The organism is Pseudomonas sp. 4CAES_32.4 (genome assembly GCF_058136335.1).
Genome location: NZ_CM176882.1, coordinates 5,163,460 through 5,592,500 on the forward strand (window position 1 = coordinate 5,163,460; position 429,041 = coordinate 5,592,500).

400 protein-coding genes, 12 tRNA genes, 5 rRNA genes, 3 pseudogenes and 1 riboswitch (1 of these 421 running past the window's edge) are annotated in these 429,041 nt (G+C 59.3%); of the genes and pseudogenes, 181 read left to right on the forward strand and 239 right to left on the reverse strand.

The features are described 5' to 3' along the window. Positions 1 to 17 precede the first annotated feature (17 nt). Together AC3Y64_RS23175 and AC3Y64_RS23180 are read right to left on the reverse strand one after the other, a co-directional pair. Positions 18 to 1,373, reverse strand: a complete 1,356-nt coding sequence (locus AC3Y64_RS23175) for a tryptophan--tRNA ligase (protein ID WP_489985372.1) — start codon at positions 1,371 to 1,373, stop codon at positions 18 to 20. Between the two features lie 24 nt (positions 1,374 to 1,397). Continuing rightward, positions 1,398 to 2,027 carry an alpha/beta hydrolase gene (locus tag AC3Y64_RS23180; RefSeq protein ID WP_489988024.1) on the reverse strand — a complete coding sequence of 210 codons (630 nt, stop codon included), beginning with the start codon at positions 2,025 to 2,027 and terminating at the stop codon, positions 1,398 to 1,400. Positions 2,028 to 2,171: 144 nt separating this feature from the next. Here AC3Y64_RS23180 and AC3Y64_RS23185 point away from each other — a divergent pair, with 144 nt between their 5' ends. Then, entirely contained in the window at positions 2,172 to 2,606 is a 435-nt protein-coding gene (locus tag AC3Y64_RS23185) for a Z-ring associated ZapG family protein (RefSeq protein WP_095050642.1), read from the forward strand. A 253-nt stretch (positions 2,607 to 2,859) separates the two neighbouring features. Here the strand turns inward: AC3Y64_RS23185 and AC3Y64_RS23190 are convergent, their stop codons facing one another. The 7 genes from AC3Y64_RS23190 to AC3Y64_RS23220 form a co-directional block, all read right to left on the reverse strand. Beyond that, entirely contained in the window at positions 2,860 to 3,594 is a 735-nt protein-coding gene (locus AC3Y64_RS23190; protein ID WP_253481926.1) for a YiaD family glycine zipper/OmpA-like lipoprotein, read from the reverse strand. Positions 3,595 to 3,706: 112 nt separating this feature from the next. Continuing rightward, the gene (locus AC3Y64_RS23195; protein ID WP_489985373.1) at positions 3,707 to 4,351 is read right to left on the reverse strand and encodes an MBL fold metallo-hydrolase; all 645 of its coding nucleotides are present in this window, start codon (positions 4,349 to 4,351) and stop codon (positions 3,707 to 3,709) included. A 51-nt stretch (positions 4,352 to 4,402) separates the two neighbouring features. After that, positions 4,403 to 7,138 (reverse strand): winged helix-turn-helix domain-containing protein, encoded by a 2,736-nt coding sequence (locus AC3Y64_RS23200; RefSeq protein ID WP_489985374.1) that lies wholly within the window; start codon positions 7,136 to 7,138, stop codon positions 4,403 to 4,405. A gap of 629 nt (positions 7,139 to 7,767) precedes the next feature. Beyond that, positions 7,768 to 9,132 carry a DUF1329 domain-containing protein gene (locus tag AC3Y64_RS23205; RefSeq protein ID WP_489985375.1) on the reverse strand — a complete coding sequence of 455 codons (1,365 nt, stop codon included), beginning with the start codon at positions 9,130 to 9,132 and terminating at the stop codon, positions 7,768 to 7,770. 27 nt (positions 9,133 to 9,159) lie between these two features. Next, positions 9,160 to 11,049 carry a DUF1302 domain-containing protein gene (locus tag AC3Y64_RS23210; RefSeq protein WP_489985376.1) on the reverse strand — a complete coding sequence of 630 codons (1,890 nt, stop codon included), beginning with the start codon at positions 11,047 to 11,049 and terminating at the stop codon, positions 9,160 to 9,162. Positions 11,050 to 11,385: 336 nt separating this feature from the next. Further along, on the reverse strand, positions 11,386 to 13,068 hold the full coding sequence (locus tag AC3Y64_RS23215; protein WP_489985377.1) for a fatty acid--CoA ligase: 1,683 nt from the start codon (positions 13,066 to 13,068) through the stop codon (positions 11,386 to 11,388). A gap of 146 nt (positions 13,069 to 13,214) precedes the next feature. Next, positions 13,215 to 14,399 carry an MFS transporter gene (locus tag AC3Y64_RS23220; protein WP_489985378.1) on the reverse strand — a complete coding sequence of 395 codons (1,185 nt, stop codon included), beginning with the start codon at positions 14,397 to 14,399 and terminating at the stop codon, positions 13,215 to 13,217. A gap of 85 nt (positions 14,400 to 14,484) precedes the next feature. Between AC3Y64_RS23220 and AC3Y64_RS23225 the strand changes: the two genes are divergently transcribed. Further along, on the forward strand, positions 14,485 to 15,249 hold the full coding sequence (locus tag AC3Y64_RS23225) for an AraC family transcriptional regulator (protein ID WP_489985379.1): 765 nt from the start codon (positions 14,485 to 14,487) through the stop codon (positions 15,247 to 15,249). Positions 15,250 to 15,335: 86 nt separating this feature from the next. Here AC3Y64_RS23225 and AC3Y64_RS23230 read toward each other — a convergent pair whose 3' ends face one another. Next, positions 15,336 to 15,965 carry a LysE family translocator gene (locus AC3Y64_RS23230; protein WP_489985380.1) on the reverse strand — a complete coding sequence of 210 codons (630 nt, stop codon included), beginning with the start codon at positions 15,963 to 15,965 and terminating at the stop codon, positions 15,336 to 15,338. A gap of 91 nt (positions 15,966 to 16,056) precedes the next feature. On the opposite strand from AC3Y64_RS23230, the gene AC3Y64_RS23235 reads away from it, so the two are divergent. From AC3Y64_RS23235 to AC3Y64_RS23245, 3 genes are all read left to right on the forward strand, one after another. Then, on the forward strand, positions 16,057 to 17,022 hold the full coding sequence (locus tag AC3Y64_RS23235) for a 2-hydroxyacid dehydrogenase (RefSeq protein WP_489985381.1): 966 nt from the start codon (positions 16,057 to 16,059) through the stop codon (positions 17,020 to 17,022). Between the two features lie 32 nt (positions 17,023 to 17,054). Next, positions 17,055 to 18,053, forward strand: coding sequence for a methyltransferase (locus AC3Y64_RS23240; RefSeq protein WP_102901153.1), 999 nt, complete (start codon positions 17,055 to 17,057; stop codon positions 18,051 to 18,053). Positions 18,054 to 18,103: 50 nt separating this feature from the next. After that, positions 18,104 to 18,228, forward strand: a riboswitch (yybP-ykoY riboswitch). Positions 18,229 to 18,315: 87 nt separating this feature from the next. Next, complete coding sequence (locus AC3Y64_RS23245; RefSeq protein ID WP_102901152.1) at positions 18,316 to 18,900, forward strand: TMEM165/GDT1 family protein; 585 nt, start codon at positions 18,316 to 18,318, stop codon at positions 18,898 to 18,900. A 74-nt stretch (positions 18,901 to 18,974) separates the two neighbouring features. On the opposite strand, the gene AC3Y64_RS23250 is transcribed toward AC3Y64_RS23245, so the two are convergent. Then, complete coding sequence (locus AC3Y64_RS23250) at positions 18,975 to 19,790, reverse strand: M48 family metallopeptidase (protein ID WP_489985382.1); 816 nt, start codon at positions 19,788 to 19,790, stop codon at positions 18,975 to 18,977. A gap of 1,350 nt (positions 19,791 to 21,140) precedes the next feature. On the opposite strand from AC3Y64_RS23250, the pseudogene AC3Y64_RS23255 reads away from it, so the two are divergent. Beyond that, positions 21,141 to 21,338, forward strand: a pseudogene (locus AC3Y64_RS23255) (HAMP domain-containing protein); the annotation flags it as partial. A 111-nt stretch (positions 21,339 to 21,449) separates the two neighbouring features. Beyond that, positions 21,450 to 22,193, forward strand: a complete 744-nt coding sequence (locus tag AC3Y64_RS23260) for a methyl-accepting chemotaxis protein (protein ID WP_489988025.1) — start codon at positions 21,450 to 21,452, stop codon at positions 22,191 to 22,193. A 99-nt stretch (positions 22,194 to 22,292) separates the two neighbouring features. On the opposite strand, the gene AC3Y64_RS23265 is transcribed toward AC3Y64_RS23260, so the two are convergent. From AC3Y64_RS23265 to AC3Y64_RS23275, 3 genes are read right to left on the reverse strand one after another with little or no spacing between them, the layout of a single operon-like run. Further along, positions 22,293 to 22,916, reverse strand: coding sequence for an SOS response-associated peptidase (locus AC3Y64_RS23265; protein WP_489985383.1), 624 nt, complete (start codon positions 22,914 to 22,916; stop codon positions 22,293 to 22,295). Positions 22,917 to 22,952: 36 nt separating this feature from the next. Further along, the gene (locus AC3Y64_RS23270; protein ID WP_007912819.1) at positions 22,953 to 23,213 is read right to left on the reverse strand and encodes a putative signal transducing protein; all 261 of its coding nucleotides are present in this window, start codon (positions 23,211 to 23,213) and stop codon (positions 22,953 to 22,955) included. Between the two features lie 9 nt (positions 23,214 to 23,222). Next, positions 23,223 to 23,405: a CPXCG motif-containing cysteine-rich protein gene (locus AC3Y64_RS23275; RefSeq protein WP_489985384.1), complete on the reverse strand. Its 183-nt coding sequence runs from the start codon at positions 23,403 to 23,405 to the stop codon at positions 23,223 to 23,225. Between the two features lie 142 nt (positions 23,406 to 23,547). Between AC3Y64_RS23275 and AC3Y64_RS23280 the strand changes: the two genes are divergently transcribed. Beyond that, positions 23,548 to 24,711 (forward strand): 1-acyl-sn-glycerol-3-phosphate acyltransferase, encoded by a 1,164-nt coding sequence (locus AC3Y64_RS23280; protein ID WP_489985385.1) that lies wholly within the window; start codon positions 23,548 to 23,550, stop codon positions 24,709 to 24,711. Between the two features lie 58 nt (positions 24,712 to 24,769). Here the strand turns inward: AC3Y64_RS23280 and AC3Y64_RS23285 are convergent, their stop codons facing one another. Further along, positions 24,770 to 25,048: a hypothetical protein gene (locus AC3Y64_RS23285; RefSeq protein WP_158955589.1), complete on the reverse strand. Its 279-nt coding sequence runs from the start codon at positions 25,046 to 25,048 to the stop codon at positions 24,770 to 24,772. A gap of 192 nt (positions 25,049 to 25,240) precedes the next feature. Here AC3Y64_RS23285 and AC3Y64_RS23290 point away from each other — a divergent pair, with 192 nt between their 5' ends. After that, entirely contained in the window at positions 25,241 to 25,447 is a 207-nt protein-coding gene (locus tag AC3Y64_RS23290; RefSeq protein WP_008083982.1) for a hypothetical protein, read from the forward strand. Between the two features lie 161 nt (positions 25,448 to 25,608). Here the strand turns inward: AC3Y64_RS23290 and AC3Y64_RS23295 are convergent, their stop codons facing one another. Next, positions 25,609 to 26,193 carry a YajG family lipoprotein gene (locus AC3Y64_RS23295; RefSeq protein ID WP_008086137.1) on the reverse strand — a complete coding sequence of 195 codons (585 nt, stop codon included), beginning with the start codon at positions 26,191 to 26,193 and terminating at the stop codon, positions 25,609 to 25,611. Positions 26,194 to 26,398: 205 nt separating this feature from the next. Between AC3Y64_RS23295 and AC3Y64_RS23300 the strand changes: the two genes are divergently transcribed. Together AC3Y64_RS23300 and mqo are read left to right on the forward strand one after the other, a co-directional pair. Then, complete coding sequence (locus AC3Y64_RS23300) at positions 26,399 to 26,632, forward strand: hypothetical protein (RefSeq protein ID WP_007912834.1); 234 nt, start codon at positions 26,399 to 26,401, stop codon at positions 26,630 to 26,632. A 709-nt stretch (positions 26,633 to 27,341) separates the two neighbouring features. Further along, positions 27,342 to 28,850, forward strand: coding sequence for a malate dehydrogenase (quinone) (mqo, locus tag AC3Y64_RS23305; protein ID WP_489985386.1), 1,509 nt, complete (start codon positions 27,342 to 27,344; stop codon positions 28,848 to 28,850). Between the two features lie 138 nt (positions 28,851 to 28,988). Here mqo and AC3Y64_RS23310 read toward each other — a convergent pair whose 3' ends face one another. From AC3Y64_RS23310 to AC3Y64_RS23320, 3 genes are all read right to left on the reverse strand, one after another. After that, positions 28,989 to 29,276: a PA4642 family protein gene (locus tag AC3Y64_RS23310; RefSeq protein ID WP_141127554.1), complete on the reverse strand. Its 288-nt coding sequence runs from the start codon at positions 29,274 to 29,276 to the stop codon at positions 28,989 to 28,991. Between the two features lie 63 nt (positions 29,277 to 29,339). Next, complete coding sequence (locus tag AC3Y64_RS23315) at positions 29,340 to 29,819, reverse strand: hypothetical protein (RefSeq protein ID WP_489985387.1); 480 nt, start codon at positions 29,817 to 29,819, stop codon at positions 29,340 to 29,342. Positions 29,820 to 30,003: 184 nt separating this feature from the next. Next, positions 30,004 to 30,561, reverse strand: coding sequence for a hypoxanthine-guanine phosphoribosyltransferase (locus AC3Y64_RS23320; protein WP_122595453.1), 558 nt, complete (start codon positions 30,559 to 30,561; stop codon positions 30,004 to 30,006). 162 nt (positions 30,562 to 30,723) lie between these two features. On the opposite strand from AC3Y64_RS23320, the gene upp reads away from it, so the two are divergent. Next, on the forward strand, positions 30,724 to 31,362 hold the full coding sequence (upp, locus tag AC3Y64_RS23325; RefSeq protein ID WP_007912842.1) for a uracil phosphoribosyltransferase: 639 nt from the start codon (positions 30,724 to 30,726) through the stop codon (positions 31,360 to 31,362). Between the two features lie 2 nt (positions 31,363 to 31,364). After that, a complete protein-coding gene (locus AC3Y64_RS23330; RefSeq protein WP_283439429.1) occupies positions 31,365 to 32,639 on the forward strand; it encodes a uracil-xanthine permease family protein in 1,275 nt (424 codons plus the stop codon). A gap of 101 nt (positions 32,640 to 32,740) precedes the next feature. On the opposite strand, the gene hemH is transcribed toward AC3Y64_RS23330, so the two are convergent. Both hemH and AC3Y64_RS23340 read right to left on the reverse strand, forming a co-directional pair. Further along, entirely contained in the window at positions 32,741 to 33,766 is a 1,026-nt protein-coding gene (gene hemH / locus AC3Y64_RS23335) for a ferrochelatase (RefSeq protein WP_489985388.1), read from the reverse strand. A gap of 13 nt (positions 33,767 to 33,779) precedes the next feature. Continuing rightward, entirely contained in the window at positions 33,780 to 34,682 is a 903-nt protein-coding gene (locus AC3Y64_RS23340) for a TIGR01777 family oxidoreductase (protein ID WP_489985389.1), read from the reverse strand. A 197-nt stretch (positions 34,683 to 34,879) separates the two neighbouring features. Between AC3Y64_RS23340 and AC3Y64_RS23345 the strand changes: the two genes are divergently transcribed. The 12 genes from AC3Y64_RS23345 (at position 34,880) to AC3Y64_RS23400 (ending at position 45,007) form a co-directional block, all read left to right on the forward strand. Continuing rightward, a complete protein-coding gene (locus AC3Y64_RS23345; RefSeq protein WP_489985390.1) occupies positions 34,880 to 35,866 on the forward strand; it encodes an NAD(P)/FAD-dependent oxidoreductase in 987 nt (328 codons plus the stop codon). Beyond that, the gene (locus tag AC3Y64_RS23350; protein ID WP_489985391.1) at positions 35,863 to 36,078 is read left to right on the forward strand and encodes a TIGR02450 family Trp-rich protein; all 216 of its coding nucleotides are present in this window, start codon (positions 35,863 to 35,865) and stop codon (positions 36,076 to 36,078) included. The genes AC3Y64_RS23345 and AC3Y64_RS23350 overlap by 4 nt, the downstream gene beginning before the upstream one ends. A gap of 219 nt (positions 36,079 to 36,297) precedes the next feature. Next, on the forward strand, positions 36,298 to 37,260 hold the full coding sequence (locus AC3Y64_RS23355) for a 2-thiouracil desulfurase family protein (RefSeq protein ID WP_489985392.1): 963 nt from the start codon (positions 36,298 to 36,300) through the stop codon (positions 37,258 to 37,260). Further along, complete coding sequence (locus tag AC3Y64_RS23360; protein ID WP_489985393.1) at positions 37,260 to 38,201, forward strand: MerR family transcriptional regulator; 942 nt, start codon at positions 37,260 to 37,262, stop codon at positions 38,199 to 38,201. The genes AC3Y64_RS23355 and AC3Y64_RS23360 overlap by 1 nt, the downstream gene beginning before the upstream one ends. 16 nt (positions 38,202 to 38,217) lie before the next feature. After that, complete coding sequence (gene phrB / locus AC3Y64_RS23365) at positions 38,218 to 39,663, forward strand: deoxyribodipyrimidine photo-lyase (RefSeq protein ID WP_489985394.1); 1,446 nt, start codon at positions 38,218 to 38,220, stop codon at positions 39,661 to 39,663. Further along, positions 39,656 to 40,078, forward strand: a complete 423-nt coding sequence (locus AC3Y64_RS23370) for a nuclear transport factor 2 family protein (RefSeq protein WP_489985395.1) — start codon at positions 39,656 to 39,658, stop codon at positions 40,076 to 40,078. Before phrB ends, AC3Y64_RS23370 begins: the two co-directional genes overlap by 8 nt. Beyond that, positions 40,075 to 40,857 carry an SDR family NAD(P)-dependent oxidoreductase gene (locus tag AC3Y64_RS23375; protein ID WP_489985396.1) on the forward strand — a complete coding sequence of 261 codons (783 nt, stop codon included), beginning with the start codon at positions 40,075 to 40,077 and terminating at the stop codon, positions 40,855 to 40,857. The genes AC3Y64_RS23370 and AC3Y64_RS23375 overlap by 4 nt, the downstream gene beginning before the upstream one ends. After that, the gene (locus tag AC3Y64_RS23380) at positions 40,854 to 42,101 is read left to right on the forward strand and encodes an NAD(P)/FAD-dependent oxidoreductase (RefSeq protein WP_489985397.1); all 1,248 of its coding nucleotides are present in this window, start codon (positions 40,854 to 40,856) and stop codon (positions 42,099 to 42,101) included. Before AC3Y64_RS23375 ends, AC3Y64_RS23380 begins: the two co-directional genes overlap by 4 nt. Then, positions 42,098 to 42,913, forward strand: a complete 816-nt coding sequence (locus tag AC3Y64_RS23385; RefSeq protein ID WP_489985398.1) for a DUF1365 domain-containing protein — start codon at positions 42,098 to 42,100, stop codon at positions 42,911 to 42,913. The genes AC3Y64_RS23380 and AC3Y64_RS23385 overlap by 4 nt, the downstream gene beginning before the upstream one ends. After that, on the forward strand, positions 42,900 to 44,165 hold the full coding sequence (locus AC3Y64_RS23390) for a class I SAM-dependent methyltransferase (protein WP_489985399.1): 1,266 nt from the start codon (positions 42,900 to 42,902) through the stop codon (positions 44,163 to 44,165). The genes AC3Y64_RS23385 and AC3Y64_RS23390 overlap by 14 nt, the downstream gene beginning before the upstream one ends. After that, a complete protein-coding gene (locus tag AC3Y64_RS23395) occupies positions 44,158 to 44,649 on the forward strand; it encodes a DUF2878 domain-containing protein (RefSeq protein ID WP_489985400.1) in 492 nt (163 codons plus the stop codon). The genes AC3Y64_RS23390 and AC3Y64_RS23395 overlap by 8 nt, the downstream gene beginning before the upstream one ends. A 52-nt stretch (positions 44,650 to 44,701) precedes the next feature. Next, entirely contained in the window at positions 44,702 to 45,007 is a 306-nt protein-coding gene (locus tag AC3Y64_RS23400; protein WP_489985401.1) for a YkgJ family cysteine cluster protein, read from the forward strand. A gap of 95 nt (positions 45,008 to 45,102) precedes the next feature. Here the strand turns inward: AC3Y64_RS23400 and AC3Y64_RS23405 are convergent, their stop codons facing one another. The 6 genes from AC3Y64_RS23405 to hemA form a co-directional block, all read right to left on the reverse strand. Next, positions 45,103 to 45,621 carry an acyloxyacyl hydrolase gene (locus AC3Y64_RS23405; protein ID WP_489985402.1) on the reverse strand — a complete coding sequence of 173 codons (519 nt, stop codon included), beginning with the start codon at positions 45,619 to 45,621 and terminating at the stop codon, positions 45,103 to 45,105. A gap of 112 nt (positions 45,622 to 45,733) precedes the next feature. Further along, positions 45,734 to 46,525 carry a glutamate racemase gene (gene murI, locus AC3Y64_RS23410; RefSeq protein WP_489985403.1) on the reverse strand — a complete coding sequence of 264 codons (792 nt, stop codon included), beginning with the start codon at positions 46,523 to 46,525 and terminating at the stop codon, positions 45,734 to 45,736. Then, positions 46,518 to 47,273, reverse strand: coding sequence for a molybdopterin-synthase adenylyltransferase MoeB (locus AC3Y64_RS23415; RefSeq protein WP_489985404.1), 756 nt, complete (start codon positions 47,271 to 47,273; stop codon positions 46,518 to 46,520). Before AC3Y64_RS23415 ends, murI begins: the two co-directional genes overlap by 8 nt. Continuing rightward, entirely contained in the window at positions 47,267 to 48,097 is an 831-nt protein-coding gene (prmC, locus tag AC3Y64_RS23420; protein ID WP_489985405.1) for a peptide chain release factor N(5)-glutamine methyltransferase, read from the reverse strand. The genes AC3Y64_RS23415 and prmC overlap by 7 nt, the downstream gene beginning before the upstream one ends. Next, positions 48,098 to 49,180: a peptide chain release factor 1 gene (gene prfA / locus AC3Y64_RS23425; RefSeq protein ID WP_489985406.1), complete on the reverse strand. Its 1,083-nt coding sequence runs from the start codon at positions 49,178 to 49,180 to the stop codon at positions 48,098 to 48,100. Beyond that, positions 49,177 to 50,463 carry a glutamyl-tRNA reductase gene (gene hemA, locus AC3Y64_RS23430; RefSeq protein ID WP_007951716.1) on the reverse strand — a complete coding sequence of 429 codons (1,287 nt, stop codon included), beginning with the start codon at positions 50,461 to 50,463 and terminating at the stop codon, positions 49,177 to 49,179. The genes prfA and hemA overlap by 4 nt, the downstream gene beginning before the upstream one ends. A 182-nt stretch (positions 50,464 to 50,645) precedes the next feature. Here hemA and AC3Y64_RS23435 point away from each other — a divergent pair, with 182 nt between their 5' ends. The 8 genes from AC3Y64_RS23435 (at position 50,646) to ychF (ending at position 57,564) form a co-directional block, all read left to right on the forward strand. Continuing rightward, positions 50,646 to 52,370, forward strand: a complete 1,725-nt coding sequence (locus tag AC3Y64_RS23435; RefSeq protein ID WP_489985407.1) for a tetratricopeptide repeat protein — start codon at positions 50,646 to 50,648, stop codon at positions 52,368 to 52,370. A gap of 3 nt (positions 52,371 to 52,373) precedes the next feature. Beyond that, complete coding sequence (gene lolB, locus AC3Y64_RS23440) at positions 52,374 to 52,991, forward strand: lipoprotein insertase outer membrane protein LolB (protein ID WP_053123767.1); 618 nt, start codon at positions 52,374 to 52,376, stop codon at positions 52,989 to 52,991. Positions 52,992 to 52,994: 3 nt separating this feature from the next. Then, positions 52,995 to 53,846 (forward strand): 4-(cytidine 5'-diphospho)-2-C-methyl-D-erythritol kinase, encoded by an 852-nt coding sequence (gene ispE / locus AC3Y64_RS23445; RefSeq protein ID WP_489985408.1) that lies wholly within the window; start codon positions 52,995 to 52,997, stop codon positions 53,844 to 53,846. A gap of 36 nt (positions 53,847 to 53,882) precedes the next feature. After that, positions 53,883 to 53,957, forward strand: a tRNA-Gln gene (locus AC3Y64_RS23450). A 45-nt stretch (positions 53,958 to 54,002) separates the two neighbouring features. Further along, positions 54,003 to 54,944, forward strand: coding sequence for a ribose-phosphate pyrophosphokinase (locus tag AC3Y64_RS23455; RefSeq protein WP_003171603.1), 942 nt, complete (start codon positions 54,003 to 54,005; stop codon positions 54,942 to 54,944). Between the two features lie 141 nt (positions 54,945 to 55,085). Next, on the forward strand, positions 55,086 to 55,685 hold the full coding sequence (locus AC3Y64_RS23460) for a 50S ribosomal protein L25/general stress protein Ctc (RefSeq protein WP_064387646.1): 600 nt from the start codon (positions 55,086 to 55,088) through the stop codon (positions 55,683 to 55,685). Between the two features lie 171 nt (positions 55,686 to 55,856). After that, positions 55,857 to 56,441 carry an aminoacyl-tRNA hydrolase gene (pth, locus tag AC3Y64_RS23465; RefSeq protein WP_129395494.1) on the forward strand — a complete coding sequence of 195 codons (585 nt, stop codon included), beginning with the start codon at positions 55,857 to 55,859 and terminating at the stop codon, positions 56,439 to 56,441. 22 nt (positions 56,442 to 56,463) lie between these two features. Next, positions 56,464 to 57,564: a redox-regulated ATPase YchF gene (gene ychF, locus AC3Y64_RS23470; RefSeq protein WP_034156038.1), complete on the forward strand. Its 1,101-nt coding sequence runs from the start codon at positions 56,464 to 56,466 to the stop codon at positions 57,562 to 57,564. Positions 57,565 to 57,633: 69 nt separating this feature from the next. On the opposite strand, the gene AC3Y64_RS23475 is transcribed toward ychF, so the two are convergent. Then, a complete protein-coding gene (locus AC3Y64_RS23475) occupies positions 57,634 to 58,851 on the reverse strand; it encodes an MFS transporter (RefSeq protein WP_489985409.1) in 1,218 nt (405 codons plus the stop codon). Positions 58,852 to 59,291: 440 nt separating this feature from the next. Between AC3Y64_RS23475 and AC3Y64_RS23480 the strand changes: the two genes are divergently transcribed. Then, positions 59,292 to 61,349, forward strand: a complete 2,058-nt coding sequence (locus tag AC3Y64_RS23480) for a methyl-accepting chemotaxis protein (protein WP_489985410.1) — start codon at positions 59,292 to 59,294, stop codon at positions 61,347 to 61,349. On the opposite strand, the gene AC3Y64_RS23485 is transcribed toward AC3Y64_RS23480, so the two are convergent. Beyond that, complete coding sequence (locus AC3Y64_RS23485) at positions 61,342 to 62,244, reverse strand: LysR substrate-binding domain-containing protein (RefSeq protein WP_489985411.1); 903 nt, start codon at positions 62,242 to 62,244, stop codon at positions 61,342 to 61,344. The two genes, AC3Y64_RS23480 and AC3Y64_RS23485, sit on opposite strands and share 8 nt — an antisense overlap. Positions 62,245 to 62,470: 226 nt before the next feature. Here AC3Y64_RS23485 and AC3Y64_RS23490 point away from each other — a divergent pair, with 226 nt between their 5' ends. The 6 genes from AC3Y64_RS23490 (at position 62,471) to AC3Y64_RS23515 (ending at position 68,082) form a co-directional block, all read left to right on the forward strand. Beyond that, entirely contained in the window at positions 62,471 to 63,589 is a 1,119-nt protein-coding gene (locus AC3Y64_RS23490) for an ABC transporter ATP-binding protein (protein WP_489985412.1), read from the forward strand. A gap of 15 nt (positions 63,590 to 63,604) precedes the next feature. Next, complete coding sequence (locus tag AC3Y64_RS23495; protein WP_489985413.1) at positions 63,605 to 64,525, forward strand: ABC transporter permease; 921 nt, start codon at positions 63,605 to 63,607, stop codon at positions 64,523 to 64,525. Then, positions 64,525 to 65,331 (forward strand): ABC transporter permease, encoded by an 807-nt coding sequence (locus tag AC3Y64_RS23500; RefSeq protein ID WP_158960223.1) that lies wholly within the window; start codon positions 64,525 to 64,527, stop codon positions 65,329 to 65,331. Before AC3Y64_RS23495 ends, AC3Y64_RS23500 begins: the two co-directional genes overlap by 1 nt. Positions 65,332 to 65,358: 27 nt before the next feature. After that, positions 65,359 to 66,405: an ABC transporter substrate-binding protein gene (locus AC3Y64_RS23505; protein ID WP_489985414.1), complete on the forward strand. Its 1,047-nt coding sequence runs from the start codon at positions 65,359 to 65,361 to the stop codon at positions 66,403 to 66,405. A gap of 59 nt (positions 66,406 to 66,464) precedes the next feature. After that, positions 66,465 to 67,919, forward strand: coding sequence for an amidase (locus tag AC3Y64_RS23510; RefSeq protein WP_489985415.1), 1,455 nt, complete (start codon positions 66,465 to 66,467; stop codon positions 67,917 to 67,919). Positions 67,920 to 68,005: 86 nt separating this feature from the next. Next, a tRNA-Met gene (locus tag AC3Y64_RS23515) sits at positions 68,006 to 68,082 on the forward strand. A 68-nt stretch (positions 68,083 to 68,150) separates the two neighbouring features. On the opposite strand, the gene AC3Y64_RS23520 is transcribed toward AC3Y64_RS23515, so the two are convergent. Next, a complete protein-coding gene (locus AC3Y64_RS23520) occupies positions 68,151 to 68,375 on the reverse strand; it encodes a SymE family type I addiction module toxin (RefSeq protein ID WP_489985416.1) in 225 nt (74 codons plus the stop codon). 81 nt (positions 68,376 to 68,456) lie between these two features. Next, a complete protein-coding gene (locus tag AC3Y64_RS23525; RefSeq protein WP_250606175.1) occupies positions 68,457 to 68,849 on the reverse strand; it encodes a helix-turn-helix domain-containing protein in 393 nt (130 codons plus the stop codon). Positions 68,850 to 69,212: 363 nt separating this feature from the next. Here AC3Y64_RS23525 and AC3Y64_RS23530 point away from each other — a divergent pair, with 363 nt between their 5' ends. Continuing rightward, a complete protein-coding gene (locus AC3Y64_RS23530; protein ID WP_489985417.1) occupies positions 69,213 to 70,460 on the forward strand; it encodes an S-type pyocin domain-containing protein in 1,248 nt (415 codons plus the stop codon). 7 nt (positions 70,461 to 70,467) lie between these two features. Then, positions 70,468 to 70,740 (forward strand): bacteriocin immunity protein, encoded by a 273-nt coding sequence (locus tag AC3Y64_RS23535; RefSeq protein ID WP_489985418.1) that lies wholly within the window; start codon positions 70,468 to 70,470, stop codon positions 70,738 to 70,740. 55 nt (positions 70,741 to 70,795) lie between these two features. Here the strand turns inward: AC3Y64_RS23535 and AC3Y64_RS23540 are convergent, their stop codons facing one another. Beyond that, complete coding sequence (locus AC3Y64_RS23540) at positions 70,796 to 71,908, reverse strand: DUF2817 domain-containing protein (protein ID WP_489985419.1); 1,113 nt, start codon at positions 71,906 to 71,908, stop codon at positions 70,796 to 70,798. Between the two features lie 261 nt (positions 71,909 to 72,169). Here AC3Y64_RS23540 and ggt point away from each other — a divergent pair, with 261 nt between their 5' ends. Beyond that, positions 72,170 to 74,002, forward strand: a complete 1,833-nt coding sequence (ggt, locus tag AC3Y64_RS23545; protein WP_489985420.1) for a gamma-glutamyltransferase — start codon at positions 72,170 to 72,172, stop codon at positions 74,000 to 74,002. 67 nt (positions 74,003 to 74,069) lie between these two features. On the opposite strand, the gene AC3Y64_RS23550 is transcribed toward ggt, so the two are convergent. The 4 genes and pseudogenes from AC3Y64_RS23550 to AC3Y64_RS23565 form a co-directional block, all read right to left on the reverse strand. Beyond that, complete coding sequence (locus tag AC3Y64_RS23550; RefSeq protein WP_489985421.1) at positions 74,070 to 74,669, reverse strand: flavin reductase family protein; 600 nt, start codon at positions 74,667 to 74,669, stop codon at positions 74,070 to 74,072. A gap of 176 nt (positions 74,670 to 74,845) precedes the next feature. After that, positions 74,846 to 75,406: a methyl-accepting chemotaxis protein gene (locus AC3Y64_RS23555; RefSeq protein WP_256671804.1), complete on the reverse strand. Its 561-nt coding sequence runs from the start codon at positions 75,404 to 75,406 to the stop codon at positions 74,846 to 74,848. Beyond that, positions 75,386 to 76,393: pseudogene (locus tag AC3Y64_RS23560) on the reverse strand (PAS domain-containing protein); the annotation flags it as partial. The gene AC3Y64_RS23555 and the pseudogene AC3Y64_RS23560, both read right to left, overlap by 21 nt. Further along, entirely contained in the window at positions 76,279 to 77,592 is a 1,314-nt protein-coding gene (locus tag AC3Y64_RS23565; RefSeq protein ID WP_489985422.1) for an MFS transporter, read from the reverse strand. The pseudogene AC3Y64_RS23560 and the gene AC3Y64_RS23565, both read right to left, overlap by 115 nt. Positions 77,593 to 77,924: 332 nt before the next feature. Between AC3Y64_RS23565 and AC3Y64_RS23570 the strand changes: the two genes are divergently transcribed. From AC3Y64_RS23570 to AC3Y64_RS23580, 3 genes are all read left to right on the forward strand, one after another. After that, positions 77,925 to 79,343 carry a short-chain fatty acid transporter gene (locus AC3Y64_RS23570; RefSeq protein ID WP_489985423.1) on the forward strand — a complete coding sequence of 473 codons (1,419 nt, stop codon included), beginning with the start codon at positions 77,925 to 77,927 and terminating at the stop codon, positions 79,341 to 79,343. Positions 79,344 to 79,509: 166 nt separating this feature from the next. Then, a complete protein-coding gene (locus tag AC3Y64_RS23575) occupies positions 79,510 to 80,691 on the forward strand; it encodes a hypothetical protein (RefSeq protein WP_489985424.1) in 1,182 nt (393 codons plus the stop codon). A 174-nt stretch (positions 80,692 to 80,865) separates the two neighbouring features. Beyond that, a complete protein-coding gene (locus AC3Y64_RS23580; protein ID WP_489985425.1) occupies positions 80,866 to 81,390 on the forward strand; it encodes an SET domain-containing protein-lysine N-methyltransferase in 525 nt (174 codons plus the stop codon). An 11-nt stretch (positions 81,391 to 81,401) separates the two neighbouring features. Here AC3Y64_RS23580 and can read toward each other — a convergent pair whose 3' ends face one another. Continuing rightward, complete coding sequence (gene can / locus AC3Y64_RS23585; RefSeq protein WP_064120416.1) at positions 81,402 to 82,046, reverse strand: carbonate dehydratase; 645 nt, start codon at positions 82,044 to 82,046, stop codon at positions 81,402 to 81,404. A 141-nt stretch (positions 82,047 to 82,187) separates the two neighbouring features. Here can and AC3Y64_RS23590 point away from each other — a divergent pair, with 141 nt between their 5' ends. After that, a complete protein-coding gene (locus tag AC3Y64_RS23590) occupies positions 82,188 to 82,592 on the forward strand; it encodes a serine kinase/phosphatase (RefSeq protein WP_489985426.1) in 405 nt (134 codons plus the stop codon). A 100-nt stretch (positions 82,593 to 82,692) separates the two neighbouring features. Here the strand turns inward: AC3Y64_RS23590 and rimI are convergent, their stop codons facing one another. Both rimI and AC3Y64_RS23600 read right to left on the reverse strand, forming a co-directional pair. Then, entirely contained in the window at positions 82,693 to 83,145 is a 453-nt protein-coding gene (gene rimI, locus AC3Y64_RS23595) for a ribosomal protein S18-alanine N-acetyltransferase (RefSeq protein WP_158960245.1), read from the reverse strand. After that, a complete protein-coding gene (locus AC3Y64_RS23600) occupies positions 83,138 to 83,884 on the reverse strand; it encodes an energy transducer TonB (protein WP_489988026.1) in 747 nt (248 codons plus the stop codon). The genes rimI and AC3Y64_RS23600 overlap by 8 nt, the downstream gene beginning before the upstream one ends. A gap of 220 nt (positions 83,885 to 84,104) precedes the next feature. On the opposite strand from AC3Y64_RS23600, the gene mksB reads away from it, so the two are divergent. From mksB to mksF, 3 genes are read left to right on the forward strand one after another with little or no spacing between them, the layout of a single operon-like run. Next, positions 84,105 to 85,397 (forward strand): Mks condensin complex protein MksB, encoded by a 1,293-nt coding sequence (gene mksB, locus AC3Y64_RS23605; protein ID WP_489985427.1) that lies wholly within the window; start codon positions 84,105 to 84,107, stop codon positions 85,395 to 85,397. Next, on the forward strand, positions 85,387 to 86,088 hold the full coding sequence (gene mksE, locus AC3Y64_RS23610) for an Mks condensin complex protein MksE (RefSeq protein ID WP_034156067.1): 702 nt from the start codon (positions 85,387 to 85,389) through the stop codon (positions 86,086 to 86,088). Before mksB ends, mksE begins: the two co-directional genes overlap by 11 nt. Further along, positions 86,085 to 88,925 carry an Mks condensin complex protein MksF gene (mksF, locus tag AC3Y64_RS23615; RefSeq protein WP_489985428.1) on the forward strand — a complete coding sequence of 947 codons (2,841 nt, stop codon included), beginning with the start codon at positions 86,085 to 86,087 and terminating at the stop codon, positions 88,923 to 88,925. The genes mksE and mksF overlap by 4 nt, the downstream gene beginning before the upstream one ends. Positions 88,926 to 89,107: 182 nt before the next feature. On the opposite strand, the gene AC3Y64_RS23620 is transcribed toward mksF, so the two are convergent. The 14 genes from AC3Y64_RS23620 to AC3Y64_RS23685 form a co-directional block, all read right to left on the reverse strand. Continuing rightward, a complete protein-coding gene (locus AC3Y64_RS23620) occupies positions 89,108 to 91,411 on the reverse strand; it encodes a PqiB family protein (RefSeq protein ID WP_489985429.1) in 2,304 nt (767 codons plus the stop codon). Further along, positions 91,404 to 92,027: a paraquat-inducible protein A gene (locus AC3Y64_RS23625; RefSeq protein WP_489985430.1), complete on the reverse strand. Its 624-nt coding sequence runs from the start codon at positions 92,025 to 92,027 to the stop codon at positions 91,404 to 91,406. The genes AC3Y64_RS23620 and AC3Y64_RS23625 overlap by 8 nt, the downstream gene beginning before the upstream one ends. Next, entirely contained in the window at positions 92,014 to 92,673 is a 660-nt protein-coding gene (locus AC3Y64_RS23630) for a paraquat-inducible protein A (RefSeq protein ID WP_489985431.1), read from the reverse strand. The genes AC3Y64_RS23625 and AC3Y64_RS23630 overlap by 14 nt, the downstream gene beginning before the upstream one ends. A gap of 147 nt (positions 92,674 to 92,820) precedes the next feature. Then, positions 92,821 to 92,936, reverse strand: a 5S ribosomal RNA gene (rrf, locus tag AC3Y64_RS23635). A 165-nt stretch (positions 92,937 to 93,101) separates the two neighbouring features. Next, positions 93,102 to 95,995 (reverse strand): 23S ribosomal RNA (locus AC3Y64_RS23640). Between the two features lie 246 nt (positions 95,996 to 96,241). Continuing rightward, positions 96,242 to 96,317, reverse strand: a tRNA-Ala gene (locus AC3Y64_RS23645). Between the two features lie 30 nt (positions 96,318 to 96,347). Next, positions 96,348 to 96,424, reverse strand: a tRNA-Ile gene (locus tag AC3Y64_RS23650). Between the two features lie 81 nt (positions 96,425 to 96,505). Then, a 16S ribosomal RNA gene (locus AC3Y64_RS23655) occupies positions 96,506 to 98,042 on the reverse strand. Together the 16S, 23S and 5S rRNA genes with 2 tRNA genes alongside form the textbook arrangement of a ribosomal RNA operon. Positions 98,043 to 98,526: 484 nt before the next feature. Further along, positions 98,527 to 99,150 (reverse strand): protein-methionine-sulfoxide reductase heme-binding subunit MsrQ, encoded by a 624-nt coding sequence (gene msrQ / locus AC3Y64_RS23660; RefSeq protein ID WP_489985432.1) that lies wholly within the window; start codon positions 99,148 to 99,150, stop codon positions 98,527 to 98,529. After that, on the reverse strand, positions 99,150 to 100,163 hold the full coding sequence (gene msrP / locus AC3Y64_RS23665; protein ID WP_489985433.1) for a protein-methionine-sulfoxide reductase catalytic subunit MsrP: 1,014 nt from the start codon (positions 100,161 to 100,163) through the stop codon (positions 99,150 to 99,152). The genes msrQ and msrP overlap by 1 nt, the downstream gene beginning before the upstream one ends. A gap of 64 nt (positions 100,164 to 100,227) precedes the next feature. Continuing rightward, on the reverse strand, positions 100,228 to 101,085 hold the full coding sequence (gene pssA, locus AC3Y64_RS23670) for a CDP-diacylglycerol--serine O-phosphatidyltransferase (protein ID WP_016983477.1): 858 nt from the start codon (positions 101,083 to 101,085) through the stop codon (positions 100,228 to 100,230). A gap of 148 nt (positions 101,086 to 101,233) precedes the next feature. Further along, entirely contained in the window at positions 101,234 to 102,250 is a 1,017-nt protein-coding gene (gene ilvC, locus AC3Y64_RS23675; protein WP_007909969.1) for a ketol-acid reductoisomerase, read from the reverse strand. A 48-nt stretch (positions 102,251 to 102,298) separates the two neighbouring features. Then, complete coding sequence (gene ilvN, locus AC3Y64_RS23680) at positions 102,299 to 102,790, reverse strand: acetolactate synthase small subunit (protein WP_003176102.1); 492 nt, start codon at positions 102,788 to 102,790, stop codon at positions 102,299 to 102,301. 2 nt (positions 102,791 to 102,792) lie between these two features. Next, positions 102,793 to 104,517: an acetolactate synthase 3 large subunit gene (locus AC3Y64_RS23685; protein ID WP_463555706.1), complete on the reverse strand. Its 1,725-nt coding sequence runs from the start codon at positions 104,515 to 104,517 to the stop codon at positions 102,793 to 102,795. 398 nt (positions 104,518 to 104,915) lie between these two features. On the opposite strand from AC3Y64_RS23685, the gene AC3Y64_RS23690 reads away from it, so the two are divergent. Continuing rightward, on the forward strand, positions 104,916 to 105,332 hold the full coding sequence (locus AC3Y64_RS23690; RefSeq protein ID WP_489985434.1) for a DUF4124 domain-containing protein: 417 nt from the start codon (positions 104,916 to 104,918) through the stop codon (positions 105,330 to 105,332). 98 nt (positions 105,333 to 105,430) lie between these two features. Here the strand turns inward: AC3Y64_RS23690 and AC3Y64_RS23695 are convergent, their stop codons facing one another. Genes AC3Y64_RS23695 through mrcB form a run of 3 tightly spaced genes read right to left on the reverse strand, consistent with a single transcriptional unit; the run spans position 105,431 to position 108,856 of the window. Continuing rightward, complete coding sequence (locus AC3Y64_RS23695) at positions 105,431 to 105,766, reverse strand: YqcC family protein (RefSeq protein WP_489985435.1); 336 nt, start codon at positions 105,764 to 105,766, stop codon at positions 105,431 to 105,433. Then, a complete protein-coding gene (locus tag AC3Y64_RS23700) occupies positions 105,766 to 106,515 on the reverse strand; it encodes a tetratricopeptide repeat protein (RefSeq protein WP_489985436.1) in 750 nt (249 codons plus the stop codon). The genes AC3Y64_RS23695 and AC3Y64_RS23700 overlap by 1 nt, the downstream gene beginning before the upstream one ends. Positions 106,516 to 106,531: 16 nt before the next feature. Then, positions 106,532 to 108,856: a penicillin-binding protein 1B gene (gene mrcB / locus AC3Y64_RS23705; protein WP_489985437.1), complete on the reverse strand. Its 2,325-nt coding sequence runs from the start codon at positions 108,854 to 108,856 to the stop codon at positions 106,532 to 106,534. Positions 108,857 to 108,974: 118 nt separating this feature from the next. On the opposite strand from mrcB, the gene AC3Y64_RS23710 reads away from it, so the two are divergent. The 4 genes from AC3Y64_RS23710 to AC3Y64_RS23725 all read left to right on the forward strand — a co-directional run bounded on the left by AC3Y64_RS23710 (position 108,975) and on the right by AC3Y64_RS23725 (position 112,336). Further along, positions 108,975 to 110,531 carry a bifunctional aminoglycoside phosphotransferase/ATP-binding protein gene (locus AC3Y64_RS23710; protein WP_489985438.1) on the forward strand — a complete coding sequence of 519 codons (1,557 nt, stop codon included), beginning with the start codon at positions 108,975 to 108,977 and terminating at the stop codon, positions 110,529 to 110,531. Between the two features lie 91 nt (positions 110,532 to 110,622). Continuing rightward, entirely contained in the window at positions 110,623 to 110,967 is a 345-nt protein-coding gene (locus AC3Y64_RS23715; protein WP_158956915.1) for a pentapeptide repeat-containing protein, read from the forward strand. A 286-nt stretch (positions 110,968 to 111,253) separates the two neighbouring features. Beyond that, positions 111,254 to 111,526: a TfoX/Sxy family protein gene (locus AC3Y64_RS23720; RefSeq protein ID WP_003228231.1), complete on the forward strand. Its 273-nt coding sequence runs from the start codon at positions 111,254 to 111,256 to the stop codon at positions 111,524 to 111,526. 15 nt (positions 111,527 to 111,541) lie between these two features. Beyond that, positions 111,542 to 112,336, forward strand: a complete 795-nt coding sequence (locus AC3Y64_RS23725; protein WP_489985439.1) for a Crp/Fnr family transcriptional regulator — start codon at positions 111,542 to 111,544, stop codon at positions 112,334 to 112,336. Between the two features lie 233 nt (positions 112,337 to 112,569). Here AC3Y64_RS23725 and AC3Y64_RS23730 read toward each other — a convergent pair whose 3' ends face one another. Genes AC3Y64_RS23730 through AC3Y64_RS23745 form a run of 4 tightly spaced genes read right to left on the reverse strand, consistent with a single transcriptional unit; the run spans position 112,570 to position 116,115 of the window. Continuing rightward, positions 112,570 to 113,421, reverse strand: a complete 852-nt coding sequence (locus AC3Y64_RS23730) for a ChaN family lipoprotein (protein ID WP_489985440.1) — start codon at positions 113,419 to 113,421, stop codon at positions 112,570 to 112,572. A 20-nt stretch (positions 113,422 to 113,441) separates the two neighbouring features. Further along, positions 113,442 to 114,209, reverse strand: coding sequence for a heme ABC transporter ATP-binding protein (locus tag AC3Y64_RS23735; protein ID WP_489985441.1), 768 nt, complete (start codon positions 114,207 to 114,209; stop codon positions 113,442 to 113,444). After that, positions 114,209 to 115,192 (reverse strand): FecCD family ABC transporter permease, encoded by a 984-nt coding sequence (locus tag AC3Y64_RS23740; RefSeq protein WP_489988027.1) that lies wholly within the window; start codon positions 115,190 to 115,192, stop codon positions 114,209 to 114,211. The genes AC3Y64_RS23735 and AC3Y64_RS23740 overlap by 1 nt, the downstream gene beginning before the upstream one ends. Before the next feature lie 50 nt (positions 115,193 to 115,242). Continuing rightward, positions 115,243 to 116,115, reverse strand: coding sequence for a heme/hemin ABC transporter substrate-binding protein (locus AC3Y64_RS23745; protein ID WP_489985442.1), 873 nt, complete (start codon positions 116,113 to 116,115; stop codon positions 115,243 to 115,245). A gap of 165 nt (positions 116,116 to 116,280) precedes the next feature. On the opposite strand from AC3Y64_RS23745, the gene AC3Y64_RS23750 reads away from it, so the two are divergent. Continuing rightward, positions 116,281 to 116,598, forward strand: a complete 318-nt coding sequence (locus AC3Y64_RS23750) for a Rieske (2Fe-2S) protein (protein ID WP_489985443.1) — start codon at positions 116,281 to 116,283, stop codon at positions 116,596 to 116,598. Here AC3Y64_RS23750 and sfsA read toward each other — a convergent pair. Together sfsA and AC3Y64_RS23760 are read right to left on the reverse strand one after the other, a co-directional pair. Continuing rightward, on the reverse strand, positions 116,595 to 117,308 hold the full coding sequence (sfsA, locus tag AC3Y64_RS23755; RefSeq protein WP_489985444.1) for a DNA/RNA nuclease SfsA: 714 nt from the start codon (positions 117,306 to 117,308) through the stop codon (positions 116,595 to 116,597). The genes AC3Y64_RS23750 and sfsA overlap by 4 nt on opposite strands. After that, on the reverse strand, positions 117,308 to 118,480 hold the full coding sequence (locus tag AC3Y64_RS23760) for a pyridoxal phosphate-dependent aminotransferase (protein WP_489985445.1): 1,173 nt from the start codon (positions 118,478 to 118,480) through the stop codon (positions 117,308 to 117,310). The genes sfsA and AC3Y64_RS23760 overlap by 1 nt, the downstream gene beginning before the upstream one ends. Before the next feature lie 334 nt (positions 118,481 to 118,814). On the opposite strand from AC3Y64_RS23760, the gene dksA reads away from it, so the two are divergent. From dksA to AC3Y64_RS23835, 15 genes are all read left to right on the forward strand, one after another. After that, positions 118,815 to 119,258, forward strand: coding sequence for an RNA polymerase-binding protein DksA (gene dksA / locus AC3Y64_RS23765; protein WP_064118688.1), 444 nt, complete (start codon positions 118,815 to 118,817; stop codon positions 119,256 to 119,258). A 197-nt stretch (positions 119,259 to 119,455) separates the two neighbouring features. Then, positions 119,456 to 120,352 carry a tRNA glutamyl-Q(34) synthetase GluQRS gene (gene gluQRS, locus AC3Y64_RS23770; protein WP_489985446.1) on the forward strand — a complete coding sequence of 299 codons (897 nt, stop codon included), beginning with the start codon at positions 119,456 to 119,458 and terminating at the stop codon, positions 120,350 to 120,352. Positions 120,353 to 120,429: 77 nt separating this feature from the next. Then, positions 120,430 to 120,606, forward strand: coding sequence for a hypothetical protein (locus tag AC3Y64_RS23775; protein WP_003176118.1), 177 nt, complete (start codon positions 120,430 to 120,432; stop codon positions 120,604 to 120,606). Beyond that, positions 120,590 to 123,544, forward strand: coding sequence for a sensor histidine kinase (locus tag AC3Y64_RS23780; RefSeq protein ID WP_178113681.1), 2,955 nt, complete (start codon positions 120,590 to 120,592; stop codon positions 123,542 to 123,544). The genes AC3Y64_RS23775 and AC3Y64_RS23780 overlap by 17 nt, the downstream gene beginning before the upstream one ends. A gap of 22 nt (positions 123,545 to 123,566) precedes the next feature. Beyond that, positions 123,567 to 125,003, forward strand: coding sequence for a sigma-54-dependent transcriptional regulator (locus tag AC3Y64_RS23785; RefSeq protein ID WP_158956935.1), 1,437 nt, complete (start codon positions 123,567 to 123,569; stop codon positions 125,001 to 125,003). Positions 125,004 to 125,737: 734 nt separating this feature from the next. After that, a complete protein-coding gene (locus tag AC3Y64_RS23790) occupies positions 125,738 to 127,141 on the forward strand; it encodes a polynucleotide adenylyltransferase PcnB (RefSeq protein ID WP_127929804.1) in 1,404 nt (467 codons plus the stop codon). A gap of 4 nt (positions 127,142 to 127,145) precedes the next feature. Beyond that, positions 127,146 to 127,631 carry a 2-amino-4-hydroxy-6-hydroxymethyldihydropteridine diphosphokinase gene (gene folK, locus AC3Y64_RS23795; protein WP_489985447.1) on the forward strand — a complete coding sequence of 162 codons (486 nt, stop codon included), beginning with the start codon at positions 127,146 to 127,148 and terminating at the stop codon, positions 127,629 to 127,631. A 393-nt stretch (positions 127,632 to 128,024) separates the two neighbouring features. After that, positions 128,025 to 128,825 carry a 3-methyl-2-oxobutanoate hydroxymethyltransferase gene (gene panB, locus AC3Y64_RS23800; RefSeq protein WP_093434905.1) on the forward strand — a complete coding sequence of 267 codons (801 nt, stop codon included), beginning with the start codon at positions 128,025 to 128,027 and terminating at the stop codon, positions 128,823 to 128,825. Then, positions 128,822 to 129,682, forward strand: a complete 861-nt coding sequence (gene panC, locus AC3Y64_RS23805; protein ID WP_489985448.1) for a pantoate--beta-alanine ligase — start codon at positions 128,822 to 128,824, stop codon at positions 129,680 to 129,682. Before panB ends, panC begins: the two co-directional genes overlap by 4 nt. Positions 129,683 to 130,057: 375 nt before the next feature. Beyond that, complete coding sequence (gene pgi / locus AC3Y64_RS23810) at positions 130,058 to 131,722, forward strand: glucose-6-phosphate isomerase (protein WP_489985449.1); 1,665 nt, start codon at positions 130,058 to 130,060, stop codon at positions 131,720 to 131,722. A 212-nt stretch (positions 131,723 to 131,934) separates the two neighbouring features. Further along, positions 131,935 to 133,872 carry an acetate--CoA ligase gene (gene acs / locus AC3Y64_RS23815; protein ID WP_489985450.1) on the forward strand — a complete coding sequence of 646 codons (1,938 nt, stop codon included), beginning with the start codon at positions 131,935 to 131,937 and terminating at the stop codon, positions 133,870 to 133,872. Positions 133,873 to 133,923: 51 nt separating this feature from the next. Beyond that, complete coding sequence (locus tag AC3Y64_RS23820; RefSeq protein WP_489985451.1) at positions 133,924 to 134,796, forward strand: oxygenase MpaB family protein; 873 nt, start codon at positions 133,924 to 133,926, stop codon at positions 134,794 to 134,796. Positions 134,797 to 134,934: 138 nt separating this feature from the next. Further along, positions 134,935 to 135,951: a class I SAM-dependent rRNA methyltransferase gene (locus AC3Y64_RS23825; protein WP_489985452.1), complete on the forward strand. Its 1,017-nt coding sequence runs from the start codon at positions 134,935 to 134,937 to the stop codon at positions 135,949 to 135,951. Positions 135,952 to 136,150: 199 nt separating this feature from the next. Continuing rightward, the gene (locus tag AC3Y64_RS23830; protein WP_489985453.1) at positions 136,151 to 139,102 is read left to right on the forward strand and encodes a DUF748 domain-containing protein; all 2,952 of its coding nucleotides are present in this window, start codon (positions 136,151 to 136,153) and stop codon (positions 139,100 to 139,102) included. Next, positions 139,102 to 139,398 (forward strand): DUF2845 domain-containing protein, encoded by a 297-nt coding sequence (locus AC3Y64_RS23835; protein WP_489985454.1) that lies wholly within the window; start codon positions 139,102 to 139,104, stop codon positions 139,396 to 139,398. The genes AC3Y64_RS23830 and AC3Y64_RS23835 overlap by 1 nt, the downstream gene beginning before the upstream one ends. A gap of 287 nt (positions 139,399 to 139,685) precedes the next feature. Here AC3Y64_RS23835 and AC3Y64_RS23840 read toward each other — a convergent pair whose 3' ends face one another. Together AC3Y64_RS23840 and AC3Y64_RS23845 are read right to left on the reverse strand one after the other, a co-directional pair. Beyond that, positions 139,686 to 140,039, reverse strand: a complete 354-nt coding sequence (locus AC3Y64_RS23840) for a BON domain-containing protein (protein ID WP_489985455.1) — start codon at positions 140,037 to 140,039, stop codon at positions 139,686 to 139,688. 296 nt (positions 140,040 to 140,335) lie between these two features. Next, positions 140,336 to 140,758: a pilin gene (locus tag AC3Y64_RS23845; protein ID WP_489985456.1), complete on the reverse strand. Its 423-nt coding sequence runs from the start codon at positions 140,756 to 140,758 to the stop codon at positions 140,336 to 140,338. A gap of 226 nt (positions 140,759 to 140,984) precedes the next feature. Here AC3Y64_RS23845 and pilB point away from each other — a divergent pair, with 226 nt between their 5' ends. Genes pilB through yacG form a run of 5 tightly spaced genes read left to right on the forward strand, consistent with a single transcriptional unit; the run spans position 140,985 to position 145,596 of the window. Beyond that, positions 140,985 to 142,685 carry a type IV-A pilus assembly ATPase PilB gene (pilB, locus tag AC3Y64_RS23850; RefSeq protein WP_489985457.1) on the forward strand — a complete coding sequence of 567 codons (1,701 nt, stop codon included), beginning with the start codon at positions 140,985 to 140,987 and terminating at the stop codon, positions 142,683 to 142,685. Between the two features lie 2 nt (positions 142,686 to 142,687). Then, positions 142,688 to 143,905, forward strand: a complete 1,218-nt coding sequence (locus AC3Y64_RS23855; protein ID WP_489985458.1) for a type II secretion system F family protein — start codon at positions 142,688 to 142,690, stop codon at positions 143,903 to 143,905. 1 nt (position 143,906) lies between these two features. Continuing rightward, a complete protein-coding gene (locus AC3Y64_RS23860; RefSeq protein WP_489985459.1) occupies positions 143,907 to 144,779 on the forward strand; it encodes a prepilin peptidase in 873 nt (290 codons plus the stop codon). Next, a complete protein-coding gene (coaE, locus tag AC3Y64_RS23865) occupies positions 144,776 to 145,399 on the forward strand; it encodes a dephospho-CoA kinase (RefSeq protein ID WP_095121774.1) in 624 nt (207 codons plus the stop codon). Before AC3Y64_RS23860 ends, coaE begins: the two co-directional genes overlap by 4 nt. Next, positions 145,396 to 145,596, forward strand: coding sequence for a DNA gyrase inhibitor YacG (gene yacG / locus AC3Y64_RS23870; RefSeq protein ID WP_064392456.1), 201 nt, complete (start codon positions 145,396 to 145,398; stop codon positions 145,594 to 145,596). The genes coaE and yacG overlap by 4 nt, the downstream gene beginning before the upstream one ends. A gap of 6 nt (positions 145,597 to 145,602) precedes the next feature. Here yacG and AC3Y64_RS23875 read toward each other — a convergent pair whose 3' ends face one another. Next, positions 145,603 to 145,818 (reverse strand): hypothetical protein, encoded by a 216-nt coding sequence (locus tag AC3Y64_RS23875; RefSeq protein WP_007959584.1) that lies wholly within the window; start codon positions 145,816 to 145,818, stop codon positions 145,603 to 145,605. A 65-nt stretch (positions 145,819 to 145,883) separates the two neighbouring features. Beyond that, positions 145,884 to 146,573, reverse strand: coding sequence for an energy-coupling factor ABC transporter permease (locus AC3Y64_RS23880; protein WP_489985460.1), 690 nt, complete (start codon positions 146,571 to 146,573; stop codon positions 145,884 to 145,886). 176 nt (positions 146,574 to 146,749) lie between these two features. Here AC3Y64_RS23880 and AC3Y64_RS23885 point away from each other — a divergent pair, with 176 nt between their 5' ends. The 4 genes from AC3Y64_RS23885 (at position 146,750) to AC3Y64_RS23900 (ending at position 149,487) form a co-directional block, all read left to right on the forward strand. After that, positions 146,750 to 147,376, forward strand: coding sequence for a DUF1780 domain-containing protein (locus AC3Y64_RS23885; RefSeq protein WP_008078503.1), 627 nt, complete (start codon positions 146,750 to 146,752; stop codon positions 147,374 to 147,376). Beyond that, positions 147,373 to 147,900 (forward strand): MOSC domain-containing protein, encoded by a 528-nt coding sequence (locus AC3Y64_RS23890; RefSeq protein ID WP_489985461.1) that lies wholly within the window; start codon positions 147,373 to 147,375, stop codon positions 147,898 to 147,900. Before AC3Y64_RS23885 ends, AC3Y64_RS23890 begins: the two co-directional genes overlap by 4 nt. 51 nt (positions 147,901 to 147,951) lie before the next feature. After that, a complete protein-coding gene (locus tag AC3Y64_RS23895) occupies positions 147,952 to 148,125 on the forward strand; it encodes a DUF3094 domain-containing protein (protein WP_007909875.1) in 174 nt (57 codons plus the stop codon). A gap of 63 nt (positions 148,126 to 148,188) precedes the next feature. Continuing rightward, positions 148,189 to 149,487: an NAD(P)/FAD-dependent oxidoreductase gene (locus AC3Y64_RS23900; protein ID WP_489985462.1), complete on the forward strand. Its 1,299-nt coding sequence runs from the start codon at positions 148,189 to 148,191 to the stop codon at positions 149,485 to 149,487. A 177-nt stretch (positions 149,488 to 149,664) separates the two neighbouring features. Here AC3Y64_RS23900 and AC3Y64_RS23905 read toward each other — a convergent pair whose 3' ends face one another. The 8 genes from AC3Y64_RS23905 to rluD form a co-directional block, all read right to left on the reverse strand. Then, a complete protein-coding gene (locus AC3Y64_RS23905) occupies positions 149,665 to 151,290 on the reverse strand; it encodes a methyl-accepting chemotaxis protein (RefSeq protein WP_489985463.1) in 1,626 nt (541 codons plus the stop codon). Between the two features lie 164 nt (positions 151,291 to 151,454). Further along, positions 151,455 to 151,531: transfer RNA gene (locus AC3Y64_RS23910), tRNA-Pro, on the reverse strand. Between the two features lie 97 nt (positions 151,532 to 151,628). Further along, positions 151,629 to 151,704: transfer RNA gene (locus AC3Y64_RS23915), tRNA-Lys, on the reverse strand. Positions 151,705 to 151,709: 5 nt separating this feature from the next. Beyond that, positions 151,710 to 151,786 (reverse strand) — tRNA-Pro (locus AC3Y64_RS23920). A gap of 9 nt (positions 151,787 to 151,795) precedes the next feature. Next, positions 151,796 to 151,871 (reverse strand) — tRNA-Asn (locus tag AC3Y64_RS23925). A gap of 297 nt (positions 151,872 to 152,168) precedes the next feature. Continuing rightward, positions 152,169 to 154,733 (reverse strand): ATP-dependent chaperone ClpB, encoded by a 2,565-nt coding sequence (gene clpB / locus AC3Y64_RS23930; protein WP_489985464.1) that lies wholly within the window; start codon positions 154,731 to 154,733, stop codon positions 152,169 to 152,171. A gap of 130 nt (positions 154,734 to 154,863) precedes the next feature. Then, positions 154,864 to 155,586 carry a peptidoglycan editing factor PgeF gene (gene pgeF / locus AC3Y64_RS23935; RefSeq protein ID WP_489985465.1) on the reverse strand — a complete coding sequence of 241 codons (723 nt, stop codon included), beginning with the start codon at positions 155,584 to 155,586 and terminating at the stop codon, positions 154,864 to 154,866. Beyond that, positions 155,583 to 156,545: a 23S rRNA pseudouridine(1911/1915/1917) synthase RluD gene (gene rluD, locus AC3Y64_RS23940; protein WP_122592797.1), complete on the reverse strand. Its 963-nt coding sequence runs from the start codon at positions 156,543 to 156,545 to the stop codon at positions 155,583 to 155,585. The genes pgeF and rluD overlap by 4 nt, the downstream gene beginning before the upstream one ends. Positions 156,546 to 156,696: 151 nt before the next feature. Between rluD and AC3Y64_RS23945 the strand changes: the two genes are divergently transcribed. From AC3Y64_RS23945 to AC3Y64_RS23960, 4 genes are all read left to right on the forward strand, one after another. Next, positions 156,697 to 157,713, forward strand: a complete 1,017-nt coding sequence (locus AC3Y64_RS23945; protein ID WP_489985466.1) for an outer membrane protein assembly factor BamD — start codon at positions 156,697 to 156,699, stop codon at positions 157,711 to 157,713. 126 nt (positions 157,714 to 157,839) lie between these two features. Next, the gene (locus AC3Y64_RS23950) at positions 157,840 to 158,082 is read left to right on the forward strand and encodes a PP0621 family protein (RefSeq protein ID WP_158959480.1); all 243 of its coding nucleotides are present in this window, start codon (positions 157,840 to 157,842) and stop codon (positions 158,080 to 158,082) included. Then, the gene (locus AC3Y64_RS23955; RefSeq protein ID WP_489985467.1) at positions 158,072 to 159,658 is read left to right on the forward strand and encodes a sensor histidine kinase; all 1,587 of its coding nucleotides are present in this window, start codon (positions 158,072 to 158,074) and stop codon (positions 159,656 to 159,658) included. Before AC3Y64_RS23950 ends, AC3Y64_RS23955 begins: the two co-directional genes overlap by 11 nt. Beyond that, on the forward strand, positions 159,655 to 161,001 hold the full coding sequence (locus tag AC3Y64_RS23960) for a sigma-54-dependent transcriptional regulator (protein WP_489985468.1): 1,347 nt from the start codon (positions 159,655 to 159,657) through the stop codon (positions 160,999 to 161,001). The genes AC3Y64_RS23955 and AC3Y64_RS23960 overlap by 4 nt, the downstream gene beginning before the upstream one ends. 89 nt (positions 161,002 to 161,090) lie before the next feature. Here the strand turns inward: AC3Y64_RS23960 and thiO are convergent, their stop codons facing one another. Genes thiO through AC3Y64_RS23995 form a run of 7 tightly spaced genes read right to left on the reverse strand, consistent with a single transcriptional unit; the run spans position 161,091 to position 167,856 of the window. Next, complete coding sequence (gene thiO, locus AC3Y64_RS23965; protein ID WP_489985469.1) at positions 161,091 to 162,191, reverse strand: glycine oxidase ThiO; 1,101 nt, start codon at positions 162,189 to 162,191, stop codon at positions 161,091 to 161,093. 57 nt (positions 162,192 to 162,248) lie between these two features. After that, positions 162,249 to 162,650, reverse strand: coding sequence for a type IV pilin protein (locus tag AC3Y64_RS23970; protein WP_489985470.1), 402 nt, complete (start codon positions 162,648 to 162,650; stop codon positions 162,249 to 162,251). A gap of 15 nt (positions 162,651 to 162,665) precedes the next feature. Further along, complete coding sequence (locus tag AC3Y64_RS23975; protein ID WP_489985471.1) at positions 162,666 to 165,749, reverse strand: pilus assembly protein; 3,084 nt, start codon at positions 165,747 to 165,749, stop codon at positions 162,666 to 162,668. Further along, on the reverse strand, positions 165,736 to 166,215 hold the full coding sequence (locus AC3Y64_RS23980) for a pilus assembly PilX family protein (protein WP_489985472.1): 480 nt from the start codon (positions 166,213 to 166,215) through the stop codon (positions 165,736 to 165,738). The genes AC3Y64_RS23975 and AC3Y64_RS23980 overlap by 14 nt, the downstream gene beginning before the upstream one ends. A gap of 11 nt (positions 166,216 to 166,226) precedes the next feature. Next, a complete protein-coding gene (locus AC3Y64_RS23985; protein WP_489985473.1) occupies positions 166,227 to 166,940 on the reverse strand; it encodes a PilW family protein in 714 nt (237 codons plus the stop codon). Further along, positions 166,937 to 167,386, reverse strand: coding sequence for a type IV pilus modification protein PilV (gene pilV / locus AC3Y64_RS23990; protein ID WP_489985474.1), 450 nt, complete (start codon positions 167,384 to 167,386; stop codon positions 166,937 to 166,939). Before pilV ends, AC3Y64_RS23985 begins: the two co-directional genes overlap by 4 nt. Continuing rightward, complete coding sequence (locus tag AC3Y64_RS23995) at positions 167,383 to 167,856, reverse strand: GspH/FimT family pseudopilin (RefSeq protein WP_489985475.1); 474 nt, start codon at positions 167,854 to 167,856, stop codon at positions 167,383 to 167,385. Before AC3Y64_RS23995 ends, pilV begins: the two co-directional genes overlap by 4 nt. A 131-nt stretch (positions 167,857 to 167,987) precedes the next feature. Here AC3Y64_RS23995 and AC3Y64_RS24000 point away from each other — a divergent pair, with 131 nt between their 5' ends. After that, complete coding sequence (locus tag AC3Y64_RS24000; protein ID WP_489985476.1) at positions 167,988 to 168,557, forward strand: GspH/FimT family pseudopilin; 570 nt, start codon at positions 167,988 to 167,990, stop codon at positions 168,555 to 168,557. Here the strand turns inward: AC3Y64_RS24000 and ispH are convergent. The 6 genes from ispH to murJ all read right to left on the reverse strand — a co-directional run bounded on the left by ispH (position 168,514) and on the right by murJ (position 176,011). After that, complete coding sequence (ispH, locus tag AC3Y64_RS24005) at positions 168,514 to 169,458, reverse strand: 4-hydroxy-3-methylbut-2-enyl diphosphate reductase (RefSeq protein WP_489985477.1); 945 nt, start codon at positions 169,456 to 169,458, stop codon at positions 168,514 to 168,516. The two genes, AC3Y64_RS24000 and ispH, sit on opposite strands and share 44 nt — an antisense overlap. 151 nt (positions 169,459 to 169,609) lie before the next feature. After that, positions 169,610 to 170,047 (reverse strand): FKBP-type peptidyl-prolyl cis-trans isomerase, encoded by a 438-nt coding sequence (gene fkpB / locus AC3Y64_RS24010; protein WP_180988114.1) that lies wholly within the window; start codon positions 170,045 to 170,047, stop codon positions 169,610 to 169,612. Between the two features lie 7 nt (positions 170,048 to 170,054). Next, positions 170,055 to 170,567: a signal peptidase II gene (gene lspA / locus AC3Y64_RS24015; protein WP_007909836.1), complete on the reverse strand. Its 513-nt coding sequence runs from the start codon at positions 170,565 to 170,567 to the stop codon at positions 170,055 to 170,057. Continuing rightward, positions 170,560 to 173,391 carry an isoleucine--tRNA ligase gene (ileS, locus tag AC3Y64_RS24020; protein WP_397483126.1) on the reverse strand — a complete coding sequence of 944 codons (2,832 nt, stop codon included), beginning with the start codon at positions 173,389 to 173,391 and terminating at the stop codon, positions 170,560 to 170,562. The genes lspA and ileS overlap by 8 nt, the downstream gene beginning before the upstream one ends. A 13-nt stretch (positions 173,392 to 173,404) precedes the next feature. Further along, positions 173,405 to 174,343, reverse strand: a complete 939-nt coding sequence (gene ribF / locus AC3Y64_RS24025; protein WP_038361708.1) for a bifunctional riboflavin kinase/FAD synthetase — start codon at positions 174,341 to 174,343, stop codon at positions 173,405 to 173,407. Positions 174,344 to 174,472: 129 nt separating this feature from the next. After that, positions 174,473 to 176,011: a murein biosynthesis integral membrane protein MurJ gene (murJ, locus tag AC3Y64_RS24030; RefSeq protein WP_489985478.1), complete on the reverse strand. Its 1,539-nt coding sequence runs from the start codon at positions 176,009 to 176,011 to the stop codon at positions 174,473 to 174,475. A 252-nt stretch (positions 176,012 to 176,263) separates the two neighbouring features. Here murJ and rpsT point away from each other — a divergent pair, with 252 nt between their 5' ends. Further along, a complete protein-coding gene (rpsT, locus tag AC3Y64_RS24035; RefSeq protein ID WP_003228351.1) occupies positions 176,264 to 176,536 on the forward strand; it encodes a 30S ribosomal protein S20 in 273 nt (90 codons plus the stop codon). A 113-nt stretch (positions 176,537 to 176,649) separates the two neighbouring features. On the opposite strand, the gene AC3Y64_RS24040 is transcribed toward rpsT, so the two are convergent. From AC3Y64_RS24040 to rplU, 5 genes are all read right to left on the reverse strand, one after another. After that, complete coding sequence (locus AC3Y64_RS24040) at positions 176,650 to 177,117, reverse strand: CreA family protein (protein ID WP_064392406.1); 468 nt, start codon at positions 177,115 to 177,117, stop codon at positions 176,650 to 176,652. 10 nt (positions 177,118 to 177,127) lie between these two features. Continuing rightward, the gene (gene proB, locus AC3Y64_RS24045; protein WP_489985479.1) at positions 177,128 to 178,246 is read right to left on the reverse strand and encodes a glutamate 5-kinase; all 1,119 of its coding nucleotides are present in this window, start codon (positions 178,244 to 178,246) and stop codon (positions 177,128 to 177,130) included. A 123-nt stretch (positions 178,247 to 178,369) separates the two neighbouring features. Continuing rightward, on the reverse strand, positions 178,370 to 179,593 hold the full coding sequence (gene cgtA / locus AC3Y64_RS24050; RefSeq protein WP_064392401.1) for an Obg family GTPase CgtA: 1,224 nt from the start codon (positions 179,591 to 179,593) through the stop codon (positions 178,370 to 178,372). Between the two features lie 193 nt (positions 179,594 to 179,786). Next, positions 179,787 to 180,044, reverse strand: a complete 258-nt coding sequence (gene rpmA, locus AC3Y64_RS24055; protein WP_003176049.1) for a 50S ribosomal protein L27 — start codon at positions 180,042 to 180,044, stop codon at positions 179,787 to 179,789. Positions 180,045 to 180,078: 34 nt separating this feature from the next. Then, on the reverse strand, positions 180,079 to 180,393 hold the full coding sequence (gene rplU / locus AC3Y64_RS24060; protein ID WP_003176051.1) for a 50S ribosomal protein L21: 315 nt from the start codon (positions 180,391 to 180,393) through the stop codon (positions 180,079 to 180,081). Positions 180,394 to 180,632: 239 nt separating this feature from the next. Between rplU and AC3Y64_RS24065 the strand changes: the two genes are divergently transcribed. From AC3Y64_RS24065 to AC3Y64_RS24075, 3 genes are all read left to right on the forward strand, one after another. Next, entirely contained in the window at positions 180,633 to 181,601 is a 969-nt protein-coding gene (locus AC3Y64_RS24065) for a polyprenyl synthetase family protein (RefSeq protein ID WP_007909817.1), read from the forward strand. Between the two features lie 145 nt (positions 181,602 to 181,746). Next, the gene (locus AC3Y64_RS24070; RefSeq protein ID WP_489985480.1) at positions 181,747 to 182,088 is read left to right on the forward strand and encodes a zinc ribbon domain-containing protein YjdM; all 342 of its coding nucleotides are present in this window, start codon (positions 181,747 to 181,749) and stop codon (positions 182,086 to 182,088) included. Positions 182,089 to 182,295: 207 nt separating this feature from the next. Next, the gene (locus AC3Y64_RS24075; RefSeq protein ID WP_489985481.1) at positions 182,296 to 182,553 is read left to right on the forward strand and encodes a PA4570 family protein; all 258 of its coding nucleotides are present in this window, start codon (positions 182,296 to 182,298) and stop codon (positions 182,551 to 182,553) included. 110 nt (positions 182,554 to 182,663) lie between these two features. Here AC3Y64_RS24075 and bamJ read toward each other — a convergent pair whose 3' ends face one another. From bamJ to AC3Y64_RS24090, 3 genes are all read right to left on the reverse strand, one after another. Beyond that, complete coding sequence (gene bamJ / locus AC3Y64_RS24080; protein ID WP_008078561.1) at positions 182,664 to 183,281, reverse strand: BamJ family beta-barrel-assembly machinery protein; 618 nt, start codon at positions 183,279 to 183,281, stop codon at positions 182,664 to 182,666. Between the two features lie 122 nt (positions 183,282 to 183,403). After that, positions 183,404 to 183,709 (reverse strand): DUF6482 family protein, encoded by a 306-nt coding sequence (locus AC3Y64_RS24085; RefSeq protein WP_122592775.1) that lies wholly within the window; start codon positions 183,707 to 183,709, stop codon positions 183,404 to 183,406. Between the two features lie 135 nt (positions 183,710 to 183,844). Beyond that, positions 183,845 to 184,333 (reverse strand): TIGR00645 family protein, encoded by a 489-nt coding sequence (locus AC3Y64_RS24090; protein WP_016773116.1) that lies wholly within the window; start codon positions 184,331 to 184,333, stop codon positions 183,845 to 183,847. A 160-nt stretch (positions 184,334 to 184,493) separates the two neighbouring features. Between AC3Y64_RS24090 and AC3Y64_RS24095 the strand changes: the two genes are divergently transcribed. Next, complete coding sequence (locus AC3Y64_RS24095; protein ID WP_489985482.1) at positions 184,494 to 186,323, forward strand: hypothetical protein; 1,830 nt, start codon at positions 184,494 to 184,496, stop codon at positions 186,321 to 186,323. Here AC3Y64_RS24095 and AC3Y64_RS24100 read toward each other — a convergent pair. Next, on the reverse strand, positions 186,320 to 186,640 hold the full coding sequence (locus AC3Y64_RS24100; RefSeq protein WP_489985483.1) for a PA4575 family protein: 321 nt from the start codon (positions 186,638 to 186,640) through the stop codon (positions 186,320 to 186,322). The genes AC3Y64_RS24095 and AC3Y64_RS24100 overlap by 4 nt on opposite strands. A gap of 309 nt (positions 186,641 to 186,949) precedes the next feature. Beyond that, positions 186,950 to 189,388, reverse strand: a complete 2,439-nt coding sequence (locus AC3Y64_RS24105) for a Lon protease family protein (RefSeq protein ID WP_064392387.1) — start codon at positions 189,386 to 189,388, stop codon at positions 186,950 to 186,952. Between the two features lie 301 nt (positions 189,389 to 189,689). Between AC3Y64_RS24105 and AC3Y64_RS24110 the strand changes: the two genes are divergently transcribed. The 4 genes from AC3Y64_RS24110 to AC3Y64_RS24125 all read left to right on the forward strand — a co-directional run bounded on the left by AC3Y64_RS24110 (position 189,690) and on the right by AC3Y64_RS24125 (position 193,263). Continuing rightward, entirely contained in the window at positions 189,690 to 190,178 is a 489-nt protein-coding gene (locus AC3Y64_RS24110; protein ID WP_007909797.1) for a DUF3015 domain-containing protein, read from the forward strand. 95 nt (positions 190,179 to 190,273) lie between these two features. After that, entirely contained in the window at positions 190,274 to 192,127 is a 1,854-nt protein-coding gene (locus tag AC3Y64_RS24115; RefSeq protein WP_489985484.1) for an Lnb N-terminal periplasmic domain-containing protein, read from the forward strand. Positions 192,128 to 192,341: 214 nt separating this feature from the next. After that, positions 192,342 to 192,698 carry a hypothetical protein gene (locus AC3Y64_RS24120; protein ID WP_489985485.1) on the forward strand — a complete coding sequence of 119 codons (357 nt, stop codon included), beginning with the start codon at positions 192,342 to 192,344 and terminating at the stop codon, positions 192,696 to 192,698. A 70-nt stretch (positions 192,699 to 192,768) separates the two neighbouring features. Continuing rightward, a complete protein-coding gene (locus AC3Y64_RS24125; RefSeq protein WP_489985486.1) occupies positions 192,769 to 193,263 on the forward strand; it encodes a GreA/GreB family elongation factor in 495 nt (164 codons plus the stop codon). On the opposite strand, the gene gdhA is transcribed toward AC3Y64_RS24125, so the two are convergent. Then, complete coding sequence (gdhA, locus tag AC3Y64_RS24130; protein ID WP_489985487.1) at positions 193,260 to 194,597, reverse strand: NADP-specific glutamate dehydrogenase; 1,338 nt, start codon at positions 194,595 to 194,597, stop codon at positions 193,260 to 193,262. The two genes, AC3Y64_RS24125 and gdhA, sit on opposite strands and share 4 nt — an antisense overlap. A 373-nt stretch (positions 194,598 to 194,970) precedes the next feature. Continuing rightward, positions 194,971 to 196,635: an energy-dependent translational throttle protein EttA gene (ettA, locus tag AC3Y64_RS24135; RefSeq protein ID WP_110720271.1), complete on the reverse strand. Its 1,665-nt coding sequence runs from the start codon at positions 196,633 to 196,635 to the stop codon at positions 194,971 to 194,973. 285 nt (positions 196,636 to 196,920) lie between these two features. Between ettA and morA the strand changes: the two genes are divergently transcribed. From morA to AC3Y64_RS24160, 5 genes are all read left to right on the forward strand, one after another. Then, positions 196,921 to 200,769 (forward strand): cyclic di-GMP receptor MorA, encoded by a 3,849-nt coding sequence (gene morA, locus AC3Y64_RS24140; protein WP_489985488.1) that lies wholly within the window; start codon positions 196,921 to 196,923, stop codon positions 200,767 to 200,769. Between the two features lie 240 nt (positions 200,770 to 201,009). Beyond that, entirely contained in the window at positions 201,010 to 202,263 is a 1,254-nt protein-coding gene (glyA, locus tag AC3Y64_RS24145) for a serine hydroxymethyltransferase (RefSeq protein ID WP_007909785.1), read from the forward strand. Positions 202,264 to 202,541: 278 nt separating this feature from the next. Then, on the forward strand, positions 202,542 to 203,855 hold the full coding sequence (locus tag AC3Y64_RS24150) for a C4-dicarboxylate transporter DctA (protein WP_489985489.1): 1,314 nt from the start codon (positions 202,542 to 202,544) through the stop codon (positions 203,853 to 203,855). A 49-nt stretch (positions 203,856 to 203,904) separates the two neighbouring features. Next, complete coding sequence (locus AC3Y64_RS24155; RefSeq protein WP_489985490.1) at positions 203,905 to 204,609, forward strand: FadR/GntR family transcriptional regulator; 705 nt, start codon at positions 203,905 to 203,907, stop codon at positions 204,607 to 204,609. A gap of 20 nt (positions 204,610 to 204,629) precedes the next feature. After that, complete coding sequence (locus tag AC3Y64_RS24160; RefSeq protein ID WP_489985491.1) at positions 204,630 to 205,340, forward strand: GntR family transcriptional regulator; 711 nt, start codon at positions 204,630 to 204,632, stop codon at positions 205,338 to 205,340. Between the two features lie 110 nt (positions 205,341 to 205,450). Here AC3Y64_RS24160 and yjiA read toward each other — a convergent pair whose 3' ends face one another. The 3 genes from yjiA to AC3Y64_RS24175 form a co-directional block, all read right to left on the reverse strand. Then, complete coding sequence (gene yjiA / locus AC3Y64_RS24165; protein WP_150775718.1) at positions 205,451 to 206,422, reverse strand: GTPase; 972 nt, start codon at positions 206,420 to 206,422, stop codon at positions 205,451 to 205,453. A 164-nt stretch (positions 206,423 to 206,586) separates the two neighbouring features. Next, entirely contained in the window at positions 206,587 to 206,784 is a 198-nt protein-coding gene (locus AC3Y64_RS24170) for a YbdD/YjiX family protein (protein WP_003228401.1), read from the reverse strand. Between the two features lie 15 nt (positions 206,785 to 206,799). Beyond that, positions 206,800 to 208,866, reverse strand: coding sequence for a carbon starvation CstA family protein (locus AC3Y64_RS24175; RefSeq protein ID WP_158957591.1), 2,067 nt, complete (start codon positions 208,864 to 208,866; stop codon positions 206,800 to 206,802). 160 nt (positions 208,867 to 209,026) lie between these two features. Here AC3Y64_RS24175 and AC3Y64_RS24180 point away from each other — a divergent pair, with 160 nt between their 5' ends. Further along, positions 209,027 to 209,395: a PilZ domain-containing protein gene (locus tag AC3Y64_RS24180; protein WP_489985492.1), complete on the forward strand. Its 369-nt coding sequence runs from the start codon at positions 209,027 to 209,029 to the stop codon at positions 209,393 to 209,395. Between the two features lie 127 nt (positions 209,396 to 209,522). Here AC3Y64_RS24180 and radA read toward each other — a convergent pair whose 3' ends face one another. Then, positions 209,523 to 210,890: a DNA repair protein RadA gene (radA, locus tag AC3Y64_RS24185; protein WP_007909773.1), complete on the reverse strand. Its 1,368-nt coding sequence runs from the start codon at positions 210,888 to 210,890 to the stop codon at positions 209,523 to 209,525. Between the two features lie 651 nt (positions 210,891 to 211,541). Between radA and mscL the strand changes: the two genes are divergently transcribed. Then, positions 211,542 to 211,958 (forward strand): large-conductance mechanosensitive channel protein MscL, encoded by a 417-nt coding sequence (gene mscL, locus AC3Y64_RS24190; protein WP_489985493.1) that lies wholly within the window; start codon positions 211,542 to 211,544, stop codon positions 211,956 to 211,958. Between the two features lie 39 nt (positions 211,959 to 211,997). Here mscL and AC3Y64_RS24195 read toward each other — a convergent pair whose 3' ends face one another. After that, entirely contained in the window at positions 211,998 to 212,774 is a 777-nt protein-coding gene (locus tag AC3Y64_RS24195) for a ferredoxin--NADP reductase (RefSeq protein WP_489985494.1), read from the reverse strand. A gap of 311 nt (positions 212,775 to 213,085) precedes the next feature. On the opposite strand from AC3Y64_RS24195, the gene AC3Y64_RS24200 reads away from it, so the two are divergent. Continuing rightward, a complete protein-coding gene (locus AC3Y64_RS24200; RefSeq protein ID WP_489985495.1) occupies positions 213,086 to 213,796 on the forward strand; it encodes an autoinducer binding domain-containing protein in 711 nt (236 codons plus the stop codon). A gap of 175 nt (positions 213,797 to 213,971) precedes the next feature. Then, on the forward strand, positions 213,972 to 215,096 hold the full coding sequence (locus AC3Y64_RS24205; RefSeq protein WP_489985496.1) for a methyltransferase: 1,125 nt from the start codon (positions 213,972 to 213,974) through the stop codon (positions 215,094 to 215,096). A 71-nt stretch (positions 215,097 to 215,167) separates the two neighbouring features. Here AC3Y64_RS24205 and AC3Y64_RS24210 read toward each other — a convergent pair whose 3' ends face one another. The 3 genes from AC3Y64_RS24210 to AC3Y64_RS24220 all read right to left on the reverse strand — a co-directional run bounded on the left by AC3Y64_RS24210 (position 215,168) and on the right by AC3Y64_RS24220 (position 217,865). After that, entirely contained in the window at positions 215,168 to 215,335 is a 168-nt protein-coding gene (locus AC3Y64_RS24210; RefSeq protein ID WP_016773090.1) for a DUF2474 domain-containing protein, read from the reverse strand. A gap of 70 nt (positions 215,336 to 215,405) precedes the next feature. Further along, positions 215,406 to 216,413 carry a cytochrome d ubiquinol oxidase subunit II gene (cydB, locus tag AC3Y64_RS24215; RefSeq protein ID WP_122592754.1) on the reverse strand — a complete coding sequence of 336 codons (1,008 nt, stop codon included), beginning with the start codon at positions 216,411 to 216,413 and terminating at the stop codon, positions 215,406 to 215,408. 3 nt (positions 216,414 to 216,416) lie between these two features. Then, positions 216,417 to 217,865 (reverse strand): cytochrome ubiquinol oxidase subunit I, encoded by a 1,449-nt coding sequence (locus AC3Y64_RS24220; protein ID WP_489985497.1) that lies wholly within the window; start codon positions 217,863 to 217,865, stop codon positions 216,417 to 216,419. Between the two features lie 459 nt (positions 217,866 to 218,324). Between AC3Y64_RS24220 and AC3Y64_RS24225 the strand changes: the two genes are divergently transcribed. From AC3Y64_RS24225 to AC3Y64_RS24235, 3 genes are all read left to right on the forward strand, one after another. Further along, a complete protein-coding gene (locus AC3Y64_RS24225) occupies positions 218,325 to 219,563 on the forward strand; it encodes an MFS transporter (RefSeq protein WP_489985498.1) in 1,239 nt (412 codons plus the stop codon). A gap of 98 nt (positions 219,564 to 219,661) precedes the next feature. Further along, positions 219,662 to 219,940, forward strand: a complete 279-nt coding sequence (locus AC3Y64_RS24230; protein WP_489985499.1) for a type II toxin-antitoxin system RelE/ParE family toxin — start codon at positions 219,662 to 219,664, stop codon at positions 219,938 to 219,940. A gap of 14 nt (positions 219,941 to 219,954) precedes the next feature. Continuing rightward, the gene (locus AC3Y64_RS24235; protein ID WP_158957571.1) at positions 219,955 to 220,242 is read left to right on the forward strand and encodes a HigA family addiction module antitoxin; all 288 of its coding nucleotides are present in this window, start codon (positions 219,955 to 219,957) and stop codon (positions 220,240 to 220,242) included. 4 nt (positions 220,243 to 220,246) lie between these two features. Here the strand turns inward: AC3Y64_RS24235 and AC3Y64_RS24240 are convergent, their stop codons facing one another. Both AC3Y64_RS24240 and AC3Y64_RS24245 read right to left on the reverse strand, forming a co-directional pair. Then, a complete protein-coding gene (locus AC3Y64_RS24240) occupies positions 220,247 to 220,798 on the reverse strand; it encodes a DJ-1 family glyoxalase III (RefSeq protein WP_489985500.1) in 552 nt (183 codons plus the stop codon). A 66-nt stretch (positions 220,799 to 220,864) separates the two neighbouring features. Further along, a complete protein-coding gene (locus AC3Y64_RS24245) occupies positions 220,865 to 221,248 on the reverse strand; it encodes a DUF4879 domain-containing protein (protein ID WP_489988028.1) in 384 nt (127 codons plus the stop codon). Between the two features lie 281 nt (positions 221,249 to 221,529). Between AC3Y64_RS24245 and AC3Y64_RS24250 the strand changes: the two genes are divergently transcribed. Next, complete coding sequence (locus AC3Y64_RS24250; RefSeq protein ID WP_158957565.1) at positions 221,530 to 222,825, forward strand: NCS2 family permease; 1,296 nt, start codon at positions 221,530 to 221,532, stop codon at positions 222,823 to 222,825. Further along, complete coding sequence (gene trmA, locus AC3Y64_RS24255; protein WP_489985501.1) at positions 222,822 to 223,901, forward strand: tRNA (uridine(54)-C5)-methyltransferase TrmA; 1,080 nt, start codon at positions 222,822 to 222,824, stop codon at positions 223,899 to 223,901. The genes AC3Y64_RS24250 and trmA overlap by 4 nt, the downstream gene beginning before the upstream one ends. Positions 223,902 to 223,956: 55 nt before the next feature. Here the strand turns inward: trmA and AC3Y64_RS24260 are convergent, their stop codons facing one another. Beyond that, positions 223,957 to 224,403: a DUF2442 domain-containing protein gene (locus AC3Y64_RS24260; protein WP_489985502.1), complete on the reverse strand. Its 447-nt coding sequence runs from the start codon at positions 224,401 to 224,403 to the stop codon at positions 223,957 to 223,959. Next, positions 224,400 to 224,828 (reverse strand): annotated as a pseudogene (locus AC3Y64_RS24265) (DUF4160 domain-containing protein). Before AC3Y64_RS24265 ends, AC3Y64_RS24260 begins: the two are co-directional and overlap by 4 nt. 329 nt (positions 224,829 to 225,157) lie before the next feature. On the opposite strand from AC3Y64_RS24265, the gene aroQ reads away from it, so the two are divergent. Further along, positions 225,158 to 225,598: a type II 3-dehydroquinate dehydratase gene (gene aroQ / locus AC3Y64_RS24270; RefSeq protein WP_489985503.1), complete on the forward strand. Its 441-nt coding sequence runs from the start codon at positions 225,158 to 225,160 to the stop codon at positions 225,596 to 225,598. 5 nt (positions 225,599 to 225,603) lie between these two features. Beyond that, positions 225,604 to 226,458 (forward strand): shikimate dehydrogenase, encoded by an 855-nt coding sequence (locus AC3Y64_RS24275; RefSeq protein WP_489985504.1) that lies wholly within the window; start codon positions 225,604 to 225,606, stop codon positions 226,456 to 226,458. A gap of 78 nt (positions 226,459 to 226,536) precedes the next feature. Here the strand turns inward: AC3Y64_RS24275 and AC3Y64_RS24280 are convergent, their stop codons facing one another. Further along, positions 226,537 to 227,214: a TetR/AcrR family transcriptional regulator gene (locus AC3Y64_RS24280; protein WP_489985505.1), complete on the reverse strand. Its 678-nt coding sequence runs from the start codon at positions 227,212 to 227,214 to the stop codon at positions 226,537 to 226,539. 101 nt (positions 227,215 to 227,315) lie between these two features. Further along, entirely contained in the window at positions 227,316 to 229,217 is a 1,902-nt protein-coding gene (gene quiC, locus AC3Y64_RS24285; RefSeq protein WP_489985506.1) for a 3-dehydroshikimate dehydratase QuiC, read from the reverse strand. A gap of 358 nt (positions 229,218 to 229,575) precedes the next feature. Between quiC and AC3Y64_RS24290 the strand changes: the two genes are divergently transcribed. Further along, complete coding sequence (locus AC3Y64_RS24290; protein WP_489985507.1) at positions 229,576 to 230,913, forward strand: MFS transporter; 1,338 nt, start codon at positions 229,576 to 229,578, stop codon at positions 230,911 to 230,913. Between the two features lie 125 nt (positions 230,914 to 231,038). Here AC3Y64_RS24290 and AC3Y64_RS24295 read toward each other — a convergent pair whose 3' ends face one another. The 4 genes from AC3Y64_RS24295 to AC3Y64_RS24310 all read right to left on the reverse strand — a co-directional run bounded on the left by AC3Y64_RS24295 (position 231,039) and on the right by AC3Y64_RS24310 (position 234,911). Further along, positions 231,039 to 231,917 carry a DMT family transporter gene (locus AC3Y64_RS24295; protein WP_463555779.1) on the reverse strand — a complete coding sequence of 293 codons (879 nt, stop codon included), beginning with the start codon at positions 231,915 to 231,917 and terminating at the stop codon, positions 231,039 to 231,041. Positions 231,918 to 232,016: 99 nt separating this feature from the next. Continuing rightward, positions 232,017 to 232,832: a sugar phosphate isomerase/epimerase family protein gene (locus tag AC3Y64_RS24300; protein WP_489985508.1), complete on the reverse strand. Its 816-nt coding sequence runs from the start codon at positions 232,830 to 232,832 to the stop codon at positions 232,017 to 232,019. Between the two features lie 2 nt (positions 232,833 to 232,834). Then, the gene (locus AC3Y64_RS24305) at positions 232,835 to 233,896 is read right to left on the reverse strand and encodes a Gfo/Idh/MocA family protein (protein WP_489985509.1); all 1,062 of its coding nucleotides are present in this window, start codon (positions 233,894 to 233,896) and stop codon (positions 232,835 to 232,837) included. A gap of 238 nt (positions 233,897 to 234,134) precedes the next feature. Further along, positions 234,135 to 234,911, reverse strand: a complete 777-nt coding sequence (locus AC3Y64_RS24310; protein ID WP_489985510.1) for an IclR family transcriptional regulator — start codon at positions 234,909 to 234,911, stop codon at positions 234,135 to 234,137. A 176-nt stretch (positions 234,912 to 235,087) separates the two neighbouring features. Between AC3Y64_RS24310 and AC3Y64_RS24315 the strand changes: the two genes are divergently transcribed. The 4 genes from AC3Y64_RS24315 to AC3Y64_RS24330 all read left to right on the forward strand — a co-directional run bounded on the left by AC3Y64_RS24315 (position 235,088) and on the right by AC3Y64_RS24330 (position 239,689). Further along, the gene (locus AC3Y64_RS24315) at positions 235,088 to 236,827 is read left to right on the forward strand and encodes an FAD-dependent oxidoreductase (RefSeq protein ID WP_489985511.1); all 1,740 of its coding nucleotides are present in this window, start codon (positions 235,088 to 235,090) and stop codon (positions 236,825 to 236,827) included. Next, complete coding sequence (locus AC3Y64_RS24320) at positions 236,811 to 237,644, forward strand: aldo/keto reductase (RefSeq protein ID WP_489985512.1); 834 nt, start codon at positions 236,811 to 236,813, stop codon at positions 237,642 to 237,644. Before AC3Y64_RS24315 ends, AC3Y64_RS24320 begins: the two co-directional genes overlap by 17 nt. 203 nt (positions 237,645 to 237,847) lie before the next feature. Further along, on the forward strand, positions 237,848 to 238,738 hold the full coding sequence (gene ypfJ, locus AC3Y64_RS24325) for a KPN_02809 family neutral zinc metallopeptidase (RefSeq protein WP_489985513.1): 891 nt from the start codon (positions 237,848 to 237,850) through the stop codon (positions 238,736 to 238,738). After that, positions 238,739 to 239,689 carry an alpha/beta fold hydrolase gene (locus AC3Y64_RS24330; protein ID WP_489985514.1) on the forward strand — a complete coding sequence of 317 codons (951 nt, stop codon included), beginning with the start codon at positions 238,739 to 238,741 and terminating at the stop codon, positions 239,687 to 239,689. A 139-nt stretch (positions 239,690 to 239,828) separates the two neighbouring features. Here AC3Y64_RS24330 and AC3Y64_RS24335 read toward each other — a convergent pair whose 3' ends face one another. The 3 genes from AC3Y64_RS24335 to AC3Y64_RS24345 form a co-directional block, all read right to left on the reverse strand. Next, a complete protein-coding gene (locus AC3Y64_RS24335) occupies positions 239,829 to 240,422 on the reverse strand; it encodes an HAD family hydrolase (protein WP_489985515.1) in 594 nt (197 codons plus the stop codon). Beyond that, the gene (gene tesB, locus AC3Y64_RS24340) at positions 240,419 to 241,288 is read right to left on the reverse strand and encodes an acyl-CoA thioesterase II (protein WP_003228466.1); all 870 of its coding nucleotides are present in this window, start codon (positions 241,286 to 241,288) and stop codon (positions 240,419 to 240,421) included. The genes AC3Y64_RS24335 and tesB overlap by 4 nt, the downstream gene beginning before the upstream one ends. A 111-nt stretch (positions 241,289 to 241,399) precedes the next feature. Then, positions 241,400 to 241,969, reverse strand: coding sequence for a GNAT family N-acetyltransferase (locus tag AC3Y64_RS24345; RefSeq protein ID WP_158960110.1), 570 nt, complete (start codon positions 241,967 to 241,969; stop codon positions 241,400 to 241,402). A gap of 82 nt (positions 241,970 to 242,051) precedes the next feature. Between AC3Y64_RS24345 and AC3Y64_RS24350 the strand changes: the two genes are divergently transcribed. Continuing rightward, the gene (locus AC3Y64_RS24350; RefSeq protein WP_489985516.1) at positions 242,052 to 242,972 is read left to right on the forward strand and encodes a histone deacetylase family protein; all 921 of its coding nucleotides are present in this window, start codon (positions 242,052 to 242,054) and stop codon (positions 242,970 to 242,972) included. A 282-nt stretch (positions 242,973 to 243,254) separates the two neighbouring features. Next, positions 243,255 to 244,493: a TIGR03862 family flavoprotein gene (locus AC3Y64_RS24355; protein WP_489985517.1), complete on the forward strand. Its 1,239-nt coding sequence runs from the start codon at positions 243,255 to 243,257 to the stop codon at positions 244,491 to 244,493. Between the two features lie 95 nt (positions 244,494 to 244,588). Here the strand turns inward: AC3Y64_RS24355 and rhlE1 are convergent, their stop codons facing one another. From rhlE1 to AC3Y64_RS24380, 5 genes are all read right to left on the reverse strand, one after another. Continuing rightward, positions 244,589 to 245,926: an RNA helicase RhlE1 gene (rhlE1, locus tag AC3Y64_RS24360; protein WP_007909704.1), complete on the reverse strand. Its 1,338-nt coding sequence runs from the start codon at positions 245,924 to 245,926 to the stop codon at positions 244,589 to 244,591. A gap of 52 nt (positions 245,927 to 245,978) precedes the next feature. Continuing rightward, the gene (gene yedA / locus AC3Y64_RS24365; protein ID WP_489985518.1) at positions 245,979 to 246,914 is read right to left on the reverse strand and encodes a drug/metabolite exporter YedA; all 936 of its coding nucleotides are present in this window, start codon (positions 246,912 to 246,914) and stop codon (positions 245,979 to 245,981) included. A 233-nt stretch (positions 246,915 to 247,147) separates the two neighbouring features. Beyond that, positions 247,148 to 247,753: a 3'-5' exonuclease gene (locus AC3Y64_RS24370; protein WP_489985519.1), complete on the reverse strand. Its 606-nt coding sequence runs from the start codon at positions 247,751 to 247,753 to the stop codon at positions 247,148 to 247,150. A 22-nt stretch (positions 247,754 to 247,775) separates the two neighbouring features. After that, complete coding sequence (locus AC3Y64_RS24375; protein ID WP_016986151.1) at positions 247,776 to 248,255, reverse strand: LabA-like NYN domain-containing protein; 480 nt, start codon at positions 248,253 to 248,255, stop codon at positions 247,776 to 247,778. Positions 248,256 to 248,393: 138 nt separating this feature from the next. Continuing rightward, positions 248,394 to 249,152, reverse strand: a complete 759-nt coding sequence (locus AC3Y64_RS24380; RefSeq protein WP_489985520.1) for a DUF2076 domain-containing protein — start codon at positions 249,150 to 249,152, stop codon at positions 248,394 to 248,396. 178 nt (positions 249,153 to 249,330) lie between these two features. Between AC3Y64_RS24380 and AC3Y64_RS24385 the strand changes: the two genes are divergently transcribed. Further along, complete coding sequence (locus AC3Y64_RS24385) at positions 249,331 to 250,005, forward strand: YciC family protein (RefSeq protein ID WP_489985521.1); 675 nt, start codon at positions 249,331 to 249,333, stop codon at positions 250,003 to 250,005. Between the two features lie 75 nt (positions 250,006 to 250,080). Beyond that, positions 250,081 to 251,160 carry an endonuclease/exonuclease/phosphatase family protein gene (locus tag AC3Y64_RS24390; protein WP_489985522.1) on the forward strand — a complete coding sequence of 360 codons (1,080 nt, stop codon included), beginning with the start codon at positions 250,081 to 250,083 and terminating at the stop codon, positions 251,158 to 251,160. A gap of 142 nt (positions 251,161 to 251,302) precedes the next feature. Here AC3Y64_RS24390 and AC3Y64_RS24395 read toward each other — a convergent pair whose 3' ends face one another. The 4 genes from AC3Y64_RS24395 to AC3Y64_RS24410 form a co-directional block, all read right to left on the reverse strand. Further along, the gene (locus tag AC3Y64_RS24395; RefSeq protein ID WP_489985523.1) at positions 251,303 to 252,139 is read right to left on the reverse strand and encodes an ABC transporter ATP-binding protein; all 837 of its coding nucleotides are present in this window, start codon (positions 252,137 to 252,139) and stop codon (positions 251,303 to 251,305) included. Beyond that, positions 252,127 to 252,930 carry an ABC transporter permease gene (locus AC3Y64_RS24400; RefSeq protein ID WP_489985524.1) on the reverse strand — a complete coding sequence of 268 codons (804 nt, stop codon included), beginning with the start codon at positions 252,928 to 252,930 and terminating at the stop codon, positions 252,127 to 252,129. Before AC3Y64_RS24400 ends, AC3Y64_RS24395 begins: the two co-directional genes overlap by 13 nt. Before the next feature lie 10 nt (positions 252,931 to 252,940). After that, positions 252,941 to 253,927, reverse strand: coding sequence for an ABC transporter substrate-binding protein (locus tag AC3Y64_RS24405; protein ID WP_489985525.1), 987 nt, complete (start codon positions 253,925 to 253,927; stop codon positions 252,941 to 252,943). A gap of 501 nt (positions 253,928 to 254,428) precedes the next feature. Further along, the gene (locus tag AC3Y64_RS24410; RefSeq protein ID WP_489985526.1) at positions 254,429 to 255,919 is read right to left on the reverse strand and encodes an aldehyde dehydrogenase; all 1,491 of its coding nucleotides are present in this window, start codon (positions 255,917 to 255,919) and stop codon (positions 254,429 to 254,431) included. A 221-nt stretch (positions 255,920 to 256,140) separates the two neighbouring features. Between AC3Y64_RS24410 and AC3Y64_RS24415 the strand changes: the two genes are divergently transcribed. Continuing rightward, positions 256,141 to 257,055 (forward strand): LysR family transcriptional regulator, encoded by a 915-nt coding sequence (locus AC3Y64_RS24415; protein WP_489985527.1) that lies wholly within the window; start codon positions 256,141 to 256,143, stop codon positions 257,053 to 257,055. A 112-nt stretch (positions 257,056 to 257,167) separates the two neighbouring features. Here AC3Y64_RS24415 and hrpB read toward each other — a convergent pair whose 3' ends face one another. After that, on the reverse strand, positions 257,168 to 259,687 hold the full coding sequence (gene hrpB, locus AC3Y64_RS24420) for an ATP-dependent helicase HrpB (protein ID WP_489985528.1): 2,520 nt from the start codon (positions 259,685 to 259,687) through the stop codon (positions 257,168 to 257,170). Positions 259,688 to 259,797: 110 nt separating this feature from the next. Here hrpB and AC3Y64_RS24425 point away from each other — a divergent pair, with 110 nt between their 5' ends. Further along, positions 259,798 to 260,217 carry a hypothetical protein gene (locus tag AC3Y64_RS24425; RefSeq protein ID WP_008081098.1) on the forward strand — a complete coding sequence of 140 codons (420 nt, stop codon included), beginning with the start codon at positions 259,798 to 259,800 and terminating at the stop codon, positions 260,215 to 260,217. A 12-nt stretch (positions 260,218 to 260,229) separates the two neighbouring features. Beyond that, positions 260,230 to 261,138 (forward strand): cation diffusion facilitator family transporter, encoded by a 909-nt coding sequence (locus tag AC3Y64_RS24430; protein WP_489985529.1) that lies wholly within the window; start codon positions 260,230 to 260,232, stop codon positions 261,136 to 261,138. A 27-nt stretch (positions 261,139 to 261,165) separates the two neighbouring features. Here the strand turns inward: AC3Y64_RS24430 and AC3Y64_RS24435 are convergent, their stop codons facing one another. After that, a complete protein-coding gene (locus tag AC3Y64_RS24435; RefSeq protein WP_489985530.1) occupies positions 261,166 to 262,218 on the reverse strand; it encodes a DUF6515 family protein in 1,053 nt (350 codons plus the stop codon). A gap of 451 nt (positions 262,219 to 262,669) precedes the next feature. Between AC3Y64_RS24435 and AC3Y64_RS24440 the strand changes: the two genes are divergently transcribed. Further along, positions 262,670 to 263,149: an Lrp/AsnC family transcriptional regulator gene (locus AC3Y64_RS24440; RefSeq protein ID WP_008081091.1), complete on the forward strand. Its 480-nt coding sequence runs from the start codon at positions 262,670 to 262,672 to the stop codon at positions 263,147 to 263,149. Between the two features lie 209 nt (positions 263,150 to 263,358). Then, positions 263,359 to 263,568, forward strand: coding sequence for a DUF2788 domain-containing protein (locus tag AC3Y64_RS24445; RefSeq protein WP_122592715.1), 210 nt, complete (start codon positions 263,359 to 263,361; stop codon positions 263,566 to 263,568). On the opposite strand, the gene AC3Y64_RS24450 is transcribed toward AC3Y64_RS24445, so the two are convergent. The 4 genes from AC3Y64_RS24450 to AC3Y64_RS24465 form a co-directional block, all read right to left on the reverse strand. Then, positions 263,563 to 264,198 carry a pseudouridine synthase gene (locus AC3Y64_RS24450; RefSeq protein WP_489985531.1) on the reverse strand — a complete coding sequence of 212 codons (636 nt, stop codon included), beginning with the start codon at positions 264,196 to 264,198 and terminating at the stop codon, positions 263,563 to 263,565. The genes AC3Y64_RS24445 and AC3Y64_RS24450 overlap by 6 nt on opposite strands. A gap of 72 nt (positions 264,199 to 264,270) precedes the next feature. Continuing rightward, positions 264,271 to 265,770, reverse strand: coding sequence for an AMP nucleosidase (gene amn, locus AC3Y64_RS24455; RefSeq protein ID WP_489988029.1), 1,500 nt, complete (start codon positions 265,768 to 265,770; stop codon positions 264,271 to 264,273). 185 nt (positions 265,771 to 265,955) lie between these two features. After that, positions 265,956 to 267,605, reverse strand: coding sequence for an acyl-CoA dehydrogenase family protein (locus tag AC3Y64_RS24460; protein WP_489985532.1), 1,650 nt, complete (start codon positions 267,603 to 267,605; stop codon positions 265,956 to 265,958). Positions 267,606 to 267,701: 96 nt separating this feature from the next. Continuing rightward, positions 267,702 to 270,056, reverse strand: coding sequence for a 7TM diverse intracellular signaling domain-containing protein (locus tag AC3Y64_RS24465; RefSeq protein ID WP_489985533.1), 2,355 nt, complete (start codon positions 270,054 to 270,056; stop codon positions 267,702 to 267,704). 303 nt (positions 270,057 to 270,359) lie between these two features. Here AC3Y64_RS24465 and AC3Y64_RS24470 point away from each other — a divergent pair, with 303 nt between their 5' ends. The 4 genes from AC3Y64_RS24470 (at position 270,360) to AC3Y64_RS24485 (ending at position 273,879) form a co-directional block, all read left to right on the forward strand. Beyond that, positions 270,360 to 271,157: a hydroxymethylpyrimidine/phosphomethylpyrimidine kinase gene (locus tag AC3Y64_RS24470; RefSeq protein WP_489985534.1), complete on the forward strand. Its 798-nt coding sequence runs from the start codon at positions 270,360 to 270,362 to the stop codon at positions 271,155 to 271,157. Positions 271,158 to 271,175: 18 nt separating this feature from the next. Further along, the gene (gene thiE, locus AC3Y64_RS24475; RefSeq protein ID WP_489985535.1) at positions 271,176 to 271,799 is read left to right on the forward strand and encodes a thiamine phosphate synthase; all 624 of its coding nucleotides are present in this window, start codon (positions 271,176 to 271,178) and stop codon (positions 271,797 to 271,799) included. A gap of 17 nt (positions 271,800 to 271,816) precedes the next feature. Continuing rightward, complete coding sequence (hemL, locus tag AC3Y64_RS24480) at positions 271,817 to 273,100, forward strand: glutamate-1-semialdehyde 2,1-aminomutase (RefSeq protein WP_489985536.1); 1,284 nt, start codon at positions 271,817 to 271,819, stop codon at positions 273,098 to 273,100. A gap of 224 nt (positions 273,101 to 273,324) precedes the next feature. Continuing rightward, complete coding sequence (locus tag AC3Y64_RS24485; protein WP_003228518.1) at positions 273,325 to 273,879, forward strand: tetratricopeptide repeat protein; 555 nt, start codon at positions 273,325 to 273,327, stop codon at positions 273,877 to 273,879. A 51-nt stretch (positions 273,880 to 273,930) separates the two neighbouring features. Here AC3Y64_RS24485 and AC3Y64_RS24490 read toward each other — a convergent pair whose 3' ends face one another. After that, complete coding sequence (locus AC3Y64_RS24490) at positions 273,931 to 274,260, reverse strand: DUF1820 family protein (protein WP_077045543.1); 330 nt, start codon at positions 274,258 to 274,260, stop codon at positions 273,931 to 273,933. A gap of 133 nt (positions 274,261 to 274,393) precedes the next feature. On the opposite strand from AC3Y64_RS24490, the gene miaB reads away from it, so the two are divergent. From miaB to lnt, 5 genes are all read left to right on the forward strand, one after another. After that, complete coding sequence (gene miaB / locus AC3Y64_RS24495; protein ID WP_137216658.1) at positions 274,394 to 275,722, forward strand: tRNA (N6-isopentenyl adenosine(37)-C2)-methylthiotransferase MiaB; 1,329 nt, start codon at positions 274,394 to 274,396, stop codon at positions 275,720 to 275,722. A gap of 232 nt (positions 275,723 to 275,954) precedes the next feature. Continuing rightward, positions 275,955 to 276,953, forward strand: a complete 999-nt coding sequence (locus AC3Y64_RS24500) for a PhoH family protein (protein ID WP_141126539.1) — start codon at positions 275,955 to 275,957, stop codon at positions 276,951 to 276,953. Continuing rightward, entirely contained in the window at positions 276,946 to 277,440 is a 495-nt protein-coding gene (gene ybeY, locus AC3Y64_RS24505) for an rRNA maturation RNase YbeY (RefSeq protein WP_489985537.1), read from the forward strand. Before AC3Y64_RS24500 ends, ybeY begins: the two co-directional genes overlap by 8 nt. Positions 277,441 to 277,445: 5 nt before the next feature. After that, positions 277,446 to 278,285, forward strand: coding sequence for a CorC family transporter (locus tag AC3Y64_RS24510; RefSeq protein ID WP_007909641.1), 840 nt, complete (start codon positions 277,446 to 277,448; stop codon positions 278,283 to 278,285). A 17-nt stretch (positions 278,286 to 278,302) separates the two neighbouring features. Next, positions 278,303 to 279,826, forward strand: a complete 1,524-nt coding sequence (gene lnt, locus AC3Y64_RS24515) for an apolipoprotein N-acyltransferase (protein WP_122661405.1) — start codon at positions 278,303 to 278,305, stop codon at positions 279,824 to 279,826. Between the two features lie 87 nt (positions 279,827 to 279,913). On the opposite strand, the gene AC3Y64_RS24520 is transcribed toward lnt, so the two are convergent. Next, a complete protein-coding gene (locus AC3Y64_RS24520) occupies positions 279,914 to 280,675 on the reverse strand; it encodes a YdcF family protein (protein WP_489985538.1) in 762 nt (253 codons plus the stop codon). Between the two features lie 104 nt (positions 280,676 to 280,779). After that, positions 280,780 to 281,103 carry a hypothetical protein gene (locus AC3Y64_RS24525; RefSeq protein WP_008081071.1) on the reverse strand — a complete coding sequence of 108 codons (324 nt, stop codon included), beginning with the start codon at positions 281,101 to 281,103 and terminating at the stop codon, positions 280,780 to 280,782. Positions 281,104 to 281,357: 254 nt separating this feature from the next. Here AC3Y64_RS24525 and leuS point away from each other — a divergent pair, with 254 nt between their 5' ends. From leuS to AC3Y64_RS24550, 5 genes are all read left to right on the forward strand, one after another. After that, positions 281,358 to 283,964: a leucine--tRNA ligase gene (leuS, locus tag AC3Y64_RS24530; RefSeq protein ID WP_489985539.1), complete on the forward strand. Its 2,607-nt coding sequence runs from the start codon at positions 281,358 to 281,360 to the stop codon at positions 283,962 to 283,964. Positions 283,965 to 284,052: 88 nt separating this feature from the next. Continuing rightward, complete coding sequence (locus AC3Y64_RS24535; protein WP_489985540.1) at positions 284,053 to 284,658, forward strand: LPS-assembly lipoprotein LptE; 606 nt, start codon at positions 284,053 to 284,055, stop codon at positions 284,656 to 284,658. Positions 284,659 to 284,697: 39 nt separating this feature from the next. Further along, the gene (gene holA, locus AC3Y64_RS24540; protein WP_489985541.1) at positions 284,698 to 285,735 is read left to right on the forward strand and encodes a DNA polymerase III subunit delta; all 1,038 of its coding nucleotides are present in this window, start codon (positions 284,698 to 284,700) and stop codon (positions 285,733 to 285,735) included. A gap of 174 nt (positions 285,736 to 285,909) precedes the next feature. Next, positions 285,910 to 286,074, forward strand: a complete 165-nt coding sequence (gene arfA / locus AC3Y64_RS24545; protein ID WP_489985542.1) for an alternative ribosome rescue factor ArfA — start codon at positions 285,910 to 285,912, stop codon at positions 286,072 to 286,074. Positions 286,075 to 286,134: 60 nt separating this feature from the next. After that, positions 286,135 to 287,457, forward strand: coding sequence for a lytic murein transglycosylase (locus AC3Y64_RS24550; protein WP_489985543.1), 1,323 nt, complete (start codon positions 286,135 to 286,137; stop codon positions 287,455 to 287,457). 88 nt (positions 287,458 to 287,545) lie between these two features. Here AC3Y64_RS24550 and AC3Y64_RS24555 read toward each other — a convergent pair whose 3' ends face one another. From AC3Y64_RS24555 to AC3Y64_RS24615, 13 genes are all read right to left on the reverse strand, one after another. Continuing rightward, on the reverse strand, positions 287,546 to 288,493 hold the full coding sequence (locus AC3Y64_RS24555; RefSeq protein WP_489985544.1) for a S66 peptidase family protein: 948 nt from the start codon (positions 288,491 to 288,493) through the stop codon (positions 287,546 to 287,548). A gap of 174 nt (positions 288,494 to 288,667) precedes the next feature. Further along, a complete protein-coding gene (gene lipA, locus AC3Y64_RS24560; protein ID WP_162130178.1) occupies positions 288,668 to 289,666 on the reverse strand; it encodes a lipoyl synthase in 999 nt (332 codons plus the stop codon). A gap of 25 nt (positions 289,667 to 289,691) precedes the next feature. Then, complete coding sequence (lipB, locus tag AC3Y64_RS24565; protein WP_008087909.1) at positions 289,692 to 290,339, reverse strand: lipoyl(octanoyl) transferase LipB; 648 nt, start codon at positions 290,337 to 290,339, stop codon at positions 289,692 to 289,694. Beyond that, positions 290,339 to 290,614, reverse strand: a complete 276-nt coding sequence (locus AC3Y64_RS24570; RefSeq protein WP_008087908.1) for a DUF493 domain-containing protein — start codon at positions 290,612 to 290,614, stop codon at positions 290,339 to 290,341. The genes lipB and AC3Y64_RS24570 overlap by 1 nt, the downstream gene beginning before the upstream one ends. Positions 290,615 to 290,699: 85 nt before the next feature. Continuing rightward, entirely contained in the window at positions 290,700 to 291,857 is a 1,158-nt protein-coding gene (locus AC3Y64_RS24575; RefSeq protein WP_489985545.1) for a D-alanyl-D-alanine carboxypeptidase family protein, read from the reverse strand. A gap of 189 nt (positions 291,858 to 292,046) precedes the next feature. Beyond that, entirely contained in the window at positions 292,047 to 293,057 is a 1,011-nt protein-coding gene (locus AC3Y64_RS24580; protein WP_489985546.1) for a septal ring lytic transglycosylase RlpA family protein, read from the reverse strand. Then, positions 293,057 to 294,067: a lytic murein transglycosylase B gene (gene mltB / locus AC3Y64_RS24585; RefSeq protein WP_008087906.1), complete on the reverse strand. Its 1,011-nt coding sequence runs from the start codon at positions 294,065 to 294,067 to the stop codon at positions 293,057 to 293,059. Before mltB ends, AC3Y64_RS24580 begins: the two co-directional genes overlap by 1 nt. A gap of 17 nt (positions 294,068 to 294,084) precedes the next feature. Next, entirely contained in the window at positions 294,085 to 295,188 is a 1,104-nt protein-coding gene (gene rodA / locus AC3Y64_RS24590) for a rod shape-determining protein RodA (protein WP_489988030.1), read from the reverse strand. Positions 295,189 to 295,219: 31 nt separating this feature from the next. After that, positions 295,220 to 297,115 carry a penicillin-binding protein 2 gene (gene mrdA / locus AC3Y64_RS24595; protein ID WP_158956756.1) on the reverse strand — a complete coding sequence of 632 codons (1,896 nt, stop codon included), beginning with the start codon at positions 297,113 to 297,115 and terminating at the stop codon, positions 295,220 to 295,222. A 10-nt stretch (positions 297,116 to 297,125) separates the two neighbouring features. Continuing rightward, positions 297,126 to 297,593, reverse strand: a complete 468-nt coding sequence (rlmH, locus tag AC3Y64_RS24600) for a 23S rRNA (pseudouridine(1915)-N(3))-methyltransferase RlmH (RefSeq protein ID WP_009051038.1) — start codon at positions 297,591 to 297,593, stop codon at positions 297,126 to 297,128. Between the two features lie 9 nt (positions 297,594 to 297,602). Then, positions 297,603 to 298,097 carry a ribosome silencing factor gene (gene rsfS, locus AC3Y64_RS24605; protein WP_016986117.1) on the reverse strand — a complete coding sequence of 165 codons (495 nt, stop codon included), beginning with the start codon at positions 298,095 to 298,097 and terminating at the stop codon, positions 297,603 to 297,605. Between the two features lie 72 nt (positions 298,098 to 298,169). After that, positions 298,170 to 298,892 (reverse strand): nicotinate-nucleotide adenylyltransferase, encoded by a 723-nt coding sequence (gene nadD, locus AC3Y64_RS24610; RefSeq protein ID WP_489985547.1) that lies wholly within the window; start codon positions 298,890 to 298,892, stop codon positions 298,170 to 298,172. Further along, positions 298,861 to 300,132 carry a glutamate-5-semialdehyde dehydrogenase gene (locus tag AC3Y64_RS24615; RefSeq protein ID WP_122592691.1) on the reverse strand — a complete coding sequence of 424 codons (1,272 nt, stop codon included), beginning with the start codon at positions 300,130 to 300,132 and terminating at the stop codon, positions 298,861 to 298,863. The genes nadD and AC3Y64_RS24615 overlap by 32 nt, the downstream gene beginning before the upstream one ends. Positions 300,133 to 300,309: 177 nt before the next feature. Here AC3Y64_RS24615 and AC3Y64_RS24620 point away from each other — a divergent pair, with 177 nt between their 5' ends. Beyond that, complete coding sequence (locus AC3Y64_RS24620) at positions 300,310 to 301,005, forward strand: DNA-3-methyladenine glycosylase (protein WP_489985548.1); 696 nt, start codon at positions 300,310 to 300,312, stop codon at positions 301,003 to 301,005. A gap of 127 nt (positions 301,006 to 301,132) precedes the next feature. Next, positions 301,133 to 302,449, forward strand: a complete 1,317-nt coding sequence (locus tag AC3Y64_RS24625; protein WP_489985549.1) for a bifunctional DedA family/phosphatase PAP2 family protein — start codon at positions 301,133 to 301,135, stop codon at positions 302,447 to 302,449. A gap of 33 nt (positions 302,450 to 302,482) precedes the next feature. Here AC3Y64_RS24625 and AC3Y64_RS24630 read toward each other — a convergent pair whose 3' ends face one another. Together AC3Y64_RS24630 and AC3Y64_RS24635 are read right to left on the reverse strand one after the other, a co-directional pair. Further along, positions 302,483 to 303,055, reverse strand: coding sequence for a hypothetical protein (locus AC3Y64_RS24630; protein ID WP_489985550.1), 573 nt, complete (start codon positions 303,053 to 303,055; stop codon positions 302,483 to 302,485). A gap of 47 nt (positions 303,056 to 303,102) precedes the next feature. Then, on the reverse strand, positions 303,103 to 303,345 hold the full coding sequence (locus tag AC3Y64_RS24635) for a hypothetical protein (protein WP_489985551.1): 243 nt from the start codon (positions 303,343 to 303,345) through the stop codon (positions 303,103 to 303,105). A 191-nt stretch (positions 303,346 to 303,536) separates the two neighbouring features. Here AC3Y64_RS24635 and AC3Y64_RS24640 point away from each other — a divergent pair, with 191 nt between their 5' ends. Both AC3Y64_RS24640 and AC3Y64_RS24645 read left to right on the forward strand, forming a co-directional pair. Next, on the forward strand, positions 303,537 to 307,094 hold the full coding sequence (locus tag AC3Y64_RS24640) for a calcium-binding protein (RefSeq protein ID WP_489985552.1): 3,558 nt from the start codon (positions 303,537 to 303,539) through the stop codon (positions 307,092 to 307,094). Between the two features lie 4 nt (positions 307,095 to 307,098). After that, positions 307,099 to 308,604: a hypothetical protein gene (locus tag AC3Y64_RS24645; protein WP_489985553.1), complete on the forward strand. Its 1,506-nt coding sequence runs from the start codon at positions 307,099 to 307,101 to the stop codon at positions 308,602 to 308,604. A 4-nt stretch (positions 308,605 to 308,608) separates the two neighbouring features. Here the strand turns inward: AC3Y64_RS24645 and AC3Y64_RS24650 are convergent, their stop codons facing one another. The 3 genes from AC3Y64_RS24650 to AC3Y64_RS24660 are packed head-to-tail and all read right to left on the reverse strand — an operon-like array spanning position 308,609 to position 310,291. After that, positions 308,609 to 309,199 (reverse strand): LON peptidase substrate-binding domain-containing protein, encoded by a 591-nt coding sequence (locus tag AC3Y64_RS24650; RefSeq protein ID WP_489985554.1) that lies wholly within the window; start codon positions 309,197 to 309,199, stop codon positions 308,609 to 308,611. 10 nt (positions 309,200 to 309,209) lie between these two features. Beyond that, positions 309,210 to 309,926, reverse strand: a complete 717-nt coding sequence (locus AC3Y64_RS24655) for an LrgB family protein (RefSeq protein ID WP_053124192.1) — start codon at positions 309,924 to 309,926, stop codon at positions 309,210 to 309,212. Further along, on the reverse strand, positions 309,926 to 310,291 hold the full coding sequence (locus AC3Y64_RS24660; protein ID WP_489985555.1) for a CidA/LrgA family protein: 366 nt from the start codon (positions 310,289 to 310,291) through the stop codon (positions 309,926 to 309,928). The genes AC3Y64_RS24655 and AC3Y64_RS24660 overlap by 1 nt, the downstream gene beginning before the upstream one ends. Before the next feature lie 193 nt (positions 310,292 to 310,484). On the opposite strand from AC3Y64_RS24660, the gene AC3Y64_RS24665 reads away from it, so the two are divergent. The 4 genes from AC3Y64_RS24665 (at position 310,485) to AC3Y64_RS24680 (ending at position 315,954) form a co-directional block, all read left to right on the forward strand. Continuing rightward, the gene (locus tag AC3Y64_RS24665; RefSeq protein WP_034153755.1) at positions 310,485 to 310,940 is read left to right on the forward strand and encodes a MaoC family dehydratase; all 456 of its coding nucleotides are present in this window, start codon (positions 310,485 to 310,487) and stop codon (positions 310,938 to 310,940) included. Positions 310,941 to 311,042: 102 nt separating this feature from the next. Then, the gene (locus AC3Y64_RS24670; protein WP_489985556.1) at positions 311,043 to 312,770 is read left to right on the forward strand and encodes a C13 family peptidase; all 1,728 of its coding nucleotides are present in this window, start codon (positions 311,043 to 311,045) and stop codon (positions 312,768 to 312,770) included. Between the two features lie 27 nt (positions 312,771 to 312,797). Beyond that, on the forward strand, positions 312,798 to 313,439 hold the full coding sequence (locus tag AC3Y64_RS24675) for an oxidoreductase (RefSeq protein WP_053124198.1): 642 nt from the start codon (positions 312,798 to 312,800) through the stop codon (positions 313,437 to 313,439). Positions 313,440 to 313,644: 205 nt separating this feature from the next. Further along, positions 313,645 to 315,954, forward strand: a complete 2,310-nt coding sequence (locus AC3Y64_RS24680; protein ID WP_489985557.1) for a hypothetical protein — start codon at positions 313,645 to 313,647, stop codon at positions 315,952 to 315,954. On the opposite strand, the gene AC3Y64_RS24685 is transcribed toward AC3Y64_RS24680, so the two are convergent. The 4 genes from AC3Y64_RS24685 to AC3Y64_RS24700 all read right to left on the reverse strand — a co-directional run bounded on the left by AC3Y64_RS24685 (position 315,949) and on the right by AC3Y64_RS24700 (position 320,312). Next, positions 315,949 to 316,233 (reverse strand): YceK/YidQ family lipoprotein, encoded by a 285-nt coding sequence (locus AC3Y64_RS24685; protein WP_489985558.1) that lies wholly within the window; start codon positions 316,231 to 316,233, stop codon positions 315,949 to 315,951. The two genes, AC3Y64_RS24680 and AC3Y64_RS24685, sit on opposite strands and share 6 nt — an antisense overlap. Beyond that, positions 316,226 to 316,873 (reverse strand): flavin prenyltransferase UbiX, encoded by a 648-nt coding sequence (gene ubiX, locus AC3Y64_RS24690; RefSeq protein ID WP_007909567.1) that lies wholly within the window; start codon positions 316,871 to 316,873, stop codon positions 316,226 to 316,228. The genes AC3Y64_RS24685 and ubiX overlap by 8 nt, the downstream gene beginning before the upstream one ends. Next, positions 316,870 to 318,219 carry a UDP-N-acetylmuramate:L-alanyl-gamma-D-glutamyl-meso-diaminopimelate ligase gene (gene mpl / locus AC3Y64_RS24695; protein WP_489985559.1) on the reverse strand — a complete coding sequence of 450 codons (1,350 nt, stop codon included), beginning with the start codon at positions 318,217 to 318,219 and terminating at the stop codon, positions 316,870 to 316,872. The genes ubiX and mpl overlap by 4 nt, the downstream gene beginning before the upstream one ends. 182 nt (positions 318,220 to 318,401) lie before the next feature. Continuing rightward, positions 318,402 to 320,312 (reverse strand): sigma-54-dependent Fis family transcriptional regulator, encoded by a 1,911-nt coding sequence (locus tag AC3Y64_RS24700; protein ID WP_489985560.1) that lies wholly within the window; start codon positions 320,310 to 320,312, stop codon positions 318,402 to 318,404. Between the two features lie 378 nt (positions 320,313 to 320,690). Between AC3Y64_RS24700 and exaC the strand changes: the two genes are divergently transcribed. The 9 genes from exaC (at position 320,691) to AC3Y64_RS24745 (ending at position 330,156) form a co-directional block, all read left to right on the forward strand. Then, the gene (exaC, locus tag AC3Y64_RS24705) at positions 320,691 to 322,211 is read left to right on the forward strand and encodes an acetaldehyde dehydrogenase ExaC (RefSeq protein ID WP_489985561.1); all 1,521 of its coding nucleotides are present in this window, start codon (positions 320,691 to 320,693) and stop codon (positions 322,209 to 322,211) included. A 305-nt stretch (positions 322,212 to 322,516) separates the two neighbouring features. Then, the gene (gene eat, locus AC3Y64_RS24710; protein WP_489985562.1) at positions 322,517 to 323,887 is read left to right on the forward strand and encodes an ethanolamine permease; all 1,371 of its coding nucleotides are present in this window, start codon (positions 322,517 to 322,519) and stop codon (positions 323,885 to 323,887) included. Between the two features lie 164 nt (positions 323,888 to 324,051). Then, complete coding sequence (locus AC3Y64_RS24715) at positions 324,052 to 325,446, forward strand: ethanolamine ammonia-lyase subunit EutB (RefSeq protein ID WP_489985563.1); 1,395 nt, start codon at positions 324,052 to 324,054, stop codon at positions 325,444 to 325,446. After that, positions 325,443 to 326,276 (forward strand): ethanolamine ammonia-lyase subunit EutC, encoded by an 834-nt coding sequence (gene eutC / locus AC3Y64_RS24720; protein ID WP_489985564.1) that lies wholly within the window; start codon positions 325,443 to 325,445, stop codon positions 326,274 to 326,276. Before AC3Y64_RS24715 ends, eutC begins: the two co-directional genes overlap by 4 nt. A 115-nt stretch (positions 326,277 to 326,391) precedes the next feature. Next, positions 326,392 to 326,853 (forward strand): GNAT family N-acetyltransferase, encoded by a 462-nt coding sequence (locus tag AC3Y64_RS24725; protein WP_003228592.1) that lies wholly within the window; start codon positions 326,392 to 326,394, stop codon positions 326,851 to 326,853. Positions 326,854 to 327,083: 230 nt separating this feature from the next. After that, entirely contained in the window at positions 327,084 to 327,734 is a 651-nt protein-coding gene (locus AC3Y64_RS24730) for a DedA family protein (protein WP_489985565.1), read from the forward strand. 3 nt (positions 327,735 to 327,737) lie between these two features. Continuing rightward, positions 327,738 to 328,550, forward strand: coding sequence for a M90 family metallopeptidase (locus tag AC3Y64_RS24735; RefSeq protein WP_489985566.1), 813 nt, complete (start codon positions 327,738 to 327,740; stop codon positions 328,548 to 328,550). A 112-nt stretch (positions 328,551 to 328,662) separates the two neighbouring features. Beyond that, a complete protein-coding gene (gene ppa, locus AC3Y64_RS24740) occupies positions 328,663 to 329,190 on the forward strand; it encodes an inorganic diphosphatase (protein ID WP_003205933.1) in 528 nt (175 codons plus the stop codon). A 222-nt stretch (positions 329,191 to 329,412) separates the two neighbouring features. Then, positions 329,413 to 330,156, forward strand: a complete 744-nt coding sequence (locus AC3Y64_RS24745; protein ID WP_489985567.1) for a S24 family peptidase — start codon at positions 329,413 to 329,415, stop codon at positions 330,154 to 330,156. A gap of 355 nt (positions 330,157 to 330,511) precedes the next feature. Here the strand turns inward: AC3Y64_RS24745 and AC3Y64_RS24750 are convergent, their stop codons facing one another. The 6 genes from AC3Y64_RS24750 to AC3Y64_RS24775 are packed head-to-tail and all read right to left on the reverse strand — an operon-like array spanning position 330,512 to position 340,694. Next, positions 330,512 to 331,324, reverse strand: a complete 813-nt coding sequence (locus AC3Y64_RS24750) for a YfaP family protein (RefSeq protein ID WP_489985568.1) — start codon at positions 331,322 to 331,324, stop codon at positions 330,512 to 330,514. Positions 331,325 to 331,327: 3 nt separating this feature from the next. Then, positions 331,328 to 332,947 carry a DUF2300 domain-containing protein gene (locus tag AC3Y64_RS24755; protein WP_489985569.1) on the reverse strand — a complete coding sequence of 540 codons (1,620 nt, stop codon included), beginning with the start codon at positions 332,945 to 332,947 and terminating at the stop codon, positions 331,328 to 331,330. A gap of 1 nt (position 332,948) precedes the next feature. Further along, complete coding sequence (locus tag AC3Y64_RS24760; protein ID WP_489985570.1) at positions 332,949 to 337,523, reverse strand: alpha-2-macroglobulin family protein; 4,575 nt, start codon at positions 337,521 to 337,523, stop codon at positions 332,949 to 332,951. Continuing rightward, positions 337,520 to 338,170 carry a DUF1175 domain-containing protein gene (locus AC3Y64_RS24765; protein WP_095188489.1) on the reverse strand — a complete coding sequence of 217 codons (651 nt, stop codon included), beginning with the start codon at positions 338,168 to 338,170 and terminating at the stop codon, positions 337,520 to 337,522. Before AC3Y64_RS24765 ends, AC3Y64_RS24760 begins: the two co-directional genes overlap by 4 nt. Continuing rightward, entirely contained in the window at positions 338,155 to 339,867 is a 1,713-nt protein-coding gene (locus tag AC3Y64_RS24770; RefSeq protein ID WP_489985571.1) for a DUF2138 domain-containing protein, read from the reverse strand. The genes AC3Y64_RS24765 and AC3Y64_RS24770 overlap by 16 nt, the downstream gene beginning before the upstream one ends. A 35-nt stretch (positions 339,868 to 339,902) precedes the next feature. Next, positions 339,903 to 340,694 (reverse strand): YfaP family protein, encoded by a 792-nt coding sequence (locus AC3Y64_RS24775; protein WP_158956841.1) that lies wholly within the window; start codon positions 340,692 to 340,694, stop codon positions 339,903 to 339,905. A 278-nt stretch (positions 340,695 to 340,972) separates the two neighbouring features. Between AC3Y64_RS24775 and AC3Y64_RS24780 the strand changes: the two genes are divergently transcribed. From AC3Y64_RS24780 to AC3Y64_RS24800, 5 genes are all read left to right on the forward strand, one after another. Continuing rightward, on the forward strand, positions 340,973 to 342,118 hold the full coding sequence (locus tag AC3Y64_RS24780; protein WP_489985572.1) for a Fic family protein: 1,146 nt from the start codon (positions 340,973 to 340,975) through the stop codon (positions 342,116 to 342,118). 112 nt (positions 342,119 to 342,230) lie between these two features. Continuing rightward, positions 342,231 to 342,473 carry an exodeoxyribonuclease VII small subunit gene (locus tag AC3Y64_RS24785; RefSeq protein ID WP_003228627.1) on the forward strand — a complete coding sequence of 81 codons (243 nt, stop codon included), beginning with the start codon at positions 342,231 to 342,233 and terminating at the stop codon, positions 342,471 to 342,473. Beyond that, positions 342,470 to 343,357, forward strand: coding sequence for a (2E,6E)-farnesyl diphosphate synthase (gene ispA / locus AC3Y64_RS24790; protein WP_489985573.1), 888 nt, complete (start codon positions 342,470 to 342,472; stop codon positions 343,355 to 343,357). The genes AC3Y64_RS24785 and ispA overlap by 4 nt, the downstream gene beginning before the upstream one ends. Before the next feature lie 91 nt (positions 343,358 to 343,448). Continuing rightward, positions 343,449 to 345,347 (forward strand): 1-deoxy-D-xylulose-5-phosphate synthase, encoded by a 1,899-nt coding sequence (gene dxs / locus AC3Y64_RS24795; RefSeq protein WP_489985574.1) that lies wholly within the window; start codon positions 343,449 to 343,451, stop codon positions 345,345 to 345,347. Between the two features lie 163 nt (positions 345,348 to 345,510). Continuing rightward, positions 345,511 to 347,397, forward strand: a complete 1,887-nt coding sequence (locus AC3Y64_RS24800) for a TonB-dependent receptor domain-containing protein (protein WP_489985575.1) — start codon at positions 345,511 to 345,513, stop codon at positions 347,395 to 347,397. A 114-nt stretch (positions 347,398 to 347,511) separates the two neighbouring features. Here AC3Y64_RS24800 and AC3Y64_RS24805 read toward each other — a convergent pair whose 3' ends face one another. The 12 genes from AC3Y64_RS24805 to nrdR form a co-directional block, all read right to left on the reverse strand. Beyond that, entirely contained in the window at positions 347,512 to 348,312 is an 801-nt protein-coding gene (locus AC3Y64_RS24805; protein WP_489985576.1) for a cobalamin-binding protein, read from the reverse strand. Beyond that, entirely contained in the window at positions 348,312 to 348,731 is a 420-nt protein-coding gene (locus AC3Y64_RS24810; RefSeq protein WP_489985577.1) for an MFS transporter, read from the reverse strand. Before AC3Y64_RS24810 ends, AC3Y64_RS24805 begins: the two co-directional genes overlap by 1 nt. Continuing rightward, complete coding sequence (gene ribA / locus AC3Y64_RS24815) at positions 348,728 to 349,345, reverse strand: GTP cyclohydrolase II (protein WP_016984117.1); 618 nt, start codon at positions 349,343 to 349,345, stop codon at positions 348,728 to 348,730. The genes AC3Y64_RS24810 and ribA overlap by 4 nt, the downstream gene beginning before the upstream one ends. Before the next feature lie 240 nt (positions 349,346 to 349,585). Beyond that, positions 349,586 to 350,323, reverse strand: coding sequence for a substrate-binding periplasmic protein (locus AC3Y64_RS24820; protein WP_489985578.1), 738 nt, complete (start codon positions 350,321 to 350,323; stop codon positions 349,586 to 349,588). A gap of 37 nt (positions 350,324 to 350,360) precedes the next feature. Further along, positions 350,361 to 350,864, reverse strand: a complete 504-nt coding sequence (locus AC3Y64_RS24825; RefSeq protein ID WP_007910933.1) for a phosphatidylglycerophosphatase A family protein — start codon at positions 350,862 to 350,864, stop codon at positions 350,361 to 350,363. Continuing rightward, positions 350,861 to 351,826 (reverse strand): thiamine-phosphate kinase, encoded by a 966-nt coding sequence (gene thiL, locus AC3Y64_RS24830; RefSeq protein ID WP_489985579.1) that lies wholly within the window; start codon positions 351,824 to 351,826, stop codon positions 350,861 to 350,863. The genes AC3Y64_RS24825 and thiL overlap by 4 nt, the downstream gene beginning before the upstream one ends. Before the next feature lie 18 nt (positions 351,827 to 351,844). Then, positions 351,845 to 352,345, reverse strand: a complete 501-nt coding sequence (gene nusB / locus AC3Y64_RS24835; RefSeq protein WP_489985580.1) for a transcription antitermination factor NusB — start codon at positions 352,343 to 352,345, stop codon at positions 351,845 to 351,847. Then, on the reverse strand, positions 352,342 to 352,818 hold the full coding sequence (gene ribH / locus AC3Y64_RS24840) for a 6,7-dimethyl-8-ribityllumazine synthase (RefSeq protein ID WP_003228649.1): 477 nt from the start codon (positions 352,816 to 352,818) through the stop codon (positions 352,342 to 352,344). Before ribH ends, nusB begins: the two co-directional genes overlap by 4 nt. 91 nt (positions 352,819 to 352,909) lie before the next feature. Then, positions 352,910 to 354,001 carry a bifunctional 3,4-dihydroxy-2-butanone-4-phosphate synthase/GTP cyclohydrolase II gene (gene ribBA, locus AC3Y64_RS24845; protein WP_489985581.1) on the reverse strand — a complete coding sequence of 364 codons (1,092 nt, stop codon included), beginning with the start codon at positions 353,999 to 354,001 and terminating at the stop codon, positions 352,910 to 352,912. 32 nt (positions 354,002 to 354,033) lie between these two features. Then, the gene (locus AC3Y64_RS24850; protein WP_158956857.1) at positions 354,034 to 354,699 is read right to left on the reverse strand and encodes a riboflavin synthase; all 666 of its coding nucleotides are present in this window, start codon (positions 354,697 to 354,699) and stop codon (positions 354,034 to 354,036) included. 47 nt (positions 354,700 to 354,746) lie between these two features. Continuing rightward, positions 354,747 to 355,880 carry a bifunctional diaminohydroxyphosphoribosylaminopyrimidine deaminase/5-amino-6-(5-phosphoribosylamino)uracil reductase RibD gene (gene ribD, locus AC3Y64_RS24855; protein WP_489985582.1) on the reverse strand — a complete coding sequence of 378 codons (1,134 nt, stop codon included), beginning with the start codon at positions 355,878 to 355,880 and terminating at the stop codon, positions 354,747 to 354,749. Then, complete coding sequence (nrdR, locus tag AC3Y64_RS24860) at positions 355,877 to 356,341, reverse strand: transcriptional regulator NrdR (RefSeq protein ID WP_007910946.1); 465 nt, start codon at positions 356,339 to 356,341, stop codon at positions 355,877 to 355,879. The genes ribD and nrdR overlap by 4 nt, the downstream gene beginning before the upstream one ends. Positions 356,342 to 356,469: 128 nt before the next feature. On the opposite strand from nrdR, the gene AC3Y64_RS24865 reads away from it, so the two are divergent. From AC3Y64_RS24865 to trxA, 3 genes are all read left to right on the forward strand, one after another. Continuing rightward, positions 356,470 to 356,934, forward strand: coding sequence for a YbaY family lipoprotein (locus AC3Y64_RS24865; RefSeq protein ID WP_158956861.1), 465 nt, complete (start codon positions 356,470 to 356,472; stop codon positions 356,932 to 356,934). Continuing rightward, entirely contained in the window at positions 356,931 to 357,584 is a 654-nt protein-coding gene (locus tag AC3Y64_RS24870) for a class I SAM-dependent methyltransferase (RefSeq protein ID WP_489985583.1), read from the forward strand. The genes AC3Y64_RS24865 and AC3Y64_RS24870 overlap by 4 nt, the downstream gene beginning before the upstream one ends. 198 nt (positions 357,585 to 357,782) lie before the next feature. Continuing rightward, on the forward strand, positions 357,783 to 358,655 hold the full coding sequence (trxA, locus tag AC3Y64_RS24875; RefSeq protein WP_489985584.1) for a thioredoxin: 873 nt from the start codon (positions 357,783 to 357,785) through the stop codon (positions 358,653 to 358,655). Positions 358,656 to 358,765: 110 nt separating this feature from the next. Here the strand turns inward: trxA and AC3Y64_RS24880 are convergent, their stop codons facing one another. Continuing rightward, complete coding sequence (locus AC3Y64_RS24880; RefSeq protein WP_489985585.1) at positions 358,766 to 359,125, reverse strand: hypothetical protein; 360 nt, start codon at positions 359,123 to 359,125, stop codon at positions 358,766 to 358,768. Between the two features lie 135 nt (positions 359,126 to 359,260). Between AC3Y64_RS24880 and AC3Y64_RS24885 the strand changes: the two genes are divergently transcribed. The 5 genes from AC3Y64_RS24885 to AC3Y64_RS24905 all read left to right on the forward strand — a co-directional run bounded on the left by AC3Y64_RS24885 (position 359,261) and on the right by AC3Y64_RS24905 (position 363,461). After that, positions 359,261 to 359,860 carry a DUF2796 domain-containing protein gene (locus tag AC3Y64_RS24885; RefSeq protein WP_489985586.1) on the forward strand — a complete coding sequence of 200 codons (600 nt, stop codon included), beginning with the start codon at positions 359,261 to 359,263 and terminating at the stop codon, positions 359,858 to 359,860. A 146-nt stretch (positions 359,861 to 360,006) separates the two neighbouring features. After that, a complete protein-coding gene (locus AC3Y64_RS24890) occupies positions 360,007 to 360,717 on the forward strand; it encodes an ABC transporter ATP-binding protein (protein ID WP_489985587.1) in 711 nt (236 codons plus the stop codon). Position 360,718: 1 nt separating this feature from the next. Then, positions 360,719 to 361,984: an ABC transporter permease gene (locus AC3Y64_RS24895; protein ID WP_158959674.1), complete on the forward strand. Its 1,266-nt coding sequence runs from the start codon at positions 360,719 to 360,721 to the stop codon at positions 361,982 to 361,984. An 11-nt stretch (positions 361,985 to 361,995) separates the two neighbouring features. Beyond that, the gene (locus tag AC3Y64_RS24900) at positions 361,996 to 362,514 is read left to right on the forward strand and encodes a DUF3299 domain-containing protein (RefSeq protein ID WP_489985588.1); all 519 of its coding nucleotides are present in this window, start codon (positions 361,996 to 361,998) and stop codon (positions 362,512 to 362,514) included. 248 nt (positions 362,515 to 362,762) lie between these two features. Beyond that, positions 362,763 to 363,461, forward strand: a complete 699-nt coding sequence (locus AC3Y64_RS24905) for an OmpW/AlkL family protein (protein WP_150648543.1) — start codon at positions 362,763 to 362,765, stop codon at positions 363,459 to 363,461. A gap of 183 nt (positions 363,462 to 363,644) precedes the next feature. On the opposite strand, the gene AC3Y64_RS24910 is transcribed toward AC3Y64_RS24905, so the two are convergent. Continuing rightward, positions 363,645 to 364,574, reverse strand: coding sequence for an NAD-dependent epimerase/dehydratase family protein (locus AC3Y64_RS24910; protein WP_489985589.1), 930 nt, complete (start codon positions 364,572 to 364,574; stop codon positions 363,645 to 363,647). Continuing rightward, positions 364,567 to 365,451, reverse strand: coding sequence for a sugar nucleotide-binding protein (locus AC3Y64_RS24915; RefSeq protein WP_489985590.1), 885 nt, complete (start codon positions 365,449 to 365,451; stop codon positions 364,567 to 364,569). The genes AC3Y64_RS24910 and AC3Y64_RS24915 overlap by 8 nt, the downstream gene beginning before the upstream one ends. 324 nt (positions 365,452 to 365,775) lie before the next feature. Here AC3Y64_RS24915 and AC3Y64_RS24920 point away from each other — a divergent pair, with 324 nt between their 5' ends. After that, on the forward strand, positions 365,776 to 370,062 hold the full coding sequence (locus tag AC3Y64_RS24920) for a DEAD/DEAH box helicase (RefSeq protein WP_489985591.1): 4,287 nt from the start codon (positions 365,776 to 365,778) through the stop codon (positions 370,060 to 370,062). Between the two features lie 141 nt (positions 370,063 to 370,203). Here the strand turns inward: AC3Y64_RS24920 and AC3Y64_RS24925 are convergent, their stop codons facing one another. Further along, positions 370,204 to 372,300, reverse strand: a complete 2,097-nt coding sequence (locus tag AC3Y64_RS24925) for a mechanosensitive ion channel domain-containing protein (RefSeq protein ID WP_489985592.1) — start codon at positions 372,298 to 372,300, stop codon at positions 370,204 to 370,206. A 238-nt stretch (positions 372,301 to 372,538) separates the two neighbouring features. On the opposite strand from AC3Y64_RS24925, the gene AC3Y64_RS24930 reads away from it, so the two are divergent. Genes AC3Y64_RS24930 through AC3Y64_RS24945 form a run of 4 tightly spaced genes read left to right on the forward strand, consistent with a single transcriptional unit; the run spans position 372,539 to position 376,513 of the window. Further along, positions 372,539 to 373,465: a DUF72 domain-containing protein gene (locus AC3Y64_RS24930; protein WP_489985593.1), complete on the forward strand. Its 927-nt coding sequence runs from the start codon at positions 372,539 to 372,541 to the stop codon at positions 373,463 to 373,465. Further along, on the forward strand, positions 373,462 to 374,259 hold the full coding sequence (locus AC3Y64_RS24935; protein WP_489985594.1) for an endonuclease/exonuclease/phosphatase family protein: 798 nt from the start codon (positions 373,462 to 373,464) through the stop codon (positions 374,257 to 374,259). The genes AC3Y64_RS24930 and AC3Y64_RS24935 overlap by 4 nt, the downstream gene beginning before the upstream one ends. Then, positions 374,256 to 375,530 carry a cardiolipin synthase ClsB gene (clsB, locus tag AC3Y64_RS24940; protein ID WP_489985595.1) on the forward strand — a complete coding sequence of 425 codons (1,275 nt, stop codon included), beginning with the start codon at positions 374,256 to 374,258 and terminating at the stop codon, positions 375,528 to 375,530. The genes AC3Y64_RS24935 and clsB overlap by 4 nt, the downstream gene beginning before the upstream one ends. Beyond that, on the forward strand, positions 375,527 to 376,513 hold the full coding sequence (locus tag AC3Y64_RS24945; protein WP_489985596.1) for a lysylphosphatidylglycerol synthase domain-containing protein: 987 nt from the start codon (positions 375,527 to 375,529) through the stop codon (positions 376,511 to 376,513). Before clsB ends, AC3Y64_RS24945 begins: the two co-directional genes overlap by 4 nt. Before the next feature lie 78 nt (positions 376,514 to 376,591). Here the strand turns inward: AC3Y64_RS24945 and AC3Y64_RS24950 are convergent, their stop codons facing one another. The 3 genes from AC3Y64_RS24950 to AC3Y64_RS24960 form a co-directional block, all read right to left on the reverse strand. Next, on the reverse strand, positions 376,592 to 377,350 hold the full coding sequence (locus AC3Y64_RS24950; protein ID WP_489985597.1) for an alpha/beta hydrolase family protein: 759 nt from the start codon (positions 377,348 to 377,350) through the stop codon (positions 376,592 to 376,594). After that, positions 377,340 to 378,449 (reverse strand): DUF3182 family protein, encoded by a 1,110-nt coding sequence (locus AC3Y64_RS24955; protein ID WP_489985598.1) that lies wholly within the window; start codon positions 378,447 to 378,449, stop codon positions 377,340 to 377,342. The genes AC3Y64_RS24950 and AC3Y64_RS24955 overlap by 11 nt, the downstream gene beginning before the upstream one ends. A 280-nt stretch (positions 378,450 to 378,729) precedes the next feature. Next, positions 378,730 to 379,731, reverse strand: coding sequence for a GlxA family transcriptional regulator (locus tag AC3Y64_RS24960; RefSeq protein WP_489985599.1), 1,002 nt, complete (start codon positions 379,729 to 379,731; stop codon positions 378,730 to 378,732). Positions 379,732 to 379,832: 101 nt separating this feature from the next. Between AC3Y64_RS24960 and AC3Y64_RS24965 the strand changes: the two genes are divergently transcribed. The 7 genes from AC3Y64_RS24965 (at position 379,833) to AC3Y64_RS24995 (ending at position 385,068) form a co-directional block, all read left to right on the forward strand. Beyond that, entirely contained in the window at positions 379,833 to 380,387 is a 555-nt protein-coding gene (locus tag AC3Y64_RS24965) for a cysteine hydrolase family protein (RefSeq protein ID WP_489985600.1), read from the forward strand. Between the two features lie 145 nt (positions 380,388 to 380,532). Then, the gene (locus tag AC3Y64_RS24970; protein WP_489985601.1) at positions 380,533 to 381,201 is read left to right on the forward strand and encodes a YjfI family protein; all 669 of its coding nucleotides are present in this window, start codon (positions 380,533 to 380,535) and stop codon (positions 381,199 to 381,201) included. A 17-nt stretch (positions 381,202 to 381,218) separates the two neighbouring features. Next, positions 381,219 to 381,917 carry a PspA/IM30 family protein gene (locus tag AC3Y64_RS24975; protein ID WP_489985602.1) on the forward strand — a complete coding sequence of 233 codons (699 nt, stop codon included), beginning with the start codon at positions 381,219 to 381,221 and terminating at the stop codon, positions 381,915 to 381,917. 193 nt (positions 381,918 to 382,110) lie between these two features. Next, positions 382,111 to 382,761, forward strand: coding sequence for a DUF2491 family protein (locus AC3Y64_RS24980; protein ID WP_489985603.1), 651 nt, complete (start codon positions 382,111 to 382,113; stop codon positions 382,759 to 382,761). A 14-nt stretch (positions 382,762 to 382,775) separates the two neighbouring features. Next, a complete protein-coding gene (locus AC3Y64_RS24985) occupies positions 382,776 to 383,201 on the forward strand; it encodes a DUF350 domain-containing protein (protein ID WP_489985604.1) in 426 nt (141 codons plus the stop codon). A 17-nt stretch (positions 383,202 to 383,218) separates the two neighbouring features. Continuing rightward, on the forward strand, positions 383,219 to 383,908 hold the full coding sequence (locus AC3Y64_RS24990; RefSeq protein WP_489985605.1) for a DUF1190 domain-containing protein: 690 nt from the start codon (positions 383,219 to 383,221) through the stop codon (positions 383,906 to 383,908). A gap of 2 nt (positions 383,909 to 383,910) precedes the next feature. After that, positions 383,911 to 385,068 (forward strand): glutathionylspermidine synthase family protein, encoded by a 1,158-nt coding sequence (locus AC3Y64_RS24995; RefSeq protein ID WP_489985606.1) that lies wholly within the window; start codon positions 383,911 to 383,913, stop codon positions 385,066 to 385,068. Between the two features lie 196 nt (positions 385,069 to 385,264). Here the strand turns inward: AC3Y64_RS24995 and AC3Y64_RS25000 are convergent, their stop codons facing one another. Together AC3Y64_RS25000 and AC3Y64_RS25005 are read right to left on the reverse strand one after the other, a co-directional pair. After that, positions 385,265 to 385,789 carry a single-stranded DNA-binding protein gene (locus AC3Y64_RS25000; protein WP_008081898.1) on the reverse strand — a complete coding sequence of 175 codons (525 nt, stop codon included), beginning with the start codon at positions 385,787 to 385,789 and terminating at the stop codon, positions 385,265 to 385,267. Between the two features lie 9 nt (positions 385,790 to 385,798). Next, on the reverse strand, positions 385,799 to 387,196 hold the full coding sequence (locus tag AC3Y64_RS25005) for an MFS transporter (protein ID WP_489985607.1): 1,398 nt from the start codon (positions 387,194 to 387,196) through the stop codon (positions 385,799 to 385,801). A 191-nt stretch (positions 387,197 to 387,387) separates the two neighbouring features. Between AC3Y64_RS25005 and uvrA the strand changes: the two genes are divergently transcribed. Beyond that, positions 387,388 to 390,222, forward strand: a complete 2,835-nt coding sequence (gene uvrA / locus AC3Y64_RS25010; RefSeq protein ID WP_489985608.1) for an excinuclease ABC subunit UvrA — start codon at positions 387,388 to 387,390, stop codon at positions 390,220 to 390,222. 65 nt (positions 390,223 to 390,287) lie between these two features. Here uvrA and bfr read toward each other — a convergent pair whose 3' ends face one another. The 52 genes from bfr to AC3Y64_RS25270 form a co-directional block, all read right to left on the reverse strand. Next, positions 390,288 to 390,755, reverse strand: a complete 468-nt coding sequence (bfr, locus tag AC3Y64_RS25015) for a bacterioferritin (protein WP_016983567.1) — start codon at positions 390,753 to 390,755, stop codon at positions 390,288 to 390,290. Positions 390,756 to 390,904: 149 nt separating this feature from the next. Then, positions 390,905 to 392,359, reverse strand: coding sequence for a catalase (locus tag AC3Y64_RS25020; protein ID WP_489985609.1), 1,455 nt, complete (start codon positions 392,357 to 392,359; stop codon positions 390,905 to 390,907). A gap of 240 nt (positions 392,360 to 392,599) precedes the next feature. After that, a complete protein-coding gene (gene rplQ, locus AC3Y64_RS25025; protein ID WP_007918448.1) occupies positions 392,600 to 392,986 on the reverse strand; it encodes a 50S ribosomal protein L17 in 387 nt (128 codons plus the stop codon). A 42-nt stretch (positions 392,987 to 393,028) separates the two neighbouring features. Then, positions 393,029 to 394,030, reverse strand: a complete 1,002-nt coding sequence (locus AC3Y64_RS25030; RefSeq protein ID WP_003186012.1) for a DNA-directed RNA polymerase subunit alpha — start codon at positions 394,028 to 394,030, stop codon at positions 393,029 to 393,031. Positions 394,031 to 394,052: 22 nt separating this feature from the next. After that, positions 394,053 to 394,673: a 30S ribosomal protein S4 gene (gene rpsD / locus AC3Y64_RS25035; protein WP_003176404.1), complete on the reverse strand. Its 621-nt coding sequence runs from the start codon at positions 394,671 to 394,673 to the stop codon at positions 394,053 to 394,055. A gap of 18 nt (positions 394,674 to 394,691) precedes the next feature. Continuing rightward, entirely contained in the window at positions 394,692 to 395,081 is a 390-nt protein-coding gene (gene rpsK, locus AC3Y64_RS25040; protein ID WP_002555466.1) for a 30S ribosomal protein S11, read from the reverse strand. Between the two features lie 30 nt (positions 395,082 to 395,111). Then, positions 395,112 to 395,468 (reverse strand): 30S ribosomal protein S13, encoded by a 357-nt coding sequence (rpsM, locus tag AC3Y64_RS25045; protein WP_009045849.1) that lies wholly within the window; start codon positions 395,466 to 395,468, stop codon positions 395,112 to 395,114. A gap of 129 nt (positions 395,469 to 395,597) precedes the next feature. Beyond that, complete coding sequence (gene rpmJ, locus AC3Y64_RS25050; RefSeq protein WP_002555468.1) at positions 395,598 to 395,714, reverse strand: 50S ribosomal protein L36; 117 nt, start codon at positions 395,712 to 395,714, stop codon at positions 395,598 to 395,600. 27 nt (positions 395,715 to 395,741) lie between these two features. Next, the gene (secY, locus tag AC3Y64_RS25055) at positions 395,742 to 397,070 is read right to left on the reverse strand and encodes a preprotein translocase subunit SecY (protein WP_003228718.1); all 1,329 of its coding nucleotides are present in this window, start codon (positions 397,068 to 397,070) and stop codon (positions 395,742 to 395,744) included. After that, positions 397,071 to 397,508, reverse strand: a complete 438-nt coding sequence (rplO, locus tag AC3Y64_RS25060) for a 50S ribosomal protein L15 (RefSeq protein ID WP_042561340.1) — start codon at positions 397,506 to 397,508, stop codon at positions 397,071 to 397,073. It lies immediately after the preceding gene. Between the two features lie 3 nt (positions 397,509 to 397,511). Beyond that, positions 397,512 to 397,688 (reverse strand): 50S ribosomal protein L30, encoded by a 177-nt coding sequence (rpmD, locus tag AC3Y64_RS25065; RefSeq protein ID WP_003176408.1) that lies wholly within the window; start codon positions 397,686 to 397,688, stop codon positions 397,512 to 397,514. 2 nt (positions 397,689 to 397,690) lie between these two features. After that, entirely contained in the window at positions 397,691 to 398,191 is a 501-nt protein-coding gene (gene rpsE, locus AC3Y64_RS25070; protein WP_064392263.1) for a 30S ribosomal protein S5, read from the reverse strand. Positions 398,192 to 398,194: 3 nt separating this feature from the next. After that, complete coding sequence (gene rplR, locus AC3Y64_RS25075) at positions 398,195 to 398,545, reverse strand: 50S ribosomal protein L18 (RefSeq protein WP_003186037.1); 351 nt, start codon at positions 398,543 to 398,545, stop codon at positions 398,195 to 398,197. Between the two features lie 10 nt (positions 398,546 to 398,555). After that, positions 398,556 to 399,089 (reverse strand): 50S ribosomal protein L6, encoded by a 534-nt coding sequence (gene rplF, locus AC3Y64_RS25080; protein WP_003176412.1) that lies wholly within the window; start codon positions 399,087 to 399,089, stop codon positions 398,556 to 398,558. A 12-nt stretch (positions 399,090 to 399,101) separates the two neighbouring features. Next, positions 399,102 to 399,494 (reverse strand): 30S ribosomal protein S8, encoded by a 393-nt coding sequence (gene rpsH / locus AC3Y64_RS25085; protein WP_016772944.1) that lies wholly within the window; start codon positions 399,492 to 399,494, stop codon positions 399,102 to 399,104. Between the two features lie 209 nt (positions 399,495 to 399,703). After that, positions 399,704 to 400,009, reverse strand: coding sequence for a 30S ribosomal protein S14 (gene rpsN, locus AC3Y64_RS25090; RefSeq protein WP_003228726.1), 306 nt, complete (start codon positions 400,007 to 400,009; stop codon positions 399,704 to 399,706). Positions 400,010 to 400,022: 13 nt separating this feature from the next. Further along, positions 400,023 to 400,562: a 50S ribosomal protein L5 gene (gene rplE / locus AC3Y64_RS25095; RefSeq protein ID WP_003176415.1), complete on the reverse strand. Its 540-nt coding sequence runs from the start codon at positions 400,560 to 400,562 to the stop codon at positions 400,023 to 400,025. Positions 400,563 to 400,582: 20 nt separating this feature from the next. Continuing rightward, a complete protein-coding gene (gene rplX, locus AC3Y64_RS25100; RefSeq protein WP_008081905.1) occupies positions 400,583 to 400,897 on the reverse strand; it encodes a 50S ribosomal protein L24 in 315 nt (104 codons plus the stop codon). 11 nt (positions 400,898 to 400,908) lie between these two features. Further along, entirely contained in the window at positions 400,909 to 401,277 is a 369-nt protein-coding gene (rplN, locus tag AC3Y64_RS25105; protein WP_002555479.1) for a 50S ribosomal protein L14, read from the reverse strand. A gap of 23 nt (positions 401,278 to 401,300) precedes the next feature. Beyond that, positions 401,301 to 401,567, reverse strand: a complete 267-nt coding sequence (gene rpsQ, locus AC3Y64_RS25110; protein WP_003194644.1) for a 30S ribosomal protein S17 — start codon at positions 401,565 to 401,567, stop codon at positions 401,301 to 401,303. Between the two features lie 2 nt (positions 401,568 to 401,569). Continuing rightward, a complete protein-coding gene (gene rpmC, locus AC3Y64_RS25115) occupies positions 401,570 to 401,761 on the reverse strand; it encodes a 50S ribosomal protein L29 (RefSeq protein ID WP_002555481.1) in 192 nt (63 codons plus the stop codon). After that, positions 401,761 to 402,174, reverse strand: a complete 414-nt coding sequence (rplP, locus tag AC3Y64_RS25120) for a 50S ribosomal protein L16 (RefSeq protein ID WP_007896757.1) — start codon at positions 402,172 to 402,174, stop codon at positions 401,761 to 401,763. The genes rpmC and rplP overlap by 1 nt, the downstream gene beginning before the upstream one ends. Before the next feature lie 12 nt (positions 402,175 to 402,186). Further along, entirely contained in the window at positions 402,187 to 402,873 is a 687-nt protein-coding gene (gene rpsC / locus AC3Y64_RS25125; protein WP_003176422.1) for a 30S ribosomal protein S3, read from the reverse strand. Between the two features lie 13 nt (positions 402,874 to 402,886). Beyond that, positions 402,887 to 403,219 carry a 50S ribosomal protein L22 gene (gene rplV, locus AC3Y64_RS25130; protein ID WP_003103908.1) on the reverse strand — a complete coding sequence of 111 codons (333 nt, stop codon included), beginning with the start codon at positions 403,217 to 403,219 and terminating at the stop codon, positions 402,887 to 402,889. A gap of 11 nt (positions 403,220 to 403,230) precedes the next feature. Beyond that, positions 403,231 to 403,506, reverse strand: a complete 276-nt coding sequence (gene rpsS, locus AC3Y64_RS25135; RefSeq protein ID WP_011336172.1) for a 30S ribosomal protein S19 — start codon at positions 403,504 to 403,506, stop codon at positions 403,231 to 403,233. A gap of 16 nt (positions 403,507 to 403,522) precedes the next feature. Next, the gene (gene rplB / locus AC3Y64_RS25140) at positions 403,523 to 404,347 is read right to left on the reverse strand and encodes a 50S ribosomal protein L2 (RefSeq protein WP_003228734.1); all 825 of its coding nucleotides are present in this window, start codon (positions 404,345 to 404,347) and stop codon (positions 403,523 to 403,525) included. A gap of 14 nt (positions 404,348 to 404,361) precedes the next feature. Beyond that, positions 404,362 to 404,661: a 50S ribosomal protein L23 gene (gene rplW, locus AC3Y64_RS25145; RefSeq protein ID WP_002555488.1), complete on the reverse strand. Its 300-nt coding sequence runs from the start codon at positions 404,659 to 404,661 to the stop codon at positions 404,362 to 404,364. Further along, complete coding sequence (gene rplD, locus AC3Y64_RS25150) at positions 404,658 to 405,260, reverse strand: 50S ribosomal protein L4 (protein ID WP_007918468.1); 603 nt, start codon at positions 405,258 to 405,260, stop codon at positions 404,658 to 404,660. The genes rplW and rplD overlap by 4 nt, the downstream gene beginning before the upstream one ends. A gap of 12 nt (positions 405,261 to 405,272) precedes the next feature. Continuing rightward, the gene (gene rplC, locus AC3Y64_RS25155) at positions 405,273 to 405,908 is read right to left on the reverse strand and encodes a 50S ribosomal protein L3 (protein ID WP_003228738.1); all 636 of its coding nucleotides are present in this window, start codon (positions 405,906 to 405,908) and stop codon (positions 405,273 to 405,275) included. Between the two features lie 80 nt (positions 405,909 to 405,988). Continuing rightward, positions 405,989 to 406,300 (reverse strand): 30S ribosomal protein S10, encoded by a 312-nt coding sequence (gene rpsJ / locus AC3Y64_RS25160; protein WP_003186070.1) that lies wholly within the window; start codon positions 406,298 to 406,300, stop codon positions 405,989 to 405,991. Positions 406,301 to 406,456: 156 nt separating this feature from the next. Further along, positions 406,457 to 407,650 carry an elongation factor Tu gene (gene tuf / locus AC3Y64_RS25165; protein WP_038362141.1) on the reverse strand — a complete coding sequence of 398 codons (1,194 nt, stop codon included), beginning with the start codon at positions 407,648 to 407,650 and terminating at the stop codon, positions 406,457 to 406,459. Positions 407,651 to 407,681: 31 nt separating this feature from the next. Continuing rightward, positions 407,682 to 409,787 carry an elongation factor G gene (gene fusA, locus AC3Y64_RS25170; RefSeq protein WP_016984188.1) on the reverse strand — a complete coding sequence of 702 codons (2,106 nt, stop codon included), beginning with the start codon at positions 409,785 to 409,787 and terminating at the stop codon, positions 407,682 to 407,684. Between the two features lie 30 nt (positions 409,788 to 409,817). Beyond that, a complete protein-coding gene (gene rpsG / locus AC3Y64_RS25175; protein WP_007916467.1) occupies positions 409,818 to 410,291 on the reverse strand; it encodes a 30S ribosomal protein S7 in 474 nt (157 codons plus the stop codon). 107 nt (positions 410,292 to 410,398) lie between these two features. Beyond that, complete coding sequence (rpsL, locus tag AC3Y64_RS25180; RefSeq protein ID WP_003186084.1) at positions 410,399 to 410,770, reverse strand: 30S ribosomal protein S12; 372 nt, start codon at positions 410,768 to 410,770, stop codon at positions 410,399 to 410,401. A gap of 216 nt (positions 410,771 to 410,986) precedes the next feature. Then, positions 410,987 to 415,186 carry a DNA-directed RNA polymerase subunit beta' gene (gene rpoC, locus AC3Y64_RS25185; RefSeq protein ID WP_016984189.1) on the reverse strand — a complete coding sequence of 1,400 codons (4,200 nt, stop codon included), beginning with the start codon at positions 415,184 to 415,186 and terminating at the stop codon, positions 410,987 to 410,989. A gap of 64 nt (positions 415,187 to 415,250) precedes the next feature. Next, positions 415,251 to 419,324 carry a DNA-directed RNA polymerase subunit beta gene (gene rpoB / locus AC3Y64_RS25190; protein WP_122592625.1) on the reverse strand — a complete coding sequence of 1,358 codons (4,074 nt, stop codon included), beginning with the start codon at positions 419,322 to 419,324 and terminating at the stop codon, positions 415,251 to 415,253. 221 nt (positions 419,325 to 419,545) lie between these two features. Beyond that, positions 419,546 to 419,911, reverse strand: coding sequence for a 50S ribosomal protein L7/L12 (gene rplL, locus AC3Y64_RS25195; protein WP_003228750.1), 366 nt, complete (start codon positions 419,909 to 419,911; stop codon positions 419,546 to 419,548). A gap of 74 nt (positions 419,912 to 419,985) precedes the next feature. Then, complete coding sequence (gene rplJ, locus AC3Y64_RS25200; RefSeq protein WP_008081912.1) at positions 419,986 to 420,486, reverse strand: 50S ribosomal protein L10; 501 nt, start codon at positions 420,484 to 420,486, stop codon at positions 419,986 to 419,988. A gap of 200 nt (positions 420,487 to 420,686) precedes the next feature. After that, positions 420,687 to 421,382, reverse strand: a complete 696-nt coding sequence (gene rplA / locus AC3Y64_RS25205; protein WP_016772938.1) for a 50S ribosomal protein L1 — start codon at positions 421,380 to 421,382, stop codon at positions 420,687 to 420,689. Then, positions 421,382 to 421,813 carry a 50S ribosomal protein L11 gene (rplK, locus tag AC3Y64_RS25210; protein WP_003228756.1) on the reverse strand — a complete coding sequence of 144 codons (432 nt, stop codon included), beginning with the start codon at positions 421,811 to 421,813 and terminating at the stop codon, positions 421,382 to 421,384. Before rplK ends, rplA begins: the two co-directional genes overlap by 1 nt. Positions 421,814 to 421,930: 117 nt before the next feature. Continuing rightward, positions 421,931 to 422,464 carry a transcription termination/antitermination protein NusG gene (gene nusG / locus AC3Y64_RS25215; RefSeq protein WP_122592623.1) on the reverse strand — a complete coding sequence of 178 codons (534 nt, stop codon included), beginning with the start codon at positions 422,462 to 422,464 and terminating at the stop codon, positions 421,931 to 421,933. Positions 422,465 to 422,473: 9 nt separating this feature from the next. Continuing rightward, on the reverse strand, positions 422,474 to 422,842 hold the full coding sequence (gene secE / locus AC3Y64_RS25220) for a preprotein translocase subunit SecE (RefSeq protein ID WP_489985610.1): 369 nt from the start codon (positions 422,840 to 422,842) through the stop codon (positions 422,474 to 422,476). A gap of 45 nt (positions 422,843 to 422,887) precedes the next feature. After that, positions 422,888 to 422,963: transfer RNA gene (locus AC3Y64_RS25225), tRNA-Trp, on the reverse strand. Between the two features lie 53 nt (positions 422,964 to 423,016). Then, positions 423,017 to 424,210, reverse strand: a complete 1,194-nt coding sequence (tuf, locus tag AC3Y64_RS25230) for an elongation factor Tu (protein ID WP_038362141.1) — start codon at positions 424,208 to 424,210, stop codon at positions 423,017 to 423,019. An 85-nt stretch (positions 424,211 to 424,295) separates the two neighbouring features. Beyond that, positions 424,296 to 424,371, reverse strand: a tRNA-Thr gene (locus AC3Y64_RS25235). A 26-nt stretch (positions 424,372 to 424,397) separates the two neighbouring features. Beyond that, a tRNA-Gly gene (locus AC3Y64_RS25240) sits at positions 424,398 to 424,471 on the reverse strand. 25 nt (positions 424,472 to 424,496) lie between these two features. Next, positions 424,497 to 424,581, reverse strand: a tRNA-Tyr gene (locus tag AC3Y64_RS25245). Between the two features lie 143 nt (positions 424,582 to 424,724). Beyond that, entirely contained in the window at positions 424,725 to 425,156 is a 432-nt protein-coding gene (locus AC3Y64_RS25250; RefSeq protein ID WP_489985611.1) for a hypothetical protein, read from the reverse strand. A 7-nt stretch (positions 425,157 to 425,163) separates the two neighbouring features. Beyond that, entirely contained in the window at positions 425,164 to 425,916 is a 753-nt protein-coding gene (locus tag AC3Y64_RS25255) for a pantothenate kinase (RefSeq protein ID WP_489985612.1), read from the reverse strand. After that, complete coding sequence (birA, locus tag AC3Y64_RS25260; RefSeq protein WP_489985613.1) at positions 425,906 to 426,859, reverse strand: bifunctional biotin--[acetyl-CoA-carboxylase] ligase/biotin operon repressor BirA; 954 nt, start codon at positions 426,857 to 426,859, stop codon at positions 425,906 to 425,908. The genes AC3Y64_RS25255 and birA overlap by 11 nt, the downstream gene beginning before the upstream one ends. A gap of 132 nt (positions 426,860 to 426,991) precedes the next feature. Continuing rightward, positions 426,992 to 427,107, reverse strand: a 5S ribosomal RNA gene (gene rrf / locus AC3Y64_RS25265). A 157-nt stretch (positions 427,108 to 427,264) separates the two neighbouring features. After that, positions 427,265 to 429,041 (reverse strand): 23S ribosomal RNA (locus AC3Y64_RS25270) (it continues 1,117 nt past the right edge of the window).

Consider the following 429,041-nt stretch of genomic DNA (forward strand, 5'->3'; position numbering starts at 1 on the left):
TCGGGTCGTGCCGCCGATTAGTCCTGAACCGGGGTCAACGCGACGCGCAGAGCCTCGATGGCCGCGTCCCGCGCCGCAGCATCGGCGAACGCCGGGCTGTCGCCAACGCACTCGCCTTCCAGCCAAACGCTGAAGTTCAGGTCTTCGCTGCGTACGTCCAGCGCCTGCCCGGATTGCAGTTGCTTGGTCACTTGCCCTGCGGCTTTGCCGTCGGCGAAGTTGCGCGACAGCAGCAATTGCTCGCCATCGGCCGCCAGCAGACGGAAACGGAAGCTGCCGTCGTCTTCACGGAAGCTGACGAAACGTGCGGCTTTTGCAGCTTTCTTCTTGGTGGTCGCGGCCACTTGCACCTGATTGACGAAGGAACGCAGGCCAACGGCTTCGCGCAGTTCGTTGAGGAACGGCGTCGCGACGGCGCGGGCCTTCTTGGCACCGATCTGCAGAATGTCTTCCAGATCCGCCGGGCGCTCGATCAACTGGTGATACTTGTCGCGCGCTTCGCCGAGATCGTTGTCGAGCAACTGGAACAGACGATTCTTCGCCTCGCCCCAACCCAGACCACCGAGCAGTTCGCTGCGGAACTCGTCAGCCTGCGCCGGCGTGGCAAACGCCTGGAACAGGGTGAACAGGTGCGAGTTGTCCGGATCTTTCGCTTCGCCTGGCGCTTTGGAGTCAGTGACGATCCGTGAGATCGCGTCCTTCATCTCTTTGGCGCTGGAGAACAGCGGGATGGTGTTGTCGTAGCTCTTCGACATCTTGCGACCGTCGAGGCCTGGCAACGTCGCCACGCTTTCTTCGATCAGCGCTTCGGGCATGGTGAAGAATTCTTTGCCCTGACCGAACAAGTGGTTGAAACGCTGACCGATGTCGCGGGCCATTTCCACGTGCTGGATCTGGTCACGACCGACCGGCACCTTGTGCGCGTTGAACATCAAAATGTCCGCCGCCATCAGCACTGGATAGCTGTAGAGGCCCATGGTGATGCCGGCGTCCGGGTCTTCACCGGTTTCGACGTTCTTGTCCACCGACGCCTTGTAGGCGTGCGCACGGTTGAGCAGGCCCTTTGCCGCGACGCAGGTCAGCAGCCAGGTAAGTTCAGGGATTTCCGGGATGTCGGACTGACGGTAGAAGGTCACGCGGTCGACATCGAGGCCACCGGCCAGCCAGGTCGCGGCGATTTCCAGACGCGAACGCTGGATGCGCAGCGGGTCATCGCATTTGATCAGGGCGTGGTAGTCGGCCAGGAAGTAGAACGAATCGGCATTGCTGTCGCGGCTGGCAAGGATCGCCGGGCGGATGGCGCCGGCGTAGTTGCCCAGGTGCGGCGTGCCGGTGGTGGTGATGCCGGTGAGGATTCGGGTACGGGTCGTCATGGGTAATCGCTTGTCAGACTGCAATCAATTCGAGAGACGCGGCAGGATCAGATCCTTGAGATCGGTCAGCTTGCCATGAAAAAAGTGTCCGCATTCTGCCACTTTCAGCAGCTCATGGGGACGCTGGAGTTGTCCCGACCAGTCGTAAACCAGTTGCGGGTCGATGACTTCGTCGGTTTCCGGCTGGATCACCGTGAGTTCGCCGTGTTGCGGCAGTTGATCCTGCTCGCCAAGACGCATCACCGCTGGCGCGACCATGAACAGGTGCTTGAGCTGCACGGCTTGCGCTTCGAGACGGCCGCCGAGACTTGCTGCAACAAATCCGCCGAAAGAGAAACCAAACAGGGTCAGCGGCAGATCCGGGTGTTTTTCGCGCAGCCATTTGGCGGCTGCCTGAGCGTCGTCGACTTCACCGGTGCCCATGTCGTGCGAACCTTCGCTGGCACCAACGCCGCGATAGTTGAAGCGCAAGGTGATCAGGCCGGCGTCGCGCGCGGTGCGCTGCAGGGTCGAGACGACCTTGTTGAGCATGGTGCCGCCCTGCACCGGGTTCGGATGACAGATCAGCGCGATGCCGCGCGGCTGCTCGCTGTCGAGGTACAAAGCTTCGATTTGGCCGACTGGGCCGGCAATCACTACAGGGGTTTCACGCATCAGCAAGGAAGGAACTCCGTGACCTCGAATCGGGTCGACTCGTCTAGCAAATTGTCTGTGCCAATCTATTGCGAGTGAATCGCGGTATACAGCGCAGGTTCGAGCCGTTAACGTAAAGCAAAGCCGTTTATAGAGGAAGGACTCGTGGAACACTCGCTCTTAGTTTGGTTGTTACCGACTCTTGCCCTGGTTGTGGGTGTCGCCATTGGATTCCTGATCGCGCGCGTTGCGCCGAACGCCGCGCCGAGCCGTACGCAGCGTCAACTGGATGATATCCAGGAGCGTTTCGACAGTTATCAAAACGAGGTGGTCACCCACTTCAACAGCACTGCGATGCTGGTCAAGAAACTGACCCAGAGCTATCAGGAAGTGCAGGATCATCTCGCCGAGGGTGCCAATCGTCTGGCCCTGGACGAGCAGACCCGCCAGCGCCTGATCGCTGCCCTGCACGCCGACGCGGCAGTGACGCCACGCGAACGCCTGACGCCACCGCGCGATCAGGAGCCGCCACGCGACTACGCACCGAAGACGCCGAACTCACCGGGCATGCTCGATGAGCACTACGGTTTGAAGAAGTAATCAGTCTTCGCTGCAAACAAAAAGCCCACGGACAGTGATGTGTCCGGGGGCTTTTTTGTATCTGATGATTTGTGGCTGATTGTTATGCCCCCTTCGCGAGCAAGCTCGCTCCCACAGGGTTAGGTGTGAAACACAACTTTTGTGTACACCATCAATACCTGTGGGAGCGAGCTTGCTCGCGAAGGGGCCGGAACAGGCCAGACAAAAAAATGCCCGATCACAGGATCGGGCATTTCTTCAATCAGGCAATCGCTTATGGATACTGCTGAACAGTGCCCGGCTGTTGCTGCTGACCACCATACTCCTGGCCTGGAATCGCCTTCAGGTTGACCTCGACCCGACGGTTTTGCGCCCGGCCATTGACGTCGCCGTTGCTGGCAATCGGATTATCCGGACCGGCACCACGGGCGGTCAGGTTGGCACCGCTGACGCCTTGCGAGGTCAGGTAAGTCGCCACGCTCTGCGCACGACGCTGGGACAGGTCCATGTTGTGCTGGCGGCTACCGGTGCTATCGGTGTAACCGACGATTTCGATCTGGTTCTGGTTGAACTCTTTCAACGAGTTGGCCAGGTTGTTCAGCGGTTGGTAGAAGCTGGACGCGATGTTCGCCGAGTCGGTCGCGAAGGTGATATTGCCTGGCATGATCAATTTGATCTGATCGCCCTGACGCTGCACTTCAACCCCGGTGTTGGCCATGCTGGCGCGCAATTTGGCTTCCTGCTTGTCAGCGTAGTAACCGTAACCGGCCGCCGAAGCACCTACCACCGCCGCGCCGATCAAGGCACCTTTGCCGCGATTGTTGTGATCGATGGCAGCGCCGGCCAATGCACCGGCCAGAGCGCCGAGGCCACCGTACTTGGCGGTTTTGCTCATGCCTTGAGAGCCACCGTCAGCCTGGCCCTGATTGTCATACGGATTAGGCGAGGCGCAGCCGGACAGCAAGGCCACGGCAGTAGCGACAATAATCAAACGACGCTTGGTGAACATGGAGAGCTCCTACTTTTTTGCATTCTATGACGGCCCTTTTGGCAATGGACCTGTGCGGGCGTTGGATCATGACAATGCACAAAAATTCCGCCGGGCACTCGTGACAAAATATTTAGGCCCTGACGAACGGGTTCTCGCGCATTTCATCGCCCAAACGTGTATCCGGACCGTGACCGGTCACCACGGTGGCGTCTTCATCCAGGGTATACAGCCGCTGCTTGATAGAACGCACGATGGTCGCCTGATCGCCGCCCCACAAATCCGTACGCCCTACACCGCGACGAAACAGCGTGTCGCCGACGATCAACAGCTTAGCCTCGGAAAACCAAAAACTCATGGAACCCGGTGTATGCCCCGGCGTATGCAGGGCAACGCCACAGCCGCACGCCAGCTCTTCATCGTCGCTCAACCAGCGATCCGGTGATGGCACGGGTGTGTACGGCACGCCGAACATCTGGCATTGCATCTCGAGGTTGTCCCAGAGGAACTGATCCTCTTTATGCAGGTGCAGGGTCGCGCCGGTTTTTTCCTTCATCTGCCCGGAAGCAAGAAAATGATCGAGGTGCGCGTGGGTGTGAATGATGCTGACCACTTTCAGGCCATGCGCATCGAGGCGCGCCATGATCAGGTCAGGGTTGCCGCCCGGATCGACGACAATGGCTTTCTTGGTCAGCGGGTCGCCGATGATCGTGCAATTGCACTGCAACGGGCCAACAGGGAAGGTTTCGCGGATCAGCGCTGGTTTTGCAACGGTCATGGGCAATCCTGAGCTAGGGCTCGAAGCGGCAGATCGGCGATTTTACCGCCGCTAGATCATTAACCCCAGCTCCTTGGCCCGCGCCACGGCTTGCGTGCGCCGCTCCACGCCCAGCTTGCTGTTGATGTGGCTGGCATGGGTTTTCACCGTATGCAGCGAAATGAACAACTGCTCGCTGATTTCCTGGTTGGAACAACCTTGAGCGATCAGTCGCAGCACCGCCAACTCACGACTGCTGAGCTGTTCTGCCGCCGGACACTCGGGCACCGCGCGGGCTGTAGGCGGGGCTATGTGTTCGAGCAATTGCTGGCCAACCGGGTTCGACACGTTTGCCGCCAATTGTCCGCGCACCCAGTCCGGATGTTCCTTGAGCAAGCCATCGAAGGGTTGCAGCACGCCGCCCGCTGCGGCCTCCAGCGCCAGGCTCAAAGTCTTGCGCGCTTCCGGCTCGCGACCGCCGGCCAGCAGCAACGCCACTTTCTGCGTCAGCGCCATCACGCTGAGCAACTGGCGACCGCTTTGCTGACCGTTTTCATGCAACACGTTGAGCCGGCCTTCGGCGAGCATCGGTTGCCCTTGGATCAGATCGAGCAAGGCCTGTTGCAGCTCCACATGCAGCGGCAGCTGTGGATGAAACTCCGGTGGCGCGGCAGCACGTTCGCCGGTGTAGGTCTGGCCCAATCGCGCCAGCCAGGCTTCGGCCAGATCGGTGCGGCCCTGGGCCAGCCACAGTTCGCATTTGACCAGCGTGATCATCGCCAGATAGTAGATCGGCGGCACGTCCCAGATATGCATCAGCCGTTCAGCTTCGGCCAATTGCGCAAAAGCCCCGGCGAACTCGCCTTTGGCGCCGTCCAGCCGAGCGATCACACAATGGCCGATCAACACGCTGATATCGCGACAGGCGCGCGCTTCTGCGATCCCCGTCAGCAAGCGCCCGCGTGCGGCCTGGGGTTGCAGGCGCATCGCCAGCAGAAAGCCCTCGTATAACGTCAGGCGCGCACGTACGGCGTACAAACGTTGCGCCGACAACCCGCGCAAGCGCTCCAGCCCTTGATGCACTTCCGCAAGCGCACGGAGAATTTCACCACGCGATTGCAGAACCCGCGCCCGGTCGTAATGCGCCAATGCTTCAAACAAGGGATTGCCGACCCGCTGCGCCAGTTCGAGGGACTCGCGGTTCAGGCCCCGCGCACGCCACAGATCACCATCGGCAATGGCCAGGTTGGACAAGGTCGACAAGCACATCAGCCGCTGACCGTAGCGTTTGGCCGGCAAACTCTCCAGCGCTTCTCTGCAATAGCGCAGCGTCAGCTCTCGATGCCCACGACCACGGGCGATGATCCCGCTGAGTGCCAGCCATTGCGCCAGCATCGACTTTTGCGCAGTGGCCGAAGGCGCAGGCAGAAAACGGCTCAGATGACTGGATAATTCTTCGGCGGCATCGAGCTGGCACGCCAGCCCCAGCGCCCAACTGTAGAGCACGATCAAACGTGGCGTGCTGATCAGCAGGCTGTCGGGCAAATCCATTTTCCAGCGCAGCAACATGCCGATGTTTTGCTCGGCGAGCAGTTGTTCTTCGGAGAGGTTCTGCACCAGATTCGCTGCCACGTCGAGATGGCCGGCGCGCAGGGCCTGCTCGACCGCTTCGTCGAGCAGCCCCTGCGCATTGAACCAGCGGCAGGCGCGCAGATGCAGGGTCGCGGTCGGGACCATCGCCTGCGCGATCGGACGACTGCGCAGCAAGTCGGAGAATAAATGGTGATAGCGATACCAGTGGCCATGTTCGTCCAGTGGCACCAGAAAGACTTGGTGTGCGAGCAGGAAACGCAGGATCTCGGCACTGTCATGGGCTTCGCGCACGGCATCGCAGAGTTCGCTGCAAAAGCGCTCCTGTGGCGCCGTGTCGTAGAGAAATGCCTGCACTTCGACCGGCAGGCAATCGATGACCTCTTCCAGCAGATAGTCGCGGATCAGCCCTTCCCCGCCGTTCAACGCTTGCGGCAATGTTGCATCGCTGCCGGCCTCGGCCACCGCCAGCAGCCAGAAACGCAAACCCGCGACCCAGCCTTCGCTGCGCTGGATCAGGTTTTCCAATGCTTCGCCGCGCAGTGACGTGCTGTGCCGATCAAGCAGGCTCAGCGCTTCGTCGTGGGTCAGGCGCAAATCCTGTTCATGCAGTTCGAGCAACTGTCGCGACAGGCGCAAGCGCGCCAGATGCCAGTCCGGTCGTTGCCGACTGGTGACCATGACCAGCAGGCCATCGGGTAAATGATTGAGGAAAAATTGCAGACAACGGTCGAGCACCGGCCCTTGGGCGAGATGGTAATCGTCGAGTACCAGCAGCAAGGGCGCCGCCGGATCAAGTTGCAGCGCCAGCTCATCGAGCAAGCCGTCGAGCCATTCCTCGAAGGCAAATGGCTGATGCCGTTGGCGCATTTTCAGCAGGCCCAACGCGCGGCTACCTAGCTGTGGAAAGAAGTCCTGCAGGCCTTCGAGCAAGCGTTCGAGAAACCGTCCCGGATCGCTGTCCCGTGGGCTCAGCCCCAGCCACAGACTTTGCCAATGTGCCGGCAGGCTCTGACAAAATTCCACCGCCAGCGAACTCTTGCCAAACCCGGCCGGGGCGCTGACCAGCAACAGTCGCCCACCGAGCCCGGCTTGCAGGCGCTCGCAAAGTCGTGGTCGCAGCACGTATCCGTCGGGTAGTGGCGGGCGAAAAAAACGCCCGTCCAATGCCGTGACGGCAACACTTGCGGGACCCGGAAGTGGGGACAGATCAGTCATGGCCGGCTCTTGTTCGAATTGCTGTTGGCGGCGTTGCAGATGTCCGCAGACTAGCCTTAAACGTAGCGGTAATGAAGGTTACTGCTACAAATGGCTACAAAAGTCTTTCCAGAATGCGCCATTCCCCCCCCCATTTCGACGTGTAGGAGCTGCCGAAGGCTGCGATCTTTTGATCTGCTTTGGCTCCTGCTTTTGATGTGGCTTTTGATTTTCGCCCCCATCGGCAGGCCGAGCGAAGGCGTTCATCCGGGGCAGGCGCGCAGCGCCGTGCGGCGTAGCCGCATACATCGAGAGGAGGTGCAGCGAAGCAAACCGTAGGCGATGCCCCCGGATGAACACCGTAGCGAGGGAACACTGAGCCTAAGCGAAGTGCCGTACGCCGGGGGCCAAGCCTTTTGGTTCCTTTTTGGCGTTTGAAAAAGGGACTCGCTGTAAGAGCGAAACCGCCAGAGGCCCCAACCGCAACAACGGATATGCCCCCAAAACCCACGGTCCAAACAAAAGATCAAAAGATCGCAGCCTTCGGCAACTCCTACAAAAGCGGTTCGAAGGCGCGGAGGCCGCGCAAAAAAACGCCCCGAACCAGTCGGGGCGTTTTCACGAGGATGCGGCCTCGGGTTTACAGCGGTTTAGCGAACACCATCCTGACGCAGAGCGGCCGGGGTGAAGTCGCTGGTGGTGGCGGTGAAACCGAAGTCATACGCCTGCTTCTCTTCGTTCTTCATGCCCAGTGCCAGGTAGCGGCCGGACTGCAGGTCGTAGAGGGTTTCCAGGGCGTACCACGGCACTTGCTTGTCGTAGTAGTTCTCGGCATGCGCTTCAGCCACACGCCACAGTTGGCCACGACCGTCGTAATGGTCGATCACTGCTGCTTGCCAGGTGTCTTCGTCGATGTAGAAGTCACGCTTGGCGTAGATGTGGCGCTGACCTTCCTTCAGGGTGGCGACTACATGCCAGACGCGGCGCAACTCGTAACGTGCCAGATCCTGGTTGATGTGGCCGGCCTTGATGATGTCGGCGTACTTCAGTTTCGGATCGTCGAGCTTGTAGCTGTCGGAGGCGATGTACATCTCTTTCTTGCCTTCGAGCTTCCAGTCGTAGCGGTCCGGTGCACCGTTGAACATGTCGAGGTTGTCGGAAGTACGCAGGCCATCCGCCGCAGTGCCTGGGCCGTCATAGGACACTTGTGGCGCACGACGCACACGGCGCTGACCGGCGTTGTAGACCCACGCCGAACGCGGTTCCTTAACCTGGTCGAGGGTTTCGTGCACCAGCAGCACACCACCGGCCAGACGTGCCGGCGCGGTCACTTTCTGCTTGAAGTAGAACAGGATGTTGCCCGGGTTCGCCGGATCGTAGTCCTTCATCTTGTCGCGGAACACGAACTGATCCTGGAAGTACACCAGGCTGAACGAGCCGTTCGGCTGAGGTGTGGCCTGGGTCACCAGACGGGTCACGCTGCCACCGCGATAGCGGGTGATGTGGTTCCAGATCACTTCCACACCGGTTTTTGGAATCGGGAACGGCACGGCGGTTTCGAAGTTTTCCAGACCGTTGCCGCCGGATACCAGATTGGTGGTGGTGGCGTTTTTCTTGATGGCGGCGAACACGTCATCCGGCACGGTTGCACCGCGATGCGACGGGTAGACCGGCATCTTGAAGGTGTCCGGATAGCGCTTGAACATCGCGTACTGGCCTGGCGCGAGTTTGTCTTTGTACTTATCGACGTCTTTCGCGGTGATGGTGAACAGCGGCTGCTCACTGGCATACGGGTTGGACAGGAAGCCCTTGCTGTCGACCGAGCCGGCATTCTTCGGCAGCGGTTTCCAGGCCGGAATCGAACCGTCAGCGTTACCGGCCATTTCAGCGCCCATCGGCGTCAGGCTTTTGCCCAGTTTGTCGGCTTCGGCTGCGGGTACGGCCGCCATGACACTGGTCGCCAGCAGCGACAGACCCAGAACACTGGCGTGGAACAGACTCTTTGTTATTTTCATATGTGTGTTCGTCCTGAAATGCAGTGCTTAGAAGTTCACGCCGAAGCTGAGCGCAACGAAGTCGCGGTCATCCACAGTGGTGTACTTGCCGTCGAAGAAATTGGTGTAAGCCAGGCTCGCGGTGTAGGTGTTCTGGTATTCAGCATCGACACCGAGGCTGACGGCCTTGCGACCTTCCTCGAAGTTGCCGCCAGGGCCTGGCGAGTAGCCACTCACGTCATGGGACCAGGCCACGTTCGGCTTCAGGTTCACACCGGCGAAGACGTCGTTGTATTCCCAGATGGCACGGCCGCGGTAGCCCCACGACACAGAGGTGGTGAAACCGTCGTTGTCGCAATTGCGGCTGCGGTTGTTCTGCGGCGACCCTGGCCCTGCACCGTTGATGGTGCTGGCATTGAGGATGTTGGCGCAGGTATTGGTGGTGCCAGTGGCTGGCAACTCACCCGGGCCATACACCGGATCGCGGCCATAACGCATGTTGGAACGGCTTTCCAGACCGCCGACATAGGTCGCGCCGACTTCGCCGACCAGGGTCAGACGGCTGGCGCCCATGACCTGATCGAAGAAGTGCGTGAACGTGGTCTGGATCTGGGTGATTTCCTTGCGCTCGTAACCATGCAGATCCTGGCCCGGCACGCCGGTGAGCAGCGAAGCGTTGGTCAAGGCGCCGCCCAAAGGACGCACACCGGCGAACAGGATGTCGGTGGAGTTCAGTTGCACCGGCGCGTTCGGACGGTAGCTGATCTCACCGCTCCACGCCGTACCGGTAGGCAGGGTGGTGGAGAAGCTCAGGCCATAGAGGCGAATGTCTTCAGGGTATTCAATGAAGTAATTCGAGTTGCCCGCTACCAGCAGCGGAGCGAGTGCGGCAAACGGCCCCGGCAGCCCGGCGGCAGTGTTGTACACCGACTGCGGCGCACCCGTGGCGCTGAAGATCGGCGCACGGCTGTGGTAATTCATGAAGTAGGCGCCGAACTCGGTGTCGAGTGGCTCGAACATGTATTTGAGGGATGCGCCCCACTGGCCGCTGTCACGGGCATCACGGTCGGCGCCACGGCGCACCAGCACGCCTTCTTCGTTGACGTTGACACCGTTGGCCGCCAATGGACCCAAAGCGATGGCCGGGATTTGCGAACGTTTGTTCAACACGCGCAGATTGTTGTCGCAACCATCGGCAACGATGTCCGGCTGCGAGAAGAACGTGCCGCAGTTGTCGACGACGGTCTGGTCCCATTCCAGTTGATAGAACGCTTCGGCCGAGAGGTTTTCGGTGAGGCTCTGGGACACGTAGAACATGTTGACCGGGATCAGGCCTTCCTTGATCTCGGCGCCCGGACGACGGAACGCGGACACGTCGATCGGGTTGATCGAGTTGATGCCGCCGCCGATGAAGGTACTTTCACCCCAGCTTACGACCTGCTTGCCCAGACGCACCGAGCCCGGCTGATCGGCAATCGAATAGTTGTGATACACGAAGGCGTCGAGGATCTGCCCGCCGGAAGACTTGGCGCCTTCCTTGCGGTTGCTGTCGCTGATGTCCTTGAACTGGCGGCTTTCGTCCTTGAGTTCGAAGTCGTACCAGTATTTGCCACGGACGAACACACCGGTGTCGCCGTACTTCAATTCAAGGTCATGGATGCCCTTGAAGATTTTCGAGAAGGTTTCGCCGCTCTTGAAGTTCGCGTGGCCGTCATCGGAGGTCTGCGACAGGCCATGGCCGCCGTTGTTGACGCCGATAAGGTTCTTGTTCGGGCTCTGAGTAGACCAACTGGCACCGATCGACAGAGACGAGTCGAACTGGCCTTCGATTTCACCGACGTTGAAACTGACGCCGAATGCGGGCCCGGCGAGCGAAGAGGCAATGCTGACCGCCAGAGGCAGTTTTGCCCGGCGCCAGAACTGGTTTACTGAGGTCATCGACGCTACTCCATGTGCATTATTGTTATGGCAGTGAGTACTTTTAAAAACGCTGTGGAGGACCGGACGCCAGGGCTGCCCGAAATCACTCCAAAGTTGCTCGCCCCGTCTAGTGCGTGTGCTCCGTTCTTAAAAATCCTTGAGCGGACTATAGCCAGCAGGTGGTACTGCTTGATCCCTCTAAAGTGTGATTTGCATCTGCCAACCACTCTGGAACAGTCCTTTCGCCAGTCCGACACGTGTCGGCACGGCAAGGATGGCCTAATTTTTCGATTTCACAAGCCAAGCGCTTGCTTGGTGGGTCTGGCGCGCCGTTTTCGGCGCGCCAGCGGACACTCAAAGTGTCGAGAGGAAGGTGCTGTTGTTGGCCTGCCATTCGGTGATGTCGAGGCGGATGCGCTTCTTGTCGAGCTTGCCGACACTGGTCTTGGGAATTTCGGTAACAAGGGCGATCTGACTCGGAATCGCCCACTTGCTCAGGTGCCCCAATTCCACGAACGGCTTGAGGTGTTCCTTGAGCTCACGCGCCCCGATCACGTGCCCTTCACGGATCACCAGCAAGGCAAACGGACGCTCGCCCCACTGTGGATCGGCAATGCCCACCACTGCTACTTCGCGTACCGCGACGTGACGGCTGATCAGGTCTTCGAGGTCCAGCGAGGAGATCCATTCGCCGCCGGTCTTGATCACGTCCTTGATGCGGTCGCGGATGTCGATCACACCCATGCTGTCGAGCGTGGCGACGTCACCGGTGTGCAGCCAGCCGCCGGCCCAGAGCTCGGCGCCCTTCTGCGGTTCGTTGAAATAACCCTCGGTCAGCCATGGCGCGCGCAGCACCAGTTCGCCCTGAGTCTCGCCGTCGGCCGGAAGGAAATTGCCGTCCGCGTCGACGATCGCCGCTTCCACCAATGGTCCCGGCACACCGGCCTTGATCCGGTAAGTGGTGCGTTCGTCTTCGGTGCCCGCCATCAGCTCGTCATTGAGGTGCGCACAGGACACCAGCGGCCCGGTTTCCGACATGCCATACGCCGCCGTCAGTTGAATGCCGCGTGCCTTGGCGGTTTCGTACAACGTGCGATTGAGTGCGCTGCCACCGATGACGATTTTCCAGCCGCCGAAATCGGTGCCCTGCGCGCCTTTGGCGTTGAGCAGCATCTGCAGGATGGTCGGTACGCAATGGGAGAAAGTGACCTTTTCCTTGCGCCACAACTCGACGAGATACTCCGGATCGTAGCGCCCCGGATAAACCTGCTTGAGCCCGAGCATGGTCGCCACATACGGCAAGCCCCAGGCGTGAACATGGAACATCGGCGTGATCGGCATGTACACATCGTTGGTGCCGAGCAGGCGCACGCTGTCGATGGAGCCCATGATCGTCGACACGCCCATGGTGTGCAGCACCAGTTGCCGATGGGTGAAATACACGCCTTTCGGGTTGCCGGTGGTGCCCGTCGTATAGAACGTGGTGGCGACCGAGTTTTCGTCGAAGTCCTGGAAGTCGTATTGCGGGCTCGCCCCCGCAAGCAATTGCTCGTACTCGCCGACCAGATTCGGCAGCTCGGCGGTTTTGTCCGGCAGATCGGTGAGCAGCAGGGTTTTCTCGACCGTGGTCAGGTGCGGCGCAATCGCTTGGTACAAACCGACGAACTCACTGTTGACCAGCACGAAGCGGTCTTCGGCGTGATTCATGGTGTAGAGGATCTGCTCCGGCGACAGGCGCACGTTGATGGTGTGAATCACCGCGCCGATCATCGGAATCGCGAACATGCATTCCAGGTAACGGTGACTGTCCCAGTCCATTACCGCGACAGTGTCACCGGCCTTCACACCGGCCGCCGTCAGCACGTTGGCCAGGCGCGCCACCCGCTCGATCAGCGTCGGATAGCTGTAGCGAATCTGGTCACGGTAGATGATCTCGCGGGTTTTCTCGTAACGGGCGCCGGACATCAGCAGCCGCTTGATCAGCAATGGATACTGGTAGGCCCCATCGGCCGGGGGAATGACGCGAGTCTGCAACATATGAATCCCTTTTCTGGCTGCACGGTGTTGGCGTAGAGAGAGGTACTCTAAAACCCTTATACGCCAGCCAAATCAGCCAAAGGAATGATTTGCAGAGCCGTACAAATGCTAGCTTTGAGCCAGCTTTTGCCGGGTTTTGTCACTGCTCAGGCGGTTTGCCCTACAGCAGCTTCCGATGGTGTGCGTGGGAAAACCACCGCCGCGAGGAAGGTCAGCGCCCCGAAACCCGCGAGAATCAAGTAAAGGCCCACGAAACCGTGGCGTGGTTCGACATAGGAAATCAGCGGAATCGCCGTGGCACTGGCGCCGAACGACAAGCAGTAACGCAAGGCGAACACCCGCGATTGCCATTGCGGAGCGACGAAGTTGGCGACCATCGCATCGTTGACCGTGACCTGACCGAACACCACGAACATGAACGCGGCACCGAGGGCAATCACCGCCCAGCCATCGGCGTAAGCCAGTGCAAACAACAGCGGCGCCTGGCACAGGGTCAGAACAATGAATGGCCACTTCAGACTGAGTCGATGCAGCACTCGGCCGATGCTCAACTGCGCGACCGCACCAAAGGCGTAGGCCAGGCTGACCACCACGCCAAGGGTTTGCGGCGAGGCGAACAACTCATGCAAACGCTCCTGGAACAATTTCGGATAGGTCATGGTCGTGGCGTTGAACACCACGCCGCCAGTGGCCGTGGCCAACGCCAGCACGCCGAACACCATGACCATCGAAATGCGCTGACCGGCGGCACCTTTGAGGGGCGTGTGCGGGCGTTTCGGGATCGGTTCTTCGCGCACCTGCAAGGCGAACCCGACGCCCAACACAATCGCCACCGCGCCTGGTAACAGAAATGCCCACCGCCAGCCGAACTGCGCCACCAGCAAGCCGGTGATCAGCGCCGAAAACGCCACGCCCAGATTCCCCCACATGCCGTTGATGCCGATTTCCCGGCCACGGTTTTGCGCATAAGCCACCAGCATCGCCGTGCCGACCGGATGGTAAATCGCGGCAAAAATGCCGATCAGGGTCAGGCCGATCACCAGCATGGTCGGGCTATTACTCAGGCCAGTGAAAATCGCCGAGGCGCCGATGCCGAAGAAAAACACCAGCAGCATCTGCCGCCGGCTCCAGTGATCGCCCAGCCAACCGGCGGGTAGCGAGCAGGCCCCGAAGGCGATAAAGCCTCCCAATGAGAGGCCGATCAGCGCGGCATAGTCGAGGCCGAAGGCCTGGGTCATGCCGAGCACGGCGGCGGGAAAAATCAGCATGAACATGTGATCGATCACATGCGCGGCGTTGATGTAGCGGATGACGTTTCTCGATTGATTCATGGCGGCACGCTTTACGTTGTTGTGTGCCGCTTATGCTAAGTTGGCAAAAAAGCGCATTCCTGCCAAACAAGTCATCGAATCCGACATGTTGATCAGCCACTTCGAACACGGCCCGGTGAGCGCCTATCCCCGGGATTATCTGGACGGCGCGCACCAGCCGTTGCACCTGCATCGCGAGGCGCAGTTGTTGTATGCCGTCAGCGGGATCATGCGCGTGGTCACCGAACGCGGGGCGTGGGTGATTCCACCCAGCCGTGCAGTGTGGATTCCGCCGGAGGTGGCGCACGAGATTTTCATGAGTGGCGATGTGCAGATGCGCTCGTTGTTCATCGCTCCCGAGCTGTCGCCGACCAGCCTGCAACAATGCTGCGTATTGGCGGTGACGCCGCTGCTGCGCGAATTGATTTTGCGTGCGGTGCAAGGCCCGCCGCACGCCGACAATCCGCTGATTCAGCAATTGATGCTCGAAGAACTGGCCAGTCTGGAAAACCTGCCGCTGCACATTCCGATGCCAACCGACCGGCGCCTGCAGAACATCTGTCTGGCCCTGTTGCACACCCCGGATCACCCGAACACGCTGGAAGACTGGGCGCAGCAGGTCGGCGCCAGTTCAAGAACATTGGCGCGGTTGTTCCAGCAACAATTGCAGATGAGTTTCAACGCCTGGCGCCAGCAATTGCGCCTGATGGAGGCCCTGCCCCGCTTGCTCGCCGGGGACAGCGTGCAGCGCGTGGCGCAGGATTTGGGTTACGGCAGTGCGCGGGCGTTCAGCGCGATGTTTCGTCGTTTGCTGGGCGAGAATCCCCGGGACTACCTCAACACACTGAGCAAGCTCAGCGAACTCCTGTAGGAGCTGCCGAAGGCTGCGATCTTTTGATCTTGATCCTGAAAAAAGATCAAAAGATCGCAGCCTTCGGCAGCTCCTACCTAGCAGGATCAATGCATCTCGGTAAACGCGATTTTCACGCCGAGAGCAATCAACACCGCGCCCATGGTGCGATCAAACCAATGCCCCATACGGGCGAAACCGGCGCGCACGCGTTGTTGGCTGAACAGCATCGCCACCAGGCAAAACCACAGGGCGGTCGCGACAGCCAGATAAACCCCGTAACCCGCCTGGATCGCCAGCGGCGTGTGCGGGTTGATCACCACGGTGAACAACGACAGGAAGAACAGCGTGGCTTTCGGATTCAAACCATTGGTCACGAACCCCGAGGTGAACGCGCCGCGTGCGGTACGCAATCCGGCTTCTTTATGCAGATCGTCGGTCACGGTTTTCGCCGGCTGCGCCCGCAAGGCTTTGAAACCGATGTACAGCAGATAAGCCGCAGCCGCCCATTTCAAAGCGTTGAACAGCACAATCGATTGCGACACGATCAGACCGATGCCGAGCAACGAATAACCGACATGCAGGAAAATCGCCGTGCCCACACCCAGCGCCGTCCAGGTGCCTGCGCGGCGACCATGGGTCACGCTCTCGCGCACCACCACGGCGAAGTCCGGGCCGGGGCTGGCGACGGCCAGCAGGTGGATCAGTGCAACGGTCAAGAACTCGGTCCAGTACATGGGGGCTCCTTTCGGCCAAGCGTATCAATTTGTTTCATCTGGTAGGCTCGGCAGATTACGCCCAACGCTCACAGCACAAAAGGTACAGTTGATGACGAACACGCGCCGCGCGGTATTCCTTGATCACCCTTCGCTGGATCTCGGCGATCTGGACCTCAGTCCTTTGCGTGATTGTTTCAGCGATCTGCAACTGTTCGCCCAGACCTCGCCCGAGCAAGTCAGCGAACGCCTGCGCGGCGCCACCGTCGCGATCTCCAACAAGATCCTGATCGACGCCGCCGCCATGGCCGCCAACCCCGATCTGCAACTGATCCTGATCACCGCCACCGGCACCAACAATGTCGACCTCGCCGCCGCCCGCGAGCGCGGCATCACTGTGTGCAACTGTCAGGGTTACGGCACGCCGTCGGTGGCGCAACACACGATCATGCTGCTGCTCAACCTCGCCACCCGCTTGGCCGATTATCAGAAAGCCGTGGGCGAAGGTCGCTGGCAGCAGGCCAAACAGTTCTGCCTGCTCGACTATCCGATAGTGGAGCTGGAAGGCAAAACCCTTGGGCTGCTCGGCCACGGCGAACTCGGCGGTGCCGTGGCGCGACTGGCCGAAGCATTTGGCATGCGGGTCTTGCTGGGGCAGATTCCGGGGCGCCCTGCTCGCCCGGATCGCTTGCCGCTGGATGAGCTGCTGCCGCAAATCGATGCCCTCACCCTGCATTGCCCGCTCAACGAACACACCCGCCACTTCATCGGCGCCCGCGAACTGGCCTCGATGAAACCCGGCGCCTTCGTCGTCAACACAGCACGCGGCGGGTTGATCGATGAACAGGCGCTGGCCGATGCCCTGCGTAACGGTCACCTCGGCGGCGCGGCCACCGATGTGTTGAGTGTCGAGCCACCGACTCAAGGCAATCCGTTGCTGGCCGCCGACATCCCGCGCCTGATTGTCACGCCGCACAACGCTTGGGGCAGTCGCGAAGCGCGTCAGCGTATCGTCGGCCAATTGACCGAAAACGCTCAGGCGTTCTTCAGCGGTAAGGCGCTGCGGGTCGTCAGTTGATAAACTGCGGCACTTTTTTTTGAGGAGCAGTTATGGATCCGCGCAGTGAAGTACTGCTTCGTCAGCCGGAGTTGTTTCAAGGTTCGTTGTTGCTGGCCGGTTTGCCTGCCGATGATTTGCTTGGCCGTCTGCCCAACGCGTTCGGCTGGTGCTGGCATGCCGGCGATCAAGCCGCACTGGATGCCCGTTTCGAAGGCCGCAGCCATTTCGGCGTGAACGTGCCGGAGCGCGAGTTCGACAGCGCCGTGGTGTTCCTGCCCAAGTCCAAAGACCTGACCGATTACATCCTCAACGCCGTGGCATCGCGCCTGGCCGGTCGCGAAGTATTTCTGGTCGGGGAAAAACGCAGCGGCATCGAAGGCGCGTCCAAACAGCTCAACCCGTTCGGCAAGCCGCGCAAGCTCGACAGCGCGCGTCACTGCCAGTTGTGGCAAGTGACGGTGGCCAACGCCCCAGAGGCGAAATCCCTGGAAAGCCTGGCGCAGACGTACGAACTGCCACTGGCCGAAGGCCCGTTGAAGGTCATCAGCCTGCCGGGCGTGTTCAGCCACGGTCGCCTGGATCGCGGCAGCGCCCTGCTGCTGGAGCATCTGGACAAGTTGCCGAGCGGTCACCTGCTCGACTTCGGTTGCGGCGCTGGCGTGCTGGGCGCTGCGGTCAAACGTCGCTACCCGCACAATCAGGTGACCTTGCTCGACGTCGATGCGTTTGCCGCTGCCAGCAGTCGTCTGACCCTGGCGGCCAACGGTCTGGAGGCTGAAGTGCTGACCGGTGACGGAATCGATGCGGCGCCGATGGGTTTGAACGCGATTCTAAGCAACCCGCCGTTCCATGTCGGTGTGCACACCGATTATTTCGCCACCGAGAACTTGCTGCGAAAAGCGGCCAAACATCTGAAAAACGGCGGCGAACTGCGCTTGGTGGCGAACAGCTTCCTCAAGTATCAACCGCTGATCGAAGAGCATCTGGGCGTGTGTGCAATCAAGGCCGAGGGCAATGGTTTCCGGATTTACCGGGCCAAGCGCGGCTGAAACTTGTTTTAAAAAAGAGGCTTGCTCTATCGGTTTTGCGAAGGCAAAATCCGCTCCGTCCTAGGGGAGTAGTCTCCCACGAGCGCCAAGCTCGTCCGGCATACGTCAACATACTTGATCCTCAGATCATGGCGTATGCGACCCAAGCGTCCGCACCAGACGGATCGCAGGGTTTGACAAGACCTATGACACGCACACCTTACCCGGGGCGGGAAGGCTGTACGTGTCATAGCCGTGTCGACCCGCCCCTTAGGAAATCCTGATGCTGGACTCGTTACTCGTTCCCACCGCAATCGTTGCCTTGGCCGAAATCGGCGACAAGACGCAACTGCTCGCGCTGATTCTCGCCGCTCGCTTCCGCAAACCCTGGCCGATCATTGCCGGTATTGTCGCTGCGACCCTGGCCAACCACGCAGCAGCCGGTGCGGTAGGCGCCTGGTTCGGCAGTTTCTTCTCGAATGCGACGTTGCACTGGATCCTCGCCGCGAGCTTCACGGCAACAGCGCTGTGGACGCTGGTTCCGGACAAAATGGACGACGATGAAACCAGCACCGCGCGCAAGTTCGGGCCGTTCCTGACCACACTGATTGCGTTCTTCCTCGCCGAAATGGGCGACAAGACTCAGGTCGCCACGGTGATGCTGGCCGCGCAATACCCTGACTTGTGGCTGGTGATTATCGGGACGACGGCGGGCATGTTGATTGCCAACGTGCCAGTGGTGCTGGCCGGTAACTTTGCGGCGGACAAATTGCCGCTGACCCTGATCCGTCGCCTCGCGGCTTCGGCATTCATGATTCTGGCGATCGTTGCGGTGTACAAGGCGATGCAGAGCAGTGGCTGGATTTAAAGCAGCTTCAAGCTTCAAGCAACGAGCTGCAAGCCAAGCGAGTCTGCTTTGACTTGCAGCTTGCAGCTTGCTGCTTACTGCTTGCTGCTGTTGTACAACGGCATGACCTTCGGAATCGCTACCTGCAACGAAGCAATCCGGCTGGCGGATGCAGGGTGAGTGCTCATGAACTCCGGCGGCGAACCTTCCGAGGCCTTGCTCATCTTGTTCCACAACGTGATCGCCGCGTTCGGGTTGTACCCGGCGCGTGCGGCCAGCTCGAGACCGATCAGATCCGCTTCGTTTTCATTGGCGCGGCTGTTCGGCAGCGTCATCCCATAGTTGGCCACGGTATCGGCCAACGCCAGACTGTCCTGCCCCAGACCGAGCAACGCACCCGCGCCCTGCTTGGCCATTTCAATCCCGTAGGCCTTGGACATCGCTTCACGACCGTGCTCGCGCAAGGCGTGGGCGATTTCATGGCCCATGACCGCAGCGATTTCATCGTCGGTGAGTTTCAGGCTGTCGATCAGCCCGGTGTAGAAAATGATCTTGCCGCCAGGACCGCAGTTGGCGTTGAGCTCATCACTCTTGATCAGATTGACTTCCCACTGCCATTGCGCCGAATCCGGGCGGAAGTTCGGCGCCTGGGCGATCAGGCGGTTGGCAATCGCCTGTACCCGCTTGGCCTCAGGACTGGTCTTGTCCAGCACGCCTTTGCTGGAGGCTTCACCCACGGTCTTCTGATACGACTGGGCATACATCTGGTCGACCTCTTGCGAGGACAGCATGCTGAACATGTACTGCTTGCGCTCCACACCCACGGCACCGCCGCTGGTGGTATTGACCGACTGACAACCGGCCAGCAACAGCGCTGCGCTCAGTGCACTTACAACCAATGTCTTGTTCATTCAAAAGCTCCCTGAAAACCTGCCGCGTATCGTAGGCGGGTAATTGTATCGACACCAGATACAACGGACGCGTTGCAGCACTTTCAAACACTTCCTCCCCGACTGTCGTAAAAAATTCACGCCCTGCGCCTACCTCTCTGCCACTGCGTCGCGCACCGATCCATTTGCGACATGCGCTTCCAATTACACCCGATCCCATTCATGGCCCGATACCCCCTGCCGATACATCACCGCAGACGTCCTCTTGCGTGCGGAGCTCCCATGAAGTTCAAGTCGATCCAGTTTTCCGTCGCCGCCCTGGCCGGCGCCATCGTCCTCAGCGTGGTCGCCGCGCTGGTCCTGTACGCGCTGTTTTCCGGCGCACGTACGCAGGAGATGGTGCAACAGCGCACCCAGGCGCAGTTCGAGCAAGTCATCGAGCAGCGCCTGACTTCGCTGGCGCAGACCCAGGTCAGCCAGATCCAGCGCGAGCTCGAAGCGCCGCTGCTGATTGCCGGCGGACTGGTGCGGGTCAATGCCCTGCTGGGCACACCGGGCGCTGATGGCCAACCGCGCCTGAGCGTCAGCCGCGAACAGCTGATCAGCCTGATCAAAGAAAACGTCGAAAAAAACCCGAAGATTCTCGGCACCTACATCGGTTGGGAAAAGAACGCACTCGATCACAATGACGCAGCCTACGTCGGCACCAGTGTGGTCGGCATCGATTCGACCAACGGGCGATTCCTGCCGTGGTGGTTCCGCAATGACGACGGCACCCTCGGCCTCGACAAGCTGGTCGACGTCGACGATCAGAAAACCCTCTCCACCGGCGTGCGCGCCAGCGAGTACTACCTGTGCTCGAAGGAAACCAGAAAAGCCTGCGTGATCGATCCGGCGCCTTATAAAGTCGGCGACAAGATCGTCATGCTCGCCTCGTTCATTGAACCGATCATGCTCAACGGCACGTTCCAGGGCATTGTCGGCGCCGACCTGTCGGTGAATTTCATTCAGGAAATGCTCCTCGCCGCCAACCAGAAACTGTATGGCGGTGCCGGGCAAATGGCCCTGATCGGCGGCAACAGCCGAATCGTGGCCTACACCCAGGACCCGAGCAAATTCGGCGAGAAAGTCAGCGACATCCTCGACGCCGAGCAGATTGCCAACCTGGCCAATCTCAAGCGCGGCGAAGTGACTTACTCGGTGAACAAGGACAAGGGCCGCATCGAGTTGTACCTGCCGTTCGGCATCGGCCAGACCGACGCACGCTGGACATTGATGCTGCAACTGCCGCTCAACGCGGTGATGGCCGACCTGCAAAAACTCCAGGGCGATCTTGAGGCGCAGCGCAAATCCGACACCTTCGGCATGGCCATGGTCGGTCTGATCATCGCCGGCCTCGGCCTGCTGGTGATCTGGCTGGTCGGTCATGGCATCGCCCGTCCCTTGAAGCAGATGGTCGCCATGCTCAACGACATCGCTCAGGGCGAAGGTGACCTGACCCGACGCTTGACCAGCGACCGCAGCGATGAATTGGGTTCGATCGCCAAGGGCTTCAACACCTTCCTCGCCAAGCTGCAGGCGATGATCACGCAGGTGGTGACGTCGGTGCAGAGCGTCAGCGATTCCTCGGAACACACCGCCGACATCGCCATTCGCACCAACATCGGCATTCAGAAACAGATGGCCGAAATCGATCAAGTGGCCACGGCGGTGCAGGAAATGACCGCCACTGCACAAGACGTGGCGCGCAACGCGACCCAGGCTGCGCAAGCCGCCAGCCATGCCGATCAAGCGGCCAGTCAGGGCATGCAGATCGTCCGCGACACGTCCAATTCGATTGGCGTGCTGGCGCTGGAAATTGGCAAAGCGGTGAACGTGGTGCAGACCCTGGCCAAGGACAGCGAGAACATCAACGCCATTCTCACAGCGATTCGCGGAATTGCCGAGCAGACCAATCTGCTCGCGCTGAACGCCGCCATCGAAGCAGCGCGTGCCGGCGAGCAAGGTCGCGGCTTTGCTGTGGTGGCCGACGAAGTGCGCAATCTGGCGCAGAAAACCCAGAAGGCCACTGAAGAAATCCAGAGCATGATCCAGCAACTGCAACAAGGCACCCGCGATGTGGTGCGGGTCATGGAAGACAGCCAGAACCGCACCGACGAAAGCGTGCAACACGCGGCGAAAGCGGCGCAGGCGCTGGAGACCATTACGCAAGCAGTGTCGGTGATCAACGACATGAACACGCAGATCGCCAGTGCGGCGGAAGAGCAGAGCGCGGTGGCCGACGACATTAACCGCAATGTGATCAACATCGGGCAAGTGGCCAATGAAGTGGCGGGCGGCGCGGATGAGTCGAGTTCGGCGAGTGCCGATCTGACCAAGTTGGCGGAGCAGCAGCGGCGGTTGATCAATCAGTTCAAGGTTTAAGGGCAAGATCAAAAGATCGCAGCCTTCGGCAGCTCCTACATGGATATGTGCGTTTCCCTGTAGGAGCTGCCGAAGGCTGCGATCTTTTCGCTTTTCAAATTAACCCGGAGTCAGGCACTCCGGCCCGTTGAGCTTCGGATCATTGATCAGATTCGCCAACACCCGCTCGCGCAACGCCGCCGGTTCACTGGCCAGCAAGCCCTGCAACACATGCAGTGGCGTCGCGGGATCAAGCCACGCCGCCTGCCCAGCTTCATCCAGAATCAGCGGCCGGCGCTGACTCGACGCCGGTTGCGTGATCACCGCCGTACTCAGCCAGACCTGCTCCTGCACCGGATATGCCTCCCAGATCGCCGCGAAAAACAGCGAAGAGCCCTCCCCCGGCGTCAGCCAGTACGGGCGTTTGCGCTGGGTGCCGCGCCATTCGTAAAAACCGTTCGCCGGCAGCAGACAACGACGCAGGCGCAGCGCCTCGCGGAACATCGGCTGCTCGGCCACGGTTTCCGCCCGGGCATGCGCCGGAGTTTTCGACAAATCGGTCAGCCACGGCGGTGTCAGCCCCCAACGGGCGCGGGCCAACGTGCGCTCACCGGCTTCACCGGCACGCAGCATCAACACCGAATCATTGGGGGAAATGTTCCACTGCGCCTGCTGATCGGCGGGAAAACCTGGCAGGGCGGCAAACTCGCGGTTCCAGCGAAACAGGGCATAACGTCCACACATGGGGCAACACGACTCTCAAGTAAAACGAAACTCAGCCTAACAGACCAGCGTCCCGGGGAAGCTCTCCGGTTCATCGCCGGGCAGCGGCAGCGCGGCATTGTACGCGGTGATCAACTCGCGGGCGTATTCGGCCTGATCGTTATCCACCGACAGCCCCAGCAGACCGAAGATCGGCAGTTCACCCGTGCCACCGAGCAAATCACGGCCAATCAAGTGCGCCTCGATGCCTTCGCTGGCGAGCATGCCTTTGAGCATCTCACCTTCCATCAGGTTTTCCGGCTCATAGATTCGCTGCATACGGGGCCCTCACTCGTCTTCACTGAAGACTTCCAGAAACCAATCCTCTTCGTGTACCTGCAAGACAAACTTGATCGGCTTACAACACACCTGACAGTCTTCGATATAGGTCTGATCGCCGCCGGACAGGTCTACCGTCGTCTCGACCGTTTCACCACAATAAGGACAATCATACTCAGCGGTTTCCAGCATCGCGGTCTCCCAAGTGACTTGTGCGTATAATCGCCGGTCTATTTGCAGGGCTATTTTTGTCTGGCTACTTTTTCAGACCGTGCCCTGCGGGTTTTCGATCAAAACCTTTACTTACCCTAGCCGTTTCCAACAAGAGAGCATGATGGGCGAATTCGATGCCATCCGACCTTACGACGACAGCGAAGTACCTGTGGTACTGGCAAGACTGCTCGGCGACAAGGCGTTTCTAGATATCCTCACCCACTTCCGCTTCCCGCGTTTTGCCGGTGCCTTCGGCTGGATGCTCAAACCACTTATAGCCCATCGGCTGCGTCGTGAGTTCGCCGACGTGACATCGGTGGCGACGTTGCAGGACAAGGTCGAGTCCTACGTCGACCACACCATCGAGCGTGCCACCGACGGCGTGACCTACACCGGTGTCGAGCAATTCAAGTCCGGCAGCGCCTATCTGTTCATCGCCAACCACCGTGACATCGTGATGGACCCGGCCTTCGTCAACTACGCCGTGTACCACGCTGGCCTGCCGACGCCGCGCATTGCGATTGGCGACAACCTGCTGCAGAAGCCGTTTGTCAGCGACCTGATGCGTTTGAACAAGAGCTTCATCGTGCACCGTTCGATTACCGGTCGTCGCGAAAAAATGGCCGCGTATCAACTGTTGTCGGCCTACATCAACCATTCGATCCGCAACGATTGCGCGTCGATCTGGATTGCTCAGGCTGAAGGTCGGGCGAAGGATGGCGACGACCGCACCGAGTCGGCGATCCTCAAGATGTTTCACATGAGCCGCAAGGACGAGCCGTTCGGCGAAGTCATTCGCTCGCTGAACGTCACCCCGGTGTCGATCAGCTACGAATACGACCCCTGCGACCAGGCCAAGGCCCGCGAGCTGTACATCCGCGCCACCACTGGTACCTACGCGAAAGCGCCGGGCGAGGATGACGTGAGCATTGCCAAGGGCATCACCGGCTACAAGGGCCGCGTGCACGTGAACTTTGCCGCGCCGATCACCGAGCTGTTCGAAGACACCAAGCAATTGGCGGTCGAGATGGACAAGCAGATTCTCGGCGGTTACCGCTTGTTCCCGGTGCATTACCTGGCGTATGCACAGTGGGCCGATGCCGATCCGCAACTGACTGTGCCAAAGGCTGCCGAGGTGTTCCCGGCCGATGAATTGGCCAAGGCGCAGGAAGAGTGGCAGGAACGGCTGGATGCTTGCCCCGAGGAGCATCGTCCGTATCTGGTGCTGCAATATGCGACGCCAGTGCGTAATCAGTACCGCGTGAAAGCCGGGTTGCCGTTGTAAGCGGTTATCAGCAGACGCAAAAACGGCGCCCTCGGGCGCCGTTTTTATGCCAGACGCTTTAGAAGCGGGTGCTGATCCAGGAAACGATCAGGGCCAGAGCGAGGCAGGCAAAACCGAAACGATAGAAAAACCGGTTCATGCGCAGCGTCGCCCAATCCAGCAGCGGCTCGGCATTCGGTTGTGCCTGACGCTGGGCGGCAATGCTGGCCAGCGCGCGCTGCTCACGGCGGCGAGTCGCGTGCAGCAGCCAGCTGCCGGGAAACGCCAGAAGCAGCGCCAGCAGATTGATCAATTTGGCGGGATGGGCGGTAAACAGCGTCATCAAGTGCAGCGACATCACAGACCTCTATCTAAACCGGTATGGCAGGCGCCAGATCGACGACCGCGCGCGGATTCTACCCAAACCGTCCTTCTCTGCCCCAGCCTTTGCGACAAATTACATGACAATCGACCGATGGCTGTCCTGTGTCACGGCTTCGTCATGTGGATGCACCACCATGCGCGCCTCGAAACGCACATGGAACGCGACATGCTTCACGCTGAAAACCAGGATCGCCTGTACCTCATCACCCCTTACGACGAACAGCAAAGCCTCGTCGGCAGCCTTGCCTTCAATGTTCAGGATCGGCATTGGCTGGTGTATTGCGCGCTGGGCGGGCATCAACATGCCGATTTGCCCGAGACGGATTTGCTGACTGGGGTTAGCGTGCTCGACTTTTACTCGCAGGCTGCCTGAATGAAACTCCCCGTGTAGGAGCTGCCGAAGGCTGCGATCTTTTGATCTTGAAACCAACATCAAAAGATCGCAGCCTTTGGCAGCTCCTACAGGGAATCGATCTGCATGAAAAAGCCCGGGGCCATTACTGGCACCGGGCTTTTTTGCATCTGCCGAAAAGCTTACTCGGCGAGCACCTGACCCACAGTCGGATCCTTGAACAGACGCGTCAGCGCGTCGCTCAACACATCGCTCACCAGCTTGGTGTTGGTTTCCTGGTTCGGCGCCATGCCGAAACGCTGGTCCAGCGACGCGCCATAACGGCCGCTGTAACGGCGGTTGGCGTTCTGCACGTCAGAGCGGAAAGTCGCGCCGATGGTGGCTTCGGTTACGTACATGCCTTCTTTCGGCGACTGATACTTCAGCTCGGCCAACGTCACGGTCAGCTGTGGAGCATTCGGTGCGTTGTTGGTCGGGGTGAACCCGAGCAGACGCACGGCGGCTTCAGCCTGAGCCTGCAGCTTCGGCAGGATCTGCTCGCGCTGCACGGTGATGGCGCTGGTTTCCGGGTACAGACCGCCACGGGTGCCGAGGGTTGGCGACGGACGACCGTCAACCACACGCACGACAACTGGCTGGCCACGGCCGACCGCAGGCAACTGCGTGGTCAGCTTCGGCTCCGGATTCAGTTGTTGCGGGCTGTGGGCGCAGCCGGCCAAGGTCAAACCGGCCACAGTGATCAAACCGAACAACAGGCGTTGCAACATGCTCTTCTCTCCAGAATCAGGCACAAACAGGCCGGCAGTATAGCGGTGGGCCACTGCGGGTAACCAGCGCCCGGCAGCGAATACTGAAATGTCTGACAAACCCCGTCGAAAGCGGTTCCTGTCACAGATTGTTCACCTGCCATACACGTTCGCGTCACGGCGTGTTGCCAACCTTCACACAAGTCCTCCAGCAAGGTACTCAGCCATGCGTTATCTGATCTCGTTGTTCGCTCCACGCCCGCTGCATCGCAGCTTTGCCCTGCTCGACCGCAACGGCCATTGCCAGGCATTCAAGCAGTGCAGCCTGCAGCCAATGGGCGACGGTTGGGTGGAAATCGAAGAAATCCGCCTCAACTGGTTACACCAGCCATTGCCCGCCAGCGCCCGCGTCATAGCGTCGCAGCCCCGCGCACGAGTGCAGGCGATGTTGAGCATCTGACCGGATGCCTAATAAAAGTCATTAAACACGAGCAACACCGCGCATTTCTTCGATACAATCTCCCCCCGATTATAAGGACGTCTCCTGATCGGGCCCCGCAACAGCGTCAATGCGCATGCATCGACATCAAAAATCGCCCACAGAGAGCCGCCCACACAGATCGAGTGAAGTTGGCGCGCTTGCCTGTTCTTCCGGCAAAAACCCGCTTTTCGCGAATCTGCAGAGCTGTCATGACGCTCGGCCGCCGCGTTGTTTTTGCCCCTGCGGGCACGGTGCCAGGCTGTGACAGCCCTTTTTGAGGTTCACGTCTTCAAAAGAGCGTGAAAAAAACGGGTTTTCACAACTTCACAAGAGTGTGGCGAGCAAATGAAAAGTTTTGCGTCTGAACATGCACCATTAGCGTCTGAAACAGCCCAACGACACAGGACCGGGTATACCTCGAATATCGGAGCCTGAAGCCTGTCCGCTACGGATTTGGTTGCACAAAAACGGATGTCTCGACCATAAGTCGAATTGCCAGCAGCGTGCTGAAATGAGTTCATGGAGCTCTTGAAAGCCAAGCCGCATACATCCGTCGAAGTTGCGAAAAATTGCGAAGATTCGGACATGGCGAACCTGACCACGGATAGCCCGGACACTACTGACCTGTCCCGGAACGCCTGGCAGCCATGCCGACAATTTGGTGCTGCAGATTTGGGAGACGCGTTAAATGGCGCATAACGAAGCAGTCGATGTAGTTCTGGTTGGGGCCGGCATCATGAGTGCCACCCTGGCAGTACTGCTCAAAGAGCTCGACCCCGCGATCAAGCTGGAAGTCGTCGAGCTGATGGATTCCGGTGCCGCCGAGAGTTCCAACCCCTGGAACAACGCCGGTACCGGCCACGCGGGCCTGTGCGAACTGAATTACACCCCGCAGGCTGCCGATGGCACCGTCGACATCAAGAAAGCCGTGCACATCAACACCCAGTTCGAAGTGTCGAAGCAGTTCTGGTCGTACCTGACCAGGAAAGGCACCTTCGGCTCGTGCAAATCCTTCATCAGCCCGGTGCCGCACCTCAGCTTCGTGCAGGGTGACAGTGGCGTTTCCTTCCTCAAGGAACGTTTTGACGTCCTGCACAAGCATCACGCGTTCTCCGATATGGAGTACACCGAAGACAAAGCCAAGATGGCCGAGTGGATGCCGTTGATGATGCCGGGCCGCTCGCCGGACGAAGTCCTCGCCGCGACCCGCGTGATGAACGGCACCGACGTCAACTTTGGCGCCCTGACCAATCAGTTGCTCAAGCACCTGACCAGCGCTCCGGACACTCAAGTCAAATACTGCAAGCGCGTCACTGGCCTCAAGCGTAACGGCGCCGGCTGGACCGTCAGCATCAAGGACGTCAACAGCGGCAGCACCCGTGAAGTCGACGCCAAGTTCGTCTTCCTCGGCGCAGGTGGCGCGGCGTTGCCGTTGCTGCAGGCCTCGGGCATCGAAGAAAGCAAAGGCTTCGGCGGTTTCCCGATCAGCGGCCAGTGGCTGCGGTGCGACAACCCGGAAGTGGTCAAACAGCACCAGGCCAAGGTTTACAGCCAGGCTGCCGTAGGTTCGCCACCGATGTCGGTGCCGCATCTCGACACCCGCGTGGTCGACGGCAAGAAGTCCCTGCTGTTCGGGCCATACGCCGGTTTCACCACCAAGTTCCTCAAGCACGGCTCCTTCATGGACCTGCCGCTGTCGGTTCGCGCCGGCAACATCGGGCCGATGCTGGCGGTAGCGAAAAACAACATGGACCTGACCAAGTACCTGGTCAGCGAAGTGATGCAATCGATGGAACAGCGTCTGGATTCCCTGCGCCGTTTCTACCCTGAGGCGAAAGCCGAAGACTGGCGCCTGGAAGTGGCCGGCCAACGGGTGCAGATCATCAAGAAAGACCCGAAAAAGGGCGGCATCCTGCAGTTCGGCACCGAACTGGTGTCGGCCAAGGACGGTTCCCTCGCCGCGCTGCTCGGCGCTTCGCCAGGCGCTTCGGTGACCGTTTCGATCATGCTTGAGCTGATCGAGAAGTGCTTCCCGGCCAAGGCCAAAGGTGAGTGGGCTGGCAAACTGGCGGAAATCTTCCCGGCCCGTGAAAAGGTTCTGGAAACTGATGCTGCGCTGTATCGCAAGATCAACACGCAGAACAACATCGCGCTGGAGCTGGTTGAAGAAAGCAGCGAGACCCCAAGCTACGCTTGATCTCGCCGCATAAAAAACGCCCCTATCGGGGCGTTTTTTTTTGGCTTTGAAAAGCAAGAGATCGCAGCCTGCGGCAGCTCCTACTCGGTCATGTAGGAGCTGCCGCAGGCTGCGATCTTTTGATCTTGTCTTTTGATCTTAACCGCGGGACTTTTCGATCAGCTCGATGTATTCCGGGGCATTGCGCTGATCGGCGATCAGCTCGACGAAGGTCTTGCCCTGCTCGTCCTTGCCATCAACGTCGTAGCCAGCTTCAACGAAGAAGCCCAGAAAGCGTTCGAAGTCGTCGATGCGCAGGCCACGGTAAGCCTTGATCAGTTTGTGCAGCGACGGCGAAGTGGCGTCGACCGGCTCAAAATCGAGGAACAGCTTGATCTGCTCATCGCCGATCTCGTCACCAATCACTTGTTTCTTATCTTTACGCATTGCCGACTCCAGCTCGCAGACATTACACGGGGCCGGCAGTTTACCCCTGCCCGGCCGCCCGGCTCAACGCGATCGCACCGACCCGGTGTGCAAATCAGCCCAGATATGGCCATTGGCGTAACTGAGGAACTGCACATACACCGTGTCATTGCGCAGCAGATCAATGATCACGCGGTATTGGGCCTGTGGATAAAACAACGTCAAGGTCTTGCTCTTGTCGTCGTAGATCGGCTTTTTCAGGCTTTTGCTTTCGCCGTCGAAATTGACCAGCACTTGGGTGATGGTTGCACCCTTGTTCAAGGATTTTCCCTTGAGGCGGATCATCAGCGGTGAGGTGACCGGGATCGGTTGCTGGTTGGACTGGCGTTGCGCGCCGACCACCACGGAATAATCGGTGACCTGCAACAGTTGCTGCTGTTCGGGCTCGGCATCGCGGACGGTCAGATCGTCCGGCGGCAGGAACTGGCTGTGCATCGGCGCGGCGGACAGGGGCAGGCTGAGGGTCAGCAACAGGGCGGCAAAGCTGCGGATCAAGAGGCGCATGACAGGCTCCGGAAGGCGGGGCCGAGCACTCTAGCATGGGTATCACGGATGGATCAGCACGCACAAAACAACTGTGGGAGCTAGCCCTGCTGGCGATGACGGTCTGTCAGCAACATTGAAGTTGGCTGACACGACGCCATCGCTAGCAGGGCTAGCTCCCACAAGGATCGGGGATAACCGGGTCTTACATGCCTTTAACGGCAAAAATCCCGTTGGCGTTGCGCCAGTAGCCTTTGTAGTCCATGCCGTAACCGAAGATGTAGCGGTCGATGCACGGCAGGCCGACGAAATCGGCCTTCAGGTCAGGACGCGCCTTGCGGTCATGATCCTTGTCGATCAGCACGGCGGTGTGCACTTTGCGCGCGCCGGCGTGTTTGCAGAAGTCGATGATCGCGCCGAGGGTGTGACCTTCGTCGAGGATGTCGTCGATGATCAGCACGTCGCGGTCGATGAACGAGACTTCCGGCTTGGCTTTCCAGAACAGGTCGCCGCCGCTGGTTTCGTTGCGATAACGGGTTGCGTGCAGGTAGGACGCTTCCAGCGGGAAGTGCAGATGGGTCAGCAGCTTGCCGGAGAAAATCAGGCCGCCGTTCATCACACAGAACACCACCGGGTTGCTGTCTGCCAGTTGTTCGTTGATGTGTGCACCGACGCGGGCAATGGCGGCCTCGACTTCAGCTTCGGTGTACAGGCAGTCAGCCTCTCGCATGACTTGACGGATATGCTCGAGATCAGCGGACATGGCGCTCTCCAGGGGTGGCGGAATTGGAAAAGCGGGCAAAGGTACGCATCCATTGAGGCCGAATCAAGCCTTTATGGACTAACGTACAGAATGTCCTATAGGACATCACCCTCGGATAGATTAATCTAGGCCGGTTTTTTTGCCCGCCGCCGGAGTTTTTCCATGCCCATCCTCGAGATCCGCCATCCGCTGATCCGTCATAAACTCGGCCTGATGCGCCGCGCCGATATCAGCACCAAGAATTTCCGTGAGCTCGCTCAGGAAGTCGGCGCCCTGTTGACCTATGAAGCTACAAAAGATTTGCCGCTGGAGTCCTACGATATTGCAGGCTGGTGCGGCACCGTGTCGGTCGAGAAGATCGCCGGCAAGAAGATCACCGTCGTGCCGATCCTGCGCGCCGGCATCGGCATGCTTGAAGGCGTGCTGAGCCTGATCCCGGGTGCCAAGGTTTCCGCTGTGGGCGTCGCCCGCAACGAAGAAACCCTGCAAGCGCACACTTATCTGGAAAAACTGGTTCCGGAAATCGACGAACGGTTGGCGATGATCATCGACCCGATGCTCGCCACCGGCAGTTCGATGGTTGCGACCATCGACCTGTTGAAAAAGGCCGGTTGCAAGGACATCCGCGCGATGGTGCTGGTTGCCGCGCCGGAAGGCATTGCTGCCGTAGAAAAAGCTCACCCGGACGTGACCATCTACACCGCGTCCATTGATGAGCGCTTGAACGAGCACGGTTACATCATCCCTGGACTTGGCGACGCCGGTGACAAGATCTTCGGCACCAAGCAGAAGGACGCGTAACCATGCAGCAAGAGTTCAACGATCCGCTCTGGCGCACGGTGCTGTCCGGCGCCCAGATGCTGTTCGTGGCTTTCGGCGCTCTGGTGCTGATGCCGCTGATCACGGGCCTGGACCCGAACGTGGCACTGTTTACCGCAGGTCTCGGGACGATTCTGTTCCAGATCGTCACCGGGCGTCAGGTGCCGGTGTTTCTCGCGTCGAGCTTCGCTTTCATCACCCCGATCATTCTCGCCAAAGGCCAGTTCGGCCTCGCCGCGACCATGGGCGGCGTGATGGCGGCCGGTTTCGTTTACACCTTCCTCGGCCTTGCCGTGAAGATCAAAGGCACCGGTTTCATCGATCGTTTGCTGCCGCCGGTGGTGATTGGTCCGGTGATCATTTCCATCGGCCTGGCCATGGCGCCGATTGCCGCGAACATGGCGATGGGCAAGGCTGGCGATGGTTCGGAACTGATCCACTACCAGACCGCGATGCTGATCTCGATGCCGGCGCTGCTGACCACGTTGATCGTGGCGGTGTTCGGTAAAGGCATCTTCCGCCTGGTGCCGATCATCTCCGGCGTGCTGGTCGGTTTTGGGATGGCGTTCTATTTCGGCGTAGTTGATACGGCGAAGATTGCCGCCGCACCCTGGTTTGCGATCCCGCACTTCACCGCGCCGGAGTTCAACTGGCAGGCAATCCTGTTCATCGTTCCGGTGGCGTTGGCCCCGGCCATTGAGCACATCGGCGGCGTGATTGCCGTGGGTAGCGTGACCGGTCGTGACTATTTGAAGAAGCCAGGTCTGCATCGCACCTTGCTCGGTGACGGCATTGCCACCACCGCAGCTGGTCTGTTCGGCGGTCCGCCGAACACCACCTACGCCGAAGTGACGGGCGCAGTGATGCTGACCAAGAACTACAACCCGAAAATCATGACCTGGGCGGCGGTTTTCGCCATCACCCTGGCGTTCATCGGCAAGTTCGGCGCGCTGCTGCAGAGCATTCCGGTGCCAGTGATGGGCGGGATTCTGTGTCTGTTGTTCGGCTCGATCGCGGCGGTGGGCATGAACACCCTGATCCGTCACAAGATCGATTTGGGCGAAGCGCGCAATCTGGTGATTGTTTCGGTGACGTTGGTATTCGGGATTGGCGGTGTGCTGGTCGGCACCGGGACTGGCCCGGACGACTTCGGCCTCAAAGGCATCGCGCTGTGCGCCGTGGTGGCAATTGCGCTGAACCTGATTCTGCCGGGCAATGATGGCTGGAAGAACAAGAAGGCGGATGAGCCGCTGATCTGAACCTTTAGATCGTCATCGCCTGACAGATAGCTATCGCGAGCAGGCCACTCCCACAAGGTCAACGCAATACCTGTAGGAGTGAGCCTGCTCGCGATTTGCTTTTAGAGAGCCAGCGGTGCCCGCTCGCAGAGGGTCGCCAACGCCTTCGCCCATTGCGGGTCATCATTGAGGCACGGCACCAGCACCAACTCCTCGCCCCCCGCTTCGCGGAACTGTTCCTTGCCGCGATCGCCAATCTCTTCCAGCGTCTCGATGCAATCGGCGACAAACGCCGGGCACATCACCAGCAACTTCTTCACACCGCTTTTCCCCAGCTCATCCAGCCGCGCTTCGGTGTACGGCTCGATCCACTTCGCCCGCCCCAGACGGGACTGAAACGATACCGACCATTTGCCCTCCGGCAGCCCCATGCGCTCAGCGAACAGCGCCGCCGTGCGCAGGCATTGCGCGCGATAACAGGTCGCCATGACCGCAGGCGAGGCGTTCTTGCAGCAGTCGTCATTCTTGAAGCAGTGATTGCCGGTCGGATCGAGTTTGGTCAGATGCCGCTCGGGCAAACCGTGGAAACTCAGCAACAAGTGATCGTAGTCCTGCTGCAGATGCGGCTTGGCGCCTTCGACCAGTGCGTCGAGGTATTCGGGCTGATCGTAGAACGGTTGCAGCACCGACAGTTGCACGTCGAGTTTGTTTTCGCGGATCACTCGCTTGGCTTCTTCGATCACCGTGGTCGTGGTACTGTCGGCGAACTGTGGATACAGCGGCGCCAGCGTGATGCGCTTGTGCCCCGCCGCGATCAGTTTCAACAAGCAGGTTTCAATCGACGGCTCGCCATAACGCATCGCCAGTTCTACCGGCCCCTGAGTCCATTGCGCTTTCATCTGCTGTTGCAGACGCTGGCTGAGCACCACCAGCGGCGAGCCCTCCTCCCACCAGATCGACGCGTAGGCGTGGGCCGACTGCTCCGGGCGTTTGATCAGGATCAGCGACACCAGCAGACGCCGCACCGGCCACGGCAGGTCGATCACGTACGGGTCCATCAGGAATTGATTGAGGTAGCTGCGCACATCGGCCACCGAGGTGGAGGCCGGGGAACCCAGATTGACCAGAAGCAAAGCGTGATCGGTCATGCAACGTCCTATTTCAGAGGCGGCTGGAGAGATCGTCCAGAGCCGCGCGTAAATCCGTGAACTGGAAAGTGAAACCCGCTTCCAGCAAGCGTGCCGGCATAGCCTTCTGGCCGCCGAGCAACAACAAAGACATCTCGCCGAGGCCGACCTTCAGTGCCAGAGTCGGCATCGGCATGAACGCCGGGCGATGCAGAACGCTGCCCAGCGTCTTGGCAAATTCGCGATTGCGCACCGGTTGCGGCGCGCACGCATTATAAGGACCACTGGCCTGCTCGCGGTGCAGAAGAAAATCAATCAAGGCGATTTGATCGTTGATATGAACCCACGGCATCCACTGCCGGCCATTGCCCAAAGGCCCGCCGAGCCCAAGCTTGAACGGCAGCAACAGCCGCGACAAAAAGCCGCCCTCAGCCGACAGCACCAACCCGGTTCGCACCAGCACCACGCGGATGCCCTGCCCTTCGGCACGTTGCGCGGTTTCTTCCCAGGCGATGCACAACTGGCTGGCGAAATCGTCGATCACCGGCGGCGACTCTTCGGTCAACTCACGTTCACCGCCATCGCCGTACCAGCCAATCGCCGATCCGGAAATCAGCAGCGCCGGTTTCTGTGATCGCGTTTCCAGCCACGCCAACAGGCTTTCCGTCAGCGTTATGCGGCTACTCCACAACAGCGCTTTGCGCCGATGAGTCCATGGCCGATCGGCAATCGGAGCGCCCGCCAGGTTGATAATCGCGTCCAGCGGCTCTTCGCCCAAGTCTTCGAGACGCGCGATGCCACGAACCTGCGCACCGCAGATTTTCGCAACTTTCTCCGGTTTGCGACTCCACACCGTCAGCCGATGGCCTTGCCCCAGCCAGTGTCGGCAGAGCTCACGTCCGATCAAACCAGTACCGCCGGTCAGCAATATGTGCATGACATCTTCCTCGCGTGGCGTTTAACCCGGATCACTAGTCTATTTTTATAAGCAGGGATCTTTTCTATCGGGCAGGCTCTATTGTTTAACCATAGGCCAAGCTGTCAGAACGAGAACGCTAGAAGTTATACCAAAAAACAAAATTGTACAGGTTTCAACCACGGCGTAGTCTGTACAGAAAGGTAAACGAGGCCCCTATGACTGTACCTATCGCAATCATCGGCACCGGCATCGCCGGGCTCTCCGCCGCCCAGGCTCTGACAGAGACCGGGCATACCGTGCAACTGTTCGATAAAAGTCGCGGCAGCGGCGGGCGCATGTCGAGCAAACGCAGCGACGCCGGTTCGCTGGACATGGGCGCGCAATATTTCACCGCCCGCGACCGCCGCTTCGTCACCGAAGTGCAGCGTTGGCAAAGCCAGGGCTGGGTCGCCGAGTGGACGCCGCAGCTCTACACCTATCAGGGCGGGCAACTGAACCTGTCGCCGGACGAGCAGACCCGTTGGGTCGGCGCGCCGCGTATGAGCGCCATCACCCGAGGTTTGCTCGACGGTCTGGAAGTGCATTTTGCCTGCCGCATCACCGAAGTTTTTCGCGGTGAGGAGCACTGGCATTTGCAGGATGCCGAAGGCTTCACCCACGGCCCCTTCAGCCATGTGGTGATCGCCACGCCGGCACCGCAAGCCACCGCATTGCTGGCTGCCGCACCGAAACTCGCCGGTGCCGCCGCCGGGGTAAAAATGGACCCAACCTGGGCCGTTGCCCTCGCCTTCGAAACACCCCTGGATACGCCGATCGAAGGCTGCTTCGTGCAGGACAGCCCGCTCGACTGGCTGGCGCGCAACCGCAGCAAACCGGGGCGCGACACCACCCTCGACACCTGGGTGCTGCATGCGACCAGCGCGTGGAGCCGGCAACACATCGACCTGTCCAAGGAAGCGGTGATCGAGCAACTGCACGGCGCCTTCGCCGAATTGCTGCACAGCGCGATGCCGGCGCCGACGTTCAGCCTCGCCCATCGCTGGCTCTATGCCCGCCCCGCTACCGGGCATGAATGGGGCACGCTGGCCGATGCCGATCTGGGCTTGTATGCCTGTGGCGACTGGTGCCTGTCCGGACGTGTGGAGGGTGCCTGGCTGAGTGGTCAGGAGGCTGCGCGCCGCTTGCACGAACACCTGCAATGAATCGCATCAATCCGCGCAAATTGCTGCTGTCGAAATGGACAGCAGCCCAGCCGCAGAACCGCGAAAAGCATTTTCTGGTGACCGAGTTGTTCCGTGATGAGGAAGGCACGGTGCTGGCAGTGGAGTTGCAGGCGGTGTTGACCAAGCGTGCTGAACGGCTTGATTGGCAGATTCTCAAGAACAGTGAGCACTGGTTATTGGGTTGGCAATAAATATCCTGGTGGGAGCTAGCCCTGCTAGCGATCGCGCCCGTACAGCCAACGTTTGTGGTGACTGACACTCCGTCATCGCTAGCAGGGCTAGCTCCCACAGGAGATCGCATTCCAATCGATAAACTTGTACAAAATATTTGACTTGTACACCTTTGAATCTATGCTAACCCAATGTTGTACAGAGATTGATCTCTGTACAGGTTTAGATTCGAGGTGCCTATGCTTGCCCTTCCCGCCGCCAAACCGAAAATCGCCATCAGCGCTTGCCTGCTGGGCGCCGAGGTGCGCTACAACGGCGGGCACAAGGAATCGCGCCTGTGCAGCCGCACCCTCACGGAATATTTCGAATTTGCTCCGGTCTGCCCGGAAGTCGCGATTGGCCTGGGCATTCCGCGCGAACCGATCCGCCTCGTCGGTGACCCTGAACACCCTGAAGCCATCGGCACGGTGAATCCGGCGTTCAACGTTACCCAGCCACTGGCCGCGTACGGCGAACAAATGGCCGGCGAACTTGATGACATCTGCGGCTACATTTTCATGCAGCAATCGCCGTCCTGCGGGCTGGAACGGGTCAAGGTCTACCACGCCAACGGCGCCCCGGTGAACGGTGGCGGGCGCGGTATTTACGCTCAAGCCTTCTGCGCACAACACCCGGATTTGCCAGTGGAAGAAGCCGGGCGCCTCAACGATCCGGTGCTGCGGGAAAACTTCATCACCCGCGTATTCGCCTACAGCGCCTGGCAGCAAGTGCTCGCCGATGGCCTCAGCCGCCGCGCCCTCACCGAATTCCACTCACGCTACAAATACCAGCTGATGGCCCACAACCCGCTGCAATACAAAGCACTGGGCAAACTGCTGGGCAACATGGCCCATAGCGATCCGGCCGAACTCGGCCCGCGCTACTTCAGCGAGCTGATGGCGGCGCTGAAAAAATGCGCCACGCGCGGCACGCACTGCAACGTGCTGCTGCACATCAGCGGTTACCTGAAACAAGTCCTCAGTGCCGAAGACAAACAGGAAATGGTCCACGTCATCGGCCAGTACCGCCAAGGCATCGTGCCGCTGGTGGTGCCGTTGACGCTGCTCAAACATCACTTTCGCCAACACCCCGATCCGTACATCGCGCAACAGGTTTACCTGCAACCGCACCCGGAAAACCTCAGCCTGCGAAACGCCATCTGATGAACGACAAACTCGATAGCAGCGCCCAGGAAGACCTCGGCGCCGACTTCAAGAAAGCCCTCGACGAAGGCTGGCTGCCGATCCGCGAAGTCGCGCGGCAGACCGGCGTCAACGCGATCACCTTGCGCGCGTGGGAGCGCCGCTACGGGTTGATCGTGCCGCAGCGCACGCCCAAAGGGCATCGACTGTATTCGGCTGAACATGTGCAGCGGATTCTGGCCATTCTCACCTGGCTCAACCGTGGCGTAGCGGTCAGTCAGGTCAAGCCACTGCTCGATACGCCGCAAGCCTTCAACGAGTCCGTGGAAAATGATTGGCAGCGCCTGCGCCAGACATTGCTCGCCGCCGTCAGCCAACTCAACGAGCGCAACCTCGACGACAGCGTCAATCAAGCGATGGCGCTGTACCCGCCGCGCACCTTGTGCGAGCAACTGTTGATGCCGCTGCTGTCGGAGCTCGAACAACGCTGGCAGGGCCAGTTCGGTGCGCAGATGGAGCGCACGTTCTTTTTTTCCTGGTTACGCAGCAAATTCGGTGCACGCATCTACCATAACAACCGTCAGTTACACACTGCGCCCTTGCTGTTGATCAACCATTCCGACCTGTCACTGGAACCTCATCTGTGGCTGTGCGCGTGGCTGATCAGCAGCGCCGATTGCCCGGTGCAAGTATTCGACTGGCCGCTGCCGGCCGGTGAACTGGCGCTGACCGTCGAACACCTGCAAGCCCGTGGCGTACTGCTGTATTCCAGCAAAGCCATGAACCTTGCGCAGTTGCCAAAGTTATTGAATGGCGTCACCTGTACGAAACTGATTGTCGGACCAACGGTATGCATCCACCACGCCGAGTTGTCCGTAAGAACTTCCGAGATCGCTGATGTTTACCTGGCCGAAGATCTGCTTTCAGCACACCAGGTACTCGTTCAGCGTGGGCTGATTTAATGATGGGTTTAATGTCATGCAATTGATCTGGCTGCGCAGCGACTTGCGCCAACACGACAACACCGCCCTCGCGGCCGCCGCAGCACGCGGCCCGACTGTGGCCGTGTACCTGTTGAGCCCGCAGCAGTGGCTGGAACACGACGATGCCGCGTGCAAGGTCGACTTCTGGTTGCGCAATCTCAAAGAGCTGAGCGAAAGCCTCGGTGCACTGCACATTCCTTTGTTGATCCGCACCGCCCCCCATTGGGATCAAGCCCCGGCAGAACTGCTCAAGTTGTGCCGGCAACTGAAGATCGAAGCAGTTCACGTCAACGAAGAATACGGCGTCCACGAAAGCCGTCGCGATGCAGCAGTGGCCGAAACGCTGCAGGCTGAAGGCATCGACTTTTACAGCTACCTCGATCAGTTGCTGTTCAAACCGGGCACGGTGCTGACCAAGACTGACACCTACTTCAAAGTATTCAGCCAGTTCCGAAAGGTTTGCTACGAGCGCCTGCATCGCTCAATGCCGGCATTGGTCAAAGCCCCCGGCAAGCAAGCAAAACTGAAGATCGACAGCGACCCGATTCCTGACTCAGTCAAAGGCTTCGCCACCCCGAGCGAATCCCTTCAAGCCCTTTGGCCGGCCGGTGAAAAAGAAGCCCGACGTCGCCTCGACACCTTCACCGACGCGCAAATCGATTACTACCAAAGCGAACGCGACTTCCCGGCCAAACCCGGCACCAGTCAGCTCTCGGCATATCTGGCAGCGGGCGTGATTTCGCCGCGCCAATGCCTGCACGCCGCGTTGCAAAGCAATCAGGGTGAGTTCGAAAGCGGCAAGGTCGGCGCTGTCACCTGGATCAACGAACTGCTGTGGCGCGAGTTCTACAAGCACATTCTGGTCGGCTATCCGCGGGTCTCGCGTCACCGTGCGTTCCGCCCGGAAACCGAAGCGCTGGCCTGGCGTGATGCGCCAGACGAACTCAAGGCGTGGCAAGAGGCGCGCACCGGCCTGCCAATCATCGACGCCGCCATGCGCCAACTGCTCGACACCGGCTGGATGCACAACCGCCTGCGCATGGTGGTGGCAATGTTCCTGACCAAGAATTTGCTGATCGATTGGCGTGAAGGCGAGCGCTTTTTCATGCGTCATCTGATCGACGGCGATCTGGCGGCGAACAATGGCGGCTGGCAGTGGAGCTCTTCGACCGGCACCGACTCCGCGCCGTACTTCCGCATCTTCAACCCGCTGAGCCAGTCGGAAAAATTCGATAGCGAAGGCCTGTTCATCAAGCACTGGCTGCCGGAACTGGCCGGGCTCAACAAGAAGGAAATCCACAACCCGGCCAAGATAGGCGGGCTGTTCGGCGTCGCCGATTATCCGTCGCCGATCGTCAACCTCAGCGCCTCACGCGAACGGGCACTGGCCGCGTTCAAGAATCTGCCATCGCGCACCTCGATGGGAGGTGAAGATGAGTGAATTCCTGCGCCGCTTCGCCCACCAATTCTGCGAGTTGAACAAAGACAACCTGCACCGGCTAGGCGAGCTGTACAGCGATGACATTCATTTCACCGACCCGTTGCACGAAGTGCAGGGGCTCAAGCAACTGCACGATTATTTCAGCGAGCTGTACGCCAACGTCAGCGAGCTGCGGTTTGATTTTCATGGCTTCGATCAGATCAGCGACGGCGAAGGCTATCTGCGTTGGGTCATGAGTTATCGCCATCCGCGCCTGGCGGGCGGCAAAGTGATTCGCGTCAGCGGTTGCTCGCATCTGCTCTGGCGCGACAAGGTTTATCGCCACCGGGATTACTTCGATGCCGGGGCGCTGTTGTATGAGCATGTACCCGTATTGGGCCAGGTGATCACCTGGCTAAAAAGGAGAATGGGATGAGTCGTACACCTCCACGGCGTTATTGGTTGACCGGAGCCAGCAGTGGTATCGGCGCGGCCCTGGCTGAAGAGATTCTGAAATCCGGTGCGCATCTGGCGGTCAGTTCGCGCTCGGTTCCGGCGCTGAAAGTCTTGTCACAGCGTTATCCCGGCCAGGTATTGGTGGTGCCGGGTGATCTGACCAACAGCCAGACCGTGCGCGAAATCGGTGAGCAGATCGCTGAGGTCTGGGGCTCGCTGGACTCGGTGATTCTCAACGCCGGCACCTGTGAATATGTCGATGCCAAGCAGTTCGACGCATCGATCATCGAGCACGTGGTACGCACCAATCTGCTCGCCAGCAGCTATTGCATCGAAGCCGCCCTGCCGTTGCTGCGCAAAGGCACCGCACCGCATCTGATTGGCGTGGCCAGTTCGGTGACCTACCTGCCGCTGCCTCGGGCCGAAGCCTATGGCGCGTCGAAGGCCGGACTGCGTTACCTGTTCGAATCGCTGCGCATTGATCTGGCGGATGAAGGCATTGAAGTCACCATCGTCAGCCCCGGTTTCGTCGAAACACCGTTGACCGCCAAGAACGATTTCCCCATGCCGCTCAGTTGGCCTGTGGATAAAGCTGCGCGGCACATCTTCGCCAAACTCAAGGATCGGCCACTGGAAATTACCTTTCCGGCGCTGTTCATGGCGGCGTTGTGGCCGTTGTCGAAACTCCCGGCCAGCCTGCAACTGGCGATCGGCAAGCGCATGGTGCGCAAGTCGCCACCGCTGCGGGATCCAGCATGAAAATCGCTATCGTCGGCAGCGGGATCGCCGGGCTCACCTGCGCTCACCTGCTCAATCGCCGCCATGACGTGCACGTGTTCGAGGCCAGCGACTGGGTCGGTGGCCACACGCACACGGTCGAGGTGACGGTCGACGGTCAACAGTACGCGGTGGACACCGGCTTCATCGTGTTCAACGACTGGACCTATCCGAATTTCATTCGCCTGCTCGGCCAACTCGGTGTGCCCTTCAAAGCCACCGAAATGAGTTTTTCGGTGAGCGATCCGGACACTGGCCTGGAGTACAACGGCAACAACCTCAACAGCCTGTTCGCCCAGCGCAGCAATCTGTTGTCGCCGGGGTTCTGGGCCATGTTGCGCGATATTCTGCGCTTCAACAAAGAAGCCCAGCGCGACCTTGCCGAGCTGCGCATTTCCAGCGACATGACCCTCGACGATTACCTGAAGGCAGGGAATTACGGCGAGCGCTTCATCCTGCATTACATCGTGCCGATGGGCGCAGCGATCTGGTCGATGCCGATGGCCGAGATGCTAAATTTTCCGCTGCAGTTCTTTGTGCGCTTCTTCAAGAATCACGGGTTGTTGTCAGTCAGTGATCGTCCGCAATGGCAAGTCATCGAAGGCGGTTCCAGTGCCTACGTGGCGCCGCTGACCGCTTCGTTCAAAGACAAGATCCGCCTTAACTGCCCAGTGGCGAGGGTGGATCGCGATGAACACGGCGTAGTTATCCACAGCCCGGCCGGCATCGAGCATTTCGACAAAGTGGTGTTCGCCTGTCACAGCGATCAGGCGCTGAAATTGCTCGCCAGCCCGAGCGGTGCCGAACGCGAGATCCTCGGCGCCCTGCCCTACGCCGACAATGAAGTGGTGTTGCACACCGACACGCGTTTGCTGCCAACACGCAAACTGGCCTGGGCCAGCTGGAATTATCGCCTCAGCGGCGCCGGCCACACCCACGCCGCCGTCACCTACGACATGAACATCCTGCAAGGCATTCAGAGCGACACCACGTTCTGCGTCAGCCTCAATCAAAGCGCCGGTATCAGCCCGGACAAAGTGCTCGCCAAATATACCTACGCTCATCCGCAATACAGCCTCGCGGCGGTGGCGGCGCAGAATCGCTGGGCGGAACTGGATGGCGCGCAACACACACATTTTTGCGGCGCCTACTGGGCCAATGGTTTCCATGAAGACGGCGTAGTCAGCGCCTTGCGCGTGGCGTCGGTGTTCGGGGAAACCCTATGAACAGCGCCCTTTATAGCGGCTGGATCGGCCATCGGCGCTTCTCGCCGCGCGCGCATGCCTTCCGCTACAGGATCGGCTTGCTCTATCTCGATCTTAGCGAACAGGACGCCGTGCTCGCCCTGTCGCCGCTGGCGGGGCGCAGCCGCTTTGCGCCGTTCTCGTTTCGCGAAACCGATTACCTGAAGAGTTTTACCCGTCGCGGTGTGCGCCTGATCGATGCCGTGCGCCAGCAGGTCGGCGCCGCCATCGGCCACGAACCACAAGGCTCGATCTGCCTGCTGACCCAGGCGCGTAGCTGGGGCTTGTCGTTCAACCCGGTGAGCTTCTTTTATTGCCACGAGGCGGACGGGCAACTGGCGGCGATTGTCTGTGAAGTCACCAACACGCCATGGCGCGAGCGTTACCACTATGTGTTGCCGGCACGTACGCCGAGCAATCTGCAGGATTTTCATCAGCATTTTGCCGTGGCCAAAGCCTTTCACGTTTCACCGTTTTTGCCGCGCGATCTCGAATACCGCATGAGCTTCAGCCCCGCAGCGAAAACCCTCGGCGTGCACATGGCCGACTGGCAGGGCGAAGAAAAACTGTTCGACGCGACGCTGAACTTGCAACGCGAAAGCCTCGACCGTCGCAGCCTGCATCGCTACCTGCGGCGCTTTCCGTGGATGACCGCGAAAACCGCCCTGGCGATTTACTGGCAAGCACTACGACTGCTGCTCAAACGCGCGCCGATCTTTGCTCATCAGGCTGCCGACGGCAGCTTTCAAACCGCCACTGTGCCTCCCAAGGAGCACCGCCATGAAATCCCCTAGCCTGTCGGTCAGTCGGCTCAGCACCAACGGTTTGACCGGTTCGCTGCTGCGCCGTGGCGTATTGCGTCAACTGGGTCAGCTCAAACACGGGCAACTGCTGGTGGTCGAGGATGACGAACGGTTGATGTTCGGCACACCCGGCAGCGCCTTGCTCGGGGAAATCCATGTGCTGGATTCGGCGGTGTGGGGCATGGTGGCCAGCAACGGCTCGATTGGCGCCGGCGAGGCTTTTATTCACGGCTATTGGAGTTCGCCGGATCTGACCGCAGTGGTGCGCGTGTTCGTCAGCAACCTCGATGTGCTCGATGCAATGGAGGGTGGCCTGGCCCGAATCAGCCGGCCATTGGTGCAAGGCCTGCACTGGCTCAATCGCAATACACGCAAGGGTTCGCAGAAAAACATCGCCGCGCATTACGACCTCGGCAACGATCTGTTCGAACAGTTTCTCGACCCGACGATGATGTATTCGGCAGCGCAGTTCCTCACGCCCGAAGACACGCTTGAGCAGGCGCAACTGAACAAACTCGAACGGATTTGCCAGAAACTCGCGCTCAAGCCCAGTGACCATTTGCTCGAGATCGGCACCGGTTGGGGCAGCATGGCGCTTTATGCCGCGCAGAATTATGGCTGCCGCGTCACCACCACAACGCTGTCAAAAGAGCAGTATGCGTTTACCGCGCAGCGCATCGAACAACTCGGCTTGCAGCAACAAGTGACGCTGCTGCTCAAGGACTATCGCGACCTCACCGGCGAATACGACAAACTGGTGTCGATCGAGATGATCGAAGCGGTCGGCCATCGCTTTCTGCCGACCTACTTCAAACAGTGCGCGCAGCTGCTCAAGAGCAACGGCCTGATGCTGATTCAGGCGATCACCATTCGCGAGCAACGCTATGAACAGGCCAAGCGCGGCGTCGATTTCATTCAGCGCTACATTTTCCCCGGTGGCGCCCTGCCCTGCGTGCAGAAGATGCTCGAAGTGGTCGGCCGCGACACCGACATGAACCTGCTGCACATGGAAGATTTCGGCCTGCATTACGCGAAAACCCTGCGCCTGTGGCACGAGAACTTTCGCCGCGCCCATGGTCGTTTGACCGAGTTGGGTTACGACGACTACTTCCTGCGGCTGTGGGAGTTTTACCTGTGCTACTGCGAGGGTGGCTTCCTCGAACGCACCATCGGCACCGCGCAATTGCTGCTGGCCAAACCGGCCGCAATGACCGCGCCGCTGCTTGGCCGCTTCGATGCCTGAACGTATCGCCAATGCCGTGCTGTTCCAGATCGGCTGGCTGACCTGCGTGCTCGGTGGCAATAGTTTGTGGTTGTTATTGGCACTGGCGGTACTGGTGATTCATCTTTGCTGGATCAGCAGTTGGGCGGCTGAGGGCCGCTTGATTCTCAGCGTGGTGATTGTCGGCACGGCGCTGGACAGCGTTTTGCGTGGTTTGGGCGTGTTCGAATTCCGCGATCAATCACCGCTGATTCCGCTATGGCTGATGCTGTTGTGGGCGCTGCTGGCGACCACGCTGCGTCACTGTCTGCAATGGAGCGCCCGACCGTGGTGGCTGGCGAGTGTGCTGGGCGCGGTCGGCGGTGCGTTGTCGTATTACGGCGGTGGACATCTGGCCGGCGTGCGATTTCCCTACGGCGAATTACCCACGCTGATCGGCATCGGCCTGCTCTGGGCGCTGTTGTTTCCGCTGTTGCACACGATGGCTCGGCGCCTGGCGCACTGAGCGTCTGTCAGAGCTTTCACACGCAACCCGGCGACTGCCTTACACTGCCGCCATGAAAACCATTCCCCACCAGCAAATCAGCGAGCCTGCGGTCACCTGTTCGACCTGCGCGGCGTGCTGCTGCCAGCTCGAAGTGATGCTGATCACCGACACCGGCGTGCCGGATCGCTTTATCGATACCGATGAGTGGGGCGGCGAAGTGATGCTGCGTCTGGACGACGGTTGGTGCGCGGCGCTGGATCGCGACACGATGATGTGCACGATTTACGAAAAGCGTCCGCTGATCTGCCGCGAGTTTGAGATGGGTGCACCTGAGTGCATTGAAGAGCGTCAGGGCATCAGTACTGCCTACCGCTGATCCCGAAAACAAAAGATCGCAGCCTTCGGCAGCTCCTACAGGTGAAACGCGATCCCATGTAGGAGCTGCCGAAGGCTGCGATCTTTTGATCTTGCTTACAACGGCATCGTGTAATGCAGCGCGTAACTTTCTACGCCGTCGTTATCACTGGCCAGGCCGGCGTTGGAATAGTGCGTTGCCCGGATCCCGACTTCATGCCCGCCATTGAAGCGCAGACCAAAACCGAGACGGTCTTCGAACTGGAAAGAACCGCCAATGTTGTTGCTTTCATACTTGGTGTTGGAGAACGCAGCCACACCAATGCCCGCTTCGATATACGGTTTGACCGACTGACCGGCAAACTCGTAAACAAACACCGGCGAGAACGACAGGCTGTTGTTGCTGGAAGTCTTGTCGCCTTCCCAATAGGTGTAGGCACCGCTCCAGTAACCGGTCAGGCGACCGACGTCGCTCTGCAGCCAGCTCTTGTCCCAATCGAAATTCATGCCCAAGCGGTACGTCATGGTCGAATCGCTAGTGGCCCCCACCGCAAACTCAACACCTGCCGCTTGTGCAGTAACACTTTGCCCCATCAGTGCGGCCGCAATCGCGGCCAAGCAGAATAGTCGCTTCACGTTGAAACTTCCTTTTCCGGAACGATCGTTTGGTTTTCTAGGTAACTCATCGCTATAGAAGCTAGCGCTTGCTCAGAAGTTCAGCTCATTTTTTAGTTATTTCACATTTTTTTTACAAGCTGAATTTTTGCACTTTCTCCGCTGTTTGCCCCAGTAGCGGCAGGATGTTTTTAAAGTACTGCGGATCGGCACTGGTCCAGAATCTGACCGGTTGGTTCGGGCCGACCGCGAGCAAATCGCGTTCCGCCAACAAACGCTGAAGTTGCCGCGCCACGGCGGCACCGGTATCGATCAGGCTGATGTCCTCGGGGATCATCGACTTGAGCATCGGTTTGAGAAAAGGATAGTGGGTGCAGCCGAGAATGATCGTGTCGCAGCCGCTGGCCAACAGCGGGTCGACATAACTTTGCAGCAGCGCGCGCAACTCGGCGCTGTGCAGATCGCCACTCTCAATCAATTCGACCAGACCGGGACACGGCTGGGTGATCACTCGCACGTCAGTGGCGAAGCGATCAAGCAACGCGGCGAACTTGGCGCTCTGCAAAGTCCCGGTGGTGGCGAGCACGCCGACCACACCGCTGCGCGTCGCGGCCGCTGCGGGTTTGACCGCCGGTTCCATGCCGACCAGCGGCCAGTCGGGAAAATCACGGCGCAAATCAGCCACACCGGCAACGGTCGCGGTATTGCACGCCAGCACCAACGCCTTGGCGCCCTGTTCGCGGAAAAATCCGGCCATCACGCTGCAGCGCTGCCGAATGAATTCCGGGGTTTTTTCGCCGTAGGGAATATGCCCGCAATCGGCGACGTACAGCAGCGATTCATTGGGCAGCAAGCGCTGGATTTCTGCCAGGACCGACAAACCGCCGACGCCGGAGTCGAATACGCCGATGGGCGCTTCACGCATGGCGCGGGCCACAGACGCTGCAACCCGGATCGCGCTTGACCCGCAGCTCACGGAAACGCGAACCCAATGCATCAATCAGCAACAAGCGACCGACCAGAGGCTCGCCAAAACCGACCAACACTTTCAACGCTTCCAACGCCTGAAGGCTGCCCACCAGCCCCACCAGCGGCCCGACTACACCGGCCTCGCTGCACGTCAGTTCAGCTTCGCTGCCATGGCCGTACAAGCAGTGGTAGCACGGGCTCTCGGCGCGACGCGGGTCGAACACCGACAACTGCCCTTCGAGACGAATCGCCGCGCCGCTGACCAGTGGCTTTTGCGCAGCCACGCACGCGGCGTTGACCGCTTCGCGGGTGGAGAAATTATCGGAACAGTCGAGCACCAGATCCACCGCTGTCACAGCAGCGGCGAGGGAATCCTCGTCCAGCGCCTGACGATGGGCGATCAATTGAATCTCGGGATTGATCGCACTCAGACGTTTGAGCGCCGAGTCGACCTTGCTCATGCCGACGCTGTCGGTGTCATGAATGATCTGGCGTTGCAGGTTGGTCAGGTCGACCGTGTCGAAATCCGCCAAGTGCAGTTCACCGACTCCCGCCGCCGCCAGATACAACGCCACCGGCGCACCGAGACCGCCGAGACCGACGATCAGCACGCGACTGTCCTTGAGCTTCAACTGCCCATCGATGTCGATGTGTTGCAGCAGAATCTGCCGACTGTAGCGCAGCAACTCCTGATCATTCAGCACGGCAAGCGCCCCAGACTGATGCGTTGATGGCCGCCCAGATCGGTGCGGCTGTGGACTTCTTCGAAACCGCGCGTCAGCAGCAGATCGCGCACGGCTTCGGCTTGATCATAGCCATGTTCGAGCATCAGCCAGCCAGCGGCCTCCAGATGATCCGGGGCCTGGGCGACGATCAGACGCAGATCGTCGAGCCCGTCTTCACCGGCGACCAACGCACTGGCCGGTTCGAAGCGCACATCGCCTTCGACCAGATGCGGATCGGTAGCGGCAATGTACGGCGGGTTGCTGATGATCAACTGAAAACGCTGACCTTCCAGCGCACTGAACCAATGGCTGCTCAGCACCGTGGCGTTGTTCAAATGCAGACGCTGACGATTGCGCTCAGCAAGTGCCACGGCTTCGAGCACACGGTCCACGGCGGTGACTTTCCACGCTGGGCGCTCACTGGCCAACGCCAAGGCAATCGCGCCGCTGCCGGTGCCGAGATCGAGCACCTTGGCCGGAGTCGCGGGGAGCAATTCCAGCGCCGCTTCCACCAGCAACTCGGTGTCCGGGCGCGGGATCAATGTGTGCGGCGCGACTTCCAGGTCGAGTTTCCAGAAACCCTGCTGACCGAGAATGTAGGCCACCGGCTCACCGCCACGACGACGTTGCAGGTATTCAGCAAAGGTCAGCGCCGCTTCGCTCGGCACGATGCGCTCGGGCCAGGTGTGCAAAAAGCTGCGCGACTTGCCCAGCGCGGCGGCGAGGAGCAACTCGGCGTCCAGACGCGCGGTGGGCGAGTCCGGCAGTTCAGCGGCGCGCAGCAGGCTGGCGATGATGGTCATTTATTCACCTATCGCGGCGAGTTGGTCCGCCTGGTATTCGGCCAGCAACGGCTCGATCACTGCTTCAACGCCACCGGCGAGAATTTCATCCAGCGAGTACAGGGTCAGGTTGACGCGGTGGTCGGTGACCCGGCCCTGAGCAAAGTTGTAGGTGCGGATGCGCTCGGAACGGTCGCCGGAACCGACCAGCAATTTACGCTCGCTGGCGATGGCATTCGCCGCCGCTGCGGTCTGCTGATCATTGAGCTTGGCCGACAGCCAGGCCATCGCCCGCGCCCGGTTCTTGTGCTGGGAACGCTCTTCCTGACACTCGACGACGGTGCCGGTCGGTATGTGCGTGATGCGGATTGCCGAGTCGGTGGTGTTGACGTGCTGACCACCGGCCCCGGAGGAGCGGAACGTGTCGACGCGCAAATCCGCCGGGTTGATCTCGATGGCTTCGCGCTCGTCCGGCTCGGGCAACACCGCCACGGTGCACGCCGAGGTGTGGATACGGCCTTGGGATTCGGTGGCGGGTACACGCTGTACGCGGTGCGCGCCGGATTCGAATTTCAGCTTGCCGTAAACGTTGTCGCCTTCGATGCGCGCGATGACTTCTTTATAGCCACCGTGTTCGCCTTCGTTTTCCGAAAGGATTTCCACGCGCCAGCCGCGACGCTCGGCGTAACGCGAGTACATGCGGAACAGGTCGCCGGAGAAAATCGCCGCCTCGTCGCCACCGGTGCCGGCGCGGATTTCGAGGAACACGTTGCGCCCGTCGTTGGGATCCTTGGGCAGCAACATGCGCTGCAGATCGGATTCCAGGGTGATCAGCAACTCCTTGGCTTCGCGGACTTCTTCCACGGCCATTTCACGCATGTCCGGGTCGCTGTCCTTGAGCAGCGCCTGCGCGCTTTCAAGATCGCTTTGTACGCCGAGCAGCTTTTTATAGCCTTGCACGACCGGTTCGAGTTCGGCGTATTCCTTGGAATAGGCGCGGAACTTGGTTTGATCGGAAATGACTTCGCCGTCGCCGAGCAACGCGGTCAGTTCCTCGAAACGGTCCTGGAGGACATCCAGCTTATTGAGCAGTGACGCTTTCATTGCGGTTTTTTATCCGAAAAGCTATCCGGTGAGCCCTCAAGGGCAAAGAGTTCCTGAGCCATGGCCAGCGCATCGAGGCGGCCTTCGGCAGAAAGCTTTTTCAGTTGCACGCTGGGCGCATGCAACAGTTTATTGGTCAGACCCCGGGCGAGTTGCCCGAGCACATCTTCGGCATTGCCGCCGTTGGCCAGCAGACGCAGGGCTTTTTGCAGCTCCTCGTCGCGCAGGCGTTCGCTCTGTTGACGATAGGCCTTGAGCACATCCACCGCCGCCAGTTCGCGCAGGCGCACCATGAAATCATCGGCGCCGACCGAGACCATCTCTTCCGCCGCCTGGGCTGCACCCTGACGACTCTTGAGGTTTTCGGCGACCACTTCATGCAGATCGTCGACGCTATAAAGGTAAACGTCATCCAACTCGCCGACTTCTGGCTCGATATCGCGGGGAACGGCGATGTCGACCATGAAGATCGGTTTGTGCTTGCGCAGTTTCAGCGCGCTTTCCACCGCGCCCTTGCCCAGAATCGGCAACTGACTGGCGGTCGAACTGATGACGATGTCGCTGCGCACCAGTTCGGCCGGGATGTCCGACAGCAAAACTGCGTGGGCGCCGAACTGCTCGGCCAACAGGCTGGCGCGCTCGAGCGTACGGTTGGCGACGACGATGCGCTTGACGCCCAGCTCATGCAAATGGCGGGCGACCAGAGTGATGGTCTCGCCGGCGCCGATCAGCAAGGCCTGGCTGCGTTGCAAATCGCTGAAAATCTGTTTCGCCAGGCTGACGGCAGCAAATGCCACGGACACCGGGTTTTCACCGATCGCGGTGTCGGTGCGCACCTGCTTGGCGGCATTGAACGTCGCTTGAAACAGTCGCCCCAACAGCGGGCCGATGGTGCCGGCCTCGCGCGCCACGGCGTAGGCCGATTTCATCTGACCGAGAATCTGCGGTTCGCCCAGCACCAGCGAGTCGAGCCCGGAGGCGACGCGCATCATGTGACGAACTGCCGCATCATCTTCATGCACATAAGCACTCGCACGCAGCTCATCGAGGCTTAAATGGTGGTAGTCGGCCAGCCAGCGCAGCACGATATCCGCCGACAGCTGATCCTGTTCTATATAAAGCTCACTGCGATTGCAGGTGGAGAGGATCGCAGCCTCGCGGCTGTCGGTCAGTCGGCAGAGCTGCTGCAAGGCTTCCACCAGCTGCTCAGGCGTAAAGGCCACGCGCTCGCGGACGTCTACTGAAGCAGTCTTGTGGTTGATACCGAGTGCGAGGAAGGCCATTCAAGGTCGCTGATGGTGACGTGAAGCCGGCAATTGTCCTACTTCGAAAGATTCAGAACAACTACCGCTGACTATTGTCCCAATCGTCAGCCCCTATAATGGGCACAATTGAGACTCGGTTATGTTTGGCCGAAGGCTTGTGTCATGATGATCCGACCGCAGGTTAGTCGTCCTTCTCCTATATGAATAGATCTTCCGCGTTGCTCCTCGCTTTTGTCTTCCTCAGCGGCTGCCAGGCCTTGGCACCCGTGTCGCCGGACGGTACGCCGTCGGTTGAAGACACCACGCCCGCGCCTGAAAAGCCCAAGGTTTACAGCTCGTTCAGCGAGGAAACCGTTTTCAGTTTGTTGAGCGCCGAACTCGCCGGCCAGCGCAATCGTTTCGACATTGCTCTGGATAACTACGTGACCCAGGCCATCAACACGCAGGATCCAGGCGTCTCCGAGCGTGCGTTCCGCATCGCCGAATATCTGGGCGCCGATCAACCGGCCCTCGATACCGCGCTGATCTGGGCGAAAAATGCACCGGACGACCTCGAAGCGCAACGCGCCGCCGCCGTGCAACTGGCCCGCGCCGGGCGTTACGACGACTCGATGGTCTATATGGAGAAAGTCCTGCAGGGCAAGGGCGACACCCATTTCGATTTCCTCGCGCTGTCGGCGGCTGACACCGATCAGGAAACCCGCAACGGTCTGATGAAAAGTTTTGACCGGTTGTTGCAGCGCCACCCGAACAACAGTCAGCTGATTTTCGGCAAAGCCCTGCTGCTGCAACAGGACGGCGACAATAAAGCGGCGCTGACCTTGCTCGAAGACCATCCGCCGGAAGACGGCGAGATCGCGCCGATCCTGCTGCGTGCCCGCCTGCTTCAGGTGCTGAACCGTGGCGACGAAGCGCTGCCGTTGCTGCAAAAAAGCATCAAAAAGTATCCGGACGACAAACGCCTGCGCCTGACTTACGCGCGTATGCTGGTCGAGCAAGACCGCATGGACGACGCCAAGGTCGAGTTCTCCAGCCTGGTTCAGCAATACCCGGAAGACGACGAACTGCGTTACTCGCTGGCCCTCGTCTGCCTCGAAGCCAAGGCCTGGGATGAGGCCAAGGGTTACCTGGAAGACCTGATCGCCCGCGAAAGCCACGTCGACTCGGCGCACTTGAACCTCGGTCGCATCGCCGAAGAACGCAACGACCCGCAAGGCGCGCTCATCGAGTACGCTCAGGTCGGCCCGGGCAACGATTATCTGCCAGCGCAATTGCGTCAGGCCGATATTCTGATGAACAACGGCAAGACCGCTGAAGCGCAAAGCAAACTCGCCGCCCAGCGTGACGAACAGCCGGATTACGCGATTCAGTTGTACCTGATCGAATCGGAAACCCTGTCGGCCAACAAACAGGACGACAAGGCCTGGAAAGTCTTGCAGCAAGCCTTGCTGCAATACCCGGACGATCTGAATCTGCTCTACACCCGGGCGATGCTCGCGGAAAAACGCAATGATCTGGCGCAGATGGAAAAAGACCTGCGCCTGATCATCAAGCGTGATCCGGACAACGCCATGGCGCTGAACGCTTTGGGTTACACCCTGTCCGACCGCACCACCCGCTACGCTGAAGCCAAAGCGCTCATCGAGCAGGCCCACCAGATCAACCCGGAAGACCCGGCGGTACTCGACAGCCTTGGCTGGGTGAATTTCCGCATGGGCAATCTGGACGACGCCGAGAAATATCTGCGGCAGGCGCTGGAGCGTTTCCCTGATCACGAAGTCGCCGCGCATTTGGGCGAAGTGCTGTGGGTCAAGGGCAATCAGCGCGAGGCCAAACAAGTCTGGGGCAAATTCCTCAAGGATCAGCCCGACAGCACCATTCTGCGCAGCACCATCAAGCGCCTGACCGGATCCGAGACTCTTTAACTCATGTTTTTGCGCCACGTTATTGTTTTCAGCTTCATCGCCCTGCTCGCCGGCTGTTCGGGTTTCGGCACTCGCGAATCGGTCGAGGGCCACGGCAGTCCAGCTCAATGGGCGGCGAACAAACAGCAACTGACCGGCCTCGACGGCTGGCAGATCGACGGCAAGATCGGTATCCGCGCACCGAAAGATTCCGGTAGCGGCACGCTGTTCTGGCTGCAACGTCAGGACTACTACGACATTCGTCTGTCCGGCCCGCTGGGTCGTGGCGCGGCGCGTTTGACCGGGCGTCCGGGCAAGGTCTCGCTGGAAGTCGCCAATCAGGGTCGCTACGAATCGCAATCGCCGGAAGCCTTGCTCGAAGAGCAACTGGGCTGGAAGTTGCCAGTGTCGAATCTGGCCTGGTGGGTGCGTGGCCTGCCGGCTCCGGACACTAAAAGCCGCCTGAACCTCGACGCCGACAGCCGCCTGGCCAGCCTGGAACAGGATGGCTGGAAAGTCGAATACACCGCTTACACCGAACAGAATGGCTATTGGTTGCCCGAGCGCATCAAGCTGCACGGCACCGACCTTGACGTGACGCTGGTGATCAAGACCTGGCAACCGCGCAAGTTGGGGCAATAAAGCATGACCGCTACACGCCTGACCCTGCCCTCGCCGGCCAAACTCAACCTGATGCTGCACATTCTCGGTCGCCGTGAAGACGGTTACCACGAGTTGCAGACGCTGTTTCAGTTTGTCGATTACGGCGACGAAATCACGTTTGCCGTACGTGATGACGGCGTGATTCAGCTGCACACCGAATTCGCCGGCGTGCCCCATGACAGCAACCTGATCGTGCGCGCAGCGAAAATGCTTCAACAACAGTCCGGTTGCGCGCTCGGCATCGACATCTGGATCGATAAAGTGCTGCCCATGGGCGGCGGCATCGGTGGCGGCAGCTCGAATGCGGCGACCACATTGCTCGGCCTGAATCATTTGTGGCAACTGGGTTGGGACGAAGATCGCCTGGCTGCACTGGGCCTTTCGCTGGGTGCCGACGTGCCGGTTTTCGTCCGTGGTCACGCGGCTTTCGCCGAGGGTGTAGGCGAGAAACTCACCCCGGTCGATCCCGAAGAACCTTGGTATCTGGTGCTCGTGCCGCAAGTCTCTGTTAGTACGGCAGAAATTTTTTCAGATCCTTTGTTGACACGTAACACGCCGCCCATTAAAGTGCGCCCCGTTCCCGAGGGAAACAGTCGAAATGACTGCTTGCCGGTGGTTGCAAGGCGTTATCCAGAAGTACGTAACGCATTGGATTTGTTAGGTAAATTTACCGAAGCGAAGCTCACCGGAACTGGAAGTTGTGTGTTTGGGGGCTTCCCAAGCAAAGCTGAAGCTGATAAAGTCTCGGCCCTTCTGACAGAGACCCTTACAGGGTTTGTAGCCAAAGGCAGCAACGTTTCGATGTTGCACCGCAAGCTGCAAAGTCTGCTCTAAAGGAACCAAGTGCACGGCACTTGATGCAACAGATACAGGGGCGTCGCCAAGCGGTAAGGCAGCAGGTTTTGATCCTGCCATGCGTTGGTTCGAATCCAGCCGCCCCTGCCATTTTCTATACTCATCCAGGTTACCCTCAGCCTCTAGGTACTGCGCGTGTCCAAGATGATGGTCTTTACGGGGAACGCTAACCCCGATCTGGCTCGGCGTGTTGTACGTCAGCTGCATATCCCTCTCGGTGACATCTCTGTCGGTAAGTTTTCCGACGGCGAAATTACTGCCGAGATCAATGAAAACGTTCGCGGTAAAGACGTTTTCATTATTCAGCCGACTTGCGCCCCGACCAACGATAACCTGATGGAACTGGTAGTGATGGCTGATGCCTTCCGCCGCTCCTCGGCTACTCGTATCACTGCTGTTATTCCTTATTTTGGTTATGCCCGTCAGGATCGCCGTCCGCGTTCCGCACGTGTGGCTATCAGCGCGAAAGTCGTTGCTGACATGCTTACCGTAGTCGGCATCGACCGTGTTCTCACGGTTGATCTGCATGCTGACCAGATTCAGGGTTTCTTCGATATTCCGGTAGATAACATCTACGGCTCCCCGGTTCTGGTGGATGACATTGAAGATCAGCGCTTCGAAAACCTGATGATCGTGTCCCCGGACATTGGTGGCGTCGTGCGTGCACGTGCCGTTGCCAAATCCCTGGGCGTGGACCTCGGGATCATCGACAAACGCCGTGAGAAAGCCAATCACTCTGAAGTGATGCATATCATCGGTGATGTCGAAGGGCGTACCTGCATTCTGGTCGATGACATGGTCGATACCGCCGGCACTCTGTGCCACGCGGCCAAGGCCCTGAAAGAGCATGGCGCAGCCAAGGTCTTTGCCTACTGCACACACCCTGTGCTGTCGGGTCGGGCCATCGAGAACATCGAAAATTCCGTGCTGGACGAGCTGGTGGTGACCAACACCATCCCGCTGTCCGCTGCAGCACAAGCCTGTGCACGTATCCGTCAACTGGATATCGCACCGGTTGTTGCCGAAGCGGTTCGCCGCATCAGCAATGAAGAATCGATCAGCGCGATGTTCCGCTAAGGGCCCTGCCCTTCTCGAAATGTCTCGTTGACGAAAAGCGCCCCGCCCCGGCATTCCTGCCGGGGCGGGGCTTTTTTGCCCATACCGTGTTCGGCGCTGGTCGCAAACGCCACTCGGTCATGGCTATTTTGGAGATACAAAATGAACGATTTTACTCTGAATGCTGAAGTGCGTTCCGACCTGGGGAAAGGTGCGAGCCGCCGCCTGCGTCGTCTCGCCGCTCTGGTTCCAGCTGTTGTTTACGGTGGCGAAAAAGCCCCTGAATCCATCAGCATGCTGGCCAAAGAAGTTGCCAAACTGCTCGAAAACGATGCTGCCTACAGCCACGTTATCGAACTGAACGTTGGCGGCAAAAAGCAGAACGTCATCATCAAAGCTCTGCAACGTCACCCGTCCAAGGGTCACGTTCTGCACGCTGACTTCGTACGCGTCGTAGCCGGCCAGAAACTGACCGCTATCGTGCCTGTGCACTTTGTTGGTGAAGAAGCTCCGATCAAGAAAGGCGGCGAGATCTCGCACGTCCTGAACGAAATCGAAGTAACTTGCCTGCCGAAAGATCTGCCTGAGTTCATCGAAGTCGACCTGTCGGCTCTGGAAATCGGCGCAATCGTTCACCTGTCCGACCTCAAAGCCCCTAAAGGCGTTGAGTTCGTTGCACTGGCTCACGGTGACGACAAAGCTGTTGCAAACGTACACGCTCCACGCGTTGCTCCAGAAGCTGAAGAAGGCGCAGCAGAGTAATTCACTCTGTTCAGCCTGAGTGAGCAAGTAACATCGCGGACTGGAACGTAGCGAGAAAGCGGGCGAGAACGCGGAGTTTACATCCATGGTAAATGAGCATTTTTCGTCCACTTTCGCCGCTTTCCCTGATCGCGGCGATGTTACTCACCACTCAAAGGAAGGGCCCCTATCGTGACTGCCATCAAACTGATCGTTGGCCTGGGAAATCCAGGCGCCGAATACGACCAGACCCGGCATAACGCAGGGGCCCTTTTTGTTGAGCGCATCGCCCAAGCACAGAATGTGAATCTTGTGGCCGATCGCAAATATTTCGGCCTGACCGGGCGCTATTCGCACCAGGGTCAGGATGTTCGTCTGCTGATTCCCACCACCTACATGAACCGCAGCGGCCAGGCCGTGGCGGCACTCGCCGGTTTCTTCCGCATCAAGCCTGAAGAAATCCTCGTGGCGCACGACGAACTCGACTTGCCTCCGGGCGTTGCCAAGCTCAAGCAGGGCGGCGGCCATGGCGGTCACAACGGGTTGCGCGACATCATTGCGCAACTGGGCAATCAGAATACGTTCTACCGCCTGCGGCTTGGCATTGGCCACCCGGGCGTCGCCAGTATGGTTTCAAATTTCGTCCTGGGTCGTGCGCCACGCGCCGAACAGGAAAAACTCGATGCCAGCATCGACTTTGCCCTCGGCGTGCTGCCGGATATCCTCGCCGGTGAATGGAACCGCGCGATGAAAAACCTGCACAGCCAGAAGGCCTGACTCTACTCCGAGGGGAAACACCATGGGATTCAATTGCGGCATCGTCGGCCTGCCTAACGTCGGCAAGTCCACCCTGTTCAACGCCCTGACCAAATCCGGGATTGCGGCCGAGAACTTCCCCTTCTGCACCATCGAGCCGAACAGTGGCATCGTGCCGATGCCGGATCCGCGTCTGGAAGCCTTGGCGGCCATCGTCAATCCGAAGCGCATCCTGCCGACCACCATGGAATTCGTCGACATCGCTGGCCTGGTGGCCGGCGCCTCGAAAGGTGAAGGCCTGGGCAACAAGTTCCTCGCCAACATCCGCGAAACCGACGCGATCGCTCACGTCGTGCGCTGCTTTGAAGATGAAAACGTGATCCACGTTTCCAACAGCGTTGACCCGAAACGCGACATCGAAATCATCGATCTGGAGCTGATCTTCGCCGACCTCGACAGCTGCGAGAAGCAACTGCAGAAAGTCGCGCGCAATGCCAAGGGCGGTGACAAGGACGCCGTGGTTCAGAAAGCTCTGCTTGAGCAATTGATCGCGCACTTCACCGAAGCCAAACCGGCACGCAGCCTGATGAAGAACATGAGCACTGACGAAAAGGCAGTGATCAAGGGCTTCCACCTGCTGACCACCAAACCGGTCATGTACATCGCCAACGTCGCTGAAGACGGTTTCGAGAACAACCCGCACCTGGACGTGGTTCGCGCCATCGCCGAAGAAGAAGGCGCGATGGTCGTTCCGGTCTGCAACAAGATCGAAGCAGAAATCGCCGAGCTGGATGACGGCGAAGAGAAAGACATGTTCCTCGAGGCTCTGGGCCTGGAAGAGCCTGGCCTGAACCGCGTGATCCGCGCTGGCTACGAAATGCTGCACCTGCAGACCTACTTCACCGCCGGTGTTGAAGAAGTCCGCGCCTGGACCGTCAAAGTCGGTGCCACCGCACCTCAGGCTGCCGGCGTGATCCACACCGACTTCGAGAAAGGCTTCATCCGCGCCGAAGTGATCGCCTACAACGACTTCATCCAGTACAAGGGCGAAGCCGGTACCAAAGAAGCCGGTAAATGGCGTCTGGAAGGCAAGGATTACATCGTCAAAGACGGCGACGTGATGCACTTCCGCTTCAACGTGTAAGCGTTACGCCCAAGAAAAAGCCGCGTTTGATACGCGGCTTTTTTGTGCCTGACAGATTGTTAAAAGATCTTAAGCCTTTTTGGTGCGCGGCAAAAAGATCGCCAACACGCCAAACAACGGCAAGAACGAACACAGGAAATACACGTACTCAATCCCGTGAATATCTGCCAGATGCCCCAACAGCGCCGCACCAATCCCGCCGAAACCAAACATCAAACCAAAGAACACCCCGGCAATCATTCCGACATTGCCCGGCACCAGCTCCTGCGCGTAGACCACGATCGCCGAGAACGCCGAAGCCAGAATGAAACCGATCACCACGCTGAGGACAGTGGTCCAGAACAGATCAACGTGAGGCATCAGCAACGTGAACGGCGCCACGCCGAGGATCGAGAACCAGATCACCGCTTTACGGCCGATCTTGTCACCAATCGGTCCACCGAAGAAGGTGCCCGCCGCTACCGCGCCCAGGAAAAGGAACAAGTGCAACTGTGAACTGGCCACCGACAGGTCAAACTTCTCGATCAAGTAGAAGGTGAAGTAGCTGGTGAGGCTGGCCATATAGAAATACTTGGAAAACACCAACAGCCCCAGCACCACCAGCGCACTGGTCACCCTGCCCTTCGACAGCCCGTGAGTCGCTGCCTGACCGGCCTTGAGCTTGAACAGATTCAAGTGATGGGCATACCAGCGGCTGATGCGGTACAGCACGAACAGCGCAAATACCGCGAACAGGCCGAACCACGCCACGTTGGCCTGACCGAACGGAATAATGATCGCCGCCGCCAGCAGCGGGCCGAACGCAGAACCGGCGTTACCACCGACCTGAAAGGTCGACTGCGCCAGACCAAAGCGTCCACCGGAGGCCAGCCGCGCAATCCGCGAGGCTTCAGGGTGGAACGTCGAGGAACCGATACCGATCAGCGCGGCCGCCAGCAAAATCATCGGGAAACTGCCGACCATCGACATCATCACGATGCCAATCAGCGTGCAAATGGAACCGGCCGGCAGCAGCCACGGTTTCGGATGACGATCAGTGTGATAACCGACCCATGGCTGCAACAGCGATGCGGTCAGTTGGAAGGTCAAAGTGATCAGGCCGACCTGAGTGAATGTCAGGCCGTAGTTGGCCTTGAGCATCGGATAGATCGACGGCAAGACCGACTGGATCAGGTCGTTGATCAAATGCGCCAGCGCCACCGCGCCGATGATACGCATCACCAATGGGCTGCTTTGAGGAGCAGTCGACGCCGAGGCAGCGGCGGTCTGAACGTTGCTGATAGCCATGGAAGTTTCCGGACAGCAGATGGGTGCACGCAGGCAGGTGCGTCAATGTGCCATTTTTCAGTGCGCCAGCGCCATCCCCTTAGCCAGCTAACTAATCAACTGAATCACCGATCAATCCCTGTAGGAGCTGCCGGAGGCTGCGATCTTTTGATCTTGATCTTAAAAACAAGGATCAAAAGATCGCAGCCTGCGGCAGCTCCTACAGGGGCCGGGTGTTCGGCAAAGTGATTGCACAACGCCATGGTCTGAATCTTGCCTTGCTACTTCCCTTGAACGCGGCGCCCTTACAAAGGGCACCGACAATGGGAAGTTTCGCTACAGAGCCAGCCTACAGAGCGGGCAAGAGTGAACTTTCGAGGCCTTTTAGCAGGGCACAACATCAACGTCGAACGACCGCGATGCACGCCAATGGTGCGTGGTGTCCAGAGGAGTCATGGGGCATGCAGGCTTTCCTTTCACCGGGGATCAAATTGCTGGGGCGGTTTGGCTTCGCCGGTAAATTTCAGTTGTTGTTTCTGTTGTTCATTCTGCCGTTGGCCGGCAGCCTGTTGATGATCGGCCAGGACTATCGCGACAAGCTCAATCTGATTTCCGGCGAACGTGCCGGGGTACGGCAGTTGCTCGCGCTGGATGCGCTGGACAACCTCCTCGCCGCGCAACGTGATCGCGCCGCCCGTTGGCGCGCCACCGAAACCAATCGCCAACCGACACCGGCCACCCTCGCTGCAATGAGCGCGTTCGACGCCGTGCAACCGGCCGTGCAGCAAGCCACCACAGATTTGGGCAACGCCCTGAACAACGAAGGCGCCGAGGGCGAAACCCTCACCCGCTACCAAGCCCTGCAAACCGCGCTGAACGGCTTGGATTCGAAAAGCCTCAGCGGTGTCGGTTGGTGGCCGGACGGTTACGACCGTTTCACCAACGCCCTCAGCGCCCTTCAAGCGTTGCGCGAGCAGATCGTCATGGACAATCGCCTGACCCTCGCGCCGTGGCTGGAAACCTATCTGCTGACACAGATCTCGACACAGCACGCACCAGACCTGATCGAACGCGTCGGACGCCTCGCTGCTGTGGGCCAGGCCTCGGTGGTCTCCGGCCAATTCACCCTGCAAAGCCGTTTGCAATTACGCGACCTGCGCAGCCGCATTGGCGATGCCCGCGAGCAACTGGTGAAAACCGCCACTCTGCTCGAAGCACGCCTGCCGAAAGATCAGCAGAGCTGGGCCAGCCAATACCACGACAGCCTGAAACGCCTCGACAGCGGCTTGAAGGTGCTGGACGACGGTGTGTTCGGCGGCAGCATCACGCTCAAGCCGGACGACTTTGAACGCAATCTCGACGCTTTGCTGACCGACCTCGCTGCTCTGCGCCAGCAATCCCTGGTATCGCTGGATCAGCGCCTCGACGCCTACCACAGCTCAGCGATCCGTCAGTTCATCATCGTTGCGGCGATCTTCGGCTGCCTGCTGCTCGCGGCGCTGTACCTGTTTGTCTGTCTGCAAGCATCGATTCGGCGCAGCGCCAGCGGCATCACCTTGCTGGCGGAAGCCCTGCGCGACGGCAACCTCAGCCTGCAAGTGCCGGTGGTGGGCCGCGATGAGTTGGCGGCGATCAGCACCGCACTCAACGTTGCCGTGGTGCAACTGCGCAGCAGCATGCTCGGCGTCGATCACGAGACCTCGCAACTGAGCAACGCGGTACGCAGCCTTAATGAACATTCCAGCGGCGCCCTCGGCGAAGTCGAGGCGCAGCAGTTGCAGATCAGCCAGATCGCGGCAGCCGCCACGCAATTGGCCGCGACCTCGCAAGGCGTCGCGCAGAGTTGCGAACAGGCCTCCGGCAGTGCTCAGCACACGCGACGCATCGCCGCCGACAGCAGCCGTGACAGCCAACGCACCACGGCGAGCATTCAGCAGCTCAATCAACGTTTGAATGACACCGCTGCAGCGCTGGGCCGGGTCAGCGAGCAAGGCCAGCAGATTCAGCTGGTGGTCGACACCATCCGCGGGGTCGCCGAACAGACCAATCTGCTGGCGCTCAACGCGGCCATCGAAGCGGCACGCGCCGGTGAACAGGGACGCGGTTTTGCTGTGGTCGCTGATGAGGTGCGCAGCCTGTCGCAACGCACGCAGTCATCCACCGCGCAGATCGCCGGCACGGTCGACAGCTTGCGCGCCACGGTCAACGAAGCCGTCAGTTTGATGGAAGCCGCCTGCGGCCAAGCGCAAACTGATGCCGAGTCAGTCACCGGTCTAGGCGAACGATTGGGCGAAATCGCCAGCGCCGTGCAGAGCGTCACCGATACCTTGGCGCAAATCGCCACGGCAGTTGAAGAACAGGCGAGCACCGCCGATGAAGTCAGCGGCAATATTCAGCAGGTCGATCAGGCCGCCGTACGTTTGCTTGAAGGCGCACGGGCGGTGAATCTGGCGGCGGACACTCTGAGCCAGGGCAGCAAAGCATTGAGCGACAACACCGCACGCTTCCGTCTCAGTTGATCACGGCCTCGGGGAAATCCGCTTCCAGCTCAGCCTTGAGCCATTGAATAAACCACGCCACATCCGCCGAGAGTTCGGCGGACGGCGTCAGCACCCGATAGCTCTCCAGCTTCACTTGCGCGTCAACCGCGCGTACCAGTTTGCCGCTGGCGAGTTCATGACGCACCAGCACCTCGTTGGCCAGCGCAATGCCCTGCCCGCTCTCGGCGACTGACAGCGCGTGGTCATTGTTGACGTAGAGCATGTCGGAATTGAGGTGGATATCGAGGTCGTGCGCGGCGAACCACAGGTTCCACCATTCGCCGTCATCGACGTGGATCAAGTCATTTCTGACCAGATCGGCCGGGCTGTTGATCGGTGCGATGCTGGCCAGATACGCCGGCGTGCAGATCGGAAAAACCCGTGGGCAAATCAGCGCTTCCCGCGAGTCGGCATATTGCCCGTCGAGGCCGTAGACGATGCCCAGATCAGCGCTCTTGCCATCGACTTCGGTGAAAGTCGAATTTGGCTCGATGGCCAGTTTCAATCCCGGCCGCAGATGCCGCAGCGCTTCGATCCGTGGCATCAGCCAGCGCTTGGCAAAACCCGGCACCACCATGATCCGCAGCCAGCGCTCGGCGTCCTTGGGCTGCGCCTCTTTGCCGGCTTCGATGATCAACTGCAAAGCGGCGCTGATCTTGCGGTGGTACTTCTCCCCCGCCGGCGTCAGGTTGACCCCGCGCGACGTGCGCTCGAACAGTTGGACGCCCAACCAATCCTCGAGCAATTTCACATGGCGGCCAATCGCAGGCTGGGTCACGTGCAAGGCTTTCGAGGCTTCGACATAGCTGCCCAAACGGGCGGCGGCATCAAAGGCACGCACCGCGTTGAGCGGCGGCAAACGGTGGTCGGGCATGATTCCTGGCACCTTCGGCTGTTAAATTAACTAACACCTGCCATGTTTAAATTGAAGTGTCGCGCCGCGCAACCCCTGGCTGATAATCGAGCCACAGCAGAATAAAAAAACAGCTGGTTTCACACCCGAACGCAATCTCGATCCTGCCCAAAAAAATAATATCCATGGCCCGCCGGCAACGCTTTTCCAAGCGAGTCGCAGGCGATGGGGGAATCGGAGGTAACGCATGAATGCCCTGCATTCGCTGCAAACGCTGGCGGTCTCGATCCGCTCAGTGCGCAAGGTTTACGGTGATCCACAGACAGGTCCGGTGGCGCTGAAAAGCATCGACCTGGACATCCGCGACAACGAATTCTTCACCCTTCTCGGCCCTTCCGGCTGCGGCAAGACCACGCTGCTGCGGATGATCGCCGGTTTCGAATTTCCCACCGAAGGCGAGATCCTTCTCTACGGCGAAAACATCGCTGACCGCCCGCCGTTCCAGCGTCCGGTCAACACGGTGTTCCAGCATTACGCGCTGTTCCCGCACATGACCATCGCCGAGAACCTGGCCTTCGGTCTTGAATCGCATCCGATGGGCAAAGTCCTGACCAAGGCGCAAATCGCCGAGCGTGTGCGCGAGATGCTGGCGCTGGTGCAGATGGAACGTTTCGCCAACCGCAAACCGGCGCAGCTGTCTGGCGGTCAGCAACAACGTGTCGCCCTCGCCCGCGCTTTGGCACCGCATCCGAAAGTGCTGTTGCTCGATGAGCCGCTTTCCGCGCTTGATCTCAAGCTGCGTCAGGCGATGCGCGAAGAGCTGAAAACCATCCAGGCCAAGACCGGTATCACCTTCATCTTCGTCACCCACGACCAGGAAGAAGCGCTGACCATGTCCGACCGCATCGCCGTGCTCTCCGAAGGCGAAGTGCAGCAGGTCGGTCGGCCTGAAGACATCTACGAACGCCCACGCAATCGCTTCGTCGCCGACTTCATTGGCGAAACCAATTTCATCGAAAGCACCGTCACTCGTGTGGAAGACGGCTTGGCGTGGTTCGCCGGTCCGGCCGGGCATCCACTGCCGGCGCAACCGTGCAGCGATGTGCAGGTCGGCGCCAGCGTGACCTTGTCGGTGCGACCTGAGCGTCTGCATCTGGTGCCAGCGGCTACCGAAACCGCGCTGCCGTGCCGGATCGAAGCGCAGATCTATCTCGGCACTGATCTGCAATATCAGGTCAGCCTCAGCGACGGTTCGCGCCTCACCGTGCGTACGCCCAACTGCGTCGACCAGAGCCTGCGTTTTGCCGTCGGCTCCCAGGCCGGCTTGTTGTTCGACCAGGGTAGCGCCAGCGTCCTGCACGATTGAGCCGGAGGAATTGCCATGCACGCCTTACCGATTGCCAACACACTGGAGCGGCGCGAAGCCTTCCAGAGTTTCCTCGGGGTCAGCCCGGCGCTGATCGCCATCGGCCTGTTTCTGCTGGTGCCGATCCTGATCGTCATCGGTTATTCGCTGATGGAAGCCAACCCCTACGGCGGGGTCAACAAAGTCTTCAGCAGCGACGCCTACACCTCGCTGCTCTTCGAGCGACAACTGGACGACAGCCTCGCGTTTGCCGACTCGTATCTGATCATCGCCCTGCGCTCGATCGGCATCGCCGGGCTGACCACCATCATCACGTTGCTGATCGGTTTTCCGGTGGCGGTGTGGCTGGCGATGCAGCCGGCGCATCGACGCGGTTTGCTGATCTTTCTGATCACCGTGCCGTTCTGGGCCAACCTGCTGATCCGCACCTACGCGTGGATTCTGCTGCTGCGTAACACCGGGGTGATCAACAACAGCCTGATGGGCATGGGCGTTATCCATGAGCCGTTGCAGTTGTTGTACACCGACGGCGCGGTGCTGCTGGGGCTGGTTTACACCTACGCGCCGTTCGTGGTGTTGCCGATTTACGCGACGCTGGAAAAGATGGATATCCGTCTGCTCGAAGCCGCGCAGGATCTCTACGCCGGACGCGTGCGCACCTTGCGAAAAGTAGTTTTGCCGATCGCCAAGCCGGGAATTCTCGCCGGCGCGATCCTCACCTTCGTGCCGTGCCTGGGCGCGATGATCGCCCCTGAACTGCTCGGTGGCGGCACGCGAATGATGCTCGGCAACCTGATCTTCCGGCAGTTCAGCGATGCGCGTAACTGGCCGTTTGGCGCGGCGTTGTCGCTGGTGCTGATGGCCGCTGTGATGTTGGTGCTGACCGTTTATGCCCTGCGCGCCGAGCGCCAGCGCATCGCCAAAGGAGGTGCGTGATGATCGGCCTATTCAAACGCAAAGGGCTGGGCGTACAGGACTTCCCTGGCTTCGGCGGCTTCAGTTTTCTGTTCTATCTGTACCTCTACGCACCGATCGTGGTGCTGGTGGTGTTCTCGTTCAATGCCAACCAATCGGCGACGGTGTGGACCGGTTTCAGCCTCGATTGGTATCGCGCCGCGTTCGCCAATCAGGCCTTGCGCCAGGCCGCCGGCAACAGCCTGTTGATCGCCGTTTGCGCAAGCATGATCGCCACCGCGATTGCCACCCTCGCCGCCCTCGGCACCTCGCGCGGCGCCAAGTTCAAAGGCCTGCACTTGTCGATGGGCGCGATCATGTTGCCGCTGGTGTTGCCGGAAATTGTCGTCGGTGTAGCGACGTTGGCGCTGTTCTCGACCATCGGTCTGTCGCTGGGTTACGGCAATCTGATCATTGCGCACACGGTGTTCTGCATTCCCTTCGCCTACCTGCCGATTCGCGCAAGGCTGAACGACATGGACCTGTCGCTGGAACAAGCCTCGGCCGACCTGTACGCCGGCCCGTGGCGGACCTTTCGCAAAGTGACCTTGCCGCTGCTGATGCCGGGAATTTTCTCCGGGCTGATGCTGGCCTTCATCGTCTCGCTGGATAACTTCGTGATCTCGATGATGGTCTCGCAGGCCGGCACCACGACCTTGCCGATTTTCATCTTCGGCCTGCTACGGATGGGCGTGACACCCGACGTCAACGCCGTGTCGACGCTGATCCTCGGCGTCTCGGTGCTGTTCGTCAGCCTCTCTTACCTGTTGGGCAAAAAGAACGCCTGAACCTTCTACGACCTGTGGGGAAATAGCATGAGCAAGTGGATAAAAAGCGTTGGCACTTCGTTGGTCCTGACTGTGCCGCTGGCGATGGCTGGCAGCGTTCAGGCCGCCGAAAAACTCAACGTGGTGAGCTGGAGCGGCTACTTTTCGCCGGAGATACTCGCCAAGTTCCAGAAGCAGACCGGCATCGAAGTCACGGTCGATTCCTACGATTCCAACGAGACCTTGTTGGCGAAACTGAAACAGGGCGGCGCCGGTTATGACGTGGCGATTCCGTCGCACCAGTTCGTGCCGATCCTGATCAAGGAAAACCTGCTGGAACGCTTCGACCCGGTCAAGGAACCGTACTACGCCAGCGTTGTGGATAACTTGAAAAAACCGAGCTGGGACCCGGAAGGTGCGTATTCGGTGCCGTTCATCTGGGGCACCACCAGCGTCGTGCTCGACAGCGCCCGCTACAAAGGCCCGGCTGACAGCTACAAGGTTTTGTATGAGCCGCCAGCCGAGTTGCAGGGGCGGATCAACATGTTCGACTCGGTCAGCGACATGGTCGACATGGCCAGCCTCTATCTGAACATTCCGCTGTGCAGCGAAGACCCGAAACAGATGCAGCAAGTGCTGACGCTGCTCAAGGCGCAGAAGCCGTTCGTGAAAACCTACAGCTCCAAGGCCGGCTCGATTCGCGAGAACCTCGCCTCGGGTGAAATCGACATGTCGATGTTCTGGGGTGGCTCATCGATGCGTGCCCGCGAGATGAAACCGACGCTGAAATACCTCTATCCGAAAGAAGGCGTGCTGGCCTGGGTCGACAACATGGTCATCCCTGCCGGCAGCAAAAACCCGGCGAATGCCAAGGCGTTCATCGCCTTCCTCAGCCAGCCGGAAAACTCGGCGATGACGCAGAATTTCCTCAAGCACCAGAGCCCGATCAAAGGCGTCGAACCGTTCCTCGACGCTGCGCTCAAGGATGCGCCGGAGTTGCACATTCCCGAGGGCACCAAGGTGGTATTCAGCAAGACTTGCGGCGAAGGCGCGATCCGTCTCGCCGACCGTCTCTGGACCAACCTGATGCGTTGACCTCTACCGCCCCGTCACACTGGCGGGGCGTTATTCCAGCCGTCTGAAAGGCGCTTGCAATGAACTCTAATAACATCAGCGAACTGGTCCTGTTGCAGGCCCATGAGCTCGCCGAACGCATCCGCCTGCGTCAGGTTTCCTGCCGGGAAGTGATGCAGACTTACCTTGCCCATATCGATCGTTTCAACCCGTTGGTCAATGCGCTGATCAGCCTGCAGTCGCCGGAACATCTGCTGGCGCAGGCCGATGAGCGCGACGCCGAACTGGCGCGTGGCGAATATCGTGGCTGGATGCATGGTCTGCCCCACGCGATCAAGGATCTGTCGCTGACCCAAGGCATTCGCACCACGCTGGGTTCGCCGCTGTACAAGGACTTTGTCCCTGAGCGCGATGGGATCATGGTCGAGCGAATCAAAGCGGCCGGCGCAATCATTATCGGCAAGACCAACACCCCGGAATTCGGTCTCGGTTCGCAAAGCTATAACCCGTTGTTCGGTGCGACTGCTTGCGCGTATGACCCGAGCAAAACCGCCGGTGGCAGTAGCGGTGGCGCGGCGGCGGCGCTGGCGATGCATCTGGTGCCTGTCGCGGATGGCAGCGACATGATGGGCTCGCTGCGCAATCCGGCGGCGTTCAATAACATCTTTGGGTTTCGTCCATCGCAGGGGCGCGTGCCGTTCGATGACAGCGCGGATCTGTTTTTTGATCAGCTCGGTTATGAGGGGCCAATGGCGCGCAGCGTGAGGGATGCGGCGTTGCTGTTGTCGGTGCAAGCCGGGGGCGATGCGCGGGCGCCCTTGTCAATCGCTGGATCTGGTGAGGTTTTTACAGCGCCGCTGGAACGTGATTTCAAAGGCACGCGCTTGGGTTGGCTGGGCGATTTCAACGGTTATCTGCCGATGGAGCAAGGCGTGCTGTCGCTGTGCGAGAAGACCTTTGCCGACTTTGAGAGCCTCGGCTGCCACGTTGAGTCGGTTGAACCAGGTTTTGCGCCTGAGCGGCTGTGGAGCAGTTGGCGGACGTTGCGGCACTGGATGGTCGCGGGATCGTTGGGCGCGACCTATGCCGATCCGCAGAAACGTGCATTGTTGAAACCGGAAGCGATCTGGGAAGTGGAGAACGGCTTGAAGCTGTCGGCGAGTGAAGTGTTTGCAGCTTCGGTGGTGCGCAGCGATTGGTATCGGGCGATTTCTCGGCTGTTCGAAAAGTACGATTACCTGCTGCTGCCCAGCGCCCAGGTGTTCCCATTCGACAAAAGCCAACCGTGGCCGACGTCTATCGAAGGCGTAAGCATGGACACCTATCACCGCTGGATGGAGGTGGTTATCCCCGGCACCCTTTCGGGTTGCCCGGTTGCCAATGTGCAGGCCGGGTTCAATTCGCAGGGTTTACCGATGGGCCTGCAAATCATCGGCAAGCACCAGGCCGACTTCGCTGTCCTGCAACTGGCGCACGCGTATGAGCAGGCCAGCCGCTGGTTCCAACGCTGCCCTTCGCCGCTGTTGATGCAGTGATTTTGATAAACGGTTGAAAGCGTAGAAAAATTTTTTAAATTTACGCTTGACGCTTTTCCATTTCAGGGGAATAATGCGCGCCACTTGGCTACATAGCTCAGTTGGTTAGAGCATAGCATTCATAATGCTGGGGTCCGGGGTTCAAGTCCCTGTGTAGCCACCAAGTACTAAAAACGGCTTACCGAAAGGTAGGCCGTTTTTTTATGCCTGGAGAAAAGTCTCGGTGATCTGTTATTCCGCTGTAATCACCAGACACCCTTTCATCACACGCACTTTGACGTTCTCGTTCACCTCGAATCCCGCCTGCCGCAACCACAACCCGCGAAGCCTGATCCAGGGCACCGGTTTGGCGAGGCTGTAGGATTTTTCCTTTGTGTGGACGGGGTAAAAATCAGCGGCGATTTTCAGCCGGCGTTCAGTGATGGGGGTTGATGTCGTATGATTGGTTTTAGCCATGGTTCAGCTCCTTTTAAGCTGCTTTGTGGTTAGCGGGGCCAGGGTGTTCGCGCACCTTGGTTCCGCGTTCTTTGGGTTACTTCAAACTTCTTTTTCTTCGTTGCTCGTTTTGGTCGCTGCCTGTGCGATTAGTGCGTCAAGCATCTGCGCAATAACCTTCTGTTGAACCTTCGAAAGCTCATTGATGGACTGCAGCCGTCGATACCACGTCGAGGTCAAGCTGCGTCTGGGCGTCTCCGTGTACGAGGGAACCCCGAGCAGGTCTTCAACAGGCACGCGAAGCGCAAATGCCATCTTCACCAGCGTCGTGACCGGCATGCTGCGGGTGCCCTCCTCGTAGCCCTGAAAGGTTTGCCGGGAAAGACCTAAAGCCCGTGCAAACCGAGTCTGTGTGATCTCGTGCACTGTGCGTAAGTGAGCAATACGACTGCCCATCGCCACCAGAAAATCGCGATCCTCATTGGAAACACTCATGACAATGGCCGACTGAAAATAGAGTTGAATGGCAACGGACTCATCCTTTTCATCTGAAATCCATCCTGGAAAAAACGATAGAAACCATCCTCAGGTAAAGGCGCGTAAGTTGTCGACCTGAAAGGTTTGTAGGAAAAATTCAGAAACCCCCTCCATCCAAACCGAAAGACTACAAGCGCAAAACACCGCTGGCTCATCTGCATCCATCGGCCCAGAAGCAGCCGTAGGAAACAGGTTCGATTCAGGTACGAATTGGATTTTTCGTAAAACCACGCGCCTGAAACTCACCTCATCGGTTTGCCCGGATTCCCCATTGACCGACAAGCTTCCCTGGCTCGATTCAAAGCCATACAGGGAGTTGTCATGGCTCGATTCAAATCCCTCTTCGATGAAGATTGGCCCCGCAAGCGCGACTACCGTGGCGATTCATGGGGCGGATGGTTTCTGCCCAAAGCGCCGGAGCCGGTGTACATCGAAGAGGATGAATGGCCAACGCCCAAGCCCCGCGAAGATCAGGTATTTGCCAAGTCCTGCACTGTGGGTAACTGGTGCCGAACGGACGCCGGCACGGCACCCGAACCCGCCAGCAACTTCGGCAAGATCATGGTCGCAGGTGCCATGCTCCTGCCCTCTGCCAGCACTGCTGTCGCGACGGCAATAGGTGCCGATCTGGGCCTGGGGCGTTTGGCGGGCGGCGGGATTCTGCAACAACGCCTCAACTGGGCAATTCGCGGCGCTGTTGGGCCGGCCAGCGTGTTCGTCCTCGGGATGCTGCCGACCCGCATGGGCGACGGCACGCTGCACACCGATGAACAACTGCGCCGCATGAGCCGCGCCCCCACTCGTGTGCGCTTCCAGTTTCGACGTGATGCTGAAGGGGTGATGCGGGTTTACGGCATCCACTCCGGCGCCTCGGGCGATGACTCGGTGCGTACCGTCAAAGTCGAGTGGAACAGCGACAAGACTGCGATGGAGGCCAAGCTCAACGGCATCACGATTTTGTGGACGCCGCAACGCGGGCCACTCGGTTCAATGCCGCCGCTGGTGTATCCCGAACACGGCGAGCAACTGAACACGATCCTTGTTCATCCAATCGCGGAGAACACCGACAGCCAGATAGAAGGCCTGCCCGGCGAGGACATGACTGCCGAGGATTGTATTCTGGTGTTTCCGGCGGACACTGGGCTTAAGTCGCTTTATGTGGTGTTTTCGAGGCCGGCCAGACTGACGCCGGGTACGGTGACGGGGGTTGGTGAGGATGTGTCGGGGATATGGCTCATCGGAGCAAGCTCTGGGGTAGGAGTTCCAATTCCGACGGACGTGGCAGACTCACTGCGTGGACGCGACTTCAAAAGCTTCGACTCGTTCAGAGCAGCCCTTTGGAAAGCCGTTTCGGAGTCAGCCGTGGTGGATCAGTTCATCAAACAGAACGCTGGCCGTATGCGTAAAGGCAAAGCACCACGTGTGCGCAAAGCCGATAGCGTCGGAGGTAGAAGATCTTACGAACTTCATCACCTCGAAAAAATATCAGAGGGCGGCGGCGTTTACGACGTAGATAATCTGCGAGTGAACACGCCGCGAAACCACATCGATATCCACCGGAACGAATAGGTTAGCCATGACAGACAAATTATTGAAAAACAGCATTTCGGAGTATACCGAGGCCGAGTTCATCGCGCTGCTGGAAGAGCTCGCTAAAGAAGATGAAGAAGCAGAAAGCGATGATCGCGCTGACTTACTGCTGTTGCACTTCGAGAAAATCAGCGAACACCCAGCTGGCTCGGATCTGATCTATTACCCGGGGCCTGGTGCGGATAGCTCCCCTCAGGGCGTAACGAAAATTGTAAAAGAATGGCGAGCAGCGCAGGGTTTGCCGGGCTTCAAGCAGTAAGTGCTTTTAAATATCTCGAGACAACACCGAACTTGTGGCGAGGGGATAAACCTCCTCACCACAAGGCTACGCCTGATAGGGCTGCCAACCCCTTCGCCCAGATCTGCCGAGTCCGCAGCCTCACCATCGCCCGCCAATCCGCATCCGCCGGATAAAACTGCTCCAGCAAATTCACCTTGATCGCCCTCCCCGCCGCATCCAGCGGATCGCCATGCAGATGCAGCCAATGGTCATCGCGCAAATGTCGATGCACAGCCGGCCCCGGATACGTTCCGCATTCGATCACGAACGGCATCAACTGCACGTCCGGTAGAGCATTGAGCAACGCCTGCGAGGTGTACCCCGTAGCCGTCGCCGCCACGCCGGTTTCGCTCAAGGTCTCGGCGCCAGTGTGCAGCGTGTAAAGCCATGGGCCATAAATCGCCTGGGCTTGCGCGAGTGCCGGGTACGGCGCCTGGGTGATGGTCAGCAACATCGGATGGCCGTACTCGCCAGCGCCGGTGTGCAGGTCAAAACACATCACCGTTTCAGCGCCAGCCACATGTGCGTCGATGATTTGATGCAACGTGCGATTCGACCAGCTCGGCGCGTGGCCACCGTAGAACAGGCCATCGGGATGGCTGTGCTGGCCGCCCTCGACAATCGACATCACCGCTGGCCAGCCGTGTTCGTTGATTTGCGCATCGAGCAAGGCATCGGCGCGTTTGCGCTCGGGGCCTTGCAAATCGGTGCACGCGTAGATTTCATGCAGTGCCGCGTACGCGCGGTTATCCGGCAGCGGTCCGGTGAAATCGAGGTGATTGCGGTTGAGGTCGATGTTGTCTTCGTTGACCCGGCGTAACCACGCCGTGCCCCATGGGTTGATCAGGTGCACCATCACCACCGCGACGTCCTTGGGCAGCGAACCAGGTTCGAAGGTTTTCAGCCAATCGATCTGACAGTCCGAGCCGTAATAGCCCTCGACACCGTGGGTTCCGCTGAGCGCTACCAGTCGGCGTTTGGCCTGTGGATCACCGAGCACGGCGACGTCGGTACTCAGGGGTTCGCCGAAGGGGCCGCAACGCGGATGCGCGTAGGAGGTGAGCGCGGCGCCGGCGGCATTGGCGGCGACGATGAACTGTTCACGTTGATCGCGGTAGCTGGCTTCGGTGGGGAACTCGCTGTGCATATCAGCCTCTTGTTGATCTTGTAATTGTGGGAGCGAGCTTGCTCGCGAAGGCGGCGGTGCATCCAACATTTTGGTTGCCTGACACGCCGCATTCGCGAGCAGGCTCGCTCCCACAGGGGCGTATTTCAGTTCGATGAATTTGACGCTGACCCTAACGAACATCCGCCCTGAAAAGAAAGACAAAAATGCCCACCGGTTTGCGTCGCGACTGAGCGGTCGATACAGTCCCTGAGACTTTTAATCCACGGACGGAGAGCCCGCGTGTTTTCAGCCTTGCCCTTGAGCCGTTTTCGCCTGCCAGCCCTGACGCTGATCATCAGCGCCCTGACCCTCACCGCGTGCAACGCCCCGCCCTCCTCGACCCTGCCGATGGCACCGGAAGCCGCGTCCGGTTTCCGCACTGATCTGCAAACCCGTCACGCCAGTAAACACATGGCCGCCGCTGCCAATCCGCTGGCGGCTGAAGCCGGTCGCGAGATGCTGCGTCAGGGCGGTTCGGCGATTGATGCGGCGATTGCGATGCAAGCAGTGCTGACGCTGGTTGAGCCGCAATCTTCCGGGATCGGCGGCGGCGCGATGATCGTGTTGTGGGACGGCAAACAGGTGCGCACGTATGACGGCCGCGAAACCGCACCGGCCGGCGCCACCGAGAAACTGTTCCTGCGCGCCGATGGCCAACCGATGGCGTTCCCGCAGGCGCAGATCGGCGGTCGCTCGGTGGGTACGCCGGGTGTGTTGCGTGCGCTGGAAATGGCACACAAGCAACACGGTCGCCTGCCATGGGCGAAGCTGTTTGAACCGGCGATCAAACTGGCCGAGCAAGGCTTTGCGATCTCCCCGCGTTTGCACTCGCTGCTGGAATCAGATCCCGTCATCCGCAAGTCGCCGGACATGGCCAAGTATTTCCTCAATGCCGATGGCAGCGTCAAAGCCGTCGGCACGCGCCTGCAAAACCCGGCGCTCGCGGCAGTGCTCAAACGTATCGCCAGCGAAGGTGCTGATGCGCTGTACAAAGGCTCGATCGCCGAAGAAATCGTCGCCAAGGTGCAGGGCCACGCCAACCCCGGCAGCCTGACGCTGAACGATCTGCAGCGCTATCAGGCCAAGGAACGTGCGCCGCTGTGCACCGATTACAAACGTTGGCAGGTCTGCGGCATGCCGCCACCGTCGTCGGGCGGGATCGCCGTGGCGCAGATTCTCGGTACGCTGCAGGCGCTGGAAGCCCGCGACCCGCGCCTTTCCCTGACACCGCTCAAACCGGTTAAAACCGACAAACCGGCCGGCATTGAACCAGATCCGCAAGCCGTGTATCTGATCGCCGAAGCCGAACGCCTGGCCTACGCCGACCGCGCGCAATACGTCGCCGACACCGACTTCGTGCCGGTGCCGGTCAAAGGTCTGGTCGATCCCGGTTATCTGGCCAGCCGCGCCAGCCTGATCGGCGAACGCAGCATGGGCAGCGCCAAACCGGGCACACCGCCGGGCGTACAGGTTGCCTACGCGCCGGACCGCTCGCCGCTGCGCATTTCCACCTCGCAAGTGGTCGCGGTGGATGATCTGGGCGGTGCCGTGTCGATGACCACCACCATCGAAGCGGCGTTCGGTTCGCACCTGATGGTTCAGGGCTTTCTGCTCAACAACCAGATGACCGACTTCTCGTTCATCCCCGAAGAGAACGGCCAAAAAGTCGCCAACCGCGTCGAACCGGGCAAACGTCCACGCTCGTCGATGGCGCCAACGCTGATCTTCGATCGCCACAGCGGCGAATTCGTCGCCACGGTCGGCTCGCCGGGCGGTTCGCAAATCATCGAATATGTGGCGAAAACCACCGTCGGCCTGCTCGACTGGAACCTCGACCCGCAAAGCGCCATCAGCCTGCCCAACTTCGGCAGCCGTAACGGCCCCACCGAACTGGAACAAGGCCAATTCAGCCCGACGCTGATTCAGGCGCTGAAAGACAAAGGTCACGCCGTCAATGAAATCGACATGACCAGCGGCACCCAGGCCATCGTGCGGGTCAAGGATGCGCAGGGCAAAGCGTCGCTAGAGGGTGGCGCGGATCCACGGCGTGAAGGCGAAGCGTTAGGGGATTGAGGCTACGAGGCAAAAAGAAAAGGCTTACCGCGAGGTAGGCTTTTTTTTATATAAGCCGGTCCGCCCTTCAAACCGACAACGTCTTGCCATCCACCGCGTCACCAATCGTCAGGAAATGCGCACCCGCCACATGGTGCAAGGTGCGCAAACCGTCATGCCCTTCGAAATGCCAGCGCCCTTCGCTGAACACGCGTTCATCGGCGTGGGCGGCGATGACTTCGGCGAGAAACAGGTCGTATTGCTCGTGGTTGCGCGGCTCCGGGAGCAAACGGCATTCGAGCCAGGCAACGCAGCCTTCGAGCAGTGGCGCTTCGACTTGTTCGCCATTGAAGGTTTGCAGGCCATACGCCTGAAATTTGTCTTGCCCTTGGGATTGGGTGATCTCCAGACCCGACGTGTTGCCGACGGTTTGCACGATGTCGGCCTGATTGACGCACGGGACGTTGAGCACGAACGTGCCGGACGCTTCGAGCAGTTGGCGGGTCCAGGTGGATTTATCGAGGACGACGGCAACTTTCGGTGGTTCGAAGTCCAATGGCATGGCCCAGGCGGCGGCCATGATGTTGCGCTGGCCGTCGTGGGCGGCGCTGACCAATACGGTCGGCCCGTGATTGAGCAAACGGTAGGCTTTGTTCAGGGGCACCGGGCGGCGGTGGGCATCGCTCATGAGGGTCTGCTCCGGGAAGAAAAAGGAGCCGATTGTAGCGCCACCATCGAAATACAGGCAGGTGAAACTCTGTAGGAGCTGCGGCGCGCTGCGATCTTTTGATTTTGATGTTGATCCTCGGAATCAAGATCAAAAGATCGCCGCGTGCCGCAGCTCCTACAGGGGTTTAGCGCAGGTCAGTTAGAGAGTTGATTGGCGAACTGGCCCACCGCGTTCACGACTTTCTGCGCACCGTCCTGAATCTCGACGATCACCGTGCCCGCCTCGGCCGCCAGCGCCAGGCCTTGTTCGGCCTGGAGTTTGCCGTCGGTCATCAGGGCCACAGCGTTGCGCGCCATTTCCTGGTTCTGCCGCACCACGCCAACGATCTCGTCCGTCGCCTGACTGGTGCGCGATGCCAACTGGCGCACTTCGTCCGCCACCACCGCAAAGCCCCGACCTTGTTCGCCGGCACGCGCCGCTTCGATGGCGGCATTGAGCGCCAGCAGGTTGGTCTGTTCGGCAATGCCGCTGATGGTTTTGACGATGGTGCCGATCACCAGCGATTGCTCGTTCAGCGCTTCGATACCTTCACCAGCGGTTTGCATGTGCTTGGACAGATCGCGCATCACATTGACCGCCTCGGTCACCACCGTGGTGCCACGCTGAGCAGTGCTGTCGGTTTGCTGGGAGGTGCTGTAGGCAATGTTGGCAGCGTCGGCGACGGCTTGTTCGCGGTTGACCTGATCGGTGATCACCGTGGCGAACTTCACCACTTTGTACAGTTTGTCGTTGGCATCGACCACCGGGTTGTAGGACGCCTCCAGCCACACCGTACGACCATGGCTGTCGACCCGTTTGAAGCGATCAGCAACGAATTCGCCGTTGTTCAAGCGACGCCAGAAATGCTGGTACTCGGCGCTGTTGTATTCCTCCGGAGCGCAGAACAGGCGGTGATGTTTGCCCTTGATCTGCGCCAGGCTGTAACCCATGCCGCTGAGGAAGCGGTCATTGGCGGTGAGCACATTGCCATTGAGGTCAAATTCGATCACGGCAGTGGAACGCACCAGAGCGCCGATCAGGTTTTCATGCTCGCGTGAGGCCTCGATGGTGCGGGTCAGGTCGCTGGCGTAGATCGAAATGTGCCTGACTCGCCCATCCGACGAACGCACTGGCTGCACGATTGAACGCAACCAAGCTTCCTCGCCGTTGCTACGCAGCAGGCGAATGGCCCCGGCGAAATGCTCGCCACGGTTCATGGCGTTCTTGAAGCGCTGGTGGAAGTCGTCGGACTTCACGTGAGCCGGAACGATATCTTCAATCGCCCGGCCGATCAGGTCGTGGCTTTTGTAGAGCATCTCGCTCAGGAAGTTCTGGTTGGCCGACTGCACCCGGCCGTCAGGCTCAAGGGTCAGCACCAGCATCTCGCTTTCCAGGCTTTCCTTCACTTGCACTAGGCTGGAGAGTTCTTCACGAAGAGCGGCCAGCTCTTGTTTCAAGCGTTTGTTGAACATGGGGAAGTACCGATGGGCAGGATAGAAAGCGGGATGCAGCCTAGCCATCGGCTTTGAAAATCTTTTCTGAAGAGTGCAGGCGACCCGTCGGTCAAATATAGTTCCGAGCCACCGAGTCAGGCAGTTCCCGCCACCTGACACGGTCCTGTGCGCGGCATCCGCGAACCGAAATACGCCGCCGTCAGGAGGCCCACAACCCCCATCACCGCGCAAAAAATCACGCAGATCCATGGGTTCCAAGGCATCAGACCGATCAGCAACAGCGGTGTGATACTTGCCCATGCGGCGTAGGCAATGTTGTAGGTGAAGGAAATGCCTGACACGCGAATACGCGCCGGGAACAAGCCGACCATCACCGACGGCACCGCCCCGACCACACCGCACGCGAGACCAGCCACGGCATAAGCCAGGCCGACCCAATCGCCGCCCATGATCAGGCAGCCATACAACACGCCGATGCCCAGCGGCAGCAGCAGGCTATACAACATGACCGTGCGCCAGGCACCGAGACGATCAACCAGCAACCCGGCGATCACGCAACCAATATTGAGAAACACGATGCCCAACGCACTGAGGGCGAAGGTGTGGCTGGCAGTCATGCCGAAGGTTTTCTGCATCATGGTCGGGGTGATCACGACGAACACCACCACTGCCGAAGTCAGCACGCAGGTCAGCAGCATCGCCGGCAACATCGCCAAACGATGTTCGCGCAGCACCGTGCGCAACGGCAATTCGACCCGTGCTTCGCGCTGCGCTTCCATGGCCATGAACACCGGGGTTTCGCTCAGCCAGCGGCGCAGGTAAACGCCAATCACACCAAACACACCGCCGAGCAGGAACGGATAGCGCCAGGCGTAATCGAGGATTTCCGCCGGGGTGAACACTTGCGCGAGGAACGTCGCGGTCAACGCGCCGATCAAGTAACCAAACGTCAGCCCGGCCTGCAAAAAGCCCAAGGCATAACCGCGGTGGCCGGTGGGCGCGTGCTCGGCAACGAACACCCAGGCACTCGGCACTTCACCGCCAACCGCCGCACCTTGCAGGATACGCAGCGCCAGCAACAGCAGCGGGGCGAAATAACCGATCTGTGCATAAGTCGGCATGATCCCGATCAGCAGGCACGGCAGCGCCATCATCAGGATGCTCAGGCTGAAGACTTTCTTGCGCCCCAGTTTGTCGGCGAAATGCGCCATCAGAATCCCGCCCAGCGGCCGCGCCAGATAACCGGTGACGAAAATCCCGAAGCTTTGCAGCAGACGCAGCCACTCGGGCATTTCCGGCGGGAAGAACAACTGGCTGAGGGTCAGGGCGAAGAAGACGAAGATGATGAAATCGTAGATTTCCAGCGCACCACCAAGGGCCGCAAGGCCGAGGGTCTTGTAGTCGGAGCGGCTGAACGGCGCAGGTTTGGCCGTGGATTGGGCAGTCATGGCAAAGAACTCTGGATCAGGCAAAAAACCAAGGCGCCCATGGTCTACGCAAATGCGCGGATGGACAACCCGTTAGACCATAGTCCCGGTTTTGCAAAAGCTGCTCACAAAGCACCGGCAGTTGAATTACTGTTAATGCCTGTCCTGCTAGGCGATCCACCATCGGCAAGTCATGCCAAGATCCTTGTAGGCCTTCACCTGCTCGCGATGGCGTCGATTCAGTCAATACACGTGTTGAATGTAAGAAAGCTATCGCGAGCAGGCTCACTCCTACAGGGGATATGTGTTTCGTCCGCAAGACCACAATAACCATAAAAATCCGAGGTACTCCCGTGGCCGTTGATATCGAAGATAGCCGCTCCGCACGCTTTGCCCTGCGCTGTTCAAGCTTTGCCGAACGCTGGTTCCCCGATTCCTGGGTATTCGCCGCGCTGGCCGTGATCATCGTTGCATTGGCCACTTTGGCCATGGGCGCCAAACCCACCGATGCCGCCATGGCCTTCGGTGACGGGTTCTGGAGCCTGATCCCGTTCACCATGCAGATGGCCTTCGTGGTGATTGGCGGCTACGTCGTCGCCAGTTCGCCGCCCGCCGTGAAACTGATCGACCGCCTGGCGCGCATTCCAAAAAACGGTCGCTCCGCCGTGGCCTGGGTCGCACTGATTTCGATGGTCGCTTCGCTGCTCAACTGGGGTCTGTCGCTGGTCTTCGGCGGTTTGCTCGTACGCGCTCTGGCCCGCCGCACCGATTTGAAAATGGATTACCGCGCCGCCGGTGCCGCTGCCTATCTGGGCCTTGGAGCGGTATGGGCGCTGGGCCTGTCGTCGTCGGCCGCGCAATTGCAGGCCAACCCAGGCAGCCTGCCGCCGTCGATCCTGTCGATTACCGGAGTGATTCCGTTCACCGAAACGATTTTCCTCTGGCAGTCCGGGGTCATGCTGCTGGCGCTGATCGTGATCTCGATCATCATCGCCTACGCCACCGCTCCCGGGCCGAACTCGGCGCGCGATGCCAAGGCCTGCGGCATCGACCCGGCCTTCAATCTGCCGCCACTGCAACCGCGCACGCGACCGGGTGAATGGCTGGAACACAGCCCGCTGCTGATTGTCGTGCTGGTGTTGCTGGCGGCGGGATGGCTGTTCCATGAGTTTTCGACCAAACCGGCGATCACCGCGATTTCCGGGCTGAACACCTACAACTTCCTGTTCATCATGCTCGGTGCGTTGCTGCACTGGCGCCCACGCAGTTTCCTTGATGCGGTGGCGCGCGCGGTGCCGACCACCACTGGCGTGCTGATCCAGTTCCCGTTGTACGGTTCGATTGCCGCGCTGATGACCACGGTCAAAGGCACCGATGCACAAACCCTCGCGCATCACATCTCGACGTTCTTCGTCAGCATCGCTTCGCACGACACCTACGCGCTGTTGATGGGCGTGTACTCGGCGATTCTCGGTTTCTTCATCCCGTCGGGCGGCGGCAAGTGGATCATCGAAGCGCCGTACGTGATGCAGGTCGCCAATGATCTGCAATATCACCTCGGCTGGGCGGTACAGATCTATAACGCGGCGGAAGCGCTGCCGAACCTGATCAACCCGTTCTACATGCTGCCGCTGCTCGGCGTACTCGGGCTGAAGGCGCGGGATCTCATCGGCTTCTCGTTCGTACAGTTGCTGGTGCACACGCCGCTGGTGCTGCTGTTGCTGTGGGCGCTGGGGACGACATTGGCGTATACGCCGCCGGTGATGCCGTAATTTGAAAGGGGTTGCACCTGCCTTGGGGGCGGGTGCGATCAGCTCCAGGCAATCACCGAGCCGATTTTCGATCACTGTGTAACTCAATGGCTTTTCTGGCGATCACCGCTGATCCACTATGAGGCGCCCCCGATCACCGGGAAACCACGCTGAAAAGGATCTGAGCATGTTCAAACTCGCAGGACTTATCCCCACAACACTGACCCTCGCCGCGCTCACACTGAGCGCGGCCGCCCACGCCGACGTCGATCTGAAACTGGGCAGCACCGAGCGCGTCACCCGCCTCTTCGCCTATCCCAACAACTGCAGCGTGATCTGCTTCCGCAACTGGACGCTGGAGCAGACCGTCGCCCATTACCTGAACCAAAGCGTCCAGCGCGACGGTTACAACGATGCCAAGGTACTGGTGAAGACCGACAACGGGCAGCTCTATGCCGAGATCAGCGGTGTGCCGAAGGATTACGAGAAACCGCTGGCAGCGCTACTCGATGCCGGAGATCTGGCTTACACCGGCGCCAGCAAGCTGAATGCCGACGGCAAATGGGCTTACAGCTGGTATCTGTTCCTGCCGCTGGGCATGGCCCTGGAAAACCGTAAAAGCGTCGAGCTGCTGCACTTTCCGCCTGACTATTCGTTGACCCAGGCGCAGGATTATCTGCGCTCGAACACCACCGATCGCTGGGCCGAACTGTTGACCGACAACGGTATCCCCGCCGGGCAAACGCCGGCCTACCAGACCATCGTGGACATCGCGCCGATTGCCGCGCCGTCCAATGCTGGCAAAGATCTGGAAGGCGTTTACGACTACTTCAAGGATTATCAGACCAGCATGGTCAAGCAGGTCAGCCAGAACGCCAGCGGCGTCGCGTTGCCGATGGTCGCGTTCGGTGCGCCGGTGCGTAACTGGATCAAACAGCAATACGGGCCGACCGTGAACGTGCTGGGCCTGGCGAGCATCAGCCCGAGTGAGGGCGTGAAAGTGCCGGTGCTCGGCTCCAATCATCCGAGTTACATCTGGTACGCCGCCGACCCGGCCAGCTACGACGGCGATCAGGCCAAAGCCGATGCGGCGGGTCTGAAGGTCATGGGCCAGGATTTGAGTGCCGCCTGCTGGCAGGCCGGGATGGGCAGCAAACCGGGCAGCGATGCACAGAAAACCCTCAACGACTGTACACAGACCTGGCAAGTGACGCAGAAGGTGAAAACCTGCGAGCTGTTCTACACCTCGATTCGTGACCTGACGCCGGAACAGGCCGCGGCCAAGTGCGCGACGGCGCCGATCAAGACGCAGCTGCAACAGCTCAAGGCGCCGCTGCCAGCGCCAACGGTTGCAGCCCCGCATATTTAGTCGTGCCGATCGGCTTCCCGTGTCAGTAATGGCTGACGCGGGAAAACGGCTATTTCGACTGTCAGATCTGACAGTAGACCAAATGTTTCAAATGAGAGACGCTTGGATCCAATCTTGGCGTCGCGAGACATTGGGTCAGCATTTGGGGGCAATACCGGACATACAAGGATCGTTATGAACAATCAGGTTTTCCATGAGTTCTCGCAACACGATACGGAAGGGATTTATCCGTTTGCCGGCCTCCCCGTGCGCTTGGGTTTCCCCTCCAGCGCAGACTTTCGCATCGTCCTCGATGACCAAGGCAACGCCGCGGCCGTGGAAGCTCGCCGGGAGTTCATGCGCATCAGTCGAATGTGCCGTGTTTCTGGGCAATTGCTGCCCTACCGCTGTCGACAGACCCGACAAATGCAAACCGGCATTCACATCTATGACCCACGTTTTGCCGGCTTGCTGGAACACTCCTGCGACCCGAACGTGTTTCTCGACATGAGTGAGTTGTGGCTGTGGGCATTGAAAGATATCCACAGCGGCGAGCGCCTGACCATGGATTACGCCACCACCGAGGACAAACTGTTACGCCAGTTCGCCTGCGGTTGTGGTTCACCGAGCTGCCGTGGGTGGATCACCGGATACGACGAACCACCCAATATCGAAGGTCAGTGCTTTTTCCAGCGCTGGCGCTATTCGGGCCGGCGCTGAAGAAACGCTTGTTACACGGCCCCGACCGGACGCAAGCGGTATTGCGGCGGCAGTTGCTCGAAACCACTGATGGTGGTGTTCAGGCTTTTCCAGCGACCGTCCTTGATGCCGTAGATGCACCCGTGGATCGACAGGCTCTGCCCGCGATGCCAAGCGTTCTGGATGATGCTGGTGTGGGCGACGTTGGCCACTTGCTGGATCACGTTGAGCTCACACATGCGATCGACCTGTTCTTCTTCGGTCGGCAGCTTGGCCAGCTCTTCGCGTTTTTCGTAGTAAAGATCGCGGATCGAACGCAGCCAGCCGTCGATCAGGCCGAACTGCCGGTCCTGCATCGACGCGCGTACACCGCCGCAGCCGTAGTGGCCGGTGACGAGGATGTGTTTGACCTTGAGCACGTCGACCGCGTACTGGATCACCGACAGGCAGTTGAGGTCGGTGTGCAGCACCACGTTGGCGACGTTGCGGTGTACGAACAGATCGCCCGGCAGCATGCCGACGATTTCGTTGGCCGGGACGCGTGCGTCGGAACAGCCGATCCACAGATATTCCGGCGTTTGCTGGCGCGCCAGCTTGGCGAAGAAATCCGGGTCTTCCTTGGTGATCGCGTCAGCCCAACGCTCGTTGTTATCAATCAGGTCTTGTAAGTCGTGCATGCTGTAAGGCCTCAAGAAAGATGCGCTGCTTTGACAGACGACCGCCCGTCGGGGTCACGCCAGAACCGCAAGTGATTTCGTGGGAATTCTCGTGTCCCCGGTGAGTCCACCTAAGTAAGGCCCACAGTATGAGGATTTGCCATGACTGATTCACGACGCCCTTACGATGCGGTGCAACCGGAACCCATCGATGATAACGAAGACCGCATGGGTTCGGTGCATGAGCTGGATTTCGATGAAGACGAGCCCAGCGCGAAAATCGGTGATGAGATCCCGGAGCGCGAACGCGAGCAATTGATGCCCAATGAGCGCGTACGTGAGGCCGGGATGACCGGGGCCTCGGTCAGCGATCATCAGCCGACCGACGATGACATGAGCCCGGAGACGCTGATTCATGAAGACGGCGCGCGGGACGCCGAAGAGGCTGGTGAAGGCAATCCGGCGGATTGGGATCTGAGCCTGGTCGATGAAGACGACATTGGCGGCGGCGATGGGCTGGATGAAGCAGAACTGGCGCGGCGCGATCCGCTGGATGGCAAGCGCTGACCTGTGTCGGTTGGTAAATAGCTATCGCGAGCAGGCTCACTCCTACAAGGGAACGCATTCCAAATTGTAGGAGTGAGCCTGCTCGCGATGCTTTTAAGGATTAATCGACCAGAGTGCAGGCCATGACCACGGCGTCTTCACGCCCGCCCACCGCCGGATAATAATCCCGACGCCGGCCAATCTCGTTGAAACCATAGCGCTCGTACAAGCGGAACGCCGAGCGATTGCTGTCACGCACTTCGAGAAAACACTCCCGCGCCTCAGCCGCATAGGCCCGCGACATCAGGTGCTCGAGCAACGTCAGGCCCAGCCCTCGCCCCTGATTCTCCGGTTTGACCGTGATGTTGAGCAGGTGCGCTTCATCGAGAATGATCTGCACCACGCCGTGACCGACCTGTTGCTGGCCTTCGAACATCAGCCAGATCTGGTATTTGCCCAGGCCGTCGAGAAAAATCCCGCGGGTCCACGGATGGCTGTACGCGGCGAACTCAATCTTCAGCACAGCGTCCAGATCCGCCTCGGTCATCGGGCGGAACGATACAGCGTCACTCATTCGATTCTTTCCAGCGCGCCATCAGCCGACGCATGGCTTGCCACACAGCGGCTTTGCGCTGTGGCTCTTCCATTAACAATTCCAGACCGGGAATGGCCCAGGCCAGGCCCAGCCCTTCGATCTGCAATTCACGATTGAAGGCTTCAGCGTCCGCTTCACCGGCAAAGCGCACCGCTGGCAGGCCGATCAGCCACAGACAGGCGCATGGCGCCGCTTCCATTTGTACCGACAGGAAACCCTGAACGAAGTCGCGCGCCGCTTCCGGGCCTTGATCCATATTGCCGCGATTGAGCCAAGGCCAACGCACCGGCTCGCCGACAATTTGCGGCGCATCGGGCAGACCGGCGGCGCGCAGCATGTCTTTGAGCAACAGGTAGGCCGGATCGCGGCTCTGGAAGGCCTCGCCTGTGGGTAACTCGACCAACAGCAGGCAGCGACCGGCGCGCAGCAATTGCAGGGCGAAACGCGGTGGTGGCACCGGGGCCGGTTTGGCGATCACTGGCGTGTCTTCGACCACTTCCACCGGTTTGGCCCCGGTGCGGGTACTCGCCAGAGAGGGGCGCGGCACTTCGATTTTCGGCCGTTCGCTCGGGCGCGCAACAGGCTGCGCGGGCGCTTCGGCCTGCGGTGCGGGCACCAACGGAACCTCGACCTCGGGCTCGGGCATGTCCAGCAGCTCGGGCCGCGATGGCGCGGCGAAGGGCAATTCGGTGCGCGGCAGCCAGTTGACCACCTGCATGGCGTTCAAATAGGCGCGGCGGCGGGACTCGATAAGCAAAGGGTCGGCCACTTGTGGATAACTGAAGTGGGCTGATTCTACCGCCCTTCGCTCAAGATCGCTTGCTGTTGATCGATAGCCTTTATCCTGCAAAATGCGACAGCCCGTCCCGAGAGTGAATCGCATCCTTCATGATGCAGTACAATCGCGTCTTTTTATTGCCAACCAGCCGGGCATTCCGATGATCGAACCCAAGCGCGTCTTGCGCGCCCTCGCTGAACACTGGGCGCTTCTGGAGCCTTTGTGCGAGCACTTCGACCAAGGCACATTGAGCCTCAACGAACTGCGCGCGCAATTGGCCGCCCAACAACTGGACAGCACGCCACAGGACATCACCAGCCTGCTCGACGTGTGGATTCGCCTCGATATTCTGATTCCGGTGGCGAAAAGTCCGAACCGTTTCGAGCTGAACGCGCAGATTCACGACTTCCTCGCTTACTTGCGTCGTGAACACCGCTTGGGCCTGTGCCTGGAAATCGAAGCCTATCTGCGCCACCTCGAACGTCTGGCCGGTTACATTCAGGACGCGTTCGAGGTTCGCGACGGCCACGATCTCGCTCGCCAGTTGCGTTTGCTCGACATGCGCGTGCGCGACGTACTGAAGAAACTCGACAACGACGAACAGGCCCTGGTGGCTGTGGCCGAGCGGGCGAAGACCAGCGACCGGCAGATTCCATTGCGTCAGCGTTACGCCGAAGTACTGGCGACGTGGGACGAATACGTCGAGCCGATGATCGATCTGGTAAACGCCGACGGCGCCTTCGAACAAGGCGTGCGCAAAGTCGAAACCGTCTTGCTGAAGATGCTCAGCGAGCAACAACGCCTCGGCCATCTGGTCGATGACGACATGCTGCTGCGCACCCACGCGCGCATTCTCGAAATGCAGACCAGCGCGCAACTGACTTTGCGTCATGCCCGCGAACTGCTGTTGCCGCTGCGTGAAGAGGCGCGTCGGCACAACGCCGTGACCCGTGGCGCCGCGTTGGCTCTGGCCGCGATTCGCCGCAAAGGCATCGATGCCGTGCCGCAAGCCGCGATGCCGCTGTTCACCCGCCCGCAAAGCACCTTCCTTGGCAGCGCCAGTCAGGTCGAAGCCTACGTTTACGCCTTGGCGCGATTCGAGCCGAAACCGGCGCGCTTCCCCAAGGCGCACAAGACCCAGAAAGGCGAAGCCCCACGCGCCCCACGCACCGTGCGCGAGATGGTCGACCGCTGCGAAGAAGCCCTGCCGATGCCGGATCTGATGACCTGGCTGCTGGAACAGGAACCGGACGGCGCCACCGACGAATTGCTCTACTGGTTCTCGCGCCTGTCGCGGGAAAAACGCTTCAAGCGCGAGCGTCTGGAACGCCGCGAATACCACACTCACGAGCACCAGGTCAGCCTGCGCTCCTTCGCCCTGCTCCCGGCCAGCGATACCGCCGCCGAGAATTCTGCGAGCGCCCTTCCTGCAGGTACTTCAAATGCATCTTGATCTTTCCGAACTGTCGCAACTCGCGCCGATCTTCCGTGAGCTGTTCAAGGGTTACCACGTCAGCCGCCGCGACCCGGAGCTGTACGCGCAACTGTCGAACTTCCAGGATCAGTACCGCACGCTGTTCAAGGCGCTGGGGTTTGAACTGGTCTGCGACACCCGTGGTTTCTACTACTTTGTGCCGGACATGGCCGCTGCGGCGGTGAACAAGACTGCGCAACGTCTGGCGCTGTTCACCTTCATCCTCGTCGAGCATCTGGCCGATCAGGGCCGCGACCCGATCGCCGTGCTCGATGGCGGCAGCCTCGGCCGTGAAGAGCTACCGTCGCTGCTGGAAAAATACCGCGACCTGTTCATTCAAGCCGAAGTGCAGACCGTGGAAGAACTCGAAGAAAAGATCATGCGCCGCATGACTCAACTCGGTTTCGCCGGCGAAGAAAACGGCGTTTACCGCTTCCTGCCACCGATGCACCGCTTCCTCGACGTGTGCCTGTCGGTACAGCAAGACCGCGATCTGGCGGCCAGCGTGCACAGCGTATTGCCGCTGCCGGCACCGGTGCTGATCGACGAAGCGGCGGAAGCCAAATTCCTCGAAACCGACGACCCGCTCGATCTCACAGAATTCGATGAAGAGAGCGAAGAAGACGCACTGGCCCGCGCCATTGCCGAAGAACAGGAGTCCGACGCATGAGCCAGGAACGCTACGGCATCCGCCGCTTTGCCCTTTTGAACACCGCCGGTTACAGCCTTGGTCTGTTCCCGCTGGAAGAACCGTTGTCGGTTTACGGCGCGAACAACCTCGGTAAATCGGCGTCTATCAACGCGCTGCAATTCCCGATTCTGGCGCGCATGTCGGACATGAGTTTCGGCAAGTACAGCCTCGAACAATCGCGGCGCTTCTACTTCGCCTCCGACACCAGTTACATCCTTGTCGAAGTAAACCTGCCCCACGGCCCACACGTGATTGGCGTGGTCGGGCGTGGCCCGGGCGGCGGTTTCGGTCACCAGTTCTTCGCCTACGCCGGCAAGCTCGATTTGGCCCATTACCAGAAGAACGACACCTGCCTGCGCCAGAAAGAGCTGTTCAGCAATCTTGAGAAAGAAGGTCTGAAAGCCTACGAACTCAAGCCGGATGAGCTGCGTCGTTTGCTGGTGGGCGGTCACACTTCGATCCCGCTCGACCTGACGTTGATTCCGCTGCGTTCCACCAGCGAGCAGAGCCTGAAGACCTTCCGCGCACTGTTCATCAACCTGCTGCACATGCGCGAAATCACCGCTGCCAAGCTCAAGCAGTTGTTCCTCGATGCCTTCGAACACAGCCTGCGTTCCGGCAGCGTCGATTACATCGCCGCGTGCGAAGAAGCCTTCCGCGATGTGCGCCGTATGGAACAGGACTACAACTCGCTGGTCGCTGCCGGCCCGTTGGTTGAAGCCTTGGCCAACGGCGTGAAACAGCGCGACGTGCTGCGCGGCAAACTGCATCGCCTGTCACCGCTGCTCGATTCGTTGCTCGGCACCTGGTCGGACTACGCGAGTGCACGCAAAGAAGAACTGACGATTCAGGCCGACCACTACCGTGGCGAGCAGGACAGTCTGCAAAACGATCAGCGCGGTGGCACCCAGGAACTGATGCGCCTGGAGCGGGAAATTTCCGGCATTCAGCGTTGGCTCGGCGAGTTGTCGGTGTTGAAGAACCGCTTCGCGCTGGTCGATGACGTCAAAGTGCTGGAGCAACAATTGCTCGCCGCTAAGGACGCTCACGACGAACTTGCCGGTGCCTTGGCGCAGTCCCGTCAGTTCAGTGCGGAAGATCTGGAAGAGCGCGTGCGCGATCTGGAAAAACGCCTGAAGTCGGTGAAGCAGCAACTCGATCACGCCGACAACAACAGCTACGCCCGACTGCGCGAAGAATTCTCGCAACAAGACGTCGAGCGCTTGATGCGGCTGTTCAACAGCGCGCTGTTCAGCCTGCCGCTGGGCGAACACGGCATCACCCTCGACGCTGATGGCGAGTGGGTCAAATCGGTTGAGCTGATTCTTGATGGCTTCAAAGGCGAGCGTTTCGAAGTGCCGGGCCTGTCGATCGATATTTCGAATATCGAGCCGCCGGCCCTGCAGGCCTTGGCTGACCGCGCCGCTTTGCGCGATCAGAAAGAGCGTCTGGAAAAAGAACTCAAGCAACTGAAAACCCAGCAAGCCGTTGCCGCTGACCGCTCCGCGAGCAAGACCCAGACCGAGGCGCTGTACCAGCAAGTGCTGGACGCGCAGAAGGCGCTGGAAGATTTCCGCCGCACGCAAACCCTGAGCGCCGAAGAAAGCGACAAGCTCGAGCAACTGGCGCAGATGGAAGGCGCGCAGGACGAACTCAAGCGCTCCAGCGATGCCTTCACCGAGCGCGTCCAGCAACTGTCGGCCAAGCTGCAACTGGTCGGCCGCCAGATCGCCGACATGGAAGCCAAGCAACGCACTCTCGACGATGCATTGCGCCGCCGTCAGTTGCTGCCGGCGGATCTGCCGTTCGGTACGCCGTTCATGGATCCGGTCGACGACTCGATGGACAACCTGCTGCCGCTGCTCAATGACTATCAGGACAGCTGGCAAGGCCTGCTGCGCGCCGATGGCCAGATCGAAGCGCTGTACGCGCAAGTGCGCCTCAAAGGCGTGGCCAAGTTCGACAGCGAAGACGATATGGAGCGCCGTCTGTCGCTGCTGATCAACGCGTATGCGCACCGTACCGATGAAGCGCTGACATTGGGCAAGGCCCGTCGTGCGGCGGTCACCGACATCGCCCGGACTCTGCGCAACATTCGCAGCGACTACGACAGCCTTGAGCATCAACTGGCGTTGTTCAACCGCGAGATCAACAAGCGTCAGGTCTCCAACCTGCAGAGCTTCCGCATCGTCCTCGCGCCGAACAAGGAAGCGCTCAAGCACATCGACCAGATCATCCACAGCGCCGGTCAGTACGAAGAAGGCGAAACCCTGTCGGTGTTCGACCTGAGCCAAAGCGCCGAGCAGGACAACAAGAACGAAGAGGCCAAGGAATATCTGGCGCGGTTGGTGGCAGCGAACCACAACCAGCTCGGTCTCAAGGACTTGTTCGAGCTGGCGTTCGAGATCACCAAGGTCAACGGCCAGCCGGTGATCCACACCGACATCGATGGCGCGGCGTCCAACGGCACGACCATGACCATCAAGGCACTGACCAACATGTACTTGTTGCTGCACTTGATGGATCGCGATCAGGCCGGCCGCGTGCGTCTGCCGTACTACCTCGACGAGGCGGCGGACATCGACGAGAAGAACCAGGCCGCGCTGCTGGAAACCAGCCTGCAACTGGGCTTCGTGCCGATTCTGGCGAGCGTGAAGCCGCAGGTCTGCGCCAGTGTCGCGATCGACCTGGAAGGTGGCAGCGGCCCGGCCGGGATCTACATTGATGAGGCGGACTGGAAGTACATCCGTCGTCATGATGTGGTGAAGGCGACGCTGAATGTTGAGGCGGATGAGCCGGAGATGGATGCGGTTTGATCGGCGTTAACTGAAGACAAAAAAAGGGCCGCGATCTGCTGGGATCGCGGCCCTTTTTTATGGCTTGGGATTTTTGCTGATTTTTAGGCCCCTATCGCGAGCAGGCTCACTCCTACAGTTGGAATGCGTTCCCCTGTAGGAGTGAGCCTGCTCGCGATGGCGCCACTTCAGACACCACAGAATTACTTACCGAGCGAAATCTTCGGCGCCCAGGTCAGCCACTCATCCTCAAACTTGTCGAACAACGGAAACGTCTGCTCAGCCCGCGCCTGACTGCCCATGCGCTCGCCATCCGGCGTGGCGAAAGCAATACCGCCCTGAATCGCCGTCTCCAGCGACTCCGTTCGCACGGTCAAACCATTAAACAGACCGATATCGAAGCCCACACCACTGGTGTTCCAGAAGCGGCTGCCGCTGCGCACCAACGGCGCGTATTTCGGCTCGATCAGAATGTGCACCAACACACGATCGGCGGTCTGGCCCAATTCGTAACCGGTGACTTTACCCACGGTAATTTCACGGTAGGTCACCGGCACACCCGGTTTCAGCGAACCACGACGGGCCGCGCTCAACACCAGACTCAGCCCCGCCTCTTGTTTGGTCACTTCCGGCGCAGCGGCCAGCGCAGTGAAGTTCTTCTGCGGGCCGAGGTTCTTGGCTGCCGGTTGTACTTCGATGTACTTCCCGGTCACCAGGGTTTCCAGATTCTCTGTCTTGATCAGCCCTAACTCCGGTTTAACCACCCAGAACTGACTGCCAACCCGGGCAATCTTCTCCGGCACTTCGGTGATGCGCGCGGTGAGGATGACCGATTGCAGGTCGTCAGTCAGATCGACGCTTTCAATCTTGCCGACGTCCAGTCCCTTGAAGCGAACCGGCGTGCCACTGCTGAGACCATCAGCGCGATCGACTTTGATCGTCACTACGCTGCCTTTTTTACTGGCGTCGTCATGATTGGCAAACAGACGGAAACGCGGAATACGCTTCTGCAACGGCGCCTTGGCTTGCGGCGTTTCGAAGGCAATACCGCCGGCCATCAAGGTTTGCAGCGACTCACTCTTGACCTGAATCCCGCCAGTCAAACCGCCGGTCAGGGTGACACCGCTGACGTTCCAGAAACGCGTCGAGGCGTTGACCAGGTTTTCGTATTCCTTCTCGATGTGCACACCGACGATGATCTGCTTGCGCGTCTTGGAGAACTGATAGCTCTGCACCGAACCGACCTTGACCTGTTTAAACAGAATCGGGCTGCCGACATCGATCGAGCCGAGGGTGTCAGTGAACAACACCAGGTGCAGCCCCGGTGAACGCAGATCCAGCGGCGGCGCTTTTGGCCGGGCCTCGAATTCGCGTTTCGGCGGCGCGCCTTTGTCACCCGGGCGCACGGCGATGTAGTTACCTTTCACCAGTGCTTCCAGACCGGTGATCCCGGCGAGGGAAATCGACGGTTTGACCACCCAGAACTGTGTACCATCAACCAGATAGTCTTCGGCCAATGGATCAAGGGTCAGTTCGGCGGTGGCACTGTTCAGATCCGCATCGACCTTCAGTGCTTTGAGGTTGCCGACCTGAATGCCTTTGTACATCACCGGAGTACGGCCGGCCTGAAGGCCTTCGAAATCGCTGAGTTTGACCTTCACGCGAATCCCGGCAGCGGCGGCGTCGAAGTCTTCGTAGAGACGGAACGGCAGGCTTGGATCGGTGGGCGGACTGTCCTTGCGGTTTTCCGGTGTGGCGAAGGCGATACCACCAGCGACGATGCTGGCCAGCGACTCGCTGCGCACTTTCACGCCAGACAGGTTGGCGTCGATGCTGATGCCGCTGGCATTCCAGAACCGCGTGTGTTTGCGCACCAATTTGGCGTAGGTCGGCTCGATAAAGACTTTGAGCTCGACAGTGCTCTGATCCTCCGAAAGCAGATAGCTTTTGACCTGGCCAACTTTGATCTGTTTGTAGAACACCGGACTGCCACGGTTCAACGAGCCGAGACGGTCAGCCTTGATGGTCAGGTGCAGGCCAGGCTTGGCGTCGGACAGCGGCGGCTCTTCGGCCAGCGCCTTGAACTTGCGTGTCGGCTCGCCTTCGCCGGGACTGATGGCGACATAGTTACCCGAAACCAAAGTCTCCAATCCTGTGATACCGGCCAGGGTCACGCTCGGCTTGACCAGCCAGAACCGTGTGCTGGTCTTGAGGTATTGCTCGACGTCCTTGTTCATCTCGACGGTGGCGATGACGCCTTTGGAGTTGCCCTCGTCATCCAGTTTAAGCGTCTTGACCTTGCCGACCGACATGCCTTTGTACATGACCTCAGTCTTGTTGGCCTGGATGCCCTCGCCGCTCTCGAAGCGAACCTGGATCTCGATACCGGTTTCGGAATAGGCACGCCAGCCGAGCCAGCCGCCGATGATGAGGGCGATCAGCGGCAGGACCCAAATGGCAGACCAGTTCGAGGCCGGTCGGGTTTTAGCTACGGGCAAATCAGTCATGGTCGTCGTCCGACTCCGTGTTATCCCAAATCAGTCGGGGATCGAAAGTTACTGCGGCGAGCATCGTCAGAATCACCACACTGGCGAAGGCGATGGCGCCAAGATTGGCTTCGACACTGGCAAGCCGGCCGAAGTTGACGACCGCCACCAGAATGGCGATCACAAAAATATCGAGCATCGACCAACGACCGATGAACTCGATGAAGCGGTACATCCAGATACGCTGGCGGGCCGACAACGGCTGCTTTCGTTGTACCGAAAACAGCAGCAGTGCGATGCCGACCAGTTTGAACGTCGGCACCAGAATACTGGCGATGAACACCACGGCAGCAATCGGAATCATGCCGTGCTGCACCAACTGGATCACGCCGGACATGATGGTGCTTGGATCACCTTGACCCAGAGAACTGACAGTCATGATCGGCAAGACATTCGCCGGGATATAGATAATCGCGGCGGTGATCAGCAGTGCCCAGGTACGTACGAGGCTGTTCGGACGACGAGCGTGAACCAGCGCACCGCAGCGGGTGCAGGTTTGCTCGTCGGCGTCCGCTTCCTGCCTGTTCAACTCGTGGCATTCGGTGCACGTCAGAATGCCTGCATCAATCGCCCGCATGAGTATCTTCCCCTGATAACGCCTGCCAGATCTGATGCGGTGACATCACCACCTCCAGCCATACCTGCACCAACAACAATCCAATGAAGCACGCCAGGCCGAGACCGACGGTTATGGCTGCCATGTCCGCCAGTTTGACGATCGCTACCAGTACGCCCATGAGGTAAACCTCGAGCATCCCCCAGTCTTTGAGGTGGTGGTAGATGCGGTAAAGCAGCAGACCGTAGCTGCGGCCGACGTTGAAGCGAATCGTCAGCAAAACGAACAACTGGCACAGCAACTTGAGCAGCGGAATGGCCATGCTGCACAGGAATACAACGATCGAAACACCCTGCATGCCGGTGTTGAACAGGCCGAGTACGCCACTCCAGACCGTATCCTGCGAAGACTGTCCGAGGATATTGAGTTGCATGATGGGTAGAAAGTTTGCAGGGATGTACAACAACAATGCCGCGATCACCAAGGCAAAGCTGCGCTGCACCACGTTGTGGCGGTGGGCATACAACTCGTAACCGCAGCGTGGGCAGAGGGCTTTCTCGCCATGGGCAAGTTTTGGCTTGCGCATCAGCAGGTCGCACTCGTGACAGGCCACCAGGTCTTCCAGCGGTAAATCTGACAGCCCTTGGGCGTCAACCGACTCTGACATAAAGGCTCTGGCTCCGAATAAGGTGGGGCTATTCTAGTGTTCTGATTCGAAAATAACTGTGCAAATTTGTTCGCCATCGCGAGCAAACTTTTTCTACGGGCAAAACAAAACCCCAACTGCTTTCGCAATTGGGGTTTCGGAATTTAATCTTGACGATGACCTACTCTCACATGGGGAAACCCCACACTACCATCGGCGATGCATCGTTTCACTGCTGAGTTCGGGATGGGATCAGGTGGTTCCAACGCTCTATGGTCGTCAAGAAATTCGGGTACTGAGTCGTGACCTGATGGTCTCGCTTCAGCAAATTGGGTATGTGACAGCTTTCGGTGTTTTGTGCTGCCTTTTTAGGTGCAGTCGAACTTTCGGTTCGTTTCGTCTTCACACACCGCAATCTGGCTCTTAAGCGCAAATTGCTTGGGTGTTATATGGTCAAGCCTCACGGGCAATTAGTATTGGTTAGCTCAACGCCTCACAGCGCTTACACACCCAACCTATCAACGTCGTAGTCTTCGACGGCCCTTCAGGGAACTCAAGGTTCCAGTGAGATCTCATCTTGAGGCAAGTTTCCCGCTTAGATGCTTTCAGCGGTTATCTTTCCCGAACATAGCTACCCGGCAATGCCACTGGCGTGACAACCGGAACACCAGAGGTTCGTCCACTCCGGTCCTCTCGTACTAGGAGCAGCCCCTCTCAAATCTCAAACGTCCACGGCAGATAGGGACCGAACTGTCTCACGACGTTCTAAACCCAGCTCGCGTACCACTTTAAATGGCGAACAGCCATACCCTTGGGACCGGCTTCAGCCCCAGGATGTGATGAGCCGACATCGAGGTGCCAAACACCGCCGTCGATATGAACTCTTGGGCGGTATCAGCCTGTTATCCCCGGAGTACCTTTTATCCGTTGAGCGATGGCCCTTCCATACAGAACCACCGGATCACTAAGACCTACTTTCGTACCTGCTCGACGTGTCTGTCTCGCAGTCAAGCGCGCTTTTGCCTTTATACTCTACGACCGATTTCCGACCGGTCTGAGCGCACCTTCGTACTCCTCCGTTACTCTTTAGGAGGAGACCGCCCCAGTCAAACTACCCACCATACACTGTCCTCGATCCGGATAACGGACCTGAGTTAGAACCTCAAAGTTGCCAGGGTGGTATTTCAAGGATGGCTCCACGCGAACTGGCGTCCACGCTTCAAAGCCTCCCACCTATCCTACACAAGCAAATTCAAAGTCCAGTGCAAAGCTATAGTAAAGGTTCACGGGGTCTTTCCGTCTAGCCGCGGATACACTGCATCTTCACAGCGATTTCAATTTCACTGAGTCTCGGGTGGAGACAGCGCCGCCATCGTTACGCCATTCGTGCAGGTCGGAACTTACCCGACAAGGAATTTCGCTACCTTAGGACCGTTATAGTTACGGCCGCCGTTTACCGGGGCTTCGATCAAGAGCTTCGCGTTAGCTAACCCCATCAATTAACCTTCCGGCACCGGGCAGGCGTCACACCCTATACGTCCACTTTCGTGTTTGCAGAGTGCTGTGTTTTTAATAAACAGTCGCAGCGGCCTGGTATCTTCGACCGGCATGAGCTTACGGAGCAAGTCCTTCACCCTCACCGGCGCACCTTCTCCCGAAGTTACGGTGCCATTTTGCCTAGTTCCTTCACCCGAGTTCTCTCAAGCGCCTTGGTATTCTCTACCCAACCACCTGTGTCGGTTTGGGGTACGGTTCCTGGTTACCTGAAGCTTAGAAGCTTTTCTTGGAAGCATGGCATCAACCACTTCGTCACCCAAAGGGTAACTCGTCATCAGCTCTCGGCCTTAAGATCCCGGATTTACCTAAGATCTCAGCCTACCACCTTAAACTTGGACAACCAACGCCAAGCTGGCCTAGCCTTCTCCGTCCCTCCATCGCAATAACCAGAAGTACAGGAATATTAACCTGTTTTCCATCGACTACGCTTTTCAGCCTCGCCTTAGGGACCGACTAACCCTGCGTCGATTAACGTTGCGCAGGAAACCTTGGTCTTTCGGCGTGGGTGTTTTTCACACCCATTGTCGTTACTCATGTCAGCATTCGCACTTCTGATACCTCCAGCAAGCTTCTCAACTCACCTTCACAGGCTTACAGAACGCTCCTCTACCGCATCACCCGAAGGTGATACCCGTAGCTTCGGTGTATGGTTTGAGCCCCGTTACATCTTCCGCGCAGGCCGACTCGACTAGTGAGCTATTACGCTTTCTTTAAAGGGTGGCTGCTTCTAAGCCAACCTCCTAGCTGTCTAAGCCTTCCCACATCGTTTCCCACTTAACCATAACTTTGGGACCTTAGCTGACGGTCTGGGTTGTTTCCCTTTTCACGACGGACGTTAGCACCCGCCGTGTGTCTCCCATGCTCGGCACTTGTAGGTATTCGGAGTTTGCATCGGTTTGGTAAGTCGGGATGACCCCCTAGCCGAAACAGTGCTCTACCCCCTACAGTGATACATGAGGCGCTACCTAAATAGCTTTCGAGGAGAACCAGCTATCTCCGAGCTTGATTAGCCTTTCACTCCGATCCACAGGTCATCCGCTAACTTTTCAACGGTAGTCGGTTCGGTCCTCCAGTTAGTGTTACCCAACCTTCAACCTGCCCATGGATAGATCGCACGGTTTCGGGTCTATTCCCAGCGACTAGACGCCCTATTAAGACTCGCTTTCGCTACGCCTCCCCTATTCGGTTAAGCTCGCCACTGAAAATAAGTCGCTGACCCATTATACAAAAGGTACGCAGTCACAGAACAAAGTCTGCTCCCACTGCTTGTACGCATACGGTTTCAGGATCTATTTCACTCCCCTCTCCGGGGTTCTTTTCGCCTTTCCCTCACGGTACTAGTTCACTATCGGTCAGTCAGTAGTATTTAGCCTTGGAGGATGGTCCCCCCATATTCAGACAAAGTTTCTCGTGCTCCGTCCTACTCGATTTCATGACTAAGAGATTTTCGCGTACAGGGCTATCACCCACTATGGCCGCACTTTCCAGAGCGTTCCGCTAATCTCAAAGCCACTTAAGGGCTAGTCCCCGTTCGCTCGCCACTACTAAGGGAATCTCGGTTGATTTCTTTTCCTCAGGGTACTTAGATGTTTCAGTTCCCCTGGTTCGCCTCTTGCACCTATGTATTCAGTACAAGATAACCATCTTATGATGGCTGGGTTCCCCCATTCAGACATCTCCGGATCAAAGTCTGTTTGCCGACTCCCCGAAGCTTTTCGCAGGCTACCACGTCTTTCATCGCCTCTGACTGCCAAGGCATCCACCGTATGCGCTTCTTCACTTGACCATATAACCCCAAGCAATCTGGTTATACTGTGAAGACGACATTCGCCGAAAATTCGAATTTCTCAATTAAGAGAACTCACAAATTTTACCTTAGCCTGATCCGTTACCAGTGAAAGTAACGTTCAGTCTATCTTTCTATCACATACCCAAATTTTTAAAGAACGAACTAGTCAAAGACTAGAAATCAACATTCACCATCATCACGATGGAATGCTCATTTCTAAGCTTTATACAACAGAAGCAGTAGTGGTGGAGCCAAGCGGGATCGAACCGCTGACCTCCTGCGTGCAAGGCAGGCGCTCTCCCAGCTGAGCTATGGCCCCGTATTTCTACAGGCGTTTCCCACACAAAATTGGTGGGTCTGGGCAGATTCGAACTGCCGACCTCACCCTTATCAGGGGTGCGCTCTAACCAACTGAGCTACAGACCCAATTTCGGGCTGCTTCTTTCGTCTTCTTCAATGAATCAAGCAATTCGTGTGGGAACTTATGGAGCAGCTGATGTCGTCGATTAAGGAGGTGATCCAGCCGCAGGTTCCCCTACGGCTACCTTGTTACGACTTCACCCCAGTCATGAATCACACCGTGGTAACCGTCCTCCCGAAGGTTAGACTAGCTACTTCTGGTGCAACCCACTCCCATGGTGTGACGGGCGGTGTGTACAAGGCCCGGGAACGTATTCACCGTGACATTCTGATTCACGATTACTAGCGATTCCGACTTCACGCAGTCGAGTTGCAGACTGCGATCCGGACTACGATCGGTTTTATGGGATTAGCTCCACCTCGCGGCTTGGCAACCCTTTGTACCGACCATTGTAGCACGTGTGTAGCCCAGGCCGTAAGGGCCATGATGACTTGACGTCATCCCCACCTTCCTCCGGTTTGTCACCGGCAGTCTCCTTAGAGTGCCCACCATTACGTGCTGGTAACTAAGGACAAGGGTTGCGCTCGTTACGGGACTTAACCCAACATCTCACGACACGAGCTGACGACAGCCATGCAGCACCTGTCTCAATGTTCCCGAAGGCACCAATCCATCTCTGGAAAGTTCATTGGATGTCAAGGCCTGGTAAGGTTCTTCGCGTTGCTTCGAATTAAACCACATGCTCCACCGCTTGTGCGGGCCCCCGTCAATTCATTTGAGTTTTAACCTTGCGGCCGTACTCCCCAGGCGGTCAACTTAATGCGTTAGCTGCGCCACTAAGAGCTCAAGGCTCCCAACGGCTAGTTGACATCGTTTACGGCGTGGACTACCAGGGTATCTAATCCTGTTTGCTCCCCACGCTTTCGCACCTCAGTGTCAGTATCAGTCCAGGTGGTCGCCTTCGCCACTGGTGTTCCTTCCTATATCTACGCATTTCACCGCTACACAGGAAATTCCACCACCCTCTACCATACTCTAGCTCGCCAGTTTTGGATGCAGTTCCCAGGTTGAGCCCGGGGATTTCACATTCAACTTAACGAACCACCTACGCGCGCTTTACGCCCAGTAATTCCGATTAACGCTTGCACCCTCTGTATTACCGCGGCTGCTGGCACAGAGTTAGCCGGTGCTTATTCTGTCGGTAACGTCAAAATTGCAGAGTATTAATCTACAACCCTTCCTCCCAACTTAAAGTGCTTTACAATCCGAAGACCTTCTTCACACACGCGGCATGGCTGGATCAGGCTTTCGCCCATTGTCCAATATTCCCCACTGCTGCCTCCCGTAGGAGTCTGGACCGTGTCTCAGTTCCAGTGTGACTGATCATCCTCTCAGACCAGTTACGGATCGTCGCCTTGGTGAGCCATTACCTCACCAACTAGCTAATCCGACCTAGGCTCATCTGATAGCGCAAGGCCCGAAGGTCCCCTGCTTTCTCCCGTAGGACGTATGCGGTATTAGCGTTCCTTTCGAAACGTTGTCCCCCACTACCAGGCAGATTCCTAGGCATTACTCACCCGTCCGCCGCTGAATTCAGGAGCAAGCTCCTGTCATCCGCTCGACTTGCATGTGTTAGGCCTGCCGCCAGCGTTCAATCTGAGCCATGATCAAACTCTTCAGTTCAAACATCTTTGGGTTTTTAAGAAACCCTAAACTTGGCTCAGCAATCGTTGGTTACATCTTTGATTTCTCGCGGAGTAACTTGTGATGCTGATAATCTTGTTGACTATCAGTCTGACTCCACAAGCACCCACACGAATTGCTTGATTCAGTTGTTAAAGAGCGGTTGGTTAAGATCTTTCGCCTCAACCGAGGCGCGCATTCTACAGCAGCCTCATTTGCTGTCAAGTGATTATTTTCAGAAGTTTTCGAAGAATTCTTCAACAACTTCAACCACTTGCGCCTCAGATCTCTCTGCAGCGGGAGGCGAATTCTACAGCGTTACACGCTGCTGTCAACACCTCTTTTTCAACTTCCTTTTGGCTTCGATGAACTGAAGCAACTCACCGCCGAAACCTACATAACTCATTGAATCTCAAGGAGTTTTCCGTTTCGACTGCGCCGGAAGTGGGGCGAATTATAGACATCTCAAATCTGCCGTCAACCGTTAATTTCGCTTTTCTTGCAAAACCTGCTTTTTAGCCAGTAAACGCGGGATACGGCGCGTCACCGGCGGAATACGCAGTATAAGAAGCACTGCACCTATAGAGGCATAGACCGCCCATTCCTCAAGATCGGCGCGCACGATCCACAACATATGCAGCAAACCCAAACCCAGAATCACATAGGCCAGGCGATGCAGCTTCTTCCAGCGCGAACCCAAACGACGCTGACTGTAGCGATTTGACGTCACCGCCAACGCCAACAATCCAAGAAAGCCTAGCGCCCCTACTATTATGTAAGGCCGTTTGCGCAACTCCACCGCCAGCTGCGACCAGTCGAAGCCCAGAATAAATGCCATATAGCTGCACAGATGCAAAACCACATAGGCAAAACACCAAAGCCCCAACTGCCGGCGAACAGCAATCCACCCTGCCCACCCAGTGAGTTTCTGCAGAGGCGTCATGCTTAAGGTGATCAACAGCAGCACTAACGTCCCCAATCCCAGGCGATCGACCAATACCTTGCCGGGATCCGGGCCGAGCAAATCCTCAAGCGCCTGATACAACCACAGCATCGGCCAAACGGCCGCCGCGATGAAAACGCCTATACGCCAGAACGGAAATCGCATCAGTAGTTCTTCCGCAGATCGAGCCCTGTATATAAAGAAGCGACTTCATCCGAGTAGCCGTTGAACATCTGCGTATCACGCACGTTCGGCTTGAACAGACTATTCGGCAATCTCCGCTCCCGCGCCTGTGTCCAGCGCGGGTGATCAACCGTGGGATTCACGTTCGCATAAAACCCGTATTCATCTGCCGCAATGCTTTGCCAAGTGGTTTTCGGCTGCTCGCTGACCAAACTGATGCGCACAATGGATTTGACGCTCTTGAAGCCATACTTCCACGGCACCACCAAACGCAACGGCGCGCCATTCTGATTCGGCAACTCGCGGCCATACATGCCCACTGCGAGAATGGCTAATGGGTTCATCGCCTCATCCAGACGCAAACCTTCTACATAAGGCCAGTCGATCAAGGCAAAACCCGAGCGCTGCCCCGGCATGGTCTTGGGATCCTGTAAGGTTTCGAAGCGAATGTATTTGGCACTGGACGTCGGCTCGACTTGCTTGAGCAACGCCGAAATCGGAAAGCCGATCCAAGGAATAACCATCGACCACGCCTCGACACAACGCAGGCGATAGATGCGCTCTTCCAACTGATACGGTTTCATGAAGTCTTCCAGCGCATAACGCCCCGGCTTACCCACCTCCCCGTCCACCACCACACTCCACGGTTCGGTTTTCAGCGAGCCGGCATTCGCCGCCGGATCACCTTTATCGGTGCCGAACTCATAGAAGTTGTTGTAGTGCGTGGCGTCCTTATAAGGCGTGATCGCCTCATCCTTGACGTTGACCGCTCCCCACTTGGTAGAGGACAGCTTCTCGTTAAACCACGCCGGCGCCTTGCCCGGCTCGACATCGGAGTACCGAGCGGCGTCCTCGGCATTCGCCCAACGCGGCAGGCTACTGACGGCGATACCGGCAGCAGTGGCCCCAAGCAATTGGCGGCGGGAAAGATAAATGGATTCAGGCGTGACATCCGACTCATGACAGTCGGACGCTTTGGGGATTTTGATCAACATGGCAACTCCGCAGACTTTGGAGGACTGATGCACCCATAGACTGCGGAGTATGCGGGAAATTACATCACTCGGCTTTTTTGTGCCGACGAAGATGCAACAGGTACTGCACTGGGCCGGAAGCGGCGTAGGCGAGGAACACCAGCAGCAGAATGCGCGGCGGGTCGCTGAACACCACAGCGAACACCAGCACCACGGCGAGAATCGCCACAAACGGTACGCGTCCTTTCAAGTCCAGCTCTTTAAAGCTGTTGTACTTGATGTTGCTGACCATCAGCATGCCGGCCGCCGCGACCATCAGCGCAACCAGGAACGACATCTTCGAACCCTGAATGCCGTAATCGCTGAATGCCCAGACAATACCCGCTACCACACCCGCCGCTGCCGGACTGGCCAAGCCGATGAAATAACGCTTGTCCGCCGTCCCCACCTGAGTATTGAACCGCGCCAGACGCAACGCCGCGCCCGCTACATAGATGAAGGCGACCATCCAGCCGACCTTGCCCATGTCACCCAGTGCCCAACCGAACGCCAGCAGCGCCGGCGCAACACCGAACGCGACCATGTCCGACAGCGAGTCGTACTCGGCGCCAAAGGCACTTTGCGTATTGGTCATACGCGCCACGCGACCATCGAGGCCGTCGAGAACCATGGCGACGAAAATCGCGATCGCGGCAAACGCGAAATACTTGCTCGCATTCGCCGAGTCACCAGCGCTCAGGGCCGCCTGGGCGCTCATCGAGTTGATGATGGAGTAAAAGCCTGCAAACAGGTTCGCAGTGGTGAACAGATTCGGCAGCAGATAGATACCACGATGCCGGACTTTACGACCTTCTGCGTCGTGCCCTTCTTCGATGTGTTCATCGATGGGCAGCAGGCTTTCGGCGTCAGAAGCCTTGTTCGGCTCTTCGGGACGTTCGCTCATGGACATTACCTTGCAACGGTTTGGAGAAATTTCGACAGGTGCTTGAGGACGACAGTTCGGCCACAAACGCTGCAGCTTTATACCAGAACCACCGGCTCAAACGAAAAAACGCGGCCGAGGCCGCGTTTTTCGTACAAGGAACGACGACTTAGTTTTTGGCTTTGTCGACGATCTTGTTGGCACCGATCCACGGCATCATGGAGCGCAGTTGCTCGCCGATGACTTCGATGCCGTGAGCGGCGTTGTTACGACGCTTGGCGGTCATCGAAGGGTAGCCGGTTGCGCCTTCGCTGATGAACATTTTGGCGTATTCGCCGTCCTGAATACGTTTCAGGGCGTTGCGCATGGCCTGACGGGATTCGGCGTTGATCACTTCCGGGCCAGTCACGTACTCGCCGTATTCGGCGTTGTTGGAGATCGAGTAGTTCATGTTGGCGATACCGCCTTCGTACATGAGGTCAACGATCAGCTTCAGTTCGTGCAGGCATTCGAAGTAGGCCATTTCCGGCGCGTAGCCAGCTTCAACCAGGGTTTCGAAACCGGCTTTAACCAGCTCAACGGTACCGCCGCACAGAACGGCTTGTTCGCCGAACAGGTCGGTTTCAGTCTCGTCCTTGAAGGTGGTTTCGATGATGCCGGTACGACCGCCACCAACGCCAGCAGCGTAGGACAGTGCAACGTTTTTGGCGTTGCCCGAGGCGTCCTGGTAGATCGCGATCAGGTCAGGGATACCGCCGCCTTTCACGAACTCGGAGCGTACGGTGTGGCCCGGGGCTTTCGGCGCGATCATGATCACGTCGAGGTCGGCGCGCGGAACAACCTGGTTGTAGTGGATCGCGAAGCCGTGGGAGAAGGCCAGAGTCGCGCCTTTCTTGATGTTCGGCTCGATTTCGTTCTTGTACAGCGAGGACTGGAACTCGTCCGGGGTCAGGATCATGACCAGGTCGGCAGCCGCAACAGCGGAAGCAACGTCGGTCACTTTCAGGCCGTGAGCTTCAGCTTTGGCAACAGTGGCCGAACCTTTACGCAGACCAACGGTAACGTCGACACCGGAATCTTTCAGGTTGCACGCTTGGGCATGGCCCTGGGAACCGTAACCGATGATGGCAACTTTCTTGCCCTGGATGATCGACAGGTCGCAGTCTTTATCGTAGAAAACTTTCATGAATTTCCCCTATATATCCAGGCCGTTCAGGCCATTCGCTAATTTGGTTTAGATGCTGAGTACTTTGTCGCCGCGGGCAATACCGGTCACGCCACTACGGACGGTTTCCAGAATCGATGCGGTGCCGATGGACTGAATGAAGCTGTCGAGCTTGTCGCTGGTACCGGTCAGTTGAACGGTATACACGCTGGCGCTGACGTCGACGATCTGTCCACGGTAAATATCGGTGGTGCGTTTGATCTCGGCGCGCTGGGCGCCAGTGGCCTTGACCTTGACCAGCATCAGTTCGCGCTCGATGTGAGCGCTTTCCGACAGGTCCACCAGCTTGACCACTTCGATCAGCTTGTTCAGGTTTTTGGTGATCTGCTCGATGACTTCATCGTGGCCAACGGTGGTCAGCGTCAGACGCGACAGGGTCGGGTCTTCGGTCGGGGCCACGGTCAGGCTTTCGATGTTGTAGTTGCGCTGCGAGAACAGGCCGACTACGCGAGACAAAGCGCCGGGTTCGTTTTCCAGAAGCAAGGAAATAATGTGCCGCATGATTAAGTACGCTCCGTCTTGCTCAGCCACATATCGCGCATGGAGCCGTCTTTGATCTGCATCGGATAGACGTGCTCGCTGGTGTCGACTGATACGTCGATGATCACCAGACGATCCTTCATGGCGAACGCTTCTGCCATCTTCGACTTCAGATCTTTCGATTCGGTGATGCGAACGCCGACGTGGCCGTAGGCTTCAGCCAACTTGACGAAGTCAGGCAGCGATTCCATGTAGGAGTGCGAGTGACGGCTGCCATAGCTCATGTCCTGCCACTGGCGAACCATCCCCAGAACACCGTTGTTCAGGATGACGATTTTCACAGGCAAGCCATATTGCAGGCAGGTCGACAGTTCCTGGATGTTCATCTGGATGCTGCCTTCGCCGGTCACGCAGGCAACGTCATCATCCGGGAAGCTCAACTTGATGCCCATGGCCGCCGGGAAACCGAAGCCCATGGTGCCCAGACCACCGGAGTTGATCCAGCGATTCGGCTTGTTGAACGTGTAGTACTGCGCCGCGAACATCTGGTGCTGGCCCACGTCGGAAGTGATAAAGGCGTCGCCCTTGGTCACTTCGCAGAGGGTTTCGATCACGGTCTGCGGTTTGATCTTGCTGCCGTCGCCCTTTTCGTAAGGGAACAGGCCGCGATCACCGCGCCATTCATCAACCTGCTTCCACCAACTGGCCACGGACTCCTTGTTCGGGGTCTCGCCGATTTCCTTGAGGATCGCGACCATTTCGGTCAGGACGCTCTCAACCGGCCCAACGATAGGCACGTCGGCCTTGATGGTCTTGGAAATCGAAGCCGGGTCGATGTCGATGTGGATGATCTTGGCGTTAGGGCAGAACTTCGCCGCGCCGTTGATCACGCGATCGTCGAAACGCGCGCCGACAGCCAGGATCACGTCAGCATGGTGCATCGCCAGGTTGGCGGTGTAGCTGCCGTGCATGCCGAGCATGCCGATGAACTGACGATCAGTGCCAGGGAAACCACCCAGGCCCATCAACGTGTTGGTCACGGGCAGGTTGAGCATTTTTGCCAGTTCGGTCAGCGGTGCGGATCCGTTGCCCAGGATTACGCCGCCGCCGGAATACAGCACTGGGCGCTTGGCCGCCAGAAGCATCTCTGCTGCCTTGCGGATTTGCCCGGAGTGACCGCGAACGGCCGGGCTGTAGGAACGCAGCTTGGCTTTTTTCGGGAAGATGTATTCGAACTTCTCGGCCGGGTTGGTCATGTCTTTCGGAATATCGACCACGACCGGGCCCGGACGACCGGATTGCGCCAGGTAGAAGGCCTTCTTCATGACTTCCGGGATTTCCGAGGCGTGCTTGATCATGAAGCTGTGCTTCACGATCGGCCGGGAGATACCGATCATGTCGGTTTCCTGGAACGCGTCGGTGCCGACCATGGTGCTAGGCACCTGACCGGAAATGATCACCATTGGAATCGAGTCCATATAGGCCGTGGCGATACCGGTGATGGCGTTTGTGGCGCCTGGACCGGAAGTCACCAAAACCACGCCGGCTTTACCGGTGGCACGGGCGTAGCCGTCAGCCATATGGGTCGCCGCTTGTTCGTGACGAACCAGGATGTGATTCACTTCCGGTTCTTTGAACAGGGCATCGTAAACATGCAGGAGAGCACCACCCGGGTACCCGTAGATATATTTGACGCCTTCGTCACGCAAAAAGCGGACGAGCATCTCACCGCCAGATAAAAGCTCCACGTTGTTCACCTCTAAAACGCCAGAATACCGTCCACAAAAAAGGGGCGGGTCTTAATAGGTTTACTTCTCGGCAGAGCATGAGCGACGGTGGTCGCCGACTACGTCAGCACTGACTGAGCAAGTATTGGGATCGTCCCAGTGTTGCGGGCCTTTCCCACCCAGCGCGAGGTAACGCGTTGCGGGTGTAACAGGTCGGCGCGGATATGCGCCTCATGATCTACCGAGTGGGTCTGCTTCTGGCAGTCCCTCTACAGCGGACTTTGGATTCTTCTGTTTCGCCCTCTCCAAGTCAAGCCGTCTATGTAGTTAATTGTGGGTAAGCACATGAGAACGCAAGAAAAAACCTGAAAACCGCTACTCTGTTAGTGTCAATTGCGCACTTTTGCCAAGGATTCAGCATGCGAACGCTCCTCCTTACTCTGCTGATCGGCCTCAGCCCGTGGTGTATGGCCGCTCAAATCTACAAATGGGTTGATGCCCAAGGCGTCACGCATTTCGATGCGCAGCCGCCACAAGGTCAACCATCGACCACCGTGCAGACGCCCTCCTCGCCCCCGCCGAAACCGGCGGCAATACCGGGCAGCGGCGCAGTCGGTGATCAGAAGGCTATCGATGACAAGGTCAAGAAACAGGTTGCGGACCAACAGACGCAGCTCAAGCAGTTTTGCGAACAGGCACGGACGAACCTTGCGCAATTGCAGAACAATCCGCGCTTGAGAGAAGAAGTGGAGGGACAGTTGCGCCGGTTGGACGATGCGCAGCGGCAGGAGCGCATTGTCGAGGCGCAGAAACAGATTGCGCAGAACTGCGAATAGAGATCTGTAGGAGCTGCCGCAGGCTGCGATCTTTTGATCTTGCTTTTAAACAAAATCAAAAGATCGCAGCCTGCGGCAGCGCCTACACGGAATCGGTATTAACGCGAGGCAGTGATCAGCAGATCAAACTCTTTGAGCAGTACCTGAAGCCGACGATCCTTGCCACCCAGGTTGCGCTGGGCGAAGACCATTTCGGCCATTTCCTGAATACCCGAGGCATTCGGCAACGGCAGATCCTGCTCAAGAATCATCTTCATGCGCGGCAGGAAGATCCATTGCAGCCACTGCTCGAAGTCCAGCGTATCGACCGAAAACGGCTCGACACTGCTCAGGGCTTCGGCTGACGGCGGAACTGCGTCCCACCAACCCTGAGTGCGCAGTTCACGCTCGATCAATAGCAACTGATCGGCGATTTTCGGGAAACGAGCATCCATCACAGCGAGACCTTGGCCTTCTGACGGGCCAGTGTGGCGCCGGCGGAATCCCCTTGTTTCTCGCGGGCCTGAGCGATGACTTCCCACAGGTTGGCCTGCAGGTCAGGACGACCGTTGGCCATGGTCAGCGCGCGGCGAGCGAACTGCTCGGCCTGCGGCGCATCACCTTGCGCCATGCGCACTTGCGCCAGACGATAAAGCACTTGCGGCTCACGCGGAGCGACACGCTGGGCACGCTCCAGGCTCGACGACGCGCCATTGAGGTCGCCGCCAGCCTGTTGCTGTTGAGCCGTGGTCAGCAAGGCGAGTACCGGGCCGTCCAGTTGCTCGTCCGCCGACAAGCCACCGCCGCTGCTGGCCGATGGAATACCGCTCGGCGTCGAAGGCATGCTGTAGCTGCCGGAATTGACCGGAGCCGACTCAACCGGCGACGGCGTATACGGCCCCGACGTGATACCGCCGGACGCCGGGCCCGGCACGATTGGAGAAGAGCTGATCGGTGTCGACACCGCAGCACCGCCGCCCGGCACCATCACCACCACGACAGTATCACCCTGCGGAATGGCCTGAGTCTGGGCCTGCGCCGGACGCTTCACCGTCGTTTGACGGAAACCGCCGTTGGCCGAAATACGTTCGCTGTTTGACACCGCAGTACCGGAGTCAACCACCGGAATCGAACCACGCTGTACGGTAGAGCAGCCGCTGAGCAAAGCCACGGCGGTCACCGCTGGAATCAACCACTTGTTCACTTGAAACCCTCTTTGCTTAATTCATCCAGCCTTTGACCCAATCCATCACCGACTCGCCGGAAGCAGGCGTTTCGCCCGCACAGGAGGCGCCGGGTGGCGGTTCGCTGCCGCGAATATACGGCATCTGCACCGCCCCTGGGCAGTTGGCATCGGAGCCCTGCCCGGTACGCGAATCGACCCACGCCTGCACGACGTTGTCCGGTTGCGGCATGTCCAGCGGCAGCGGATCGGCCTTGCGCATGAAACTGGTCCAGACCTGCAACGCGCCGGTGGCACCGGTGAACGGCGTTTTGCCGTTATCGTCGCGCCCCAGCCAGACCACCGCCAGCACATCCTGACTGAAACCGGCGAACCAGCTGTCACGGGAATCGTTACTGGTACCGGTCTTGCCCGCCAGCGTCAGCGTCTTGGGCAGCACGTTATAAACCGAACTGCCGGTCCCTTCACGCATCACGCGCTGCATGGCGTTCTGGATCAGATAAATGGACGCCGGATCGAAACGCTGCTCGATCTGGAACGGATAACGCTTGAGCGGCTCGCCCTCGGCGGTCAGTACGCTGCGAATCCCGCGCATCGGCGTGTTGAAACCACCATTGGCGAGGGTCTGGTACATGGTCGCGACTTCGATCGGGGTCATGCCGCCAGCGCCAAGCAACATCGACGGGAACGCCGGGAATTCACGCGTTACGCCGAGACGGCCCAAGGTCTTGAGCACATTCGGCACGCCCACTTCCAGACCCAGACGCGAGGTCGACAGGTTATAGGAGTGCGCCAGCCCTTGATAAAGAAACACGGTGCCGTGGGAGCGGCGGTCATAGTTCTGCGGTTTCCACACCTGACCATTCGCGCCTTTGACCGACAACGGGTCATCCGACAGCCAACTGGTCAGCGTGTACTGGCTCGGTTTTTCCAGCGCGGTCAGATAAACCGCAGGCTTGATCAACGAACCGATTGGCCGCACCGCATCCAGTGCGCGGTTGAACCCGGCGTAACTGGCCTGACGGCTGCCGATCATCGCCTGGACTTCACCGGTTTCCGGGTTGGTCACGACCATCGCCGCTTCCACATCATCGGAGCCTTTGCGCCCGGCCAGACGTTTGAAGGTGTCGTTGACCGACGCCTCGGCTTTCATCTGCAGGATCGGGTCGAAACTGGTGAAGATACGCAGGCCTTCTTCGGTCAAGTCTTCGTCGCGGTAGTCTTCACGCAACTGACGCTTGACCAGATCGATGAAGCCCGGGAACGAGCTGTCGGCAAGCTTGCCGCGCGTGGTCACGCCCAGCGGCATTTTCTTCGCCGCTTCGACCTGCTCGGTCGTCGCCACGCCTTGCTGCTCGAGCACATCGAGCACCAGATTACGTCGCTCCAGTGCGCGCTCAGGGTTGCGACGCGGGTTGTAGTAGGACGGGCCTTTGACCATGCCGACCAGCAATGCAACCTGATGCAGCTTCAGCTCGGACAACGGTTGACCGAAGAAGAACTGGCTGGCCAGACCGAAACCGTGCACCGCACGCTGACCGTCCTGACCGACGAAGACTTCGTTGAGGTAGGCCTCGAGGATTTCTTTCTTGTCGTAATGCAGCTCCAGCAGCATCGCCATCATTGCTTCGGTGAGCTTGCGGGTCAGGCTGCGTTCGCTGGTCAGGTAGAAGTTTTTCACCAACTGCTGGGTCAGCGTACTGCCGCCCTGCGTCATCTTGCCGCCCGAGGTATTGACCCAGACAGCGCGGGCGATCGACTTCGGCGACACGCCCCAATGGCTGTAGAAATCGCGGTCTTCGACTGCGACCAGGGTTTCGAGCAGATACGGCGGCACCTGATCAAGCTTGATCAGAATGCGGTCTTCGAGGTTTTTCGGATAAATACCGCCGATCATCAGCGGCTCCAAGCGCACCACGGACAATTTCGATCCGTTGGTCGCAGAAAGCTCGGCTACATAATCGCCGGAGAAACGCACGCGCACTGGCTGCGGTTTTTCCAGACCTTCATAGAACTGAAAGCCACGGGTATTCAGATCGACTGTATTGCCATTGACCGCAGCGGCACCAGGGCCGTTGCTCACGGCTTCGCGGCGATAGCCGAGGGCATCGAGTTCGGTGAGGAAATCGTCCTTGCTGAGCTTCTGTCCGACGAACAGCTCAAGCGGGCGCGCGTAGACCTTGGCCGGGATGGTCCAGCGTTTGCCGGAGAACTTCTCCTGCACCACGGCATCGAGGTAAACGGCGAAGCCGGCCAGCACAACAAGGCCGACCAGACTGAGTTTAATGGCCCAGCTCAACCACGGGCTCAGGCCCTTGGAGGGTGGTTTTTTCTTGGTACGGGGAGATCGAGTTCGAGTCATGGCGGCGGATTATACGCACTTTATTCATCCTCAACAGGAGCGCTCCGAGGTTTGCGTCAGGCTGGCGAGCAGCCATAATGGCCGCCTCGAATTTCCCCCAGTCTCTGAAGGATCGCCCGTGAGCCAGTCACTGATCGCTGCCCTGCAAAACCCGGCCCTCTACCCGCACCCCGTCGAAGGGTTCCAGGTCATCGAAACCCATATCTCGTGGGTGATCCTCACCGGCCCCTTTGCTTATAAAGTGAAGAAGCCGGTCAATTTCGGCTTCCTCGACTTCACTGGCCTCGATTCGCGCGCACATTTCTGCGCTGAAGAGCTGCGTCTGAACCAGCGCCTGACCGACGATTTGTATCTGGAAGTGTTGCCAGTGACCGGTAGCATCGAAGCGCCGCAACTGGGCGGCGACGGCGCGGCGATCGAATATGTGCTGAAAATGCGCCAGTTCCCGCAGACCGGCATGCTCAGCACCCTGCAAGCCAATGGCGAGCTGACCACGCAGCACATCGACGAGATGGCCGAACAGATCGCGCGCTTCCACCTCAGTGCGCCGAAGGTCCCGGCCGAGCACGACGCTGGCACCCCGGACAGCGTGATGGCGCCGGTGTCGCAAAACTTCGAGCAGATCCTGCCGTTCCTCAGCGACAAAAACGATCTGCTGCAACTTGAGGCACTGAAAGCCTGGGCAGAAAGCAGCTTCGAACGCCTCAAGCCGTTGTTCGCTCAGCGCAAGACAGAAGGGTTCACCCGTGAATGCCACGGCGATATCCACTTGGGCAACGCCACGGTCATTGACGGCAAAGTGGTGATCTTCGACTGCATCGAATTCAACGAACCGTTCCGTTTTACTGACGTCTGGGCCGATACCGGGTTCCTCGCGATGGACCTGGAAGACCGTGGCCTGAAATCCCTGGCACGCCGCTTCGTCAGCCAATACCTGGAGCTGACCGGCGACTATCAAGGCCTGGAAGTGCTGAATTTCTATAAAGCCTACCGCGCATTGGTTCGCGCCAAGGTTGCCCTCTTCAGCATGCCAGCGGACGCGACCCCGGTGCAGCGCGCCACCACCCTGCGTCAGTACCGCAACTATGCCAACCTGGCCGAAAGCTACAGCACCATTCCTTCGCGCTTCATGGCGATTACCCACGGCGTTTCCGCTGTCGGCAAGAGCCACGTGGCCATGCGTCTGGTCGAAGCGCTGGGCGCGATTCGCCTGCGCTCCGATGTTGAACGCAAGCGTTTGTTCGGTGAGCAAACCATCGCCAACGACGTGCAGGCCGGGATTTATAGCACTGACGCCAGCGTCGCGACCTACGCCCGTTTGCATGAAATCGCTGAAGTGATCCTGCACGCCGGTTTCCCGGTGGTGATCGACGCCACTTACTTGAAGCGTGAGCAGCGTGACAGCGCCGCGAAAATTGCTGAAGCCACCGGTACCCCGTTTCTGATCCTCGACTGCAACGCACCGCAAGCGGTTATCGAGAGCTGGCTGGCGATTCGTCAGGCCGACCAGAAGGATCCGTCAGACGCCACCCTGGCCGTAATCGAAGCGCAGCAAGCCAACCGCGAAGCGCTGACACCGGAAGAAATCCTGCGTAGCAAACGCGTTCAGACCAATGAATCCGGCACGCTGGACACCGTGGTCGCGCAGATTCGCCAGCGCCTGCCAGGCCTGTAAGAAACTATTTCGGCCGTGAAGCCCTCGCTTGCTTCACGGCCGTCAAATAGTGGCACTATACTGGCGTCATAAAACCAACAGGTGATCTGACATGAGCCAGCCGAAACTGCTCGACTCCCCGCTGTATGCCTTGCTGCACAAAGATGACATCACAGGTTTCAATAAAGAACGCCCGCAGGACGGCCCGATCGATATGGTCGGCGGCGACTTCCGGGGTCTCGATCTGCGCGAACTGAACGCCGCTGGCGTGGATTTCCGGGACGCGTACTTCCGTTCCGCCGATTTGCGTGGCATCGATTTCCGTAATGCATCGCTGGAAGGTGCGAGCCTGGCCCACGCGCAGATTTCCGGGGCGTACTTTCCGCCGGAGTTGAGTGCCGACGAGATTCTGATGTCGATGAATTTCGGTACGCGTTTGCGTTATCGCACTCGCTGATCGTCTGATTGCTCCCTTACACAACGCCTCCCCTGTAGGAGTGAGCCTGCTCGCGATAGCGGTTTAAAATTCAACACATGTGTGCCTGCCAGTCCGCTATCGCGAGCAGGCTCACTCCTACATTGATTTGTGTTCCCCCCTCCTCCTCTGCGTTCGCAGGCCGCTCAAGCGCCTTTTCTTAGAAGCATTTGCGTCGAATCCGACCAAAGAACCACGCTTTTCCTACTGATGGCTACACTCCTGAGAAGCTCGCCCACGCACCATTCGGCCGTCGCAAGGAGGCTTGATGAATGATGAACTGCAACACCTGAAGAATCTTGGCAAGACGTCGGCGCAATGGCTGCATGCCGTGGGCATCCACAGCGCCTCGGACTTGCGTCGCCTGGGCGCGGTGGACGCCTACCGGGCCGTGCGTACCCGCGGGTTTCGCGCATCGAAGGTGTTGTTGTATGCGATCGAAGGCGCACTGATGGATGTGCATTGGAACGACATCCCCGCCGAACGCAAAGACGCGTTGAACAAGCAGCTGGAAGCCATTTCCTCGCGTCACAAGAACTGACCGGACACTGCCGTCATGTATTTGCTGGGGGAACAATCGGCGTACGCCGACGCATTGATCAACCGTTTGCAGAACTTGCCTGCACGGTGGCTCGAAGGGCTCGCGCCGTGCGGGGCGATGATTGAGGTTGAGGCGACGGATGATCTGCTGGCGCAGTTACCGAATGATCAGTTGTTTCTGCTCAGCGAAGGCGTGGTCACTGGCTGCATCGGTTCCCGGCCGCTGCTGTATTGGCAGGAGGGCGATTTGATCGGCCTGCAACGCGGCGACGCCTGGGTCGACTGCCGTTTGTGCAGTGAGGGGCCATTGCGCCTGTTGCCCTATCGGCGCGTTGAAGTCTTGCAGCATTTGTATGCCGAGCCATCCCGAGCGGATCAGTTTCTGGAATATCTGCTCGGGCAAATGGCGCTGCTCGCCCATGCCGTGGCCGAACTGAAGCCGCGAGAGTTTCGCAGCACCAATGGCTTCAAACGCGTTGAGGCGGGTGAAGTCCTGATCCGTGAGGGTGACGCCGCCGATCATGTCTTTGTGATCATCGAAGGACATGCCGAGGCATTTGTCGATGGGCTGAAAGTCGGCGACGTGCCCAGGGACGAGATTTTCGGCGCTATGGCCGTGTTCACGGGCGAACCACGCAATGCCACGGTGATCGCCCGCGAAGCGAGCACGGTGATGCTGATACCCGGTGATCAATTTTTGAGCATGACCCGTTCAAATCCGAAGATCGCCCATAGCTTGATCGAGAGCATGGCGCGGCGAATCGGCCAGTTGAACAGGCAGGTCAGTCAGTTGAGTGCCAACAAGCGTTAACGCCAAGCCCTTTGTTCACGCGGCCTAGCGGCCATTTCCGAGACTAAATGCAAGAAATGATAAAACAGTTGTTGACGTGGTAATGAGAATCGCTATGATTATCACAACTGGTCGCGAGATCAGTCGATATTCTGAAAAGCCCTTGGTTCGGACTCTCAGATTATCTCCTCATCAGGCTAATCACGGTTATTTGACCCGGTTTTTTACCGGGTCTTTTTTTGCCTGTGGAAAAGTCATTTACCGAATTGTTTGCGCATTTGCTCGCAATAATCCTGCTTCGGCGTGGCAGGTGTGTACCAGACATAATCGGCCATAGCGGCGGTCACCTCGCCACCCCGCTCGGCCAACATCAGCACCGTGGGTGCCTGGGTGGCGCCCAAATCGACAACGTGCAGCGGCGCACCAACATCCTTGCGCGCATGCCACGCCCCCGCCAGCAACATCGAAGGGGTGGGCGCCGCCAGCATGCGTTCGGCCATACGTCGATCACGCTGTTGCTGAACCGCGAGCATCGCCGGCATCTGCGACTCGGGCAGCAAGCCGCAGTGGGAATCACTGATCTGTTCCAGCAGCGCTTTTTTCACCGACGCCGCGTTACTGCGTGAACCGCTCAGAGCCGGAGGCTGGTGATAGATGGCGCGAATTTCGCTGTTTTCGAGATTGGCCGCCAGCAACGGATAAGGCTGCGCGAGGGCGTAGCGCACGATCGGGCCATAAAGATGCCAGTCCCAACCATCCTGCCAAGCCAAAGCAGCGGGAAGATCAGCGGTTGGCGAAGATGGCTGGCGCAAGGCATCGACTTTGGGTTGCTGATCCGGCGTGAGCATTTCCAGCAACAGGCTGCCTTGCGGCCGTTGCTCACCGAGGGACTGCAACAACCACAGCTGCACGGCGTGGTGATCGGCATTGTCATGTTGCTCACCGATGATCACTTGCTCAGGCGCAGCAAGCCGATTGACCAGTTGCTGCGCCGTCAGCACCTCGCCGTTGCGCAAATCGCGAATCTCGCCACTGATCGGCGGTGGCGCAACCCCATGCTGACACCCCGCGAGCCACACCACTGCTAATAGCCACAAGCCACGCATGCAATCACCTCGATGAAAAATCAGCGGGCGATTATCAGCGGATGCCCACGCTCCGGGTGCGGCTGCACCAAGACTTCAAGACCGAACACAGCTTTCAGCGTATCCGGCCGCAGCACTTGCTCCGGCGTATCCAGAGCCACTGGACGACCGCCTTCGAGCAGCAGAATGCGATCACAATAGCGCGCCGCCAGATTCAGATCATGCAGGATCACCAGCACTGCCGCGCCGCGATCGGCAAACTCGCGCACCGCTTGCAGCGTCGTGTGTTGATGCAGCGGATCGAGCATCGACGTTGGCTCATCCAGCAGCAGCGTTTGCCCGGCCTCCCCCGGCCAGAGTTGCGCCAGGACTCGCGCCAAGTGCACACGCTGACGCTCGCCGCCAGACAGTGCCAGATAACTGCGACCGCTCAGATGCCCGGCATCCGCCGCCGCCAACGCCGCCGCGATAATCTCGTCGTCACGCACCTGGCCGCTTTGATAGGGCAAGCGGCCCATACCGACCACTTCCTCAACGCGAAAGGCAAAGTCCAGAGTCGAGACCTGCGGCAGCACCGCCAGACGCTGGGCGCGTTGCGTGCCCGTCCAACGCGCCAACGCCTCCCCCTCGAGAGAAATCTCGCCCTCGCTGGCGATCAGTTCACCGCAGAGGGCCCCCAGCAAAGTACTTTTGCCGGCGCCATTCGGCCCCAGCACACCGAGCACTTCGCCCGGTTCAAGTTGCAGGGTCAATCCGCTGAGTACCGTTTTGCGGCCGCGCTGGATGTGTAGATTTTGCGCACGCAACATCAGGCACGCCCTCGCAGCAGCAGATAGAGAAAGAACGGCGCGCCGATAAACGCCGTCACAATGCCGATCGGCAGTTCCGCCGGGGCCAGCGCCAGACGCGCGACCAGATCGGCGAGCAGCAACAGGCTCGCGCCCGCCAGCACCGACGCCGGCAGCAACACTTTGTGATCCGGGCCAGCCAGCAACCGCACCAGATGCGGCACCACCAACCCGACGAAACCAATCATCCCCGCTGCGGCCACCGCTGCGCCGACACCCAACGCCGTACAGAACACCAACTCACGCTTGAGCCGTTCAACATCGATGCCTAGATGCCCGGCTTCCGATTCGCCGAGCAGCAAGGCATTCAGCGCCTTGGCCCGACGCGGCAACCACAATGCCACACCGGCACTGATGATCAGCAATGGCCACAGCCGCGAGTAACTGGCGCCATTGAGGCTGCCGAGGTTCCAGAACGTCAGCGTGCGCAAGGTCGCGTCGTCCGCCAGATACGTGAACAGGCCGACTGCCGAACCGGCCAACGCGGTCAGGGCGATGCCCGCCAGCAGCATGGTTGCGACATTGGTCTGGCCGTTACGTCGACCCAGTCGATAGACCAGCGCCGTCACCCCGAGGCCGCCGAGAAACGCGCAGACCGACAACAGATAGGGCCCGAACCATTCCGGCAAACCACCAAAAAACGAACCACCGACAATCGCAATCGCCGCCCCAAGTGCCGCGCCGCTGGAAACGCCAACCAGCCCCGGATCCGCCAGCGGATTACGAAACAAACCCTGCATCGCCACGCCCGACAAGGCCAGCACACCGCCGACCGCCAACCCGAGCAAGGTGCGCGGCAGACGAATCTGCCCGAGGATCAGTTCTGCCTGCTCCAGGCCGTCCGCCCCCAGCGGCACGCCGAGCATGCGCAAGAATGCGCGCAACGTATCGAACAACGGCAGGCTCACCGGCCCCAGCGCCAATGACAGCCAGATCGCCAGCAAACACAGAAGCGTCAGGCCAATGAACAAGCCACGGGGTTTTACCAGTGTGGTCATTGGCCGCTCTTGGCCGGGTAGAAACCGTCAGACAGGGTTTTCAGCGCTGCGGGTAAACGCGGCCCGAGCCCACCGACGAGCAGCGTCGGATCCAGCTCCAGCACGCGCCCGGCCTTGGCCGCACGACTTGAATTGAGAATCGGGTTTTCCTTGAACAACGCTGCTTTCGCCGCGTCACCGGTCAGCGCCCGGTCAGCAAATACCAGCACTTCAGGATCGAGGCTGGCGAGGGATTCCACGGAAAACGGCTTGTAACCGGTGTGCGTCGCCAGGTTGTGCCCGCCTGCCTGTTGCAGCAGCCAGTCGGCGGCAGTGTCCTTGCCGGCGATCAACGGTTTGCCGCCCGCGTGACCGAGCAGCAACAGTACGCCGGGGGCTTTTTGTTTGGATTGCGCGTCGGTCACCCGTGCTTTCTGCGCATCGAGTTGCTGTTGATAGCTTTGCAGCAGTTGCGTTGCCTGCGCTTCAGCGCCGAGCAATTGGCCCAGATGCGTGACGTTTTTCTCCAGCGTCGGCAGATCCGGTTGAGCCGAGAACAATTCGAGTTGAACCTTGGCTGCTTTCACCTGCGCAAGCACGGGTGGCGGGCCCATTTCTTCGGTGCCGATGAGGATGTCCGGGCGCAGGCTGAGAATGCCTTCTGCCGAAAGACTGCGCTGATAACCAATGCTCGGCAGCGCCTTCAAGGATTCAGGATGTTGACTAGTGGTATCGACGCCAACCAGTTTCGACTCGCCCCCCAATGCCGCGACCCACTCCGACAGCGCGCCGCCGGCGCTGACCCAACGTTGCGGCAAATCGGCCGCTGCAGCCTGATGGCTGACGAACAGTCCGGCACACAGCACGACAACGCGGGTACTCAGGCGCATACACAGCTTCCTTGAAAGACGTTTTTCCCGGGCATCCGGATGACAGGCCAAGTATCCTCGACCCTGCCAGCCGCCCTGCGGACGAAGGCCGCCATTTGATAATTGTTTGCATTTAAACGTCAAGCTCGGACATATCCAGACACGAGCGGACAGTAGAGGATAGTCATGAAGTTTCTCTGCGCGGGCACCGAACTCGCCGAAGCCGCCAGCCGTGGGTTTGAAGTCGACGGAAAAAAGCTGTTTGCCGTGCGCCGCAGCGGCCAGGCCTACGTTTATCTGAATCGCTGCCCGCACCGCGGCGTTGGTCTCGAATGGCACCCCGACCAATTTCTCGACCCGAGCAACAGCCTGATCCAGTGCGCCACCCACGGCGCACTGTTTCTCATCGAGGACGGCGAATGCGTCGCCGGCCCGTGCGCCGGGCAAGCACTCACCGCCATCCCTTGCCGCGAAGATGCGCAAGGCCTGTGGATCGATGTTTAACCGTTGAGCAACACATCGAGACGGCGATCAATGACCATTTCTTCGTGGCTCAAGCGAACGCCGTACGCCAGCACTTCAACGCCACATGCCACCGCTTCACGCAGCGCCTCGGCGTAGGCCGAATCGATTTCCTCGGCAGGGCGCACCGCTTCGATCCCGCTCAGATTCACGCAGTACAACTGCACCGCGCGTATGCCGTCCCGGGCCAGATGCGCCAGCTCACGCAAATGCTTGGCGCCGCGCTGGGTCACGGCATCGGGAAACGCCGCCACCGCCGTGCCATCGAAGCCCAAGGTGACGCTTTTCACCTCGACGTACGCCGGGCCGCTCGGGTATTCGAGGCGAAAATCGATGCGGCTTTTTTCCTGGCCGTACGCGACTTCGCGCTTCAACGCGGTGAAACCGTTTAACTCGGTGATCACGCCAGCTTGCAAAGCTTCTTCGACCAAACCGTTGGCCCGTGCGGTGTTCACGCAAAACAAGCGGCCCTGCGGTGTTTCGCCAATCTCCCAGGTGCCGGGCAATTTGCGCTTCGGGTCATTGGAGCGACTGAACCACACCTGCCCGCCCTCGACCTGACAATTGAGCATCGAACCGGTGTTCGGGCAGTGAATGGTCAGCAATTCGCCGCTAACGGTCTCGATATCGGCGAGAAAACGTTTGTAGCGACGGATCAGCCGCGCTTCTTCCAGTTCTGGATAAAAGCGCATCAGCCTTGCCAACTCTTCAAACCGCGAGCGATGCGTTCCACCGCTTCCTGTAAGCGAGGGAGGTTTTGCGTGTAAGCAAAACGCACGTGGTGACTGGCCTGATAACGACCGAAATCCAGTCCAGGGGTAAACGCTACATGCTCGGTTTCAAGGAAATGTCGGCAGAACGCGAAGGCATCGCCGCCGAACTGGCTGATATCAGCGTAAAGATAAAATGCGCCTTCAGGCTCTACAGCAATGTTGAATCCCAGCTCGCGCAACGCCGGCAAGAGGAAATCGCGACGACGGCCAAACTCGGCGCGGCGCTCTTCCAGAATCGCAATCGTGTCCGGTTCAAAACAGGCGAGCGCCGCGTGTTGCGCCATGCTCGGCGCACTGATGTAGAGGTTCTGCGCCAGTTTTTCCAGATCACTGACCGCAGCCTCCGGCGCCACCAGCCAGCCGAGGCGCCATCCGGTCATGCCGAAATATTTCGAGAAACTGTTCAGCACGAAAGCACTGTCATCGACCTCCAGCACACTGGCCGCATCGGTGCCGTAAGTCAGGCCGTGATAGATCTCGTCCACCACCAGATGGCCGTGCTTGGCCTTGATGGCTGTAGATAACCCGGCGAGTTCGTCGCGGGTCAGGATCGTGCCCGTCGGGTTGGCCGGGGACGCGACCAGTGCGCCGACGCTGTCGTGATCCCAATGGCGCTCGACCAGATCCGGGGTCAGTTGATAACGCACGTCCGGCCCTACAGGAACAAGCTGCGCTGCACCTTCGACCAAACGCAGGAAGTGCCGATTGCAGGGGTAACCCGGATCCGCCAGCAACCAGTGTTTACCCGGATCGACCAGCAACGCACTGGCCAGCAACAGCGCACCGGAGCCACCTGGGGTGATCAGAATCCGTCGCGGATCGATGTTCAGGCCATATCGCGATTGATAAAACCCGGCAATGGCTTCGCGCAGCTCGGGAATGCCGCGCGCGGCGGTGTAACGGGTCTTGCCCGCCGTCAGCGCCGCCTGCCCGGCGCGGATGATCGGTTCAGCGGTGGTGAAGTCCGGTTCGCCGATTTCCAGATGGATCACGTCATGGCCTTCAGCCTGTAATTCATTGGCTCGCGCCAGCAGCGCCATCACATGGAACGGTTCGATCGCACGACTGCGCGCACTGTAGGGCTGAGCCATTGGCTTTCCTTCGGCAGGGAAAAAGAGACGATTCTACCCATCTGCCGGAACGAGCGAGAACCCGCAGCGGTCACAGCCTCAAGAACGCTGGACTGTAACGATATGAGCGTACGCTCCAGGATTGACTAAAATCAGTGATTGAACAGGTCTTCAACACCACCAGACACGGCTTGCCAAACATTTGCAAGCGCCACCCGCCGGGGCCTCGACATCCGGGAGTAGCGCAGGCCGAATTGATCTGGTAAGTTCGCCCGCTTGCAGCCGCAGGGCCGGCAGGTGTCGGTGATGGAGCAATCCTGCGCAATGGATTACAAGAGTAGAGGCGGTCCATTTCATGCCCACCCAAGCAAAGCAACAGCAGCAAACGACGATCAGCGGTTTCGAACCCTATGTTCCGAAGGCCGGTGAAGAGTACATGGGCGCTCCAATGCGCGCGCACTTCACCAAGATCCTGAACAAGTGGAAACAGGACTTGATGCAGGAAGTCGACCGTACTGTTGATCACATGAAGGATGAAGCGGCCAACTTCCCTGACCCGGCCGACCGTGCCAGCCAGGAAGAAGAATTTGCCCTCGAGTTGCGCGCCCGTGATCGCGAGCGCAAGTTGATCAAGAAGATCGACAAGACGCTGGAGCTGATTCAGGACGAGGAATACGGCTGGTGCGAGTCCTGCGGCATCGAGATCGGCGTCAAGCGCCTCGAAGCCCGTCCGACGGCGGATCTGTGCATCGACTGCAAGACCCTGGCGGAAATCAAAGAGAAGCAGGTCGGCAAGTAATTTCGACCTGAACGAAAAACGGAGCGTGCGAACGCTCCGTTTTTGTTTCTGACGTTTGCCTATGCTTTTGTAGGAGTGAGCCTGCTCGCGACAGCAGCCTGACATTCAACATCTATGTTGACTGACCCACCGCCATCGCGAGCAGGCTCACTCCTACAGGTTGACCGGCGTATAGCCTGAAAAGTAGTTTCGTTTCCATGACTGCAAAAACATCCCCCGCCTACATCGGCCGCTTCGCCCCAACGCCCAGTGGCCATTTGCACTTCGGTTCGCTAGTCGCCGCCCTCGCCTCTTACCTCGACGCCCGTTCGGTCGGTGGTCGTTGGCTGGTGCGCATGGAGGATCTCGATCCACCACGCGAAGAGCCCGGCGCGCAGGTCGCGATTCTCAAAGCGCTGGAAAGCTACGGTTTCGAATGGGACGGCGACATGGTGCGACAGAGCGATCGCCACGACGCTTACGCAGACGTGCTCAACAGCCTGTTCAATCACGGCCTGGCTTACGCCTGCACCTGTTCGCGCAAACAGCTCGAAGCGTACAACGGCATTTACCCGGGCCTGTGCCGCAATGCCGGCCACGATCAACAGGACGCAGCGATCCGCCTGCGCGTGCCGGAGCTGGAATACCACTTCATCGACCGCGTGCAGGGTGAATATCGTCAGCACCTGGGACGCGATGTCGGCGATTTCGTGATCCGTCGCCGCGACGGCCTCTACGCCTATCAACTGGCCGTGGTGCTCGACGATGCCTGGCAAGGCATCACCGACATCGTCCGTGGTGCCGATCTGCTCGACTCGACGCCACGCCAGTTGTATCTGCAAGAACTGCTGGGCCTGCGTCAGCCACGCTACCTGCACCTGCCGCTGATCACCCAACCGGACGGCAACAAGCTCGGCAAGTCCTACCGCTCGCCGCCGCTGGAAGCCGATCAAGCCACGCCATTGCTGCTGCGGGCCCTGCGCGCATTGGGGCAAAATCCGGGCACCGAACTGGCCCACGCCTCGCCGCAAGAACTACTCAATTGGGGCAGCGCAAACTGGGATGCGACGAAGATCCCGCGCACACTGACCCTGCCCGAGGCGCAACTGCTATGACGACACTTGCAGTCGCGCGCCCATCCGTTACCATCGCCGCACGTTTTCGGGCACGCGCATAAAAAAGAGAGGCCGGGATGTACATCTATCGCTTGGTCCTGCTTTTAGTCGTGGGGATCTACCTGTTTTCCCCCGCCATCATGGATTGGTGGATCGACGCTACGGGCGCCTGGTATCGCCCCTATCTGCTCTGGCTGATCCTGATTGTCGTGACCTTCATCCTGCAGAGCCAAAAAGATGCCGATGAGCTTTAGCCTGACCCAGATGATCCTGATCAGCGCCGCGTACCTGGCGGCGCTGTTCGGCGTTGCCTGGGTCAGTGAACGGGGCATGATCCCGCGCGCGATCATTCGCCACCCGCTGACCTACACCTTATCGCTGGGGGTATACGCCAGTGCGTGGGCGTTCTACGGCACGGTCGGCCTGGCCTATCAGTACGGCTACGGCTTTCTGTCCAGCTATCTCGGCGTGTCCGGCGCGTTTCTGTTGGCGCCGGTGTTGCTCTACCCGATCCTGAAGATCACCCGCACCTATCAACTGTCGTCGCTGGCAGATCTGTTTGCCTTTCGCTTTCGCAGCACCTGGGCCGGCGCGCTGACCACGATCTTCATGCTGATCGGTGTGCTGCCCTTGCTGGCGCTGCAGATTCAGGCGGTGGCCGACTCCATCGGCATCCTCACCGGCGAGCCGATCCAGAGCCGCGTGGCGCTGGCGTTCTGCGCACTGATCATTCTGTTCACGATTTTCTTCGGTTCCCGGCATATCGCTACGCGTGAGAAGCACGAAGGCCTGGTGTTCGCGATTGCCTTCGAGTCGGTGATCAAACTGGTCGCCCTCGGCGGCGTCGGCCTCTATGCGCTGTACGGCGTATTCGACGGCCCGCAACAACTTGAGCTGTGGCTGCTGCAGAACCAGACCGCCCTCGCCGCCCTGCACACGCCGTTACAGGAAGGCCCGTGGCGCACGCTGTTGCTGGTGTTCTTCGCGTCGGCGATCGTGATGCCGCACATGTATCACATGACCTTTACCGAGAATCTCAACCCGCGCTCACTGGTCAGTGCAAGCTGGGGTTTGCCGCTGTTCTTGCTGTTGATGAGTCTGGCAGTGCCGTTGATTCTCTGGGCCGGCCTCAAACTCGGTGCCACGACCAACCCGGAATACTTCACCCTCGGCATCGGCATCGCCGCCAACAGCAAACCGCTGGCGTTGCTCGCCTATGTCGGCGGTCTGTCAGCGGCCAGCGGTCTGATCATCGTCACCACCCTGGCGCTGTCGGGCATGGCGCTGAACCATCTGGTACTACCGCTTTATCAGCCGCCGGCCGAAGGCAATATCTACCGCTGGCTGAAGTGGACGCGTCGGGCGCTGATCGTCGCGATCATCATGGCCGGTTTCGGTTTCTACCTGATGCTCGGCGCCGAGCAGGATCTGGCCAACCTCGGCATCGTCGCGTTCGTGGCGACGCTGCAGTTCCTGCCGGGCGTGTTGTCCGTGCTGTATTGGCCGACCGCTAACCGTCGTGGCTTTATTGCCGGGCTGCTGGCGGGGATTCTGGTTTGGGTGGTGACCATGCTGTTGCCGCTGGTCGGCAATCTGCAAGGGTTCTACATCCCGCTGCTGAACATGATTTACGTGCTTGATGACACCAGTTGGCACATGGCGGCCATCGCCTCGCTCGCCGCCAACGTCTTGATGTTCACCTTGATCTCGCTGTTCACCAATGCCAGCCCGGAAGAGGCCAGTGCCGCCGAAGCTTGCGCTGTGGATAACGTGCGACGCCCGCAACGGCGCGAACTGCATGCAGCCTCGCCTCAGGAATTCGCCACCCAACTGGCCAAGCCGTTGGGCGCCAAGGCTGCGCAGAAAGAAGTCGAACAAGCCCTGCGTGACCTTTATCTGCCGTTCGACGAACGCCGCCCTTACGCCTTGCGCCGTTTGCGCGACCGCATCGAAGCCAACCTTTCCGGCCTGATGGGCCCGAGCGTGGCGCAGGACATGGTGGAAACCTTCCTGCCATACAAGGCCGGTGGCGAAAACTATGTGACCGAGGACATCCACTTCATCGAAAGCCGCCTCGAGGATTACCACTCGCGCCTCACCGGTCTTGCCGCCGAACTCGATGCGCTGCGCCGTTACCACCGCCAGACCTTGCAGGAACTGCCGATGGGCGTCTGTTCGCTGGCCAAGGATCAAGAGATCCTGATGTGGAACAAGGCCATGGAAGAACTCACCGGCATCGCCGCGCAGCGTGTGGTCGGCTCACGATTGAGCACCATCGCCAATCCGTGGAAAGAATTGCTTCAGGGCTTTATCAACCTGCCCGACGAGCATTTGCACAAACAGCATCTGGCCCTCGACGGCCAGACCCGCTGGCTGAACCTGCACAAAGCGGCGATTGATGAGCCGTTGGCACCGGGTAACAGTGGTCTGGTGTTACTGGTCGAGGATTTGACCGAAACGCAGATGCTCGAAGACAAACTGGTGCACTCCGAACGTCTGGCCAGTATTGGTCGCCTCGCGGCGGGTGTGGCCCATGAAATCGGCAACCCGGTCACCGGCATCGCCTGTCTGGCGCAAAACCTGCGCGAAGAGCGCGAAGAAGACGACGAGCTGACGGAAATCAGCGGGCAGATTCTCGAACAGACCAAACGCATATCGCGCATCGTCCAGTCGCTGATGAGTTTTGCCCATGCCGGCAGCCATCAACACAGCGACGAGCCCGTGTGTCTGGCCGAAGTCGCCCAGGATGCGATTGGCCTGCTGGCGTTGAACCGACGCAATTTCGAAGTGCAGTTCTACAACCTGTGCGATCCCGATCACTGGGTCGAAGGCGACCCGCAGCGACTTGCTCAGGTCTTGATCAATCTGCTTTCCAACGCCCGTGATGCATCGCCGCCGCACAGCGCGGTACGGGTCAAGAGCGAAGCCGGCGAACACACGGTCGATCTGATCGTCGAAGATGAAGGCAGCGGTATTCCGAAGAACATCATGGATAGATTGTTCGAACCCTTCTTCACCACCAAGGATCCTGGCGAAGGCACCGGTCTGGGCCTTGCACTGGTCTATTCCATCGTTGAAGAGCATTATGGACAAATCACCATCGACAGCCCGGCTGATGTACAAAGCCAACGCGGCACCCGTATCCGGGTGACCTTACCGCGTCATGTCGAAGCGACGTCCGCTGTGAACTGAGACCGTCGAGAGTATCGAATCAATGCCGCACATTTTGATCGTCGAAGACGAAACAATTATCCGCTCCGCCTTGCGCCGCCTGCTGGAACGCAACCAGTACCAGGTCAGCGAAGCCGGTTCAGTGCAGGAAGCACAAGAACGCTTCACCATTCCTACGTTCGATCTGATCGTCAGCGATCTGCGTCTTCCGGGCGCGCCGGGCACCGAGCTGATCAAGCTTGGCCAAGGCACACCGGTGCTGATCATGACCAGTTACGCCAGCCTGCGCTCGGCGGTCGACTCGATGAAGATGGGCGCGGTGGACTACATCGCCAAGCCTTTCGACCACGATGAAATGCTTCAGGCTGTCGCGCGGATCCTGCGTGATCGCCAATCGGCCCCGGCTGCCGGCGAACCGGTTGCCAGCAAACCGGCCAATGGCAGCGGCAAATCCGCCGTCGACAACAGCAACGGCGAGATCGGCATCATCGGCTCATGCCCGCCGATGCAGGATCTTTACAGCAAGATCCGCAAAGTCGCGCCGACTGATTCCAACGTATTGATTCAGGGCGAATCCGGCACCGGTAAAGAGCTGGTGGCCCGCGCCCTGCACAATCTGTCGAAACGCGCCAAGGCACCGATGATCTCGGTGAACTGCGCAGCCATTCCGGAAAGCCTGATCGAGTCCGAACTGTTCGGTCACGAGAAAGGCGCGTTCACTGGCGCCAGCGCCGGGCGTGCCGGTCTGGTCGAAGCGGCGGACGGCGGCACCTTGTTCCTCGACGAAATCGGTGAGCTGCCACTGGAAGCTCAGGCCCGCCTGCTCCGTGTGTTGCAGGAAGGCGAGATTCGCCGCGTGGGTTCCGTACAGTCGCAGAAAGTCGATGTACGCCTGATCGCAGCGACTCACCGTGACTTGAAGAGCCTGGCGAAAATCGGCCAGTTCCGTGAAGACCTTTATTACCGTCTGCACGTGATTGCGTTGAAACTCCCAGCCCTGCGTGAGCGCGGCGCCGACGTCAACGAAATCGCCACTGCCTTCCTCGCTCGCCAGAGCGCGCGCATCAACCGTACCGACCTGAAATTTGCCGCGGATGCCGAACAGGCGATCCGTCATTATTCCTGGCCGGGTAACGTGCGTGAGCTGGAGAACGCGGTCGAGCGCGCGGTGATTCTGAGCGAGAGCCCGGAAATCTCCGCCGACCTGCTGGGCATCGACATAGAACTGAGCGATCTGGAAGACGACGAGTTCATCGGCCTGCCGCCACAGACGGCGGGTAGCGCCAGTAACAGCAGCCATGAGCCCACCGAAGACCTGTCGCTGGAAGACTACTTCCAGCACTTCGTCCTTGAGCATCAGGACCACATGACCGAGACCGAACTGGCGCGCAAACTGGGCGTCAGCCGTAAATGCCTGTGGGAACGCCGCCAGCGTCTGGGCATTCCGCGGCGCAAGACCGGGGTCGCCAGCGAGAGCTGAACGTTACCTGTCGAGTGTGCGGGTAACGCATGAAGATGTGAAAAAACTGTTACCTCAGTCGATTCACGTAACAGAAGCCGGGGTTATCGGTAACGAAACCCCGGCTTTTTTTCGCCCCGACAAAACGGTTATATCGACCTAACCCCTTGTTTTATTGGGTTTCGCAAAAGTTGGCACGCCCCCTGCTATATGTTTGGTACAAGAACAATAACAAGCAATGCACAAGACAATAAAAATAAGACGAATCGACTCACGCACAATAAAAACAAGACGGCGAGAGGCGCAGCTAACTGATTCTTTTGGAGAGGCGTTGTATTTGGGGCTTGCCCCACGACCAGGCCGAGAACAACAAAAACTGTCCTAAGACAGAGCCTGTACTGGTTGGATCGAGAGATCACTGCAATTCAGCGACCAAAGCAATCCGTTTGCTCTTGGCTCCCGATTGGGAGGGTCACGAAGGAAAAGCTTCGTGGCGAGGGCACTCAACAAAAACAAGAAGCCCGAATCAATAATAAAAAGAGCACGCAACTACTTCTTGGGGAGCTTCGGCTCCCCTTGTAGTTTCTCCCTTCTGTAAAAAACTCTCTATTTACCCCCGCTTCACCCTTGTAGCTTGCGGCTTTCAGCTCGAAACTGCTGTCTCCTACACCATCCCCCGACTAAATGCTAGAATCTGCGCCCATCATGCGGTCATTCTTTGGTATGGCCGAACATTCCTTCAAACAGTGCATCCCATGCTGAAGAAGTTGTTCCAGTCATTCCGAACTCCCGTGCGTCGTACGCAACACATCCGCAGCACCCCTGAAGTGCTCAACAGCGGCCAACATTCGCTGCAGAAAACGCAATTCAGCCGCTATGCGGTGAATATCGTCGAACGCCTGCAAGGTGCCGGTTACCAGGCTTATCTGGTCGGCGGTTGCGTGCGTGACATGCTGCTGGGCATCACGCCCAAGGATTTCGACGTCGCCACCAGCGCCACGCCCGAGCAAGTCCGCGCCGAATTCCGCAATGCGCGAATCATCGGTCGTCGCTTCAAACTGGTGCACATCCATTTCGGTCGCGAAATCATCGAAGTCGCGACCTTCCGCGCCAATCACCCGGTCAACGAAGACGACGAAGACAGCAACCAGTCTTCGCGTAACGAGAGCGGGCGAATTCTGCGCGACAACGTTTACGGCACCCTGGAAGAAGACGCGCAACGCCGCGACTTCACCATCAACGCCCTGTATTACGATCCGGTCAGCGAGCGCATCCTCGACTACGCCAACGGCGTACACGACATCCGCAATCACCTGATCCGCCTGATCGGCGATCCAAAGCAGCGCTATCAGGAAGACCCGGTGCGCATGCTGCGCGCCGTGCGTTTCGCCGCCAAGCTCAACTTCGGCATCGAGAAGCACACCGTGCAGCCGATCCGCGAGCTGGCGCCGATGCTGCGCGAGATTCCGTCAGCGCGCTTGTTCGAGGAAGTGCTAAAGCTGTTCCTCTCGGGACACGGTGCGATCACCTTTGAAATGCTGGTCGATCTGCAACTGTTTGCACCGCTGTTCCCGGCCAGTGCCGATGCGCTGGAACACAACCCGGAATACACCCACACGCTGATCAGCGAAGCGCTGACCAACACCGACCTGCGCATCAAGCAGAACAAACCGGTGACCCCGGCGTTCCTGTTTGCCGCGCTGTTGTGGCCAGCCCTGCCGGCGCGTGTATTGCGTCTGCAGGAACGTGGCATGCCGCCGATTCCGGCGATGCAGGAAGGCGCCCACGAACTGATCGCCGAACAGTGCCAGCGCATCGCGATTCCAAAGCGCTTCACCATGCCGATCCGCGAGATCTGGGACATGCAGGAGCGCCTGCCACGTCGCAGCGGCAAACGTGCCGACCTGTTGCTGGACAATCCGCGCTTCCGCGCCGGTTACGACTTCCTGCTGCTGCGTGAAAGCGCCGGCGAAGAGACCGATGGCCTGGGCGAATGGTGGACGGACTATCAGGACGCCAACGACAGCGAACGTCGCGACATGATCCGCGACCTCAGCGGCAAGGGTGATGACGCCAGCGGCGCGCCACGCAAACGTCGCCGCAGCGGTGGTTCCAAGCGCAAACGCGCCGGTGCCCCGAGCGCTTCGACCGGCGAGTAACGGTATGGAACGCATCTACATCGGCATGGGCAGCAACCTCGCTGACCCAGCCGAACAATTGCGCAGCGCCGTCGAGGCGCTGGGGCAATTGCCGCAGACCTCCCTCGCCGGCGTTTCCGCCTTCTATCAAAGTGATTCCCTGTTGCCAGGCCAACCGCGTTACACCAACGCGGTGGCGGCGCTCGACAGCTCGCTCGCACCGCTTGAATTGCTCGATGCCTTGCAAGCAATCGAGAACGATCAAGGTCGTGAACGGCTGGAGCGCTGGGGCCCGCGCACGCTGGATCTGGATATTCTGCTGTTTGGTGATCGACTGATCGACGAGCCCCGCCTGAAAGTCCCGCATTACCAGATTCAGGAGCGCGCGTTCGTCCTGTATCCCCTTGCCGAACTGGCACCGCCGGATCTCCATCTGCCCGATGGCCGCACCCTTCCCGATCTGCTGGCAGCCTGCCCGTTCGTCGGTCTGGAACGCCTCCCTCACGCCTGACACAATTCCGCCCTTTGTAGGAGCTGCGGAACGCTGCGATCTTTTGATCTTCAAAACCAAGATCAAAAGATCGCAGCGTTCCGCAGCTCCTACAGGGAACAGCATTTTACCCTCAGGATTTTGTCGGACAAAAAATCGTCGAATCAGCCCCGCCGCACCGCTGAATCGCATCAGTAACGCCGGTAACACTCCCCTCGTAACATTGCGGTAACACACGCAATTGACTTCCTGTTGGCTCATCACGACTATAGGCGTCCCGCTGCCGCCAACCCGGCACACACGGGCGCAATCCAGGCCTTATAAGCACGACAAAAGAGCGTGCGCCTGAGTAGATGAAGAATCACGCGCGTTACTCGCAGTAGTTTCCAGAGCGCCTGAACGAGGATTTTTTACATGCCAGCCATCACCCTGACCACGCTCCAGAGCCTCAAGCAGAAAGGTGAAAAGATCACCATGCTGACCTGCTATGACGCGACCTTCGCCCACGCCTGTAATGAGGCCGGTGTCGAAGTGCTGCTGGTGGGCGACTCCCTCGGCATGGTCCTGCAAGGTCACGACAGCACATTGCCGGTGACCACCGCAGAAATGGCCTACCACACCGCGTGCGTCAAACGCGGCAACACCGACGCCCTGATCCTGGCCGACCTGCCGTTCATGGCTAACGCCACGCTCGAACAAACCATGACCAACAGCGCCATGCTGATGCAGGCCGGCGCGCACATGGTCAAGGTTGAAGGTCAGCTGTGGCTGGCGGAGTCGATCCGTCTGCTCGCCGAACGCGGTGTACCGGTCTGCGCGCACATGGGCCTGACCCCGCAAGCGGTGAACATTCTCGGCGGGTATAAAGTGCAGGGCCGCAACGAGAACCAGGCGCGGCAGATGCGTGCCGATGCGATCTCGCTGGAACAGGCCGGCGCCGCCATGCTGCTGCTGGAGTGCGTACCGAGTGAGCTGGCCGCTGAAATCAGCCAGGCCGTGAAGATTCCGGTGATCGGTATCGGTGCCGGTAACGCCACCGACGGTCAGGTGCTGGTATTGCACGACATGCTGGGCCTGTCGATCACTGGCCGCGTACCAAAGTTCGTGAAGAACTTCATGCACGGTCAGGACAGCATCCAGTCCGCGCTGAAGGCTTACGTCAACGAAGTCAAAGCCACCACGTTCCCGGGCATCGAACACGGATTCTCTGCATGAACACCGTTAAAACCGTACGCGAACTGCGCGCTGCTGTCGCCCGCGCCCGTAGCGAAGGCAAGCGCATCGGCTTTGTGCCGACCATGGGCAACCTGCACAGCGGCCACGTCGCGCTGATCACCAAAGCCACGCAACGTGTGGATTTTGTGGTCGCGAGCATTTTCGTCAACCCACTGCAATTCGGCGCTGGCGAAGACCTCGACAAGTACCCGCGCACCTTGGCGGCGGATCAGGAGAAACTCCTCGAAGCCGGTTGCTCCCTGCTGTTTGCGCCAACCGTCGAGGAAATGTACCCCGACGGCATGGCCGGGCAGACCCGGGTCAGCGTGCCACAACTCTCCGAAGGCCTGTGCGGCGCCAGCCGTCCGGGGCACTTCGAAGGTGTGGCGACCGTAGTCAGCAAGCTGTTCAACATGGTCCAGCCGGATCTGGCGATTTTCGGCCAGAAGGATTACCAGCAACTGGCGGTGATCCGTGCCCTGGTGCATGACCTGAACATGCCGATACAGATCATCGGTGAACCGACTGTCCGCGCCGCCGACGGCCTGGCGCTGTCGTCGCGCAATGGCTTCCTCAGCGAGGAACAACGCGCGGTGGCTCCGGTGGTCTATCGCTCGCTGAGCAACATTGCCGAGTCGATCAAGCAAGGCGAGCGTGATTTCCCGGCGCTGATCAGCGCCCAGTTGCAACAGCTGGAAGCCGCAGGCCTGCGTCCGGATTATCTGGAAATTCGCCATGCCCTGACCTTGCGTCCGGCGACGGCTGAAGACCGTGATCTGGTGATTCTCGTGGCCGCGTTCCTTGGCACCACGCGGTTGATCGACAATCTGCACCTGAACCTCGATAGCCCGGTTTAACAGCAAAATCAAAAGATCGCAGCCTGCGATAGCTCCTACATAACCTGTAGGTGCTGCCGCAGGCTGCGATCTTTTGCGTTGAATTGCCGCTTATAAAGCCTTCGCGCACACTGCCGGCCGTTCGATTCCAACCCGGGAAGTTCAGCCTGCCTCAGCGCCCCCTCCCCTCCGTTTGTCGGCCACTCCCTGTATTAAATGTTAAAAAAGTACAGGGATCTGGTCAGACAAAGTCAAGACAGAACGCAGCGCGAGGTTTACTGTATTCGCCCTGTGTCCAGAAATCGTGTCGACGCAGTTGGCCCCACGCCCAAACATGGCGTGCCGAGGCTGTTCCGTGTTCAAAAGGCCGTTCAAGTAAAAAGGAAAACCGCAGCGATGGCGTACTACCGCACTCCTCACGACGTTACCGCTCTGCCCGCCTGGCAAGCGTTGAAAGATCACCGCCAAGCCATGCAGGATTTCAGCATGCGCGAAGCCTTCAACGCCGATCCGCAGCGCTTCAATCAGTTCACCCTCAGCAGCTGCGGCCTGTTTCTCGATTATTCGAAGAATTTGATCAACGCCGAGACCCGCAATCTGCTGGTGGGTTTGGCCAATGAAGTCGATCTGAAGGGCGCGATCAAAGCGCTGTTCGACGGCGAAATCGTCAACGCCTCCGAAGGTCGCCCGGCACTGCACACCGCCCTGCGCCGCCCGGTCGGCGACAAGTTGTCGGTCAACGGCGTCAACGTGATGCCGGAAGTCCACAAAGTGTTGAACCAGATCACCGATCTGGTCGGCCGCATCCACGACGGTCTGTGGCGCGGCTACACCGAGAAGCCGATCACTGACGTGGTCAACATCGGCATCGGTGGCTCGTTCCTCGGCCCTGAGCTGGTTTCCGAAGCGCTGCTGTCCTACGCGCAGAAAGGCGTGCGTTGCCACTATCTGGCGAACATCGACGGCAGTGAGTTCCACGAGCTGACGCAGAAACTGCGCGCCGAGACCACGCTGTTCATCGTTTCGTCGAAATCCTTCAACACCCTCGAAACCCTGAAGAATGCTCAGGCCGCACGCGCCTGGTACTTGGCACAGGGTGGTTCGGAAGCCGAGCTGTATCGTCACTTCATCGCCGTATCGAGCAACAACGCGGCAGCCGTGGCGTTCGGTATCCGTGAAGAAAACATCTTCCCGATGTGGGACTGGGTTGGTGGTCGTTACTCGCTGTGGTCGGCCATCGGTTTGCCGATTGCCCTGGCCATCGGCATGTCCAACTTCAAGGAACTGCTGTCCGGTGCCTACACCATGGACCAGCATTTCCAGACGGCGCCGTTCGAACAGAACATGCCGGTGCTGCTGGCCCTGCTCGGCGTGTGGTACGGCAACTTCTGGGGCGCGCAAAGTCACGCGATCCTGCCGTACGACCATTACCTGCGCAACATCACCAAGCACTTGCAACAGCTGGACATGGAATCCAACGGCAAGAGCGTGCGCCAGGACGGCACCTCGGTGTCGACCGACACCGGTCCAGTGATCTGGGGCGGCGTTGGCTGCAACGGTCAGCACGCTTACCACCAGTTGCTGCACCAAGGCACCCAACTGATCCCGGCCGACTTCATCGTACCGATCGTCAGCTTCAACCCGGTTTCCGACCACCATCAATGGCTGTACGCCAACTGCCTGTCGCAGAGCCAGGCGCTGATGCTCGGCAAGACCCTGCCGGAAGCCGAGCAGGAGTTGCGCGACAAAGGCGTAAGCGAGGACCAGGTGCACAAACTCGCGCCGCACAAGGTGATCCCGGGCAACCGTCCGAGCAACACCCTTGTGGTTGAACGCATCAGCCCGCGTCGTCTCGGCGCACTGGTGGCGATGTATGAGCACAAAGTGTTCGTACAGAGCGTGGTCTGGGGCATCAACGCCTTTGACCAGTGGGGCGTGGAATTGGGCAAGGAGTTGGGCAAAGGCGTGTACAACCGTCTGGTTGGCAGCGACGAAACCACTGCCGACGACCCTTCCACCCAGGGCCTGATCAACTACTTCCGCGGTCGTCACCGCGGGTGATGTGAATGGGTTGCCCACAATTCCAGTGGGCAACCCATATCCAATGTGGGAGCGAGCCTCCTCGCGAATGCGGTGTGTCATTCAGCATCTTTGTTGACTGACACACCGCATTCGCGAGCAGGCTCGCTCCCACAGTTGTTTTACACATGACTTGAACCTCGGCATCGCTCGGCGCATCTTTATTCTTCGCACAACAAGAATAAGGAACCGTCATGTTCGATATCAGCACGTTCCCCAAAGCCGATGCCGTCCGCCGGGCTGCTCAGTTGAGTCAGGAAGACTATCGGCGCCTGTACCGCGAATCCATTGAACACCCCGACTCCTTCTGGGCCGAACAGGCCACGCGCTTCCTCGACTGGAGCACGCCGTGGCAAACCGTTCAGCGCTATGACCTGAAAACCGGTGAAGCCGCCTGGTTTGCCGGGGGCAAACTGAACGTCAGCTACAACTGCATCGACCGCCACCTCGAACAACGCGGCGAGCAGACCGCCCTGCTCTGGGAAGGCGACGACCCTGCCGAATCGGCGCAAATCACCTACAAAAAACTCCATCACCATGTCTGCCGACTGGCCAACGTGCTGAAAAGCCGTGGTGTGAAGAAAGGCGACCGGGTCTGCATCTACATGCCGATGATCCCCGAAGCCGCGTACGCCATGCTCGCCTGCACGCGGATCGGCGCGGTCCATTCGGTGGTGTTCGGCGGATTCTCCCCCGATTCCTTGCGTGATCGCATTCTCGATGCCGACTGCCGCACGGTGATCACCGCCGATGAAGGCGTGCGCGGCGGCAAATTCGTGCCGCTGAAACAGAATGTCGACAAAGCCCTGCAGAGTTGCCCGGACGTCAGCACCGTCGTAGTGGTCGAACGCAGCCAAGGCCAAGTCGACTGGGTTGAGGGCCGCGACCTCTGGTATCACCAGGCCGTGCGCGACGTCAGCGACGATTGCCCGCCGGAGCCGATGGACGCCGAAGACCCGCTGTTCATCCTCTACACCTCGGGCAGCACCGGTAAACCCAAAGGCGTGCTGCACACCACCGGTGGCTATCTGCTGCAAGCGGCGATGACCTTCAAATACGTGCTCGATTACCGCCACGGCGAAGTGTTCTGGTGCACCGCCGATGTCGGCTGGGTTACCGGCCACAGTTACATTGTCTACGGCCCGCTGGCCAATGGCGCGACCACGTTGATGTTCGAAGGCGTGCCGAGCTACCCGAGCAGTTCGCGCTTCTGGCAGGTGATCGATAAACACAAGGTCAACATCTTCTACACCGCGCCCACCGCCCTGCGCGCATTGATGCGTGAAGGTGCCGAGCCATTGAAGGAAACGTCGCGCGCCAGCCTCAGATTACTCGGCAGCGTCGGTGAGCCGATCAACCCGGAAGCGTGGGAATGGTATTTCAACGTCGTAGGAGAACAGCGCTGCCCCATCGTCGATACCTGGTGGCAGACCGAAACCGGCGGCATCATGCTCAGCCCGCTGGTCAGCGCGCAGCGGATCAAACCGGGTTGTGCCACGCAGCCGATGTTCGGCGTGCAACCGGTGCTGCTTGACGAGCAAGGCAAGGAAATCAAAGGCGCCGGCAGTGGCGTGCTGGCGATCAAATCCAGTTGGCCGGCGCAGATCCGCAGCGTCTATGGCGACCCGCAGCGAATGGTCGACACCTATTTCAAACCCTACCCCGGCTACTACTTCACCGGCGACGGCGCGCGTCGCGATGAGGACGGCGATTACTGGATCACCGGTCGCATCGACGACGTGATCAACGTCTCCGGCCACCGCATCGGCACCGCCGAAGTCGAAAGCGCATTGGTCCTGCACGACAGCATCGCCGAAGCCGCCGTGGTCGGTTACCCGCACGACGTCAAAGGTCAGGGTATCTACGCCTTCGTCACGCCAATGAACGGCGCCGAACCGAATGACGAGTTGAAGAAAGAACTGCTGGCCCACGTCAGCAAGGAGATCGGCAGCTTCGCCAAACCGGACCTGATCCAATGGGCGCCAGCCTTGCCGAAAACCCGTTCAGGCAAGATCATGCGGCGCATCCTGCGCAAGATCGCCTGCAACGAACTCGACAGCCTCGGCGACACCTCGACCCTGGCCGACCCGAGCGTGGTGCAAGGCCTGATCGACAAGCGTCTCAACCAGTAACATCCCGGGTGCGGCCAACTGGTCGCGCCCGCCCTTCTTCACTGAGTGGTCATGGAATTCATCCGCAGCCGTATCGAACAGCAACTCATGAGCCTGACCGGGCTGTCTCTCGGCCAACTTGACCTGGAAAATCCCAAGGGCGATCCCGGCCTGTTCGGCCCCGACTCGGTCAGTTGGCAGGTGCACGGCGATTTCAGCAGCATGTTGATCGGCGGCATCAGCGCGCTGTTGCTGCAAGCGCTGCATCCATTGGCGTTGGCTGGGGTTTGGGATCATTCGAATTTTCGTCAAGACATGCTCGGGCGCTTGCGCCGTACCAGTCAGTTTGTCTCCGGTACCACGTTTGGCTCGCGCCGCGACGCCGACTGGCTGATCGAGAAAGTCCGCACTATCCACCTGCAAGTGGTCGGCACCGCGCCGGATGGCCGGCCCTACGCGGCGAGCGATCCGGATTTGCTGACGTGGGTGCATGTGGCCGAGGTCAGCAATTTTCTGGCGGCGCATTTGCGCTATCGCAATCCACAGTTGTCGGTGGCCGATCAGGATCGCTATTACGCAGAGATTGCTGTGGTGGCTGAACGTCTGGGCGCGCGGGACGTGCCGAAATCGCGACAAGCGGTCGCCGACTATCTGCATCGCATGCGCCCGCAGTTGCTCTGCGATGGGCGCAGCCGTGAAGTCTTGCGCCTGTTGCTCGCGGCACCAGCACCCAGTGTTCTGGCGCGACCATTTGGCGATTTGATGATGAAGGCTGGCATTGATCTGTTGCCGGAATGGGCCAGTGACATGCTCGATGTGCGGCAGAGTTCGCTGCAACGCCAACTGATTCGTGCCAGCGTCAGACGCAGCGCGCCGATGCTGCGCTGGGCGATGCGCAATGGTTCGGTGCAACGGGCCAAACGGCGGATGGGGCTGCTTCGCTGACGCTCAGAGCTGCAAGCTGCAAGCTGCAAGCTGCAAGCTGCAAGCTGCAAGTTTTGAGCTTGACGCTTGAAGCTTGGAGCTTGCAGCTCAGTAACTGTTAAACTCCCGCGCCCCTATTCTCTCCAGCAAGGCGCCCGCATGTCTTCCTTGAATCAGGCGCTGCGCGCCGCCCTCGATCAACGCCAGGATCTGCTGGCCGAGTTGCACCGCCAGGGCACCGATTGCTATCGCCTGTTCCATGGCAGCCAGGAAGGTGCCGGCGGTCTGACTATCGATCGCTACGGCCCACAATTGCTGGTGCAGAGCTTTCACCAGACGCTGGAGCGAGACGACCTGCTGCAACTGCACGCCATGGTCAACCAGACGCTGGGCTTCGACTCCCTGCTGGTCTACAACGACCGCTCCCGTGGCAACTCGCGGATCGACCGTGAAGACAGCGTTTACAAAGCCGATGAGGCTGCGCTGGCCGATCTCGTTGGCCACGAATGGGGCTTGAATTACCGCGTGCGCGGGCGTCACGCCGGGCAGGACCCGCTGCTGTTCCTCGACTTGCGCAACACCCGTGGCTGGGTCAAGGAGCACGCCAAAGGCAAATCCGTGCTCAACCTGTTCGCCTACACCTGCGGCGTTGGCCTCAGTGCTGCTGCCGGTGGTGCCAGTGAAGTGTGCAATCTGGATTTCGCTGAAGGCAATCTGGCGGTCGGTCGCGAAAACGGCCTGCTCAACCCGCAATTGCCCGAGATGCAATTTATCCAGTCCGATTACTTCCCGGCGATCCGCCAGCTCGCCGGGCTGCCGATCAGTCAGCGACGCGGGCAGAAACTGCCGAGCTATCAGCGTCTGGAACAGCGTCAATACGATCTGGTCCTGCTGGATCCGCCGGCCTGGGCGAAGAGCGCTTTCGGCACCGTCGACCTGCTGCGCGACTATCAGAGCCTGCTCAAACCGGCCCTGCTGACCACCGCCGACAACGGCGTGCTGATCTGCTGCAACAACCTGGCGAAGGTCAGCATGGATGACTGGCGCGAGCAGGTGCTGCGCTGCGCCGAGAAGGCGGGCCGGCCAGTGCGCGAGTGGAGCGTGATGACCCCGGGCGCGGACTTTCCGTCCATGGATCAACAGCCGCCGCTGAAAACCCTGATCCTGCAGCTATAAACAACCCTGTGGGAGCTGGCTTGCCAGCGATTGCGGTGCGTCAGTCAACAAAGTCGTCGACTGGTATGCCCTCATCGCTGGCAAGCCAGCTCCCACATGGGTTCTGTGTTTTGAGAAGAATCTGAATAATCCTGTCCCACACCGGGCACTTCGGAACCAGAATCGCGTGCCATACTCCAAGGCACTCCGATTCAGACAGATGAAGCCGCACATGCCCAAAGGATTGATTCGCGCGATTGGCGCCTTGTTGACTGCTCTGGCCCTCTACAGCCTGCTGGGGTTTCTGATTTTGCCGGGCATCGCCCTGCGGGTGGCCAACCAACAACTGGCCAACTACGCGACCGTGCCTGCGCATATCCAGCGCATCGAACTCAACCCGTTCAGCCTTGAAGTCACCCTGTGGGGCCTGGTCATCGGCGAGCCGGGCAAGGAACAGGTCGGTTTCGAACGCCTGTACGCCGACCTGCAAATCGACAGCCTGTGGACCAAAGCCCTTCATCTGGCCAACATCGAACTGGATAAATCGAAGAGCGAAATCCTCTTCGCCAAAGACGGCAAGCTCAACCTGCTGAGCCTGTTCAATGTGCCGGCCAGCGAACCCACTCCCGTAGACCCGAACGCCAAACCGTTTCCGCTGCGCATCGACAACATCAAACTGGCCGGCGGCGTCGTGCATTTTCAGGATGTGCGCCCAAGCGAACCCATCGAATTCCTCTACGACGATCTGAATTTTGAGCTGAAAAATCTCAGCACCCTGCCCGAAGACAGCGCCGACATGACCTTGGTCGCCATCGGCCCGCAAGGTGGGCGAATCGACTGGGCCGGTAATTTCAGCCTGATCCCGTTCACCTCCGAAGGCACCCTGAAAGTCACCGACGGCAAGATGAAAGCCTTCTGGCCCTACGTGCGTGACTCCGTGCCGTTGGTGCTCGAAGACGGCGTGATCAGCCTCAGCACCGAATACAAACTCAATCTGTCGAAAGAAACCGAGCTGCTGCTCAATAACGTCGCCGTCAGCATCGCGCCATTCGCCATCAAGGCCCCGGATGGACGCCCACTGGCGAAACTCGAACGTCTGGACGTCAGCGAAACCAGCGTCGATCTGGCCAAACAGCAAGTCGTGGTCGGCAAGATCCGCAGCCAGAAACTGGAAACCTGGGCAGGACTTGAGGCCGACGGCCAACTCGATTGGCAGAAGCTGTTCGCCAGCCAGCCGTCGAAACCTGCGGCCAAAGCCGCCGCTGAACCGGCCAGCACACCGGCAGCCGCAGACTCGCCGAAAGCCGAACCGAACGCCCCGAGCAAACCGTGGCAAGTGCTGCTCAAAGATGTCCAACTGCGCAATTACACCGTGCATTTGGCGGACCGTTCGGCGAATCCGCCGGTGGCGCTGGACATCACCCCGCTGAACGTCGACCTGCAGGATTTCGACAGCCTCAACGGCTCGCCCTTCAAGCTCAAGCTCGACAGCGGGCTGGGCAAACAAGGCAAGATCAGCGCCGACGGCACGGTCAATCTGGCCCCGGTCAATGCCCAGCTCAACGTCAAAACCCAAGACATCGACCTGCGTGTCGCCCAGTCCTACATCAACCCGTTCATTCGCCTGGAACTGCGCAGCGGCATGCTCGGCAGTGACTTGAAGGTCAATCTCAAGAGCACCGAACCGCTGGCGCTCAGCGTCACCGGGCGGGCGCAGATCGATCAATTGCACACCCTCGACACCCTGAAAACCCGCGACTTCCTCAAGTGGCAGCAGGTCGTCGTCGAAGGCCTGAACTATCAACACGGCGACAGCCTGTCGATTGACAAGGTCAACCTGTTCCAGCCGTATGCGCGATTCATGATCAACGATGATCGCACCACTAACATCGACGACTTGCTGATTCCGCAACCCGCCGACAGCGGTGCGAAAACCACGGCGACCAAACCGGCCAGCAAAGACAAACCGCTGGGCATTCACATCGGTGGCATCGCCATTAACGACGGCTCGGCCAATTTCGCCGACTTCAGCCTGACGCCGAACTTCGCTACTGCGGTGCAGCAACTCAACGGTCAGATCGGCACCATCGACAGCCGCCAGGCGAAACCGGCCAGTGTCGACATCAAGGGCAAGGTTGACCGTTATGCGCCAGTGACCATCAAGGGCGCGGTCAATCCGTTCGACCCAATGGCGAGCCTCGACATCGCCACCAGTTTCAAACGCGTCGAACTGACCACGCTGACGCCCTACTCCGGCAAGTTCGCCGGTTACCGCATTCGCAAGGGCCGCCTCAACCTCGACCTGCATTACCTGATCACCAAAGGCCAGTTGAAGGCCGAGAACAAAGTGGTGGTCGAGCAACTGCAACTGGGCGAGAAAGTCGATAGCCCGGATGCCGTGAGCCTGCCGCTGAAACTGGCGATTGCCTTGCTCAAGGACGTCGACGGCAAGATCTCCATTGAGTTGCCGGTGACCGGCGACCTGAACAATCCGCAGTTCAGTGTGATGCCGATTGTCTGGCAAACCCTGCGCAACCTGATCGTCAAAGCCGCTGCCGCCCCGTTCAAATTGATCGGTGGGCTGGTCAGTGGTGGCGGTTCGCAAGACCTCGGCACCGTGTCGTTCGCGCCGGGTTCCAGTGAGCTGAACAAGGACGCCGAAGCCGCGTTGGTCAAGCTGTCTCAAGCGCTGAAGGAACGTCCGGCATTGCGCCTGGAAATCGAAGGCACCGCTGCGAAAAGCAGTGACGGTCCGTTGATCGCCGAACAGCGTCTGGAGCGTGAATACCAGTACAACTACTACAAGATGCTCCAGCGTCGTGGCGATAAAGTACCGGCTCAAGCGTCGCTGATCGAAGTGCCGGACAGCGAGAAAGGCCCGCTGCTCGAAGGCATCTACCGCACGCGTCTGAAAACCCAGCCGCCGGCGGAATGGAAGGACTTGGGCAAGGAAGAACGCACGGCGAAGATGCGCGAAGGCGTGATCAATTTCTGGAGTGGCAGTGATGTGCTGTTGCGCCAGTTGGGTCAGGACCGTGCCAGCAGTATCAAGGATTATCTCGTCGATAAAGGCCAACTGGCCGACGACCGCGTGTACTTCATCGACGCCAACCTTGGCGAGGCCGAGAGCGATGGTCGCGTGGTCACGCAAATGCACCTGGATGCCGAATGATGAAGCGACATTGGCTGGCCGCGCTGACACTGACCCTCGCTGCCGGCCACGCCGAAGCGTCCGACACGCTGCGTTGCGGCAGCCAGTTGATCAGCCTGGGCGACCGCTCCAGCGAAGTGCTGCAGAAGTGCGGTGAGCCAGTCAGCCGCGACGTGCTGGGCTATAAGCGCAGCGCCAATCGGCGTGAGGAGTTTCAGGTCGAGGAATGGACCTACGGCCCGAGCAACGGCATGTACCAGTACCTGCGTTTTGAAGGCAATCGCCTGCGGCAGATCAACAGCAAACGCGGTAACTGACCCTAAACCGATTCCCCCTGTAGGAGTGAGCCTGCTCGCGATAGCGGTGTGTCAGTCAGCAATTTCATTAGCTGGCAGACCGCTATCGCGAGCAGGCTCACTCCTACAGTTGTTTTGTGATGCCATCTGATTCTTTTCTCCCTGAAATAGAACAGGCCCCGACACAAGTGGCGGGGCCTGTAATGGTCACATCCGTGTGACCGTTCGCATGAACTCTAAAGTTGCGGCAGACGTATTACTCGGCCCGTCTGTCGCGCCTTCTCCCGGTCCAGGCGAGAAGTCATGCCTTACTCGGCTTTCAGGCCGTCAGCGGAGACCGCTTTAACGCCTTTGATTTTCTTGGCGATCGCAACAGCGACGTCTTTCTGCGAATCAGTTACTGCAGTAGTCGACGACAGCGACACAACGCCTTTGTTGGTTTCTACTTTGATATCGGTACCTGGGATGCCTTTTTCGGTGACCAGATCAGCTTTGACCTTGGTGGTGATCCAGGTATCGGAGGTGGCTTCTTTAGCTTCAGTCACTTCGCCGGCAGCCAGCATCATTGGAGCTTGGGTAGCTTGGGTGGTTTGCGCGAAAGCACCGGTCATGGTCAGGGTCAGCGCGGTAGCAGCAGCGGCAGTGATAGCGAACTTCTTCATACGAGTAACTCCTGTTTTTCTGGAAAGTCTGCTGGATTACTTGTCAGCAGGGTTACCAAGGTAGTTGCGAACGCTGTGCCAACTTTTTCAAAGACATAAATCACTTACAAATCAATAAGTTATGAATTATCAGAAATTCCGGATTCATGCAAAATGCATGACTCGGAAAATATTCGCATGCAAGTTGCGGTTTTTTGGAAAGTTCCTAAGATGCTGAAATTATTGAAGCTTTTGTGAAATAGCGCGCAATGAAAAATGCCCCGCAAGTGCGGGGCATTTTCTGACAGTGCAGCTGCTTATGTACCGCTTGCAGTGCACCCTTTAGGCGAGTAATCCGCCGCAACGTTTGTGGTACATGCCCACCCGGTAGCAGCAGAGCGAGTCAGCGTAATCGTTTTACCCAGCACAGGTGCCGGAGCATTGGCGATCGTACAAACGATGCTCCCTGCGCCATCAGCTGCCGTGCCGGATGCAGTCAGTGCGCAGTTGGACGTGGTGGTTGCCGCATCGCCTTTGACGAGAGCGAGTGTCGGGTTCGTCCCTTGATTGATGGTGTCTTCAAACGGCACCTTCATCGCGCTGATTTCCGCCAGCCCCGCTGTCACCTTGGACCGCGCCTGATACTTGGAGTACTGCGGCAAGGCGATAGTCGCCAGAATCCCGATGATCGCCACAACGATCAGCAGCTCGATCAGAGTAAAACCTTGTTGTTTTTTCATAGACACGCTCCATGCATGAGTCGAAATCTCATGATCTGAAAGTGACGCAGCATAGGCCATGCCAAAGCCTCCAAGGCCCCGTGCATGGGGTGTAGAGTGCGAGCCGCGCCTTTTCCTACAACCTGCAACCGCACTATCTGACACTTTTTGTCACCTGCACCGACCGTGTTTGGCGCTGTCACTTGACTAGGCTATAAGTCATGAACTGCAAGCGTGCGGAATCCCCATGAATGACATCGCTCTGAGCGGTCTGGCCAAGCAATTGGTGCAGGCCGAACTGCTCACGGAAAAAAGCGCCCAGCAAGCCTGGCAACATGCCCAACGCAATCGGCAGTCGCTGGTCAGCTATCTGGTGCAAAGCAAACTGGTGAAAGGCTGGCAGGTGGCCGAGATCGCCTCGGAACACTTCGGCATGGCGTTTCTCGACCTCAATTGCCTGGACAAGGAAACCCAGCCCAAGGGACTGGTCAGCGAGAAACTGGTGCGCCAGCACCACGCCCTGCCCCTGTGGCGACGCGGCAACAAACTGTTCGTGGGCATCTCCGACCCGAGCAATCATCAAGCGATCAACGACATCCAGTTCAGCACCGGCCTGAGTACGGAAGCGATTCTGGTCGAGGACGACAAGCTCACCGAGGCCATCGAAAAGTTTTTCGACACCCATGCAACCGGCCTGGAAGAAATGGCCGACGTCGACCTTGACGGCCTCGACGTTGAATCCAGCGACGACAGCAGACAGGACACCATCGGGGGGCTGGATGCCGACGATGCACCGGTGGTGCGCTTCGTCCACAAGATGCTGCTGGATGCGATCAAAAGCGGCTCTTCCGACCTGCACTTCGAGCCTTACGAAAAAAACTACCGGGTCCGGGTGCGTACTGACGGCATGTTGCGCGAGGTGGCCAAACCGCCGATCCAGTTGGCGGGCCGCATCGCCGCGCGCCTGAAAGTCATGGCCAGCCTCGACATCTCGGAACGGCGCAAACCCCAGGACGGGCGGATCAAGATGCGGCTGTCGAAAAGCAAGTCGATCGATTTCCGGGTCAACACGCTCCCGACGCTGTGGGGCGAAAAAGTGGTGATCCGGATCCTCGACCCGTCCAGCGCGCAGATCGGGATCGATGCGCTGGGCTATGAGCCGGCGCAGAAAGAGCTGTACATGGCCGCGCTCAAACAGCCACAAGGCATGATTCTGGTCACCGGCCCCACCGGTTCGGGTAAAACCGTGTCGCTGTACACCGGCCTGAACATTCTCAACACCGTCGACATCAATATTTCCACCGCCGAAGACCCGGTCGAGATCAACATGGAAGGCATCAACCAGGTCAACGTCAATCCCAAACAGGGCCTCGACTTCGCCCAGGCGTTGCGTTCGTTTCTGCGTCAGGACCCGGACGTGATCATGGTCGGCGAGATCCGTGACCTGGAAACCGCCGAGATCGCCATCAAAGCCGCGCAGACCGGTCACCTCGTGCTCTCCACCCTGCACACCAACAGCGCGGCGGAAACCCTCACGCGCCTGCACAATATGGGGATTCCCGGTTTCAACATCGCCACCTCGGTCAGCCTGATCATTGCCCAGCGTCTGGCGCGCAAACTCTGCAGCCATTGCAAACGGCCGATCGAGATCCCGCGCGAAACCCTGATCAAGGAAGGTTTCCCCGAGGAACGCATCGGCCATTTCACGATCTACGAGCCGGTCGGTTGCGATCATTGCAACGGTGGATACAAGGGTCGCGTGGGGATTTATGAAGTGGTGAAAAACACCGCAGAGCTGCAACGGCTGATCATGGCCGAAGGCAATTCACTGGAAATCGATATCCAGATGCGTCGCGACGGCTTCGACGACTTGCGCACCTCCGGGCTGCACAAGGCCATGCAAGGCACCACCAGCCTTGAAGAAATCAACCGGGTCACCAAGGACTGAACATGGCGGTCAAGGCAGCGAAAATGAACGTCTACGCCTGGGAAGGCACGGACAGAAAGGGCAGCAAAATCACCGGGGAACTGAGCGGAGTGAACCCCGCACTGGTCAAGGCACAGTTACGCAAACAGGGAATCAATCCCGGCAAGGTGCGCAAGAAATCGGCGTCGCTGCTGAGTTTCGGCAAACGCATCAAGGCGCAGGACATCGCCCTGTTCACCCGGCAGATGGCAACCATGATGAAGGCCGGCGTGCCGCTGCTGCAGTCTTTCGACATCATTGGCGAAGGTTTCGAAAACCCGGCTATGCGCAAACTGGTGGACGAGGTGAAACAGGAAGTCGCCGCTGGTAACAGCTTCGCCACGGCGCTGCGCAAGAAGCCGCAGTATTTCGACGAGTTGTATTGCAACCTGGTCGATGCCGGCGAGCAGTCCGGTGCCCTCGATACCCTGCTGGAACGGGTCGCGACCTATAAGGAAAAAAGCGAACGGCTCAAGGCCAAGATCAAGAAAGCCATGACCTACCCGACTGCGGTGATACTGGTGGCGGCCGTGGTGACCGGGATCCTGCTGGTGAAAGTGGTGCCGCAATTCCAATCGGTTTTCTCCGGTTTTGGCGCCGAACTGCCGGCCTTCACCCTGATGGTGATCAGCCTTTCCGAATTCATGCAGCAGTGGTGGTGGGCGATCCTCGGCGTGTTGGTGGTAGCCATTTTCGGCACCCGCCATGCGCTGAAAAAATCTCAGGAATTGCGTGACCGTCGCGACACCTGGCTGTTGAAACTGCCGTTGGTCGGCACGTTGATGTATAAATCCGCCGTCGCCCGTTTCGCGCGAACCCTGTCGACAACGTTTGCCGCCGGGGTACCGCTGGTGGAAGCCCTCGACTCGGTGGCCGGCGCCACTGGCAATGTGGTGTTCAAGCGTGCGGTGCTGCGGGTACGCCAGGACGTCTCCACCGGCATGCAGTTGAATTTCTCCATGCGCAGCACCGGCGTGTTTCCCAATATGGCCGTGCAGATGACCGCGATTGGCGAGGAGTCGGGCGCACTGGACGAAATGCTCGACAAGGTCGCAGGCTTCTACGAGGAAGAAGTGGATAACATGGTCGACAACCTCACCAGCCTCATGGAGCCGTTCATCATGGTCGTGCTGGGGGTGATCGTCGGCGGGCTGGTGGTGGCCATGTACCTGCCGATCTTCCAACTCGGCTCAGCGATCTGACATGCCTATCGACGAACTGTTTGCCCTGTATCCGCTGGCCTTTGTCGGCACCGCGTTGCTGCTGGGGCTGGTGGTCGGCAGCTTCCTCAATGTGCTGGTCTGGCGCCTGCCGAAAATGCTCGAACGCGATTGGCGCCAGCAGGCCCACGACGTACTCGGTCTGCCCGGCGAGACGCCGCTGCCCACCTACAACCTGGTGCTGCCGCACTCCGAGTGCCCGCACTGCGCGCACCGGATCCGTGCGTGGGAAAACATTCCGCTGCTCAGTTACCTGTGGCTACGCGGGCGCTGCTCGGCCTGCGCCGCACCGATCAGCAAGCGTTATCCGCTGACCGAATTGGCGTGCGGCCTAATGTCGGCCTTCATCGCCTGGCATGTCGGTTTTGGCTGGCCGGCTGGTCTGCTGATCTTCCTCACCTGGGGCTTGTTGGCGATGAGCCTGATCGACACCGAGCACCAGTTGCTGCCCGATGTACTGGTCATGCCGCTGCTGTGGCTGGGGTTGATCGTCAACAGCTTCGGGCTCTTCGTGCCGTTGCACGATGCACTGTGGGGCGCGGTGGCCGGTTACCTGGCGCTGTGGTCGGTGTTCTGGCTGTTCAAGCTACTGACCGGCAAGGACGGCATCGGTCACGGTGATTTCAAGTTGTTGGCGCTGCTCGGTGCATGGGGTGGCTGGCAGATCTTGCCGCTGACGATCCTGTTGTCGTCGCTGGTCGGCGCGATTATCGGGGTGATTCTGTTGCGATTGCGCAAGCAGGAAACCTCGACGCCGATCCCCTTCGGCCCCTATCTGGCAATTGCCGGCTGGATTGCCTTGCTCTGGGGTGGTCAAATAACCGACTTCTATTGGCAGTTTGTCGGTTTGAAATGAATACCCCTGTGGAAAAACCCTGGATTCTCGGCCTGACCGGCGGCATCGGCAGCGGCAAAAGCGCGGCGGCCCAGCACTTCATCGATCTCGGCATTCATGTCGTCGATGCCGATCACGCCGCGCGCTGGGTGGTCGAACCGGGCCGTCCGGCGCTGGCGAAGATTGCCGAACATTTCGGCCCCGGCGTGTTACAAGCTGACGGCACGCTGGACCGTGCGGCGCTGCGCAAGCTGATCTTCGAGGTACCGGAACAACGGCGCTGGCTCGAAGCCCTGCTGCATCCGTTGATCGCCGAGGAAATCGCTCATCACCTGGCGCTGGCAAAATCGCCGTACGCGATTCTGGTTTCGCCGCTGTTGATCGAGTCCGGGCAATACGCGATGACCCAGCGCATCCTGGTCATCGACGCCCCGCAACAATTGCAGATCGAACGCACCCTGCAGCGTGACCAGACCAGCGAACAGCAGGTTCAGGCGATCCTCAAGGCCCAGTCGAGCCGTGAAGACCGCGTGAGCCGTGCCGACGACGTGGTGGTCAACGACCGCGACCTCGCCTGGCTGCACAGCGAAGTCGAGCGTCTGCATCACTTTTACCTGACTTTATCCGGAGGCCAAGCATGAGCCAGACCCCAACCGTTGAATGCCCAACCTGCGGCGCGCCCGTTGAATTCACCCCTGAAAACAAGTTTCGTCCGTTCTGTTCCGATCGCTGCAAACTGATCGACCTCGGCGCCTGGGCCTCGGAAGAACACAAGATTCCGGTCGCACCGGACGCTGAGGACGAATTGTTCTCCGGCGACTTCGATCCGCGCCACTGATCCCGCTCAGGGCCGCATAAAGCCGTAGTCCTGATCGTCGTCGAGGTTTTCCGCAAGAAAGCGCAACTCATCGGCCAGGTCTTCGGCGTTGCGCACCGCCTTGCTCTGCTGCACCACGGCACTGAGCAAGGCGCGCAAACTCAAACCGGGATCAAATCCCACCTCCTGCGCCATCTCCAGACTCTGCCGGGTTTCCTGCCTCGCCCATTCGTACACACTCATGCCGCTGCTCCTGAAAGGATTTGCGTGAGCATGAAATGTCCTGCGCGTGGCCGGTTTGATGTGGATCAAGGCTTCGGATCGTCGTCCTTCCACGGCGCCGAAAGGTAACGGGTGCGGTTAAAGGTCTCCAGCCATTCCGGGCTGAACACCACCAGCGCACTGATGATCATGCCGTTGATGAACGCCTCGGGAAAAATGATCAGCCACAGGTAGCCGATGAAATCTTCCAGCCACTCGGGCATGGCGAAGAGGCCGTCGTACCACAGCAGCGTCAGGCTCAATAGCAGGCAAAGCAATGCCGACAACGCGGCCGCCAGAAACCCGGAACAGAAGATGTAGACGAATGGATTTCGCGGCTGAGCGCGCTCGACGAGGATTGCTACGCACTCGGTGATCAACACCGGCAGCAGAATAAACAGCGAACCGTTGACCCCAAGCGCCGCAAGATCCTGGCGCCCGAGCATCACCAGGCCAATTTGCGCGACGAGCCCGCCAATAATCGCCAGTGGCCAGTCCAGCAGCAAGGTCACCGCCGTCATGCCAATGAAGTGATAAGACACCCCGGTGTCGAAATCCCTGCGCACCAGCCACAGCAGAAACAACGCGAACACCGTGCCGAACAGCAAATGCTGGCGACGGCTGTCGCTGAACAACTCGACCCACGACGCACGCGCGAGCGCCCACAGCAGCACCGGCAGGTAAATCAGCCAGCCGAGCGTCAGGCTTGTTGTCGAAAGCAGTTCAGCTCCGATCATGTCCCTCACCTTCTGCGCACATCCCTCGTAGGAGCTGCCGCAGGCTGCGATCTTTTGATCTTGTTCTTTTTACAGTCAAAAGATCGCAGCCTTCGGCAGCTCCTACAAGGGCAAGGTAAACGGGCGGTTCAAGCAAAGCTTTCTGCTTGTCGCATTTGAACGCTAAGCTTGGGCCTATGGATGACTCAGATTATTTACGCCTGCTGACCATCGCGGCCGAGCAAGCCAACGCGTTCCTGTCCAATGCCCGCAAATGGGAGCGTGAGCGTTGGGTCTGCCAGCGCCTGCTGCAAGGCCTGAACATTCCCTATCGCGCCGACGAATTCGCCCCTGCCGGCGAGCCGCCGGACGTATTGTTTCGCGATGCCAATTTCGAAGTGTTTTTCGTCCTCGACGAAGGCCGCAGGCTGAATGACGAATGGCGCGATGAACTGCAACGCCGGCGCAGTGCCTTCTCGCTCAGCCAACTGGTGCGCCGCGAAGCCAAGCCCAAGCGGATCCCCGCCAATGAGTTCCTGATGCGACTGGCACCGACCTTGCGCAAAAAAGCCCACAACTACAAAGAACGCGGCATGGATCTCGGCGAGCTGGACATCATCGCCTTCGCCAGCCTCAAGCGCGAAGTGCTGGATCTGAACAGTCACTTCCCGCCGCCCACTGAATATTTGCGTCAGGGCTGGCGCTCGCTGTCCCTCGTCGGCCCGACCTTCGCCCGCGTGCTGTTCGCCCACCCGGATGCCCCGGATTTTCTGCGCAGCAACCTCGGCCGCAGCATCGTCTTCGACGTCGGGATCAGCCTGTGACGCCGCTTCAGCAGTTGATCGCCGATGTGCCGCAGACCGGGCGTGTGCGCTGGATCGGCGTGCGCCCGGAATCCCGTGGGCCGATGATCGAGCTGGATGCCGTCGAGGCACGACTCGAGGCGGGGCTGACCGGCGATCATGCGCGCCCCGGTGTGCGCAATGCGCGGCAGGTGACGCTGATCCAGTGGGAACATCTGGCCGTTATCAACGCCTTGATGGGGCGTCCGGACGATCAACCGGTCGAGCCTGAAGATCTGCGGCGCAATCTCGTTATCAGCGGTATCAATTTGTTTAGCCTGAAGGGTCGGCGTTTTCGCATCGGTCAGGCAATATTCGAGACCACGGGCTGGTGTCAGCCCTGCGCACGCCTGCAAAACAACCTTGGCCCCGGCACCTTTCAAGCGGTGCGCGGGCATGGCGGAATCACCGCGCGGGTGTTACAAAGCGGGATCATTCGCCTTGAAGACAGGGTCAGCGTCGAACCGGTCCCGGACAGCGGCTATGCTGCGTTCAACCCCGGATAAAAACCGCTGTAGCTTCTGCCCATTCAGCAACGTCTACCTGACGAGGCAAATATGACCAGCCGCCTGAACCCCGAAGACCAGAAACATGTCGAAGAGTACCTGCAATTGTCCCAACACCGTGTCGAGCGCCGGCCATTCCGGCCGTGGATGCTCCTGGTGCTGGTGCTGGCAGTGACCATTGGTCTGGGCCTGTTGAGCCGATTTATCAGTTACCTGACGCTATGAGCAGCTTGGCGCTCGCTTGGGTAACCGCACCGATTTCCTTTAAAAACCTTGCGAGTTATCCCTATGTCCCATCGTATTGTTATTGTCGGCGGCGGCGCCGGCGGTCTGGAGTTGGCTACCCGTCTGGGTAAGACTCTGGGCAAGCGTGGCACCGCCAGCGTGATGCTGGTCGACGCCAACCTGACGCACATCTGGAAGCCTTTGCTGCACGAAGTGGCCGCCGGATCGCTGAACTCCTCCGAAGACGAACTCAACTATGTTGCCCAGGCGAAATGGAACCACTTCGAGTTCCAGCTGGGGCGCATGAGCGGGCTCGATCGCGCGCAGAAGAAAATCCAGCTGGCGGCCACCTACGACGAAAACGGCGTAGAACTGGTGCCGGCGCGCGAAGTGCAATACGACTCGCTGGTGATCAGCGTCGGCAGCACCACCAACGACTTCGGCACTCAGGGCGCGGCGCAGCACTGCCTGTTCCTCGACACCCGCAAACAGGCCGAGCGCTTCCACCAGCAACTGCTGAATCACTATCTGCGTGCACACGCCGGGCAAACCGATGTGGTCGAGCAGATCAGCGTGGCCATCGTCGGCGCGGGCGCCACTGGCGTTGAGCTGGCGGCAGAGCTGCACAACGCCGCGCACGAATTGGCGGCGTATGGTCTGGACCGGATCAAACCGGAAAACATGCACATCACCCTGATCGAAGCCGGGCCTAGGGTGTTGCCTGCCCTGCCTGAACGCATCAGCGGGCCGGTGCACAAGACTCTGGAAAAACTCGGGGTCAATGTGATGACCAACGCGTCGGTCAGCGAAGTCACCGCCGACAGCCTGATCACCGCCGATGGCAACGTGATCAAGGCCAGCCTGAAAGTCTGGGCCGCCGGTATTCGGGCGCCGGGTTTCCTCAAGGACATCGATGGCCTGGAAACCAACCGCATCAATCAACTGCAAGTGTTGCCGACGCTGCAAACCACCCGCGATGAAAACATCTTCGCCTTCGGTGACTGCGCCGCCTGCCCGCAACCGGGCACCGATCGCAACGTGCCGCCGCGTGCACAAGCGGCGCATCAACAGGCGTCGTTGCTGGCCAAGTCGCTGAAACTGCGCATCGAAGGCAAGACCCTGCCGGAGTACAAGTACACCGACTACGGCTCGCTGATCTCGCTGTCGCGTTTTTCGGCTGTGGGTAACTTGATGGGCAACCTCACCGGCAGCGTCATGCTCGAAGGCTGGCTGGCGCGGATGTTTTACGTGTCGCTGTACCGCATGCACCAGATGGCGCTGTACGGACCGTTCCGCACGGCGATGCTGATGCTCGGTAGCAAGATTGGTCGCGGCACCGAGCCACGCCTGAAACTGCACTAAAACAAAAAAACTGTGGGAGCTGCTCCCACAGTTTTTTGTGCTGCCCACATAATCAGCAGACAAGCGCAATAAATGTAGGAGTGAGCCTGCTCGCGATAGCGTTCTGTCAGTCACATCGTCAGTGACCAAACCACCGCTATCGCGAGCAGGCTCACTCCTACAATGGATCTCCATTTATCAGAGCTGGAAGCGCCGCACCATGCCCTGCAGCGCGTTGGCCAGTTGTGACAGTTCATGGCTCGATGCGCTGGTCTGGTCGGCACCCGCCGCCGACCGCACCGACAGATCGCGAATATTCACCAGATTACGATCCACCTCACGCGCGACTTGCGCCTGTTCTTCCGCCGCGCTGGCGATCACCAGATTACGCTCGTGAATTTCGTGCACCGACGCCGTTATGGTCAGCAACGCTTCTCCCGCACGTTCAGCGAGCACCAAGGTACTGGCAGCACGCGAAGCACTGGCCTGCATCGAATCCAGTGCCAGGCTCGAACCGCTGCGCATGCCTTGCACCATCTGTTCGATCTCCTGGGTCGATTGCTGAGTGCGATAAGCCAGCGCTCGCACCTCATCGGCCACCACGGCGAAGCCTCTGCCGCTCTCCCCCGCCCGCGCCGCTTCGATCGCCGCGTTGAGTGCCAGCAGGTTGGTCTGCTCGGCAATCGCGCGGATCACATCGAGTACTTTGCCAATGTCCTGCGACTGGTTCGCCAGTGACTGCACCAGTTCGCCGGTGTGCTGCACATCATTGCTCAGCGCGCTGATGGCACTGGCGGTTTCGCTGACGCGTTCCTGACCCACATGCGCTGACTCGCTGGACTGCCGCGTGGCGTCCGAGGTCGATACCGCATTGCGTGCAACCTCTTCCACCGCCGTGGTCATCTCGTTGACGGCGGTGGCCGCTTGTTCGATTTCGTTGTTCTGCTGTTGCAGGCCCTGCGTGCTGTCGAGCGTCACCGCGTTGAGTTCGTCGGCGGCGGTGGTCAGTTGCGTGGCCGAGGCGCTGATGCCTTGCAGCGTTTCCCGCAAATTCTGCTGCATGGTCGCCAGGGCCTTGAGCAAGCGGCTGACTTCATCGTTGCCATGGGTTTCGATTGGGCGGGTCAGATCGCCCTGCGCCACGCTTTCAGCGGCGCTCACTGCGCTGCTCAGCGGACGAACGATACTGCGCGTCAGCAACATCGCCAACGCCACCGTGGCCAATGCCGCCAATGCAATGAACAGGCTGACGATGGTGCGCGACGTCTGGTAATGATCGGCGGATTTCTGGCTTTCAGCGGCCACCTGTTTGGTGAACAGGTCCGCCAGGTCATTGAGTTGCTTGCCGGAACCATCGACGACGGTTTTCATGTCGACCAGCAACAATTTGGTCAGCTCATCTCGCTTGCCTTGCTCGGCGAGGGTGAAGGATTGAGCGATACCGCTGCGATAGGCCGCGAAAGTTTTTTTGAACTGGTCGTAGAGCTGCTGGCCTTCCGGGGTGGTGACCAGTTTGTCGTAGGTGGCGATTTTCTCGCTCAGCTCTTTGTCGCGGGTGTCCATCTGGCTGCGGTAGGTGGCGATGTTGTTCGGATCCTGATCCAGCGCCATGCGCAGCGAGATGGTGCGGATACGTAGCATGATCTCGCGGATCTCGTCGCCGCCACGAATACTCGGCAACCACTGATTTTCGACCGCGACCTCACTGTCGCGGATGCTCGACATCTGCCCGAGCGCAAACACGCCGAGCAAAGCGACCAACACCGCGATCAGGGCGAATCCCAGGGCAGCCCGGGGAGCAATATTCAACTGACGAAGCAACATGACGCACGCCCTTATTCTTGTATTGGCCAGATTCAAGGGGCGAAGCCATGGCAGTCCCCTCGTGTTAGCGGGCTATCGGCAGGTTGTATGACGACTTGAAGGGGAAATGGGTTTTTGTCGGACAAAAAAAATCCCCGTATCTTTCGATACGAGGATTTTTAATATGGTCGGGGTAAGGGGATTCGAACTCCTGACATCCTGCTCCCAAAGCAGGCGCGCTACCGGACTGCGCTATACCCCGGTAAAAAAAAGGCGACCTTTCAAAGATCGCCTTCTTCGATCAGCGCTTTTGGCCTCTGATCTTAAGATTCGATCCCAGCGTTAACTGGTTTCAAAAATGGTGGGTCGTGTGGGATTCGAACCTACGACCAATTGGTTAAAAGCCAACTGCTCTACCAACTGAGCTAACGACCCAAAAATGGTCGGGGTAAGGGGATTCGAACTCCTGACATCCTGCTCCCAAAGCAGGCGCGCTACCGGACTGCGCTATACCCCGGCTTGAAATTGGCTCCGTGACCAGGACTCGAACCTGGGACCCAATGATTAACAGTCATTTGCTCTACCGACTGAGCTATCACGGAACTACATATTTCAATTTACAACGGTGAAACTTACTGCTTCCAGTCACTCGTTCGCATCGCTGCGTTCGTGTGTCTGAGGCGCGCTATTCTACAACCTAGAACACCTCTGTCAACCCCCTAAATTGCTTTCAAGTTAATGATTTGCAACTTATTTCAGATTTCAACTCAGTGAGCTGAGACCGTCTTGGCGACTGACTGCGGGGCGCACTTTACAAGCCTTTTCCTTTGAGTTCAACAGCCTAACGAAAAAAAAGGCCCCACAAGGTGGGGCCTTCCAATTTTCATTGGCGTTTGGGCTTAGTTGAAAACGATTTCGTCGTTCTCGACAGCCCCGGTCGCCGTGTCGCCTGGCATGAAGTGACCCGAAAGGATCAGTTGCGCCAGCGGGTTTTCGATCCAGCGCTGGATGGCCCGTTTCAAAGGACGCGCGCCATACACCGGGTCGTAACCAACCGCGATCAGCTTGTCCATCGCTTCCGGACTCAGTTCCAGCTTCAGCTCACGCTCCGCCAGACGCGTCCGCAGACGGCTCAACTGGATCTCGGTAATGCCTGCGATCTGATCCCGCGCCAAGGGCTCGAAGATCACCACTTCGTCGACCCGGTTGATGAACTCCGGACGGAAGTGCGACGTCAGCGCATCCATGACTGCAGCGCGTTGCGCCTCACGATCACCGACCAGCTCCTGAATCTGCACAGAGCCAAGGTTCGAGGTCATGACGATCACGGTATTGCGGAAGTCCACCGTGCGGCCATGGCTGTCGGTGAGGCGACCATCCTCAAGCACTTGCAGCAGGATGTTGAACACATCCGGGTGCGCCTTCTCGACTTCGTCCAGCAGGATCACCGAATAAGGCTTGCGACGCACAGCCTCGGTCAGGTAACCGCCCTCTTCGTAACCGACGTATCCCGGTGGCGCACCGATCAAGCGAGCCACGGAATGTTTCTCCATGAACTCGGACATGTCGATCCGCACCATCGCCTCTTCAGTATCAAAGAGGAATTCGGCCAGCGCCTTGCATAGCTCGGTTTTACCGACACCGGTCGGGCCGAGGAACATGAACGAGCCGCTTGGGCGATTCGGGTCAGACAACCCGGCTCGCGAACGCCGCACGGCGTTGGCCACAGCGACCACGGCTTCTTCCTGACCGATCACGCGTTTGTGCAACAGGCTTTCCATCTTCATCAGCTTGTCGCGCTCGCCTTCGAGCATTTTCGACACGGGGATGCCGGTCCACTTCGACACGACTTCGGCGATCTCTTCCTCAGTCACCTTGCTGCGCAGCAACTGATTTTCGCTCTTGCCGTGCTGATCGACCATTTGCAGGCTGCGTTCCAGATCCGGGATCACCCCGTACTGCAACTCTGCCATGCGGTTCAGATCGCCCTTACGGCGTGCGGCTTCCAGTTCCTGACGCGATTGCTCGATCTTCTGCTGAATCTGCGCAGAGCCCTGCACCTCGGCTTTTTCCGAGTTCCAGATTTCTTCCAGATCGGAATACTCGCGTTCGAGGCGGACGATTTCTTCCTGGAGTTTCTCCAGACGTTTCATCGCCGCTTCATCGCTTTCTTTCTTCAGTGCCTGGGATTCCACCTTCAACTGAATCAGGCGACGTTCCAGACGATCGAGCACTTCCGGCTTGGAATCGATTTCCATACGGATGCGGCTGGCGGCCTCGTCGATCAGGTCGATGGCCTTGTCCGGCAGCTGCCGATCGGTGATGTAGCGATGGCTGAGCTTCGCCGCCGCGATGATCGCGCCGTCGGTGATCGCCACCTTGTGGTGAACCTCGTAACGTTCTTTAAGGCCGCGCAGGATCGCGATGGTGTCCTCTTCGCTCGGTTCATCCACCAATACTTTCTGGAAGCGTCGCTCGAGCGCCGCGTCCTTCTCTATATATTGGCGATACTCGTTGAGCGTGGTCGCGCCGACGCAGTGCAACTCGCCGCGAGCCAGTGCTGGCTTAAGCATGTTGCCGGCGTCCATCGAGCCTTCGCCTTTACCCGCGCCTACCATGGTGTGCAGTTCGTCGATGAACAGAATGATCTGCCCTTCCTGCTTCGACAGCTCGTTGAGCAGCGACTTCAGGCGCTCTTCGAACTCACCGCGATACTTGGCACCGGCAATCAGCGCGCCCATGTCCAGCGAGAGCAGACGTTTGCCCTTGAGGCCATCCGGCACTTCGCCGTTGATGATGCGCTGAGCCAGACCTTCGGCGATCGCGGTTTTACCCACGCCAGGTTCGCCAATCAGCACCGGGTTGTTCTTGGTGCGGCGTTGCAGAACCTGAATGGTGCGACGAATTTCGTCATCACGACCGATCACCGGATCAAGCTTGCCGTCTTCGGCGCGCTTGGTCAGGTCGACGGTGTATTTATCCAGCGCCTGACGCGACTCTTCGTGGTTGGCGTCATTCACCGCTTCGCCGCCACGCAGATTGGTAATCGCGTTCTCCAGGGCTTTCTTGCTCACGCCTTGGCCGAGCAACAACTTGCCGAGCTTGCTGTTCTCGTCCATTGCAGCGAGCAGCACCAGTTCACTGGAAATGAACTGGTCGCCCTTCTGCTGAGCCAGACGGTCAGCCTGGTTAAGCAGACGCGCCAGATCCTGCGACATGTTCACGTCGCCAGTCGGGTTCTGGATTTTCGGTAATTGGTCGAGCTCTTTGGTCAGCTCTTTGCGCAAGCTGTTGACGTCGAAGCCCACCTGCATCAGCAGAGGTTTGATCGAACCACCCTGCTGTTCAAGCATGGCTTGCATCAAGTGCGCCGGCTCAATCGCCGGATGATCATGGCCGACTGCCAACGACTGGGCGTCGGACAGGGCCAACTGTAATTTACTGGTTAAACGGTCTATTCGCATAAGTCACCTTCCTTTTGAGCAGGCCGGACCTAAAAACCATCCTGAATAAAGAAACCTGCCAGATACCACTGTAGATGCGGTCGATTCTGGGAGATTCAAGCGTCAGAGAGTTGATTCAAGTCAGGCAAGTCTAGCGGGTGAGCCAGACCAAGGAGGCAAAGCGACCGGTGCGCGACGCACGGCGATAAGAGAAGAAGCGTGGATCAGTCACGGTGCAGAAACCGCCGCCGTAAACCGCGGTAACACTCCGCTCAGCCAGACGCAGGCGCGCCAGCAGATAGATGTCAGCCATGAACTTGCCGGCGTTGTCGCTCGGCACGAAGGCGCTTGCCGCTTCCGGCAATTGATTGATGAAGACCTCCCGCACTTCGGGGCCGACTTCAAAGGCTTGCGGGCCAATCGCCGGGCCGAGCCAGACCAGAACGTCCTTAGCCGGAACATCGAGGCTGTCGAGCGTTGCTTCAAGTACACCCGCCGCCAGACCACGCCAACCGGCATGAGCCGCCGCCACGCGAGTGCCACCGCGATCACAAAACAACGCTGGCAAGCAATCCGCCGTCATCGCCGCGCAGGCAATGCCTGGTGTTGCGGTCCAGCTGGCATCGGCGGTCGCAACAATGCCCGGATCAGCATGAGCCACGGCAATCCCGTGTACTTGCTGCAACCAGGCAGGCTGTATAGAGAAGTGTTCGGTCAGGCGCCGACGGTTCTCGGCAACGGCTTCTGGGCGATCATCGACATGATCGCCCAGATTGAGGCTGTCGAACGGCGCCTCGCTGACACCACCCTCTCGAGTGGTGACACAGGCTTTGACGCTGGCCGGCGCGGGCCAGTCCGGCGTCAGCCAGTTCATCCGATGAACGCCTCGCGATCCTGCTTGAGCAGGGTCAGCAGCCAGACGAAATCTTCCGGCAGCGGTGATTCCCAGCTCATGCGCACACCGGTCGTCGGATGATCCAGCTCAAGGAAACGCGCGTGCAGGGCCTGACGCGGGAAATGCTTGAGCGATTCAACCATCGTCGGGTTGGCCGCTGGCGGAATGCGGAAACGACCGCCGTACGCCGGGTCGCCGACCAACGGGAAGTTGATGTGTGACATGTGTACGCGGATCTGGTGAGTACGACCGGTTTCCAGCTTCACCCGTACGTGGGTGTGGGAACGGAAACGCTCCAGCACGCGGTAGTGACTGACAGCAGGCTTGCCGCCTTCCATCACCGCCATGCGCTGGCGCTGCTGGCCGTGACGACCGATCGGGGCGTTGATCTTGCCACCGGCGGTGACCACACCAATCACGATGCACTCATAGATGCGGCTGACGCTGCGACTCTGCAATTGAGTAACGAGCTTTGTCTGCGCCTGAATGGTCTTGGCCACCACCATCAAACCGGTGGTGTCCTTGTCCAGACGATGCACGATACCGGCGCGCGGGACATTGATGATGTCCGGTACGTGGTGCAGCAAGGCGTTGAGCAGCGTGCCATCGGCGTGACCGGCAGCCGGGTGCACCACCAGGCCCGCAGGCTTGTTGATCACCAGAATGTCGTCGTCTTCATAGACGATGTCGAGTTCGATGTCCTGGGCGATCCACTCGCCCTGGGCTTCCTGCTCGGCAGTCAGCTCAAGGATGGCACCGCCGTGCACGATGTCGCGAGGGCGGATGACCGCCCCGTCCACAGTCAGGCGACCTTCTTTGATCCAGGCGGAAAGGCGCGAGCGAGAGTGCTCAGCGAAGAGTTGGGCAGCGACTTGATCGAGGCGTTGGCCGCCCAATTCGGACGGCACCTCTGCGCGAAGTTCAATTTTATCGGACATGCTCTGACTGTGCGTCGGCACAGCTTTTGGTTTCGGCTGCGCGCTTGTGGTTAAATACGGCGTCTTTTGCCCCGAGGCTTTTCAACGGGGCGCTCATCATAACAGGACGGCCCCGCCCAAGACAGCGGCCGTCATAGGGACGCAAGCCGCCATGCAAGTGAAACACCTGCTGCTGATCGCCATCCTCGCATTGACCGCTGCTTGCTCATCGAAGGAAGTCGTAGACGAAAACCTCAGCGAAGCCGAGCTGTATCAGCAGGCTCAGACTGACCTGGACAACAACAGCTACACCAGCGCCACAGCCAAGCTGAAGGCTCTGGAGTCGCGTTATCCGTTCGGTCGCTACGCCGATCAGGCACAGCTGGAGCTGATCTACGCCAACTATAAGAACGCCGAGCCGGAAGCTGCCAAGTCCGCTGCCGAGCGTTTCATTCGTTTGCATCCGCAGCACCCGAACGTGGATTACGCGTACTACCTCAAAGGTCTGACCTCGTTCGACCAGGACGTCGGCCTGCTGGCGCGCTTCCTGCCGCTGGACATGACCAAGCGTGACCCGGGCGCCGCGCGCGACTCGTACAACGAGTTCGCCCAGCTGACCAGCCGCTACCCGAACAGCCGCTACGCGCCGGACGCCAAGCAGCGCATGATTTACCTGCGCAACCTGCTGGCGGCCTACGAGATTCACGTAGCCGACTACTACCTGACCCGTCAGGCCTATGTAGCTGCTGCCAACCGCGGCCGTTACGTGGTGGAAAACTTCCAGGAAACCCCATCGGTCGGCGACGGCCTGGCGGTGATGACTGAAGCCTATCAGCGTCTGCACCTGGACGAACTGGCGGCCACCAGCCTCGAAACCCTGAAGCTCAACTACCCGAATCACCCGAGCCTGCAAGACGGCCAGTTCGTGCCACGGGTTGCCGAAGCCGACAACCGTTCGTTCCTGAGCAAGGCGACATTGGGTCTGATCGAGTCGCGTCCACCGCTGCCGCCGGGTGAAACCCGCGCCAACCAGGACGTGCAGAAGCAGTTCCAGGACGCGAAAGATGCGATCCCGAACGAGCTCAAGCCTAAAGACGAGAACGGTGACGTGATCGAAGAGCCAGAGTCCGAGTCGAGCAGCACCGACCGTTCGTGGTTCAGCTACATGACTTTCGGCGTGTTCGACTGATCACACCGGTTGCACAGAAAAGGGAGATCTGCGGATCTCCCTTTTTCGTTTCCGCGATTTAATCCGCTGTGCGCTTGTCAGGTCCTTGGCTAAACTGCCGGATCATCAGTCGAAAAGCCGCTCATCATGCTTCGTTTATTGTTCTGGATCGTCGTGATTTTCGCCGCCATTTGGCTCTGGCGGAAATTCAAGGCACCCGCCGCGTCCTCTCAATCCAATCGCTCTTCAAGCGAGCAGGACGCCGCGCCGATGGTGCGTTGTGCTCATTGCGGCGTGCACCTGCCGCGCGACCGCGCGCTGAGCGTGCAACAACAGTGGTATTGCAGCCAGGCTCACCTCGAGCAAGGCCCGGGCACTCGTGATCGCTAAGGCCGACCCCGACAGCAAACAGGCGCAGCGCCTGCTGCGCCTTTATCATCTCTACCGTTTAAGTGTCGGCATCACCTTGGTGCTGCTGATCTCCAGCAATATGGACAACCGCCTGCTGACGTCGATTGACGACGATTTGCTGCGCAGCGGCAGTTGGTTGTATCTGGTGTTGAACATCTTGCTGGTGGTATTCCTCGAGAACACCCGGCGTCCGGCGCAGCTGTTCAGCCTGGCACTGGTCGACGTCTTGCTGCTGTGCGGACTGTTTTATGCCGCCGGCGGCGTGGCCAGCGCGATTGGCAATCTGCTGATCGTTTCAGTTGCGATCAGCAATACCCTCCTGCGTCGACGCATCGGCTTGCTGATTGCCGCCATTGGCGCCCTCGGCATCGTCGGCTCAAGCTTTCTACTGAGTTTCAGCCATCCCCTGAGCGCCAACGAATACCTGCAGGCCGGCACCCTCGGCGCACTGTGTTTCGCCGCCTCGTTGCTGGTGCAAGGGTTGATCCGTCGCCTGGAAGTCAGCGAGACACTGGCCGAACAACGCGCCAGCGAAGTCGTCGGCCTCGAAGCGCTCAATGCGCTGATCCTGCAACGCATGCGCACCGGCATTCTGGTGCTCGACGAGGAGCGCCGGGTGCAACTGGCCAATCACAGCGCCCAGACCTTGCTCGCGCAGTCACACTTGCAGGGCCATCTGATCGACGATTATTCGCCAGCCCTGGTCGACCGCCTGCAACTGTGGATGAACAACCCGACCTTGCGTCCCCAGAGTCTGAAAATCCCCGGCAACGGCCTGGAACTGCAACCGAGTTTCATCGCTCTGGAACAAAGCCCTAACCAGCAAACCCTGGTGTTTCTCGAAGACCTCGCGCAAATTGCCCAGCAGGCCCAGCAACTGAAACTCGCCGCGCTCGGCCGCCTGACTGCCGGCATCTCCCACGAAATCCGCAATCCACTGGGCGCCATCAGTCATGCCGCGCAGCTATTGGGGGAGTCCGAGGAACTCGACGGCGCTGACCGGCGTCTGACCCAGATCATTCAAGATCACTCCCAGCGCATGAACCGAGTCATCGAAAACGTCCTGCAACTGTCCCGCCGCCAGCAAAGCGCCCCGCAACGGCTGGATCTCAAACCGTGGCTGGAAAACTTCGTCGCCGAAAGCCGCGAACAGGCCAGCGAGCGGCAGATTATTCATCTGCGGATCAACTCCGGGGACTTCACCACGTTGATGGACCCCAACCAGCTCACGCAAATTCTCGACAATCTGTTGCGCAACGGTTGGCGCCACAGCGCCTTGCTGTACGATCAGGCCGAAGTCTGGCTGGCCCTCTTCGTCGACACCGACAGCCAGCTTTCGGTGCTCGAAGTACAGGATAACGGCCCCGGCGTGCCTGCCGATGAACAGGCGCATTTGTTCGAACCGTTCTTCACCACCAGCAGCCAAGGCACCGGCCTTGGGCTTTATCTGTCCCGTGAGCTGTGCGAAAGCAACCAAGCGCGCCTAGACTTTCAATCACGCCAAGGCGGCGGCTGCTTTCGCATCACCTTTGCTCACGGACGGAAACAAAGTTGAACACGAGCCCACGGCAAAAAATCCTCATCGTCGACGACGAACCGGATATCCGCGAACTCCTGGAAATCACCCTGGGACGGATGAAACTCGACACCTACAGCGCACGCAATCTGGCTGAAGCCCAGGCGCTGCTCAACCGCGAGCCATTCGACCTGTGCCTGACCGACATGCGCCTGCCCGACGGTACGGGGCTGGAGCTGGTGCAGCACATTCAGCAGCGTTATCCACAGCTGCCGGTGGCGATGATCACCGCGTACGGCAGCCTGGAAACCGCGATCAACGCGCTGAAAGCCGGGGCGTTCGATTTTCTCACCAAACCGGTGGACCTCACGCGCCTGCGCGAGCTGGTCGGCGCAGCCCTGCGCATGCCGGCGGCCGGCGGCGTGTGCACGTCGATTGATCGGCGCTTGCTCGGTGACTCGGCGCCGATGCGTAATCTGCGCAAACAGATCGACAAACTCGCCCGCAGTCAGGCGCCGGTTTACATCAGCGGCGAGTCCGGCAGTGGTAAAGAGCTGGTCGCGCGGTTGATTCACGAACAAGGCCCGCGAGCGGGCCAGCCGTTTGTGCCGGTGAACTGCGGGGCGATTCCGTCAGAGCTGATGGAAAGCGAGTTTTTCGGCCATCGCAAAGGCAGTTTTACCGGCGCCGTCGAAGACAAACCTGGGTTGTTTCAGGCAGCGAATGGCGGCACGTTGTTTCTTGATGAAGTGGCGGACTTGCCGCTGTCGATGCAGGTAAAACTGTTACGAGCGATTCAGGAGAAAGCCGTGCGCAGCGTCGGCGGACAACAGGAAACCGTGGTCGATGTGCGGATTCTTTGCGCAACCCACAGGGATCTCGACGCCGAGGTGGCTGCGGAGCGTTTCCGTCAGGACCTCTATTACCGTTTGAACGTGATTGAACTGCGGGTGCCATCACTGCGCGAACGCCGTGATGACATTGAAGTGCTGGCAGCGCACATGCTCACGCGCTTGGCCAAGGACACCGGCCAGCCTGCGGCGCGCTTGCACCCGCAGGCGCTCGAAGCACTGAAGAATTACCGTTTCCCGGGGAATGTGCGGGAGCTGGAGAATGTCCTCGAACGGGCGCACACCCTCTGTGAGAACCGTACGATCGAAGCAGGGGATCTGCGTTTGAGCGAGGGCAATTGCGCGGTGGAAGGCGGCATTGCCGATCTGACGCAGATCGATAACCTGGAAGATTATCTGGAGAACGTCGAACGCAAACTGATCTTGCAGGCGCTGGAGGAAACCCGCTGGAATCGCACGGCAGCGGCGCAGCGGTTGAGTCTGTCGTTTCGGTCGATGCGCTACCGACTGAAAAAACTCGGTCTGGATTAGATCGTAAAAGATCGCAGCCTTCGGCAGCTCCTACAGGAAACGCATTCCAATGTAGGAGCTGCCGAAAGCTGCGATCTTTTGATCTTGCTCTAAATGCGGCCCTCAGGCGCATACGGCGCCGGATCAATAATCGGCGCCCTGCCCAGCATCACATCGGCAAACAACTGACACGACGCCGGCGCCAGTACCAACCCGTTGCGGTAATGCCCGCAATTCAACCACAAGCCTGCATATCCCGGCACCCGGCCAATGTAAGGAATCCCCTCCGGCGAGCCCGGACGCAGTCCCGCCCAATGCCCGACTACTTCGGCATTGGCCAACGCCGGAATCAGCTCGACCGCTGAAGCCTTGAGGCTCTCCAGCGCTACATCAGTCGGCGTCTTGTCGTAGCCTTCGTGCTCCAGCGTACTGCCGATCAGAATGTGGCCATCGCGCCGGGGAATCGCATAACGCCCCTTCGCCAGCACCATGCTCGGCAAAAAGTCTGCCGCGCACTTGTAGAGAATCATCTGGCCTTTGACCGGTTCGACCGGCAATTTCAGGTTCAGCGTCTTGAGCAGATCACCGCTCCAGGCGCCTGCCGTCAGCACGACCTGATCACCGTTGATCACGCCTGCAGAGGTTTCAACACCGACAACCTGCGCGCCGTCACGGACAAAACCACTGACTTCGCACTGTTCATGAATAGTCACGTTCGGCATTGCCAGTAACGCTGCTTTCAACGATTTGACCAGACGCGGATTGCGCACGTTGGCCACATCCGCCATGTAGATGGCCCGCGAGAATCCACCGCCGAGCACTGGCACCGCATCGTGCGCCGCCGAGATATCCACAGCCCGCAGCGGACGGTTTTCACGTTTGGCCCAGGCCAGCGCCTCGGCGTCGTCGTCCAGATCCAGCCAGTACAGGCCAGTGGTGTGTACTTCAGGATCGACCCCGGTATCGGCAAACAAACGTTCGCCAAGCTGTGGATAAAAATCCTGCGACCAGTGCGCCAGTGCGGTCACTGCCGGGCTATAGCGCCACGGGTACAGCGGCGAAACGATACCGCCACCCGCCCAAGACGATTCCTGGCCAAGGTTCGAACGATCCAGCAGCACCACGCTGCGCACTTCGGAGGCGAGATTGTAGGCGGTCAGCAGGCCAATCACCCCGCCCCCGACAATCACCACTTGCTGTTGCCTGGTCATGTTTGATCCAACCGTAAAAAAGACAGTGGGCGCAAAAGGCACCCGAAAGAAAGCGCCTCAGCGGCCCCAGCAATCCTTGGCGGTCAGCCCGGTGGTCGCGTTGTTCATGCTTCTGACACCGGTGTTGGTCAGGGTAAAATCCCCGCACTTGTCGGTGGCCATGGCCGTGCCCGTTTTACGGGTCGCGGTCAGCAGGAAGGTCTGGTCAGCGATGGTCGGGGTGATCGTGTAGTAATCATTGCCCGTGCTCAGACCGGTAACGCCGGTGTAGACATTGCTCTTGGTGTAGAAACGTTCGAGGGTCTGCGCCTGTTCCGAGAGCAACCCCACCACTTCGGCGCGGCGGCCCTTTTTCACGTATTCGGTGTAGCTCGGTGCGGCGATGGTGATGACGATCCCGATGATCGCAATCACGATCATGATTTCGATCAGGGTGAATCCGCGGTTGGATCTGCGCATGCCTCAAACTCTCGCTTACTGTATTTGTCGCCACATGATACGACGGCTGCCGCCGCCGGGTTTTTCCACCAGCGTGGTAATACCACCGCTGGAGTCGTTCACAATCTTGCGCGTGGCGCCGTTGACGATGGCATTCAGGGTCGGAATACCGCCGGAGAACACCACGCCACTGGAAATCGTGTCATTGCTGTCGACCACGCCATCGGCGTTGGTGTCGAGCACCGCATAGTTGAGCATCTTACCGCTGAACGCATCGAGTTCGACCAGTTTGCCGGTACCGAAGCTGGAACATGGGTCGGTGGTATCAACGCTGGCGGTTGTGAAGATGATCCGCCCGAGTACCAGGCTGGCCTGATTGATCACCCGCTCGCCGGTCAGCGCGTTGTTATACACCAAGGGCAGGTACCAGCCCTTCTCTCCCGGATAGGTCGTGTCGTTCTGCGTTGTCGTGACGAACTGCCCGGAACTGCCTGAAAACACGCCCGTCACAGCCTGCGCCTGCAAACTGCTGACCGTGAGCTGGCCTGAACCACCGTCGGCATCCCACACCGAATAGAACGCCTGCAAATCCTTGTTGGTCTTGTCGGCCGTTTCATTGAATTTGCCGGTGCCGATGAAGATCTGTTTGCCACCCAGTGAATTGTCCGCCAGCAGCGGCTGCGCGGTGATCGGCTGCGTCGTCCCGCCTGCCGTGGTGAACAACGGCTTGCCGGCAAATGCTACGCCCCAACTGTCGGTGGAAGTGGCGCTCAGGTCGAACTTCCACAGACGTCCCTTCAGGTCACCGCCATAAGCGGCTTGCACGACATTCTGTGAGTTGACCTTGAGTTTCACCGAGGACAAGCCGTTGGTGGTTTCCGTGCTGTCGACGACGATTTTCCTGATCAGCGAGCCGTCGCGCACATCCAGCACATAGAGCGCTGCCACGCCGGAGTTGCTGCCGTACCCATTGGAAATAAACGCCGCCCAGCGACCATCGGCCAAGCGTGCCACTTCCGGCCGGGCATAGGCGTAACCCAGATCATTGAAAGCGTTTGCAGTGTTAGCCGTCGCAGGTGCGCTGACTTCCCACAAGGCACGCAGAACATTGCCTGCCGAAGCGTCGAACAATTGCAGTGCGTAAAAGCTTTTGCCGCCGGCGCCAGTGCCTCCGATGGCCAATGTCTTCCAGGTACTGTTCAACTGAGCGTCATACACACCGACCTGACCGTCGACGAGAAATTTGTGGCTCACACCGTTAACGTAATTGGTGTCAGCGATCAACCGCAGCGACGGCAACACACTGGACGGCATGTAAGCGTAACGACGCGTGCCATTGGCCGAGTTGATGACGTTTACGAAGCCGTCATTGGCGTTCACCACCAGACTGGCGTTCATGTTTGCCGCTTTGGTTGTCAGGTAGGTGCTGTAGGTAGTGTCCCCGGACAGATCGGACGCGGTTTTTTCCGTGGGTGACGCCAGCACCAACGGCGAATTGATGATGTCACCCAGCAACACGCTGCGTACCTTGAGCCCGGCCTTGTTGGTGCCTTTGCTCCACTCCACCAGATCAATGCCCGTGATGCCCGTCGGTAGTCCCTGACTGAGTGTCGTTTGTTGCGCCGGGGAAAAATTACCGTATGCCAGCGTAACGGCGGCGTTGCTTGTAGTGTTCCACGACTGATAGGTCGGCGCGGTCGCACTCGGTACGATAGTCGTGTCAGTGGTCCAGAGCACCGCAGAGGTATTCACCGCTCCGGATGCATTGAAGCCGAAGGACTTGATCGTGCCGCGCCAATCCTTCGGGTCGTAACTGGTCTGAAAGTAACTGGTGCCGCTGGCCAGTGTGGTGCCGCTGGTGACGCCGCTGCCGCCCGATCCTGCCTTGGACGTAATGTCACTCAACGCCGACGACAGCGCCGCATTGAGCCCGGTACTGTCCGTCGCTTGGTAGTACTTGCCCTGCCCATAAGCGGCGGCGTCCGAGAGCATGTCGTTGGCCGCCGTGAAGCCAACGGTGTAGGTGTTCATGTTCTGCTTGGGAAAATCCACCGCGTTCCAGCTTTTGCCAGCCGCGTCGGTGCCGGTCGAACGCATGTCGATGTCGAAGGCGAACTTGGCGATGTCGTCCAGATACAGGGTGTCGCCCTCACCGTCACCATTGAGATTGTTGCCGTCATTGTTGACGCCATCCCAGTTCGGTAGACGGCTGCCGCCCAAAGGGTCGTTGGTCGGAAAGGTACGATCGAAAGTGGGCAGGCCGTCGGTGATCACCACACCGTAGTTTTTCTGACAGCGATACTGGATCGGGCTGGTGTAAGTCGCTGGCGTAGTGTTGTAGTACGGCGCCATGCCGCGCATGTAACGGGTGATTTCGTAATAGGTTTCCGCCAATGGCGTATTGGCCACTGCGCTCAAGCCGTTGATCGCTGCAATCAGCGCGTTGTAGTTGGTGTCGGCCTGACCCTGCGTCACGCTGCCGGACACTGGTGCCAGATCGCTGATCGAGCGGGCGATGAAACCGCCGTTTCCGGAGTTGTTGCTGGTCGCCGGATTGAACGTCGAAAGGCCGATGCGCAATGTGCGGTTGCTGGAAACCAGCGCGGTGGACACGTTACGTGCAACGTTGATCCGGTAATCATTGGGAATCGCCCCGGTGGTGAAATCGCGGGTGCCATTGTTGATGGCCAAAGAAAATACGTAGGCAATGTAATCGCCCGAATAACGCGTGTTACCGCTGCCGACCGGGTCCGGAAGTTTCAGGCACAGCGGTGCCAGACTGTTGTTGTAGAACGCGTAGGCGCCACCGGAACATCCCGAGGTCGGCAGACTTGAGAGGAATATCGAATCACCGGTGATCACAGATGAGCTCAGGCACAAGCCGAGCAACGCATTGCACTGACGCGCCGGCGTGCGATCAGCCGTCGGATCAAAACCGGACGCATAGATGATGCTGTTCATGCTGCCCGAATCATCGATCAGCAACATCACGTTCGGCGGCACCGCTGCGGCACTCAACAATGGCGAGTCCGATGGCGTGAACGCATACACCGGCGCGACCAGATAAAAACTCAGCAACAGGCCGATCAGCAGTGACACATAACGCTCAATACTTCGCATAGACACTCTCCACCACACTGCGCGAAGTGCCGGCGATGCCGACAGCGGTGACCCGATACAACGTCGCCGAGGTATTGCTCGGCACGTTCACCGCCGTGAGTGTGGTGCCGATGTTCTGCACACCATAGAAACCGTTGCCAGTCGCGATCCACGTCACACCCGAGGTTGAGTTGAGCCCCGCTGCACTGACCACCGATGACTCCGCCGGCGGCGCGCATTGCGTCGTGCCGCTGCACACTGGCAACGTGTAAGTATCGAGTTGCACCGCACTTTCCCCCACGCGCAGCGCCGCTTCTGCTGTCTGAAACGACTGATTGCGCAGGCTCACGCTGCCGGCCATTTTTTCCTGCAGGTTGGCGCTTTGCATCGACGACAGGCCGATCAACGTCAGCAACAACAAGAACACCAGGCTGACCAGCAACACCATGCCGCGCTGAGCTTGCCGTTGATGAAAAGATATCCGCATCACCCCGGCCCTCACTGCAGGCGGTTGCGCAAAGCGGCAACCACGTTGAAGGTTTGCGTGGCGACCCGACTATTGGGATCGAGCAGGGTCAGGCTCAAGCGCACGCTGCGAATGCGCGCCGGATCGCTGGGGTTGGTGCTGTATGTCGAGGCCGCCACGTCCGTCGCAGAACTGGCCAGACCGAACGTGACGTTGAACGCGCTGACATTGTTCACCAGCACCTGCTGGGTCGGCGTGCCGCTGCCGGTGCCCATGAGGATCTGGTTGTTGCTGAAGCTGTAGACCAGACGCCGGATCGGGAACGCAATCTGCCCCGTCGTCGCGGCGCGTAAACCGGTGTAGGCCGTGGCGCTGTTGCGACAATCGGACACTACTGTCCAGGTCGGCGTGCCACCACCGCTGCCGATATCGGCGGTGACCAAGGTCAGTTTGAGACCGGCATTGTCCCAACTGATCGGGAGGATCTGCGCGGGATTGAAATCCCCTGCCGAGCTGGCATCGGTAATCGTGCCAAGGCAACCGAACATGCCGACCATGCGGATTTCCTGAATCATTTTGCTCAACACAAAGCGCGCATCTTCCTGCATCGCCGCAGCACTGTTCTGGCTGGCGTAAGTGTTTTTCGCGGCAATGAAAATCTGTACGACACCCAGCACGACGACCAGACCAAGGGCCAGGGCGACCAGCAATTCGATCAGGCCGAAACCACTACTATGACGCTTCATGGCGTGGCCACCGGATCGACTGCCGCACGGCTGCTGAGGACAAAACTGCGTGGCGCGCTGGCGGTATTGGCCGCTCGGGCGTCGCTCCAGTTGATGGTGATGGTGTACACCCGCTGACTGAGCGTGATGCTGCCGGTGGCGGTCGGCCCGCCGAAACTGGTGATGTTGGTGGTGAAGTCGTAGAGATCCTGATCACGCGCAACGCTCAGGTTGCCCGAGGTCGGCGGCGTGACGGTGTAGTCGGCGCCGGAGTTGGCGCGAATTCGGTCCATCATGTCGTAGGCAATGAAACTGGCCTGACTGGTCATCCGCGAGCTATCGGTGTACTTCAGCGCGTTCAACTGCACTGCTGCCGCGCCCAACAACCCGACCGTCAGAATCAGCAACGCGACCAACACCTCGATCAGCGTCATGCCCTCCTGTGCGTGTTTACTCCCTGCCCTCATCCGCAACTTCCACCCAATTGAATTCGTCCGTTCAAACACACGTTCAGCGTCCTGCTTTGCGTGCCCAGCGTGTAACTGATGACCACCGCCGTGGACGGTGCCGCCAGACCGCCGAGATTGTTGAAATCCAGTGCGGTCACTCCAGAGGTTAGCGTCAGAGTGGCGCCGCTGCTCATCGCTGGAACAACCCGCAATACATTGGCCGGAGTGCCAGTACCGTCGTAGACCGACAATTCGCCGGTCCAGACGCTGCCACCGGCCGTCGGCCGCACGCGCAGAGTCGTGCCGCGATCAATGGCTTCAAGCCTGGCGTAATTGATCGCACGCCGCAGGTCGCCCATTTCGGTATCGGCTCTGCTGCTTTGTATGGATCGGGTAAACGACGGCACCGCCAAGGTGATCAGGATGACGAAAATCGCCAAGGCAATCAGCAACTCAATCAGCGTGAAACCTTTTGTACGAAGATCCATCGATGCCCTCCGTTGCCGTCGGCTATACCTGCTTTTACACGCTAGAACATTCAACCGACCTGTGTCGGTTGATTTGCCCTGCGCGGCGTAAGGATCGCGTCGCTCATCACACTCCATGGAGGGAGTTTTTCATGCCGCAACAGGGATTCAGCCTGATCGAACTGCTTATGGGACTGGCAATTGGCGCGATTGTTCTGCTGCTGGTCAGTCCGGCGTTTGCCACGCTCAAGGAATCGAACCAACGCGATCAGGCCGCACAGTCGCTGCTCGACGGCATTCGCAATGCGCGCACATTGGCGATCACTCGCAATCAGAGCGTGGTGATGCACGGCATCAATGGCGATTGGAGCCAGGGCTGGCGGATCATTCTGGATGTCAGCGGCAAGGGCGCCGATGACCACAGCAATCCACTGCTGGCGGAACGGGCAAGTGACGCGAAGGTGCCGATTGTCGGTAATTGGCTGGTCAGTCGATACGTGCGATTCAGCAGTCTGGGACAACCGCTGATGCCCGGGCGGGCGTTTCAGGCAGGGACATTACATATCTGTTCGGCTCGCGAGCCGGTCAGCCAGCGCCAAGTGGTGCTGGCAGCGACCGGTCGCGTGCGCCTGACCAGCAAAACGTCTGAACAGGCGCTGTGTGAACAGAACAAACGGGTCAGATCGAACGGAGGCGCAGCTCTTTCGGCATCGAGAAAGTGATGTTCTCTTCACGCCCGGCCAGCTCATCGGCGCCGGTAGCGCCCCAGGCCTGCAGTTGCTGAATCACGCCGCGCACCAGCACTTCCGGTGCAGAAGCACCTGCTGTGATGCCGATACGCTCGACGCCATCGAACCAGCTCTTTTGCAGGTCTTCGGCGCCGTCGATCAGGTAGGCCGGCGTGGCCATGCGTTCCGCCAGCTCACGCAAGCGGTTGGAGTTGGAGCTGTTCGGGCTACCGACCACCAACACCACGTCGCACTCGTCGGCCAGTTGCTTGACCGCGTCCTGGCGGTTTTGCGTGGCATAGCAAATGTCGTCCTTGCGTGGGCCACCGATGGCCGGGAAGCGTGTGCGCAAGGCATCAATGACGCGACTGGTGTCGTCCATCGACAGGGTGGTCTGAGTGACGAAAGCGAGTTTTTCCGGGTTATTGACCTGCAACTCGGCGACGTCTTTTTCGTCTTCGACGAGGTAGATCGCGCCGCCATTGCTGGCATCGTACTGACCCATGGTGCCTTCGACTTCCGGGTGACCGGCGTGGCCAATCAGGATGCACTCACGACCGTCGCGGCTGTATTTCGCCACTTCGATGTGCACCTTGGTCACCAGCGGGCAAGTGGCGTCGAATACTTTCAGGCCACGGCCGGCGGCTTCGGTGCGCACGGCTTGAGATACGCCGTGAGCACTGAAAATCACGATGACGTCATCCGGCACCTGATCCAGCTCTTCGACGAAGATCGCCCCGCGGCTACGCAGGTCTTCAACGACGAACTTGTTGTGCACCACTTCATGACGCACGTAGATCGGCGGCCCGAAGACTTCCAGGGCGCGGTTGACGATTTCGATCGCCCGGTCCACGCCGGCGCAGAAGCCACGGGGGTTGGCGAGTTTGATTTGCATGCTGTGCCTCGTGTCTTGCGCGCGAAAACAATGAATAACTACTGTGGGAGCGAGCTTGCTCGCAAAGGGGGCGTCACCTTCAACATCTCTGTTAGCTGACACACCGGTTTCGCGAGCAAGCTCGCTCCCACATTTGACCTTATACAGTCAGTTACAGCGCTTTGACGGAAATGATTTCCACGTCAAAGGTCAGCGTCTTGCCAGACAGTGGGTGGTTGAAGTCGATGGTCACTTGCGCGTCATCGAACTCTTTCACCACACCCGGCAGCTCAGTATTGGCCGCATCGTTGAAGATCACCAGCAAACCCGGTGACAACTCCATGTCGACAAACTGCGAACGCGGAATGATCTGCACGTTCTGCGGGTTCGGCTGGCCGAAAGCGTTTTCCGGCTCGACGGTCAGCGTGCGCTTGTCGCCGGCCTTGAAGCCGAACAGCGCCGCTTCGAAACCCGGCAGCAGGTTGCCGTCGCCGACCTTGAAGGTCGCCGGGGCTTTGTCGAACGTGCTGTCGACGGTGTCGCCGTTCTCCAGGCGCAATGCAAAGTGCAAAGTGACTTCCGTGTTCTGGCCGATGCGTTGCTCAGCCAATACCTGTTCAGTCATGAACGGCTTCTCCGGTCTTTTTACTTTTGAACATATCCAGTGCCAGCATCACTGCGCCAACGGTAATCGCGCTGTCGGCGAAGTTGAACGCCGGGAAGTACCAGCGGTTCTGCCAGTGCACCAGAATGAAATCGATCACATGGCCCAAGGCAATGCGGTCATAGAGATTGCCCAGCGCGCCGCCCAATACCAGCGCCAGCGCGACGGCCAGCCAGGTTTCGTTGCGGCCCAGACGCTTGAGCCAGACTACCAGCACCGCACTGACCACGATCGCGATCAGGGCGAACAGCCAGCGCTGCCAGCCTGAGCTGTCAGCCAGGAAGCTGAAGGCAGCGCCGGTGTTGTAGGCCAGCGTCCAGCTGAAGTAATCGGGAATGATCACGATCTGCTGGAACATTTCGAGCTTGCCTTCGAAGTAGAACTTGCTGGCCTGGTCGATGACCAGAACCAGCAGACTCAACCACAGCCAGCTCAACCGTCCGAAACGGCCAACGGCATTAGGCATAATGACGAACCTCGCCAGCGCCGCTGATGTTGTCGACGCAACGACCGCAGATTTCTGGATGCTCCGGGTTCACGCCGACGTCTTCGCGGCAGTGCCAGCAACGGGCGCACTTCGGGAAGGCCGATTTGACGATCTTCAGCTTCAGGCCGCTGACTTCAGTCACTACGGCATCGGCCGGAGCCTGTACGAACGGCGCAACGCTGGCTGTCGAAGTGATCAAGACAAAGCGCAGTTCGTTGCTCAGCTTGGCCAGATCGGCGCTCAGGGCGTCTTCGGCGTAAAGCGTCACTTCGGCTTGCAGGTTGCCACCGACGGCTTTGGCCGCGCGCTGGATTTCCATTTCTTTGTTCACCGCTACCTTGACCGCCATGACGCGTTCCCAGTAGTCGCGGCCCAGTTCAACGTCGGCCGGCAGTTCGGTCAGACCTTCGTACCAGGTGTTGAGCATCACCGATTCGTTACGCTCGCCTGGCAGGTATTCCCACAGTTCGTCGGCGGTGAAAGCGAGGATCGGCGCGATCCAGCGCACCAGCGCTTCGGAGATGTGGAACAGCGCGGTTTGCGCCGAACGGCGAGCCTTGCTGTTGGCGCCAGTGGTGTACTGACGGTCCTTGATGATGTCGAGGTAGAAACCGCCCAGCTCCTGCACGCAGAAGTTGTGGATCTTCGAGTAGACGTTCCAGAAACGGTATTCGCCGTAGTGCTCTTGCAGCTCGCGTTGCAGCAGCAAGGTACGGTCGACCGCCCAACGATCCAGCGCGAGCATTTCTTCAGCCGGCAGGATGTCGGTGGCCGGGTTGAAACCGCTGAGGTTCGAGAGCAGGAAGCGCGCGGTGTTACGGATACGACGATAGGCGTCCGCACTGCGTTGCAGGATCTGGTCGGAAACCGCCATTTCGCCGGAGTAGTCGGTCGAAGCGACCCACAGACGCATGATGTCGGCGCCCAGGGTGTCGTTGACTTTCTGCGGCGCGATCACGTTGCCCAGCGATTTGGACATCTTGCGGCCGGCTTCGTCGACGGTGAAACCGTGGGTCAGTAGTTCGCGGTACGGCGCGTGGTTGTCGATGGCGCAACCGGTCAGCAGCGACGAGTGGAACCAGCCACGGTGTTGATCGGAACCTTCCAGGTACAGGTCGGCACGCGGGCCGCTCTCGTGACCCATCGGGTGCGAACCGCGCAGGACGTGCCAGTGCGTGGTGCCCGAATCGAACCAGACGTCGAGGGTGTCGCTGATCTTGTCGTACAGCGGCGCTTCGTCGCCGAGCAGTTCGGCAGCGTCCATCTTGAACCAGGCTTCGATGCCTTCGACTTCAACGCGCTTGGCCACTTCTTCCATCAGCTCAACGGTGCGTGGGTGCAGTTCGCCGCTTTCCTTGTTGAGGAAGAACGGGATCGGCACGCCCCAGTTGCGTTGACGCGAGATGCACCAGTCCGGACGGTTGGCGATCATCGAGTGCAGACGCGCCTGGCCCCAGGCCGGAACGAACTTGGTGTCTTCGATGGCTTTGAGCGAGCGCACACGCAGGGTGTCGCCGCTGGTTGGCTCTTTGTCCATGCCGATGAACCACTGCGCGGTGGCGCGGTAGATCAGCGGGGTCTTGTGGCGCCAGCAGTGCATGTAGCTGTGTTCAATGACGGTGGTGTGCATCAGCGCACCGACTTCGGTCAGCTTGTCGACGATCGCCGGGTTGGCCTTCCAGATGAACTGGCCGCCGAAGAATTCCAGCGATGGCACGTATACGCCATTGCTCTGCACTGGATTGAGGATGTCGTCGTTGACCATGCCGTATTTCTTGCAGGTCACGAAGTCGTCCACGCCGTAGGCCGGAGCGGAGTGAACCACGCCGGTGCCAGCGCCCAGTTCGACGTAGTCAGCCAGATACACCGGCGACAGACGATCATAGAACGGGTGGCGGAAGTTGATCAGTTCCAGCTCTTTACCGGTGGTGGTCGCGATGACCGAACCTTCCAGGCTGTAACGAGCCAGACAGGCTTCGACCAGCTCTTCAGCCAGCACCAGCAACTTGTCGCCGACATCAACCAGCGCGTAGTTGAATTCCGGGTGAACGTTCAAAGCCTGGTTGGCCGGGATGGTCCACGGGGTGGTGGTCCAGATCACGATCGAGGCAGGCTTGCTCAACGATGGCAGACCGAACGCGGCAGCCAGTTTGGCTTCGTCAGCGATCGGGAACGCAACGTCGATGGTCGAGGACTTTTTGTTCTCGTACTCGACTTCCGCTTCGGCCAGGGCCGAACCACAGTCGAAGCACCAGTTCACTGGCTTGAGGCCCTTGAACACGAAACCACCCTTGACGATTTCAGCCAAGGCGCGGATTTCACCGGCCTCGTTCTTGAAATCCATGGTCTTGTACGGGTTGGCCCAGTCGCCCAGCACGCCGAGACGGATGAATTCGGACTTCTGCCCTTCGATCTGCTCGGTGGCGTAGGCACGGCACAACTCGCGGGTCTTGTCCGCGCCGAGGTTCTTGCCGTGGGTCACTTCAACCTTGTGCTCGATCGGCAGGCCGTGGCAGTCCCAACCCGGAACGTACGGCGCGTCGAAGCCCGACAGCGTTTTCGAGCGGATGATCATGTCCTTGAGAATCTTGTTCAGTGCGTGACCGATGTGGATCGTGCCGTTGGCATACGGAGGGCCGTCATGCAGAACGAACTTCGGACGATCCTTGCCAATCTCGCGCAACTTTCCGTACAGGCCAATACTGTCCCAGCGCTGCAGGATCTGCGGTTCGCGCTGTGGCAGGCCGGCCTTCATTGGGAAGGCGGTGTCCGGAAGGTTAAGCGTGGCTTTATAGTCGGTCATTTAAGGCTCTTCATTAGCGATGGGCGCTAGGTGCGGCTAGTGCACGGGCGGTGGCGACATCCGCATTGATCGCCGTTTTCAATGCCTCCAGAGAGGCGAAGCGCTGCTCTTCACGCAGCTTTTGGTGGAAAACCACCGTCAAACGCCGGTCATACAGATCGCCGGCAAAATCTAAAAGATGGACTTCAAGGTGGGCCTTGCCATCACCTTGTACCGTGGGCCGCACACCGATATTGGCGACGCCGGGCCAGGTCTTGCCGTCGATATCGACATCCACCAGATAAACCCCGGTGAACGGCACGCGACGACGCTTGAGTTGAATGTTGGCAGTGGGCGTACCCAGTTGCCGGGCCAGTTTCTGGCCATGCAGCACGCGACCGGCGATGCGGTACGGGCGGCCGAGCAAACGTTCGGCCAAGGCAAAATCGGCGGCGGCCAACGCGTTGCGCACTTGCGTGCTGCTGACACGAATGCCGTCCAGCTCGACGGTTTGCGCGGCTTCCACGGTAAAACCGTGAACCTGCCCGGCCTGCATCAGAAAATCGAAATCACCGAGACGGTCGCAGCCAAAGCGGAAATCGTCACCGACCTCCAGATGCTGCACGCCGAGGCCATCGACGAGGATGGTGTCGACGAATTCGCTGGCGCTGAGCTTGCTCAGGCGCTGGTTGAAGGCCAGGCACAAAACCCGGTCAACGCCTTCGGCGGCCAGCAGTTGCAGCTTGTCGCGCAACCGTGCCAGACGCGCCGGCGCAGTCTCGGGGGCAAAGAATTCCCGTGGCTGCGGCTCGAAAATCACCACGCAGCTGGGTACGCCCAACTCGAGCGCACGCTCACGCAGTCGGGCCAGGATAGCCTGGTGACCACGGTGAACACCGTCAAAGTTGCCAATAGTGGCGACGCAGCCCCGATGCTGGGGGCGCAAGTTGTGGAGGCCTCGAACCAGCTGCATAACGCGCTTCTTGCTCATAAAGTGGTCGATTATAACCACACCCGACGGTCGACGACAGGCAACACCGTAACGCAAAGTGAACGAGCCGACAAAACTGCCGGCCCGCGCCTGTCTATAAAGAGCAAAACCTCAGCTCAAGGCCTTGCGATTGAAATCGCGCAGACGGAAACCGAGCAACAGCAACATACCGAAATACGCCACCACGCCAGCCACCACCAAGGCGCCCAGGCGCAGGAAGCGCTCAAGCATGTGGCCTTGATCCCACGCTGGCATGAAATGCATGCCGACCAGCAATACCGCCGACATCACCGCCACCGCGACCACCAGCTTGAAGGCGAACTTGGCCCAGCCCGGCTGCGGCTGATACATCTGTTGCTTGCGCAGTTGATAAAACAGCAGCCCGGCATTCAGACAGGCACCGGCACTGATCGCCAAGGCCAGCCCAGCGTGAGCCAATGGTCCGATCAATACCAGGTTGAACAACTGAGTGACCACCAAGGTGAAGATTGCGATTTTCACCGGGGTACGGATGTTCTGTTGCGCATAAAAGCCCGGCGCCAACACTTTGATCACAATAATGCCGAGTAGCCCGACAGAATAGGCAATCAGCGCGCGCTGCGTCATTTCGGCATCGAAGCCGCTGAACTGACCGTACTGAAACAGCGAAACGGTCAGTGGCTCGGCAAGAATCCCCAGTGCCAGCGCACACGGCAGCACCAGCACGAAGCACAGGCGCAGGCCCCAATCGAGAATCCGCGAATACTCATGGCGATCTTTGCTTGCATAGGTTTTCGCCAGCGTCGGCAGCAGAATCGTGCCCAGCGCCACGCCCAATACGCCAGACGGTAATTCCATCAGGCGGTCGGCGTAATACATCCACGACACCGAGCCTGCGACCAGAAACGAGGCGAAGATCGTGTTGATGATCAGCGAAATCTGGCTGACCGAGACGCCAAGGATTGCCGGCAGCATCTGCTTCATCACCCGCCACACGCCGGTGTCGCGCAGGTTCAGACGCGGCAGCACCAGCATGCCGATCTTTTTCAAGTGCGGCAGTTGATAGAGCAACTGCGCCAGACCGCCGACCAATACTGCCCAGCCGAGGGCCATGACCGGCGGATCGAAGTAAGGGGTCAGGAACAACGAGAAAATGATCATGCTGACGTTAAGCAGGGTCGGCACGAAGGCCGGGACCGAGAAACGGTTCCAGGTATTGAGGATCGCGCCGGCCAGCGAGGACAGCGAGATGAGCAATATATAGGGGAAGGTCACGCGCAACAGATCAGAGGTGAGCTGGAATTTTTCCGGGGTGTCGGTAAAACCGGGCGCGGTGGCCCAGATCACCCAAGGGGCGGCGATCATGCCGAGCGCGGTGACGACCGCCAGTACCAGCGTCAACAGACCCGACACGTAGGCAATGAACGTGCGCGTCGCTTCTTCGCCCTGCTGGCTTTTGTATTCAGCGAGAATCGGCACAAACGCTTGGGAAAAAGCGCCCTCGGCGAAGATTCTTCGCAGCAGATTGGGTAATTTGAAAGCGATAAAGAAGGCGTCTGTCGCCATCCCGGCGCCGAATGTACGAGCAATAAGCGTGTCACGAACAAACCCCAAAACCCGGGAGAGCATCGTGATAGAGCTGACGGCGGCCAACGATTTGAGCAGATTCATTGAGGGAATTTGTGCCTGTCGATAAACAGCAGGCGAATAACGCGCCCACTTGTGCGATACTCCGCGCCGCAACAGCACAGAGCCAAAGCTCGCGAGTTTACAGGTCAAGCGCCGGAAATAAATATCCCGCCTCTTTATACCTACCACTTAGCGGAACGTTTCAAGCGCCCTTGACAAGACTTCTCTTCATCGGCATGATTCGCGGCCTATTTTGTTTGCTATTTCCTAAAAAGTCTTTCGAGGAGCTCGACGGTGGCCAACTCACCTTCCGCCAAAAAACGTGCAAAACAGGCTGAGAAGCGTCGCAGCCACAACGCCAGCCTGCGTTCCATGGTTCGCACCTACATCAAGAATGTAGTTAAAGCCATCGACGCAAAAGACGCTGAAAAAGCTCAAGCTGCATACGTTCTGGCTGTGCCAGTTATCGACCGTATGGCCGATAAAGGCATCATCCACAAGAACAAGGCTGCTCGTCATAAGAGCCGTCTGAATGGCCACGTTAAAGCGCTGAAAGAAGCTGCTTAATCGACGTAGTCATTAAAAAACCGACCTTAGGGTCGGTTTTTTATTGCCTGTGATTTAGTAAATCCAGCGCAAAAAAAATGTAGGAGCGAGCCCCTACATTCATTTTTGCCGCGTTATTGCTGGACCGGCACCCATGGCAGGATCGGGATTGCCGTAACCGCATTCTGCGGGCTGCCTTCGATCAAGCGATCGCTGTAGACCAGGTACACCAGTGTGTTGCGCTTCTTATCCAGGAAACGCACCACCTGCATGGTCTTGAACACCAGCGACGTGCGCTCCTTGAACACCTCATCGCCATCCTTCAGCTCGCCCTTGAACTTGATCGGGCCGACCTGACGGCACGCGATCGACGCCTCTGCGCGATCTTCAGCCAGACCCAAGCCACCCTTCACGCCGCCAGTCTTGGCCCGCGACAGGTAGCAGGTCACGCCTTCGACTTTCGGATCATCGAAAGCCTCGACCACAATCCGGTCATTCGGGCCGACAAACTTGAACACCGTCGACACCTGACCGATCTCTTCGGCCGAGGCCAGCAATGGCATCGCCATCAGCAAGCCCAACAATCCTTTCGCTAAACGCATCGAGTTTTCCTTAAACCAGAATCAGGTTGTCACGGTGAACCAGTTCCGGCTCCGCCATGTAACCGAGCACACCGACAATCGCATCCGACGACTGACCGATAATTTTTTGCGCTTCCAGCGCACTGTAGTTGGCCAGGCCACGGGCGATCTCGCGACCATCCGGCGCCACGCAGACCACCATTTCGCCGCGACGGAAGCTGCCTTGAACCAGTTTGACGCCTACAGGCAGCAGACTTTTGTTGCCCTTGGACAATGCCGAAACAGCACCATCATCCAACACCAGCGTGCCACGGGTTTGCAGATGCCCGGCCAGCCATTGCTTGCGCGCCGCGAGCATGCCGCGCTCAGGCGACAACAATGTGCCAATGCGCTCACCCGCCTTCAGGCGATCAAGCACACGCTCCAGACGCCCACCGACAATAATCGTGTGCGCACCGGAACGCGCCGCCAGCCGCGCCGCGCGCAATTTGGTCTGCATGCCGCCACGCCCCAGCGCACCACCCGTACCGCCCGCCACCGCGTCGAGCGCAGGATCATCGGCACGCGCTTCGTAAATCATCTGCGCATCAGGGTTATTACGCGGATCAGCGTCGAACATGCCGTCGCGATCAGTGAGGATCACCAACAGATCAGCCTCGACCAGGTTGGCCACCAGCGCCGCCAGCGTGTCGTTGTCGCCGAAACGAATTTCGTCAGTGACCACGGTGTCGTTCTCGTTGATCACCGGAATGACTTTCAGCTCGACCAGCGCGCGCAGGGTGCTGCGAGCGTTGAGGTAGCGCTTGCGGTCGGACAAGTCGTCGTGAGTAAGAAGAATCTGCGCAGTGTGCCGGCCATGCTCGGCGAAGCTCGATTCCCACGCCTGCACCAAGCCCATCTGACCAATCGCCGCAGCCGCCTGGAGCTCATGCATCGCACTGGGTCGTGCGGTCCAGCCCAAACGGCTCATGCCGGCCGCCACTGCCCCGGAGGACACCAGCACCAGCTCGACGCCAGCCTCATGCAGGGCCACCATCTGCTCGACCCAGACACCCATTGCCGCACGATCCAGCCCTTTGCCATCAGCTGTCAGCAAAGCGCTGCCGATCTTCACGACCCAACGCTGCGCACCTGTCACCTTGCTCCGCATCATCTTCAACCTTAGCTTGAGGGCAGCGCGACCCAGCGCCGCCCATTACGTTATTTGTGACTTGCGATTTCCAGATACTAAAACGCCGCTCGATTGAGCGGCGTTCAAGTTTATCGCAACGGATCAGTCACGCACGTAAATGATTTCCGGACCGTCTTCGTCATCCACATCTTCTTCGTCCCAGTCATCGTCGCCGATGTCATGGACCGACTTCACGCCGCTGCGACGCAGCGCACGCTTGTCGTCCAGCGCCTGCAGTTGCGCGCGAGCCTCGTCTTCGATGCGCTGATCGAGATCGGCCAGCTCTTCCTTGTAAGCAGGATCTGCGGCCAGGCGATCGGCGCGATCTTCCATGTAACGCATGATGTCGTGGCACAGACGCTCGGTACCGATCTTGGCAATGGCCGAGATCACGTAAACCGGACCAGTCCATTCCAGGCGATCAACGATTTCCTTGACGCGCTCTTCGTGGTCCTCTTCGAGGATCTGGTCGCACTTGTTCAGTACCAGCCAGCGATCACGCTCCGCCAGGGACGGGCTGAACTTGATCAGCTCGTTGACGATCACTTCGGCGGCATCCGGTGCACTGGAATCATCCAGCGGCGCCATGTCGACGAGGTGCAGCAGCAGACGCGTACGCGCCAAGTGCTTGAGGAAGCGAATGCCCAGACCAGCACCGTCGGAAGCGCCTTCGATCAGACCCGGAATGTCGGCAACGACGAAGCTCTTCCAGCGATCAACGCTGACCACACCAAGGTTCGGCACCAGCGTGGTGAACGGGTAGTCGGCAACTTTCGGCTTGGCGGCCGAGACCGAACGGATAAAGGTACTTTTACCGGCGTTCGGCAAGCCCAGCAGACCGACGTCAGCCAGCACTTTCATTTCCAGTTTCAGGTCGCGCTGCTCACCCGGCTTACCCGGCGTGGTTTGACGCGGCGCACGGTTGGTACTGGATTTGAAACGGGTATTGCCCAGACCGTGCCAACCACCCTGTACAACCATCAGCTTCTGGCCAGCCTTGGTCAGGTCGCCAATCACTTCCTGGGTAGCGGAGTCGATCACCGTGGTGCCGACCGGCACGCGCAGGATCAGGTCTTCACCTTTTTTACCGGTGCAGTCGGTGCTGCCGCCGTTGGAACCACGCTCGGCATCGAAGTGCCGGGTGTAACGGTAGTCGACCAGGGTGTTGAGGTTTTCGTCAGCCATCATGTAGATGGAACCGCCGTCACCACCATCACCGCCGTTAGGACCACCGTTTTCGATGAATTTTTCCCGACGGAAACTCATGGCGCCATTGCCGCCATCACCAGCCTTTACGCGAATCGATACTTCATCAACAAACTTCATAACCAACGCCTCTCGCCATACGGACGAGCCGAAAAACAATCAAGACATAAGACTCTTGCAAAAATGAGCGCAGCGACCCCAAAACACGACCTGCATCGCACGCCGACAGCCCATACAAACAGTTTTGCAAGAGACTCACCCCACAAACGAAAAAGCCCCGTCGCGAGACAGGGCTTTTCCAGCGATCGCGCAATTAAGCTGCGACAACGCTCACGTAACGGCGGTTGAACGCGCCCTTTACTTCAAACTTGATCACGCCTTCGATTTTCGCGAAGAGGGTGTGATCCTTACCCATGCCAACGCCGTAGCCAGCGTGGAATTGGGTGCCGCGCTGACGCACGATGATGTTGCCCGGAATGATTTTCTGGCCGCCATACATCTTAACGCCAAGGCGTTTGGCTTCTGAGTCGCGACCGTTACGGGTACTACCACCAGCTTTTTTGTGTGCCATGAGTCAATTCTCCTAGTGAGGAATTAGGCTGAAATTAAGCCTGAATACCGGTGATTTTGATCTCGGTGTACCACTGGCGGTGGCCCATACGCTTCATGTGGTGCTTACGGCGACGGAACTTGATGATGCGGACTTTATCGTGACGACCTTGGGAGATCACTTCAGCCACAACGGTAGCGCCAGCAACAACTGGAGCGCCGATATTCACGTCGTCGCCATTGGCAACCAACAGAACGCGATCAAAGGTAACGGATTCGCCGGTAGCGATTTCCAGTTTTTCGATCTTCAGGTATTCACCTGGGGCGACTTTGTACTGCTTGCCGCCAGTAACGATTACTGCATAAGACATGGTATTTCTCCGATAATCCTGCTCACCCAGCTCTTTATAAGAAGAGGTATTGGCTGGCATGGCTGCATAAGGCTGGATGGCCCGTTGCAATTGCGTAAGGCAGGTGCTGCCCAGGAAGTTCAGGGTGCGCGATTGTACGCAAGGCGCGGCAGCCTTGCAAGTAGCCGTCCATCGCGCCTTGACAGGTCTGGACGGGGGTCCTAGCATGCCGCGCAACCCTTCTGGAGCGACTCTCGCTGATGCAACCCCAAGCTTTCTACCGCGCGGTGGCGGACGATTTTAGCGCCGTCGACGGCATCATCAAGAAGCAGCTGACTTCCCGAGTACCGCTGGTATCGAAAATCGGCGATTACATCACCTCGGCCGGCGGCAAGCGTCTGCGTCCTTTATTAGTGTTGCTGTGTGGCAAGGCCCTGGGTCGCGAAGGCGACGACATGCGCCTGTTGGCCGCCACCATCGAATTCCTGCACACCGCGACCCTGCTGCATGACGACGTCGTCGACATGTCCGGCATGCGCCGTGGCCGCTCGACCGCCAACGCCATGTGGGGCAATGCCCCGAGCGTGCTGGTCGGTGACTTCCTGTATTCGCGCTCGTTCGAAATGATGGTCGAACTGGGCTCGATGCCGGTGATGAAGATCCTCTCCCAGGCCACGCGCATCATCGCTGAAGGCGAAGTGTTGCAACTGTCCAAGGTGCGCGACGCCAGCACCACGGAAGAAACCTACATGGAAGTCATCCGCGGCAAAACCGCGATGCTCTTCGAAGCTTCGACTCACAGTGCTGCGGCTCTGGCCGGTGCTACCGCCGAGCAGAGCGAAGCGCTGCGCACGTTCGGTGATCACCTCGGCGTGGCATTCCAGCTGGTCGACGACCTGCTCGACTATAAGGGCGACGCTGAAACCCTGGGCAAGAACGTCGGTGACGATCTGGCCGAAGGCAAACCGACCCTGCCACTGATCTACACCATGCGCGAAGGCACGCCGGAACAGGCTGCGCTGGTGCGCCAGGCGATTCAGAAAGGCGGGATCGAAGACCTGGAAAGCATCCGCATTGCGGTGGAGGCGTCCGGTTCGCTGGAGTACACCGCGCAACTGGCCCGCGATTACGTGGCCCGTGCGATCAAGTGCCTTGAGGCACTGCCAGCCAGTGAATACCGCGACGCGCTGGTTGAACTGAGTGAGTTTGCGGTCGCGCGTACGCACTGATATCGCTGTAGCAAGATCAAAAGATCGCAGCCTTCGGCAGCTCCTACAGGGGTTGTCGGGGCTGCGATTTTTGCTTTTGACTGCCTGAATAGCTAAAACCCTATACAATGTGCGACTTTTAGCGATCCACACTCAAGGAGCCTTAGTGAGCACGTTGCCACCCTGCCCGAAATGCAATTCCGAATACACCTACGAAGACGGTACTCAACTGGTGTGCCCGGAGTGCGCCCACGAATGGTCCGCCAACGGCGAAGCCGAAGTGGCGTCCGATGACACCGTGAAGAAAGATTCGGTCGGCAACGTCCTGCAGGACGGCGACACCATCACCGTGATCAAGGACCTCAAGGTCAAGGGCACCTCCCTGGTGGTCAAGGTCGGCACCAAGGTCAAGAACATCCGCCTGTGCGATGGCGACCACGACATCGACTGCAAGATCGATGGCATCGGCCCAATGAAACTCAAATCCGAGTTCGTCAGAAAGGTCTGAATCTGCTGTCATCCATCCCGCGCCAGCCGTGGGATGGAGCTTCGCCCTCCCCCGCTCTGCCCCAGTAAAATCACGCAATAGCCAAACGCCAGCCGTTTTGACCTTACGCAATCTTTACCCGGAAAAATCCACAATCTGCCAATAGGCGCTTGCTATTTCGATAATAAGAATTATTCTCATCAAACACCTTCAATGGAGATGAGAACCATGACTTATTTGATCGACGCCTGGCTGGATCGCCCACACCCATACCTCAGAATCCTCCATCGGGAGACTGGCGAAGTCTGTGCGGTGCTTGAAGAAGAAGCCTTGCATGAGCTGCAGGATCAAGGGGATCTGGATGTCAGCAGCCTGAATTCCAGCGAACCTTTGGTGCTCAAGGAACTGGTACGCAATCTGTTCCTGTTCTGCTATGCCCGGGCGTTGCGCCCGACCCATGAGCTGCATCACAAGATCGAAGTATGAGCATTAATACAAAACCTGTGGGAGCGAGCTTGCTCGCGAAGGCCGCAACTCGAGTCTTAAGTTAGATCGAGTCGCCTGCATTCGCGAGCAAGCTCGCTCCCACAAAGGTCTTACAAAACGTCCAGCAGCTCGACGTCGAATACCAGAACGCTGTGCGGCGGGATGCTGCCAACGCCTTGAGCGCCGTAAGCCAGTTCGCTCGGCACGTACAGACGCCATTTGCTGCCGGCATTCATCAGTTGCAGGGCTTCGGTCCAGCCAGCGATCACGCCGCCAACCGGGAATTCTGCAGGCTGGCCGCGCTCGTAGGAGCTGTCGAACACAGTGCCGTCGATCAGGGTGCCGTGGTAGTGAGTACGCACTTGGTCTTCACGGGTCGGCTTGGCGCCTTCGCCCTGAGTCAACACTTCGAATTGCAGGCCGGAAGCCAAGGTGGTGATGCCGTCGCGCTTGGCGTTTTCAGCCAGGAAGGCCAGGCCTTCGCCAGCAGCGGCTTCAGCTTTGGCAGCGGCTTCTGCTTGCATGATTTCGCGGATAACCTTGAAGCTGGCGGACATCTCTTCTTGGCCAACACGGCTTTCCTTACCGGCGAAAGCGTCGGTCAGACCAGCCAGGATCGCGTCCAGGCTAACGCCCGGTGGCGGGTTGTCGCGCAGCTGATCACCCAGCTGACGGCCGATACCGTAGCTGACGCGGGTTTCGTCGGTGGACAGATTTACTTCGGACATGACACTGCTCCGCTGTGCGGACGGCCACAAGACTTGCCGTGCGAGCACAGCGCGTCCCGGCGCGCCCGGAACCAAAAGGGCGAGCAGACTAGCACAGATGCTCAGGCGATGGCGCGCAAGGCCTACAGGGCCGAACGCCAGGCCAGCGGCACTTTCAGGCTTTCCTCGCTGCTAGGGCCCAAGCCACACATTTCATCGTGTACCGAGGTGTGTACGAGGTTGAATGGCAGCACCGGAAAAGCATGCAGCAAATCCCGCGCATGCTCCACCGAACGCAGGGTCAACATGTTGCCCTTGAGATCGCTCAATGGATACGCCGCCCCATGCATCCGAGCCTCGAGCAGATAAATTCCGCCTTCCATGGAGATCAGGTTCAGCTCATCGACCTTTCTGGCGATGGCAAACGCATTCAACTCTTGCAGGTTCATGAACGCACCTCGTGCAGTGGCGAGTCAGGACGTCTACAGGGATATGCCCGCGCGTCCCAAAGCACAAGCCACAAACGACACCGCCCGTCTGTTTCGCAACAGACGGGCGGTGTTTTTGCAGCAATCAGCAATCGATCAGTGCTTGGTGACCTTGTCCAGGTAACCCATGGCGAACGCCGAGACCACGAAGGTCATGTGGATGATCACGTACCACATCAAATGCTCGGGATCGACGTTCTTGGCATCCATGAAGATGCGCAGCAAGTGGATCGAGGAAATCGCCACGATCGACGCGGCGACTTTCATCTTCAGCGACGACGAGTCCATGGTGCCCAGCCAGCTGAGCTTCTCTTTGCCTTCGTCGATGTCCAGTTGCGAAACGAAGTTCTCGTAACCGGAAATCATCACCATCACCAGCAGACCGCCGACCAGCGCCATGTCGATCAGCGACAGCAGCACCAGAATCAGATCCGACTCGGCCATGGCGAACACGTTGGGCAGGATATGAATGATTTCCTGGAAGAACTTCAGCGCCAGCGCCAGCAGCCCGAGAGACAGCCCGATATAGATCGGCGCCAACAGCCACCGCGTGGCATACATTGCATTTTCGATAAAGCGTTCCATTGAATCTCACACCGGGGGCTGGAAATGGCGGCGAGTATACCAGCCACCTGTGACCGCCATAAACCGCCCGGAAATCCGCCACCTGCGTGTGTGTGTCAAAGTTTTTCTGCTAGTGTCCAAACCATTGACAGCCCCGTGACAGTGGACAGGACGCGTAGAAATGGATGTGCGATTGCCGATAACGACTGCCGGAATTTGCCTTGCCCTGCTGCTGGGCGGTTGCTCGCCCGACGACGAAAAACACGCCGCCAGCCTTGAAGAAAAAACCACGAAGTTCGAACAGTCACTGGACGCCGTCACCGACCCCAAGCTCAAGGACGCCATCAGTGAACTCGGCGGATCATTGCTGTTACTCCAGCGCGCGCAGTTGAAACTCGACAGCATCCCGGCGAAAACCGAATACGGTGAGGACGCCCTCGGCGTGCTCAAGCACTACCCGACCCCACAGGCGCTGGTCGACACCTTCATCAACGGCCTGTTCGTGCTGCACAAGGACTCCAGCTCCGACTACCTGACCGATCTGCAACCGGTGTTCCCTTTCAACCTCAACATTCCCGGCGGCTTCCTGTTCCCCCATGGCGTGGAATGGCAATCGGTGACCCTGAGCAACAAACGCGTCATTAGCTATCAGCCGGAATGGTCGGAAACCGATCCCGGCATTCAGCTCAGCCCGTCCAGCTCCAACGTCACCAACCCTGATGACCTGACGGTGACTTACCCGTTCATTGACGGCCTGAACGTCGACAAGAAAAGCCTGCCGCAACCGGTCAGCCTGCAGGGCAAGCTTGAAGTCATCGCGCCACGTCGTTTGTACAGCTTCGATTTGACCCAGAAAGACGTCGGCCAGACCCGCACCAACGACAACCTCAGCGTCAAACTGCTGAAGCTGGAAAAGAACTACGCCGAAGTCGAATTCAGCAACAACCTGCCGCTGGCCCCGGAAGTCGCCGAGGCGCAGCTCAATCCAATGATCGCTCAGGCCCGCGATACCACCGGGCAATATCTGGTTCGCGCCGGCTCGATCAACGAAAGCCCGGAGCAGGTGGCGTTCTACGAACAACAACTGGCGCACCTGCAGCGGCAGAAAACCTGGAGCGATACTCTGGAAAAACAGCTGACAGACGAGCAACAGGCCTTCGAGCAAAAGCACCCGCGCCGCTACAACAAGGTCTATTTCAACGGGCCGATCGAAACGCTGGAAGTCAGCGTATTGGATTTCTCTACGGTGACCGTGAGCCGCAAAGCGCTGGATCTGCCGATTCGCGCATTCAATCCGCACACCACAGACAAAGCCATTCAGCCGCTGGATCTGCCGGTGACGGTTTATGACGATCTGGCGGCCAACTGGCTCAAGGGCGCGAGCCTGACGGAAGAACAATTGAAGGCCGGCGTGCGCATTCACCAGTCCGTCGAGGAACCGAGTGCCGCACGTATCGAGTTCTCCCACCGCCGCACCTTCAACGATGAGTTGCTCGGCGGCGATTTCAACCCCGGCCAAAGCCCGGTGACGTTCTTCACCGAAAAACACAACGGCAAACTCGACGAGCCGATCGAACTGCCACCCGAGGCTTACCAGATCGATCCGTTGCGCGCGACGATTACCTACGATTTGAATCTGTTCCCGGAAACGCCGGCGATTGCGGTCGGTTCGATGCCGTTGTTTCTAGCCACCGTCGCCAGGCAGGCGTACGACGAAAAGTCGCTGCCCAAAGGTCTCGAGATCAAGAACAACACGCTGCTGGTGGACCTGAAACTGTTCCCGCCCAACGAGTATCGGTTTTTCGTCAAGGACGACAGCGGCAACTACTTGAAGGAAATTCTTTCGGTCAGCCACGATGCCAGCGCAGAGGGCCCGGCTCTGGTCGGGGTGCATTATTTCTACGGCCGCCCGACTCGCGTGGAAACCTATCAGCGCACCGACCTCGCCACCGTGCAATATGGCTTCGAGGTCAAACTCGACAAGGCGCAAACAGCCGACGCGGCGCCCTAGCTGTTCAGGCTGCGACCACGTCCACCGTTGATCTGCCGCAACTGGGCTTGCAGGTGCAGGCTCCAGATCTGCGGATCGTTGGCCAGTTCGTAGCCGTGCAGCGTCAGACTCTCGACGATGGTGTCGAGAATCGACTCGGCAGCAATCGGTCCGTGAAACGGGCCCTGGGCTTTGATGGCGGAAGGTTGTTCGCCAGCCATACCGGCCGCGAAGAGCAGCGTCCACATGCCGTTATCGCCGGCCAACGGCTTGATGGCGCATTCGATTCGGGTCACAAGACCCAGACATTGACGGGTGAGGCAGAGGTTGCGCGACATGGCGGCGACCCTCGGTGAAGCCGGTATTCAGCCCCCACGGGAGGACTGGCTCGATCCAGTGATACTGTCGATATCCTTGAGCTGAGAATAGAAGAAAAGCGCGCCGCACAAACCGAATCAGACCAGAAGGCGCCGAATGGTCATTGTGTGAAGTTTGACGTCAGAGTAGTGGCGAATTTCCGGAAGATCCCCACAAAGCAAATGTAGGAGTGAGCCTGCTCGCGATGGCGGAGTGTCAGGCAACTCATTTGCCGACTGACACACCGCTATCGCGAGCAGGCTCACTCCTACAGTTTGTCCGTGCCAGGCTTAAGCCGGTTTGGCTTCGGCCAAAGCTTCCTGGGCCAACTCCTTCTCAGCTTCCTTCAGGTCTTCTTCGCTGATCATCTCGGCGATGTCGCGCAAACGCTCCACCACCCGTGCGTTGATACTGCCTTCCGGGAATTCGCCATCGGCATTCGGCTCACCCGCCGGTTCACCGACCAGCAGGCTCAACGCCTCGTCGGCCTGACGCACCGCGTAAACGTGGAACTGCCCGGCACGCACTGCCGCCAGCACTTTCTCATCAAGCATCAACGTGGCGACGTTGGCCTGCGGAATGATCGCGCCCTGCTCGCCGGTCAGCCCGCGTGCTTCGCAGAGACGGAAGAAGCCCTCGATCTTCTCGTTGACCCCGCCCACCGCTTGCACTTCGCCGAACTGGTTGATCGAGCCGGTGATCGCGAAGCACTGCTTGAGCGGCGTCTTCGACAGCGCCGAAATCAACGTGCACGCCTCGCCCAGCGACGCACTGTCGCCATCGACGTAACCGTAGGATTGCTCCAACGCGATGCTCGCGGAAATCGCCAGCGGGAATTCCTGGGCGTAACGGCTGCCCAGATACCCGGTGAGGATCATCACGCCTTTGGAGTGAATCGGCTGGCCGAGGTTGACCTCACGCTCGATGTCGACGATACCGCTGCCACCCGGGTACACCGTGGCGGAAATCCGCGCCGGCACGCCGAACGCCGAGTCGCCGACTTCGAGCACGGTCAGCCCGTTGCACTTGCCGACTGCCGCACCATCGGTGTCGATGAGGATGATCCCGGCGAGCATGTCATCGAGAATCCGCGCCGACACGCGACCAGTACGCGTGGCTTTGGCTTTCAGCGCACGTTCGATATGCCCGGCATCGGTCATTTCATCGCCGGCCAGATGACGGATGAAGTCCGCCTCGCTGACCAGTTGGAACAGATCGCCAATGCGCGCCGACAACCGCCCCTGATGCTCGGCCAGCCGGGCGCTGTAAGTGGCCAGACGCGCCACCGCATCGGCGGTCAACGGTGCCATGCCTTCTTCCGAGGTACGGGTTTTCAACAGCTGAGCGAACTGCTCGAGGCTCTCGTCGACCATCGGGATGTCTTCGTCGAAATCAACCAGAACGCGGAACATCTCCTGGAAGTCCGGATCGAGGTCTTGCAGCGTGTAGTACAGCGAGCGCGCACCGATGATGATGACTTTGACCTGCAACGGAATGTGCTGCGGGTTGAGTGTCACCGTGGCGAAACGGCCCATCTCGCCGAGCGGCGATTCCATTTTCAGCTTGCGCGATTGCAGGGCGCGTTTCAGCGCATCCCACACGAACGGCTCACTGAGCATTTTTTCCGCTTCAAGAATCAGGAAACCGCCGTTGGCACGGTGCAAGGCACCCGGACGCAACTGGCGATAAGTGGTGTAGAGCGCGCCCTGATCAGTGGTGTATTCGATACGACCGAACAGGTTTTCGTAAGTCGGGTGCGGCTCGAACACCACTGGCGCCCCACCGCTGGCCGGATGGCCGACCACCAGACTCGGAGCGTATTGCTCTTCCAGCAGCTTGCGCGCAACGGCGTCGGTCTTGCTGTCGTCGACCAGTTGCTCGACCACGGTTTTCAGCAAGTACACCTGCATGGCTTGCAGATAACCGCAGACTGCTGCGTTCTCCGCGTACTTCTCGGACAGCGGCGACAGCAACGGCTGCAAGGCCAGGGTGATGGTTTCTTCGTTGAGCGAGCGCAGTTGATTGTTCGACTCACGCTTCCACTGCGGCAGGCTGGCGAGCTCTTCGTTCAGGCGCTCTTCGAGACCGGAGATGTCTTCGTGGAAACGCTCACGATCGGCTTCCGGCAATTGGGCGAATTCGGCTTCGTCCAGCGCTTTGCCGTCGAGCATTGGCGTGAAGGCGATGTTGCTGCTGTCGCGGTAAAGGGCAACGTCTTTTTCCAGTGCCAAGCGCTCGATGATATCGAGGGCCTTGTCGTAGCGCTGGTTGAAGGCGCGGTCGATGGCGCTTTTCTTTTGCTGGTAGGACGGATGCTCGAACACCGCTGGAAACGTCGCCAGCAAGTTATCGATCAGGCCGTTGATGTCACCGATGAACGCGCCGGCAGTGCCCGAAGGCAGCTCCAGTGCGCGAGGTTCGCGCGGTTCATCGAAGTTATTCACGTAGACCCAGTCCGCCGGGGTCTGCAGGCGTTTGCCTTCGGCCTTCAGGTAGCGTTTGACGAACGAGAAACGGCCGGTGCCGGGCTCGCCCATGACAAAGACGTTGTAACCGGGGCGTGGCATCGCCACACCGAACTGCAAGGCTTCGACCGCGCGTTCCTGGCCGAGCACACCGCGAAAGGGCTCCAGATCATTGGTGGTAGTGAAGCTGAACTGTTCAGCGGAAAACGGACGGGTCAGCGCTTCGGGCGCAAGACGCAAGCTGGCAGCAACAGGATCAGGCATCGGGCTTCCTTAACAATCAGGCGGGGCAGATAGCGGCATTCTGGCGCTGCCCGTGCCCCACTGGCAAGGCGCGCCATGTGACAAAGCATAGACAACCTGGCAACCCAGCGGCACGCCCCCGGAAACCGGGGTTTATTCCAAATATTTTGCAAAAACTCACGGAACCCCTGGAACGTGCCTAAACTCCAAACTGCGCGGCTGGAACTAATACCGGCCCACTGGCTTCGTTTGGATCTGTTTCGTACAGAGCTTGGGGGGCCAGAACCCTGTCCATTGGTATGCACACAAAGAGAACAAAGCTATGAAACGGATTCTTCTCGGTACTCTCTTCACCGCTGTATCCATCAACGCAATGGCGCAAGCTCCAGGCGGCCCGGATTGCGGTTGGGGCAACATGCTGTTCGAAGGTCAGCGTGGCACCCCAGCTCACTTCCTCGCTTCCACCACCAACGGCACTTCCGGTAACGCGACGTTCGGTATGACGTCCGGCACCAACGGCTGCTCGACCAACGCATCGCTGACCTACGGCGGCAAATCGTGGTTTGCCATGAATGGCATGATGAACGAGCTGTCCGAAGACATGGCCAAAGGCAACGGCGAAGCGCTGACGACTTATGCCGTGGTACTGGGCGTGGCGCCGGAAGATCGCGCGCACTTCGCCGCTGTGACTCACGAGCACTTCCAGCAGATCTTCAGCAAGGCTGACGTGACCGCTGAAGACGTGCATACCAACACCCTGGCCGTACTGAAATCGGATCCTCGTCTGGCCAAGTACGCAACTCAGGCTTAAGCTCGACCCCCACCCGCTTCTTTCGGGAAGCGGGTTTTGTTTTTTCGGCCCGCCCTCCTTGGGTCTTTATTTCTTTCCTGTTCAAGTTGCCGACTATGCTCAAACGCCTTGCCTGGCTGGCGCTCTGTGTCTGCGCCCCGCTGTCCGCCGCGCCTCACATCGACCCTCAACGTTTGCAGCAACTGGCCAACGACCGCTTCTGGATTTCCCTCGGTCATTACGAAACCGCCAAGCTTGGCGGCTGGCGCAGCTATGTCAGCGACAAGAAGTTCTTTCTCGCGCCCGATGGCAATGAACATCCCGATCATGAACTGGCAGCCACCGTGCAAGCGCTGTACGCCCCGGCCAGCCTCGGCGAGCAACACGCGCAATGTGTTTATCCGGCTCGCACGCGCTGGCTGAAAGCACAGCTGAATCTCAGCGATCTGCCGACGCCCGAATGCGCCGAGTACAAGAAGTGGTTCAAGGATGTCTCGCCGCACAGCGCGGTGATGATCTTCCCGGCGGCGTATTTGAACAGTCCGTCATCGATGTTCGGCCACACCCTGCTGCGCATTGATCAGGCCGATGTACAGGCCGACAAGACTTCGCTGCTCAGCTACGCAATCAACTTCGGCGCCTACATCGAAGGTTCGGACAACAGCATTCTGTACGCCTGGAAAGGTTTGATGGGCGGCTATCCGGGGCTGTTCGCACTGGTGCCGTACCAGGAAAAACTCTCGGAATACCGCAGCCTCGAAAACCGCGACCTGTGGGAATACCGACTCAATCTGACGCAAGAAGAAACCGCGCGCATGGTCGAACATGTGTGGGAGTTGAAGCAGATCCAGTTCGACTATTTCTTCTTCGATGAAAACTGCTCGTACCGTTTGCTCGAGCTGCTGCAAGTCGCCCGACCAAGTCTGCGCCTGACTGAACAATTCCCGCTGACCGCGATTCCCACCGACACCGTCAAAGCGGTGAAAGAAGCCGGGCTGGTGGAAAGCATTGAATACCGCCCTTCCCGCGAGCGCGAACTGCTCAGCCGCGCCGAGCCTTTGACCGGTGATGAACAGGATTGGGTGCTGAAGGTCAGCGCCGATCAACAGGTGTTGCAAGAGCCGACATTCAAAGCCCTGCCGCGCGATCGTCAGGCGCTGATCATCGATGCGGCGTATCGCCTCGAACGCTACCGCGCCAACGGTCAGGAGCGCGATCCGCAACGGGCGCAGCGCAGTTTCGAACTGTTGCGGGCGATCAACAAGAACCCCGCCCCCGAGCTGGACATTCCGCAGCCAGGCTTGCCTGAAGACGGCCACGAATCGCGCACCTGGCAGGCCGGTCTCGGCACCCGTGGCGACCGTGCGTTCGGTGAATACGGCTTGCGCATGGCCTATCACGATCTCAACGACAACGCTGAAAGCTTCCCGCTTGGCGCGCAGATCGAGATCCTGCAGATGAAGTTGCGCCAGTACGAAGGCAATCACTGGCAGTTCCAGCAACTGGATCTGGCGACGATTCGTTCGCTGACGCCGCGCAATGAACTATTGCAGCCGTTGTCGTGGCAGGTCACCGGTGGTCTTGAGCGTGTACCGGGCAAACATGATGACGAAACGCTGGTCAGCCACGTCAATGGCGGCGGCGGTGGTACGTGGGCGCTGGGTGACGATGTGCTGGGTTTTGCCCTCGGCACCGTGCGGGTTGAACACAACAATGATTTCGCCGAGTTCGTGTCCCCCGCCGGCGGCTTCAATACCGGCGTGCTGTGGAAAAACCCGCTGGGCAATCTCAGCCTGGAGGCCAAGGGCGATTACTTTTTCAACGGCGAAGTGCGCCGTAGTCTGAGTTTGAATCAGCAGTGGGAGTTATCGCGCAACCTTGGCTTGCGCCTGAGTGCGCAGCGCGAGTTTAGCCACCTCGCCACGCCTGAGACGGAAGTCATGCTTGAAGTGAAGTGGTATCACTACTGATCCCGAACACGTCCCCCTTGTAGGAGTGAGCCTGCTCGCGATAGCAATTCATCAGTCACTGTGGCGGTGACTGATACACCGCTATCGCGAGCAGGCTCACTCCTACAGGGGATTTGTGGTGCTCAACGAATTACTCACATGCCTTTCACCAACGCTCGACGAATCACCTTCTAGACTTTCCCCATAAGCCGGACAACCGGCTCAGGAGAGTGCAATGTGGCGGTGTGCGGGATTGTTGGGTGTTTTGCTGTTGTTGGGCGGTTGCCAGTCGACCCACGAAGATCTGATCGCCAAAGGTTATCCACCGGCCTTCGCCGACGGTTTCGATGATGGTTGTGTCAGCGGTCGCCAGGCGGCCGGTTCGATCAGCGGCGAGTTTCGCAAGAACGTGCCGCGCTACCTCAAGGACAAGCAATACGCCGAAGGCTGGACCGACGGTTTTCGCCAATGTCAGGCGATGCTGGAAAACAAGGGGCGAGAAGAGTATCGCAACGAACACTGGGACGAACGCGAGCGCGCCTGGCAGCAGCAGAAAGATCAGGACGCCGGACGGGCTTATCGCTCGCCATAGGTCGCTCCCAGACATCCAGTGAAACCAAATGCCTGCGAGCATGGCCCAAACCTCATACGAGGAGGAATTCATGAGCCGTGCTTTCGTCAACGAAGACAACGCCGCCGCACAAGCCGATCAGCCGGTCGAACGGCAGGTCAGTGAGCAACCCAATTACGTCACCGCGCAGGGGCTGGAGCAGTTGCAGGCGAAAGTCGCCGAACTACAAAGTCTGCATGCAGAACAAACGGCCAAAGGTGAACAAGCCGACAAACAACGGCTGGCGGATCTGCAAAGGGACTTGCGCTACTTCAATCAGCGCCTGAGCAGCGCGCAAGTCGCCGTCGCAGCCACGTCCAGAGACAAAGTGCAGATCGGCAGTTGGGTGACCTACGCCGACGAGCACGATACCGAGCGCCGGGTGCAACTGGTCGGTGAAGATCAGGCCGATGCCAGCAAGGGCCTGATCAATTGGGGCTCACCGCTGGGGCGGGCGCTGCTCGGTGCCCGGCTCAACGACGAGGTGCTGTGGCAGCGCCCCGCCGGCGATCAAGTGATTGAAGTGATCCGCATCGAACCGGCTTAAACCACACCCTGCGCCAACATCGCGTCGGCGACTTTGACGAAGCCGGCGATGTTCGCGCCTTTGACGTAGTTGATCCGCCCGTTCTCTTCGCCGTAATGCACACAAGCGTGGTGGATCGACTGCATGATCGCGTGCAGCTTGCTGTCGACCTCGCCCGCCGTCCACAGCAGACGCATGGCGTTCTGCGACATCTCCAGACCACTCACCGCCACGCCGCCGGCATTGGATGCCTTGCCCGGTGCGAAGAGAATGCCGGCCTCGATAAAGATATCCACAGCCTCCAGCGTGGTCGGCATGTTCGCGCCTTCGGCCACGCACACACAGCCATTGCGCAACAGCGTGCGCGCGGCTTCGGCGTCGAGTTCGTTCTGCGTGGCGCACGGCAGCGCAATGTCGCATGGCAGCGACCATGGCAACTGACCGGCGCGGAATTCCAGACCGAACGCTGTCGCCAGTTCGCTGATGCGCCCGCGTTTGACGTTCTTCAACTCCAGCAGCGCCGACCACTGTTCTTCGCTCAGGCCAGCCTCGCAATACAGCGTGCCTTCGGAGTCGGACAGGGAAATCACTTTGCCGCCCAGATCCATGACTTTGCGCGCCGCGTATTGCGCAACGTTACCGGAACCGGAGATCGCCACGCGTTTGCCTTCCACGGTCTGTTCGCGGCGCTTGAGCATTTCTTCGGCGAAATACACGCAGCCGAAACCGGTGGCTTCCGGACGAATCAGGCTGCCGCCGTAGGTCATGCCTTTGCCGGTGAGGACGCTGGTGAACTGATTGCTCAGGCGCTTGTACTGGCCGAAGAGGAAACCGATCTCGCGCGCGCCAACGCCGATATCACCGGCCGGCACGTCCACGTCGGCGCCGATGTGGCGGTACAACTCGCTCATGAAAGCCTGGCAGAAACGCATGACTTCGGCGTCGCTCTTGCCCTTCGGATCGAAGTCGGCACCGCCCTTGCCGCCGCCCATGGGCAGCGAGGTCAGCGAGTTCTTGAAGGTCTGTTCGAAGGCGAGGAATTTCAGCACGCCCAGGTTCACCGATGGATGGAAGCGCAAGCCGCCCTTGTATGGGCCGATGGCGCTGTTCATCTGGATGCGGAAACCGCGATTGACCTGGACTTTGCCCTGATCGTCGACCCACGACACGCGGAACACCACGGCGCGCTCCGGCTCGCAGATGCGCTCCAGAATCCCCGAAGTCAGGTAGTGCGGATTGGCTTCGAGAAACGGCCACAGGCTGCGCAACACTTCTTCGACGGCTTGGTGGAATTCGGGTTGATCCGGGTCGCGTTTTTTCAGGCGGGCAAGGAAGGATTCGACGGATTCGATCATGGAAAAAGTCTCGGCAAATTTATTGTCGTTGGAGGAGATTGGGCCGGACTGTAACAAACGAATTGCGCACTGGAACAGAGCAAAATGTCGCAGTTATGAAATTAAATGGTGCACAGGATATAAATCAGGCTGGTTTTTGGCTCTGATTTGCACCTGAATGGGGAGAACAAATTTGATTCATGCACCAACAGCTATACCGCCATCGCTGGCAAGCCAGCTCCCACAGTTTTAGCGGCGTTCACACAATCCGGACATAACACAATCCCTGTGGGAGCTGGCTTGCCAGCGATGAATCCACCTCGGTCCCGCTGACAAAAACCGGGCAAAAAAAACGGAGCCCGAAGGCTCCGCTCTTTATGCAACCAACCCGATATCAGGCCAGTTTCTTGTGACGTACCCGGTGCGGCTGGGCAGCTGCTTCGCCGAGGCGTTTCTTGCGATCCGCTTCGTACTCGGTGTAGTTGCCTTCGAAGAAGATCGCTTGCGAGTCGTCTTCGTACGCCAGGATGTGTGTCGCCACGCGGTCAAGGAACCACCGATCGTGAGAGATCACAATGGCGGCGCCCGGGAAGTCCAGCAGGGCTTCTTCCAGGGAACGCAGGGTTTCAACGTCGAGGTCGTTGGACGGTTCGTCGAGCAGCAGGACGTTACCGCCCTCCTTCAGAGTCAGCGCCAGGTGCAGACGACCGCGCTCACCACCGGAGAGGTCCTTGACGAACTTCTGCTGATCGCCGCCCTTGAAGTTGAAGCGACCGACGTAGGTGCGCGACGGGATCTCGTAGTTGCCGATGCGGATCTGGTCGGAACCGTCGGAGATCTGCTGGAACACAGTCTTGCTGCCATCCAGGTCGTCGCGGCTCTGATCGACGCAGGCCAGTTGCACGGTTTCGCCGACTTCGATGCTGCCCGAATCCGGTTGTTCCTTACCCATCAGCATGCGGAACAGGGTCGACTTACCGGCACCGTTACCACCGATCACACCGACGATGGCGCCTTTCGGCATCGCGAACGACAGGTTGTCGATCAGCACGCGATCGCCGTAGCCCTTGGTGACGTTCTTGAATTCGATGACCTTGTCACCCAGGCGCGGACCGGCCGGGATGTAGATCTCGTTGGTTTCGCTGCGCTTCTGGAATTCCTGCGATTGCATTTCTTCGAAGCGTTGCAGACGCGCCTTGGATTTCGACTGGCGGGCTTTCGCGCCTTTGCGCACCCACTCCAGTTCTTCCTTCATGGCTTTTTCATGAGCCGACTGCTGCTTGGATTCAGCGGCCAGACGATCGGACTTGGCTTCAAGCCAACCCGAGTAGTTGCCTTCGTACGGAATGCCCGCGCCGCGGTCGAGTTCCAGGATCCAGCCAGCGACGTTGTCGAGGAAGTAACGGTCGTGCGTGATCGCTACCACGGTGCCCGGGAAGTCGTGCAGGAAGTGCTCCAGCCACGCAACGGAATCGGCGTCCAAGTGGTTGGTCGGTTCGTCGAGGAGCAGCATGTCCGGGGCGGACAGCAGCAGACGGCACAGGGCCACACGACGTTTTTCACCACCGGACAGGTGCTCTACTTTCGCGTCCCAGGCCGGCAGACGCAGCGCATCGGCGGCGACTTCCAGTTGGCGCTCAAGGTTGTGACCGTCGCTGGCCTGCAGGATCGCTTCGAGCTTGGCCTGTTCAGCAGCCAGTTTGTCGAAGTCGGCATCCGGGTCGGCGTAGGCCGCGTAGACCTCGTCCAGACGCGCTTGCGCATCCTTGATCACGCTGACCGCTTCCTCGACCACTTCACGCACGGTCTTGGTCGGATCAAGTTGTGGCTCTTGCGGCAGATAACCGATATTGAGGTCCGGCATCGGACGGGCTTCGCCTTCGAACTCGGTGTCGACGCCCGCCATGATTTTCAGCAGCGTGGACTTACCCGAACCGTTGAGGCCGAGCACGCCGATCTTGGCGCCGGGGAAGAAGGACAGCGAAATGTTTTTGAGGATTTCCCGCTTCGGCGGAACAACTTTGCCCAGCCGATGCATGGTGAAGACGTATTGAGCCATGGAGAACCTTGGGGCAGTGACAGATGAATGATTGCAGCGCAGGCGAAGCCCGGCCAGACCATGCGCGTCGTTCACTTGATGGTTATCAATGCGTGCGCGCTGAAAAAGTCTGAGTCTAGGAGCTGGAACGCTCCCGCGTAACCGGCAAAGCTACCTGATTGACCAGTGGCAGTCCAGCCGAGCGGGGCTGGCACTTCGCCACAACTCAAGGCATGCTAGCCGCCCTCTGGGCGTCCGGCATATAGTGCACGTCGCGCCAGTCCAGCCAAACCGCAGGATTACAGCTTGTCCAACGTTACCCCGCCAGCTTCTGTGAGCGCGTCCAACCCGGCGACCGGCTCGCCCCTGCGCGGAACATTAAAGGGCGCGCTGGCGACGCTGGTGCTGTTGCTGCTGGCCTTGCTGTTCTGGCAGCTGCTCGATCAGTTGCGCGAAACCCAGAAAAACCAGCGCCAGTACACCATCGACTACACCGCCGACCTCGCTTCGCAGGTCAGTCTGAACATGGCGCTGAATGCGCAAATCGCCCTCAACCTGCTACCGATCGTCGAGCAGCCGCAGTCAGCCGACGAACAGCAGGCCTTGCTGCGCAAGCTCCAGCAGTCGCTGCCCGATCTGCGCAGCATGGCGTTGCTGAGCCCTTCCGGGCGGATCCTGAGCGACAGCGCCGCCGACAGCCACGACGCCGATTACCTCACCGAACTGGTCCGGCGCAGCCGCGCCCAGGCGCACTATTTCAGTAACGCCGACGATGGCTCTGTGGTGCATTTGTTGCTACATCAGGCCAGCGGCAGCAGCCGTGGTTATTGGGCCTTGCGCCTGACGCCGACGTTCTTCGACTCGCTGACCAAACAGGGTGACACCGGTCTGCGTCCGCTGTGGCTGGTGGAAAACCGCCTCAACCATCAGATCATCAGTCGCGACGAAGCGCTGCCTTCGGCCAAGCCCGGCGTGCTCACGCCAGACGATCTGGGCAACACCGTGCTGACCGTGCCGCTGAGCAGCAGCGACTGGCAACTGCGTGGTTTGTTCGACCGTCAGCGCGTTCTCGAAGAACTGTTGCCGGCGTTCATCGGCAAATGCCTGCTGGGGCTGGCGTTCTCGATGCTACCGGTGATTGCGTTGCTGAACATGCGCCGCCGCCAACGCCAATTGCATGAAGGTCGTCGGCGCTACCAGGACATCTTCGAAGGCACTGGCGTGGCCTTGTGCGTACTCGACCTGTCGGGCCTCAAGCAAACATTTGACAAGGCGCAGATCCAGACCAGCGATCAGCTCAAGGCCTGGCTCGACCAGCCGCAGCAACGCCAACAGTTGCTGCAGGAATTGCGCGTCACCGAAGTCAACCAGGTCGCGCTGCAACTGCTCAACGTCAATTCCTGCGAACACGCCTGGCAACTGCTGATCGACGGCCATCCGCACCGTCACTGCGCCATCGGCAATCAAGTGCTCGACGCCGTGCTCCAGCAGCAAAAACAGCTGGAACTGGAAATCAAACTGCCGGACATCAATGGTCGCGATCAACACCTGTGGATGGTCTTGCGTCTGCCGCAAGAGCAGCACGATTACAAAGCGGTGATCCTCAGCATCAACGACATCACCAGCCGCAAACTGATCGAACTGTCGCTGCTCGAGCGCGAAGGTTTCTGGTCGGACGTGGTGCGCACTGTGCCGGATCATCTGTACGTGCAAGACGTGATCAGCCAGCGGATGATTTTCAGCAACCACCACCTCGGCCAGACGCTCGGTTACAACCGCACCGAACTGCACCAGATGGGCGAGTATTTCTGGGAAATCCTCCTGCACCCGGAAGACGCCGACTATTACCACCGCTCGCGCCAGCAGCAGCGTCACGCCGGCTACAGCCAGTTGCTGCAATGCCAACTGCGCTTCCGTCATCGCGACGGCAAGTGGCGGCGTTTCGACATTCGCGAACAAGCCTTGGCCCGCGATAAACACGATCAGGTCACGCGGATCATCGGTGTGGCCAAGGACATTACCGAGCAGATCGAGGCCAGCGAATCCCTGCGCGACAGCGAACAGCGTTACCGCATGCTCGCCGAAAGCATCAGCGACGTGATCTTCTCCACCGACAGCAAACTCTCGCTGAACTACGTCAGCCCGTCGGTGCAAGCCGTGCTGGGCTATGACGCCGAGTGGATTTTCCAGAACGGCTGGCAATCGACCATCGCCAACCCGCAGCAACTGAGCGGCATCTACACGCTGATGGATCGCGTCAGCAAAGCCCTCGACAAACCCGAGCAACTGGCACTGTTGCGCAGCCAGGTGCAGACGCAATTGTTCCTGTTCGACTGCCTGCGCGCCGATGGCCGCAAGATCCCGATCGAGCTGCGTCTGGTGCTGGTGTGGGACGAGCATGGCGCGTTTGAGGGCGTGCTTGGTGTCGGTCGCGACATCAGTCAGCAGCGCCGCGCCGAAAAAGACCTGCGCATGGCCGCCACGGTTTTCGAGCACTCGACCTCGGCGATTCTAATCACCGATCCGGCCGGCTACATCGTCCAGGCCAACGAGGCCTTCAGCCGCGTCAGCGGTTACGCCGTCAGCGAGGTGCTCGACCAGTTGCCGAACATGCTCACCGTCGATGAGCAGCAGGACGCGCACCTGCGCTATGTGCTCAAGCAATTGCATCAGCACAGCACTTGGGAAGGCGAAGTCTGGATGAAGCGGCGTAATGGCGAGCATTACCCGGCGTGGGTCGGCATCACTGCGGTACTCGACGATGAAGGCGATCTGGCCAGTTACGTGTGCTTCTTCAGCGACATCAGCGAGCGCAAGGCCAGCGAGCAACGCATTCACCGCCTCGCCTATTACGACGCCCTGACCCACTTGCCGAACCGCACGCTGTTCCAGGATCGTCTGCACACCGCGCTGCAATCGGCCGAACGGCAGAAGTCGTGGGTGGTGCTGATGTTCCTCGACCTCGACCGTTTCAAACCGATCAACGACTCCCTCGGCCACGCTGCCGGCGATCGCATGTTGAAAGACATGGCTACGCGCCTGCTGGCTTGCGTCGGCGATGACGACACCGTGGCGCGCATGGGCGGCGATGAATTCACCTTGCTGTTGCAGCATCGCTCCAACCGCGAACTGGCGCTGAACCGGGCGATTCATGTCGCCGAGCAGATTCTTGCCAGTCTGGTCCGACCGTTCGTACTCGAAGGCCGCGAGTTCTTCGTTACCGCCAGTATCGGTATCGCCCTGAGCCCGCAGGACGGCAACGAACTCAGCCAGTTGATGAAGAACGCCGACACCGCGATGTACCACGCCAAGGAACGCGGCAAGAACAACTTCCAGTTCTACCAGGCCGACATGAACGCCAGTGCACTGGAGCGTCTGGAGCTGGAAAGCGACTTGCGTCATGCCCTGGAGCAGAACGAATTCGTCCTGTATTACCAGCCGCAATTCAGCGGCGACGGCAAACGCCTGACCGGCGCAGAAGCACTGTTGCGCTGGCGCCATCCGCGTCGCGGACTGGTGCCGCCGGGGGATTTCATTCCGGTGCTGGAAGAACTCGGACTGGTGGTGGACGTCGGCGATTGGGTGATCGACGAGGCCTGTCGCCAATTGAAGACCTGGCATCAGAACCGCGTGCGTGTGCCGAAGGTGTCGGTGAACATCTCGGCGCGGCAGTTTTCCGATGGCCAGCTCGGCACGCGAATCGCCACGATCCTGCGCGAAACCGGCTTGCCGCCAGCGTGCCTGGAGCTGGAGCTGACCGAAAGTATCCTGATGCGCGAAGTCAGCGAGGCGATGCAGATTCTCGCCGGGCTGAAAAACCTTGGGCTGAGCATTGCGGTCGATGACTTCGGCACCGGTTACTCATCGCTGAACTACCTCAAGCAATTCCCGATTGACGTGCTGAAGATCGACCGCACGTTCGTTGACGGCTTGCCGTCCGGTGAGCAGGACGCGCAGATCGCCCGGGCGATCATCGCCATGGCGCACAGCCTGAATCTGGCGGTGATCGCTGAAGGCGTGGAAACCCATGAGCAACTGGACTTCCTGCGCGAGCATGGTTGCGATGAGGTTCAGGGTTATCTGTTCGGAAGGCCGATGCCGGCGAGCAGGTTTGAGGCGCAGTTCAGCAATGATGCGTTGTTCATGTTCGACTGAACATCTGCGGTGCTGCCATCGCTGGCAAGCCAGCTCCCACAGGGACTTGCTGTGGATCAATATTCTCGGGCTGAAACCCAGACATTGTGGGAGCTGGCTTGCCAGCGATGAGGCCTTCAAAAGCACCGCACATCTGTCATGAACGCCACTTGTCTGCGACATGATGTCGTTTCATATGCCATCCAAAAGCGGTTGGGTTAGAATGCCCCCCTTTTCTGCCCCCGATCCTTGAGGACCGCCATGTTCAGCCGTGATTTGACTATTGCCAAGTACGACGCCGACCTTTTTGCCGCCATGGAGCAAGAAGCTCAGCGCCAGGAAGAACACATTGAGCTGATCGCTTCGGAAAACTACACCAGCCCAGCGGTGATGGAAGCTCAAGGCTCGGTCCTGACCAACAAGTACGCTGAAGGCTACCCAGGCAAGCGTTACTACGGTGGCTGCGAGTACGTCGACATTGTTGAGCAACTGGCCATCGACCGCGCCAAAGAACTGTTCGGCGCCGATTACGCCAACGTTCAGCCGCACGCAGGTTCGCAAGCCAACGCTGCTGTTTACCTGGCCCTGCTGCAAGGCGGCGACACCATTCTGGGCATGAGCCTGGCCCACGGCGGTCACCTGACCCACGGCGCCAGCGTTTCCTCCTCCGGCAAGCTGTACAACGCCGTGCAGTATGGCATCGACGCCAATGGCCTGATCGACTACGACGAAGTCGAGCGCCTGGCCGTTGAGCACAAGCCGAAAATGATCGTGGCCGGTTTCTCTGCCTACTCGCAGATCCTCGACTTCCCACGCTTCCGCGCCATCGCGGACAAAGTCGGTGCTTACCTGTTCGTCGACATGGCTCACGTGGCCGGTCTGGTCGCCGCTGGCGTCTACCCGAACCCGGTGCCTTTCGCTGACGTCGTGACCACCACCACGCACAAGACCCTGCGCGGTCCACGTGGCGGCCTGATCCTGGCGCGCGCCAACGCCGACATCGAGAAGAAGCTGAACTCCGCAGTATTCCCGGGCGCCCAGGGTGGCCCACTGGAGCACGTGATCGCTGCTAAAGCGATCTGCTTCAAGGAAGCGCTGCAGCCTGAGTTCAAGGCTTACCAGGAACAAGTGGTGCTGAACGCCCAGGCCATGGCCGAAGTGTTCATCGAGCGCGGTTTCGACGTGGTTTCCGGCGGTACTAAAAACCACCTGTTCCTGCTGTCGCTGATCAAGCAGGACATCTCCGGTAAAGACGCTGACGCTGCTCTGGGCAAAGCCTTCATCACCGTGAACAAGAACTCCGTGCCAAACGATCCACGCTCGCCGTTCGTCACCTCCGGCCTGCGCTTCGGTACTCCGGCTGTGACCACTCGCGGCTTCAAGCAAGCCGAGTGCAAAGAGCTGGCCGGCTGGATCTGCGACATCCTGGCTGACCTGAACAACGAAGCGGTGATCGACGCCGTTCGTGAGAAAGTCAAAGCCATCTGCAAGAAACTGCCGGTATACGGCGCTTAATTGCGACGTTAAACCCGCAGCATGAAAAACCGGCCAAGTGATTGGCCGGTTTTTTTTCGCCCGCAATTATTTTCAAACACCTGAACCGCTCAAGAATGGGACTTGCCGCACAACTGGTCAGACCGGTCATGCCAATTCGTCATTTTTCACTTGCGATCATGGAAAATCAGCGCCTAGACTGCGCCTGCACTGGACATACCGGTAAGACCACAATAATTAAGTCCTGAATCTGATGCGCTCAGCGCACGGCAGTCAGGACACCGACCAGGATTCCTCCCATGCTCAGATGGTGCTCGCGTTCAATCTTCCTCCAAGTGGTTCTCGGACTGGTGCTCGGCATCGTCTGCGGGCTGACCCTCCCTGAATACTCGGCCCAGCTCAAACCGCTCGGCGACGGTTTCATCAAACTGATCAAGATGCTCATCGGCCTCATCGTGTTCTGCGTGGTGGTCAGCGGCATCAGCGGCGCCGGCGACCTGAAGAAGGTCGGGCGCATCGGCCTCAAGTCGGTCATCTACTTCGAAGTGCTGACCACCATCGCCCTGGTGATTGGCCTGGTCTTCGCCTTCAGCACCGGAATCGGCAGCGGCGCGAATATCCATCTGGAGCAACTGTCTGCAGCCGACATGGGCGATCTCGCCGAACGCAGCCAGCACATGCACACCACCACGCAGTTCCTCATGGACCTGATCCCGACATCGGTGATCGGCGCCTTCGCCGACAACAACATCCTGCAAGTGCTGCTGTTCTCGGTGCTGTTCGGCAGCGCGTTGAATCTGGTCGGCGAAGCGGCGTCCGGAATCTCGCGCCTGATCAACGAACTGAGCCATGTGATCTTCCGCATCATGGGCATGATCGTGCGTCTGGCGCCGATCGGCGTGTTCGGCGCCATCGCCTTCACCACCAGCAAATATGGCCTCGACTCCCTGCAACACCTGGGCAGTCTGGTCGGTTTGTTCTACCTGACCTGCATGGCCTTCGTCAGCGTGATTCTCGGCGTCGTGGTGCGTGCCTCGGGCCTGCGCCTGTGGCCGCTGCTCAAGTACCTGCGTGAAGAACTGCTGATCGTCATGGGCACGGCATCGTCCGACGCCGTGTTGCCACAGATCATGCGCAAACTCGAGCACCTGGGCATCGGCAGCTCGACCGTCGGGCTGGTGATTCCGACCGGGTACTCGTTCAACCTCGACGGGTTCTCGATCTACCTGACCCTGGCCATCGTCTTCATCGCCAACGCCACCGGCACGCCGCTGGCCATGACTGATTTGCTGACGATTCTGCTGGTCTCGCTGATTACCTCCAAAGGTGCCCACGGTATCCCCGGTTCGGCACTGGTGATTCTCGCAGCCACGCTGACCGCGATTCCGGCAATCCCGGTGGTCGGTCTGGTGCTGGTGCTGGCGGTGGACTGGTTCATGGGCATTGGCCGGGCGCTGACCAATCTGATCGGCAACTGCGTTGCCACCGTAGCCATCGCTCGTTGGGAAAAGGACATCGACGTGCAGCGGGCGAACAAGGTCCTCAACGGCGAACAGGGCTATACCTTTCAGCCGCGAAAAAACGTCGCCCAAGCGGCGGCCAAAGAATTTTGATTGAGCGCCGTGCCTGTCGATTGGCAGGCACGGTTCATGGAGCCAACACGTGATAAGCACATCAACCGTCGTCAATTCAGTGGTAGAAAAACTGCGGGCCGCTTTGGCCCGTGGTCAGTGGCGCTCCGGCGACATGCTGCCGGGTCAGCGCGAACTGGCCGAACAACTGGGCATCAGCCGCCCGAGCCTGCGTGAGGCGGTGATCGTCCTGGAAACCCTCGGCCTGGTGCGTTCGATGCCGGGCAAAGGCGTGGTGGTGCTCGATGCGCACATCGGCGACAGCCAGAACCACGACAGCGCAGTCGCCGGGGCCAGCCTCGAGGACGTCCTGCAACTGCGCTACACCCTTGAGCCGTTCATCGTTGGTCTGGTCGCGCAATCGATCAGCAGCAAGGAAGTCGGCCAGTTGCGCCTGACCCTGATGGACATGCGCGAAGCCCTTGAGGCCGGCGACAGTGAAGCCGGCGTCAGCGCCTACATCGCCTTTCATGAAGAGCTGTTCACCCTGACTTCGAACCCGATTTTCCAGAGCGTGGTGCAGCAAACCAGCGACGCCCTCAAGCAAAGTGCCGAGGTGCTGCGCAATTCGCCGGAGCATTTGGCTGAGCGGCTGGAAGAAAACGAAGCCGTGGTGCGCGCGATCCGCAGCAAGAACAGCGCCCAGGCCAGCGCGGAAATGCGCCGGCACATTCTGCGCGAAGGTCAGCGCATGGGCATCGAGCTGAACATTCCGGATGACAACTTGAGTCGTTGATCCCTTATAGGAGACAGGCCATGAACAGTTTCGCTTCACCTTCGCACGCCCCGCCGAGCGCCGCGCCCCTGCCCTTCTCCCGTCTGCGGGCGCCGACGGAGGATCTCTATCCGCGCTTGTTCGATGCGATTCTCGAACAGCGCATTGATGCGAACAGCCGTTTTACCGAAGACAGCCTGAAAGAGATGTTCGGCGTCAGTCGTGCAGATGTGCGGCGGGTGCTGACGCAGTTGTCCCATGAACACGTCGTTGTCCTGCGCGCCAATCATCGGCCGCGTGTAGCGGCACCGGATCGCGAGCAGACGCAGCAGGCGTTGCATGCGCGGCGCCTGACCGAAAATACCTTGGTGCGACTGGCCTGCCAGCGTCCGCAAGCCGAAGGTTTGAAACGCTTGCGCGGGTTGATCGAACGCGAACGTCAGGCCGTTGAGCAGGATCGACGGGGCGCGGCGATTCGTTTGTCCGGGGAGTTTCATCTGACGTTGGCGCAAATGGCGGGGAATGCACCGTTGGCGCATTTTCTTGGCAGCCTGGTGCCTTTGACTTCATTGGCGATTGCGCGTTGCGGGGGTTCTACGCACAGCTGTTGCGCGTGGCAGGAACACGTGGCGCTGGTTGAGGCAGTGGAGCGAGGCGATGCATCCAAGGCCGGCATGCTGATGAATCAGCATTTGGATCATCTTGAGCAGACATTGCTGGGTTCAGACCTTGAGCAATGCAGTGTGGGTTAGATTGCTATCGCCAGCAGGGCTGGCTCCCACAGGGGATTCGCGTCGAAAACAAGTCCACTGTGGGAGCTAGCCCTGCTGGCGATAGGTCCTTCCATCACACCGAAGAACCCTCAGGCAGAAGCCACCCTCGCAAACCCCGCCCGGATCTTCTCTTCCGGCAAATCATCAGCAATAAACACAATCACACTTTCCCGCGCCTCGCCCTCGGCCCATTCAGTGTCCCAGTCGAAACCATAGAGTTTCAACACGCCCTGAAACACCAGCCGCCGATCCTCACCGGCAATGTTCAGCACGCCTTTGTAACGCAGCAATTGCTTGCCGTGCTCTTCAAGCAGTTCATTCATGAACTCACTGAGCTGATCGATATCCAGCGGCTGATCGGTGCGCAGCACCAGACTGGAAATGCGGTCGATCGACGGCGCCTTGCTCACCGGGCGCAGGCTCAAGCCGCCGCCAAGATCGGCGTTGAGATTGAAGCCGCGCACATCCAGCAATTCAGCCAGATCGATATTGCCGTGCTCAACCACACGAACCGGCGCGCGCCGGTTGATCCGCGTCAGGCGTTCGCTCAGCGCGTTGAACGTGGCTTCGTCGACCAGATCAGTCTTGCTCACCAGCAAGCGGTCGGCGAAACCGATCTGCGCCTGGGCGATGGTCTGGGTCAGGTGTACATCCGCGTGCGCGGCATCGACCAAGGTGATGATGCCGTCGAGCAGGTAGCGCTCGCGCAATTCTTCATCGATGAAAAAGGTCTGCGCGACTGGCGCGGGATCGGCCAGACCGGTGCATTCAATCACCAAGCGGTCGAAGGCGATTTCGCCACTGTCCAGGCGCTCAAGCAACAGGTACAGCGCTTTGGTCAGGTCGGTGTGAATGGTGCAGCAGACGCAGCCGTTGGCCAGGGTCATGACTTGCACGGGTTCGTCGCCGAGCAACTGAGTGTCGATGCCGGCGTCGCTGAATTCGTTTTCGATCACGGCGATTTTCAGACCGTGCTCGGCTTTCAAAATGTGGCGCAGCAACGTGGTCTTGCCGGCGCCGAGGAAACCGCTGAGCACCGTGACCGGGATGGGAGAGGACAAACGCTTTCTCCTTCACAAAATGAATGAACAACACAAAAACAAATGTGGGAGCGAGCCTGCTCGCGAAAGCGGTGTGCCAGTCAAATCATTCATCAACTGACACTCCTTATTCGCGAGCAGGGCTCGCTCCCACAGGGGATTACCTCAACCTCTGCGCCGTCAGCTCAACAGCACTTCGGCCCACCCTTGCCACCGTAACGGGCTTCCTGACGTTCGCGGAAGAACATCTCGTAGCTCATCACCGGTTTGTCCGGGTGCTTGGTTTGCATATGCTCGACGTAGGTGTCGTAGTCGGGCATGCCGACCATCAGGCGCGCGGCCTGACCGAGGTATTTACCGAGGCGACTCAGGTCATTGAACATGGTGCAATCCTCTGGTTACGCGTCCGGCAGGGCCTGGAATGGCGATTCTTTATCCGTGCGCTCTTTTTTGCCCCAGGCGGCGATGCCGACCTTGAGCGCATAGAACAGGATGCTGAAGACCACGAACAGGAACAGCGCGGTGAGCGTTGCGTTGGTGTAGGCGTTGAAGATCACGTGCTGCATCTGATCGATGCTCTTCGCCGGGGCCAGAATCTGACCGTTGGCCAGCGCATCGCTGTACTTCTTGGCCAGCGACAGGAAGCCGATCGCCGGGTTGGCATCGAACAGTTTGATGAAGCCTGCAGTCGTGGTGCAGATCAGCAGCCAAGTGGCTGGCAGCAGGGTGACCCAAATGTAGCGCTGACGCTTCATTTTGATCAGAACCACGGTGCCGAGCATCAGCGCGATACCGGCCAGCATCTGGTTGGAGATACCGAACAGTGGCCACAAGGTGTTGATGCCGCCCAGTGGATCGATCACGCCTTGGTACAGCAACCAGCCCCACATCGCCACACAACCGGCGGTGGCGATCAGGTTGGCGGTCCACGATTCGGTACGTTTCAGCGCCGGCACGAAGGAGCCGAGCAGATCCTGCAGCATGAAACGTCCGGCACGAGTACCGGCGTCGACAGCCGTCAGGATGAACAGCGCTTCGAACAGGATCGCGAAGTGGTACCAGAACGCCATGGTGTTTTCACCCGGCAGGACACTGTGCAGGATCTGCGCGATACCGACGGCCAGGGTCGGCGCGCCACCGGCACGGGCCAGGATGGTGGTTTCACCGATGTCATGCGCCACGGCTTGCAGCGCTTCCGGCGTGATCGCAAAACCCCAGCTGGAAACCACTTGCGCAACCGAAGCGACATCACTGCCGACCACAGCGGCCGGGCTGTTCATGGCGAAGTACACGCCAGGCTCGATCACCGAAGCGGCAACCATGGCCATGATCGCTACGAACGACTCCATCAGCATGCCGCCGTAGCCGATGTAACGGGCGTTGGTTTCGTTATCCAGCAGCTTCGGCGTGGTGCCCGAAGAAATCAGCGCGTGGAAACCCGATACCGCACCGCATGCGATAGTGATGAACAGGAACGGGAACAGACCGCCCTTCCACACCGGGCCGGTGCCGTCGACGAACTGGGTCAGCGCGGGCATTTTCAGCTCGGGCATGGTCACCAGAATGCCAATCGCCAGAGCGATGATGGTGCCGATCTTGAGGAACGTGGAGAGGTAGTCACGCGGCGCCAGAATCAGCCACACCGGCAGCGAAGCCGCGACGAAACCGTAACCGACCAGCATCCAGGTTATCTGCACGCCAGTGAAGGTGAACGCCTTGGCCCACACCGGATCAGCGGCAATCTGCCCACCCAGCCAGATCGAACCGAGCAGCAGCAACACGCCGACCACAGAGATTTCGCCGATGCGGCCCGGGCGGATGTAGCGCATGTAGATGCCCATGAACATCGCGATCGGGATGGTCGCCATCACCGTGAAGATGCCCCACGGGCTTTCGGCCAGCGCTTTCACCACGATCAGCGCCAGCACCGCGAGGATGATGATCATGATCAGGAAGCAGCCGAACAGTGCAATGGTGCCGGGAATGCGGCCCATTTCTTCACGCACCATGTCGCCCAGGGAACGGCCGTTGCGCCGGGTCGACATGAACAGAACCATGAAGTCCTGCACCGCGCCCGCCAGCACCACCCCGGCAATCAGCCACAGCGTGCCGGGCAGATAGCCCATCTGCGCGGCCAATACCGGGCCGACCAGAGGTCCGGCGCCAGCAATCGCTGCGAAGTGGTGACCGAAAAGAATGTGTTTGTTGGTCGGCACATAGTCCAGACCGTCGTTGTTGAGCACGGCGGGGGTGGCCCGACGCGGGTCAAGTTGCATCACATTGTTGGCGATGAACAGACTGTAGTAACGGTACGCAACCAGATAAATGGCCACAGCAGCGACCACGATCCACAAGGCGTTGATCGCCTCGCCGCGGCGCAATGCCACTACGCCCAAGGCGCACGCTCCTACGATTGCCAGCACTAGCCAGGGTAAGTGGCGTAGCAGGCTATTATTATTTTTCATTTTATTATTCCAGCCAGGGTGGACAAGAAAGACAGCCACCCCGAGTTTAGCGCTTACGGCGCCAAAGGCCATACCCCGACGTTGGTCTGAGTGGCCCGTCCCCGCTGGCACGCTTGAACATTGCGGGTCTATAGTCAGCGAACCTTTGGAGGATTGCGCCATGAGCGAGCACCCAGCCAACCGTCGTCGCTTCAAACGTATTGCGTTCGATGCCAGAACCGAGCTGAGTCAGGGCGAATACATCTGGCCGGTCAAACTGATCGACCTGTCACTCAAAGGGCTGTTGATCGAACGGCCGGAGCCGTGGTTGGGCGATGCGCAGAAGGATTTTTTCGTCGACATCCATCTGAGCGATGACCTTGATATCGAGATGGGTGTGCAACTGGCCCACGAAGAGAACGGCCAGTTGGGGTTTGTCTGCCGGCACATCAGCCTGGAATCGATCCAGCGCTTGCGGCGATTGATCGAGCTGAATCTGGCCGATCCGCAGGAGCTTGAGCGCGAGCTCGGCGCGCTGATCGAAATCTAGTATCCACAATTGAACCCTGTGGGAGCTGGCTTGCCAGCGATAGCAATTTCAGATTCGACGAACATGTCGCCGGTCAGAACGCAATCGCTGGCAAGCCAGCTCCCACACGTTATGCGGTGGGTTCAAGTTATTCGAAAAGTGCGTCGAGAGCCTGTTCGAGGCGGGTCACGGCGATGATCTGCAAACCCGGCGGGGATTCCTTCGGTGCATTGCCCTTCGGCACGATCGCCCGCTTGAAGCCATGCTTGGCTGCTTCCTTCAATCGCTCCTGCCCGCTCGGCACCGGACGTACTTCGCCAGACAAGCCCACTTCACCGAACACCAGCAAATCATGCGGCAACGGTCGATTACGCAAACTCGACATGACTGCGGCCATCAGCGCCAGGTCAGACGCCGTCTCCAACACCTTCACCCCGCCGACCACGTTGAGGAACACGTCCTGATCGTGGGTAGGAATTCCGCCATGGCGATGCAACACCGCCAGCAACATCGCCAAGCGATTCTGATCCAGCCCCAGCGTCACCCGTCGCGGGTTGGCCAAATGGCTGTCATCAACCAGCGCTTGCACTTCCACCAGCATCGGGCGCGTGCCTTCCCACGTCGCCATGACCACACTGCCAGGGACTTCTTCCTGCGCGCGAGTCAGAAAAATCGCCGAAGGGTTGGAGACTTCTTTCAAACCCTTGTCGGTCATGCCGAACACACCCAACTCGTTGACCGCACCGAAGCGGTTCTTCACCGCACGCAGCAGACGCAAACGCCCGTCGGACTCGCCCTCGAAATACAGCACGGTGTCGACCATGTGCTCAAGAACGCGGGGGCCGGCGAGCGCGCCTTCCTTGGTGACATGGCCGACGAGGAAAATTGCCGTGCCGCTCTGCTTGGCGTAACGCACCAGCAGCGCCGCACTCTCGCGCACCTGTGACACGCCGCCGGGCGCCGATTGCAGTTGTTCAGTGAAGATCGTCTGGATCGAGTCGATCACCATCACCTTGGGTTTTTCCTGCCGGGCGGTGGCGATGATGGTTTCGATGCAGGTTTCGGTCATCACCCGCAGTTGATCCTGCGGCAAGCCGAGGCGACGGGCGCGCATGGCCACCTGCTGCTGGGATTCTTCGCCGGTGACGTACAACGCCGGCATGCTCTTGGCCAGATTGCACAAGGTCTGTAACAGAATCGTCGATTTGCCGATGCCAGGATCACCGCCGATCAGCACTACCGAGCCGTCGACCAGACCACCGCCCAGCACGCGATCCAGTTCGCCCGAAGCGGTAGAAAACCGAGGAATCTCTTCGATACTGACTTCGGCGAGCGTCTTGATCTGCGCCTGTTGCCCTGCCCAACCGGTGCGACCGGTGGGTGCCGTGGCGCCGCCGCTTTCAATCATGGTTTCGGTCAGGGTGTTCCACGCGCCGCATTCACCGCACTGGCCTGCCCACTTGGGAAAGGTTGCGCCGCACTCGGTGCAGCCGTACATGCGCTTGGCCTTGGCCATCTGAACCCCCGACAAAACCGAGATGATAACGCAGACACGAGGGAGGGCGTGATGACGTCGTTCCGCCAGTGTATTCCGCTCAACTTCAAACTCTCACACAAAGTGTGTGTATGTATTGAAACAACTGTTAATGACCTGACACAGTTAGGTATTGGGATAAAAACTAAACAAACCTTCGACTTTCCAGAATTGCTGTACAACTTCCCCGACACTTCGTTTCATTTGAAACGATTAGCCTCGGCAATCAACTGCCACCACCGAGTTCAACCACGTACGAAATATTACAAATTGTAAACAGCAGACAATATGCCGCTCAATCCTTTGAACTATATCGTTCGTAATACTTGCAATGAGTGCTCATCTTCAGCTAGCAACTCTCAACATAAAAACTGCAACAAACGTACTGATGCTGTATCTGTCAGTTTCATCACTCGTTAAAAGTCCCTCCTGCATTCCTGAAAATGCCAGCGCGCGCACCATTTATGGCGTCGCTGGGAGCCCGAGTGGCTGCGGCAATGATGGCGTTTTGTAAACTTTCCGGGGTTCTGCCGGTCGATAGCTGGCAAGCCGTGTAAGCAGGTGTGTCGAGCGAATTGCGTCTGGCTGTCTTACACTGCGTTCACCAACCTCATCTGTAACAAGGAATAACCTATGGGCGTGCTAAGTGAGTTCAAGGCCTTCGCGGTCAAAGGCAATGTGGTCGACATGGCCGTCGGTATCATCATCGGTGCCGCTTTCGGCAAAATCGTGTCGTCGTTTGTCGGTGACGTGATCATGCCTCCAATCGGCCTGCTGATCGGGGGGGTGGACTTCAGTGATCTGGCGGTCACGCTCAAGGCTGCAGATGGCGCCACGCCCGCAGTAGTAATGGCTTACGGCAAATTCATTCAGACCGTTCTCGACTTCATCATCGTCGCGTTCGCGATTTTCATGGGTGTCAAAGCCATCAACCGTCTCAAGCGCGAAGAAGCCGTGGCCCCTACGCTGCCGCCGGTTCCAACCAAAGAAGAAGAACTGCTGGGTGAGATTCGTGACTTGCTCAAGGCCCAGAACAACCGGCCTGAATAACCCTCCACAGAAAACGGCACCTGCACGGTGCCGTTTTTTTTACCAGTAATTTTCCACCGCCACCTGACCAGGCCTGCGTGTCAGGCTCAGGCTCATATGCCGCTGTTTCAACAGGGCACGGGTGTCATCAATCATTTGCGGATTGCCGCAGAGCATGACCCGTGAATGTTCCGCACCAAGGGTCACACCGGCGGCCTGCTCCAGCTCACCGCTGTCGATCAGTGTGGTAATGCGCCCACTCAAGGCGCCCGCGTGTTGCTCGCGAGTAACGGTGGGGATGAAGCGCAGTTTATGGGCGTGCTCTGCCAGATAATCGCGCTGCGCCAGCCCCTCGATCAACGGCAGATAAGCCAGTTCCCGCGCCTCTCGTACGCTGTAGACGAGGATGATCCGCTCAAATCTTTCCCACACTTCGAAGTCCTGCAGGATCGACAAAAATGGCGCCACACCGGTCCCCGTCGAGAGCAGCCACAAGTCACGCCCGTCCACAAACCGGTCGAGTGTCAGATACCCGAATGCCTGACGTTCCACCAGCAGCGTATCCCCCGGCTCAAGCCGGCTCAGCTCGCTGGTGAATTCGCCTCCCGGCACCACGATGGAAAAGAACTCGAGGAACTCGTCGAACGGCGACGACACCATGGAATAGGCTCGCCACACCTGGCTGCCATCCGCCTTGGTAACGCCCAGTCGGGCAAATTGCCCAGCGCGAAACCTGAAGCCAGGGTCGCGTGTAGTTCGCATCGTAAACAGGCTGGGCGTCAGCGACTGCACATCGAGCAATGTCTGGCGGGTGAATTTCTCTGTGTTGTCTGTCATGGGCGACTCCGTTTCAAAACGCTGCCAGTGTCGCGTAAAGGTGTCGTTTTAAACACCACCATTTAGTAATGACATTCCTTGAGTACCTTGCCTGTCAGTACACGGTGTATCACTTATGATTCTAGAGTAAACAATCGAAATCTCTACATGACATGCGCCATATAAAACACCTAACTATCTAATAACCTTTTATTCAAGAAAGTTCCGACACAAGAGCGAAAAAATTCAGAGCAAACGTAGGAATCCTCCTACACTCCGTTTCGTGCAGTTGGATCCAACGCATCCAACAACAACACCCTGGAGCAATTGCAATGGAAATGTGGAAGGAATCGCAGTTGAAACAACTCACCTTCGCGAGGGAAATTGATACTGCCTATCCAATCTTGCTTCGCTTTGCCGAGAACATCGGTTTTAATTTTTGCTCGGTCACCGTCACCGCCTCGGATCGGGAGACGCGCTTCAAACCGCTGCAAATGAACAACTACTCGAGAGACTGGAACCTGCAATACGAACAGCAATTCGAAAGAACCGATCCGATCATCTCGCATTGCAGTCATTCGATGCAGCCGGTGGTCTGGAGCGAAGCCGCCTACTCCAAGTCCCCCAAACTGTGGCAGGCGCTGCAGCAACAGGGTATTCAACATGGCTGGTCGCAATCCTTCCACCATGAAGAAAGTGGCCTTTGCAGCATTATCAGCCTGGCCAGGAAGCACTGCCCGATCAGTCCGTTCGAGCTTTATGAGCATTTTGGCTACATGTTCTACGCCACCAGCCACCTGAGCGAGCTGTTCGCGCGCAGCCTGCCCAATCGCTCCCTCAAACCTCGACAACCGCACCTGTCGACTCGGGAACTGGAAGTGCTGCAGCTGTCTGCCGGCGGCAAGACGGCTTACGAAATCTCGAAAATCCTCAGCCTCAGCGAACGCACTGTGAATTACCACGTGCAAAACGTGATCGAGAAACTGAACGTCTGCAACAAGATTTCTGCCGTCATCGCCGCCGCCCGGGCCGGCATTATTTGAACCGCATCTGCGACCGTCAGCAGAAAACATGCGGGTGTTAACAGAGAAAAAAACGTACCATTTGTGGCCCACGTGAGTGATGACGCGAACCTATGGCGTCGCAGTGCACTCGGTCGGTTCCGCCGCACATCGCCAGGGCAGCGGGATACCCGTTGATAACCTGAGTCCCCGCCCCATGCCTTTGCTCGATACGCCCTTCGCCCAGCTTGATTTGATCCGCCAGCCCGAACAGCAGAATGAACCGCTGCAGGCATTCGATGCGGCTGACGAATACCTGCTCAATCATCTTGCCGCGCAACAGCCTGCGCCGAGCACTCGGGTGTTGGTGCTCAATGACAGTTTCGGCGCGCTGGCTGCCAGTCTTCTGGGCAAGGTCGAAGTGAGCAGCAGTGGCGATTCATTTCTTGGCTTTCAGGGCCTGGAGAAGAATTTGTTGCGCAATGGTCAGGTGTTCGACGCCATTCGCCCGATTCCTGCCAGTGAGCCGTTGCTCGGGCCATTTGATCGCGTGTTGATTCGCGTACCAAAAACCCTGGCGCTGCTGGAGGAGCAACTGATTCGTCTGCAAGGGCAACTGGCCCCCGGTGCTGAAGTGATCGCGGCGGCGATGGTCAAACACCTGCCGCGTGCCGCCGGCGATTTGCTGGAGCGTTACATCGGCCCGGTTCAAGCCTCGCTGGCGGTCAAAAAGGCCCGCCTGCTGATCGCGACGCCAGAGCCGAAAGCCCCCGGGATTTCGCCTTACCCGACGCGTTATCGTCTCGACGAGCCAGCGATCGAACTGCTCAACCACGCTAACGTTTTCTGCCGCGAAGGCCTCGACATCGGCACTCGCGCGTTTCTGCCGCATCTGCCGAAAAACCTCGGCAGCGCACGGGTCGCCGATTTGGGCTGCGGCAATGGCGTATTGGCGATTGCCAGTGCCCTGCACAACCCTGACGCGCAGTACACGCTGGTCGACGAATCGTTCATGGCCGTGCAATCAGCCGAGGAAAACTGGCGCGCAGCGCTGGGCGATCGCGAAGTGATCGTGCGCGCCGGCGACGGTCTGGCCGGTCAGGAGCCGCAATCGCTGGATGTGGTGCTGTGCAATCCGCCGTTCCATCAGCAGCAGGTGGTCGGTGATTTCCTCGCCTGGCGCATGTTCCAGCAAGCGCGTGAAGCGCTGGTGGTCGGCGGTGCTTTGTACATCGTCGGTAACCGTCACTTGGGTTATCACAGCAAACTGGCGCGGCTGTTCCGTGGCGTCGAGCAAGTGGCGGCGACGCCGAAGTTCGTCATTCTCAAAGCGCGCAAGTAATTCGCAAGGCAAAAAAAACCCTCCATTCGGAGGGTTTCAAATCCGTGCCCGAAGGCGCCGGGACGGAATCTTCAATGGGTGGTCAGGCCTGCGGCGTTCATGAACATGCGCATCAGGCTGGCGGCGATGAACAGCACGCCAACACTGCCGACCCAGATCAAGGCCAACCAGCCGAGCCGCTGCCACAGCGGTTTTTTTTCGGCCTCTTCAATGTCGTGCAGGGAATGTTTGCCGGTCATTGTTGCGATCCTCCGTCAGATCGATGGCGCCACTACCGACGCCATCGCGGGCAAGCCCGCTCCCACAGGTTTAGTGATAGCCGTCTTCATGGGTCACCTTGCCGCGGAACACGTAGTAGCTCCAGAAGGTGTAACCCAGGATGAACGGGATGATGAACAGCGTTCCCACCAGCATGAAGCCCTGACTTTGCGGCGGCGCGGCGGCGTCCCAGATCGAGATCGACGGCGGCACGATGTTCGGCCACAAGCTGATGCCCAGACCGCTGTAGCCTAGGAAGATCAACACCAGGGTCAGCAGGAACGGCATGTAGTTGGCGTTGCGCGCCACCGCACGGATCAAACCGTACATTGTCACCAGCACCAGAATCGGCACGGGCATGAACCAGAACAGGTTCGGCATGCTGAACCAGCGGGTCGCAATGTCCGGGTGCGCCAGTGGCGTCCACAAGCTGACGATACCGATGACCGCCAGCAAGACGAACGCCAGTGGCCGAGCCAGATTATGCATTTGCTCTTGCAGCTTGCCTTCGGTCTTCATGATCAGCCAGGTGCAACCGAGCAAGGCGTACGCCACCACCAGCGCAGCGCCGCAGAACAGCGTGAATGGCGTCAGCCAGTCCAGTGAGCCGCCGGCATATTGCCGATTGACCACCGGCAAACCGTCGATGAACGCCCCCAGCGCCACGCCCTGAAAGAACGTTGCCGCCACCGAGCCACCGATAAAGGCCTTGTCCCACAGGTGACGCTTGTCGTCCTTGGCCTTGAAGCGGAACTCGAACGCCACGCCACGGAAAATCAAACCGATCAGCATGAAAATCAGCGGCAGGTACAGCGCCGAGAGCACCACCGAATAGGCCAGCGGAAACGCGCCGAACAACGCCGCGCCGCCGAGTACCAGCCAGGTTTCGTTGCCGTCCCAGACCGGGGCCACGGTGTTCATCATTACGTCACGGTCGACTTTGCCGGGGATGAACGGGAAGAGAATCCCGATGCCCAGATCGAAGCCGTCCATGACCACGTACATCATGATGCCGAAGATGATGATCACGGCCCAGATCAGCGGAAGATCAATACCCATGAGTCAAATCTCCTTGGTCACGCGAAGGTCGTCGTCGCCGTGATCGGCATCGGCCGAATCGTCGGCAGCGGACAACGGACGGGCCGGTGTACGTTTCTTGCCAGGACCACCGTCCGGCGTTTCCGCGCCCTCGCTGATCTTCGGTCCCTTGCGCACCAGACGCATCATGTAGCCGAGACCTGCGCCGAACAGCGCGAAATACACCACCACAAACATGATCAGCGTGATGCTCATCTGCATGAAACTGTGGTTGGAGGACGCATCCGCCGTGCGCATCAAACCGTAGACCACCCATGGCTGACGGCCGATTTCAGTGGTGAACCAGCCCGCCAGAATCGCGATCAGACCCGACGGCCCCATCCACAGCGCCAGATACAGGAACGGGCGCGAGGTATAGAGCGTGTCGCGTTTACGCAGCCACAGGCTCCACAAACCGGTGAAGATCATCAGGAAGCCAAGGCCGACCATGACCCGGAACGACCAGAACACGATGGTCGAATTCGGCCGGTCTTCTGGCGGGAATTCCTTGAGCGCCGGCACCTGCTTGTCCAGCGAGTGAGTCAGGATCAGGCTGCCGAGGTACGGGATCTCCACGGCAAACTTGGTCCTCTCTTCTTTCATGTCCGGCCAGCCGAACAGGATCAGCGGCGTGGCTTCGTCACCTTTGTTTTCCCAGTGACCTTCGATCGCGGCAATTTTCGCCGGTTGGTGTTCAAGGGTATTGAGGCCATGGAAATCGCCGATGACCGCTTGAATCGGGGCAACGATCAGCGCCATCCACATGGCCATCGAGAGCATGGTGCGGATCGCCGGGTTGTCCTTGCCGCGCAGCAAATGCCAGGCCGCCGAGGAACCGACGAAGAACGCCGTGGCAACGAATGCCGCCGTGGCCATGTGCATCAGGCGGTACGGGAACGAAGGGTTGAAGATGATCGCCAGCCAGTCGGTCGGAATCACTTGGCCGTTGACGATCTCGAAGCCCTGCGGAGTCTGCATCCAGCTGTTGGAGGCGAGAATCCAGAACGTTGAAATCAACGTACCGATGGCCACCATCACCGTCGAGAAGAAGTGCAGCCCGCGCCCGACCTTGTTCCAGCCGAACAGCATCACACCGAGGAAACCGGCCTCGAGGAAGAATGCCGTGAGCACTTCATAAGTCAGCAACGGCCCGGTGACGGCGCCGGCGAAGTCCGAAAAGCGGCTCCAGTTGGTGCCGAACTGATAGGCCATGACCAACCCGGAGACCACGCCCATGCCGAAGTTGACGGCAAAGATCTTCGACCAGAAATGGTAGAGGTCACGGTAGGTGTCGTTGTGGGTTTTCAGCCACAGGCCTTCAAGCACCGCAAGGTAACTCGCCAGACCGATGGTGATGGCCGGGAACAGGATGTGGAACGAGATGGTGAACGCGAACTGAATTCGGGCGAGATCTAGTGCCTCTAAACCGAACATATGGCTTCCTCTGTCAGGTAGTACCGGCTGCGGACCCGGAGGCCTGCACCCACTGCCCCCACGGATATGGAGTGCGGCGAATTCTGATTCGTTCTTTTTAAACAACCATCGCAACGCAGGGAGTCTGGCCAACTGGCCACCGGATCAATTCCTTTTGGGTCTTGATCTGGATCAAGCAACGTTGAAAGAGTAGTCCCATTTTTGGCGTTGAACGGCGTGGTCGTTTGCCGCGTGACAAGTTGCCTCACAACCGTGGCAACGCCCTGCAACAAATCCCCGGAGCGTTGGCAGCACGGAAAACAGTACAGATCTCGGGGATGACGAAAATTCCTGAACAGCAAAATCAATCTTCACCGCAAACAAATCGATGTCCTCCTAACTAAATTTTTTGTCATAGCAACTTCCTGTTACAGACTGGTGATAACCTCGCAGTTCCCCTCGAGCCAGACCTGCCTTCAGATGCCCAGCCAAGAGCCTTTGCTGTTACGTCACCATCGCCCGTTTCTCGCGTTCTGGATGGCACGGATCTTTACCGCCAGCGGTTTCCAGATGCTCACCGTGGCGATCGGCTGGAACCTCTATCAACTGACCGGCAACGTGCTCGACCTGGGTTTGGTCGGTCTTGTCGAATTCGCGCCGCGTGTGCTGTTCATGCTGCACACCGGGCACGTGGCAGACCGTTACGACCGGCGCAGAGTCGCGGCGATCTGTCAGTCGTTGCAGGCGTTGATCGCGCTGGCACTGGCCATCGGCAGCGCCACCGACCACGTCACCCGCGAGATGATCTTCATCCTCGCCTTCCTGCTCGGTGCGGCGCGCTCGTTCGAGATGCCGACCACTCAGGCGTTGCTGCCGAGCATCGTGCCCAGCGCACTGTTCCCCCGAGCCGTCGCGGCGGCGCAGTCAGCGCAACAGTCCGCGACCATCGTCGCCCCGGCCCTCGGCGGTTTGCTTTATGCGTTCGGCAGTGTCTGGGTGTACGGCCCGACCGTGCTGCTTTATGTGATTGCCTGCACGCTGATGCTCAATCTGCCTGCGCGACAGACGCCATTGAACAAAGGCAAGGCCACGCTGGATTCGTTGCTGGCGGGGATCCGCTTCATTCGCAGCCGCCCGGACATCCTCGGGGCGATTTCCCTGGATCTGTTCGCGGTGCTGCTCGGTGGCGCCACGGCGCTGTTGCCGGTGTTTGCCAAAGACATTCTGCTGACCGGCCCGTGGGGACTGGGCCTGTTGCGCTCGGCGCCAGCGGTGGGTGCGCTATTGATGTCGCTGTACCTCGCACGATTCGCCGTGGAACGTAACGTCGGCCGGGTGATGTTCACGGCGGTCGGAATTTTCGGCGTCGCCACCATCGCCTTCGGCCTGTCGACCTCGTTCTGGTTCTCGCTGGCGGTGCTGGTGGTGCTCGGAGCGGCGGACATGATCAGCATGGTCATCCGCGCGTCTTTCGTACAACTGGAAACCCCGGACGAAATGCGCGGCCGAGTCAGCGCGGTAAATGGCCTGTTCATCGGCGCTTCGAATCAGCTGGGCGAATTCGAATCCGGCGTCACCGCCCACTGGTTCGGCACCGTGCCGGCGGTAGTCATGGGCGGGATCGGCACGCTGGTGGTGACGGGGACGTGGATCAAGCTGTTTCCGACACTGGCGAATCGCGACCGGATGCATGTGCCGGTGGAAGAGGTGAAGGTCTGAGTTCAGCGACAGAACCAACATCTCGATCACAAATTAACTGAGAACGTGCGGTACATAGTTGCCGCACCGAGTGTAATGTATCGCCTTACACTCGTCCCATGATCAAATCCTTTCAGCACAAAGGCCTTCGTGGCTTCTATGAAACAGGTTCGACTCGCGGAATTCGTGCCGATCACGCAAAACGGCTGTCGCGCATGCTGCAGTTCATGGATCGCGCTACGCTTCCCGGAGATCTGGATCTTCCGGGATGGCGTCTGCATCCACTGAAACGTGAGCTGACCGAATACTGGTCGCTGAGCGTTTCAGGCAACTGGCGAGTGATCTTTCGTTTTGTCGGCTCGGATATCGAATTGGTCGATTATCTGGACCACCGCTGACAGGAGGCAGGCTCATGCCCTTGCACAACCCGCCACACCCCGGTGAAACACTGCTGATGGATGTTCTGCCCGAGTTGGGTATCAGCGTTACCGAATTGGCCCGCCATTTGGGCTTTGCACGCCCGCACCTTTCTCGTGTATTGCACGGCCACGCTCCGATCAGCCCGGATCTGGCTGTACGGCTGGAACGAGCAGGCATTGGCAAGGCGCGCGCCTGGTTAGGTGTTCAAACCGATTACGATTTGTGGCAAGCAGAGCACCGTGAGCAACCGGTCATTGAGCCAATAGCGGCCCACGCCTGATTTTTCAAACCAACAACTCTCCCGCCACCTTCACCCGCAACGCCTTGCCGCCCAGTTGCTCAACCAGCGCCAAGGCAAACTCCAGCACCGCACCTGAGCCCTGAGCGGTGATGCAATTGCCATCGACCACCACGGGCTGGTCAACAAATGTACAGCCAGACAATTGGTGGCTGGCGCTCGGTAGACAAGTCATGCGCCGCTGACGCAGCACGCCGGCGGTTTGCAGGGCGACAGCCGGGGACTCGCCGATGGCGGCGAACAGGCGTCCGGCGCTGGATTGATCCTTGAGCAATTGTTGCAACGGTTGGTGTGCGGCCAGGTGTTGCGCACCGACGGCGCCGCCGGGCAAGGCGATCAGGTCGAAGGTCTGTGCCAGCACATCGACCAGCATGCCGTCGGCAGTCAGGCGTGTACCACGCGCACAGGTGAGCATGCGCCGGCCTTCGATGCTGGCCGCGACGACTTCGATGCCGGCGCGGCGCAGCACGTCGATCAAGGTCACACTTTGCAGATCATCGATGCCCTCGGCGAGGGTAATCAGGGCTCTAAAGGTCATGGGCGTTATCCGCTGGGTGATCCTTGAAGCGTAGTCAGCTTCCCCCGGATCGCGCAGCGCCAGCCGTTACTTGATGTAAAGCTGGGTCGAGATGGTGTTGCCCGGCGCATTGATCGAGGTGTTGCTGAAGGTGAACGTCCCCTCCTGCTTGCCGCCGAGGTCATAGATGTACAACGCGCCGACGATCTTGGTCGACGCGCCCGTGCACTCCGTCAGGTTGCCGTTACCGTAGGCGCACACCTGGGTTTTCATGCCGTCGAGTCCGAAACCGTCCAGGGTGACATGGGGCACGCGGCCATAACCCATCTCCAGGACATAGACCTTGATGTTTGCCCCGCCGTGGTCACACGCGGTCTGCTCCTGACCGTCGGAAATATTTTCGATGCCGCAGGCCGCCGATTGCACTTTGAGCACCTGGGCGCTGGACAACGGTGGAGCCGATGCCGCCATCACGGCAGGCGCACTGGCCGCAATCGCACAAAACAGCCCCAACGTTCGAACGATATTGCCCTTCAAAGCCACCATGACCATCTCCCCAAAACTGGCGCGCAGTATGGCGCAGTTCGCTCAACTGCAAAACATCGCCGACGATCGCAGCCAATCCCCCACGCTGCTGGTATGATGCGCGGCTTTTTCCGGCCCACCACAATTTTCCAGGCGCTTGCGACGGTCTGTGCTTTGCTGTTGAGGTCGATACATTCACGGCGCCACGCGCGCCACGGGGAGCAGACATGCTGGAAAGGCTGTTTCAACTCAAGGCACACAACACCAACGTGCGCACCGAGATTCTGGCGGGCATCACGACTTTCTTGGCCATGGCCTACATTCTGTTCGTCAACCCGAGCATTCTTGGTGAGACCGGCATGGACAAGGGCGCGGTATTCGTTGCCACCTGTCTGGCCGCCGCGATCGGTTCGACGATCATGGGTCTCATCGCCAACTACCCGATTGCCCTCGCTCCGGGCATGGGTCTGAACGCCTTCTTCACCTACACCGTGGTTCTGCACATGGGCCACACGTGGCAAGTGGCGCTAGGTGCGGTGTTCATTTCGGCGGTGTGCTTCTTCCTGCTGTCGATCTTCCGCATCCGCGAATGGATCATCAACAGCATCCCGCTGCCACTGCGTTCGGCGATTGCCGCCGGTATCGGCCTGTTCCTGGCGCTGATCGCCCTGCACAATGCTGGCATCGTGGTGAGCAACCCGGCGACCATGGTCGGCCTCGGCGACCTGAAAGCTCCGGCACCGATCCTCGCCACCCTCGGCTTCGCCCTGATCGTCGCCCTCGAAGCGCTAAAAGTGCGCGGCGCCGTGCTGATCGGCATTCTGGCGGTGACCATCATCTCCATCGCCATGGGCTTCACCCCGTTCGGCGGCGTGACCTCAATGCCACCTTCGCTGGCCCCGACCTTCATGCAACTGGACATCAAAGGCGCGCTGGACATCGGTCTGGTCAGCGTGATCTTCGCCTTCCTGTTCGTCGACCTGTTCGACAACTCCGGCACTCTGATCGGCGTCGCCAAGCGCGCCGGCCTGATGGGCAAGGACGGCCACATGCCGAAAATGGGTCGCGCACTGATCGCCGACAGCACCGCGGCCATGGCCGGTTCGCTGCTGGGCACGTCGACCACCACCAGCTACATCGAATCCGCTGCCGGCGTCAGTGCTGGCGGCCGTACTGGCCTGACGGCCATCGTCGTGGCAATCCTGTTCCTGCTGGCGCTGTTTTTCTCGCCACTGGCGGCCAGCGTTCCGGCCTTCGCCACTGCACCGGCACTGCTGTTCGTCGCCGTGCTGATGACTTCGGGTCTGGCGGAAATAGACTGGGAAGACATCACCGTTGCCGCGCCGGTTGTCGTGACCGCGCTGGCCATGCCATTCACTTACTCGATTGCCAACGGCATCGCGTTCGGTTTCATTTCCTGGACCGTGATCAAGCTGCTGTCGGGCCGCGCCCGTGAGCTGAACCCGGCGCTGGTGATTCTGTCGATTCTGTTCGTGATCAAGTTGGGTTGGTTCAACGCATGACATTTGATTCCCAGGCTTACGCCGAGCAACTTGAAGCCAAGGTCACGCGCCTGCGCGATCTGCTGGCACCATTCGATGCCCCCGAGCCGACCGTGTTCGACTCGCCACTGCAGAACTTCCGTCTGCGTGCCGAGTTCCGCCTGTGGCGCGAGGGCGGCGATCGGCACTACGCGATGTTCGCTCAGGACGATAAACGCACGCCGATTCTGATCGAAGAGTTCCCGATCGCCAGCCTGCGCATCAACCAGTTGATGCCGCAGCTGAAAGCGGCGTGGCAGTCCAGTTCGGCACTGAGCCACAAGTTGTTTCAGGTCGAGTTCCTGACCACGCTGTCCGGCGATGCAATGATCACCCTGTGCTATCACCGTCCGCTGGACGAGCACTGGCACACAGCGGCGACCAAACTGGCGGCGGACCTCGGCGTCAGCATCATCGGCCGCTCGAAAGGCAAACGCGAAGTGCTCGGCCTCGATTACGTGGTTGAGAAACTTGACGTCGGCGGTCGCACGTTCAGCTATCGCCAGCCGGAAGGCGCGTTCACCCAGCCTAACGGCACAGTGAACCAGAAGATGTTGAACTGGGCGTACGACGCGCTGGGCGATCGCAGCGATGATTTGCTGGAGCTGTATTGCGGCAACGGCAATTTCACCCTGCCGCTCGCCACCCGCGTGCGCAAAGTGCTGGCCACTGAAATCAGCAAGACCTCGGTCAACGCTGCATTGAGCAACCTCAGCGAAAACGCTGTGGATAACGTCACCCTGGTGCGCTTGTCCGCCGAAGAACTGACCGAAGCGCTCAACGAAGTGCGCCCGTTCCGTCGCCTGCAGGGCATCGACCTGAAGAGCTATGAGTTCGGTAGCGTCTTCGTCGACCCGCCACGCGCCGGCATGGACCCGGACACCTGCGAGCTGACCCGGCGTTTCGACAACATCCTGTACATCTCCTGCAACCCGGAAACCCTGGCGGCCAACATCGCACAGTTGCACGACACGCACCGCATTACCAAATGCGCGTTGTTCGACCAGTTCCCGTGGACGCATCACATGGAATCGGGTGTGTTGCTGACCCGACGCTGAGTGCTGGCAGCGAATACGAGAAAGCCGTCGTGATTGACGGCTTTTTTGTGGGTGCTTACAAAGCAGGATCGACCTTGCGTGGGCGCCCGCCCTTTTTGCCGTTCGCCCGCGCGGCTGCAGACTTTGCCGCGCTGCTCTGACGGCCGTTGCGCGAAGCCACTACCGAAGCGGCCATCAGCATCAATGACGGGCTCGCTGAAATCATTCCGGCGATGGACACATCGAGATCCTTGCCTTCGTGGCAAAGCGCAGTGCCCGCGAATCCGACTGTCAGGTTTTCATAATCCTCTGCGTTGAATCCGTCGAACTCTGGAAAACGATCCACCGGTAGCAAGACACCGCTGCCGTCTTCAAAACGGATGATCAGTGATGGTTTCTCAAAGGTTACGGAGACAGCCTGCAAGCTATTCGCTTGGCGTGCTTGCCCTTGCTGGATGGCGACGTCGATCATCTCCTCCGTAAGGGGGCGACGTGCGGATGGCTTCGCCTTGATGATTTTCATAAATCGATTTCCACTCCTTCCAATGCGCCTACCAATGTCAGAAGGGTCTTGCCCTCGTCTGGCAGATAACGCGCCGATCCCACTCTATAGGTCGTGTCAGTGACGAGTTTCATCCCCAGCACTTCGTTTGATTTGCTGTCCTACAACTGATTGTCGAGACAGACAGTTTGCAATTTCGACCACCAGATCCCGCGTGCTCGTCGCAGATGAGCAGGCTGCTCAAGGGACCGACACAAGCCTTCCAGCACGGCCAAGGGTGGTCGACGAGAAAGCGGCACGACGTCCCAAAGCTCAATATCGTTGCACCAGAAACTGAACTGCAATCGAGCACTCCAACTGCCCGCGTTCACGTAAACGTGAGGTGGGCAATGTTCATCTCGCAGCATGATGACAATCGACAATCCCTTGTAGCTGCACACCTTCATGCTAACCCATCCGTTAGGTTAATAAGTTTCAGGATTCGATATTCCTTTCAAATCCGACAACTGGTGATCAAGCACGCGACGTGCCTCACTGCTTTGAGGCTAGCGTCGGCGTAGGCGAATAGCTGACCAATTTTCAGGAAAAAACGTAAGCAAAGCTGTCGTTACATCTAGATCAGAACCGAACCTGAAACTTGCTTGTGTGCGATAACCGAACATAAAACGCCAAGGCCATTTTTGTTCAATTGACCATGGTAACCATCTAGTACATTTTATCTCCACAGGCCGACACCTCTGGCCAAAGCCAAAAACAATAAGTGGAGTTACCCCTCATGTCCCCTATCGTTCTGGTGCTCAACGGCCCGAACCTGAACCTGCTCGGCACCCGCGAGCCGGCGACTTACGGCCACGAAACCCTGGCGGATATTTCCGCTCTGTGCGGTCGCGCCGCCGAGGAATTCGGCCTGGCCGTGGAGTTTCGCCAGACCAATCACGAAGGCGAACTGCTCGACTGGATTCACGCGGCTCGCGGTCGTTGCGCGGGGATCGTGATCAATCCGGCGGCGTGGACGCACACGTCGGTGGCGATTCGCGATGCGCTGGTGGCCAGTGAACTGCCGGTGATCGAAGTGCACCTGTCCAACGTGCATGCCCGCGAACCGTTTCGTCATCACTCGTTCGTCTCGGCGATTGCCACGGCAGTGATGGCCGGGTTTGGCAGCAATGGCTATCGCTTGGCGCTGGAACATTTCAGTCAGCGGCTGAAGGGGTGAATCGCATGTCGGGCCACAACGTGATACTCGCCGGACTGATCGGCGCTGGCATTCAGGCCTCGCGCACGCCGGCGCTGCATGAGCACGAAGGTGATGCGCAGGGCATGCGTTATCTGTATCGATTGATCGATCTCGACCAGTTGAAAATGGACAGCAGCGCCCTTCCCGACCTGCTGCTGGCGGCGGAACGAATGAACTACACCGGGCTGAACATTACCTTTCCGTGCAAGCAAGCGATCATTCCGCTGCTCGATGAGTTGTCGCCGGAAGCCAAAGGCATTGGCGCGGTGAACACCGTGGTGCTGAAGGATGGCAAACGGGTCGGTCACAACACGGACTGTCTGGGTTTCGCCGAGGGTTTTCGTCGTGGCTTGAAGGACGCCGCCCGTGAGCGTGTGGTCCAGATGGGCGCTGGTGGCGCCGGTGCAGCGGTGGCCCACGCGCTGTTGAGCGAAGGCGTACAGCAACTGAGCATTTTCGACGTCGACCGTGAACGCGCCGAAAGCCTGGCGAATAACCTCAATGAGCATTTCGGCTTTGGTCGTGCGGTGGCTGGGCATGATCTGCCGAGCACGCTGAATCAGGCTGACGGACTGGTGAATACCACGCCGATGGGCATGGCCAAACTGCCGGGCATGCCGGTGCCGGTCGAGTTGCTGCGCAAGGAATTGTGGGTGGCGGAGATCGTGTATTTCCCGCTGGAAACCGAGTTGCTGCGTAATGCGAGGGCGTTGGGTTGCCGGACGCTGGACGGCGGCAACATGGCGGTGTTTCAAGCGGTGAAGGCGTTTGAGTTGTTCAGTGGCGTAGTGCCGGATGCGCAGCGGATGCTGGCGCATTTTCAAAGCATGAATGGTTGAAGATCAAAAGATCGCAGCCTTCGGCAGCTCCTACAGAGATCGGTGTAGGAGCTGCCGAAGGCTGCGATCTTTTGATTGTCAGGCTTGTAGATAACGCAACACCGACTCGCAAATCATCTCGCGATGCCGCTGTTTGATACCCTCATCCGGCAGATCAATCTGAAAGATCTCGCCAAATGTGTGCCGGTTCGACACGCGATAGAAGCAGAACGAACTGATCAGCAAATGCACGTCCAGCGCATCCAGCCCCGCACGGAACACACCTTCATCAGCACCCCGACGCAAAATCTCGCCGAGTGAATCGAGAATGGTGTTGTTCATTGCCTTGATCGCATCGGAACGCTTCACGAATTCAGCGTTGTGGATATTTTCGATGCTGACGATGCGCACGAAATCGACGTTGCGGTCGTGGTGATCGAAAGTGAATTCGACCAACCGGCGAATCGCCTCCACCGGCGCCAGTTCGGCGAGGTGCAGACGGTTTTCGGTGCTGCGGATATCACCGTAAAGCTTTTCCAATACCTCGACGTACAACTGCTCCTTGCTGCCGAAGTAGTAATAGATCATGCGTTTAGAGGTGTGAATACGCTCGGCGATCGCGTCGACGCGAGCCCCCGACAAACCTTGCTGGACGAACTCGACGATCGCCTCCTGCAGGATGTTCTCGCGGGTCTTTTCCGGGTTGTTCTTGCGACTCTTGCGCGGCTCAACGGCGGACACTTCAGGAGCTGCGGTAAGTTCTGTATTCATTGTCATTGCGGGCTCACGGCCATCACTGCACAGGCGGCGATTATGGGCCGCGCAGCACAGTGAAGGAAGCCGCGCGGCCTGTGTTTAATCCCGCGTTTACGAATTTCCTACAACTTCGCCTGGCGCACGGCGCCACTGCGTGATTTGGCCATCGCCGCCAGACGCACCGCAACGTTGGCCGCGCCGTAACCGGCGTAGCCGTTTTTACGCTGGATAATCTCGAAGAAGAAGCGCCCTTCGAACGGTTCCGTGTAGACGTGGAACAGCTCACCGCCCTGGGTATCACGGTCGTACAAGACGTTGTAATAGGCCAGTTCGCTGAGGAATTCGTCGTCGAAGTCGAAACGTGCGGCGAGGTCGTCGTAATAGTTGAGCGGGATATCCAGCAACGGCACACCGGCCTCTTTGGCGCGACTGACTTCGGCGAAGATGTCGTCACAATCGAAGGCGATGTGATGCACGCCCGAGCCGCGATAACTCGACAGCGCGTGGGAGATCGCGGTGTTGCGGTTCTCGGAAATGTTCAGCGGCAAACGAATCGAACTGTCGCGGCTGCGCAATGCGCGACTTTTCACCAGACCGTACGGGTCGGGCAACACCACTTCATCGTCCGCCTCAAAATCCAGCAGGCTCTTATAGAACAGCACCCAACTGTCGAGACTGTCGGCGGGCAGCGCCATGGCCATGTGGTCGATACGCTTGAGACCGCCACGGGCCGGTGCGTCCGCCAGCAGATTGAAATCAGTGCCGTAGACATCGGCCTGTTCATCGACCAGATAAATCAGGCTGCCGTCCGGTGCGCGCACCGCCGCCAGTTCCAATTCGTTGGGGCCGACCAGTCCGCGATAGGGCTGACCTTTATAAGCGACGGCACGGGCCAGCGCACTGGCGCTGTCCTTGACCCGCACGGCGGTGGCACACAGCGACGGGCCGTGAGCCTCGAAAAAGCTGTGAGCAAACGAATACGGTTCGGAGTTGAGGATCAGGTTGATATCGCCCTGACGCAGCAGACTCACACTCTTGGAGCGATGCTGCCCGGCCTTGACGAAGCCGAGACGTTCCAGCCAGTTCGACAGCTTGGCGCCGAGGCTTTCATCCACGGCGAATTCGAGAAACTCGATGCCGTTGTACTCGCTGGCCTTCGGTGTTTCGAAGAGGATTTCGCGATTGGCCACAGGCTGGGTTTCTTGCTCCAGACGCTGACGAGTCTTCTCTTCCAGATACAGCAGCGAACGCAAACCATCGGCGGCATTAGCCCGTGGCGGCGCGGCGCGGAAGCCGTCGTTGAAGATTTCCAGCGACAGCGGCCCGGTGTAACCACTCTGGATGATCGGCGCAAGAAAGCCCGGCAGATCGAATTCGCCCTGCCCCGGGAAGCAACGGAAATGCCGGCTCCACTCCAGCACGTCCATCTGCAGGATCGGCGCGTCCGCCATTTGCACGAAGAAGATCTTGTCGCCGGGAATATCGGCGATGGCGCGGGGATCGCCCTTCAACGACAGCGTATGGAAGCTGTCGAGCAACACGCCGAGGCTCGGGTGATCGGCTTGGCGCACGATGTCCCAGACCTGTTGATAAGTATTGACGTGACGGCCCCAGGCCAGCGCTTCGTAACCAATGCGCAAGCCGCGCGCGCCGGCACGTTCGGCCAGCAGGCGCAGGTCATCGACTAGAATTTGTTGATCGCCGACGCTGTCGGCCGAGGCGTTGCTGCAGACCAGCACCAGGTCGGTGCCCAGTTCCTGCATCAGGTCGAACTTGCGTTCGGCGCGCTCAAGATTGCGCGCCAGGCGATCACGGCGGCAGCCTTCGAAATCGCGGAACGGCTGAAACAGAGTGATGGCGATGCCGAGATCGGCGCACATCTGTTTAATTTCCCGCGGGCTGCCGTCGTAGTACAGGAGGTCGTTTTCGAAAATTTCCACCCCGTCGAACCCGGCGGCGGCGATGGCTTCGAGTTTTTCCGGCAGGGTGCCGCTCAAGGAAACGGTGGCAATGGAACGCTGCATGATTCAACTCCCGGACTGCGCCGTTTGATCTTTATGTAGGAGCTGCCGGAGGCTGCGATCGTTTGATCTTTATTTGTGAAACGCACAATCAAAAGATCGCAGCCTGCGTCAGCTCCTGCATGGGATGGTTTTTATAGTAGGGAAATTATTGGCTGCATCGATCGCGGCAGCAATTTAAAGTGTACTACCCGGTTAGTTTTGCGTGCGATTATCGAACACAATGGCGGTTTGGCGAATTGACGATTTTTCGTCCACTGCCCAACATCGACCGCACATTGAGTCCGGATCTGAACCACCGGTCGCAGCGTGCAAAGAAAAAAAGCACACCAAATAACAAATCCAAAAACGGGTGGAACACATGATTCCTTCACAGACTTCCCGCATGGCCCCGGCCATGAGCACTGCCACGGGTGGCATCGGCGACAAGATCCGCGGCGCCATGGCCGTCGGCAAGACCCGTTGGGGCATGCTGGCGCTGGTGTTTTTCGCCACCACCCTGAACTACATCGACCGCGCCGCCCTCGGCGTCATGCAGCCAATCCTCGCCAAGGAAATGAGCTGGACGGCGATGGATTACGCCAACATCAACTTCTGGTTTCAGGTCGGCTACGCGATCGGTTTCGTCCTGCAGGGTCGACTGATCGACCGAGTCGGGGTCAAACGCGTGTTCTTCTGCGCCGTGCTGCTCTGGAGCCTGGCCACCGGCGCCCACGGTCTGGCGACTTCGGCGGTTGGCTTCATGGTCTGCCGATTCATCCTCGGTCTCACCGAAGCGGCGAACTACCCGGCCTGCGTGAAAACCACGCGCCTGTGGTTCCCGGCCGGCGAACGCGCAGTCGCCACCGGCATCTTCAACGCCGGCACCAACGTCGGCGCGATGTTCACGCCGATGCTGCTGCCGCTGATCCTACACGTCTGGGGCTGGCAAGCGGCGTTCCTGTGCATGTCGGCACTGGGCGGGATCTGGCTGCTGTTCTGGGGCTTGAAGTACTTCAACCCGGAAGATCACCCGAGCGTCAAACAGTCCGAACTGGACTACATCCAGCAAGAAGTCGAACCGGAACAGGCCCGCGTGCCGTTCTCGAAAATCCTGCGCATGCGCGGCACCTGGGCCTTCGCCCTCGCCTACTCGCTGACCGCGCCGGTGTTCTGGTTCTATCTGTACTGGCTGCCGCCGTTTCTCAATCAGCAATACAACCTGGGCATCAACGTCACCCAGATGGGTATTCCGCTGATCATCATCTACGTCACGGCTGACTTCGGCAGCGTCGGTGGCGGGATTCTGTCTTCGTTCCTGATCGGTCGCGGGATGAACTCGATCAAGGCGCGGCTGCTGTCGATGTTCCTGTTTGCCTGCTGCATCATCGGCGTGGTCATGGCGGCTGGCTCAGCGAATCTGTGGGTGGCGGTGGCGGCGATCTCTCTGGCCATCGGTGCACATCAGGCCTGGACGGCGAACATCTGGAGCCTGGTGATGGACTACACGCCCAAGCACATGATGAGTACGGTGTTCGGTTTCGGCGGCATGTGCGCAGCGATCGGCGGGATGTTCATGACCCAGATCGTCGGCCACATCCTGACCGTGACCAACAACAACTACACGGTGTTGTTCACCCTCATTCCGGCGATGTACTTCATTGCGCTGACGTGGATGTACTTCATGGCACCGCGCAAGATTCCTACCGTCACCGAGTAATCTGCCTACACCATCTCCTGTGCAGGAGCTGCGGCACGCTGCGATCTTTTGATCTTGATGTTGAAGATCAAAAGATCGCAGCCTCGTTTCACTCGTCAGCTCCTACACAGAGGTTTGCGGTTTCTTCAGCGGCGGCTCTGCTGCCACGCTGCCGCCAGTCCGCTGCAACAGATCACCGCAATGCCGATCACCGTCAACAGACTCGGCGTGTGATTGAACAGCAACCAGCCCAACAGCCCTGCAAACACAATCTGGCAATAACCGAACGGCGCCAGCAGCGCCGGTGCGGCATGCCGGAATGCCTGGGTCAGAAACAGATGCGCAGTCATCCCGCAGCTGCCCAGCGCCAGCATCAGCCCGGCGTGAGTCAGCGTCGGCACCTGCCAGAAGAACGGCACCAGCGCACTCATCACCAGCGTGTTGCACAGCCCGGCGAAGAAGTTGCTGGTAGTCGGGCTGTCGATTTCGGCGAGCTTGCGCGTCAGCAGTTGATAGAAGCAGAAGAACAGCGCCGAGCAGAACGGCAGCAGCACCGCCGGAGTGAACAACTCTCCGCCCGGATGGACGATGATCAGCACGCCGATGAAGCCGCAGATCACCGCAATCCATTGGCCACGGGTCACTCGCTCCTTGAGCAGCGGCACTGATAATGCGGTCACCAGCACTGGCGCAAGAAAGTTGACCGCCGTGGCTTCCGCCAACGGGATGTACAGCAGCGCGGTGGTGAAAAACAGGCTGGTGCCCAGTAGGCAAAGTGCTCGGGTCAGTTGCCATAAAGGCTTCTTGGTGCGTAGGACGCGCAACCCGGACTGCGGCAGAAAAATTCCCGCCATCAGTAAGGTATGCACCAGATACCGCGCCCACACCACCATCACGATCGGATAGAACCCGGACAGGTATTTCGACAGCGCGTCATGGCTGGAGAACAGGAAGGTCGCCACGACAATCAGCAAGATCCCCTTGAAGGGTTGATTGACACCGGAGAGCGGGGTGCTGACGGTCATTGGGTTTCCTTGTGTTGCCATAAAAGATCAAAAGCTTCGCGGACAGGCTAGCCTCCCCCTGTGGGAGCGGGCTTGCCCGCGAAAGGTGCGCAGCAGCGCTTACAACCGCGCCAACAATTCCCGGGTTCTGTCGATGGCCATCTGCGCTCGCTCTAATCCGCTCACGCCCTGCTCCAACAGTTTCACCGTGGGAATTTCCAGACTCAGTGGAATATTAGTCGGCAGCGCTTTCAACAACCCGAGCAGATCGCAATCGCCCTCGCCGGGAAACCGCCGCTCGTTGCGCGCCTGACGCAAGATCTCGGCCATGTCCGACGGTCTCGGCCCCACCACGTCACACAATTGCGCATAGCGCAGGCGCGACGGCGCTATGGCCGCCAGATCCTCCAACCGCGAACCCGAGCGATCAAAGTGAAACGCGTCCACCAGCACCGCCGCATTTTCCCGGTCGGCGTTTTCGACAATGCGCAACGCCTGCTCGAGATTGCGAGCATCCGTCCAGGGCATGAATTCCAGATGCGGGTGCAACCCGTAGGGCTTCGCCAGATCACACAGCGCCGCGAAGTTATCTGTCAGACGTTGCTCGTCAGGATCGTTACCAGCGACCAGCAACTCAGTCGCGGCAAATTCCGCACCGACCGTCAGAAGTTTCTCGAAATCGGCGACGACGGTTTGCGGTTTCAAACGGAGGATTTCCACGTCGAGCACGCGGATGCCCGTGTCACGCAACTGCGCCAAGGTCTGACGCCGCAAATCACCATCGGCTACCAACGGAAAGTGATATTCCTCAGGCGTTGCCGGCTCCAGGCGCAAGCCGACGTGGCTATAACCGGCCCGCGCAGCGACTTCGACCATTTGCGGCGGCGATAACTCCAGCACGGTCAGGCTGGCCAGGGACAGGATTCTTTCGCTCATGTTCAAGCCTCGATCAGTGCAGGGGCGCAAGCACGGCCAGTAGCGGCGGCTTCGCGGATGGCTTCGATCAGTGCAAGGGTGCGGGCGGCATCCGCGGCACTGACCAGCGGCTCGACCTCACGCCGCGCTACGCGTACGAAATGCTGTAACTGCAAGCGCAAAGCTTCGTCACCGCTGTAGGACTCTTCGACCATCAACAAGGGTTCATGCCAACCGGCATCGACCTGATCGGCGGCGTAATGCCAACGCTTGAGCTGCGGAATGCTCAATGCGCCGGCAGTCCCGGCCAGCAGATAGCACGGCTGATCAGCCTGGCGCGGATACGCCGGGTTCTCGCCGGAATCGAGCTCCCAACTCCACGGGGCCACGACCGCGTCGGATCCGCTCAAGGTGCCCAACGTACCGCCCTCGAATTGCAGCAACACCGCCGCGCTGTCCTCATTGGCAAAACCACGCACGGCGTTGTCGGTGATCGCTTGGACCGAGCGCACTTCACCGCACAGGTGCCGGAGCAAGTCGAGGTCGTGAATCAGGTTGGTCAGCAACATCCCGGCGCCCGGTTCACGGCGCCACGGGATCTCGAAGTAGCTGTCCGGCTTGCGCAACTGGAACAGCGCCGTGACCGTGGTCAAACGTCCGAGCGCCCCGCTCTGCACCAACTCATGGGCACGCACGATCAGCGGATTGTGTCGCCGATGATGGCCGACCAGTACCGGCACGCCCGTGCGCTTGACCGCTGCGACCAGCTCAGCGACCTCCTCCAAATGCACGCCGACGGGTTTCTCCAGCAGCACCGGCACACCCGCCGCCAGACAATCGAGCGCCGTAGCGACGTGCTGATTATTCGGGTTGGCGACGATTACCGCGTCTGGCCTGATGAGTTCGAGCATCTGACGGTGATCGGCGAAATGCCTTACACCCCATTCAGCCGCAAGACTTTGCGCCTGCGGCCCAGGGTCAGCCACTGCGCAGAGCGTCGCTTCGGTGAGGGTTTGCAGGTGCCGATAATGTTGTTGGCCCATGTTGCCGGCACCGACAAGGGCGATTCGAAGGGGCGAATTCAAGGGGCGGTCCTTTTCTAATTGTTGTTGGAATATCACTTCGGCAACAATTTAGAACTGAGTTCCAGAATCAAAAACCCGTTGACTCGAAAACCGTGCGAACACCGCACGTTTTTGTGCCCAATAAAGCTCCAATGTAGGAGTGAGCCTGCTCGCGATAGCGGACTATCAGTCGCCATTAGTGTTGGCTGAACCACTGCTATCGCGAGCAGGCTCACTCCTACAGGGGATTTTCGCAGAGTCAGATAAACAATTCAGAGGCCAGACTGGCGGCGGATAATTCTTCAGCAAACGTCAGCAACAACGGCGCCAACTCATGCAAGCGCGCCCCCGGCATCCGCGCACTCGGCCCGGCAATACTCAGCACACCGATCACCCGACCATCCGTTGGATGCTTCACCACCGCCGCAATCGCCGAGGTCCCCACCGCCGAACTCTCCTCGACACACGCATAACCCTGCTCGCGGGCCAGACGCAGGCGTTCCAGCAATTCGATATTGGAGCGCGGCGCATTCGGCCCAACGCCCACCGGCACCTCTGCCGCCTGACGCTCGACCAGCGATAAAGCCTCGGCATCACTCATGCACGCCAGCCACGCATGCCCGGATGCGGTGTAAAACAGCGGTGCATCGCGGCCCATGTCCGGGTCATAACGCAGACCGCTGCGCGCGCCTTGGGCCTTGGCAATCCAGGTCTGGCGCTCGCCATCGATCACCCCCAAACGCACCAGTTCACCGGTTTCCTGCGCCAGTCGATCAAGCACAGGCTGGACGATATCGGCGCCACTGCTCGACAGGTATTGAAAGCCCATCGCGACCAGTTTGGTCGACAGGTGATAGCGCAAGGTTTCCGGATTCTGTCGCACGTAGCCGAGACGAATCAGCTCGGCGAGCAGACGATGCGTCGCGCTTTTCGGGATATCCAGTTGCTCGGCCAGCGTCTGCATCGGCAGCCCGCGCGGATCACTGGTGAGGCTTTCCAGCACGCTGAAAACCCGTTCGATTTGACTGCCGGCCATGGGGACATCCAATTGAAATTTCGCGGATTCTAGAAGACATCCGCAGTAAAGCGAAATCTGGAACCGACTGTTCGATAACCGCCCGCATTGTTGAATCAACGCTTGTCGAAGGACTCCAGCACTCGCTATTTTCTGGAATCAAATTCCAAAAATAATTTCAGTTGGAGCGCTGTTGGATGTCTGCCGAACTCTCTGATATCGACTGCGACGTATTGGTCGTCGGTTCTGGCGCCGCCGGTTTGTCGGCCGCCGTCACCGCCGCGTGGCATGGCTTGAAAGTCATCGTCGTCGAGAAGGATCCGGTGTTTGGTGGTGCTACGGCCTGGTCCGGTGGTTGGGCGTGGGTGCCGTGCAATCCGCTGGCTCGCCGGGCCGGGATCGTCGAAGACATCGAACAACCGCGCACCTATTTGCGCCATGAAATGGGCGATCAGTACAACCCGGCGATGATCGACGCCTTCCTGGAAGCGGCGCCGCGCATGGTGGCGTTTTTCGAGCAGAACACCGCTTTGCAATTTGCCGATGGCAACGCCATCGCCGATATTCATGGCGACACGCCGGGTGCCGGCACCGGCGGTCGCTCGGTCATCGCGGCGCCCTACGATGGACGCAAAGTCGGACGCTTGCTCAAGCGCCTTCGTACCACCATGCGCGAAACCTCCTTCATGGGCATGCCGATCATGGCCGGCGCGGATTTGTCGGCGTTCCTCAATCTGACGCGCTCAATGAAAGCCGCATGGCATGTGACCCAACGTTTCACTCGGCACCTGTTCGACCTCGCGGTGCATGGCCGAGCGATGCAACTGGTCAATGGCGTGGCACTGGTGGCACGGCTGGCGAAGTCCGCCGAAGACCTCGGCGTATTGCTGTGGGAATCAGCGCCTGTGACGGACCTGCTGCGCCACGAAAATCGCGTTTCGGGTGCAGAGATCAACACCCGCAAAGGCCCGATGCGCATTCATGCCCGCAAAGCCGTGGTGCTCGCCGCCGGTGGTTTCGCCAATGACATCGAACGGCGTAAAGCCCTGTTCCCACGCACACCCACCGGCCACGAGCATTGGGCGCTGCCGCCGCTGGCGGTTAATGGCGATGGCTTGCGCCTGGGCGAAAGCGTCGGCGCCCGGGTCAATACCGATGTCGCCTCACCCGTGGCGTGGGCACCGGTGTCGCAAGTGCCGCATTCCGACGGCAGCACCGGCCACTTCCCACACATCATCGAGCGCGGCAAACCGGGGATCATCGGCGTGCTGCGTAACGGTCAGCGCTTCGTCAACGAAGCCAACGGTTACTACGACTATGTCAGCGCCATGGTCGCTGCTGCGCCGGAAGGCGAAGAAGTCGCCTCCTGGCTGATCTGCACGCGCGCCTTTCAACGGCGATATGGCCTTGGTATTTCGAGGCCATTTCCGCTGCCCGTGTCGGAATTCATCCGCAGCGGCTATCTGAAAACCGGTAACACCGTTGAAGAATTGGCCATCGCCTGCGGCATCGACCCGACCGGTTTGCGCCAAACCCTCGACGACTACAACCACCATGCACGCAACGGCGAAGACCCGTTGTTCGGACGCGGCACCTCACCCTATAACCGCAAACAGGGCGATCCGGCGAACCTTCCCAATCCCTGCGTTGCCCCAATAGAAACCGGCCCGTTCTACGCAGTAAAAGTCCAGCCCGGCTGCTTCGGCACATTCGCCGGCCTCAAGGTCAATCCGCACGCGCAAGTGCTGGATGCCAAAGAACAACCGATCGCCGGGCTTTACGCGGCGGGTGGCGACATGGCCAGCATCATGGGCGGTCACTACCCGGCGGGCGGCATCAATATCGGCCCGGCCCTGACTTTCGGTTACATCGCCGCCCGGCACATTGCCGGCATTACTGCTTTCGAACAGGAGATCGACCATGCAGCACATCGTTAACGCCCAGGGTTTGAACATGCCGAAACTCGGCCTCGGCACTTGGCCGATGCTTGGTGACGAATGCACCCGTGCCGTGGAGCAAGCGCTGGAACTGGGTTATCGCCACATCGACACGGCAGCGGCCTACAACAATGAAGACGCAGTCGGACAGGCCCTGGCGAATACGCCGACACCTCGCGAGCAGATTCACGTCACCACGAAAGTCTGGTGGGATCAGCTGCAGCCGGACGCAATGCGTCACTCCATGGATCGCAGCCTCAAGGCGTTGCGCAGCGACTACGTCGATCTGTTCATGATCCACTGGCCAACCGAGGATTGGGACCTGCCGCGCACTCTCGAAACGCTCGCCTCGTTCAAGGAACAGGGCCTGGCCCGCAACATTGGTGTGGCGAATTTTCCTCTGCCGCTACTGCGCAAAGTCATCGAGGAATATGGGATCGGTCTGTCAGCGATTCAGGTCGAGTACCACGTCCTGCTCGGCCAAAACGCCCTGCTCGACTACGCTCGTCAACACGACATGGCACTGACGGCCTACACCCCACTGGCACGCAACAAGGTCTCGGACATCCCGCAGATTCAACAGATCGCCAAAAAGCACGGCGTGCTGCCGACTCAAGTCGCACTGAAATGGTTACTCGATCAGCCCAACGTTGCCGCGATTCCCAAGGCCAGCAGCCAGACCAATCAACTGGCCAATCTCGCGTCGCTAAAAGTTGAACTGGACGATGAGGATCGGGCGTTGATTGCCGCGCTGTCGAAACGCGAACGTCAGGTCAGCCCGGATTTTGCCCCCGAGTGGGATGCGTTTGATCGCTAGACCATGACCTGCTGAAAGAAACCCGCAGCGGGATTGAATTCACAGGCCTGCCCATCGTCAATAACAGGCCCGACCTCGTCAGCACGAGGCCGGGCCTGTTTGCGTGTGGCCAATAGACGGACGACCGGACTGGCGCCACACTCACACAGCAGCAACACTCATCACCACGTGCTATTCACCCGATACAAACAGAGGATTCCCACATGCTATGGAAAAAAGGCCGACGCAGTGACAACGTCGTCGATGCCCGTGGTGATGATGCCGGCGGTGGCGGCGGAGGCATGCGCTTCGGTGGCGGCAAAGGTCTGAGTCTGGGGGCGATCCTGCTGATCGTCGGCATCGGCTGGATCACCGGGCAGGATCCAATGCAGATCCTCGGCCAGCTCGCCGGGCAATCCACACAGCAAGCGGCGCCCACCTCGCAAACCCGCCAGGCGCCGCCGGCCAATGATGAGCAAGCCGAATTCGTCCGTTCGATCCTCGGCGATACCGAGGACACCTGGGGCGCGATTTTCCAGCAGGCCGGGCGCCAATATAAGGATCCGACGTTGGTGCTGTTCAGCAATCGGGTGAATTCCGCCTGTGGTCTGGCAACATCGGCCACCGGCCCGTTCTATTGCCCGGCGGACCAGAAAGTCTATCTGGACATGGCGTTCTTTCAGGAAATGTCGCAACGCTTCAAGGCTGCCGGCGATTTCGCCCAGGCCTACGTGATCGCACACGAAGTCGGACACCATGTGCAGACGCTTCTCGGCGTCTCAGCGAAAATTCAGACAGCCCGCCAGCAAGGTCGGCAGATGGAAGGTGCCGGCGGTTTGCTGGTGCGTCAGGAATTGCAGGCCGATTGCCTGGCCGGTGTCTGGGCCTACAGCGCGCAGAAGCGCCTGAACTGGCTGGAACCGGGCGACATCGAAGAAGCCTTGAACGCGGCCAACGCCATCGGTGATGACCGCTTGCAACAACAGGGTCAGGGCCGTGTGGTACCGGACTCGTTTACCCACGGTACGTCAGCGCAAAGGGTGCGCTGGTTCAAAACCGGATTCGCGCAGGGCCAGGTCGGCCAGTGCGACACCTTCGCGGCGAAAAACCTGTAAATGCATAAATGGCTTCTGGCTTTACTGATCATTGGCAGCACCGCGCAAGCCGCCGGCGTCGACGCAATCAGCCCCGGTCGCCTGCAACTCAAGGCCGGGGAAATGGCGGTCGGCATCGGCCCGGCACCAGAGAAAATCGAGCGTGTGCTAATTGTCATTCATGGCCGACTGCGCAACGCCGAGACCTATCGCAAAAGCGCCGAGAGCGCGACGGAACTGGCGGGACAGTCCGCACATACGCTGGTGATTGCGCCGCAGTTTCTCAATGAAAGCGATGTCGCCCTGTATTCATTGCCCGCCACGTTGCTGCGCTGGCAAGGCAACGAATGGATGGGCGGTGGGTTATCCACAGGGCCGAATCCGTTGAGTTCCTACGCGGCGCTCGACGAAATCGTTGCGCGAATAAGTGATCGCAAACAGTTTCCCGATGTGAAACAGATCGTGATTTTCGGTCACTCTGGCGGCGGCCAGGTGGTGCAGCGCTATGCCCTGCTTGCCAAGGATCAGCCGGCGCTGAAGGCCAACGGCATTCGCTTGCGCTACGTGGTGGCCAATCCTTCCTCGTATGCCTACTTCAATGAACAGCGACCGGTGGCGTTTGATCACGCCAAGTGCCTGGGCTTCAATCGCTGGAAGTACGGTCTGGCAGACATGCCGGTGTACGCCGGTGGGCAAACGCCGCTGCAGCTTGAGAGCAGCTACGTCAAACGCGAGATGATTTATCTGCTCGGGCAGCAAGACATCGATCCACAGCATCCGGCGCTGGACAAGGGTTGCGAAGCCGAGGCGCAAGGTGCGTATCGTTTGGAGCGCGGGAAGTTGTATTTCGGTTATTTGCTGCGTCGGCATCCGGAAGGGGTGAATCAGCGGCTGGTTGAAGTGCCCGGGGTTGGGCATAACGGCGACGGCATGTTGACCTCGCCGGAGGGGCAGAAGGCGTTGTTCGAATAAGTCCTGTATTGAATGATCTGCCGCCATCGCTGGCAAGCCAGCTCCCACAGTGGGTTGTGTCGCACACATTTTGCATCCACTGAAAATCCCTGTGGGAGCTGGCTTGCCAGCGATGAGGCCATATCAAACAACCGAAATGTCAGGTAAACAACATCTTGCGCAACTCGACACAATCCTTCGCATGCCAATCGGTCAGCTCCGGCCACGGGTTATCCGGCAAATTCACCAACACCGTCCGCGCCCCCGCCGCACGCCCGCAATCCAGATCAAAGCGGTAATCACCGACCATCACCATCTCGCTGGCCGGCACATCCCAAGCCTCTGCCAACTTCAACAATCCACCCGGATGCGGTTTGGGTGGCGCTTCGTCGCGCCCCAAAACGTCTTCGACGGCAAAGCAGTCAGCCAGACCAATCGCCTCCAGCGTCACATGCGCCAACTCCCGCGCATTGCGGGTGAGGATGCCGAGGCGATAGCCGCGCGCGTGCAGATCACGCACCAGTTCCACCGCCCCGGTCGCCGGGGTCGAACCCAGCGCCAGATCGCGCTCATGCTCAAGCAACCAGGCATGTTTCGCTGCGGCTTCATCTGCGGGTAACGCCGCGAGATGGGTCAGGATGTCGTCCTCCGGCGGAATCGCCAGCGCCACGCGAATCGCCGCAAAGTCATGCACAGCGACGGTCAGCGTGCCGTCCATGTCGAACACCCAGTGCTTCACATCGCTGAGGCTCATGCCCAATCCTTGCGATGACGAATCAAGCCTTCCTGGGTGACCGAAGCAACCAGTTGCCCGGCACGGTTGTACACACTGCCACGGGAGAATCCACGGGAATTGCCGGCCCACGGGCTGTCCATCGCGTAGAGCAACCAGTCATCGGCGCGCAGATCGTTGTGGAACCACAATGCGTGATCGAGGCTGGCGACCTGCATGTCTTTCTGCCACACCGATTTGCCGTGGGGCAGCATCGAGGTGGTCAGCAGACCGAAGTCCGAGGCGTAGGCCAGCAGGTATTTGTGCAGCGCCGGGATATCGGCCAAGGCGCCGTCGGCACGGAACCACACGTATTTCACCGGATCCGCCGGTTGCGGGTTGTACGGGTCTTTTTCGGTGACCGGGCGTACTTCGATCGGTTTCGGACACAGCAGTTTTTCGCGCATGTGCTCGGGGATCAGGTGCGCGCGTTGCTGGGTGAGTTCCAGTTCCGAGGGCAGGTTTTCCGGACCGACCACCACAGGCATCTGGCTCTGATGTTCGAAACCGGCTTCGTCGTACTGGAACGAAGCACTGCAGGTGAAAATCGGATGGCCCTTCTGGATCGCCGTCACCCGGCGAGTGCTGAAACTGCCGCCATCGCGCACGCGATCAACCGAATAGACCACCGGCAACTTGGCGTCGCCCGGACGCAAAAAATAGCCATGCATCGAATGCACATGGCGCGCTTCTTCAACCGTCTGACTGGCCGCCGACAGCGACTGACCGAGCACCTGACCACCGAACAACTGACGGAAGCCCAGATCCTGGCTACGGCCACGGAACAGGTTCTCTTCGATCGGTTCCAGGGTCAGCAGGTCGACCAGATCTTCCAACACTTGGCTCATTCAGACTCTCCTCACACAACGCTATATGCCGCGCAGTCTTGGCTGCGGCGGCCGATTCAGATTCTGGCGCGGGCCAATGATATGGCGGCCATTGTAAACGTCCGTGTCGGCTTAGCCATGCAAGGTTTGCAGCCATTGTTCCCGGGTGATGCGGTACAGCAGGTGCCGGCTCAACGGGTCGGCAGCGGCGAGCTTGGGGTGATCGAAATCGTCCTCTGGCGCGTGATGCATGCCGATCGCCTGCATGACTTTCTCCGAGGGCAGATTGGCTTGCGCGGTGAAGGAGACGATTTCCTTCAGGGCCAACCGGTCAAAGCCGCAACGCAGAGCGGTCCACGCCGCCTCACTGGCATAGCCCAAGCCCCAATGTTCCTTGGCCAGACGCCAGCCGATTTCCACCGCCGGCGTGAATGGCGCATCAAAGCCGACCACGCCGAGCCCGGTGAAACCGATGAACTCACCGCTGTCCTTGCGCTCCAGCGCCCACAAGCCGAAACCGTGCTCGGCAAAATGACCGCGCACGCGACCAATCATCGATGCACTTTCCAGTCGACTCAGCGGCGCCGGAAAATAGCGCATCACCTGCGGATCGGCGCACATCGCCGCAAATGCCGGCAAATCTTCGTCCTGCCATTGACGCATCAGCAAGCGTGCGCTTTCGAGTTCCAGTATCGGCTCCATCATGCCCCTCCGTTTCCATGCCGCAAGTCTACATCGCTGGTAGGATCCTTCACTCTTTCCTACGTTCCCACATGAAATCGCCATGCCACTGCCGCTGATCTACCACGAAGACTACAGCCCCGAGTTTCCGGCGGATCACCGCTTCCCGATGGACAAGTTTCGTTTGCTGCGCGATCACCTGGTCGACAGCGGTCTGACCCGCGATGCCGACCTGCTGCGGCCCGAGATCTGCCCAAACGACATCCTCGCCCTCGCCCATGACCGTGCGTATATCGAACGCTACATGAGCGGCGAGTTGTCCCGCGAAGACCAGCGGCGTCTCGGCCTGCCGTGGAACGAAGCCTTGGCTCGGCGCACGGTGCGTGCGGTCGGCGGTTCGATTCTGGCCGCCGAGAAAGCCCTGGAGCATGGCCTGGCCTGCCACTTGGCCGGCGGCACCCATCATGCGCATTACGACTATCCGGCGGGCTTCTGCATCTTCAATGACCTGGCGATCATCAGCCATTACCTGCTGCAAAGTGGTCGGGTCAATCGTGTGCTGATCTTCGATTGCGATGTGCATCAGGGCGACGGCACGGCGCGGATTCTCCATGACACGCCCGAGGCGATTACTGTTTCCCTGCACTGCGAGAAGAATTTTCCTGCACGTAAAGCGGAAAGCGACTGGGACATTCCGCTGCCCAAAGGCATGGGCGATGGCGATTATTTGAAGGTGGTCGACGACACGCTCAACTACCTGCTGCCGCTGTATCAACCGGATCTGGTGCTGTATGACGCCGGTGTCGACGTGCACAAGGACGACGCCCTCGGTTATCTCCAGTTGACCGACGAAGGCGTCGCCGCCCGCGATGAAAGTGTGATGCGCCATTGCCTGGGCCGCGATATTCCGGTGATGGGCGTGATCGGCGGCGGCTACAGCAAGGATCGCCACGCCCTCGCCCGCCGCCACGGCATCCTCCACCACAGTGCGCAACGGGTCTGGCAGTCACACGGTTGTCGCTGAGTTGTGCTGCGTTACCCACAATCGCTGTGGAACTGCCTGTGGATAACCTGAGTGAAAGGGACTGTAGGCCATACCGCTCTTGGCCTGCAGCGCACTGATCATTTTTCAACCAACAGCTCAAGGCCACCTCAAATCCCTGTAGGAGTGAGCCTGCTCGCGATAGCGTCAGCACCTTCAACATTAACTTGGCTGACACACCGCTATCGCGAGCAGGCTCACTCCTACAAAGGATCTCGGCTGTTAGAATGCGCGCCTTATCCCGCCATACCGCAGCGCATGCCCATGACCCAGAACTCCGCCTCCTCCCCCGCTCACGTCGCCATCATCGGCGGTGGCCCTGCCGGCCTGATGGCCGCTGAAGTGCTGAGCCAGGCCGGAATCCGCGTCGACCTGTACGACGGCATGCCCTCGGTGGGCCGCAAGTTCTTGCTCGCCGGTGTCGGCGGGATGAACATTACCCATTCCGAAGCGTACCCGGCGTTCCTCTCCCGCTACGCCGAACGCGCACCGCAAATCTCCCCGCTGCTACGAGGTTTTGACGCCGACGCGTTGTGCGCATGGATTCATGACCTCGGAATCGAAACCTTTGTCGGCAGCTCTGGCCGGGTTTTTCCTACTGATATGAAAGCCGCGCCGCTCCTGCGCGCCTGGCTCAAGCGTCTGCGCGATAGCGGCGTAGTTATCCACACCCGCCATCGCTGGCTCGGCTGGGATGAACACGGTGCGCTGCGCATCGACAGCCCGGAAGGTGAGATCACCGTCAACGCCGACGCTACCCTGCTCGCCCTCGGCGGTGGCAGTTGGTCGCGCCTCGGTTCCGACGGCGCGTGGATGCTGCCACTGGAGCAGCGCGGTGTAGGACTGGCGCCGTTGCAGCCGAGTAATTGTGGCTTCGAGGTGCAGGCCTGGAGCGAATTGATGGTGAGCAAATTCGCCGGCGCGCCGCTGAAAAATATCGCCATCGGATTGAACGATGACGTTCCGCGCTTGGGCGAATGCGTGATCACCGCGACCGGGATCGAAGGCAGTCTGATTTATGCGCTGTCGGCGCCGATTCGTGAGGCGATCAACCAATATGGCGCGGCGGTTATTCACATCGATCTGCTGCCCGGCCGGCCTGTGGATAAATTGCAGGCGGCGTTGAGCAAGCCACGCGGTTCGCGTTCGATGGCCAAGCATCTGCACAGTCAGGTGGGGATTGATGGGGTGAAAGCGGCGTTGTTGCGTGAACTCACTGACGCTGCAACTTTCGCCGACCCAGCGCTGTTGGCCCAGGCGATCAAAGCGCTACCGCTGACACTGGTGAAAACCCGACCATTGGACGAAGCGATCAGCAGCGCTGGCGGCGTGACGTTCGAGGCGATGGATGAGCGTTTGATGCTCAAGGCGTTGCCGGGGGTGTTCTGCGCGGGCGAGATGCTGGATTGGGAAGCGCCGACGGGCGGCTATTTGCTGACGGGATGTTTTGCCAGCGGGCGGGCGGCAGGGCTGGGGATACTGCAATGGCTCAAACAGCCCTAACCCGGTAGGAGCTGACGAGTGAAACGAGGCTGCGATCCTTTGATCTTCGGCAATCAAGATCAAAAGATCGCAGCGTGCCGCAGCTCCTACAGGCGTTACGGCTTGCGCTTGCGCGGCCCAGTGTTAAACACCGGCACTTTACGCACAGGCTTGACCGAAGGCTCCGGCGCCTGCGTCTCGCCGCTGTCGACCCACTTGCCCAGATTGCGCTTGCCGCCACCACCCGAAGCTTTTGGCTTCTTCGGTTTCTTCGGCTTCTTGATCACCTGACCGCTGGCATCGGTGTCCGGCACGCGGTGCTCTGGTTCGAAGTCCGGCTCGTTCTGACGCTTCAGCGTCTGGCGCGTCAGCATTTCGATCGCCGACAACATGTTCACTTCATCCGCACACACCAGCGAGATCGCCTCACCGGTCGCGCCCGCACGGCCAGTACGACCGATACGGTGGATGTAATCTTCCGCCACAATCGGCAGATCGAAGTTGATCACCAGCGGCAAATCTTCGATATCCAGACCACGAGCCGCCACGTCGGTCGCGACCAGAATCTGCACTTCACTGAGCTTGAAACGATCCAGCGCACGCTGACGGGTGGCCTGTGGTTTGTCGCCGTGGATACCGTCGGCATTCACACCGAGGCCCTGAAGTTTTTCCACCAGAGCATCGACACCGTTGCGAGTCTTGGCGAACACCAGCACCTGCTTCCACTTGTTCTTGCGCATCAGGTGCACGAACAGTTCGGCCTTGCGCTTCTTGTCGACCGTGACAATCCACTGCTTGACGGTGTTGGCGGCAACGTTGCGCGGGCTGACTTCGACGGTCAAAGGATCGTCGAGCATTTGCCCGGCGAGCAAGCGGATGTCATCGGAGAAAGTCGCGGAGAACAGCAGCGTCTGACGTTTCTTCGGCAGTGCGCGATAGATGTTCGACAGCTCCTCGGAGAAACCCAGATCGAGCATGCGATCGGCTTCGTCGAGCACCAGGGTTTGCAGCTGATTGAATTTCAGCGCCTTCTGGCGGAACAGGTCGAGCAGACGGCCCGGGGTTGCGACCAGCAGATCAACACCGCCGCGCAGCTTCATCATTTGCGGGTTGATGCTGACACCGCCGTACACCGCATAAGTGCGCAGCGGCAGGTTCTCGGCGTATTGGCGCACGGCTTCGTGAACCTGTTCGGCCAGTTCGCGGGTCGGCACCAGAATCAGTGCGCGCACCGAGTTGGCGGCGACTTTCGGCCCTTCCATGGCCAGCAACTGCAACAGCGGCAAGGCGAAACCGGCGGTCTTGCCGGTGCCGGTCTGGGCCGCTGCCATCAGGTCACGACCGGCCAGCACGGCCGGAATGGCTTGCGCCTGAACCGGCGTCGGGGTCTGGTAGCCGAGCTTCTCGAGGGAGCGCAGCAAGGGTTCGATCAGGCCAAGGGTGGCGAAAGTCATGGAAGTACCGTAGGAAAAAATAACGCAGGCATGCAATGCCGCGCAGTTTACCCTAATTCGTACGCGTTTCTGTGGGAACGGCGGTCGGCGCCACGACTGGCGGCTGTGCCGGCCGACGCCACTGCGGCAAGCCAATCAACACCACGGCGCTGATGATCACCAGCATCGCCAGCGCTTCTTCGATGCCGATGGACTCGCCGACAAACACGATCCCCAGTAACACTGCCACCGCCGGGTTGACGTAGGCATAACTGGTCGCCGCCGCCGGACGCACGTGCTTGAGCAGGTACATGTACGAATTGAACGCGATGATCGAGCCGAAGAAAATCAGATAAGCCAGCGCCAGCCAGCCTTCCATCGGCGGCACGGCTTGCAGGCGTTCGCCACTCGCCGCACTGCCGATCAGCAGGACAACCCCGCCGACCAGCATTTCCACCGCACTGGCCATCGCGCCCTGAGGCAACGGCAAATGTCTGCTCCATACCGAGCCGAACGCCCAGGTCGCCGCCGCGAAGATCAGCAATGCCGCGCCCAGCGGACTCGACTGCAGATTGGAACCCATGTTGAGCATGGCGATGCCGACAATCCCCAATGCCACACCCGCCCATTCCAGACGCGTATTGCGCGCGCCCCAGAAATAACCAAACAGCAAAGTGAACAGTGGCACCGTCGCCACCGCCAATGCCGCCACACCAGAAGCCACGCCCGTGTGCTCGGCCACACTCACCGCGCCATTACCGAAACTGAGCAGCAAAATCCCGATGATCCCCGCCGCTTTCCACTGCGCCCAAGTCGGCGCCGGCGCCCCGCGCCAGCGCAGGAACGCGTACATCAACGTGCCGGCAATCACAAAGCGCACACCACCGAGCATCAACGGCGGCCAGTATTCGATGCCGAGGCGGATCACCAGATAGGTCGATCCCCAAATCACATACAACGCAAAAAACGCGGCGATCAGCGGCAAGGAAAAACGGCGCAAGGCAGGCATGAGTGGCTCAACAGTCAGAGTCTTGGGATTGGGTATTCTAGAAAGGCTGGCAGGCGAAAATAAGTTACAAAACCCGTTTATCGCGCCGGTACACTTTTGAGAAATCAGCGCTGAACCCATGTGGGAGCCAGCCCTGCTGGCGATGGCGGTGAGTCAGCCAACAGAGAGGTTGAATGACACACCGCTATCGCCAGCAGGCTGGCTCCCACAGGGGTTCTGTGGTGGTCTCGGGATCAGCGATAGCGCTGAAGATGTTCGCTGACTTTTGCGGCAGGCACTTTCTGCAGTTTGCACAGCAGGTCATGCGATAGATCGCTTACGCCGTGCTTGTGCCGCAACTCATCAGCCAGATGCGCCATCAGGTTGGCCGCCATTTCGGCATCGGCCATGGCCCGGTGAGCCTGGCCGGTGTGCGGCAGGCGCGCGAAGGTGGTGAGGGTGCCGAGTTTGTGGTTCGGCGCTGCCGGCATCAAGCGTCGGGCCAGCAGCAGCGAGCAGGCAAAGTTCTGCAACCGCGTGCGCTTGATGCGGCCCAGTTCAAAGTCCCAGAACTTCTGGTCGAACGAGGCGTTGTGCGCCACCAGCGGCGTGCAGCCGACAAACTCGTTGACCTCGTTCATCACCTGCTCGGCCGGCGGTGCGGTGCGCAGCATGGCGTTGCTGATGCCGGTCAGTTGTTCGATGAACGCAGGGACGCGGACGCCGGCGTTCATCAGGCTCTGGTAACGCTCGACGATGCGGCCGTTTTCCAGCATGACCACGGCGATTTCCGTGGCGCGGCAGCTGCTGTTCGGCGAGAGGCCGGTGGTTTCAAAGTCGATGACTGCAATGCGTTCCAAACCGGGTTCAACTCCGTTCAAATCAATTCTTGAGCAACAGCGCGCCTTCAATCGGCACGTAACGGCTGGCGGCGCGGATCAGCGAGTTGGCAGTCAGGCCGGGCACGCCATAGGCGACCGCTTGCACGCCGTGTTTGCTGATGATGCGTTCGAGCAGCATGTCGAAATCACCGTCACCGGAGGCCAGGACGACTTCGTCGACGTGGTCGGCGGCGTCCATGATGTCGAGGGTAATACCCACGTCCCAGTCGCCCTTCGCCGAGCCATCGCTGCGCTGGATGTACGGTTTGAGCTTCACGGTGAAGCCGAGGTTGCGCAGGATCTGCTGGAACTGCTGCTGCTTGCTGTCGCCACGGTCGATCGCATAGGCGTAGGCCTCGACGATCTGCCCGTCCTTGCTGATGTCCGCCCACAGTGCGGCGTAGTTGAAGTGGCAACCATAGGCCTGACGCACGGTGTAGTAGAGGTTCTGCACGTCGGCGAACACTGCGATTTTTTTCACCGGAGTTCCTGTGGGCGCGCAAGCGCTCGAAGCGGGATCGGGCACGGGGCCCGAAAAAGGCGCTCAGTATGCCAGTCCGAAGGAAGGTTCCGCGAATAATCGGCCCGAAGCCCTCAAGGGCTCCGGACGAATGGTGAGTCAAACGAAGGAATCGTCGTCATCGAAGAACGATGAGTTGTCATCGCTGTAGTCGGTGTCGGTAAAACCACTCTGGTCATTGCCAGAGTAGCCGTTGTCCGCCACACGCTGGTCATCGCCCCAACCGTTGTTGCTCTGGTCGGCGACCTGTGCCGGTTCTTCCTTTATCACCTCGACGATTTCTTCCGGCTGCTGGTTGTGATGAAACAGGCTGCTGATGCCCTGTGCCAGCATCACGCCACCAGCCACACCAGCGGCGGTTTTCAAGGCGCCGCCGAGGAAACTGCCGCCGGCCGCCGGGGCCGCTTGTTGCGCATAGTTTGGTGGGGCGGCGCCGAAATTCTGTTGTGGCGCGGGATTGCTGAAATTCTGTTGCGGCGCCGGTTCGCGCCAGCCGCCAGTCGACGCTGGAGCGGCACTCTGGGTCGGCGCCGGACGCGGGCTGCCGCCAAAGATGCTGGAGAGGAACCCGCCACCACCGCTCGACGCTGGTGCGGCGCTCTGGGCCTTGGCCGATTGCAGCTCAGCCTGTAAACGCTGGACTTGCTGGGTCAGTTGCTTGTTCTGCTCGTCGAGGCTCTTGAGCGCTGCCTCTTGCACCAGAATCGCCTGGGTCATGAAATAACCTGCCGCCGGTTGGCGCGTCAGGTGTTCCTTGATCCGCGTCTCGGCCTGGGCGTCACGCGGGGCTGCCTCCGTTTCGGCTTGTTGCAGCCGGGAAAACAGTCCATCGATCAGGGTTTGCTCTTCGCTGTTCATGGCGACCTCGTAGATTGCCGGGGGAAACATTGCCCTCGCCCACAGTGGACAAGGTGCTCTCGGGTAATGGAGACGGTGACCGGATGTTTCAACGACCTTTACCGAATGTTTACGTTTGTGTCGCCGCGCACATCATCGGTTAAAGTGAGCCACTGTTTTCGACCTGCGATACCGACTGATGAATGCCTTCGAAGTACTGCGCGACTCTTTGTATTTTTTCAAACGCCATCTGGCCAGCATCGTGCAGCTGTGCCTGCCGCTGGTGGTCTTCGAAGCGCTGCTGCTGCAACTGGTCGATCACAACACCGACCCGGACAGTTTTTCCTCGGTCAGCGTGGTCGTCGGCCTGCTGGTTTATCCGCTGTACACCGCTGCCCTGATCCTGTTTCTCGACGCCCGCACCCGTGGCGAAGCCCCGCGCACCCTTGATCTGCTGGCGATGTCGGCACGCCTGTGGCCGCGTTTCGCCCTGCTCACCGCGCTCAATACCTTGCTGATCCTGCTCGGCCTGTCACTGTATTTCCTGCCCGGCCTGATACTGATGGTGATGCTCGCGTTCGGCGAATACCTGCTGGTGCTGCGCGGCCTCGGCCCGTTGCAGGCGATGAAGGAAAGCCTGCGCCTGACCCGTGGGCATTTCTGGCGGATCCTGCTGTGCATTCTCTGTGTGATGACGCCGTTGTGGTTGCTCAAAGGCGCAACGCTGGCGGTGTATCCGGAGCCGCAGAATCCAGTGATCGCCGTGCTGATCGACAGCGCCCACAGCTTCCTGCAACTGTTCACCAGCGTGGTGCTGTTTCGCCTGTTCATGTTGATCAGCGAATCGCCTGACAAACGTGACGGAGCGGTCTGACAGCGCCGCACTTGGGTACGGCGACCGCGCTCAGGTATGCTCGGGGCCACTTTCTGTAACGCTATAAGCCGAGCCATGACCCGTCTACTGCGCTACACCCTGTTGCTCGTTGTGCTCGCCATCATCGTGATCGGCGGGTTGATCTTCAGCCTGACCTGGCGCCCTGACGCCCGCGAAACCCTGCCGGTCAGCTGCAGCGGTAATCCGCCGACGCTGGTGCCCGGGCAGGCACTGAAAGTCATGACCTGGAACGTGCAGTTCCTCGCCGGCAAGCGCTATGTGTTCTGGAATGACCTGGCGCTGGGCGACGATGAAGCGCCGACGCAGGAAGACATGGCGTTCAGCCTCGACGAAGTGGCACGAGTGATTCGCGATGAGCAGCCTGACCTGGTGCTGTTGCAGGAACTGGATGCCGGCGCCAAGGCCAGTGATTATCAGGATCAGCTCAAGCTGTTGCAGGAACGCGTCGCCGACCTGTATCCGTGCAGCGCCAGTGCATTCGACTGGAAAGCCGATTTTGTCCCGCAACCGCATATTTTCGGCAGCGTCGGTCGACAACTGGCGACCCTCAGCCGCTACCGCATCGAACATGCCGAACGCCTGCAATTGCCAGTGGCGCCGGGCAATTTCATCAGCCGTCAGTTTCAGCCCAAAGATGCGTTGCTGGCGACCAAACTGCCGCTCAGCGATGGCGGGCAACTGACCGTATTCAATACCCATCTGGAACGCGCCAGCCAGCCGGATGGCACCCTGCAGGCGCAATTGAACGCAGTGACCAAGGTGCTCGACAAGTATGAAAGTCAGGGCCTGCCGTGGTTGATCGGTGGTGACTTCAATCTGCTGCCGCTGGGTCAATATCGTCGCCTGCCGGCCGAACAGCGCACGCCCTACTCCGCCGACGGCGAACTGCACCTGCTCTGGGACAAGTACCCGATGATTCCCACAAACAACGAAGCCAGCGGCATCGACCGCGCGCAGTGGCTAACCCACTACCCCAACGATCCAGGCCTCAATGGCCCGGATCGCACGGTCGATTACCTGTTCTACAGCCCGAAAATCAAACGGGTTGAAGCGCTGGTGCGCCAGGACGATACGTTGCGGATTTCCGATCACTTGCCGGTGATTGCGCGGTTCCTGCTTCCCGCTGCCCCTTAGATCACCAATCTTCTGAATACCAGAGATCCCTGTGGGAGCTGGCTTGCCAGCGATAGCGGTGGATCAGTCAATATTGATATCGACTGTGCTGGCCTCATCGCTGGCAAGCCAGCTCCCACAGGGATTAGTGGTGGCCATTCGATCAATGGACTTCTTCCAGGTCATCATGCAGCAGCCCGAAGATTTGCCGTTTCATGTCGATGAACGAGCGTTCCATCACCATATCGAGTGAGCGCGGGCGTTCGATCGGTACGTCGAGAATCTGTTTGATCCGCCCCGGTCTGGCGCCCATCACATAGACCCGGTCGCCGAGCAGAATGGCTTCGTCGATGTCATGGGTGACGAACAACACGGTCTTCTTGCTGTTGCCCCAGACCCGCAGCAACAACTGCTGCATCTGCAAGCGTGTCTGGCTGTCCAACGCGCCGAACGGTTCATCCATCAGCAGAATCTGCGGATCATTGGCCAGCGCCCGGGCAATCGCCACACGCTGCATCATTCCGCCCGACAGTTGCTTGGCGTAGTTGTCGGCGAACCCGGCGAGGCCGACTTCGTTGACGTAGTAATCGACAATTTCCTTGCGCCGCGCCGCCGGCATGCCTCGCCGCTTGAGGCCGAACTCGACGTTCTGCCGCACCGTCAGCCACGGGAACAGCGTGTAACTCTGAAAGACCATGCCGCGATCGGCGCCCGGCCCCTGCACTTGCTGGCCGCCGACGTAGATCTCGCCGGAAGTCGGTTCAGCCAGACCGGCAGTCAGGTACAACAGACTCGATTTGCCGCAACCCGATGGCCCGACCAGCACGGCAAACTGCTGATCCGGCACTTCGAACGAGACCTCTTCCAGCGCAGTAAACGTGCCGCCGTCAGGCTTCTTGTAACGCAGGCTGACCTTGTCCACCTGCAAGCGTGGCGCGGCTTGTGCCGGGGTGACGACAGGTTCGATGAAACGATGATTGGCAGCAGTCACTGAGCCCATGCGGCAACCCTCAGTCGAAAAAAACGGAACAGTTGATCGGTGACCAGACCGAGCAGGCCGATGATCGCGATGGCGAGGAAAATCACGTCGACCTGAAAACCGCGCATGGCTTTCAGGCTCAGGTAACCCAGACCGCTGGACGCGGCGACCAGTTCGGCCACCACCAGATACGTCCAGGCCCAGCCCATGGTCACGCGCAAGGTGTCGAGCACGCCCGGCACCGAGGCCGGCGCGATTACATGCAACACCGCATCGCGGCGGCTGGAGCCCAAGGTGTAGGAAGCGTTGATCAGGTCCTTGGAAATGCCTTTCGACACGTCGGCGATCATCACCAATTGCTGGAAGAACACGCCGAAGATAATCACCGACACGCGCTGCTCCAGACCGATGCCGATCCACAAGATGAACAGCGGCACGAACGAGGTCACCGGCAGATAACGAATGAAGTTCACCAGCGGCTCAAGGAATGCCTGGACGATGCGGAAGCTGCCCATCAGCAACCCCAACGGCACCGCCACCAGCGACGAGACAATGAAGCCGACCATCACCACTTCGACACTCGCCCACACATGGGTGCCGAGCGTGCCGTCGCGGCTCAAGCGCACGGCGGCTTCAAGCACCGCGCCGGGTGTCGGCAGGAACATGCCCGGGACGATGCCGCCATAGGAAAGCCCGGCCCACAGGCCGACCAACAACACCCAGGCCAGCGCGCTGGCACTCCACACCACTGGCACTGGCAACGCGGTTTTCGGCGTGAGGCTGCGGCTCAGCCACGAATTGCGCTTGAACATTGCAGGCCTCCTAGAGCGGGCTGACGAAACGGTTGTCGACCAGATCGTCGTTGCTGACGTTGTACGGTTTGCCCTGCAGTTCGCTGGCGGTTTCGTTGGCCAGTTTGATCAGCGGCGCGCTGTCGCCCGGTTTGCCCGGTGAGCCCAGCAGTTTCTCGCTCATCGCCTGATCGTAGAAACGCACGCCTTGCGCGGCGGCGGCCAGTTCCTTCGGATCGGAGAGGTAACCGCCGACGCCTTTGGCCATGATTTTGTAGGCGTCTTCCGGATGATCCTTGGTGTATTGCACGGCTTTGTACAAACCGGCGACCAGTGCCTTGACGTCTTCCGGTTGTTTCTCGATGACGCTGCAATTGAGCGCGACCACGTCGACGATCACGCCGGGGGTGCTGCTGCTGTCGATCAGCACTTTGCCTTGCTGCTTGTCGCGGACCATCGACAGGTGCGGTTCCCAGGTCACGGCGGCGGGCACGCGACCGGCGATGAACGCGGTGGCGGCATCGTCAGCGGTCATGTTCTGCACGGTGATGTCGCTCATGCTCATGCCGTTTTTCTTCAGCAGGTACGAGAGCCAGAACTGTGAGGTCGAACCTTCGTTGACCGCCACGGATTTGCCCTTCAGTTCCTGCAGGCTCTTCACGTCTTTGCCGACCAGTACGCCGTCGCCGCCGTGGCTGTCATCCAGCGCCGCGACCGCTTTGAAGCAGAACTGCGGGCGATATTTGAGCACTTCATCGATGGTCGACGCCGAGCCGGACAATTGCCCGGACGCCTGCGCGGCCATGTACATCGACGCCTCTTCAACCACCGGCAATTCGACGTGCAGGCCATTTTCCTTGAAGTAGCCCAGATCCTGAGCCAGATAGAGGGTGCCGTAGCCGACCCACGTGGTATGACCGATGGACAGGGTGCCGGCCTGGGCGCTGGTCGCGACCGTGGCGGCCAGAGCGGTGATTGCCAGAGGATGAGTGAGACGGAGACACAAGGACTTGATCATGGAGCACTCCCGACGCTGTTGATTTAGTTTTGTCATGGGCAGTACGGTCGCCGGCCGTTGTGCAGTTGCGGCCGTTGGTCTCTCGCGGACGCTTGGGCGGACAACATTCGGCTGGCGGGCAAGATCGATGGTGGCCCATGTGCGCGGTGAGGAAAATCAGGAAATTGTTGGCTGCAAATGATGAAAAAACTGGGTAGTGCGCACTGCCAAGGGGCGTGGTTGGCGGGGATGCTCAAGGAGGGTGCAGATCGGGGATTTTTGTTGGCTGGGAGAATGCCATCGCTGGCAAGCCAGCTCCCACAATGATCTCGAGCGAACCCTGGATTTATAGACGCCACTGAACCTGTAGGAGTGAGCCTGCTCGCGATGGCGTCAGGTAAGTCGATAATTTGTTGACAGACCCACCGCTATCGCGAGCAGGCTCACTCCTACAATGATCTCGGGTGTGAACACCGCTGAACCTGTGGGAGCTGGCTTGCCAGCGATGGGGGCGACTCGGTCTCAGCGCAACTGGAACCAGGTGGTTTTCAGTTGGGTGTATTTGTCGAACGAATGCAGCGACAGATCGCGACCAAACCCCGATTGCTTGCCACCGCCAAACGGCACGGTCACATCCAGTGCATCAACGGTGTTCACCGACACCGTACCCGCACGCAACTGCCGCGCCACGCGATGCGCGCGGTTGAGGTCATCGGTCCACAGCGAGGCCGCCAGTCCGTATACGCTGTCATTGGCCAGCCTTACCGCCTCTTCCTCGCTGTCGAACGGCACTACCGCCAATACCGGGCCAAATACCTCTTCGCGAAACAGCGGCATATCGGCTGTCACACCGGTAAAAATCGTCGGCTCAATAAAATTGTCCGACCCATTAATTCGCCGCCGCTGCCCGCCACAAACCCGCGTAGCGCCCGACTGCTCGGCACTGCGGATAAAACCCATGATGCTCGCCGTCTGCTGGCTATCAACAATCGCCCCCGCGCTGCTCTGCGGATCCAGCGGATCGCCCGGCAACCAGCGTTCAGCCTGCGCTTTCAGCCGTTCAACAAACTCATCATGAATCGAACGCTCCACCAGCAACCGCGAGTTGGCCGAGCAAACTTCGCCCTGATTGAAGAAGATCCCGAACGCGGCTTTTTCCGCTGCCAGATCCAGATCCTGGCAATCGGCGAACACCAGATTGGCGCTCTTGCCGCCGCATTCCAGCCACACCTGCTTGAGGTTCGACTGCGCGGAATATTCCATGAAATATTTGCCGACCTGGGTCGAGCCGGTGAACACCAGACAATCGACATCCGCATGCAAACCCAACGCCTTGCCCGTTTGTTCGCCAAGCCCCGGCAATACGTTCAGCACACCCGGCGGCAGCCCTGCCTCTAGCGCCAGCTCGGCCAGACGCAACGCCGAAAACGGTGACTGCTCGGCGGGTTTGAGGATCACTGAGTTGCCTGCCGCCAGCGCTGGCGCGAGCTTCCACGCAGCCATGTCCAACGGAAAATTCCACGGCACCACCGCCGCAACCACACCGAGCGCTTCGCGAGTAATCGTCGCCAGTACATTCGGCGCACTCGGCGCGACTTGATCGTAGAGCTTGTCGATCGCTTCGGCGTACCAACGGAACACGCCGGCAGCGCCGGGCACGTCGATGTTGTAGGCGTCCATCACCGGTTTGCCCATGTTCAGCGAATCAAGCAAGGCCAGTTCTTCGCGATGGGTCATCAACAGATCGGCCAGGCGCAGCAGCACTTGCTTGCGTTCGGCAGGTGCGCGTTGCGACCAGATGCCCGCCTCGAATACCTGTCGCGCGTTACGCACGGCGACGTCGACATCCGCCTCGCCACACGCGGCGACGTTGGCCAGACATTGCCCGGTCGCCGGGTTGATCGCAGCGAAGGTCTGCCCCGATTGCGCGGCGCAGTGTTGGCCGTCGATCACGGCTTGATCGGGAAACTTCAATGCAACGGCGCGGCGCTGCCACTCTGCAAGCTCGAACACGACGGATGCTCCTGAGACGTTATTGTGAATCGATGGTCGCTCAGGCCCGCACGGGCTAAAAATAGTAAAAATGTCTTCGCAGGCAATAAAAACACTGGGCAAGGACTTCCCCCAAATACTGCGCAGGTGGCTATGGTTGGTGGATAAAAACATCGTCGTGCAACGGACGTGGCGGCGCACAAATTGCTTTGAAGTCGAGTCCGCTCGTCCTGAGGTTTGCCGTGGCCGCCTACAATTTGCGTCAGCTGAAATACTTCATCACCACCGTCGAATGCGGCAGCGTTGCCGAAGCCTCGCGCAAGCTGTACATCGCGCAACCGGCGATCTCCACCGCGATCAAAGGCCTGGAAGACAGCTTCGGCGTGCAACTACTGATCCGTCATCACGCCCAAGGTGTGTCACTGACACCCAGCGGTGCGCGTTTTTTCCGCAAGGCTCAAGAACTGCTGCGCATGGCCAAGGAGTTCGAACAGAACGCGCTGGCTGACAACGACGTGGTCGCCGGGCAAATCGACATTGGTTGTTTCGAAACGGTCGCGCCGTTGTATTTGCCGCAGTTGATCGCGGGGTTCTCGGCGCTGTATCCGGGGGTGAAAATCCGCATCCGCGATGGTGAACAGCAAGAGCTCGTGCAAGGGCTGACGTCGGGCACGTTTGATCTGGTCATCCTCTATGAACACGAACTCGACGCGACGATTCAGACTGAGCCACTGATGCCGGCGCAACGGCCATATGCGCTGTTGCCGGCGGATCACCGTTTCGCCCAGTACAAGCAGGTTTCGCTAAGGGATTTGTGCCTGGATCCGATGATTCTGCTCGATGTGCAGCCGAGCCGGACTTACTTTGTCAGCCTGTTTGAAGAGCTGGGCCTGACCCCGCGTATCGAATTCAGCTCGCCGTCGATCGAGATGGTCCGCGGGATGGTCGGCCAAGGGTTCGGCTTTTCGATTCTGGTGACCAAACCGCATTCGGAATGCACCTACGACGGCAAGAAAGTCGTGTGCGTGGACATCGTTGAAGACGTCACCGGTTCAGGCCTGGTGGCGGCGTGGCTCAAGCGCGGGCAATTGACCAAACCGGCGCAGTTGTTCGCCGATTATTGCCGCGAGCAATTAACCGCAAAGACACACCCTTGACAGCCAAAGATCGCAGCCTTCGGCAGCTCCTACAGGATTGGAGTCGGCCATAAGATAACGCTGCGCCTCCGATCTACTGTAGGAGCTGCCGAAGGCTGCGATCTTTTGACCTTCACGTACCGCGCGGTTTAGCCCGCGCAGTAGCCTCGGCCACCAATGGATCATCCGGCCAGTAATGCTTCGGATACCGTCCCTTCAAATCCTTCTTCACCTCGGCATAGGTGCTGCGCCAGAAGTTGGCCAGATCCTGCGTCACCTGCACCGGCCGCCGCGCTGGCGACAGCAGATGCAACTTGACCACCTGCCGCCCACCGGCGATTCGTGGCGTATCGGCCAGCCCGAACAGTTCCTGCAAACGCACCGCAAGAATCGGCGGAAACTCGCTGTAATCGAGGCGGATCGACGACCCCGACGGCACGCTCAGATGATGCGGCGCCAGCTCATCGAGCTTCTGCGGCAGCGGCCACGGCAGCAGATTACGGACGATGCTCGACAGATCCAGATTGGCAAAGTGACTGAGCCGCGAGACCTTCCCCAGATAGGGCATCAGCCAATCTTCGAGGGTGCTGAGCAACGTTGCATCGCTGACGTCCGGCCACTGACTGTCGTTCTGATTAGTCAGATCAAGCTGTCGCAACAGCGCCACCCGCGCCTGCCACTGACGCAGTTCCGGCGTCCACGGCAACAGCTCCAGACCTTTGCGTCGCACCAGATTGACCAGCGCCTGACTGCGCGCATTTTCGTCGAGACCGGTCAACGGCTCGCGGCTGAGAATCAGCTCGCCGACCTTGCGCTGACGCTCGGCGCGCAGCACGCCTTCGCGCTCATCCCAGTCGAGTTGATCGACGTTGCGCACCTGTTCGGCGAGCACCGAATCGAACAGCGCCGGATCGAAATCCGCCGCCAGATAAATTCGCTCTTCACGCTGGCCCTGACGGCTGCCGAGGTCGGCGATGACGATCCACGGCTCTTTCATCAAGCTGTCGGCTTCGGCGAACAGCGCCGCGCGACCGTTGGCCAGACGATATTCCGCGCCGCCAGCACGCCGCTGTTGCGCGACACGATCCGGATACGCCAGTGCCAGCAAGGCACCGAGCCAGCGCGGATGATCGGGATCGCTGACCGGCTCGCTGGCCTTGCCGCGCAAATATCCGCGATATTGCCGCGCCAATTGCCGGGCGCGTTGCACCCCGCCCTGCGCACCACGGGCGGCGCGTTCTTCACCGGACAGCAGCACCAGCCGACTGTGCAAATCCGCCCCGGCGCCACGCAAGATATCGCGCTCGCCGAGCAACGCAGCGACGTCGCACGCCATGTTCGCCAAGCCCAGCGCCTGACCTCGCAGCAATAAATGACCGATGCGCGGATGCGCCGGCAATTCAGCCATGGCCTGACCGTGAGTCGTCAGCGCCTCGCCTTCCAGCGCGCCAAGTCGCTGCAACAAATCCTGCGCCTGGGCATAAGCCGCCGCTGGCGGAACATCCAGCCAGACCAGTTCGCCCGGCGTCACGCCCCAGCGCCCCAGTTGCAGCGCGAGGCTGGCGAGATCCGCCGAAAGAATTTCCGCACTGCCATAAGCGGCGAGTTGTTCGTGCTGATCCTGCGACCACAAGCGATAACAAACACCCGGCTCCAGTCGCCCTGCCCGGCCCGCGCGCTGGGTGGCGCTGGCCTTGGAAATCCGCTGAGTATCTAGACGCGTCATGCCGCTGCCGGGATCGAAACGCGGCACCCGCGCCAGACCGGCGTCGATTACCACGCGCACGCCGTTGATGGTCAGACTGGTCTCGGCGATGTTGGTCGCCAGCACCACTTTGCGCTGACCGGCCGGCGCCGGATCGATCGCCGTGCGTTGCGCATTGAGGTCGAGTTCGCCGTGCAACGGGCAGAGCAACACGTCGCTACGTTCACCAATCGCATCGGCCAGTTGTTGATGGACGCGACGGATTTCCGCCTGACCCGGCAGGAACACCAAGACGCTGCCGGTTTCATCGTGCAGCGCTTCGAGCACGGTTTGCGTGACCCGCTGATCAATGTATTCGCCGGGCTGAAACGGTCGGCCCCAGCGCATCGTCACCGGATACATCCGCCCTTCGCTGCGCAGGATCGGTGCGTCGTCGAGCAACCCGGCCAGACGTTCGCCTTCGAGCGTGGCCGACATCAGCAGAATCTTCAGCGGCTGTTCAGCTCGAAACAGCTCGCGACCGTTCAGACTTAAAGCCAGCGCCAGATCGGCGTCGAGGCTGCGTTCATGGAATTCATCGAAGATCAGCAGACCCACGCCTTCCAGCGCCGGGTCGTCCTGCAAGCGCCGGGTGAGAATGCCTTCGGTGACCACTTCGATACGTGTGTTGGGGCCGACCTTGCTGTCGAGGCGGATGCGATAACCGACGGTTTCACCGACCTTCTCACCCAGCTCGCTGGCCAGACGTTCCGCCGCCGCACGCGCGGCCAGACGGCGCGGTTCAAGCATCAGAATGGTCTGCCCGGCCAGCCAGGTTTCATTGAGCAAGGCCAAGGGCACGCGCGTGGTTTTACCGGCGCCGGGCGGTGCTTCGAGCACCGCTTCGTGGCGTGTCGCGAGGGCTTCACGCAGGGCGGGTAAAACATCGTCGATCGGCAAAGAATTCATGCTGGCTCCCAAACAGAGGGCCGAGTATAACGGCGAACTGCAAGGCGTTCGTCAGGGTCTTAACTTCACACGACGACGCTTCGTTCTTAGATCAATCAGGAGATTTTCCCATGCGCTTACCTTTTCGCCTGATCGGCGGTGTACTGGTCGCCACCCTGCTCACGCAAATCACGGCGTGCGGTTCGATTTTCTACCCGGACCGTCGCGGTCAGATCGACGGCAAAGTCGACCCGGCGATTGCCGTGCTGGATGCCGTGGGCCTGCTGTTCTACATCATCCCCGGCCTGATCGCGTTTGCCGTCGACTTCGCCACTGGCGCGATCTACTTCGAACCGGGCCACACCGCGCAGATCGATCCGGCCAAGCTCAAGCAAGCCATCGGCCCGGACGGTCAGGTCGATAATCACAAGCTGCAGGCTATTCTCGAAAGCGAGCTGGGCAAGGATTTCCCACTGGATGATCCGCGCCTGATTCAACACAAGGGCAGCACCCAGCAACTGGCCATGTTCGGCCTGCAACCTGCCGCCTAAAAAGGAAGTTCAATGACATCCAGCCCCGAACACGCTCGCCTGCTACGGCTGGCGACCCGCGCCTCGGTGGCGGTCGCCTGCACGCTGATCGTCGCCAAAGCCATCGCCTGGTGGCTGAGCGGTTCGGTGAGCATGCTCGCCGGCCTCACCGACTCGGCGCTGGATGGCATCACCTCGATGCTCAATCTGCTGGCAGTGCATTACGCGCTGCGCCCGGCGGATGACGATCATCGCTATGGCCACGGCAAAGCGGAATCCCTGGCCGGCATGGCGCAAGCGTTGTTCATTGGTGGCAGTGCGCTGTTGATCGCGTTCCAGGCGTACGAGCGACTGCATGATCCGCAACCGCTGGGCGCGCCGTGGCTTAGCATCGGTGTGATCGTGTTCTCGCTGGTGCTGACGGCGGCGTTGCTGGTGTTGCAGCATCGGGTGATCAGGCAAACCGGCTCCAACGCCGTGCGCGCGGATTCGCTGCACTATCGCTCGGACATGTTGCTCAACGGCAGCATTCTGATTGCGCTGATCTTGGCCGGGTTCGGCTTCGATCAACTGGATGCGTGGTTCGGTCTGGGGATTGCTGCGTACATTCTGTGGAGTGCAATCCAGATCGCCCGGGAAAGTTTTTCGGTGTTGATGGATGAAGAACTGCCGGCGGACGTCAGTCAGCACATGCTCGAACTGGCCTGCAGCGTGCCGGGGGTGTTGGGCGCGCATGACTTGCGCACGCGGATCTCCGGCAACCACTGGTTCGTGCAGTTGCACCTGGAATTGCCGGGAGAGTTGACGCTGTCAGTGGCCCACGGCATCAGCGATCAAGCCGCCGATGCCATCCACCAAGCCTACCCGCGCGCCGAAGTGCTGGTGCACGCCGACCCGATAAAAGCAGCTACAAGCCGCGAGCCGCAAGCTTCAAACTTGTAGCTCGAAACTTGCAACTCGCAGCTGCTTCTATCTGACCTGATAACCGCGACTGCTCAGGCAATTGCCCTGAGCCTGACGGTACGCCTGAACCACTTCGGGCGCCGGTTGATAGGTCGCGGTGCGCGGGTCGAAACCGCTTTGCTGCACGGCGTACTGGTAGCACTGGTAACCGTCCTGCTGCACTTGCTCCGGCGACTGGCCGTTGGCCGGATACGCTTCGACGTCATAACCCTGGGATTGCGGCTGCGGTTGTTGCTGCACCGGCGGCTCGACGACCACGTAATCCTGGGTCGCTTCCTGATAGGCGTAATAGGAACCGGCGGCGAGAAACAGCAGCGAACCCCCGATCCACACTTCACGGGCGTAGTCCGGCAGGTACTGGGTGCGAATCCCGCGTGGCGGCTGCACGACGATGTAGCGCGGGCCTTGGGGGCGATACCAGTAGCCGCCGGAATAGAAGTAATCCTGGCCGCGATACGGCACGCGATAGTCGCGATCCGGGAAGCGGTCGATCACATGCCCCGGCCGATATTGCGGGCCCGGACCCCAGCCATTGCCGTGCCCGTCCGGGCGTCCCGGCCAACGATTGTCGTTAGGTCGATTGTTGGTTTGCCAGTGCTGGTTGTTGTAGCCGTTCTGCGGACGCTCATCGCGGTAGTAACCCTGACGCGGCTCCTGAGTCTGGCGCACGGCGTCGGGTCGAGGCTGGATCGGCAGGCTGTTGGCCGGCAGTTGCGGCGGCGGTGGCGGCTGGCGCACCGGGTTGGGGTTGTACGCCGGGCGATTCTGATCGCGGTTCTGCCATTGGCCATTATTGTTGCCGTTGTGCTCGAACTGACGACTGTTGTCGCCACGAATGATGTCGTTGTTTTGCGGACGTGGCTGATTCTGCTGCGGCTGATTATTCTGCGGGCGCGGCTGATTATTGCCGCCGCCATGCCCCTGATTATTGCCCTGATGATCCGGGCCGCGGCCACCGCCATCCGGCCCTCGATTCTGCGGCTCGTCGGCAAGCGCTTGCGCGCTGACGCTCACACACAGCAAACCAACACCGGCCAGACGCCAAATGCGCGACTTCATGCTTTTTCTCACTGCGGGGCCTGTAAATGTAAGAGGACTTTTCACTAAGACCGGGAATACACACACCGGGTTCTGCAACAGGTTATCAGTCGCGCAACTTATTTATTGAGCGCCCGGCATGAAATCGCAGGCAAGAAAAAAGGGAGACCCGTCGGCCTCCCTTCTAGAGAACTTCGTCCTGGCTCGACGCTTTTGACGTCGGCTCACCTCACGCCGTCTTCTGGACAGTGTGCAGCTCGGGGGCCGGCACAACCCCGGTGGGGGTGGCGGCCGCGGCAGGCCGGATAGGGCGGGCCGCGTGGACTGTGTTACCGAGCAGTGATTCTGGTGATAAGAATAGGCCTGAGGCCGCGACAGATGATTGCGAAGATTGCTGAAATAAACACCACTTGCGCAATTTTTAACCCTGGATAGATAATCCGCCGCAATAGTTACAACCAAGGACAGACTGATGAGCAAACTCGACCGTTACGACCTGAGTATTTTGGCGGAATTGCAGCGCGACGCCCGCATCTCCAACCAGGAGTTGGCCGAGCGCATCGGTCTGTCGCCCTCCCCGTGCTCGCGCCGGGTCAAGCAATTGGAAGACGACGGTTATATCTCGCGCCAGGTCGCTTTGCTCGATCGCAAGATGCTCGGGCTGAGCCTGACGGCGTATGTGCTGATCGGCATGGACCGCCACACGCCAGAGCGTTTCGAGAATTTCGAAGCGGCGATTCGCACGCTGCCGCAGGTGCTGGAGTGCAGTCTGGTGACCGGTGTGGATGCCGATTACCAGTTGAAAGTGGTGGTGCCAGACATGGATCACTATCAGAAGCTGTTGCTGGGGCATCTCACCCGGATTGAAGGCGTGACCAGCGTTCGGTCGAGTTTTGTGCTGAATCAGGTGCTCAACAGTACCGAACTGCCCCTCACCCACCTGCGCAACTGATACCGCCCCCTGTAGGAGCTGCCGAAGGCTGCGATCTTTTGATCTTGCTTTAAAAAGATCAAAAGATCGCAGCCTTCGGCAGCTCCTACATTGGGATGAGGGTTGCAGACCAATAACCGCGGCACACCGACGCAGGTCAATGCCCCACCCTCAGCCCTTGGCGTATACTCGCCGCGCCCTTTTAGCCGCGCCCATGCCGGAGAAACCCAATGGATCCAGCCGTATTTGAAGAGTGGATGATGACCGGTCTGGTCAGCATCCTGATCATTTTCATGGGTTTCATCGTCTGGGATCTGGCGAAGAAGTCCAAGGCCGGGCGCTTTGGCTCGTTCATTCTGTTCTTCGTGCTGGGCTTGGGCGTGGCCGCGTTCATCATCAAGAGCGTGGTGATCGCCCTGATCGAGTCCGGCACTTTATAAGCGCGCCGGCACTTCCTTCCACTGGCCCTGATCGAGCCCGTCGATCGTCCAGTCTCCAATCCTGACCCGCACCAGCCGCAACGTCGGCAGCCCGACGGCCGCCGTCATGCGCCGCACCTGACGGTTGCGCCCTTCGCGAATCACCAGTTCCAGCCATGAAGTCGGTATGGTCGCGCGAAAGCGTACCGGCGGATTGCGCGGCCACAACTCGGGCTCATCCAGTTGCCGCGCTTCAGCGGGCAAGGTCATGCCGTCATTCAGCTCGACGCCATCACGCAGCCGCTGCAACTGCTCGCCCGTCGGCACGCCCTCAACTTGTACCCAGTAGGTCTTCGCCAGTTTGTGCTTCGGATCAGCGATGCGCGCCTGCAACTGTCCATCATTGGTCAGCAGCAACAAACCTTCGCTGTCGCGATCAAGACGTCCGGCCGGATAAATGCCAGGCACATCAATGTAATCCTTGAGCGTCGCCCGCCCTTCGCCGTCGCTGAATTGCGTCAGCACATCGAAAGGTTTGTTGAACAGAATCAGCTTCGGCTCGGCCGGGGGTGCCTTGGCAACACGGCGTGGCGAAGAGGACTGAGGCTTCACGCCTGGGCGGCGGGAAGGTGGACGCGGGGGACGGGACATGGCGAAAAGAACATCTAACGGTCGGGGCTGACAATGCTAGTGCCCCGACCGCCAAATGACCACGACTAACCGTTAACGGAACGGCGGTTCGTCGAAGCTGCGCAGTTTGCGCGAGTGCAGCGAGTTGAGTTCAGTGCGCAGCAGATCGACCGCTTCGATGCCGATCTTCAAGTGCTGGCTGACTGCACGCTCATAGAAAGCGTTGGCCGAACCCGGTAGCTTGATTTCACTGTGCAGCGGTTTGTCGGAAACGCAGAGCAACGTGCCGTACGGCACGCGCAGACGATAACCCTGCGCGGCAATCGTGCCGCTTTCCATGTCCACCGCGACGGCACGGGACAGGTTGATCAGTGGCCGCTCCTGGGCCCAACGCAGCTCCCAGTTACGATCGTCGTAGGTCAGCACGGTGCCGGTGCGCAGACGTTTTTTCAGATCGTCGCCCTTCTCGCCAGTGACATTCGCCGCTGCCTGTTGCAGCGCCAGTTGCACTTCGGCCAGTGCCGGAATCGGAATGTTCGGCGGCACCACGCGGTCGAGAATGCCGTCGCGACGCATGTAAGCGTGGGCCAGCACATAGTCGCCAATGGTCTGCGACTGACGCAGGCCACCGCAGTGACCGATCATCAGCCAGCAATGCGGACGCAGCACGGCCAAGTGGTCGGTGATGTTCTTGGCGTTGGACGGGCCGACGCCGATATTGACCAATGTCACGCCGTGGCCATCGTTGGCGATCAGGTGATACGCCGGCATCTGATAACGGTGCCAGACCACACCGGCGGCAATCGCCGACGCTTCGCCGTGATCCATGCCCTTCTCGATGATCACATTGCCCGGCAGGACCATGCGCACGAAACGCGGATCGCTGCGCAACTGCTCCAGACCATGAACGATGAACTGGTCGACGTAGCGGTGATAGTTGGTCAGCAGAATCCACGGCTGCACATGGCGCCAGTCGCTGCCGGTGTAGTGCACCAGACGACGCAGCGAGAAATCCACGCGCGCGGCGTCGAACAACGCCAGCGGCAGCGGATCGGTGTTTTCCCAATCGTAGAGACCGTCGGCGATGCCATCGGTGGCGGCGGACAGGTCGGTACTCGGGAACACCCGCGCCAGCACGGCAGCGGTGACGCCTGAGCCGGCCAGTTCATCGCCCTGCTCAACCACATACGGATACGGAATGTTTTGCTGGCTGACGCCGACTTCCACAGTCACGGTGAAGTCGTGCATCAACGGCACAAGTTGCTCGAGCAGGTATTTGCGGAACGCCGCCGGGTGGGTGACGGTGACGCTGTAAGTGCCCGGCAGCTGCACCTTGGCGTAGGCGCGGGTGGTTTGCGGGACTTCGCCCTGGCAGTGATAGGTCAGACGCAGTTCGGGATAACGAAACAGAGCACGCTGCGCAGCGTCGGGTTCGACGCGATCCTTGAGGTAACGCTTGAGCGCCGAGTTCAGCGCAGTGGTGGCCCGCTCATGCAGCTCGGCCAGACGATCCACGGCTTGTTCGGCGGTTTGAACAACAATAAACGCTTCGGTCACGATCAGCTTCCTGTGTTCTGACTTGCAGAGCTTCATCTTGCCTGCATCGTGGCGCGACGGGAACAGTGGCATGTTGGCAACCGCACAATATGTCAGTCACCGATGAACCCCTGTGGGAGCTAGCCCTGCTAGCGATTGCGGTGTGTCAGTCGACAAAAGTGCTGACTGACGGTACGCAATCGCTAGCAGGGCTAGCTCCCACAGGGGATAGGCGTGAGGTTTCAGAAACCTTGCGGGGTCGAGCGGGCGACGAGGGCTTCGATATCCAGGCCTCGCGGCAAAGCACCGTAGACGCGGCCACCACCGCTCAGGCGGCTGGCAATGAAAGCATCACTGACCACCGAGTTCCCTGCCTCCAGAAGAAGCTTGGCCTGCAAACCGAGCGCGATGTCTTCGGTCAGTTGCCGCGCCCGATACTGAATGTCGCTCGTATCCTTGAACTGCGCCTGCAGCTGTTGAATATGCGCGGCCAGCCGCTTATCGCCATGGCCGTCGCCCAACTCGCTGAACAACACATCCAGCACACCCGGTTCTTTCGACAACGCGCGGAGCACGTCGAGACACTGCACATTCCCCGAGCCTTCCCACGTCGAGTTCACCGGTGCCTCGCGGTACAGACGCGGCAGAATGCTGTCCTCGACATACCCGGCGCCGCCCATGCATTCCGCCGCTTCGTTGATCATTCCCGGCGCGCGTTTGCAGATCCAGTATTTGCCCACCGCCGTCACCAGCCGCGCAAATTGCGCTTCGTGGCGATCATCCAGATGATCCAGCGCCTTGCCCATGCGCAAACTCAGAGCCAGCGCGGCTTCACTTTCCAGGGCCAGATCGGCCAGCACGTTCTGCATCAACGGCTGTTCGCTGAGCAGCTTGCCACCGACCTTGCGGTGCGCGCAGTGGTGGCTGGCCTGGGTCAACGCCTGACGCATTAGCGCACTGGAACCGACCATGCAATCGAAGCGAGTCATCGCGACCATTTCGATAATGGTCGGCACACCGCGCCCTTCTTCACCGACCATCCACGCCAGCGCACCACGGAATTCCACTTCACTGGAAGCGTTGGACTGGTTGCCGAGTTTGTTTTTCAGACGCTGGATATAGAACTGATTGCGCGTATCGTCCGGGCGATGGCGTGGTAGCAGAAAGCAGCTCAAGCCCTTGTCGGTCTGCGCCAGCGTGAGGAACGCGTCGCACATTGGCGCGGAGCAGAACCACTTGTGCCCGACCAACTCGTAGGCCTGACCCGGACCGCTGGCGCCGACCGGATAGGCCTTCGTGGTGTTGGCGCGCACGTCGGTGCCGCCCTGCTTCTCGGTCATCGCCATGCCAATAGTGACGCCAGCCTTGTGCGCCATGCCGACGTTGCGCGGATCGTATTGAGTGGCGAGGACTTTCGGCAGCCATTGCTCGGCGAGATTCGCCTGCAAACGCAGGGCCGGTACGCTGGCGAAGGTCATGGTCAACGGGCATCCGCTGCCCGCCTCGGCCTGACTGTGCAGATACGTCATAGCGGCGCGGGCGACGTGGGCACCGTCCTGAGGATGCGACCATGGCAATGAAGTCAGACCATGCTCGATCGCCGTGCGCATCAGTTCGTGATAGGCGGGGTGAAACTCCACCAAATCAATTCGATGACCGTAGCGGTCATGGCTGGCGAACGTGGGTTTGTTCTGATTGGCGAGGAACCCGGCTTCCATCAGCGGCCCGCCGGCGAGCGCGCCGTAGGCATCGATGCGCGACTCGGCCCATCCCGCACCAAAACGCCGCGACCACTCCTGCAAAGGCAGGTCGATGCGGTACAGGTTGGTGCCGTCCAGCGAAGGCGGCTGGTTGGTGACTTCGTGGGTTTCGGCGAACTGATGCAGGTTCATGACGGGCTCCTTTGCGCAACCAAGGAACTCAGTTAAGCACCGCCCCGCAACCGCTCAAAGTGTCATACCCGCCGAATTGGCGGCGCTTTTACCCTCTCAGCAGCACAGCACCCGACGCTCCAGCGCCAACTGCAAATCCTCGAATTTCACCGGTTTGTTCAGATAATCGACCGGCGCGCCCGTGGCACAGAGCTCGCGGTCGGCACTCAGCGCAAGCATGAACACTGGCAGATTGGCGCAGCCCGGCAATGCATGAATCTGGCAGCACAATGACGCGCCATCGTGTGCCGGCAGTTGGCAGTCGACCAGCACCGCATCGAAGGCTTCACGCTGCAGGCAATCCAAAGCAGCCGCGCCGTTATCGGCAGTGCGCACGCGGAAACCGAGCTTGAGCAACATGCCGCGCATCACCAGTTGATTGACGCTGTTGTCGTCCACCAGCAACACCGTGCAGTCTTGTGCGCAACGCAGGTGATCGCGCGCAGGCGCGGAGACGGGCGCCGCTTCGACCACCGGCAGTTCAAACTCGACATCCAGCTGAAAACGGCTGCCGCGTCCCGGTTCCGAGCGGTGGGTGAGCTTGCCGTCGAGCAACTCGACCAACTGTCGGCAGATCGCCAGGCCAACACCCAGCCCGCCATACTCGCGGGTCATCGAACCGTCGAGCTGGAAGAAGCGCTGATACATGGTTGCCTCACCCAGATCGGTAAAACCGATGCCGGTGTCGATCACCGCAAACGACAACGCCAGACGATTGCCCGTCGACGGTTTGCCGGTGACCCGCAGCGCCAGCCCGCCGACACGGGTGAACTTGATCGCGTTATCCAGCAGGCATTCCAGGCATTGCGCGAGTTTGGCGCTGTCGCCGTGCAAGCGGTCCGGCAGAGTCGGCAGCACATCGACCTTGAAGTCCAGCGACTTGCTCGCCGCGTTGCCATCGAACTGCACGCGCAATGCCTCAATCACCGCGCGCAAACTGAAACTGCCCGGCGAAGCCTTGAGTTTGCCGGCCTGCAGTTCGGTGAGGGTGAGGATACCGTTGACCATGCGCATCATGTCCCGCGCGGAACCGGCGGCGGTCTGTTGGTATTGCTCCAACTCAGGATCCATCTCGACGGTCTGCATCAGTTCCAGCGAACCGATCACACCGTTCATCGGCGTGCGCAGTTCGTGGGTCAGGGTCGCGAGAAATTCGTCCTTGAGCTTGTTGCTGTGGGCCAGTTGCTGGTTGAGCACTTCGAGTTTCTGCCCGGCGTCGTACAGGGTCTGCGCCTGTTGCTCGCGCATCGCATTGATACGGTCGGCCAGCGCCAGCGACAGCAGCGCCACTTCGATGGCCGAGCCGATCTGGCTGGCGTACATGGTCAGGAACACGTTCGGCAGCAAACCGAGCACCATCAGCGTGTTGACGATGCCGCCGAGCAGGAAAGCCGACCAGGCAATGATGAAGTATCGCGCCACGCGCAAACCGCGCCACCAAGCCAGAATCCCGGCGGCAAAAATCACCACGGTGAAGGTCAGCGCCAGCGTCGTCGCCAGGCGCAGGGCCAGCGCGTAGCTGGTCATCAGCGACAGACCGATGACCAGCGCACCGAATGCAATCAGGCCGATCAACAAGCGGTCGAGCCAGCGGCTGTGGTTTTTGGTCTGCAGAAAGCTGCGGGCGAACTGGCTGCCGAACAGACCCGCACAACCGATGAAAAACGGCGTCGCGGCGTTGGCCCACCAAGGATTGTTCGGCCAGAAGTACTCGACCGCCGCACCGTTCACCGACAGTTGATAAAGACCGAACGAGGCGATGTAGAAGATGTAATAGAGGTAGCTGGTGTCGCGCACGCTGAGGTAGATGAACAGGTTGTAGACCACCATCCCCAGCAACACGCCATAAATGATGCCGAGCACATACAGGCGCACCGGCTGGTCTTCGAGGTACGCGGTGCTCGACCACAACGTCACCGGCGCCTGGATCGAGCCTTCGCTGGCCAGTCGCAGGTACACGGTTTGTTGCTGATCCGGCTCGAAGGCGAGGTCGAACAGATAGTTGTTCTGGCGAATTTCGCGGCTGGCGAATGGCAAGGCGTCGCCTGTCTGGCGGACGAGGCGATAGTCGCCACTGGCATCGGGCAGGTACAGGTCGAGATGATCGAGCGGCGGATACGCCAGCTCCAGTAGCCAGGTGCGCTGGGCAGCGGGATTGCTCGGGCGATAATGCAGGTCGATCTTCAGCCAGAACGCCGAGCGCGAGTAACCGGCATTGAGCGTGGCTTTATCGTGGGCTTTGAAATTGCCGGCAGCGGCTTGCGCGCGAACGTCGGCAATGCTCGCCTGACCGCTCGGGTCTTCGAACACTTGCAGCGATCGGCCCAAAGGCAGGCTCTGGGTGAATTCGTCGAATTCGACGGCGCTCGCCATGAGGGGCAAGCAGAACAGCAACATCAGCAGATAGCGCATTGAAGCCCCAGCGTGGCTCGTCCGGTTGTGTCAGGAAGCCCCCCATTCCCTTTGAGTAGACGTAAAACCGGTATTACCTGTTATTGGTTTGGATCCAGACTAGCATAGCCGTTGATGGCCATTGAGCACCATTGAAATTTTTCCTACAAAGGCTCTAGAACGGGCGTTCCAGAGCAAAGCAGCGAGCTAGAGCTGTTGGATTGGTCAGGTTGCATCGCTGCACGAAAAATCACTGACCGGGTTATCGACCCAGCACGACGGGACTGAACCCCAGAATCAGCTTTGGTGGTAAGCTCGCGCACCATGAATATCTACAGCTCTCGCCCCGTTGTCCTCTGTCTCTCCGGCCACGACCCAAGTGGTGGCGCCGGCTTGCAGGCAGATATCGAAGCCCTGCTCGCGCAGGGTTGCCATGCGGCTCCGGCCGTCACCGCCCTGACCGTGCAAGACACTGTCAACGTCACTGACTTCCGCGTCCTCGACCGTGAGTGGGTATTGGCCCAGGCCAATGCCGTGCTTAACGATTCCGAAGTCGCCGCGGTCAAACTGGGCATGCTCGGTTCGCTGGAGATGGTCGACACCGTTGTCGAACTGCTCTCGGCGCACCCGCACTTGCCGGTGGTCTGCGACCCGGTGCTGCGCGCCGGCGGCGGCGGACGGCTGGGCAAGGACGAGGTCGGCTTTGCGATGCGCGAGCGTCTGCTGCCGCTGTCGATCATTGCCACCCCTAACCTCCCTGAAGCGCGCATCCTCGCCGAACTGCCCGAAGGCACCGCGGACGAGTGCGCGGAAAAACTCCTGCCGTTCGTCAAAAACCTGCTGATCACCGGCGGCCACGGCGACGAAACTGAAATCCACAACCGCGTATACAGCCGCGACGGCCTGCGCGAAACCTTTATCTGCCAGCGTCTGCCGGGCAGCTATCACGGTTCCGGTTGCACCTTGGCCAGCGCGTTGGCTGGGCGATTGGCTCAGGGCGAGCACCTGGCCAGCGCCGTGCGCAGTGCTTTGGATTACACCTGGCGCACTCTGCGCGATGCCGAACAACTGGGCAAAGGCCAGTTCGTTCCACGTCGCCTGCCGCTGGATTTCTGCTCGTAACGTCGTGAGGTCTGCCCGATGAAACTACGTGGCCTGTATGCCATTACCGACAGCACCTTGCTGGCCGGCAAGTTTCTGTCTTACGTGGAGGCGGCGCTGGAAGGCGGCGTCACCCTGCTGCAATACCGCGACAAGAGCAGCGACGAGGCCCGCCGCTTGCGCGAGGCCGAAACGCTGCGCGATCTGTGCGAGCGCTACAAGACGCAGTTGATCATCAACGATGACGCCGAACTGGCCGCGCGCCTTAATGTCGGCGTACACCTGGGGCAGACCGATGGCCCGCTGTCGCCGACCCGTGCCCTGCTCGGTTCGAAAGCGATCATCGGTTCGACCTGCCACGCGCAAATTGCGCTGGCCGAACAAGCCGCCAAAGAAGGCGCGAGTTACGTCGCCTTCGGCCGCTTCTTCAATTCCAACACCAAACCCGGTGCACCCGCTTGCAGCCTCGATCTGCTCGACGATGCCAAGCGCACCCTGCACCTGCCGATCTGCGCGATTGGCGGCATCACCCTCGACAACGCCGCGCCGCTGGTGGCCCACGGGGTCGACTTGCTCGCCGTGGTTCACGGTCTGTTCAGTGCTGAAAGCACCGCCGAAGTGACCCGCCGCGCCCGCGCATTCAACGAATTGTTCAAATCCTGAAGATTGAGAGCCCGATCATGTCTCGTTCCGAAACCCTGTTTGCCAACGCTCAGAAACACATTCCCGGTGGCGTGAACTCGCCAGTCCGCGCGTTCAAGAGCGTTGGTGGCACCCCGCTGTTCTTCAAACACGCTGAAGGCGCTTACGTCACTGACGAAGACGACAAGCGTTATGTCGATTACGTTGGCTCGTGGGGCCCGATGATCCTCGGCCACAGCCACCCGGACGTACTCGACGCGGTGCGCAATCAGTTGCAGCACGGTCTGTCGTACGGCGCGCCGACCGCGATGGAAACCGAGATGGCCGATCTGGTCTGCTCGCTGGTGCCATCAATGGACATGGTGCGCATGGTCAGTTCCGGCACCGAAGCGACCATGAGCGCGATCCGTCTGGCCCGTGGTTACACCGGTCGTGACAGCATCATCAAATTCGAAGGCTGCTACCACGGTCACTCCGACAGCCTGCTGGTCAAGGCCGGTTCCGGCGCGCTGACCCAAGGTGTACCGAGCTCGGCCGGCGTGCCGGCGGCCTTCGCCAAACACACCCTGACCCTGCCGTTCAACGACATCGACGCGGTTGAGCAGATGCTCGCTGAAGTGGGCCAGGACGTGGCGTGCATCATCGTTGAGCCGGTTGCCGGCAACATGAACTGCGTGCCACCGGCGCCAGGTTTCCTCGAAGGCCTGCGTTCGCTGTGCGACAAACATGGTGTGGTGCTGATTTTCGACGAAGTGATGACCGGTTTCCGCGTCGCCCTCGGCGGTGCTCAGGCGTACTACGGGGTCAATCCTGACCTGACTACTTTCGGCAAGATCATCGGTGGCGGCATGCCGGTCGGCTGCTTCGGCGGCAAGCGTGAAATCATGGAACGCATTGCGCCGCTGGGCCCGGTGTATCAGGCCGGCACGTTGTCGGGTAACCCGTTGGCCATGGCCGCCGGCTTGACCACCCTGCGTCTGATCAGCCGTCCGGGTTTCCACGCCGAGCTGACCGACTACACCACGCGCCTGCTCGACGGCCTGCAACAGCGCGCCGATGCTGCTGGCATTCCGTTCGTGACCACGCAGGCTGGCGGCATGTTCGGTCTGTACTTCAGCGGCGCCGACGACATCGTCACCTTTGAAGACGTGATGGCCAGCGACGCTGCACTGTTCGGGCGCTTCTTCCACCTGATGCTGGAAGGTGGCGTTTATCTGGCACCGAGCGCCTTCGAAGCCGGTTTCACCTCGATCGCCCACGGCGAAGCCGAGTTGCAACTGACGCTGGACGCTGCCGAGCGCGCCTTCGCGGCACTGAAGTAATCGCCGTACCGCTGACGTTGGCTATCGCCAGCGTCAGCATTCACCTACATCCCCACGGTTTTTCCCACGCGCTGCCAAAAAACTTGCCTAAAGTGGGCGATATATTCCCCGCGCAGCAGAAAAACGAGTAAAGACTTTGTAAGGTTGGCCCTGCTTATTTCATAATGCGCGCTTATTGGATCCCTCGATGGGTCCGCGTGCCCTTCAGAGGTAAGTCGATTCCCATGAACCGCACCGGCCGCACCCTTGCCTTGGGCTGCCTGTTGCTCCTTCAGCCCCTGCTCGCGCATGCACAAGCAGGCGGCAACTCGTTGTTGATCCCGGCGATGGGTCGTTGCACCCTCAATACTCAGCCGCAAGACGTCACGCAGGCACTGGCCGCCTGCCAGAAAGCGGCGGACGAAGGGGATGCGCAAGCGCAATACGAGTTGGGTGAGTTCTACTACGACGGCAAGAATGCGCCGCGCGACCTCAATCAAGCCTTGAGCTACTTCGAAAAAGCCTCGTTGCAAGGCCACGCTCAGGCGCAATTCAAGCTCGGCACCATGTTTTTCCACGGTGAAGGCGTGCAGGCCAACAACATTCAGGCGTACATCGTGCTGAAGATGGCCGCGGTCAACGGCGCTGAAGATGCGCTGGACACCGCCGACGAAGTCTCCGAAAAAATGTCCCGCGAAGATCTTGAGACCGCCACCCAGGTGCTCGGGCAGATTTTCCGTAAATACCTGATGGAACTGCAGAGCGCCGATGGGCGTACGCCGTTCTCGCCTCTTCCCTGATCAGCGATAGTTCCCACGCTCTGCGTGGGAACTATCGATCCAGATTCGGTTTTACTTCTCAGGCATCGGCACCGGAAACGGCATCACATTGCCGACCGCGCCACGGGCTTCGCTGATTTTCGGGGTGCCCAGACGCTCAACCTCGTCGATGCGCACGATCGAATGCATCGGCACAAAGCTGCGCACCACGCCTTCGAATTGCGCCTTGAGCTTTTCTTCGCTCGGGTCGACGACCACTTGCGTGCGCTCGCCAAAGACGAACTCTTCCACTTCCAGAAAGCCCCACAGATCACTTTGATAGATCTGCTTGGCGTACATTTCGAACACCTGGCCCTGGTTGAGGAAAATCACCTTATAGATTGGAGCTTCGCGTTTGGTCATGGCGGGGGGATAACGTCGGGGATAAAAATGAGGGCGCAAACTATAGCATAGCCACCGGACGCGCAGCGGTAGGAACCTGAGGGCTTGTTCCCTATAATGCGCGGTTCTTTGAATCACGTGATGACCCTAATCCATGGCCAAGAAGCTTTACATCGAAACCCACGGTTGCCAGATGAACGAGTACGACAGCTCGCGCATGGTCGATCTGCTGGGTGAACATCAGGCCCTGGAAGTCACCGCACGCGCGGAAGACGCCGACGTGATTCTGCTCAACACCTGCTCGATCCGCGAGCGCGCCCAGGATCGCGTGTATTCGCAACTGGGTCGCTGGCGCGAACTGAAACTGGCCAACCCGGACATGGTGATCGCCGTCGGCGGTTGCGTGGCCAGCCAGGAAGGCGCGGCAATTCGTGATCGCGCACCGTATGTCGACGTGGTCTTCGGCCCGCAGACCCTGCACCGCCTGCCGGAAATGATCGACGCTGCACGCATCACCAAGCTGCCGCAGGTCGACGTCTCGTTCCCGGAAATCGAAAAATTCGACCACTTGCCCGAGCCGCGCATTGATGGCCCGAGCGCCTATGTGTCAGTGATGGAAGGTTGCAGCAAATACTGCACGTTCTGCGTGGTGCCTTACACCCGTGGCGAAGAAGTCAGCCGGCCGTTCGATGATGTAATCGCCGAAGTCATCCACCTCGCCGAAAACGGCGTGCGCGAAGTGACTCTGCTGGGGCAGAACGTCAACGGCTATCGCGGCACCACCCATGATGGTCGTCTGGCCGATCTGGCCGAGCTGATCCGCGTAGTCGCCGCCATCGATGGCATCGACCGGATTCGCTACACCACTTCGCATCCGCTGGAGTTCTCGGACAGCCTGATCCAGGCCCACGCTGACGTGCCGGAATTGGTGAAGCACCTGCACTTGCCGGTGCAATCGGGCTCCGACCGGATTCTCGCGGCGATGAAGCGCAATCACACCGCGCTGGAATACAAATCCAAGCTGCGCAAACTGCGCGCCGCCGTGCCGGGGATCTGCATCAGCTCGGACTTTATCGTCGGTTTCCCCGGCGAGACCGAGAAAGATTTCGAGCAGACCATGAAGCTGATTGCCGACGTCGGTTTCGACTTTTCCTACTCGTTCGTTTACAGCCAACGCCCGGGCACCCCGGCTGCCGATCTGGCCGACGACACGCCGGAAGAGTTGAAGAAGGAGCGCCTGAACGCGCTGCAACATCGCCTGAATCAGCAAGGTTTCGAGATCAGCCGACAAATGGTCGGTTCGACCCAACGGATTTTGGTAACTGATTATTCGAAGAAAGATCCGGGTGAGCTGCAAGGGCGCACCGAGAATAATCGTATCGTCAACTTCCGCTGCGACAATCCGACCCTGATCGGCCAGTTCGCCGACGTGCACATCGATGCCGCACAGCCGCACTCGCTGCGCGGCTCGTTGATCCAGTAACAGATATCAGAAGCACAGAGAAACCTGTGGGAGCTGCGGTGCGACGATTCGACTTGCCAGCGATAGCGGCGTAACTGGCAACATCTTTGCTGGACTTGATGGCCTCATCGCTGGCAAGCCAGCTCCCACAGGGATGTTGATTGAAGCTGAGATATTTAAGAGCTTTCGCACCCAAGCCTCTGGCGTTATCCTTGATTTCATCTCAATTGCCCCAGGGCGGCTAAATACGACCTTGAACGCACCCATAGAACCACATCGTTTTATCCTCGAGCCCTTTGAGGCTCGCCGCTTCGCGAATCTGTGCGGGCAATTCGACGAGCATTTGCGCTTGATCGAACAGCGCCTGACGATCGAGATCCGCAATCGCGGAAACCAGTTCGAGCTGATCGGCGACCCCAAACACACCACGTCTGCGGAAAATCTCATTCGTCGCCTGTACCGGGAAACCAAAGGTTCAGAGCTGTCGCCAGATACGGTTCACCTGTTCCTGCAGGAATCGGCCGTGGTCGAACTGGACAATCACGCCCCCGCCGAAGCCTCCGTCGCCCTGCGCACCAAGAAAGGCATGATTCGCCCACGCGGCTTGAATCAACTGCGTTACGTGAAGGAAATTCTCGGCAACGACATCAACTTCGGCATTGGCCCGGCCGGTACCGGCAAGACCTATCTGGCCGTTGCCTGCGCCGTCGATGCACTGGAGCGCGAACAGATCCGGCGTATCCTGCTGGTGCGCCCGGCGGTTGAAGCGGGTGAAAAGCTCGGCTTCCTGCCCGGCGACCTGTCGCAGAAAATCGACCCGTACCTGCGCCCGCTCTACGACGCGCTCTACGAAATGCTCGGCTTCGAATATGTAGCCAAGCTGATCGAACGTCAGGTGATCGAGGTTGCACCGCTGGCTTACATGCGCGGACGTACGCTGAACAACAGCTTCATCATTCTCGACGAAAGCCAGAACACCACCGTCGAACAGATGAAGATGTTCCTCACGCGGATCGGCTTTGGCTCTACAGCGGTCATCACCGGTGACATCACCCAGGTCGACCTGCCGAAAGGCACCAAATCGGGTCTGCACCATGTGATCGAAGTGCTCAAAGACGTGCCGGGCATCAGCTTCACGCACTTCCAGCCTAAAGACGTCGTGCGCCATCCTTTGGTCCAGCGGATCGTCGAAGCCTACGAGCGCTTCGAAAACCGTGACGAAGCACCCAAGGACACCCCGCGAAATGCTTGAGCTAGACCTGCAAATCGCGACTGAAGCGAGCGCGCCGAGCGAGGCCGACTTCCGCCTGTGGTGCGAACTGGCCCTGCGCCAACGCACCGCCGACTCGGAAATGACCATTCGTCTGGTCGACAAGGAAGAAGGTCGCGAACTCAATCACACCTGGCGCCACAAGGATTACGCGACCAACGTCCTGTCGTTCCCGGCCGAAGTGCCTGACGAGTTTCTCGACATCCCGTTGCTTGGCGATCTGGTGATCTGCGTGGCCGTGGTTGAGCGCGAAGCCGCCGAACAAGGCAAGGAACTAAAGGCCCACTGGGCACATCTGGTCATTCACGGCTGCTTGCATCTGCTTGGTTACGACCATATAGATGACGAAGAAGCCGAAGAAATGGAAGCACTGGAACGCGAGTTGCTTGCCGAATTGGGCTATCCCGATCCGTACGCGGACGACGAAACCGAAACATCCCCTATCGTTACAACAAAGGATTCAGAGTAATCGCTATGAGCGAAGATCGATCGAGCAACGGGCAGAAGTCATGGCTGGGTAAACTGACCCAGGCTTTTGCCCACGAGCCGAAGAACCGTCAGGAGCTTCTTGAGCTGCTGCGTGATGCACATCAGAACAAACTGCTGGACAGCGAAGCGCTGGCCATCGTCGAAGGCGCCATTCAGGTGGCTGACCTGCAAGTACGCGACATCATGGTGCCGCGCTCGCAGATGATCAGCATCAAGGCGACCCAGACACCCCGCGAATTCCTCCCGGCCGTGGTCGACTCGGCCCACTCGCGCTATCCGGTCATCGGTGAAAGCCATGACGACGTGATGGGCGTGCTGCTGGCCAAGGATCTGCTGCCGCTGATCCTCAAGGAGAACGGCGACAGCTTCAACATCAAGGATCTGCTGCGCCCGGCCACGTTCGTGCCGGAGTCCAAGCGTCTGAACGTGTTGCTGCGTGAATTTCGCGCCAACCACAACCACATGGCCATCGTCATCGACGAATACGGCGGCGTGGCCGGTCTGGTGACCATTGAAGACGTGCTCGAACAGATCGTCGGCGACATCGAAGACGAGCACGACGTCGAAGAAGACAGCTACATCAAGCCGCTGCCAAGTGGCGATTTCCTGATCAAGGCCCTGACGCCGATCGAGAACTTCAACGAGTTCTTCGACAGCGAATTCTCCGACGACGAGTTCGACACCGTCGGAGGTCTGGTGATGAGCGCGTTCGGGCACTTGCCAAAACGCAACGAAATCACTGAAATCGGCGCCTATCGTTTCCGCATCCTGAACGCCGACAGCCGTCGGATTCATTTGCTGCGACTGACTCCAATCGCTCGGTAAAAAATCTAAGGATTGAAATGCGCTGGACAACCCGCCCCGGCTGGCCCGGTAACCTGCTGGCCGTGGCGGCCGGTGCAATCACCACGTTCGCTCTGGCACCTTTCAATATCTGGCCGCTGGCTTTGCTGGCAGTCGGCTTGTTCTATGCCGGTTTGCGTGAGCTGAGTCCGCGCCAGGCGCTGGGCCGTGGCTGGTGCTTCGGTTTCGGCCTATTCGGCGCCGGCACCAGCTGGATCTATTACAGCATCCACCATTTCGGCGGCGCTTCAGTGCTGCTGGCCGGGTTCCTGATGCTGCTGTTCACGGCGGCGATTGCCTGGTTCTTCGCCTTGCCCGCCTGGTTATGGGCGCGCTGGTTGCGCCGTAACGAAGCACCGCTGGCCGATGCCTTGGCATTTGCCGCGTTGTGGGTCGGTCAGGAAATGTTTCGTGGCTGGTTCCTCACCGGTTTCCCTTGGCTGTATTCCGGTTACAGCCAGCTCGACGGCCCGCTGTCGGGCCTCGCGCCAGTCGGCGGCATGTGGCTGGTGTCGTTCGTGCTGGCACTGACGGCGGCGCTGATCTACAACGCGCCGCGGTTGCTGCAAACAGGTCGCAAAGCATTTGTGGTTGCCGGCCTGGTGCTGCTGATCGGACCTTGGGCAGCGGGCATTGCGCTCAAGGGCCACGCCTGGACCAGTCCGTCCGGCGCGCCGCTGAGCGTTGCCGCGATTCAGGGCAACGTCGCACAGAGCATGAAATGGGATCCGGCTGAACTCAACGCGCAGCTAGCTTTGTACCGCGATTTGAGCTTCCGTTCGAAACCGGTAGACCTGCTGATCTGGCCGGAAACCGCCGTACCGGTACTGAAGGAGTCCGCCGAGGGCTACCTGAGCATGATGGGCAACTTCGCCGCTGAGCGTAAATCGGCGCTGATCACTGGCGTGCCGATTCGCGAAATGGTCCGCCACGAAAGACGTTTCTTCAACGGGATTACCGTGGTCGGCGAAGGCGACGGCACTTACCTGAAGCAGAAACTGGTGCCGTTCGGCGAGTACGTGCCATTGCAGGACATCCTGCGAGGCTTGATCGCCTTCTTCGATTTGCCGATGTCCGACTTCGCCCGTGGTCCGGCCGATCAGGCGCTGTTGCAGGCCAAGGGTTACCAGATTGCGCCGTTCATCTGCTATGAAGTGGTGTACCCGGACTTCGCCGCTGGACTGTCAGCGCGCAGTGATTTGCTGCTGACGATCAGCAACGACACGTGGTTCGGCACCTCGATCGGCCCGCTGCAACATTTGCAGATGGCGCAGATGCGGGCGCTGGAGGCGGGCCGCTGGATGATTCGCGCGACCAATAACGGTGTGACCGGTCTGATCAACCCGTTCGGGCAGATCACCGAGCAGATTCCGCAGTTCGAGCAGGGCGTGCTGTACGGCGAAGTGGTGCCGATGCACAACCTCACACCGTATCTGCAATATCGCTCGTGGCCGCTGATGATCGTGTGCTTGCTGCTGTTTGGCTGGGCACTGATGGCTAGCCGGATGTCGAAAACCCTTTAAAGCAAAAGATCGCAGCCTTCGGCAGCTCCTACAGGGGATTTGTATTAAACCTTGTAGGTGCTGCCGGAGGCTGCGATCTTTTGATCTTCAGCGGTAAAACAACGAATACCCCACCTGCCCCACCGCTTCATTGAGCAGCTGCCCGCTCTGCCAGATCGACTTGAATTCCGGCAACCAGCCGCCAAACGGTCTCGCGTTATCTGTGCCCAAGAAGCCCACCGGCGCCGGCACCACTTCAAACCCTGCTTGCTGAAAACTCCACACCGAGCGCGGCATGTGCCAGGCCTGCGTCACCACGACCACGCGTTTGATCCCCTGCGGCAGCAATATGTCGGCGCTGAACTTGGCGTTTTCCCACGTCGTACGGCTTTCGCCTTCCTGCCAACGCACGGTGACGCCGAAGTCATCACGCAGCGAATCGGCCATCAACTTTGCCTCAGTCGGTGGCGTTCCGTAATGCAGTCCGCCCGTGGTCAGAATCGGCAATCCGGACGCCTTGGCCAATCGAGCCGCATAACGCTGGCGCTCAAGACCAACGCCGGTCGGCTGATCCTCACCCCACGCCAGATCACCACGCTCGCGACCGGAACCCAGCACCACAATGGCGTCGGCCCGCTGCGCCAGCGTGGCCCACTCTTCGCGGGCCAGCGGTGGCTCGCGCTCCAGAGCGTTGGCGCCCCATTGCACCACCACCGGCAGGCTCATCAGCCAGAACCCGCCAAAACCAATGGCAAAGCACACTCCGGCGAGGCGCGGTCGCGAACGGCGCAGCCACCATGCGACCAGCAACAGCAGCAAAAGAATGCCGGGGGGCAACAGAAGTTGTTTGATGAAATAACGAAAAGGCATCGGGCATCTCCAAAGATGCCCGAAGCCTAAAAGTGTTAATAATGCGTTACAACCGATAGGTGGGATCCTGTTGAAAAAGATCCGGTTCTTGACCTGCCATGCGCTTACTTGGCCTGCAGAGCACGTACCTTGACGGTATCTCTGCCGGGCGCCTTGTCCTTGAGCCAGATGACCTTGGCCGAATGTGCTGCATCGAGCTGTTTCACTGCTTGTGACAGGCAGCCATGCGTTTCACGTTCACTGCGATCCAGATAGGCCTTGACCAGTTTGAACTCAGCGGGACTCAAACCACGCAATTCCAGTTCCAGGGGGCGCTCGTCGCGCAGCCGGTCAGCGGTTTTTACTGCGTCCAGGGCCATACCCAGACGGTCGATCAACCTCTCGTACAACTCGGGTTTAGTCACGTTTTTTTGCCGTTGCTCCACCATCCCTCACCTCATTGAAGATAAGACTCACTCCCCAGTTAGAGCTTAGCTTCGCTGCACAAACCGGCTGCACGCCGCGACCAACGGCCCCTGCTGCATGTATTGCGGCGTATGTAGCTGTAATCAGGGTTTCCCTAGGCCAAGCGCGGTCATGTATGCTACGGCGCTTCCTGTAATTCCACTTCCAGCTCGTCCGGGCCAGCCCGGAACCTGCGTTGAAGAGGATTAGGCCACCCCTATCCAGTACAAAAGTAGCCATGCACGAACAATATCAGCCCCGTGAAATCGAAGCCGCCGCCCAGTCGTTCTGGGACGAGCAAAAGTCCTTTGAAGTCAGTGAACAGCCAGGCAAGGAAACCTACTACTGCCTGTCGATGTTCCCTTACCCCAGCGGCAAGCTACACATGGGGCACGTGCGCAACTACACCATCGGCGACGTGATCTCCCGCTACCAGCGCATGCAAGGCAAAAACGTTCTGCAACCAATGGGTTGGGACGCTTTCGGCATGCCGGCGGAAAACGCCGCGATGAAGAACAACGTAGCGCCAGCCAAATGGACCTACGAAAACATCGCCTACATGAAGTCGCAGCTGCGCAGTCTCGGCCTGGCCGTCGACTGGTCGCGCGAAGTCACCACCTGCAAGCCGGATTACTACCGCTGGGAACAATGGCTGTTCACTCGCCTGTTCGAAAAAGGTGTGATCTACCGCAAAAACGGCACCGTGAACTGGGACCCGGTCGACCAGACCGTTCTGGCCAACGAGCAGGTGATCGACGGTCGCGGCTGGCGTTCAGGCGCGCTGATCGAAAAGCGCGAAATCCCGATGTACTACTTCAAGATCACCGCCTACGCGGATGAGTTGCTGGAGAGCCTCGACGAACTGACTGGCTGGCCTGAACAGGTCAAGACCATGCAGCGCAACTGGATCGGCAAATCCCGCGGCATGGAAGTGCAGTTCCCGTACAACGTCGACTCGATCGGCGAAGCCGGCACCCTGAAGGTCTTCACCACCCGTCCGGACACCCTGATGGGCGCGACGTATGTCGCCGTGGCGGCCGAGCACCCGCTGGCCACCCTGGCCGCGAAGAACAATCCTGAGCTGCAAGCGTTCATCGCTGAATGCAAGGGCGGCAGCGTCGCTGAAGCCGACGTCGCCACTCAAGAGAAAAAAGGCCTGCCGACCGGCCTGTTCGTCGAGCACCCGCTGACCGGTGAAAAACTCCCGGTGTGGGTCGCCAACTATGTGCTGATGCATTACGGCGACGGCGCTGTAATGGCCGTACCGGCTCACGACGAGCGCGATTTCGAATTCGCTCACAAGTACAACCTGCCGGTGAAATCGGTGGTGCGTACCAGCTCCGGCGAGACCAATCCTCAGCCATGGCAAGACGCCTATGGCGAGCACGGCACGCTGATCAACTCCGGCGAGTTCGACGGTCTCGACTTCGCCGGCGCGTTCGACGCCATGGAAGTCGCCCTGATCAAGAAAGAACTCGGCGCCTCGCGCACCCAGTTCCGTCTGCGCGACTGGGGCATCAGCCGTCAGCGCTACTGGGGCTGCCCGATCCCGATCATCCACTGCGAAGCTTGCGGTGACGTGCCGGTGCCGGAAGATCAACTGCCTGTCGTCCTGCCGGAAGACGTGGTGCCGGACGGCGCTGGTTCGCCGCTGGCGCGCATGCCCGAGTTTTACGAGTGCACCTGCCCGAAATGCGGCCAGCCTGCCAAGCGTGAAACCGACACCATGGACACCTTCGTCGAGTCGTCGTGGTACTACGCCCGTTACGCCTCGCCGCACTTTGAAGGCGGCCTGGTGGAAAAATCCGCCGCTGACCACTGGCTGCCAGTGGATCAGTACATCGGTGGTATCGAACACGCGATTCTGCACCTGCTCTACGCGCGCTTCTTCCACAAGCTGATGCGTGACGAAGGCCTGGTCAGCTCGAACGAGCCGTTCAAGAACCTGCTGACCCAAGGCATGGTGATCGCCGAGACTTACTATCGTCGCGAAGCCAACGGTGCCTACACCTGGTTCAACCCGGCGGACGTGGAACTCGAGCGCGACAGCAAAGCCAAGGTCATCAGCGCCAAGCTGAAATCCGACGGTCTGCCGGTGGAAATCGGCGGCACCGAGAAGATGGCCAAGTCGAAGAACAACGGCGTTGACCCGCAGTCGATGATCGATCAGTTCGGCGCCGATACCTGCCGTCTGTTCATGATGTTCGCCTCGCCGCCTGACATGAGCGCCGAATGGTCCGACTCCGGCGTTGAAGGCTCGCACCGTTTCCTCAAGCGCGTCTGGCGTCTGGCGCAAGCCCACGTTACTCAGGGCCTGCCGGGCAAACTCGACGTCGCCGGCCTGAACGATGAGCAGAAAGCTGTGCGCCGTTCGATCCACCTGGCCATCAAACAGGCCAGCCACGACGTCGGCCAAAATCACAAATTCAACACCGCCATCGCTCAGGTGATGACGCTGATGAACGTGCTGGAAAAAGCCGCGCAAGTGACTGAACAGGACCGCGCATTGGTTCATGAAGGTCTCGAAGCTGTGACGCTGCTGCTGGCACCTATCACGCCGCACATCAGCCACGAACTGTGGAATCAACTGGGTCACGCTAATGCGGTGATCGACGCCGGTTGGCCAGCCGTGGACGAAAGCGCACTGGTGCAGGACAGCCTGACCCTGGTTATCCAGGTCAACGGCAAGCTGCGTGGCCAGATCGAAATGCCGGCCAGCGCGACCCGTGAAGAAGTGGAAGCGGCAGCCCGCATCAACGAAAACGTGCTGCGTTTCGTCGACGGTCTGACCATTCGCAAAGTGATTGTGGTGCCGGGCAAACTGGTCAACATTGTCGCCAGCTAAATTGGATTGGGCGTCAGGTCAGCCTGGCGCCCTGTAAAACCTTTCGGGCCGCACGATCGGCCCACGTGGTTTCAAGGGGAGCAACACAATGATCAAACGCAACTTGCTGGTGATGGGCCTCGCTGTTCTGCTGAGCGCCTGCGGTTTCCAGCTGCGTGGCACGGGCACCACTGAACTGACTATCAAGGAACTCGACCTGAGTGCACGTAACGCCTACGGCGAGACAGTCACTCAACTGCGTCAGATCCTGGAGTCCAGCGGCGTCAAGGTTTACACCGGCGCGCCGTACAAGCTGTACCTGGCTGACGAGCAGGAAAGCCAGCGCATTCTCAGCTACGCCGGTGCCGGCCGTACTGGCGAATACCAGGTTAATACCGTTCTGAACTACGACATCGTTGGCGAACACAATCTGAACCTGCTGAGCGACAAGCTTGAAGTGCAGAAAGTGTTTATCCACGACGGCAACAACCTCGTCGGTTCCGACCAGGAAGCCAACGACGCCCGCCGCGAAATCCGCAGCGAACTGGTTCAACGCATGATGCTGCGTCTGCAACAGCTAACTCCAGGTCAATTGCAGCAACTGCAGCAAGCGGCCAACGACCGCGCCAAGGCTGAAGCCGACGCGCTGAATGCGGCACAGAAGGCTGAAGCGGAAACCCCGCGTCAGTCGCCACTCGAAATCCCGCAGCAGTAAGACGTTCGGGGCGCTCCGGCGCCCCGTTCGACCTATCTTATGAAACTCGCTCCCGCCCAACTCAGCAAACACCTGCAAGGCGCCCTCGCGCCGGTCTACATCATCAGCGGCGATGACCCGCTGCTGTGCCAGGAAGCCGCCGACGCCATTCGCAGTGCTGCTCGCCAGCAGGGCTTTGATGAACGCCAGGTTTTCGCGGCCGACGCCAATTTCGATTGGGGCACGTTGCTGCAGGCCGGTGCGAGCATGTCGTTGTTCGCGGAAAAACGCTTGCTGGAACTGCGTCTGCCCTCGGGCAAACCCGGTGACAAGGGCGCCGCCGCCTTCATCGAATACTGCTCGCGTCCCGCTGAAGACACCGTGCTGCTGATCAGCTTGCCCAAGCTCGATGGCAGTGCGCAGAAGACCAAGTGGGGCAAGGCGCTGGTCGAAGGCCAGCAAACCCAGTTCATCCAGATCTGGCCTGTGGATGCCAATCAACTGCCGAGCTGGATTCGTCAGCGTCTGTCGCAGGCCGGACTTTCGGCCAGCCAGGACGCGGTCGAATTGATTGCTGCACGTGTCGAAGGCAACCTGCTCGCCGCTGCGCAGGAAATCGAAAAGCTCAAGTTGATGGCCGAAGGTGGCCAGATCACCGTTGAAACGGTGCAGGCCGCTGTGGCGGACAGTGCGCGTTTTGACGTGTTTGGTTTGACCGACGCGGTACTCAACGGCGAGCCGGCGCATGCGTTGCGTATGCTAGAAGGCTTGCGCGGTGAGGGTGTCGAGCCGCCGGTCATTCTCTGGGCACTGGCGCGGGAATTGCGTCTGCTGGCCAATATCTCGCTGCAGTACAGCCAGGGCACGCCGCTGGACAAGTGTTTCAGTCAGGCGAAGCCGCCCGTCTGGGACAAGCGCAAACCGCTGATGAGCAAAGCCCTGCAACGCTACTCGGCGCAACGCTGGGCACAGTTGTTGCTCGAAGCCCAGCGCATTGATGCGCAGATCAAAGGCCAAGCGGCCGGTTCGCCGTGGATGAGCCTGAGCCGCCTGGCGCTATTGATGGCAGGCCAGCGACTTTCACTCCCTGCCGAATAAGATCAAAAGATCCCAGCCTTCGGCAGCTCCTACACCGATCCCTGCAGGAGTTGCGGCACGCTGCGATCTTTTGCTCTTGTTTCCTACAATGCACGCCTGCATTTGCACTATAGACAGACGCCCGACATAGGCAGATTATTTCCCCCGCAAAACCACCCACTCGAGAGAACGCTCATGAGCAAAAAGCCAGCGAAACACAGCCCCAACAAGGCCAAATCCATCGTCGCCCAACCCTTGTTCCGCAGTCGTCAGGAACGACCAATCAAGGGTAAAGGCAGCTACCGCCGCGAAGCCTTCCAGTCTGACAGCTGGGAGGCTTCTTACTTTCTGGCCGCTTAAAGCGCAGTACCCCCCGGTCATGTTAAGGTCTGCACCTGATTCGTTTTCCTGGAACTGTGCATGCCCCTAAGTCTTTCCCGTCGCTGGCCTGTTCGCCAGATGATCGCTGCCTCCAGCTTCATTCTGCTTGTCGCCTGCGCGGAAAAACCTACCGCCGCCGACGCGCAACCTCTTCAAGCCGCCCCTGTCGCCACGGCCCCAGCGATCATCCCGCCGGTAGTGCCGTCCGCCGACCCTCTCGATCTTCAGCCGACCCAGACCTTTGCCGAATGGCAGGCGGGGTTCCGCAAGGACGCGCTGGCCGCCGGGATCAGCCCTGATCTGTTCGATCGCGCCTTTGCCAATGTCAGCTTCGATGCCAGCGTGATTCGCGCCGACCGCAGCCAGCCGGAATTTTCCCGCCCGGTGTGGGAATACCTTGATGGCGCGCTCTCGCCGCTGCGCGTACGCAAAGGTCAGGCGCTGATCAACCAGTACGCTGACATTCTGCAAAGTATCGAGCAGCGTTACGGCGTTGATCGCCAGGCGCTCGTTTCGGTGTGGGGCATGGAGAGCAACTTCGGCCAGTTCCAGGGCAGCAAGTCAGTGATCAATTCACTGGCCACCCTCGCCTACGAAGGCCGGCGCCCAGGCTTTGCCCATGCGCAACTGATTGCCGCCCTGCAGATCCTGCAACAGGGCGACATCACGCCGGAGAAAATGCTCGGTTCCTGGGCCGGCGCGATGGGTCAGACCCAGTTCATTCCGACCACCTACAACACCCACGCCGTGGATTTCGACGGTGACGGTCGCCGTGACATCTGGGGCAGCCCGGCGGATGCGCTGGCATCCACCGCGCACTACCTGCAAAGCTCTGGCTGGCAACGTGGCCAGCCGTGGGGCTTCGAAGTACAACTGCCGAGCAGCTTCAATTACACGCTGGCCGATGGCACGATTCGCAAGAGCGTTGCCGAATGGCGTCAACTGGGCGTAACCCTGCCGAACGGCGCGCAGGTTCCGGCGGGCTCGGAACAACTGTCCGCCGCCCTGCTGCTACCGGCTGGCTATCGCGGGCCGGCGTTCCTGATCCTCGATAACTTCCGGGCGATCCTCAAGTACAACAACTCGTCATCGTATGCGCTGGCGGTGAGCCTGTTGTCCGAGCGTTTCAATGGCGGTGGCTTGATCAATGGCACCTGGCCGAAAGACGATCTGCCACTGAGCCGCACCGAGCGCATCGAGTTGCAAACACTGTTGAGTGCGCGCAATTACGATGCGGGCACGGCTGACGGGATCATCGGCGCCAATACGCGCAAGGCGATTCGCAGTGCGCAGCAGTCGTTTGGCTGGCCGGCGGATGGGTATCCGACGCACAAGTTGCTGGAAAGCCTGCGGAGCCAATAAAGCCAGATCTAAAGATCGCAGCCTGCGGCAGCTCCTACATGGATCTCATTCCAATGCAGGAGCTGGCGCAGGCTGCGATCTTTTTGCTTTATCGGATAACGACATCCTGCTCCAGCATCAATTCCTGCTTCCCGGCATCCAGTCGCACCAGCGCGCCCATCGGCAGCGTCAGGTTCGGATCGCAGTGGCCGCTGCGCCACCCGGACAGCACCGGAATCCGCAACGGCTCGAACGTCTGCTTGAGCAAGCGGTTCAATGCCGCGACATCCACCCCCGCCACATCCCCGACCAGCACGCCGCGCAATTTGGCCAACTTGCCGGCCAGACGCATCTGGGTCAGCAAGCGGTCGATGCGATACAACGGTTCGTTGATGTCTTCGATCAGCAGAATCACCCCTTCGACGTCAATTTCGTAAGGCGTGCCCAAGGTCGCCGCGATCATCGCCAGATTACCGCCCAGCAGCCGCCCGTGGGCGATACCTGGTTCAACGGTGGTCAACGGATACGCCACCGGGTGACTGAGCACGCTCCCCGCCTTCAACTGGCCGCGCAGCATGGCGAAGAACGAAGTGACCGTTGGCGGTTCCTTGTCACCGAGCAGATCGGCATTGAGCAGCGGCCCGTGAAAAGTCACGAACCCGGCATAACGACTGATGGCCAGATGAAGCGCAGTGATGTCGCTGTAGCCGACAAACGGCTTGGCGTTACGGCTCAGCAGGTCGTAGTCGATGCGGTCGAGCAGGCGTGGTGTGCCGTAACCACCGCGCAGGCAGATGATCGCGTCGACTTGCTGGTCTGCGAACGCAGCGTGCAGATCGTTGAGGCGAACGTCATCACTCCCGGCCAGATAGCCGTCCTTCGCGTAGACGCCGGGAAACACCTTCAGCCCATAACCCCGGGCGCGCATCCATTGCACTGCCTTGTCGGTGTCCAGCGCGCCGGGACCGGCTGGCGCGATCACGCCGATCAGCCCTTCCGACGGCAACGCCGGCACCGGTTTATGGGGAAAAATTGTGTGGGTGGGTCGAACGGTCATCCATGGATCTCCCTGTGTGAACTCATGCCCACACAGTAGTCAGGAACGGCAGGAAACAGAAGAGGCTCTGCTGCCCCGCGCATTGCAGGAAAAGTAAGCGCCTGGCGTAGGACAGGCAAAAAAATGCCCGCGAAGACTCAAGTCTCGCGGGCATTTTTTGCGTTCAGCGGCGGATCAGGAACCCAACAGCTCAGCCTTGACCAGCTTCGCCTGCTCGTCGGCATGGTACGAAGAACGCACCAGCGGGCCGGAAGCAACGTTCTTGAAGCCCATCTTGTAACCTTCCTCGGCGAACCAGGCGAAAGTGTCCGGGTGCACGAAACGCTGCACCGGCAAGTGGCTGCGCGACGGTTGCAGGTACTGACCGAGGGTCAGCATGTCGATGTCGTGTTCGCGCATACGCTTCATCACTTCGATGACTTCGTCGTCGGTCTCGCCCAGACCCAGCATCAGGCCGGATTTGGTCGGGATGTGCGGCATCATCTGCTTGAAACGTTGCAGCAGGGTCAGCGACCACTGGTAGTCCGAACCCGGGCGGGCAGCCTTGTATAGACGTGGCACGGTTTCCAGGTTGTGGTTGAACACATCCGGCGGCTCGGCGGCGGTGATTTCCAGCGCGACGTCCATGCGGCCACGGTAGTCCGGGACCAGCGTCTCGAGCTGCACGTTCGGCGACAGTTTGCGGATCTCGCGGATGCAATCGGCGAAGTGCTGGGCACCGCCGTCACGCAGGTCGTCACGGTCAACCGAGGTGATCACCACGTACTTGAGCTTGAGGTCGGCAATGGCGATGGCCAGACTTTCCGGCTCGTTGACGTCCAGTGGTTTCGGACGACCGTGGCCGACGTCGCAGAACGGGCAGCGACGGGTGCAGATGTCACCCATGATCATGAAGGTCGCGGTGCCGCCGGAGAAGCACTCGCCAAGGTTCGGGCAGGACGCTTCTTCGCAAACGCTGTGCAGCTTGTGTTTGCGCAGCAGGCTCTTGATACGGTCGACTTCCGGCGAAACCGGGATGCGTACGCGAATCCAGTCAGGTTTCTTCGGCAGTTCGGTGGTCGGAATGATCTTTACCGGGATGCGTGCAACCTTTTCGGCGCCGCGCAGCTTGACGCCGGCTTCTACCTTGGGACGCGGGGCCGGGCGCTCGGTCACGTCGAGCGTCGGGATCATGGTTTGCACTGCATCAGTAGTCATATCAGTCGATTCCGCCCGTCAGGGTCGTCTGCTCAGCATAGTCGAGGTGTTTGACGAGCTGCGCGCGCAGCCGGGCACTTACCTCGGCAAATTCAATCGATCCTGCGTGGTCGCTCAGCTGGGTCATCGCCAGCCCGGCATAGCCGCAGGGATTAATCCGTCGAAACGGTTCCAGGTTCATATCCACGTTCAGGGCCAGGCCATGAAAGGAGCAACCGTGGCGAATCCGCAAACCCAGAGAAGCGATTTTCGCTCCGTCGACGTACACGCCGGGAGCGTCTGGCTTGGCCGCGGCGGTCACGCCGTAACTGGCCAGCAGTTCAATCAGGCAAAGCTCCATCCGACTGACCAGATCACGCACGCCGAAACCCAGCTTGCGTACATCCAGCAATAGATAGGCCACCAACTGGCCGGGGCCATGATAAGTCACCTGCCCGCCGCGATCGACCTGCACCACCGGAATATCACCCGGCAGCAGCAGATGTTCGGCCTTGCCGGCCTGGCCCTGAGTGAACACCGGCGGGTGTTCGACGAGCCAGATTTCGTCGGCGGCATCGCTGCCGCGTTCGTTGGTAAAGCGTTGCATGGCATGCCAGACCGGCTCGTAAGCCATCTGGCCGAGCTCACGAAAGCCCAGCGTGCCCGGCATCACAACACCATGTGCACGAAGCCGGTCGCCCGCAGTTCGCTGTTGATGTTGTACAGCTGATCCTGATCGGTCGCGACGATGTGCAACTGAATGGTGGTGTATTTGCCGTTGCTGCTCGAACGCTCGTCGACACGCTCATCGTTGATCTTCGCGAATTTCTTCACGATTTCGATGATCTTGTCTTTGTGGCCAACCCCCGTGTCGCTGATCACCTTAACCGGATAATCAACTTGGGGAAATTCGATCTTTGGCGCCTTTACTTCGGTATCGGTCATGGCGTAACGGCCTCTAGAGCGCAAGCCGTGGTAACGCACATGGCCCCGCACCGGATCGGGGCGGGGCCATGCAGGTCAACACAAATCAGTTGAACAAGCCGTAGAAGAATAGACGGATGCTATCCCACATGCGGCGGAAGATACCACCCTCCTCGACGCCATCCAGAGCGATCAGGTCAGCGCTGTGCACGACCTTGTCTTCCAGTTTGACTTCGACTTTACCGATCACGTCGCCCTTGGCGATTGGCGCAACCAGTTGCGGGTTCATGGTCATGCTCGCAGCAAGCTTCTTCAGCTGGCCTTTTGGCAGGGTCATGGTCAGGTCTTCAGCCAGGCCGGCCTTGACTTGATTGGTGGTGCCTTTCCACACCGGGGCCTGAGCCAGTTCGGTGCCCTTCTGATAGAAGGTCTGGGTTTCGAAGAAGCGGAAGCCATAAGTCAGCAGCTTCTGGGTTTCAGCAGCGCGGGCCACTTCGCTGTTGGTGCCGAACACCACGGCGATCAGGCGCTGGCCATCACGTACAGCCGAGGACACCATGCAGTAGCCGGCTTCGTCGGTGTGACCGGTTTTCAGACCGTCGACGGTCTTGTCGCGCCACAGCAGCAGGTTGCGGTTAGGCTGCTTGATGCCGTTCCAGAAGAACTCTTTCTGCGAGTAGATCGCGTAGTGAGCCGGGTCTTCGTGGATGATCGCACGGGCCAGGATCGCCATGTCGTGAGCCGACGAATAGTGCTCAGGATTCGGCAGACCGGTCGGGTTCATGAAGTGGGTATTGGTCATGCCCAGTTCGGTGACAGTCTTGTTCATCAGATCGGCGAACGCGTCTTCGCTGCCGGCGATGTGCTCGGACAGCGCGACGCTGGCGTCGTTGCCGGACTGGATGATGATGCCGTGCAGCAGGTCGCTGACAGTGACCTGCGAGCCAACCTTGATGAACATCCGCGAACCGCCGGTGCGCCAGGCGTTTTCGCTGACGGTCACCGGATCGTTTTCACCGATCTGGCCACGACGGATTTCCAGGGTCGCGATGTACGCGGTCATCAGCTTGGTCAGGCTGGCCGGTGGCAGACGCTGATCGCCATTGTTCTCGACCAGCACGTTGCCGCTGCTGGCATCCATCAGAACGTAGGCTTTGGCGGCCAGTTGCGGTGGCGACGGCATCATCTCGGCCGCGAAGGCGGCTGGCGAGAGGAGCAGCGGGACTAGCAGACACAGGCGTTTGGCAAAGGTGGTGATGTTCATCCGTCTCTCGAAATCGCTAATGGAAACTGTCCTTGCGGACAAAATTTAATCAGATGACTTTCTAACGAGCCATCGCGTGTTCAGTTGCTCACTCCAGTCACCCTTGCCGGGCTTTTGTTCTTCGACGAGCCAACAACCTGATTCACCCCCCAATCGCTGGCGAATCGTCAATCAAGTTCTACGTTTTGCTTACTCGGTGACCACACTTGGCGAACCAAGATTGGCCAGGCGCACGCTGTTCTGTACCTGGGCAATTTCACCCGGCGAACCGATCGGCCCCAGGCGCACCCGGTGCAGAGTCTGCTGATTGCGCACGATCGAGCTGATGAACACCGGAGCGCTCACCATCCCGCTGAGCTTCGACCTCAGCAGTTCTGCAGCGTCCGGGTTGGCGAACGCGCCCACCTGCAGATACTGGCCAGTTGCTGTTGCAGAAGCGTTTTTTTTTGCGCTCATCGGCACCGGAACGGTGTCAGAGGCATGTTGCTGCGGCGGCGGCGTCCACTGCTCGACGGTGCCGGCCGAGGCGGTGATTACCGGAGCGCTATTCTGCGCCACTTGCGGCTCGTTGAGCATCAGCGGCGCCGGACGGCCTTTCGCGGCCCAATACTGCTGGGGATCGATACCTTCGACCTTGACCCGCGCGGTACCGGTTTCGGCATAACCGAGTTTCTTCGCCGCCGCATAAGACAAATCGATGATGCGGTCGGAGTAGAACGGTCCACGGTCATTGACCCGCAGGATCACTGTCCGATTGTTGTCCAGGTTGGTCACCCGAACGTAACTTGGCAGTGGCAATGTCTTGTGAGCGGCACTCATGCCGTAGAGGTCGTAAACCTCGCCGTTGGCGGTGTTCTGACCATGAAACTTGGTGCCGTACCAGGACGCCGTGCCGGAGGCGACGTAAGTCCTGGATTCCTGCAACGGGAAGTAGGTCTTGCCCAGTACGGTGTACGGGTTGGCCTTGTACGGGCCGGTGTGCAGGGTCGGCGTGGCATCCGGGATACGCGAAACATCGACGTCCCACCAAGGCGCGCCGTCTTTGTGCGCGCGGTTGATGTCCAGGCCAGGCTGTGCCCGGACAGCGGTATTCGAGGTTTTCGGGGTCGGCGAACGGCTGGTCGAACAGCTGGCGACCAACACTGCCAACGCAGCGAAGGCCAGCAGCTTCAGGGGTTTACTGTTAGGCAATGCCTGCATTACTTGACGCCCCGTGCTTGTACCAGCTGTTCAGACAGTTGATGTACGGCCATGGCGTACATCACGCTGCGGTTATAACGCGTGATCGCGTAGAAATTCTTCAGGCCCATCCAGTATTCAGGGCCGTTGTCGCCTTCGAGGCGAAATGCAGTAACCGGCATATCATCGCGCAGCGCATCATGACTTGACCAGCCTAGCGCCCGCAACTCTCCGACCGTTTTCGTCGGCTCGATACCAGTGGTCAGGCCTTCATCGACCTGCTCGCCACGGACATCGGCGCGGCTGACCACCGGCTCACCGGCGACCCAGCCGTGACGTTTGAAGTAGCTGGCGACGCTGCCGATCGCATCATCCGGGTTGTTCCAGATATTGATGTGGCCGTCACCGTCGAAATCCACCGCATAGGCGCGGAAGCTGCTCGGCATGAACTGCGGCAAGCCCATCGCCCCGGCGTAAGAACCTTTAAGGGTCAAAGGATCGACCTGTTCTTCGCGGGCCAGCAGCAGAAACTCACGCAGTTCCTTGCGGAAAAATTCGGCACGGGGAGGATAGTCGAAACCGAGCGTCGACAAGGCATCGATCACCCGGTAATTACCGGTATTACGTCCGAAAAAGGTTTCAACGCCGATGATCGACACGATGACTTGTGCCGGCACGCCGTATTCCTGCTCGGCACGGGCCAAAGTCGCCTCGTGCTGACGCCAGAAATCCACACCGCGGGCAATGCGCGCGTCGGTGATGAACATCGGGCGGTATTCTTTCCATTGCTTGACCCGCTCGGCGGGTCTGGAGATAGCATCGAGAATCGCCTGCTTGCGCTGAGCCTCGCGGAACACCGCCATCAGTTGCTCACCGGCGAAACCGTAGTCGCGGGTCATTTCACCGACGAATTCGGCCACCTGAGGCGAGCCTTCGTATTCGCCGGCCAGCGCTTCCTGCATGCTGCCCAGGAGGCCCATCAGGCCTACCACTGGCGCGCATCGAGTCGCCCAGCCACGCATTACTTGCATTGCACTCTTCACCTTATTCAAACCTGTGCGATCCACTTGCGATGGGTATGGATCGACATCAAAACCCCAAACGCTGACAGCAGTGTCACCAGCGAAGTTCCTCCGTAGCTAATGAACGGCAACGGCACCCCCACAACCGGCAACAGGCCACTGACCATACCGATGTTGACGAAAACGTAAACAAAAAACGTCATGGTCAGCGCGCCGGCGAGCAATTTGCCGAACAGCGTTTGCGCCTGAGCGGTGATCACCAGCCCTCGGCCGATCAGCAACAGATAGATCAGCAACAGGGCGCAAATGCCCACCAGACCGAACTCTTCGCCGAGCACGGCAATGATGAAGTCGGTGTGGCTTTCCGGCAGGAAATCCAGGTGCGACTGGGTGCCGAGCAGCCAGCCTTTGCCGAATACGCCACCGGAACCGATCGCGGCCTTCGACTGAATGATGTTCCAGCCCGTCCCCAATGGATCGCTCTCGGGGTCAAGGAAGGTCAGGATTCGCTGCTTCTGGTAGTCGTGCATGATGAAAAACCACATCGCTACCGACACCGGGATCGCCGCCGCCAGCACGCTGACAATCCAGCGCCAGCGCAATCCGCCCATAAACAGCACGAACGCGCCGCCGGCGAGAATCAGCAGCGAAGTGCCGAGGTCGGGCTGACGCACGATCAGCGCGAACGGCACGCCGATCAGCATCAGGCTGATACCGACATGCTTGAGCTGCGGCGGCAACGTACGCTTGGACAGATACCAGGCGATGGTCGCCGGCATCAGGATTTTCATGAACTCCGAGGGCTGGAAGCGGATCACCCCGGGGATGTTGATCCAGCGTGTCGCACCCATGGCGTTGTGGCCCATGATGTCCACCACCAACAGCAGCACCACACCGATGACATAACCGAGCGGCACCCAGCGCGCCATGAAGCGCGGCTCGAATTGGGCGATGATGATCATCGAGACCAGTCCGATACCGAACGAAGTGGCCTGTTTGGCCAGCAGGTCCCAGCTCTTGCCGCTGGCCGAATACAGCACGAACAGACTGCCGGCAGCGAGGATCAGCAGCAGGATCAGCAACGGACCATCGATATGCAGTCTTTGCAGCAGCGTCGCGCGGCGACGCATCACATCCTCACTGGAGAGCATGCGATCAAAATTATTCATCACGGGCCGTAGCCTCCGCACTGATTGGGCTGGCGTATTCGGCCTTCAAACGTCCGTCCTGATCGAGCAGCCAAGCGTCCATGACCTGACGCACCACGGGCGCAGCGACGCCGGAACCGGACTCACCGTTCTCGACCATCACCGAAACGACGATCCGGGGATCATCCGCCGGAGCGAAACCGACGAACAAGGCGTGGTCGCGGTGGCGTTCCTGAACCTTGGAGCGGTCGTATTTCTCGCCCTGCTTGATCGCGACAACCTGCGCCGTACCGGACTTGCCGGCGATGCGATATTGCGCGCCGATCGCCGCTTTGCGCGCGGTGCCGCGAGCACCGTGCATCACCTGCTGCATGCCGTGGTTGACCTTGGTCCAGTCCGAGGGATCGCGCAGAACAATGTCCGGCATCGGGTTTTCGTCCACCGGTTTCACCCCCTCGAGGGATTTGGCCAGGTGCGGACGATTCCAGATGCCTTTGTTGGCGACCAACGCCGTGGCCTGGGCCAGTTGCAGCGGGGTCGATTGCATATAGCCCTGGCCGATCCCGAGGATCAGGGTTTCGCCAGGGAACCACGCCTGCTTGCGCGTCGCCCGCTTCCATTCGCGGGACGGCATCAGGCCGGGGGATTCTTCGAACATGTCCAGCGAGACCTTCTGGCCGATGCCGAACTTGTTCATGTAGGTTGACAACCGATCAATGCCGAGCTTGTGCGCCAGGTCATAGAAGTAGGTGTCGTTGGATCGCATGATCGCGGTGTCGAGGTCGACGAAGCCATCACCGGTGCGGTTCCAGTTACGGTATTTGTGATCGTAGTTGGGCAGCATGTAGTAGCCCGGGTCGAACACCCGGCTGGATGCCGTGACCACACCGGAATCAAGGCCGGCAATTGCCACCGCCGGTTTGATCGTCGAGCCTGGCGGATACAGACCGCGCAGCACGCGGTTGAACAGCGGTCGGTCGATGGAATCGCGCAACTCGGCGTAGGCCTTGAAGCTGATGCCGGTGACGAACAGGTTCGGGTCGAAGCTCGGCTGACTGACCATGGCCAGCACTTCGCCGGTCTTCGGATCGAGCGCAACCACAGCGCCACGACGCCCGCCGAGCGCGGCTTCGGCCGCTTCCTGCAACTTGATGTCCAGGCTGAGGACGATGTCCTTGCCGGGAATCGGATCGGTGCGCTTGAGCACGCGCAAGACGCGGCCACGGGCGTTGGTCTCGACTTCTTCGTAACCGACCTGACCGTGCAATTCCGGCTCGTAGAAACGCTCGATGCCGGTTTTGCCAATGTGGTGGGTGCCACTGTAGTTGACCGGATCGAGGCTCTTCAGCTCTTTCTCGTTAATCCGCCCCATATAGCCCACCGAGTGCGCAAAGTGCGCGCCCTGCGGGTAGTGACGGACCAGTTGCGCGACCACTTCCACGCCCGGCAGGCGAAACTGATTTACCGCGATGCGGGCGATCTGCTCTTCGGTCAGCTCGAACAGGATCGGCACCGGTTCGAATGGCCGGCGCCCCTGACGCATGCGCTTCTCGAAGATCACCCGGTCCTCGGGCGTCAGTTCCAGCACTTCGACGATGACGTCGAGCACTTGCTGCCAGTCGCCGGAGCGCTCGCGGGTCATGCTCAGGCTGAAGCTTGGACGGTTGTCCGCCACCACCACGCCGTTGCGGTCGAAAATCAGCCCGCGCGTTGGCGGAATCGGCTGCACGTGGACGCGGTTGTTCTCCGACAGCGTCGAGTGATACTCGTACTGAATCACCTGCAAGTAATACAGCCGCGCAATCAGCACGCCGATCAACAGCATGATCGCAATGGCCCCGAACACGACGCGGCTACGCACCAGGCGTGCGTCCTTTTCGTGGTCCTTGATGCGGATCGGCTGAGACATGAGGGCTGGATTACTTGTGGTAAGGGTGACCGGACAACACTGTCCAGGCACGATACAACTGTTCGCCGATCAGGATCCGCACCAGCGGGTGCGGCAACGTCAGCGGCGACAACGACCAGCGCTGATCGGCACGGGCACAGACTTCCGGCGCCAGCCCTTCCGGGCCACCAACCATGAAATTGACCGTGCGCGAATCCAGCCGCCAGCGGTCGAGTTCGACCGCCAGTTGCTCGGTGCTCCAGGGTTTGCCGTGGACTTCCAGCGTGACGATCCGCTCGTTCTGCCCGACCTTGGCCAGCATGGCTTCGCCTTCCTGGCGGATGAAACGGGCCACGTCGGCATTTTTGCCACGGGTGTTGAGCGGTATTTCCACCAGTTCCAGCGCCAGCTCGGACGGAAGACGCTTGGCATATTCATGCCAGCCTTCTTCCACCCACTTGGGCATGCGTGAACCGACGGCGATCAGGCGCAGTCGCACAGCAATCCCTTACAGCTGGTCTTTGTTGAGCTTGGTGAAATGCTCGTGGGTGTTTTCCGGGCTGTGGTGCTTGGCATCGGCCGCACGGCTTTGCTCGGCACCGGCCCACAGGCGCTCCAGGTCGTAGAACTGACGTGCCGAGGCGGTCATCATGTGCACGATCACCAGGTCCAGGTCCAACAGCACCCAGTCGCTGTCGCCCTTGCCTTCTTCGCCCAGCGGCTTGGCGCCCTGCTTTTTGACTTCTTCGCGAACCTTATCGAGCATCGCGTTGATCTGGCGGTTGGAAGTACCGGTGGCGATGATCATGTAGTCAGTGATGCTCTGCTTGTCGCGAACATCGATGATCTGGATGTCTTGCGCCTTGACGTCTTCCAGCGCAGCTACCGCCAGCTTGACCAGCTCGTCGCCTTTCAGCGGTTCATTGGTGTTGACCGGCTCTGGCAGCGGAGCGCTCTTGAATGTGCCTTTGCGCTTTACTTTGGTTTGGTCTTTGTCAGTCATATAAAACTCGTTTTGCTCATATATTCGGCGGCTTGGCGACACGTGGATTCGTATCAGTGAAGCACGCCTTGTTCAGTTCGACGCACGGTAAAGACCGTGCGCATCGATGTAGGCCAGGACCGCGTCGGGCACCAGGAAACGTACCGACTTACCGCTGGCCAGCAGTTGACGGATCTGGGTGGCGGAAACCGCGAGCGGTGTCTGCCAGACGAATGCAATCTGTCCGCTCGGCCCCTTCAGGGCCAGCGGGTCGCTCACCGAACGCGCTGCCAGCAGGTTGCGCAAGGCATCCGGCGGTTCGCTGTCGGCGTCCGGGCGCTGTAGCACCAGGATGTGGCAATGCTGGAGCAACTCTTCCCAGCGGTGCCAAGTGGGCAGGCCGCAAAATGCGTCCCAGCCCAAAAGCAGAAAAACCTGGGTTTCTGCGGGCATTTCGGCGCGCATCAACTCCAGGGTATCAATGGTGTAGGACGGTTTGTCCCGCTGCAGTTCGCGGGCATCCACCACCAGCGGCGGCACTCCGGCCACCGCGCACTCGACCATCGCCAGCCGATCCTGCGCCGACACCTGCGGCGTACCGCGATGCGGTGGCCGCGCGCTAGGCGTCAGCCGCAGCTCATCGAGCGCCAGCGCTTCGGCGACTTCCAGGCCACCGCGCAAATGGCCGATGTGCACCGGATCAAACGTGCCGCCCAGGACACCAATGCGCCGGGGACGGGTTTCGCTGCCGGGTGCCGGCGCTGTCAGCTCAAGGTCGGTCAAGTCAGACCGTCGCCTGGCCGCGCAACTGGCCATCACCGACCACGACGTACTTCTCGCAGGTCAGGCCTTCCAGACCCACCGGGCCGCGGGCGTGCAGCTTATCAGTAGAAATGCCGATCTCGGCACCCAATCCGTATTCAAATCCATCGGCAAAGCATGTCGGGGTGTTGATCATCACCGACGCCGAGTCGACTTCCGCCACAAACCGCCGCGTATCGGCAAGGTTTTCGCTGACGATCGAGTCGGTGTGATGGGAGCCGTAATGGTTGATGTGTTCAATGGCCTGGTCCAGACCGTCGACCACGCGGATCGACAGAATCGGCGCCAGATACTCGGTGTTCCAGTCTTCTTCGCTGGCGGCAACGGCGTCGATGATCGCCCGCGTGCGCTCGCAGCCACGCAGCTCGACGCCTTTTTCGCGGAACTGGGCAGCCATCGATGGCAGGAAATCCTTGGCGACAGTCTGGTCGACCAGCAGCGTCTCCATCGCCCCGCAGATGCCGTAGCGATAGGTCTTGGCATTGAAGGCGATGCGTTGGGCTTTCGGCAGATCGGCGTGGGCACTGACGTAAACGTGGCAGATGCCGTCCAGATGCTTGATCACCGGCACGCGGGCGTCGCGGCTGATGCGCTCGATCAGGCCACGGCCACCGCGCGGCACGATCACATCGACGTACTCGGGCATGGTGATCATCGCGCCAACGGCGGCACGGTCTGTGGTTTCGACCACTTGCACCACAGCGGCGGGCAGTTCGGCTTCGGCCAGACCGCGCTGAATGCACGCGGCGATCGCGCGGTTGGAGTGAATCGCCTCGGAGCCACCGCGCAGGATCGTCGCGTTGCCGGACTTCAGGCACAGGCTGGCGGCATCGATGGTCACGTTGGGACGGGATTCGTAGATGATCCCGATCACGCCCAGTGGCACGCGCATCTTGCCGACCTGAATGCCCGACGGACGGAAGCTCATGTCACGGATCGCACCGACCGGGTCCGGCAGCGCAGCCACCTGACGCAGGCCGACGATCATGCCGTCGATACGCGCCGGGGTCAGTTCCAGACGCTCCAGCAATGCCGGCTCCAGACCATTGGCGCGACCGGCGGCCAGATCCTGCTCATTGGCTGCAGCCAGCTCGGCGCGGGCAGCGTCCAGTGCATTGGCAGCCGCCTGCAAGGCGCGGTTTTTCTGCGCAGTGCTGGCACGGCCGATGACCCGGGAAGCTTCGCGGGCGGCGCGACCCAATCGGGTCATGTAGTCAAGAACGGACTCAGTCATGGTCTGCTGGGGTCTTGGCAAAGAGGAAAGCGGCAGATTATAGCTGTCGCGTCCCGGGACTAACAGCGGTGACGGGCGGATGGTCGAAATGGACTACAAATAGCCAACGTTCAGCGGTGATTAAGACTCAAATTGTTATCATCACGACCTCTGCAGCCTGGATAAACACCGCTTGCCATGTCCACTCTGACTGTTCGCAACCACGCCGAGCGCCAGCCGCTGGGGCTTCCGGACGCTTTTTTCGACCGCGACGCCCAAGTATTGGCCAAGGATCTGCTCGGCAAAGTGATCCGCCATCGGGTCGGCGATCTGTGGCTGAGCGCGCGGATCATCGAGACCGAAGCCTATTACTGCTCGGAAAAAGGCAGTCACGCGTCCCTCGGCTACACGGAAAAGCGTAAGGCTTTGTTTCTGGATGGCGGCCACATCTATATGTATTACGCCCGTGGCGGCGATTCGCTGAACTTCAGCGCCCAAGGGCCGGGCAATGCGGTGTTGATCAAATCGGCGTATCCGTGGGTCGATGAAGTCAGCGGCCCGGCGAGTCTGGCGCAGATGCTGCTGAACAATCCTGACGCTCAGGGGCACGCGCGAGCTTCGCAGAAACTCTGTGCCGGGCAGACGTTGCTGTGCAAGGCGCTGGGGCTGAAGGTGCCGATGTGGGACGCCAAGCGCTTCGATCATGAAATGCTGCTGGTTGAAGACACGGGACCGGCGCCCTCGCACATCATTCAAACCACGCGCCTGGGCATTCCCCATGGCCGTGACGAACACCTGCTGTACCGCTTCGTCGACGCTGCCTACGCGCAATGGTGCACGCGGAACCCGCTGCGACGGGGTCAGGTCGAAGGCCGGGATTATTTCCTGCTGTAAACACACACTCATGCAGGAGCTGCCGAAGGCTGCGATCTTTTGATCTGGTTTTCCGGATCAAGATCAACAGATCGCAGCCTTCGGCAGCTCCTACATGGGGATCATCAATGGTTTGGAGTTTTTTGGTATGGGCCCATGGCTCGATAGCGTAACCGGGTGGCTCGCCGCCAATCCGCAGTGGCTGGCCGCTGCGGTATTGATCGTCGCTTTTGTCGAATGCCTGGCGATTGCCGGATTGATCGTGCCGGGCACGGTGCTGCTGTTTGCCGTGGCCGTGCTGGCCGGCAGTGGCGCGCTATCGTTGAGCGAAACCTTGTTGCTGGGTTTCCTCGGCGGGATTCTCGGCGACGTGGTTTCGTACTTCCTTGGTCGCCACTTCCACCAGAACATCCGGCGCCTGCCGGGTTTGCGGCATCACCCGGAATGGATGGCCGGGGCGGAAAACTACTTCCAGCGTTATGGCATCGCCAGCCTGCTGGTCGGGCGTTTCATCGGTCCGTTGCGCCCGATGCTGCCGATGGTGGCCGGCATGTGCGACATGCCGTTTCCGCGTTTCGCTGCCGTCAGTCTGCTAGCCGCGGCTGGCTGGAGTCTCGCCTATCTGTTGCCGGGCTGGGCCACCGGGGCGGCGATTCGCCTGCCGCTGCCGGAAGGTTTCTGGCTGGAAGCCGGAATCGTCGCGGGCAGCATCGCCATAATGGTCGGCCTCAGTGTGAACAGCAGTTTGCGCCGGCACCGCCGCGCGACCCTCTGGATCAGCAGCATGAGCCTGTTGATCTTGATCGGCCTGTTCGCCGGTTATCCGTACCTGACGGCACTCGATCAGGGCGTGATGACGCTGGTGCAAGAGCATCGCCAACCGGTTCTGGACGAAATCGCCGTGGCGTTCACCCTGATCGGTGAGTTTCGCAACATGTTGATGTTCAGCGCATTGCTGACCGCCCTGTTGCTCCTGTGCCGCCAATGGCGTCAGGCAATCTTCACTGGCGGCACACTTCTGGTCACCGCACTGGCCAACACCGGCACCAAACTGTTCTTTGCCCGGGTTCGTCCCGAGGTGCTGACCGATCCACTGACCAGTTACAGCATGCCCAGCGGCCACGCCTCGGGATCGTTTGCCCTGTTCCTGACGCTGGCGGTACTGGCCGGGCGCGGGCAACCGCCACGGATGCGACTGACCTGGTTGCTGATCGGTTGCATTCCAGCCCTGGCGATTGCCCTGTCACGGGTCTACCTTGGCGCACATTGGCCCACCGACATTCTCGCCGGTGCGATGCTGGCCTCCTGCGTCTGCGCCGCAAGCCTTTGGCTCAGCCAGCGGCAATCGCCGCTGGAACCCATGCCGCAAAAAGTCTGGTGGCTGGTATTACCGGCGGTAGTCGCACTGTTCGGATTTTTTGTATTACGACACTTGCCACATGTCATGACGCGATACGCCTATTGATTTCGCCTCCGGGTGATGCGCACGTATGTGCGCTCACCCATTCAATTCATCGGGGCGCTCGACTATTTTCAGCACAAAAAGAGCCGGCGTATTATTGAACGCATCATGTTTGGTCTTGTTCGGTTCGGCATTCATGAAGTAACGATTACTTTTGTTACTGGTTATATAGACGAGACTTTCTACCGCCGCCAAATGGATATAGCTGGCACCGCCATCGAGGTCACTGAACCGTGCACTCGGAATAGTGCCCTTTGACAAACTGAACTGACTGTTTCTTTCATCGCCGGTAAACACATGACGGGTTTTAGCGTTGACACTCAAATAACGCTCATCGTATTCGCCTTTCAAAATCGTCATTACGGCATAACGATTACCCTTTGGCACAAACTTTAACAACAGTGGCTTATCGTCCTCGTGATCAGCCACAGTCAAAACACTCGCACTCTCGCTGTCGGCCAACGCCACTTCAACATCCAGTCGCTCGCGCCGCGATAGGCGAGGGTCACGCAAGCGCAACTTCAGACGTTGTTGATTGAGCACCACCGGTCGCCCCTGGAAAAAAAGGTTTGCGGTGAAGGCGTCGGCCTCATCCATGATCAAGCTCATAAAACAATTCCTTATAGATTTATGTCGCTGAAAAAACAGTCCACGACTTACTCAGAACCATCGGGTAAAAAAGACGAGGCCAAACTGGCTTTTGTCGCCGAGACTCGCGGTAGATCACCTTCAGGTATTTTTACCGCCTTGCGCTTGCGGCGTGCGCTCACCATCAAGTCCGCGTAGATACCAGCGGCTTCAATAATATGATCAACATTATGATCAGTCCCGGCATGCTTAAAAATGTACTTGCTCGCTATATCGTCCCAGAACGCCCACTCGTCTTCGTAAATATTCATTGATCGGTTCCTCCTTGAACCACCCCGGATAACTTCCGGGGACAATCCACACTACAACTTGGCCAAGTTCATATTCAACCAAGAGCACGGACACAACTCATACAAAAAACAACAACACACACTGCAAAACAAAACGCCTAACCCAGCGTAAAAACCCATGACACATTACAAAGCGCTCCCGACCCATACTCATGGATGAGAATACCAACGTGGCAAAAATCACCTTCGATACCGCGACTTTTCCGACAACCCCGCTGCATGTCAGCGACCTCGTCGCTCCCGGTCAACGTGCAGCAACGGAAAACCGTCCTGCTCTTCCTCCTTCCGCACCCATTGCGGATACTTCTCTGCCCCACGGCAAAATGCCAAGCCTGCTTGACGTCGACACGCTTTTCGGCCCGCTGCGGTTTGGCGAAGTATCCATCAGTCGCCGGGAATTGCTGACGCTGGGTGCGAAAGTCAGCGGCCAGGACATCACGGCCGCCAACACCTATTTCGCCCAGCCGGATCAAGCTTTCATCGACGCTCTGGAACTGAATCCGGCCAAAGTCGCCGCGCGCATGCTCGCCGCCGGCCAGGAAGACAGTCACTTGGTGGCGACCGCGATGTTCGAACTCGCCACACTGCGCTCGGACACGGCCGCGCCGCTTCTGCAAAAAATGGCGATGGGCACTCATGCGACGCAAATGGACAAGCTCAGCGGCGTACTCAACGCCGTGCAGCGCCTGGAAATACGTGATGCCTCGCAACTCGACCAGACGCCCGGCTGGGTCGACAGACACAAGAGCCGCGCGATGTCCACAATGGGCGCCGGGATGCAGGCATACGGCCTTTACAGCGCCTACGTGGGCACGATCGATGCGCTGAAGAAAGGCGATTGGCTTGAAGCAGGCATCAATGCCGGAGGCGGGGCTGCCGAGCTTGCTTCGCTGGGTCTGGAATACGCGCTGACCAAAACCGGCGAAGCGATGATTCGCAATGGTGCCCAGACCTTCGAGCAATTCAGCAAGACCACCTCAGGCAGCCGCCTGGTTCGTGGTTCCGGTTTGATTGCCAGCGTCCTCACCCTGCCCTTCGATGTTTACACCGCGGTGAAATCATTCAGCGAGGCAGGCAAGGTCAGCGGGAAAAAAGCCCAGGATCTGTATGTCACCGGCGGCCTCAGTGTATTCAGCGCCGGGCTTTCGCTCGCGCTGGGCGTTGCAACACTGATGGGGTTTCAGGCCGCTGGCCCGATCGGGCTTGCTGCCGCAGCGCTGATGATCGTCGGCGCACAGATCTACGCCGCCGCGCGGGTGGTGGATGACATTGACGATTACATTGAATTGACCACTGAAGAACGCTGGCGCTCGGGCTGGTTCGCCTTCACCGGACAAAATCTGGATGCGGAGGTCATGGATCGTTTCAAGCTCGCGAAAACCTATGACGAACACCTCAAGGCGTTAAAAAAACGCAGCATTTCCTGGCTGGAAAATGACCTCAAGGACACCATCGAAACGATTGTTACCGGCCGCGTATCCAAATCATTGCAACCCACTCGCCTATACCGGTTTTCCTGGGACGAAGCTGCCGGAGAGTTGCCATACGTCACCGTCAATCAGCCGGTCATTGAAGATACCGATGACCATTACGACGCCCGCAACGGTTTTGCCGGTCAGGATGCAAACGTCACCTTCGGGCACATGGACTCGCAGAATAAAAAGGGTGTGCTTTGGCAGCTCGGAGGCGGCAAGGACACGATTCAGGGGGTAACCGCCAAACCCAACTCCTTCACATTCGGCCAGGGAAGAAAGCACCTTCGCGGCGGTGACGCAAACGACACTTTTGCGTTTCAGGACTCCCAGCAAACCCTGTACGGCGAAGACCCCACGGTCACTGAAATCGGCTGGCTACGAGGTGAGGGTGGAACCGATCTCCTATGGCTGCAAGGCAAAGACACGCACCGTGACTACGACGCCACGCAGCCGCGTTTCGCCGGTTACACCGTAGACCTCGAAAATGGCCGGATGGGTCTGAGGCCTGTGGATACAACGCAACCCTCCGTCTTGCACTCCTACATTGATTCCTTTGAAAAGGTCGAGACGCTGGCAGGCGCGGCCAATCGGGTCTACGGCACAGCCAATGCCGAAGTCATCGGCGCCAATGGCAACGATGTTGTGCAGGCCGGTGGCGGTGATGATCAGATCTCCGTGCGGGGTACTTACGGCAACATTGACGGCGGCAGTGGCAGCGACACCTTCCTTATCGACGCCAAGTGTATTGAAGTGACCATCGTCGATGACGGCCAGGAGAGCAGCACGGTCTATCTTGGAGTGCCACTGGAATACATTCAGAGCTGGCTGGTGCGTGACAACGCACTGGTCATCAACAGCCTGCGCGTCAATCATCCCGGCAAGCCGCGCAGGGAGTTGAGCATGGCGCGCACATACCAGACAAACGACGGCAAACGCACACTGCGCAACGACAAATGGCTGTTCATTACTCAGGATGGCTATTACTTGCAGGCCGATTTGCCGCAAGAGATCGATGGACTGGGCGAGCACACGGTCAACGCCATTGTCATCAGCCCCGGCACGCCAAAGAAGTCCCCCTGGACGCTGAACAACTATCAGACGGTGCCTGCCGGAGTTGATTCGTTTTATTACGTATCAGCCGACACAGCTCATGCAACCCTCAATGTTGTCAGGCACGACAAGGTCGCGCAGAGCACTGTTTATATCGATCACGACAGCCAGGACATTAGCGAAGTCAGGGCTCACTACCATGTTGAGATGACGCAGACCGAATACGCCAAGCGCCTGTATTACAAAGACGTCTACTTCACTGTCATCATGCGCAACGGCGCCAGCCTCCTTTCACTTCACGGCGGGATCGTCAAAGAGTCGTTGACCACGAGCAGTGTCAGTCAGGGTGTTCTGGCACCCGACTGGAAGACCCTTCACGAATTCACTCTGGTCATGCGCGATGGCACTTCCTACTCGCTGGATTACCCGAAAATCGACTATCAGGATGATACAAAAACCCAAGGTTACAAAGTCGCGCAAAGCCGTGCTTCCCTGCACGAGCGCGATGGCAAGTATCAGTTTGTGAAGCCCAGCGTCGATAAGCGCAGTTTGAAAAACTCGCCACAACGGATCGACATTCAACCGACCGCACACCGATCCCACTACCACCTGGAAGGCCGCTCATCGAACTATGAAATCCATCCGAGCGGCAATGTCTCCCTTCAGCTTTCAACCGCTGCGGCTGACGCCAGCACTTCCGGCTCTTCGACCTGGGTGATTTACACCGGACATCTGGAGAGAAAAATTCTTCGCAGCCATCTGTCGATCAAAGGCAACCTGCTGAAGATCGACAGCATTCATGTCCAACTTCCCGACAGCGATGATCCGTCGCTGCCCGTCGAAACGGTAGACGTCATTGTCACCTCGGGAAATCGCTACCGGGTCAATAACCTGTTTGAGACGATCGGTCTCCTGTCCGTTGATGCCAGTGCCTATTCGTCAATCGATGCCATAGCAACGGACATCAAGCAGCATAAAGAACAGCAGGAACTGGAAGACGACGAAACACCGGTAAGCCACCTTTATCTGCGAGACAACCCTTCGGAAAAACTTCACTACAACGCGCAGACAGCAACCTGGGGAATCACTCGCAACCCGGATCACATCGTGGATGAGAAGCAACTGAGAATCGGCATCGCCGCCTACCAGCTGCCGAGTCAACCGCTGCCAACCGTCAAGGAATGACACCATGCCCCTGAAACCACCGGTGAAACGCCCCAGGCTGGATATGCCTGATATCCATCTTCAACAACCGCCAAGACTGGACCCGGACAGCAGCCTTGTGCGGCTGCACCCGCCGACACCGGATGTTGCCGACACACCACTCGACCCGACGTATCCCAGCGGTTCGCAAGGCACGACGTTTGAACCCGTCACGACGAATGTCGACGTCGTCGACTTGCCCAACATCAACGCGCCGCGATCAAACGATACCGCGCTGCCCCGTTATTTATTGAAGCCTGCCATGTTGCGGGGCATGCAGGCGCCCAATGACGAAGGTTTTCGTTATGTCGTTTCGCGCAAGTTTGTCGATGTGAAACAGCTGGGCACCGTCCACGTCGAGTTTGATCCCGAGATCGGTGCCTATCGTGCAACTGACATTCTGAAAAAACTGCCGCCCGGCCCTGCGCTGTACAAGCAGTACGGCGAATTGACCTGGGCGACCAGCCGAGCGGCGCCGGGCAAGGCACGCGCCGCGTTGCTGGCGGACGGGTTCAGACAGTTACATCCGCAGCAAACCAGCGAACAACGCATGCACTTATTGCAGTCCTATAACCTGTCTCCTCAGCAGCACGTGCGCCTGCTGGAAGAGCTGAGCGCGAACCTGCGCCAACCGCACTGGCTCGAGCCGCACAAACGCCTTTCTGAAGACCCGGCCAACGCGCAACGCTTCGAACCGCTGCGCAGCGAAATCGAGCCGATGATTGTGTCGATCAGGAATGAAACCTTCGAACCGGGAACACTTCCAGACTTCGAGGACAGTGTCAGTCCGGCCTTCCTGCGCGGTTTTCTCGAGAAGCTCGGCTACCAGCGAAACCTCAACAACTGCCTGTACCGGACGGACATTCCCGGCCTGTTCAGGGCCGACGACCGGACCCCGTACGAACTTCACACCGACGGCATGATGCTGCCGCGCATGGAACACAGTGCGGGTTCCACCACCGAAACGCCGGTAAGCGCCACGCTCAGTCTTGAGGAGGTCAGGATGTACGGCAAAGGCGCACCCCCTGCGGAACATCTGGCGTACAACCGGCAGATCGACAGCCGTCCGCCAAAATCGGAGGAACATGCCACCCGCCTCAGGCAACGCTTCGGTTTCACTTATGTGATCGATACGCGGGGTGTAGAGGTGGTGCTCGGTGCGGAGAACCTGCTCTTCAACAAGAAAGGCATGAACGAAGACGCCTGGTTACCCGACGACGACCGCGAAGCACATATCTCGGTCAGGCAAAACGACGGTATCGACAGCCAGCGCCTCTGGCTGCTCGACTCCACCCTGAGCAAAGGCGCGAGGTTGCAGGACATTCACGATCAGGCCGGGTTCGATGCCGAGTTCATCCATCACGACACCCAGGCCGGGCAACAGAACCGACAGCGCTATGACGAACTGATAGACGCCGTGGCCAGCGCCGGCAAACCGATCCTGAGGCTCAAAGCCAATGCATTTGCCAATGACATCACCTGGCCCGAATAACCGCTCAGGCGAATAGCTCGCCTTGCAGCTCATCGAGCAGCGCCTGGATCGCATCCAGTCGCTGCTGCGGGTCGTCGAGTTGCAGCAGATCGATCTTGTCTTCCTCGGCGAACGGCAACAGATACGCCAACTGATTGGCCAGCGACTGCTGGCCAATCGCATCGGTGCCCATGTTCAACGCTTCGACCATCGGGTGCTCGGCCAGCGCCTTGAGCAGCGCAACCAGATCGGCGTCTTCGTCCTGCAGCGGTTGCTCGGGCTCTTCGTCGAGCCACTCGACGTCGGCGAGGATCAACTGATCGCGCTGCACTTCGGTGCGCAATACATTGAAGCGGCGCCCACCCTGCACGCGAATTCCCAGCAGGCCGTTGTCCTGCTGCTGGAAATCGGTGATTCGCGCCTCGCAGCCGACCAGCGCATATCCTTCCGGCGCGAGACCGACTTCGCTGCCTTCAAGAATGCACACCACGCCGAAGCCACCGCCCTGCTTCATGCAGCGGCCGATCATGTCCAGGTAGCGCGCTTCGAAGATCTGCAAGTCGAGATTGCAGCCGGGAAACAGCACTGTGTTCAGCGGGAAAAGCGGCAAGCTCATAGACATTTCCTTACACCACCATCGACACTGCCAACGGCAGGAACACCGCCGTGGCCACGCCCATCAGACTCATCGCCAGCGCCGCGAAGGCACCGCATTCATCACTTTCCTGCAACGCCACCGAAGTGCCGACCGCGTGCGCGGTCATGCCCAGCGCCATGCCGCGTGCCTCGGGGCTGTGCACGCCGAGACGGGTCAACAGTGCCGGGCCGAAAATCGCCCCGATGACCCCGGTGATCAGCACGAACACTGCCGCCAGCGCCGCGACGCCACCGATCTGCTCGGCCACCAGCATGGCAATCGGCGAAGTCACCGACTTCGGCGCCATGGTCATCAGGATCATGTGCTCGGCACCGAACCACCAGCCCAGCAACACGCCCATCCCCGTGGCGACTACCCCGCCTATCACCAGCGTAGTAAAAATCGGCCAGAACAATTGGCGAATACGCCGCAGGTTCAGATACAGCGGCACCGCCAGTGCGACGGTCGCCGGGCCGAGCAGAATACTGAGGATCTCGGTGCTCTTGCGGTACTCGGCGTACGTCAGGCCGCAGCCGACCAGCACGCCGATCACCAACAGCATGGAGACCAGTACCGGTTGCAGAAAGATCCAGCGGGTTTTCTCGAATGCGGCCAGCACCAGTTGATAGGCGCCGAGGGTAATGCCGATGCCGAACAATGGATGGTGGATAACAGAGGCCCAGGCACCTTGCCAATCAAACAGCATCAGGACTCCTCCGATGACGGCGGCGCGTGACGCTTGACCATGCGCTGCATCAGCACACCGGCGAAGGCCATCGACAGCATCAGCGACAGCACCAGCGCGCCAACAATCGCCCAGAAATCGGCGGCAATGTCGCTCGCATACACCATCACGCCCACCGCCGGCGGCACCAGCAGCAACGGCAGATAGCGCAGCAGACTGCCCGCCGCGAGATTCAGCGGCTCGCCGACTTCACCACGAACGATCAGGAAAATCAGTAACAGCAGCAGGCCGATGATCGGCCCCGGCAGCACCGGCAACAGCAAGTGATTGAGCGCGGTGCCGAGCAATTGAAACAGCACCAGCAGGGTCAGGCCACGTAGCAACATCCGACATCTCCGTCTTACATTCCACCCAGCAGGGGCCCGGCATTATAAGCACGCCTGCGCTATGGATCGGCATTCGCCAAAAGCATGGTCGGTTGACCTGAGCAAATCGCCATGATGATCTACAGTGGTTCGCAGGGCGGTCAAATCCCCCACCTGAAAAACTATAAAACCGATGAACCCAAGGAGAGTCTCAATGCCCTATGTTCCCGTTGCAGAGCTCAAAGATTATGTCGGCAAGGAACTCGGACGTTCCGAATGGCTCACCATTGATCAGGAGCGCATCAACCTGTTCGCTGAAGCCACCGGTGATTATCAGTTCATTCACGTCGACCCGGTCAAAGCCGCGCAAACGCCATTTGGCAGCACCATTGCCCACGGCTTCCTGTCGTTGTCGCTGATCCCGAAATTGATGGAAGACATCCTCGTCCTGCCGCAAGGCGTGAAGATGGTGGTCAACTATGGTCTGGACAGCGTGCGTTTCATCCAGCCAGTGAAGGTCAACTCGAAAGTTCGATTGAAGGTCGATCTGGGTGAAGTGACCGAGAAAAAGCCTGGCCAGTGGCTGCTCAAAGCGACCGCAACGCTGGAGATAGAAGGCTCGGACAAACCGGCCTATATCGCCGAGCCCCTGTCGCTCTGCTTCGTCTGATCGCTCTGGATGCGAAGCAGCGCACGCTGTTTCGCGTCACGTCTCTATTTATGCGACGCATAGCTGCGGCATACTCGGTCGCCTAATTGCCCGGATCCCGCTATGCGCTCACTCGCTTCTCTTGCACCCATTGCCCTGACCCTGATGCTCACCGCTTGCGGCGACGGCGAATCGCTGTTGCCGCCGGATGCGCGCCTGCCGGACGGCGGACGCTATCGCGGTGAGCTGGTCGATGGCTTGCTGCAGGGTCAGGGGCGCGTCGACTACCCCAACGGCAGTTGGTACGCCGGGCAGTTCGACAAGGGCCAGTGGCATGGCCAGGGCGAGTGGCACGGCAGCAATGGCGAGGTCTATCGCGGCCAGTTTCAGCAAGGACTGTTCGACGGCCAAGGCAGCCTGACCACCAATGCCAGCAGTTACACCGGCGGCTTCAAACAGGGCCGGCGCGAAGGCGAAGGCACCCTGAAAGAAAATGCGATGACCTATCGCGGCGAGTTCAAGTCTGACCAGTACTCCGGGCTCGGTCGTCTGGAGATGGACGACGGCAGCTCCTATCAAGGCCAGTTCGCCCACGGCAAACCCAACGGCGAAGGCCAGCGCGGCGATTCCAGCGGCAACTCGTTCACCGGGCACTTTGTCAACGGACAGCTGGAAGGCAACGGCACCTTCAACAGCGCCGACGGCGACATCTATGTCGGCGGTTTCAAGAACAACCAGTTGCACGGCAAGGGTCGCTACGAAAACGCTGACGGCGATGTCTGGCTCGGCCAGTTCAAGGAAGGCGCACTGACCGGCAAGGGCCAACTGATCGGCGCCGACGGCAGCCATTACATCGGTTCGTTCAGCGATTGGCGCTTCAGCGGTCAGGGCCGATTGAATCTGCCTGACGGCAGCTTCTACATCGGCGGCTTCGACAACGACAGCTATTCCGGGCGCGGCACCTTGGTGCTGACCGATGGCAGCGTGATGAGCGGCAGCTGGATCAATGGTCAGCGCGTGCGTGACGCCGATGGCAAATTGCTGCCCGACACCCTCGAACTCGGCCTGCTCGCTCAGGGCCGCTTGCTCGACGATGCACTCGCGGCGATCCCGGCTTCGACCCCGGCGGTCGAGCTGTACACCCTGACCCTCGGCGGCGACGGCAAGCAAAGCGTGTTCCTGCGTGAATCCGATTACGTCGCCAACATGCTCAACACGCGCTTCGGCGCCCATGGCCAGATTCGCCTTGTCAACCACCGCGACCACCTCGGTGACCGGCCGATGGCCACTCGCGAGAATCTGCGCCGCGCCGCGCAGACCCTCGCCGAACGCAGCGGCCCGGAAGACTTGCTGTTCATCTACCTGACCAGCCACGGCACTGCCGAACATGAACTGGTCCTCGACCAGCCGCGCATGGAGCTGGCCGACCTGCCCGCCGACGAACTCGCCGCCGTGCTGGCGCCGCTGAAAAACCGCGACAAGATCATCGTGATTTCGTCGTGCTACTCCGGCGGTTTCATCCCGGCGCTGAAAGACGAACGCACACTGATCATGACCGCCTCGCGCGCCGACCGGGTGTCCTTCGGCTGTTCGGAAGAAGCCAACTTCACCTACTTCGGCGACGCGCTGTTCGCCCAGGCACTGAACCAGACCGATGATCTGGAACAGGCCTTCAAACTGGCCAAGGCCACCGTCGCCGAGCGCGAGCTGGCGGACAATTTCGAAGCCTCGGAGCCGCAGATCTGGGCGCCGAAAACCGTGCTGTCGCACTGGCAACTGCTGCGTAAACAGCAAGCAAGAAAAGCTTTGCAAAGTGCTGCGTTGAACGACGGAGCGGTAAAGAGCAACTAAGCTGAACAGTATCAAGGGAGAGACACTATGTACTTGACGCCTCAGCACGTATTGCTTGCCGGAGCCACCGGTTTGACCGGTGAACATCTACTCGACCGTTTGCTCAACGAGCCAACGATTTCTCGCGTGCTTGCCCCCTCGCGTCGGCCACTGGCGGAACATCCGCACCTGGAAAACCCGGTCGGCGATCCGCAGGCGTTTCTGCCGCAGCTCAGTGGCCGTGTCGATATCGCCTACTGCTGCCTCGGCACCACCATCAAACAGGCAGGCTCGGAAGCGGCCTTCCGCGCCGTGGATCTGGACATGGTCGTGGCCTTTGCCAAACGCGCCCGGGAAATGGGCGCGCGGCACCTGATTGTCATCAGTGCGATCGGCGCTGATCCGAAGTCGTCGGTTTTCTATAACCGCGTCAAAGGCGAAATGGAGCAGGCCTTGCGCGCGCAGGACTGGCCGCAACTGACCATCTGCCGACCTTCGCTGCTGTTGGGCGAACGCACCGAACCGCGTCTGGCCGAGCAATTGGCCGGGCCATTGTCGAAGCTGATTCCCGGTAAATATCGCGGCATCGAAGCCTGCCAACTGGCCCGCGCGATGTGGCGCCTGGCGCTGGAAGAACAGGATGGCGTGCGGGTGATCGAGTCGGATGATCTGCGCAAACTCGGCAAATGAACCTTTCCACCGAGCTGTCCTGCACGGGGACAGCCCGGCCGCCGACATGAACTGAAGCATATCCACGGCGGCGCCATACCCCGCTACTACACGTTCCCCGCCCTCGATTGTTAGCGTGCCCTCCCCACGGTGGGTGCGCTTCGCTGCCCTTTGGCTCGCGCCGCGCCCGCCACGATCATTCATGCATCAATGAAAGGATTCCTTGATGGCTCCGAAAAAGATCCCGGCGGCGCCGCCACGCCAGCCTGATACACCCGCTGACCTTCCGGCAATCGAAGTGCCTTGGTTGATTCGGCAGGATATTCCCGGTTCGCTACCCGGCACCGAGCCGACTCTGCCGTCAACCCTTGAGCCCTTCAGCAATGTGCCGCGGCTGCCGCAGGAAGACCTCGAATCGGCCATTCGCATCGCTGACCTGCCGACCGCGCCTGGCAATCTCGACGATGGCCCAGCTCCAGCCAAACGGCCACGTATCGAGCCACTCGCGGTGCAGCCAACTCGCGCTGCCGACTCCATCGAAACCAGCGAGCCTGTCTGGACTGAGGCCGCGGCTACTTACCACGGCTATGTGCTGCTGCATCGCAAAAAGGCTTCGACGGAGATTACCGAGCCCCCACCGGTTCATGCGTTTCGCGACGATAACGGCCTGCTGATCCGCGTTGAACCTTCGACGACCCGTCTCGATCAACCCGCTGAATGGCTACCCGCCTGGACCGATCGCGACCTGTGGAATCTGTATGGCATTGAGGGCGCCGACATCACGCAGTTTCGCAGCGAGGCGCACGCCACCGGCAAAAAACCGCAGTGGGCCAATATCCGCGCCGACCGTATGGACACTGTCTATTTGCTCGACGAACTGCGGCGCTGGACATCCCCGGACATGGATCGCGATTTATTCCTCAGCACCCTGCAAGCCTTTAACTTCTCCCCCGCACAACTGGCGAAGAAACTCGGCAACGTCAACCTGCGCTGGAAAACTGTCGAAACGCCAGCAGCGTCCGCTAGGGCGCAAACCGCGCAAGCACCAGGCAACAAAACTGACCCTCCGGGGTTTGCCCATCCGTCGCACTACCAGTGGGACAGCACTCACCCGAGCCTTCAGGGCTACATCGAACTGCACCGCAAGCCCGAATTGAATGACAGCTTCGGGCCGCCCCTGCAACTGGCCTTCCGCAGCGCCTCGCACTTGTTCATCGTCAAGCCAACCGACTACTGGAACAGAAGTCTGGCACCGCTGTGCCGCAACTGGCGCGACGTCGATATCTGGAATCTGTACCGCATTCAGGGCGAAGACATCGTGCGTTTTCGCAAGGAGGTGGCGCAAACCGGCAAAGCGCCAGCGTGGGTGAAGCCGCGGGAATACCCTTCGCGTCGGGAGCAGTTGATCGATTACCTGCGACTGTGGAGCAGCCCGCACGCCGCGCTCAAGTCACTCACGGTGTTCATTGCCCGAATCCGCCCTTACAACCTGAGCACCGAGCAACTCTCGCAACTGTGCGACGAGCTGGGAGTCACCGGACAATTCGCCCATCGCATCAATGATGAGCTGCCGCGCTGGGCCGAGGCGCATCGCGACAGCATGCTGGACGACACCAACTCGCGCCGATTCGATGGATTTGTGCGCGAACTGCGCGCGGAAATCCTCACCCTGCGCTATCAGGAAAAAGGTAGCAGTTTCCTCCAGGCCAGCCTGACCCCAACGTTTTTCCAGGGTTTGCTTTTGCACTGCGGCTTTCTGCGCAACGCGCAAGGTTGCCTGCTGCGCACCGACATTCCGGCCATGTTCAGGGGCGATGACCGCAGCCCTTTCGAATTCGCCCGGGACGGCAGCATGCTCCCGCGCACTTCGCTACCCGAAGGCACCACCACGCAGACAGCGCTCAGCGCAACGTTCAGCCTCAGGGTCGCCACGAACTTCGCTCAACAGACCAATGCCCAGACGTTGGCGTACGACACCCAACTGCACCGTTTCCCCGGCAAGCCGGAGGATCAGGACAAGCCGTCGCAGACCGATGGCGAACTGCAATTGACCCACGATTACACGCCGAAACGCCGCGCCCAGCGTTTCGGCTTCTGCTATCTGCTCGATACCCGCGAGGTCGAGGTGGTGCCGGGGCGTGACAACCATGTCTATAACGCGCACGCCATAAACCCTCGAGCGCCGGGCAGCAAAACCTGGTTTCCGGACGGTGAACTGGAAGGGCATGTGTCGATGTCTGCACGAGGATTGAGTGCAGCACGAATCTGGCTGGTGAACTCACAGATGAGCCGCGCGGCACTGGTCGAGGACATTTATATCCAGACACTGGAACGTGCCGGATCTTCGGGACAAAATCACGCCAATGACATCGAGACAAGAACCTGGAACGGAGCGTCAAACCACCACGAATACGATGCCTTGATCGACGAAGTGGCGGCTGCCGGCAAACGCATCATCGTCTTGGGCAAGGGTGCTGAGACCGTCTCCCACGGCATACATTTTCCGCCGCCGGTGATCACTCTCCAGGATTCATAAACCGCCAGTGGCCTGAAAACTCACGCCAATTACGGTGAGCAGTGATAACGGCAGCAGCAAGGTGTCGAGCAATGCACTGGCCGGCAGATCCACCCCGGGGTAACTCGGGGCTTCGGCGCCGAAACGATCCATCGCGCAGCACCCGCCATTTATGGCATACAAATCCAGGCGCGTGCCGGAATACACCACCGGCGCGCCGGGTTTTGCCGCATCGAGGGTGCGCGCGGTGGCGCACCCGGCCAGTTGCAGCGCCAGCACGATTGCCAGCAGTTTATTCATCGCTGCTCAGGTGATGCTCGCCCCAACGCGGCAGCATGTCTTGCGGAATACCCAGCAGATTGAGAATTCGCGCCACGACGAAATCGATCAGATCATCGATGGTCTGCGGCTGGTGATAAAAACCCGGCGAGGCCGGCAGAATGGTCACGCCCATGTTCGACAGCTTGAGCATGTGCTCCAGATGAATGCTCGAATACGGCGCTTCACGCGGCACCAGGATCAACTGGCGGCGCTCTTTCAACGTCACATCAGCAGCGCGTTCGATCAAATTGTTGCAAGCGCCCGTGGCGATCGCCGACAACGTGCCCGTCGAACACGGCACCACCACCATCGCTGCCGGCGCGCCGGAGCCCGAGGCCACCGGCGACATCCAGTCTTCCTTGCCGTACACGCGGATCTGCCCGGCGGCAGCCCCGGTGTATTCGGTGAGGAAGGCCTGCATCATCTGCGGCTTTGGCGGCAGCGTCACATCGGTCTCGGTGGCCATCACCAATTGCGCAGCCTTGGAGATCAGGAAGTGCACTTCGCGATCTTCACGTACCAGACAATCGAGCAGGCGCAAACCGTACTGGGCGCCGGACGCGCCGGTCATCGCCAGCGTGATACGTTCGGGGCCATTGCTCTCAAAACGAGTGTTCATTGCAGCGCCTCGGCGAGTTTGCCGTGCAGGCCGCCGAAGCCGCCGTTGCTCATGATCACCACGTGGGTGCCGGGCTGGGCCTGGCTCTTCACGCGTTCGATAATGCCTTCCAGCGAATCGCTGACAATCGACGGCACGGTGCACTGCGCGGCGGTGCCAGCCAGATCCCAGCCGAGGTTGGCCGGAGCGTACCAGATGACCTGGTCGGCATCGACCACGCTGGCCGGCAAACCGTCACGGTGCGCACCGAGTTTCATCGAGTTGGAGCGCGGCTCGATGATGGCGATCAGCGGCGCGTCGCCGATGCGTTTGCGCAGGCCATCGAGGGTGGTGGCAATCGCCGTCGGGTGGTGGGCGAAGTCGTCATAGATGGTGATGCCGCGTACTTCAGCGACTTTCTCCATGCGCCGTTTGACGTTCTTGAATGCACTCAGGCCAGCGATGCCCATCGATGGCACCACGCCAACATGTCGCGCAGCAGCCAGAGCAGCCAAGGCGTTGGCAACGTTGTGCTGACCGGTCAGCTCCCATTCGACGGTGCCTTGGGACACGCCTTCGAACATCACTTCGAAGGCCGAACCGTCTTCACTGAGCAGTTTGACCTGCCACTGGCCGCCGGCACCGGTGGTCTGCACCGGGGTCCAGCAGCCCATGTCGATGACCCGCTGCAAGGCTGGCTCGGTGGTCGGATGAATGACCAGGCCTTCGCTTGGGATGGTGCGCACCAAGTGATGGAATTGCCGCTCGATCGCCGGCAGATCCGGGAAGATGTCGGCGTGATCGAACTCAAGGTTATTCAGGATCGCGGTGCGCGGGCGGTAGTGCACGAATTTCGAGCGCTTGTCGAAGAACGCGCTGTCGTATTCGTCGGCCTCGATCACGAAGAACGGCGTACCGCCCAAACGTGCGGACACCGAGAAGTTCTGCGGCACGCCACCGATCAGGAAGCCTGGGCTCATGCCCGCGTGTTCCAGCACCCAGGCAAGCATGCTGCTGGTGGTGGTTTTTCCGTGAGTACCGGCAACCGCCAGCACCCAGCGACCTTGCAGCACATGGTCGGCCAGCCACTGCGGGCCGGACACGTAGGGCAGGCCTTTGTTCAGCACATATTCCACCGCCGGATTGCCGCGGGACATGGCGTTGCCGATCACCACCAGATCCGGTGCCGGATCGAGCTGCGCCGGGTCGTAGCCCTGCGTCAGTTGAATGCCTTGGGCTTCAAGCTGCGTGCTCATCGGTGGATAGACGTTGGCGTCGGAGCCGGTCACGTGATGGCCCAGCTCTTTGGCCAGCACCGCCATCGAGCCCATGAAAGTCCCGCAGATACCCAGAATATGAATGTGCATAGTCGACCTCGTAAAACATGGCCGCAGGTTAGCGTAGGGAGGGGGAAATCGCACTCTTTAGCTGCCTCGAGATGATCGTCCCCACGCTCCGCGTGGGCATGCAGCCCGGGACGCTCTGCGGCCCAGAACGGACGCAGAGCGTCCGGGGAGGCGTTACCACGCAGAGCGTGGGAACGATCGGATTACGCAGATCGGGCGATTCCGTGTTTGCGTAGCTTTCGATAAAGCGTATTGCGGCTGACGCCCAGTTGTTGAGCCGTGTGCGTCATGTGCCAGCGGGTTTGTTCCAGTGCATTGAGCAGAGCCGACCGTTCGGCATCTGCCAGCGGATGATCGGATTCATTAACCGCTCGTACTGCCGCACTCCCCTGCCGAATCATCACCGGCAAATCCTCCAGCCCGATCCGCCCCTCATCACACAGCGCCGCCAATGTGCGCAGGACATTGCGCAACTGCCGCACATTCCCCGGCCAATTGAACGTCAGCAATGCCTGACGTGCCGGCTCGTCGATCATTACCGTTTCACCGCCCGCTTCTTCGGCCAGGAGAAAATCCAGCAGCTGCGATTTATCACTGCGCGCGCGCAGCGCCGGCAGTGCCACTTCCAGACCGTTGAGCCGGTAATACAGATCCTCGCGGAAGCTGCCATCGGCAACCCGCTCCAGCAGATTGCGGTGGGTAGCGCTGATGATCCGCACGTTGACCGATTCCGGTTCGCCACCGATCGGCACCACCTGCCGATCCTCCAGCACCCGCAGCAACCGTGTCTGCAAGGCCAGCGGCATGTCGCCGATTTCATCGAGGAACAACGTGCCGCCGTCGGCCTGCTGCAGCTTGCCGCGCATGCCCTCCTTGCGCGCACCCGTAAAGCTGCCGCCGCGATAGCCAAACAACTCGCTTTCGATCAGGCTTTCAGGAATGGCCGCGCAGTTGAGCGCAACGAAAGCTTTGCTCGAGCGTTGACTGGCCTGATGCACCGCCTTGGCGAATGCCTCTTTGCCCGAGCCGGTTTCGCCGTTGATCAGCAACGGCACATCGCGCTCGAACACGCGCAAGGCTTTACGGAAATCTGCCTGCAATGCTTCGTCACCCAGGCAAATGCCCGACAGGCGCGGTGCCTCGGCCACGACTGGCACAGGCATGACCGGCGTCGGTTTGCGCGACTCACCGCGCAACACCGCGAACAGGTGCCGGCCATCGCGGGTGCGCAGCGGCCAACTGGCGCTGGCATTGGCATTCGCGCGACCGAGCAGCTCATCCAGCGAACAATCGAAGAACGCCTCGACCGGTTTACCGAGCAATCCTCCGCGAATATGTCCAAGCAGGTTCAGCGCGCTCTGGTTGACCGCACTGATCCGCCCTTCCCCGTCGAACGCCAGCAGCCCTTCGCTGAACAGCCCGACCGATTCGGCCTGAAGGTGAAAACGCAGCAACCATTGATTATCGAAACAGCGCAGGAAGTAGCAGCTTTCAATCATCTTCGCCGACAGATTGACCAGCGCCATGGTGTGAAACTGGCTCTGCCGCGAAACCTCGTGGCGCGCCGACGACACGTCAAGTACCGCCATCAGTTCGCCGTGGGGATCGAATACCGGGCTCGCTGAACAGGTCAGGCCGGTATGACGGCCGCGGAAGTGTTCATCCTGATGAATGGTCAGCGCCTGACGCTCGACCAGGCAGGTGCCGATGCCGTTGGTGCCTTCGCAGGCCTCGCTCCAGTCAGCACCGAGCCACAACCCGGCGCGTTCGAAGATCTTGCGCTCGGCGGGTGCGGTGACGCAGTTGAGGATCACCCCGCGCGCGTCGGTCAACAGCACCGCATGGCCGGCACCGGAGAGCTGTTGGTGCAGGCTGCTCATTTCATTGCCGGCGATCTGCAGAACCTGTTGCAGACGTTCGCGACTTTCCAGCACGCGCCCGTGTTCGAGCACGGTTGGCGCCATGCTCAGTGCCGGGTCGAGGTGATAGTCCTCAAGGCAGCGCAGCCACGAACGGGCAATCGACGGATCGGCACCCGGCCCGTGCAAGTGCGGTTTGCCCTGGGTAATGGTGAGAACCTGTTGGGCATGGCGACTCAAATGGTTGTCGTGCATTTCTTATTGTTCTCCCCGAAAGGTCGACGCAAACCCTGTAGGAGCTGCCGCAGGCTGCGATCTTTTGAGCTTGCTTGGTAAAAAAGATCGCAGCCTTCGGCAGCTCCTACAGGGGTGGAGTGGGTTGAGCATCCTCCAGGCAGGCCACCTTTGCAATGCTGGCAAGACTGCCCGGTCACTGGCTGTGCCAGAAGCGGTACAAACTGTCACCGTGCCTGTACCGAAAGCGTCACGGACACAATCCATTCGTCCGAGACAAACCGCTCAAGCCCTTGATTTACCTGCCCTGCGCGGCAGTGGTCCGACCTTTGCTCTACGCTTATAGCAAGCGCACTTGCGCGTTTCTCTAATAAGTACAAAGCCAAGGAGAACATCATCATGCGTTACGCTCACCCCGGTACTGAAGGCGCCAAAGTCTCGTTCAAGAGCAAGTACGGTAACTACATCGGCGGCGAGTTCGTCGCGCCTGTCAAAGGTCAGTACTTCACCAACACCTCGCCAGTGAATGGCCAACCGATTGCCGAATTCCCTCGTTCCACTGCCGAAGACATCGACAAGGCACTGGACGCCGCCCACGCCGCAGCTGACGCATGGGGCGCGACCTCCGTGCAGGCGCGCTCGCTGATGCTGCTGAAAATCGCCGACCGCATCGAAGCGAACCTCGAACTGCTCGCGATCACCGAAACCTGGGACAACGGCAAAGCCATCCGCGAAACCCTCAACGCCGACATCCCGCTGGCTGCCGACCATTTCCGCTACTTTGCGGGCTGCCTGCGTGCCCAGGAAGGCAGCGCTGCCGAAATCGACGGCAACACCGTGGCGTACCACATTCATGAACCGCTGGGCGTGGTCGGTCAGATCATCCCGTGGAACTTCCCGATCCTGATGGCGGCGTGGAAACTCGCGCCAGCGCTGGCGGCGGGCAACTGTGTCGTGCTGAAACCCGCCGAGCAAACTCCGCTGGGCATTACCGTGTTGCTGGAACTGATCGGCGACCTGCTGCCACCGGGCGTGCTGAACATTGTTCAAGGCTATGGCAAAGAAGCCGGCGAAGCGCTGGCGACCAGCAAACGCATCGCCAAGATCGCTTTCACCGGCTCGACCCCGGTCGGCTCGCACATCATGAAATGCGCGGCCGAGAACATCATTCCGTCCACCGTGGAATTGGGCGGCAAGTCGCCGAACATCTTCTTCGAAGACATCATGCAGGCCGAGCCGACGTTCATCGAAAAAGCCGCTGAAGGTCTGGTGCTGGCGTTCTTCAACCAGGGCGAAGTCTGCACCTGCCCTTCCCGCGCGCTGGTACAGGAATCGATCTACGACGAGTTCATGGCCGTCGTGATGAAGAAAGTCCTGCAAATCAAACGCGGCGATCCGCTGGACACCGACACCATGGTCGGCGCGCAGGCGTCCGAGCAGCAATTCGACAAAATCCTTTCGTACCTGGAAATTGCCAAGGGCGAAGGCGCCGAGCTGCTGACTGGCGGTAAGGTGGAAAAACTCGAGGGCAACCTGTCGACCGGCTATTACATCCAGCCGACCCTGCTCAAGGGCACCAACAAGATGCGCGTATTCCAGGAAGAGATCTTCGGCCCGGTGGTGAGCATCACCACGTTCAAGGACGAAGCCGAAGCCCTGGCGATTGCCAACGACACCGAGTTCGGCCTCGGCGCCGGCCTGTGGACCCGCGACATCAACCGCGCCTACCGCATGGGCCGTGCGATCAAGGCTGGTCGCGTGTGGACCAACTGCTACCACCTGTACCCGGCGCATGCCGCGTTTGGCGGTTACAAGAAGTCCGGCGTTGGCCGTGAAACCCACAAGATGATGCTCGATCACTATCAGCAGACCAAAAACCTGCTGGTGAGCTACGACATCAATCCGTTGGGCTTCTTCTAAAACCTGAGGGCGACACGGATATTCCTGTGTCGCCCGTTCAAATGTCATCGCTGGCAAGCCAGCTCCCACAGGTTTCTGTGGTGTCCCCATTATTGAGATCAACAGAGTCCCTGTGGGAGCTGGCTCGCCAGCGATGGCGTCCTGAATGACACAACACAAGAGGTCTGGCCGCTCTGGCACGGCCCTTGCGTACCCGTCACTCAGGTTTTGCATTGAAATTGCCGCTGCGTGAACAGCACCCATCCACCCAACCGCCGCACCCGCAAGTCCAAAAAATCGAACAATAAAAAAAACAGCGAGGACTTATGACTTCAACCACACAGCTCAAACCCACACTCGGCACCCTGCACCTCTGGGGCATTGCCGTCGGCCTGGTGATTTCCGGCGAATACTTCGGCTGGAGTTACGGCTGGGGCACCGCCGGAACTCTGGGTTTTCTGGTCACGGCGTTGATGGTCGCGACGATGTACACCTGCTTCATCTTTAGCTTTACCGAATTGACCACCGCCATCCCACACGCCGGCGGGCCGTTTGCTTACAGCCGTCGGGCGTTCGGCGAGAAAGGCGGATTGATTGCCGGCATCGCCACGCTGATCGAGTTCGTCTTCGCGCCACCGGCGATTGCCATGGCCATCGGCGCTTATCTAAATGTGCAGTATCCGGAGCTTGATCCGAAGATCGCTGCCGTCGGTGCGTATTTTGTCTTCATGACCCTGAATATTCTCGGTGTCAGCATCGCGGCGACCTTCGAGTTGGTGGTCACCGTACTCGCCGTCGCCGAGTTGCTGGTGTTCATGGGTGTGGTCGCGCCGGGTTTCAGCTTCAGCAATTTCGTTCTGAATGGCTGGTCGGGCTCCAATGAGTTCACCGTGGCCTCAATCCCGGGCATTTTTGCCGCAATACCCTTTGCGATCTGGTTCTTCCTCGCCATCGAAGGCGCGGCCATGGCGGCCGAAGAAGCCAAAGACCCGAAACGCACGATTCCCAAGGCCTACGTCAGCGGCATCCTGACCCTGGTATTTCTGGCCATCGGCGTGATGGTCATGGCTGGCGGCGTTGGCGACTGGCGTCAGCTATCGAACATCAACGATCCGCTGCCGCAGGCGATGAAAGCCGTGGTCGGCAATAACTCGACGTGGATGCACATGCTGGTGTGGATCGGCCTGTTCGGGCTGGTGGCGAGTTTCCACGGGATCATCCTCGGTTACTCGCGGCAGTTCTTCGCCCTCGCCCGCGCCGGTTATCTGCCTAAGGGGCTGGCCAAACTCTCGCGCTTCCAGACCCCGCACCGGGCGATTCTGGCCGGTGGCGTGATCGGCATTGCGGCAATCTACAGCGACGGCCTGGTCAATTTGCAAGGCATGACCCTGACGGCGGCGATGATCACCATGTCAGTGTTCGGCGCGATCGTGATGTACATCATCAGCATGCTCAGCCTGTTCAAACTGCGCAAAACCGAACCGAATCTGGAACGCACCTTCCGTGCGCCGGGCTATCCGGTGGTGCCGGCGATTGCGCTGTTTCTGGCGGTGGTGTGCCTGGTGGCGATGGCGTGGTTCAACACACTGATCGGTTGTGTGTTCCTCGGTTTCATGGCCGCCGGGTATCTGTATTTCCAGCTGACTGCCAAGCAACGCTCCGAAGCGCCGGCAGACGCTATGCTCGAAGGTATCTGACTGCCATATAAAAGTGCACAGCGCCCAGTCAGGCACTGTGCTGGAACCCTGTAGGAGCTGCCGCAGGCTGCGATCTTTTGATCTTGCTGTTAAGAAGATCAAGGTCAAAAGATCGCAGCCTGCGGCAGTTCCTACAGCGGGTTAATCGTTTACAGGAGGATATTGTGGCCGCATTCGCCCATTCCGTCGGCGCCCAGACCTATCGCTTCGACAGCCTCAAGGACGTCATGGCCAAGGCCAGCCCGGCGCGTTCCGGAGATTTCCTCGCCGGTGTCGCCGCGCTCAACGACGGCGAGCGCGTGGCCGCGCAAATGGCCTTGGCCGACATCCCGCTCACGCATTTCCTGCAGGAAGCGCTGATCCCTTATGAGTCCGATGAAGTCACCCGGCTGATCATCGATACCCACGACCCACAGGCCTTCGCCGTGGTCAGCCACCTCACGGTCGGCGGCTTCCGGGACTGGCTGCTCAGCGACGCCGCCGACGAAACCAGCCTGCGCAACCTCGCCCCCGGCCTGACCCCGGAAATGGTCGCCGCCGTGTCGAAGATCATGCGCGTGCAGGATCTGGTGCTGGTGGCGCAGAAGATCCGCGTGGTGACCAAGTTTCGCGGCACCCTTGGCCTGCGCGGTCGCCTGTCGACGCGCCTGCAACCGAATCACCCGACCGACGAGCCTTCCGGCATCGCCGCAAGCATTCTCGACGGCCTGCTCTACGGTAATGGCGACGCGATGATCGGCATCAACCCGGCCACCGACAGCATTGCCTCGATCTGCGCGATGCTGGAAATGCTCGACGCGATCATCCAGCGCTACGACATCCCGACCCAGGCTTGCGTACTGACCCACGTGACCACGTCCATCGAGGCGATCAACCGAGGCGTGCCGCTGGATCTGGTGTTCCAGTCGATTGCCGGCACCGAAGCGGCCAACGCCAGTTTCGGCATAAACCTGAATGTCTTGCAGGAAGGCTATGACGCCGGCCTGAGTCTGAGTCGCGGCACCCTCGGGCAGAACCTGATGTATTTCGAGACCGGTCAGGGCAGCGCGCTGTCGGCCAACGCCCATCATGGCGTTGACCAACAGACCTGCGAGACACGGGCCTACGCCGTGGCGCGACATTTCAAGCCGTTCCTGGTGAACACTGTCGTAGGATTTATCGGCCCGGAATACCTCTACAACGGCAAACAGATCATCCGCGCCGGCCTCGAAGACCATTTCTGCGGCAAATTGCTCGGCGTGCCGATGGGTTGCGACATCTGCTACACCAACCACGCTGAAGCCGATCAGGACGACATGGACACCCTGCTGACGCTCTTGGGGGTTGCCGGGATCAACTTCATCATGGGCATCCCCGGCTCCGACGACATCATGCTCAACTATCAGACCACCTCGTTCCACGACGCGCTCTACGCGCGCCAGACCCTGGGCCTGAAACCGGCCCCGGAGTTCGAGCAATGGCTGGCGAACATGGGCATCTTCACTCAGGCGGACGGCAAGGTGCGCTTCGGTAACAACTTGCCGCCGGCCTTCCGCCAGGCACTGGCGCAACTGGGATGAGCCGTATGGAAAAACCACCCGTCGACCCGCAAAACCCTTGGCTGGAACTACGCCGACTGACCCCGGCGCGCATCGCTCTGGGTCGCACCGGCACCAGCCTGCCGACCAGCGCGCAACTGGATTTCCAGTTCGCCCACGCCCAGGCACGCGATGCTGTGCATCTGCCGTTCGATCACGCTGGCCTTAGTGCGCAACTGGCAGAGCGCGGGCGCGAAAGCCTGCTGCTGCACAGCGCCGCCGTGGATCGCAACACCTATCTGCAACGCCCGGATCTGGGGCGCAAGCTCAGCGATGACTCAGCGCAAAGCCTGCGTGACTATGCGGCGGCGCATCCGGGCGGCGTGGATCTGGCAATTGTTGTGGCGGACGGGTTGTCGGCGCTGGCGGTGCACCGACATACGCTTGGGTTTCTCACCCGCCTGGAAGAACAAATGGCCGGCGATGACTGGTCGATTGCACCGGTCGTGCTGGTGGAACAGGGCCGCGTCGCGGTCGGTGATGAAATCGGCCAGTTGCTCGGCGCAAAAATGCTGGTGATGCTGATCGGAGAGCGGCCGGGCCTCAGCTCGCCGGACAGTCTCGGTTTATATTTCACCTACAATCCAAAAATCGGCCTGACCGATGCCTACCGCAATTGCATCTCCAACGTGCGGCTCGAAGGCTTGAGCTACGGCATGGCGGCGCATCGCTTGCTGTATCTGATGCGTGAGGCTTGTCGACGGCAGTTGTCGGGGGTCAACTTGAAGGACGAAGCACAGGTTCAGACGCTGGAATCGGATGCCGGTGTAGACATGAAAGGCAATTTCCTACTCGACCCGCCCACAACCTGAACCGTTTCCGCATTGCGTTTCTGCGCCGGTTTCAGGCAGGATCGATGCACGGCCGCCCGGGTTTCCCATCGCCGTCAGAGCAGTTGAAGACAGCCACTTGAAGACGAGACCTATCATGCGGATTATTCAAGCGACCCTCGAACATCTGGATTTGTTGACCCCGTTGTTCGTCAAATATCGCGAGTTCTACGGTTCCCTGCCTTACCCGGATTCCTCCCGCGCCTTCCTCGAAAAGCGCCTGCGTCGCAAGGAATCGGTGATTTATCTGGCCCTGGCCGATGATGACGACAAGAAACTGATGGGCTTCTGCCAGCTCTACCCAAGCTTTTCCTCGCTGTCGCTCAAGCGCGTGTGGATCCTCAACGACATTTATGTCGCCGAAGACGCCCGCCGCCAACTGGTCGCCGACAACCTGATCCGCACCGCGAAGAAAATGGCCAAGGAAACCCAAGCCGTGCGCATGCGCGTTTCCACCAGCAGCAATAACGAAGTCGCGCAGAAAACCTACGAATCCATCGGGTTCAAGGAAGACACCGAGTTCAAGAACTATGTACTGCCGATCAGCGACGAGCTCTGATCGCGCCTACAACCTGTGATGAGGGAGCCCGCTCCCTCAGAAACACAAATCACATCCCTGACAATTGTTCACACCTCGACATCCCCCGCTACAAAACCAACGCGCTTTTCGTCCTTCAGACCGTATAATCCCGATCTTTCCGGCTTGTAAGAAAAACTACACCCCGCTGTAGGCTTACACGAAGTCATCCGCACAGGCCTGCCGAGTCGGGCCGTCAAACAGGTGCCCCCATGGATTTCAACCCGCTCGACCTTATCCTGCATCTCGACGTTTACCTCGATTTGCTGGTGAACAACTATGGGCCATGGATCTACGCCATCCTGTTTCTGGTGATCTTCTGTGAAACCGGTCTGGTGGTGATGCCGTTCCTGCCGGGCGATTCGCTGCTGTTCATTGCCGGGGCCGTGGCGGCTGGCGGGGGCATGGACCCCGTGTTGCTGGGCGGCTTGCTGATGCTGGCAGCGATCATGGGTGACAGTACCAACTACGTGATCGGACGAACGGCGGGGGAAAAACTGTTCAGCAATCCCAATTCGAAGATCTTCCGTCGCGACTACCTGCAGAAAACCCACGATTTCTATGACAAGCACGGCGGCAAGACCGTGACCCTGGCGCGCTTCCTGCCGATCATCCGTACCTTTGCGCCGTTCGTCGCCGGTGTAGCGCGGATGCCGTACCCACGCTTTTTCGGCTTCAGCGTGCTCGGCACCATCCTCTGGGTTGGCGGTCTGGTGACGCTGGGTTACTTCTTCGGCAACGTGCCGTTCATCAAGAAAAACCTGTCGCTGCTGGTGGTCGCAATCATCCTGCTGTCGCTGGTGCCGATGATTCTTGGCGTCGTTCGCAGCCGTTTCGGCGGCAGCAAAGCCGAATCGCACTAAGCAATGTGGTCGCTGAGCGCCTGGCGTCGCCGGCGCATCCTGGCGAAACACCCGATTGCCGACGACACGTGGCAACGGGTGCGCCAACACCTGAGCTTTCTCGATGGCATCACTGCCGAGCAAGACCAGTGGCTACGCGAAGCCTGCGTGCTGTTCCTAGAAGAAAAACACCTGACCGCCCTGCCCGGCGTCGAGCTGCACCAGGAGCAACGCCTGTTGCTCGCGGCCCAGGCGCAATTGCCGCTGCTCAACCTCGGTGATTTGAACTGGTATCAGGGTTTCCACGAAATCGTCCTCTACCCCGACGACTTCCTCAGCCCGCAGCGCCATCGCGACGCCAGCGGCGTTGAGCACGAGTGGGATGGCGAGCACAGCGGCGAAGCCTGGCAACAGGGGCCGATCATCCTCGCCTGGCCGGGCGTGATGGCCAGTGGTGGCTGGGAAGGTTACAACCTGGTGATCCACGAACTGGCGCACAAGCTCGACATGCTCAACGGCGACGCCAACGGTTTGCCACCCTTGCACGCCGACATGCGTGTCAGCGACTGGGCCGAGGTAATGCAGGCCGCTTATGACGATCTTGATGGCCAGCTCGAGCGCAACCCCGATGCCGAAACGGCCATCGATCCTTACGCCGCCGAAAATCCTGCGGAATTCTTTGCGGTGACCAGCGAATACTTCTTCAGCGCCCCGGATCTGCTGCACGAGGCTTATCCACAGGTCTATGCGCAGCTGCAGCTTTTCTACCGTCAGGATCCGTTGGGCAGGTTGCGGCAACTTCAGGCCACAGACCCGGTCTATCAGGCGCACGACTAAGCGCTGCACGACTTCTGGTACGTGGCGTCGGCGTAGGAATATGCCTATAATCGCCGCCACTTTTTGGTCAATCCGGCCAAGTGTTTTTGGTCAACTACGGGGGCAACGCCCAATGAGCTACAGCAAGATTCCGGCTGGCAAAGACCTGCCGAACGACATCTACGTCGCGATCGAGATCCCGGCCAACCACGCGCCGATCAAATACGAAATCGACAAAGACAGCGATTGCCTGTTCGTTGACCGTTTCATGGCCACCCCAATGTTCTACCCGGCCAACTACGGTTACATCCCGAACACCCTGGCTGACGACGGTGATCCCCTCGACGTGCTGGTTGTAACCCCTTACCCGGTTGCGCCAGGCTCGGTGATCCGCGCACGTCCAGTCGGCATCCTGAACATGACCGACGACGGCGGCGGCGATGCCAAAGTCATCGCGGTGCCACACGACAAGCTGTCCCAGCTGTACGTCGACGTGAAGGAATACACCGACCTGCCGCCACTGCTGATCCAGCAGATCGAGCACTTCTTTGCGAACTACAAAGATCTCGAAAAAGGCAAATGGGTCAAGATCGAAGGCTGGGCCGGTGCTGACGCCGCCCGCGAAGCGATCACCAAGTCGGTTGCTGCCTACAAAGGCTAAGCTTCTGCGACCCGCGTGATGCTTGAAAAAACCCCGGTTGATCCGGGGTTTTTTGTGTGTGGGAAATACCGCTTTAAACAGCGTGTTTATTGCGGACTACAACAAAGTTTTAACCTGTGTAATTTCCCACAAGAGCGTCTTACATCCCGTCGCAAAATACAGACGCTTTTTGAACGCTGGGTTTATTCAAACCGCTCTAGCACGGCCGTAGACTCCGTGTTTATGAGAAAGAACACTAGCGGTCCACGATTCAAGGCACTCCTGGAAGCAGCGAACATCACCACCACGGGATTCGCCAAGTTCTGGGGCACGGAAGCCCAAAATGTCCACAACTGGTACACCCGGGGTGTGCCGGCCTATCGCCTGGAAGAAGTCGCGCGCCTGCTCTCGGTCAACAGCGACTGGCTGAAAACCGGCGAAGGCACCAAAGAATCGCCACGTCTGCAGAACGCCAGCAACGGCGACACCTTCGACGCCCAAGCCATTCGTGGTGTCTACACCGTCATCGATCCCAACGACATCGACCTGGCGTTCTTCAAGGAAACCCCGCTCAGCAACGGCTCTGGAAAAACCCACGTCGTCCAGGACCCGGATCAATCCATTCGCCTGCTCCGCACCCAACTTGATCAACTGGAAATCCGGCACTCAGACGCCATCTGCGCGCAAATGATCGGCAACAGCATGGCCGAGCGCATCGAAGACGGCTCCATTGTTGCGATCGACCGCGGCCTGACCCAAGTCGTCGACGGCGAAATCTACGCCGTCGAACACGACGGCATGCTGCGGATCAAATACCTGCACCGCATGCCCGGCAACGGCCTGCGCATGCGCAGCCACAACAGCGCCGAATACCCGGACGAAGTTTTCCGCCCCACGCAGATCGAAGAGGAAAGAATTCACATACTGGGCTGGGTGTTCTGGTGGTCGACCCTGAGCAAACGCCGGCCGGTGGTGCCGTTTCTCTGATCTGACGGCTGGCACCTCCCCTGTAGGAGTGAGCCCGCTCGCGATGAGGCCCTGAAAAACAGTACAAATCCCTGATTTCTACTGCAGCAGTCGCTCTAAACCGCACTTCAGGCTGGGAATTCACAGCAAAACTCAGTATCCTGCGCCCCACATTTGCGCATCGACCCGCCCTGCGGCTCAGAGAGCGCCCGACGCGGCAGACCAACGTCTGACCAAGTCCCACAGCCGGACGCAGATCCGGATGTACGTTTTGAAGGCTGGCGCGGTTTACCAAAAATAAACCAAGCCAGTCCCCGAGAAGCCGGCCACAAGCCGGCTTTTTAATGCCTGAAAGAAAGTGCGGATAGTCCCCCCCTCACGGATAACTAAACGACTTCACCAACGTCAACTCCCCCACCGCGCGCATCGGGATCAGGAACGTCTCCATCTTCTCGCTCGGCGTGCCTTCTTCGGTGATCACCGTCACCTGCGCAGTAGTCAACGGTTGCACGGCTTCATCCCCTCCCTCGTCATCACCGCGATACCCTCCGCCGTAATAATTCACATACACCAGATACTGGCCCTTGATCGGTGCCGGCATGGCGAAGATTTCCGGGCCGTAGCCGGTGGTGACGTCGACGTCGAGCGCGGCGCCGTTGGCGGCGGTACGGTTGCCGTACCAGATGTGTGCACCGTCGGGAGTGACGAGGTGCAGGTCGAGGTCGGTGCCGTCGCTGTCCCACGCCAGCAGTACGCGCAGTTTCGCCGGGGTGGCGCCGCCGCTGGTGTTGAGGAATTGGGTGCGGTGGCGTTGTTGGCCGTCGGGGCTGCGGACTTCGACGCTGTTGCTGCCGTTGGGGAAGGAAAACGGGCGGTCGAAGCGGCCGCTGGCGTCGATTTTCAGCGGCATGCTGACGCCGTTGACGATCAGTCGCCCAGGCTCGTTACCTTTCGGCGCGGATTTGATTTCGCCGCTGATGCGGGCGGTGTTGGCCTGGCCGACCGGGGTGTTGACCGACGAGGCCGGGTAGTTGACCGTCTGGCGGAAACTTTCGCCCTCACCTTCGGGCGCGCCGCTGCGCCAGCCGCCGACAGGGGTGTCGAGTTTGACGCTGTTGGCGGCGAAGGCCGGCGATAGCGCAGTCAATGTGCAGAGCAGCAGCAAGACCTGTGGATAACGGAGTGTCATGGTCTATTCCAGCAAAAGATGACGGGCGAGCCCTTCGATGTAGGTTTCATCCTGGCCGTTGGGATGAGCTTCAAACGCCAGGTGCAGATATTCGTGGGTCAGGTCGAGGCGATCCTGCAAGGTCAGTACGCCGCGCACATAGATACGTTGGCGTTCGCGGTCGACGAAGGGACGACCGAAGGCGAGTTTGCACACGGCGAAAGTGCTGACTTCGTTGTAGCCGGTTTCGCTTTCCAGCTTCGGACGCCAGCCGCGACGTTGTTTTTGCAACCAGTCTTGCGCGGCGGGCAGCGCTTCGCAGGAGGCGACCGGATTGTCCCAGCGGCTGAGGCTGGCGCGCGGATAGGCATGCAGCAGAATGGCGTCGTAGCGCTGACCGGCATAGGCTTGCTCGACGGCTTGTTGCCAGGCGAGTTTGTCCGGGCCGGGTTGATCGGAGTGATAGGTGACGGTGCTTCCGGCCAAAACCAAATCTGCTGTCCATGCGGCGACGTTGCGTGATTCGGCCGAGGCCGGGCGCGGCGCTACACGTTGGCGATTGCTGCTGTCGTCGATGCTCAGACAATCGCCGTTGCGCGTGGCGTTTTGCAGTAAATACGTGCGGATAGCTACCGCGAGGGCTTTGGCGGCTTCAGCGGGTTCGGGTTTGGCTTCGCGCTCCAGCACTCGGGCGACGTACTCTTCGCGATCAAGCCTTGCAACGAGTTTGTCGTTGAGCAGAAACAGCTCGCCGTCGCTGTGGATATCCAGCGCGTTGCCGTTGGCGAATTCGACGCGGTAGTCGCCCTGCAGCAGACCGGAGGTCACCACTCGCTCGCCAGTCGAAACGCGCCTAAGCGGATAACGAGAGAACAGTCCGACTTCAACACAACGCCCCGCCTCTGCCGGCCACGCCACAGGCAACACCGTCGCCAATGCCTGTCCGTAATGGCGTAGAACCATCTGACTGGTCCCGCGACCGCCCGCCCATACTGGCGCGCCATCGACCGTCCAGCCAGCGAAACCACCCTGTCTCGATTGCGGGTCCTGATCACCGAGCCAGCTCCAGGTTTTCACCCGCAGACGCCCGCCCAATTCGCCGACGACATTGCCGTCAGCCGCGTTCAGCACCACATCGAGCAGCACTCGACGCGCCTGATCCTGCGCCGGCAAAGTGGCCAATGTTTTGAGTAACTCAACCACGGAAACCCGTTGCGCCGGTTGCACCGACGGCAAATCCAGCAACCACGACGGCGCCTGCCGCGCCTGCCAATACGCACGCCAATCCGCCGCCGCAATGCCTAACCGCGCAGGCTCGAAATACAACCCGCAGGATTTCACCAAGGCCTGATCACGCTCAACCTTGCCCCCCGCCGTGCAGCAATAAACCTCTTCCTTCGACTGTCCGCGACACTCATACGCCGGTTCACGCGCCCCGGTATCGACCAGCCACGCATAGACGAACAACTTCCACAGACTGCCCAGCGGCGTCTCCAGCGATGACGGCAACGGTTCACGTTTGATCAGTTGCGTCTGACTCAGCGACAGCAGCTCGTCCTTGTACGCCACACGCAGCGGTTCGTCCTGCGCCGTCGCCAGCGCAGGAATCACACACATCAGCAGCCACAGCAGCGGCCGGGTCATGTCAGTTGACCGTGACCTGACCGAGAGCAGCTTTCGCTTCCTGAGCCTGATGCTGCGGCGCGTACACCTGAGTGAAGCGCACTGGCGGCAGGTTGAACTGGCCTTTCTGCGAGAAACGCACCAGATGGCGTAGACGCAATTCGCCGCTCAGGGCATCCACCGGCACCGCGTAAGCGAGTTGCCCCGGTTCGAAGCGCGCCTTCTCCAGTGCGGTCGGTTCGGTACCGTCCTTGCCCTGCAACTTGATGCCCCACGTGGTGCGCTCGACATCCGCGCCCGGTGGCAGCGGCACTTCGAGCATGCCGTAGCGCAACGGTTTCGGCGCTTTGCTGGTGAGGATCACTTCGTCCAGATACAGGCTATCGCTGGACAACGGCTTGCTGCCAACCGGCTCCAGTTTGAAGGTGAACGCTTCGTCGCCCGGCACCAGTCGCGAAAGGCGACGGGTGATGGTCACGGCCATCGGATCGACCGGTGGCTGCTGGGTCTGGAAGCTCAGTGCTGCACGCAGCGGACGCTCTTGCGTGCCGGACACCGTCAACACACTCGGCACCGGCGTCGGGCCCTGCCACGTCCAGTACATCTCACCGGTTGCACCGTAGTTTTTCTTCCAGCCTTCACCCGGCGTCAACGCGATGGTCGGCGAAGCCTGGGCGATGCTGCGTTGCAGCCAGGTCAGCGCCAGTGCGCGCTCGAGGGTCGATTGCTGTGGCAGCAGACGTTGCAGCAGCGCTTGCGAACGCGCCTGATCGAACGCTTGCAGCGACAGATTCAGCGCTTCGACAAATGGCTGCGAACTGACCGACAGACGCTGTTGCGCAGCGCCCACCTGACGATTGAATGCATCAGGCAAAGCGACTTTCGACTGCGTGGCCAGCGCTGCGGTCAACACCCGCGCCGCTGCCAGACCGAGCGCCGAATCCGGATCACTCATCACCAGACTGTCTTCGCCATCGTCGAGCATGGTTTCAGCATTGCCTTCACCGGCCTTGGCCAGATCCTCCATCAAACCGCTGAGCAGCGTGTTCACCGGCAAATGCATCTGTTTGGCAAAGGACAGAATCAGCGCCCGTTGTAGCAGCGGCGTGTTCGGCGCCTGCTTGGCGTAAACCTCCAGCACCCGCTGCCAGTGCTCCGGCGGCAAGCTCAGTTCCAGCACTTGGCTGGCGTTGAAGTCGGCGTAATAGGCGTAAGCGGTGAGGAACGCATCCGGCTCACCGTCGTAACCCCACCAAGTGAAACTCGCCGACGGCCCGGCCATTTGCACCAGCCGCAGACGGCTGTTCTGCATGATCAGGCGCAAGCGATCGCGAATCTGCGGGTTCGACGCCAGCGACGGATAAGCAATGCTCAGCGGCAGCAAACGGCTGGCGGTCTGTTCAACGCCGCCGTACGGATAGCTGAGCAGATCATCGAGCGCCGAACGGAACAGCGCTTGTGGACTGTCATCCAGACGCAGGCGAATATCCGTGGCGTCGGCCGGCAGACTCAGCGCGGTATTGCCGCTGGCCACATCGAGATTTTGCGTCTGCATCACTTGCCAGCCGTCACCGGTCGCACTCAGGCGCACGGCGAGGGAGTCGGCGGTTTTGCCGTCCTGCACCAGTTCCGCCGTCCACTCACCGGAAGCGAGGGCGAATGCTGGCAGCGGCAGGTAATTGATGCCGTTGTTGAGGGTCACCGGCAGGCGTTGCTCGGCGCCAGCATAGTGAGTGACCAGTTCAGCCTTGACCGGTTTCTCGGCCTGGCTGAAGGCGAACACACCGAGTTGCGGCTGATCGCCCTTGCGGAATTTGCTCGGCCCGCTCCACTTCAGGTACAGCGGTTTTTCCGAACGAACGAACTGTTTCTTCTGCCCGACCTGACCGTCATCGGCGATGGCGCGGGCGGTGATGCGCCAGCGGGTCAGCGAGTCCGGCATCTTGAAGGTGAAGCGGGTTTTGCCGTCGGCACCGGTCAACAACTCCGGTTGCCACGCGGCGGTATCGACGTCTTCCCGACGTGGCCGCTCGAGCACTTTCACCCCGCGCTCGCTGCGGTTGGCTTTGCCCGGTGCGCCAGGGCTACCCGGCAACGCCACGTCGTAACTGATAAACGACAGGCTCGCACTGGTGCGCACGTTGTTGCGGCGCGGGTGATAGAAAAATTGGTCGATGCTCGGCGCGACTTCCGGTTGCAGTGCGTAGACCATTTCGTCGACAACGCTGACGGTCAGATGCGCGGGAACCGCTTTGCCGGCGAACTGCGTGGTCAGGTCAACCGTGACGGTGTCGCCCGGCAGATACAGCGCTTTGTCGGTGCTGATCGCCACATCGATTTGCGGCGCGACCACTTTGATCCCGGCGTTCTGGAAACTGTACTGACCGCCCTTGGTGTACAAAACCGAGAAGGTCAGGTTCGGCGCGAAGTTGTCCTTCACCGGGATGCGCGCGCGGTATTGGGTGTCGCTGAGTTTTTCCAGTTTCAGCCAGTCGCCGCCCTTGGCCAGCAGCGCGGTAGCTTCGACTTTGTCGCGCTCCAGCGACAGCAGAGCATCGCTGACGGGCTCCGGGAACGTGATCAGCGCCAGCGCTTCATCGCCAGCCTTGTACTCAGGCTTGTCGAGGACGATCTCCACAGTGCCCGGCACCGCTTTAACACCGTCGCCAGTGACCGAATGCCCGGTGGCACCGAGTACTCGGCCGTGTTGATCTTTCAAGGTCAGGTTGTAGGTACCCGGACGTTCGAAGGCAATACTGAAGCCTTTGTCAGTCGCCGCAAGTTTTCCTTCGCCAGTGCTTTGGTCTTCCAGACGCACCCAGCCATACGTGTTCGGTGTTACCGCTTTGCTTTGCTCGCTGCCGCCCTCGTTGGCGTAGCTGAACGCGACTTTGTCGCCAACGGCGCTGAAGCGTTGCGGCGCACTCAAGCGGAAGCTCGCCGCACCACGGTCGATGAGGATTTCCTTGGTGGTCTTGACCCGATACGCCGCGCCATCGCTGGCGAACACAGTGAGCATGTAGCGGCTCGGTTTGTCGGCCGCCGGCAAGTCGAGGGTCGCGTTGCCTTTGCTGTCGGTAGTCAGTTCGGTGCTGGTCAGTTCCACCGGGAATTGCCCGAGGTATTGCAGCTCGTTGTCGACCATCGACAGTTGCTGGGCGCGCAGGCTCAGGGTCAATTTGGCGTTGGCCACCGGTTTGCCGTCCGGATAGAGCAACACCAGACTGCCCTTGACCGGCTCGCCGGTGCGGTAATCCTGCTTGGCCAGGTTCAGCGAGATTTCGAAGTGCGGCTTGATGTATTCGGCCACCCGGAAAGCGCTGCTGTAGGCCTGATCCTTGTAGTTGAAACGAATCTCATAACCGCCCGCCACAGCGTTGTCCGGCAACTGGAAGCGGCCCTGAGTACCGGCCTTCGAATCCAGTTTCAGATCGAGGTGCTGCAACTCGGTGCCAGTGGCATCGAGCACGCTGACCGTGACATCTGCCGCGCCCGGCATCACCGAATCCCGCGCATTCTTGAACTCGCGACCGACGATTTTCAGTGACACCCAATCGCCCGGGCGATACAGCGGCCGGTCAGTGAATGCATAGAGTTTGGTGTCGTAGATTTCGCTGTCGTAATAGAAGTTTTCAGAAACAAAGACGCCGCCCTCTTCGTCCTCGCCGATCACGAACGAGCGCTCCGGACTGACGTGTTTCAGGCGCAGCAAACCGTCGGCATCAGTCGCGCCACTGCTCATCACGCCGAGGCCATCCGTCCACAGCACATTGACCTTCGGCACCGAACTGCCTTCATGTTTGCGCGCGGCCCAGACCAGCAATTCATCGCCGGCAATTTTGCTTACCGCGACGGTGTTGGAGACGAACACCATGGTGGTCGCGCGGTACTTGCCGATCAGCGCTTCGACCAGATACAGACCCGGTTTCAGATTGCCCAGCGGAATATAAACATTGCCTGGCGCGACGCTGACGAAATCGCTGGAAGAGCCGGCCAGATTCACCCCTTCCGGCGGCTGGATCGGCTTGGCCTGCCACAACGGATAACGGAACTGACTGACCACCGGCAGACCCGGAATCAGCGCGAATTGCGGCTGCGCGTCGTACGGTGTCGGCGCGGCGATGGCGTTACCCATCTTCAGTTCCGGCACTTCTTCGGTGACTTGTTTGCGCGATTCATAGGAGAACGCACGCTGCATCACCCGGCGGGATTTGCGGTACCAGTTGTCCCACAGGTACGCGAGGGTGTTGGACAGACCTTCACCCTTGAACTGACCGTCGCTGACGACGCGATGCAGATTCTTCTGACGCTTGAGGAAATCCAGCGGTTTGTCGATGCGGTACACGCGAATGTCTGCGCCGCCGTACGGTTCCATGCGGAAGCGGCGGTAATCACGGCCCGGCGCTTCGAGGCGCACCATCGCCTGCTCATCACTGGCGAAACTGCTGTCGGCCAACAGGAAAAAGCTCTCGCCGGACACAGGCGTATAGCCGCTCGGCTCGACCGAATCTTCGGCGCTGACGGTGGCCATTGGCAGCAACAGCGCCAGCAGCAATGGAATTCGGGAACAGAGTCGCAACATGCGGGCACCGGTCATTGGGAGAGAAAGTTCAGTCGATAGACGCCGATGAAGTTGGGGTTGGCTGCGTCGGGTATCCATCGGGTGTCCTTCCATGTCATGAGTTGCTGCAGGCTTGCCGATCGCATGCCGTTGTCAGTCGGGGTGGTAGTGCCGGTGTGATAGGCGATGTAGCGGCCCATCCAGATCATCAGGTGCTGGTCGTCGCCCTGATCGAAAAACATCAAGTCACCGGGCCGCGCCTGCGAAACGTCGCGGCTGACCAAGTGGCTGTTGAACTGAATCAGTTTGATCGCGTTGACATACGGCCCGACCTTGCCGCCGCCCTGCTGCCATTGCTGGGCAAGCTTGCGCTGGTCATCGCTGAGCGACAGCTCCGGTGGCAGATAACGATTGGACAGGCCATTGCTGCGCAGCCATTTGTCGTCGTGGACTTTCAGCGCTTCGTTGGCGGCGAAACGCACCAGCCCGGCACAGTCCTGCTGATACCAGCGCGGGCTCGGGCCTTGGCTCAGTTGCTCTTGGGCGATACGCACAAACCAGGCGCGAAACACCTGAGACTGCGCCGGATCCAGCGCTGGCGCTTCGATGGCGCGAGCGCCCGCACTGAGCAACAGCGCGAGCAAGCCAAGGCTGCGGATCAGTGCCGTCACAGCGCTTTCCATTCCAGCGGCAGCCACTGCCAGTGACCGTCAGGCTCGCTGCCTTCGGGCAAGGTCAGGGCATATTTGCCGTAACCGCCGAGGGTACGCAGTTTCGGAATAAGATAGGTTTGCGCGGCGTTGTAAAACACCGGTTCCATATCCTGCGGCAGGCTGTCGAGGGTTTCCTGCTGCATCAGTTGCGCCATCGAATCCGGGCCGAAATAGATCGGCATCAGCACGTCTTTAGGCAGCACGTCGGCCATCGGTGGGAAGCGTTTGTCGAGGGTGCCGAGAGCCTTGTCGACGAGTTTGTCGTCGAGGGAAAACAGCAGCGTCGAGCCGTGGCGGGCGAGGCTGACTTTCATGAAGGCCCTGCCGGAGATTGCGTCCGGGTTTTCCGCAGTCTTCGCCGCGTACGGGCCGAAGTTGGAGCTGACCTGACGCTGCCAGACGTGGGTCTGGCCTTCCTGCTTCTCGACCACCGGGAACACGTTTTCTTCAACATTGGACTCGAACGCACCGACCATCGAACCGAAAAGCTTGCCGAGGTCGCCGTCGAGTTTGCTGCTGTCCTCTTCTTTCAGACTGGCCACCAGCAACGGCGTGTACAAGCGCGAATCCGCGTACCAGCACAGCCCCGCCGCGCCGGCCACGTGCTCGGTGAGAGTCTGCGCCACGGCGTCTTCGGCGCCGAGTTTCACCAGCAGCGGTTTTTGCGGTTCGGCAGCGACCGGCAGGGTTACGCAAGCACTGGCGCCGAGCGGCATCGCTTGCCAGACCGGTTTGAAATCGAAATCCGGCTGGTTTTCCAGTTCGTCCATGGCGAGATAGCTGTGCCAGCCCTTGTCGTCCATGTCGAAGCGCAGCCCGGCGAAGTTCGGGATGAAGCGCTGATAGCCCATGGCGAGGACACTGGAATTGACCGACAAACGCTGTTTGGTTTCCGGGGTTTTCGCTGGCAGACCAAAGGCTTCGGGGAACAGTTTTTCGCCGTTGAGTAGCGCCGCCAGCGCTTGTGCGGAGACGTGACCCGACTCCTCGGAGGCGCCGTTTTCCGGGTCGTAATACTTGGCCGGGTTCGACAACACCACCAGTTTGTCGCCGTGGGAGGCGAACAACAGGGCTTTGCTGGCGTTGTAGGTCAACTGATACAGCGGCACAGAATCGCCGCCGACTTTGAGTTCGCCCATCTGGCTGAGCTGCGTGTCATCCAGCGCGACTTTCGCTAATGGCTCGAGCAGTTTCGCCAGACCGCCACGGTCCATCACCAGCAGAAAATCCTTCAAGCGACCATCCGCGCCACGCCACAACGCGACATCGGCCGGCTGATCGAAAAGCTGTTCGATCAGGCTGTCCTGCAGCTTCAAGTCATGTTCATAGATGATTCGGCGCAGGCTGCCGATCAAGCCGAGGCGGTCGGCGTGGGTTTCGTAATAAAAGACGAAATCTTCGGTGAGCGTGGCCTTGAGGAACGGCACGGTCAGCAAGTCTTTGGGCAACTGGCTCAGGGAACGTGTTTCGAGCAGCGCGTCCGGGCGACTCAAGCCAAGCTTGTCACTCGCCAGCTCCGCCGGCGGCGCCTTGGGCTTGAGCAGCAGCCAGCCAAATCCACCCGCCACCCCGACCACCAGGCACAACCCGGCCAGCAGCAAGGGCCAGCGCCGCGAAGGTTTGGCCGCTGGCGTGTCGGCAGCCGAAGTAACAGTGTTATCGCTCATCTTCAAAAAACCCGATCTCATCCGTGGCGGAATACTTAATAGTTGAACGTCTTGACCAGCAGCAGATCACCGATCGCCCGCAGAGGCACGATGAACGTTTCGCGTTTTTCGTCGACGGTGTTTTCGTTGAGCACCAGCGTGATCTGCGAGGTGATCACCTCGTTCTGGTTGCTGGTCTCCTCGAAGTTATAGCCGCCGTTGCCGAAGTTGCCCCAATAGTTGACGTAAACCAGATAGGTGCCGTGCAGCGGCGCGGTCATGGTGAACATTTCCGGGCCTGGGCCATCGACGCCATCCGGGTCGAGGCCGCCGCCATTGCTCAGTGCCGGTTGCGCCCAGAAGGCATGCTGACCGTCAGGCGTGACAATGTGCAGATCGAGTTCGGCTTTCGGATCATCCCAGCCCAAGACAAGACGAATACGCGCCGGCGTGCGCAAGTTATTTGCTTCATAAAATTGCACGCGCTTGAGCGACTGGCCCTCGGCGCTGATCACTTCAACGCTGTTGGAGCCGGCGCCGAACGCGTACGGCCGAGCGAAACGGCCCTGGTCGTCGGTGTACAGATTCAGTGGATTGCCATTCACGGCGAGACTGTGCGGCGGGCGCATATGCCCAATGGCCTTGAGCTGGCCCTGGATCATCGTGCGATTGCGCTGGATGCCGCGATCGATCGGCGGCGTCGGGTAGGCGACTTGCGGGTTTTCAGTGCGATCGAGCAAGCCGTGATAGCGCCAGCCACCCACCGGTTCCGACAACTCGGCGCTTGGCGCGGCCAGCAGCGCCGGCGCGAAAGCCAGACCAATCAGCAGCAAAAGAAATGAACGCATGTGATGCCTCCTGCCATGCCTGAAACGAAACCTTGCACCCGATCCTCGGTACTTCACAGCGGTGAAACTGCGTTTCGTCTGAAAGACCCGTGACTGTCGGGTCGTAGAAGGCGCGAAGATTAGCCATTCGGTGGTTTTTTAACAATCGGATACATGTGCTTTTGCTGTAGGAATCTTGCCAACCCGGTGGACGGTGAGCCGAATAGACGTCATATTCGGCTCACAAAATGAGCCGAATAGCTTTTCTATCCGGCTCACGGACTCAAGGCAGGTAATAAATGGCAGCTCACTGGATCTGGCAACAGCCCGACTGGCCCGACTTCAACTGGCAGGCAGAACGCCTGACATCTTTGTTGCGCGAGTGTGTACAGGCACAAGGTCAGTTGATGGGTATGGCCGGTTCAGTAGGCGACTCTTTGGGGGCTCAGACCGAACTGGATGCCCTTTTGCAGAATATCGTGACGTCTTCGGCCATCGAAGGTGAGCAACTGAATGTTGGCTCCGTACGGTCGTCCTTGGCGCGACGTTTGGGCCTGGAGTTGACCGACGGCGATAAGGTCAGTCAACGCAGTGAAGGTCTGGCGCAGCTGATGCTTGATGCCACCCGACGATTTGCCGAACCGTTGACGCTGGAACGTTTGCTGGAATGGCACCACTGGCTGTTTCCCGATCAAGAAGCTGGCCTTAGTGCGCGCTCAATGCATGTGGGTGCGCTGCGCGGTGATGAGCCAATGCAGGTGGTATCGGGTCGCATTGATCGCCCGACCATTCATTTCGAAGCCCCACCACGCCAAGGTCTTGAACTGCAGCTCGAGCAGTTTCTCCAATGGTTCGAGACCAGCCAGCATCAGACAGCACTGGACCCGATGCTACGCGCGGGCATCGCCCATTTCTGGTTTGTCACTTTGCATCCGTTTGACGATGGCAATGGTCGCCTCACCCGCACCATCACTGATCTGGCGCTGGCACAGGGCGAAGCGCAAGCCATCCGTTTCTACGCCATGTCGGCGAGCATTCTGGATGATCGTTCTGGCTACTATCGGATTCTGGAATCAAGCCAGAAAGCCACACTGGATATCACAGAGTGGCTCACATGGTTTTTGCAAACGTTGCTACGTAGTCTGCAACAAGCCATCACCCGGATTGAAAGCGTGCTGGGCAAGACGTGCTTCTGGCAGGCACACCGCGAGTCTGAACTTTCGGCGGAGCAGGTCAAAGTGCTTAACCGCCTGCTCGACGGCAGTGAGCGGGGTTTTGAGCACGGTATCAGCGCCAGCCAATATCAAGCGGTAGCAAAAGTGTCGAAGGCCACAGCGACCCGACATCTTGCAGAGTTGCTGGAGAAAGGTTGCCTGCAACGCTTGCCGGGGGGTGGTCGTAGTACACGCTATCAGATCTATTATCCGGACAGAGCTGCGCGTTAATCTCACCTACGACAACGCCATTTCCATCCTTTCGGGCCTCCCCGCTCATTTGCCCATAACCCCCCTATCTGCTAGTGTCGCGCCGGTTTAACGTCAACCGGAAATCGCCGCCATGGCCCGCAAAAAAGCTGCACTGGATTTCGAACAGTCCCTCGCCGACCTGCAAACATTGGTCGAGCGTCTGGAGAACGGTGAATTGTCGCTGGAAGACTCGCTGACCGCTTTCGAGCAGGGCATCGGTCTGACCCGTGACTGCCAGGCAGCGCTGGCGCAAGCCGAGCAGAAGGTGCAAGTGCTGCTCGAGCGCGATGGCGAACTCGCCGAGGAACCCTTCGACGCGGAACAGCCAGAATGATTGCAGCGTATACGGCGACCAGCCAGGCCCGGGTCAATGCGGCGCTGGAAACCCTGTTCAACGCGCCGCTGCCGGAACTGGCGCGTCTGTACGAAGCCATGCGCTACAGCGTGATGAACGGTGGCAAACGCGTGCGTCCGCTGCTGGCCTACGCGGCGTGCGAAGCCCTCGGCGGCAAGGCTGAGCAAGCCAATGGCGCAGCTTGCGCGGTCGAGCTGATCCACGCTTACTCGCTGGTTCACGACGATTTGCCGGCCATGGACGATGACGATCTGCGTCGCGGCCAGCCAACCACCCACAAAAAATTCGATGAAGCCTGCGCGATTCTTGCCGGTGACGGTTTGCAGAGTCTGGCCTTCAGCGCCCTGCTCGACCCGCGCCTGAGCGATTGCAGCAGTGACATCCGCCTGCAAATGGTCACCGCGCTGGCCCAAGCGGCAGGCCCGGCGGGCATGGTCGGCGGTCAAGCCATCGACCTTGGCTCGGTCGGCCTCAAACTCGATCAACAAGCCCTCGAACAGATGCACCGGCACAAAACCGGCGCGCTGATCGAAGTCAGCGTCAAACTTGGCGCCCTTGCCAGCGGCCGTGCCGAGCAGGATGAACTCAAGGCTTTGCAGACGTATGCACGGGCCATCGGTCTGGCCTTTCAGGTGCAGGACGACATCCTCGACGTCGAAAGCGATACCGAAACCCTCGGCAAACGCCAGGGCGCCGACATCGCCCGTGACAAACCAACTTACCCCGCGCTGCTCGGCCTCGACGCCGCCAAAGCCTACGCGCTGGAACTGCGTGATCAGGCCCTGCATGCCCTGCGACCGTTTGACGCGGCGGCCGAGCCTTTGCGCGAGCTGGCCCGGTATATCGTCGAGCGCCGCAGCTGACGGCGAATCCGCCAAAAAAAACCAACGCGTGGGCAGGGGGCGATGCATCAGGTAAACTGCCGCATCTTCTATACCTATAACGATTCGCCTGATGCCCACGACGTTTCATGAGATTCCCCGCAAGCGCCCGACCACGCCCCTGCTGGACCGCGCGAACACGCCGGACGGCCTGCGCCGGTTAGGCGAAGCCGAGCTGGAAACCCTGGCCGATGAGTTGCGCCTGGAACTGCTCTACACGGTCGGCCAGACCGGTGGGCATTTCGGTGCCGGCCTGGGCGTGATCGAGCTGACCATTGCGTTGCATTACGTCTTCGACACACCGGACGACCGTCTGCTGTGGGACGTCGGTCATCAGGCGTATCCGCACAAGATCCTCACCGGTCGCCGCGAGCGCATGGGCAGCCTGCGCCAGAAGGACGGCATTGCCGCTTTCCCGCGTCGTGCCGAGAGCGAGTACGACACCTTCGGCGTCGGCCACTCCAGCACCTCGATCAGCGCCGCGCTGGGCATGGCCATTGCCGCCCGCCTGCAGAACAGTGATCGCAAGGCGATTGCCGTGATCGGCGACGGCGCATTGACCGCCGGCATGGCCTTCGAGGCGCTGAACCATGCGCCGGAAGTCAACGCCAACATGCTGGTGATCCTCAACGACAACGACATGTCGATCTCGCGCAACGTCGGCGGTCTGTCGAATTATCTGGCGAAGATCCTATCCAGCCGCACTTACGCGAGCATGCGTGAGGGCAGCAAGAAAGTCCTGTCGCGCCTGCCCGGCGCCTGGGAAATCGCCCGCCGCACCGAAGAATACGCCAAAGGCATGCTGGTCCCCGGCACCCTGTTCGAAGAGCTGGGCTGGAATTACATCGGTCCAATCGACGGCCACGACCTGCCGACCCTGATCGCCACGCTGCGCAACATGCGTGATCTGAAAGGCCCGCAGTTCCTGCACATCGTCACCAAGAAAGGCAAAGGCTTCGCCCCGGCGGAAGTCGACCCGATCGGTTATCACGCCATCACCAAGCTCGAACCCGTAGACGCTCCGGCCGCCGCGCCGAAAAAGGCCGGTGGACCGAAGTACTCGGCAGTGTTCGGCGAGTGGCTGTGCGATATGGCGGCTGCTGACCCGCGTCTGGTCGGGATTACTCCGGCGATGAAGGAAGGCTCGGACCTGGTCGCGTTCAGCGAACGCTTCCCGCTGCGCTACTTCGACGTGGCGATTGCCGAGCAACACGCGGTGACGTTCGCTGCCGGCATGGCCTGCGAAGGCGCAAAACCGGTGGTGGCGATCTACTCGACGTTCCTGCAGCGTGGTTACGACCAGTTGGTGCATGACGTTGCGGTGCAGAACCTCGACGTGCTGTTCGCCATCGACCGCGCCGGCCTGGTTGGCGAAGACGGCCCGACCCACGCCGGCAGCTTCGACCTGTCGTACCTGCGCTGCATCCCAGGCATGGTCATCATGACCCCTAGCGATGAAAACGAACTGCGCAAAATGCTCACCACCGGCCACCTGTACAACGGCCCGGCGGCGGTGCGTTATCCACGCGGCAACGGCCCGAATGCGACCATCGACAAAGATCTCGAGCCGATCGAAATCGGCAAGGGCATCGTCCGTCGTCAGGGCAGCAAAGTCGCCCTGCTGGTGTTCGGCGTGCAACTGGCCGAAGCGCTGAAAGTCGCCGAGAAGCTGGATGCCACCGTGGTCGACATGCGTTTCGTCAAACCACTGGATGAAGCACTGGTGCGCGAGATTGCCGGCAGCCACGAGTTGCTGGTGACCATCGAAGAGAATGCGATCATGGGCGGCGCCGGGGGCGCGGTCAGCGAGTTCCTCGCACGGGAAAACATCCTCAAGTCGATGCTGCATCTGGGCTTGCCGGATGTTTACGTCGAGCACGCAAAACCGGCGCAGATGCTGGCGGAATGCGGGCTGGATGAGGCCGGGATCGAAGCGTCGATTCGTCAGCGTCTGGAATTGCTCAACCGCTGATCCGCTACACACAATCACTGTGGGAGCGGGCTTGCCCGCGAAGGCGTCGGCACAATCAACATTGATGTTGGATGTACCGACCTCTTCGCGGGCAAGCCCGCTCCCACAGTGTTTTGTGGAAACCCGATATTTGCGTACACCCGATATTCCCCGATGGATTGCCATGAACCTCTCGCGCCTCGCCCTGCCCTTCCTCCTGCTGCCATCGGCTAACGCCTTCGCCGAGACCTTCGAACGCGACCAAGCGCTGAAGCTGCCTGACGTTCTAATCTCCGCCAACCGTCAGGTCGAAGCGCGCAACGACAGCAGCGCCGCCAACACTGTGTTCACTCGCGAAGACATTGATCGCCTGCAACCGAGCGACGTGCCGGACTTGCTCCGTCGTGTACCCGGCGTGCAAGTGGCACAGACCGGCGGGCGCGGCAGTCTGCCGGGGATCTACATTCGCGGCACGCAGTCGGCGCAGAGCCTGGTGCTGGTCGATGGCCAGCGCATCGGCAACTCGACCTCGGGCGACAGCAATCTGCAGCACCTGAACATTGAACAGATCGAGCGCGTGGAAGTCTTGCGCGGTTCGCGCTCGGTGATTTACGGCAGCGATGCAATTGGCGGGGTGATTCAGATCTTCACCCGCCGTGGCAGCGAACAGGGTTTGCTGCCGCGGATGCACGTCGGGTTCGGCAGCAACCAGACCTGGGAGCGCAGCCTAGGGCTGTCCGGGGGAGACGATAAAACCCGCTTCAATCTTGGTGCGAGCCTGGATGAAACCGCCGGGATCGACCGCACTCACGAGTCGTACCCCAGCGACAGCGATCACGATGCCTACCGCAATAAATCCGTCAGCCTGAGCCTCAGCCATGCGCTGACTGATGACATCGAGGTCGGCGCCAACCTCCTGGATAACCGGGGCAAGAGCGAGTTCGACAACCCGTTCGGCCGCTTCGACATGACCACGTTCGAGTCGGTGCAGCAGCAGCCCTACAGCGATTTCAACGTCAGCAGCGTCAGCAGTTACGTCGACGCACGGGTCAACGAAACCTGGAAAACCCGCGTCGAATTCGGCCACACCGAAAACCGCGAGAAGACCTTCGACAAACTCAGCGACGAACGCACGGTATTCAACACCTACCGCGACTCGGTGAACTGGCAGAACGATTTGACCCTGGATACGCGCAATAGCCTTATCCTCGGCGGCGACTGGTACGAAGACCGGGTCAACAGCAGCACCGCGTTCGACGAGGACAGCCGCTGGAACCGCGCCGCGTTCATCCAGCATCGTTATCAGGCCGACAGCTTCTCCACCGAACTCGGACTGCGTCACGACGACAACCAGCAGTTCGGCAGCCAGAACACCTGGAGCGGCACGTTCACCCTGCCGCTGAATCCGGACAACGATCTGCTGCTGAGTTATAGCGAAGGCTTCCGCGCACCGACCTTCAACGACCTGTACTACCCGGATTTCAGCAACCCGGATCTGAAGCCGGAAACGTCGAAAAGCTACGAGTTGCAATGGCGCAGCCAGTTGACCGATAGCAGCCGTCTCGAAGCATCGATTTATCGGACGGATCTGGAGGACGCAATTATCTTCGGCAGCAATTCACGTCCGGAAAACGTCGCTTCAGCACGAATCAACGGCTTTGAAGCAGCGCTGAAGCAGGAACTGTTCGGCTGGCAGAGCAATCTGGGCGTAGCGATCATTGATCCGCGTGATCGCGACAGCGGCCACACCCTGGCGCGGCGTGCACGGCGTACGCTGAGTTGGGATCTGGATCGGCAGTTTGGCCAGATCGGCGTCGGTGCGAGTTGGCAGGCTGTGAGCAGCAGTTATGACGATCTGAAAAATGAAAACCCGCTGGGTGGCTATGCGCTGTTCGGCTTGCGCAGCAGTTGGGCGCTGAACCGTGAAATCAAGCTCGATCTGAAGGTGGATAACGTCTTCGACAAGGGTTACAGCCGGGCGAACTACAGCTATGACGGCAGCCAGTATGGTTATCGTGAGGAAGGTCGGGTGTGGATGTTTGGCGTGACCTGGACTCCCGAAATCCACTGAAATTCCCTATAGGAGCTGCCGAAGGCTGCGATCTTTTGATCTTGATCTTCGGCGTTTCCGACTCAGTCAGATAACAAAGTCAAAAGATCGCAGCCTTCGGCAGCTCCTACAGAATCACCTGTTCGGCGCGATCAATTGGCAGAGCTTGGCGGTGGCGTCGATCATCTGACCGCTTGGGCGTTCAAGGCCTTTATCGGTGACCAACAGTAATTTCCCCTGCTTCACCGCCGCTACCTGCGGCCAGGTTTTCCACGCATCGAGTTGCGCCTGATCCCCCGCCAGAATCACCTCCGGATCACGCTGCAGCACCGCCTCGATACTCACCTGCGGCGCCGGCAGACTCAGATCGCCGAAGACATTGCGCGCGCCGCACACCTCAAGTGCATCACTGATGATCTGCCCGCCACCGACGGTGTAAAGCGGCTTGTCCCACACTTGGTAGAACACCCGCAACGGCGCATCCCGGCGATACCGCTGGCGAAGCGCTGCGAGTTGTTCGCGCAACGCTGCCGCACGTTTCACTCCACGCTCGGGACGCCCCAACTGCGCGGCAATGGCTTCGATCTGCGCAGCAAGTTGTTCGAGCGAATGCGGTTCGGCGACGAAGGTCGGGATGCCCAGACGCTTGAGCTGATCACGCTGCGCCGGGCCGACGCTGCCGGGCCAGAGCAACAGCAAATCAGGCTTTAAGCTCAGCAACTGTTCCATGTCGAGTTGACCGTAACGCCCCACCGAGGCCACGTTGGCAATCTCGGCAGGACGCTCGCCGGCATCCAGCACGCCCACCAGCAAGTCAGCCGAATCCAGCTCGACAACGATTTCAGAAAGGGACGGTGCGAGGCTGACCACCCGCAGGCTGGCCAGCACCGGAGCCGAGACGGCCAGCAGCATTAGCGCCAGCCACAGACGGCGCATCAGCCGAGTTGACGCGGGATACGGTAGAGGTAGAACAGCACCGCCGTGGACAGCGCCAGCAACATCAGCGGCACGGCTTCGAGGCCGACAAACACCGCCAGCGCACCGATCCACGCTGGCAACGCTGCCGCGAGGAAAGCGCTACGGCGACGTGCTGCGAGAGCAATCCACGCCGCCGGCTCTTCAGGTGTATCGAGGGCTTTTTGGGTGGCGATCAATGCGTGTTTGTAGCGACTGAAAAACTTCAGGCTGACAAACATCGACGCCACACCGGCGATAAAAAAAGGCATTGCCAGTACCGGCAGAATCCCCTCGCCCTGACCAAACAGCGCGTTGAGCACGAACAGCGGCACCAGCGCCAGCACCAGGTATTTCCACCAATCGACCGACAATCGGCGCCGCACCTGACCACGGGTCACGCGCGATCAACCTCACCTTGATGCTCGTTGCCCATCATGTGGTCGAGCTTGCTGGCCTTGGTCGCCAGATACAGTTTGTTGTGCGGGTTGTGGCCAGTGTGCAACGGCACGCGCTCGGCGACGGTGATGCCCATGTCGGTCAAGGCCTTGACCTTGCGCGGATTGTTGGTCATCAGGCGCAGAGATTTCACGCCCAGATGTTCAAGCATCGGCAGGCACATGGCGTAGTCGCGCTGGTCAGCGGCGAAACCCAGACGTTCGTTGGCTTCAACGGTGTCGGCGCCGCCGTCCTGCAATTCGTAGGCACGGATCTTGTTCAGCAGGCCGATGCCGCGACCTTCCTGACGCAGGTACAGCAACACGCCACGGCCTTCACGGGCGATGGCCTTGAGAGCGCCTTCGAGTTGCGAGCCGCAGTCGCAGCGCTGGCTGAACAAGGCATCGCCGGTCAGGCATTCGGAGTGCAACCGGCCGAGTACCGGAGCACCGTCGGCAATTTCACCCAGGCTCAGCACGACGTGCTCGCGGCCGGTGGCTTCATCGAGAAAACCGTGCATGGTGAATTGCGCAAAGGGTGTTGGCAGCTTGGAAGCGGCGACAAAGACGACAGGCACCGGTGTGCTCCTGATCTAAAAGAGTCTGAAAATTCGCAGGCGGGCATTGTAACAGCAGGTTCCTGCACACGCTTAGGCTGAATTATCGGGCATAACGATCAAAAAGTTTGATAACTGCGCCCCCTGTGGGAGCTGGCTTGCCAGCGATGGCGGTATATCTGCCGCCATTCTGGTGACTGAGCCACCGCTATCGCTGGCAAGCCAGCTCCCACAGTGTTCTTTATCAGCCGGGCAACCGCGTCAGTGCGAGCCGAACGGATACGGCTGCTTCCACTTCTCGAAAATCGGTTTCAACTCGCCGCTCTTCACCAGTTGCTCCATACGCTGGTCATACAGCGCCATCAGCGTCCGGGCTTGCGGGGTGTCGGCGAAGCCGAGGTACAGCGGCAACTCGATCAGATGCGAATAGCGATATTGAGTCGAATCCGCCGCCGTTTTCACCACCGCCTCAATCTCGGTCAGCGCATCGATGTAAAAATCCGCGCGCCCCTGCTTGAGCATCGACAGAATGCCGGTACGACGCTCGATCTGGTTGTAGCGCTTGATGTTCGGCAGGTAGTTTTCGTAACGGTAGCCACGCACCCAGGCCAGTCGATACTTGCCCAGCGTCGCCTGAGTCGGCGACGGGTTGCTCGCCAGACCCAGTGCGTAAATATGGTCGGAATCGAAATTCCAGTGCGGATACAGGACTTGCTCGGCTTCGTCGCGATAGGAGCCGACCAGCGCGTCGACTTCCTTCAACTGCACCAGTCCGATCGAACGGGTGTACGGCACGGTGCGAATGTCCAGCTTGACCCCGGCGGGCTCGAACACCTTGCGCAACACGTCCCAACCGAGGCCGTGGCCGTCGGCGGCGGTGTAGTCTTCCCAGTCTTCGCTGGCCAGATGGATGACCGCAGGCGTCGGCGCAGCTTCCTGCGCACTGGCAACAGTGCTCAGCAAAGCAAACATCACTAGCGCCAACCAGCGTCGAGCCATCCTTAGTCCCCTTGCTTGACCCTGATTTCCCTCGGAATCAGGCGAAAATCCACACCAGCCCCTGCATCGCCAGCCAGGCGAACACGCCGGCCAGCACGTCGTCGAGCATGATGCCGACGCCGCCGTGAACGTGCCGGTCGATCCAGCGAATCGGCCACGGCTTGAGAATGTCGAAGAAGCGGAACACCAGGAAACCCGCGAGCAACCAGTACCAGCCTTCCGGCACCAGCCAGAGGGTGATCCACATCCCGACCATTTCGTCCCAGACGATGCCTTCGTGGTCGTGTACCCGCAGATCGTCGGCCACCTTGCCGCACAGCCAGAAGCCGAACAGCATGGTGATTCCGAGCATCAGCCAGTAACCCCAGTCGGGCAACATCTGCCACAACGGGATAAAGGGTAGCGCAACTAACGAGCCCCACGTGCCCGGTGCTTTCGGCAGAGTGCCGGAACCGAAGCCGAACGCAAGGAAATGCCAGGGATTGCGCCAGACCGACGGCGGAACGAATTCGGCCGGAACCTGTTTCGGGTGATCTGTCACGGTGTCTCCTGAAAATGTTGATAGCCCCGGATTTGCGGGGTGATGTCATGGCCTTCGCGATCCAGCAGCACCACGCCCTGACCTTCGGCCACGCGACCGACCACATGGATTGGCCAGCCATTGGCCAGCAAGGCCGGCAACTCGACGGACGGTAGCGTGAACGCCAACACGTAATCATCGCCACCGCTCAACGCCGCACGCTCGGCACCGCGTTGACCGAGGAACGCCACTAAAGCATCCGACAGCGGTACGCGCTCGCGTTCAATCTCAAGCCGAACCTTTGAGGCCAGCGCGATGTGCCCACAATCGGCGAGCAAGCCATCGGAGATGTCCAGCGCCGAGGTGGCCTTGCCGCGCAGAGCCTGACCGAGGGCGAGTTGCGGTTGTGGTGACCAATAATGATCAAGCAATGGTTGGGCGATTGCCGATTCGGCGTCACGCTGACCCAACACCAGCGGCAAGGCGCCGGCGGCATTGCCCAGTTCACCGCCGACACACAGCAAATCGCCCGGCTGCGCACCGCAACGAGTCAATGCCTGCCCCGCCGGCACGCGACCGAACACCGTGACGGTCAGGCTCAACGGCCCACGCGTGGTATCGCCGCCCACCAGGGTCACGCCGCAACTCTGCGCCATGCGGTTCAAACCACGGGCATAAGCTTGCAGCCAATCGGCGGTCACCGTCGGCACAGTCAGGGCAAGGGTAAAGGCAACGGGCGTGGCGCCCATGGCGGCCAGATCGCTGACCGCAACAGCCAGCGAGCGCTGACCGAGCAGAAACGGATCGCAGGGGTCGGCGAAATGCACACCGGCCACCAGCGTATCGGTGGAAATCGCCAACTGTTCCCCGGGAGGAACAGCGAGCAAGGCGCAGTCGTCGCCAATCCCGAGGGCAACGCCTTCGCCGCCCTGCGCACAAGGCGCGGCGGCGAAGAAGTTTCGGATCAGCTCGAACTCGCCCATTGCGATATCAAGCGCTGATCAGCGCTTGAACGCCTTCACTTCAGCTTCACGCAGGCGCGGGGCCAGCTTGTCGAGCACACCGTTGACGAACTTGTGGCCGTCGGTCGAACCGAAGACTTTCGTCAGTTCGATACCTTCGTTGATCACAACGCGGTACGGCACGTCGACGCGCTTGAGCAGTTCCCAGGTGGATAGGCGCAGAACCGCCAGTTCAACCGGGTCCAGCTCTTCAATCGCCAGATCCAGGCAAGGCGACAGGGCGTTGTCGATTTCGGTCTTGAACTGCGGAACCCCGTGGAGGATTTCGCGGAAGTAAGCACCATCGACATCGGTGAAATCGTTATCAACGCGGAACTGCGCTTCGATCTCGTTCAGCGATTGCTTGGCCATGTGCCACTGGTACAGCGCTTGAGTCGCGAGCTGACGGGCTTCGCGACGCTTGACGCTTTTCGAGGGCTTGCCGGCATCCGCAGGTTTCGGATCGCGCGGGTTGAAACGATCGCTATCGTCGGTAATCACTTGGCCTCCAACTGCGCCAGCAGGCTGACCATTTCCAGAGCGGACAGGGCAGCTTCGGCACCTTTGTTACCGGCCTTGGTGCCGGAACGTTCGATGGCTTGCTCGATGGAATCAACGGTCAGGACGCCGAAAGCGACCGGCACGCCGAACTCCATGGACACCTGGGCCAGACCCTTGGTGCATTCGCCGGCCACGTATTCGAAGTGCGGGGTGCCGCCACGAATGACTGCGCCCAGCGCGATGATGGCTGCGAACTCGCCTTTCTGCGCGACTTTCTGCGCAACCAGCGGGATTTCGAAGGCGCCAGGTGCGCGGATGATGGTGATGTCGCTTTCGCTCACGCCGTGGCGAACCAGGGCATCAACTGCACCGCTGACCAGGCTTTCAACCACGAAGCTGTTGAAGCGGCCCACTACCAGAGCGTAGCGGCCTTTAGGGGCGATGAAGGTACCTTCGATGGTCTTCAGGGTCATTCGTCAGATCTCTTAAAGAGCCGGGACGCGTCTGCTACGCGTCCCTCAGTGATTTATTTGCCGCGAATCGGAGTCCGGAAACGACCGGTCATTATTCGGAGGGCACGTATTCTACAACTTCCAGATCGAAACCGGATATCGCATTAAATTTCATTGGCGCCGACATCAGGCGCATTTTGCGCACACCGAGGTCACGCAGGATCTGCGAACCGGCACCGACGATGCTGTAGGTGGTCGGTTTTTTCGGTGCTGGCTGATCACCGGTTTCACGGATGTGCGCCAGCAGCACGTCGCCGTCGAGCGGGTGACCGAGCAACAGCACCACACCGCTGCCGGCCTCGGCAACCGCAGCCATGGCGGCACGCAGGCTCCAGCGGCCCGGTTGTTTGACCATCAACAGGTCGCGCAGCGGATCCATGTTGTGCACGCGAACCAGCGTTGGCTCATCAGCGCAAACAGTGCCCAGGGTCAGCGCCATGTGCACATCGCCTTCCACCGAATCACGATAGGTCACCAGGTTGAATTGGCCCAGTTCGCTGTCCAGTGGCTGCTCGGCAATCCGCTGAACGGTACGTTCGTGGATCATCCGGTAGTGAATCAGGTCGGCGATGGTGCCGATCTTGATGTTGTGTTCAGCGGCGAACGCTTCCAGTTCGGCGCGACGGGACATGGTGCCGTCGTCGTTCATCACTTCGCAGATCACGCCGCTCGGTTCGAAACCGGCCATGCGCGCGAGGTCGCAGGCGGCTTCGGTGTGACCGGCGCGAGCGAGGGTGCCGCCGGCCTGAGCCATCAGCGGGAAGATGTGGCCCGGGCTGACGATGTCTTCAGCCTTGGCATCTTTGGCCGCCGCCGCTTGTACGGTGCGCGCACGGTCGGCAGCGGAGATGCCAGTGGTCACGCCTTCGGCCGCTTCGATCGAGACAGTGAACTTGGTGCCGAAACCGGAACCGTTGCGCGGCGCCATCAGTGGCAGCTTCAACAGTTCGCAGCGCTCGCGGCTCATCGGCATGCAGATCAGGCCACGGGCGTGCTTGGCCATGAAGTTGATGTGTTCGGCCTGGCAGCATTCGGCGGCCATGATCAGGTCGCCTTCGTTCTCGCGGTCTTCGTCATCCATGAGGATGACCATCTTGCCTTGGCGGATGTCTTCAACCAGTTCTTCGATGCTATTGAGCGCCACAAGGCACCCCCCTTCTTTCGAAATTTAGAGCTTCAGGATTTGAGGTAGCCGTTTTGGGCCAGAAAGCTTTCGGTGATGGTGCCGCCGGATGCCGACTCTGCGGCTTTGTCGCCCAAAAGCAGACGTTCCAGATAACGCGCCAGCAAATCGACTTCCAGATTCACCCGGCGACCTGGCTTGTACGACGCCATGATGGTTTCGCTCAGCGTGTGCGGAATGATCGTCAGCATGAACTCGGCGCCATCGACTTCGTTCACGGTCAGGCTGGTGCCGTCGACGGTGATCGAGCCTTTATGGGCGATGTACTTGGCCAGTTCCTTCGGCGCGCGGATGCGAAATTCCACGGCGCGAGCATTGTCGCTGCGCGAGACGATTTCGCCGACGCCGTCGACGTGGCCGCTGACCAGATGCCCGCCGAGACGAGTGGTCGGGGTCAGGGCTTTTTCCAGATTGACCGGGCTGCCGCTTTTCAGATCATTCATGGCGGTGCAGTCGAGGGTTTCGCGGCTGACGTCGGCAGCGAAGCCGTCGCCCGGCAGCTCAACCGCCGTCAGGCAGACGCCGTTGACCGCGATGCTGTCGCCGAGTTTGACGTCGCTCAGGTCGAGCTTGCCGGTGGCAACATGCACCCGCACATCACCGCCCTTTGGGGTCAGTGCGCGGATACTGCCGATGGATTCGATGATGCCGGTAAACATGGGGTTCTCCTTGAGAACTAAGCCAGCGTAATAACGATGGCCGGGAATTATACGCTCGCCGGTGGCACAGGGATGGCAGTGACTCGCCAGTCATCACCTACCGCACGAATTTCAGTGATTTTCAGCTGCGGGGCATCCTTCATATGGGCCAGCGGCCAGTCCAGCAATGGACGCGCCGTGGAGCCGAGGAACTTGCCGGCGATGAAGATCACGAACTCGTCGACCAGACCGAGCTGAGCAAAAGCGCCGGCCAATCGCGGCCCGGCCTCGACCAGCACCTCGTTGACGCCACGGCCAGCCAGTTCGATCAGCAATTGATGCAGGTCGACCTGACCGTCATCACCCGGCACGATCAGGCATTCCGGGCCGTGGGCGTATTGCTCTTCGATCGCGACACACGTGGCGACCAACGCCGGGCCAGCCTTGAAGAACGGTGCATCGAGCGGCACGCGCAGGCGCCCGTCGATCAGCACGCGCAACGGCGGACGGCTCATGGCCAGCGCGGTTTGCTCGCTGTCCAGACCGAGTTCGTCAGCACGAACAGTCAACCGCGCGCCATCGGCCAGTACGGTGTCAGCACCGGTCAGCACCACGGCGGCCTGAGCGCGCAAACGCTGCACCGCCGACCGCGCAGCCGGGCCGGTAATCCATTGGCTCTCGCCGTTTTCCATTGCCGTGCGCCCGTCGAGGCTCATGGCCAACTTGACCCGCACGAATGGCAAGCCGTGTTCCATGCGCTTCAGAAAACCTTGATTGAGCTTGCGCGCTTCCGCTTCCAGCACACCACTTTCGGTGGCGATGCCGGCATCAGCCAGACGCTGCAAGCCACGCCCGGCGACTTGCGGATTCGGATCACGCATCGCTGCGACCACTCGACCGACACCGGCATTCACCAGTGCATCGGCGCACGGCGGTGTGCGGCCATGGTGGCTGCACGGTTCGAGGGTCACATAAGCGGTCGCGCCTCGGGCGAGTTCACCGGCAGCGCGCAGCGCATGGACTTCAGCGTGCGGTTCGCCGGCGCGTTCATGCCAGCCTTCGCCGACAATCTGCCCGTCGCGTACCACTACGCAGCCAACCCGGGGATTGGGATGGGTGGTGTAGTGGCCTTTGCGCGCCAGTTCCAGCGCGCGGGCCATGAAGTGGGCGTCGAGAATGGCCTGCTCGGCGACGGTGGTCATTCTTTCACCGGTTCGCGGGCGAGGCGGTCGATTTCTTCGCGGAATTCGTTGAGGTCCTGGAAGCGCTTGTACACCGAAGCGAAGCGGATGTAGGCGACTTCATCAAGCTTCTGCAATTCAGCCATGACCAGTTCGCCGACCACGAGAGATTTGACCTCGCGCTCGCCGGTGGCGCGCAGCTTGTGCTTGATGTGAACCAGAGAGGATTCGAGGCGCTCGACGCTTACCGGACGTTTCTCCAGCGCGCGTTGCATGCCGGCGCGGAGTTTTTCTTCGTCGAACGGTTGGCGGCTGCCGTCGGTTTTGATCAGGCGCGGCAACACCAGTTCGGCCGTCTCGAACGTCGTGAAACGCTCGCCGCAGGCCAGGCATTCACGCCGGCGGCGCACCTGTTCGCCCTCGGCGACCAGACGCGAGTCGATGACCTTGGTGTCGTTGGCACCGCAGAAGGGACAGTGCATGGTGGCTGGCAACAAAAAAAGGGAGGGCCATGGTAGCGCATCCCGGTGGCAAGACAAGCCATAGGGTTTGCGGTATACAGAACGGCATGATCGTTTGATCCATGGATTTCATTTTGCTGGAGCATCCAATGCCGTTACGTCCGCTCGTTTTGCTCAGTCTTTTCAGCCTGCTGGTGGCCTGTGGCAGCGATGCGCCCAAGCCTCAGCCACCAACGCCCGGCCCTGCGCCACAACAGGCGCAGAAAAAAGCCAAAGAGGCCGCCGAGCTTGGCCCGCTGCCGGCCTATCAACGCGAGCTGAGCGGCACCCTGCAAGGCGTGCCGGCCGGTGCCGAAGTCGAACTGGCGCTGCTGGTGATCGATGCAAAGGATCGCCCGCAGCAATTGCTCGCCAGTTCCAGTCTGATCGGCAACAACCAGATCCTGCCGTTCCGCCTACGCTTCAACCCCGACGCGTTCCCGGCCGGTGCGCGGGTTGAGTTGCGCGGCCGCGCCAGCCAGTCTGGCCAGTTGATCCTGCATCTGCCGTCGCAGACCATCACCCAGCCGACCACCCAGGCGCTGGGCCAGCTGCAATTTGTCAAAGCACCATGAATGCACCGCTCGACCTGCAACAAACGTTAGGTGAACTGCTTGGCGACGCCAGACTCAAGGTCTGTGCGTTGCCGGATACCGATTTGCGGCTGTGGCTGATCGATGGCGACAACATGGATCGCCAATTCAGTCAGGACGAAATCCAGCGAATTCTGCACGAGCCACCCTATTGGGGCTTCTGCTGGGCCAGCGGTCTGGCGGTGGCGCGCTATCTGGCGGAGTTTCCCGAGTGGGTGCGGGGTAAACGCGTGTTGGATTTCGGTGCCGGTTCGGGGATTGCCGGGATCGCAGCGGTGAAGGCCGGAGCGCTGGAAGTGGTGGCCTGCGATCTCGATCCACTGGCGATTTCCGCGTGCAGGGCGAATGCCGCGCTGAATAATGTCGAGATGAGCTATTCGACGGATTTCTTTGCCGAGGCCGATCGGTTCGATCTGATTCTGGTGGCGGATGTGTTGTATGACCGGGCGAATCTGCCCTTGCTCGATGCGTTTTTAAGCCGTGGGCGAGAAGCGTTGGTGGCGGATTCGCGGGTGCGGGATTTTCGCCATCCGTTGTATGAACGCATTGAAATGCTTGAGGCGATGACATTGCCGGATCTGGCGGAGCCTGAGGAATTTCGGCATGTCAGCCTTTACCATGCGCGGCGCTAGCTAAAAGCTTCGCGGGCAAGCCCGCTCCCACAGTGACCGAGTCGAACCAACATTTCGTATACGACCCAGAACACTGTGGGAGCTGGCTTGCCAGCGATGGCGTGCTGACTAGCGGTACACCTCTCAAATTTGCCCCGCTTCCGGCCACCCCCCGCCAAGCCGTATAGTTGCCCCATCCACGCTTTGACGAGATCCCCCATGAGTGAGCAAACGCCGTACATCTTCGACGCCACGACTGCCGATTTCGACCAGTCGGTGATCGAAGCTTCTTTCAACAAACCGGTGCTGGTGGATTTCTGGGCCGAATGGTGTGCGCCGTGCAAGGCGTTGATGCCGATGTTGCAAGGCATCGCTGAGAGCTATCAGGGCGAGTTGCTGCTGGCCAAGGTCAACTGCGACATCGAGCAGGACATCGTCGCCCGTTTCGGCATTCGCAGCCTGCCGACCGTGGTGCTGTTCAAGGACGGTCAACCGGTCGACGGTTTTGCCGGTGCGCAACCGGAATCCGCCGTGCGCGCCCTGCTTGAGCCGCATGTGCAGATGCCGCCGCCGGCCGCCGCTGATCCGTTCGAACAGGCGCAGGTGTTGTTCGATGACGGACGTTACGCCGATGCCGAAGCGGCGCTGGTGGTGATGCTCAACGAAGACAATACCAATGCCAAGGCGCTGATTCTCTATGCCCGTTGCCTGACTGAACGCGGCGAACTGGGCGAAGCGCAGGCCGTGCTCGACGCGGTCAAAAGCGATGAGCACAAGGCCGCGCTGGCCGGTGCCAAGGCGCAAATTCAGTTCCTCGGCCTGGCGCGTGATCTGCCGGATGCGGCTGACCTGAAAAGCCGTCTGGCGCAGAATCCCCAGGACGATGAAGCGGTGTATCAACTGGCGATCCAGCAACTCGCTCGCCAGCAGTATGAAGCGGCCCTGGATGCACTACTGAAGCTGTTTATCCGCAACCGCAGCTACAGCGAAGGTTTGCCGCACAAGACCTTGCTGCAGGTGTTTGAACTGCTTGGCAACGAGCATCCGCTGGTGACGGTGTACCGCCGCAAAATGTTTGCGGCGCTTTATTAAGATCAAAAGATCGCAGCCTGCGGCAGCTCCTACACGGGATCGTTCACCGCGCATTTTGCGGATGAACGCTGAACCTGTAGGAGCTGCCGCAGGCTGCGATCTTTAGCGGCTCACTCGATCCAGCTGTAGAGCGGCGTATCCCCGCCGCTCACTACTTTCACGTCCGAGCTATGGCGCAGGCGCACCAGCAAGCGCTTGCCCGCCACCGCGCTGCCGGTCAGCCCTTCAAGCTGATCGAGCAGATCCGGCCCGCTGAGTTGCCCGGCCTTGCGCAACAAATCCTTCGCCACCTGCCACAACGCATCGTCCTGATTCAGCGGTTTCGCCGCTGGCGCCGACGCGGCGACCTCAGGTTGGGCAATCGGTGCCTGCGCATTCAGCGCCGAACCGAGCTTCCCCCAATCGCTGTCATCCAGTTCCACTGTCAAATCCACCGGCATGGCGCCGACGGTTCCGCGTATCCGCAACATTGAGTTCGCTCCTGCACATTTCTGACCTGCATGCTCCCACGGGACTTGTGCAACGCCAAGCGCACGGGCAAACTCTGCGGACTTTCGTTATAAGATTACATAACAAACTCTTCACTTTACTTCCCGGAGACCACCATGCGTCGTCTGCTGCTCGCTTTGCCGTTTGCCCTGTTGCCGCTGGCCATCGCCCATGCCGCCGAGGAGCATGACCACGATCACGACCATGAACACGGCAGCCTCGGCGCGCATGAACACGGCGTCGGTCGCCTGAACGCAGCGCTGGACGGCCAGACCCTGGAGCTGGAGCTGGAAAGCCCGGCGATGAACCTGGTCGGCTTCGAACACGCCGCGACCAGCGATGCTGACAAGGCCAAGGTCGCCGCTGCCCGCGCGCAACTGGAAAACCCGCTGGTGCTGTTCAGCCTGCCAGCGGCGGCAGGTTGCAAGGTCGCCCGCCAGGAACTGGAGAGCCCGCTGTTCGGCGACAAACCGGATGCCGACGATCATGACGACGATGAAGCCGACAAGGACGGCCACGAGCATCACCACGATCACAGCGAAATCCACGCGCACTACCAATTCACCTGCGCCACCCCGGGTGCGCTGAAGACCCTGGATCTGGCGAACGTCTTCAAGACCTTCCCGGCCACGCAGAAAATTCAGGTACAACTGATCAGCGCCAGCGGCCAGCAAGGTACCGAAGTGACGGCCAAGGCTGCTGCCCTGAAATTCTGATTCCACCGAAAAGTCCCGGTGATCCATCGCGATCCAATGTAGGAGCTGCCGAAGGCTGCGATCTTTTGCCTTCCAAGAAGATCAAAAGATCGCAGCCTTCGGCAGCTCCTACAGGGGTTCTGTGTTCATCTTATGAAACTGGTGCCATGACCCAAGCACTCATCGAACTGTCCGACCTGGGCTTCAGCTGGCCCGGTCACCCGCCGCTGCTGAACATCCCGGCGTTTCGCCTTGAAGCGGGTGAAACCCTGTTCCTCAAAGGCCCCAGCGGCAGCGGCAAGACCACCCTGCTCGGATTGCTCGGCGGTGTGCAGAAACCTGATCGCGGCAGCATTCGCCTGCTCGGCCAGGAACTCACCGAACTCTCCGCCGGCGCCCGCGACACCTTTCGCGTCGACCACACTGGCTACATCTTTCAGCAGTTCAACCTGCTGCCGTTTCTCTCGGTGCGCGAGAACGTTGAGCTGCCCTGCCACTTTTCCAAACTGCGCGCAGAACGGGCGAAACAGCGCCACGGCAGCGTCGATCAAGCCGCCGCCACCCTGCTCGCCCACTTGGGTTTGAAGGATGAAAGCATTCTCAGCCGTCGTGCTGATTCGCTGTCCATCGGCCAACAGCAACGGGTCGCCGCTGCCCGCGCCTTGATCGGCCAGCCTGAGCTGGTGATCGCCGACGAACCGACTTCGGCCCTCGACTACGACGCCCGGGAAAACTTCATCCGCCTGCTTTTCGCTGAATGTCGCGAAGCCGGTTCCAGCCTGTTGTTCGTCAGCCACGACCAGAGCCTGGCGCCGCTGTTCGACCGTCACCTGTCCCTGGCCGAGCTCAATCGCGCCGCCACGTCTGCCGAGGTCTGAGATGTATCTGTTTCGTCTGGCCATGGCCAGCCTGGCCAACCGCCGCTTTACCGCCCTGCTCACTGCCTTCGCCATCGCTTTGTCGGTGTGTCTGTTGCTCGCCGTTGAACGGGTGCGCACCGAGGCCAAAGCCAGTTTTGCCAGCACCATCAGCGGCACTGACCTGATCGTCGGCGCCCGTTCGGGTTCGGTAAACCTGCTGCTGTACTCGGTGTTCCGCATCGGCAACGCCACCAACAACATCCGCTGGGACAGCTTCGAACACTTCGCCAACAACCCGAAAGTGAAGTGGGCGATCCCGATGTCGCTCGGCGATTCGCATCGCGGCTACCGGGTGATGGGCACCACCGAAGCGTATTTCGAGCATTACCAGTACGGTCGCCAGCAACATCTGGCACTCGCCGACGGTCGAGCGTTTGCCACCGACCCGTTTGAGGTAGTGCTCGGCGCGGAAGTGGCCGATGCGCTGCATTACAAACTCGGCGACAAACTGGTGCTGGCCCACGGCGTGGCGGCGATCAGTCTGGTCAAACACGACGACAAGCCGTTTACCGTGGTCGGCATTCTCAAGCGCACCGGCACCCCGGTCGATCGCACGTTGCACATCAGCCTCGGCGGCATGGAGGCGATTCACATCGACTGGCACAACGGCGTGCCGGCGCGGGGCAACGGGCGGATCACGGCGGATCAGGCACGCAACATGGACCTGACGCCGCAAGCGATCACCGCGTTCATGCTCGGCCTCAACAGCAAGATTTCCACGTTTGCACTGCAACGCGAGATCAACGAATTCCGGGGCGAACCGATGCTGGCGATCCTGCCGGGCGTGGCGTTGCAGGAGTTGTGGAGCCTGATGAGTACCGCCGAAAAGGCGCTGTTCGTAGTGTCGCTGTTCGTGGTGCTGACCGGATTGATCGGCATGCTCACGGCGATTCTCACCAGCCTCAACGAACGTCGCCGCGAGATGGCGATTCTGCGTTCGGTTGGCGCGCGGCCGTGGCACATTGCGAGTCTGCTGGTGCTGGAAGCTTTTGCACTGGCGTTGACCGGAGTGATCGCCGGACTGGCATTGCTCTACATCGGCATCGCCGCCGCGCAAGGTTACGTGCAGGCCAATTACGGTTTGTACCTGCCGCTGGCGTGGCCGAGCGAGTATGAATGGACGCTGCTCGGTGGCATTCTGGCGGCCGCGCTGCTGATGGGCAGCGTGCCGGCCTGGCGTGCGTATCGCCAATCTTTGGCCGATGGCCTGTCGATCCGTTTATGAGGATGTTCACCATGCCCCGCGCCTTGCTTGCGCTGCTGTTGCTGGTCGCCCTGCCCGTGTGGGCGGCGGCGCCGAAAGACCTGACCTGGTCGGAAATGATCCCGCCGGACGCCGCGCCAGAAGTGCCGAACATGACCCCACTGCACGATCTGTCGAAGATGGGCGACGCGTTGTCTGCCGAGTCTGCGCCAGCAGCCAAACAGGACATGCCGAATGCGCCGGTGGTGCAGGCGCTCGACGGTCAGACCATTCGCCTGCCGGGCTATATCGTGCCGCTGGAAGTCAACGAAGAGGGGCGCACCACTGACTTCCTGCTGGTGCCGTATTTCGGCGCGTGCATCCATGTGCCGCCACCGCCGTCGAACCAGATCGTGCATGTCAAAAGCGAGTTGGGCGTGAAGCTTGATGAGTTGTATCAGCCGTACTGGGTCGAGGGGCCGTTGCAGGTCAAGGCATCGAGCAGCGAGCTGGCGGATGCCGGGTATCAGATGGATGCCGACAAGATTTATGTGTATGAGCTGCCGGAGTAAATCCCGGTAGTTTTGTGCCATCTGTAAGGACCCCATCGCTGGCAAGCCAGCTCCCACAGTGTATGAGTCGTTCACAAATTTTGTGATCACCAACAAAACCTGTGGGAGCTGGCTTGCCAGCGATGAGGCCCGCAAAGGCTCCGCAAAAGTCCGCCCCTTCACTGTTTCATTGAGCTGAGTCAAAAGACCGTATCAGTTGGCTTCGTACCATAGGACATCAGAAACTTTTAACGTCCTTTGGAGCCCCCATGAACAAGTCCTTGCTCAGCGCTTCGCTGTTTGCCCTCGCGCTCGCAGCCCCGCTCGCCCACGCCCACGAGGCCGGTGACATCCTCATCCGCGCCGGTGCAATCACCGTCAACCCGAAGGCCGACAGTTCCAGCGTCAAGGTCGATCAGGGTCCGTTGAGCGGCACCAATCTGGGCGGCAAGGCGACCATGAGCAGCGACACCCAACTGGGTCTGAACTTCGCCTACATGCTCACCAATCACGTCGGCATCGAACTGCTCGCGGCCACGCCATTCGAGCATGACGTCAAGCTCAAGGGCACTGCCCTACCTGCGGCCAACGGCAAGCTCGGCACCCTGAAGCACTTGCCGCCAACCCTCAGCGTCGTCTACTACCCGCTGGATTCGAAGTCGGCATTCCAGCCGTATGTCGGCGGCGGCATCAACTACACCTGGATCTACGACGAGCACGTCGGCAGCGAAGCGCAGACTGCAGGCTTCAGCAACTTCAAGGCGAAAAACTCTTGGGGTCTGGCCTGGCAGGTCGGTGCGGACTACATGCTGACCGACAACATCATGCTCAACGCCCAAGTGCGCTACATCGACATCGATACCCGCGCCACTGTCGAAAACAACGCCGTCGCACCAGGCACCCGCGCACGGGTGAACGTGGATGTCGATCCGTTCATCTACATGGTCGGTCTGGGCTATAAGTTCTAAGCTGATTTTTACCGAATGTTCACGTGGTGGTGAATGAGGCTTGGTGGTGAGCAGGCTTAGAACTGACGGAGACCGTACGCAGTTGATCGGGGGACAACGTCCCCTCGCCACAGGAATGGCGACAAATTCCGGCCGTGAAAAAGGCGCCTGTCAAAGGGCGCCTTTTTCATGTCCGTGAAACGCTTATTTGCCGAGCAACCGCGCCAGGCCGACGCTCATCGGCGTCTGCGCTGGCAGCTTGAAGCGTTCCAGCAGCCGCTTGTTGTTGGCCCGCGAATGGCGGATGTCACCGGAACGCGCCGGGCCGTAGCTGACCGGTGGCAACTCACCCATGACCGTTTGCAGCGCCGCGAGCATTTGCTTGAGGTTCATCGACTCGTTCCAGCCGACGTTCACCGCGCCCGCTTCCACTTCAGGGTTCTCGATGGCCTGCACCAGCACATCGACCAGATCTTCGACATAGAGAAAATCCCGCGTCTGCTCGCCGTCACCAAACACGGTGATCGGCAGGCCTTTCTGTGCGCGCTCGCTGAAAATACTGATGACCCCGGAGTACGGCGAGGACGGATCCTGACGTGGGCCGAAGATGTTGAAGAAACGGAAGATCGCCGGTTCCAGACCGTGCTGGCGACGATAGAAATCGAAGTAGTGCTCACCGGCCAGTTTGTCCGAGGCATACGGCGTCAGCGGTTGTTTCGGCGTGTCTTCGTCGATGGACTGGCCTTCACCGTTGTTGCCGTATACCGCCGCGCTGGAGGCGTACAACACGCGTTTGACCCCAGCCTGACGCATCGCTTCGCAGACATTCAGCGTGCCGATGAAATTGCTCTGGTGGGTTTTTACCGGATCATCCACCGAGGCCTGTACCGAAGCGACGGCGGCCAAGTGCGCCACGGCGCTGCAACCCTGCATCGCTTGAGCGACCAGCGCGGCATCGGCGACATCGCCAACAATCAGCTCGACCCTGGGATTGTCCAGGGGCAGATTGGCGCGTTTGCCGGTCGACAGGTCATCGAGGATCCGCACCGAATGGCCCTTGGCAAGCAAGGCGTCGGTCAGGTGCGAGCCAATGAAACCGGCGCCGCCGGTGATTAAAACAGGGCCTTCAGCCATGGCGATAAAACCTATCCAGTAAAGCCGGGAGCGCGGCACGCCAGGCGCGCGGCTTGATCCCGAAAGTGTGCAGAATTTTCTTGCAGGCCAGCACGGCGTGTTGCGGCTCTTCGGCGGCGTCCGGACGCGCGGCGTGAGCCTGTGCGGTCGGCGCTTCGATGGACAGGGCGTGCAGGCTGCGCGCTTCGGTCAGAATCGCCTGACCCAGCGCCAGCGGCGTGGTCGCTTCGTGGCCGGCGTAGTGATAGGTGCCCCACAGCGGCGCGGCGCAATCGAGTTGCTTGAGCACCGAAATGATCACCCGTGCAGCGTCGTCGACCGGGGTCGGATTGCCACGGCGATCGTCGGCCAGGAGCAATTCTTCCGGCTGCTCGGCGCGGGCGAGAAAACGCCCGAGAGTGCCGTCGGCGCTATCATCGAGCAGCCAGCCGAAACGCAGCAACACGTGCTGCGGGCAGGTCGCGCGAACGCTCTGTTCGATGCGCCACAAGGCCTGACCGCGCAGGCCCAGCGGCACCGGTTCGTCTTTTTCGCTGTAAGCAGTCGCACGCGAGCCGTCGAACACCCGATAACTGGAGGGCTGCACGAGGACAATGTTGTGGTGCTGGCACAGTTCGGCCAGGCGCTCGATCGCACGCTCTTGCCCGGCCATCCGCGTATCGCTGACGGCCTCGGCCTGGAACCAGTCGAAATAGTAGGCGAGGTTGATCAACGCATCGGGACGGGTGTCGTCGAGCAATTGGGTCAGGCTCGCGGCATCCCAGCCGTTTTCGGGCGGGCGGGGGGCGAGGAAACCGATGTCTTCCTCTGCACCGAGGCGAATCAGCGCCTGCCCAAGGGCATTTCCGCCGCCCAGTAACATAAGGCGCATTCGCATAGAGTCAGCAGGCCCAGTCTGGTTGGAACGATGGCTTGAGCGACAGATCTTGTGGAAGCGTCGCCGATAATTGCCGGAATCGTTGCATTTTGCGGGTTTAGTGCGCAACCGTCATCCGTAAAGTGTTCATCCCAAGGATTTGTGCTGTGGCATCTGGCCCCATCGCTGGCAAGCCAGCTCCCACAAGGATTGCGATTGTTCACCGAATTTGTAATCAGCGCTGAACCCTGTGGGAGCTGGCTTGCCAGCGATGAGGCCTAGTCAGACAGCGGAGATCCTGAGCGGTACTTGCATCTTCCCCCCTGCGCCCGCATAACTTACCCCATGAATCTGCCCCTTCCCGCCGACAGCGCTCTGGCAGGCTTTCACCCCGCCGTCAGCGCCTGGTTCAGCAAAACCTTCCCGGCGGTCACCGCCGCCCAGGCCCGCGCATGGCCGTTGATCCGCCAGCGCCGCTCGACGCTGATCGCCGCGCCCACCGGCTCGGGCAAAACCCTCACCGCGTTCCTCGCCGTACTCGACGACCTCGTCCACCGCGGCTTGGAAAACCCCGACGGCTTGCCCGACGAAACCCTGGTGGTCTACGTCTCGCCGCTCAAAGCTCTGTCCAACGACATCCGCATCAACCTGCAAAACCCATTGGCCGGGATCACTGAACAACTTCGTCAGATGCACCTGCCGGAAGTACACATCACTACCGCCGTGCGCACCGGCGACACCCCGCAAAAAGACCGCGCGGCCATGCGCAAAACCGCGCCGCACATTCTGGTGACCACGCCGGAATCGCTTTACGTCCTGCTCGGCTCCGAATCCGGGCGAAACATGCTCGGCACCACGCGCACGGTGATCATCGACGAAATCCACGCGATGGCCGCCGACAAACGCGGTAGCCACTTGGCCCTGAGCCTTGAACGCCTGCAAGCCTTGTGCGCCGAACCGCTGACCCGCATCGGCCTGTCCGCCACCCAGAAACCGGTGGAAGCCGTGGCGCAATTCCTCGTCGGCCATGACCGCCCCTGCGAAATCATCGACATTGGCCACGCGCGGCCACGGGATCTCGGCATCGAAGTACCGCCCGTGCCGTTGTCGGCCGTCATGGCCAACGACGTTTGGGAGTTGGTCTACGATCGCCTCGCCGAACTGGCCCGCGAGCACCGCACCACACTGATTTTCGTCAATACCCGGCGCCTGGCCGAACGCCTGAGCCGTCACCTCAGCGACCGCCTCGGCAAGCACGCGGTGGCGGCGCATCACGGCAGCCTGGCCAAGGAGTTTCGCCTCGACGCCGAGCAACGCCTCAAGCGCGGCGAGTTGCAGGTATTGATCGCCACGGCTTCTTTGGAGTTGGGCATCGATATCGGCGAAGTCGATCTGGTCTGTCAGATCGCCTCGCCGCGCTCCATTGCCGGGTTTCTGCAACGAGTTGGACGCTCCGGGCACCAGGTCGGTGGCACACCCAAGGGACGACTGTTCGCCACCACCCGCGACGACCTGATCGAATGCGCCTCCCTGCTCGACTGCGTGCGCCGGGGTGAACTCGATACCCTGCACATTCCCGTCGCGCCGCTGGATGTGCTTGCGCAGCAGATCATCGCCGAGGTCAGTTGTCAGGAATGGCCGGAGGACGATTTGCTGGCGATGTTCCGCCAAGCGTCGCCCTATCGCGACCTCGACGAAAAACACTATCAGGCGCTGCTGAGCATGCTCGCCGAAGGCTACAACGGTCGTCAGGGCATCCGCAGCGCCTACCTGCACCGCGACGCCGTCAGCCGCACCTTGCGTGGCCGGCGTGGTGCGAAACTCGCAGCCGTGACCAGCGGCGGCACCATCCCCGACAACGCCGATTACAGCGTGATGCTTGAGCCGCAAGGCCTGAACATCGGCAGCGTCAACGAAGACTTCGCCGTAGAAAGCATTGCCGGCGATGTGTTCCAGCTCGGCAATACGTCTTACCGCATCCTGCGCGTGGAAACCGGCAAGGTGCGCGTCGAGGATGCCCACGGCCAGCCGCCGACCATTCCGTTCTGGCTCGGCGAAGCGCCGGGGCGCAGCGATGAACTGTCGGCGGCGGTGGCACGCCTGCAAGCGCAGCTCGACGAGCTGCTCGGCGCCAGCCGCGGAGACTTGCAACCGGCGCTCGGCTGGCTGACGCAAACCCTCGGCCTTAACCTCGCCAGCGCCGAGCAATTGGTCGAATACCTCGCCCGCGCCCGGCAAACCCTCGGCGCCCTGCCCTCGCAAGATACTTTGCTGATGGAGCGGTTTTTCGACGAGTCCGGCGGCACCCAACTGATCATCCATTCGCCGTTCGGCAGTCGCATCAACCGCGCCTGGGGTCTGGCCCTGCGCAAGCGGTTCTGCCGCACCTTCAATTTCGAATTGCAGGCGGCGGCCAGCGAAGACGCGATCGTCCTGTCGCTGTCCACCAGCCACAGTTTTGAACTCGACGAAATCTGGCGCTACCTGCACAGCAACAGCGCCGAGCACATCCTGATTCAAGCGGTACTCGATGCGCCGCTGTTCGGCGTGCGTTGGCGCTGGAATGCCGGCGTGGCGCTGGCGCTGCCGCGCTTTACCGGCGGGCGCAAAGTCGCGCCGCAGTTGCAGCGGATGAAAAGCGAAGACCTGATTGCCAGCGTGTTTCCCGACCAGATCGCCTGCCTGGAAAACCTCGCTGGCGAGCGCGAAATCCCCGAACATCCATTGATCGAGCAAACCCTCGACGACTGCCTGCACGAAGCGATGGACAGCGAAGGCTGGCTCAATCTGCTGCGGCGCATGGAGCGTGGCGAGGTGCGTTTGATCAGCCGCGATTTACCGGCGCCCTCGCCGCTCGCGGCAGAAATTCTCAGCGCGCGGCCGTACACCTTTCTCGACGATGCACCGCTGGAAGAACGCCGCACCCAAGCAGTGATCAACCGGCGCTGGAGCGATCCGCAATCGACCGATGACCTCGGCGCGCTGGATGCAGATGCGATAAACGCCGTGCGTGAAGAAGCTTGGCCGACGCCGAACGCCGTGGATGAAATGCACGAGGCATTGATGAGCCTGGCGTGCATCAGCGAGGCTGAAGTGCAGGCGAACGAAGGCTGGCAGGATTGGCTGAAAACCTTGGCCAGCAGTGGGCGCGCCTGTCGTTTGCAGGTCGATACGGAGCATGGCTTGTGGCTGGCTCGCGAACGCCTGACCTGTCTGCGAGCACTTTATCCACAGGCCCAATTGCAACCCGAGTTGGAGGCATTGCCGGGATTCGCTGAGGCCTGGACGTTGGACGAGGCATTGGTCGAAGTGATCCGCGCACGCCTCGGTGCGTTCGGCCCGTTGCCTTTACCTGCCATCGCCGAACCGCTGGCGCTGCCGGCCATCCAAGTCAATCAAGCCTTGGCGCAACTGGAGCGCGAAGGCTATGTGCTGCGCGGTCAGTTCACGCCGAAACTGAACATCGAGGAGTGGTGCGAACGCCATCTGCTCGCGCGCATTCATCGCTACACGGTCAAGCGTCTGCGCCGGGAAATCGAACCGGTGGCTTTGCAGGATTTCATGCGGTTTCTGTTCGACTGGCAGCATCTATCGCCCGCAACGCGCGGTCAGGGCAATGCGGTGTTGCCGGCGATTGTCGGCCAGTTCGAAGGCTACGCGGCGGCGGCTTCGGCGTGGGACAGCGACATTCTCCCGGCGCGCCTCAAGGATTATTCGCCGAGCTGGCTGGATGAGCTGTGCCGCAACGGCAAACTGGTGTGGACGCGCCTCAGTGCCCGGCAAAAAATCAGCGGTACGGCGTTGCGCAGCACGCCGATTGTGTTGCTGCCGCGCAGTCAGGTTGGCTTGTGGAGTGCGCTGGCCGAACAGACGCCCGTGAGCGAACTGTCGCCGAAAACCCAGAAGGTGTATGAAGCCCTCAGCCAACACGGCGCACTGTTTTTCGATGAGCTGATCCACGAAGCGCATCTGCTGCGCACCGAACTGGAAATCGCCTTGCAGGAACTGGTCGGCGCCGGGCTGGTGAATGCCGACAGCTTCGCTGGCCTGCGCGCGCTGATCACCCCGGCAAGCAAGCGCCAGCAGCGCAGCAGTCGGCGTGGACGCGGCGCATTTGTTGGCGGCATGGACGATGCCGGGCGCTGGGCGTTACTGCGGCGCGGGGCAGCCGTGGATAACAGCGAGACGCTGGAACACGTCGCCATGACCTTGTTGCGCCGCTATGGCGTGGTGTTCTGGCGTTTGCTGGAGCGCGAGGCGGATTGGTTGCCGAGCTGGCGGGAATTGCTGCGCACGTTTCATCGGCTGGAAGCGCGCGGCGAAATTCGTGGCGGGCGGTTTGTCAGTGGCCTGGCGGGGGAACAGTTTGCCTTGCCTGAGGCGATTCCACTGTTGCGCGAAGTGCGACGGCGGCCGCATGACGGCAGTCTGGTTGCGGTGTGCGGAGTTGATCCGCTGAATCTGGCCGGGACGTTGTTGCCGGGGGTGAAAGTGCCGGCGCTGGTAAGTAATCGGCTGGTGTATCGCGATGGGTTGCCGGCGGCGGCAGAGATTGCCGGTAAGCAGCAGTTCTGGCTGGAGCTGGATCAGATCGATATGGAGCAGGTGCGCAGCAAGCTGATCCGGCATTGATGTCGGCTGTTCTGGCCTCATCGCTGGCAAGCCAGCTCCCACAGTGATTTGGGGTGTGCCTTCTATTCCAGCATCACCCAAAACCCTGTGGGAGCTGGCTTGCCAGCGATGAGGCCGGAAGTCCCACTTCAGGAATTCACCCTAGGTCCGCGACTCCTGCGGCACCTCAGTCGCAACCACCTCTCCCTCGTGCACCTGCCGCTTCGGCAACAAAACCTGCTGTGGATAAGTCTGCGCGAAATGCACCACCGGGCTGTTATCCACAAGCTTCTTCAAGCGCTGGTTGAAAGCCCGGCTCACCGCATACTGCCCACCCGACACCGTGCGGAACTGCGCCGTCAGCACCACGCCGTTCAAGTCCATCCTGTCCACGCCAAACACATCCAGCGGCCCTTGCAGGTTGTACTTGAGAAACGGGTCTTCGCGGATCGAATCGCCGGTCTCGCGGATCAGCTCGATGGCCTTGTCGACATCCGTGTCATAGCTGAACTGCACCGAGAAGAACGCAAAGGCAAACTGCCGCGATTGGTTGGTCACCGCTTTAATCTGGCCGAACGGTACCGAGTGCACAAAACCTTTGCCGTCACGCAGACGCAGGGTGCGAATGGTCAGCCCTTCGACCGTGCCGGCATGCCCGGAATCGAGCACCACCCAATCGCCAATCGACAGCGTGTCTTCGATGATGATGAACAGCCCGGTGATCACGTCCTGCACCAGTTGCTGCGAACCGAAACCGATGGCCAGACCGACCACCCCGGCACCGGCCAGCAGTGGCGCGACGTTGATGCCGAGGTTGGCCATGGTGGTGATCGCGCAGATCACCACAAGGATGATTTTGATCGCGTTGCGCAGCAGCGGCAGGATGGTTTTCACCCGCGTACTCGGCTGACGCGCGCCGCGCTTGCTCACGGGTGGTTTCAACGCTTCCTGAATCGCCGTGTCGAGCACCACCCACAACAACCACGTCACCAGGAAGATCAGACCGATGCGGCTCAACGCATCACTGATCGCCCGGCCGACCGTGCTGCTCTGGGCGAAATCGAGCAGCGACACGCCCCAGATCCGCCCAAGGATATCGATGAAAGCAACCGCGATGACGATTCGCAGCAAGGCGTGCAACAGGCTGAGAAAGCGTTCCTTGTAGGCGCTGCTGCGCTGGATCGCTTCGGCTTTTCGCGACTTGAACAAGTGCTGCAGGATCGTGCTGAGGAACACCGTGCCGATCAGCAACACGGTGGTGAACAAAGCACAGCGCAGGGCCTTTTGATTGTCTTCGCCGATGCCGATCAAACTCACCACCGACACCAGCACCATCAACACAATCGGCCAGTACCACAGCCCGGAAAAGATCCGCAGCGACTCCTGCAAGGATGGTTGTTTCAGCCGCTGGCTCAGCGAACGGTTGCGAATCAGATGGGCCACCGGACGGCGCAGGCGAATCACCAATAATCCGAAAATCACCGAGGCAATCAGCCCAGTGAACACCGCGACGCTGCTGGTGATATTGCCGCCCAGTTGGCGGGCGATCTGCGGGCTGGTCAGGGCATCGCTGAGGGCCGCGAGGAAGCCGATCAGGAACAGCGGTCGTGGGCAGTAATGACGGATGATTCGCGCCGCCGGACGTTTATGGCCGACGTTGAACATCACCACCACGCACAAAAATATCGACGTGGAAAAAATGCCGCTGCTGGTGGCGTAGGCCAGACACAGCGCCAGCGCACGTCCGACCGAAGCTTGCAGAAAGTGGCTGACGTAAAGCGTCAGCGGCAGGCAGATCAGCGCCGGCACGGTGTACGGCAGCAAGTAGCCGATAAGGTCCTGGCTGCGCTGGCGGGTGCGCAACCAGCGACCTTCGCGTAGGCGTTTGGCCAACAGACTGCCGAGCACGGTGAGCAGGGCGAAACTGCCGAGCCAGGCGCCAGACAGCGTGAGGAAATCCCCGGCAACGCTCCAGCCCGAGCGGTTCGACGGCTGGTTGACCAGTTTGTCGACCTCATTGGCCGCGCGGTCGGCACGCAGGCGCCAGGCATCGACCAGATGTTCGTTGATATCGAGTTTGTCTTGTACGTCGTCGATGCTCGAACTGATCGCACCGAGCAGTCCACCCTGCACCAGCGGCTCGGGTTTGGCCGGTTCTTCGGCGGCGGCCGGCACACCCGGCAGTGCGGCGGCCTCCAGTTCGTTGGCGCCTAGAAACAGCAGTGCTCCCAGCAGAATGGCGATCCTGAACTTGAACAAAACTCCGATCTCCCGTGGTTGAACCTGTAAGGAACTGATCGATATTTGTGCGGCAAGTTCAAGAGCCCCGCCATTGGCAGTGATCGTCCCAGCGCTATCGCCAGCAGGGCTGGCTCCCACACGGGTTGAGCAAGTGCTCAGCAGCACGTACCGTCCGTAACGCCATCGAAACTTTCCCGATCCGCCCGCAGTCATCAAAAGATACCGGCAACACGAGGACTTTCGACGGGAGGGCGATATGGCGACGATTCACATCGGTATTTCCGGCTGGCGCTACGCACCGTGGCGGGGGGATTTCTATCCCAAGGGACTGGCGCAAAAGCGCGAATTGCAGTTTGCGTCGAGGGCGGTCAACAGCATCGAAATCAATGGATCGTTCTACGCCCTGCAACGACCTGAACGTTATGCACAGTGGTACGCCGAAACACCTGACGACTTCATCTTCAGCGTCAAGGCGCCGCGCTTCATCACCCACATCCGCCGCTTGCGCGACATTGAAAAACCGCTGGCGAATTTCTTTGCTTCCGGGATCCTGGAACTCAAGGAAAAACTCGGGCCGATCCTTTGGCAATTCCCGCCGAACTTCAAATTCGAGCCTGAGCGCTTTGAGCATTTCCTCGCTCTATTGCCCCACGACACCGAAGCGGCCGCTGCCCTCGCCCATCAACACGATGGCCACCTGCACGGCCACGCGAGCATGAAAGCCTGGCGCAAAAAACCGCTGCGCCATGCCGTGGAGATCCGCAATGACAGCTTCCTTGATCCCGATTTCGTGCGGCTGTTGAAGCGCTACAACACCGCACTGGTCATCGCCGACACCGCCAACAAATGGCCGTACCGCGAAGACCTCACCAGCGACTTCGTCTATCTGCGCCTGCACGGTGCCGAAGAGCTTTATGCCAGCGGCTACACGGCGCCAGCCCTGAAGCGTTGGGCCGAGCGCATCGACGCCTGGCATCACGGCGAACAACCGAAAGATGCCCACCTGATCGCGCCACGCTTGAAGCCGCGCCCACGCAAATCCCGCGAAGTGTTCTGCTATTTCGACAACGACATCAAAGTCCGCGCGCCCTACGACGCCCGCGATCTGCTGCAGCGTTTCGAACTGGATAAAGACCTCTCGACCGCCCCCGGCAAACCCGCTGCGCAAGGAGTGCTGGCATGAGCATTTCAGAACCGGTCGGTTTCACTGATGAGGGCTCGGTGGTCGCGCCGACGGTGCGCACCTTCACTGTGCTGACGGTCAACACCCACAAGGGTTTCACCGCGCTTAATCGGCGCTTCATCCTCCCGGAATTGCGCGAAGCGGTGCGCAGCGTCGCCGCCGACGTGGTGTTCCTGCAGGAAGTTCACGGCACCCACGAGCATCATCCCAAGCGCTACAGCAATTGGCCGACGATGCCGCAGTATGAGTTCCTCGCCGACAGCCTCTGGCCGCAGTTCGCTTACGGCCGCAACGCGGTGTACCCGGAGGGCGATCACGGCAATGCCCTGCTGTCGAAATTCCAGATCATCCGCCACGACAACCTCGATGTGTCGATCAGCGGCCACGAGAACCGTGGCCTGTTGCATTGCGTGCTGCGCCTGCCCGGTGACGGTACGGAAATCCACGCAATCTGCGTGCATCTGGGCCTGCGCGAAAGCCATCGCAACGCACAGTTGAAACTGCTTGGCGAACGCCTTGCCGAGTTGCCTGACGACGCGCCAGTGATCGTCGCTGGCGACTTCAACGACTGGCGCCAACGCGCCGATGCGCTGCTCAAACCTTGCGGTTTGCGCGAAGTGTTCGCCGAACAGCACGGCAAACCGGCGCGCAGTTTCCCCGCACGTTTGCCGACCCTGCGCCTCGACCGCATCTACGTGCGCAACCTTAAAGCCAGCCAGCCGAAAGTCCTCGCCAACCGGCCCTGGTCTCACCTTTCCGACCACGCACCGTTATCGGTGGAGATCGAACTATGAACAGCGCGCCGCTGGAGAAATCCGCCGTGGAACCGATAGCCATTACCCCGCCGATACGCGAGCCCGGCCAAGTCGATGTCGAATATCGCTGGCAGGGCAACAACCATGTGCAATTGCTGGAGAACGGCGAGGAGTATTTCCCGCGCGTATTTGAAGCCATGCGCGCGGCGAAAAGTGAAATCCTCCTGGAGACCTTCATCGTCTTCGAAGACAAGGTCGGCGCCGAACTGCAGGAGATTCTGATTGATGCGGCGAAGCGCGGCGTGCGCACCACCGTCAGCCTCGACGGCTTTGGCTGCGGCGAGCTGACCACCGGCTATCTCAGCGCGCTGAGTGCGGCCGGGGTGCATTTGCAGATCTTCGATCCGGCACCCAAGCGTCTCGGCATCCGCACCAACTGGTTTCGCCGCTTGCATCGCAAAATCGTCGTGGTCGATGGCATGGTCGCGTTCATCGGTGGAATCAATTTTTCCGGCGATCATCTGGCTGATTTCGGCCCTGAGGCCAAGCAGGATTATTCGGTGGAAGTTCAGGGCCCGGCAGTGGCCGACATCCACCATTTCGCCCTGCTGCAAAGTGGTCGCCCGGGCCGCGCGCGGTTCTGGTGGCAGCGCCGCCGCCAGCGTCGCGCCGAAATGGCCTTCGACGATCATGACGGTCAAGTACGTCTGGTGTTCCGTGATAACGACCAGCACAGCACCGATATCGAGGACGTTTATCTGCAAGTGCTGCGCCGCGCTAAACGCCGGGTGGTGATCGCCAACGCCTACTTCTTCCCCGGTTATCGATTGCTGCGCGAGATGCGCAATGCCGCACGCCGTGGTGTCGATGTGCGGCTGATCCTGCAAGGTCAGCCAGACATGCTGGTGGCCAAACTCGCGGCGCGCATGACCTACGATTATTTGCTCAAGGCTGGCGTGCAAATCCACGAATATTGCCAGCGTCCGTTGCACGGCAAAGTCGCGCTGGTCGACGAGGAATGGAGCACCGTCGGTTCGAGCAACCTCGACCCGTTGAGCTTGTCGCTGAACCTGGAAGCCAACGTGCTGATCCGCGACCGCGCCTTCAATCAGCACTTGTTCGAGCGCCTAGAAGATCTCAGCCAGAATCATTGCAAAGCCATGGATGCGAGCAAGTCGCCACGCGGGCGGATCTGGCACATGACCGTGGGGTTTCTGGTGTTTCACTTTCTCCGGCATTTCCCGGCGATGGCCGGTTGGCTGCCGGCGCACAAACCGCGACTCAAGCCGTTTCGAGGTGACGCATCATGAGCCATTCCGAAGCGCATTCGAGCGCACATTCGGCACCTGCGACGCACTCGAAATGGAGCCGCTGGAAACGTCCGCTGACGTTGCTGTTTTTCCTCGCATTGATCGTGTTGCTGACGATGTTCGCCACGCGCATCGAATGGAAAGAAGTGCTGGAAACCCTCGCCGACTTCAAAGTGCGCACGCTGATCATCGCTGCCAGTCTGACGTTGTTGAGCTTTCTGGTGTACGCCAGTTTCGACCTGATCGGGCGCACTTACATTCGTCAGGATCTGACCTGGAAACAGATCCTGCCGGTGGGGATCATCAGCTACGCATTTAACTTGAACCTGAGCGCGTGGGTCGGCGGGATTGCCATGCGCTATCGGCTGTATTCGCGGCTGGGCGTCAGCAAAAGCAACATCGCCAAGATCCTCGGCCTGAGCCTGGCGACCAATTGGTTTGGCTACATGACCATCGCCGGCGTGGTGTTCAGCAGCGGTCTGGTGACCATGCCACCGGGGTGGAAAGTCAGCACCACTGCCCTGCAAGGCATCGGCGTTTTACTGCTGCTGATCAGCGCTGGTTATCTGGCGGCGTGTCAGTTTTCCAAGCGCCGCGAATGGTCGATTCGCGGCGTGGAAATCAATCTGCCGTCGCTGCGTATGGCGGTGTTGCAACTGTTGCTGGGCGCATTGAACTGGTCGTTGATGGCGGCGGTGATTTTCACTTTGCTGCCGAGCAAGCTCGATTATCCATTGGTGTTGGGGGTTTTGTTGATCAGTGCGATTGCCGGGGTCATTACCCACATTCCGGCGGGGCTTGGGGTGCTGGAAGCGGTGTTTGTCGCGCTGCTGCAGCATGAGGCATCACGGGGCAGCCTGGTGGCGGGGTTGCTGGCGTATCGGGCGATTTATTTTCTGTTGCCGTTGTTGATCACGGTGGTGATGTATCTGGTGGTGGAGGCCAAGGCGAAGGCGCTGCGGATCGAGAAGAAACCCTCTTGAGCATTGCGGTGTGGCGGATGCCGCCATCGCTAGCAGGGCTAGCCCTGCTAGCGATGAGGCCCGAACAATCAACACAGATTATGTAGATTGAATAATGCTCAACCGCTCACCCACCACCATCTCGGTAATCCAGTCCACCAGAATCGAGGTGTACGCCTGCTGCGAAACCGGTTCGCTCAACGCGTGATCGGCACCATCAATGATCCGGTGCGTCAGCGAATGCGTCTGCTGACACGCCGCCCGATAACTCATGATCGCCGCGTGTGGCACGTAGTCATCGGTTTCCGACTCCACCAGCAACACGTCCCCGGTGAATTGTGAGCAGGCATGCAGCGCCCGATTGGTGTCCGCGCGCACCAGGGTGCTTCGGTAATCTCGCAAATCCGCTTTATCCAGCTCACGCTTGGGCGTATGCCATTGCTCGTCGCGATACAGCGCCGGCACGCGCAACGCCAGCCAGCGCACCGGGCGCAACGAGGTGAGGATCGCCGCCAGGTAGCCGCCATAACTGGTGCCGACCACCGCGATTGCCGAGGTATCGAGCGCCGGATGCGCGAGCAAGCGGTCATACGCCGCGAGCAGATCGCGCAGATTGTCTTCGCGGGTGACGCGGGTCAGCGGGATACCGGTGCCGCCGGTATGCCCGCGCAAGTCGAACGTCATGCATACGCAACCGAGACCGGCAATGCCTTTGGCCCGCTCCAGATCCCGCTCCTGGCTACCGCCCCAACCGTGGACAAACAACACTCCCGGGACTTTCGATTTGGGACTGAGAAACGTCCCGCTCATCTGTTCATCATCAATGTCGATTTGAATGCTTTCGCTTCTAGCCGTCATAGGATTTGACCGTTACGTATTTGAGGAGAAATTCACTGTTTTCCGCCGGCCCGCGATACACCTCGATGGCGTCCGCCGGCAGCGGCTGATCGATATAGGTTTCCACCGAAGACACGCGGATCGCGCGCATCCCCGGGTCGTTGACGAAGCTTTGCAGCGCGGCGACTTCAGCGCTGCTCGCGCCACCCATGCGCCAGGATTGTTCGAGTACTCCGCTGCGGGTTTTGCCGTTGTTGTCCAGCCCTTGGGCGATGTCGTAGTTGCGGCGCGAGGCGTAGAAACGTGGGTAGGCCTCGTCGGCGGCACTGTCGAAAATCTGCGCCTGTTCGATGGCCAGGCGCACATCGTCCGGTAAATCCAGCGCCAGCAGATCCTCATAGCCACCCTGCACCACTAGCAGGTTCGAGCCGCCATACACCTCTTCGCCGTGGGCGTCCTTGGTCAAGTATTGATCACCGCAGTAACTCAGCACTTTGTCGCCGATGAATGACTGGCCGACGCTGTGCGTCACGACATCGCTCAAGTCCTGCTCCAGCACCACGCCCTCGCTGAACTGCTTTTCAATGTCGGGACGGGTGAGGATTTCGTCGAAAGCATCCAGACTTTTGATCACTTCCTGACCGCGACCGGCGCAGGCATGAATCGGCTTCAGACGAATCGGCCCGCTGTACAACAAATGCTCGGCAGCGGGCCGTGCATCGTCCAGCGAAAACACGCTGAGACCGTCGAGGACCACACTGCGCGTGCGTTCGCTGAACAGTGTCGACCAGCCTTGTGGCGCTGTGCCCAAGTGACTGCGCAGACCGTGGCTGATGGCTTTGGTGCAAATGAAGTCATGTTCGACAAAGCCGCCCCACAGATCTTCCGGGCCCTTGATGCCCAGCGCCTGGGCTTGGTCAGCGCCAACAATGGTTTGCGTGGGCAACAGGTACAGATCACGGCCGCGATGTTTTTCCGGGTCGTAACTGCCACCGAATTTCAACCCGAGAATCTGCGCCAGCCAGCGGGCCAGCGCTTTGTTGGTTTGCACTTCATGCTGTGGCGCGTCGGCACGCACCGAGTGAGCGACGACGATTTTTTTGCGGGGTGTCGGGGTCATGCGTCCCCCTTCCATCGGTTCGATGACTGTAGCGGTGAAGGGTGCAGAGATCAGGCCAACGGCTGCTCTACGGAAACTCTCGTTTAATCAGAAACTTGGCGGAATCGTGCTGGCATCACGCCTGTTTCAAACTGCACGACACTCCATAAAAACCCGGCAATTTGCACGATTTTGAGTCTGGCACGCTCCCTTGTAGGAGTGAGCCTGCTCGCGATCGCGGTGGGTCAGTCGAACTGTTCTTCACTGACGCACAGCAATCGCGAGCGGGCTCACTCCTCCATTAGAGATTCGTTGCCTTCGGAATTGGCGTCACACCAAACCGCGCCCGATAATCACTCGGCGCCAGCCCGGTAATCTTCTTGAAGATCCCGCGGAACGCCCCCGGATCCTGATACCCGACCGTCCAGGCAATGTGATCGATGGTGCCATTGGTGAATTCGAGCATTTCCCGCGCTTTGCCCACCCGCAAGTGCTGACAATACTCGGTCGGCTTCAACCCTGTCGCCGCGCGAAACCGCCGCAGAAACGTACGTTCCTCCAACCCTGCCCGCTCAGCCATCGCCGTCAGCGAAACATCCGTCGCGCCAGTGCTTTGCAGCCAATGCTGAACCTTGAGAATAGCTGCATCACCGTGATTCAGAATCGGCGCAAAATTACTCCCGCACTCACTCGCGCTGTCGCTGTGCTCGATTACCAGAAATCGCGCAGTGGCGGTGGCGATGCTCGGCCCGAGCAGACGATCGACCAGACGCAGACCCAGTTCCGACCAGGCCATCAATCCAGCGGTGGTGATCAGGTCGCCGTCATCGACGATGGGCGTATCAGCCTTGAGTTTGATGTTCGGATAACGCTCGGCAAAAGCCTTGGCCGACGTCCAGTGCGCAGTGGCGCTACGGCCATCGAGCAGACCACTTTCCGCCAACATCAGCGAACCGACGCAAACACCGCCAAGGGTCGCGCCACGAGCATGCTGATCGCGTAGCCACTGCAACAGACCGCTCGGCATTTGCGCCGCAGAAAAACCACCAATGGACGGCGGAATCAGCACCGCAAGCAAATCGCTCTCAGCGCCCGGATGACTGTCATAGCCCCGTTCCGGCGACTGAGCGCCTTCGACCTGCCAATGACTGACCCGCAGCAGCGGCAATTGCGCAGTCTGATGCTCGGCGGCAATCCGGTCGGCCACCGCGAACAGATCGGTCAAGCCATGCACCGCCGCCATCTGCGCACCGGGGTAAATCAATATGCCCAGCTCAGCGACGGCGGCCCTTTCTGCGCCCATTGTCAGTTTTCCCCTGTCTATTGTCGGTGCGGCCAATCCTCGAATCGCTGGCCAGCGCCAATACTGAAGCCACTTCCAGCCAACACATCGAGGACACACCCATGGCCAAGCAAGCGCTCATCGTAGTCGATATCCAGAACGACTACTTCCCCCAAGGCAAGTGGCCGCTGGCCGGTGCTGATGCCGCCGCCGACAATGCCGCCCGGCTGATCGGCGCGTTCCGCGAGGCAGGCGATTCGGTGGTCCACATTCGCCACGAATTCACCTCAGCGGACGCGCCGTTTTTCACCCCGGGTTCGGAGGGCGCCAAGCTGCATCCGAAAGTGCTCAACCGTGCCGACGAACCTGTCGTGCTCAAACACTTCGTCAATTCATTCCGCGAAACCGAACTGCAAGCGATCCTCGACGAGCAAGGTATCGAGGAACTCGTGGTGGTCGGCAGCATGAGTCATATGTGCGTGGACGGCATCACCCGGGCGGCGGCGGATCTGGGTTACGGCGTCACAGTGATTCACGATGCCTGCGCCAGCCGTGACCTGGAGTTCAATGGCCTTACCGTGCCAGCGGCGCATGTCCACGCCGCGTTCATGTCAGCGCTGGGTTTCGCCTACGCGAGCGTGGTGTCCACCGACGAATTCCTCGCGAAAGATCACTGAGTCATATCTTGCAAAAAGTCTCGGCCCGCCTTGCAGCGGGCCTTTTTTCGTCTGTCATGAAAATCTCACGCGTGAGCCATTGATGGCACTTTGATTTGGTTGTAGTGTGGCTCACGCGTGAGATGTTCATAACCGAGCCATTGCCATGAAAAGCCGTTCCCCCACATCGAAATCAGAAGGCCCGAAGGGAGAGCGCGCAAAGGCTTCCGCAAAAAAACCGTCGAGCTTTTACATGAAGCAGATGCGTGCGGGCCTCGCGGCGGCCGGTTATGTGAAACACGAAACTTGGGTGCTTCCCGAAAACCGAAGCTTGCTCAAGCAAATGGAGCAACAGCTACGCCAACCGATTCTGGCTGGCTCTTTCATGTCGGAGAATTACATGAGCGCAGGCAACAACTGGAATATCGATAGCCTCTTCAACGCCCTCAAGGCACTGGACGAGGTGGCTTCGCAAGAGATCACGCTGTCTCTGATCCAGAGCTCCGAACCCAGCATCAAGCTGGAAATGAACGAATTCGGCGGCCTGCCGATTCACATCGCGTTGGCCGGCCAGCAGATCATCGTCGACACCGTACTGGTGGACATCGATTCGATCACCGACGTGCGCGCCTTCAACGATGCGGTGCTGCGCAGCCGGGAAATGTTCCCGCTGTCGTCGATCGGTATCGAGTCGATGCCGAACGGCCAGACCGTTTACAACATGTTTGGCGCCCTCAGCGCCGACTCGAGCCTGACCAACGTCGTCACCGAGGTTAAAACCCTGGTCGACAACGTGCAGCGCGCGAGTGAAGCCTTCGAACACTTCTTCAAGTAATCAACAGGGAATATCCAATGACTCAGTCCATCTGGAGCAAGTTGTTCACCGCACTGCGCGGCGGCGCCAATGAAGTCGGCGAAGCAATCGTCGACCAGCAGGCCCTGCGTATCCTCGATCAGGAAATCCGCGACGCCGACACCGCACTGTCGAATGCCCGTCGTGAACTGGTCACCATCATGGCCAAGCACAAACTGGCCGCCGACCGCGTAAGCGAGTACGACGCCAAGATCAAGGATCTCGAAGCCAAGGCTGTCTCGGCGCTGAACGCCGGTCGTGAAGATCTGGCGCTGGAAGTGGCCGAAGCGATTTCGACCCTGACCAACGATCTGACCGCCGAAAAAGCCCAGAGCGACGAGTTCGGCACCTACGCCGAAAACATGCGCAAAGACATCAGCAAGGCCGAGTCGCGTATCAAGAGCCTGCGCCAGCAAGTGGACATGGCCAAGGCCCGTGAAAGCGTGCAGAAAGCCCAGGTCAGCGCTTCCATCGCCAGCGGCGGCGCCAATGGCAAACTGGAAACCGCCGTCGGCACACTGAATCGCCTGCAGGCCAAGCAGCAGCAACGCGCCGCCGAGCTGAGTGCAGCCGATGAACTGGCTGACGCCTCGACCGGCAACGACCTGGATCGCAAACTGCGCGACGCCGGCATCACGCCGAACGAAGGCAGCGCCAATGCGATTCTTGAGCGCCTGAAGCAGAAGTCGGCTCAGTAACACTGCAATTTGCTCTGTGTAGGAGCTGCCGCAGGCTGCGATCTTTTGATCTTGTCTTTTAAAAGCAAAAGATCGCAGCCTGCGGCAGCTCCTACAACATTTCACTTTGCCTGCTCGTTCCCCGCTCAGCCCGGTACACTAGCCACGCTTTTTCGCCGACGAACACTTCCACCCGCTGCAAAGGAACGTACCCATGGGATGGTTTAAAGATTTGCTGGGCACCAGCAACTGGCAGACTGCTGCGCCAACACCGACCGTTGCCAGTGGCCCACTCGGCATGGCGCAAGGCAAGGCTGTCAGGTTCGATACGACGCTGGCGCTATTGCTCGACGGTTCGACCACCGTGCGCGTGCCCTTTGATCAGGCGATCTGGAGCCATGGTTGGGTCGACCTCGGCCAGTCCAACAAACTGCACCGCTATTACATGAACGACGAGGATTTCTGGCTGCAGATCCACGTCACCGGCGACGACCAGATCGAATCGGTCACCCTGTTCAACTACCTCAGTTACGTGACCGTCAACAGTGACGCCGAACTGCAGCGCCTGGCCGGCCCAAGCAGCCCTATCGGCCTTCCGGCTTACAGCCACGACGGTGTCGAGTTCACCCGCGAATGGGGCACCGAGCAAGGTCAGACCGAACTCGTGCCAATGACCGAGCAAGTGGTCAACCCGGACGAGAGCTACACCATCGAACACCATTCGATGCTATACGCCCGCGAAACCGGCCTGACCGATCGCCGCGAATTGCTGTTGTTCTCCGTCGAACAGGACGAAGAAGGCACCGTCAGCCTGAGCACCTCACTGGGTATCTCGCTGTACACGACTGACTTGAGCACCATTTAAAAAGGAAGTTTTTCATGCTGGAAGTGCTGGCCGTTTCCCTGAACAAGACCGCACTGGTCGGTTTCGTCGTTTACCTGATTGGCGCTGTGCTGCTATTCATGCTGTTTCAGTTCGTCTACACACGCATCACTCCGCACAAAGAATTCGAGCTGATCCGCTCCGGCAACATTGCCGCTGCCATTGCCCTGTCCGGGGCGATCATTGGCTTCGCGATCCCAGCCAGCAACGTGATCGCCTTTTCGGTCAACGTTCTCGACTTCGTGCTGTGGGCGGTGATTGCAGCGGTTGTGCAACTGCTGGCGTTTCTCGCCACAGGCCTGGTACTCAAAGGCACTTCCCAGCGCATCGCCAACGGTGAAATCGCTTCCGGCATCTATGTCGCTGCGGTGGCAATCAGCGTCGGCATGATCAACGCCGCGTGCATGACACCGTCCAACTGATCGGCAGGAAGCCCTCGATGAAACGAAGTAAATACGTTCAGTTGTCCCTCGCCGCATCGGTGGCCCTGGCCATTTCCGGCGAAGCGGCGGCGGTGGATCAGCCGCGCAACTTCCAGAGCGTTGAACAGTGCGTCGATGCCGAAGTAGCCGCTGATGTCTGCTCGAATGCTTACGTCGCCGCGCTCAGCGAACATCGGCGCATCGCCCCGGCGTACGACGACAAGGCCAAGTGCGACGCGGACTTTGCCGCCGACTGGTGTCAGAAAAATTCCGATGGTCGCTTCGTACCAAAACTCGGCGGCTTCAAAGTGCCGCAGAACGGTGAGCCGGCGCAGAACCTCGACGCCATCGCCGACGCGCAGATGCCCGCGGGTGAAGCGGCGGCAGCGCAGAATGTACAAAACACTTCGCACACCTCCAGTGGCGGCGGCAGTGGCTGGCTGACTGGCTGGTTGATCGGCAACGCAATGAGCAACAACGCCAATCGCACGGTGTACCGCGATCGCGATACGCGCCAGCCGTACAACACTTCGACGCAATACCGCACAGCCGAAACGACGACGCGCAGCCAGCCGGATTACGAGAGCAGCAAGAGCAAACCGGTCAACGTGGCTTCGTCGACATCGCGCGGCGGCTTTGGCAGCCAGTCCAGCGCCCGCAGCGGTTGGGGTGGCTGGGGCAGCAGTTCCGGTCGTTCGAGCAGCTGACGATGAAAAAGATTCTCTGCGCCGAGCGCCCCGACTGGAAACAGACCGCCGAGAGCCTCGGTTTTATGTTTCACACCATCGACGACGAGCCCTACTGGGACGAAAGCGCGTACTACCAGTTCTCGCTCGCGCAGATCGAAAACGATCTGGAAGACCCGACCACTGAACTGCACGAGATGTGCATGGATCTGGTCGAGCGCGTGGTCAACAGCGAAGAACTGCTGGGTCGCCTGAGCATTCCGCCGGCGTACTACGACCTGATCCGAACGTCCTGGCGCGAAGGTCATCCGCATCTGTACGGACGCATGGACTTTTCCTACAGCGGCAACGGCCCGGCGAAACTGCTGGAACTCAACTACGACACGCCGACCAGCCTTTACGAAGCGGCGGCGTTTCAGTGGGGCTGGCTGGAACAATGCATCGAACGCGGCACGCTGCCGCGCCATGCCGACCAGTTCAACAGCATCGATACCAAACTGCATCAAGCCTTCGCCGAACTGAAACTGAAGCGGCCGTTCTATTTCTCCTCGATGAAAGATTCGGTCGAAGACAAAGGCACCACCGATTACTTGCGGCTGATCGCGGAAACGGTTGGCATCGAATCGCGGCACATCGATATCGAAGACATCGGCCTGACCGCTGATGGCCGCTTTGTCGATCTGGAAGATCGCTGGATCCCGCACCTGTTCAAGCTGCATGCCTGGGAGTTCATCTTTCAGGAGCCGTTCGGCGCGGCGATTGCCGATTGCGATACGCAGTTTTTCGAGCCGGCGTGGAAAGCGATTCTGTCGAACAAGGGCGTGTTGCCGTTGTTATGGGAGTCGCACAAAGGTCACCCGAATCTGCTGGCGACGCATCTCGATCCAAACCCGGCGAGTGCGGTGCCCAAGGGTTGGGTACGCAAGCCGTACTTTTCCCGCGAAGGCGCCAACATTGAATTGCAAACGGCTGAGGGGCTGATCGTCAAAGAGGACGGGCCCTACACCGACGCGCCATTCATCCTGCAGGAATTTGCGCCGCTGCCAAAGTTTGGCGACAGCTACACGCTGATCGGTTCCTGGGTGATTGGTGATCAGGCAGCGGGGATTGGTGTGCGGGAAGACAACAGTTTGATCACCAAAGACTCCAGCAGATTCCTGCCGCACCTGATCCTCGACTGAAAGACTGCTATCAATGTGGGAGCTGGCTTGCCAGCGATGACTGAGTATCTGTCGACTGATTTGCTGATTGATCCACCGCGATCGCTGGCAAGCCAGCTCCCACAGGGATTTGAGGTAACAACAGATTTTTTGCATACAAAAAAAGCCCGTCGTTTAATCGACTGGCCTTTTTATTTGCAGCGGTTACAACAGCGAATCAGAACGGAATATCGTCATCGAAGCTGTCGAAATCCGGAGCCGGTTGCGGTGCGGCCTGCTGTGGAGCCGGGGCCGAACGCTGTTGCGGAGCCGACTGCTGCGGACGCGGAGCCTGCTGGCGTGGAGCCGGAGCGGACTGCTGGTAGTTGTTGCCGCCGCCTTGTTGGTCGCCCTGTTGTGGACGGCCGCCGAGCAGTTGCATGGTGCCTTGCATATCGACCACGATTTCAGTGGTGTAACGCTTGATACCGTCTTTTTCCCACTCGCGGGTCTGCAGCTTGCCTTCGATGTAAACCTGCGAACCCTTGCGCAGGTATTCGCCGGCGATTTCGGCGACTTTGCCGAACATCGAAACACGGTGCCATTCGGTCTTCTCGACCTTCTGACCGGTTTGCTTGTCGGTCCACTGTTCGCTGGTTGCCAGACTCAGGTTGGTCACGGCGTTACCGTTAGGCAGGTAGCGAACTTCGGGATCCTGGCCGCAAGTGCCGACCAATATGACTTTGTTAACCCCACGGGCCATAACGTTCTCCTAAGCGCCGCAAGCAGCCTCGGCCGGGTTGTTTACCAGGCGTTCGAGGGTGTCGCGATCCACTAATTCTTTGTCCAGTTTGATGTAAACAGCCGCTTCGTCAGCAACTATCACTGCATCGGTTACCCCTACGAGGGCCTTGAGGCGCTCGACCAGACCCGCTTCGCGGATCGCTTCGGGCGACAACGGCAAGCGCAGGCTCGTCACGTAGGGAGGTTCACGCATGGTAACAGCAAAGGCCAGCCAGATGGCAGCCAGACCCGCGCATCCAAGGAACACAACCGACAGACCGCCATGCTGAAACAACCAGCCGCCGAGTATCCCGCCGAGTGCCGAACCGAGGAACTGGCTGGTGGAGTACACGCCCATGGCTGTGCCCTTTCCGCCCGCCGGTGAAACCTTGCTGATCAACGACGGCAATGAAGCCTCCAGCAGATTGAACGCGGTGAAGAACACCACCGTACCGATCACCAGAGCCCGCAGGCTGTCGCCGAACTGCCAGAAGAATAGCTCAGTCAGCATCAACGTCATCACGGCGCCGAGCAAAACTCGTTTCATTTTGCGTTTCTTCTCGCCATAGATGATGAACGGGATCATGGCGAAGAACGAAATCAGCAGCGCAGTGAGGTAGACCCACCAGTGTTGTTCCTTGGGCAAACCGGCTTTTTCCACCAGTGCCAACGGCAGCGCGACGAAGCTCGACATCAACATCGCGTGCAACACAAAGATACCTAAATCGAGGCGCAGCAGGTCCGGGTGCTTGAGCGTCGGCATCAAGGCCTGACGCGCCACTCCGGATTCGCGGTGAGTCAGCGGCCCGGTGGATTTCGGCACCATGAACATCACGATGACGATGCCCACCAGCGCCATGCCACCAGTGGCGAGGAACAGTCCCGACAGACCGAACGCGCGGGTCAGCAATGGCCCGACGACCATGGCCACGGCGAACGACAGGCCAATGGTCATGCCGATCATGGCCATCGCTTTGGTCCGGTGTTGCTCGCGAGTGAGGTCGGAAAGCAGTGCCATGACCGCCGCAGAAATAGCGCCGGCACCTTGCAGGATCCGGCCGGCGATCACGCCCCAGATCGAATCGGCCTGCGAGGCCAGAACGCTGCCGAGGGCAAAGACGATCAGCCCGAGGTAAATCACCGGGCGGCGGCCGATGCGGTCGGAAATGACCCCGAACGGAATCTGAAAGATTGCCTGGGTCAGGCCGTAAGCGCCAATGGCCAACCCGATCAGGGCCGGGGTCGCTCCCGCCAGATCCATGCCGTAGGTCGCCAGTACCGGCAACACCATGAACATGCCAAGCATACGGAACGCGAACACCAGGGCCAGACCGCTCGCCGCGCGGGTCTCGCTGCCACTCATGCGTTCGCTGTGGGGATCGTGCATGGAAAAACCTCGTGTGAACCGGCGGCGATTCTACCAGTCCCATCGAAAGACGGGGTAGATCGCGACGCTTTGACGCGTATAGATGAAACTCTCTTCATCCAGGGCTAAAAACCCTTCGTTTGATAGTGTGCATCCATCCAGTATTTGGCCGTATACTCCTACGTTTTCGACGCCCGCCGAGCGAGGCCACTTTGGACAAGATCCTGATACGTGGGGCCCGTACCCACAACCTGAAGAACATCGACCTGACCCTGCCACGGGACAAACTGATCGTCATCACCGGCCTGTCCGGATCCGGCAAGTCGTCCCTGGCCTTCGACACACTGTACGCCGAAGGTCAGCGCCGTTATGTCGAATCGCTGTCGGCCTACGCCCGCCAGTTCCTTTCGATGATGGAAAAACCTGACGTCGACACCATCGAGGGCCTGTCGCCAGCGATCTCCATCGAACAGAAGTCGACCTCGCACAACCCGCGCTCAACGGTCGGCACCATCACCGAAATCTACGACTACCTGCGCCTGCTCTATGCACGCGTTGGTACGCCGCGCTGCCCGGATCACGATATTCCGCTGGAGGCGCAAACCGTCAGCCAGATGGTCGATCTGGTGCTGGCTCAGCCCGAAGGCAGCAAATTGATGCTGCTGGCGCCGGTGATCCGCGAGCGCAAAGGTGAACACCTGTCGGTCTTCGAAGAGCTGCGCGCGCAAGGTTTCGTGCGCGCCCGGGTCAATGGCCGTATCTGCGAGCTCGACGAACTGCCGAAACTTGATAAACAGAAGAAGCACTCGATTGACGTGATCGTCGACCGTTTCAAGGTTCGCGCCGATCTGCAACAGCGTCTGGCCGAATCGTTCGAAACCGCGCTGAAACTGGCGGACGGCATCGCACTGGTTGCGCCGATGGACGACGAGCCGGGCGAAGAGATGATTTTCTCCGCGCGCTTCGCCTGCCCGATCTGCGGCCACGCGATCAGCGAGCTGGAACCCAAGCTGTTTTCCTTCAATAACCCGGCCGGCGCCTGCCCGACATGCGATGGTCTGGGTGTGAAACAGTTCTTCGACATCAAGCGCCTGGTCAACGGCGAACTGACCCTGGCCGAGGGCGCGATACGTGGCTGGGACAGGCGCAACGTCTATTACTTCCAGATGCTCGGCTCGCTGGCTTCGCACTACAAGTTCAGTCTGGAAAAACCGTTCAATGAACTGACCGCCGAGCAGCAGAAACAGATCCTGCACGGCAGCGGTTCGCAGAATGTCGACTTCAAGTATTTGAACGACCGTGGCGATATCGTCAAACGTTCGCACCCGTTCGAAGGCATCGTGCCGAATCTGGAGCGCCGCTACCGCGAAACCGAATCGGCGAGCGTGCGTGAAGAGTTGGCCAAGTTCCTCAGCACCCAAGCGTGCCCGGATTGCCGTGGCACGCGCCTGCGTCGTGAAGCGCGGCATGTGTGGGTTGGCGAGAAGACCCTACCGGCGGTGACCAACCTGCCGATCGGTGATGCGTGCGTTTACTTCGGCGAGCTGAAGATGACTGGCCGCCGCGGCGAAATTGCCGACAAGATCCTCAAGGAAATCCGCGAGCGTCTGCAGTTTCTGGTCAACGTTGGTCTGGATTACCTGTCGCTGGATCGCAGCGCTGACACGCTGTCCGGCGGCGAAGCGCAACGGATTCGTCTGGCCAGCCAGATTGGTGCAGGTCTGGTCGGTGTCTTGTACATCCTCGACGAGCCGTCCATTGGCTTGCACCAACGTGACAACGACCGGTTGCTCGGCACGCTCAAGCACCTGCGCGACATCGGCAACACGGTGATCGTGGTCGAGCACGACGAAGACGCGATTCGCCTGGCCGACTATGTCGTGGATATCGGCCCGGGCGCCGGTGTGCATGGCGGGCAGATCGTTGCCGAAGGTACCCCGGCCGAAGTCATGGCGCACCCGGATTCCCTGACGGGTAAATACCTGTCTGGTCGGGTGAAGATCGAAGTGCCGGCCAAGCGCACGCCACGCAACAAGAAACTTAATCTGTCGTTGAAAGGCGCGCGCGGCAATAACCTGCGCAACGTTGATCTGGACATTCCTATCGGCTTGCTGACATGCGTGACAGGCGTGTCCGGCTCGGGCAAGTCTACGCTGATCAACAACACGCTGTTCCCGCTGAGCGCCACAGCTCTCAACGGCGCAACCACTCTGGAAGCGGCAGCGCACGACAGCATCAAAGGCCTTGAGCATCTCGACAAAGTCGTCGACATCGACCAGAGCCCGATCGGTCGTACGCCGCGCTCCAACCCGGCGACGTATACCGGGCTGTTTACGCCGATCCGCGAACTGTTCGCTGGCGTTCCCGAGTCTCGCTCTCGTGGTTACGGCCCAGGACGTTTCTCGTTCAACGTCAAGGGCGGTCGTTGCGAAGCGTGTCAGGGCGATGGCCTGATCAAAGTCGAAATGCACTTCCTGCCGGACATCTATGTGCCGTGCGACGTGTGCAAGAGCAAACGCTACAACCGCGAAACCCTTGAGATCAAATACAAGGGCAAGAGCATCCATGAAACCCTCGAAATGACTATCGAGGAGGCCCGGGTGTTCTTCGACGCGGTGCCGGCGCTCGCGCGCAAGCTGCAAACGCTAATGGATGTCGGCCTGTCGTACATCAAGCTCGGGCAGTCGGCGACCACACTGTCCGGTGGTGAAGCGCAGCGGGTCAAGCTGTCTCGCGAGCTATCCAAGCGTGATACCGGCAAGACCCTGTACATCCTCGATGAGCCGACCACGGGCCTGCACTTCGCGGATATCCAGCAATTGCTCGACGTACTGCATCGCCTGCGCGACCACGGCAACACCGTGGTGGTGATCGAACACAACCTCGACGTGATCAAGACGGCCGACTGGCTGGTGGATCTCGGACCTGAGGGCGGTTCAAAGGGTGGGCAAATCATTGCCACAGGTACGCCAGAGGAAGTCGCCGACATGAAGCAATCTCACACCGGCCATTACCTTAAACCTTTGCTGATCCGCGATCGAGCTTAAACGCCAGCCATGAAAAAGCCCCTGTCACGTCAACAGTGACAGGGGCTTTTTCATATCGACTGCAATCAGGAAGCGTGGGACTGCAGGTAGTTCTCGAGACCGATCAGTTTGATCAGGCCCAACTGCTTTTCCAGCCAGTAGGTGTGATCTTCTTCGGTGTCGTTGAGCTGAACCCGAAGAATCTCGCGGCTGACGTAGTCCTTGTGCTGCTCGCAGAGTTCGATGCCTTTGCACAGCGCAGCGCGAACTTTGTACTCCAGGCGCAGATCCGCCTCGAGCATCTCTGGCACCGTGGTGCCGACATCCAGATCATCCGGACGCATGCGCGGTGTGCCTTCGAGCATCAGAATCCGACGCATCAACGCATCAGCGTGACCTGCTTCTTCTTCCATCTCGTGGTTGATTCGCTCGTAGAGCTTGGTGAACCCCCAGTCCTCATACATCCGCGAATGAACGAAATATTGATCACGCGCGGCCAGTTCGCCGGTCAGCAACGTGTTGAGGTAATCGATTACGTCTGGGTGGCCTTGCATCGCCCTACATCTCCCTACTTGAAAGTCTGTAGTTTGAACCAAGCTGACTGGAAGGTCACCCGTTACGCGCAATAAAAGCGAAGATATTCTTAGAAAAGCAGCCTAAATAACGCAAAAACCGCCCAAATGAGGGCGGTTCTGCTTCTCGTTTAGACTTCGTTAAGCTGTACGTTGAGCAGCTTTGCGATTGCTTCTCCATACGCCGGATCGGCCTTGTAGAAATGCTGCAACTGACGGTCAACCACATCGCTCGAAACGCCAGACATTGCACCGGCGATGTTGCTCACCAGCAGTGCCTTCTGATCGTCGCTCATCAAGCGGAACAGCGCACCGGCATGACTGTAGTAATCGGTGTCTTCGCGGTGATCGTAACGATCAGCTGCACCGCTCAGGGCCAACGCAGGTTCGGCATAATGCGGAGCTTGTTTCGGCGATTCGATGTAGCTGTTCGGTTCGTAGTTAGGCGTTGCACCACCGTTACTGCCGAATGCCATCGAGCCATCACGCTGATAGGTGTTGACCGGGCTGCGTGACGCGTTCACCGGCAATTGCTGGTGATTGGTACCTACGCGATAGCGATGTGCGTCGGCATAAGCGAAGACGCGCCCCTGCAGCATGCGATCCGGCGACAGACCAACGCCTGGCACCATGTTGCTAGGGCCGAAAGCAGCTTGCTCGACTTCAGCGAAGTAGTTGAGCGGGTTGCGGTTCAGTTCCAGCTCACCGACTTCGATCAACGGGAATTCTTTCTGCGACCAGGTTTTGGTCACATCGAACGGGTTCTCGTAGTGAGCCGCCGCTTGCGCTTCGGTCATGATCTGAATGCACACGCGCCATTTCGGGAAGTCACCGCGCTCGATCGCCTCGAACAGATCGCGCTGAGCGTAGTCCGGATCAGTACCCGCGATACGAGCAGCATCGGCGGGTGCGAGATTCTTGATGCCTTGCTTGGTTTTGTAGTGCCACTTCACCCAGTGACGCTCACCTGTCGCGCTGATCAGGCTGTAGGTGTGACTGCCGAAGCCATGCATGTGACGGTAGCCGTCAGGAATGCCGCGATCGGAGAACAGAATGGTCACCTGGTGCAGCGCCTCGGGCGAATGCGACCAGAAGTCCCACATCATCTGCGCGCTTTTCAGGTTGCTCTGCGGCAGGCGTTTTTGGGTGTGGATGAAATCGGGGAACTTCAGCGGATCGCGAATGAAGAACACCGGCGTGTTGTTGCCAACGATGTCCCAGTTGCCTTCTTCGGTGTAGAACTTCAGAGCGAAACCGCGCGGATCGCGTTCGGTGTCAGCCGAACCACGCTCGCCACCCACAGTTGAAAAGCGCAAGAACGTTGGAGTTTGTTTGCCGACCGTGTCAAACAACTGGGCGCTGGTGTATTCGGTAATGTCACGGGTCACGGTGAACGTGCCGTAGGCACCCGAGCCTTTGGCGTGTACACGGCGCTCAGGAATGTTTTCACGGTTGAAGTGAGCAAGCTTCTCGATCAGATGAAAATCGTCGAGCAGCAGCGGGCCACGAGGGCCGGCGGAGCGAGAATTCTGGTTATCAGCGACAGGTGCGCCACTGGCGGTCGTAAGTGTTTTGATCTGGCTCATGCGGTCTTCTTCCTCTGTCAGTCTTGAAACTGCCGGCTAATCGGCTTGCTGGGGAGTATTGATCATCAACGCAACAGCCACAAATTCATTAACTTGTGCTTATCGATAGAAAATTACTAATTATTTTTCCCAGCACATAATGACAACAGAACGGAGTCAGAAACTTGTACGAACAGCGCATTTTCTTGCAGGCACAAAAAACCGGGCACTAGGCCCGGTTCTTTGTTTCAGACTGACGTCTTACTCGGCGGATACAGCTTCGCCAGCAGTAGCACGATCAACCAACTCGACGTACGCCATAGGCGCGTTGTCGCCAGTGCGGAAACCGCACTTGAGGATGCGCAGGTAGCCACCCTCACGGGTAGCGTAACGCTTGCCCAGGTCGTTGAAGAGCTTACCAACGATAGCTTTCGAACGAGTACGGTCGAAAGCCAAACGGCGGTTAGCCAGGCTGTCTGTCTTGGCCAGAGTGATCAGCGGCTCAGCAACGCGACGCAGTTCTTTGGCTTTTGGCAGAGTAGTTTTGATCAGCTCGTGCTCGAACAGCGACACCGCCATGTTTTGGAACATGGCCTTGCGGTGCGAGCTGGTGCGGCTCAGGTGACGACCACTTTTACGATGACGCATGGTTCATTCCTTACCAAACACTACGTTCGGTGATTACGACGATCAGGCAGTCGCCTTGTCGTCCTTCTTAAGACTTGCAGGCGGCCAGTTGTCGAGGCGCATGCCGAGGGACAGACCGCGGGAGGCCAGAACGTCCTTGATTTCAGTCAAGGATTTCTTGCCCAGGTTCGGAGTCTTCAACAGCTCTACTTCGGTACGCTGAATCAGGTCACCGATGTAGTAGATGTTTTCCGCCTTAAGGCAGTTAGCCGAACGTACAGTCAGTTCCAGATCGTCAACCGGGCGAAGCAGGATCGGATCGATCTCGTCTTCCTGCTCGACAACCACTGGCTCACTGTCACCTTTGAGATCGACGAACGCAGCCAACTGCTGTTGCAGGATGGTTGCAGCGCGGCGAATAGCCTCTTCAGGATCCAGAGTACCGTTGGTTTCCAGATCAATAACCAGCTTGTCCAGGTTAGTACGCTGCTCGACACGGGCGTTTTCCACCACGTATGCGATACGGCGAACCGGGCTGAACGAAGAGTCAAGCTGCAAGCGACCGATGCTGCGGCTTTCGTCTTCATCGCTCTGACGCGAGTCGGCTGGTTCATAACCACGACCACGAGCTACGGTGAGCTTCATGTTCAGGGCGCCGTTAGACGCCAGGTTAGCGATTACGTGATCGGGATTAACGATCTCGACATCATGATCCAGCTGAATATCGGCAGCGGTAACCACCCCCGAACCCTTCTTCGACAAGGTCAGCGTAACTTCGTCACGACCGTGCAGCTTGATGGCCAGACCTTTAAGGTTCAACAGGATTTCAATTACGTCTTCCTGTACACCTTCGATGGCGCTGTACTCGTGGAGCACACCGTCAATCTCGGCCTCGACTACTGCGCAGCCGGGCATTGAGGACAACAGGATGCGTCGCAGCGCGTTGCCCAGGGTGTGGCCAAAACCACGCTCGAGAGGCTCGAGAGTGATCTTGGCGCGGGTTGGACTGACAACCTGCACATCAATGTGGCGGGGTGTCAGGAACTCATTTACCGAAATCTGCATGGATGCACCTATTTTCTAGCCCTTACTTGGAGTAGAGCTCGACAATCAGGCTTTCGTTGATGTCGGCGGACAGATCACTGCGAGCAGGAACGTTCTTGAAAACGCCCGACTTCTTCTCAGTGTCTACTTCTACCCATTCTACGCGGCCACGTTGGGCACACAGATCGAGAGCTTGGACAATGCGAAGTTGGTTTTTTGCTTTCTCGCGAACTGCAACCACGTCACCAGCACGAACCTGATACGACGGAACGTTTACGGTCTGACCGTTAACGCTGATCGACTTGTGCGATACCAGCTGGCGGGATTCGGCACGAGTCGAACCAAAGCCCATACGGTATACAACGTTGTCCAGACGGCATTCGAGCAGTTGCAGCAGGTTTTCACCAGTTGCACCTTTCTTGCCAGCAGCTTCTTTGTAGTAGCCGCTGAACTGACGCTCGAGAACGCCGTAGATACGACGGACCTTCTGCTTTTCACGCAGTTGGGTGCCGTAGTCGGACTGGCGACCGCGGCGTTGGCCGTGGATACCAGGTGCTGCTTCAATGTTGCACTTCGATTCGATCGCGCGCACGCCGCTCTTCAGAAAGAGATCGGTGCCTTCGCGACGAGCGAGTTTGCATTTTGGACCAATGTAACGAGCCATTCTTTACAATCTCCTGGATTACACGCGGCGCTTCTTCGGCGGACGGCACCCGTTGTGCGGGATTGGCGTCACGTCGGTGATGCTGGCGATCTTATAGCCACAGCCGTTCAATGCACGGACAGCAGACTCACGACCTGGACCTGGACCTTTGACGTTAACGTCGAGGTTTTTCAGGCCATATTCCAGCGCAGCTTGACCAGCACGTTCAGCAGCTACTTGAGCAGCAAACGGGGTGGACTTGCGGGAACCGCGGAAACCCGAACCACCGGAGGTAGCCCAAGAAAGCGCGTTACCTTGACGGTCGGTGATGGTCACGATGGTGTTGTTAAAAGAAGCATGGATGTGGGCGATGCCATCAACCACTGTCTTTTTAACTTTTTTACGAGGACGAGCAGCAGGTTTTGCCATGATTAATTTCCTGTCGATTCGCGTGGGCGATTACTTGCGGATCGGCTTACGCGGACCTTTACGGGTACGCGCGTTAGTCTTGGTACGCTGACCGCGTACTGGAAGACCACGACGATGACGCAGACCACGGTAGCAACCGAGGTCCATCAAACGCTTGATTTTCATGTTGATTTCGCGACGCAGGTCACCTTCAGTGGTGAACTTCGCCACTTCGCCACGCAATTGCTCAATCTGCTCGTCGCTCAGATCTTTGATCTTTGCGGCTGGGTTTACCCCAGTCTCTGCGCAAATTTTCTGCGCAGTAGTGCGACCAACACCATAGATGTAGGTCAGCGAGATAACAGTGTGCTTGTTATCTGGAATGTTAACGCCTGCAATACGGGCCATTCAGTGGGACTCCAATTGACAGCTACCTACGCCCCGGAAGCCAAGAAATAGGGCGCGAGATAATATCGCTGTAATAACAAATAATCAACCCGGCAGCGCACTAGCTGCCGGGCTTCAAGCGGATCACACTCAGCCTTGGCGCTGTTTGTGACGCGGTTCCGCGCTGCAAATTACTCGAACAACACCTTCGCGGCGAATAATCTTGCAGTTACGGCACAGCTTTTTCACCGATGCACGAACTTTCATCACCAACTCCTCGAACCTTATGGGTACTCAGCGCAACATGCCGCTGCCGTAACCCTTCAGGTTGGCTTTCTTCATCAGGGATTCGTACTGGTGCGAAACGAGGTGCGATTGTACTTGGGACATGAAGTCCATCACAACCACGACCACGATCAGCAACGAGGTCCCGCCAAGGTAGAACGGAACGTTTGCTGCAACCACCAGGAACTGGGGCAACAGGCATACGGCCGTCATGTATAGAGCACCGAACATGGTCAAGCGGGTCAGAACGCCATCAATATAGCGCGCAGACTGCTCACCTGGACGGATGCCCGGAATAAAGGCACCGGACTTCTTCAGGTTTTCCGCTACGTCTTTCGGATTGAACATCAACGCCGTATAGAAGAAGCAGAAGAAAATAATCCCTGCACTAAACAGCAGAATATTCAACGGCTGACCAGGAGCGATCGACTGCGAGATGTCCTGCAACCAGCCCATACCTTCAGACTGACCGAACCAGGCACCCAACGAAGCCGGGAACAGCAAAATGCTGCTCGCGAAAATAGCCGGAATAACACCGGCCATGTTCACCTTCAGCGGCAAGTGGCTAGTCTGCGCAGCGAAGACCTTGCGGCCCTGCTGACGCTTGGCGTAGTGAACAGCAATACGACGCTGACCACGCTCAATGAACACCACAAAACCGATAATCGCTACTGCCAGCAAACCGATGGCAACCAAGGCGAAGATATTGATATCGCCCTGACGCGCAGACTCGAAAGACTGCCCGATTGCTCTCGGAAGACCGGCGACGATACCCGAAAAAATCAACATCGAGATACCGTTGCCTACACCACGCTCAGTAATCTGCTCACCCAGCCACATCATGAACATCGCACCAGCCACAAAAGTGGATACCGCGACGAAATGGAAGCCAAAGTCACCAGTGAACGCAACGCCCTGCCCTGCCAGACCAATGGACATGCCAATAGCCTGAACGAGAGCGAGGACGACGGTGCCGTAGCGGGTGTACTGGCTGATCTTGCGACGGCCAGCTTCACCTTCCTTCTTCAACTGCTCCAGCTGCGGGCTGACGGCGGTCATCAGTTGCATGATGATCGATGCCGAAATGTACGGCATGATCCCCAAAGCAAAGATGCTCATCCGTTCCAGCGCACCGCCGGAGAACATGTTGAACAAGCTAAGAATGGTCCCCTCATTCTGTCGAAACAGGTCTGCGAGTCGGTCCGGGTTGATACCTGGAACCGGGATGTGTGCGCCTATTCGGTAGACGATAATCGCCAGGAACAGAAAACGCAGACGAGCCCAGAGTTCAGACATACCGCCTTTGCCGAGCGCAGAGAGAGCACCTTGCTTAGCCATTTATTCCTCGAACTTGCCGCCAGCTGCTTCGATAGCCGAACGCGCACCTTTGGTGGCGCCGATTCCCTTGCCGATAGTGACAGCGCGAGTCACTTCACCGGACAGCATGATTTTCACACGCTGTACGTTGACGTTGATCACGTTGGCATCTTTCAGGGACTGCACGGTGACGATGTCGCCTTCCACTTTAGCCAGCTCGGACAGACGCACTTCTGCGCGATCCATAGCTTTCAGGGAAACGAAACCGAACTTCGGCAGGCGACGATGCAGCGGCTGTTGACCGCCTTCAAAGCCTGGAGCGATGGTGCCACCGGAGCGGGAGGTCTGACCTTTGTGACCACGGCCACCAGTCTTACCCAAACCGCTACCGATACCACGGCCCGGACGATGCTTTTCGCGACGGGAACCCGGCGCTGGACTCAGATCATTGAGTTTCATCGATTAACCCTCGACACGCAGCATGTAGTAAGCCTTGTTGATCATCCCGCGATTCTCGGGAGTATCCTGGACTTCTACAGTGTGACCGATGCGACGCAGACCCAAACCCTTAACGCACAATTTGTGGTTAGGGATGCGGCCGGTCATGCTTTTGATCAGCGTTACTTTAACGGTAGCCATGATCAGAAGATCTCCTTGACAGTCAGACCACGCTTGGCAGCGATGGACTCAGGAGATTGCATAGCCTTCAGACCCTTGAAAGTGGCGTGAACCACGTTTACCGGGTTAGTCGAGCCGTAGCACTTGGCCAGAACGTTCTGAACGCCAGCAACTTCGAGGACAGCACGCATAGCGCCGCCAGCGATGATGCCGGTACCTTCAGAAGCAGGCTGCATGTACACCTTCGAAGCGCCGTGACCGGACTTCATTGCGTACTGCAGGGTGGTGCCGTTCAGGTCAACTTGAATCATGTTACGGCGAGCAGCTTCCATTGCCTTCTGGATCGCAGCAGGCACTTCACGTGACTTGCCACGGCCGAAGCCAACACGCCCTTTACCATCACCAACCACGGTCAACGCGGTGAAAGTGAAGATACGGCCGCCTTTAACGGTTTTGGCTACGCGGTTAACTTGAACCAGCTTCTCAATGTAGCCTTCGTCGCGCTTTTGGTCGTTATTTGACATAACTTAGAACTCCAGCCCAGCTTCACGAGCAGCATCAGCCAGCGCTTTAACGCGGCCGTGGTACTTGAAGCCAGAGCGGTCGAAAGCCACTTGCGAGACGCCAGCGGCCTTAGCACGCGTAGCGACCAGCTGGCCAACCTTTGTGGCCGCGTCGATGTTGCCAGTGGCACCATCACGCAGTTCTTTATCCAAAGTCGAGGCACTTGCCAGGACTTTGTTGCCGTCGGCCGAGATGACCTGGGCGTAGATGTGCTGCGACGAGCGGAACACGCAGAGACGCACGACTTCGAGTTCGTGCATTTTCAGGCGTGCTTTGCGAGCGCGACGCAGTCGAGTAACTTTTTTGTCGGTCATTTGCTATGCCCTACTTCTTCTTGGCTTCTTTACGACGGACGACTTCGTCCGCGTAGCGCACACCTTTGCCTTTGTACGGCTCTGGTGGACGGAAGTCGCGGATCTCAGCGGCCACTTGACCTACCAGCTGCTTGTCGATGCCCTTGATCAGGATATCGGTCTGGCTAGGAGTCTCAGCGGTGATGCCTTCCGGCAGTTCGTAATCCACTGGGTGCGAGAAGCCAAGGGCAAGGTTCAGAACCGTGCCTTTTGCTTGCGCTTTGTAACCAACACCGACCAGCTGGAGCTTGCGCTCGAAGCCTTGGCTTACGCCTTGGACCATGTTGTTTACCAACGCACGCGTGGTACCGGCCATTGCGCGAGTTTGTTGATCGCCATTGCGAGCAGCGAAACGCAGCTCACCAGCTTCTTCAACAATCTCAACGGACGAATGGATGTTCAGTTCGAGAGTGCCCTTGGCACCCTTCACCGAAAGCTGTTGGCCTGCGAATTTTACTTCGACACCGGCTGGCAGCTTAACGGGGTTCTTAGCGACGCGAGACATGCTTATCCCCCCTTAGAACACAGTGCAAAGAACTTCGCCGCCGACACCGGCAGCGCGCGCAGCACGATCCGTCATCACACCTTTGTTGGTGGAGACGATAGACACGCCAAGACCGCCACGAACTTTCGGCAGATCTTCAACGGACTTGTACTGACGCAGGCCTGGACGACTAACGCGCTTCACTTCTTCGATAACCGGACGGCCTTCGAAGTACTTCAGCGAGATGGACAGCGACGGCTTAGCGTCGGTGGTGATCTGAAAATCCGCGATGTAACCTTCGTCCTTCAGGACTTTTGCTACAGCAGCCTTCAACGTGGAAGACGGCATGCTTACGACAGACTTTTCAGCCATCTGGGCATTACGGATTCGAGTTAGCATGTCCGCTAACGGGTCCTGCATACTCATGGGCTAGACGCTCCTAATACAGAAAAATTAGCCTTGCGGCTACTACTTGTCGCCGAGAACTTCCGGGCATGAAAAACACGGGCTCAGGCGAGCCGGTCATTCTAGACACACCCCAGAAATGAATCAAGCCCCAAAAGGGGCTTGATTCAGATTCAAGGCCACCGATGGTCAGGTTCTTGCGAACCCGAACATCGAGACGTTGAAAGCAATTACCAGCTGGCTTTAACCAGACCTGGTACGTCACCACGCATTGCAGCTTCACGCAGCTTGTTACGGCCAAGGCCGAACTTGCGGTAAACGCCGTGCGGACGACCAGTCAGGCGGCAACGGTTACGCATGCGCGAAGCGCTTGCGTCACGTGGTTGCTTCTGCAGAGCTACGGTAGCTTCCCAACGCGCTTCTGGACTTGCGTTCAGATCGACGATGATAGCTTTCAGCGCTGCACGCTTGGTGGCGTACTTGGCAACGGTGAGCTGACGCTTCAGCTCACGGTTTTTCATGCTCTTCTTGGCCATTTTCCTACTCCAATCAGTTGCGGAACGGGAATTTGAAAGCACGCAGCAGAGCGCGGCCTTCATCATCGTTCTTGGCAGTGGTGGTCAGGGTAATGTCCAGACCGCGGAGAGCATCGATCTTGTCGTAGTCGATTTCCGGGAAAATGATCTGCTCTTTCACGCCCATGCTGTAGTTACCACGACCATCGAAGGACTTGGCATTCAGGCCGCGGAAGTCGCGAACCCGAGGCAGGGAGATCGACAGCAGACGATCCAGGAACTCATACATACGCTCACGGCGCAGAGTCACCTTGACGCCGATCGGCCATCCTTCACGGACTTTAAAGCCAGCGATGGATTTACGAGCGTAGGTCACAACGACTTTTTGGCCGGTGATCTTTTCCAGGTCAGCAACAGCATGCTCGATGACTTTTTTGTCACCAACAGCTTCGCCCAGACCCATGTTCAGGGTGATTTTTGTAACGCGTGGAACTTCCATCACGTTCGAAAGCTTAAGTTCTTCCTTAAGCTTCGGTGCGATTTCCTTCCAGTAAATCTCTTTTAGTCGTGCCATGGTCTTCTACCTAGCAGTGTTCAAGCATCAACCGCTTTTTGGGTCGACTTGAAGACACGAATTTTCTTGCCGTCTTCTACTTTGAAACCAACGCGGTCAGCCTTGTTGGTTTCGCCGTTGAAAATGGCGACGTTAGAAGCGTCCAGTGGAGCTTCTTTTTCGACGATACCGCCTTGCACGCCCGACATCGGGTTAGGCTTGGTATGACGCTTTACCAGGTTCAGACCGCTGATAACCAGACGGTTATTAGCAAGAACCTTGAGCACCTTACCGCGCTTACCTTTGTCTTTGCCGGCGATCACGATGATCTCGTCGTCACGACGAATCTTTTGCATGTCGGATCTCCTTACAGCACTTCTGGGGCGAGCGAGACGATCTTCATGAACTTCTCAGTACGAAGTTCACGGGTCACTGGCCCAAAGATACGGGTGCCGATCGGCTCTTGCTTGTTGTTCAGAAGAACAGCAGCGTTGCCATCAAAGCGGATAATGGAGCCATCAGCACGACGTACGCCGTGACGAGTGCGGACTACAACAGCAGTCATCACTTGGCCTTTTTTCACTTTACCGCGAGGAATTGCTTCCTTCACGGTAACTTTGATGATGTCACCGATACCAGCGTAACGACGATGGGAGCCACCCAGCACCTTGATGCACATAACACGGCGAGCGCCGCTGTTATCGGCCACATCGAGCATGGATTGAGTCTGAATCATATAATTTCTCCGACCCCTAGTCCTTAGACTTCCACAGCGCGTTCGAGAACATCAACCAGCGCCCAAGACTTGGTCTTGGCCATAGGACGAGTTTCACGAATAGTGACTTTGTCGCCGATGTGGCACTGGTTGGTTTCGTCGTGCGCGTGCAGCTTAGTCGAACGCTTAACGTATTTACCGTAGATCGGGTGCTTTACGCGACGCTCGATCAGTACGGTGATGGTTTTGTCCATCTTGTCGCTGACAACACGGCCAGTCAGCGTACGGACAGTTTTTTCGGCTTCAGCCATGATCACTTACCTGCCTGCTGGTTGAGCACAGTCTTCACGCGAGCGATGTCACGTTTAACTTGCGAGAGCAGATGAGACTGCCCCAACTGGCCAGTTGCTTTCTGCATACGCAGATTGAACTGGTCGCGCAGCAAGCCGAGCAGTTGCTCGTTCAGCTGCTGTGCGGATTTTTCACGAAGTTCATTCGCTTTCATCACATCACCGTCCGTTTAACAAAGGCGGTGGCGAGCGGCAGCTTTGCAGCAGCCAGGGCAAAAGCCTCACGCGCCAGCTCTTCAGAAACACCCTCGATTTCATACAGGACTTTGCCTGGCTGAATCTGGGCAACCCAGTACTCCACACTACCCTTACCTTTACCCATACGAACTTCGAGGGGCTTTTTGGAAATAGGCTTGTCCGGGAATACACGGATCCAGATCTTGCCGCCACGTTTAACGTGACGGGTCAGAGCACGACGCGCTGACTCGATCTGACGAGCGGTGAGACGACCACGAGCTACAGACTTCAGCGCGAACTCGCCGAAGCTGACTTTGCTACCGCGCTGAGCCAGACCACGGTTGTGGCCTGTCATCTGCTTGCGGAACTTCGTACGCTTAGGTTGCAACATTTGGCGTACCCCTTACTTAGCAGCTTTTTTACGAGGCGCTGGTGCTTGTGGCTTCAGCTCTTCTTGGCGACCACCAATTACTTCGCCTTTGAAGATCCAAACCTTTACACCGATCACACCGTAAGTGGTGTGAGCTTCGTAGTTGGCATAGTCGATGTCGGCACGCAGGGTGTGCAATGGCACACGACCTTCGCGATACCATTCAGTACGTGCGATTTCAGCACCGCCGAGACGACCGCTCACTTGGATTTTGATGCCCTTGGCACCAATGCGCATAGCGTTCTGAACTGCGCGCTTCATAGCGCGACGGAACATTACACGACGCTCCAGCTGCTGAGCTACGCTCTGCGCAACCAGCATACCGTCGAGCTCCGGCTTGCGGATCTCTTCGATATTGATGTGCACAGGCACACCCATTTGCTTGGTCAGGTCCTGACGCAGTTTCTCAACATCTTCACCCTTCTTCCCGATAACGATACCTGGACGAGCGGTGTGGATGGTGATACGTGCAGTTTGGGCCGGACGATGGATATCGATACGGCTTACGGACGCGCTTTTTAGTTTGTCTTGGAGATACTCACGCACTTTCAGATCTGCGAACAAGTAGTCCGCATAAGTCCGACCGTCTGCGTACCAGACGGAGGTGTGCTCCTTGACGATTCCCAGGCGAATGCCAATGGGATGTACTTTCTGACCCATCTCTTCGACTCCGTTACTTGTCAGCAACCTTGACAGTGATATGGCAAGACCGCTTGACGATGCGATCAGCACGGCCTTTGGCACGTGGCATGATGCGCTTCAGCGAACGCCCTTCGTTGACGAAAACGGTGCTGACCTTCAGGTCATCAACGTCTGCGCCTTCGTTATGCTCGGCGTTGGCTACGGCCGACTCCAGCACTTTCTTCATGATCTCGGCGGCTTTCTTACTGCTGAAAGCCAACAAGTTGAGCGCTTCGCCCACCTTCTTCCCGCGGATCTGGTCGGCGACCAAGCGGGCTTTCTGGGCGGAGATTCGAGCGCCCGACAACTTAGCGGCTACTTCCATTTCCTAACCCCTTAACGCTTGGCTTTCTTGTCAGCCACGTGCCCGCGATAGTTGCGGGTACCGGCGAACTCGCCCAGTTTGTGGCCGACCATGTCTTCGTTAACGAGAACTGGGACGTGCTGACGACCGTTGTGTACTGCGATGGTCAGACCGACCATTTGTGGCAGGATCATCGAACGACGCGACCAAGTCTTAATTGGTTTGCGATCGTTCTTTTCCGCCGCCACTTCGATCTTCTTCAGTAGGTGAAGATCAATAAAAGGACCTTTTTTCAGAGAACGTGGCACTGTCGTATCCCTCTATTTACTTGCGACGACGGACGATCATTTTGTCGGTACGCTTATTACCACGAGTCTTCGCGCCCTTAGTCGGGAAGCCCCATGGCGATACCGGATGACGACCACCAGAGGTACGACCTTCACCACCACCATGTGGGTGGTCAACCGGGTTCATGGCAACACCACGAACGGTTGGGCGAACGCCACGCCAGCGCTTGGCACCAGCTTTACCCAGCGAACGCAGGCTGTGCTCGGAGTTCGAGACTTCGCCCAGGGTCGCACGGCATTCAGCCAGGACTTTACGCATTTCACCGGAACGCAGACGCAGGGTAACGTAAACGCCTTCACGAGCGATCAGCTGAGCCGAAGCACCAGCGGAACGAGCGATCTGTGCGCCTTTACCTGGCTTCAGTTCGATGCCGTGTACGGTAGAACCGACTGGAATGTTGCGCAGTTGCAGAGCGTTACCTGGCTTGATTGGAGCCAGAGCGCCTGCGATCAGCTGGTCGCCAGCACTCACGCCTTTAGGGGCGATGATGTAGCGGCGCTCGCCGTCTGCGTAGCAGAGCAGTGCGATGTGAGCAGTACGGTTTGGATCGTATTCGATACGCTCGACAGTGGCGACGATGCCATCTTTGTCGTTGCGACGGAAATCGACCATACGGTAATGCTGCTTATGACCACCACCGATGTGACGAGTGGTAATACGGCCATTGTTGTTACGACCACCAGTCTTCGATTTTTTCTCGAGCAGCGGTGCGTGAGGAGCGCCTTTATGCAGCTCCTGGTTGACCACCTTGACCACAAAACGGCGGCCAGGGGAAGTCGGTTTGCATTTAACGATTGCCATGATGCACCCCTTCCTTACTCAGCACTGCTGCTGAAATCGAGATCTTGGCCTGGCTGAAGGGAGATAACTGCCTTCTTCCAGTCATTACGCTTGCCCAGACCGCGAGCAGTGCGCTTGCTCTTACCCAGAACATTCAGGGTAGTGACGCGCTCTACTTTCACGCTGAACAGGCTTTCGACGGCCTTCTTGATTTCCAGCTTGGTTGCGTCAGTAGCAACCTTGAAAACGAACTGGCCTTTCTTGTCTGCCAGAACCGTAGCCTTCTCGGAAACGTGCGGGCCAAGCAGAACTTTAAATACGCGTTCCTGGTTCATCCCAGCAGCTCCTCGAATTTCTTCACGGCCGACACGGTGATCAACACCTTGTCGTATGCGATCAGACTAACTGGATCGGAACCTTGAACGTCACGTACATCTACGTGCGGCAGGTTACGAGCAGCCAGGTACAGGTTCTGATCAACAGCGTCCGACACGATCAGAACGTCGGTCAGGCTCATGTTGTTCAGCTTGCCCAGCAGATCTTTGGTTTTCGGAGTTTCAACAGCGAAATCCTGAACCACGACCAGACGATCAGTACGCACCAGCTCAGCAAGGATGGAACGCATTGCTGCGCGATACATCTTCTTGTTCAGCTTCTGGGAGTGATCCTGTGGACGTGCTGCAAAAGTGGTACCGCCGCCACGCCAGATTGGGCTACGGATAGTACCGGCACGAGCACGGCCAGTACCTTTCTGACGCCATGGGCGCTTACCGCCACCACGAACGTCGGAACGGGTCTTTTGCTGCTTGGTACCTTGACGGCCGCCGGCCATGTAGGCCACGACTGCTTGGTGAACCAGCGTCTCGTTGAATTCGCCGCCAAATGTCAGTTCGGAAACTTCGATCGCTTGAGCGTCATTTACATTTAATTGCATGTCAGCTTCCCCTTAACCGCGAGCCTTGGCTGCTGGACGTACAACCAGGTTGCCGCCAGTAGCGCCAGGAACAGCACCCTTGACCAACAACAGATTGCGTTCAGCGTCCACGCGCACTACTTCCAGGGACTGCACGGTCACGCGCTCAGCGCCCATATGACCGGACATTTTTTTGCCCTTGAATACACGACCAGGAGTCTGGCACTGGCCGATAGAGCCTGGGACGCGGTGGGATACGGAGTTACCGTGGGTGTTATCTTGCCCGCGGAAATTCCAACGCTTGATCGTACCCTGGAAGCCTTTACCCTTGGACTGCCCGGTTACATCAACCAGTTGACCAGCGGCGAAGATTTCAGCGTTGATCAGATCGCCAGCCTGGTACTCGCCTTCTTCAAGACGGAATTCCATGGTAGTGCGACCAGCGGCAACGTTCGCTTTAGCGAAGTGGCCAGCCTGAGCTGCTGTTACACGCGAAGCACGACGCTCGCCGACAGTGACTTGCACTGCACGATAGCCATCGGTCTCTTCAGTTTTGAACTGGGTGACGCGATTCGGCTCGATCTCAATGACCGTGACCGGAATGGAGACACCTTCTTCGGTGAAAATACGGGTCATACCGCATTTACGACCGACTACACCAATAGTCATGTTGTAAACCTCATGAGTGTACGGGGCTTTCACCCGCTATGGCCGCCCATTTCAGAGCGTTACACGACTAAGACCGAGTCTTAGCCGAGGCTGATCTGCACTTCCACACCGGCCGCAAGATCAAGCTTCATAAGAGCATCAACGGTTTTATCCGTTGGCTGGACGATGTCCAGAACGCGCTTATGAGTGCGGATTTCGTACTGGTCACGCGCGTCTTTGTTGACGTGCGGAGAAACCAGAACGGTGAACCGCTCTTTACGGGTAGGCAGTGGAATTGGACCACGCACTTGAGCACCAGTACGTTTCGCGGTTTCCACGATTTCCTGGGTTGATTGGTCGATCAGGCGATGGTCGAAAGCCTTCAACCTGATACGGATTTGCTGATTTTGCATTGGATTTCAGACTCCGGCTGCTATTCCCACCGAGCGCAATACGCCCGTTAAAAGGAGGCGCAATTCTATAGACGCCCCAGATAGGTGTCAACCCAATAAAAAAGCCCCCGCTAAGCGGGGGCTTTTCAAAGCATCAAGCAAACTCTAAAAAGAGAATTACTCGATGATTTTGGCTACGACGCCAGCGCCGACGGTACGACCGCCTTCACGGATAGCGAAACGCAGACCGTCTTCCATCGCGATGGTTTTGATCAGGGTAACAGTCATCTGAATGTTGTCACCTGGCATTACCATTTCAACGCCTTCTGGCAGCTCGCAGTTACCAGTCACGTCAGTAGTACGGAAGTAGAACTGTGGACGGTAGCCTTTGAAGAACGGAGTGTGACGACCGCCTTCTTCCTTGCTCAGAACGTAAACTTCTGCGGTGAACTTGGTGTGCGGCTTAACCGAACCTGGCTTAACCAGAACCTGACCACGCTCAACGTCGTCACGCTTGGTGCCACGCAGCAGAACGCCGCAGTTCTCGCCAGCACGACCTTCGTCGAGCAGCTTGCGGAACATTTCAACACCGGTGCAGGTGGAAACGGTAGTGTCACGCAGACCAACGATTTCGAGCGGATCCTGAACGCGAACGATACCGCGCTCGATACGACCAGTCACAACAGTACCGCGACCCGAGATCGAGAATACGTCTTCGATTGGCATCAGGAATGGCTTGTCAATCATACGAACTGGTTCTGGGATGTAGCTGTCCAGAGTCTCAACCAGCTTCTTGACGGCAGTGGTACCCATCTCGTTGTCGTCTTTGCCTTCCAGCGCCATACGAGCCGAACCGATGATGATTGGAGTGTCATCGCCCGGGAAGTCGTAGGTGGACAGCAGGTCGCGAACTTCCATCTCAACCAGTTCCAGCAGCTCTGCGTCGTCTACCAGGTCAGCCTTGTTCAGGAAAACCACGATGTACGGAACGCCTACCTGACGGGACAGCAGGATGTGCTCACGGGTTTGTGGCATCGGACCATCAGCGGCCGAGCAAACCAGGATAGCGCCGTCCATTTGAGCAGCACCGGTGATCATGTTCTTCACATAGTCAGCGTGACCTGGGCAGTCAACGTGAGCGTAGTGACGGATCAGCGAGTTGTACTCAACGTGCGCGGTGTTGATGGTGATACCGCGAGCTTTTTCTTCTGGAGCGCTGTCGATCTTGTCGAATTCAACTACGGCCGAACCGAAAACTTCGGAGCAGACGCGAGTCAGAGCAGCGGTCAGAGTGGTTTTACCGTGGTCAACGTGACCGATAGTGCCAACGTTGACGTGCGGTAGGGAACGATCAAATTTTTCTTTAGCCACGACAATTAACTCCTAGCCTAAAGGGGCTGAATCAGCCTTGTTTTTTGGTTACGGATTCGACGATGTGCGACGGAGCCGTATCGTATTTTTTGAATTCCATAGAGTAGCTTGCGCGACCCTGAGACATGGAACGAACGTCGGTCGCATAACCGAACATCTCACCCAGTGGAACTTCGGCACGGATAACCTTGCCGGACACTGTGTCTTCCATACCCTGGATCATGCCGCGACGACGGTTAAGGTCGCCCATCACATCACCCATATAGTCTTCAGGCGTAACAACCTCTACAGCCATGATCGGCTCAAGCAACTCACCACCGCCCTTCTGGGCCAGTTGCTTGGTCGCCATGGAGGCAGCCACTTTAAACGCCATCTCGTTGGAGTCGACGTCGTGGTAAGAACCATCGAACACGGTAGCCTTCAGGCCGATCAGCGGATAGCCGGCAACAACGCCGTTCTTCATCTGCTCTTCGATACCCTTCTGGATAGCCGGGATGTATTCCTTAGGAACCACACCACCTACAACTTCGTTCACGAATTGCAGACCTTCCTGACCTTCGTCAGCAGGAGCAAAACGGATCCAGCAGTGGCCGAACTGACCACGACCGCCGGACTGACGAACGAACTTGCCTTCGATTTCACAGTTCTTCGTGATGCGCTCACGATACGAAACCTGAGGCTTGCCGATGTTGGCTTCGACGTTGAACTCACGGCGCATCCGGTCAACCAGGATGTCCAGGTGCAGCTCGCCCATGCCGGAGATGATCGTTTGACCAGTCTCTTCATCAGTTTTAACGCGGAAAGACGGGTCTTCCTGAGCAAGCTTGCCCAGAGCGATACCCATTTTTTCCTGGTCATCCTTGGTCTTAGGCTCTACGGCAACCGAAATAACCGGCTCCGGGAAGTCCATACGAACCAGGATGATTGGCTTGTCAGCGTTGCAGAGGGTTTCACCGGTGGTGACGTCCTTCATGCCGATCAGGGCCGCGATGTCGCCAGCGCGTACTTCCTTGATCTCTTCACGGGCGTTTGCGTGCATTTGCACCATACGACCCACGCGCTCTTTCTTGCCTTTAACCGAGTTGATCACGCCGTCGCCGGAGTTCAACACGCCCGAGTAAACGCGGACGAAGGTCAAAGTACCCACGAATGGGTCGGTAGCGATCTTGAACGCCAGAGCCGAGAAAGGCTCCGCATCGTCTGCATGACGCTCCAGCTCGATTTCCTCGTTATCCGGGTCAGTACCCTTGATCGCAGGAATGTCGGTCGGTGCAGGCAGGAAGTCGATAACGGCGTCGAGAACCAAGGGAACACCCTTGTTCTTGAACGAAGAACCGCAAACAGCCAGAACGATTTCGCCGGCGATAGTACGCTGACGCAAAGCAGCTTTGATCTCTTCGATCGACAGCTCTTCGCCTTCCAGATACTTGTTCATCAGCTCTTCGTTGGCTTCAGCAGCAGCTTCAACCATGTTGTTGCGCCACTCTTCAGCCAGCTCTTGGAGCTCAGCAGGAATGTCCTTGCGAACAGGGACCATACCTTTGTCGGAGTCGTTCCAGTAGACAGCTTGCATGTTGATCAGATCGATCTGACCCTGGAAGTTGTCTTCGGAACCGATGGCCAACTGGATCGGCACCGGAGTGTGGCCCAGACGCTGCTTGATCTGACCGATCACGCGCAGGAAGTTGGCGCCAGCACGGTCCATCTTGTTTACGTAAACAAGACGTGGAACGCCGTATTTGTTGGCTTGACGCCATACGGTTTCCGACTGAGGCTCAACACCCGAAGTACCGCAGAACACAACGACAGCGCCGTCGAGTACGCGCAGGGAACGCTCAACTTCAATGGTGAAGTCAACGTGGCCTGGGGTATCGATTACGTTGAAGCGGTGCTCGTCCTTGTACTGCTTCTCGGAACCTTTCCAGAAAGCGGTGATAGCAGCAGAAGTAATGGTAATACCACGCTCCTGCTCCTGCACCATCCAGTCTGTGGTCGCGGCGCCATCATGCACCTCGCCCATTTTGTGACTTTTGCCGGTGTAAAAAAGGACGCGCTCGGTGGTGGTGGTTTTACCAGCATCCACGTGAGCGACGATACCGATGTTACGGTAGCGGCTAATCGGAGTAGTACGAGCCATAAAGCCCTCGCAAAATTAGTGAAGCTAAAATTAGAAGCGGTAGTGCGAGAAAGCTTTGTTGGCTTCAGCCATACGGTGCACGTCTTCACGCTTCTTAACAGCAGCACCTTTACCTTCAGCAGCATCCAGCAGTTCGCCAGCCAAACGCAGAGCCATAGACTTCTCGCCACGCTTACGGGCGAAGTCTACCAACCAGCGCATTGCCAGAGCATTACGACGGGAAGGACGAACCTCGACCGGAACCTGGTAAGTAGCACCACCAACGCGGCGCGACTTCACTTCGACCAGCGGAGCGATGGCGTCGAGTGCTTTTTCGAAGAGTTCCAGGGGATCGGTGCCAGCCTTACGGGTCGCAACGGTTTCCAGGGCACCATAAACGATACGCTCGGCAACGGCTTTCTTGCCGCTTTCCATAACGTGGTTCATGAATTTGGCGAGGATCTGGCTTCCGTATTTCGGATCGTCCAGAATCTCACGCTTTGCTGCTACGCGACGTCTTGGCATGATAAGCCCTCAAGCGGTCTTCAGGTTAGCTCGGGACAGATCCAATGGATGCGTGCCCGACCTTACTCTTATCGACTCAATAAAATGAAAATCTGCAAAACGGCCGATTACTTCGGACGCTTGGTACCGTACTTCGAACGACCCTGGTTACGGCCTTTAACGCCGGAAGTATCCAAGGAGCCGCGAACGGTGTGGTAACGAACACCTGGCAAGTCTTTTACACGACCGCCGCGGATCAGTACCACGCTGTGCTCTTGCAGGTTGTGACCTTCACCACCGATGTACGAGGAAACCTCGAAACCGTTGGTCAGGCGCACACGGCATACTTTACGCAGTGCCGAGTTAGGTTTTTTCGGCGTGGTGGTGTACACACGGGTGCACACGCCACGACGTTGCGGGCAGTTCTGCAGCGCAGGCACGTCGGATTTCTCGACGATACGCTTACGCGGCTGACGTACCAGCTGGTTGATAGTTGCCATCTACTAGCTCCACTGTTGTCTTGCGACGCTATTGTCTTGCAAGAAAAGCAAAATGGCAGGAACGAATTCCCGCCAAATTTAGGGGATCAAGAGTCTAAAGAGGATCTTGTCCCCAGTCAAGGCAAGGCCCCGACCTCCCCGCCCTTCGAACCTCGACAAAATGTCTCGATTCGATGAACGGAGCGATCAGGGCCTTGCGCTCATTTATCGCAGAACTCAGTTACCGCTGGAGTTCAGCGCTTCGGTCAGTGCAGCTTCCACTTCACTGGCGCTTACGCGCAACGGCTTGTCTGCTTCACGGCGACGCTTGCGCTCGCTGTGATATGCCAGGCCGGTACCTGCCGGGATCAGGCGACCCACAACAACGTTTTCTTTCAGGCCGCGCAGGTAATCGCGCTTGCCGGTGACTGCCGCTTCGGTCAGCACACGGGTGGTTTCCTGGAAGGAAGCCGCCGAGATGAACGATTCGGTGGACAACGACGCCTTGGTGATACCCAGCAGAACGCGAGTGTATTTGGAGACGAACTTGTCTTCGCCGCCCAAACGCTCGTTCTCTACCAGTACGTGAGTCAGTTCCATCTGGTCGCCCTTGATGAAACTGGAATCGCCGGATTCAGCGATTTCAACTTTACGCAGCATCTGACGCAGGATGGTCTCGATGTGCTTGTCGTTGATCTTCACGCCTTGCAGACGGTAAACGTCCTGGATCTCGTTAACGATGTACTTGGCCAGCGCGCTCACACCCAGCAGACGCAGGATGTCGTGCGGATCGCTCGGACCGTCGGAGATAACTTCGCCGCGGTTAACCTGTTCGCCTTCGAACACGTTCAGGTGACGCCACTTCGGAATCAGCTCTTCGTACGGATCGCTACCGTCGTTCGGGGTAATAACCAGACGGCGCTTGCCTTTGGTCTCTTTACCGAACGCGATGGTGCCGCTGACTTCAGCCAGAATCGACGCTTCTTTCGGACGACGAGCTTCGAACAAGTCGGCAACACGCGGCAGACCACCGGTGATGTCACGGGTCTTCGAAGTTTCTTGCGGGATACGCGCGATAACATCACCGATCGCGATCTTCGCACCGTCAGCTACACCGACGAGGGCGTTGGCTGGCAGGAAGTACTGAGCGATAACGTCAGTGCCTGGCAGCAACAGATCCTTGCCGTTGTCGTCGACCATCTTCACTGCTGGACGGATTTCTTTGCCCGCAGCTGGACGATCTTTCGCGTCGAGTACTTCAATGTTGGTCATACCGGTCAATTCGTCAGTCTGACGCTTGATCGTGATGCCTTCTTCCATGCCCACGTAGGTCACGGTACCTTTCATTTCGGTAACGATTGGGTGAGTGTGCGGATCCCACTTGGCCACGATTGCGCCAGCGTCGACCTTGTCACCCTCTTTAACCGAAATCACAGCACCGTACGGCAGCTTGTAACGCTCGCGCTCACGACCGAAGTCATCAGCGATTGCCAGCTCACCGGAACGGGACACAGCTACCAAGTGGCCATCCACTCGCTCAACGTGCTTCAGGTTGTGCAGACGGACGGTACCGCCATTCTTCACCTGAACGCTGTCGGCTGCGGAAGTACGGCTTGCCGCACCACCGATGTGGAACGTACGCATCGTCAGCTGGGTACCCGGCTCACCGATGGACTGGGCAGCGATAACGCCGACCGCTTCACCGATGTTCACCTGGTGACCACGAGCCAGATCACGGCCGTAGCACTTGGCGCAAATGCCGTAGCGGGTTTCACAGCTGATCGGCGAACGCACGATCACTTCGTCGATGCTGTTCAGCTCGATGAATTCAACCCACTTCTCGTCTACCAGAGTACCGGCCGGAACAATAACGTCCTCGGTGCCTGGCTTGAATACGTCACGGGCAATAACACGACCCAATACGCGTTCACCCAACGGCTCTACAACGTCACCGCCTTCAATGTGCGGAGTCATCAGCAGACCGTGTTCGGTGCCGCAATCGATCTCGGTTACAACCAGATCCTGCGCCACGTCTACCAGACGACGAGTCAGGTAACCGGAGTTCGCAGTTTTCAACGCGGTATCCGCCAGACCTTTACGAGCACCGTGAGTCGAGATGAAGTACTGAAGTACGCTCAAACCTTCACGGAAGTTCGCAGTAATCGGCGTTTCGATGATGGAACCGTCCGGCTTGGCCATCAGACCACGCATACCGGCCAGCTGACGAATCTGTGCTGCGGAACCCCGCGCACCCGAGTCGGCCATCATGTACATCGAGTTGAAAGACTCTTGGTCGACTTCAACGCCATGACGGTCGATTACCTTCTCTTTCGAGAGGTTGGCCATCATTGCCTTGGAAACTTCGTCGTTCGCTTTCGACCAAAGGTCGATCACTTTGTTGTACTTCTCGCCCTGGGTTACCAGGCCGGAGGCGTACTGGCTCTCGATCTCTTTCACTTCGTCGGTAGCAGCACCGATGATGCGGGCTTTCTCGTCCGGGATAACGAAGTCGTTAACACCGATGGAAACGCCGGAGATGGTCGAGTAAGCGAAACCGGTGTACATCAACTGGTCAGCGAAGATCACGGTCTCTTTCAGACCAACCACGCGATAGCATTGGTTGATCAGTTTGGAGATCGCCTTTTTCTTCATCGGCAGGTTGACGACGTCGTACGACAGACCTTTTGGCACAACCTGGAACAGCAGCGCACGGCCGACAGTGGTGTCGACGATACGGGTGCCGCTTACGCTGTTGCCGTCACGGTCGTTGACGGTTTCGTTGATACGGACTTTAACCTTGGCGTGCAGTGCAGCTTCGCCGGCACGGAACACACGGTCGACTTCCTGCAGATCCGCGAATACACGACCTTCGCCTTTGGCGTTGATCGCTTCACGAGTCATGTAGTACAGACCCAATACAACGTCCTGCGACGGAACGATGATTGGCTCACCGTTGGCTGGCGACAGAATGTTGTTGGTCGACATCATCAACGCACGCGCTTCCAACTGGGCTTCCAGTGTCAGCGGTACGTGCACGGCCATTTGGTCGCCGTCGAAGTCGGCGTTGTACGCGGCGCAGACCAGAGGGTGCAGCTGGATAGCCTTACCTTCGATCAGAACCGGTTCAAACGCCTGGATACCCAGACGGTGAAGGGTCGGTGCACGGTTGAGAAGAACCGGGTGTTCGCGAATCACTTCAGCGAGAACGTCCCAGACCTCTGGCAATTCGCGCTCGACCATTTTCTTGGCCGCTTTGATGGTGGTCGCGAGACCACGCATTTCCAGCTTGCCGAAAATGAACGGTTTGAACAGCTCGAGAGCCATCTTCTTCGGCAGACCGCACTGGTGCAGACGCAGGGTCGGACCTACGGTAATTACCGAACGACCGGAGTAGTCAACACGCTTACCGAGCAAGTTCTGACGGAAACGACCTTGCTTACCCTTGATCATGTCGGCCAGGGATTTCAGAGGACGCTTGTTCGAACCGGTGATAGCGCGGCCACGACGACCGTTGTCGAGCAGAGCATCGACAGCTTCCTGCAACATACGCTTTTCGTTGCGCACGATGATGTCCGGTGCGGACAGATCCAGCAGGCGCTTCAAACGGTTGTTACGGTTGATCACTCGACGATACAGATCGTTGAGGTCGGAAGTCGCGAAGCGACCGCCATCCAGCGGGACCAGTGGACGCAGATCTGGCGGCAGAACCGGCAGAACGGTCAGCACCATCCACTCTGGCAGGTTGCCGGAGCCTTGGAAGGCTTCCATCAACTTCAGACGCTTGGACAGCTTCTTGATCTTGGTTTCGGAGTTGGTTTGCGGAATTTCTTCACGCAGACGGCCAATCTCGTGTTCCAGGTCGATTGCGTGCAGCAGTTCACGGACAGCTTCAGCACCCATACGGGCATCGAAGTCATCACCGAACTCTTCCAGCGCTTCGAAGTACTGCTCGTCATTCAGCAACTGACCTTTTTCAAGGGTGGTCATGCCTGGATCGATAACGACATAGCTCTCGAAGTAGAGAACGCGTTCGATATCACGCAGGGTCATGTCCATCAGCAAGCCGATACGGGACGGCAGCGATTTCAGGAACCAGATGTGGGCAACCGGCGAAGCCAGTTCGATGTGCGCCATGCGCTCACGACGAACCTTGGCCAGTGCAACTTCAACGCCGCACTTCTCGCAGATCACACCACGGTGCTTCAAGCGCTTGTACTTACCGCACAGGCACTCGTAATCCTTTACCGGGCCAAAGATCTTGGCGCAGAACAGACCGTCACGCTCAGGTTTGAACGTACGGTAGTTGATGGTTTCCGGCTTTTTAACTTCACCGAACGACCACGAGCGGATCATCTCAGGCGAGGCCAATCCGATACGGATGGCGTCGAACTCTTCGACTTGACCCTGGTTTTTCAGCAAATTCAGTAGGTCTTTCAAGGCCTTTCCTCCTGGCGGAGCAGAGAGCGGGCAATCCTGCCCCGCTCTCGATTCGCGTCACGTGTTATTCGGTTTCCAGATCGATATCGATGCCGAGGGAACGAATTTCCTTGATCAACACGTTGAAGGACTCGGGCATGCCCGGCTCCATACGGTGATCGCCATCCACGATGTTTTTGTACATCTTGGTACGGCCGTTCACATCGTCCGACTTCACTGTGAGCATTTCTTGCAGAGTGTAAGCAGCACCGTATGCTTCCAGTGCCCAGACCTCCATCTCCCCGAAACGCTGACCACCGAACTGTGCCTTACCACCCAGCGGCTGCTGGGTAACCAGGCTGTACGAACCGGTAGAACGCGCGTGCATCTTGTCGTCTACCAAGTGGTTCAGCTTCAGCATGTACATGTAGCCAACGGTAACTGGACGCTCGAACTTGTTGCCGGTACGGCCGTCAGTCAGCTGCATCTGGCCGCTTTCCGGCAGGTCTGCCAGTTTCAGCATGGCCTTGATTTCGCTTTCCTTGGCGCCGTCGAACACTGGAGTGGCCATTGGAACGCCGCCACGCAGGTTCTTCGCCAGATCCAGGATTTCCTGATCGGAGAAGCTGTCCAGATCTTCGTTACGACCACCGATCTGGTTGTAGATCTCGTCCAGGAAGGTGCGCAGTTCAGCGACTTTACGCTGCTCTTCGACCATCCGGTTGATCTTCTCGCCCAAACCTTTGGCCGCGAGGCCCAGGTGGGTTTCAAGGATCTGACCAACGTTCATACGCGAAGGTACGCCCAGCGGGTTGAGGACGACGTCGACCGGGGTGCCATTGGCATCGTGCGGCATGTCTTCAACCGGCATGATCACGGAGACCACACCTTTGTTACCGTGACGACCGGCCATCTTGTCGCCCGGTTGGATGCGGCGACGGATTGCCAGGTAAACCTTGACGATTTTAAGCACGCCTGGAGCCAGGTCATCGCCCTGCTGCAGTTTGCGCTTCTTGTCTTCGAACTTGTCGTCCAGCAGACGGCGACGATCAACGATGTAGGCCTGAGCCTTCTCGAGCTGCTCGTTCAGAGCATCTTCAGCCATGCGCAGTTTGAACCACTGACCATGCTCAAGACCGTCGAGAACCTCGTCGGTGATGTCCTGACCTTTCTTAAGACCAGCGCCGCCTTCAGCCTTGTGGCCTACCAGAGCGGAGCGCAGACGTTCGAAAGTAGCGCCTTCAACGATACGGAACTCTTCGTTCAGATCCTTGCGGATCTCGTCCAGCTGGGACTTCTCGATCGACAATGCACGAGCATCACGCTCAACGCCGTCGCGGGTGAAGACCTGTACGTCGATGACAGTACCTTTGGTACCGGTAGGTACACGCAGGGAAGTGTCTTTAACGTCGCTGGCTTTTTCACCGAAGATTGCACGCAGCAGTTTTTCTTCCGGAGTCAGTTGGGTCTCGCCTTTCGGAGTGACCTTACCTACCAGGATGTCGCCTGCGCCAACTTCAGCACCTACGTAAACGATACCGGCTTCGTCCAGCTTGTTCAGTGCAGCTTCACCCACGTTCGGGATGTCTGCAGTGATTTCCTCTGGACCAAGCTTGGTGTCACGGGCCACACAGGTCAGTTCCTGAATGTGGATCGTGGTGAAACGGTCTTCCTGAACCACACGCTCGGACAGGCAGATGGAGTCTTCGAAGTTGAAGCCGTTCCATGCCATGAACGCGATACGCATGTTCTGACCCAGTGCCAGTTCACCCATGTCGGTGGACGGGCCGTCGGCCATGATGTCGCTACGCTGAACACGATCACCTTTACGCACCAGCGGACGCTGGTTGATGCAGGTGTTCTGGTTCGAGCGGGTGTATTTGGTCAGGTTGTAGATGTCGACACCAGCTTCGCCGGTTTCAACTTCGTCATCAGCAACACGAACCACGATACGGCTGGCGTCGACGGAATCGATCACGCCGCCACGACGAGCCACGACACAAACGCCGGAGTCACGGGCTACGTTACGCTCCATGCCAGTACCTACCAGCGGCTTGTCAGCGCGCAGGGTTGGTACAGCTTGACGCTGCATGTTCGAACCCATCAACGCGCGGTTGGCGTCGTCGTGCTCGAGGAACGGAATCAGCGACGCCGCAACCGAAACTACCTGCTTCGGCGAAACGTCCATCAAGGTGACTTCTTCAGGCGCCTTGACGGTGAATTCGTTCAGGTGACGTACGGCTACCAGTTCGTCGATCAGGACTTTCTGGTCGTTCATGGTCGCCGAAGCCTGCGCGATCACGTGATCGGCTTCTTCAATAGCGGACAGGAACACGATCTCGTCGGTGACCACACCCTCTTTCACCACGCGGTACGGGCTTTCCAGGAAGCCGTACTGGTTGGTGCGAGCGTACGCAGCCAGGGAGTTGATCAGACCGATGTTCGGACCTTCCGGCGTTTCAATCGGGCAAACACGACCGTAGTGAGTCGGGTGTACGTCACGGACTTCAAAGCCTGCACGCTCACGAGTCAGGCCGCCAGGGCCGAGTGCAGAGACACGACGCTTGTGGGTGATCTCGGACAGCGGGTTGTTCTGGTCCATGAACTGCGAGAGCTGGCTGGAACCGAAGAACTCTTTCACCGCCGCAGCCACTGGCTTGGCGTTGATCAGGTCTTGCGGCATCAGGCCTTCGCTTTCAGCCATCGACAGACGCTCTTTGACCGCACGCTCAACACGTACCAGGCCAACGCGGAACTGGTTCTCGGCCATCTCGCCTACGCAGCGGACACGACGGTTACCCAGGTGGTCGATGTCATCGACGATGCCTTTACCGTTACGGATGTCGACCAGAGTCTTCAGTACCGCGACGATGTCTTCCTTGCACAGCACGCCCGAACCTTCGATCTCGGTACGACCGATACGACGGTTGAACTTCATCCGGCCGACCGCAGACAGGTCATAGCGCTCAGGGCTGAAGAACAGGTTGTTGAACAGGGTTTCGGCAGCGTCTTTGGTTGGCGGCTCGCCTGGACGCATCATGCGATAGATCTCGACCAGCGCTTCCAATTGGTTGCTGGTGGAGTCGATCTTCAGCGTATCGGAGACGAACGGACCGCAGTCGATATCGTTGGTGTACAGAGTTTCGATGCGAACAACGCCGGACTTGGCAATTTTTGCCAGGACTTCAGTGTTCAGCTCGGTGTTGCACTCTGCCAGGATTTCGCCGGTAGCCGGGTGCACGATGACCTTGGCGGTAGTACGGCCCAGGACGTAGTCCAGAGGTACTTCCAGAGTCTTGATGCCTGCTTTTTCGATCTGGTTGATGTGGCGCGCGGTAATACGGCGGCCCGCTTCAACAATGACCTTGCCCTTCTCGTCCTGAATATCCAGAACCGCAATTTCACCACGCAGACGTGAAGCAATCAGTTCCAGGCTGAGGGTTTCGCCGCTCAGGTGGAAAACGTTGGTGGTGTAGAAAGCGTCCAGCACTTCTTCAGTGGTATAGCCGAGCGCGCGCAGCAGTACCGATGCCGGCAGCTTGCGACGACGGTCGATACGCACGAACACGCAGTCTTTCGGGTCGAACTCGAAGTCCAGCCACGAACCGCGGTAAGGAATGATGCGCGCGGAGTACAGCAGTTTGCCGGAGCTATGCGTCTTGCCGCGGTCGTGGTCGAAGAACACGCCCGGGGAACGGTGCAGCTGGGAAACGATTACACGCTCGGTACCGTTGATTACGAAGGTACCGTTCTCAGTCATCAGGGGGATTTCACCCATGTAGACTTCTTGCTCTTTGATGTCCTTGATCGCTTTGTTCGACGATTCTTTGTCGAAAATGATCAGGCGCACTTTTACCCGCAAAGGTACGGCGAAAGTTACACCGCGCAACACGCATTCTTTGACATCAAATGCCGGTTCGCCCAAGCGATAACCGACGTACTCCAGCGCAGCATTGCCGGAGTAGCTGATGATCGGGAAAACGGATTTGAAGGCCGCATGCAGGCCCACGTCGCGGAACTGATCTTTAGTCGCTCCCGCTTGCAAGAATTCACGATACGAATCCAGCTGGATGGCCAGGAGGTAAGGCACATCCATGACGTCCGGCAACTTGCTAAAGTCCTTGCGGATACGTTTTTTCTCAGTATATGAGTAAGCCATCAGCGTTCCCCAGCTTGGTCACCTGCTTGTTTGGCCCCTCCCGACGGGAGCAGCCAGAAAATCGTGCAAACCCCATGGTTTGCGCCACCGCATCGGGTGGTTACAGCGCCTTTATCAGCACCGACCCAGTCGGCTGCCAATAACGGAAAAAGGCCGGTGGCAAGAGCCACCAGCCATCAGCCTGTCGCTTGACGCTCGGGCTGGAGGAGCAAAGTCGATACTTATTTCAGCTCGACTTTAGCGCCTGCTTCTTCCAGCTTCTTCTTGGCGTCTTCAGCAGCTTCTTTCGAAACGCCTTCAGCTACAACCTGAGGAGCGCCGTCTACTTTCTCTTTGGCTTCTTTCAGGCCCAGACCAGTCAGTTCACGAACTGCCTTGATCACGTTAACCTTCTTCTCGCCAGCTTCCAGCAGAACAACGTTGAACTCGGTTTGCTCTTCAACAACAGCGGCAGCAGCAGCTGGACCAGCCGAAGCAGCAGCAGCGGTAACGCCGAAAGTTTCTTCCATCGCTTTGATCAGCTCAACGATTTCCACTACGGATTTCTGGCCGATTGCTTCGATGATTTGTTCGTTAGTCAGAGACATGACTCAATTCCTGAATTGGGGGACGGCCTACGCGACCATCGAAATAAACAAAAAACGCGAGAAGTTGACGAGCCTTAGGCTGCGGCAGCTTCTTTCTGGTCGCGAATTGCCGCCAGAGTACGAGCCAATTTGCTGGTAGCGCCTTGAATCACGCTCATCAGCTGAGAAATTGCTTCGTCACGGGTCGGCAGAGTTGCCAGTACGTCGATCTGATTAGCTGCGAGGAACTTGCCCTCGAACGCAGCTGCCTTGATCTCGAACTTGTCCTGACCCTTGGCAAATTCTTTGAAAATACGAGCAGCAGCGCCCGGATGTTCGTTCGAGAATGCAATCAGGGTCGGGCCGGTGAACACGTCGTTGAGGACACTGTATTGAGTGTCAGCAACAGCGCGCTTGAGCAGGGTGTTACGTACAACACGTACATAAACGCCAGCTTCACGAGCCTCTTTACGGAGTCCGGTCATTGCGCCTACTGTTACGCCACGGGCATCAACCACGACAGCGGACAGAGCGACTTTGGCAGCCTCGTTGACTTCAGCGACGATGGCCTTCTTGTCTTCGAGATTAATTGCCACGGGTTTAACTCCTGCTTGTTACCGTTTCATTCGATCGGAACCGAATGTCGTTTTGGTGTCTGATTCGGTAAGGAACCGGGAGCACCATCTGCGTAGGCTTATGGTTTAAGACTTGCGTCGCCTACGGTCTTGGATAGCCCCCGCCAGGCAGGGACCCCAATTTTTTTCAATTGGCGCGGATACCCGCGCCAACTTTTGTCTTACGCGTCCAGCGAGCTCTGGTCGATAACCAGACCTGGGCCCATAGTGGTGCTCAGGGTAACGCGCTTGACGTAGATACCTTTCGAGGAAGCTGGCTTGATACGCTTCAGGTCAGCGATCAGAGCTTCAACGTTTTCCTTCAGCTTGACGGCGTCGAAGCCCATCTTGCCAACGGAAGTGTGGATGATGCCGTTTTTGTCGGTGCGATAACGAACCTGACCAGCCTTGGCGTTTTTAACCGCGTTAGCTACGTCCGGAGTTACAGTGCCGACTTTCGGGTTAGGCATCAGACCACGTGGACCAAGGATCTGACCCAGCTGACCTACAACGCGCATGGCATCCGGGGATGCGATAACTACGTCATAGTTCAGGTCGCCGCCTTTCATTTCGGCAGCCAGATCGTCCATACCTACACGGTCAGCGCCGGCAGCCAAAGCGGCCTCAGCAGCTGGACCCTGAGTGAACACAGCAACGCGAACAGTCTTACCAGTGCCGTGTGGCAGCACAGTAGCGCTACGAACAACCTGGTCGGATTTACGCGGGTCTACACCCAGGTTTACAGCAACGTCGAACGACTCGCTGAACTTGACAGTCGACAGCTCAGCCAGCAGAGCAGCGGCGTCTACAATGTTGTAGGCCTTGCCTGCTTCGATTTTGCCGGCGATAGCCTTTTGACGCTTGGTCAGCTTAGCCATTACACACCCTCCACGTTAAGGCCCATGCTACGAGCAGAACCGGCGATAGTACGCACGGCTGCATCCATATCAGCTGCAGTCAGATCCGCGTTTTTGGTTTTCGCGATTTCTTCCAGCTGAGCACGGGTAACAGTGCCAACCTTAACGGTGTTCGGACGAGCGGAACCGCTGGTCAGACCGGCCGCCTTCTTCAGCAGAACCGAAGCAGGGGTGGATTTGGTTTCGAAAGTGAAGCTACGGTCGCTGTAGACAGTGATGATCACTGGAGTCGGCAGACCAGCTTCAAGACCCTGGGTACGGGCGTTGAAAGCCTTGCAGAATTCCATGATGTTCACGCCGTGCTGACCCAGAGCAGGACCAACAGGTGGACTTGGATTAGCCTGAGCGGCCTTCACTTGCAGCTTGATGTAAGCGGTAATCTTCTTGGCCATGAGGCACTCCAATTACGGGTTCGAACGCCTCGAAAGGCTCCCCGGTTACTTGCGCGTTTATCCCAGTGACGACAAAACCCCACAGCCTATGGCTGCGGGGTTGGGATGCGTGCTCAGCTAGACCTTTTCGACCTGACTGAACTCCAGCTCTACCGGAGTAGAGCGACCGAAAATTGTCACCGCCACCTGGACGCGACTCTTTTCGTAATTAACTTCTTCGACAGTGCCATTGAAATCAGCAAACGGACCATCAGTAACACGAACCATCTCACCCGGCTCAAACAGAGTCTTGGGCTTCGGCTTATCGCTACCGTCAGCCACTCGACGCAGAATGGCCTCTGCCTCTTTATCAGTAATCGGTGCAGGTTTATCGGCAGTACCGCCAATGAAACCCATCACCCGAGGAGTATCCTTGACCAAGTGCCAAGTACCCTCATTCATATCCATCTGAACCAGCACATAACCTGGAAAAAACTTACGCTCGCTCTTGCGCTTCTGGCCGTTACGCATCTCAACCACTTCTTCAGTGGGAACCAGAATTTCGCCGAAGCCATCTTCCATGCCAGCCAGCTTTACGCGCTCGACCAGCGAGCGCATCACATGCTTCTCGTAACCCGAGTAAGCATGCACAACATACCAACGCTTAGCCACGGGACACCCTTAGCCGACAATCAAGGAAACAAGCCAACCGAGCAGGGAATCGAGCCCCCACAACAGCAACGCCATAACCAAAACAACAGCCACCACAATCAGGGTGGTCTGCGTGGTTTCTTGGCGAGTTGGCCACACGACTTTACGAATTTCGGTGCGAGCTTCCTTAACCAGTACAAAGAAAGTCTTGCCCTTCGCAGTCTGCAGGCCTACAAAGGCAGCTACAGCAGCAATGACAAGCAAAGCGAGTACACGGTACAGGATCGGCGAAGCAGAGTAATACTGATTGCCAACAACGCCTACAACCACCAAAGCGACAACTACAAGCCACTTGAGCAGATCGAAGCGAGAGCCTTGAGCTTCAGCCTTAGGAGTCATCTATGAAGATCCTGTGAAAAGAAAGCCAGACACACCGAGTGAATCTGGCAGGTCAGGAGGGAATCGAACCCCCAACCTACGGTTTTGGAGACCGTCGCTCTGCCAATTGAGCTACTGACCTAAAACAAAATCAGGCCGACCATTATGCCGGCCCGAAAAATACATTACAACTACTTACTCGATGATTTTGGCTACGACGCCAGCGCCGACGGTACGACCGCCTTCACGGATAGCGAAACGCAGACCATCTTCCATCGCGATGGTTTTGATCAGGGTAACAGTCATCTGAATGTTGTCACCTGGCATTACCATTTCAACGCCTTCTGGCAGCTCGCAGTTACCAGTCACGTCAGTAGTACGGAAGTAGAACTGTGGACGGTAGCCTTTGAAGAACGGAGTGTGACGACCGCCTTCTTCCTTGCTCAGAACGTAAACTTCTGCGGTGAACTTGGTGTGCGGCTTAACCGAACCTGGCTTAACCAGAACCTGACCACGCTCAACGTCGTCACGCTTGGTGCCACGCAGCAGAACGCCGCAGTTCTCGCCAGCACGACCTTCGTCGAGCAGCTTGCGGAACATTTCAACACCGGTGCAGGTGGAAACGGTAGTGTCACGCAGACCAACGATTTCGAGCGGATCCTGAACGCGAACGATACCGCGCTCGATACGACCAGTCACAACAGTACCGCGACCCGAGATCGAGAATACGTCTTCGATTGGCATCAGGAATGGCTTGTCAATCATACGAACTGGTTCTGGGATGTAGCTGTCCAGAGTCTCAACCAGCTTCTTGACGGCAGTGGTACCCATCTCGTTGTCGTCTTTGCCTTCCAGCGCCATACGAGCCGAACCGATGATGATTGGAGTGTCATCGCCCGGGAAGTCGTAGGTGGACAGCAGGTCGCGAACTTCCATCTCAACCAGTTCCAGCAGCTCTGCGTCGTCTACCAGGTCAGCCTTGTTCAGGAAAACCACGATGTACGGAACGCCTACCTGACGGGACAGCAGGATGTGCTCACGGGTTTGTGGCATCGGACCATCAGCGGCCGAGCAAACCAGGATAGCGCCGTCCATTTGAGCAGCACCGGTGATCATGTTCTTCACATAGTCAGCGTGACCTGGGCAGTCAACGTGAGCGTAGTGACGGATCAGCGAGTTGTACTCAACGTGCGCGGTGTTGATGGTGATACCGCGAGCTTTTTCTTCTGGAGCGCTGTCGATCTTGTCGAATTCAACCACGGCCGAACCGAAAACTTCGGAGCAGACGCGAGTCAGAGCAGCGGTCAGAGTGGTTTTACCGTGGTCAACGTGACCAATGGTCCCAACGTTGACGTGGGGCAGGGAACGATCAAATTTTTCCTTAGCCATCGATATCACCCTCAACAGAAGAAATTAGACAAACAATATCAACCATTAAAACAAAGGCAGATATTTTCATATCTGCCTTGTTATATGGAGCTCTTGAGCGGATTTGAACCGCTGACCTCACCCTTACCAAGGGTGTGCTCTACCAACTGAGCTACAAGAGCAAAACACTATGCACAACCTGCAAACTTGGAGCGGGTAGCGGGAATCGAACCCGCATCATCAGCTTGGAAGGCTGAGGTTCTACCACTAAACTATACCCGCGGAGCCTGCAGCTCACGCTAAAATCTGGTGGAGGGAGAAGGATTCGAACCTTCGAAGTCGTAGACGTCAGATTTACAGTCTGATCCCTTTGGCCGCTCGGGAACCCCTCCTAATCAGGCCGGCATTCTATACTATGCCAAACCCTTGTCAAGCATTTTCTCATTTAAAAACCTGAGGTTAGCTGCGTTGACATCGCTTCACTTTGACTTCCTGTTTAGGTCTTCGCTGTGGAGCGGGCGCCATTCTATGCAAACTATTCAGCAGGTGCAACCCCCTCGCACAGCATTATTTTATGTTTTAACTCATTGAATTCCTTGGAAAGGTTTTGCAACTGCGCATCCCCCAAGAAACGCTGGCCCTGAGGGGCAACGGACAGCCAATATCCAGCCCCCAAGTCACCCTTTGTTGAAGATTGCGCATCGACTCCCATTTCAGCCAATCGCTGTTGAAGAGCCGAAATCGAATCTTGGCGGGGTAACCCTCCAAGGAAAAGGCACTCCTGACGCCGCCCCCCCTGCCCCTCCTTAACCTGACTGTTAGTTTCACTGAGCAAACGAATGTCTTGCTTAGAACCGCGATACAAACTGAGAGGAGTAACATCCTTCGCCCGCAAGGGCGCCTCCTGCTGATGCCAGACATAATAGAAAACGTTAAGAACAACAAGCAGGAGGAGCAACCAACGCATACAAACCTCAGGTAAAAGGACATGCCATAGCCAACCCCACAAATACCAGGTCGGGAACGACCCTGGCCTCGGGCGCCACACTTGCGACCAATTCGGCATCACCGCCAGTTATAAAAACTGCGAAATCATTACCCCAATGGGAACGCGCCACCTCCAGCTGCGTCAGGACGAACCCTCGCAACATCAATGAACAACCGCGCTCGACCGCCTCAACGGTCGTCCGCCCCGGAGCATTACTGGAAAGCGCTCGCTCAGCCGCCGCATCGCCATAGCGAATCTTCCGGGTATGAGTGCGCAGCTGATTTCGCATCAATGGCATTCCTGGGCAAATAAAACCGCCGAGATGCTTGCCATTGGCAGCAATAAAGTCAGCAGTAACTGCCGTACCAAAATCAAGAACCAGACAAGCTTCACCCGATGCGAGATGAAAACCTCCAAGCATCGCCAGCCATCGATCCAGACCTAGACGCTCGTAGTCCTCATATCCATTTTTCACTCCAGACATTTCGCGGGCAGACCTTGCGCAGACTACCGAAATACCGAACTCCTGCTCGATAATGCCGATCAATGCATCGGTTTCCTCAGTAGTCCTGACACTGACCAGCCGACACTTGCGCAGCGCAAGCCCCTCAAGAGCATTCAAGCTATCAAGCAACGCCATATCAGAGTCGACCACACCCTCAGCAAAAAAAGCACTGCCTGCGACTTTCAACACTCGCCACTTGATAAAGCTATTCCCACAGTCGAGCTCAAGAATCATCACGCAACCTCAGGCTGAGCTCACCACCACTAAAAACTTTTTCTACGCCGTCCACGTTCAAGCGCAGCGCACCCTGGCCATCTATTCCGAGCACGACACCATCTATCTGGCGAGCCCCCGCAATCAACGACACTGATCGGCTCTGCCACAAATGATTCTCTTCCCACTCCGCTTGGAGATCCAAAAAACCGTCAGTCTGGTGACGCCGAATGTAGCTGTTCAACTGCTTACATAGCTCTGCTATCAATTCATTACGATCAGTGCTCTTGCCTGATTCAAGTCGTATTGAAGTCCATTGTTGATCGACCTCATCAGCCTTTTGCATATTCACGTTGATGCCAATACCCAGCACCACATGGCAAACATCTGCCGGGTCTCCAACGAGCTCCAGGAGAATGCCGGCGATTTTTTTGTTATTCACCAAAACGTCGTTGGGCCACTTCAACCCAGCACCCGCCACGCCGAAATTTCGCAAGGCCTGCAACACAGCCAGTCCCACAACAAGACTCAAGCCCTCAAGCTGACGCATTCCGCCATCGATACGCAGGACGAGACTGTAATAAAGATTTTCGGCAAACGGGCTTATCCATGTACGCCCCCGACGACCACGCCCGGAGACCTGACGCTCTGCGAGTACCAGGAATGGCGCTGAACTACCCCGACCAATGGCGCGCAACGCCTCAGCGTTGGTTGAGTCGACTGAATCCAAAACGGTCACAGGCCAGTCTGGTGACATTGCCGATATGGCTGAAGAGTCGAGTAACATCAATGGCGCAGCCAGTTGATAACCCCTCCCTCGGACTTTATGGATGGACAAGCCAAGCTCTGCCTCAAGATGCTGAAGCTGCTTCCACACCGCACTTCGACTTATTCCCAGGGCGGCACCCAGATCCTGACCAGAATGGAATCGACCATCCTTCAGGAGATTTAACAACGTCAACATGCAGGTCTCGCCTCACAATGAGGCCCGAATAATAGCCATGCCCCGGGCCGTTGCATAGAAATCAAGCAGATGCTTTTCCTGCGGGCAAAACAAAACCCCAACTGCTTTCGCAATTGGGGTTTCGGAATTTAATCTTGACGATGACCTACTCTCACATGGGGAAACCCCACACTACCATCGGCGATGCATCGTTTCACTGCTGAGTTCGGGATGGGATCAGGTGGTTCCAACGCTCTATGGTCGTCAAGAAATTCGGGTACTGAGTCGCGACCTGATGGCCTCGCTTCAGCAAATTGGGTATGTGATAGCTTGGTGTTTTGTGAGCATTTCGAACTTTCGGTTCATTTCGTCTTCACACACCGCAATCTGATGCTCTCTCGAGTAGTCAAATTGCTTGGGTGTTATATGGTCAAGCCTCACGGGCAATTAGTATTGGTTAGCTCAACGCCTCACAGCGCTTACACACCCAACCTATCAACGTCGTAGTCTTCGACGGCCCTTCAGGGAACTCAAGGTTCCAGTGAGATCTCATCTTGAGGCAAGTTTCCCGCTTAGATGCTTTCAGCGGTTATCTTTCCCGAACATAGCTACCCGGCAATGCCACTGGCGTGACAACCGGAACACCAGAGGTTCGTCCACTCCGGTCCTCTCGTACTAGGAGCAGCCCCTCTCAAATCTCAAACGTCCACGGCAGATAGGGACCGAACTGTCTCACGACGTTCTAAACCCAGCTCGCGTACCACTTTAAATGGCGAACAGCCATACCCTTGGGACCGGCTTCAGCCCCAGGATGTGATGAGCCGACATCGAGGTGCCAAACACCGCCGTCGATATGAACTCTTGGGCGGTATCAGCCTGTTATCCCCGGAGTACCTTTTATCCGTTGAGCGATGGCCCTTCCATACAGAACCACCGGATCACTAAGACCTACTTTCGTACCTGCTCGACGTGTCTGTCTCGCAGTCAAGCGCGCTTTTGCCTTTATACTCTACGACCGATTTCCGACCGGTCTGAGCGCACCTTCGTACTCCTCCGTTACTCTTTAGGAGGAGACCGCCCCAGTCAAACTACCCACCATACACTGTCCTCGATCCGGATAACGGACCTGAGTTAGAACCTCAAAGTTGCCAGGGTGGTATTTCAAGGATGGCTCCACGCGAACTGGCGTCCACGCTTCAAAGCCTCCCACCTATCCTACACAAGCAAATTCAAAGTCCAGTGCAAAGCTATAGTAAAGGTTCACGGGGTCTTTCCGTCTAGCCGCGGATACACTGCATCTTCACAGCGATTTCAATTTCACTGAGTCTCGGGTGGAGACAGCGCCGCCATCGTTACGCCATTCGTGCAGGTCGGAACTTACCCGACAAGGAATTTCGCTACCTTAGGACCGTTATAGTTACGGCCGCCGTTTACCGGGGCTTCGATCAAGAGCTTCGCGTTAGCTAACCCCATCAATTAACCTTCCGGCACCGGGCAGGCGTCACACCCTATACGTCCACTTTCGTGTTTGCAGAGTGCTGTGTTTTTAATAAACAGTCGCAGCGGCCTGGTATCTTCGACCGGCATGAGCTTACGGAGCAAGTCCTTCACCCTCACCGGCGCACCTTCTCCCGAAGTTACGGTGCCATTTTGCCTAGTTCCTTCACCCGAGTTCTCTCAAGCGCCTTGGTATTCTCTACCCAACCACCTGTGTCGGTTTGGGGTACGGTTCCTGGTTACCTGAAGCTTAGAAGCTTTTCTTGGAAGCATGGCATCAACCACTTCGTCACCCAAAGGGTAACTCGTCATCAGCTCTCGGCCTTAAGATCCCGGATTTACCTAAGATCTCAGCCTACCACCTTAAACTTGGACAACCAACGCCAAGCTGGCCTAGCCTTCTCCGTCCCTCCATCGCAATAACCAGAAGTACAGGAATATTAACCTGTTTTCCATCGACTACGCTTTTCAGCCTCGCCTTAGGGACCGACTAACCCTGCGTCGATTAACGTTGCGCAGGAAACCTTGGTCTTTCGGCGTGGGTGTTTTTCACACCCATTGTCGTTACTCATGTCAGCATTCGCACTTCTGATACCTCCAGCAAGCTTCTCAACTCACCTTCACAGGCTTACAGAACGCTCCTCTACCGCATCATCCGAAGATGATACCCGTAGCTTCGGTGTATGGTTTGAGCCCCGTTACATCT

Bases quoted from the DNA above. Each gene is read 5' to 3' on its own strand.
- AC3Y64_RS23175 (WP_489985372.1), bottom strand. From the start codon at position 1,373: ATGACGACCCGTACCCGAATCCTCACCGGCATCACCACCACCGGCACG.
- AC3Y64_RS23180 (WP_489988024.1), bottom strand. From the start codon at position 2,027: ATGCGTGAAACCCCTGTAGTGATTGCCGGCCCAGTCGGCCAAATCGAA.
- AC3Y64_RS23190 (WP_253481926.1), bottom strand. From the start codon at position 3,594: ATGTTCACCAAGCGTCGTTTGATTATTGTCGCTACTGCCGTGGCCTTG.
- AC3Y64_RS23195 (WP_489985373.1), bottom strand. From the start codon at position 4,351: ATGACCGTTGCAAAACCAGCGCTGATCCGCGAAACCTTCCCTGTTGGC.
- AC3Y64_RS23200 (WP_489985374.1), bottom strand. From the start codon at position 7,138: ATGACTGATCTGTCCCCACTTCCGGGTCCCGCAAGTGTTGCCGTCACG.
- AC3Y64_RS23205 (WP_489985375.1), bottom strand. From the start codon at position 9,132: ATGAAAATAACAAAGAGTCTGTTCCACGCCAGTGTTCTGGGTCTGTCG.
- AC3Y64_RS23210 (WP_489985376.1), bottom strand. From the start codon at position 11,049: ATGACCTCAGTAAACCAGTTCTGGCGCCGGGCAAAACTGCCTCTGGCG.
- AC3Y64_RS23215 (WP_489985377.1), bottom strand. From the start codon at position 13,068: ATGTTGCAGACTCGCGTCATTCCCCCGGCCGATGGGGCCTACCAGTAT.
- AC3Y64_RS23220 (WP_489985378.1), bottom strand. From the start codon at position 14,399: ATGAATCAATCGAGAAACGTCATCCGCTACATCAACGCCGCGCATGTG.
- AC3Y64_RS23225 (WP_489985379.1), top strand. From the start codon at position 14,485: ATGTTGATCAGCCACTTCGAACACGGCCCGGTGAGCGCCTATCCCCGG.
- AC3Y64_RS23230 (WP_489985380.1), bottom strand. From the start codon at position 15,965: ATGTACTGGACCGAGTTCTTGACCGTTGCACTGATCCACCTGCTGGCC.
- AC3Y64_RS23235 (WP_489985381.1), top strand. From the start codon at position 16,057: ATGACGAACACGCGCCGCGCGGTATTCCTTGATCACCCTTCGCTGGAT.
- AC3Y64_RS23240 (WP_102901153.1), top strand. From the start codon at position 17,055: ATGGATCCGCGCAGTGAAGTACTGCTTCGTCAGCCGGAGTTGTTTCAA.
- AC3Y64_RS23245 (WP_102901152.1), top strand. From the start codon at position 18,316: ATGCTGGACTCGTTACTCGTTCCCACCGCAATCGTTGCCTTGGCCGAA.
- AC3Y64_RS23250 (WP_489985382.1), bottom strand. From the start codon at position 19,790: ATGAACAAGACATTGGTTGTAAGTGCACTGAGCGCAGCGCTGTTGCTG.
- AC3Y64_RS23260 (WP_489988025.1), top strand. From the start codon at position 21,450: ATGGCCGAAATCGATCAAGTGGCCACGGCGGTGCAGGAAATGACCGCC.
- AC3Y64_RS23265 (WP_489985383.1), bottom strand. From the start codon at position 22,916: ATGTGTGGACGTTATGCCCTGTTTCGCTGGAACCGCGAGTTTGCCGCC.
- AC3Y64_RS23270 (WP_007912819.1), bottom strand. From the start codon at position 23,213: ATGCAGCGAATCTATGAGCCGGAAAACCTGATGGAAGGTGAGATGCTC.
- AC3Y64_RS23275 (WP_489985384.1), bottom strand. From the start codon at position 23,405: ATGCTGGAAACCGCTGAGTATGATTGTCCTTATTGTGGTGAAACGGTC.
- AC3Y64_RS23280 (WP_489985385.1), top strand. From the start codon at position 23,548: ATGGGCGAATTCGATGCCATCCGACCTTACGACGACAGCGAAGTACCT.
- AC3Y64_RS23285 (WP_158955589.1), bottom strand. From the start codon at position 25,048: ATGTCGCTGCACTTGATGACGCTGTTTACCGCCCATCCCGCCAAATTG.
- AC3Y64_RS23290 (WP_008083982.1), top strand. From the start codon at position 25,241: ATGCTTCACGCTGAAAACCAGGATCGCCTGTACCTCATCACCCCTTAC.
- AC3Y64_RS23295 (WP_008086137.1), bottom strand. From the start codon at position 26,193: ATGTTGCAACGCCTGTTGTTCGGTTTGATCACTGTGGCCGGTTTGACC.
- AC3Y64_RS23300 (WP_007912834.1), top strand. From the start codon at position 26,399: ATGCGTTATCTGATCTCGTTGTTCGCTCCACGCCCGCTGCATCGCAGC.
- mqo (WP_489985386.1), top strand. From the start codon at position 27,342: ATGGCGCATAACGAAGCAGTCGATGTAGTTCTGGTTGGGGCCGGCATC.
- AC3Y64_RS23310 (WP_141127554.1), bottom strand. From the start codon at position 29,276: ATGCGTAAAGATAAGAAACAAGTGATTGGTGACGAGATCGGCGATGAG.
- AC3Y64_RS23315 (WP_489985387.1), bottom strand. From the start codon at position 29,819: ATGCGCCTCTTGATCCGCAGCTTTGCCGCCCTGTTGCTGACCCTCAGC.
- AC3Y64_RS23320 (WP_122595453.1), bottom strand. From the start codon at position 30,561: ATGTCCGCTGATCTCGAGCATATCCGTCAAGTCATGCGAGAGGCTGAC.
- upp (WP_007912842.1), top strand. From the start codon at position 30,724: ATGCCCATCCTCGAGATCCGCCATCCGCTGATCCGTCATAAACTCGGC.
- AC3Y64_RS23330 (WP_283439429.1), top strand. From the start codon at position 31,365: ATGCAGCAAGAGTTCAACGATCCGCTCTGGCGCACGGTGCTGTCCGGC.
- hemH (WP_489985388.1), bottom strand. From the start codon at position 33,766: ATGACCGATCACGCTTTGCTTCTGGTCAATCTGGGTTCCCCGGCCTCC.
- AC3Y64_RS23340 (WP_489985389.1), bottom strand. From the start codon at position 34,682: ATGCACATATTGCTGACCGGCGGTACTGGTTTGATCGGACGTGAGCTC.
- AC3Y64_RS23345 (WP_489985390.1), top strand. From the start codon at position 34,880: ATGACTGTACCTATCGCAATCATCGGCACCGGCATCGCCGGGCTCTCC.
- AC3Y64_RS23350 (WP_489985391.1), top strand. From the start codon at position 35,863: ATGAATCGCATCAATCCGCGCAAATTGCTGCTGTCGAAATGGACAGCA.
- AC3Y64_RS23355 (WP_489985392.1), top strand. From the start codon at position 36,298: ATGCTTGCCCTTCCCGCCGCCAAACCGAAAATCGCCATCAGCGCTTGC.
- AC3Y64_RS23360 (WP_489985393.1), top strand. From the start codon at position 37,260: ATGAACGACAAACTCGATAGCAGCGCCCAGGAAGACCTCGGCGCCGAC.
- phrB (WP_489985394.1), top strand. From the start codon at position 38,218: ATGCAATTGATCTGGCTGCGCAGCGACTTGCGCCAACACGACAACACC.
- AC3Y64_RS23370 (WP_489985395.1), top strand. From the start codon at position 39,656: ATGAGTGAATTCCTGCGCCGCTTCGCCCACCAATTCTGCGAGTTGAAC.
- AC3Y64_RS23375 (WP_489985396.1), top strand. From the start codon at position 40,075: ATGAGTCGTACACCTCCACGGCGTTATTGGTTGACCGGAGCCAGCAGT.
- AC3Y64_RS23380 (WP_489985397.1), top strand. From the start codon at position 40,854: ATGAAAATCGCTATCGTCGGCAGCGGGATCGCCGGGCTCACCTGCGCT.
- AC3Y64_RS23385 (WP_489985398.1), top strand. From the start codon at position 42,098: ATGAACAGCGCCCTTTATAGCGGCTGGATCGGCCATCGGCGCTTCTCG.
- AC3Y64_RS23390 (WP_489985399.1), top strand. From the start codon at position 42,900: ATGAAATCCCCTAGCCTGTCGGTCAGTCGGCTCAGCACCAACGGTTTG.
- AC3Y64_RS23395 (WP_489985400.1), top strand. From the start codon at position 44,158: ATGCCTGAACGTATCGCCAATGCCGTGCTGTTCCAGATCGGCTGGCTG.
- AC3Y64_RS23400 (WP_489985401.1), top strand. From the start codon at position 44,702: ATGAAAACCATTCCCCACCAGCAAATCAGCGAGCCTGCGGTCACCTGT.
- murI (WP_489985403.1), bottom strand. From the start codon at position 46,525: ATGCGTGAAGCGCCCATCGGCGTATTCGACTCCGGCGTCGGCGGTTTG.
- prmC (WP_489985405.1), bottom strand. From the start codon at position 48,097: ATGACCATCATCGCCAGCCTGCTGCGCGCCGCTGAACTGCCGGACTCG.
- prfA (WP_489985406.1), bottom strand. From the start codon at position 49,180: ATGAAAGCGTCACTGCTCAATAAGCTGGATGTCCTCCAGGACCGTTTC.
- hemA (WP_007951716.1), bottom strand. From the start codon at position 50,463: ATGGCCTTCCTCGCACTCGGTATCAACCACAAGACTGCTTCAGTAGAC.
- AC3Y64_RS23435 (WP_489985407.1), top strand. From the start codon at position 50,646: ATGAATAGATCTTCCGCGTTGCTCCTCGCTTTTGTCTTCCTCAGCGGC.
- lolB (WP_053123767.1), top strand. From the start codon at position 52,374: ATGTTTTTGCGCCACGTTATTGTTTTCAGCTTCATCGCCCTGCTCGCC.
- ispE (WP_489985408.1), top strand. From the start codon at position 52,995: ATGACCGCTACACGCCTGACCCTGCCCTCGCCGGCCAAACTCAACCTG.
- AC3Y64_RS23460 (WP_064387646.1), top strand. From the start codon at position 55,086: ATGAACGATTTTACTCTGAATGCTGAAGTGCGTTCCGACCTGGGGAAA.
- ychF (WP_034156038.1), top strand. From the start codon at position 56,464: ATGGGATTCAATTGCGGCATCGTCGGCCTGCCTAACGTCGGCAAGTCC.
- AC3Y64_RS23475 (WP_489985409.1), bottom strand. From the start codon at position 58,851: ATGGCTATCAGCAACGTTCAGACCGCCGCTGCCTCGGCGTCGACTGCT.
- AC3Y64_RS23480 (WP_489985410.1), top strand. From the start codon at position 59,292: ATGCAGGCTTTCCTTTCACCGGGGATCAAATTGCTGGGGCGGTTTGGC.
- AC3Y64_RS23485 (WP_489985411.1), bottom strand. From the start codon at position 62,244: ATGCCCGACCACCGTTTGCCGCCGCTCAACGCGGTGCGTGCCTTTGAT.
- AC3Y64_RS23490 (WP_489985412.1), top strand. From the start codon at position 62,471: ATGAATGCCCTGCATTCGCTGCAAACGCTGGCGGTCTCGATCCGCTCA.
- AC3Y64_RS23495 (WP_489985413.1), top strand. From the start codon at position 63,605: ATGCACGCCTTACCGATTGCCAACACACTGGAGCGGCGCGAAGCCTTC.
- AC3Y64_RS23500 (WP_158960223.1), top strand. From the start codon at position 64,525: ATGATCGGCCTATTCAAACGCAAAGGGCTGGGCGTACAGGACTTCCCT.
- AC3Y64_RS23505 (WP_489985414.1), top strand. From the start codon at position 65,359: ATGAGCAAGTGGATAAAAAGCGTTGGCACTTCGTTGGTCCTGACTGTG.
- AC3Y64_RS23510 (WP_489985415.1), top strand. From the start codon at position 66,465: ATGAACTCTAATAACATCAGCGAACTGGTCCTGTTGCAGGCCCATGAG.
- AC3Y64_RS23520 (WP_489985416.1), bottom strand. From the start codon at position 68,375: ATGGCTAAAACCAATCATACGACATCAACCCCCATCACTGAACGCCGG.
- AC3Y64_RS23525 (WP_250606175.1), bottom strand. From the start codon at position 68,849: ATGAGTGTTTCCAATGAGGATCGCGATTTTCTGGTGGCGATGGGCAGT.
- AC3Y64_RS23530 (WP_489985417.1), top strand. From the start codon at position 69,213: ATGGCTCGATTCAAATCCCTCTTCGATGAAGATTGGCCCCGCAAGCGC.
- AC3Y64_RS23535 (WP_489985418.1), top strand. From the start codon at position 70,468: ATGACAGACAAATTATTGAAAAACAGCATTTCGGAGTATACCGAGGCC.
- AC3Y64_RS23540 (WP_489985419.1), bottom strand. From the start codon at position 71,908: ATGCACAGCGAGTTCCCCACCGAAGCCAGCTACCGCGATCAACGTGAA.
- AC3Y64_RS23550 (WP_489985421.1), bottom strand. From the start codon at position 74,669: ATGAGCGATGCCCACCGCCGCCCGGTGCCCCTGAACAAAGCCTACCGT.
- AC3Y64_RS23565 (WP_489985422.1), bottom strand. From the start codon at position 77,592: ATGACTGCCCAATCCACGGCCAAACCTGCGCCGTTCAGCCGCTCCGAC.
- AC3Y64_RS23575 (WP_489985424.1), top strand. From the start codon at position 79,510: ATGTTCAAACTCGCAGGACTTATCCCCACAACACTGACCCTCGCCGCG.
- AC3Y64_RS23580 (WP_489985425.1), top strand. From the start codon at position 80,866: ATGAACAATCAGGTTTTCCATGAGTTCTCGCAACACGATACGGAAGGG.
- can (WP_064120416.1), bottom strand. From the start codon at position 82,046: ATGCACGACTTACAAGACCTGATTGATAACAACGAGCGTTGGGCTGAC.
- AC3Y64_RS23590 (WP_489985426.1), top strand. From the start codon at position 82,188: ATGACTGATTCACGACGCCCTTACGATGCGGTGCAACCGGAACCCATC.
- rimI (WP_158960245.1), bottom strand. From the start codon at position 83,145: ATGAGTGACGCTGTATCGTTCCGCCCGATGACCGAGGCGGATCTGGAC.
- AC3Y64_RS23600 (WP_489988026.1), bottom strand. From the start codon at position 83,884: ATGCAGGTGGTCAACTGGCTGCCGCGCACCGAATTGCCCTTCGCCGCG.
- mksB (WP_489985427.1), top strand. From the start codon at position 84,105: ATGATCGAACCCAAGCGCGTCTTGCGCGCCCTCGCTGAACACTGGGCG.
- mksE (WP_034156067.1), top strand. From the start codon at position 85,387: ATGCATCTTGATCTTTCCGAACTGTCGCAACTCGCGCCGATCTTCCGT.
- mksF (WP_489985428.1), top strand. From the start codon at position 86,085: ATGAGCCAGGAACGCTACGGCATCCGCCGCTTTGCCCTTTTGAACACC.
- AC3Y64_RS23620 (WP_489985429.1), bottom strand. From the start codon at position 91,411: ATGACTGATTTGCCCGTAGCTAAAACCCGACCGGCCTCGAACTGGTCT.
- AC3Y64_RS23625 (WP_489985430.1), bottom strand. From the start codon at position 92,027: ATGCGGGCGATTGATGCAGGCATTCTGACGTGCACCGAATGCCACGAG.
- AC3Y64_RS23630 (WP_489985431.1), bottom strand. From the start codon at position 92,673: ATGTCAGAGTCGGTTGACGCCCAAGGGCTGTCAGATTTACCGCTGGAA.
- msrQ (WP_489985432.1), bottom strand. From the start codon at position 99,150: ATGCGATTTCCGTTCTGGCGTATAGGCGTTTTCATCGCGGCGGCCGTT.
- msrP (WP_489985433.1), bottom strand. From the start codon at position 100,163: ATGTTGATCAAAATCCCCAAAGCGTCCGACTGTCATGAGTCGGATGTC.
- pssA (WP_016983477.1), bottom strand. From the start codon at position 101,085: ATGAGCGAACGTCCCGAAGAGCCGAACAAGGCTTCTGACGCCGAAAGC.
- ilvC (WP_007909969.1), bottom strand. From the start codon at position 102,250: ATGAAAGTTTTCTACGATAAAGACTGCGACCTGTCGATCATCCAGGGC.
- ilvN (WP_003176102.1), bottom strand. From the start codon at position 102,790: ATGCGGCACATTATTTCCTTGCTTCTGGAAAACGAACCCGGCGCTTTG.
- AC3Y64_RS23690 (WP_489985434.1), top strand. From the start codon at position 104,916: ATGCGAACGCTCCTCCTTACTCTGCTGATCGGCCTCAGCCCGTGGTGT.
- AC3Y64_RS23695 (WP_489985435.1), bottom strand. From the start codon at position 105,766: ATGGATGCTCGTTTCCCGAAAATCGCCGATCAGTTGCTATTGATCGAG.
- mrcB (WP_489985437.1), bottom strand. From the start codon at position 108,856: ATGACTCGAACTCGATCTCCCCGTACCAAGAAAAAACCACCCTCCAAG.
- AC3Y64_RS23715 (WP_158956915.1), top strand. From the start codon at position 110,623: ATGAGCCAGCCGAAACTGCTCGACTCCCCGCTGTATGCCTTGCTGCAC.
- AC3Y64_RS23720 (WP_003228231.1), top strand. From the start codon at position 111,254: ATGAATGATGAACTGCAACACCTGAAGAATCTTGGCAAGACGTCGGCG.
- AC3Y64_RS23725 (WP_489985439.1), top strand. From the start codon at position 111,542: ATGTATTTGCTGGGGGAACAATCGGCGTACGCCGACGCATTGATCAAC.
- AC3Y64_RS23730 (WP_489985440.1), bottom strand. From the start codon at position 113,421: ATGCGTGGCTTGTGGCTATTAGCAGTGGTGTGGCTCGCGGGGTGTCAG.
- AC3Y64_RS23735 (WP_489985441.1), bottom strand. From the start codon at position 114,209: ATGTTGCGTGCGCAAAATCTACACATCCAGCGCGGCCGCAAAACGGTA.
- AC3Y64_RS23745 (WP_489985442.1), bottom strand. From the start codon at position 116,115: ATGCGCCTGAGTACCCGCGTTGTCGTGCTGTGTGCCGGACTGTTCGTC.
- AC3Y64_RS23750 (WP_489985443.1), top strand. From the start codon at position 116,281: ATGAAGTTTCTCTGCGCGGGCACCGAACTCGCCGAAGCCGCCAGCCGT.
- sfsA (WP_489985444.1), bottom strand. From the start codon at position 117,308: ATGCGCTTTTATCCAGAACTGGAAGAAGCGCGGCTGATCCGTCGCTAC.
- AC3Y64_RS23760 (WP_489985445.1), bottom strand. From the start codon at position 118,480: ATGGCTCAGCCCTACAGTGCGCGCAGTCGTGCGATCGAACCGTTCCAT.
- dksA (WP_064118688.1), top strand. From the start codon at position 118,815: ATGCCCACCCAAGCAAAGCAACAGCAGCAAACGACGATCAGCGGTTTC.
- gluQRS (WP_489985446.1), top strand. From the start codon at position 119,456: ATGACTGCAAAAACATCCCCCGCCTACATCGGCCGCTTCGCCCCAACG.
- AC3Y64_RS23775 (WP_003176118.1), top strand. From the start codon at position 120,430: ATGTACATCTATCGCTTGGTCCTGCTTTTAGTCGTGGGGATCTACCTG.
- AC3Y64_RS23780 (WP_178113681.1), top strand. From the start codon at position 120,590: ATGCCGATGAGCTTTAGCCTGACCCAGATGATCCTGATCAGCGCCGCG.
- AC3Y64_RS23785 (WP_158956935.1), top strand. From the start codon at position 123,567: ATGCCGCACATTTTGATCGTCGAAGACGAAACAATTATCCGCTCCGCC.
- AC3Y64_RS23790 (WP_127929804.1), top strand. From the start codon at position 125,738: ATGCTGAAGAAGTTGTTCCAGTCATTCCGAACTCCCGTGCGTCGTACG.
- folK (WP_489985447.1), top strand. From the start codon at position 127,146: ATGGAACGCATCTACATCGGCATGGGCAGCAACCTCGCTGACCCAGCC.
- panB (WP_093434905.1), top strand. From the start codon at position 128,025: ATGCCAGCCATCACCCTGACCACGCTCCAGAGCCTCAAGCAGAAAGGT.
- panC (WP_489985448.1), top strand. From the start codon at position 128,822: ATGAACACCGTTAAAACCGTACGCGAACTGCGCGCTGCTGTCGCCCGC.
- pgi (WP_489985449.1), top strand. From the start codon at position 130,058: ATGGCGTACTACCGCACTCCTCACGACGTTACCGCTCTGCCCGCCTGG.
- acs (WP_489985450.1), top strand. From the start codon at position 131,935: ATGTTCGATATCAGCACGTTCCCCAAAGCCGATGCCGTCCGCCGGGCT.
- AC3Y64_RS23820 (WP_489985451.1), top strand. From the start codon at position 133,924: ATGGAATTCATCCGCAGCCGTATCGAACAGCAACTCATGAGCCTGACC.
- AC3Y64_RS23825 (WP_489985452.1), top strand. From the start codon at position 134,935: ATGTCTTCCTTGAATCAGGCGCTGCGCGCCGCCCTCGATCAACGCCAG.
- AC3Y64_RS23830 (WP_489985453.1), top strand. From the start codon at position 136,151: ATGAAGCCGCACATGCCCAAAGGATTGATTCGCGCGATTGGCGCCTTG.
- AC3Y64_RS23835 (WP_489985454.1), top strand. From the start codon at position 139,102: ATGAAGCGACATTGGCTGGCCGCGCTGACACTGACCCTCGCTGCCGGC.
- AC3Y64_RS23840 (WP_489985455.1), bottom strand. From the start codon at position 140,039: ATGAAGAAGTTCGCTATCACTGCCGCTGCTGCTACCGCGCTGACCCTG.
- AC3Y64_RS23845 (WP_489985456.1), bottom strand. From the start codon at position 140,758: ATGAAAAAACAACAAGGTTTTACTCTGATCGAGCTGCTGATCGTTGTG.
- pilB (WP_489985457.1), top strand. From the start codon at position 140,985: ATGAATGACATCGCTCTGAGCGGTCTGGCCAAGCAATTGGTGCAGGCC.
- AC3Y64_RS23855 (WP_489985458.1), top strand. From the start codon at position 142,688: ATGGCGGTCAAGGCAGCGAAAATGAACGTCTACGCCTGGGAAGGCACG.
- AC3Y64_RS23860 (WP_489985459.1), top strand. From the start codon at position 143,907: ATGCCTATCGACGAACTGTTTGCCCTGTATCCGCTGGCCTTTGTCGGC.
- coaE (WP_095121774.1), top strand. From the start codon at position 144,776: ATGAATACCCCTGTGGAAAAACCCTGGATTCTCGGCCTGACCGGCGGC.
- yacG (WP_064392456.1), top strand. From the start codon at position 145,396: ATGAGCCAGACCCCAACCGTTGAATGCCCAACCTGCGGCGCGCCCGTT.
- AC3Y64_RS23875 (WP_007959584.1), bottom strand. From the start codon at position 145,818: ATGAGTGTGTACGAATGGGCGAGGCAGGAAACCCGGCAGAGTCTGGAG.
- AC3Y64_RS23880 (WP_489985460.1), bottom strand. From the start codon at position 146,573: ATGATCGGAGCTGAACTGCTTTCGACAACAAGCCTGACGCTCGGCTGG.
- AC3Y64_RS23885 (WP_008078503.1), top strand. From the start codon at position 146,750: ATGGATGACTCAGATTATTTACGCCTGCTGACCATCGCGGCCGAGCAA.
- AC3Y64_RS23895 (WP_007909875.1), top strand. From the start codon at position 147,952: ATGACCAGCCGCCTGAACCCCGAAGACCAGAAACATGTCGAAGAGTAC.
- AC3Y64_RS23900 (WP_489985462.1), top strand. From the start codon at position 148,189: ATGTCCCATCGTATTGTTATTGTCGGCGGCGGCGCCGGCGGTCTGGAG.
- AC3Y64_RS23905 (WP_489985463.1), bottom strand. From the start codon at position 151,290: ATGTTGCTTCGTCAGTTGAATATTGCTCCCCGGGCTGCCCTGGGATTC.
- clpB (WP_489985464.1), bottom strand. From the start codon at position 154,733: ATGCGAATAGACCGTTTAACCAGTAAATTACAGTTGGCCCTGTCCGAC.
- pgeF (WP_489985465.1), bottom strand. From the start codon at position 155,586: ATGAACTGGCTGACGCCGGACTGGCCCGCGCCGGCCAGCGTCAAAGCC.
- rluD (WP_122592797.1), bottom strand. From the start codon at position 156,545: ATGTCCGATAAAATTGAACTTCGCGCAGAGGTGCCGTCCGAATTGGGC.
- AC3Y64_RS23945 (WP_489985466.1), top strand. From the start codon at position 156,697: ATGCAAGTGAAACACCTGCTGCTGATCGCCATCCTCGCATTGACCGCT.
- AC3Y64_RS23950 (WP_158959480.1), top strand. From the start codon at position 157,840: ATGCTTCGTTTATTGTTCTGGATCGTCGTGATTTTCGCCGCCATTTGG.
- thiO (WP_489985469.1), bottom strand. From the start codon at position 162,191: ATGACCAGGCAACAGCAAGTGGTGATTGTCGGGGGCGGGGTGATTGGC.
- AC3Y64_RS23970 (WP_489985470.1), bottom strand. From the start codon at position 162,650: ATGCGCAGATCCAACCGCGGATTCACCCTGATCGAAATCATGATCGTG.
- AC3Y64_RS23975 (WP_489985471.1), bottom strand. From the start codon at position 165,749: ATGCGAAGTATTGAGCGTTATGTGTCACTGCTGATCGGCCTGTTGCTG.
- AC3Y64_RS23980 (WP_489985472.1), bottom strand. From the start codon at position 166,215: ATGCGGATATCTTTTCATCAACGGCAAGCTCAGCGCGGCATGGTGTTG.
- AC3Y64_RS23985 (WP_489985473.1), bottom strand. From the start codon at position 166,940: ATGAAGCGTCATAGTAGTGGTTTCGGCCTGATCGAATTGCTGGTCGCC.
- pilV (WP_489985474.1), bottom strand. From the start codon at position 167,386: ATGAGGGCAGGGAGTAAACACGCACAGGAGGGCATGACGCTGATCGAG.
- AC3Y64_RS23995 (WP_489985475.1), bottom strand. From the start codon at position 167,856: ATGGATCTTCGTACAAAAGGTTTCACGCTGATTGAGTTGCTGATTGCC.
- AC3Y64_RS24000 (WP_489985476.1), top strand. From the start codon at position 167,988: ATGCCGCAACAGGGATTCAGCCTGATCGAACTGCTTATGGGACTGGCA.
- ispH (WP_489985477.1), bottom strand. From the start codon at position 169,458: ATGCAAATCAAACTCGCCAACCCCCGTGGCTTCTGCGCCGGCGTGGAC.
- lspA (WP_007909836.1), bottom strand. From the start codon at position 170,567: ATGCCTAATGCCGTTGGCCGTTTCGGACGGTTGAGCTGGCTGTGGTTG.
- ileS (WP_397483126.1), bottom strand. From the start codon at position 173,391: ATGACCGACTATAAAGCCACGCTTAACCTTCCGGACACCGCCTTCCCA.
- ribF (WP_038361708.1), bottom strand. From the start codon at position 174,343: ATGCAGCTGGTTCGAGGCCTCCACAACTTGCGCCCCCAGCATCGGGGC.
- murJ (WP_489985478.1), bottom strand. From the start codon at position 176,011: ATGAATCTGCTCAAATCGTTGGCCGCCGTCAGCTCTATCACGATGCTC.
- AC3Y64_RS24040 (WP_064392406.1), bottom strand. From the start codon at position 177,117: ATGCGTTTAGCGAAAGGATTGTTGGGCTTGCTGATGGCGATGCCATTG.
- proB (WP_489985479.1), bottom strand. From the start codon at position 178,246: ATGCGGAGCAAGGTGACAGGTGCGCAGCGTTGGGTCGTGAAGATCGGC.
- cgtA (WP_064392401.1), bottom strand. From the start codon at position 179,593: ATGAAGTTTGTTGATGAAGTATCGATTCGCGTAAAGGCTGGTGATGGC.
- rpmA (WP_003176049.1), bottom strand. From the start codon at position 180,044: ATGGCACACAAAAAAGCTGGTGGTAGTACCCGTAACGGTCGCGACTCA.
- rplU (WP_003176051.1), bottom strand. From the start codon at position 180,393: ATGTCTTATGCAGTAATCGTTACTGGCGGCAAGCAGTACAAAGTCGCC.
- AC3Y64_RS24065 (WP_007909817.1), top strand. From the start codon at position 180,633: ATGCAACCCCAAGCTTTCTACCGCGCGGTGGCGGACGATTTTAGCGCC.
- AC3Y64_RS24075 (WP_489985481.1), top strand. From the start codon at position 182,296: ATGACTTATTTGATCGACGCCTGGCTGGATCGCCCACACCCATACCTC.
- bamJ (WP_008078561.1), bottom strand. From the start codon at position 183,281: ATGTCCGAAGTAAATCTGTCCACCGACGAAACCCGCGTCAGCTACGGT.
- AC3Y64_RS24085 (WP_122592775.1), bottom strand. From the start codon at position 183,709: ATGAACCTGCAAGAGTTGAATGCGTTTGCCATCGCCAGAAAGGTCGAT.
- AC3Y64_RS24090 (WP_016773116.1), bottom strand. From the start codon at position 184,333: ATGGAACGCTTTATCGAAAATGCAATGTATGCCACGCGGTGGCTGTTG.
- AC3Y64_RS24095 (WP_489985482.1), top strand. From the start codon at position 184,494: ATGGATGTGCGATTGCCGATAACGACTGCCGGAATTTGCCTTGCCCTG.
- AC3Y64_RS24100 (WP_489985483.1), bottom strand. From the start codon at position 186,640: ATGTCGCGCAACCTCTGCCTCACCCGTCAATGTCTGGGTCTTGTGACC.
- AC3Y64_RS24105 (WP_064392387.1), bottom strand. From the start codon at position 189,388: ATGCCTGATCCTGTTGCTGCCAGCTTGCGTCTTGCGCCCGAAGCGCTG.
- AC3Y64_RS24110 (WP_007909797.1), top strand. From the start codon at position 189,690: ATGAAACGGATTCTTCTCGGTACTCTCTTCACCGCTGTATCCATCAAC.
- AC3Y64_RS24115 (WP_489985484.1), top strand. From the start codon at position 190,274: ATGCTCAAACGCCTTGCCTGGCTGGCGCTCTGTGTCTGCGCCCCGCTG.
- AC3Y64_RS24120 (WP_489985485.1), top strand. From the start codon at position 192,342: ATGTGGCGGTGTGCGGGATTGTTGGGTGTTTTGCTGTTGTTGGGCGGT.
- AC3Y64_RS24125 (WP_489985486.1), top strand. From the start codon at position 192,769: ATGAGCCGTGCTTTCGTCAACGAAGACAACGCCGCCGCACAAGCCGAT.
- gdhA (WP_489985487.1), bottom strand. From the start codon at position 194,597: ATGATCGAATCCGTCGAATCCTTCCTTGCCCGCCTGAAAAAACGCGAC.
- ettA (WP_110720271.1), bottom strand. From the start codon at position 196,635: ATGGCTCAATACGTCTTCACCATGCATCGGCTGGGCAAAGTTGTTCCG.
- glyA (WP_007909785.1), top strand. From the start codon at position 201,010: ATGTTCAGCCGTGATTTGACTATTGCCAAGTACGACGCCGACCTTTTT.
- AC3Y64_RS24150 (WP_489985489.1), top strand. From the start codon at position 202,542: ATGCTCAGATGGTGCTCGCGTTCAATCTTCCTCCAAGTGGTTCTCGGA.
- AC3Y64_RS24160 (WP_489985491.1), top strand. From the start codon at position 204,630: ATGAACAGTTTCGCTTCACCTTCGCACGCCCCGCCGAGCGCCGCGCCC.
- AC3Y64_RS24170 (WP_003228401.1), bottom strand. From the start codon at position 206,784: ATGTTCAATGACCTGAGTCGCCTCGGTAAATACCTCGGTCAGGCCGCG.
- AC3Y64_RS24175 (WP_158957591.1), bottom strand. From the start codon at position 208,866: ATGAAAAATAATAATAGCCTGCTACGCCACTTACCCTGGCTAGTGCTG.
- AC3Y64_RS24180 (WP_489985492.1), top strand. From the start codon at position 209,027: ATGAGCGAGCACCCAGCCAACCGTCGTCGCTTCAAACGTATTGCGTTC.
- radA (WP_007909773.1), bottom strand. From the start codon at position 210,890: ATGGCCAAGGCCAAGCGCATGTACGGCTGCACCGAGTGCGGCGCAACC.
- mscL (WP_489985493.1), top strand. From the start codon at position 211,542: ATGGGCGTGCTAAGTGAGTTCAAGGCCTTCGCGGTCAAAGGCAATGTG.
- AC3Y64_RS24195 (WP_489985494.1), bottom strand. From the start codon at position 212,774: ATGACAGACAACACAGAGAAATTCACCCGCCAGACATTGCTCGATGTG.
- AC3Y64_RS24200 (WP_489985495.1), top strand. From the start codon at position 213,086: ATGGAAATGTGGAAGGAATCGCAGTTGAAACAACTCACCTTCGCGAGG.
- AC3Y64_RS24205 (WP_489985496.1), top strand. From the start codon at position 213,972: ATGCCTTTGCTCGATACGCCCTTCGCCCAGCTTGATTTGATCCGCCAG.
- AC3Y64_RS24210 (WP_016773090.1), bottom strand. From the start codon at position 215,335: ATGACCGGCAAACATTCCCTGCACGACATTGAAGAGGCCGAAAAAAAA.
- cydB (WP_122592754.1), bottom strand. From the start codon at position 216,413: ATGGGTATTGATCTTCCGCTGATCTGGGCCGTGATCATCATCTTCGGC.
- AC3Y64_RS24220 (WP_489985497.1), bottom strand. From the start codon at position 217,865: ATGTTCGGTTTAGAGGCACTAGATCTCGCCCGAATTCAGTTCGCGTTC.
- AC3Y64_RS24225 (WP_489985498.1), top strand. From the start codon at position 218,325: ATGCCCAGCCAAGAGCCTTTGCTGTTACGTCACCATCGCCCGTTTCTC.
- AC3Y64_RS24230 (WP_489985499.1), top strand. From the start codon at position 219,662: ATGATCAAATCCTTTCAGCACAAAGGCCTTCGTGGCTTCTATGAAACA.
- AC3Y64_RS24235 (WP_158957571.1), top strand. From the start codon at position 219,955: ATGCCCTTGCACAACCCGCCACACCCCGGTGAAACACTGCTGATGGAT.
- AC3Y64_RS24240 (WP_489985500.1), bottom strand. From the start codon at position 220,798: ATGACCTTTAGAGCCCTGATTACCCTCGCCGAGGGCATCGATGATCTG.
- AC3Y64_RS24245 (WP_489988028.1), bottom strand. From the start codon at position 221,248: ATGGCGGCATCGGCTCCACCGTTGTCCAGCGCCCAGGTGCTCAAAGTG.
- AC3Y64_RS24250 (WP_158957565.1), top strand. From the start codon at position 221,530: ATGCTGGAAAGGCTGTTTCAACTCAAGGCACACAACACCAACGTGCGC.
- trmA (WP_489985501.1), top strand. From the start codon at position 222,822: ATGACATTTGATTCCCAGGCTTACGCCGAGCAACTTGAAGCCAAGGTC.
- AC3Y64_RS24260 (WP_489985502.1), bottom strand. From the start codon at position 224,403: ATGAAAATCATCAAGGCGAAGCCATCCGCACGTCGCCCCCTTACGGAG.
- aroQ (WP_489985503.1), top strand. From the start codon at position 225,158: ATGTCCCCTATCGTTCTGGTGCTCAACGGCCCGAACCTGAACCTGCTC.
- AC3Y64_RS24275 (WP_489985504.1), top strand. From the start codon at position 225,604: ATGTCGGGCCACAACGTGATACTCGCCGGACTGATCGGCGCTGGCATT.
- AC3Y64_RS24280 (WP_489985505.1), bottom strand. From the start codon at position 227,214: ATGACAATGAATACAGAACTTACCGCAGCTCCTGAAGTGTCCGCCGTT.
- quiC (WP_489985506.1), bottom strand. From the start codon at position 229,217: ATGCAGCGTTCCATTGCCACCGTTTCCTTGAGCGGCACCCTGCCGGAA.
- AC3Y64_RS24290 (WP_489985507.1), top strand. From the start codon at position 229,576: ATGATTCCTTCACAGACTTCCCGCATGGCCCCGGCCATGAGCACTGCC.
- AC3Y64_RS24295 (WP_463555779.1), bottom strand. From the start codon at position 231,917: ATGACCGTCAGCACCCCGCTCTCCGGTGTCAATCAACCCTTCAAGGGG.
- AC3Y64_RS24300 (WP_489985508.1), bottom strand. From the start codon at position 232,832: ATGAGCGAAAGAATCCTGTCCCTGGCCAGCCTGACCGTGCTGGAGTTA.
- AC3Y64_RS24310 (WP_489985510.1), bottom strand. From the start codon at position 234,911: ATGGCCGGCAGTCAAATCGAACGGGTTTTCAGCGTGCTGGAAAGCCTC.
- AC3Y64_RS24315 (WP_489985511.1), top strand. From the start codon at position 235,088: ATGTCTGCCGAACTCTCTGATATCGACTGCGACGTATTGGTCGTCGGT.
- AC3Y64_RS24320 (WP_489985512.1), top strand. From the start codon at position 236,811: ATGCAGCACATCGTTAACGCCCAGGGTTTGAACATGCCGAAACTCGGC.
- ypfJ (WP_489985513.1), top strand. From the start codon at position 237,848: ATGCTATGGAAAAAAGGCCGACGCAGTGACAACGTCGTCGATGCCCGT.
- AC3Y64_RS24330 (WP_489985514.1), top strand. From the start codon at position 238,739: ATGCATAAATGGCTTCTGGCTTTACTGATCATTGGCAGCACCGCGCAA.
- AC3Y64_RS24335 (WP_489985515.1), bottom strand. From the start codon at position 240,422: ATGAGCCTCAGCGATGTGAAGCACTGGGTGTTCGACATGGACGGCACG.
- tesB (WP_003228466.1), bottom strand. From the start codon at position 241,288: ATGAGCCAAGTGTTGGAAGATCTGGTCGACCTGCTGACCCTGGAACCG.
- AC3Y64_RS24345 (WP_158960110.1), bottom strand. From the start codon at position 241,969: ATGGAGCCGATACTGGAACTCGAAAGCGCACGCTTGCTGATGCGTCAA.
- AC3Y64_RS24350 (WP_489985516.1), top strand. From the start codon at position 242,052: ATGCCACTGCCGCTGATCTACCACGAAGACTACAGCCCCGAGTTTCCG.
- AC3Y64_RS24355 (WP_489985517.1), top strand. From the start codon at position 243,255: ATGACCCAGAACTCCGCCTCCTCCCCCGCTCACGTCGCCATCATCGGC.
- rhlE1 (WP_007909704.1), bottom strand. From the start codon at position 245,926: ATGACTTTCGCCACCCTTGGCCTGATCGAACCCTTGCTGCGCTCCCTC.
- yedA (WP_489985518.1), bottom strand. From the start codon at position 246,914: ATGCCTGCCTTGCGCCGTTTTTCCTTGCCGCTGATCGCCGCGTTTTTT.
- AC3Y64_RS24380 (WP_489985520.1), bottom strand. From the start codon at position 249,152: ATGAACAGCGAAGAGCAAACCCTGATCGATGGACTGTTTTCCCGGCTG.
- AC3Y64_RS24385 (WP_489985521.1), top strand. From the start codon at position 249,331: ATGAATGCCTTCGAAGTACTGCGCGACTCTTTGTATTTTTTCAAACGC.
- AC3Y64_RS24390 (WP_489985522.1), top strand. From the start codon at position 250,081: ATGACCCGTCTACTGCGCTACACCCTGTTGCTCGTTGTGCTCGCCATC.
- AC3Y64_RS24395 (WP_489985523.1), bottom strand. From the start codon at position 252,139: ATGGGCTCAGTGACTGCTGCCAATCATCGTTTCATCGAACCTGTCGTC.
- AC3Y64_RS24400 (WP_489985524.1), bottom strand. From the start codon at position 252,930: ATGTTCAAGCGCAATTCGTGGCTGAGCCGCAGCCTCACGCCGAAAACC.
- AC3Y64_RS24405 (WP_489985525.1), bottom strand. From the start codon at position 253,927: ATGATCAAGTCCTTGTGTCTCCGTCTCACTCATCCTCTGGCAATCACC.
- hrpB (WP_489985528.1), bottom strand. From the start codon at position 259,687: ATGAATTCTTTGCCGATCGACGATGTTTTACCCGCCCTGCGTGAAGCC.
- AC3Y64_RS24425 (WP_008081098.1), top strand. From the start codon at position 259,798: ATGCGCTTACCTTTTCGCCTGATCGGCGGTGTACTGGTCGCCACCCTG.
- AC3Y64_RS24430 (WP_489985529.1), top strand. From the start codon at position 260,230: ATGACATCCAGCCCCGAACACGCTCGCCTGCTACGGCTGGCGACCCGC.
- AC3Y64_RS24435 (WP_489985530.1), bottom strand. From the start codon at position 262,218: ATGAAGTCGCGCATTTGGCGTCTGGCCGGTGTTGGTTTGCTGTGTGTG.
- AC3Y64_RS24440 (WP_008081091.1), top strand. From the start codon at position 262,670: ATGAGCAAACTCGACCGTTACGACCTGAGTATTTTGGCGGAATTGCAG.
- AC3Y64_RS24445 (WP_122592715.1), top strand. From the start codon at position 263,359: ATGGATCCAGCCGTATTTGAAGAGTGGATGATGACCGGTCTGGTCAGC.
- AC3Y64_RS24450 (WP_489985531.1), bottom strand. From the start codon at position 264,198: ATGTCCCGTCCCCCGCGTCCACCTTCCCGCCGCCCAGGCGTGAAGCCT.
- amn (WP_489988029.1), bottom strand. From the start codon at position 265,770: ATGAAGCTCTGCAAGTCAGAACACAGGAAGCTGATCGTGACCGAAGCG.
- AC3Y64_RS24460 (WP_489985532.1), bottom strand. From the start codon at position 267,605: ATGAACCTGCATCAGTTCGCCGAAACCCACGAAGTCACCAACCAGCCG.
- AC3Y64_RS24465 (WP_489985533.1), bottom strand. From the start codon at position 270,056: ATGCGCTATCTGCTGATGTTGCTGTTCTGCTTGCCCCTCATGGCGAGC.
- AC3Y64_RS24470 (WP_489985534.1), top strand. From the start codon at position 270,360: ATGAATATCTACAGCTCTCGCCCCGTTGTCCTCTGTCTCTCCGGCCAC.
- thiE (WP_489985535.1), top strand. From the start codon at position 271,176: ATGAAACTACGTGGCCTGTATGCCATTACCGACAGCACCTTGCTGGCC.
- hemL (WP_489985536.1), top strand. From the start codon at position 271,817: ATGTCTCGTTCCGAAACCCTGTTTGCCAACGCTCAGAAACACATTCCC.
- AC3Y64_RS24485 (WP_003228518.1), top strand. From the start codon at position 273,325: ATGAACCGCACCGGCCGCACCCTTGCCTTGGGCTGCCTGTTGCTCCTT.
- AC3Y64_RS24490 (WP_077045543.1), bottom strand. From the start codon at position 274,260: ATGACCAAACGCGAAGCTCCAATCTATAAGGTGATTTTCCTCAACCAG.
- miaB (WP_137216658.1), top strand. From the start codon at position 274,394: ATGGCCAAGAAGCTTTACATCGAAACCCACGGTTGCCAGATGAACGAG.
- ybeY (WP_489985537.1), top strand. From the start codon at position 276,946: ATGCTTGAGCTAGACCTGCAAATCGCGACTGAAGCGAGCGCGCCGAGC.
- AC3Y64_RS24510 (WP_007909641.1), top strand. From the start codon at position 277,446: ATGAGCGAAGATCGATCGAGCAACGGGCAGAAGTCATGGCTGGGTAAA.
- lnt (WP_122661405.1), top strand. From the start codon at position 278,303: ATGCGCTGGACAACCCGCCCCGGCTGGCCCGGTAACCTGCTGGCCGTG.
- AC3Y64_RS24520 (WP_489985538.1), bottom strand. From the start codon at position 280,675: ATGCCTTTTCGTTATTTCATCAAACAACTTCTGTTGCCCCCCGGCATT.
- AC3Y64_RS24525 (WP_008081071.1), bottom strand. From the start codon at position 281,103: ATGGTGGAGCAACGGCAAAAAAACGTGACTAAACCCGAGTTGTACGAG.
- leuS (WP_489985539.1), top strand. From the start codon at position 281,358: ATGCACGAACAATATCAGCCCCGTGAAATCGAAGCCGCCGCCCAGTCG.
- AC3Y64_RS24535 (WP_489985540.1), top strand. From the start codon at position 284,053: ATGATCAAACGCAACTTGCTGGTGATGGGCCTCGCTGTTCTGCTGAGC.
- holA (WP_489985541.1), top strand. From the start codon at position 284,698: ATGAAACTCGCTCCCGCCCAACTCAGCAAACACCTGCAAGGCGCCCTC.
- arfA (WP_489985542.1), top strand. From the start codon at position 285,910: ATGAGCAAAAAGCCAGCGAAACACAGCCCCAACAAGGCCAAATCCATC.
- AC3Y64_RS24550 (WP_489985543.1), top strand. From the start codon at position 286,135: ATGCCCCTAAGTCTTTCCCGTCGCTGGCCTGTTCGCCAGATGATCGCT.
- AC3Y64_RS24555 (WP_489985544.1), bottom strand. From the start codon at position 288,493: ATGACCGTTCGACCCACCCACACAATTTTTCCCCATAAACCGGTGCCG.
- lipA (WP_162130178.1), bottom strand. From the start codon at position 289,666: ATGATCCCGACGCTCGACGTGACCGAGCGCCCGGCCCCGCGTCCCAAG.
- lipB (WP_008087909.1), bottom strand. From the start codon at position 290,339: ATGCCGGGCACGCTGGGCTTTCGTGAGCTCGGCCAGATGGCTTACGAG.
- AC3Y64_RS24570 (WP_008087908.1), bottom strand. From the start codon at position 290,614: ATGACCGATACCGAAGTAAAGGCGCCAAAGATCGAATTTCCCCAAGTT.
- AC3Y64_RS24575 (WP_489985545.1), bottom strand. From the start codon at position 291,857: ATGAACATCACCACCTTTGCCAAACGCCTGTGTCTGCTAGTCCCGCTG.
- AC3Y64_RS24580 (WP_489985546.1), bottom strand. From the start codon at position 293,057: ATGCAGGCATTGCCTAACAGTAAACCCCTGAAGCTGCTGGCCTTCGCT.
- mltB (WP_008087906.1), bottom strand. From the start codon at position 294,067: ATGCAAGTAATGCGTGGCTGGGCGACTCGATGCGCGCCAGTGGTAGGC.
- rodA (WP_489988030.1), bottom strand. From the start codon at position 295,188: ATGCGTCGCCGCGCGACGCTGCTGCAAAGACTGCATATCGATGGTCCG.
- mrdA (WP_158956756.1), bottom strand. From the start codon at position 297,115: ATGTCTCAGCCGATCCGCATCAAGGACCACGAAAAGGACGCACGCCTG.
- rsfS (WP_016986117.1), bottom strand. From the start codon at position 298,097: ATGACTGACAAAGACCAAACCAAAGTAAAGCGCAAAGGCACATTCAAG.
- nadD (WP_489985547.1), bottom strand. From the start codon at position 298,892: ATGGCCAGTTGCGCGGCCAGGCGACGGTCTGACTTGACCGACCTTGAG.
- AC3Y64_RS24615 (WP_122592691.1), bottom strand. From the start codon at position 300,132: ATGACTGAGTCCGTTCTTGACTACATGACCCGATTGGGTCGCGCCGCC.
- AC3Y64_RS24620 (WP_489985548.1), top strand. From the start codon at position 300,310: ATGTCCACTCTGACTGTTCGCAACCACGCCGAGCGCCAGCCGCTGGGG.
- AC3Y64_RS24625 (WP_489985549.1), top strand. From the start codon at position 301,133: ATGGGCCCATGGCTCGATAGCGTAACCGGGTGGCTCGCCGCCAATCCG.
- AC3Y64_RS24630 (WP_489985550.1), bottom strand. From the start codon at position 303,055: ATGAGCTTGATCATGGATGAGGCCGACGCCTTCACCGCAAACCTTTTT.
- AC3Y64_RS24635 (WP_489985551.1), bottom strand. From the start codon at position 303,345: ATGAATATTTACGAAGACGAGTGGGCGTTCTGGGACGATATAGCGAGC.
- AC3Y64_RS24640 (WP_489985552.1), top strand. From the start codon at position 303,537: ATGGATGAGAATACCAACGTGGCAAAAATCACCTTCGATACCGCGACT.
- AC3Y64_RS24645 (WP_489985553.1), top strand. From the start codon at position 307,099: ATGCCCCTGAAACCACCGGTGAAACGCCCCAGGCTGGATATGCCTGAT.
- AC3Y64_RS24650 (WP_489985554.1), bottom strand. From the start codon at position 309,199: ATGAGCTTGCCGCTTTTCCCGCTGAACACAGTGCTGTTTCCCGGCTGC.
- AC3Y64_RS24655 (WP_053124192.1), bottom strand. From the start codon at position 309,926: ATGCTGTTTGATTGGCAAGGTGCCTGGGCCTCTGTTATCCACCATCCA.
- AC3Y64_RS24660 (WP_489985555.1), bottom strand. From the start codon at position 310,291: ATGTTGCTACGTGGCCTGACCCTGCTGGTGCTGTTTCAATTGCTCGGC.
- AC3Y64_RS24665 (WP_034153755.1), top strand. From the start codon at position 310,485: ATGCCCTATGTTCCCGTTGCAGAGCTCAAAGATTATGTCGGCAAGGAA.
- AC3Y64_RS24670 (WP_489985556.1), top strand. From the start codon at position 311,043: ATGCGCTCACTCGCTTCTCTTGCACCCATTGCCCTGACCCTGATGCTC.
- AC3Y64_RS24675 (WP_053124198.1), top strand. From the start codon at position 312,798: ATGTACTTGACGCCTCAGCACGTATTGCTTGCCGGAGCCACCGGTTTG.
- AC3Y64_RS24680 (WP_489985557.1), top strand. From the start codon at position 313,645: ATGGCTCCGAAAAAGATCCCGGCGGCGCCGCCACGCCAGCCTGATACA.
- AC3Y64_RS24685 (WP_489985558.1), bottom strand. From the start codon at position 316,233: ATGAATAAACTGCTGGCAATCGTGCTGGCGCTGCAACTGGCCGGGTGC.
- ubiX (WP_007909567.1), bottom strand. From the start codon at position 316,873: ATGAACACTCGTTTTGAGAGCAATGGCCCCGAACGTATCACGCTGGCG.
- mpl (WP_489985559.1), bottom strand. From the start codon at position 318,219: ATGCACATTCATATTCTGGGTATCTGCGGGACTTTCATGGGCTCGATG.
- AC3Y64_RS24700 (WP_489985560.1), bottom strand. From the start codon at position 320,312: ATGCACGACAACCATTTGAGTCGCCATGCCCAACAGGTTCTCACCATT.
- exaC (WP_489985561.1), top strand. From the start codon at position 320,691: ATGCGTTACGCTCACCCCGGTACTGAAGGCGCCAAAGTCTCGTTCAAG.
- eat (WP_489985562.1), top strand. From the start codon at position 322,517: ATGACTTCAACCACACAGCTCAAACCCACACTCGGCACCCTGCACCTC.
- eutC (WP_489985564.1), top strand. From the start codon at position 325,443: ATGAGCCGTATGGAAAAACCACCCGTCGACCCGCAAAACCCTTGGCTG.
- AC3Y64_RS24725 (WP_003228592.1), top strand. From the start codon at position 326,392: ATGCGGATTATTCAAGCGACCCTCGAACATCTGGATTTGTTGACCCCG.
- AC3Y64_RS24730 (WP_489985565.1), top strand. From the start codon at position 327,084: ATGGATTTCAACCCGCTCGACCTTATCCTGCATCTCGACGTTTACCTC.
- AC3Y64_RS24735 (WP_489985566.1), top strand. From the start codon at position 327,738: ATGTGGTCGCTGAGCGCCTGGCGTCGCCGGCGCATCCTGGCGAAACAC.
- ppa (WP_003205933.1), top strand. From the start codon at position 328,663: ATGAGCTACAGCAAGATTCCGGCTGGCAAAGACCTGCCGAACGACATC.
- AC3Y64_RS24745 (WP_489985567.1), top strand. From the start codon at position 329,413: ATGAGAAAGAACACTAGCGGTCCACGATTCAAGGCACTCCTGGAAGCA.
- AC3Y64_RS24750 (WP_489985568.1), bottom strand. From the start codon at position 331,324: ATGACACTCCGTTATCCACAGGTCTTGCTGCTGCTCTGCACATTGACT.
- AC3Y64_RS24755 (WP_489985569.1), bottom strand. From the start codon at position 332,947: ATGACCCGGCCGCTGCTGTGGCTGCTGATGTGTGTGATTCCTGCGCTG.
- AC3Y64_RS24760 (WP_489985570.1), bottom strand. From the start codon at position 337,523: ATGACCGGTGCCCGCATGTTGCGACTCTGTTCCCGAATTCCATTGCTG.
- AC3Y64_RS24765 (WP_095188489.1), bottom strand. From the start codon at position 338,170: ATGGAAAGCGCTGTGACGGCACTGATCCGCAGCCTTGGCTTGCTCGCG.
- AC3Y64_RS24770 (WP_489985571.1), bottom strand. From the start codon at position 339,867: ATGAGCGATAACACTGTTACTTCGGCTGCCGACACGCCAGCGGCCAAA.
- AC3Y64_RS24775 (WP_158956841.1), bottom strand. From the start codon at position 340,694: ATGCGTTCATTTCTTTTGCTGCTGATTGGTCTGGCTTTCGCGCCGGCG.
- AC3Y64_RS24780 (WP_489985572.1), top strand. From the start codon at position 340,973: ATGGCAGCTCACTGGATCTGGCAACAGCCCGACTGGCCCGACTTCAAC.
- AC3Y64_RS24785 (WP_003228627.1), top strand. From the start codon at position 342,231: ATGGCCCGCAAAAAAGCTGCACTGGATTTCGAACAGTCCCTCGCCGAC.
- ispA (WP_489985573.1), top strand. From the start codon at position 342,470: ATGATTGCAGCGTATACGGCGACCAGCCAGGCCCGGGTCAATGCGGCG.
- dxs (WP_489985574.1), top strand. From the start codon at position 343,449: ATGCCCACGACGTTTCATGAGATTCCCCGCAAGCGCCCGACCACGCCC.
- AC3Y64_RS24800 (WP_489985575.1), top strand. From the start codon at position 345,511: ATGAACCTCTCGCGCCTCGCCCTGCCCTTCCTCCTGCTGCCATCGGCT.
- AC3Y64_RS24805 (WP_489985576.1), bottom strand. From the start codon at position 348,312: ATGCGCCGTCTGTGGCTGGCGCTAATGCTGCTGGCCGTCTCGGCTCCG.
- AC3Y64_RS24820 (WP_489985578.1), bottom strand. From the start codon at position 350,323: ATGGCTCGACGCTGGTTGGCGCTAGTGATGTTTGCTTTGCTGAGCACT.
- thiL (WP_489985579.1), bottom strand. From the start codon at position 351,826: ATGGGCGAGTTCGAGCTGATCCGAAACTTCTTCGCCGCCGCGCCTTGT.
- ribH (WP_003228649.1), bottom strand. From the start codon at position 352,818: ATGACCCTGAAGACCATCGAAGGTACCTTCATCGCCCCTAAAGGCCGC.
- AC3Y64_RS24850 (WP_158956857.1), bottom strand. From the start codon at position 354,699: ATGTTTACCGGCATCATCGAATCCATCGGCAGTATCCGCGCACTGACC.
- ribD (WP_489985582.1), bottom strand. From the start codon at position 355,880: ATGACCACCGTCGCCGAGCAGGCCATTCTCGACGCCCACTTCATGGCC.
- nrdR (WP_007910946.1), bottom strand. From the start codon at position 356,341: ATGCACTGTCCCTTCTGCGGTGCCAACGACACCAAGGTCATCGACTCG.
- AC3Y64_RS24865 (WP_158956861.1), top strand. From the start codon at position 356,470: ATGCCGTTACGTCCGCTCGTTTTGCTCAGTCTTTTCAGCCTGCTGGTG.
- AC3Y64_RS24870 (WP_489985583.1), top strand. From the start codon at position 356,931: ATGAATGCACCGCTCGACCTGCAACAAACGTTAGGTGAACTGCTTGGC.
- trxA (WP_489985584.1), top strand. From the start codon at position 357,783: ATGAGTGAGCAAACGCCGTACATCTTCGACGCCACGACTGCCGATTTC.
- AC3Y64_RS24880 (WP_489985585.1), bottom strand. From the start codon at position 359,125: ATGTTGCGGATACGCGGAACCGTCGGCGCCATGCCGGTGGATTTGACA.
- AC3Y64_RS24885 (WP_489985586.1), top strand. From the start codon at position 359,261: ATGCGTCGTCTGCTGCTCGCTTTGCCGTTTGCCCTGTTGCCGCTGGCC.
- AC3Y64_RS24890 (WP_489985587.1), top strand. From the start codon at position 360,007: ATGACCCAAGCACTCATCGAACTGTCCGACCTGGGCTTCAGCTGGCCC.
- AC3Y64_RS24895 (WP_158959674.1), top strand. From the start codon at position 360,719: ATGTATCTGTTTCGTCTGGCCATGGCCAGCCTGGCCAACCGCCGCTTT.
- AC3Y64_RS24900 (WP_489985588.1), top strand. From the start codon at position 361,996: ATGCCCCGCGCCTTGCTTGCGCTGCTGTTGCTGGTCGCCCTGCCCGTG.
- AC3Y64_RS24905 (WP_150648543.1), top strand. From the start codon at position 362,763: ATGAACAAGTCCTTGCTCAGCGCTTCGCTGTTTGCCCTCGCGCTCGCA.
- AC3Y64_RS24910 (WP_489985589.1), bottom strand. From the start codon at position 364,574: ATGGCTGAAGGCCCTGTTTTAATCACCGGCGGCGCCGGTTTCATTGGC.
- AC3Y64_RS24915 (WP_489985590.1), bottom strand. From the start codon at position 365,451: ATGCGAATGCGCCTTATGTTACTGGGCGGCGGAAATGCCCTTGGGCAG.
- AC3Y64_RS24920 (WP_489985591.1), top strand. From the start codon at position 365,776: ATGAATCTGCCCCTTCCCGCCGACAGCGCTCTGGCAGGCTTTCACCCC.
- AC3Y64_RS24930 (WP_489985593.1), top strand. From the start codon at position 372,539: ATGGCGACGATTCACATCGGTATTTCCGGCTGGCGCTACGCACCGTGG.
- AC3Y64_RS24935 (WP_489985594.1), top strand. From the start codon at position 373,462: ATGAGCATTTCAGAACCGGTCGGTTTCACTGATGAGGGCTCGGTGGTC.
- clsB (WP_489985595.1), top strand. From the start codon at position 374,256: ATGAACAGCGCGCCGCTGGAGAAATCCGCCGTGGAACCGATAGCCATT.
- AC3Y64_RS24945 (WP_489985596.1), top strand. From the start codon at position 375,527: ATGAGCCATTCCGAAGCGCATTCGAGCGCACATTCGGCACCTGCGACG.
- AC3Y64_RS24950 (WP_489985597.1), bottom strand. From the start codon at position 377,350: ATGACGGCTAGAAGCGAAAGCATTCAAATCGACATTGATGATGAACAG.
- AC3Y64_RS24955 (WP_489985598.1), bottom strand. From the start codon at position 378,449: ATGACCCCGACACCCCGCAAAAAAATCGTCGTCGCTCACTCGGTGCGT.
- AC3Y64_RS24960 (WP_489985599.1), bottom strand. From the start codon at position 379,731: ATGGGCGCAGAAAGGGCCGCCGTCGCTGAGCTGGGCATATTGATTTAC.
- AC3Y64_RS24965 (WP_489985600.1), top strand. From the start codon at position 379,833: ATGGCCAAGCAAGCGCTCATCGTAGTCGATATCCAGAACGACTACTTC.
- AC3Y64_RS24970 (WP_489985601.1), top strand. From the start codon at position 380,533: ATGAAAAGCCGTTCCCCCACATCGAAATCAGAAGGCCCGAAGGGAGAG.
- AC3Y64_RS24975 (WP_489985602.1), top strand. From the start codon at position 381,219: ATGACTCAGTCCATCTGGAGCAAGTTGTTCACCGCACTGCGCGGCGGC.
- AC3Y64_RS24980 (WP_489985603.1), top strand. From the start codon at position 382,111: ATGGGATGGTTTAAAGATTTGCTGGGCACCAGCAACTGGCAGACTGCT.
- AC3Y64_RS24985 (WP_489985604.1), top strand. From the start codon at position 382,776: ATGCTGGAAGTGCTGGCCGTTTCCCTGAACAAGACCGCACTGGTCGGT.
- AC3Y64_RS24990 (WP_489985605.1), top strand. From the start codon at position 383,219: ATGAAACGAAGTAAATACGTTCAGTTGTCCCTCGCCGCATCGGTGGCC.
- AC3Y64_RS24995 (WP_489985606.1), top strand. From the start codon at position 383,911: ATGAAAAAGATTCTCTGCGCCGAGCGCCCCGACTGGAAACAGACCGCC.
- AC3Y64_RS25000 (WP_008081898.1), bottom strand. From the start codon at position 385,789: ATGGCCCGTGGGGTTAACAAAGTCATATTGGTCGGCACTTGCGGCCAG.
- AC3Y64_RS25005 (WP_489985607.1), bottom strand. From the start codon at position 387,196: ATGCACGATCCCCACAGCGAACGCATGAGTGGCAGCGAGACCCGCGCG.
- bfr (WP_016983567.1), bottom strand. From the start codon at position 390,755: ATGCAAGGCCACCCAGACGTAATCGATTACCTCAACACGTTGCTGACC.
- AC3Y64_RS25020 (WP_489985609.1), bottom strand. From the start codon at position 392,359: ATGAGCCAGATCAAAACACTTACGACCGCCAGTGGCGCACCTGTCGCT.
- rplQ (WP_007918448.1), bottom strand. From the start codon at position 392,986: ATGCGTCATCGTAAAAGTGGTCGTCACCTGAGCCGCACCAGCTCGCAC.
- AC3Y64_RS25030 (WP_003186012.1), bottom strand. From the start codon at position 394,030: ATGCAGATTTCGGTAAATGAGTTCCTGACACCCCGCCACATTGATGTG.
- rpsD (WP_003176404.1), bottom strand. From the start codon at position 394,673: ATGGCTCGTTACATTGGTCCAAAATGCAAACTCGCTCGTCGCGAAGGC.
- rpsK (WP_002555466.1), bottom strand. From the start codon at position 395,081: ATGGCAAAACCTGCTGCTCGTCCTCGTAAAAAAGTTAAAAAGACAGTG.
- rpsM (WP_009045849.1), bottom strand. From the start codon at position 395,468: ATGGCCCGTATTGCAGGCGTTAACATTCCAGATAACAAGCACACTGTT.
- rpmJ (WP_002555468.1), bottom strand. From the start codon at position 395,714: ATGAAAGTTCGTGCATCGGTGAAAAAGCTGTGCCGTAACTGCAAGATT.
- secY (WP_003228718.1), bottom strand. From the start codon at position 397,070: ATGGCTAAGCAAGGTGCTCTCTCTGCGCTCGGCAAAGGCGGTATGTCT.
- rplO (WP_042561340.1), bottom strand. From the start codon at position 397,508: ATGAAACTCAATGATCTGAGTCCAGCGCCGGGTTCCCGTCGCGAAAAG.
- rpmD (WP_003176408.1), bottom strand. From the start codon at position 397,688: ATGGCTACCGTTAAAGTAACGCTGATCAAAAGCATGACCGGCCGCATC.
- rpsE (WP_064392263.1), bottom strand. From the start codon at position 398,191: ATGTCAAATAACGACCAAAAGCGCGACGAAGGCTACATTGAGAAGCTG.
- rplR (WP_003186037.1), bottom strand. From the start codon at position 398,545: ATGACCGACAAAAAAGTTACTCGACTGCGTCGCGCTCGCAAAGCACGC.
- rplF (WP_003176412.1), bottom strand. From the start codon at position 399,089: ATGTCTCGCGTCGCTAAGAACCCCGTTAAGCTGCCAGCCGGTGTCGAA.
- rpsH (WP_016772944.1), bottom strand. From the start codon at position 399,494: ATGAGTATGCAGGACCCGTTAGCGGACATGCTAACTCGAATCCGTAAT.
- rpsN (WP_003228726.1), bottom strand. From the start codon at position 400,009: ATGGCCAAGAAGAGCATGAAAAACCGTGAGCTGAAGCGTCAGCTCACC.
- rplE (WP_003176415.1), bottom strand. From the start codon at position 400,562: ATGGCACGACTAAAAGAGATTTACTGGAAGGAAATCGCACCGAAGCTT.
- rplX (WP_008081905.1), bottom strand. From the start codon at position 400,897: ATGCAAAAGATTCGTCGTGACGACGAGATCATCGTGATCGCCGGCAAA.
- rplN (WP_002555479.1), bottom strand. From the start codon at position 401,277: ATGATTCAGACTCAATCCATGCTCGATGTGGCCGATAACAGCGGCGCT.
- rpsQ (WP_003194644.1), bottom strand. From the start codon at position 401,567: ATGGCTGAAGCCGAAAAAACTGTCCGTACGCTGACTGGCCGTGTTGTC.
- rpmC (WP_002555481.1), bottom strand. From the start codon at position 401,761: ATGAAAGCGAATGAACTTCGTGAAAAATCCGCACAGCAGCTGAACGAG.
- rplP (WP_007896757.1), bottom strand. From the start codon at position 402,174: ATGTTGCAACCTAAGCGTACGAAGTTCCGCAAGCAGATGACAGGCCAC.
- rpsC (WP_003176422.1), bottom strand. From the start codon at position 402,873: ATGGGTCAGAAAGTACATCCCATTGGCATTCGCCTGGGAATCGTCAAG.
- rplV (WP_003103908.1), bottom strand. From the start codon at position 403,219: ATGGAAGTAGCCGCTAAGTTGTCGGGCGCTCGAATCTCCGCCCAGAAA.
- rplB (WP_003228734.1), bottom strand. From the start codon at position 404,347: ATGGCAATCGTTAAATGCAAACCGACTTCCCCTGGCCGCCGTTTTGTG.
- rplW (WP_002555488.1), bottom strand. From the start codon at position 404,661: ATGAACCAGGAACGCGTATTTAAAGTTCTGCTTGGCCCGCACGTTTCC.
- rplD (WP_007918468.1), bottom strand. From the start codon at position 405,260: ATGCAATTAAATGTAAATGACGCTCAAGCGATCGAAGTTTCCGAACTG.
- rplC (WP_003228738.1), bottom strand. From the start codon at position 405,908: ATGACTATTGGTGTAGTCGGTCGTAAATGCGGTATGACCCGTATTTTC.
- rpsJ (WP_003186070.1), bottom strand. From the start codon at position 406,300: ATGCAAAATCAGCAAATCCGTATCAGGTTGAAGGCTTTCGACCATCGC.
- fusA (WP_016984188.1), bottom strand. From the start codon at position 409,787: ATGGCTCGTACTACTCCGATTAGCCGCTACCGTAACATCGGTATCGTC.
- rpsG (WP_007916467.1), bottom strand. From the start codon at position 410,291: ATGCCAAGACGTCGCGTAGCAGCAAAGCGTGAGATTCTGGACGATCCG.
- rpsL (WP_003186084.1), bottom strand. From the start codon at position 410,770: ATGGCAACTATCAACCAGCTGGTACGTCAGCCGCGTAAGCGTATCGTC.
- rpoB (WP_122592625.1), bottom strand. From the start codon at position 419,324: ATGGCTTACTCATATACTGAGAAAAAACGTATCCGCAAGGACTTTAGC.
- rplL (WP_003228750.1), bottom strand. From the start codon at position 419,911: ATGTCTCTGACTAACGAACAAATCATCGAAGCAATCGGCCAGAAATCC.
- rplA (WP_016772938.1), bottom strand. From the start codon at position 421,382: ATGGCTAAGCTGACCAAGCGTCAAAAGGCTATCGCCGGCAAAATCGAA.
- rplK (WP_003228756.1), bottom strand. From the start codon at position 421,813: ATGGCCAAGAAGATTACCGCTTACATCAAGCTGCAAGTGAAGGCCGCT.
- secE (WP_489985610.1), bottom strand. From the start codon at position 422,842: ATGACTCCTAAGGCTGAAGCTCAAGGCTCTCGCTTCGATCTGCTCAAG.
- tuf (WP_038362141.1), bottom strand. From the start codon at position 424,210: ATGGCTAAGGAAAAATTTGATCGTTCCCTGCCCCACGTCAACGTTGGG.
- AC3Y64_RS25250 (WP_489985611.1), bottom strand. From the start codon at position 425,156: ATGCGTTGGTTGCTCCTCCTGCTTGTTGTTCTTAACGTTTTCTATTAT.
- AC3Y64_RS25255 (WP_489985612.1), bottom strand. From the start codon at position 425,916: ATGATTCTTGAGCTCGACTGTGGGAATAGCTTTATCAAGTGGCGAGTG.
- birA (WP_489985613.1), bottom strand. From the start codon at position 426,859: ATGTTGACGTTGTTAAATCTCCTGAAGGATGGTCGATTCCATTCTGGT.